The following is a 461,373-nucleotide window of genomic DNA, read 5'->3' on the forward strand; positions in this document are numbered from 1 at the left end:
CGTTGAAGCATTGCCTTGAGGATCAAGATCCACAATTAGGACGTTTTTCCCCAGCTCAGCCAAAGCAGCGCCAAGGTTAATGGTTGTCGTGGTTTTACCCACGCCGCCTTTTTGATTGGTAACCGATACAATTTTTGCAGCTTTGCTGCGCGTTGGGTCATGCACGGCTGACTTCTCCTAGTTTTAATATAATCGCGCCCGATTGGGTTTCACTATTAGTTATATCGCACTGAAAAGACCACGACTGTTGTGCCTTTGAGAGTTCTTTTTGCCAGTTTTCGCCTTTTTGAAACAAACAAACTGTGGTTTTTGTCAAATGCGGTTCGGCCAAAGCTAATAAAACATCCAATTCGGCCAATGCCCGGGCTGAGATGACATCCGCTTTCATAGGCGCCAGCTTTTCAATACGTGCGTTCAGTACCGATGCATTAAGGCCCAGCTCTCGAACTGCAGTGCGTAAAAATACCGATTTCCGCTTGTCGCTTTCAACCAAGGTCATGGTCAGCGTTGGGATAAGTTCTTTGGCAAGGATTGCGACAACTACGCCTGGCAGACCACCACCACTGCCCAAATCAAGCCAGTTTTGAATATTTCTTGGACAGATGTTTAGCAATTGCGCTGAATCAAGGATATGCCTGACCCATAAGTCCGAACGTGACGCTTTGGAAATAAGGTTTATTTTCGCAGTCCATTTTTCAATCAAGGCAGCAAAATACTCAAGCGCTTCTATTGTTTCACGTGAAACATTTACCCCCGAGATTAAACTTTGGTGCATTATGCGGTCTTCTTGTGTTTGTTCTGCCGCAACCTTGCTAAAATCAACATAATCGCTGCAGGCGTCATGCCCTCGACCTTTTGCGCCTGACGCAAATTACGAGGCCGTGCTGCGATCAACTTTGATTTCAACTCAGCAGACAACCCCTCACAGCTGTTATAGTCAAACGCCTCAGGTATTTTCTGGGCCTCATCGCGCTTTATCGCCTCGATGTCTTTCTGCTGTCGGGTAATGTAGTTGGAATACAATGCATCCCGCGCCACCTGCTCGGAAATCTCTTCCTCGGCGACCTCTAACCGCGCATCCAATGTGCATAAATCCTTGAAACTGACATCCGCAAAAGCCAATACCTGAAACAATGTGCGCCGAGATCCATCCTGAGTCACACGGATGCCCGCTTTGGACAGCTGTGTTGGTGTATAAGTATCAAATTTTAAGTGATTAGTCAGATCTTCCAGCTTTTTCTGTTTGTTTTCAAAGGATTTCTGCCTTTTTGGCGTAACGCACCCGACCTCAATCCCGCGCGGCGTAAGACGTTGGTCCGCGTTATCAGCCCGTAAAGATAGACGAAACTCGGCGCGTGAGGTGAACATTCGATAGGGTTCAGTCACGCCCCGAGAAATCAAATCATCAACCATCACCCCGATATAACTGTCAGATCTGGAAAAGATAATCTCTGGCCGCTCTAACGCCAAAGCCGCTGCGTTCAGCCCGGCAACTAGCCCCTGCGCCGACGCCTCTTCATAGCCAGTTGTTCCGTTGATTTGCCCGGCTAAAAACAGCTGATCGACCCCTTTAACCGCCAATTTGGCATCCAAAGCCCGGGGATCAACAAAATCATATTCAATCGCATAGCCCGGTTGAAGGATTTTTGCGTTCTCAAGACCGACAATAGAATGCACATAATCTTCTTGCACTGCTTCGGGCAGAGAGGTCGAAATCCCGTTGGGATATACCGTATTTGTAGTTAACCCCTCAGGTTCAAGAAAAATCTGATGCGAGTTTTTATCAGCGAAGCGGACAACTTTATCTTCGATTGAAGGGCAATAGCGCGGACCAATCCCATCGATATGCCCGCCATACATCGCTGATCGCTCAAGGTTTTGGCGAATTATTTCATGTGTTTTGTCATTTGTGTGGGTAATTGCACAGGGAACCTGATCTGCGCTTACACCCTTTGACATAAAAGAAAACAAAACCGGATCGCGATCACCGGGTTGTTGTTCCAAATTTTCCCAATTTATTGTTCGACCATCAAGCCGTGGCGGCGTTCCAGTTTTTAGACGTGCCAGTTTTAGTCCAAACTCATCAATCCGCTCGGCCAATTTGACAGAGGGATCATCACCCATACGCCCACCGGGCCGGGACACATCGCCAATATGTATTACCCCACGTAGAAATGTGCCCGTGGTCAACACCACAGAAGCGGCTGTGATTTCACTATCATCGCGCAGCCGCACCCCAGTTACCTTGGTGTCACTGCCGATAAGATCAACCGCTTCGCCGAAAATAACCTGTAAGTTCTCTTGCGAAGAAATTAACTTTTGAATGGAACTGCGATATAAATCGCGATCCGTTTGCGCCCGCGGGCCCTGAACAGCTGGGCCTTTTTTGCGGTTGAGAAGCCTAAATTGAATGCCCGCCTGATCTGCGGCTGTGCCCATAATACCATCAAGGGCGTCAACTTCACGCACCAGATGGCCTTTTCCAAGCCCGCCGATGGCAGGATTACAGGACATGGTGCCCAAATCTGCTTGGCGCAATGTAATTAAAGCGGTTTTTGCGCCTAGCCGAGCGGCCGCCGCTGCCGCTTCACATCCCGCGTGTCCACCACCGACAACTATCACATCAAAATGTTTCACGTGAAACACTCCTTATTTTCCCAGACAGAAGCTGGAAAATATCTCATCTAAAACCATTTCTACATCAACCCGGCCGATTAAGCTATCCAGCGCGCTGACGGCACTCCTAAGCTCTTCGGCCACCAATTCATAATAATCTGGCCCCCGTTCAAGAATGCCAATTGCAGTACTCAGGTGGTTCGATGACTTGAGCAGTGCGATCTGGTGCCGTTCGCGTGTTGCAGCGTTATCTTTCATCATCCGGCCAGCAAGCACGTCAGTGATTTTACTAACCAATTCATCTATCCCCGCACCTGTCAAACCAGAAATACCTTCGGATCCAGGATCAAGATCGCATTTTGATTTCATAACAATGTCACCAGTGCGCAGCGCAGCGCCGGAGGGCACAGTTCCATCTTGGGACAAAAGAACAATTATATCTGCCGATTCTGCCCGCGCCAGCGCCCGATCAATGCCAATCTTTTCGATTGCATCCGCCGTGTCGCGTAGGCCTGCCGTATCCAGAAAGGTCACGGGAAAGCCGGATAAATCCATCCGCACTTCAATCACGTCACGTGTTGTTCCAGCAATATCGGATGTAATCGCGGCCTCGCGGCCTGCCAATGCGTTGAGAAGTGTTGATTTCCCAACGTTTGGGGCGCCTAATATGGCCACTTCAAACCCTTCGCGCAGGCGTTCAGCCGAGGTCACGCCAGCAGCTTCGCGATCAAGCTCATGGCCCGTTTTCGACAGCAGCGACCGCACTTCGGGCGTAACATCAACCGGAACATCCTCATCTGCGAAATCCAGTGTCGCCTCTAACAAGGCACTGGCCCGAATCAACCAAGACCGCCATCGCTCGGCGCGCTTTCCCAATTCACCGGATAAAACCCGCTGTGCCTGTATTCGCTGCGCTTCAGTTTCTGCATCAATTAAGTCCGCAAGACCTTCGACCTGTGAAAGATCCATTTTCCCATTTTCCATAGCCCTGCGGGTAAATTCCCCAGGGTCAGCAATCCGGGTAAACTCTATTTTACTTATGTTTTTCAATAACTTATTGACAATCGCAGTACTTCCATGAACATGAAATTCAACAACGTCTTCACCGGTAAAGCTATGCGGCGCATTAAAACAAACGACAATAGCCTGATCAATGATTTGTTTATCTTCGCCAGTTAACTCAGCAAGCGTTGCAACCCGGGGTTTGGGAATAAAACCAACCATTCGCTTTGCGCAAGCAAACGCATGCGGACCAGAGAGCCGGATCAACGACACCCCTGCTTTTCCCTGTGCTGACGCACGTGCAAAAATGGTTTCCATTCTTACTTACACCTCACTTAACAGGTAACCCCTGCCCCTAGGTGTTCATTGAATCAAAGAACTCTGCATTCGATTTTGTTTGTTTGAGTTTTGATATCAGGAACTCAACCGCATCTGTTGTGCCCATTGGATTCAAAATCCGCCGCAGAACAAAGGTTTTCTGAAGATCAATCTTATCGACCAGCAGCTCTTCTTTTCGGGTTCCGGATTTCAGGATATCAAGCGCTGGGAATACGCGTTTATCAGCCACTTTGCGATCAAGCACAATTTCCGAGTTACCGGTACCTTTAAACTCTTCAAAGATAACCTCATCCATCCGGCTTCCGGTATCAATCAACGCGGTGGAAATAATTGTTAGTGACCCACCCTCTTCGATATTACGCGCTGCGCCAAAGAACCGTTTTGGTCTTTGCAGCGCATTGGCATCAACACCGCCGGTTAGAACTTTTCCCGAAGATGGAATAACCGTATTAAAGGCGCGGCCTAAGCGGGTGATCGAGTCGAGCAAGATCACAACATCCCGTTTATGTTCAACCAGCCTTTTGGCTTTTTCGATCACCATTTCAGACACAGCAACATGGCGGGTCGCTGGTTCGTCAAATGTTGATGATATCACCTCGCCTTTGACCGACCTTTGCATATCGGTCACCTCTTCTGGTCGCTCATCGATCAACAAGACGATCAAATAGCACTCAGGGTGATTTTGCTCAATGCTGGTGGCAATGTTTTGAAGTAGAACAGTTTTACCCGTTCTTGGAGGTGCAACAATCAATGACCGCTGCCCCTTTCCTATAGGTGAAACCAAATCGATAATCCGAGCTGAACGATCTTTGATCGTTGGATCCTGAATTTCCATGGTCATCCGCTCATCTGGATAAAGCGGAGTCAGGTTATCGAACGCGATTTTATGACGCGCTTTTTCAGGATCTTCAAAGTTAATTTTGAAAACACTCGTCAAAGCAAAATATCGCTCTTGCTCTTCCGGAGCTTTAATCACACCTTCAATGGTATCACCTGTTCGCAGGGAAAATTTACGGATCATATCTGGCGATACATAAATATCGTCGGGGCCAGGAAGGTAATTAGCCTCGGGCGACCGCAGAAAACCAAACCCATCTTGTAAAACTTCTAAAACGCCATCGCCGGAAATTTCCCATCCTTCATCCGCGCGCTCGCGCAGAATTTGGAACATTATTTCACCCTTACGCATGGTTGATGCGTTTTCAATTTCTAGGTCTTCGGCCATCCCCAAAAGGTCTTTGGGACTTTTCACTTTTAAATCGGCAAGATTCAAACTCTTGTCAGACATCATTCGTCCTTTGTACTGCAGGCGGGCTGCTATAATGTAATTTGGAAACGTTTTACCCGGACGGGCAAAACCCCTTTAAATGATAAAGCGACTTTAGTCAAACCTGCTTAGAATTTAATAACGACCGACACCACGATAATCACCAACAAAACTGTCGGTACTTCATTCATTATTCTATAATGCCGCCCGCTAAGTGTATTTCCACCTACAACAAATTCTTTGCGCCGGCGGGAAAGCCAATGATGAAACCATGTCATTGCAAGCACAGCAAAGCCTTTTGACCAAACCCAATAATCAGAAAAATCAACAACACCAGGAGTAAACGCTAGCAAAAGACCAAAGACCCAGGTTGCGATCATTGCAGGTGCCATAATTATTCGCAGCAGCTTGTATTCCATACTTTGGAATGTCTGATCCAAAATATCCCCCGGGACAGATCGTTCCGCATGATTGACAAACAACCGTGGAAGATAAAACAAACCTGCCATCCACGATATCACAGCTAGAATATGAAAAACCTTTGACCAAGGGTAAAGAAAAATCAGAATATCATTCATGATGGGCAACCTTCTCTGAATTCTTACTATAAAAATATAAAGAGTTAAGAAAGATGATTATTTTGTAGACCCGACAAAATCTGTGGATCAAATTTTATCCCTTATCTTATCCACAGCAATTCGTGATTAAGGTAAAACTTGCAGGAATAATTTAAACATTTAAATACAGAGAGTTGAACCGCAAAAAAGTTCACAATTTTTAGTATGATTGAAACCATCACAAGTTACCCCTTGATCGAATTTATCCTTGTCCACAGCGTACAACTAAGTGCAAACTAAATTGACACACCACAAACAACCACGCATGCAGTAAAAAATTGCTTTACCCACAAAAAGGCAATCCCGCTATGCAGACCTTTTCCACGGATTTATCCCCATGACACATAAACTCATTTTAGCGTCACGATCGCCTATAAGAGCAAAGTTGCTTCAACAATCCGGTATCGAGTTTGAAAGCGTATCAGCTTTGGTAGATGAAGAAATGATGAAAGCAGCGATGCTTGCAGAGCAAGCTCCCCATCGAGATATTGCAGACAAGTTGGCCGAGATCAAAGCCCTAAAGGTTAGTCAAAAAAATTTAGGAAGCTTTGTTTTGGGATGTGATCAGATCCTGAGTTTTGATGGTAAGGTTTTTTCAAAGCCAGTAGACCAAAGTGATCTTCGAAAACAGTTATCTGTGTTAAAATCTGGAACGCACGAGTTATTTTCAGCAGCAGTGATCTGTCAAGATGCCAAGCCAATTTGGCGATTTATAGGTAAAGCGCGGCTGACAATGCGTGACTTTTCCGAGACATTTTTAGACAATTATATCGAACAGAACTGGAAGTTGGTTGAGAATTGCGTTGGAGGCTATCAAATAGAGGGTGAAGGAATACGCCTATTTCAGCGATTAGACGGCGACTATTTTAGCGTTCTTGGTATGCCCCTTCTGGAGATAATGAATTTTTTAACTGTGCGGGGGGTGATTAAAAGGTGACGTTAGAAAAAATTCCACTCGTTGCAGTATTGGGATCACCAGTTGCGCATTCAAAATCACCGCTTTTACATGGATTTTGGTTAAAACAATTTGGTATCTCGGGGCACTATATTCCTATTGATGTCAAAGCTACCGATCTTGAGCAAGTTTTGCAAACCTTGCCAAAGATGGGATTTGTTGGGGCGAATGTAACGCTGCCACACAAAGAAAAAATACTCTCTATTGCTGACCAAATCTCAGATCGTGCTGCTTTAATCGGGGCCGCAAATACGCTCGTTTTCCAACCAGACGGAAAATTATACGCTGATAATACTGATGGATATGGATTTATAGAAAATATCCGGCAACATGCGCCCGACTGGCAGGCAAAAGACGGACCGGCATTGGTTTTGGGCGCTGGCGGTGCGGCGCGGGCGATTGTTTCAGCCTTGCTCGAAGCGGGCGCTCCTGAGGTTTATATTTCAAATCGAACAAGATCCCGCGCTGATCAAATAAAATCGGACTTTGGCAACCGGGTCAATGTGGTCGAATGGGTCAAAGCATCCACTGAAATTGAACATACGCATACATTGGTCAACACAACATCTTTGGGGATGACCGGAAAGCCAGCGCTTAACATCTCTCTCAAAGGCTTAAGACCTGAAACACTAGTGACAGATATTGTTTACACCCCACTGGAGACAGAGTTCTTGCAAGCGGCCCGCTCCAAAGGATCAACCGTCGTTGACGGTCTGGGAATGTTAATCCATCAAGCGGTTCCAGGCTTTGAACGTTGGTTTGGACAAAAACCAGTTGTTGATCAGGAAATTCGCGATATTTTAATTCCATGAGTTTTCGGTTGGGGCTAACAGGGTCCATCGGCATGGGCAAAAGCACAACAGCAGGTTTTTTTAAAAAAGCTGGCTGTGCGGTTTGGGATGCAGATGCGGCGGTTCATCGGCTTTATGCAAAGGGCGGTGAGGCGGTTAACCCAATTCGCTCAGTGTTCCCAAATGCAATCATTGAAGAAGCGGTTTCACGAAGCGCCTTAAAAGCAGAGCTTGCAAAAGCTTCATCAGGATTTGAGCAGCTTGAGAGAATTGTTCATCCTCTTGTCGCAAAAGATCGAGCTGCGTTTATAAATAAAGCCGCAGCAGATATTTTGGTCTTTGATGTTCCATTGTTATTTGAAACTGGTGGCCACAGACAAATGGATGCTGTTGTTTGTGTTTCCATCGATGCAGCAGAACAAAAACAAAGGGTGCTTGATCGCAATACGATGACGGCGGATCAGTTTGAACAAATTTTAGCACGGCAAATGCCTATCAAAGACAAATTGCAAAAGGCGGATTATGTTGTGATCACAGACACACTGGACCATGCTGAGCAGCAGGTGCATAAAGTTATTCATGATATTCGGGAAAACCGGCTAAATGCGTGAAGTTGTATTAGATACCGAAACCACGGGTCTTGATCCTGAAAAAGGTGATCGAATTGTCGAAATCGGAGCAGTCGAGTTAAATAACCACCTGCCGACAGGAAAAACCTATCATAAATACATAAACCCAAAGCGCGCTATGCCGGCAGAGGCTTTTGCCGTGCATGGGTTGGGGGATGACTTTTTAAAGGACAAACCCGATTTTTCTGAGATCGTAGATGGGTTTTTGAACTTTGTCGCTGATGCTAAATTGATTATTCATAACGCCTCTTTTGATATGAAATTTATCAATGCTGAACTGCGCTGGGCAGGCCGTACTATTTTGCCTGACGATCAGGCTCTGGACACGTTGGCCATCGCGCGGCGTAAATTTCCTGGATCTCCTGCATCGCTTGATGCGCTGTGCAGACGCTTTGGAATTGATAGTTTTGATCGCACACTCCATGGCGCGCTGCTCGATTCGGAAATTCTAGCGCAGGTTTATCTTGAACTGATCGGTGGCCGTCAGCCAGATTTTGGATTATCACAAAGCTCTACTGAAGTTAAAAAAGCGTCGCATGACACCTTGAACACAAGACCTGTTTTGCTAAGGCCGACAGCTTTGAATAGCCGTATCACGGACCAAGAAAAGTCACGCCACTCTGATTTTGTCGATGCTTTGGGACCAGATGCGCTTTGGCGAAAAGGTATCAAGTCCTAAGCCTACGGGCGCTGGCTTAATTCACCGGCTTGCCATCTTTATCTTTTTCCGCTTGCGCGCGTCGCCGTTCTATTTCGTTTTTGTATAGCGATAGAAAATCTATAGTTTCCAAATTCAAGGGTGGGAAACCACCATCACGGGTGATGTCACTTACGATACGGCGCAAAAACGGAAACAGCATGCGCGGACATTCGATGAGCAAATAAGGGTGCAGTTGATCTTCTGGCACGCCCGACACTTGAAAAATTCCACCGTATTCGATTTCAAGCAAAAATAGCTGATCTTTGCTTTCTTTGGATTTAGAATCAATCCGCAGTTTAATAACCAACTCATACTGGTCTTCGGAACCGCGTTTTTTTGCATCAAGATTAACCTGAACCTGCACATCTGGTGCCACTTGGCCGCCCACGCCCTTTTGGGCAAGGATATTTTCGAACGACATATCCCGGATATATTGTGCTAAAACATTCATTGTTGGTTGCGTCGGCTGAGCGGTCTCGTCGGCCATTTCAGGCTCCTTAGATTATACGGTTTTGGGCTCTCTATCAGGTTGTCTAAAAATGCTCAATCCTTGCTCTCGCCGTCTTCATAAAACTCACCTTCGATGATCACATCAGAAGTGTCTTTCTTTTGGTAGTTTGTGTTTCGGGATTGAGTAAAGCCGGATTGAGCGGTTGATCCCACTTTTATACGAGTCCTTAGATAATCAAATGCAAAGTCTCTAAAGCGTGGGATCAAAAGTAAAAAACCAAAACCATCTGTAAAAAACCCGGGTGTAAGCAATAAGGCCCCCGCAAATAATATCATCGCGCCATGGGCCAACTGCTGGGTAGGGTTTTGAAAACTGTCCACCTGATTTTTGAGCGAAGAAAGAGTTGCGAGACCTTGGTTGCGTACAAGCCAGGTCCCCAGCGCCGCTGTTAGTACAACAATCAATAAGGTTGGTAAAATACCGATTGAACCCCCAATTTGGATAAAGAGAGCAATCTCAATTATTGGTACTGATACAAATAAAATGAATAACCACATAAGAAAACGCTCCTAAGACCAGAGGGGTTGTGGACTTGTTGTCTTGTGTCCCCTACATAAGGGGCAACTCTGTGAATTTCCATAGGTGGGCAAGAGGTCTAAATGAATCCTATGACAATTGAAATATTAGTTTTGGCAGGCATCGCAGTTTTTCTGGTTCTGCGTTTGAGAAATGTTTTGGGAACTCGGGAAGGGTTTGAAAAGCCGCGGGCCAACGATTCTCCGCCCGATAAGGCACCAGAATTAACGGTGATTGAAGGCGGGCCTGATGCCGACATCATCGATAATGTGCCAGCTGGTTCTCATTTTGCTGACAAGCTGGTTGAGATCAAAAATGTAGATCCCGATTTCTCGGTCACTGAATTTTTAACCGGTGCACGCGGCGCATATGAAATGATATTGATGGCATTTGAGCGTGGTGAGATGGAAGACATCCGAGCGCTCTTATCGCCTGAAGTAGCAGAAACGTTTGACGATGTGATCAAAAACCGTAAAGCGCAAGGGCTCACAATTGAAGCTGAGTTTGTTGGCATTCGAGAACTGAAGCTTAGCAATGTTTTCTTTGATAAGGCGACAGATGTTGCAGATATTTCTGTTTCCCTGACATCTGAGCTAATTTCAGTCGTTAAAAACGCTGAGGGCGAGGTTATCGAAGGGGACGCTAAACAAATCAAGCGGCAAAAAGATATTTGGACGTTCTCAAAGGATATGGGACTTCAGAATCCAAACTGGCAACTGGTGGCAACAGGCGAATAGTTCCAAGCGCTAAAATCTGCAGAATTTACCAATTTGCATTATTTCCATACTTGCGACAGTTCCAAACGTGGCTAGAAAAACGATTTTTTTGCTGCGAAGATAAAGAAAAGCAAATGTCTATAGGTTTGGGCAAAAGCGATGAGCAAACGAAAGCTAAAACCTGAAGAAAAAGAACTTTGGCAGCAGGTTGCGCAAACTGCTACGCCGCTTTTTGGTGCAAAAATCCGGCCATTGCTAGCTGATAAGAAACCCAAGCAAAAACCACTAAAAACGCCGCAATTACAGCAAATTACACAATTTGAAATTGGGGCCCAATCCACCGATACACGGCCAACTTTTGATTTAAAGCCAGACCTACACAGATCACTTGAAATGTCACGGGTTCAAATGGACAAGCGCGCCTTTGGAAAGCTTAAACGCGGCAAGATGACCCCTGAGGGAACAATAGATTTGCATGGTTTGACTCTGGGTCAGGCACAGCCTGCACTGGTTCAGTTTATTCTAGCGGCATCTGCGTCTGGCAAACGATTGGTATTGGTGATTACTGGAAAGGGAAAATCTTCTGATGATTATGGCCCGATCCCAAGCCAAAAGGGTGTTTTGCGCCACCATGTTCCCCGTTGGCTTGGCATGGCCCCCTTGGCACCGGTGGTGCTTCAGGTCTCAGTTGCCCACATCAAACATGGCGGCGGCGGGGCCTATTATGTTTATTTAAAGCGCAAGAAAACAAAGTAGATCGGTAATAATTTCAGCCGCCACATTTTTCAAATGAGAATAAATTAATCTAAACGCCCAAAACTTCGTCATTGATTCAACAAAAAACTACGCCTAAGGTTTAAAGGAACGACCCCAAAGACTATTCCAAAAACCCGAAAGTTTGTGGAGTATTAAAATGAAAATGACTGGTAGCAAGCAGATTACCGCTAGCGACGAAAAGGTTTGGCAAGCCATCCTTTCGGCTGAGGTTTTGCAGCGCTGCGTCCCTGGTTGTCAAGAAATGTCAGGGTCACCATCAGAGGGGTTTGAAGCGACAGTTGTTCAAAAAGTCGGACCTGTCAAAGCCACCTTTAAGGGTCAGGTCACCTTGTCTGAGATGGTGGAAAGAGAAAGCCTAAAACTGTCGGGCCAAGGCAAGGGCGGTGCGGCCGGCTTTGCCAAAGGCGCGGCAACAGTGACATTGCAAAGCACCGAAGGCATCACGGTCCTAAACTATGATGTAGAGGCCAAAGTTGGTGGAAAACTGGCCCAATTGGGAAGCCGGATTATTGATGGGTTTGCCAAAAAAATGGCGGATCAGTTCTTTGAACGGTTTCGTGATGCAATCGAAAACCCAGAAGACCAGTCCACCAACGGAACTAAAGAAGACGAAAAAAAAGGCTGGTTCACCAAATTGACCGGCTAATAATATAAGTAATGGGAGTAATTTAATGACTAAAGTATCGATGACGGTGAATGGCAAGCCGGTCTCGGGAGATGTCGAAGGGCGAACCCTTTTGGTCAATTTCCTAAGACAGGACTTGCATCTAACCGGCACTCATGTGGGCTGTGATACCAGCCAATGCGGCGCTTGCACCGTGCACGTTAATGGCGTTGCCGTGAAATCCTGCACTATGTTCGCAGCCGAAGCAGACGGAGCAGATGTTGCAACAATTGAAGGTCAGGCAAACGCAGATGGATCGTTGAACGTGATCCAACAAGCCTTTCAAGACCACCATGGGCTTCAATGCGGATTTTGCACCCCCGGAATGGTTATGGCGACAGCGGATTTGTTGAAAAACAATCCCAAGCCAAACGAGGCCGATGTGCGCCACCATTTAGATGGAAACATTTGTCGCTGCACCGGATACCACAACATCGTCAAAGCAGTACTGGCCGCCTCGGGGCAAGACGCAGACGCGATCGCAGCTGAATAAAAACAACTAATTTTTACCCAGCTTTAAAAGCAAGGAGGAATCAATATGCCTAAAGATAGTGGCATCGGCGCCAGCACTAAGCGGCGCGAAGACATCCGGTTTCTAACTGGATTAGGTCAATATACAGACGACATCTCTCTTACTGGTGAAACCCACGCGGTTTTCGCCCGCAGTGAAGTGGCAAATGGGATTATAAAATCCATTGATACAAGCGCTGCTGAAAACATGCCGGGTGTACTGGCTATTTTCACAGGGGATGATTTTGTGGATGTAGGGGGAAATCCGGCAGGATGGCTTATCAATAGCCGGGATGGCGAACCGATGAAGGAACCCAAGCGGCCGGTTTTGGCTCATGGAAAAGTGCGCCATGTCGGGGATGCCTATGCAGCGGTGATTGCCGAAACAGCAGAGCAAGCGCGTGATGCAGCAGAAGCCATTGAGGCTGATATCGATGAACAGCCTGCTGTGGTTGATATGAAAGCTGCGCTCGAAGGCGGCGCATTGGTACATGATGAAATTGGCACCAATCAGTGTTTTGACTGGGGTTGGATCGAAGACAACCGTGCTGCCACAGACGAAGCGATTAAAAACGCTCCGCATGTGACCACATTGGAATTGGTTAACAACCGCTTAGTTCCAAATGCGATGGAGCCGCGCGCCTCAACCGGCGTTTTTGATCCGGGCACAGGAGAGTACACGCTTTATACAACATCGCAAAACCCGCATCTGACGCGGCTTTTGATCTGTGCGTTTGTGCTGGGGATACCAGAAAACAAACTGCGCGTGGTTGCACCTGATGTGGGCGGTGGATTTGGATCTAAAATCTATCATTACGGGGAAGAGGCGCTGGTTTTGGCAGCGGCGAAAAAGCTTGGCCGGCCGGTGCGCTGGACAGCATCGCGCAGTGAAAGCTTTTTGACCGATGCACATGGCCGTGACCATGTTACCAAAATCGAAATCGCTTGTGAAAAAGATGGAACGTTTTTGGCATTCCGGACAGAAACCATGGCCAATGTTGGCGCCTATCTATCCAACTTCTCAACTGCGACACCGACCTTTTTGCACGGCACATTGATGGCCGGGAACTATACGGTTCCAACGCTTTATGTGAATGTTAAAGCCGTGTTTACCAACACTGCGCCGGTGGATGCATACCGCGGTGCGGGCCGCCCAGAAGCGACCTATTCGCTAGAGCGGGCGATTGATAAATGCGCCCAGGAACTGGGAATGAACCCGCTTGAATTGCGCCGAAAGAACTTCATCAAGCCGGATCAATTTCCCTATGCAGCTGCGGCGGGGCTTGAATATGACACGGGCAACTATCATGCGCTGGTCGATAAGCTTGAAGAGCTTGCAGATCTAAGCGGATTTGATGCGCGCCGCAAAGCCACAGAAGCAAATGGCAAAATGCGCGGGCTAGGAGTGAATACTTATATCGAAGCCTGCGGTATTGCGCCCTCTAACTTGGTGGGTGTCTTGGGCAGCCGTGTAGGTCTTTATGATGCGGCCACCGTGCGGGTGAACGCCACAGGAAATATCGCGGTTATGGTGGGGGCGCACAGCCACGGCCAAGGCCATGAAACTGCGTTTCCACAGGTTGTTGCCGAGATGCTTGGCATTGACGAGGGATCAGTTGATATTGTCCATGGCGACACTTCAAAAATTCCCTTTGGGATGGGCACATATGGGTCAAGAAGCCTTGCGGTCTGCGGCTCTGCTGTTGTTCGGGCCACTGAAAAGATCATCAACAAGGCGAAAAAGATCGCTGCTCATATGCTGGAAGCATCTGAGCAGGATGTCGAATTTTCCGATGGTCAGTTTAGTGTTGCTGGTACTAACAAATCGGTTGGTTTTGGTGATGTGGCTCTCAAGGCTTATATTCCCCATGATTTTCCCATCGAGGATATTGAGCCAGGTCTTGAAGAAACGGCGTTTTATGATCCATCAAACTTCACCTATCCAGCCGGCGCTTATGCCTGCGAGGTCGAAGTTGATCCGGACACCGGCAAAGTCACGGTAGAGCGGTTCACTGCGGTTGATGATTTTGGCAATGTGATCAACCCGATGATTGTTACTGGCCAGGTCCATGGCGGATTGGCACAGGGCATTGGACAAGCGCTGCTTGAAAACTGTACTTATGATGAAGATGGCCAAATTCTAAGCGCATCCTTTATGGATTATGCGATGCCTAGGGCCTCTGACCTTCCGCTTTATACGGTTGACCATTCTTGCCAAACGCCATGCACCCATAACCCACTTGGGGTGAAAGGATGCGGTGAAGCTGGCGCCATTGGATCGCCCCCGGCGGTGGTCAATGCGGTGGTAAATGCGCTGCATTCTGGCGGCCACACTGACGTAACCCATATCGATATGCCCGTGTCGCCTTCGCGCGTCTGGGCTGCGATGAACAGCTGATCGGAGGATATAGTATGTATGATTTTAGTTTCGTAAAACCGGGAACGGTTGCCGATGCGGTCACCGCGCTTGCCTCTGAGGATGCTCAGGCACTGGGCGGGGGGCAGACATTAATCCCCACCATGAAGCAGCGTTTGGCCAGCCCAACAAAACTGGTGAGCCTAGGCGGTATTGCCGATATGAAAGGCGTTAGCCACAGCGGCGGCACATTAACCATTGGCGGAGCAACAACGCACGCCAATGTTGCTGCGCAAGCAGGTGATTTTGCCGGTCTGGCGATTTTGGCGGGCGGCATTGGCGATCCGGCGGTGCGCAACCGCGGAACGATTGGTGGATCACTTGCCAATAATGATCCGGCGGCTTGCTACCCGTCGGCCGCATTGGCCACTGGTGCAACAATCGTCACCAACACCCGTGAAATTGCAGCAGATGATTATTTCCAAGGCATGTTTGAAACCGCTTTGGACGAAGGCGAGATTATCACTGCAGTGCGCATGCCTATCCCCGAGGCCTCAAACTATCAAAAGTTTGAACAGCCCGCATCTCGGTTTGCTTTAGTGGGCGTATTTGTGGCCAAATATGCCAGCGGTGTTCGCGTTGCCGTCACTGGCGCCTCTGAAGGCGGAGTATTTCGTTGGTCAGAGGCAGAAGCTGCGCTTGGAGCTAACTTTTCCGCTGATGCCCTATCTGGCCTAAGTGTTGCGGCCGATGATATGATCGAAGACCTACATGGATCAAAAGCTTACCGCGCGCATATGGTAAAAGTTATGACTGGCCGCGCGGTGGCAGCCGCTGAGTAAACACAGATAAAACAAAGGTGAGTACCCCCTTAAAAAGGGGGTGCTCACGCTATGCGCGCACTTAAACTTTTCAACTTCCTGCGTTCGCACCTCAAACCATTTATAAATCACTCTGTTTAAGTCTTTGGGCGAAGCGTTTTGGTAATCTTACCAAACGCTTTTAGAAAAATATGCCCATCTGATGAGGTGACCTTGAATTTGATTGAACAAATTACAGCCGCTATTATTTCGCGTGAGGGCGGCTTTGTTAATGATCCCGATGATCCGGGTGGGCCGACAAAATACGGTGTAACTTTGGCCACGGCGCAGCAGCATAATCTAGACAAAAACGGCGATGGGCGGGTGACAGCACAGGATGTCAAGCAACTGACAAAGATGGACGCCAAGCGGATTTTCATCTACGCATATTTTCGCAAACCCAAGATTGATAAACTGCCCAAGGCGCTACACCCAACAGTATTTGATATGCAGGTCAACGCAGGTTCTAACGCAATTAAAATTCTGCAAAGGCTTTTGGCTAGATTTGATCAACCCGTCAGTGTTGATGGGGCATTGGGGCCGCAGTCCATTGGTGCGACCAAAGCGGCATATAAATCTGCTGGTTCTTTGTTTGTCGATGCCTACGGGATTGCACGGCGAAACTATTATCTGGCGCTGGGCGATGTCAAACCGGGACTGCGTAAGTTTGCCCAAACAAGGGCAGGCGGCAAAGGCGGCTGGATCATTCGGGCTGAGGAATTTATCAGCCCAAGGTTTCATTTATCAGACGCAGATTTTCAAAAAAGGGTGGCGCAATGGGTATGATTGGCAATCTTCTTGCCATGCTGTTTGGCAGCGGGCGCAATGTTTTAAAAGAAACGGCCGAGGTGTTTCGCCCAAACGCTGAAAATGATGCTCAGCGCGATCATACGGCAAACGCTGCAATCATGGCACAGTTTGCCGCTGAGTTTGGCCATAAAGGTTGGTTCAATCAGCTTGTTGATGGGCTGAATAGACTGCCGCGCCCGATGATGGCGTTTGGCGTGATCGGGCTTTTTGTCAGCGCAATGTTTGATCCCATCTGGTTTGCTGCGCGGATGCAGGGCTTGGTTCTTGTGCCTGATGCGCTTTGGGCGCTTTTGGCGATCATCGTGACGTTTTATTTTGGCGCGCGGTATCAGGCCAAAGCCATGGATTTTCAAAAAGACGCAGCGCGTCTGCTGGCACAAGCACCGCAGGTGGCCGAGAACATTCGCAAGCTGCGGAACTCGATGACGCCCGACATCGCAAACCATGACGTGGTGGAAAGCGACAAAAACCCCGCGGTGGAAGAATGGAAAGCAGGCTAGAACTGCCCAACAAAACCACAACCCGGGATGGGAAGCTCTACTTAATCCCGTAGCTCAAAGGGCTGATTAATCAGACAGCCCCGACCAAGTTTTCATTCACGGGCGCCGAGGCGATAGAATTTTTCTCTGCGATGATATCGTCTAGTTCGGCCTGAAGGCGTGCATTTACTTCGGCTACAAATGAGCTTCGACTATGTCCGATTGCGGCCAATTGATCGTCTGACAAATAGTCCAGAGCTTGCATTGACGCTGATGCTTGGCGCGCAGCAATCATAGACCTCAGTAGTTGCTTAAACATTTCAATTTCCTTTGCTTTAACAACCATATGATATCAAATTGCTGCGTGCGCAGCATCATACATTGTGGAATTGCCGCTATGCAGCATTTGCAAGGCTTGGCAATTCAACCACCCGCGAGATTGCAAATCATGAAGTGATGGAAACCAATAAAAACCCTGCAGTTAAAGAGTGGGAAGCAAATTAACCGACGGGTTAGATTATCCCTGACAAAACCAAGAATTTTTGCTAGTATCCAGAGTGGTCGAGCACCAGCCTTTCCCTTATCTTCGATGTATTCCTAATTACTGTATTACTCAAATTATTTGGTGACTTTTGAATTATTCATTTTTTTTTCTTATATGCTTGATTGTACTTCCGTTGCTTTGTCACCTGCGCAAATGGACGCCGGCAGCGTTATTCTTTACAGCTGCACTGACCTACCTACTCTGCGGTGCGATTGGCTTCGTGAGCATCAAATCAGTCGTTCTGGGTAACGCACAGGACACCTACTATGTCGTCAATCGCGGCCATATCCTGCTTAACCTAGCAATTGTAATGGCGTTCTTTGCAGTACTCACTTGGCTGCAAACCTATTTCGGTGCAATGCTTTACCCATCCGCAACAAAAGCATTGTTTTGGCTGCTGCATATTGGTCTGATCGGGGCAAGTCTGTTTGCAACGCTAATCGTATTTGTATGGCCTCAACCAAGACGATACATCGACTATCCCGAATACATGGATATGCTGGCCAATGTCAGCTCATGGACAACCCGCATTTGCGCTATTGCTGGCATCGGCCTTATTGTTCTGTTTTTGGTTTCTGCAGTCCAAACTCGGATTGCGCGATGAGCGAAGTGTCATGAAGAAGTACGGTCGTACTTACCATCTTCCCATTTCCGCTGGTGTGATGAGTTATAACAAGATCATCGCTGACTTGTCTGTCCTGAAAAATGCAAATGAGATTGTTTTCACTGAGAAGATGGATGGCCAGAACACAACAATCCATTCGCAAGGCTGCCATGCTCGTAGCCCGAATAGCGGATACCATGCATCAAGAGATTGGGTTAAAGCCTTTGCGGCAGGTGTCTCGCCTTTTCTTTCTAAGCACGAACGGATCGTTGGAGAATATCTCTTTGCTGGGCACTCGGTTGCGTATGACAACCTGCCTTCTTATTTTCTCGGCTTTGCATGGGTTGTTGATGGATTTATTCAGAGCTGGGATGATACAAATGCCCGTTTCACTGAAATTGGTATTTTACCCGTGCCGACCCTACATCGCGGTAAGTTTGACGCCGCCGCCGTTGACGAAGTTCTGGGTCAACTGGACTTGAACACCCAAGAGGGTTTCGTCGTCCGTGTCACCTCCGTATTTTCGGAATCTGACATGCCCAAGCATATGGCGAAATATGTCCGCGCGAAGCACGTCCAAAACGACACGCATTGGATGCGTGCAAAAATCGTACGAAATAAATTGCAGAAATGAGAATTTACTCATTTAGGCAAAAATAGATCATTTTGGAGTGTTCCTACATTCACAACGATTTGGTAAGTTTCAACCGAGCAAGCAATACTCAATCAAGCTAACAATTGGGCATCTTGCTTAGCACTTCATGATGATAGCTCTCAAATAAAATGGATTGGATCCTACAGGACCATTCATCGCCTGTTGTTACGACTATCATCAAAAGAGAAAGAAAGCCCTATGGTAGAAACACTTCTTGATAGATTGAATCGAAAACAATCTGATCAAGAAAGACGCGGCACATCCTGAACGTGAGGCTATAAAACACCGATCCCTCTAAAAGAATGCTGTGTATTTTACCAAAGTCCGGAATTTGACCCAAAATTGACAGTAATTTATTGGCAAAATTGGACCTCCGTAAAACAGTCGTAATACCGACGTAATACTGACCTGCCATTTTTGGGTATTTAAGCCGAAGCTGGTGCCACATCGTCACAGAAAACGATTAGTCTGAACAGGCCATTGTGCCACCGCGCGCCCACAGTTATAGAGTGCTAGGTTGAATTTATCGGAGCGCCCATCATGTCCAATGCACAGCTAGAACAAGCCATCGAAGCCGCTTGGGAATCCCGCGACGAAATATCGCCCACCACCACGGGCGAGATGCGCGAGGCAATTGAGGATACGCTAAACGCTCTTGATAGCGGTACCCTCCGCGTGGCTGAAAAGCAGGCCAGCGGCGATTGGTCGGTGAACCAATGGGCCAAAAAAGCTGTGCTTTTAGGCTTTAGAATCAAGGACATGGAAATCCAAACCGGCGGACCTCAGGGGGCTGGCTGGTGGGATAAGGTTGATAGCAAATTCAAAGGCTGGGGCGATAACCAATGGCGTGCCGCCGGCTTTCGCGCTGTGCCAAACTGTATTGTACGCAAATCGGCCTATATTGCACCGGGGGTTGTTTTGATGCCGTCATTTGTCAATCTGGGCGCCTATGTGGATGAAGGCACCATGGTGGACACATGGGCCACGGTGGGCAGCTGCGCACAGATCGGCAAGAACGTCCACCTTTCCGGCGGCGTCGGCATCGGCGGGGTACTAGAGCCCATGCAGGCAGGCCCCACAATCATCGAAGATAACTGCTTCATCGGAGCCCGTTCAGAAGTCGTCGAAGGCTGCATCGTCCGCGAAGGATCGGTTCTTGGGATGGGCGTTTACATTGGCCAATCTACCAAAATCGTTGACCGCGAAACCGGAGAGGTGCTGTATGGAGAAGTGCCACCCTATTCAGTGGTGGTTTCTGGCTCAATGCCATCGAAAAACGGGATCAACCTTTATTGTGCGGTTATTGTTAAACGAGTTGATGAAAAAACCCGTAGCAAAACGGGCATCAATGATCTTTTGCGTGACTAAAGGATTGTTTAAAAGGGTTTAAATCACAAGTGCGCGCACAGTATTTGCCTTTTAGAAATTGGGTCATTAGACATAGCTCAATCCAAGAAGGCTGCATATGACCGCAACTCAAAAAAACCAAAACCGGCAAAAGGTGTATACTCTACTGGTTCAAGTTGGCAGGACTGACAAAGACGGGTTGCCAAACGATAGCTCTGGCGCCGCTTTGGTTTGCTATGCCAGCGGTGTGGATGAGGCTGAGGCGGTACGTGAAACAGTGGCCATTCTTAAACAGGCCGATCTTGCGCCACTTGATGTGACAGGATATGGCACACTGCAAGAGCGACAATCCCAAGGCCATGAGGTCGAACCCGAAGAGCTGACTTTAATGCAGAGAGCATTAGATGAAAACTCTGTTGTTGTTGCGCAAATGACGCCGCTTTTCAGTGAGAAGGGGGACCAATAATGCGTATAGTTTTTTTAGATCTTGATGGCACTTTGACCGATTCCGGTCCTGGAATAGTCAATTCTGTCGGTTTTGCGCTTAAAAAAATGGGCCTTCCCCCTCTAACAGGAGATACTTCGTGGCTGGTTGGCCCGCCGCTTTGGGGATCATTTGAAAAACTTGGCGTTAAAAAGCAGGACCTTGACCAAGCAGTTGCTTTTTACAGGGAAAGATATGCTGACATTGGCTGGTCGGAAAATAACCTTTATCCCGGAATTCTAGATCAACTTTCTACTCTTAGGCGCGCAGGTTACACTTTGTGTCTTGCAACCTCAAAAGCTCACAGTTACGCGCGAAAAATCACAGCGCATTTTGGAATTTCAGAGTACTTAAGCTATGAGTTTGGCTCTGAGCTCGATGGAACACGATCAGACAAAACATCCCTTTTGGCACATGGATTAAAGACGGCAGGGGCAGAGGCCGATCATGCTATCATGGTTGGGGACCGTCACTATGATGCGGTTGGTGCCAAAGCCAATAGAATGAGGGTAATTGGTGTCGCTTATGGCTATGGAAGTGAAGCTGAGCTGTCCAAAGCCGAGGTGGATGATATTATAGCTTCACCTTTGGATTTAGCGGAAGCGGTACTTAAAATACTACCCCCTGAGGATTAAAAAATGACACAGATAGATCCAGTTGATTTAACCGCACAGCTTATCCGCTGCCCGTCCGTAACTCCAAACGAGGCAGGGGCAATTAAATTGCTAGAAGACATGCTTTCACAGCATGGGTTTCATTGTACGCGCATCTCGCGTGGCGGAGTGGAAAACCTTTTTGCCCGTTGGGGAAGTAGCAATAAGGGCCCTAGTTTTGCCTTCAATGGGCATACTGATGTTGTCCCTGTTGGTGATCTTGAAAAATGGACCTTTGATCCTTTTGGTGCCGAAATAGAGAACGGCTTTATGTATGGGCGCGGAGCTGTGGATATGAAATCCGCCGTTGCGGCCTTTGTTGCGGCAGCAGTTGATTTTGTGAACGAAACGCCCCCAGAGGGTTCTGTTGTTATCACTGTGACTGGAGATGAAGAAGGTGATGCCGACCATGGAACGGTAGCAATCTTGGATTGGATGTCAGAACAAGGTGAGAGGATTGATCATTGTTTGGTGGGTGAACCCACATGTCCAAACCGCTTAGGCGAAATGATCAAGGTTGGGCGGCGCGGGTCAATGACAGCTATGATCTCTGCCATTGGTGTGCAAGGACACTCTGCCTATCCCCATAGGGCAAAAAACCCATTGCCTGCTTTGGCTAAATTGATAGATCGCCTTGCCAATCATGAACTGGATAAAGGCACAGAGCATTTTGATCCCTCAACCCTTGCAGTCACTTCCATAGATACTGGAAACCGCGCAAATAACGTAATCCCAGCGAAAGCAAAAGCGGTTGTAAACATTAGATTTAATGACGCTTTTAGCAGTGACGAGCTTGGAGTTTGGTTGCAAAAAGAAGCTGAAAGGATAACTGCAGAAACAGATATAGAGATGTCTGTGGAGATCAAGGTTTCGGGAGAAAGCTTTCTTACCCCTCCGGGAGAGCTTTCAAGTCTGGTTGGGCGTGTAATTGAGGATGAGCTTGGAATAATCCCCATAATGTCCACCACTGGAGGAACCTCAGATGCGCGTTTTGTGAAAACTGTTTGTCCGGTTATAGAATTCGGTCTTGTTGGCAAATCCATGCATTCGGTTGATGAAAGGGTGGATATTTCCCAAATTGGACAATTGAAAACCATCTACAAGCGTGTGCTGAGGGACTATTTTGCCTCATAGGCCCTCTCGAAAGCAATTGGTAATTATGGTGAAAGAGCCACAGCTTGGGCGGGTGAAGACGCGTCTGGGCCATGATATAGGTATGGTGCCCGCACTTTGGTGGTATCGTCACCAAGTCGCGCGGCTTACCCGCCGCCTCGATGATCGCAGATGGCATCTTACTTTAGCGATTTCCCCTGATAATCAACACAGGAAAAGTCGATTTTGGCCAAGTCACCTCAAAAAAATCCCTCAAGGCGGCGGCAATTTAGGGACACGCATGCTTAAGGTTTTTCGTCAAATTCCTTCAGGTCCGGTTTGTATAATTGGCTCAGATATTCCGGATATTTCATGTCGCCATATAGCACAGGCGTTTGACATGCTGGGTAAAAGTGAATGGGTTTTTGGACCGTCTACAGATGGCGGATATTGGTTGGTTGGGGCAAAACGGGTCACTGCCATGCCTCAAGGTTTGTTTCGAGGCGTTCGTTGGTCTACAAGCCACGCCCTTTTAGACTCACGTAAAACCGTTCAAAGCAATCATGTGACTTATCTTGAGCCGTTAGCAGATGTGGACCGTGGCGAAGACTTGAAAAAGTGAGTATTTATTCAAAGAAAAATTCTATGCAGCATGAATTCTCGGTGACGGGATTTGTATCCCATGCTAGGGCTTCACAATGAGTATGCCCCCAAAAAAAGCCGATATTCTTGCTTGGATTTCCGCCAATCCAAAACAGCGTGATAAGCGCGATATAGCAAAGGCCTTTCGTCTAAAAGGATCAGAGAGGACCGTGTTAAACCGAATCCTAAATGAGTTAGAATCTGAAGGTAAGTTTGTGGGCTCTCAAAAAGAAACAGACGATAGAGAGAAAATGATTGGCAAATTCCTCCCAGTTAGTGTTTTGAGGGTTAGTGAAATAGATGAAAACGGCGATCTATTTTTACAGCCCGAAAATTGGGATAGAAAAGATAAACCACCGCGCATCTTGATGGTTGTGAGACCTGATGAGATCCCGCTTGGGCTTGGTGATCAAATTCTTGCTCGTGTAGCCTCTGTTTTGAATCAGGAACATCAATATGAGGCCCGACCCATCAGGCGTATCGAAAAGCCTCAAACCAAGATCTTGGGGATTTACCGGTCTAAAGGCACCTCAGGCCGAATTGCACCTATTGATAAATCGGGAAAAGAATGGCGCGTTGCGAAAGCAGATGAAAATGGAGCCAATGATGGCGAATTGGTTGAGGCCATAAGATCCGGACCAAAATCACGGATGGGATTACCACAAGCTCGTATTATACAATGTTTGGGAAACCCATCAGCACAAAAGGCAATTTCTTCGATTGCGATCCACCAGCACAACATTGAAGATACATTTTCCCAGCAGGTCCTTAAAGAGGCAAAATTAAGTACTGATTACAAATTAATTGGACGCAAGGACCTTTGCCATCTGCCATTTATTACAATTGACCCAGATGGCGCTCGGGATCATGATGATGCAGTTTTTGCACAAGCCGATAGCGATCCAAAGAACAAAGGCGGCTTTTTGATTTGGGTCGCAATCGCTGATGTTGCGCATTATGTCCGGCCAGGAACAGCTTTAGATCAAACGGCGAGACAACGCGGGAATTCAACATATTTTCCAGATCGTGTGGTTCCCATGTTGCCAGAAGTCTTATCCGCAGATTTATGTAGTTTGCGCGAAGGAGCTAGGCGCCCTTGCTTGGCTGTTTGCCTAAGAATAGATTCGAACGGCAATAAAATAGGACATGAATTTTATCGAGCCATTATCTGTTCAGTCGCATCATTGACATACGAAGAAGTTCAGCACGGTGTTGAGGGCACTCCAAATGACAAAGTTTTGCCTTTATTAGAAACTGTTATCAGACCACTTTACAACGCATATTCAGCGCTTTGTATCGAACGGCAAAAGCGGCAGCCGTTAGAGCTGGAGCTTCCCGAGCGGTTGATTTGCTTAAATAAGAGCGGTGATGTCACTGGCGTCAAATTTAAAGACCGCCTGGATGCACACAAGTTAATCGAAGAGTTTATGATATTGGCAAATGTTGCCGCTGCTGAATGTTTGGTTGATAAAAGAGAACCCTGTCTTTTTAGAATACACGAGGAGCCAGAAAAAGCCAAAATTGAGGCTTTAAGGGATACAGCACAATCCGTAGGATTAAATCTTGCGAAAGGCCAGGTTCTTAAAACCAAGCATCTGAACCAATTGCTTCGACAAGCAGAAAAGCAAAAAGAGGCTGAGCTTTTGAGCATGTCAACTTTAAGAGCTATGACGCAGGCGTATTACAGTAAGGAAAATTTTGGGCATTTTGGGTTGGCATTACGTGCATATGCCCATTTTACCTCGCCAATTCGGCGGTACGCCGACCTTGTGGTGCATCGTGCGCTAATTCGAGCTCATAAATGGGGAGAAGGTGGCTTAACCCAAGAAGAAGAAGCTATTTTAGAGCAAACATCAGATCAAATCTCCATATCTGAGCGGCGATCAATGGCAGCTGAACGCGATACATTGGATCGTTATCTGGCAATTTATCTTTCGCAGAAAATTGGTAATGAGTTTTCAGGTAGAATTAGTGGAGTTGTAAAATTTGGTGTGTTTGTTCGTTTAGATGAAAGTGGGGCCGAGGGGCTTGTGCCCATTAGATCTCTAGGACGGGAATATTTTACATTAGAGAAAAAACTCAATCGATTGGTGGGGGCTGAGAGCGGATTTAAACTTTCCTTAGGGCAAAACGTAACAGTCCGGTTGGCTGAAACGACTTCTGAAAGTGGTGGGATCATTTTTGAGCTGCTCACTGTAGAAGGTTCGACTGTTCCATCTCGTTTCGTGGGTAAATCAAGATTAAAAAAGCGAGGTGCACACCAAAATAAGCGTAAATCCAAGAAAAATCGAAAAAAACCCTTAAAAAAATAAAATAATTAATGTTTTTCAAAATTTTATGATCTTAAATTAAAGTAATACATTAATTATAAATAGGTCTCATATTAATAAATATTGACGCGTCTCTCATCTTTGTATCAGGCAGGTATAAGTTTGAATTTATTTTAAGCTTATAGCGCGCCAAAAAGTAATCTTTTGATTATGCGTTTTTGACTATCACCTAAAAATGATAGTCCCAAAAGGTAGACAAAGAGAAGGGGCTCATTCATATATCATATAGCCTAAAAACTTGTTACAGACATATGGCAAAAGTAAAACAAAAGGCTCTAATAGGGGTGTATAAGTCCAAAATACCCATGATTTTTAGTTATCCCTCTCCAAAAGGTATCCAAATTGTTTTGGTTTCTGTAGAGGCAGATAAGAAAGACTGAATATCACTTTCTGAACACCAATTTTTTTCGTGACCGTGATTGACCCAAGTTCGTTTTAAATTAAACGCAGCGTTTGATTCCACGGCCCCAGAAATATCCGTCGAGGAAAAACACCATACAGAGTCCACGTTCATATGAGCTGATAAGGGTTCAGCCAGATCTGCATGTGTTCCAGTTAAGATATTCACCACGCCTGCTGGAACGTCGGAGGTATCAAGTATTTGATAAAAATCTGTGGCTATAAGTGGCGCCGCCTCTGAACAAAGGAGGATCATTCTATTTCCCATTGAGAGCCCAGCAGCTATTGTTGTCACCAGCCCTAGAAGGGGAAAACCATCTGAGCAAAAGACACCAATGTTGCCAATGGGCTCATTTACGGAAAGCGCAAGACCGCGGATGGGTACATTTCGAACATCACCATCATATTTGTCTGACCAAGCCGCAAAGTCGAACAAGCGCTTTATACTAACCTCAACTTCATCAAGGCCATTATTTTGACCAGTATAGATATTAAGATTTTGTGCAAATTCGTCTCGACGTGCAGACAGGTTTTCTGCCAAATAATAGAGTATTTGTGCTCTTAAATGACCAGATGTCGTCGACCAACCCTCTGCTTTTTGCGCAGCTTCTACGGCATTTCGAACATCTTTACGATTGGCAACTGGAACCTGACCTAATAGGTTTCCTTTAGCGTCATAGGACGATTTATAGTATCCACTATCTGGTCTAGATTGTTTTCCGCCAATATATAACTTAGCCGTACGATCTATAGTAGCAGTTGATTTAACCACCTTAGTGGATGGCATGTTTATTGAGACAGATTTGGCCTGTCTTGGAGTGACCCTGGGTTTTGTATATGGCGCAAGGCCTTCCCAGCCGCCTTCACGACCAAATCCGCTTTCTCGTACACCACCAAACCCCGCTGATGCGTCAAACATATTAGTCCCGTTAATCCAAATGACCCCTGCTTTTATTTTTGGAGCCAGCCCAAGGCAGAGATTTATATTTTCGCTCCAAATAGACGCCGCCAAGCCGTATCGAGTATTATTTGCCAACTGTATGGCTTCAGCTGGGGTTCTAAAGGTGGTTGAAACAAGCACAGGACCAAAAATTTCATTTTGCATTAAGGGATTGGCTGTTTCTACATCTGTAATTAACGTAGGTGGATAGTAACAACCCTTTGCTGGCAATTCGGTATTGGGTTGAAAAATAGTATCCGGTGCATATTCCCCTACCATCTTTTCAATATTATCTAGCTGAACCTGATCTACGATCGCCCCCATATCAATGGATTTGTCCAATGGGTCGCCTATGCGAAGCTTTTGAATGCGGGCTTTAATTTTAGAATATAAGCGGTCAGAGACACTTTCCTGCACCAATAACCGTGAGCCAGCACAACAGACCTGTCCTTGGTTAAACCAGATTGCATCCACAAGCCCCTCAACGGCACTATCCAAGTCTGCATCATCAAAAACGATAAAGGGGGATTTTCCACCAAGTTCGAGCGTCAGGGACTTACCGGTTCCTGCCGTGGCTTTGCGGATTTTCTTTCCAACATCTGTTGATCCGGTAAAGGCAATTTTATCAATATCTTCGTGACCAACTATCAATTCGCCCACTTCCCCATCGCCAGTCACAATATTTACAACACCCTTGGGTATTCCCGCCTGTTGACACATTTCGCAAAACAATAGAGCCGTCAAAGACGTATATTCAGCGGGTTTAAGAACAACGGTATTTCCCATAGCCAAAGCGGGTGCTATTTTCCATGACAGCATAAGCAGGGGAAAGTTCCATGGTATAATTTGGCCACATACACCAATGGCTCTTTTGTCTGGCATTTTTTCAGCCATCAGTTGAGCCATTCCTGCATGGTAATAAAAATGACGCTGAGCCAATGGAATATCAATGTCCCGCGCCTCTCGGATTGGCTTGCCATTGTCAATTGTTTCCAAAGTCGCAAAAAGCCGGCCGTTCTTTTGAAGCAACCTTGCCAGAGCATAAAGGTACCGGGCCCGCTCATGTCCATCAAGGCCTTCCCATGCAGGCTGAGCCTTCCTGGCGGCGGCAATGGCACTATTTACATCGTTTTCTGAGCCTTGAGTAATCTGGGCTAGAACTTCGTTTGTGGCTGGGTTGCGTGTTTCAAAGTAAACTGCGCCCTCGCAAAATATGCCATCTATAAAATGTCCAAATTTGCGATTGTTCCGCTCAAGCCAACCGGTTGCTTCTTCTACATTTTCGGGGGCTTTGCCGTAGTCCATAGTTTCAAGTATGTCTTTAACGGTCATTTTAATATCCACTGAGTTTATCAAGCTATCGGATGGCGATGGTTGGCCGAATAGGCACCGGTCGATTGATGTTCGAGTTGACGTTCGATGTCACCTAAAAGAGAAGAAGCTCCAAATCTGAACAAATCTGGCTCTAACCAGCGATTTCCAAGCTCTTCTTTCATCAAAGACAGAAAGGTTAGGGCCTCTTTTGCCTTTGAAATGCCACCTGCTGGCTTATATCCGACGGCAATACCTGTGCGCTCGTAATAATCACGAATTGCCCGGACCATGACCAAGGATACTGGAAGCGTCGCATTTACGCTTTCCTTACCTGTTGAGGTTTTGATGAAATCCGCACCGGCCATCATACACACCATCGACGCACGAGAGACATTCCGAAGACTTCCTAATTCACCGGTAGCCAAAATTGCTTTCATATGGGCATCACCACATGCTGAGCGAAAGCTAGCTATTTCATTATAAAGGGCATCCCAGTCTTGAGAAAGGACATGCCGACGAGAAATGACAATGTCTATTTCATTTGCCCCAGCGGCAACGCTGGCCTTAATTTCAGCAATTCGCAAATTTAAGGGTGTTAACCCGGCTGGAAAGCCAGTTGAAACAGCAGCAACGGGAATTCCTGAACCCTCCAAAGCTTGAATGGCTGTTTTTACCATATCATGGTACACACAGACCGCTGCAGCAGAGATTTGTGGTGCGCCCAAGGCCTGCAAGAGATCACGGCTTACGGGATACTTTGCTTTTTCACACAGCCTTTTAACACGACAGGCGGTATCGTCGCCAGAAAGCGTTGTAAGATCTATGCAGCTTATCGCGCGTAGTAACCAAGCAATTTGATGATCTTTTTTAACTGACCTTCTGGCAGCGAGCGCGTTTGCTCTACGCTCGATAGCCGATGTATTGGCCTGAGAGGACATTACCCAATCTAGGTCGAGCTGGATACCTGGATTTCGTTGCAAAGAAGTTGGGTTAAGATTTGCATTTAGTGAAGTCATTGATCGAGACACAATAGTTTCTACCCATATTTATCGAACCCTGACATGCAAATCATACCTTGGCAAGTAAGCTAGAGGGAAAGCCTGTTTGAAAATGAGAATAATTCGCAATTGCGTTGACTTTTGCGAATGACTCTCATATTCAATATCAGGTAATAAAAGGAAAAGACATCTTGAACCGCAGATTCTTTATAGGCTCTTTAGGCGCAGTTGCAGGTATCAATCCACTACCGCTATTTAGTGAAGAAAACGCTATAAGCATCGTGGCGACTACCAGTATGATCGCAGACACCGTGAGAAGCATTGGTCAAGGGTACGTAAAGGTTAAAGGGCTAATGGGCCCTGGAATTGATCCACATTCATATCGACATACAAGAAATGACATTGTCTCAATGACCAAGGCTGATTTAACGTTGCGGCATGGTTTAGACTTAGAAGCCCAAATGGAGGACTTCTTTGCAGACTTGTCAAGAAAGCGGTCTGTTGTAGCTGTTACCAACACCATAAATCCAAAAAAACTTCTGGACTACCCTGGTCAAACAGGACGATATGATCCTCATGTTTGGATGGATCCAATCTTATGGTCTTTGGTAACAGACCAAATTGCATTAGCGCTATCAAAAGCAAAACCTGCCAAAAAAGATGAATTTCAAACATCAGCCACAAACTATAAGTCTGTATTAAACGAACTAAATAACTATGCGAAAAACGTATTAAGTACAGTTCCAAGTAAATCACGAGTTTTGATTACGGCCCATGATGCTTTCGGGTATTTTGGAAAAACCTACGGTTTTGAGGTAATAGGGGTTCAAGGAATATCGACAAACTCGGAAGCAGGATTGTACCGGATCAAAGAAATAGTCGACCTTCTTGTTGAGCGAGAAATATCGGCTGTATTTGTTGAAAGTTCAGTATCAGACCGAAACATGAGGGCGTTAATTGAGGGTACGACTGCCAGGGGCCACGAAGTTACTTTGGGTGGAGAGCTATACTCTGACGCGATGGGCATCGAAGGCACTTATGAAGGCACTTATGTCGGAATGTTAGATCACAATATCACTACAATTGCTAAAGCGCTTGGCGGAAACCCACCGGACTTTGGTTGGCAAGGAAAGCTAAAGGCAACTTAAAATGACAGATTTCGCTTTGATTGCAGATAACGGCGTGTTCGTTGACAAACACATGGATCTGGGATCCGCCGCTCTCAGTATTAAAGGGATGACAGTTTCTTATGGTCCGGAACCAGCTTTATATTCTGTTGACTTCAATGTCGAAATTGGAACATTGACCGCTGTTATTGGACCAAACGGAGCAGGTAAATCTTCACTCCTCAAGGCCGCGATGGGTATTATACCAACAGTTTCCGGTCAAGTCAGGTTTTTTGGACAACGCCTAAAAAAGACGCGTCACAGAATTTCATATGTTCCGCAACGGGCAAGCGTGGATTGGGACTTCCCCGCAACTGTCAAGGATGTAGTTCTAATGGGCCTATATCCCATCATGGGTTATCTTCAGCGGGTAAGCCTAGCTCACTTAGACGAAGTTCAATCCTGTTTAAGAAAAGTTGGCATGAAAGATTTTTCTGACCGCCAAATAGGCCAATTGTCGGGTGGCCAACAGCAACGGGTATTTTTGGCGCGGGCTCTCATTCAAAAGGCTGATGTCTATTTACTTGATGAGCCTTTAGCCGGTGTCGACGCCGCTACCGAAAAAGCAATTATTTCTGTTCTTAAAGATTTAAAAAAGTCTGGAAAAACAATCATAGTGGTTCATCATGACTTAAGCACAGTTTTAGAATACTTTGATCATGTACTTTTCATCAACAAGTCCCCAATTGCACATGGGCCGGCGGCAGAAATTTTTAATGAAGAAAATTTGTCGATTACCTATTGTGGACAGTTAGGCGCGGCTAGATTAGGCGTAGCCGGCATTTAGATGTTGTGGTCTGCCCTCAGCCTCACACTCGGATATAATGCGACCCTTGTTACACTTGGCGCCACCCTTTTAGGTATCGCTACCGGAATATCAGGAACTTTCCTTTACCTACGGAAAAACGCATTGATAAGCGATGCAATTTCACACGCCACTTTACCGGGTCTTGGAGCAGCATTTTTGCTTATGACGACCGCAGGTCTAGACGGACGAAGTTTATTTGGTCTATTGGGAGGCTCCGCCATCAGTGCAGCCTTGGGCCTCATGATCGTGACTTGGCTAACTACAAAAACACGCCTTTCCCAAGACGCAGCAATTGGTTCAGTTTTATCGGTATTTTTTGCCTTTGGTGTCGTTTTATTGACAGTGATTCAAGCCATACCCGCAGGTCGGCAAGCAGGGTTAGAAACTTTCCTTTTGGGATCCACCGCTGGAATGCTTTTTAATGACGCAGTATTAATTTTGGTCCTAGGGGCAATCACAACTGCAATCTTGCTTCTTTTCAGACGCTCAATCATAGTAGTTTCTTTTGACGCCCATTACGCTCAAACACTGGGGATTTCACCACAAAAAATAGATTATCTTGTTCTTGCTGTAGCGCTTGCTGTTACCGTGATAGGAATGAAGATTGTTGGGCTCATCCTCATCGTAGCATTATTAATCATTGCGCCGGTCGCTGCACGATTTTGGAGTGAAAAAAGTAACACAATATTGTTGATATCTGGTATTTTTGGTGGCTTATCAGGGTATATTGGAACTGCAATTTCCGCGACTGCTCCTGGTTTGCCAACTGGCCCAATTATTGTGTTGTGCAGCTTTATTCTCTTTTTAATATCTTTTTTGCTGGCACCGCGCCGCGGGATTTTAGCCTCTGCACGTGCTTTCTTGGTATTTCAAACAACGGTCCACATGACCCAAGGGCTACTTTCAATCGCCCAAAACCAACCAATTTATGAGCCAAAAACGAAACGGCTTTTACAAAGAGGCGGATTTGTTCGAGCTGATGGCGTGGCCACTCAGGCTGGGCACGCACTTGCAGCAAAAACCCTTCTAAATGAACGCCGCTGGACTTACTGGCGCAGCAAAATGCGACAAACAGGGGCTCTTGATGAGCCGATTGTTTATAGCTTGGTCAACATCGAAACAAAACTAACACAAGATCAGATTAAAAGTATTGATCAGGGCCTATCTTTACAACAGCAGGACAAATTGTAATGGGATCAGATTTTATCACGCTGAGCTTGACTCCACTGCTTATCGGTATCTGTGCGTCTATGGCCTGTGCGTTGCCGGGCAACTTTCTCCTTTTGCGAAAACAGGCACTAATAGGTGATGCAATTAGCCACGTGGTCTTGCCCGGAATTGTTGTTGCATTCCTATTCACCGGTCAGGTTTCAACCTGGCCAATGATGATTGGTGCGGCGGTTGCAGCAATCATAGCTGTTTTATTGATAGAATTCATTTGCCGAGTTGGGAAAATTGAGTCTGGGGCTGCAATGGGGGTAATATTCACATCGATGTTTGCGGGGGGTGTCTTGTTACTAGAACAATCAGATACCAGCCAAGTTCACCTAGATGTTGAACACGCACTCTTCGGAAATTTAGAGAGCTTGATTTGGCTTGATGCCGAGGGCTGGGCATCGTTTTTTGATCTAAATGCTCTGGCAGGTTTGCCCCTGGAACTAGTACGAATGATGACCGTACTTCTGGTGATCGTGATCTTTATATATATTTTCTGGCGGCCACTTGCATTAATCTGTTTTGATGAACCTTACGCACGCACGCGTGGAATAGCAGCAACAGCCCTTGGTTTTGCTTTGGTAACTTTAACTGCAATAGCAGCAGTTGCGGCGTTCGATGCAGTAGGTTCGATTATAGTCATAGCTATGATTATTTGTCCGCCTGCCGCAGCGCGGTTGATGGTGAACAGCTTAAGATCACAGGTTATTTATAGTCAGGTTTTGGCGGTTATCGCTACTGTAGTTGGATATATACTTGCAGGCTATGCGCCTCTTTGGCTTGGTTTTTCAAACACCCTCAGCGCCGCTGGAATGATAGCCACAATGAGCGGTGTATTTCTCGCCTTCGCCGCGCTTTTTGGGCCACATAGGCGGCGCAATATATAAGATCAATCAGTGCAGTCAAAATTAGCGTGTGTACATTTGCTTTTTTTGGGCACGCGTCCGATCGGTCGCTTGTGCAGAGCCGTCATGAAAAGAGCCAAACCACTTATCCCAGGGCATTTCTACGGTCCCGTAATTGCATTCGAAATATCTGTGATGCAACTGATGAAAGAAATCACCAATTTTCGCACGCTCTTTATCTGCAACGTATAATTGATCAAATCCAGAGTGCGAAAAAACGGGGTGGATCGACTGCATATAACCATGAAATAAAATATGGATAGGATGGCTGGGAACAACCAAATGAACCAAAAAATTGGTATAGAATAAAATATGCTCCACAGGATGCATAGAAATACCAGACCAAGGGCCAACATTGATATTTCGGTGATGAAGGGCATGCGCCAATCTATATAGTGGAGGCCAGTGCAAAGCACGATGTACCCAATAAAAATGAAAGCTCGCCCAGACTATCAAGAATGGAAACATTAGGAAAAACCAAACGGGATTTTCAGGAAATAGAAATGCAGGGGCAAAGCCATTGGCCATCGACCAGTAAATGAGACACTGCGCAAAGGACCATAGGGTGACGCCACTCGCCAAAGACCAGAACATATTGTCAAACACCTGATTTCGAAAGGTAAAGCTGCCGTTGTCTGTTGCTGGATCGCGCGGGTCGTATTTAAAGTGCTTTTCCTGTCCCCGCCACTTGTAAAGCCAGAAATGCAAAAGCCCTGCGCATATTATATGGGGGATAAGATTTCCAAGCCAAACCCGCAGTATCCAGCCAATTGCAAATTCGCTCATTGCTTCCAGAGGTGGTAAAAATAGATAAAAAATGACGACAGCCAACACCACGGCCAGAGTGGTGGTTGAGGCAGCAAGCCAATAAGAAGCGTACCATCGAAGGATCGCCCCAAGGTCTAGGGGCCATTTGAAAAATGGGTTCAAAGCAACGGGATGTGAAGGCCGGTAATGCCAGCGCGATGCTTCGGGGTCTTTTTCAAATCCTTCAGACATGCTTGATCCTTATTGACTATAATCAGAACTTTCATCGTCTAAAATGGCCTTAAGCTCGGCCAGATGTCGTGTGGCTTGCTCAGGATATTCTTCGATTTCCTGAGCGGTTTTTTCGGCGATATTATCAGAAAGGATGCGTAGCGGCCGACCTGTTTGCAAAGCCCGGATATAAGTTTCCGCAGCGCGTTCAAAGTAATACAGACGATTAAAGGTTTCTGCTATGGATTTACCAATGATTATAACGCCATGATTTCCCATAATCATAACTGTCTTCTTGGGGTCTTTTAGCAGTCCTGCGCATCTTTCGCCCTCTTCTTCAAAGGCGAGCCCTCCGTAATGCTCGTCTATCACAAACCTGTTGAAGAAAATCGCTGTGTTTTGGTCAATTGGTTGCAAACGGCTGTCTGCAAGGCTTGCTAAAACGGTTGCATGCATGGAATGCACATGCATCACACATCTTGCATGAGGACAGTGGCGGTGGATGGCACCGTGCAGGGACCAAGCGGTGGGGTCGGGGGCGTTTGGTCCCTCGAGCGTATCAGGATCATTGGCGTCAAGCTCGATGAGGTCGCTGGCCTTGATGCGCGCAAAATGCATCTGATTGGGGTTCATTAAAAACATTGTGCCGCTCTCGTTCGTTGCGAACGAGAAATGATTGGCCACCCCTTCGTGCAAGTTTAGCCGCGCAGTCCAGCGAAAGGCTGCCGCCAAATCAACGCGTTCCTGCCAATACCCTATGTTTTCTCGTAAATTCGAAACGGCCATGTCTTTTCCTTTTTCTAAACTAGATCACCTTTTTGCCGGGTTCCCTATCTTATTTGCGACGCATACGGGGGCTTAAAAACGGCAATGCTAGGTTTTTGAAAAAATCAATAAGATAGTTTTTCCTCCAATTTTTGATGTCGGCAATGCGTCGGTATCGCGGCAGTATCGCGCAGGTGGCATTTTAGCCCCAAAAATAGGCCACACAATCGTTAAAGTGGCTGTGAAGGGACCCAAAGATAGCCATCAGGTCCTAAAATGGCGCATTCGCGAAGCCCGTGGGGTTTATCGCTTGGCGCTTGTAAGATCATCGCCCCCATCGCCTCGGCCCGCACGGCAGCGGTATCTGGATCACTGTCATACAGCCTAAGCTCAACCCCCAAACCGCGCGGCGGATTTTCAGGCAGTAGGGCCTGCAGCGGATGTGCTGCATACGTGGCATCACTATGAAGTTGGAAGACCTGACTTTGGTACACCATGATGGCAAAATCAGCCGAGCCCTGATGCGCGCGCATTGCAAAAACATCTGTTAGAAAATCAACACAGCGCGGCACATCACTTACCAAAATATTGATCCCCAGACCGCGAAGTGATGCGCCAAATGCATCAGGCGAAACAGTATCTAAATCCATTTAAAAAACCCCCTGACCTGTTTGCTGCTCTTGATTATCTTAGGCACCCGTGGCATTTTGGGTTATGATAATCATACCACAAATTCGAGCATCTTCGGTCTATTTTTTCCGGCAGCAGGGTCAAGATAGACGACACTGGTTGTTTTATATGAGCCATAAAAATGACTGATACCGAAAAACCTTCGAATATAGTTTCTCCACAAACGGCGGACCATGAAGGCTTTACCGATGCTGGCAAAGCAGTTGCCCGGCTACAAGAGATTTATCAACAAGCCACCGAGTTTTTAGCCACAGCCTTTTCAGAAACACGCCAAAGCGGCGCAACGGGCCAGAGGTTTCGCGCCTATTATCCCGAAATCCGGCTGACCTGCAGCAGCTACTCGACAGTGGATAGCCGGCTTAGTTTTGGCCATGTGGCCGGCCCCGGCACCTATGCCACTACGGTCACGCGGCCGGATTTATTCGCCAATTATCTGCGGCAGCAAATTTCGCTACTGTTGGAAAACCACCAAGCGGAAATTTTCATTGGCGCATCAAAGACCCCCATACCGATCCATTTTGCGCTTTTAAACGATCCATCGCTGAGCGCATCCGCGGCTACAGCGGCGGAATTTTCGCTGCGCGATGTATTTGATGTACCCGATCTGACCACCACCAATGATGATATTGTAAACGGTGTGGTCAAACGTGCCAATGACGGAACTGAACCGCTGGGGCCCTTTACTGCCCAGCGGGTCGATTATTCATTGGCGCGGCTGGCACATTATACAGCCACCGATGTTGAGCATTTTCAAAACTATGTTCTGTTTACCAACTATCAGTTTTATGTGTCCGAGTTCGAAGCCTATGCGCGCCAAGCGCTGGCAGATCCTAAAAGTGGCTACACCAGCTTTGTCAGCCCCGGCAATCAGCAAATCACCGACCCTAAGGCAGAGATTCCCAATACCGGCAGCACACCACAGATGCCGACCTATCATTTAACGCGCGCCAACGGCAATGGGATCACTTTGGTCAATATTGGCGTCGGCCCCTCAAACGCAAAAACCGCCACTGATCATATCGCTGTTTTGCGGCCCCATGCTTGGGTAATGCTGGGCCATTGCGCGGGGCTGCGCAACTCGCAAAGCCTGGGTGATTTTGTGCTCGCGCATGCCTATCTGCGCGAAGACAAAGTGCTGGATGATGACCTGCCGTCATGGGTGCCAATTCCAGCGCTGGCTGAGGTTCAAATTGCTTTGGAAACAGCAGTGGCTAATGTCACCGAACTTCAGGGCTATGAGCTTAAAAAAATCATGCGCACGGGAACGGTTGCGACGGTGGATAATCGCAACTGGGAATTACGGGACCACTCTGGTCCGGTGCAGCGCTTAAGCCAATCACGCGCGATTGCTTTGGATATGGAAAGCGCGACCATCGCGGGCAACGGTTTTCGGTTCCGCGTGCCTTATGGAACGCTGCTGTGCGTGTCGGATAAACCGCTGCACGGCGAGTTAAAATTGCCCGGCATGGCGTCAGAATTTTACAAAACACAGGTGTCGCGGCATCTTAAAGTGGGAATTCAGGCGATGGAAAGTTTGCAAAATATGCCCTTAGAAAGGTTGCACAGCCGTAAATTACGCAGCTTTGACGAAACAGCATTCCTATAATTTCGCCAAATTTGGGAAAAAACGCATGTTTTTGACCCCTATGCATCCACTACTTGTTGTGTTCATCTACAACATTCCGTTAGAAACTTAGCGTGAGGCCCTAAAAGTTGGGCAGTATAAGGAGAAAACTAAAATGTCGAAACCAATGACGAAAACACAACTTGTTGCTGCTCTGGCCGAAGATATGGGTACAGATAAGAAATCAGCCACTGCCGCGCTGGACGCAATGTGCAACCTGATCACACGCGAAGTATCTGGCGGCGGCGCCGTGACATTGCCGGGCGTTGGCAAAATCATGTGCCGTGAAAGACCCGAGCGCATGGTGCGCAACCCGGCCACTGGTGAGCAGTTTAAGAAAGAAGCAGATAAGGTGGTCAAAATGACCATAGCGAAAGCTCTTAAAGATAGCGTGAACGGCTAATATTTAAGCCAGTAATTTTGAGATTTTAGGGCCGCGTGAGCGGCCCTTTTCATTGGCGGTGAACTGTGTCAGCAATACATTAGTTTTGGCAAAGGGGCGCGATGGATTTTCGGGCAATTCTGATGGGGCTTGGATTTGCTCTGATGTGGTCGTCGGCCTTTAGCTCCGCGCGCGTCATTGTTGCCTATGCATCGCCGCTTGCGTCCCTGTCACTGCGATTTTTGATCTCGGGGTTAATCGGCTTGGCAATCGCCTGGATGCTGGGTCAAACTCTGCGGCTTACCCGCGCTCAGTGGCGCGCAACCATCATCTTCGGCATCTTTCAAAACGCACTGTATTTGGGTTTGAACTTTGTGGCGATGCAATGGATCGAAGCCTCGCTTGCCTCCATCATTGCGTCGTCCATGCCGCTGATGGTGGCCTTGGCGGGGTGGGTTATATTTCGCGACCGCCTGCCTTTATTGGGCAGCATCGGCTTGGGGCTTGGGTTTTTAGGCGTTGCTTTAATCATGGGGCTCCGGATTGAGGGCGGCGCGGATGCGCTGGGCCTTGGGCTTTGCGTGATTGCGGCGCTTGCCCTCACGGTGGCCACCCTTAGTGTTCGGGGTGCCACTTCGGGTGGCAATGTGATGATGATCGTTGGGCTGCAAATGCTTGTGGGATCGGTCAGCTTGGGCCTTGTGTCGCTGATGATCGAAGACATCTCTGTGATCTGGAGCTGGCAGCTGGGCGCGGCCTTTGTCTACACCACCTTGGTGCCGGGACTAGCGGCAACGTTTTTGTGGTTTATGCTGGTCAACCGGATCGGCGCAGTCAAAGCGGCGACCTTTCATTTTCTCAACCCGTTTTTTGGGGTACTCATTGCGGCGCTGGTGCTTGGTGAAGCTCTCAGCGCGCTTGATTTCGTCGGCGTGATTATCATCACTGCAGGCATTCTTGCGGTGCAGCTTTCGAAACAGGACAGTGCCCAGCCAAGCAATCCCGATTAGCCGATTGTCCCTTTGGTGTCACCCATTTGTCCTCGGTGCAGCAAGGCATGATCCAGCAGAACACAGGCCATCATCGCTTCGCCCACCGGAACAGCGCGGATGCCAACGCAGGGATCGTGCCGGCCTTTCGTGATCACTTCTTTGGCCTCACCGGATTTGGTAATGGATTGCCGCGGGGTTAGAATGGACGATGTGGGTTTGACCGCAAATCTGACCACGATATCTTGACCGGTTGAAATACCGCCCAAGATGCCGCCGGCATGGTTGGACGAATAGACCGGCTGGCCATCATTGCCCATAAAAATCTCATCGGCGTTGGCCTCGCCCGTTAGAGCAGCTGAAGCCATGCCTTCGCCTATTTCCACACCCTTGACCGCATTGATCGACATCATCGCCGCCGCCAGATCAGTATCCAGCTTGCCATAGATCGGCGCACCAAGTCCGGCTGGTGCGCCGCTGGCCACCACTTCGATTACCGCGCCCACAGAATTATGCGATTTGCGGATACCATCAAGATAACCCGCCCAATCCTTGGCCGCTACCGCATCGGGCACCCAGAAATCGTTTTGGTCGATCTGATCCCAGTCGAAATTCTCGCGGTTGATATGTTGCGATCCCATCTGCACCATATAGCCTTTGATCTTCAGGTTCGGCATGATCTGGCCAAGCGCAGCCCGCGCCACGCCGCTCGCCGCCACCCGGGCGGCCGTTTCGCGCGCAGAAGAGCGCCCGCCTCCGCGATAATCGCGAATGCCGTATTTCTGCCAATAGGTGATGTCCGCGTGTCCCGGTCTAAATGTCTCGGCGATATCGCCATAATCTTTTGACCGCTGGTCGGTGTTGCGGATCATAAGCTGGATTGGCATGCCGGTGGTTTTGCCTTCAAACACACCCGATAGGATTTCAACCGCGTCAGGCTCGCGGCGCTGGGTGGTATATTTACTTTGCCCCGGTTTGCGCCTGTCGAGCCAGTGCTGCAGCATCGCTGCATCAACCGCCACCCCCGGAGGACAGCCGTCCACCGTGGCGCCAAGCGCGGGCCCGTGGCTTTCGCCCCAAGTGGTCACGCGAAACAGATGGCCGAATGTGTTGATGCTCATCAGGGCACTCCTTTGCGATAAGCAAATAATCGCCCCGCGCCGCGGTGACAAGTTTATTCGTCTTTGCCTGCCCTTTGGCGGTGCTGTGAAGCCCTGTTGATATAAGTGATCAGCCGATCAACGACTAAAACCAGACTGGCTATTGCCCAGATTGGCAATTCAAACGCCGAAATCCATGTGAGAAAAAGATAGAGGGTCCAAACTGACCCCAGTTCAAACCATATTAAAAATAGCCGTGTTCCCCCAAAGGGTGCCTCCTTTCCGATAAAGTGTTGGAATACCTCACCTTAGCACAAATTTGGCTATTGCGATAGAGCGCTTGTGTTCCCAAACCAGACATATTACACCTTTTTTTACCTCGGGGTGCCCTTGCGGCTGAGATGCTTTTGCGAACCCGTTGAACCTGAACCGGTTAGGACCGGCGGAGGAAAGGTACGGCAGATTGCCAAGCTCACTCCGCCCGTCGCATTTATGGAGAGTGAGAAATGAAAAACTTTACATTTGCAGCGGGTCTTTTGACAGCCAGCACGGCGCTGGCAGATACCCCTGTGTTAACTGTTTACGCCCCGGATTATTTTGCCTCGGAATGGGGTCCCGGGCCTTCAATCGAAGCCGCTTTTGAAGCCAGTTGCGACTGTGATTTGCAGTTCAAAACCGGCGATGTGCTCGGCCGCATTATATTGGAAGGTACGCGCACAGACGCCGATGCGGTGATCGGGCTTAACACCGACATTACTAAAAAGGCGCGTGAAACGGGTCTGTTTGCCCCGCATGGGCAGGATGTGGCAAAACTGACCCTGCCACTGAACTGGACGGATGAGGTGTTCTTGCCGTTCAATTATAGCCACACGGCGTTCATCTATAATACCGAAAGCCTGCCAAACGCGCCGCAATCGTTTGATGAATTGCTGGCTGCAGATGATAGCATATCACTGGTGATCCAAGATCCGCGCAGTTCCATTTCCGGTCTTGCCTTGGTGCTGTGGGTCAAAGCGGTATACGGCGACCGCGCGGAAAGCGTGTGGGAACAATTGGCACCTAAAATCCTAACCGTGACCAAAGGCTGGTCGGAATCCTACGGGCTGTTTACCGAGGGCGAAGCGGATATGGTACTGTCTTATACCACATCGCCCGCCTATCACATCGTTGCAGAGGGTGATTTAACCAAGAAAGCCGCAATCTTTCCCGAAGGGCATTATTTCATGGTGGAGCTGGCGGCAAAAATTGCCGGCACTGACAACCCCGAACTGGCGGATGCGTTTTTGGCCTTTATCCTGACCGATACATTTCAAAACCTGATCCCTACCGGTAATTGGTCGCTGCCTGCAGCGCTGCCTGTATCGGAGTGGCCTGAGGCGTTTCAAGAGCTGCCGTTGCCGGAAAAGGTATTGTTTTACTCGGAAGACGAGGCAGCAGATTTACGCGCAGAAACGATTGAGGAATGGCGCCGCGCGTTGTCCAAATAATCACAGGTGCGGCGCTGGCCGCATTTGTGATCGCGCCGCTGATGGCGGTCTGGCTAAACGCTGGCTCTTCGGCGCGGTTTGGTCCAGCCGAATGGGCGGCGCTGCGCTTTACGCTGATGCAGGCAGCGCTGTCGGCAGCGCTGTCTGTGCTATTGGCCATTCCACTGGCGCGCGCCTTGGCCAGAAGCCGCTTCTGGGGGCGTGATGTAACCATCATGCTTTTGGGCGCGCCGTTTATATTGCCTGTTTTGGTGGCGGTGCTTGGATTAATAGCCGTCTTTGGCCAAAACGGTTTGCTGAATGATGGGCTGCATGCGCTGGGGTTTGAACCTCTGTCCATATACGGGCTTCAAGGCGTGTTGTTAGCCCACGTATTTTTTAACCTGCCCTTGGCCACGCGGATGATCCTTTTGGGATGGATGTCGCTGCCGGCTGAACGCATCAGGCTGGGCCAAAGTCTGGGGCTTGGGGCAATGGCGCGATTTTATCTAATCGAATGGCCGATGATCCGCCGCATATTGCCCTCGGCCTTTGCAGTGATTTTCGTCATTTGTCTGTCCAGCTTTGCAGTGGCGTTGACGTTGGGCGGCGGTCCCAAAGCCACCACCATCGAATTGGCGATTTATCAGGCCTTTCGGTTTGAGTTTGATTTTGCCACCGCAGCGCTTCTGGGATTGGTGCAGCTGGTTTTATCGGTTACCGCAGCGGCGCTTGCGCTTTGGCTGGCAGGCCATGACCGTTTGGGTATCGGGCTGGACCGGCCTGCGCCTCTTGCACTACGGCCACTTTTGCAGCGCCTTTTGGATATGGTAGTGATCGGCTGCGCTATGGTCTTTTTGGTGCTGCCGTTAGCGCTTTTGTGCATCAAGGGGGCAGGGGGTCTGGCGGATCTTGGGACGCCGGTCTGGTTTGCCGCCCTGCGCTCGATCGCCCTTGCGCTTGGATCAACCGCGCTGTGTTTGTGTTTTGCGCTGCCTTTGGCGACGCGTTGGGGTGAGGTGATAGCAACCTTGGGCATTGCGGTATCGCCCTTGGTGCTGGGTACGGGGCTGTTTTTGATCGTACGGCCCTATGTCAATCCTTTCGATGTGGCGCTGGGGGTGACGCTTTGCGTCAATGCGTTGATGAGCCTGCCCTTTGCGCTGCGCATCCTGCGGCCCGAGGTGCAAGCGGTTGAGCAGAACTTTTCCCGCCTGTCTTCGGCGCTTGGGTTGGGGCTCTGGGGTCGGTTTCGATGGGTAATGCTGCCGCGTTTGCGCAGACCGCTAGGATTTGCAGCCGGGCTTACAGCTGCGCTTTCCATGGGGGATCTTGGGGTGATTGCGCTTTTTGGTGATGCCGAGCGGGCGACTTTACCACTAAAGCTCTATCAGCTTATGGGCTCTTACAGGATGGAACAAGCCGCAGCAGCAGCGGTGGTTTTGCTATTGCTGAGCTTGAGTTTGTTCTGGCTGTTTGACAGGATGGGTCGGTATGGCGCTCAGGATTAATAACCTCACCATTGACCAAGGCGGATTTCGCCTAACCGCCTCTTTGCCTTCACTTGAGTCAGGTATTTACGCTGTGATTGGCCCGTCTGGTGCGGGCAAATCATCTTTGCTGGCGGCCTTGGGCGGGTTCTTGCCGTTGCAAAGCGGTGAGGTTTCTTGGTCAGGGCACGATATCACTGCTCTTTCACCGGACAAACGGCCAATGGCAATGCTGTTTCAGGACAACAACCTTTTTCCCCACCTGAGCGCAGAGCGCAATATCGCGCTTGCACTGACCAGCCGCGCAAAGCTGAGCGCTGATCAAACCGAACAGGTTCAGGCGGCTTTAAAGCGGGTGGGTCTTGCAGGATCGGGGGCAAAAAGGCCAGCGCAGCTTTCAGGGGGTGAGCAAAGCCGCGTCGCCCTTGCGCGGGTACTGCTGCAAGACAAGCCAATTTTACTGGTGGACGAGCCATTTTCGGCGCTTGGGCCGGCGCTCAAAGCTGACATGCTGAATTTACTTGCCGAGCTGGCACGCGAGCGGGGCAGTTTGGTGATGATGGTCACCCATGATCCTGCCGATGCGCTGCGCATTGCGAAAAAAACCATTGTGGTGGCCGAGAGCACGGTACATTCCCCCAAGGACACAGGCGCGCTGATGCAAAACCCGCCGCCGGCACTGGCGGCGTATTTGGGAACTGTCTGAAGGTCCCTCACATATTCAAGGCTTGCATTGCATCGCAGATGATGGCCTTATTTTCCATAATGTTGCTATATGCTTGGCTCGTTAACATAAATGGATGGATATAATGAACGGCCATAAAGATTTGGACATCAAAGACGCAATAAATAAAAACTGCCCCTGGTCAGGCAAGCCAATCGAAGAGAAATCTTTGACAACATACAATGGCCAAGTTGTTGGATTCTGCAATACAGGTTGTCGCGACAAGTTTAAGAAGGCCGTAGACTTATTTGATGACCTAATGATTGCACCTTAGTGTCCACCTATAAAATAACGACAAACGCCTCTTGGGCAGCCAATAAACAGAAAGCTATGCGATGACACTTACCGCCAATTGGTCTTACCCAACTGCGATTAAATTTGGACCCGGCCGTATCCAAGAATTGCCTGCTGCTTGCGCCGAGGCTGGGATTACCCGGCCATTGCTAGTCACTGACCGCGGGTTGGCCAGTTTAGAGATTACTCATAAAGCTCTCGATCTTTTGCAAACCGCCGGGCTGGGCTGCGCGGTTTTTAGCGAAGTTGATCCAAACCCGACCGAAGATAATCTAATGGCAGGGGTCGCCGCCTACCGGCAGGGCGGCCACGACGGGGTGATTGCCTTTGGTGGTGGCTCGGGCCTTGATCTGGGCAAGATGGTGGCGTTTATGAACGGTCAAAGCCGGTCGGTTTGGGATTTTGAAGATATTGGCGATTGGTGGACCCGCGCCGACAGTGATACCATTGCGCCCATTATCGCCGTGCCAACCACCGCTGGCACCGGGTCCGAGGTGGGCCGCGCCAGTGTTATAACCAATGCGCAAACCCAAGTAAAAAAGATCATCTTTCACCCCAAGGTTCTGCCCACCGTAGTGATTTGCGACCCCGAACTTACTCTTGATTTGCCGCCCGCCATCACAGCTGGCACCGGTCTGGATGCCTTTGCCCATTGTGTCGAGGCATTTTCCAGCCCGCATTATCACCCCATGAGTCAAGGCATCGCGCTGGAAGGGATGCGCCTGGTCAAAGAATACCTGCCGCGCGCCTATGGCGATGGTCACGATATTGAGGCCCGGGCCCAAATGATGAGCGCCGCAATGATGGGGGCCACGGCGTTTCAAAAGGGGCTGGGTGCGATCCACGCCATGAGCCATCCGGTGGGGGCAATGTTTGGAACCCACCATGGCACCACAAATGCGGTCTGCATGCCCGCTGTTTTGGATTTTAATGCCCCCGCAATTGCCCTGCGGTTTGATCAGGCTGCAGCCTATCTTGGGATCGCGGGCGGATTTGACGGTTTCTGCCGGTTTGTCCAAGACCTAAACGACAGCCTTGGCATCCCCAAAAAACTATCAGCGCTGGGGGTCACCGCAGAACCTCTTGCGGCTTTAATCAGCGGCGCGCTTGATGATCCATCCTGTGGCGGCAACCCGCGCCCTTTGACCCGCGCTGCGCTCAACGACTTGTTTATGGCCGTGATTTAGGGCGCAGACCAATAACTTGACTAAAGCTGTAAAGCATCAGCCTTAAACCAATTTAAAAAAGCCAATACTTTTTGGATCGAGGCGGCAATAAGAACTCAACAGATTATGGTATTTATTCAATAAACTCATTTGTAACATTTGGTAGAATGGACCCTTATTTACTTACTAAACTCTGTGCGGATACATTTTAAATTACCTTAGGTAAAATTAGCTAAATTTGGCTTGGAATCCATATTATGCACGTGATAACAACGCGATCGTGAAGTGATAGCAGCCACTTTATAGCTTTATTATACCGTCATCTAAGAAAATAACTGAGATGATATTTTCTAATTACATATTCGGGCCTGATCGGAGCTGCTTTTGTGTTTGTTGCAGCATTACCTGTGGCGAAACTAAAAGCCGGTATGCCTCACACATAGTTGGATATGCTTCAAGGAGACGAAGCCATGATAATAAATCGCCGAAATTTTATGATCGGGACTGCAGCATCTTGCGCTACATTGGCCGGAGTGAGCAAAGCCCAATCGGCCACACGCCCACTCCCCATTCTTCCTATGACAGACCTTACCAATGGCTTTGATCAAAGGCTTGCATTGAAATTAGCCCCGTCGAGCCATGATTTTGGTACCGGCGCAGCCAGTTCGACACTAGGGATCAATAATTCTTATCTTGGACCGGTGCTGCGCGTGAAACAGGGCCAAACGCTTCCGTTCGATGTCACCAATCAAATCGAAGAGGTCACCACAATTCATTGGCACGGACTTCATATTCCTGGCGATGTCGATGGTGGCCCCCATCAGCAAATCCAGCCGGGGGCAACCTGGTCCCCGGATGTGCCAATCATCCAGCGCGCCTCGATGAATTGGTTTCATTCCCATGCGCATGGCAAGACCGCACAGCAAGTGTATAAGGGATTGGCTGGGGTGATGCTGATCGAAGATGATGCAAGTTTATCAGCCGATTTGCCTAAGACTTATGGCGTGGACGACTTCACCCTTGTTCTGCAGGACAAGACGTTCACTGATGCAGGTGCGCTGAATTACACATTGACCGAAACAGCGCTAGAAGACGGGTTCATGGGCGAAGCCTTGGTGATCAATGGCGCCATAGCACCCGTTGCGCAGACTGTCCCAAAGGGGCTGGTCCGCCTGCGTATTCTTAATGCCTGCAACGCCAATTTTCTGACATTATCCATGGCGACAGGCCCTCTGAACGTGATCGCGTCAGATGGTGGATTTCTTGGCGCAACCGTTCAAACAGACACAATATTTATGTCCCCGGGCGAGCGCTATGAGATTTTGGTGGATATGCGCCAAGTTGACACCAATCAGTTGATTGTAAACCATGAGCTTCCTGAGCTTGGAGGGATTAAAGGCATCATGCGTGAGTTGCTAACTGACGGTGAGGCCCAGATTGCGGCGCTAACATTAAATAGGAACGACAAAGCCGGATTTGACGGCTCAGTTCCTAATAACCTTGCCAACTTATCTGTGCCGGACCCGAGCAAAGCAACCGTTACAAGGTCGTTTGAGCTTGAGCAGGAAACAGGCGCGGATCTTGCGGCTCTTGCTGCGGCCGGTGATAATTATTGCGGTGACGGCAGCGCCATGGTCATAAATGGAAAACCAATGGACATGAACCGCATCGACGAAAAGGTGCGCAAAGGCGACACCGAGATCTGGCGCATCTCGGTTGATGATTTTCGGCATCCATTCCACGTTCACGGCTGTTCGTTTAGAATACTAAGTCAGGAAAGTGGTGAGCCGCCAGCTTATGCGCAGGGTTGGAAAGATATGGTTCATGTCGATGGTGACCAATGGTCCGAGGTGCTTGTTCGCTTTGATTATGAAGCGCCCGCTGAAGCACCCTATATGTATCATTGCCACATCCTTGAGCATGAAGACTGCGGTATGATGGGGCAGTTTACCGTAACATAATGCCGAGATAAAAAATAACCGCGGCGCACAGTAGTTTGTGCGCCGCGCAAAGATTTGTTTTTAGCGGTGATCTAGGGTGCTCTCAAATCAGTGCGCACCATTATGCGCTTTAATAGCGAGAGCGATTGGCGATACACCAGCAGCAGTCCAGCAATTGAGAGCCTGTTAATTACGTCCCATGGTAGGCTTGGCTTACCGCAAAGCTGTCTTCGAACCAGTTCCAAAGCACAACTTTCCCATTGCGAACTTTTGCACGCAGAGCAAAGGTAAAATCACCAATTTCTTGCCCGGATTTGGTCGTGACCCCATTCATATCACCAAATATAGCAACAGTGTCGCCTGAGGCTAAAATATCGGTGTTTTCCCACTTTGTGGTTTTGAAGTTTTCGCTGAATATCCCCAGAAAGCCAAAGATCGCCTCTTTGCCGTTCCATGGGCCAATCCATGGGATGCTTGGATCGCCTTCGTTTAACCAAACCATGTCATCGGCCATCAGGTCATCCATTTTAGCCATGTCACCGCGACCCATAGCGCCCATTAGCGCCATGACGGTATCAAGACTTGCTTGGCTTTCGTCGTCATTTGATTGAGCCGATGCTACCGTGGCAAGAGTTGCGCCGGTTGCTGCGGCGACGGATACCTTTAAAGCTTGTCGTCTATTCATTTCATTATTCCTTTCTTGATTGATGCTTAGCGGCCGGAAAGCTGCTGCAGTGCGCCTGCCCAGTCTTCAACATGGAAGGACTGCACAATCTTACCGTCAGAGATTTCATGAATATCGATGGCCATAATATCAAAGCTGCGACCTTCGCCATTTACGCCAAAGAATGGCGCAACAGGTGTGCCAGTCGCACGGCTGCGAACCGTAACAAAATCGCCGCTCTCATGAACTGATTGGATTGCCCAGTTCAGATCTGGCAAAAGCTTGGCAAAACCGCCCACTTGCCCCAAAAACGCTTCACGAGATTTGTTTTCACCCGAGTAGTCCCCAACGCTTGTCCAGTTGTCAGCGATTGCTGCGCGAAATGCAGCTGCATGGGTTTCTGACCCCGGATTACTAAGCAAATCATAGAATACTTGAACCGTATCACTGTTGTCAGCAAACGCATACGAGGCAATTGATGTGATGGCTAGTGTGGCCACAGCCAGTGTGGACTGTGTTTTTTTCATATGTGTGATCCCTCTTAATAATTACGAAGATCATGCTTTTGCGTGATCTCTGTGCGAATAAGATAGACAGGATCGAATAAAATCATAATCTGGAATTATAAGAATTAACTGTTCTGGAATTTTACATAATGATTGATCGTCTTCGTCAAATGGCCATTTTTGCAAAAACCATTAACCATGGATCATTTCGCGGTGCCGCTCGCGAATTAAAGCTCTCTCCATCGGTCGTAAGCCACCATATTTCGCAATTGGAAGAACACCTAGGCGTTGCTCTTATTTACCGTTCAACAAGAAAACTAACCCTTACTAAGGAAGGGCAAAGATTGCTAACGGCAACGCGCAATATGTTAGAGGCGGTTGAGGGTGAGTTGCAGGCCCTAACGGCCACGGCAAATGATCCTAGTGGAGAGCTGCGTCTAACGGTGCCATCCGTTTTGTCACACTCTCAGATCACAGATAAAATTGCTGCATTTTCGATTGCCCATCCGCGGATTAAGCTGCACTTAGACTTTTCTGACGCCCGACGCGCCTTGATAGATGATGGCTTTGATTTTGCAATACGCATGGGGGCAAAAGCAAAGAACTCGGCAACCTCGCGCCGGCTTTTCACAGTGAAACGAATATTGGTGGCTTCAAAGTCCTACCTTTCAACCCGTCAGAGTGTTCATAACCCAAAGATGCTGGTTAATTGGGAATGGCTTGCATTGGAGCCAGTGCAGGCAATCCCGTTAAAATTCCGCCATAAAACAGGCGAAATTGTAAACCTCAAACCAACCCCACATTTGTATACCAATGATGCCCAAGCCCTGCACCGCCTGGCTCATGCCGGCGCTGGCTTGGCTATCGTACCCGAATTTCTTGTCCAAGCGGACATTACAACAGGAAATATGGCGGTAGTTTTGCCAGAATGGACATTACCATCAATTAGCGTGTTTGCTCAGTGGCCCGCAAATGCCCCCAAACATGGGCTAATCCATCTTGCGTTGGATGCATTAACCCAATAGGGCAGCGCAACACTTATCCGGTCGCCCTAAGAATCTATCGCCGCTAATAGAATAGATGAAGAGTTTCGGCGTTGAACTAGGCTGAAACTCAAAAAAGTGATTAAAGTCGAAAAATCTTGGCCATGAGTCCAAAGATGCAAATATAGCCGCTTCGATGAAGGGTAGCTAATTGGAGAAAACGGGCCTCTTGCTACGCTCCCAAGACTTCTGAGATGGTTGTTTCGCTGAGCCGTTCAACAAAGCTTTGCTCGATTTCTTCCATCACACTTAAAACGCGGCGCTGCAAAGCATGCTCTACTGAACACGTAGGGGTGTGATTTTCATTTTCAGTTAAAATAAGGCTTTCACCTAAAGCAAGATACACATCCGCAAGGCTGATGTTCTTGGGATCACGCGCCAGCCGCCAGCCACCTGCATGACCTTTTTCTGACGTCAAAAGGCCCGCTTCGCGAAGCCGCCCCAATACGCGGCGCACGACAACCGGGTTCGTGCCTGCATGATCGGCAATCTCGGCAGATGTGCGCACACGGCCCGGATCTCCGGCCATGTGACTGAGCGTGTGCAGGGCGAGGGATAGGCGGCTGTTGCGCTTCATGTGGATTTTTTCTCCTGGCAGGCATCACATGTAACAATAGCTGTTGCATTCGTCTAGTAACAGTATAAGTTACATGACTTACTAGGCAGCCAATGGAGCTTACCCATGTCAAATACCCGTCTTCCCGTAACTGTTCTTTCAGGTTTTTTAGGAGCGGGTAAGACCACCCTTTTAAACCGGGTGCTAAATAACCGTGAGGGCCGCAAGGTCGCTGTGATCGTTAATGATATGTCCGAAGTGAATATTGATGCTGACCTTGTGCGCGCCGATACCGAGCTTAGCCGCACGGATGAAACACTGGTCGAGATGTCAAATGGCTGCATTTGCTGCACTTTGCGTGATGATTTGCTTGAAGAAGTTCGGCGCCTGGCCGCAGATGGGAGGTTTGATTATCTGTTGATTGAATCGACCGGCATTTCCGAACCCTTACCGGTGGCTGCAACCTTTGATTTTCGCGATGAAAACGGTGAAAGCCTGTCCGACGTAGCGCGGTTAGACACGATGGTCACGGTTGTGGATGCCGTAAATCTTCTTAATGACTTTTCATCGCATGACTTTCTCAGTGATCGCGGTGAGACCATGGGTGAAGAAGATGAGCGTACGTTGGTACATTTGTTGACCGATCAGATTGAATTCGCTGATGTGGTGATCCTCAACAAGGCGGACGATGCCGGAGAAAGTAAATTGGACGCAGCGCGCAAGGTCATCCGTAGCCTTAACGCCGACGCTGAGATCATCGAAACCAACCATTCCTCGGTTGCTGCCGAAAAAATCCTCGACACTGGACTTTTTGATTTTGATCAAGCGCATGAACACCCCATGTGGGCCAAAGAGCTTTATGGTTTTGCAGACCATGTTCCCGAGACCGAAGAATATGGCGTTGCCTCATACGTTTATCGGATGCGTCGGCCGTTTGTGCCTGACCGTATTCTTGAAGTTCTCAATGGTGAACTGCCAGGGGTGATCCGGGCAAAGGGCCATTTCTGGATATCGACACGGCCCGATTGGGTCGCAGAGTTTTCACTGGCAGGGGCATTATCTAGTATTAAACCGCTTGGCACCTGGTGGGCTTCAGTTCCGGAAGATAAGCGTCCAAACCACGAAAGTGCACAAGCCTATATGAAGGCCCATTGGCAAGAACCTTGGGGCGACAGACGACAAGAAATTGTTTTCATCGGCGCTGGGATCGACTGGCCGGCCCTAAAGGCGCGGCTGGACAACTGTCTCGTTCCCGCCGTTGCAGCCGCAGGGCCCGACGGCTTGCCAAATTATCCAGACCCATTTCCGATTTGGCGTCGAGCAGAGGATGCTGCATGACTTTAGTCCAAAACTCCATAAAGGGCGGGATTATAGACGTAGGAATTGTGGACGACCCGGCGTCTTTAGACCGATTTTTGCGGCCCGAATGCGCCGCTGCGATTTGGCGCCGACAAACCCCTAAAAATGTCCAAACTTGGCTGGATGGCTTGGATGCAGAGGTTTTGCCGCGCGGACGGGTCCTTTTACCATTGCAAACAGTCGCACATACCGTTGGTCATCTTTGCGATATGTCTGGCCTGCCCGCCGGACCAGAGCGTGACTGGCTTCAGCAGGATATTGTATCGCTTGCAACCATGTTTTCGGGTCTTATGGATGCAAGATTCCTAAGATTGCGGCTGGATGTTGTGACCACAAATGCCTGCCGGAAATTTCACATTGATGCAATTACTTCCCGCTTGGTTTGCACCTATAAAGGGACCGGGACGCAATACGGCACTTCAACCTACGGCAAAGATCCTAGGCGTGTATTTACGGTTCAAACCGGCTCTCCGATACTTCTCCGAGGAACACTTTGGCCTGCAAAGCCAAACTCTGGGCTATTGCATCGCTCGCCTCCAATCGAGGGAACAGGTGAAACCCGGCTCGTTTTGGTGCTCGACCCGGTAGATGATCCTATGGAAGAAGCATGAGCAGAAATTTGGGTCAGAGCAGCTTGAGACGGAGACGCCGTTCTGACAATCCTATGGTCACGTTTGACGGCCTACCCGCCCCATTGAGGCAATGGCTTTCTGAGGCGGCCATGCCTTGGTCCCCTGCATCGGCACGGCGAATTTGGTCAAAGTCTTTGGCAAGAGGGCTATCACCAGAAGATATACTTTTATCGCTGAGCCAAGCCGAAACTAGAACATTGGCGCGGGATCGACAATCTACCGTTTTCAAGATCAATTCTCAAATTTGAAAGAACCCGCAGTACTCTACCTCCGCCTCCATTGCGACGAAAGGTTATTTTAGAGGAGCAGCTTGCACCGCTTTTCTCAAAGTGAAGCGCTTTCCGCATTGGCCAGCGAGCGGCGATACACCAGCACGAGCCCCACAATCGCCAAGCCTAAAACAGCCGCAGGCAGTATAGTGATTGAGACATGCAGCGCCGAAATGGCCTCTGGCAGCTGATCAATTTTGCCCTCAGTGGTTTCCTGCCAGCCATAGCTTCCAAGAATAGCCCCCAAAATCAGAGGCGCCAATGCATTTGCGGCCTTTTGACCAAAAAGCCATATAGCACTAAACGCGCCTTCGATGGCTTCGCCCGTGGCCTTGCGGGTGACATCCATCAAATCGGGGTACATCGCCCAAGGGATCTGCTGATAAGCGCCGTTGGTCATGCCAGCCAAAACAAACATTCCGGCCATTGCCGTGACATTCACCGATGGCATCATGGTATAAAGCGCGAAAAGCAAAACGATATAAAGCCCCAAACCCAAAACCAAGGCGCCAAGCTTGCCAAGACGCGCGGAAATCCACACCCAGACCGCTTGGCTTAGGATCGAGCCAAGCACAAAACAAGCAAACATGAGCGACAGAACCGTCAAAGCATTTGCCGCGCCGGATAGCATCGTATCGCCGCTGTCCATAATCAGGTAGAGCGCCGCAAACGGCAGCCCGGCCGTGATCAAAGCAATGGCCATGGTCATCACACCATAGAGCACCACTAAAACCATAAAGGGTGCATTGCTAAACACCATATTTGCCATCGTCCAAAAACTTTGTGTGCTTGGGGTTTGCACCCGTGGGGCTTTACGCGTGGCCCAGATGGATAGCCAAATTGCAAGTATAATGACGGGGGCCACCATGATAGCCGCTTGCAGATGCCCTTCGCGGGTGCCGCCTGCCAACAGTGGAATAATCGCGCCGCCCAGTAAAATGCCGATACTGGCAAAGGCCATGCGGTATCCGGTCATTGCCGAGCGTTCTTGCGGGTTTTGCGTGATTTCCCCGGCCATGGCGCCATAGGGAATTGCAACCATCGTAAACCCGACAGTGGCCAGCACGAAAAACGCGGTTACCCACAGCAAATTACCAGTTGTTGAAAGCCCCAGTGGAACACCAAAAAGACCGACCGTTCCGCCTGCTAGCACCACGGCCCCAAGCGCCATCCAAGGTGCGCGCCGTCCCCAGCGTGTTTTGGTGCGATCCGATAGATAGCCAATAAGAGGATCTGTCACCATATCGAAGATCAGCACCAAGGTTGTCACCGCGCCCGCAATTTGAACTGGCACCCCAAGATAGGTGGTCAAAAACGCCATCACCAAAAGCTGCTTCACGATCACAAAGACCACGATGCCCATATCGGCAAGGCCCCAGCCTGCCTTTTGGCCAAACGAAAGCCGAGGTTGCAATTGGGTCATCTTGTTCCTCCTGTTATCTTGCTTTGCGGCTTTCACTGACCAAGGTTATGCACCTTAAGCCGCCGCTCGCTTTTGGAAGGCTGTATCGCATTAACAGCGCCTAAAAGCAAAACTGCATTGCTGGTCCTTCGCAATATGACCAAAGGTAATTTTCTTCTAGCCGGAAAGCTTCTTGGAAAACTCTTGTTCTAATTCGCGCAGCTCTCGAATGACAGCAACAATATCGGATGATTTTTTGATATAAAGCTCAAGTGAGTCGCTTTGGTGCACCAGACCTGTTTCAAGCTCTTCGTCAATATCTTGTAACGCAATGCCTTTATAAACGGGGACTGGTTTAGAAAAGCCTTTGATGTTGAAGTCATCAAAAAATTCGCTCTTCACCTTATCGCTTAATATATTCGCTGTGGCTTGGGTCATTAAAACTCCGCCTAAAGGACAAATGGCTTCGAGCCGCGCTGCCATATTAACCGGACTGCCAAGTGCTGTGTAATCAAGACGTTGGTTTGAGCCAAAATTACCAACCGTGCAATATCCTGTGGCAATTCCCATTCTTACATTCAATCCGCCTGGAATACCCTTTTTGGACTGCCAAACCCGGCTTATGGATTTAATTTTTTCCTGCATTTCGAAAGCCATTTTCAAACAACGTAATGCGTCCACTTCTTCACCACTGCTATCGGGATCGCCAAAGAACACCATAATCGCATCGCCAATGAATTTATCTATGGTGCCGCCATTGTTAATTGCAATCTCGGTCATATCGGAAAGATAAGTATTGATTAATTCAGCCAGTCGTTCTGGTTCAAGCGTATCAGATAAATCCGTAAAGCTTGCGATATCTGAGAAAAACACAGTCAAGTTTTTCCGTTTATAAGTTTGGCCATCAATGATTTTATCGGAAAAGATGCTTTGATACACTTGCGGTGACAGGTATTTGGCCAGCCGGTTGGCGATGGTTTCCAGCTTTTCGCTTTTTTCGGTAAGAAGAGTGTTTGATTCTTTGTTTTCTTCCAAAAGCTGTTGATTTTGCGCATGAAGTTCATACTCGGCGGTTCGATCGATCAGCTGGCCTTGTACCCCGTTTAAATAGGAAAAGGTTTCATTTTTGGTATATGTCGACAGCAGCGAATATGTTTTCATCTTACCTTGGACTGTGATTTTTAGATCGGGAATTTGAACCCGATTTTCTTTGGTCAAGGTTCTGCTAAACTCATCAACGCGTTCTTGTGGAAGTCCAAGCTTATCCAAAAGGAAAAGCATGTTTAATCCTTCAAACTTTTTAATACTTGGAAACAAAGCTTGGAAGTTTCTATTCGCGCGTATTATGTTTAAATCGCGATCTGCAAAATAAGCGGCGGTAATTGAATTTTCAAAATTGAAAAAGCTAACTTCAAAAACAGCTTCGTTTTGAAGCATATCCTGCAATTTAAGTGTCATTTAATACCACCTTTTAAACTCCAAAATATTTACCAGACGCAGGTTTTAAAACCCAGAAAATACTCTGAATTACTTTAAACCCACCCACAAACTTAATCTAGTATTCAAGCTAATCAAATCCCTATGACGACCGTATAAACAGCTTGAATGACAAGTTAAAAAGAAAAAGATCAACATTTTGATCCAAATGTGGCATAGAGAGACCACTGGCAATAAAGATTGGACAGAGTTTGCTTATAAGAATGCACGGCACGCGGGGGTCGATCCCGCAACCTTCGCAGACGGAAAAATACGGCGGCAATACGTCGTGTTATGAAGTTTTATTGGACGGTTTTCAGATTGTTTTTGACACAGGAACTGGTTTCCAAAATGTAAAACTGGATCTGGAAAGAGAATCTTTTGTTCTTTACAGTCATTTTCATCATGATCACCTTCAAGGGCTACCATTTAACTCAAGCGTGTTTTCGCATAATGAACCCATCTATCTGTCCAGTGCGTTGGTGAACCGCAATGTTTTGCGTAATATGATCCAGACATATTTTTCAGGCGGTTATTTTCCTGTCGATATCGTCACGGTTCTCAAGCAATTGAAGTTCATGAACGTGTCGACAATTCAACGAAAACTTGCCCCCGAAATCGAACTTGATGTGATAGAGCTTAATCACCCCGGGGGAAGCATGGGCTATTCGCTCAAAACGAAAAATGGTAAGTTTTCATACCTTTTGGATAATGAATATCAAGAGAGCCAGTTAGAGCCTTTGCTCGACTTTGTAAAAGGCTCTGATCTTGTTATTTGGGATGGAATGTTTACTGAAGAAGAGCTCAAAACCAAAGTCGGCTGGGGCCATTCATCCATTGAGCAAGCCTGCACATTTGCAGATGCTGCAGATATTGGGCACCTGTCAATAAGCCACCATAATCCGCCGAGAAGCGATGCTGAGTTTGACAGTATTGCAGCTACACTTTCCTCATCAAAAGTCAGCTTTGCGATCCAAGGCAATGAGGTCCGCATTTGAAATGAAAAGACTAAATTTAGAGCCCAATAAGTTTATTTTTCGAAAGGGCGATGCGGCAAACGGCGTTTATTTGGTTATCTCGGGTCAAGTGGGAATTTTCCTGCCCAGCAATGCCACAAAAGAGCCTGATTTTCTTGTTCGGGAAAACGAGTTATTCGGCGAAATGGGCGTTGTAAGCGAGCAATCCAGAATGGCGAATGCCGCCACGGTGACCGACTGTGATCTTTTGTTCGTCTCGCGTGATGAATTCGAGAAAATGCTGGACGACTCCCACATTGTAGTGAAGGGCATTCTGCGCATTCTATCAGAACGCTTAAGAACGGCGCAGATGCCGAAAAAGTAATCGAGCTAGAGCTAACGCGGCACTTTGACCGCTGGAACTATCTTTAGATACTGCGCAATGGCGTTACGGTCTTCTGGCGTTAATTGGGCTAGGTTTTCGACCACCAAAGCCATATGTCCGCCGACCATATCAAACTCGGGTGTGAATCCTGACAGCAGATACTCGGATATTTCTTCGGTGCTCCAATCCAGTGATGCGGGTGTGATATTCGGTATCCGGCCCGTGCCTGCTGGGTTTTTTGCCCCTGCAAGCCATTTTGCATGTTTAAGCCCGCCCAGCGCGTTTCGCGGCGTATGGCATTCGCCGCAATGGCCGAGCGCCTCTACCAAGTAGCGACCTTTTTGTTCAATCGGGTTTAGATCGCCCATTATAGCCCAATTACGCGCCATAAACATCCGCTTCCAAAGACCTAAATTTCGGCGGATACCCAATATTAACGGCAGATCATGCGATATGTTTTTGGTGTCAGCAGTTGGCAAGCTCTGCCAATATGCCCACAAATCGACAATATCCTGATCACGCATATGTTGGTAGGCTGCATAAGGAAAAACAGGAAAATAATGGGTGCCGTCGGGGGACACCCCTTGGCGCACAGCGCGTTCAAAGTCTGTCAAAGACCAGCCACCAATGCCGTAATTGACTGACATGGAAATATTTGGTGCATAAAACTTGCCAAATGGGGTTTTAAATTGTTGTCCACCAGACAGAGCTAACTTTTCGTCTTGGCTCGCATTGGGGGCAGCGTGGCAGCTGCCGCAACCGGCGGCTAAATATACAGTCCGCCCGTTATTTGTGTTGGAGGCCAATGCCTCAAGTTGATAGAGTCTAGCTGATCCAGGCGCGGATAAAGCAAGGTATAGCGCGGTAGAAAATACCGCTATTGCAAGACCCAAATAGGTGATTTTGGCAATCATTTCGACTTCAACCCTATGATTTTTATAGAGTAGAATCTTTCTGGGGATCAGGCAACATCGCGGTACATTTGCGTCCAAACCCTTTAGTTAGGCTGACCGCGCCCTTTCAATCTGCCGCGTCGCTACATATTCGCTATCAAAAGCGGCCAAGCTTACCATTGCATTGCTGGAAAATACCAAACCGGGTTCGTCTGTTTCCACCGAGATGGTAGGCATATGGCTTACTCGGATGCGCAGGTTTTTTTCGAAATGGCCGTTGAAATGATCCTTCATAAGATCAAAATAGGCTACTCCGGGGCCAGTGATGGTGATGGCCATCGGTCCATGGATTGTCATCAATCGCGACAGACCGATCGCCAGTACATCCGCCGCCTGCCGGAAGGCAAATCTTATGCGCTGATCGCCGGCGCGGGCATCAGCTGCCAATTGGTCCATCTGCTCTTTTGGAATAAACTTGGCCGGAATATGATCTGTTGGTGCATCATAGGCAGCGCGCAGAATACCATAAAACCCGGCATAAGACTCGATGCAGCCCAAAGAGCCGCAGCGGCACAGAGGCCCATCTTCCATATGAACCATATGTCCGAAAGGCGGTGCATGATAGCTAACCTCTTCGCGGCTGGTCCGGCTGGCAATGCCCAACCCGATACTATCGCCCAGCGATAGCACAGCGTGCTGTTTTGCAAACGGGCCTGCTGCCTGCAGTTTTGCATGGGCGGAAAACCCGGTTTGATTATTGATCTTAACCCGATCAGGCCACTCTTTGAAAAGCTCTGCAAAGTCAATTTGGCTGTCACCAAAAACCGGTGACCAAAGCAGTTTTGTACCGCCGCCGCCAACCAGACCTTTGGTGGCAATCGAAATATGGGCGATCTCAGATGGATGCAATTCCGAGCGCTCTGCAAGCCGGAATAAATCATGGCGCACCTGATCGCCAAAAGCGGCGGCGTCTGTTGCGCTGTTCGACCTTGCCACCTGAAACCGATCAAGAAGGACATTGCTATAGCTTATAAGTGAATATTCCACTTCGCTGGATGAGATATGAATAAAAGCCAATCGTGCGAAACCGGGGTTCAGCGCAAGCAGAACGCGCGGTCTTCCACGCCCTTTCGTAGGGGGCTTTTCTTCTTTGCGAATCGCGCCTTCTTCAAACAATTCGGTGGTAATGACCGAAACTGTTCCAGAGGCTAGCGTGGAATCTTCGGCGATTTCTGTATGTGAACTTGGCCCAAGACGCCGCAGGCTTTGCAGCACAAGCGCTCTGTTGTAATGGCGTAAGCCTTCGGTTGTGTTCTTATTTTTCATAATATCGCACTTATGCAACTCCTTGTTTTTAACCCTAAACAGTAATTATTTTTAATCCAGTAAAATTTTTTTCGAGAGTCGAATTGACATCAATTAATTTTCATGTTTATTTTTCTCGACTGTCGTGAAAAATGACGGTTTTTCCAACATCGATCACTCAGATCGTTGTTTTTCGTTTTGTGGGAGGATCACATGAATAAATTTTTTAGCGTGGCTGCGGCCGCGTCCGTAGCCGTATGTGCCATGTCATCAGTAACTTTCGCCGAAGGCAAAGTGATTGGCGTGTCTTGGTCAAACTTTCAAGAAGAGCGTTGGAAAACTGACGAAGCAGCCATGAAGGCCGCTATCGAAGCCAACGGGGACAAATATATTTCCGCTGATGCTCAGTTGTCTGCTTCAAAGCAGCTGACTGACGTTGAAAGCTTAATCGCCCAAGGCGCAGATGCTCTGGTTATCTTGTCCGTTGATAGCGGTTCTGTTGGCGCGGCTGTTGACGCAGCAGCGGCAGAAGGTATCCCTGTTCTTGGTTATGACCGTCTGATCGAAGACAACCGCGCATTTTACCTGACGTTTGACAACAAAGAAGTTGGTCGGGTTATCGCACGGTCTATCAAGGCAGCTGTTCCAAGCGGTAACTATGCCATCATCAAAGGCGACAAGGGCGATCCCAACGCGCATTTCCTGCTGGAAGGCATGATGGATGTGATCGGCGCTGATGTTGAAGCCGGCACAATCAAAATCGTTGGTGAAGCGTTCACTGACGGCTGGAAGCCAGACAATGCTCAGAAAAACATGGAGCAAATTCTGACAGCCAATGACAACAATGTTGATGCGGTTATGTCCGAAAATGACGGCATGGCGGGCGGTGCAATCGCTGCGTTGCAAGCACAAGGCATGAACATTCCAGTATCAGGTCAAGATGGCGATCACGCTGCTCTTAACCGGGTTGCACGCGGAACTCAGAACACTTCAGTTTGGAAAGATGCGCGTCAGCTGGGTGCAGCTGCTGGTGATATCGCTGCTGCATTGGCCGACGGAGTTGCAATGTCTGCTATCGAAGGTGCGGTTAAATGGTCTGGTGGCGCCAAAGGCGTTGAAATGGATGCTATCTTCTTGGCACCTACACCGATTGATAAAACCAACATCAACATTGTGATTGAAGCTGGCCATATCGCAAAAGCAAAGGTTTGCGAAGGCGCAATGGACGGTGTTAACGGCTGCTAAGCCAACCAACACAATAAGGGCGTGCCGAAACATTGATCTCGGCACGCCTGTTTTGTAATGATAACTGCCTGAGACATTTATATTTTCTCTTAGGGTGGAGAACGACGTGACAGAAGAGAACCCGCAGCACGGTGCTGCAAAAGTGGAAAATGAAGGGGCCTTTGTTCGGTTCCTCCGCGCCACAGAAATTGATGCCCGACTTTTAGGAATGATCGCCGCCTTGGTCCTGATTTGGGTCGGATTTCATGTTTATGGCCAAATGGTCAATGGTTTTGGGGCTTTCCTAACACCTAGAAACCTTTGGAACCTTTCGGTACAAACAGCATCAATTGGTGTGATGGCCACGGGTATGGTGTTGGTCATTGTGACCCGTCACATTGACTTATCTGTCGGTTCGATCCTCGGTTTTACAGCGATGGCAATGGCCATCATTCAGGTTTGGATACTCCCTCAGTTTCTTGGTCTTGGGCATCCGTTGATTTGGGTCATAACGGTTATCCTTGGTCTTATTATCGGCACCGCCATTGGCGCTTTTCATGGCTACTTGGTTGCTTACCTTAGTATACCAGCCTTCATTGTGACTTTGGGCGGCTTGCTAGTCTGGCGTGGTGCTGCATTTCTTTTGGCGCGCGGCGAAACAATTTCACCGGTTGATGCGACCTTCAAATACCTTGGCGGCGGACCTTATGGTTCTATCGGTGCCACTGGAAGTTGGATTGTAGGCTTACTGGGATGTATCGCAGCCATCGTGATGATCTTTTCTGGCCGCGCCCAACGCAAGCGGTTTCGCTTTCCTTTACGCCCGGTTTGGGCCGAGGTATTTTTGGGTATCGTGTCCTGCGGTGGCATTATCGCTTTTGTCCTATTGGTCAACTCTTACCCGTGGCCCAAAGGCATCGTGAAGCAATATGTCAAAGCGAATAATATCGATACTCCGGTTGGTGAAATTTTCATCAGCCATGGCTTTGCCATTCCGGTTCTGATTTTAATCGCAGTTGGTGTCGCCATGACGTTTTTGACCACGCGCACCCGATTTGGCCGCTATGTCTTTGCCATTGGGGGCAATCCCGAGGCTGCCAATTTGGCAGGCATCAACACCCGCTGGGTCACAGTAAAGATTTTTGCTCTTATGGGCATGCTATGCGCGCTATCTGCTGTGATCTCTTCTGCGCGGCTTAACTCTGCAACCAACAATCTGGGCACTTTAGACGAGCTATACGTCATTGCAGCCGCTGTGATCGGGGGAACATCCTTTGCTGGCGGTATCGGAACGATCTATGGCGCTATTCTTGGCGCTCTCGTAATGCAAAGCCTTCAAACTGGTATGGTTTTGATCGGCTTTGATGCCGCCATTCAACAAATCGTGGTGGGCACCGTTCTGGTGGTCGCCGTTTGGATCGACACCGTTTACCGGCGCCGCGCCAAATAAGGAGTGAAAAGATGAGTTCTGAAAAATCAGGCACACCGCTCGTTCAAATCAAAGATCTGTCTATTGCCTTTGGTGGCATCAAGGCCGTCGACAAAGCATCTGTTGATCTTCACCCAGGTGAAGTGGTGGCCATTTTGGGCCACAACGGAGCCGGAAAATCCACCCTTATCAAAGTTCTGTCTGGGGCATACAAACGTGATGAAGGCCAGATTTTTGTGAACGGCGAAGAGGCTCATATTAATAATCCGCGTGATGCTAAAAAATACGGTATTGAAACCATTTACCAAACACTTGCGGTTGCTGATAATGTAGATGCTGCGGCCAACTTGTATCTTGGTCGCGAAATACTGACCAACTATGGCACCCTTGACGATGCTGCAATGGAATCCGAAGCCCGCAAGGTTATGGGGCGTTTGAACCCAAACTTTCAGCGCTTTAAAGAACCCGTGAGCAAATTATCGGGCGGGCAACGCCAGTCCGTCGCAATTGCGCGAGCGATACTGTTCAATGCGCGCATTTTAATCATGGACGAGCCAACTGCTGCTTTAGGCCCGCAAGAAACTGATCAGGTTAGCGATTTAATCCAACAGCTCAAACAAGAAGGCATAGGAATATTCCTGATTAGTCATGATATTCACGATGTGTTTGATCTTGCTGACCGAGTGGCCGTTATGAAAAACGGGCAAATGGTTGGCTATGCCAAAACCGAAGACGTGACCAAAGATGAAGTTTTGGGAATGATTATCATGGGAAAATGTCCCGCCGGCGCAACACCGGGGCCGGGGGCTATGCAGGAAAGCTAGCAGACATGAATGGGATCGGTTTGCCAAGTTAAATTGCGCCTATGGCCTTGCCCCGGCAAGTGGCGGAAAAGGAAAAGGCACTGGCATGTCCATTGATTATAAAAACATAGGGTTTATTGCCGGTATTGCAATATGCGCTCTTTCGGCGACCACAGCACCGGTTGGCGCAGCCCAAACCCATCCTAGTTTCGCCCCCGTTGTGATGCCGCCCCATGTCTATGATGGCGGGTGGGAGTTTTTCGTCGGTGGAGGGATGGCAGTTTTTGACTGCGATCAAGATGGTCTTCCCGATATTTTTATTGCGGGCGGCGAAGCGCCATCGGCGTTTTTGCGTAACCGCTCACAGCGTGGCGGCGAGATAAAATTCACCAAACAAACACCCCAAGAGCTTTCTTTGGATAATGTGACCGGCGCCTATCCTTTGGACATTGATGGTGATGGGCTTTTGGACTTGGCCGTTTTGCGTGTGGGTGCCAATATGATCTTTAAGGGCGCTGAAAACTGCCAATTTTCTCCTCTTACAGGTTTCAACGATGATTATGTTTCCGGATGGACAACGTCTTTTTCCGCAACATGGGAAACAGGACAGTCTTTGCCAACTTTGGCATTTGGCAACTATGTCGACCGAAACCATCCTGAAGGTCCCTTTGGAACCTGCGATAAAAACTTTCTCTATCGACCGTATGGCGATGTTTATACAGAAGCTTCTGCGCTTGATCCGGGCTATTGTCCACTTTCGATGCTGTTTACGGACTGGGGCCGTCACGGGCGCGCCGATCTAAGGATTAGCAATGACCGGCATTATTATCTTCAGGCCGGTGAAGAACAAATGTGGAAGATGATAGGCGAGCCTCAACTCTACTCTGCCGAAGAAGGATGGCAAACCCACAAGCTATGGGGCATGGGAATTGCGTCCCGTGATATTACGGGTGATGGTTTCCCTGAGGTCTATCTCACCTCGATGGGCGATCAACGGCTTCAGCTTTTAGACAAAGATCAAGATGGGCCATTTTACCGTGATGCAACCTACAGCCGCGGCACCACAGCCCACCGCCCCTATACAGGCGGTGATGGACGCCCATCAACAGGTTGGCACGTGGATTTTGGTGATGTGCAAAATGATGGACTGGACGATATTTTTGTTACTAAAGGCAACGTGCAGCAAATGCCGGGTAGCGCTATGGATGACCCGAATAACCTAATGATGCAACAGCTTGATGGCACGTTTCAGGAAGTCGGAAACAGCGCAGGAATAGCCTCCATGCACCGCAGTCGTGGCGGTGCTATGGTGGACTTTAATCTAGATGGTCTTTTGGACATTGCGGTTGTCAATCGACAGGCAGATTTTGAGGTCTATCAAAATGTTACCGTCAAAACAGGCAACTGGGTTGCAATAAAGCTTCAACAAGAACGCCCAAACCGCGACGCTATCGGCGCCTGGATTGAACTTATGGTCGGATCGCAAAAGGTTTCTCGTGAACTGACTGTCGGGGGCGGTCATGCCGGAGGAAAAATAGGACCGGAACATTTTGGGCTCGGATCCTTTGAAACGGCAAAAATGCGGGTCATTTGGCCTGATCAAACCCACTCAAACTGGGTTGAAGTAAAGGCAGGTTCAACCGTTCTGGCCCTCAGAAACGGGCTAGAAGGCCTTACCTTTACGGATTATTGATCCATGGGCAGTCCGCTTGGCACCTGCTTTGGTACGCCAAGCCGACCCGTGAGGCTATCCTTATCCGAGAGCGTTTCTAGAAATGCTATGATCTGATCTACTTCTGACGGAGCAAGCTTTAAGGGCTGCAATTCATTTGCGGCTGCAATGGCTGCAAGTTCCTGCGGGTCGGACATCACTCTGAAGTCTTTGCTGTTTGGTAGATCTGGCAAAATAAGCTGTGATCTGTCGTAGTTTTGCAAAGCCTTTTGAGGATCAAGGTGATGTTCGATGACAGCTTTCAACGTCGCATAGGCGCCAGAATGCCCATAGGGCGCGGTTTCGGCAACATTGCGCAAAGACGGAGTGCGGAACTTATAGGCGTCTTCGGGATTGCCAGTCACGCGCATCCTGCCTTCATCGCGGGCATGGCTTTCGAAACGGGCAGCTTTGCCCGGGCCAATCTGCGGCATTGCAATGGCATGAAAGCCATGGTCGGTTTGAAACTGTCCCGCATGGCAGGTGCTGCATTCGGCTTTGCCATAAAACAGCTCCATCCCTGCTTGTGAATCAAGCGGCAAGGCTGTGCCCTCGCGGAGATAAAGGTCAAACAGGCTTTTATCTGCGCGCCATTCAAAGGCGATAAACTCTGCGATTACATCCGAAATATCGGTGAAAGTAACTTTGTGTCCCACGCCATGGATATTTTCAAACGCCTTATTGTATTCTGGGATCGCAGAAACCCGCACAGAGATTATTGACCATGCACCGCCATCATAGGTTAAAAACCCACGGCGGACGGCCTGAGCTACTTCATTTTCACTGTAGTGACCGGCCATTTCATCCGGTGACAGCACTGGAAACATGGATTGAGCCGATAGAACCGATGCAAAACCTTCAACCATTTCGCGCCCCAAAGGGGTTCGAATCCCCGAAGGCCTTGTTGGATCAGCCTCTAAGCGACCGTCATGAAACATTGTGTCAAATTCGACAGCACCAAGGTTAAAAAGCCCCGGTGAGTGTCTTGGAACACGCTGCTCAGGAAGGTTGCTTGGATCAATTTTCCGGTCTGGTCCAAGACCATGTGCGCCATCGCCCAAGCCCAAAGAAAGACCATCAGATGTGGCGTGCTTTGGGTGGTGGCAGGTGGCGCAGGCCACGGATTTGTTCCCGCTTAGGATTGGATCATAAAACAAAAGCTGCCCAAGCTGCACTTGATCCATATCGAGCGGCGCATAAACAGCGTCTGCCTGTGGCAAAGATTGGGCAAAAGCCACTTTGGATCCAATTAAAAGGACAAAAGCAACCCGCAATATTTTTAACATCTTCTGTCGTTTTCCCTGTGGCTCTTCACGGTGGTCATGCTGGCTTCAGCGGCACATTTACGCGCTATACAAAGCGGTTCACGTAGTTCTCCAAAATCTCTTGTTGGCCAGAGCGCGGGGATGGGGTGACATCACGGTCAAGCACATCTTTCGCAATACTTGAAAGGTCGCTTTCAAGCATTGCTTGCGCGCCAGTCCCATTCCAGCCTTCGTATCGTTCGTTAAGTGCTTTCTCTAGGCCACCGTCTTCCAGCATAGCGGCAGCGGCTTTAAGGCCACGTGCACAGATATCCATCCCGCCAATATGGGCCGCAAGTAAATCCTTTGCATCCAAGGACTGCCGGCGCAATTTGGCGTCAAAGTTCGTCCCGCCAGAGGTAAATCCCCCATCCTGTAAAATGTGATAATAGGCCAAGGCGACCTCGGGCACATTGTTTGGAAACTGATCTGTGTCCCAACCCGATTGATAATCATTACGGTTCATATCAATCGACCCCAGAACCCCCAAAGATGCGGCGGTTGCAATTTCATGTTCAAATGAATGACCGGCCAAAATTGCATGGCCTTGTTCGATGTTGAGCTTGACCTCTTTTTCAAGCCCGTATTTCTGCAAGAAACCAAAACAGGTGGCCACATCATAGTCGTATTGATGTTTTGACGGCTCTTGCGGTTTTGGTTCGACCAAAATCTGCCCCTTGAAGCCAATTTTATGTTTGTAATCCACAACCATGGATAAGAACCGTCCCATATGATCAAGCTCACGGCCCATATCTGTATTGAGCAAGGTCTCATACCCCTCGCGCCCGCCCCATAAGACATAGTTTTCGCCGCCCAGTTTATGGGTGGCATCAAGACAGCTTTTGACTGTGGCGGCGGCAAAGGCAAATACATCGGGATCGGGATTGGTTGAAGCCCCCGACATCCAGCGGCGATGGGTGAACATATTGGCCGTTCCCCACAGAAGTTTCGTGCCGGTTTGCTGCATTTTTTCACCAAAGTAATCGGTGATTTCATTCAGTGTGCTCAAGTTGGTTTCAAACCGTCCGGTTTCCGGGCGCACATCCGCATCGTGCCAGCAGAAATAGGGCACATTCAGCCGCTCGAACATTTCAAACGCCACATCGGCTTTAATCTTGGCGCGCTCCATTGTGTCCTGCGGATGCCAAGGCCGCTCAAAGGTCTGTCCTCCGAAAGGATCGCCGCCCTCCCAAGCGAAAGAATGCCAGTAGGCAACCGCAAACCTGAGATGGTCTTCAAGCCGTTTGCCAAGCACAAGCTCATCAGGGTTGTAATGATGAAAGGCCATCGGGTTCCGGCTTTCTGGACCTTCATAGGTGATTTTTTCGATATCTTGGAAAAACTGTGTCATGGCAGGGCCTTTATTACTGGATAAGCTTTGCGGTAGCGATCGTATGCAGCGTCATAATCTGCCCTTAAATCCGCACGTGGGCAAATGGTTTTTGCGATTTTTGGCGGTGTCATAATGGCCTCGGGTTGGACGCCTGTCGCCCCGACAATGGCCAGACGCGCTGCACCGAGCGCCGCGCCAAACTCGCCTTTTTCAGGAACATCAAGGGGCAAATCCAGAACCGTTGCGACCAGTTCGAGCCAATAGGGCGATTGTGACCCACCGCCGATTGCAAGCGCTTTGTTTAAAGAAGTTCCGGTTGATTTTAAGGCTTCAAGGCTATCGCGCAGGGCAAAGCTAACCCCCTCCATCACCGCTTGTGTCAGATCATTTCGTGAAGCACTTATGTCAATATTTAGAAACGCACCACGCACCTTGCTATCATTATGTGGAGTACGCTCGCCCGATAGATAGGGCAGAAATTGCATTGCATTGGGCCCGCTAATACGATCACCCAGCGCGTTTGACAGCGCTGCCGCATCATCCCCCAAATTACGTGCGAGCCAATTTAAGCTGTCGGTGGCGGCAAGAATAACGCCCATCTGATACCACTTGCCCGGAACAGCATGACAAAAGGTATGCACAGCGGATGCGGGTAGTGGGGAATAACTGTCTTTGGCCGCCAAAAGCACACCTGATGTGCCAAGTGACACAAAAGCATCGCCTTCCTTCAATGCGCCCACGCCGCAGGCCGCAACCGCATTATCTCCACCGCCGGCCACGACGATAACTTTTTGGGAAACACCCCATTTTTCGGCCAAGTCCGACGTTATAGTGCCGATGGGCTCACAGCCTTCAACCAAACGTGGCATCTGATCTTCTCGCATGCCAGAGCGTGATAACAGGTCATCGGACCATCCACGGGCTCCTAAATCGAGCCATGATGTCCCCGCACTATCGGACATATCCGACGCATGTTCACCTGTAAGCCAGAAATTCAGGTAATCTTTGGGCAGCAAGACTTTAGCAATCTGTGCAAAAATCTCCGGCTCATGTTCGGCCAGCCACATGACCTTTGGCGCTGTGAAGCCGGGAAAGACAATGTTTCCTGAAACAGAGCGAAAGCTGGGTATGGCATCAAGCTGCTGGGCTTCTTTATACGCTCTTGTGTCATTCCAAAGCATACAAGGCCGCAGCACTTGTCCCGTCTGATCCAGCAGGGTCGCACCGTGCATGTGGCCGGAGACACCAATCGCTTTAAGCTCTGAAAATGCAGCTGGAACCTGCGCGCGCAGAGTTTCGACGGCCCTATCACAGGCCACTGTCCAATCTAATGGGTCTTGTTCGCTCCAACCTGCGTTTGGATGCTGAACAGAATAGGATGCTTCGGAAGTTCCGATAATTGCACCTTGATCGTCCACCAGTAATGCACGCAGACCCGAGGTTCCCAGATCTAGTCCTAAATACATCTTTCCTCCGCTTCACTGCCGGATCATCAGTGTTTTATTTCGAGAGTCAAATTATTTTTATTTGAGTTTTGTTTTAACCCCAAAAACATAATTAAATTATTAGCATAGAATGTCGAGCGGCGCCAAATTTTTGCGATGCTATCTTGACTTTTGACGGCATGATCTTCCTTGTAATGAAAAAGTAAAGAGGCGCTATGAAAAATCAATTTGATCAGGAGCTTGGCGATCGCCTGATGCGGTATGCTGCGATTGATAGCCAAAGCGATGAAGACTCGGTCAGCACCCCAAGCACCGAAGTTCAATTTGATGTTCTACGTTTGCTGGAAAAAGAGCTATCCGAGATCGGTGCAGAAGATGTCCAGCTTACCGATTACGGGTGTGTTTTGGCCACCATTCCTGGCAATGTGCCGGGCCCAACTGTAGGCTTTCTGGCCCATGTCGACACGGCGCCGCAATTTAACGCCACCGGTGTGAAGCCGCGATTAATCAAAGGATACAACGGGGGCGATATTACATTTCCGGATGACCCTTCGCTGGTGTTGTCACCGCAGGAGTTTCCCTATCTGTCCGAAAAACAAGGTAATGACATCATTACCGCATCTGGAACGACCCTTTTGGGTGCAGATGACAAGGCCGGGGTTGCAATAGTTATGACCGCGGCGCGCCATATGCTAGCTAATCGGGATATGCCGCATGGACCGATCCGCATTGCCTTTACCCCGGACGAAGAAATAGGCCGAGGTGTTGGTGATCAGCTTCCCAAAGATCTGGGGGCGGATTTTGCCTATACCTTTGATGGCGGAAAGCTTGGCGAAATCGAATATGAGACCTTTTCTGCAGATGGCGCTGAAGTTGTCATCACTGGTGTCTCGATCCATCCGGGCACAGCAAAAGATAAAATGGTCAATGCCATTCATTTAGCATCCAAAATCATCTCGACATTGCCCCAAGCCACATTAACGCCCGAGGTCACCGATGGCCGTGACGGGTTTATCCATGTCACTGAAATGACCGGTGGGTCTTCGCAGATGAAACTTAAGTTTATCATTCGGGACTTTGAGCGCGATGGGCTGAAAGAAAAGGGCGAGCTGTTGCAACAGGTGTGTGCCGCCGTTCGGGCCACCGAGCCGCGCGCCCAGATCAACTGCACTATTCGCCCGCAATACCGCAATATGCGCTATTGGTTGGAAAATGACATGAGACCGGTTGATCTTGCAAAACGGGCAAGCCGTGCTGTTGGTATCGAACCTGTCTCGGTGCCGATACGCGGCGGTACGGATGGATCTCTTTTGACTGAAAAAGGGGTTCCCACCCCGAACTTGTTTACTGGGATGCAAAACATCCATGGCCCGCTGGAGTGGATTTCAGTGCAGGACATGGCCGTTGCCACTGAACTTTGTCTTAAACTGAGTAGTCTAGCAGCAGAAAAAAACCCCGCTTAAAAGCGGGGGTTTTTTTTGGAATCATCTTGCGCAGGGTTTAGCCTTGGCGGGCTTTGAACCGGCGCTGGGTTTTATTGATCACGTAAACTCGACCTTTACGGCGCACAACACGGCAGTCGCGGTGACGCTGCTTAAGCGAGCGGAGCGAATTTTTGACCTTCATGGGCCTTCTCCTTCATTCGCGGCGCGTCTTTGCGCCTTTTGGTTTGCCCAAAAAGGGCGGTTTATTCCTGGTGGGCGGTACTGGGATCGAACCAGTGACCCCTACGATGTCAACGTAGTGCTCTACCGCTGAGCTAACCGCCCAATTAAACCTTATGCGGCGCACCCAAAAAATGGGGCGCGGGAATCCGCGCCGGTGAGGGGTCTATAAAAGGTTGAAAGGTTGGGATCAAGGGCTTTTGCTATTCTTGATTTTTAGTTTATCTTGTGGATATGAAAAATTTAAGCGGATCGCACCCTGCCTATAGTATTACTGACCCGAAGAAACTGTCATCTTCGGTGGTTGTGGCATCACCACACAGTGGCCGCCAATATGATTCCGAGTTCTTGAGCCAAAGTATTTTGGATGATCATGCGATTCGCAGCTCGGAAGATGCCTATGTTGACCTATTGGTTGACTACGTGCCCGAATTGGGTGCACCGCTGCTGACCGCGAATGCACCGCGTGCGTTTCTTGATCTAAACCGCTCCAAGCAAGAGCTTGATCCAGCCATGATCAAAGGGGTGCGCAGCACAGGTCAAAACCCTCGCATTGCTTCTGGGTTGGGGATTATACCGCGTGTGGTTGCAAATGGGCGTTCGATCTACCGAGGTAAATTATCGCAAAGCGAAGCCAGAACCCGGATTGCAAATTTTTGGGAGCCATATCATGCAGCATTGGACATGTTGCTGGACCGTGCGCATGGGGAATTTGGCCGTTCAATCCTTTTAGATATGCATTCTATGCCGCATGAGGCCGCGCTACATTCTGGCACTTTACGCTCAAACCCTGAAATTGTAATCGGAGATCGCTTCGGGTCTTCGTCAGATAAATTTATTGTAGAAAAAATAGAATCATTATTTGTTGCCCAAGGGTTCCGCGTGGCGCGTAATGCGCCTTTTGCCGGGGCGTTCATGACCCAAAATTATGGCCGCCCCTATCTTGGCCACCATGTTGTTCAAATTGAAATTGATCGCTCACTTTACCTTGATGAAGAAAAAATTAGCCTGTCCCAAGACTACGAGCCGTTTAAGCAACGTCTTAAGCTGGTCTTGTCAGAACTAATTGCCTTTGGCAGCGAAGAACAGGCAGTAGCCGCCGAGTAGTGCCGGCTAACGCAGTGCGCGGCCTTTGACAATTGCATCAGTGCCAAACTTTTTGCGCACCGCATCGGTGGCCCGTTCGGCTTCGCCGCGCTGTTTGGCAAGTGGGTCCAAAAGATCATAGGACCTTTCCGCTTCTGAGGCATCACAAAGATCTGACAGACCCGCCCCGATCAACCGATACGCTGAGGTTGGCTCAAGCTGTTCTAGCAAGTCCCGCAAAGCGCGGTATAGGGTATCGGCCAATTGCGTTGCATCGCGCAAGGTCACTCGCTTGGTAATGCCTTTATGGGTGGATGTTTTGAGTTTGAGCGTGGCAATCCGCCCTGCAATGCCCTTGGCTTTGGCACGGTCAGAGACTTTTTCACACATGCGCCACAAATGACCATCAAGAAGATCGCGGTCCGCGGTGTCTTGATGAAAGGTTGTTTCGTTGGAAATTGACTTTATCGGGGTGCTTCGGGAAACGCGGCGCCGGTCCTCACCGCGAGCCAAATGCCAAAGCCGATCACCAAGCGAGCCGAATTTTGCGCTAAGCGCGCGGCGCTCCCATCGCAGCAGATCGCTAAAAGTTCTGATCCCGGCCCGCTCAAGCGAAGCTTGCGCCGCAGCACCGACCCCCCAAATCAATCTTATGGGTTTGCCGTGCAGAAATTCTGCTGTCTCGGCTTTGCCAATCACAGAAAACCCCTTTGGTTTATTCAAATCCGATGCAATTTTGGCCAGAAATTTATTATGCGATAACCCAACAGAACCCGTGACGCCTAATTCACTATGCATTCGGTTTACCAATTTGGCCAACATAACAGCGGGTGGCGCACCATGTAATTTTTCAGTGCCGCGCAAATCCATAAAGGCTTCATCTAATGAAAGGGGTTCAATTGCTGGCGTCAACTCCTCCATCATTTGACGGATTTGCTGACTGATGTCTGCATAGACAGCCATCCGCGGTTTTATAATCACCGCATCGGGACAAAGCTTGAGTGCCTGAAACATCGGCATAGCGGATTTAACCCCGCGAATACGCGCAATATAACATGCGGTTGACACCACCCCGCGCCGGCCACCGCCAATGATCACCGGTTTGTCTGCCAACTCTGGGTTATCGCGTTTTTCCACGCTTGCATAAAAAGCGTCGCAATCCATATGCGCTATAGTCAGATCATAAAGCTCTGGGTGCTGCACGCGCCGCGGCGAGCCGCATTGCGGGCAGCGGTTGCCGCGCTCAAAGGTAAAACAGCAATTTTTACATAAGCAAGCCATGGCGCGCCGTGTACTTTCCAAGGTGTGGCCGTTATTTACAGCACATCAATACAATACAAATCTTGTAACATCATCACTTCATACTTAGCTTTAGATTAACACCATGCCCGTAGGGAGGCAAAATTATGGAACCTTTACCAATTTTATATTTTCTTGGCAGCAACGCAGTGATTATCTTGCTCGCTCTGCTGATTATTATATCGCTCTTTCTGGGTATTCGAATTGTGCCGCAATCCCAAAAATATGTGGTTGAACGTTTTGGTCGGCTGCATTCGGTGCTGGGGCCAGGGTTCAACCTTGTGGTGCCGTTTCTAGATCGGGTTGCGCATAGAATTTCAATCCTTGAGCGCCAGCTTCCCACCGCAGAGCAGGACGCGATTACCACGGATAACGTGTTGGTAAAGGTCGAAACCAGTGTGTTTTACCGTATTACCGAGCCGGAAAAAACCGTCTATCGCATCCGTGATGTGGACGGCGCCATCGCCACAACCGTTGCCGGTATTGTGCGCAGTGAAATCGGCAAAATGGAACTTGATGAAGTGCAATCCAACCGTACTGAGCTGATTGGGAAAATCAGCGAATCAGTGCATGCGATGGTGGATGACTGGGGCATTGAAGTGACCCGCGCGGAAATTCTAGATGTTAATCTGGATGAAGCCACCCGCGCCGCGATGCTGCAACAGCTTAATGCCGAACGTGCGCGGCGTGCACAGGTGACAGAAGCCGAAGGTCAGAAAAGATCGGTGGAACTTGCCGCCGATGCCGAGCTTTACCAATCAGAGCAAACCGCAAAAGCGCGCCGAATCCAGGCCGATGCCGAAGCCTATGCAACCCAAGTGGTGGCCAAGGCCATTGCCGAAAACGGTCTTGAGGCCGCGCAATATCAGGTGGCGCTAAAGCAGGTCGAAGCGCTAACAGCGGTCGGGCAAGGCGCTGGGAGCCAAACGGTCATTGTTCCGGCCAGTGCAATGGATGCGTTTTCGGATGCGTTTAAAATGCTTCGGGGAGGCAAGTGATGTTGTGGTTGCAGGTCTGGTGGGTCTGGGTCAGCTTCGGGTTGGTATTGGGAATTTTGGAAATTTTTCTACCAACCTTTTTCTGTTTGGGGTTTGGCATTGCAGCCATTGTGACCGGCGCATTAATTGCAATGGGACTAAGCGTTGGCTTGGCACAATTGCTTTTGATTTATGCTGTCCTGTCGCTAATAAGCTGGCTTTTGTTGCGTCGTTTTCTTCAGCCAAAATCAGGCTCGGTCAAAACCTTTGATCAAGACATCAACGACTAAGATGTATCGCGCCAACGGTTAACAATCGGATAGCGCCGGTCAAGCCAGAAAGCGCGTGGGCTAAGCCGTGCGCCCGGAGCCGCCTGAAACCTTTTGTATTCACTCATATAAAGCAGATGCTCGATCCTCTTGGCATCTTCTTTGGAATAGCCGGCAGCAACACAGTCCGCGATCGAGCCGTCCTGATCCACCAGAATTTGTAAAATCCCGTCAAGAACAGGATAATCTGGCAGACTGTCACTGTCTTTTTGGTCTGGCCGCAATTCGGCGCTGGGCGGTTTTTCAATAATTGAGGTTGGGATAACAGCGCCCTTGGGTCCTTGCATCCAATCACGATGATTCTCATTCCGCCACCGGCATATTTCAAACACGCGGGTTTTATAAAGGTCTTTGATCGGATTATAACCGCCCGCCATATCGCCATAAATTGTCGCATAGCCAACGGCCACTTCGGATTTATTACCTGTGGTTAGCAGCATTTCACCAAATTTGTTCGAAAGCGCCATCAACAGTAAACCGCGCAGGCGCGATTGGATATTTTCTTCGGTTAGATCAGGTTTTAGACCGTCAAACAGCGGCTCAAGGGTGGTATTGATCGCTGCCTGACCTTCGGTGATTGGCAGCGTGTCATAGCGGCAGCCAAGTGTTTCTGCCAATGTTCGGGCATCGCTCAGCGATCCGTCGGAAGTATAGGCCGAAGGCAGCATCACAGTGCGTAGGTTCTCTACGCCCAGTGCATCAGCGGCAATCACCGCCACCAAGGCACTGTCAACCCCGCCTGATAGACCCAGCAGAACCTTTTCAAATCCGCTTTTTTGGCAATAATCGCGCAGTGATAAAACCATCGCGTGATAATCCAGTTCCATCGGTTCTGGTACCGTGGCTTTGGGGCCGTCTGCTATGGTCCAGCCATCATCTCCACGGGTAAGTGTGATTTGCTGCACCGCCTCTTCAAATACGGGAAGCCGCAACGCCAAAGCACCGCCGCGGTTCAGCACAAAGCTACCGCCATCAAATACCTGATCGTCCTGACCGCCCACCATATTAAGGTAAATCAGCGGCAGATCGCTTTCGATCACCCGTGACACCATCAGGTTTAAGCGCTGGTCGTGCTTGGTGCGGTGATAGGGTGAGCCATTTGGGATAAGCAAAAATTCAGCGCCGGTTTCAGCGTGGGTTTCAACCACATCTTCGTACCACGCATCTTCACAAATCGGGCTGCCGATACGTGTCGGGCCCACTGAATAGGGGCCACCGATCGGGCCTGAGTCGAAAATGCGTACTTCGTCAAAGACCAAATCATTGGGCAGATGATGTTTTTGGATCACGGATCTAATTTTTCCGTTCATTAAAATGAAATAGCCATTAAAAAGTGAGCCCTCTTCCACCCAAGGGCCGCCAATAGCTAGGGCCGGACCATCGGCGCACGCCTCTGCGAGCGCTTTAACTTCGGCGATGGCAGCCGAGGTGAACGCAGATTTTCGGATCAAATCTTGAGCATTATAGCCGGAGATGAACATTTCCGGCAGCGCCACTAAGTCAGAGCCCACATCTTTAGCGGCTTGCCAAACCTCACGAGCCTTGGCAGCATTTCCCGCCAAATCCCCCACCGTTGGGTTCAATTGCGCCAGTGTTATGCGAAAAACATCACTCATCACTTAATCCTGTACATCGTCTTTGGATGATCTAGCAACTTATTGACCAAGAAACACTACCCAGCGGCAAAATGACCATGTCCTTCGCCTAATTTGTTTAGCGCTAGACCTCTTGGACCTCAAGCACACCCCCAAGGCTTTTAATGGCGCCTTTGACCTGCGGTGTGACCGGAAACTCGCAGCCGGTATCGATTTCAACCTCACCTGGAAGCGCAGGATCCATCAGGCAGAAATAAATCGGTCCCTTGGCGCCGGATTTTATCTCTTTGGCTGATTGCTCTAGCACCGATGCGACTGCCGAAACAGTGGCTTCACTGTCGATGAAAACCCGCAATCCGCTGGCACCGGCATCTGCTACGGCCACATCCACTGGCGCCACCGAGCGGCCTAAAAGTTTAAGTTGATCTGCCTCTAAGGTAGCCTCAACTGTGATGACCACTTTGGCCCCCGCTTCCAGATGTTCGCGGGTTTTTTCCAATGTGTCTGAAAACAGCGTGACCTCATAGGCACCGCTTGAATCACTTAACTGGACAAAAGCAAACCGGTTTCCTTTCGCCGATTTGCGTTCTTGGCGGCCTGCAACTACCCCAGCAAGTTTGGCCACCAAAGGACCATTTTCGGCTTTAGCCGCAAGCTCATCAAGACTTAGCACGCCTTTGCGTTTCAGTGGGGCCATATAGTCGTCAAGCGGGTGACCGGAGAGGTAAAAACCGATGGCGCGCTGCTCTTCGGTTAACCGCTCGGCGGGCAGCCAATCTTCTACAGTAGCCAGCCGCGGTTCGGGTAAATCTTCACCCGCATCGCCAAATAAAGACACCTGATCCGAGGATTTTTGTTCAAAGATGGCCGCTGAGTAGTTGGTTAAAATTTCCACGCTATCATGCATGCGGCGGCGATTGGGGTCTAATTCATCAAACGCACCAGCCCGCGCCAGCATTTCCAATGGCCGCTTACCCACCCGTTTTAAATCCACCCGACGGGCGAAATCAAACACCGTTGCGAAAGGCTTTTCTATCTCGTCTTGTTTGCGCCCATTGGTGATTAAACGCATGGCATCAACACCGACGTTTTTGAGCGCACCCAGCGCATAGACCAACGCTCCGCTTGCCACATCAAAAAGTGCATTTGAACGATTGATACACGGCGGGATATACGGCAGCTCTAATCCCTTTTTGACCTCTTCAAAATAAACCGCCAGCTTGTCCGTTAGGTGGATATCGCAATTCATCACGCCGGCCATAAACTCAACTGGATGATTGGCTTTGAGCCAAGCGGTTTGATAGCTCACCACCGCATAGGCCGCCGCGTGGGATTTGTTAAATCCATAGTTGGCGAATTTTTCCAGCAGATCAAAAACCTCACTGGCCTTTTTCTTATCGACACCGTTTTCCGCCGCGCCTTTTTCAAATTTGGGTCGTTCGGCGTCCATCGCCTCTTTTATTTTCTTACCCATCGCCCGGCGCAGCAAGTCCGCGCCGCCCAATGTATAATTTGCCATTTCTTGGGCGATCTGCATCACCTGCTCTTGATAGACAATGATGCCTTGGGTTTCTTCAAGAAGGTGATCGATAAGCGGATGCACCGAAACGCGGTCTTTCAATCCGTTTTTTACCTCGCAATAGGTGGGTATATTTTCCATCGGGCCCGGACGATAAAGCGCAACCAGCGCCACAATATCTTCGATACAAGTGGGCTTCATGCGCTTTAGGGCGTCCATCATACCGCTGGATTCCACCTGAAAAACTGCAACTGTTTTAGCCGAGGCATAAAGGTGATAGGATCGGGCATCATCCAGTGGAATTGCACTAATATCATCGACCGCCCCAGAGGCGGGTCTATATAAGTCACTGCCCTCCGCCGAAGTATGAAGATGGCGTCCTGATTTAAGGATAAGGTCGACGGCATTTTGGATCACAGTTAGGGTTTTTAGGCCCAGAAAGTCGAATTTCACCAACCCAGCCTGCTCGACCCATTTCATATTGAACTGCGTGGCGGGCATATCTGATCTCGGATCTTGATAGAGTGGTACAAGTGCATCCAGCGGACGATCAGCTATAACCACACCTGCCGCATGGGTGGATGCATTGCGCAGCAGCCCCTCGACCTGCTGCCCATAGGTCAAAAGACGATCCACAACCTCTTCACTGCGCGCTTCTTCGCGCAAGCGCGGCTCATCTGTAAGTGCTTTTTCAATAGAGACCGGTTTGACACCCTCAACAGGGATCATTTTTGCCAACCGATCGACTTGCCCGTAAGGCATTTGTAGTACGCGGCCAATGTCACGCACCGCCGCTTTCGAAAGCAAAGCACCAAACGTGATGATCTGACCAACTTTGTCACGGCCATATTTATCCTGAACATATTGAATCACCTCTTCGCGGCGATCCATGCAGAAATCGATATCAAAGTCCGGCATACTCACCCGTTCTGGGTTCAAGAACCGCTCAAACAGAAGCGAGTAGCGCAGCGGATCTAGGTCGGTAATGGTCAGCGCATAGGCAACCAAACTGCCAGCGCCCGACCCACGCCCTGGCCCGACTGGTATGTGGTTGTTTTTGGCCCATTTGATAAAATCGGCCACAATCAGGAAATAGCCAGGAAAGCCCATGCCTTCGATGATATCCAACTCAAATTCGAGCCGTTTTTGATAGTCTTCTTGGCTGACCGCCGGGGGGATAACTGCAAGACGTTTTTCCAGCCCTTCATTGGCTTGGCGGCGTAGCTCTTCCACTTCATTATCGGCAAATTTAGGCAGAATTGGATCACGTCGATACGCCATGAATGCGCATCTTTGCGCAATCTCAACTGTGTTTTCAATGGCTTCAGGAAGATCAGCAAAGAGTGTGATCATTTCTTGGGGCGATTTGAAATAATGTTGGGCGGTCAGTTTGCGGCGCGGTTCTTGTTGATCCACATAGGCGCCTTCTGCGATGCATATCAGCGCATCATGGGCTTCATACATGTCCGATTTTGGGAAAAACACATCATTGGTTGCCACCAATGGCAGTGCCATTTCATACGCTATTTCTAAAAATGCCGTCTCGGTCAGCCGCTCGGCTTCCGGCAACCCATTTTCACCCGGGTGGCGCTGTAGTTCAATATAGATCCTGTTTTCAAACGCCTCTGCCAGGCGCTTTACCAGCTGTTCGGCCGCTGGCCGCTGGCCGGTTTGCAGCAATTGCCCAACCGGCCCATAAGCGCCGCCGCTGAGGCAAATCAAATCCTGCGAATGGAGCTCTAAATCCTCTAGGCTTACTTGAGGCAGTTGGCCGTCTTTCTCAAGATAAAGACAGCTGTTTAATTTCATTAGGTTTTCATAACCGCGCTCCGATTGCGCGAGCAATACCAACGCTGCTGGTGGTTTGGGCCGCTCGCCAGGTGAAACGGCCAAATAGCCAACATCCACCTGACACCCCAAGATCGGCTGGATGCCTGCGCCGCTGGCCGCAATAGAAAATTCAAGCGCCGAAAACAGATTATTGGTTTCGGTTAGCGCGACGGCAGGCATATCCATTGACGCACAAAGTGCGGGTAGTTTTTTCAACCGAATGGCGCCTTCCAGCAAAGAATATTCGCTGTGCAGGCGCAGGTGAATGAATCGTGCAGAAGAGCTCATAGCATCAGGATAGACCAGTGGGGCGGGGATCGGAATCCCCTTTTAATGTTACAGAGCAAATATTTATAGCTAACTGATCGTCTGCGTGCGGTGCAGGTCATTTTTTTCTTGCCAAATGCGCTCTGGCACGGATAGCCTGTGACGATATCACAGGCCCGCTTGTTTTCTACGCCGCATCGAGGACAGGCAGTACGGGGTACTTGGTAAGGCGGCAGGTTTTTTTTCATGGACATCTCGTTTCTTCTAAACGGAGAGACTGTCAGGCTGGAAAATGTCTCGCCCCTCCAGACTTTGTTGGATTGGCTGCGGCAAGAGCGCCATTTGACCGGCACCAAAGAGGGTTGCAACGAAGGCGATTGTGGCGCCTGCACGGTGATTGTGACCGATCCAGCTTCGGTTAAAACACTAAACGCATGTATTTTATTGATGCCGCAGCTTGACGGCAAAGCGGTGCGCACAATCGAGGCAATTGCCCCGTCTGGACAAATGCATCCGGCGCAACAGGCAATGATCGACCTACATGGCAGCCAATGCGGATTTTGCACCCCGGGGTTTGTGATGTCGATGGTTGCCGCCCAGATCAATGCGGACCCCGATCACGATACCACGCTCGCGGGCAATCTATGTCGGTGTACCGGCTATGCGCCCATTGTGCGCGCCGCATGTGATGCCGAAAGCCTGCCGCGCCCAAAGTGGCTGGCCACAGACCGCGCCGTATTAATCGCCAACGGTGTTTCCGACCCGGAAATATCCTTGCCGCAATCGTCAGATGCCCTAGCGGCTCTGCTTGAAAAAGCACCTGACACGACGCTGATTGCAGGGGCAACAGATGTGGGTCTTTGGGTGACAAAAGAGTTGCGTGATCTGCACCCGGTCGCATTTTTGCATCAAGTTGGCGATTTAGCAGAGATTGACGAGAGCGCTGAGCAGGTTGCCATTGGTGCGATGGTAAGCATTGAGACCCTGCGCCTTTGGGCGGATGACCATCACCCGTCTTTCGCCTCGATGCTTAAAAGATATGGCTCTACTCAGGTGCGCATGGCGGCTACTTTGGGCGGAAACATAGCCAATGGTTCACCGATCGGGGACAGCGCGCCAGCGCTCATCGCCCTCGGCGCCAGCTTGCGACTACGTCAAGGTGCAACGCGTAGAATAATCCGGCTTGAGGATTTTTTCATCGACTATGGCCGGCAAGACTTGCAAAGCGGCGAATTTATCGAAGCGGTGTTGATCCCGAAAACAGCGCCAGACCTGCGCTGCTACAAAATCTCAAAACGCTTTGATCAGGATATTTCCGCACTTTGTGGATGTTTTAATATCTGCGTGCAGGACGGTAAAATTGCCTCGGCTGATATAGCGTTTGGCGGGATGGCCGGTGTTCCAAAGCGGGCCCAGTATGTCGAACAAGCGATTTTGGATCTGCCTTGGAGCATTGAGAGCCTAGAAGCAAGCAAAGCGGCTTGGTCCCAAGACTTTGCCCCGATAGACGATATGCGCGCTTCGGCGGATTACCGGATCAAAACTGCCCACAACCTTTTAATTCGATATTTTCATGATCTTTCGGGTGTTGAAAGTAACGTGCTTGAGGTCATCCCATGAGTGTTGCCAAACCACTTGTCCATGATGCTGCCGCGCTGCACGTGACGGGCGCGGCGCGCTATATTGATGATATCCCATGCCCAGAAGGCACATTGCATTTGGCCTTTGGGCTTTCGGATGTTGCCTGCGCCACCCTGACCGAAATGGATCTAAGTGCTGTGCGCAGCGCCGCAGATGTGGTTGCGGTGATTTGCGCCGATGATTTGCCATTTGCAAATGATGTCTCGCCAAGTGTGCATGATGAGCCCTTGTTGGCATCGGATCGGGTGGAGTATTTTGGACAACCGCTATTTCTGGTCGTTGCTAAAACCCATCTGTCGGCGCGCAAGGCGGCCCGGTTGGGTAAAATCAGATATGATGAAAAGCCGGCGCTGCTGTCGATTGAGAATGCTTTGGCCGCAGACAGCCGATTTGAAGAAGGCCCTCGAATTTATCAAAAGGGCGATGCTCTCAAAGCGATTTCGGGTGCCAAACATCAGTTAAAAGGCCGGCTTGAGATTGGCGGCCAAGAACATTTTTATCTTGAGGGGCAGGCTGCGCTTGCTATTCCACAAGAGGACACGGAAATGGTTGTGCACAGCTCAACCCAGCACCCAAGCGAAATTCAACATAAAGTGGCCGAAGCATTGGGGTTGGGACTTCAGGATGTCCGCGTTGAAGTTCGCCGCATGGGCGGCGGTTTTGGCGGCAAGGAAAGTCAAGGCAATGCTTTGGCGGTTTCTTGCGCCGTTGCTGCGCAGATGACAAAAGCGCCGTGTAAAATGCGCTATGACCGTGATGACGATATGATGATCACGGGCAAGCGGCATGATTTCCGTATCGAGTATGTGGCTGGATTTGATGATGAAGGACGGCTCAGCGGGGTCAGTTTTGTGCACTATGCGCGTTGCGGCTGGGCGCAGGATTTATCCCTGCCGGTGGCGGACCGCGCCATGCTGCATGCTGATAATGCCTACCACCTGCCCCATTGCCGGATCGAAAGTCACCGCCTTAAAACCAACACTCAAAGCGCCACAGCGTTTCGCGGCTTTGGCGGACCGCAGGGGATGCTTGGCATTGAGCGATTGATGGATCATGTGGCGCATCATTTAGGGGTTGATCCGCTGACCATCCGGCAGCGGAACTATTACTGTGATGCCAACGCGTTAAACCTTTCTGCACCACCCTCAAAGCGGGCTGTTCAAACCACGCCTTATGGCATGGAGGTCAAGGATTTTATTTTAAATGAAATGACTGAGGCCCTAGTCGAAAGCAGCGATTATCACGCACGCCGCGCCGCGCTGCGCGAATGGAATGCATCGAGCCGCATTTTGAAAAAGGGTCTGGCGCTGGCGCCGGTGAAGTTCGGCATCTCATTTACGCTGAGCCATCTTAACCAGGCAGGCGCGTTGGTGCATGTGTATCAAGACGGCACCATTAGGATGAACCACGGCGGCACTGAAATGGGTCAAGGGCTGTTTCAAAAAGTGGCGCAAGTGGCCGCACAATGCTTTGGTGTTTCGATTGAACAGGTCAAAATCACCGCCACAGATACAGCCAAGGTCCCCAACACATCGGCAACAGCAGCCAGTTCGGGCAGTGATTTAAACGGGATGGCGGTCAAACAAGCTTGCGACGTTATTTCTGGCCGTATGGTAGAGTTCTTGGTGCAAAAATACCAAACCACAGTGCAGGATATTCGCTTTCAGGACGGAGCGGTACACATCGGCGCCATGAAGCTGTCTTTCGCAGAAGCCTGCAAAATCTGTTATGAAAACCGCATTAGCCTTTCGTCCACCGGGTTTTACAAAACACCGGATTTATCATGGGACCGTATCAAGGGGTCGGGCCGTCCGTTTTATTACTTTGCCTATGGGGCGGCGGTCAGTGAAGTGGTGATCGACACGCTTACCGGGGAAAACCGTATTTTGCGCGCAGACATTTTACATGATGTCGGCAGCAGCCTTAATCCGGCGCTTGATATTGGCCAAATCGAAGGCGGTTATGTGCAAGGTGCTGGTTGGCTCACAACAGAAGAACTGGTGTGGAACCCCAAAGGCAAATTGCTTACACATGCTCCATCAACCTATAAAATTCCTGCGATCGGTGACCGACCAGATGTGTTCAATGTCGCACTTTGGAACGCACCGAACTCAGAGCAGACAATTTATCGGTCTAAAGCGGTTGGTGAGCCGCCGCTGATGCTTGGTATTTCAGTTCTGATGGCCCTAAGCGATGCACTGTTGAGCTGCGGCAAAAGCTATCCTGCGTTGGATGCACCGGCCACGGCCGAGCAAATCCTTATGTCTATCGAAAGGATGCGCCATGGGGTTTGACCGATCTGCTCTAGAACAGCTGATCGTGTGCCATGGACCGGTGGCGCGCATTGTTGTGGCCCGCACCAAAGGCTCTGTTCCGCGTGAGCCCGGCGCCGCCATGCTGGTGTGGCAAGGCGGCCAAAGCGGCACCATTGGCGGCGGGGCTTTGGAGTATCAAGCCACTGTGCACGCACGCCAAGAATTGGCTGCGAATAGCGGCGAAAGCAGAAGGCTATCATCGCATCCTTTGGGCCCCGAGTTGGGGCAATGTTGCGGCGGATACGTGGAGCTGCTGACAGAAGTTTTCACAGAGCACAATTTACCGCAAAAAGAGGCTTTGCTCTTTGCGCGCCCGGTTGAGCCCAGCACTGATAAAGCCGCGCCACTGGCTGTTAAACGCGCCGCCGCTTTGGCACGCAGTCAAGGAGCTGCACCAACAGCAAGCTTGATAGACGGCTGGATGATCGAACCACTTACGGACGCTGCCCAGCCGCTTTGGATTTGGGGTGCGGGCCATGTAGGGCGCGCTTTGGTGCAGATATTAGCGCCGTTGAACGAGCTTGAAATTATCTGGGTTGATACGGCCAAAGACCGATTTCCGCAAAATGTTCCAATCGGCGTGACGGTTCTTCCCGTCGCCGAGCCGGCCGCAGCATTGCGCCATGCGCCTGCTGGCAGCGCACATCTTATAGTGACCTACTCTCATGCATTGGACTTTGAGCTGTGTCATCAACTTTTGTCCCATAAGTTTAACTGGGCTGGGTTGATTGGGTCGGCCACGAAATGGGCGAGATTTCGGCGAAGGTTGCAGGCCTTGGGTCATTCAGATGCACAAATAAACCGCATTATTTGTCCGATAGGGCGGCCAGAGTATGGAAAACAGCCCACCCAGATTGCCATCGGTGTGGCGGCTGATTTATTAGAACGCAAACAATTGCAAGCCAACGAGCAAGGGAGAAGAGCGTGAGCGAGGCTTTGTTAACAATCAATGATGTCACCAAGGCCTATCCGGGGGTTGTGGCCAATGACGCAGTATCCTTTGACATTGGTCACGGTGAAGTGCATGCGCTTTTGGGTGAAAACGGCGCTGGTAAATCCACCTTGGTGAAAATCATCTATGGATTGGTCAAACCTGACAGGGGTACGATGGTTTTTGCGGGCGCTCCTTTTGCGCCAGCTGAACCACGCGTAGCGCGTGCCGCTGGCGTTGGTATGGTGTTTCAGCATTTTTCACTTTTTGATGCACTTACTGTGGCCGAAAATATCGCCCTTGGTATGGAAAATCCACCGGCGCAACGCGATCTGGCGAGCCAGATTTCTGAGGTGTCTCAAGCCTATGGTTTGCCGCTTGATCCATGGCGGACTGTCGGCAGCCTTTCGGCGGGTGAGCGACAGAGGGTCGAAATTATCCGCTGCCTGCTGCAAGACCCAAAACTGTTAATAATGGATGAGCCCACGTCGGTTCTAACCCCGCAAGAGGTTGAAATTCTTTTCACCACCCTGCGTCAGCTTAAATCCGAAGGCACGTCAATCCTATATATCAGTCATAAGCTAGAGGAAATTCGCACCCTTTGTGATACTGCAACGATTTTGCGGCGTGGCCAAAAGGTTGCCACATGCACGCCTGCAGACACCACAGCGCGGGCACTGGCAGAAATGATGGTTGGTGCCAGCTTTGAAGCGCCGCAAAAGCAAGCCGGTAAAGTCGGAGATGTCGGGCTTGAGGTTTGTGGGCTGTCGATGCCTGCGCTTGATAGCTTTGGCACCGCCTTAAAAGACGTTAATTTTTCTGTACACGCCGGCGAGGTGATTGGGTTGGGGGGTGTGGCTGGAAATGGTCAAGACGAGCTGCTGTCGGCCCTTTCAGGTGAGCGCACTTGTGAAAGCAATATGGTACAGATTGGCGGGCAGGCTATTGGTCATTTTGGTGCTGTTGACCGGCGCGCTTTGGGGCTTTTTAGCGCCCCGGAAGAGCGGCTTGGCCATGCGGCAGCGCCCAATATGAGCCTGATTGAAAATGCTTTGATGACTGGTGCAAAGCGGCAATCACTGGTGCGAAATGGATTTGTAAACTGGTCCAGAACAAAGGGCTTTACAGAAGATATCATCGCCCGTTTTGATGTGCGCACGCCCAGTGCTGGTAATGCGGCCCGATCGCTATCGGGCGGCAATTTGCAAAAGTTTGTGATCGGCCGTGAAGTGTTGCAAAACCCGGATGTTTTAGTGGTCAATCAACCTACATGGGGGGTCGATGCTGCTGCTGCCGCTGCCATTCGCCAAGCCCTGCTTGATTTGGCCAGCCAGGGCGCAGCAATTATTGTCATTTCGCAAGATCTCGATGAGCTTTTGGAAATCAGTGATCGGTTTGGGGCGCTCAATGCTGGAGTGCTGTCTGATATATTGCCAACCGCAGATTTAAGCCTTGATCAAATCGGGTTGATGATGGGCGGCGCAACACCGCAGGAGGCGGCCCAATGATCCGGCTGGAAAAACGACTTGAACCTTCGCGTGTGATGACGGCTGTGACACCTGTGATCGCTGTGATTTTAACCATGATTGTAGGCGGCATAATGTTTGCTCTGCTTGGTAAGCCGCCGTTTGAGGCGATCAGAATTATATTTTGGGATCCACTTTTTGACCCGAATTTTGCGTCCTACTCGCGGCCGCAACTTCTGGTGAAAGCAGGCCCTTTAATCTTGATTGCTATTGGTTTGTCGCTTGGGTTTCGTGCGGGTATCTGGAATATTGGCGCAGAAGGTCAATACATTATGGGTGCGATTTTCGGGGCAGGAGTTGGTCTGGCTTTTTATCCCATAGAGAGCTGGGTGATCTTTCCGTTGATGGTGCTGGCCGGTGGATTTGGTGGTTGGCTTTGGGCCATGATCCCCGCAGTTTTGAAGACCCGATTTAACACCAACGAGATATTGGTTTCACTGATGCTGGTGTATGTTGCCGAAGCGATCTTGGCCTCGGTGAGCCAAGGCTTGCTGAAAAACCCTGATGGTATGGGATTTCCCGGATCACGCAATTTGCAGCAATATCCGAGTGCGGCCAATACCGAGGTTTTGGCAAATTCTGGGATGCATTGGGGAGTGGTTAGCGCCTTTATTGTCGTGATTTTTGCCTATATCCTTTTGACGCGGCACATTAGCGGATTTCATATTCGGTTGACCGGTGAAGCGCCTCGTGCAGCGCGGTTTGCAGGGGTAAAACCCGCGCGGGTGATTATTCTGTGCCTTGGAATATCGGGGATGCTAGCAGGGTTGGCCGGTCTTTTTGAGGTCTCTGGCCCGGCCGGTCAGATTACTATCGATTTTAACACGGGTTACGGGTTTACGGCCATCATTGTTGCGTTTCTTGGACGATTGCATCCTGTGGGCATTTTGCTAGCCGGTCTGCTGATGGCTCTGACATATATCGGCGGTGAGCTTGCGCAGCTGATGCTTGGGCTGCCTGGGGCCTCGATCCAGTTGTTTCAGGGGATGCTTTTGTTTTTCTTGCTCGCAACCGATGTTTTCACCAATTTCCGAATTCGCTTAGGGGAGGCCGCCTGATGGACATTTCCAGTATAAACCCCTTTTTGCTCATTGCCTCTTTGATGGTGTCGGCCACACCGATCCTGTTGGCTGCTATTGGCGAAGCCGTCGTGGAAAAATCTGGAGTGCTTAATCTTGGTGTTGAAGGTATGATGATTACCGGCGCAGTGGTCGGGTTTGTGATTGCAGTCAACACTGGTAGCCCGGCGCTTGGATTCCTATGCGCCGCACTTGCCTCGGCAGTGCTCTCGCTCAGCTTTGGCTTTTTAACCCAAGTTTTGCTAACCAATCAGGTGGCAACCGGTTTGGGGCTGACATTGGTTGGACTGGGCCTGTCAGCATTGATTGGCAAACCCTATGAGGGGATAAAGTCGCCCACTTTGCCGTCGCTTGATATACCGCTGCTGTCTGATCTTCCAGTGTTTGGGATAATGCTGTTTTCCCATGATGCGATCGTTTATCTGTCGATCCTTTTGGTGGCGGCTGTGTGGCTGGTTTTAACTCGTACACGAATCGGACTTATTTTGCGGGCAGTAGGCGAAAACCATGATGCCGCCCACGCGCTGGGCTATAAAGTGATTCGCGTCCGGCTTATGGCAATTATGTTTGGTGGTGCCTGCAGCGGTTTGGGCGGCGCTTATATCAGCCTCGTACGTGTGCCGCAGTGGACCGAAGGTATGACCGCCGGTGCTGGCTGGATCGCTTTGGCGATTGTGGTGTTTGCCAGCTGGAAGCCATGGCGCGTTTTAGTAGGTGCCTATTTATTTGGCGGAGTGACTGTTTTGCAATTAAACCTCCAAGCGGCTGGTTTAGCTATACCAGTAGAGTACTTGTCGATGTCGCCATATCTGATAACAATAGCGGTGCTGGTATTCATTTCGGCCCGTGGCAATCAAGGCGCGCCTGCCTCGCTGGGCCGGCCGTTCCACGCCTCATCCTGAGGCATATAACTGAACAGGGAGAAGTTCATGAACATAAAAACTATATTAACAACCGCTGCCGTCGTGCTGGGTGTGGGCTCTGCGGCTCTCGCCGCAGACGTCAAGGTTGGTTTTGTCTATGTCGGACCGATAGGAGATGGCGGCTGGACTTATGAACACGACAAAGGGCGGCTTGCCGTAGAAGAAGCCTTTGGCGACCGTGTCGAAACCATTTACCAAGAAATGGTGCCGGAAGGCGCTGACAGTGAGCGGGTGATGACCCAGATGGCCCTACAAGGAGCTGATCTGATCTTTACCACGTCGTTCGGGTATATGGACCCAACAATTAATGTTGCCCAAAAGTTTCCCAATGTGAAATTTGAACACGCCACAGGCTATAAACGTGCCGATAACGTGTCGGTTTATTCTGCCCGGTTTTATGAAGGCCGCGCAATCCAAGGTCACATAGCCGGTAAAATGACCAAAACCAATAAAATTGGCTATATAGCTTCGTTCCCAATCCCCGAAGTCATCCGTGGTATCAACAGTGCCTATATTCACGCCAAGAGAGTCAATCCAGATGTCGAGTTCAACATCATCTGGGCCTATACTTGGTTCGACCCAGCCAAAGAGGCCGATGCAGCCAAAGCACTGATTGAACAGGGTGCGGACGTGATTTTGCAACATACGGACTCAACGGCTCCGCAAGCTGCAGCTGAAAAAGCTGGCAATGTCATCACCTTTGGACAGGCCTCGGATATGGGTGAATATGCGCCAATGCCGCGTGTCAGCTCAATCATCGACGATTGGGGTCCTTATTATATCGCGCGTACCCAAGCCGTGCTCGATGGCACTTGGGAAAGTGTTGATACGTGGGATGGTATCCGTGAAGGCATGGTTGGTATTGGTGAAATATCCGATGCGGTTCCAGCTGACGTGAAAGCCGAAGCGCTGGCCATGATCGCCGCAATTGCAGCTGGTGAGTATCATCCGTTCACGGGCCCGATCAATAAGCAAGACGGATCGCCCTGGTTGGCTGATGGCGAAGTGTCTGAGGATGGGCCTTTGCTGGGTATGAACTTTTATGTTGAAGGTCTGACCGGCGACGTGCCGCAGTAAGCGGTCTTGGGCGTTGGATTTTAACCAACGAAACGCCTAAAGATGTTTAATCTAGTAAAAGGCCTCGGTTAGCGGGGCCTTTTGCTTCTTTGTGGATCCTTATTTAAAAAAAAGCGCATGACAGATCTTTTTACAGTTGATGGAACGCCTATTGGACGTTTTGCCTTTGGTACCATGCAATGGGGTGAGGGGGCTGATCCAATTGAATCCGAAAAACTGTATAATATGTGCAGAGATGTCGGCATTATTCATTTTGACACTGCACATTTATACACGGCGGGCTTGGCTGAAACTCTGCTGGGCCGTTTTGCAGCGCAGAACCGCGAAGAGCTATTTGTAGCCACCAAGGTCGGCTATACCGGCGGCGCGGGGCGCGATACGATCCTAACGCAGTTTGATACCAGCCGGCAGCGGCTACAGATGGATATGGTTGATGTGCTGTATTTGCATCGCTTTGATCCCGAAACCGCGCTTGATGAAACAATCGAAACATTTGCCATGCTGCGGGAACAGGGCAAAATCCGCTACTTGGGGCTATCGAACTTTGCCGCTTGGCAGGTTATGAAAGCGGCCTCGATTGCAGCACGGTTTGACCTAAAAATTAGTATCCTGCAACCAATGTATAGCCTGATCAAACGTCAGGCTGAGGTCGAGATTTTGCCAATGTGCGTAAGCGAAGGGATATCTGTTGCGGGTTATTCACCGCTTGGCAGCGGTTTGCTTAGTGGCAAATATAAGCGCGGTGAAACGGGCCGGCTGAGCCAGAACGAACGCTATGCCGCCCGCTATAATGACCCGCAAATGTACGCTGCAGCAGATGCGCTTGGGGCGCTTGCGGAAGAGCTTAACACCCATCCTGCAACGCTTGCAGTGGCGTGGGCGTCGCGCCATCCGGCTACACCGATACCAATTATATCAGCGCGCAGCACCGACCAATTGATGCCATCACTTAATGCAATGCATTACGCTATGGATGATGCTCTTTATGAACGTCTTGCCGCTCTTATGCCCGGTCCACCACCGGCCACTGACCGATTGGAGGAAACATGACTGACATTGTTATCATCGGAGGCGGCATCGCAGGGCTTTCCGTCGCAGCGCGTCTTGCACCGCACGCAGATGTGACATTGCTCGAGGCAGAAGATCAGCTCGGCTATCACGCCAGCAGCCGCTCGGCTGCCGTTTTCATAGAAAAATACGGAAATACCGTGGTGCGGGCTCTGAACAGTGCAAGTGTTCCCTATTTGAAAAGCGCCGCCGGCAATGTGCTTGGACCGCGCGGTATGTTGCTTGTTGGTGCGCCAGAGGAAAAAGATGATTTCCGAGCAGATGCCAGCGATTTTGAGCTTGTGGAAATTTCTGCTGCTGATGCGATTAAGAAAGTACCACTCTTATCCCGCACGAAGCTTGGCTTTGCCGCTTTTCGCGAAGATGTGTTCGACATAGATACAGATCTTTTGCTGCAAAGTTTTCGCCGTGATGCACAGTCGCATGGATTGGCCATTCATACTAAGGCGGCTGTCACTGCAATTGATTATCAAAATAGGCAGTGGTTGATAACGGCTGGCGGCGATATTCATACCGCCGATCTTCTTGTGAACGCTGCCGGTGCTTGGGCAGACCCTATCGCTGGCATGGCAGGGATTGATCCGATTGGAATTTCGCCCTACCGCCGTTCCATGGCGCGTATTCCGGTTCCGGGTGGATATGATGCCCGGGAATGGCCATTGCTCGACGGGGTTAATGAGCGTTGGTATGCCAAACCGGATGCAGGTCAGCTGCTAGTGTCACCTGCTGACGAAGATCCAATGCCTCCTCAAGATGCCTGGGCGGATGATATGGTTTTGGCCGAAGGCCTTGCGCGATTTGAAGAATTGATGGCGCATCCGGTGGAGCGGGTGACAACCAACTGGGCCGGTTTGCGCAGCTTTGCGCCGGATCATGCGCTTGTGATCGGCTTTGATCCAAAGCAGCCAGCGTTTTTCTGGTTGGCGGGTCAGGGGGGCTATGGGTTTCAAACTGCGGCCGCCGCCAGCCAGTTGGCCGCAGATTTGATTTTGCATCGCGCGCCTGAGCTTGACCGCGATCTATGCGCCCAGCTATCGCCCACAAGATTTCGCTGATCACCAGCGAATTTTCGCCATCTGGTATCAAAGCGTGATTGTAATTCTTCACCCGCCCGTTAGAGTAGAAGTATGTTTAGTATCGAACATGAATTTGACGCGACTGTTGTGACATTGGTTGACGAAGGTCAAAACCCCCTGCATGAAGATGTGATTGTCAATAGTTTTGCCGAATGCATTACCGTAGAGCAATATGATCCTGTTAGCGACCGGATGCAGAAAGTCAGTTTCTCAATCACCCAAATGCGAGATCTGGCAGCGGCGATATCTTTGCCCGAAGGGGTCTATTCACGCTTTGTCGAAGATGATGAGATTGAAGCCGTAGAGTAGTTTGAATTGAGTTCGGTGGACACGTTAGATGAGCTTTTGGGGTCGGCTACGTCATAATGCGCGATCATTACCGTATAGTTCGTCGATCTGCTTTTGTTGTAAGATGTGGCTGCGCTTGCCCAAATATGACCCCCAAGTGGTGACACAAAATGGCACGCAATAAGTGAGGAACACTTTCCAAAGAGGGGGAAAGTGGCCGCCAAGAATGGTATCACCATGGTTGATTGTGGTCAGGATGGATCCAACAACGCAGGCGGTCAGGAAAGCTTTTTTCGGAGTCCCATCGGTAAAAGCCAGATCTAAAAATTTGACACTATATTTGTCAGCCATGGGTATCCTCCAAAGCGCGACATAGCAAAAACACCCTAAAAATGCAAATCTAGAGCTCGCTTTTTTCTTGGCCGAATTGATTTTGGGGGTAAAATCAGAACTGGAAACCTAAAAAATCCGATCCATATTCTTGAACAAAGGAGCTTTTGTTATGAAAAATTTATTTCTAGCACTCACGGCATTGGTTTTTTTGGCCAGTTGCAGCGGAAAGCCATCGCTTGATGATGAAAAGCTGTCGGACCGTGAATTTCGTCTAGAACAGTTTTTTGCCGGAAAAACCAAGGCGCATGGCCAATTTCAGGATATTTTGGGTAATGTCTCAAGGCGCTTTGAGGTGGATATCACTGGTACTTGGGATGGCCGTTTACTCACTATGGTAGAAGATTTCACCTATGCAGATGGTAGTGAAGAGCAACGGATTTGGAAACTCACGAAAACTGGGCCAAACACATGGTCTGGAACCGCCGGTGGTGTGATCGGTGATGCCTTTGGTGAAACACGCGGTGATACGTTTAACTGGGGTTATAAAATTGATCTTCCAGTGCCGGATGGAACCATGCGCGTGGTGTTTGATGACTGGATGTGGCAGCTCAGCGATACGCGTGTTTTGAACCGCGCCTATATGAGCAGATATGGTTTTCCTCTAGGTGAAGTGGTGATTTACTTTGAAAAAGAATAGTAGCGCGTGTTCAGAAGTTAGCACAGAAAGAACCGCGCTCAGGATAAGAGAATATTGGAAGGGCTCAATGGGCGTCATGCTGGGTTTCTAAGGCTGGCGCATTTTTCCACAAATAACCATGTTTAAAATCAACCCTTGCAGACTCAGAATAATGCGCCTATATCGCTCTCAACAGCGGCGTGTTGGGCAACCAACGCTCCACCGGAAATCTCAACGGGCCGCGTGCCCGTTTTTTTGTATCTGGACGAATGACAAACGATTTGATTGCCACAGCTGCCCTAGACCGACGTCTTGCGGACATCATTACCCCCGTTATCGAGGATATGGGGTTTGAGTTGGTGCGCGTGCGTTTAATGAGTGGCAGTCAAACAACGCTGCAGGTGATGGCCGATAAAAATAGCGGTGGCATCGAAGTTGACGATCTGGCAGAAATTTCCACAGCGATTAGCGCAGTTTTGGATGTCGAGGATCCGATCATAGAAGCCTACACGTTAGAAGTTTCAAGCCCCGGTATTGATCGCCCGTTAACTCGGCTGGCAGATTTTGATACTTTCGAAGGTTATGAAGCCCGCCTTGAGACCAGTGAATTGATCGACGGCCAACGCCGCTTTAAAGGCGTTTTGGCTGGCACCGAAGGACAAGATGTTTTGATCAATATTGACGCTGGCACGATTGGGCTAAATTTTGAATGGCTCAGTGATGCTAAATTGATCCTAACTGACGAATTGATCACCCAAATGCTGCGCCAACGCAAAACCGCTGACGCGCTTAACGAAGAACGTTTTGATGACATCGAGACCGAAGGGTCCGAGGAGGAGTAAAAATGGCAATCACCTCTGCAAACCAACTTGAGCTTTTGCAAACCGCCGAGGCTGTCGCCCGCGAAAAAATGATCGACCCAATTTTGGTGATCGAAGCCATGGAAGAAAGCCTCGCTCGGGCGGCCAAGTCTCGCTACGGCGCTGAAATGGATATCCGCGTTGCGATTGATCGGAAAACCGGCCGGGCCGCATTTACCCGAGTGCGTACGGTGGTAGAAGATGAAGAGTTGGAAAATTATCAAGCCGAAATGACGGTTGAGCAAGCGCAGCAATATCTTGAAGATCCGGCAGTTGGCGATCAGTTTATCGAAGAAATTCCACCGGTTGATATGGGCCGCATTGCGGCGCAGTCCGCCAAGCAGGTGATTTTGCAAAAAGTTCGTGAAGCCGAGCGCGATCGCCAATACGAAGAGTTCAAGGATCGCGCAGGTACAATAATCAACGGTCAGGTCAAACGCGAGGAATACGGCAATGTGATTGTCGATGTAGGGCGCGGAGAAGCGATCCTGCGGCGCAATGAAAAAATTGGCCGTGAAAGCTACCGTCCAAATGATCGCATCCGCTGCTACATCAAAGAAGTTCGCCGCGAAACCAGAGGCCCGCAGATTTTCCTTAGCCGCACCGACCCGCAGTTCATGGCCGAGCTGTTTAAAATGGAAGTGCCGGAAATCTATGAAGGTGTGATCGAGATTAAATCGGTCGCACGTGACCCCGGATCGCGTGCTAAAATTGCGGTGATCACCAATGATAATTCAATTGATCCTGTGGGGGCCTGTGTTGGTATGCGCGGCAGCCGGGTGCAGGCCGTGGTGAATGAGCTGCAGGGCGAAAAGATTGATATTATTCCTTGGAATGAAGATCAGCCAACATTTTTGGTCAATGCGCTGCAACCAGCTGAGGTTAGCAAAGTTGTTCTGGATGAAGAAGCCGAGCGCATCGAAGTGGTGGTGCCCGAAGAACAGCTGAGCTTGGCCATTGGGCGTCGCGGTCAAAACGTGCGCTTGGCCAGCCAGCTTACGGGTCTAGATATCGACATCATGACCGAGGCCGAGGAAAGCGCACGCCGGCAGAAAGAATTTGAAGAGCGTACGCAACTCTTTATTGAAACCCTCGATCTGGATGAATTTTTTGCTCAGTTGCTGGTTTCTGAAGGCTTTACCAACCTTGAAGAGGTTGCCTATGTTGAGCTTGAAGAGCTGTTGGTGATCGATGGTGTAGATGAAGGCACAGCAGAAGAGCTGCAAACCCGCGCCCGTGAACATCTCGAAGAACAGGCTCGTAAGGCACTTGAGCGTGCCCGCGAACTGGGCGCGGAAGATAGCCTGATTAACTTTGAAGGTCTGACACCACAGATGGTTCAGGTTTTGGCAGAAGATGGCATTAAAACGCTTGATGATTTTGCCACCTGCGCAGATTGGGAACTGGCCGGCGGCTGGACGACTGTCGACGGTGAACGGGTGAAAGACGATGGTTTGCTTGAACCCTTTGATGTGAGCCTGCAAGAGGCACAGGACTTCGTCATGACAGCCCGGATTACGTTGGGCTGGGTTGATCCAAATGATTTGGTTCAGGACGACGCGGAGGGGGAAGATGAAGGTGAGCCCGAAACCGCCCCTGAGACGGCTTCTTAACTTTTCTTAAACTCAGCTAGGAGCATCATGTCACGTACCGCGACAGAAAAAAAATCAGCACAGCAGCCTGAGCGTAAATGTATCGCGACTGGTGAAGTGCAGCCCAAGTATGGGCTTATTCGATTTGTCGTCGGACCGGATCAAATGGTGGTGCCTGATGTTCTAGAGAAGCTGCCCGGTCGGGGGATATGGGTTGCTGCAGATCGACAGGCTCTTGAAAAAGCATGTAAAACTGGATTATTTTCGCGCAGTGCCAAAACTGCAGTTAAACTTTCCGAGCACCTACTTGGGGATCTTGAACGGCAATTGGCGCGTCGTGTGGTCGATTTAATCAGTTTGGCACGCAAGTCCGGGCGCGCTGTAGCAGGTTATGAAAAAGTCAAAGACTGGTTGGTAAAAGATCAGGCGGAAGTTCTACTGCAGTCGAGTGATGGGTCCGAGCGTGGTAAGTCAAAATTAAGCACGCCCTATGGCGGGTCGTTCATTGGGTGGCTTACATCAGATGAACTTGGCACGGCATTTGGGCGACAAACTGTGATTCATTGTGCGCTTACGTCTGGCGGAATAACGCAGCGTGTAGTAAATGAGGCGCAAAGACTGAAAGGTCTGCGCGGAATTGACGGTGGCTCTGCCCCGTCCAGAAGGAAAAGACAGCTAGATGAGCGATAGTGACGGCAAAAAAACCTTGGGATTGCGCGGCGCTCCCCGCTCGGGGAACGTAAAGCAGAGCTTTAGCCATGGCCGAACGAAAAGTGTTGTGGTGGAAACCAAACGCAAACGCGTCGTGGTGCCGAAAGCCGGGGCGGCAAAACCGGCGGGCCCACAATCTGCTGGGGCGCCGTCTAAAAAACGGCCGGCGGGTATTTCAGACGCTGAAATGGATCGCCGTCTCAAAGCGGTACAAGCAGCTAAAGCGCGTGAATCCGAAGAATCGGCTAACCGTGCAGCACAAGATAAAGCGCGCGAAGAAGAGCGCGCTCGCCGTCGGTCCGAGCAAGAGGCAAAAGATCGCGAGCAACGCGAGGCTGAAGAACGGGCGCGCCAAAAATCCGAACAGGAAGAAAAAGAACGCAAGGACGCTGAAGAAAAAGCCAAACAGGCTGCCGCTGCTGCCAAAGTGGCCGAAACAGCGCCGCCACCAAAGAAAGAGGGCGAAATTACGCGCCCAACTGCAAAGCAGCCGCAAGCCCCAGCATCGCGCAAAAAAGATCGAGATAATGATCAAAACCGCCGCGGCAACAAAGGCCGTGATGATGGACGACGCTCGGGTAAGCTGACGCTCACTCAGGCACTTTCCGGCGACGGAGGGCGGCAGAAATCCATGGCTGCGATGAAGCGCAAGCAAGAGCGGGCGCGTCAAAAGGCTATGGGCGCGGTGCAAGAGCACGAAAAAGTGGTGCGTGAAGTCCAACTGCCTGAGGCCATTTTAGTTTCGGAATTGGCCAACCGCATGGCCGAACGAGTGGCAGAAGTTGTAAAATCACTAATGAATATGGGCATGATGGTTACCCAAAACCAAACCATTGATGCCGATACAGCCGAATTGATTATTGAAGAGTTTGGCCACAAAGTTGTACGGGTTTCGGACTCGGACGTCGAAGACGTGATCAACGAAATTGAAGACGACGAAACAGATCTCATAGCGCGACCACCGGTGATCACCATTATGGGCCATGTTGACCATGGTAAAACATCGCTTCTCGATGCAATCCGTAACACCAAAGTGGTTACTGGCGAAGCGGGCGGCATCACCCAGCATATTGGTGCCTATCAGGTTAAAACAGACGGCGGCGCCGTTTTGTCATTTTTGGACACCCCAGGCCATGCGGCCTTTACATCAATGCGCTCGCGCGGCGCTCAAGTGACCGATATTGTTGTGTTAGTGGTTGCAGCTGATGATGCCGTAATGCCGCAAACTGTTGAAGCGATTAACCACGCAAAAGCTGCTGAAGTGCCGGTGATTGTTGCGATTAACAAAATCGACAAGCCCGAAGCCAATCCGGACAAAGTTCGCACAGATTTGCTGCAACATGAAATAATCGTTGAAAAGCTTTCTGGTGAGGTGCAAGACGTCGAGGTTTCCGCCATTGATGGTCAGGGGCTGGATGAACTGCTTGAGGCCATTGCACTTCAGGCCGAAATCCTTGAGCTGAAAGCCAACCCAGATCGCGCCGCACAAGGTGCCGTGATCGAAGCCCAGCTGGATGTGGGCCGTGGGCCAGTGGCCACGGTTCTGGTTCAGAAAGGAACCTTAAACCAAGGCGACATTTTTGTTGTTGGTGAGCAATGGGGTAAAGTCCGAGCGTTGATTAACGATAAGGGCGAACGGATTAAAACCGCGGGCCCATCGGTTCCTGTCGAGGTTCTCGGACTGAACGGCACACCTGAAGCGGGTGATGTCCTCAATGTGGTGGATGCCGAAGCGCAAGCGCGTGAAATTGCCGATTACCGCGCAGATCTGGCCAAAGAAAAACGGGCCGCCGCTGGTGCAGCAACCACTTTGGAACAGCTGATGGCCAAGGCAAAAGAAGACGAAAATGTCTCGGAATTGCCCATATTGGTCAAAGCCGATGTGCAAGGTTCGGCCGAAGCCATCGTGCAAGCTATGGAAAAAATCGGCAATTCAGAAGTGCGCGTACGGGTACTACACTCTGGTGTGGGCGCGATTACGGAAACAGACATCGGTCTGGCCGAAGCCTCGGGCGCGCCAGTGATGGGCTTTAACGTGCGGGCCAATGCCTCGGCCCGTAATACGGCCAACCAGAAAAGTGTCGAGATTCGCTATTATTCGGTGATTTATGATCTGGTGGATGACGTAAAAGCAGCGGCCAGTGGTCTTTTAAGTGCAGAGATTCGCGAAACCTTTATCGGATATGCCAAGATCAAAGAGGTCTTCAAGGTCTCGGGTGTTGGCAAAGTGGCTGGCTGTCTGGTCACCGAGGGTGTTGCCCGGCGGAGTGCTGGTGTACGGCTTTTGCGTGATGATGTGGTGATCCATGAAGGCACGCTTAAGACACTCAAACGGTTCAAGGACGAGGTTCCAGAAGTGCAATCCGGTCAGGAATGCGGGATGGCTTTTGAGAATTACGATGATATCCGCGCTGACGATGTGATCGAAATTTTCGAGCGTCAAGAAGTCAAGCGGGTCCTCGACTAATCTAAAGCGGGTTTTAATTTGGCCCCATGCGCACACGGCGCTTGGGGTTAAAGCCAATCTCTTAAGATCGGAATAAGCGGTAGATCAGCCGCCGGCATTGGATATTTGGACAAATCCTTTGCCAGCACCCATTTCAATGACTGACCTTCTTTTGCCTGCACGATACCGGACCACTTCCGGCAGGCAAAAAGCGGCATTAGCAAATGAAAATCTTCATATTTGTGGCTGGCAAACGTCAGCGGTGCCAGACAGCTGTCCCAGGTTTCGATCCCCAGCTCTTCGTGCAACTCTCGGACCAGCGCGGCCTCAGGGGTTTCGCCCTTTTCCACTTTCCCGCCCGGAAACTCCCAAAGGCCAGCCATGGATTTACCTTTGGGCCTTTGGGCAAGTAGAACCCGGCCATCACGATCAATCAGCGCAACGGCAGAAACCAGTATCATTTTCATGAGCGGTAGTCCGCATTTATGGAGATATATCCATGGGTTAGATCACAGGTCCAAACCGTTGCCTGACCAGACCCAAGCGCCAGATCAACAGAGATTACCACCTCTTGGTTCAGCATATAGCCTGCCCCCTGCTCTTCGCTATAATCCGGCGATACCCAGCCGTTTTCTGCAACGGTGATGTCACCGAATTTTATCGTCAGCAAATCGCGTTCAGCGGCAGCGCCTGATTTGCCTATGGCCATCACGATACGGCCCCAATTTGGATCTTCACCAGCAATCGCAGTTTTGACCAAAGGTGAGTTGGCAATAGCCATAGCGTGGGTTTTAGCGTCCTGATCACTGAGAGCGCCAGTGACACGAACCTCGACAAATTTACTGGCGCCTTCGCCGTCGCGCACTACTTGGTGAGCCAGATCAAGCATTAACTTGTTTAAGCCATCTCGAAACCCGCCATGACGTGCAGTTATTTCAACCCCGCTTGCGCCGGTTGCTGCGATTAAAAGCGTATCAGAGGTTGAGGTATCACTGTCTACTGTGATTGCGTTAAACGTGGTTTCATTCAACTCAGATACCAGCGCCTGCAGATCCTGCTGGGTGATCTTGGCATCGGTAAAAAGATAAACCAGCATGGTCGCCATATCCGGGGCGATCATTCCCGAACCTTTGGCAATGCCGGCTATACTGACCGTTCCCTCTGGGGTTTGCACATTGCAATGCGCGCCTTTGGGATAGGTATCAGTGGTCATGATTGCCTGCGCCGCATCGGCAATTTTATCGGCGTGCAAACTGGTAACCAAGGTCGGCAATTGGGCTGTGATCCGTTCATGGGGCAACGGCTCACCAATCACGCCAGTGGAGGATGAAAACACGCGATCTTCTGGAATAGAAAGCTCGGATGCAACAGCGCTGGTGATAGCCTTTACAGCCTCTCCTCCGCTTTGCCCGGTAAAGGCGTTAGCATTGCCTGAGTTAACAAGGATTGCCGCCCCGCTCTCATGGGATGTATTGCCGATTTTACGTTGGCAATCCAGAACTGGCGCAGCGCGTGTGCTGGATCGGGTAAACACTCCGGCCACCGCCGTACCCGCCGCCAATTCAGCGAGCATAACATCATCACGCCCCTTATATTTTACCTCGGCGGCACTGCTGGCAAAGCGCACCCCGCCAATGGCTGGAAGCTTGGGAAATGCCTTGGGCGCCAGCGGCGACCGTTTTTCGCCCACTGCCATCACTCAGACATCAGCTCTGACTGTGAGATCACCGCAACACCAATGTCATCAACAGGCGTACGGTTAATCGTGGCCTGTTGGCGCAACTCTTCAATCTGGCCTTCAATGGCCGTACGTTGCAGCTCGGCGATAATTTCACTGCGCACCTCACCAAGTGCAGGGGCCGAAATTGCACGCGTATCGTTCAATTTGATAACATGCCAGCCAAAATCTGTTTTGACTGGGCTGGATATAGCCCCTTTTTCCATTGTAACTACGGCAGCTTCAAAGGGTGGAACCATCATCCCCAGCCCAAACCAACCAAGAGCGCCGCCACCTGGACCCGATGGCCCTGTTGAAAACTCTTTGGCCAATTCGACAAAATCAGCACCCGCCTGAAGTTTATCAATTAAATTAACGGCAGCCTCTTCGGTTTCTACCAAGATATGAGAGGCATCATACTCCATGCCCATGTCTGCATCCGCGTAACGGGCGTCATAGGAAGCTGCGATTTCGTCTTCTCCAATTGCTTGCGCGGATAGCTCTTCGACAGCTTGTGAGGCTTTCATTAGGCGGCGGTCATTTTCAAGGGTTAACCGAATTTCGCGACTATCTGTGTCTCCGATCAGATCGGCCAATAGGGTTTGTTGAATAAGCTGTTCCAAAATACCATCGAAAAGCTGTTCATTTGGAAGGTTTCGATATTGCTCTGGCAGGCCTTCACGCACTAAAATCATATGCCCGACAGTAATTTCTGTGCCGTTGACTGACGCGACCACAGTATCGGCTGATGGCTCGGCCTGCACAGCTGATGCGGTCACTGCACCAAGAATGATGGCTGCAAAGATTGAATTTCTTCGGTTTGTCACGGTATTTCCCCTTTAATTACTTGTCTTGCTTGGTCGCTAACGTTGACACTGTCGTACCAGCCGCTTACATCGCTAAAGGCAACTGCAGTGCCACGCTATAACTCCTATTGCCAGAGCGCGCGTAGGGCAAGACCAGGTTGCAATTTGTTGCACCATTTTAAGGATGGAGAGATCATGCTGGGGTTTGGAAAAATCGCCAAAAAGGTGTTTGGAACACCCAACGACCGGAAAATCAAATCCGTCCAATCAGTGGTCGAAACCATCAATAGTTTAGAGCTAGAGTTTGAAGCGCTCTCTGATCAGCAACTTATCGAAAAGACAGAAGAATTTCGTGAAAGGTTGCAAAAGGGCGCAGAGTTGGATGCGCTGCTGCCCGAGGCGTTTGCCAATTGCCGCGAAGCGGCCAAACGGGCTTTGGGGCTGCGGGCATTTGATGTCCAGCTGATCGGCGGTATGTTCCTGCATCAAGGCAATATTTCGGAAATGAAAACTGGAGAGGGAAAGACCCTTGTTGCAACCTTTCCAGCCTACCTGAACGCACTGACCGGCAAGGGTGTGCATATTGTGACCGTCAACGATTATCTGGCCAAACGTGACAGCGAATGGATGTCTAAAGTCTATAGCGCTCTTGGCCTGACAACGGGTGTTGTTTTCCCCAATCAGGTGGAGGCCGACAAACAAAAATCCTATGCCTGCGATGTGACCTATGCAACCAATAACGAGTTGGGTTTTGACTATTTGCGCGACAATATGAAAACTGATCTGTCGCAAATGTATCAAAAGCACCACTACTTTGCCATCGTCGATGAAGTCGACAGCATTTTGGTCGACGAAGCGCGGACACCACTGATTATTTCGGGCCAGGCGCAGGATCGATCAGAGCTTTATATTGAAATCAACAATGTGATCCCAGAGCTCCAAGACGAGCATTACACCCTTGACGAAAAAACCAGAAACACAAATTTTACCGACGAAGGCAATGATTTTCTGGAATCTACACTGCGTGCACGCGGTATCCTGCCCGAAAATCAGTCGCTTTATGACCCTGAAAGCACAACCATTGTCCACCACATAAATCAGGGCCTCAGCGCCCATAAACTCTTTAATCGGGACAAAGAATATATCGTTCGCAATAATGAAGTTGTGCTGATTGATGAGTTTACAGGCCGGATGATGGCCGGTCGGCGGCTGTCTGATGGGTTGCATCAAGCGATCGAAGCTAAAGAAGGCTGTGCGATTCAGCCGGAAAACGTCACATTGGCCAGTGTGACCTTTCAAAACTATTTCCGGCTTTATGACAAATTGGCAGGGATGACCGGCACCGCTGCCACAGAGGCAGAAGAGTTTTCCGAAATTTACAAGCTTGGGGTGGTTGAAGTTCCAACCAACCAAAACGTTGCGCGGATTGATGAAGATGATCAGGTCTATCGCACGGCAGAAGAGAAATACACCGCGATTGTCTCGGAAATAAAAACTGCAAATGGCAAAGGTCAGCCGGTTCTTGTTGGCACCACTTCGATTGATAAATCCGAAGCTCTGTCACAAATGCTAACAAAGGCTGAAATCACCCATAACGTTCTTAATGCGCGGCAGCATGAGCAAGAAGCCCAGATTGTGGGTGATGCGGGAAAACTGAATGCGGTGACCATTGCCACAAATATGGCGGGTCGGGGTACCGATATTCAGCTTGGCGGCAATGTCGAAATGAAAGTCCATGCCGCGCTTGCCGCTGAACCGGATGCCAACCCCGAAGAATTGCGGGCGAAAATTGAAGCTGAGCATGCTGGCGAAAAAGAGCAGGTTCTTGCAGCTGGTGGGCTGTATGTTCTTGCCACTGAGCGCCATGAAAGCCGGCGGATTGATAATCAGCTGCGTGGCCGGTCCGGACGGCAGGGCGATCCGGGACGTTCGTCATTCTTCCTTAGCTTAGAAGATGATCTGATGCGGATTTTTGGCTCTGAGAGGTTGGATAAAGTGCTCTCAAAGCTGGGCATGAAAGACGGTGAAGCTATTGTGCACCCTTGGGTCAATAAATCGCTTGAGCGTGCGCAGGCAAAAGTCGAAGGGCGCAACTTTGATATTCGCAAACAGTTGTTAAAATTTGATGATGTGATGAACGATCAGCGTAAGGCCATTTTTGGTCAGCGCCTGGATATCCTTGAAGCCGATGATCTGGCCGATGTGGTTCAGGATATGCGGCATGACATCATTGATGATTTGGTCACCACGCATATGCCGCCTAAATCCTATGCCGATCAATGGGACTCAGAGGGGCTTTACGCGGCGGTTCTTGAACATCTAAACGTGGATGTTCCAGTGGTTGAGTGGGCTGATGAAGAAGGTACAGATGACGAAACCATTCGTGAAAAGCTGGAAAATGCTGCCGATCAGATGATGGCGGAAAAGGCTGTTGCCTTTGGTCCCGACACCATGCGTCAGGTGGAAAAACAGATTCTATTGCAAACCATTGACCGCAAATGGCGTGAACATCTGATCACATTGGAACATCTTCGCAGTGTTGTTGGATTCCGCGGATATGCCCAGCGCGATCCCTTGAACGAATATAAATCAGAAGCCTTTCAATTGTTTGAGGCTTTGCTGGATGGATTGCGGGTTGATGTCACCAAGCAGCTGTCACAAGTGCGCCCGATAAGCGAAGAAGAGCAGCGCGCAATGATGCAGCAGATGATCGCGCAGCAGCAGGCCGCCCAGCAATCGCAAACGGCCAGCGAAACGAGTGGTAAAACCGATGGGCCTAAGTTTGATGAAAATGACCGTGCCACTTGGGGTAACCCCGGGCGCAATGATCCTTGTCCTTGTGGATCAGGCAAAAAGTTCAAACACTGTCATGGGCGGCTGTAACCTAAACTACTGCACCGAACTCAGCTAAACCCACTATAGGTTTCCCCGCTTACAAATCTGGATACATTGGGAATTGTTGGCACATGGCTTCGACCTGTGTTTTGACGTTTTGCTCGACGCTTGCATTTCCGTCCTCGCCGTTTTGGGCCAGCCCGTCGACCACCTCGGTGATCCAGTCTGCGATCTGGCGGAACTCGGGCTCTGCAAAGCCGCGGGTGGTGCCTGCGGGCGAGCCAAGCCGGATGCCCGATGTGACCATCGGCTTTTCGGGATCGAACGGCACGCCGTTTTTATTGCAGGTGATATGCGCCCGCCCCAGCGCCTTTTCGGTGGCATTGCCCTTGACCCCTTTGGGCCGTAGATCCACCAGCACCACATGGGTGTCGGTGCCATGGGTGACCGTATCGAGCCCGCCTTTGATCAGCTGATCCGACAGCGCTTTGGCATTGGTGATCACCTGCTGGATATAGGTTTTGAACTCGGGCCGCAGCGCTTCGCCAAAGGCTACCGCCTTGGCGGCGATCACATGCATCAGCGGGCCGCCCTGAATGCCGGGGAAAATCGCCGAATTGAATTTCTTGGCCAGCGCTTCGTCATTGGTTAGGATCATTCCGCCGCGCGGGCCGCGCAGTGTCTTATGGGTGGTGGTGGTGGCCACATGGGCATGGGGGAAGGGCGAGGGATGCTCGCCGGCGGCCACAAGCCCGGCAAAATGCGCCATATCCACATGCAGATAGGCACCGACCGTATCTGCGATCTCGCGCATGCGGGCAAAGTTGATCTGCCGCGGCACCGCAGAGCCGCCGGCGATGATCAGCTTTGGCTTATGCTCGGCGGCCAGCGCGGCCACTTCATCATAATCAATCAGGTTGTCCTGTTTGCGCACGCCGTATTGCACCGCGTTGAACCATTTGCCCGACTGGTTGGGCCGCGCCCCATGGGTCAGATGGCCGCCCGCATCCAGCGACATGCCCAAAATGGTATCGCCCGGTTGCAGCAGTGCCTGAAACACGCCTTGGTTGGCCTGTGAGCCCGAGTTGGGCTGCACATTGGCAAAGCCGCAGCCAAACAGCGTGCAGGCGCGTGAGATGGCCAGATCTTCGGCAATATCAACAAATTGGCAGCCGCCATAATAGCGCCGGCCGGAATAGCCTTCTGCGTATTTATTGGTCATCACGCTGCCTTGGGCTTCCAGCACTGCCGCCGAGACGATGTTTTCCGAGGCAATTAGCTCGATTTCATCGCGCTGCCGGCCCAGCTCGGCCCCGATGGCGGCAAATATCTCAGGATCACGCTCGCCAAGCGCCTGCGTGAAAAACCCGTCCGTTCCTAAATTCGCTGTCATTGCTCGATCTCCATTTTTGGTTTGGTGCGGTTATCCTGTCCACCCCAGACCGGTCGAAATTGAATTCATTGATTGCAAAAGCGGGATCGAAACTGATGATGGCTGCGCTGTTGCACGCGCTTGACGCAACAGCTCAACTTGTAATTTATGAACCCGTTCAAGGTCTGGCGCAATTTTACAAAACCTGTCTTTCAGTCCCGGAAATCGATCCGCAAGCGCGTGTGATCCGGTTAGGAACAAAACGCCTTCGCAGGCCAATTTATATTCTACTTGAATTTTGCCAAACACCGTTTCGCGGACATCAGCATCGTGCACCAGCGTTGCGTAGTCAGCTGCGATGTCGATATCCGTTTGAAAGAGAGATTTTTCCACTTCATCAACGATTAGTCGAAACAGTTTGGCATGGTCAAACATTTGTCGAAGTGTGCCATCACCCTGCTCACCCCGAAAACGCCGAAAGGCAGAAATAGCGGTGCCGAAACCATACCATCCGGTGATTAAATGACGATTTTGGGACCATGCAAAAACCCATGGTATGGCGCGCAGATCACTGAGCGAAGCGGCCCCGAAGCGGCGCGCTGGGCGCGAGCCTATCTTAAGCATCGCGAGCTCTTCCACAGGACTTGCTTGTTGAAAATAGTCGATAAAACCCGGTGTTTCCAAAAGATCAGAATAGGTTGTTTGTGACAGTCCCGACAGCGCATCAAAGGCATCGGTGACCGCAGGATCGGCCAGGCTATCGCCTGTATTTGAGCTGTGACAGAAAGTGCTGGAGGCCAACAGTTCTAGATGTGCAGCTGCAGTACTGACATTTGAATAATTGGCTGACACCACCTCACCCTGTTCTGTCAAACGCAATTGACCATGCACGGTGTTGGGGGGTTGCGCTGCGATGGCGCGATCGGTGGGGGCACCGCCACGGCTGACTGAGCCGCCACGACCGTGAAAAAAGATCGGCTGAAAACCCTGTGATTGCAGCGCCCGCATAATCTTTCGCTGGGCTTGATCCAGTTCCCAGATCGAACATAAAAATCCGCCGTCTTTGTTGCTGTCGGAATAGCCGAGCATAATCTCAATTGTTTGCCCGCCCACCTTTAGGTTGCGCCGAGCCAGCGGTACTTGTAGCAGTGCTGTTAAAATGTCGGGCGCTGCGCGCAGATCTTCTATGGTTTCAAACAATGGGACAACGGTGATATCAATGGTTTCTGCCCCAAAGCCAGCGTAGCGGGCCAACAGATAAACCCCCAAAAGATCATCGGTTGAGCGGGTCATGGATAAGATAAAGGGCCCGATGGCCGCTGGATCTGCACTGCGCCGAGCGCTTTTCATCAGGCTGAATACATCTAAAAGCTCAACAGCTTGCGGGCTTAATTTGTGACGCTCAACAGCTTTAAGATCTGTCGTCACCAATTCAGTGCGCAGCCGCTCTGACCACTCTCGGCTGCCATATTCAGGCGCTGTTAGTCCTGTCTGATTTTTCCAAACCTCTGCCAAAACGTCTGTTGTGACCGTCGAGTTCTGCCGGATGTCGAGGGTAAATACGCGAAATCCAAACACCTGAGACCGCCATTTGATAGGCCGGATGTAAAGCGAGGACAGCTTTTCTGCACCGATAGACAGCAGCGCGTTTTCGATCTGACCCAAATCCGAGATAAAATCGTCTATATGGTCATAACTGCCGTTTTCTAACCGGTGGATTATAGAGCTAAGCGCTTGCCGGAACATTTCGTTTGCATTGTTCGCTTGCAAACCGCGCGCACAAATAAGCTTTGATAAACCTGCTGCGATTTCATCATTTAAAGGGGTGATTTTATGACTAATACTAAGGCGCGCGGCGGCTTTACGCAGCAAGCCGGTATAACAAGCGATAATATCAGCCTTGGCATTTTGCAGCGCCAAGGCGGTCATTTTAGCGGTTACATTGGGGTTTCCGTCCCGATCACCACCGATCCATGAATGAAACTTGATGCAGGGGGTGATATTGTCTAGCCCGCCAAAGACAAGGTCTGCGGCCTGCTCAAAGCGCTCAAACACCTCAGGTATGGCGTCAAAAATACTATCGCGGAAAAACTGCAACCCCCATTTAATTTCATCTTCAAGGGCGGGCCGTTCAAGCCGCAATTCTCCGGTCATCCACAACAGGTCAATTTCGGCCTCAATTTCAGCAAGGCATTTGTTTTGGTTGCGCGAAGTGGGCTGCTGTGGGTCAAAGGCAAACAAATTAGCGTGTAGTCGGCGGTGAATTTCCAAAACCGTGACCCGTTTGGCATCAGTGGGATGTGCAGTAAGCGTTGGGCCGACAGACAGCTTAGAGAGCATGGTTTTGATTGCATCCACGTCCAAGCGTGAGCGACTAAGGCTTTGGGCAAAGCTGTTATCGAGTTCTTTCTCGCCATAATCGTTTTCAATTTGCTGGCGGCGACGCATATGCCTAATTTTTTTGGTAATTTTCAGCAATTGGAACCAGATGTTTAAAGCCTGTAGATAGGGAATTGCCGCGCTACCTGCAGGGATCGCCGCCTGGGAGGAGGTGACGGTCATCCAAGACGCGACTTGAGGTGCGCGCTTGGCAAGTATGTTCCGCAGTAATTCAAACAGCAAACGATCTAAGTCATCGTCTAACGCAGCCCGGACTTGGGTCTTTTCATATGCTTGGGGATGTGCTGCAGACATTGTCTTAGATCACCCGATCACGTGGTGCACGGCCCCCGAAAAAATCAGCAAGATTTTCCACGACCCGAAAGCCCATGGCTTCACGAGTTGTGCGGGTGGCGCTTCCAAGATGGGGCAACATTACCAAATTATCACAGCCCATAAGATCAGGGCTGATGTTGGGCTCGCCGTCAAAGACATCTAGCGCTGCGCCGCCAATAGTATCGAACCAAAGCGCGCGGGCCAGATCATGTTCATTGATGACCTCACCGCGGGCGGTGTTGATTAAGAACGCATCTGGCTTCATCAAATTGAGCCGAGCAGCATTAATGAGATGGCGGTTGGTCGCTCCGCCGGGGCAGTGAAGCGATACAAAATCGCAAAGTGGTAATAAATCCTCGATGGTGTCGACTTGGGTGGCGCTGCATTGGGCCAATAAATCCGGGTTTACCGCAGAGCGGCTTTGGACAATAATCTTCATTCCAAAACCATGATGTGCCCGGCGCGCCACTTCCTGACCGATGCGTCCATAGCCGATAATTCCCAATGTTTTGCCCGATACTTTGGTGCCGACAAGATGGGTCGGCCGCCACCCTGTCCATTTGCCCTCTCGGATTTCGCGCTCTCCATCCCCGGCGCGCCGGGCAACCATCAGCATCAAGGTCATTGCCAAATCGGCTGTGCACTCCGACAGCACATCAGGCGTATTGGTAACCATGATATCAAGGCCTTTGGCCGCTGCTGCATCAATGTGGCTATAGCCGACCCCATAGTTGGCAAAGATTTTTGTCTGGGCTTTTGGAACATCCATAGCATCAGCGTTGATCAGGTCGGTAACAGTTGGTAGCACCGCATCATACACCGTCAGCGCGGCGCGAAATTCGCATGGCGTGAGGGGTTTATCGTGGGTGTTTAAGACCACATCATATTGATCCTGAAGCTGGGCTTCGACTGCCGCCGGCCAGCGCCGAGTGACAAGAACACGGGGTTTTGCCATGATAGACCTCGCTTTTATTGCATCACGTTGGCAATTGTTTCGCCAATCACCGCAGGATTTTCGGCGACGGTTACGCCTGCTGCATTTAGGATTTCCACCTTTTCCGACGCGCTTTCACCAAAGGCCGATATGATGGCTCCGGCGTGGCCCATGGTGCGACCTTTCGGGGCGGTTAAACCGGCGACATAGGCGACCACTGGCTTGCTAATATGATCGCTGATATAAGCGGCAGCCTCGGCTTCCTGTGGGCCGCCGATTTCACCGATCATGGCAATAAGATGGGTTTCATCATCCTCTTCGAAGCGTGCTAGAATATCTTTAAAGGATGAACCATTAATCGGGTCGCCACCAATGCCAACCGATGTTGAAACACCAATGCCTTTTTCTTTCAGTTGGGCAGCGGCTTCGTAGCCTAAAGTGCCCGAACGCCCGACAATGCCTACATTTCCCTGCAAATAGATATGGCCAGGCATAATCCCCAATAGCGCTTTGCCCGGGCTGATTGTGCCGGCGCAGTTCGGTCCAGTTAGAACCATGCGCTTTTCTTTTGGATAACGCATCATATAACGTTTCACTTGTATCATGTCCTGCGCAGGTATGCCGTCAGTGATACAAACGCAGTACTGAATTCCGGCATCTGCGGCCTCCATAATGCTATCTGCGGCAAAGGGTGGCGGCACAAATACCAAACTTGCAGTGGCTCCGGTTTCAGATACAGCATCTTTCACGGTGTTAAAGACTGGCACGCCTTCGACTGTTTCACCGCCTTTTCCGGGAACCACACCGGCCACCACATTGGTGCCGTATTCCAACATATCCTTGGTGTGAAAGCGGGCCATTCTGCCGGTGATGCCTTGAACGATGACAGGGGTATCGCGATTTATAAAAATACTCATTAGACCGCCCTCACTCTGGTGGCTTGCTTTAAATCATTTGACCAAGCGCCAACCGCGCGCTCTGCAGCTTCCATCAAGGTGGTGGCGCGAATAATGGGCAATCCGGACTGCGCCAGAATGCGCTGGCCCTCTTGCACGTTTGTGCCTGCAAGCCGGACCACCACGGGGACGTCAATCTGAACTTCTTTAAGGGCTTGTACCACGCCTTCGGCCACCCAATCGCAACGGTTGATCCCAGCGAAGATATTAACCAAAACTGCCTGCACATTTTGGTCTGACATCACCAAGCGAAAGGCTTTGGCCACGCGCTCGGGGGTTGCACCGCCGCCAATATCAAGAAAGTTGGCAGGCTCACCACCAGCCAGTTTGATGGTGTCCATCGTGGCCATGGCAAGGCCAGCGCCGTTGACGATGCAGCCTATGTTTCCTTCTAGTCCAACATAGGACAATCCCCGGTCGGCAGCCCGGCTTTCGCGTGGATCTTCTTGGCTTTTGTCGCGCAGCTCGGAAATTTGTGGGTGGCGAAACAATGCATTGTCATCAAATGTCATTTTCGCGTCCAGCGCCAAAATCCGGCCATCGCCGGTGATCACAAGGGGATTAAGCTCAACCATTGTCGCATCCAGATCGCGAAAGGCGCGATAGCATCCTTTCAATGTGCGCACCATTTGCTGCACCAAGGGTGGTTCAATCCCCAATGCAAATGAAATTTCGCGGGCTTGAAATTCTTGCAGACCCACAGCCGGTTCAACTGTTGAGCGTACGATGCTATCTGGCTTTTCGACTGAGATGTCTTCGATTTCCATGCCGCCTTCCTTACTGGCAACAATCATCACGCGCTGGCTAGATCTATCGAGCACCAAACCAAGATAGATTTCGCGCTCAATTGGTACGGCGGCTTCGACATAAACCCGATAGATGCCTTTGCCCTGCGGGCCGGTTTGATGGGTGACCAGCTTTTTGCCAAACATGTTTTCACAGGCAGCTTGAATTTCATGATCAGATTTGCACAGTTTCACGCCGCCAGCTTTGCCGCGTCCGCCAGCATGTACCTGCGCTTTGACCACCCAGCTATCGCCGCCCAACTCGCGGGCGCGGTAAGCGGCTTGCTCTGGGCTATATGCCAGTGCGCCGGGCGCTATGGTGACGCCAAAGTTCGAAAGGACATCTTTCGCCTGATATTCGTGAATATCCATAGTATGCTTCCTTCTGTCAGGCGTTACTGTGCAGCAATTGCCGATAGATTTTGGTTCAGACGGTAAAACTCTTGTGCTGCGGCAACGCCGCTTCCTGCTTCGACGGGTAATCCTTGGTCGCGCATTGCCATCTCGGAACCGGCGATTGCACTCATGAGCATTAATTCGTTAAGATCACCCAAGTGGCCAATCCGGAAAACCTTACCGGCCACCACCGAAAGACCTGCCCCAAGGCTAAGGCCATAATTGTGATAGGCGCGGCCGATCACGGCATTGGCATCAAAACCCTCTGGTACCACGATTGCAGTGACAGTATCGGAATACCATTCAGGCCCTTTGGCACAAATCTCAAGTCCCCAAGCGGCAACAGCGCGGCGCACACCTTCGGCGAGAAAGTTATGACGGGCAAAAATATTATCCAAACCTTCACAAAGCATCCGATCAACAGAAGCCCGCAATCCGCGCAGCAGTGTCATTGGAGGCGTATAGGGAAAATACCCGGTGGCATTGGTGGCAATCATATCTTTGAAATCAAAATAGCAACGGTACATCGTTGCAGTTTTTGACGCCTCTAGGGCGCGTTGGCTGGCGGCCATGATGGCGAGACCTGCCGGTAGCATAAAGCCCTTTTGAGAGCCGGATACAGCCAAATCCACGCCCCACTCGTCCATGCGAAAATCCACTGAGCCGATCGAACTTACACCATCTACATAAAGCAATGCCGGGTGCCCGGCGGCATCCATAGCTGTGCGTAGCGCCGCGATGTCTGACTGAACGCCGGTGGCCGTTTCGTTTTGGGTAGCCAGAACGGCTTTGATTTTGTGCTGAGTATCCGCGGCAAGAATATCGGCAAACACGGAAATCGGAACACCGGTGCCCCAGTCGCATTCAACAACCTGAACGTCCAGACCAAGCCGTTGGCACAAATCAATCCACAAATGTGAAAACTGGCCAAAGCGTGCGGCCAAAACCTTGTCTCCTGGGCTAATGGTGTTGGTGATGGCCGCTTCCCATCCGCCAGTGCCAGAGGCTGGAAATAAAAATACCTGACCGGTCTCGGTTTTGAATATTTTTTTCAAATCAGCAAACAGAGGAAGCGTAAAGGCCGGAAGATCTGGTGCGCGGTGATCTTCCATCGGCACATCAATGGCACGGCGAATATCATCAGGAACATTTGTTGGTCCCGGAACAAATAAACTTTTGGTGCCCGCCATGGTTTTCTCCCTCAACGATGAAACAGATTCGATTAATAGGATCACTCAATTACAGATCGACAAATCGCACAACATCGGTTACTACTGCTTTTGGGTATCTATTTAGGTAGTAAGTTTCCCATACTTTATGGTAGAATTTCTCAAATAGCCTTGGTTATGACCCACCTAAATGGGTAGTAAATGCGGATATTGCGAGAAAATACAGATGCTTACCAAAGACGATGATCCGATCAATGTCATGCTGGCCGACAGTAATCCGCTGGTTTTGTCGGCGATGTCCGAAATTTTCGAGAGAGATGCGCGATTTTCATTGGTTGCCACATCGGCAACGGCTGAGGGTTTTCTCGGGATGGCGATGCGGGTTCCGGTTGATATTGGTGTGATCGATTGGAATTTGCCGGTTCTTGGCGGTGCGAAGCTCATCGAGGTTCTGCGAGAGCAGGAAAGCGCACCAAAGCTTGTTGTTTACGGCGACCATCTGTCAGATTTGCCTCGACTGGCGATGACTGCGGGTGCTGCAGCCTTTGCACCGCGTTCGGGCGAAATAGATGGATTACTGTCCACCTGCATTGATGTGGCACAGGGCAAAATGGTGTTTCCATTTCTGGATGTGCGTGAGTTGCAGCAGGACCCGATCCACCAACTGTCGCGGCGCGAGCGGGTGATGCTTGAAGCCCTATCAAAAGGGCTCACCAACCGTGAGCTTGCCAAAGAACTAGATATCTCGATCAACACGGTGAAATTTCACCTCTCGAATCTATTTGAAAAACTCTCGGTTCGAAACCGTGCTCAGGCGATTGCATTTTTCTATTCATCACGCTTGCCGGGAGAAAATTGAAACCCTAAACCTTCACGAAATAAATTTTCAAAAACTAATTCAATTTCGAAATAATATTGCTTGACAATGGGCCAATATTTGTAATTTGTCTGTTCGCCATATCGCAGGACCAAAATAAAAGGAGTGGTCAAAATGAGTTTTCATCCCGTTGAGCAAGCCCCCGGACGGCTAAATCGAAGCGAATTGGCAGTGCCCGGCAGCCAGCCGCAAATGTTTGAAAAGGCGGCAAAATCTGATGCTGATGTAATCTTTTTAGATCTTGAGGACGCAGTCGCGCCAGATGAAAAATTACAGGCGCGAAAAAACATAATTAAAGCACTCAACGACATTGATTGGGGCAACAAATCCATGTCCATTCGAATCAATGGGTTGGACACGCATTACATGTACCGCGATGTTGTCGACATTATCGAACAGGCGGGCGAGCGGCTAGATTTGATCATGATACCCAAAGTGGGAACCGCTGCGGATGTCTATGCAGTGGACATGATGGTGACCCAAATTGAGGACGCAAAAGGCTACAAAAAACGCATCGGTTTTGAGCACATTATCGAAACCGCTTTGGGCATGCAAAATGTGACTGAAATTGCCGCGGCATCTAAACGAAATGAAAGCCTGCATTTCGGGGTTGCGGACTATGCCGCATCGACCCGCGCACGCACGACGATTATTGGCGGTGTGAATCCCGACTATTCGGTTTTGACCGATCCGGCCGAGGACGGAAGTCGAGATATCCATTGGGGCGATATGTGGCACTACGCGCTGGCCAGAATGGTGGTTGCCGCACGCGCCAATGGGCTGCGCCCCATTGATGGGCCGTTCGGCGATTTTTCCGATCCAGATGGCTACCGCGCAGCCGCAAAACGGGCTGCCGTCCTAGGCTGTGAAGGCAAATGGGCCATTCACCCAAGTCAGGTCAATTTGGCGAACGAAGTCATGAGCCCATCAGAGGGTGAAGTGGATCGCGCAAACCGGATATTAAGCGCTATGGCGGATGCCGAAGCAGCTGGAAAAGGCGCAGTTTCTCTTGAAGGCCGATTGATCGACTATGCTTCTATTCGGCAGGCCGAAGTGTTAATAGAAAAAGTAAAACAGATAGAATCAGCATAAATATAATCAACAATTTGATGACACAGCAACGGCTCTTCGCGCGATCACTTTTCGACCATGCAATTCAGGCAGCAGAGCCTGCAAGCGCGGTGCAGCGTTCATTGAGCGCGGCGCCTCTTCCAGCTTTGCCAGACGGTCGGTTAATCTTGATTGCCGTAGGTAAAGCTGCCTGTGCAATGATTGAAGAAGCGATGGATCACGCGCCGCAAAGTGCAACTGTTCAAGCCATTGCAGTCACAAATTACGAAAATGCGCGCCCAATAGAAGGCTGTGAGGTAATTGCCGCAGGTCATCCGGTTCCCGATGAAAATGGATTAAAGGCGTCAGAGCGAATAACCGAGATCCTAACAAAGGCGGGGTCTTCAGATTTCATTCTAACGTTAATCTCTGGCGGTGGATCTGCACTTTTACCATCTCCTATTGATGGCATTACACTGCAAGATAAAATCAAAACCAATGAACTTTTGCTTAGCAATGGTTACGAAATTGGGGAAATGAATTTAATCCGGCAGCAGTTATCACGCTTAAAAGGCGGAGGGATGACGTGTTTGGCATCACCCGCGCCTGTGCGATCTCTAATCATTTCTGATGTCATTGGCGATGATTTGCGTGTAATTGCAAGTGGCCCAACTGTATCACCTATTGGCACAGCCGAGCAGGCCGCCAAACTGCTGCGCTCACGCGGACATTTTGACAAGCTTCCAAAAAATGTTCAGCGGCATTTAAATAACGGTACCTCTAAGAATTCTGATACGCTGCAACAGGTCCAAAATCAGCTTATTTGTTCAAATTTGTATAGTCTAAATGCGATGCACGCAGCAGCAGACAATTGGAATCCCCAATTAGTGTCTGATAATTTGCAAGGAAACGTTAAAGAGGCCTCATTAGAGATAGCAAATTTCATCAAAGGACAAAAACCCAACGGCCCTAAAGTATTTTTATGGGGCGGCGAAACAACGGTTAATGTTTCTGGGTCTGGTCGCGGCGGTCGCAATCAGGAATTAGCACTAAGGGTTGCACTAAATCTAAAAAGCATGCCTGGAAATTGGGTATTCCTAAGCGGAGGCACCGATGGGCGCGATGGGCCCACTGATGCCGCTGGTGGGCTAGTGGACGCAAAAACCCCTGAACGAATCCTGACGGCAGGTGGAGACATCACAAAATTATTGTACAACAGCGATAGTTACCACGCCCTGTCCTTGGCAAATGACCTACTCATCACCGGCGCTACCGGAACAAATGTGGCGGATGTTCAAATATTTGTCACAAGTGGATTAAATTGAGTCTTGTATCCAGCTTTGCAAGGCTGCCTTCGGCGCCGCCCCTGCACGATTAGAAATCACCTGACCATCTTTGAAGATAAAAAGAGCGGGAATTCCGCGAACACCCATCGCTGCGGGTGAATTAGGGTTGTTATCTACATCCACTTTGACGACTTTAATCTGCCCTTCCATTTCATTGGACAGCTCTTCCAGTGCTGGACCGATTTGCTTGCAGGGACCACACCATTCTGCCCAAAAATCGACCACAACAGGAATGTCTGAGTTTTTTACTTCTGCGTCAAAAGTTTCATCTGTTACAGCTACTGTCGCCATTTTTTTCTCCTATCGTGACCTGCTCGCTCATTGCAAAACTAGGGTTGCACCGTTCAAACGTCAAGAGAGCTCGACCTTAGAAATTTCCGCCGCCACCGAAGCGTAACTAATCGGCATCAATAGCGCTGATTTTGTCCATAAAATCGCTGGTTTAACTGTATGGTGCGGATAAAGCCTGGCCACGGCAGTCGCATATGCCCCGAGCTGCCGCAATAATCCCAAAGGCACTTCCAATGGCGTGTCTGGGACATTTGCGTTTGTTTTGAAATCGACAACCCAAACATCATCATCCCGAACCAACAACCGATCAATAACACCTTTCATCTGTTCTGCGTGCTGTGGGGAAAGTTGCCCAGAAATACCAACTTCGCATAAGGCTTCCGGTGAAAATAAAAAGCCTAGATCAGGGTTTTGAATCACACCGGCTGCTTCGCGCAATAACGCGGAAAATTCAAGCGGCGCGGCCGCAACCCCGGCTGCTGCCAAAATAGAAGTGCCTTGCTGTGGCCAGAGCCTTTGATCCACATCAGGAAGTACTTCGAGCAATTTATGAATTTGAATGCCGCGCTTTTTAGCGGCGGCCTCATCCGAATTGTCCTCATGGGGAAGTGCCTTAGCGCCGCCAAGTTCTGACGGGCTGAGAGGCGCCTTTGGTTGATGCGTTTCGGGGGGCGGGCTGTTTACCCAGTCTGGAAGAGAAATGGAAATGGCGCCTTCTTTGCTGGAACCAACTTTGGCACTGCTTGGCCAAGTACCATGTTCAACCCGAAGACCGTCACCGAGACCAAAAGAGTATCTAACCGCACCCGTGTGCTGCATCGCGCTTTGGACTTTGTTGTACCAAGCCGTTGGCTCGCCCGTGATGTCGCCTGCAGCAGCAATCATAAGCCATTTTTCCGCCCGCGTCATGGCCACATAAAGCAAACGGTCGCGCTCATAAATCTCTGATTGCTGTTTTTCAGCGACCGCCCGTCGCACCGCATCAGGCATTTCATCAGATTTTGTTTTCCAAATCACCCCGTCTTCAGCATTAATTAATTCATCTTGCAACCGCATTTGGCGATGCGCGCAATCAGGTAGGACAACTATTGGTGATTCCAAGCCTTTGGCACCATGCACAGTCATCACCCGTATCTGGTTGCCTGCACTGTCCATTTGACGTTTGATTTCCAATGTATCGGTTTCCATCCAGACCAAAAACCCTGTGAGGCTTGGCACGTCGTTTCGTTCATATGACAGCGCTTGTGACAAAAGCGCGTTAAGCCCATCTTCAGCTTCTAGGCCCAAACGTGATAGGATTTTTGACCGCCCATCATGGCGCGATAAAATACGTTCCAGCAGATCAAAGGGTCGCAGGAAATCAGCCTGTTGCAAAAGGTCATGAAGCACGGTCAATTCAGCTTGATATTCATCCGAGGCGCTTCGCATTTTTTGCCACAAAAATTGTTTTCCTCGCCCATGTGCTAGGGAAAACAGCCTTTGTTCACCCCAATTAAAAAGCGGCGATTTCAGCGTGATAGCTAGGGAAAGATCATCTTCAGGCGTAGCAAGAAAGGACAACAATGCTGCCAAGTCTCGCACTGCGAGCTCTGCCCCTACTTTAAGCCGATCAGCGCCTGCAATTGGCAAATTTCTGGCTTTACAGGCTCGAATGATTTCATGAAACAAATCTGACCTACGCTGCACCAAGATTAAAAAATCACCCGGCTCAACGGGCCGCGCAGGATAGTTGCCCTTTTCATCCGGACCCAGCGGCAAAGGAGTACGGCTTGAAATCATTTGATCAATGGATCGAGCAACTTCATTGGCGAGTTGCACCAGATGATTGTCTTGTCCAAGCAAATCCACTGGCCGCTGCCATTCGGTATCTTTTTGCCGTTCTACAGGATCAATGACTGGCCACAAATCAACTCGGCCAGGTAAATCAGTTTTGAAAGCACGGTGCTTTTGGTCCGCTGCAAAGCCAGAGCTGATATGCTCTTGAAAGGTTTGATCAACCACGCTGAGGATCGCAGACGAAGAGCGAAAAGAATATTCTAATGTGGTGTCTAAAAGAGGTGTTTCACTTTGTTTTAGCCGCTCGGAAAACTCTCGCTTCATGCGATCAAATTCGGTGGGATCAGCGCCTTGAAACGAATAAATCGACTGTTTTTTATCGCCAACGACAAAAATGGTTCGCCGCACGCCAGCGCGCGCGCCTTGGCCGCTGGTAAACTCTTGGGCCAAGGACTGGATGACATCCCATTGTACTGGACTGGTATCTTGGGCTTCATCAACCAAAATGTGATCAATGCCGCCATCCAGACGGTATAACACCCAGTCGGCCACTTTGGGATCACTTAAAAGATTGCGCGCCCTTAAGATTAAATCATCAAAATCAAGCCAACCACGCAGCTGTTTTTGGCGTTCATAGCGGGGTAGAAATCCGGCAGAAAATTCATGCAAAATAGCTGTTTTCTCCGCCGCTTGCAAGGAAAGCCGTGTCTCGCGCAGATCTTCGACTTGCAGCATAAGCCCTTCTAACTCGAGCATATCTTCGGCCATGGCCCCAAGGCGCAAATCTTTGCTGGGAAACTTGCCAATTTTGGCCCCGAAAGGGTTTTTAGCAGAGCTGCCAAACAAAAATACGCCTTCAAGGATCGCGAGGGCACTAAAAGAGGCGTTGGTGATCTGGCGCAATTGGGCGGCCATTTTAACATCTGTTTTCCCGCCCCCGTCCAAATGGGGAATAATCCGGGCAATCAAATCGAGATGCTCTTTGCTCAAAACCTCTGACAAAACGGTCGCTTCGCATAAGCCCGGCGCAAGGCCAAAGCGCGCCCATATTTCGCTGCGGGGCGATATAAGCTGAAGTTTGTGGCGATATTTTACCACCGATTGAACAAGTTTTTCCAAAGAATGCTCACCGGCATAGAGCGATAGCGCATCAACCAATGGCGCCTCTGCTGACTGCGCCATGGTTTCCAAAACCTCGCCGCACAAAAGAACTGCGGCCCGCTCTTCCATTTCTTTGAATTGGGGGCTCACACCAGCTTCCAACGGAAAGCGCCGCAAAATTGTCGCGCAAAAGGAATGGATGGTTTGAATTTTTAGCCCACCCGGCGCTTCTATGGCGCGGGCAAAAAGCGTGCGCGCGCGGCGCAAAGTGGCCTGATCAGGGGGTTGGTCAAGCCCGAGCTTGATCAATTCTTGGCCAAGAGTGTTATTTCCGAGCATCGCCCATTTGCCCAACCTTTTGAACAGCCGGTTTTGCATTTCACTGGCTGCAGCCTTGGTATAGGTCAAACACAGGATATGCTCAGGCGAAATTCCACTAAGCAATAGGCGCGCCACACGGTCTGTCAAAACTTTGGTTTTACCAGAGCCCGCATTGGCAGATAGCCATGTGGACATATTGGGATGCGCAGCCTGCACTTGGCGCTGGGTGGCAGCATCGCGGATCATGTTAAATCCTCCGGTACGGGCGTATCGCTTAGGGTCCATTCTCCAAATCTTGACAGCTGGTCATAATCGGAAAAATCTTTCACGCTAAAGAGCGCCCGACGCGCGCTATAGCCTTGCTCATAAGATTGATATGACGCGATTAAGTCTTTGAACTTTTCCCACGCGCTATCGAGCGGCTCATCGTCAAAAGGCGCGATTTGTTCTTTGTACTTTCCACCAATGCCAATAAAAGCGGCCGTTGCCACTGGCGCAGGGTCGATTTCTTTAAACCCGCCCTGTTCGGCAATTGCAGCCATTAGATATAATTGTTTATCAAAAACGCGTTGTTGATCGGGTGTCGGGGGCGTGCCGGTTTTATAGTCATAAATGCGCAGCCTACCGTCTTCTGCCTGGTCAATCCGGTCGGCGATGGCCGTCAGGGTAAAATTTAACCCTTCGATGGCCAATTCGCCGAAACGCTCAAAAGCAGCCGGTTCGGCATGGCGCTGGCGGTCAGTTTCCTTAACGATCAAATCGGGTGCAATTTTTTGCATCCGCGTCTGCCAAAAAATACGGCTGACAGCCCATGGAACATTCTGATCCAAGGTTGTGCGGGCAATTTCTAAAAATTGACTGACCCGATCTTTGGATGGCGAGCTTGTCCAGTTCTTGATAAAATTTTCCATGATACTGTGGGCGATAATGCCGCGCAGTTTGGCATCGGGCGCTTGGTCCAAAGGGCCGAGGGGAAGAAGTTTCAGCACGTGCTTGGCATAGATTGCATAAGGGTTGCGGATCAGCGATTTAATATCGGTTACTGAAATCTTCGTGGGGCGAGCGGAAAGCGGCGGGCGCGGTGCTGGGCGTGTGGCCGGCGCTCTGGGCTCACAGGCCTCAAATTGATCCACAAATGCCAAGTAGTGCGCACCGCGGTCTTGCATTGCATCGAGTGCCTGCGGTCCGCCGTTATCAGTGAGCCCACTGAGCAAATTGGTTAACCGGTTGAGCCAGCGGGACGGGACGGTTTCAGCATCATCAGAGCGAATAGACCTTGTAATCCATACATTTTTTGCCGCCACCGCCTGTTGAAAATCATGCGCTGAAAGCCCGATGCGCCGCTCGGGAAGCAAAAGTCCAACCGCATGCCGCATCGTTCTATTGAGCCAGGGATCCGGGCTTGGCGATTGTGGCCAGCTTGTTTCATTTAGACCGCCCAAAATCACCAGATCAGCCCCCTGAACCCGCGCCTCTAGGGTGCCCCATATCAGCAGATGCGGGTGTGGCGTATCGTGATCGCGCACTTCTTTCTGGTTTAGAACTCCGTTGAAGATTTGACTATAATCCTGCACTGACATTATACCTGCATGCGCGGAAGCAGCTTTGATATCGTTAATCACAGCGCGGGCCTCTTGGCCGGCCTTTTTGGCCCAAAGCGTGCCGGTTTCTTCCTCTGGCAGTGGCTGGCATCCTGCAGAGATGAGTTCGGCTTGGCGAATGTGCTGATCGAAAAAGTCACAAAATGCACTTTGGCCATCAGTGTTTTGGCCGGTGAAACAGCGGATTGCCCATTCGGCCCACTCGGTGGCTATGTCATGAGGGTGACTAGCTGCCCATTGCTTTAATATTTCCGTATCGGGATAGGGAATGGCCTTTTTGCGCAAATGCAGTTCAAGCTCGCGGGTGAGCAAAAGATGATCGCCGCGTGCACTGCCGGTGTGGGTCAGGGGATGCTTGAGCAATGCGAGCAATTGGGCGGTGGTCAAAGGCCCGGCAAGCAGGCCGCAAACATGACGCAGAAACCGGCCCGGCGGGGTGAGCGGAAGCGGAATACCTGCGCTGTCATCTGGTAAAATACCCCACCGATCAAGTGCGGCTGTCACCTGCCGCGTGAGCTGCCGGTCAGGAGTGATTAGCGCCGCTGTTTGGCCTTCTTCTGCAGCTTGGCGCAGACGCAGTGCAATGGCGAGCGCTTCGTGCCGCGTATTGGGCGCTTCCAGCAGGGTCATGGATTCGGTAGCTTGTGCAAGATTGGCAAGTTTTGGCCCTTCGGCAAGCCAGCAATCGGTCACTGGGGCCGGGCGTAATGCCAAGGACACCAAGGCAGTTCTGGGATCGGGTGCAGCATCACCAATAGGCCAGTGTTCGACCTGATCTGGGGTCTGGTCCAAAATGCTAAGCAGATTATAAAATCGATATTGCGGGTGATCCTCAGCGCTCAGCGCCTCGGCCAGATCAATCCACGCTGGTTGCGGCATATCAAAGTCGAAGCCCGGCAGCAGAATAGAGCCTTGCGGCAATTGAGCGACCGCTTTCATCAGCTCTAGCGTGGTGCCGCGCGATCCTGTAGATCCGGCTATTATGACTGGCTCGGAAATCGGATTCTTGATCCATTTTGCAGTCAGATGGTTTACAATTTTCCGCTGAAGCCCTTCTTTGTCAGGTTCAGTTTGACGGGTATCCAGATAGGTTTGCGCAATCCCCAAAAACGCTTGCATGCGTTGCCAATGGCCAGATTGGTCGGAAACATTCAGCGCGCTGATGTCTGCCGGATCAACCGCCTCGCCCTGCATTTCGTCGATTAAACTGGCAAGGCTATCAGCAAGATCAAACAGTGCGGACCGTGCCGCCAGATCGGGTTGTGATTGCAGCAGCTTGTCAATCAGTGCAATTAGCTCAAAGCGGTTTTTGAGCGAAGAGGGCGCCACTGGCAATTCCAGATCTGTCGCAAACCCGCTAAGATCGGTGAGAACATGCACCTTGGGATGCAGAATATCGGATTTTGCGGAGAAAAGCTGGCGGATGCGTCGCCGCATACGTTCGGTGTTCACAATTATATGGCTGCGGGCCAAGGCATCCGGTGGATAGGTTTTGAAGTGCGCGCAAAGGCCGTCCACCAGAGCCTTTGGGAAATCAACACCCGGGGGTAGTCCAAAAAGTTTTTGTGTTTTGAAATTCATTGTCTCAATTGCCTGCCTGTCGCAGGGATCAGCATATCGGTGATCGGTGCAGATGCAAAGGATTTCCCAAAGCATAATTCCCCCAGTGCTGAGGGATACCTGCGGCTGTTTTGGCGTCAGCTTGCGTGTCTTTACGCCGGATCGTTTGCCAATTGAACCGGCAAACCGGTGGCCAGCGATTGTGCCGCGGCATCAGCTAATAGCTGCGCTTGCAACCCGTCACTGGCAGAAGGCGAAGGCGCTTGGCCACTGTTGAGAGCATCAATGAAATGTGCCATTTCAAGGCGGTATGCTTCTTCATAACGCTCTAAAAAGAAATGCTGCGCAGGCGCTTTTTGAAACCCATTTTGTGTGGCCACCTCAACCCCGTTTTTCAACGTATTTTCAGCGCGCAGCATTCCCTTTGATCCATGCACTTCGAGCCGTTGATCATAGCCGTAACTGGCGCGGCGTGAATTGGAAATCTGGCATATTTTACCGCTGGCGGTGGTCAGTGTCACTGCGGCCGTATCAATATCGCCTGCCGCACCAATTTTAGGGTCAACCAAAGAAGACCCTACCGCGAAAATACTGGTTACCTCTTCGCCCAGTAAAAACCGCGCCATGTCGAAATCATGGATCATCATATCGCGAAAAAGACCGCCCGAGGATTTGATATAGCTGATTGGGGGCGGGGAAGGGTCGCGCGACAGGATTGTAATAAGCTCGACATCGCCGATTTCACCCGAGGCGATACGGGCCTGAATGTTTGAAAAATTGGGATCAAACCGGCGATTAAAGGCGGTTAGAAAAGCAACATTTGCTTTTGTCACTGCTTTAATACAGGCGCGAATCCTATCGGCAGACATATCAATGGGTTTTTCACAAAAAATGGCTTTTCCAGCGGCAGCGGCCTCATGGATCAATTGATAATGGGTATCTGTCGGCGTACCGATGATAACCGCATCGATATCATTGTTTTCCATGATCTGTGCGCTGCTGCGCACCTCTGCGCCGGAGGCGGCAGCCAATTCTTGTGCGGCAGGCTCATAAGCATCAGCAACAGCAACCAGACGTGCTTTGCCAGCCAATTGGCCGATCGAGCGCGCGTGTACCTGTCCAATACGGCCACATCCCAAAAGAGCCAATTTTAGCATCTGCATTATCCTTCTTGCTTTGCTTTGAAATCCTTTAGCACATGTCGTGTTGCGGCCACCAAAGGATCGTGAGTTTCTTTTAGTATTGCTACCCTGTCGAAACGAGCTGGATCTGCTTTTACAGCGGATCGCAGTGCCGTACCAAAGGCCATACGCAATTCGGTGCCTATATTAAATTTGCAAATCTTCGAGCTTTGCGCCAAATGGCGGCGCTGGGCGACCGGCACCCCCGAGCCCCCGTGGATGACTAAGGGCACGTCTGTAACCGCCTCGATCGCGCGCAGCCGCGGTTCATCAAGCCCGCCTTCCTGATCTTGTTGAAGGTGCACATTTCCGATAGAAATAGCCATAGCATCAATGCCGGTTTCATGCGCAAATTTTGCCGCTTCATCCGGATCAGTACCAGCCGAGTTTTCCCCGCCTGAATACCCGACGAAGCCAATCTCGCCTTCGCAGGAAATCTGCGCAGAATGCGCTAACTCTGCAATCGCAGCAGTTTCGTCTATATTTTGCTCCAAAGGTTTGCGCGATCCATCGAACATCAGAGATGTAAACCCGCTATCAAGTGCTTCGCGGCACTCTTCGAAAGTATACCCGTGATCTAAATGGGCCACCACGGGTACCGAGGCACCTTCTGCCAAATGGCGGAACATTTTTCCCAAAATTGGCAGCGGGGTATGGCCACGGCAACTGGGACCGGCCTGTAAAATCACAGGTACATTTTCTTGTTCAGCGGCCTCAACATAGGCGCGCATATCTTCCCATCCAAGGGTGACCAAACCGGCCACCGCATAGCCGCCGGATTGGGCCAGCTCTAATACCTGTTTTAGGGTTGCAAGGGTCATTTAAACTTTGCCACCATATCCTTGATGCCGGGGATGGTTTCCACCTGATAGGCGTGTGTGGGTTGGAAATATTGCACCAGTGGCCGTTGGGTCAAACCGCCAAGGATGGTAAAGTAATACATCTCATATCCCGGCAGCGCCGCGCAGGGGTGATACCCATTGTCAATACATATGGTTGATCCGTCCACAATATGATAGGCATCGCCGGGTTCATTATCGACCCGTTGCAGCATTTGCAAACCCGATCCATGGTTGGGCCGGAAGCGAAAGTTATAGGTTTCATCATGGCGGGTTTCATTGGGCAAACGGTTTGTGTCATGCTTGTGCGATGGAAAACCCGACCACCCGCCTGCGCCGACAGTGAACAGTTCACTTACCAAAAGTCTGCCGACTTTATCGTGCTGCTTTTGCCCTAGGATGTGTTTGATTTTGCGATGTGTTTTGGTATCGTCACTGCCATATTGCACCAGATCAATATCGTCTTTTTGCACAGCAAAAGGCGCTAGCACCTTGTCATACTTCGCCCCGGCGATAAAGGTTTCAGCGCTCTCTGAGACACAGGTGAATGTGACTTTGGCACCGGATGGGATATAAACGCCTTCGGGTTCTCCGTCCCAGACATCGACACCGCGATTGCCCAGCGCTGAAAACCTCATCCCCTCAACCTCGATATCTAACGATCCTGTGGCAGGCACGATACAGGTTTCATAGCCTGGGACTTGATAGTCGAAAGACTGGCCCTTGGTCAGTTTGACGATATTGAAGTAATTCAACGGCACCGTGGTATCTTCTATATCCACAATCGGCTGGTTTCGGTTGTCAAAAGGCGCAATATGCATTGGCAGTATCCTGTTTAAATCTGTGTTGGCTCGGCGTGTTCATCTAGAAACGCTTCAAGCTCGGCGGTATCGGGCATGGCCGGCGCGCAGCCCACTTTTGAAACAACGATCGCCGCGGAAGCTGAGCCGCGCAAAACTGCATCATGCAGATCGCGTCCGGCTGCAAGCGCGGCAATAAAGCCGCCCATGAAACTATCGCCTGCCCCGGTTGGCTTCAAAGCTGTGACCGGATAAATGCCAGTGCGAAACTCGCCATCGGGGGTCAAGGTGATCGCGCCCTTTTCGCCCATTTTATAAATCACAATCTGCGCTGTGGTTTTGGCCAAGTCGCGGGCTTTTTCAAGGCCCTTCTCATAGCTTCCTGCCATAAAGCCGAACTCAACATCATTGCCAATGACAATGTCAAAATAATCAGCAGCGCGTGAATAAGTCTCTGAGGCGACCTGCGGTGATGGCCAGCTATAGGGTCGGTAATCGAGATCAAATATCAAGGGAAGCCCGGCTGCTTTGGCCAGCTCAAAGGCGCGAAAGCTGGCGCTGCGCGAGGGCTCGGCCGCCAGCACGGTGCCGGTGGTGATCAGGGCGCTGTAGGCCGCATAATCCACCGGCTCGACATCCTCGAGCCCCATCTCGAAATCGGCCGCTCCATTGCGGTAAATAATGGATTGATGATCTTCGGTGCGGCTTTCCACGACGGCCAGCGAATTGCGCGCTTCACCGCCAACAGATCGCACATGGTGGCGCTCGATACCATAATGATCTAGCTGATTGAGACAATAGCGGCCAATGGCATCGTCAGACACGCAGGTCACCAAGGCCGAGCGGCCGCCGTGGCGGTTGATGGCCACGCCAATATTGGCCGATGAGCCGCCCAAAGCGGCGAAAAACATAGAGGCCTCTTCGGTTTTGGTGCCCGGCGGGTCAGGATAAAAATCCATGCCCGCACGGCCGATGATAACAAAATTATTGCCTTTGATACGGTCTAGGTCAGCCATTAGACGCCCCGTCTTTGTGCATTGCGGCCAGCCTCTTGTTCGGCATGAGCGCTACGGATTTTTTCGCTTTCGGAAACTTGCGGCGTGCCCACTTCCCACCAGGCGTGGCCCTCAGTGGTCCAGCCTTCATAAGCGTCAACCTGCATGGTGATGACATAAGTCTTATCTGCGGCTTTGGCGCGTTTAAAGGCCTCGGCCAGCTCGGCCGGATTGCCCACAGTTTCTGTTAGAGCGCCCATGGCCGCAGAATGGGCCCCAAAATCGACCGCAAACGGCGCCTCTACGGTCGGACAATCGGCGATAAGATTGTTAAAGCTTTCGTTCCCCGTGTTGTTCTGCAATTTGTTGATCACTGCAAAACCACCGTTATCCAGCACTAGAATAATCAGCTTTTTGCCGCTGAGAACCGATGAATAAATATCCGAGTTCATCAGCAGGTATGACCCGTCGCCCAGAAACACAATCGTGTCTTTATCGGGCTCACGCTCGGTTTGGGCAATGCGCGCACCCCATCCGCCAGCGATTTCATACCCCATGCAGGAAAAGCCAAACTCGACATCTACGGTTCCGATATCCAAAGTGCGCCAGTTTGCGGTTACCTCGGCAGGTAATCCACCGGCCGCCGCGACCACCCGATCACGGGGATCACACAGCGCGTTGACGATGCCGATCGCTTTTGCATAGGAATTGGGGCCATTATCCGGCGCCACATTGCGCACCACATAGGCATCCCAATTGCGGCGCTCATCTTGGGCTGTTTGCATCCAAGCGTCTGGCGCGCGCAGGCCCTCTAAGGCGGCGCTAAGCATTGGCATAGCAGTTTTTGCATCACCAACAATCGGTTGTGACATATGCTTGAGTGCATCAAAACGGGCAGTATTGATGGTGATAAAGCGGGCCTCTGCATCAAAGGCGGTCCATGAACCGGTGGTAAAATCCTGAAGCCGTGTGCCAACCGCGACAACCACATCGGCCTGTGCTGCAATAGCGTTGGCGCTGTCTGAGCCTGTCACTCCGATGGGCCCGATATTCAAAGGATGTGTGGCAATCATATTCGCGCGACCGGCAATGGTTTCGACCACGGGAATGTTGTGGGTTTCGGCAAATGCGGTCAGCTCGGACACGGCGCCGCTATATTGCACACCGCCGCCGGCAATAATCATTGGTCTTTGTGCGGTAAGCAATAGGGTAGTGGCCTCTTCTATTTCCAACGGATCGGGTGAAATACGCCGAATACGGTGAAGCCTCTTTTCAAAAAAACTTAGTGGAAACTCATAGCTCCAACCCTGCACATCTTGGGGTAATGCAAAAAAGGCAGGGCCGCAATCCGCTGGATCAAGCATGGTTGCCAGTGCCTGCGGCAGGGACTGAATGATCTGCGCCGGATGGGTGATCCGGTCCCAATAGCGGCACACTGATTTAAACGCATCGTTGACGCCCAATGTGGGGTTTCCAAAATGCTCAAGCTGTTGCAGAACCGGATCAGGCAAGCGGGTCAGAAAGGTATCCCCACACAGCATTAACATCGGCAATCGGTTGGCATGCGCCAAAGCCGCCGAGGTGAGCAAATTGGATGTGCCCGGACCAGCACTGGCAGTGCAGAACATAAACCGTTGGCGCAGCCACTGCTTGGCGTACCCTGCCGCAGCAAACCCCATGCTTTGCTCGTTTTGTCCGCGGTAAAGCGGCAGTGCCTCACGGTGGTCATAAAGCGCTTCTCCAAGGCAGGGGACATTACCGTGGCCAAAAATTCCAAAGCCACCCCCGCAAAGCCTAAGCTCTTGCCCATCTACTTCGATGTACTGATTGGCAAGATACCTGACAATCGCCTGTGCGGTGGTTAGGCAAACAGTTGATTGGTGCGGCATAGGTGATCCTTTTTGGCATAGGTAGTGAATTGCAACTTGCAAAGCGACGACTCAATAGATACTGGTTTTGCAACCGGTTGCAAATTGATTTTCTGGTCCATGGTCAAAAATGACTCTCCTCCGTCCTCAAAAATACCGAAAACGGATGTGTGTAAAGCCAGAACTGATATGCGCAACAAGTATTGATCTATCCCAGCCGGTGAAAGGAGCCTTTGAATGACAATCCGAATTGGCAATGCGCCCTGTTCATGGGGGGTCGAATTTTCCGATGACCCGCGCAATCCAACATGGCAAAGCGTTTTAAAAGACTGCGCTGAGGCGGGTTATAAGGGCATTGAACTGGGGCCGGTTGGGTTCATGCCTGAAAACCCCGATATTCTTGGTCCGGCACTGCAGGAGCATGATCTTACGTTGATCGGAGGCGTGGTTTTTCGTCCTTTTCATGATGCACAGGGATGGGAGGATGTCTTGGATGGCACCCACCGCACCTGCAAAGCACTGACGGCTCACGGCGCTGAGCATCTTGTGCTGATTGACTCGATTTCGCCGCGCCGCGCGCCCACTGCGGGCCGCGCCGCCGAAGCCGAACAGATGGATCAGGCAGAATGGGCAGCCTTTAAAGATCGGATTGCAACCTGTGCAAAAATTGGCAACCAAGAGTATGGGCTTACGGTCAGCATCCATGCCCATGCCGCTGGGTTCATTGATTTTGAGCCGGAACTGGAGCGGCTTTTGGATGAAGTTGATCCCCAAATCTTGAAAATCTGTTTTGACACGGGCCATCATTCTTATGCCGGTTATGATCCTGTGGCCTTTATGCGCCGCCATGTGGATCGGATTTCCTACATGCATTTCAAAGATATTGATCCAGCTGTGAAAGCGGATGTGATTGCTAAACGTACTGGATTTTACGATGCCTGTGGGCAGGGTATTTTTTGCAATCTGGGTGAGGGCGACGTTGATTTCCCCTCTGTTCGACAAGTATTAGTAGAAGCCGGTTTTCAAGGATGGTGCACAATCGAGCAAGATTGCGATCCAACGCTTGATGTAAAGCCGATTGATGATGCCAAAATAAACCGAGCCTATCTGCGGTCGATTGGGTTTAACGAGGAGTAGGGGCATGCGCAAACTGAAATGGGGCCTCATTGGCGGCGGCGAAGGCAGCCAGATCGGGCCGGCGCACCGCTTGGGCGCAGGTCTTGACGGGTATTTTGAATTTAGTGCAGGTGCGCTTGATCACCGGCCCGAAGCGGGCCGCGAATACGGCCAGCGTTTGGGTTTGGCGGCAGACCGGGCCTATGGCAGCTGGCAGGATATGCTGGCAGGTGAAGTTAGCCGTGAGGACCGTATTGACCTTGTCACTGTGGCGACACCCAACGCGACTCATTTTGAAATCACCAAGGCATTTTTAGAATCCGGCTTCCATGTTCTATGCGAAAAGCCCATGACAATGACTGTGGAAGAAGGCGAAGCGATTGTTCAAATTACCGAGAAAACAGGGCAGATATGTGCAGTAAATTACGGCTATTCTGGCTATTCCTTGGTTCGCCATATGCGCGCTATGATCGCGCGCGGTGATTTGGGTGAAATCCGGCTTGTCAAAGCCGAATTCGCACATGGGCATCATGCGGATGCGGCCGATGCGGATAATCCACGCGTCAGATGGCGTTATGACCCAGCGCAGGCAGGGGTTTCAGCGCAATTTGCCGATTGCGGAATACACGCGTTGCACATGGCCAGTTTTGTGACAGGTCAAGAGGTAACAAAGCTCTCGGCTGATACGGTTTCCTGTCTTGCCAGCCGTGAATTGGAAGATGATGCCATGGTCAATTTCCGCATGGATGGCGGCGCTGTTGGCCGGCTTTGGACATCCTCGATTGCTATCGGCCGCCAGCATGGGCTTGGCATTCAGGTTTTTGGAGAAAAAGGCGGACTGCGCTGGGCGCAAGAACAGCCAAACCAGCTGTATTGGATGCCATTGAACGAGCGCCTTCAGGTGATCGAGCGCGGCGCCGAAGGGCTGTCGCCCGAGGCAGACCGCAGCAGCCGCGTCACAGTGGGCCACGCCGAGGGCATGCCGCTTGCGTTTGCGAATATTTATAGCGATCTTGCCGAGGCGATCCGGGCGCGTCAGGAGAACCGACCGATGGATCCTGCTGCTGGGCTGTTCCCCAACGCTGAAGCCGGGCTACGCTCGATGTCGGCGGTGTTTGCAGTGGCTGCTTCGGGCAAAGAAAATGGCACTTGGGTTGATGCCCGCCCGCCGATGTTTCGTTAATCTTCTTGCGGCGCGCGCAGTGTACCGCGTTCGATCACCGTACACGGACAGACCCGGGCTTCGGGGGAGCGGTGGGGATTTTCAAGCATCGACACCATCAATTCAATTGATACACTGATGATTTGGCCTATTGGTTGCCGAATGGTGGTCAGGTTTATATTTTGCCAACCGGACATTTGCATATCATTCACGCCAATTACCCCGATATCGCTTGGCACGTTTAAACCGGCCTCTTTGATGGCGCTTAATGCACCGATGGAAAGTACATCATCGCCGCAGAAATAGGCTTCGGAATGGGATGCCCCGCGCAACAAACGCTGCATTTCTTTGCGCCCGGCATCAAAAGAATATGCGTCTGCAAAGCTATAGCTCAACACTGCTTGTGGGTGTCTTAGCAACTCGTTCTGAAACCCGGTAAATCGGTCTTGGGTTGACGTGGCCGGTTCTGGTCCGCCCAGAAACCCGATGTTCGTATAGCCGCGCCTGAGTAATTCATGTGCGGCCATCCGCCCGCATTCTATATCGTCGATCCCAACGATGTGCATGTCAGGATCACTTGAATAGCGACCAAAACTATTCACCACAGGTACCCCGGCATCCCGAAAGGTTTTGGAAAACGCAGGGGGTAGGGTTGAAGACGCCACAATCACGCCATCGACAGAATATTGACGCAGCATCTGGGCTGAGCTTTCCGCATCAGTTTCAGCTGACAGGTTCACCAGTAAAGGTCGTAGGCCCCGATCCTGAAGCCCTCGTGTGAATTGATCAAAAACATCCAAAAACAGAGGGTTGTGAAAGTTATCGGACACCAAGCCGATTAACTTTGTCCTACGGGTGGTTAAGCTTCGAGCAAGAAAATTCGGGCTATAGCCCAACTCGCTTGCTGCCTTTTCAACTTTGCGGCGCATTTTCAAAGAAACCGATGCGCCATCGGTAAAGGTACGAGACACCGCTGAGCGCGATACCCCTGCAAGTTTGGCGACATCATCCAGTGTTGTGGCCATTAGCCAAGGTTCCCTTCGACAGTTTGCAAGCCCGTTATATTCTGAATCCGAAAGACTGCCACTATTAAGTACTTTAAATAATTTTGCAACCGGTTGCAAAAAATACAAATTTGTGGTTTCCTTGATTCTGTCGGCTTTCGAAGCCGGTCCTTTGCGCTGTGTACTAATACTTGGACATTGGGCAAGGAGTAACAACTTGCCCAAACTTTGGGCTCCGGTGCTGACACATTGGTGAGCCGGCACCTTTTTTGGGAGGAAATTCATGAAGAAAACTCTATTGGCGACAAGCCTCGTTGTTCTTACGGGCACAACCGCATTTGCCGAAACTATTGGGGCAACGTTTTCACGGTTCGATGACAACTGGCTGACCGTTTTGCGGAACGGCATGGTTGAGTATGCGGGGACTATTGACGGCCTTTCGTATCAGCAAGAAGACGCATCTGACGATCTTGCCAAGCAAATCGACCAGGTGAAAAACTTTGTAGCATCAGGCGTTGATGCAATCATCGTAAACATCGTTGACACATCTGCTGGTGCAGCTGTTTCCGCAGCCGCTGGTGACACTCCGCTGGTATATGTTAACCGCGAACCTGACAATGTGAACGAACTGCCTGCAACTCAGGCCTTCGTTGCATCGAACGAAATCGAATCTGGCACACTTTCCGCATTCGAGATTTGTAAAAACCTGCGTGCTGACGGCAAAGCCGGTGGTGCAACTGGTTACTTAATGAACGGTCAGCTTTCCAACCAGGCTGCTGTTCAGCGCTCAAAAGACGTTCACGACGTGATCGGCATGGACATGTGTAACTTCATGACAATCATTGACGAGCAGACTGCAAACTGGTCGCGTGACGAAGCGCAAGACTTGATGACCAATTGGATGTCTTCTGGCGAGCCGTTTGACTTCGTTTTGGCAAACAACGACGAAATGGCAATCGGTGCGATCCAGGCAATGAAAGCTGCCGGCATGGATATGGCTGACGTGCAGGTTGGCGGTGTTGATGCATCGCAAGACGCTCTGCTCGCAATGGCAGTTGGTGATTATGACGTAACAGTGTTCCAAGACTCTGTTGGTCAGGGTACTGGCTCGATTGATACAGCAATTCGCTTGATCGCTGGTGAAAAAGTAGACAAGAAAGTCTATATCCCATTCGTATTGGTTACACCTGCGAACATGGGCGACTTCATGGACAAGAACTAAGTTCTTTAGAAAATTAAATCCGCGGGGCGGCGCTTTTGGCGCCGTCCCGCACTCGTAAAAGCGCATAACAAGGGGCTTCATCAATGGAAGATACGAGCCAAGGCACAGGCGGACTAACGTTTGATAAATCCAAGCGATCTTGGCCCAATGAGATGAACATCCTTTTCGCGTTGATCATCATCATCGTGATTTTCGAGATTTTAGGGCAGGCTCTGCCCTATATGAATGACCAAAGCTTCCTGTTTGATTCAAGGGACCGTTTTGATTCAATCTTTAACGAAGCTCGGTTAAAAATTATTATCCTGCAGGTTGCGATTATTGGGATCATCGCACTTGGCGTAACGCAAGTAATCATCACTGCTGGTATCGATCTCAGTTCCGGTCCCCTTGTTGCAGCGACGGCTATGATTGCGATGAGCCTTGGACAGACCGAATTGGTCAACGGTTTCCCGAACCCCAAAGCGGTGTTTGGCGTATGGGCCATGGACTTACCGGTGATTGTACCGGTGGTAGCGGGACTTATATTCGGGGCCATGATCGGGGCCATCAATGGAACATTTATTGCGTATTTTCGCATACCACCCTTTATCGCGACGCTTGGCATGTTTATGATTTGTCGGGGTATTGCACTTTGGTGGTCTGGCGGTAATCCAGTTTCATTTCCAACGGAAAGTTTCAAATCCATCGGTTCGGGTATGATGCCCGTATTTTGGTTCTTATCCCTGGCGGTGATTTTCCACTTTATCCTAAAGTATACGGTTTATGGAAAACACACTTATGCGATTGGCTCAAACGAAGAAGCTGCGCGAATGTCGGGTATTAATGTAAAACGACATAAAGTCTTGGTCTACATGATCGCCTCTATGCTGGCGGCTTTCGCTGGCGTCATACTGAGTGCCAAAGCCTCAACAGCACAAGCCGGCATGGGCGAATTTTACGAGCTCTTTGCCATTGCCATGGCCGTCATTGGGGGTATCAGTTTAACCGGGGGCCGGGGATCAATCATCGGTACCGTTCTCGGCGCGATGGTCTTCGGAGTTATTCGTTCCGGGTTCACCTTTGTGAAATTGGACGGATCATATCAGTTGATGGCCATGGGCGGTATCATCATCGCAGCGGTAGTTCTAGACCAATATCGACAACGCAATAAAGCCTAAGGTTGGGAGAGATAGATATGAGCGACGAAATCGTTCTTAAAGCACAGGACCTAACCAAGCATTACGGGGGCGTTCATGCGCTGGAAGGTGCCGACTTCGAAATGAAGAAGGGTGAGCACGTTGCTATTGTGGGTGACAATGGCGCCGGTAAATCCACATTTGTGCGTCAGATCACTGGCGTAGAGCAGCGTACGCGCGGCAGAGTTTGGCTTTACGGCGATGAAGTGAATTTTGCTGGTCCACTGGATGCGCGCGAAGCCGGGATTGAAACTGTGTTTCAGACACTGGCACTTGCGGATGACCTTGATGTGCCGGATAATCTCTTTCTGGGACGTGAAAAAACCTTTGCAAATTGGCTCGGACCCTTTCGCATTCTCGACTATAAAGGAATGCGCAAAGCAACGTTGGCGGGTCTTGAAAAAACAGCTGTGAAAATCCCTAACATTCGCAATACCATCCAAAATATGTCAGGAGGTCAACGGCAGTGCGTTGCTATTGCTCGCACGGCAACATTTCAGTCGCGACTGACCATTATGGATGAGCCAACGGCAGCGCTAGGGGTACAGGAAACCGAACAGGTCGAACATATCATCAAGACATTGAAAGAGAACGGTGAACCATTAATTCTTGTCAGTCACAATATGCGACAGGTCTTTGACCTTGTCGATCGTATTGTTGTTTTTCGGCGTGGACGAATTTGTGCCAACCTGTCCAAAGCCGATACAGATCCGCAAGATGTTGTTGCCTACATTACAGGTGCAAAAACTGGCGAAGAATATGAAGAGTCTGCACTTTAATTGAAGCTTTTATGCAAAGCCAGAAACAAGAGTGGATCATAAAACTAATTCTTATGTAAAATTCCATCTATTGCGGTAGCAAGAATAAAGTGATCGCTGGAAAAGTAATCAAAATGGCCACTCGGACCAAATCGGTGGCCACAAAAAAACCAACCGCTTTATAGGTTTCAACCGCAGGGGTTTGCCGGTCCATCGCATTAATCACAAAAAGGTTGAGCCCCACAGGTGGCGTAATCAAACCCACCTCGACCACAATTAAAACCAAGATCCCAAACCAAATTGCTAGATGCTCGGGCGGTAAGGCGAAATCTAATGACATTACGACGGGAAAGAAGATTGGAACTGTCAGCAGTATCATCGAAAGACTGTCCATCAAACAGCCTAAAAGCAAATAGAAAACTAAAATTAACAGCAAAACCCCGATAGGGCTGAGGCCCTGATTTACAACCCAGCCTGCGATTTCCTGCGGCACTTGTGTCAGGCTTAGAAAGCCATTGTAAAACCCAGCTCCCAGGATGATAAAAAAGATCATAGCCGAGGACCGACCCGTTACCAGAAAGCTATCGATTAAGCTGGACCATGTCAGACCTCCGCTTCGCCACGCAATTAAACCCACGCCAAACGCCCCAACAGCCGCTCCTTCGGTGGGGGTAAAGAGTGCTTGAATTCCGTTTTGGGACCAATTCCAATCACCAGCAATTCCGAAAATAACCAGCAAAAAAATCATCACAACGGGCCAAACTTTGGCCAGGGCATGGAAACGCTGTTTGTATGGCACTGGAGCGCGGGTTCCTGCGCGATCAGGATAAAGGCGGACATAGATCGATACCGCAACCATATAACCAAGCGCAGCCATAATGCCTGGCACAAAGGCAGCTAGAAACAGTTTTGAGATATTTTGTTCCGCCAAGATGGCATAGATCACTAAAACCACAGAGGGCGGAATTAAAATTCCCAAGGTTCCCCCTGCTGCAAGAGTGGCAGTAGAAAACCCACCGGCATAGCCATAGGCTTTGAGTTCAGGGAGCGCTACTCGGCCCATCGTACCAGCGGTTGCCAATGAGGATCCAGCAATCGCCCCAAACCCGGCGCAGGCCCCAATAGCAGCCATAGCGACACCGCCTTTAAGGTGTCCTAACCAGCTTTCAGCCGCTTTGAAAAGCGCCTGAGACATCCCGCCAAGAGTGGCGAATTGCCCCATCAACAAGAACATTGGGATAATTGAAAGTGAGTAGTTTGAAAACGTACTATAGGTTTCATTTTTCATCTTTGCCAAAGCCATATTGGAGGTGCCGGTCACAAGGAATAACCCCCCAAAGCCAACCAAAAACATAGCAAGACCAATCGGCACGCGCAAAAATATTAAGACCAAAAGTGCGGGAAACGAGGCCAGTCCAATTTCTAGGGTGGTCATTGCTCAGCGCTTTCGTTTTCAGTAAGCAGTTCTTTACCACTTAGCGCCTCTAGAATTCTGACTATTGCCATAAAAATGGAAACCAATGCGGCAAGCGCTGCGCCCAAAAAACTTGCTGCATAGGCCCACCAAATTGGAAACTGCAATAAAAAAGTTGTCTCTCCATATCGCTGTTTTGCCTCCATACCGGCGAACAGGCGCCAAGCAATCAATCCCAAAACAAGCGCAAAAAGGCACTCGGAAATCATTTTTAAAACCTGATTGCTTCGCAGGGATAATTTTGATGTAAGAACGTCAACTGTTGCATGGCTGCCGCTCAGTTGGCACAGGGGTAGAAAAGCAAATATTGCAAAGGCAACACCTGCTTCTACCAATTCAAAATCACCATTGATTGCTCCGATCCCAACCCCAAGCGCCCAATTCGAGAAGTCGGTGAAATTTGTTTGCATAAAAGCGCCATGAAGCACGGTGCCAACCGACCTGCCAAGCACAGAGGTGCAAACCAATAAAATCAAACTAATTAGGACAAGCCCCCCCAATACGGCCATCGCATGCGCCAGTTTTTTGATTAAAGAATACATTTTGTGGTGCCTACTCGGCCTCAGAAATTGTTAGTGAAATTGGTTCTAAACCCTCAATTCCACCAGTTATCTTGTCACCGGGTACCACTGGGCCCACACCAGCGGGCGTTCCCGTTAGGATTAAATCTCCTGGTCGCAGGTGATAAAAATGGGATAGGTGGGAAACAATTTCGTCAACTGCCCAAACCATATCGCTTAGGCGCGCGTCTTGTTTCAAGTCGCCGTTAAGCGCTAGATGAATCCGTTGAGGTCCAATATCACCTATGCTTTCCGCAGGCGTAAGCGGGGCGAAGACCGCGGATCCTTCGACGTCTTTTCCCAAATCCCATGGTCGCTGTTTGGCACGCTCAGCAAGTTGTAAATCGCGCCGCGTCATATCCAGAGCACAGCAATAAGAGTGAATGGCACTACGAGCTAGATCTTTGCCAGCGCGAAATACGGGCGTGCCTATTGCAAGTGCCAATTCCATTTCATAATGAAAATTTTCAGTTCCGGGGGATAGGCCAGCAAACTGCCGTTTGCTTGAGCTGCCCAAGGCGTTTTTGTAAAATAGAAGGGCGCTTCGCGATCCACTTCCAAGCCCATTTCTATGGCGTGCTCAACATAATTACGTCCCACGCAAAAGATACGTCCAACTGGGTAATATGCAGAACCGTCTGACATTGGCACAGCAGGTAAAGCTGGTAGATCAAACAACAATTGGTTCACGTCAACACCTCCTATGGGTTGTGCAAGGCTTACCCAGTGAACGGCTGCAAAGTAAAGCAAAACACTATTGGCTCTGGTTAAAAAAGACCATTGTGACCAATAAAAGCTCCGCAAACTCACTTATGCGGATATTGGCAATTGCCGCGCACCCTTAAACAATAAGACAAAAGCGCCGTATTAACGAACAGCAATTAGATTTCATTTCCCTCCCTATTTAACTGGCCGGGCGCTTTGCCCGGCTTTTCCTGTTTATTGGCGTTATGTTTTGTTTGAAATAATGAAAGCTAAGAATAAGCCCCTGAAAAGCAGAGCCAATGTCATTACAAAACAATAAATTTGATTACAGACAGACAATTTGCTTAAATACCTGAATAATCGAGAATTTTCTAACAGGGGCTTTTAAAGGGGCGAGATATGTTGGTGGGGTATTCTAGGACTGCATTGGTCCAGCCAGAAGAGGATGGTGACCTAGAGCTTGAGGCGTTAAAAAACTATGGATGCCATGAAGAAAACATCTATCAAGAACAAACCGCAAGCAGCGATGAGCGCTATCAATTGCATATGGCGTTAAACTGTTTAAGAAAAGACGATAAGTTTGTTGTCAACAAACTCTCAAGTTTGGGGTATCAACCGGAAGACTTTGAAAAGGTCTTTCAGCATATTGAAAAAAAATCATCGTATTTGGTGATTTTAGATATTGCCGGACAAGAACTAGATTCCTCTAATAAACATGGCCAGTCCATGTTGGTATCCCTCAAAGCAATGGCAGGTATTAATTTTGAGTTTCTGCGCGAAAAAAAGTTAGAAGAAATAAGACTAAAGCGAGATAAGCTAGCGTAAACGAATACCACGTACTACGCGCCAATTCGATTTTATTATTTATCACTGTCGCTTGGGACAGTTTCGATCCGGTCTTGCTCATTGTAACGATATCCGAGCAGTTGGCATTTTGAAATGCTGTTCAGTTTTTGAAGTTGCACATTCACAATGGTGGTCCACATTTCAGTACCAAATTTTTGCATCATTTTCCCATCAATGGTTTGCATCAAAGTTGCGCACTGTCCGGTGCTTCCCGGTGCAAGCATGGTTGCGCCCTGCGTACAATTGAGTTCCGTGTTTCCAAGCAAGTTTTCGTTTGCATTATAAAAAAGTACAGAAACCCCGGAAACTTTGCGGCCTGTTGGGTTTTTAACTTGGGCCGATAGAGTGTAATTCGCTACAGGACCCAAGTTATCCTGCCCAAATTTCAGCAAAATACTACAGGGTAGAAATTCATCCGACAAAACGTTTTGTGACCAGCAACTTAGTGCAATTGTAAAGGCTGCTAAAGATACTCTAACCACTTAAAACCTCATCTCTTTTCAAAGTCTTCAAAAGGGCTTTCATAGATTGTTTGAGTATAGTTTGTTTGATGAAAAATCACAAATTAACAGTCAAACAATAACGTGGTTCAAATAAATATAAGGTTTTTGCCAATAGGGGCTTTCGGAAATATTTGCTTAATTGCAGTCTTATCAGTTGATTTTCTTGTCAATTTTGGCATTGATATAACCAGTCAAATTGGAGAACGAAAAAATGAAAAAATATCTGGCATTATCCGTTGTTATATTGGGGCTTTCTGCATGTAGTGTCGTAGAAGATTATAACCTGAATCCATTGGGCTGGTTTGGCGGTAGTTCAGACTCTAGCAGCGAATAAACCCAAAAACGGACCCGATAAAATCTGCTGAAATGCTGTGGAAAGACCATAGCAGTTCACAAAGCCGCAGGATCAATCCCTGCGGCTTGTTTATTGTGGAAGAGCCTTTAGAGGTGGCATACGTTAAAGTAGACTTCAGCTAAGATGCACAGTAGGAAATTTAGAAGTCGAACAATCTATTCATTAAGGTTTTATGTTTGCCGAAATACAGATTATTTGCCAGCTGCAAACCAGTTTTCAAAAGCCCATTTTCTTCAAATACATCAAGACCAGCAGTGCTTAGGCGCTCTAACTCGTTTGCGTCCTGTCGCGGTATAAGCATCGGGCTTTTAGTTCTGACTTAGCCAAATCCTGCAAGCCGATCCGCCCAGGATGCGTCGGCCCAACTGAATTCAAGTTGACGGTGACCTGGTTTTGGTGTGGTTTTGAACGTGATGGTCAGTGCGCCACTTGGGGTAAGACTACCCAGAATTTCGGGCCATTCCACCAGACAAATCGCCTCTTGAAAAGCATCAGCTAAACCCAGTTCGATAATTTCATCAGTCGCACCAAGCCGGTACAGATCAGCGTGCCATATTTCGCCAATTCGGGTGTTGTAGGTTTGCACTAAAGTAAATGTAGGAGAGGGCACATCCTCTGCAATTTCCTGAGAAAATTGGATCAAAGATCGTGCAAAATAACTCTTACCCGCACCGATTTCACCGCTGAGCAACATCACATCGCCGGGCGCCAGATGATGGCTCAACCGATGCGCCAAACTGGCGGTTTCCTGTTCTGACTTTAGTGTAATTTTCAAAGGATTATGGGTCATTAGCCCTCTATGTCATTAGCTATGATATGCCAGACAGAATTGGAGTTTACATTTATCACAAATTGCAAAGTCCTGCCCATGACTGTTGTCCCCTATGCTTTGATCTGCTTGTTTTCACCCAACGCGCCGTTGGTCTGTTCTATATCGCTTCGTTGCCATGAAATTTCAACACTAGCGCCTGTCGGCACACCTTTGCTGTCATCCAAAATCTCAAGCTGGGAGCAGTTCGAAAAATAAAGCTCAGCACCGGTTCTTTCCAGCAAAGTTTTGGCAATGAAAAGCCCCAAACCCATGCCTTCATAGGCGGGTCGTTTTGGGTCATCATTTTCTGTTCTTTTATCTCGCATAAAGGGATCCCCTATGCGCCCAATGACATGCAACGGATAGCCTGGTCCATCATCCATGATTCGAACCTTTACGTGCGTTGTGGTCCAAATGGTTTCGATCCAGACCTGTGATTGCGCAAAGTCCACGGCATTTTGCACCATATTGCGAAGCCCATGAATGATTTCGGGTCGCCGCAGTACCAAAGGTTGTGCAAGGCGTGATAAATCATCAATCTGAGACCCCATTTCAATATCAATACCGCGGTCTTGATGGGGCTCGGCGGCCTCGCGAATGACTTCACTGAACGGGGCGCTATGCAAATGCAAGTCATCTTTGCCGGCCCTGCCCATTGACTGTAGGATATCGCGGCAACGATCCGCCTGTTCGCGGATCAATTCCGCATCTTCGCAAAGTTCTGGCCGATCAGATAATTCTTCCATCAGCTCTGAACTGGCCAGTTTAATGGTGGCCAAAGGCGTGCCCAACTCATGGGCAGCGGCTGCCACCACGCCGCCCAAATCGGTCAGCTTTTGCTCACGTGCCAGCGCCATTTGAGTAGCCACCACGGCTTCGCCCATGACGTTCATTTCGTTGTTTACGCGGCGTGAATAGACACTTAAAAACACCAATGCGATAACTATTGCAGCCCAGTTTCCAAACACAAAAATATCAGGAATGCGCAAAATAAACCCCTGATCGGTGTGCAGTGGAAGGTGATAGTTGGCCAAGATTGTCACCAAAGCAATGGCCGTGCCCCCCAAAATCAGCAAAGATCTAAGTTGTAGCACATTTGCCGCCACAGCCACCGGTGCCAGCAGCAAAATACTAAAGGGATTATGCAACCCTCCAGTCAAAAAAAGCAGAAAACTAAGTTGCAAAAGATCAAACAGGATCATCATTGTATTTTCAAATTCTGATAACCGTTTGGTTTCCGGGAAACTATACATTGCCAGTAGGTTACCGCCAACGGATACACCAATCGCCAAAAGGCAAAGCCCCAATTCAAGTTGTAAATTATAAAGCTGGATCGCAGTGAAAATCGCGATGACCTGTCCGGCAATCGCAATCCAGCGTAGCAAAATCAATGTCCGCAGCCGAATCCAGTTTCCACGCTTTTGCTGGAACAACAGGTTAAGTGTTGTATCTGTCATCGCCATTGCACCTTTTCAACCAATTGTGACTTGTTCTTAGGCTGCATCATGCTACCAATCAACGCGATAGGAAAGCCCATTAGGATATGATTCATGCTCCGTTTTTTAAGCATACTTGCCGCCGCAGCTGTGGTTTGTCTATTGCTGGTCACTTGGATCGCTAGTCTTGGGGTATGGCCCTTCGCGGACCGCTCGGGAGATCAATTTGCCAGTTGTCGCAGCAGCGCGGTTGCTGGTGGTGTTGGCCAGATCGGTGGCCCGTTTAGCCTGCTTGATAGCGGTGGAAAAACCGTCACTGATGCAGATGTCATTACCGCGCCATCTCTGGTGTATTTCGGATATACTTTTTGTCCGGACGTTTGCCCGATGGATACGATACGGAATGCAGAAGCCGTTGATATGCTTGAAGAAAACGGTAAAATCACCACTCCTGTGTTTATTTCAATAGATCCCAAGCGGGATACGCCTGAGGTGGTCGGTGACTATGCCGAGGCGATCCATCCGCGTATGATTGGACTGACAGGAACGGCCGATCAGGTCAAAGCCGCTAGTCGGGCGTATCGCACCTATTACAAAGCCCACGATGGTGATGATGAGTACTATCTTGTAGATCATTCAACCATGACCTATCTGGTGCTACCCGAGCATGGGGTGGTCGAATTTTTTCGCCGCGACGTGGGCCCCGAGGCGCTTGCGGCAAAAGCGGCATGCTTTATTGATAAATCATAAAGTGTTGTCCAGTTCGGTTTGACCCCGTTGGTAAACAGCACTAAATACCCTATTAGCAAAGGCTAAAAAGGGGATTTCCGGTGTCAGAGAAAAATCTACAAGAGTTAGGTCCTGATCCTTCACTGCTGCTGGTAGATGATGACGAGCCGTTTCTGCGCCGCTTGGCTAAAGCCATGGAAAAGCGTGGTTTTTCGGTTGAAACTGCCGGCTCTGTTGCGGCAGGTCGGGCGATTTCAACAGCGCGGCCACCTGCCTATGCGGTGATTGATCTACGCTTGGAAGATGGCAATGGTTTGGATGTGGTTGAAGTGTTGCGCACCAAGCGACCGGATTGCCGCGTTGTGGTGCTGACAGGCTATGGCGCTATTGCCACGGCAGTGGCTGCGGTGAAAATCGGCGCGACTGATTACCTTAGCAAACCGGCCGATGCGACCGATATCACCAATGCGCTTTTGGCCAGTGGTGATGACCTGCCGCCGCCGCCAGAAAACCCAATGAGCGCGGACCGCGTGCGGTGGGAACATATCCAGAGGGTCTATGAGCTGTGTGATCGCAATGTGTCCGAAACCGCACGCCGGCTCAACATGCACCGCCGCACATTACAGCGCATATTGGCCAAACGCAGCCCTCGGTAAAGCTGTAAAATCGCCCGTCGGTATTGCGTCGGTATCACAGCGGTTTCGCGGTGGTGCCAAATTTAGCCGTGTTTCGGATATAGAACATCGCCAAATGGCATCAAGATAGGTATTAAAAGTCCTCTGGTTACAAAGCCAGTTTTTCCCTAAATGTAAGACTAAGTCCGTCAATCATCACAACGCTATGAAAATTGTGCCAAAACCTCGCCCCAATCTTCACGTTCGGTTTGGCGGCGCAGTCGGACGGATCGATACCAATAACTGTTGTTTGGATCGAGCCCCCAACGCCAACTGTTTACGCGGGGCAACAACGCATCAGTGGCCTTTCCAAGCGCACCTGCCAAATGTACCGTGACATTATCAATTGATATAATTCGATCGCAGGCAGAAATTAAAGCCGCCAAACCATCGATATCGTGAAAATTGTCGATCTCGGCCACTTGTGCGACGTCGATACCATGTTCTTTTTTCACCTGATTAATTTCAGCGGTCACATTGCCGTATTGCAAGCTAACAAACTTGACGTTGGTGGCATGAAACATAGTGGCAAGCTGACCCAAAGGGATCCTGCGTTTTTGTGCAAACATTCTATTAGACGTTGAATGCCAGCTTAGACCAATCAGGATTTCATCCTCGTCTCCCAATAGTTTGTCCCGCAAAACAGCCGTTTTTGCCTTATCTGCAGATAGATATCCCTGAGCCGCCGTTTCATAACTGGCAAGGGTTTGACGGAAGTATTTTGGCAGCGATCCAGCAGCGATATGGGCGTCATGCGACTTTTCCGAAACCGTTTCGGCGTTGGTATAATACTCAATATCCGCCGGAAAGGAGCGTTTGAATATGGGGATCAGACGCTTATCTGCTCTGATAATCAGGTGCGAGCAGGCAGCATAAAGGTCGGTAATCAAAGAGGCAAACATGACCTCATCGCCAAGACCCTGCTCGCCCCAGACTAATACCCGGTTTTGATCACCCAAGCGCCACTTGGGCCTGCTCGTGACAATTGGTACAGAATTAAATTTCGATTTTTTCCATCGATATTCATACATTGGCCAACCGGCTTTAAAATCCTGCAGCTTTAGAAGCAATAATGCCTTATCGAAATGTGCGGTTACATTCAAAGGATCAATCGCAATTGTTTTATCATAACTGGCGATGGCTGCCTTGAGCGCACCTTTACTGTCAAAGGCGACTCCCATATTGTTGTGGGCTTCCAATAGGTTCGGGTCGATCTCTAGGGCCTTTTCAAAGCTTTGAATGGCTTGATCGAGTTCTCCTTTTTTCACCAAGGTGGTGCCAATTTTGCAATGAGTGTTAGCATTTCCTGGCTGAATCTTGAGAGATTTCCACAGATATTTCAAGGCATCATCAAAATTCTCAACTTCCGTCAAAGCGACCCCAAGGTTATTATGAGAATTCACATCGGAGGGGTTGATCTTTAGCGCTTTCTGATAACAATCAATCGCAGTTTCAAGATCGCCCTTCCCTCTAAAAGCATTTCCCATATTGTTATAAACTAGAGCATTTTTAGGATCTATTTTGAGAATTCTTCGATAGGTTTCTATTGCAAGATCATACCGGTGTAGAACGGAATTGGCGGTACCCAATAAATTTAGAATATCGGAAGAATTTGGAAAAACTGCGAGCATGGCTTCGGCTCCTGCCACAGCATCTTCAACTTTTCCGCTCTTATAAAGAGTGACCAGTGCTTTTAATTCTTCTGTTGGTGATTCAAGGTTTGCCAGCTTGTTTGAAGAACGGCTCGCTTCCGTATTTTTATTAGCCTCATTGGCCCTATCGTTCGTCAGAAACATATCCGAGGGCTTCCGATCAGCTGCCTCTGCGCTTGCCGGTTTTCTTGCCTTAAGTGATTTTTTTGCTTTGGTGACAGATTCGTTAATTGATGACGTCATTATCCAGACTTTATTCAAAATAGGAATTTTTATTTATATATTTAACGGATGAAATAAGGGTGCCGGCCAAATGAAAACCAATAATATTTCAATATCTAAAGCCCAATTTTAGGATTGGCGCAAGCAAAATGAGTGTGAAACCATTTTGCCAACTGGGATGGGCATGCACCGCCGCACATTGCAGCGCATCTTGGCCAAACGCAGCCCGCGTTAAAACCGCAAATTCACCCATCGGTATCGCGTCAGTATCACGGCAGTTTCGCGGTGGTGCGAAAATTGATCTGCGTTCCTTGGCATTATGTCCCCAAAATGCGTTAGTGGCGCCGTGCACCAATGCTTAGAGGCTGCGCTTAAGCCACGCAACAAAGGTCATCAGTTTGACTGTGGGTTTGGTTTTTGCTGAAACCAGATAATAGCCATGATTTTCGCTATGAATGCGCTGCACACAGGCCAATTGGCCAGACTTTATATCATTTTCTGCAAGGGATTCTGCTTGCACAGCAAGGCCCAGGCCCGACCGCGCTGCGGCAAGAACCAAAGAGTTGGAGGAAAATCGAGTGATTTTTGACTTCCCAAGCTCTAACCCTTGCATTTTCAAGATAAGTTCAGGTTCAGTGTATTGCCTTTCTAGCAGCCAAGGCGCTGACGTAAGATCCTCTGCATTGTGCGACGACAGGCTTTTTATCATTTCCGGACTGCCAATAATCATAAAGCCTGCGCCGACCAATCTTTCCACCTGTAGATCGGGCCAGTCACCTTTGCCAAAGCGAATGGCCAAATCGAAGCCATTCGAAGTAAGGTCGATCACCTTTGTTGATGGGTTAAGTGATAACTCGATATCTGGGTGGGCTGCCCAAAATTCACCAAGTCGCGGCATCAGCCAATTTTCCGCAAATGCGGGGGTGAGGGTGATCCGAAGTGGTTGCTGATCGCGATCTTCTTGTAAGGTTTGAATGCCGGTGGCGATGGTCTGAAAACCGTCTTTTAGCGCTTTGGAAAGTGCGCGGCCGCTGGCGGTCAGGCGCATCCCGCGCCCTTCGCGGAACGCCAGCTTAACCGTTAGAAAATCTTCCAAATACCGGATGTGCTGCGCTATTGCAGCATGGGTTACGTTCAATTCACGCGCCGCCGCTGAAAAGCCACCTAATCGCGCCATGGCCTCAAAGGCGCGCAAGGCCGATAGCGAGGGTATCGTTCTCCAATCCATCGTTCACCTGTTAGTTCAACTTATATATTGAAAATATTACAGAGTCGCTTTGCTAGGTAAAGACATTTAGGCAAAACCTATAGTTCGACCTGAAAAGGAAACAAGATGTTCAATATTTTAGCCAACACATTTTTTATCGCATCCTGCAATCCTCAGCCCCATCAAACAGACTGTATACGGTTCAAACAACGCCAGATGGACAGCACAAGCGAAGAGTTATTCCAAAAGGATTTGTACAAAAGTACTTTGACCGGTTTCTATTTGAAGATGCTGTGGAAAAAATATGCCCAAAGGCGCGCGCGCAACAGCGTCGGGCTAATATGTACTGCGCCCAGACCACCCAAGACCCCTAACACCCATTGTTAAGTGTTTCGCAAGTGACGGAAAATTCCCCCTAACGATCAAAGCCAACGCTATGTTTGGTCTCAGTTAGGCGTTGAAGGTTCAATAACGGGCGGGTTTCTGGGGGCAACATAGGACCAAAGCACCTCAGGCCATAGGTAAACTAAAGCTTTACCTAAAGTTAGCTTGAACCTGTAAAATAATATTTTTGGAGGTTTGATAGATGAAATTTACCAGAGCAGGTCTTATTCTTAACACCGAAAATTACCGAGAATGTGTTCATTTTTACGGCACTATTTTGGGCTTGGAATTCATGTTTAAGATTGATCGCAAAGGTGAAAAACTTACCACTTTTAATATGGGCGGCGTCTATTTGATGATCGAAACCGGGGGCACTGCACAGGACGGTGGGAAATCAGAGGCCACATGCCCAACCAAGTTGCGGTTCAACGTCTCTGATATCCAAGCTACCGGCGCAGATTTGCGGCAAAAAGGTATTCAGGCCACGGTCATTGACCACAGGTGGGGCACGACAGCAGAATTTTTTGATCCCGACGGCAACAGATGCGCTTTGCGATCAGAAAAGGGGTTTGGACAGTAAAATTTGGCACTTTTCCGATGTGCATTATATGCGCGGCATATATAAAATTTGGCGGCAATCACCCCGAGACATCCCGCTTTTTGCGAACCCGGTCCACAAGTGTGCCGTCCGATAGGGGTATGTCCCGCAGCCTGCTGTAATCGCTAAAGCCAAGCGATGTGTAAAACGCGAGGCCCCCCTGATTATCGGCGCGGATTGCGGCATCAATGCAGCGTGCGCCGGCGCTTTGGGCGGCGGCGAGTGTTTTCGTAAAAAGTGCCTTGCCAATACCGCGCCCCTGAAAATCTGCATGCACAAAGCTGGCGATCAAGGCCCAGTCGGCGGGTAAGCTGTCTGGCCCGGGCCAGTTTGGGTCGCTCCACTCTAGCGATTGAAACCCGGCAATGGTTCCGCCGACCTCGGCCACTGTGCAACTGATGGCCAAAGGTGGCGCAAGATAATGGTTTAGCAGGCGCGGCCCATCAAAGGGGTTTAAATGGGCGGTGGTACCGCCCTTTTTGATAATCTGGTTCAGCAGCGCGGCAAGCGCGTCCGCATCTGCTGGGATGGCTGCACGGATATTGATTTGGCTCATAGCTGCGCTAACAGCTCTGAGTGCCGGTCAATATAAGCCTGCCGCGCCGCTTTGGGCGCCCGAAGATCAATTTTAAGACCGTTAATAAGGCTGTGGTCTGGCGCCCCAAAAAATCCATTGGCTTCTTTGGCGGAAAACCCTGCGATCTGGGTGGCTTCCATCCATGCGCTTATTTTATCGGCCTTTTTAATCTGCTTTTTAATCGTCGTTGGCAGTTTGGCGGGCAGACCAAAGCGAATGTGAATTGCAGCGCTAAGTCGCTCATCTAGTACCTCATAGCCCGGCCCCACCGCGGCTTTGACAGGCGAAATCATATCTCCGATGACATATTCGGGCGCATCATGCAGCAGCGCGGCAAGCCGCCATTTGGCGGGGACTTTGGGGGCAAGACGGCCATAGATATCTTCAACAAGCAGCGAATGTTCGGCCACGGAATATGCGAAATCGCCCTGAGTTTGACCATTCCAGCGTGCCACAAAAGCCAGCCCATGGGCAATATCTTCGACTTCGATATCCACAGGCGTCGGGTCCAGTAAATCGAGCCGGCGACCCGAAAGCATTCTTTGCCATGCGCGTGGTTGTTTCATTTAGACCTCTTGCAGTTGTAATGATGTCTGCACGAAGCAGGCCCTATGCGCAAGCTTTGGGCATCAGGGAACTTTGTTTCTTTGCCGCTAGCGGGGTGCGTGAGACAAAAGTGACGTGCTGCTTTACCTGATTGCCGTGTGATCTAAGTTATGTTACGCGCCATGTTGAGAATTTTAGGAGATCGAACCTGTGAGCACTGATTTTATAGTCAAAGACATTGCCCTGGCCGAATTTGGCCGCAAAGAATTGGATATTGCCGAAACCGAAATGCCCGGATTGATGGCGCTGCGTAAAGAATATGGCGAAAGCAAACCACTGACCGGTGCGCGTATCGTTGGATCGCTGCATATGACTATTCAAACCGCTGTTTTAATCGAAACATTGGTAGAGCTGGGCGCAGGTGTGCGCTGGGCCTCATGTAATATTTTTTCGACCCAAGACCATGCGGCGGCGGCGATAGCCGCAGGTGGAACGCCAGTGTTTGCGATCAAAGGTCAAACTTTGACCGAGCATTGGGATTACCTTGACCGGTCCTTTATGTTCCCCGAGGGCGCGAATATGATTTTGGATGATGGCGGCGATGCAACGCTTTACGTGTTGCTGGGTGCGCGGGTGGAAGCCGGTGAAACCGACCTGATTGCGGTGCCCACTTCAGAAGAGGAAGAGGCTGTTTTTGCACAGATCAAAAAGCGCATGGCCGAAAGCCCCGGCTGGTTCACAAAGCAGCGTGATATGATCCAGGGTGTGTCCGAAGAAACCACCACTGGCGTGCACCGTTTGTATGAGTTGGTCAAACAGGGCCAATTGCCGTTTCCTGCGATAAATGTGAACGACAGCGTCACCAAGTCTAAGTTTGACAATAAATACGGCTGTAAAGAATCATTGGTGGATGGTATCCGCCGTGCCACCGATACGATGATGGCCGGCAAAGTGGCTGTTGTGTGCGGTTATGGCGATGTGGGCAAGGGCTCTGCTGCTTCACTGCGCGGCGCGGGTGCACGTGTAAAAGTTACCGAAGTTGATCCGATCTGTGCCTTGCAAGCGGCCATGGACGGGTTTGAAGTGGTGCTGCTTGAAGATGAGTTGGACACAGCCGATATATTTATCACCACCACCGGCAACAAAGATGTTATCCGTATCGAACATATGCGCGGTATGAAGGATATGGCGATCGTTGGTAACATCGGCCATTTTGATAACGAAATCCAAGTGGCGCATCTAAAAAATCACAAATGGACCAATATCAAAGAGCAGGTTGATATGATCGAAATGCCAAATGGCAACCGTTTGATTTTGCTGTCCGAAGGCCGCCTTTTGAACCTTGGAAATGCAACCGGCCATCCGTCCTTTGTGATGTCTGCGTCCTTTACCAACCAAGTGCTGGCCCAGATCGAACTTTGGACCAAAGGCGATGATTACAACGATGACGTCTATATCCTGCCCAAGCATTTGGATGAGAAAGTGGCGCGGCTGCATCTGGGCCGTATCGGTGTCAAGCTGACCACATTGGACAAAGATCAGGCTGACTATATTGGCGTAACGCCAGAGGGGCCATTCAAGCCTGAACACTATCGGTATTAAGCCGGAGTGTTTGGCGCCACTTAGCGCGGACTGGCGCATTGATTTAACCAGATCAAACAGCGTTAGAACAGTGCGCGTGATTTAAAGAAAATTTGCGTCACTTGGTTCTTGGTTTTCTTTGCGAAACTGGGTTAACTATAAATACCGCGCCAGGACGGCCGGACCCTATCTAGAAACCTGACGTGCCGTGGGAGCACAAGGGGTGATATGAGGGTTCTGGCCACCGCGTCGGAGCCCTCATTTTTTTACAACAGCGCTGCTTGTGAAAATGGCAAGCTGGCTATTGGCCCGTTGATCCTTATCAAGACAGTTAAAATGCTTATGTGGGTCGAGAGGGTAAAGCGCCGTGCAGGAATTTGAAACCGACCGGCGCTTTAACCAAGACTAGCCCACCTTGACGATCTGTTTGCCAAAGTTTTCCCCGTTCAGCAGACCCATGAACGCGCGCGGCGCATTTTCAAGCCCCTCGGTGATATCCTCTTGATAGGTGATTTGGCCTTTTGCCAACATCGGACCAACATCGCGCAGGAAATCAACATAGCGGTCCCAGTGATCAGAAATGATAAATCCGTTCACTGACAGCCGGCTCACAAGGATTGTGCGCCAAAGTTTTGGCAGATTATCCCTTTCACCTCCGGCATTTGCGCCCAATGCGCCCGCGTTATACCAGCTGATCAATCCACAAAGCGGAATACGCCCACCCACATTCATCAGCGGCAGCACGGCTTCGAAAATCTTACCGGCCACATTTTCAAAATAAATATCCACGCCTTTAGGGCATTGCTCGGCAATGGCCGCGCGCATCGCTCTGGCGTCAGCGTATTCTTTATGGTCAAGACAGACATCAAAGCCGAATTTTTCCACTGCGAGCGCGCATTTTTCTGCGCCGCCGGCAATACCCACCGTGCGCAGACCGCGCGCTTTGGCCACTTGACCGACCATCGAGCCAACCGGGCCAGTGGCGGCCGCAACTACAAGGGTTTCGCCGGCTTTGGGGCGGCCCAACTCCATCAGGCCGTACCAACCGGTAAACCCGGGCATGCCAAGTACACCAAGGGCGGTTGTGATCGGGGCCAGTTTGGGGTCAAGTTTGCGCAGCTCTTTGGCTTTAATGCAGGCATGGCTGGCCCAGCCAAGCATTCCAAATACATAATCGCCTGCTGCAAAATCCGCAGCGTTCGTTGCCACAACCTGACCCACTGCGCCGCCTTCCATTGTGCCGCCAAGTGGCACCGGGTTGGCATAGGATTTTGCATCATCCATGCGGCCCCGCATATAAGGATCAAGCGACATATAGTGCACCTCAACCAGAACCTCGCCTTCGGCAGGCGTTGGCATGGGAATACTTTCCAGCAGAAAATCTTCATCGGCAGGGGTGCCCACCGGCCTGCGGGCCAAGGCAATTCGTTGCATGGTTTCGGTCATCTTATTCTCCTTTATGGTGGACTGCTACGATAGCGAAATACGCCAGTTGCGCTGGCAATTTTTGTGGATAGGTTATCGCTGAGAGAGGCGTCAGCGAAAAATGTTTTGCGGCCGCCGCCGGTACGATTGGCGGTGGCGATTAACAGATCGCCTTTGCATTGGGCCAGATAATTGACGTTTAAGTTAAGCGTCATAGCCCAGCGCGGCGGCGCACCCTTTGGGGCAAAACAGCCAGCATAGCCCATGGCTGTATCGGCCAATGTGGCATAAACGCCTCCATGCGGTATGCCCTGCCGGTTCATCAAAAAATCAGCCAAAGGCAATTCAAGCCGGCAATAACCTTCGGACCAATCGGCCAAAACAAACCCCAGATGACGCTGTAGCGGATAGGGGCGTTCATCGTGGAAATGCGCAGGATGGTCGATACCGCTCATACTGTTTTTGCAGCTTTTAAGCCGGCAGCCGCAAAAACTGAAACATAGTGGCCGACTTTCAATGCCCGCTCGGGGTTTGAGGCATTGCCGTCAAGCGCCCGCTTTTTCACGCCTTGCAGAATGCCGGCCATGCGGAAAAAGCAAAACGCCAAGTAAAACCCGAACCGGTCTATGCCGGCCAATCCGCGCCGCGCGCAATAAAGATCAATAAAGGCTTGATCTTCCATTAGGCCCTGCGCCTTTCGGTCGATCCCTGCCAGCCCGCGCCCCTCGGGGCCGGTCGGCATGGCCCATTGCATGATCACTGCCGCCAAATCGGCAAACGGATGCCCGATGGTCGACAGCTCCCAATCCAGCACTGCAAGACATTCGGGGCCGGATTTTGAAAACAGCATATTGTCGATCCGGTAATCGCCATGCACCAAGGTCCGCTGGCCGTCATCATCAGGAAGATTATTGTCCAGCCATTGGATCAGCGCATCCATATCAGGGATATGCTCTGTCTCGCTGGCCTTATACTGTTTTGCCCAGCGGCTGATTTGCCTTTGATAGTAATTGCCTTCGGGACCAAAATCTGACAGCTGCACCGCGTCAATGTCCACATCATGGATTGCGGCCAAAACACGGTTCATTTCCTCTTGGATCCTGCTGCGGTCGTCTTGGGCAACATCCGGCAGGACCGGGTTGTCGTAATTTATCCCGTCAACCATATCCATCACATAAAAGGCAGAGCCGATCACCGCATCATCTTCGCACAGCAAATGCATGCGCGCGACGGGCACATCGGAGTGTTCAAGCGCCTTTTGCACCCGAAATTCGCGATCAACTGCATGCGCCGATTTGAGCAATACGCCCGGCGGCTTGCGGCGCAGAACATAGTCTTTGCCTGGCGTGATCAGCCGGAAAGTCGGGTTTGATTGCCCACCGGCAAATTTCTCGGCACTTAAAGGGCCATTAAATCCAGCCAAGCGGTCACTCAGCCATACACTGACTGCTTCGGTATCTAGATGGGCAGTGTCTGACATGGTTGGCCTTTAGCTATAGGTCAAAAACTGATGAGTTTCGGCCGTGATATGCGGCGTTTCATTGAACCCGTGTAGATAACAGGCTTTTTGCGTAAAAATAAAGCGTGTGAGCGAACAGTTCTTGACCTGCAGTTGCAGTTTAATCTGTTGATCCGGCGGGCTTTGCATCACAGATGCCACCATCTGGCCAATTGGGCCGCCTGAACTCACGGCTAGGACGGTAGATGGTCCGCCGCGCATGATGAATTGCCGGGCGGCTTCGATGCGCTGGGTAAAGGTGGCCCAGCTCTCTGGCGGATCGGTGATCTCATCGCGCTGCCACGCCAGAACAGTTTCGCGCAGGGTTTTAAAATGGGTTTTGCGGTCACTATGCATATCTTTGGGGCCGCTGCCGGCTCCAAATCGCGCATTCAGCAGTCCGGTAAAGTCAAATTCATTCAGCCCAGCGTGAATTTCTGGCGCAACCGCTGCCATCCCCATGCCCCGCTGAATACCCTCAAGTGTTTCGCGGTGGCGGTTTAAATCGCCGATCACCCAAAGATCCGGCCGCACGCCCTGTGCGGCGATGGCTTGCCCAAGGGCAAAGCTTTGCGCGTGGCCAAGATCAGACAGCACGTCATAATTATCCGCGCCAAAACTGGCCTGAGCGTGTCTAGCCAGATAAAGTTCAGCCATTCGCTTGCCCAAACAGGCGGTCTTTGGCATGGCCGTATTGCGCGGTAAATTGATCTACCAATTCTTGGGTTGTCATATGGGTTTTGATCGCCCCAATGCCCTGACCTGACCCCCAGATTTCTTTCCATGATTTTGGCTTTTCGCGGTCTTGGGAAAAATCCATTGAGCTGGCATCGGCGCTGGGCAGATTATCAGGGTCCATTCCGGCCCGCGAGATTGAGGGCTTTAGATAGTTGCCATCCACACCGGTAAAGAGCGAGGAATAGACAATGTCGTCGGCGCTACTGTCGATGATCATTTGTTTGTAATCGGCGACTGCATTGGCCTCTTTTGTGGCGATAAAAGGCGATCCAATATAGGCCAGATCGGCGCCCATAGCCTGAGCGGCCAGAATACTGCCGCCGGTTGCAATCGAGCCAGATAACATCAGCGGGCCTGTGAACCATTCGCGGATTTCGCTGATCAGGGCCATTGGCGATAAAGCGCCGGCATGCCCGCCCGCACCTGCGGCGACCGCGATCAATCCATCCGCGCCTTTTTCGATCGCTTTTTTGGCAAAGCGGTTGTTGATAATATCATGCAGGGCGATGCCGCCGCAGCTATGGGCGGCGTCATTCACCTCGACGCGGGCCCCCAGCGATGTAATCCAGATCGGTACTTTCCATTTGGCGCATATTTCAACATCGCGATCAAGCCGCGCATTTGACCGGTGCACGATCTGATTGACTGCAAAAGGCGCCGCCGGATTGTCTGGGTTCGCTTGGTTATAGCGGTCAAGCTCTTCTGTGATCTGCTTTAGCCAGCGCTCTAGCTCAATCGGCTCGCCGTCTTTTTCCCGCGCGTTGAGCGCTGGAAACGAGCCGACAATGCCGGCTTTGCATTGGGCAATCACCAGATCAGGATTTGAGATAATGAAAAGCGGCGCTGCGATCACAGGAAGGCGCAGACCTGTTAGTTGCGATGGAAGTTTGGTCATTTCTTTGGAAGTCCTTGGTTAAAAATACTGTCTGCCAATCCATTCGGCGATCAGCGCGGGGCGCTCTTGGCCCTCAATTTCTACGGTGATGTCCCATATATTGGTCACTTCGGTTGGTTTGGGGTGACGCACGCTTTTCAATGTGAAATGCGCGCGCACACGCGCACCGGATTTCACCGGCGAGATGAACCGGATTTTATCAAAACCATAGTTCACGCCCATAGTGGCGCCTTCGATGTCTGGGACACCGTCGTAAATCATCGCCGAAAGCATCGATAAGGTCAAAAACCCATGCGCAATGGTGGTGCCAAACGGCGTCTTTTCAGCCGCTTTTTCGTCCACGTGGATAAACTGATGGTCTTCTGTCACATCGGCGAAATTATCAATCCGGCTTTGATCAATCTCGAACCAGCGCGAAGTGCCAACTTTCTGGCCCTCAAGCTTTAAAAAATCATCTAGTGCAATGCTGCTCATCGCCTAATCCTCTCCGAATATCGAAGCTCCGGTGGCCACGTTTATGCCGCCAGAGACAGGGATCACTGCGCCGGTTATGTAAGATCCGCCATAGCCGCAAAGAAACTGAAGACAGGCGGCGATATCTTCTGGCCGCCCGATACGGCCGCTTGGCACTCGCTCGGCAACCCGATCTGCGCCGCTGTCCTGACCGATGGCAAAATCGGTCATCCCGGATTGAAATGGCCCCGGGGCCAAAGCGTTGACCGTGATATGACGCGGGCCCAGTTCTTTAGCCAGAATGCGGGTCATATGATGTACCCCTGCTTTCGAGACCGAATAAGAATAGGCGCCATCGCCCATAGGCACTTCGCCCATCACGCTGCCAACATTGACCACCCGCGCCGGATCGTCCACCGTTCCCGCATCCGCCAGCATATCGCCCAGACCTTGGGTCAGGTGGAACATGCCAGTCACGTTCAGGGCCATCACCTTTTCCCAAGCGTCATAGGGGAAAACGCCAAATGGCATGCCCCAAGTGCGCCCTGCGTTGTTCATCAGGATGTTCAATGCACCGGTGCGCTGCTGCACTGCGCTGATCAAGGTCTCAATACCCTCGGCGCTGCCGACATCGCCGCCAAAGCCCTCGGCAGAGCCGGCAAGATCGGCGGCGTTTATAGCGGCGGCAACCTCGGCGCAGGCTTCTGCCTTGCGGCTTGCAATGAGAACACGCGCGCCGGCAGCGGCCAGTCCTGTGGCGGCCATCCGCCCAATACCGGTGGCCCCGCCAGTGACTAAAGCGGTTTTGCCGGTTAATCCAAAAAGACTGTCAGGCGTCATGTGATTTCCCTATTTTGGTCCAATTAGAAAAAAGCTGTTTGACACAATGTACAAGTGGTCAATTGACAAATGCCGTTACGTTTTTGGCCTATTCGCTTTGTCTGGCTTGCTCGGTTAGCTCGCGCCAAAGCACCTTGCTTGATCCGGATTTTGGCAAATTGGTAACAAATTCAATATGGGTCGGGCATTTATACGCCGCCATATTGGTTTTGCACCATGTGATGATATCGGCCGGATCGGGTGGATTTTCACGATCAACGGGCACAATAACCGCTTTGGCGGTTTCGCCGCGCCGGGTGTCGGTAATGCCAATCACGCAAACCTCGGCGATCTCTGGGTGGCCATGCATGATGGCTTCGACCTCGGCAGGCCAGACTTTAAAGCCGGCCGCATTGATCATGCGTTTGAGGCGGTCAACCATATAAAAATAACCGTCTTCATCCACATATCCCATATCTCCGGTGCGCAAATAGCGCGTGCCATCCACTGTGACGAAGACCTCTTCTGTTTCTTTTGGCCGTCGCCAATAGCCTAAAAAAAGCTGCGGCCCGGTCAGTAGAATTTCGCCCACCTCATTGGCGCCCAGCTTTGCGCCGCTTTGGGGCGACCAAACACAGGCGTCCACATCAAACACAGGTATGCCAAGGCACTGCGGACGCGCGTCTTCGACCGGATTAATATGGGTGGCAGCCATGGTTTCGCTCAGCCCATAGCCTTCGATGTAATCAAGTCCGGTGATGGTTTTTAGCCGATGGGCAACTGGTGCGGGCATGGCGGCGCCGCCGCCGCCGATCGCGCGCAAGCTCGACAGGTCATAGCGCTCAAGATCGGGCATATTGGCGAAATCTATCGCCATAGCGGCAATCGAGCGCCAGCGGGTCACACCGTAGCGCTGGATCAGTTCGGCAGCGATGCGCCGATCCCAGCGGGACATGATCACCACGGTTCCGCCTGCATACACCGGCCCGTTCATCACCGCCTGCATGCCGGTGACATGAAACATCGGCATGGTTGCAAGCGAGACGCAGTTTTCATCCATGCTGTACCATTGCACCCCGCCCACAGCAGTGACCATCACCGTGCGGTGGCTGTGCATGCAGCCCTTGGGCTGTCCGGTGGTGCCTGAACTATAGGGAATGACGGCTAAGTCATCAGGGCTTATCGTGGCTGGTTCTGCGCCGCTATGGCTGTCGATAACACGTTGCCATAGGGTGAAGCCTTTGGCTGCTAAAGGCGCCAAATCCCGCTTTTGCAAGCCTTTGGGCAGCGGCAGATCATAGTTCGGATTGGCCATCTGCGCATAATCGGCGAGCAAGGCGCAATCAAATTTACCAGCCTCTAGAAGCGGCGCGACCACCTCGCAGAGCTCAGCGCCGTGGCAAATGATTTTTGCATCGGTATCACTGCGAATATATTCAAGCTCGGCGCTGCGCGACATTGGATTGACGGGCACCACAACGCCCCCCGCATGTAAGATGGCATAATAGGAAATAACGAATTGCGGACTGTTTTGCATAAACAAAAGCACCCGGTCGCCGGGTTTCAGGCCCTGGCTGTGTTGCAAATACCCGCTCAGATTTTCCACCCGATCCAATAGGGTTTGATAGTCGTAATGAGCCCCGTGAAATATAATCGCTGTGCGCTGCGCAAACTTTTGCGCAGAAGCGATTAAATTTGCCGCCAATGTTTGCTCTGGTAGAGCCAGCGTTTTTGCAACGCCGCTCGGCCATTTTGCGCGGGGTGTCACAGCCGTATTCTCCTGTTTGGCCAATTCATGTCGCGTTTTTAAGTTGTTATCAAGCCTGCAGAGCGCTGTTCAACCAAGTTTGAAGGCGGCTTAAGCTTGCCGACACCCTTGCGCAACAGTTGCGAAAGCAGACAGTTCGCTTTATGTGAAAAGAACGTTTCTTGACCAAAGCAGGACATAGACAGTGAGCAATTTTCTCTATCAAGGCGATCTTCCGGACAATTTAGACTTGGGGCCTGTGGTCGCCATTGACTGTGAAACCATGGGGCTTAATCCGCATCGGGACCGGCTTTGTCTTGTGCAAATGTCTGGCGGTGATGGCAATGCACATCTTGTTCAGGTGGCGCTGGGGCAGGATGCGGCACCCAATTTATGCCGTATGCTGCAAGACCCCAAGGTGCTAAAATTATTCCATTTTGGGCGCTTTGACATTGCGGCGCTATACCATGCCTTTGGTGCCCTGACTGCGCCGGTCTATTGTACGAAAATTGCCAGTAAACTGACCCGCACCTATACCGACCGGCATGGATTGAAAAACCTGCTGCAGGAATTGTTATCGGTTGATATTTCCAAACAGCAGCAATCTTCGGATTGGGGCGCTGATGAATTAACAGATGCGCAAATGGATTATGCCGCATCCGATGTGCTTTATTTGCATCAATTGCGCGATGCGCTGAACATCCGTTTGGCGCGCGAGGGTAGAACAGAGATCGCGCAAAGGTGTTTTGACTTCCTTCCCACCCGGGCGCAGCTTGATCTTGCAGGTTGGCCAGAGATTGATATTTTTGCCCACTAGGGCATTACAGCGAGCGAAAATCCCTTATGGCAATGTCACAGAACATACATTTTCAGCTGATGACCGGGCTGAAATACTTGTTGCCGACGATTGCTTTGGGGTTGCTTTCCGTGATGTTTTACATGTCGCAGGGTGTACCTGAAGAAAGCACAATTCCTTATAGTGAAAAACGTCTTCATGACCGGGTCAAAGGCCCGCAAGTTAGCGCCCCTTATTTTACGGGTGTGACCGGCGCCGGTGATCGGTTGAGTATGTCGGCCATGTCGGTCAAGCCAGATCAATCTGTTGATGAAGACATGGCAATTGATCAGGTGGTTTTACGGATCAAAACTGGCCCAAGCCAAGATATTCTGGCCTCATCGGACAGCGGGCTCATTCGAAATGCAGAAGGGCTTTTGGTGATGGAGGGAAGCGTACAGATTATCGCCAACGATGGCTATCAACTGAGTGCGTCTAAGATTACCAGCAAAATGGACGCGCTTTGGCTTTATGCCGACGGGCCCGTGAAGGGCACCGGTGCTGCGGGCATTTTAGAAGCGGGCTCAATGGAAATTTTTCGAGATGCCGACACAGGTAACCTGCAATTTATTTTTAAAGACGGCATAAAGCTGATATACGATCCGAAAACCTAAAAGGGGCATAACGTGGGCAAAATTTCTTTGGTACTGATTTTAATGGTATTTGGGGCGCTGAGTGCTACCACCTCTATGCTTCTGGCACAAGAAGCCACCCCCGGATTCGGGTCAATAACCGAAGACAGCAAAGAACCAATCGAAATCTCTGCAGATCAGCTAAAGTTTGATGACGAAACCGGGCTAGCTACGTTTCAGGGTGATGTATTGATCATTCAGGGTGATTTGCAGCTTACCGCGGAATTTGTTGAAGTTGTTTACTCAGATGACAGATCAAAGATTAACAGTATGATTGCGAAAACCAATGTCCGGCTGACCAGTGGGCCGGACAAAGCCAAATCAGATGCAGCCGACTATGATTTGTCGCGGGGTAGCATTATTTTGACGGGCAATGTTTCGATACTTCAAGAAGGCAATACCCTTGTAGCAGAGCGGGCAGAAATCGATCTTGAAACCGGCACCTCTAAGGCGTCAGGCCGCGTCAAAACAGTTTTAGTTCCTGCGAGCGAGTGAGAAAAATATGAGCGCCGCAGAACTGATTAGCGAAAACCCAAATTCGGGCTTAACCATCAAAGGCCTACGGAAAAACTATCGCAGGCGGGTGGTTATCCGCGATATTTCCATGTCTGTTCAGCGCGGCGAGATTGTCGCGTTGCTTGGGCCAAACGGATCGGGTAAAACAACCAGCTTTTATGCGATCGCAGGTCTTGTTGCCTCGGATGGTGGTCAGGTCTTGCTGGACGGAGAGGATATCACCCGGCTTCCGATGTATCGCCGTGCGCGGCTGGGTATTGGCTATCTGCCGCAGGAAACCTCGATTTTTCGCGGTCTGTGCGTCGAAGATAATATATCTGCGATTTTGGATATTTCCGAACAAGACCGGCATAAACGGCGAGAGCGTCTTGAAGAACTCTTGGCCGATTTTGGTCTAGAGCATTTGCGGCGCACATCTGCAATGGCGCTGTCTGGTGGTGAGCGGCGGCGGGTGGAAATTGCTCGTAGTTTGGCAGCTCATCCTAAATATCTGTTACTCGATGAACCCTTTGCCGGTGTTGATCCCATTTCTGTTGGCGATATACGGCAATTGGTGACCAACCTTAAAACCCGCGGGATTGGGGTTTTGATTACAGATCACAATGTGCGTGAAACACTTGAATTGGTGGATCGCGCCTACATCCTGCACGATGGCAAGGTTCTGATGTCGGGTAAACCCCATGATGTGATTGAAAATGAAAATGTCCGCCGGGTGTATCTTGGGGATAGTTTCCGGATTTCCTAAAATCCGCCGATGAGGTGCGATTTTTGAACTACCCCATTGACACATGCCCCCTCGGTCGCCTTCTATATAGGTGGCGGCGTTAGACTTCAGCTGAGTCTCTCAGGGTCGTTTTCAAAAAGCGATCAGCAATATTATAGCTGTCAAATCCTGCATCCGGACGTGAGTACGCCCGTCGGCTTTGGTTTTGTCGCGCTGTTATTTCTATTCAATCAAAAGGAGTTCATATGCGATATCAAATTTCTGGAAAGCAAATTGACATAGGATCTGCGCTGCAAGTGCATGTTAAAAATGAACTTGGCGCTGTAGTTGGAAAATATGCAGAGCGTCCAACCGACGCAAATGTGGTCTTTTCAAAGAATGCACATCAATTTGCATGCGAAGCCACTGTGCACCTTTCAACCGGGCTTAGGGCGCAGGCAAAAGCTTTGGCAACAGAAATTTACGCAGCGTTTGACAGCTGTAATGATAAAATGGAAAAGCAACTTCGCCGATATAAAAGGCGTTTGAAAGATCATCACAAGGAGCGCACGCAGCCGGTTGAACTTTCGCACGCTTCCTCGTATATCCTTGCCCAAGACAGCGGAGCTGAGGATTCGGAACCCGAATCGCTACAGCCAGTCATCGTTGCAGAAACAGAAGCGCAAATCCCGATGATTTCGGTGGGCGAAGCTGTGATGCAAATGGAGTTGGCAGGTTCCCAATTCCTTGTGTTTCGGAATGAAGGTAAAGAGAGCGTAAATGTTGTGTACCGCCGTGATGATGGAAACATTGGTTGGATAGAACCGCAATGAAAATACCTTTGGTATAATCAGCGCTCGCTTAGGAAAGCATAAAAAATGGAATTGTTTAATTTGCTCAAACCAGAGGCTGTAAAAGTTATTTCTACAGTATCGAGCAAAAAGCGGCTGTTGCACAGCATTGGTGAATTGGCGCAATCCGTACATGGGCTGGACGCTGCAAAGACTGTTGCGGCCCTTCAAGAGCGAGAAACTCTCGGGCCGACTGGGGTTGGAAGCGGGGTGGCTTTGCCGCATGCGCGATCAGCTCAGATTGACCGTGTGGTTGGGACATTCATCCTGTTGGAAAAGCCAGTTGAATTTGAAGCAGTGGACCAACAGCCTGTGGATCTTATTTTTGCGCTCTTTGCGCCGGAAACGGCCGGGGTAGAGCATTTAAAAGCGCTGGCGCTGGTGTCCCGGACCTTGCGCGATCCAATGCTGCGCAGAAAACTGCGGGCCAATCCGGACGGCTCAACCCTGTTTACAATTCTGACCGAAGCGCAGAGCGTTCAGGCCGCCTGAACCAAACAAAAACCATTGAAAGAAGCGCAATGTTTTTGTGCAAGCCATCTTGGTGACTCTTTAGGTTTTGCCGAATAAATTTTTCTTGCATTTGCAGCGTTGCCGGAAAACAGTACCGACACATCAAGACCACGCAAACCGGGTGGGACATGTAGTTTAGGCGGTATTTCATGCAGGAGCGCGTTGATATTTCTTTCAAACAACCGCTTGGATTGGTGCGGCGATGAGCCTTGTGACGATACCTGTTGCGCCCGGAGTAAGCTGTATCCAAGAAACTGGTGTTGCCAATTTCATGCGCTGCAACATATGGCACGTTCAGGGCCGCGATTGCGATCTGGTGATTGACACCGGCATGGGGCTTAATCCGCTCAAGCAATACATTGCGCAGTCAACAGACAAACCCCTAAAGGCCATCGCCACCCATTCGCATTTCGATCATAGCGGCAGCCTGCATGAATTTGACTGCCGGCTGGGCCATAAGCTTGAAGCCGAAGCCTTTGCTGCGGGTGGGCGTGAGGCGGTGCTGTTCAAGGGCGCTTGGACAGAGATTGATTTTATATGCCCTCAAAGACATGGCGATTTCGACCGCCAGACATTTACCATAACCCCGCGCCGCTGACTGGATATATAGATGAGGGCGATATCATCGATCTTGGGGACCGCGCTTTTCAGGTATTGCATTTGCCCGGCCATTCGCCTGGATCTATTGGGCTATATGATTTGAAATCTGCCACATTGTTTTCTGGCGATGCGGTTTATGATGGCGCATTGCTCGACAGTCATCCCCATTCGGACAAGCAGATTTATCGCCACACGCTTGAGCGCTTGCAACGGCTTGGCGCCGAGGTCATTCACGCAGGTCATTCGCCATCCTTCGGCGGCGAGAAACTTGATGAAATTATAAACGGCTATTTTTCTGGCCAAAACATAATGCCCGACGTGAAAGAGTGGTTTGCAGAGTTTCAGGCCAATGAAAATGACCCCTATGCCAATCAAAATTGGCCAGAAAGTGGCTGTTGAATGATCACTTGGACTATAGGTCGATATTCTGATCGCTCGCTCAGCATTATGATTTTTTTAGCTGCTGCCGTCTGGGGGCTATATTGGGTTCCCATTCGCGGTCTAGAGCAATTGGGCGTTATGGGGCCTTGGTCAATTGCCTATTTCAATGCCTGCCCAATTCTGGTGCTGGTTCCTGCCCTCTTCATCTGGCGCCGCAGCCTGCATATCAACTTTACGCCGGCTGTGTTCGCGGGCGTGATATTGGGCATCGGTTTGGCGCTTTATGCCACCGGCCTTGTGGCTACATCGGTGGTGCGCGCGACCCTGCTGTTTTACCTGACCCCGATCTGGTCGACCATTATCGGGATGATCTGGCTGTCCGAGCGGGTCACGGCGCTGCGTATTCTGGCGATTATATGCGGGTTATTGGGATGTTTTTTATTGCTCAGGACGGATCAAGGCTTCAACGGGTCAATCAACGTCGGTGATCTGTGCTCGCTGCTGTCCGGGGTATTTTGGGCGGTGGGTGCTGCCAGCTTAAAGCGCTGGCCCGGTAGCCCGACGTTGACCATTACCTCAGTGCAACTGATGGTCACCACCGTTGTGGGGCTTGGACTTGGGCTGGCATTATTTGACTATCCAACGCCGGATATCGACAGTTTAAAGGCGGGGTTTGCTTTGGCATTTTTCACCTCTGTTTTTGTTTTACTGCCCTCAGTTTTACTGATTTTCACCATTTCACAAATCCTGTTTCCCGGGCGGGTTGGCATTTTGATGATGTCCGAGGTTTTGGTGGCCATTATCAGCGCCTCGATCCTTTTGCCAGACGAGCAGATGGCGCTGCTACAATGGTTGGGCGCCGCAGCCATAATCGCATCTGCCTTTGCTGAGGTTTCCTTTAGCACGGAACCCCGCACCGAATCCGCCGGGTAAGCGCGTAAAAACATGTTTTTGGCACCTCTGCGATACAGCTGCGATACTGACGTGATACTGATGTGTCATTTTGGCCTATATTCATCCAAACCGTGGGCGAGGGCGCGCCATTTTTATACGGTTTGCGGCTTTGGCTCTGCGCGTGGCTGAGCACGCCAAAGCAGCATCACAAGGCTAAAGAAAATCATTACGCCGCCCACAATAAGATAGGCCAAAAGTTCCTGACCAAAGACAGCCACTTGAAAAACGGTGACCCAGAACGGCGTGCTAAACGTATAGGCGGTCAACTGCCCACTGGCCAAATGGGATGACGCAAAGGTCAGCAGGGTAAAGGAAAAAATGCTGGCAAAAATCGCAAGATAGGCAATGCAAAGATACATATCCCAGCCCAGATCAGTCCAGTTTGTTTGCAATATTCTGCTTGGAAAAATGAGTAATATTAAGATGCTGGCGCTGGCCATAACGGCAAAACTAATAAAAACAGCAGGCTCGCCAGAGCGTAGTTTTGGCATAAATACCGCATAGACTGCATGCGAAATTGTACCCAAGAAAAACACCAGCTCACCATAGCTAAGGTTTAGGTAAATGAGGTTGGCGAGGGATCCTTGAAACACAATCACCAAAGCGCCAGCAGCGCCAACCAGAAGATAAAACACAATATTGGACTTGGTTTTTAAACCAAAAACTGCGCGGTCCAAACAGACAGCCAGAAACGGCATCATGGTGAAAATACTCGACGTGGAAATCGGTGATGCGGTTTTAAGGGCTTCAAACATAAAGATAAAATAAAACGAAAAGCTTCCCCCAAGTAAAAAATACCGCCACGGTCGTTTGAAGTATTCGCGCAGAAACATGTTTTTGCGCCACAAAAAACCGGCGAGCAAAACAGACGCCAGCAAAAACCGGATAAAGGTGAGGGCAATGGGATCAATATCATTCGCGATATAGGCCCCAATGGGATAGGAGCCGGAAACCAAAATCGCAAAAAGCACCATGCTCGCATGTGCTGAAAGGTAAGTTTTATCTAACGCCAGTTTTTTATTCCTTTGCCCAAATGATCTCTGCCTAGCCTATTTTTGTCAAACCCTTAGAAATTTTACCAATTGATAAAAAAATGATTCCATGTCATGATCACTTCAAAGATCATAAGCTAGGAGTTCCGTGTGTCCCAGCCAAGTACAAAATCAGGGGTCGCCACTGGTCGGTTGACGCCGCAGGGCTATCAAGATAATTTTGCCGACCTGCATCCCGCTTTGGATGATCACGAAGCGCTGGTTGCAGCCGATAGATGCTATTTCTGTCACGACGCGCCGTGCATTACCGCCTGTCCCACTGACATTGATATTCCGCTGTTCATCCGGCAGATTTCAACAGGCACGCCAGAAGCCTCGGCCAAAACAATCCTATCGCAAAATATTCTTGGTGGAATGTGCGCCCGGGTTTGCCCAACAGAAACCCTGTGTGAAGAGGCCTGCGTTCGTGAAAAAGCTGAAGGCAAGCCAGTTGAAATCGGTCGTCTGCAGCGCTTTGCGACAGACCGGGTAATCCCTGCGGGTATTCATCCGTTTGAAAGAGCTGCACAAACCGGTAAAACTATTGCAGTGCTTGGCGCTGGTCCTGCAGGTCTTGCCTGCGCGCATCGCTTGGCCATGTACGGTCATGATGTAACCGTTTTTGACGCTAGGCCAAAAGCCGGTGGGCTGAATGAATTTGGGATCGCGGCGTATAAGTCCACCAATGATTTTGCTGCTGAGGAAGTGGATTGGCTGCTTAAAATCGGTGGTATCAAGATCGAGCTCGGCAAGGCGTTGGGTCGTGACTTGTCGCTTGAGGATTTGGCCAGTGAATATGATGCGGTGTTTTTGGGCATCGGCCTTGCAGGCACCAACGCGCTTGGGCTTGATGGCGAGCAAAAACAACACGTCGAAGACGCGGTTTCATTTATTGCAGACTTAAGACAGGCAAGCGATTTGTCCCAAATGGCTGTTGGGCGCCATGTTGCAGTGATCGGCGGGGGTATGACGGCGGTAGATGCCGCTGTGCAAGCAAAATTATTGGGTGCTGAGCAGGTGCATTTAGTCTATCGCCGGGGCCGTGAGCACATGAACGCGTCCAAGTTTGAACAAGATCTTGCTGCGTCACACGGTGTTCATATTATTGCAAACGCGCAGCCTGTCGGGGTCATTGGAAATGGCGCCGTGCAAGAGATAGAATTTGCCTACACGCGCCAAGAGGGCGGTAAACTTGAACAGACTGGCGAAACCTTTCGCCTAAAAGCAGATCAAGTTTTCAAAGCCATTGGACAGACCTTAGATACCGCCCTGAATGGGCTTGACCTTGCGCGCGGTAAAATTGCTGTCACCGGTGCTGGGCGTACATCGCTCCAGAGTGTTTGGGCAGGCGGTGACTGTACCAATGAGGGCGATGATTTAACCGTAACCGCAGTGGCGCAGGGACGTGATGCTGCAGAAGATATACATAAAACGCTGCTGGCCTAAAGGCTTGGCGGCACATCAAAGGCACAAAGGAGTGCTAATATGGCAAACCTGACATCCGACTTTATCGGGATTAAATCCCCCAATCCATTTTGGCTTGCCTCGGCGCCGCCGACCGACAAAGAATACAATGTACGCCGCGCTTTCGAAGCCGGCTGGGGCGGTGTTGTTTGGAAAACGCTCGGTTCAGAGGGCCCGCCCATCGTGAATGTGAACGGGCCAAGATATGGCGCCATTTGGGGTGCAGACCGGCGCCTTTTGGGATTAAACAACATCGAGTTGATTACCGACAGGCCGCTGGAAATCAATCTGCAAGAGATCAAGACCATTAAGCGTGATTTTCCGGACCGTGCCGTGGTGGTGTCGCTGATGGTTCCTTGTGAAGAGGCCGCATGGAAGGCTATTTTGCCTTTGATTGAGGATACAGAAGCGGACGGAGTGGAATTGAATTTCGGCTGCCCTCACGGGATGGCGGAACGTGGAATGGGATCCGCTGTCGGTCAAGTGCCCGAATATGTGGAAATGGTCACCCGCTGGGTCAAACAAAACAGCCGGTTGCCGTGTATTGTAAAATTGACGCCAAATATTTCTGATATTTGCCAACCTGCTGAGGCCGCAAAACGCGGTGGTGCGGATGCGGTGAGCCTCATTAATACAATTACGTCTATCACTGGTGTCGATCTTGATATTATGGCGCCCACACCAACCATTGATGGCAAAGGCACCCACGGCGGATATTGCGGACCTGCGGTTAAACCCATTGCGATGAATATGGTTGCCCAGATCGCCCGCAACGGTGAAACAAGTGGTGTCCCCATTTCCGCGATCGGTGGTGTTACCACATGGCGAGATGCTGCAGAGTTTATGGCTCTTGGCGCCGGTAATGTGCAGGTTTGTACCGCTGCCATGACATATGGTTTTAAAATTGTCGAAGAAATGATCTCGGGTCTGTCACAATGGATGGACGAAAAATCCTATAGCTCGGTTGATGAGTTTGTCGGGCAGGCTGTGCCAAAGGTTATCGATTGGCAATATCTCAATCTCAATTATGTCACCAAAGCCCGCATAAATCAGGATGACTGCATTAAATGTGGTCGTTGCTATGCAGCCTGTGAAGATACAAGCCATCAGGCAATTACAATGTCCGACGATCGCGTTTTCGATGTTCGAGATGATGAATGCGTTGCCTGTAACCTTTGCATTAATGTTTGTCCTGTGGAAGGCTGCATCACAATGGAGACACTGGAAGTTGGCGCAATGGATGAACGCACTGGCACACCTATCTCACCTGATCATGGTGATTGGACGACCCACCCGAACAACCCAATGGCGCGGGCGGCAGAATAGCCGTCCTTAAGGCGATAGAATTTTGTCAAAAATAGTCTCTACAAAGGACTGTGCGCCGTCATAGGGATCAGTGATATTACCGGCTCTGACAAGTTTAATTTGGGCTTCAAAATCTGAATAATGCTGGGTCAGAGCCCAAATTGAAAAAATAAGGTGATAGGGGTCAAGCTTAGCGATTTGACCGGCATCCATCCACTGAGAAATAACGGTTGCTTTTTCATCTACTAAAATACGCAGTTCGCCTTTTAGAAAATTTTCAATCCTTGGGGCACCTTGGACGATTTCATTGGCAAAAAGACGGCTTTCACGGGGAAAATTCCGCGATAATTCAAGTTTTCTGCGAATATAGGCAAGCAACTCATCCCGGGCATTTCCATTTGGGTTTAACGCCCGCAAAGGATCTAGCCAAGTGTCCAAAAGATCGCTAAGCAACGCGACATGTATCGCTTCCTTGCCATTGAAGTAGTAGAGCACGTTTGGTTTTGAAAGACCGGCCTTGTTTGCGATCTGATCCAGGGTTGATCCCCTAAACCCATGCGCTGAAAACACCTCTAAAGCTGCATCCAATATTGCCGAGATATTATGCTTTTGTATCCGCGTTAACGGTTTTTTATTAGATCGCTCCATAGATACCGCACCTATCAGAGCACCGCTCTATGTACCAGACTTGGGGGCTAAACCAGCCCAAATAATTTGAAAAATGGTTTCGGTTGCATCGTCCCATTGTTCTTTGGATAAAGGCTCAGCTGCGTTCAAGGTCTCAACCTGATGGGTGAAATCAGCATAATGCTGGGTTGTAGCCCAAATCATATAGAGCACCCACCGGGGATTAATCGGTCTAATTTTTTTATCTTCAATCCACTTTTGGATCATTTCAATCCGGCCATCTGTCCATTCGGTCAGCTGCGTTTCCAAAAAGTCTTGAATGATCGGGGCCCCATGCATGACCTCATTGGCCCAGACTTTAGATCCATTTTTCCGCAAGCGGCTTATTTCCATTTTTTGCTCGATGTATTTGCGCAATGCTTCGGCTGGATTGTCAGACTGTTCAAAGCTATCCGCCGCTTGCAGCCAAATGCCAAAAATTTGCTCAACAACCCGTCGATAAAGTTCTTTCTTAGAGGCGAAATAATAATGCACATTGGCCTTGGGAAGATCAGCCTGGTCTGCAATCATTTGCATCGTTGACCCACGAAATCCGTGCTGTGCAAAAATAGTCTCGGCGGCGTCAAGAATAACCCGCTCATTTTCCGCTCTGATCTGAGCTTTTGGTGCCTTTAAATTTAGCAATTTCTGCATTTCCGACATTGCGCGACTTCACCAAAAAGAATCAATCTTGACTGATTAGTCAACTGTGTTACGGTTCAATTTACCAGATGGTCAAAAAATTAGAAAGACCACGCTTAAAACGGCCGAAGTGTCGGATAGGGAGTTTGGATCACAACCACTTGCATGGGTGGAATAGTGACGTTTCAGCTCGATCAAAGATAGGCGTGAAAACAGACTGCAAGGTCTCTTGGCTTTGTAGCAGGCACAGGAGAGTTGACATGGCGGCACCGGGTGAAAACCTTAGAATTAACGGCGACCGACTTTGGGACAGCTTGATGGAAATGGCCAAAATCGGTCCGGGTGTTGCGGGCGGTAATAACCGACAGACACTGACCGATGAAGATGGCGAAGGGCGCGCATTGTTTCAAAACTGGTGTGCGGCTGAGGGATGCTCCATGGGCCTTGATCAGATGGGCAATATGTTCGCGCGCCGCGAAGGCACTGACCCTGATGCCCTGCCGGTCTATGTTGGATCACATTTGGACACACAGCCCACGGGCGGCAAATATGATGGTGTTCTAGGTGTCTTGGGCGGGCTTGAAATTATCCGCAGCCTCAATGATATGGACATCAAAACAAAACACCCCATTGTGGTGACCAATTTCACCAATGAAGAGGGCACGCGTTTTGCCCCGGCCATGCTGGCATCGGGCGTTTTTGCGGGTGTGCACACCCAAGACTGGGCCTATGAGCGTACTGATGCAGACGGCAAAGCATTCGGTGATGAGCTTAAGCGCATCGGTTGGCGCGGCGAAGAGGAAGTCGGCGCCCGCAAAATGCATGCGTTTTTTGAATTGCACATAGAGCAAGGCCCTATTTTGGAAGCAGCAGATGCTGATATTGGTGTTGTCACCCATGGTCAGGGGCTTAGCTGGACACAGGTCACGATCACTGGAAAAGACTCGCACACAGGCTCGACCCCGATGCCAATGCGCAAAAATGCAGGTCTTGGAATGGCGCGGGTGCTCGATCTGGTGAATGAAATCGCATGGAGCCATAAGCCGCATGCTGTTGGGGCGGCGGGACATATTGATGTGTATCCCAATTCACGAAATGTCATCCCAGGCAAAGTGGTTTTTACCATCGATTTTCGAAGTCCAGACCTTGCTGTGATCCAAGATATGGAGCAGCGCCTCAAAGAGGGCGCAACAAAAATCTGTGATGACATGGGGCTTGAGGTCAGCTTTGAAAAAGTTGGGGGTTTTGATCCCGTGACATTTGACGATGACTGTGTCTCGGCGGTTCGAAGCGCCGCAGAGCGGCTTGGCTATAGCCACCGAAATATAATTTCAGGGGCCGGCCATGATGCGTGTTGGGTGAACCAAGTGGCCCCAACCGCAATGATCATGTGCCCCTGTGTTGATGGCTTAAGCCATAATGAGGCCGAAGAAATATCCAAAGACTGGTCCACCGCAGGCGCGGAAGTGCTGTTCCACGCTGTGGTCGAGACTGCGCAAATTATTGAATAAGCTGCTGAACAAGGAGAGCCAGAATGACCAAAGTGATCAAAGGCGGTCAGGTGTGCACCGCGGACCGCACATGGAAGGCCGATGTCTTAATTGATGGCGAAGTGATCAAACAGATCGGAGAAGACCTAAAAGGCGACGAATATATTGACGCTGAAGGCGCTTATGTCATTCCGGGCGGTATTGATCCACACACCCATCTTGAAATGCCGTTTATGGGCACAACCGCTGCGGAAACCTTTGAAACTGGTACTTGGGCGGCCGCGGTTGGCGGCACCACTATGGTGGTTGATTTTTGTTTGCCGGGCGAAGATGGCTCTATCAAAAACGCGATCAATGAATGGCATCGAAAGTCCGCGCCTCAGATTTGCTCGGATGTGGGCTATCACATGGCGATCACAGGTTGGAGCGAAGATGTCTTTAACGGCATGAAAGACGCTGTGGATATGGGCGTTAATTCGTTCAAGCATTTCATGGCCTATAAAGGCGCTTTAATGATTGAAGACGATGAAATGTTTGCCAGCTTCAAGCGCTGTAAAGAGATTGGTGCGCTACCGATGGTGCACGCGGAAAACGGTGATCTGGTTGCCGATATGCAGCAGCAGATGCTGGCCCAAGGGATCACTGGCCCCGAAGGCCACGCATATTCGCGGCCGCCAGAGTTTGAGGGTGAAGCGGCAAACCGCGCAATTACAATCGCCGATGCTGCGGGCGTTCCGCTTTATATTGTGCACGTAAGCTGCGAGCAGGCGCATGAAGCCATTCGCCGCGCGCGTCAAAAAGGCATGCGAGTTTATGGCGAGCCACTGGCGCAATTCCTAACCCTGGATGAAAGCGAATATTTCAAAGGGGACTGGATGCATTCCGCCCGCCGTGTAATGTCACCGCCTTTCCGCAACAAAGAACACCAAGCCAGCCTTTGGGCGGGTTTGCAATCCGGGTCACTGCAGGTTGTTGCCACTGATCATGCGGCCTTTACCAGTGAGCAAAAGCTGATGGGCAAAGACAATTTCTGCCTGATCCCCAATGGATCAAACGGTCTAGAAGAGCGACTGGCTGTGCTGTGGACAGAAGGTGTGGAAACCGGACGCCTGACGCCAAATGAATTTGTATCCGTCACCAGCACCAACATCGCCAAGATACTAAATATATATCCCAAGAAGGGCGCAATTGTGGAAGGAGCCGACGCGGATATCGTGGTATGGGATCCAAAAATCTCTAAAACCATAAGTGTGGCCAACCATCATTCCATCCTTGATTACAACGTCTTTGAGGGCTTTGATGTCAGCGCCCAGTCGCGCTACACCATTAGCCGCGGTGATGTGATTTGGGCATGGGGTCAAAACAGCCAGCCCAATCCGGGCCGAGGTCGCTTTGTACCGCGCCCAGCCTTTCCATCAGCAAACCTTGCCCTGAGCAAATGGAAAGAACTCACCGCGCCCAAGCAAATTCACCGTGATCCAATGAATATTCCGGCCGGCATTTAAATCGGCCGAAACTCAGAAGCCCCAGCAATCTTAGGAAAGCCAAATTCTGATATGACCAATGAACCAGTAATTTCTGCCCAGGATCTATCATTGACGTTTGAAACCAATGATGGACCTGTGCACGCCCTGAAGAACATAAACCTAGACATATCAAAGGGTGAATTTGTCAGTTTCATTGGGCCATCGGGCTGTGGAAAAACAACCTTTTTGCGGGTTATGGCCGATTTGGAAAAGCCCACTGGCGGGCAAATTACCATTAATGGTGTATCACCCGAAGAGGCCCGCAATGCGCGCGCCTACGGATATGTTTTTCAGGCCGCTGGCCTTTATCCGTGGAGGACTATCGGTGGTAACATCAGGCTTCCGCTTGAGATTATGGGGTATAGCAAATCCGATCAGGCCAAACGGGTACAACAAGTGCTTGAATTGGTTGAGCTATCGGACTTTGAAAAGAAATTTCCTTGGCAATTGTCCGGCGGTATGCAGCAACGGGCCTCGATTGCAAGAGCTTTGGCATTTGACGCCGACATCTTGTTGATGGATGAACCCTTTGGGGCGCTTGATGAAATTGTTCGGGACCACCTTAATGAGCAACTTCTGGATCTTTGGCGGCGCACCAACAAAACCATCGGCTTTGTGACCCACTCCATCCCGGAAGCGGTTTACTTATCGACGAAGATTGTTGTTATGTCCCCAAGGCCGGGGCGCATTAGTGATGTCATAGAAAGCCCGTTACCGGCTGACCGGCCCCTAGAAATCCGGGATAGTGCTGAATTTATTGAGATAGCCCAACGGGTCAGAGAAGGCCTTAGGGCGGGGCATGGACCAGAATGAGGCGTTCGGTTTTTCCAGTCATTGTCGTGATTTGTGGCTTGATGGCGATGTGGTACATCGCTGTCGTGCCCATGAACATCAAAATGGCTCTGACCGATGCTGAGCGCAGTGGCATAGTGGTCACGCCAAGCGGCGCTAAAGAGCGGCGTGACAGATCGGCTATACTGCTTGTGGCCCAGAACCCCTTTGCCATTAAAGCAACCTTCGCTTTGGAGCGCCCGCGACTGCCTGCACCGCATCAGGTGGCAATTGAATTATGGAATTCCACCGTCAATAAGAAAATTACCTCAAAACGAAGCCTGATTTTCCATGGCTGGATCACCCTAAGTGCCACACTTTTGGGCTTTGCGATTGGCACAGGGCTTGGGATTTTATTGGCGATTGGAATTGTTTATAGTCGCGCCATGGATATGAGTGTGATGCCATGGGCTATTGCGTCGCAAACCATCCCGATATTGGCGATAGCGCCCATGATCATTGTGGTTTTGAACTCTGTTGGCGTGCAAGGGCTTTTGCCAAAAGCGATTATTAGTGCCTATCTAAGCTTTTTCCCGGTGGTCGTGGGAATGGTCAAAGGACTTCGCAGTCCTGACCATATGCAGCTTGATCTTCTAAAAACATACAGCGCCAACTCACCCCAAGGCTTTTGGAAATTACGCCTACCATCCTCCATGCCCTACTTGTTTGCATCGCTAAAAATTGGCATTGCAGCAAGCTTGGTTGGGGCAATCGTTGGTGAGCTTCCAACTGGTGCGGTGCGCGGATTGGGAGCACGGCTTTTGTCGGGGTCTTATTACGGACAAACCATCCAAATTTGGTCAGCCCTACTGGGCGCCGCGGTGTTGGCCGCTACATTGGTTGCCCTCATTGGCTTGGCGCAACGCATCACGCTTAAAAGAATGGGGATGTCATGACGCTGGTTATTCTCGCTCTTATAATTTGGCTTGTTGCCTGGCGTGTGAATGTAGTTTTGGCCAATACGGCGGCCTCTGAGACCCGTTTTATGAAGCTTTTGGTGCCTGCAATTTTCGGTTTTACCATTTTGGCGGATTGGGAATTGGTGGTCAAAGGGCTTAATGTACCTTTGGTAATCCTTCCGCCGCCTTCAATGATCGCAGAAACATTTTCTGCAAAGCTGCCCATTCTGTGGAAGGACTTTGTCCAGACGTTTGTAAAAGGGGCGCTCAGCGGGTATTTTATCGGGTGCACAGCGGCGGTCGCATTGGCGGTTTTGGTGGAGCGCTTTGATTTTCTAAGACGCGGATTGCTTCCGGTTGGAAACTTTGTCGCGGCGCTGCCAATTATTGGAACAGCCCCAATTTTAGTCATGTGGTTTGGATTTGACTGGCACTCAAAAGCAGCTGTTGTTGTGGTGATGGTCTTTTTCCCAATGCTGGTCAACACAGTTGCCGGTTTAGGCGAAACCACCGCGATGCAGCGTGATTTGATGAAAACTTATGGGGCAGATCCTTGGCAAGCGTTTATTAAACTACGCTTACCGGCCGCAATGCCGTTTATTTTCAACGGATTGAAAATTTCCACAACACTTGCCCTGATTGGGGCCATCGTTGCCGAGTTCTTCGGCTCTCCAACTTTGGGCATGGGCTTTCGAATTTCTGCATCAATTGGCCAGCTCGCGCTGGATATGGTGTGGGCAGAAATTGTCGTTGCCGCTTTGGCAGGAAGCGCATTTTACGGCGCGGTGGCAATAATAGAGAAGGGGGTCACCTTTTGGCACCCCTCACAGCGAGGCTAAAAAAGAGCAAATGAAACGACCAACAAAACCTGGAGGTAAAAATGAAAAAATTATTGACGAGCGCGGTTGCGCTTATGGTGGCAACCGCCGCCCACGCAGCAGATGAAGTCAAGCTGCAATTGCAATGGGTCACACAGGCCCAATTTGCAGGCTACTATGTGGCTTTGGACAAGGGATATTACGACGCAGAAGATCTTGATGTGACAATCCTGCCGGGCGGCCCGGACATTGCGCCGCCGCAAGTTCTTGCAGGTGGCGGCGCTGATGCGATGCTGAACTGGATGCCTTCGGCACTGGCCGCGCGCGAAAGAGGTCTTCCTGTGGTGAATATTGCACAGCCCTTTAAAACATCTGGCCTGATGCTTACCTGCTGGAAAGATACCGGCATCACCAGCCCTGCTGACTTTAAAGGCAAAACCATCGGGGTTTGGTTCTTTGGCAATGAATATCCGTTCCTAAGCTGGATGAGCCAAGAAGGTATCTCGACCGATGGCGGAGCGGATGGTGTGACAGTTCTGCGCCAAGGCTTTAACGTTGATCCACTGTTGCAGCGGCAGGCTGATTGTATCTCGACTATGACTTATAACGAATATGGTCAGGTTCTGGATGCAGGCGTTTCAGAAGACGAATTGGTCACATTCAAATATGAAAACCAAGGCGTCGCAACGTTGGAAGACGGCATGTATGTTCTGGAGGACAATTTGAAGGACCCGGCCTTTGCTGATAAAATGGTGCGGTTCGTAAGAGCGTCGATGAAGGGCTGGAAGTATGCAGAAGCCAACCCTGGCGAAGCTGCGGAAATTGTGCTTGATAATGACGAAACTGGTGCCCAGAGCAAAGCGCATCAGGTTCGTATGATGGGCGAAATTGCCAAACTAACTGCGGGCTCTAACGGTAGTCTAGACCCTGCCGATTATGAGCGTACGGTTGCAACGCTTATGGCTGGTGGTTCTGACCCTGTCATTACAAAAATGCCCGAAGGCGCATGGACCCACGCGATTACAGATGCGGCTTTGAAATAAACCGCGCTGTTTAATCCGCCCACGAAAGAATGCAAAACCCGCGCACCAGTGCGGGTTTTGTTTTTTACAAGACAGCGCACTTAATCTGCGAGCTTGCGGTTGAAAAAGAAGCCCATGATTGGAAATAGAATAAGCACCGCAAACCCCACCCTAAGATTGGAAGCTTGCGCCAGCATTCCGAAAATTGGCGGGATTGCGATCAGCACAAATTGCTGCATTAGGGACATAGCAGCCACCCGGTCCGCTGCATTCGCCCCACCCCAGCGCGCTGCGGTTGAAAATGCAACTGGATAGCTCACGCTTATACCGAGCCCGATAAAAACCAGACCAGCAAAAGCCAGTCCCGGGGATGGGGCGACAACTAGAAAAACGATGCCAACGCATGTGGAAATTAGTAAAACGGTCGTGACTTTGATCACACCCCACTGCGTAATCCAAATATCAGCCCGAAGTCGGGCAAAAGCGATAGCAAATATCATCACCGGCAACGCGAGCGAAGCATAAGTGTCTGACGCCGCAAAAATTTCCCGAAAATATATTATGGCCCAGCCTTTAATAAGCCATTCAAGAACCACGCCGTAGCTTAAATACCCGAAAAGGATAAAGGTTGACCTGTCTGGGATCGCCCAGGTTTGCTTTTTGGAAGTGCCACCTCTGGGGGGCGCTGCGTCAAGTCTAACTTGGATTAAAACCAAGCAAACACCTGTCACAATGACAATTCCGACAAAATGCAAAAAAACGGAGATTTCAAGCGCAATAATGCCTGTTGCCAAACCTGTCGAAACAAGCAAAGCAACAGCCCAAATTCCATGACAGAAGTTCATGATCCGAACCCCGTCGCGGGCCTCAATACGATCGGCTTCGATATTGATCGCAATATTGGTGTAATTGCCGGCAATACCGGCAAAAAACAGGGCCGCACCCAATCCAATTCCCGAGGGCATCAAGACTGCGATTGCCTGCGCCACGGCGCAAAATAGAAAGAAAACATGAAAAGTGGCTTTAATTCCGAGCTTTCGAATGACACGGTCAGTAAACGGTGTGCTGACCAAAAACCCAAGTGTTGCCGCAATCAGAACTAGGGAAAATGCAAATTCGCCAAGTTCCAGATCGCGTTGCACTTCTGGCAGTCTTGATATCAGCGATCCGACTTGAATTGCCTGGAGAGCAAAGGCGAGTGAAATCATATTTTTGGGGGTGAAAATCACATCCCGCAAGCTCTTATCAGAGGTTTCTTTCACACCAAGTACCGTTGTTCTTTGAGGACGCGATACAGGCCTCGATGAACCACATCCCGTCCAGCCCGTCCATTATATTTGGCAGATGGTGAGCCGATGCTCCATTGACCAAAACATCTGCCACATCGCTGTATAGGGTTGCAAATGCCTCTAGGTATCCTTCTGGGTGCCCGGCAGGGATGCGTGTGGCTGCCGTGGCCGCTTCGCTAAGCGCGCCGCTGCCGCGCGTTAGTCTTTGACGCAATCCGCCAAGTGGGGTGAACCATAGAATATTGGGATTTTCCTGTTCCCATTCCAATCCACCTTTGTCCCCGTAAATGCGAAGCCGCAAGGCATTTTCATTACCAACAGCAACCTGTGATACCCAAAGCTGTCCTTTTGCACCGCCTTTGAAGCGCAGCCAGATATGGGCATTATCATCCACCGCGCGGCCGGGAACAAAACTGGTTAAGTCGGCTGCCAATTCTTGGGCTTTAAGACCGGTGATGTATTGAACCAAATTATAGGCATGGGTTCCGATATCACCGATTGCGCCACCACCGCCCGTTGCCTTTGGATCGGTGCGCCAGCTGGCTTGTTTTTGTCCGGCTGTTTCCAGTGGCTCTGCAAGCCAGTCTTGTGCGTATTCAGCTTGAACAACCCGAATATTTCCAAGTTTGCCGTTTGAAATCATATCGCGAGCCTCGCGAATAAGCGGGTATCCAGTGTAATTATGGGTCAGGAAAAACTGCGCAGAGCTTTGCTGCAAACTTTGTTTGATGCGCAGACCCTCAGCATGGGAAACGCTCAACGGCTTGTCACAAATGACATGAATTCCGGCCTCTAAAAATGCAACGGCAGCGTCCGCGTGAAGATGGTTTGGTGTTACAATAGAAACCGCCTCAATGCCATCAGGCCGTGCAGCCTCGGCTTTGGCCATATCAGCAAAACTATTGTAACTTCGCGACGGATCTATCCCCAACTCTGCTGCAGAAGCGGCTGCGCGGTCCGGATCAGAAGAAAGCGCACCTGCGACGAGCTGATATCGGTCATCAATGCGTGCTGCGATACGGTGGACGGCCCCGATGAAAGCGCCTTGGCCACCGCCAACCATTCCCAGTTTTATCCGTTTCATTTGGACAGCCCCAACATCGCTGAAATGGTATCGGGGTCGCGCGCGCCACCAGCAAAATCATCAAAGGCTGACTTTGGACTTTCGATTAGGTGGCTGGCAATAAAAGGCGCACCTTCCGCTGCACCTTGTTCGGCGGATTTGATGCAGCATTCCCACTCTAAAACTGCCCAGCTGTCATAGCCATACTGCGTCAGCTTCGAGAAGATTGCGGCAAAATCAACTTGACCATCGCCAAGGCTGCGGAAACGCCCCGCCCGATTTACCCAAGATTGATAGCCTGAATACACACCTTGTCGCCCATCTGGATTAAATTCGGCATCTTTGACATGAAATGCGTTGATGCGATCATGGTAAAGATCAATAAATGCGAGATAATCCATTTGCTGAAGCAAAAAGTGGCTCGGATCATAATTGATCAAAGCGCAATCATGGTTTTGGGTCGCATCAACGAACATCTCGTAAGTTGCACCGTCAAAAACATCCTCTCCGGGATGAATTTCATACCCAATCGTCACGCCATTGTCGCGGTATTCATTTAAGATTGGCACCCAACGTCTGCCCAATTCTGCAAAGGCTTCCTCAATCAGACCATCAGGTCTTTGCGGCCACGGATAAAGATAGGGAAATGCCAATGAGCCGGTGAAGGAAACCGATGTTGTGAGCCCCAGCCGATTTGATACCACCGCGGCTTTTTTCACTTGATCCACTGCCCACGCCTGACGCTTTTGAGGATTGTTCTTGCAGTGGTCAGGGGCAAAAGCATCAAAGACGAGATCATAGGCGGGGTTCACCGCGACCAACTGGCCTTGCAAATGGGTGGAAAGATCAGTGATTTCCACACCAGCATCTGCACAAATCCCTTTGACCTCATCACAATATATTTCACTTTCAGCTGCCAGGTCGAGATTAAAAAGGCGGCCATCAAAAGTGGGAATTTGAACGCCTTTATACCCTAAGGAAGCTGCCCATTTTGTAATCGCTTCCAAAGAGTTAAAGGGAGCCTCATCGCCAGCAAACTGGGCAAGAAAAATCGCAGGGCCTTTGATTTGTGGTGTCATAATTTAATCCTTAGTTTGGTAAGTCGGCTAGGTTATTGCCGTATTTATCTCGGTGGTATCTTCTGGTGTAACCAACATTTGCAAAGGGGGCTCTTCGGGGTGATCAATCGCTCTCAGCGCCGCTCGTGCCAGAAAACTACCCGCTTTAGTGACATCCTCTGTGATGGTTAAAATCTCAGGCCGAATCTGCCGGAAAAATGGCGCGACTTCTTTGGTGCAAAGGTCAATATCTTTACCTAATTGGCGCCCTAAAGCGCTTATGGCATTGATAGCCCCAACAGCAGATACGGTTGTAGACGTGATAATACCATCGGTACCGGGGTTACGTTTAAGATACTCAATGAGCTGGTCGTTTAACCTTTTTGACGTTCCATTTTGCGTAGGCTCCTCAAAATAATCCGAGAATAAGTCGGTTTCCTTTGTGGCTGACTGCATGCCTGTAATCATATTCTGCGAATAGTTTTGCGATAAAGGCGGTGAAATTAAGAGCAAAGATTTTCTACCCCGTTTCGCAAGCAGATCAGTGGCATGGCGCGCGAATTCAAAGTTATCAAAATCAAAATAGGGATGCTGCTCTGACCACATAGTCCGTCCATGGGTCGCAAAGGGAAAATTACGTTCAAGCAAATATTTTACCCGCGGATCTTCTGGCTGAATTTGGTTGATTATTATTGCGTCGGCTGATTCGGTTTCCACGATGTATTTTACCGGTTTAATCGGGTCCTCATCAGGAAAAAATGGTGTCACAATCAAATGATAAGGTGAATTGCGTAAAGCGCCTGCAATGGATGCAATAATCCTAGACGAGTAGTTCAAGCCATCAATTTCGGTGGGTAAAACCAAAGAAATCACGTTGGTTTTGCCAGTGCGCAATCGCACGCCTGCGCGATTTGGAACATAGCCGATTTCATCTGCGACCTGACGTACGCGGTCGCGGGTGCTTTGTCCAATATCGCTTGCACCGCTGAGGGCTCGCGATACCGTTGGTACCGCAAGACCACATATTTCAGCGATGCTTTTTAGTGTCGGGCGACCACCTTTGAAGGCTAGTTTTTCATCTATACCGATGATTTTAGGTGGCCCAACACCTGATTTGGATTTCGACACAAGCGCACTTTCAAAAATTATTTATTTGATACAGGTCTTTGCATTTTTTACTTGTTGAATCAATCTAAATCGTTATAGGTTGCCTCTATAACGATTTAGTTTATGGGAGGACTAACTAATGAAATTTCTAAAAAGCAGCATGCTGTCAGCAGCTGCAGTTATCGTAGCAAGCCAAGCCAGCGCAGTTGATCTTGAGGTGACACACTGGTGGACATCCGGCGGTGAAGCCGCAGCTGTTTCTGAGTTTGCCAAAGCGTTTGACGCGACAGAGCACACATGGATTGATGGTGCGATCGCCGGATCCGGTGGTACAGCGCGTCCAATTATTATTTCGCGTATCCTTGGCGGTGACCCAATGCACGCAACACAGTTGAACCACGGCCGTCAGGCTGAGGAACTGGTTGAAGCAGGCCTTATGCTTGACCTTTCGGACATCGCTGCTGAAGGTGGCTGGGCTGACGTTGTAAACCCAAGCCGTCTTTTGGACAGCTGCACATTGGACGGCAAAGTCTACTGTGTGCCCGTTAACATTCACTCGCCGCAGTGGCTGTGGCTTAGCCACGATGCCTTTGCTAAGGCCGGTTTGGACGTACCAAGCGATTGGTTTGAGTTCGTAGCCGCTGCTCCTGCACTTCGTGAAGCTGGTGTCGTCCCGCTCGCGATGGGTCAGCAGGCTTGGCAGACAGACCTTGCATTCGGCGCGATCCAGGTTGCAGTTGGAGGCACAGATCTTTACCTAGACGTATTGACAAACAAGAACGCAGATGCTGCTGCAAGCGCAGACATGACGAAAGTTTTCGAAGCTTATGCTGATGCGCGTCTTCTTTCCGTAGGGTCTAACGTAAACGACTGGAACCAGGCGACAAACCTCGTCATCACAGGTCAGGCCGGCGGTCAGATTCACGGTGACTGGGCGCAGGGTGAATTCCAGGTTGCTAACCAAGTTGCTGGCGAAGACTACACCTGTCTTCCTGGTTTGGGTGTAAACGAGATTATCGCCACTGGTGGTGACGCGTTCTACTTCCCTAAGCAAGACGATCCAGCGATCGAAGCCGCACAAAAAGAGCTTGCTCAGTTGATGATCAGCAAGGAAGTTCAGGTTGCGTTTAACCTTAAGAAAGGCTCTTTGCCGATCCGTGGTGACGTTGATCTGTCTGCAGCAAACGACTGCATGAAGAAAGGTCTTGCGATCCTCGCAGCTGGCAACGTTTTGCCAGACGGTGTGAATGCGTTCTCAGCCGACACTGCTGGCCAGATGGCTGACCTTATGGTCGAATTCTGGAACGACACTTCAATCACTGTTGCAGATGCTCAGGCACGCTATGTCGAGATCATCGCGACAGCTGACTAAGTAAATTCTTCCTGCTGGGCCTACGGCACAAGTGTCGAGGGCCCAGCAGAATTTTCCCGATACTCGGCAATTCCAAGTACCCCGTAGATTGGGGGTATTTTGACTTACCCGGTAGACAGCGATGGGAGACACTATGGCCTTAATTGATGCCGGACGAACGGGTTCGGGGGCTAAGCGCCCCACCCGTTTGTTCAAGAACATGACAGCCAAGATTGCAGCGCTACCAATGATCGCGACTGCGTTAGTTGTTTTTGTTGGCTGTACACTTTGGACGATTTATCATTCTTTCACACGGTCACGGCTTTTGCCGGCCCCGGAAAAATGGGTCGGACTTAAAAATTATGACCGCCTTTGGGGCGAAAATCGCTGGTTAATTTCAATTGAGAATCTGGCAATTTATGGTGCGTGTTCTTTAGTTCTATCTTTGGTCATCGGATTTGTCCTTGCAGCTCTTCTTGACCGTAAGATCCGGTTTGAAAACACAATACGGACCATCATCCTTTATCCTTTCGCACTTTCATTTGTCGTTACCGGATTGGTTTGGCAATGGTTATTGAACCCAAGCCTTGGTCTGCAAAATGTCGTGCGTGAATGGGGGTGGACAACGTTCACTTTCGATCCGCTCAACAATGCCGAGATTGTTATCTTTGGTATCTTGATTGCGGGTGTATGGCAGGGTTCAGGTTTTGTTATGGTTTTGATGCTCGCCGGAATGCGGGGCATTGATGAGGACGTTTGGAAAGCCAGCCGCGTCGAAGGAATTCCAGCGTGGAAAACCTATCTCTTTATCGTCATACCAATGATGCGACCTGTCTTTGTGACGGCCTTGGTGATCATTTCAGCTGGCATTATCAAAGTCTATGATTTGGTCGTCGCCCAAACCAGCGGCGGCCCTGGCATCGCTTCGCAGGTTCCGGCGATGTATGTGATCGACAAGATGTTCTTGTCACAAAACCTAGGACTTGGTTTTGCGGCTTCAACGATGATGCTTCTGAGTGTACTCGTGGTTCTTATCCCGTGGGCCTATCTCGAATTTGGTGGTAATAAAAATGACTGATGTTTCTGCAAGCACCCTCAAAGGCCCATCGGGTCCAAAACCCAAAAGAGTTTTCTCTTCGACCAACATCATGATCTATGGCACGCTTCTGGTTGTCTGTTTGTACTACCTTCTGCCGCTCTATGTAATGATCGTGACATCACTAAAAGGCATGCCCGAAATTCGGATGGGCAACATCTTTAGCCCGCCTGTTGATGTTACCTATGAGCCATGGGTTAAGGCTTGGGCAGAAGCGTGCACCGGCATTAACTGCGATGGGCTAAGCCGCGGGTTTTGGAATTCTGTTTGGATCCTTGTACCCTCCGTCATTCTTTCCATCGCAATTGCTTCGGTAAATGGCTACGCGCTTGCGAATTGGAAATTCAAAGGATCAGAGGTGTTTTTTACCATTCTGATTTTTGGGGCCTTCATCCCCTATCAGGTCATGATCTATCCCATAGTGATCTTGTTGCGTGAAAGCGGCGATGGAATTACCAACATAATTCGTCTGTTTGATAGTGATGCAAGCAACTTCCGCCTTATGGGATCTGTCTGGGGTTTGGTGATCGTTCACACCATTTTTGGCATGCCAATCCTAACGCTGCTGTTTCGGAACTATTTTACCTCCGTTCCTGAGGAGCTTTTCAAGGCGGCCCGTGTTGATGGCGCAGGGTTCTGGGGCATTTACTTTCAGATCATGCTGCCTATGTCTCTGCCAATTTTCGTGGTTGCCATGATTTTGCAGGTTACAGGGATCTGGAATGATTTCTTGTTTGGCGTGATCTATACCAAACCAGATACCTATCCGATGACAGTGCAGCTCAATAACATCGTAAACTCTGTCCAAGGTGTGAAGGAATACAATGTGAACATGGCGGCGACCCTTTTGACCGGTCTTGTTCCTCTTGTGATTTACTTCGCTTCTGGAAAACTCTTCGTCCGCGGCATCGCTGCCGGTGCTGTGAAAGGCTAATGAACATGGCAAATTCAGTTGAAATCAAAAATCTTGACCTCAGTTTCGGCTCTATTGAAGTCCTCAAAGACCTAAACCTTGATATCGCAGAGGGCGAGTTCCTTGTGTTGCTCGGGTCTTCGGGCTGCGGTAAATCCACCTTGCTAAACTGTATTGCTGGTCTGTTGGAAGTTACCGATGGTCAGATTTTCATTAAAGGTAAAAACGTCACTTGGGCGGAACCATCGGATCGCGGCATTGGGATGGTGTTCCAATCCTATGCGCTTTATCCGCAGATGACAGTTAAGGGGAACTTGTCCTTTGGTCTAAAGAACGCCAAAGTCCCGAAGGCTGAGATTGAAGAGCGCGTTACCCGCGCCGCTGAGATTCTTCAAATTCAGCCGCTCTTGAACCGCAAGCCAAGCGCCCTTTCTGGTGGTCAGCGCCAGCGTGTTGCGATTGGCCGCGCATTGGTTCGGGATGTTGAAGTATTTTTGTTTGACGAGCCGCTTTCCAATCTGGACGCCAAGCTGCGCGTGGACCTGCGGGTCGAAATTAAGCGGCTTCACCAACAACTTAAAAACACGATGATCTATGTGACCCATGACCAAATTGAAGCGATGACCCTTGCGGATCGCATTGCGATCATGCGGGATGGCAAGATCATGCAGTTGGGCAGCCCTGCAGAAATTTATGATTTACCTATGAATAAATATGTGGCGGACTTTATCGGTTCGCCGTCGATGAATTTCATTCAGGGTGACATCAAAGGTCAGTGTTTCACTGTGGGTGATCACAAAATTCCCTTGAAAAATTATTCAGCAAAAGTTGACTTGAATGATGGCCAGAAGGCATGGATTGGCATTCGACCTGAGCATGTGGTCGTTGGAGAAGCAGCCAAAAAATCGGACTATAACGCCACAATAACCGCAGATATTGTTGAGCCAATGGGCGCCGATACATTGGTTTGGAGCGAATTTGCAGGGCAACCCTTTAGGATTCGACTTGGTGGTACATTCCCGGTTTCGAGCGGTCAGGAACTGCCTATCGGAATTAATGCCTCTACGGTTTCTCTGTTCGATTTACAGTCCGAAGAGAGGCTTTAGTGCGAAATGTGTCCAAAGGTCATAACCTGCGTGGGATGTGGAAACTCTCCAATGAGTTGATCGAGTGTTCTGTTTTATTTGATCGGCGAGAAGAGTCAAAAACGGCTGCTCTTTACGCGTCGTTTTTGAAAAAGCGTGCCAATGACAAAGTGATTTTTGTAATGTGTGGTTTAAGTTCTGCCATTTGTGGGTTGTGACCATGGATCGTTCTGAAATAAACGAGATTATCTTGGAAAGTGACGCTTTTATCCGGTCGTTTGGCTATCAATTGCCGCCCTTTGCCTATTGGACACCCGCCACGCTTCAAGAGCGGGTGCGAACCGATAGCGCTATGATCATAGATCATGCGCTTGGCTGGGATATCACCGACTATGGCAAAGGCATTTTTCGTGATCTCGGGCTCTTTTTATTCACAGTGCGCAATGGAAGCCGCCATAATGTCGACCGCGGCAAAGGAATGCTATACGCGGAAAAAATCATGATTTCGCACGAACAGCAGATTAGCCCGATGCATCGGCACAATTTCAAAACTGAAGATATCATCAACAAGGGTGGCGCCGCGTTGGTGCTTGAGCTGTTCAAAGCCTCACCGTCGGGGGACATTGATCAACACGCCGAAGTAACCGTTAGAACCGATGGATCCGAGCGTAAGCTGCCAGCTGGGGCGCATTTAAGGCTGCAGCCGGGCGAAAGCGTTACCTTGGAGCCCGATTGCTGGCATGCGTTTTGGGGTCAAGGCGGTTCGGTGCTTATTGGTGAGGTTTCCAACGTCAATGATGACCGCACAGATAATATTTTTCGCGATCCCATTGGGCGGTTCTCAAAAATTAAAGAAAATACAGAGCCCACCCACCTTTTGGTTTCGGACTACGACACTTGGTTAAAAGGACCTAAACAATGACTGATTTTTCATACCAGCTATATTCCTCTAGAAAATTCGGTCCACTTGAGGCGACATTAGAAATGGTTGCCAAATGTGGATATAAGCAAGTCGAGGCATATGGCGGGTTGTACGAGGATTTGGATCGGCTTGAAAAAGCTCTGTCTGCCAATAGTCTTATCATGCCTACAGGTCACTTTGATTTGACCTTGGTTGAAAAAACGCCAAACCAAGCAATTGAAATTGCAAAACGTCTGGGGATGACTGCTGTCATCGTACCGTTTCTGGATCAAGATGACCGCCCCGGTGATGCCAAGGGCTGGACAAAGTTCGCAGACCGCCTTTCTGAAGCTGGCAAGCCTATTTTAGACGCGGGTTTAACCTTTGGGTGGCACAATCATGACTTTGAGTTCAATACCCTAGAGGGTGGCGAAAAACCATTGGACCTTATTCTACAATCTGAAAATGGCGTTTCGCTTGAATTGGATTTGGCCTGGGTTGCGGTTGGAGACGAAAGCCCGGTCGAATGGGTTAAAAAATACGCCAGTAAATTGGTTTCTGTGCATTTAAAGGACATCGCACCCAAAGGCGAATGTGTCTCTGAGGACGGCTGGGCAGACGTTGGCCATGGAACTATGAATTGGTCAGAAATAATGGACGCCGTGCGCAAAACCAACTGCAGCTATTTTGTCATGGAACATGACAATCCAAGTGATGATGTGCGCTTTGCACAGAGATCAATTGCTGCCGCAAGTAAATTTTGAAAGGCAGATTTATGTCAAAACTAGGTATTGGAATTATAGGCTGCGGAAATATCTCGTCAGCGTATTTGACATTGGCTCCTTTGTTTAAGGGCATCGAAGTTCGGGCAGTTGCTGATATCAATCCATTAGCCGCTCAGGAAAAGGCAGATGAGTTTAATGTGCGGGCCCAAAGTGTAGAGGACCTGCTGTGCGCAGATGATATAGATATTGTGGTTAATTTAACCATACCGTCAGCGCATTTTTCAACCACGCGGACAATTCTTCAGGCGGGCAAACACGCCTATTCTGAAAAGCCCTTGGTTCTGAGTTTGCAAGAGGGCAAAGAGCTCGCGGCGCTTGCGGCTGAAAACGGGCTGCGGGTCGGGTCCGCGCCTGATACATTTCTGGGCGGTGCGCATCAGCAGGCGCGCGCGTTGATTGATCAAGGCGCTTTGGGCGACATTGTTGGTGGCACTGCACATGTCATGAGCCACGGAATGGAGCATTGGCATCCAAATCCTGATTTCTTTTTTCTGCCCGGAGCCGGTCCAATGCTAGATATTGGGCCCTATTACGTGACAAATTTGATCCAGTTGATCGGGCCAGTTAAGCGGGTTGCCGCCTTGACGAGTGCGGCAAGTGCAACCCGATTAATCACCTCAGAGCCCCGCAGTGGGGAAACAATACCGGTCAAAACCCCCACCAACATCCATGCCTTGCTGGAATTTGAACAAGGCGCCACAATAACCTTATCAACCAGTTGGGATGTCTGGGCGCACCGGCATGAAAACATGGAATTATATGGCACTGAAGGATCACTTTATGTTCCCGATCCTAACTTTTTCGGTGGCGATGTGGACCTTATTGGAAAAGATGGTGATGTTTTGGAAAAACCTGTTTTCGAGCATCCGTTTTCTGTCCCAAATAAGGATCAGATCGATGGAAAAATGGCCAATTACCGTGCCGCAGGACTTGCCGATATGGCGCAAGCGATTGCACAAAACCGACCGCACCGATGTTCAATGGAAATGGCAGTTCATGCTGTTGATGTAATGACATCGGTATTGAAATCGGGCGAGCAAAAAGAATTTGTTACCGTCAATACCACTTGTGAGCGGCCTGCCGCACTTTCGCCCGAGGATGCGGCCAATTTGTTAGCAGAGGGATGAAAAGGGATTGATGATAAGCAATCCGATCCTTCCCGGATTTAACGCTGACCCATCGATTTGCCGGGTTGGCCCGGATTACTTCATCGCAACGTCTACCTTTGAATGGTATCCGGGTGTGCAAATCCACCACTCAACGGATTTGATCAATTGGAAATTGGTCTCTAGACCTCTGAAGCGGGTCGCACAGTTAGACATGCGCGGTAATCCTGATAGCTGTGGGATTTGGGCGCCGTGTCTTTCGTATTCGAATGGAAAATTCTGGTTGGTTTATACAGATGTAAAGCGTCTTGATGGCGCTTTTAAGGATACTCATAACTACATTGTAACGTGCTCCGACATCGACGGTGACTGGTCAGATCCCACTTATGTAAATTCATCCGGATTTGATCCATCGCTTTTTCATGATCGCGATGGTCAGAAGTGGTTTTTAAACATGCAATGGAACCACCGGGGTGATGGGACTGGCGGGAACCCTGCAAATGCTAGTTTTGATGGTATCCTATTGCAAAGATGGTCGGAATCTGGTGGCCTTACTGGGCCTGTTCATAATATATTTGCAGGCTCGCCCCTTGGGTTGGTGGAGGCTCCGCATTTGTTTTGGCGGGATGGGTATTATTACCTAACCACGGCAGAGGGCGGCACGGGGTATGATCATGCGGTCACTATGGCGCGTTCAAAAGACATCACTGGGCCTTATGAATTGCATCCAAACGCGCATCTGATTTGCCATTCCAATGCCCCCGATGACCCCATTCAAAGAACCGGTCACGGGCAGTATGTTGAAACGCTGGATGGCGAATTTTATCATACATTTCTGATGGGTAGACCGATTCCCGATGCCAATGGGAAAGGCCGCTATTGTCCTATGGGGCGCGAAACTGGCATTGAGAAATGCATCTGGAAAGACGGCTGGCTTTATCTGGAACACGGCGGCGCTCTGGCGCGTGAAACTGTGCCGCCCCCCAAAGCCGCCCAAACCGCAAAACGTGATGTCGGTATTGCGTCAGTATCGCATCGTTTTCGCGCAGGTCTGCCGGATGAGTTTCAATGGCTGCGCACGCCGCACCCTGAGCGGATTTTTCACACTGGTGCGGATGGGCTGACATTGATCGGGCGCGAAAGCATTGGCAGCTGGTTTGAGCAGGCATTAGTGGCCCGCCGCCAGACCGATTTTTCATATCGGGTCGAAACAACGCTCGCCACGTTTGATCCCGATACCTACCAGCAGGCAGCGGGGCTAACCACCTATTACAACCGGCATAAATTCCACGCGCTTGTGGTGAGCTATGAGGCGGGCGTCGGTCGGGTTTTAAGCCTAATGTCGTGCAACGGGGATTACCCTGAGGGTGCGCTTGAGCTGCCGCTCGCACAGCCGCTGCCTTTGGCCGATGGACCGGTTGAGCTGCGCGTTGATGTCGATCACGCTGAACAGCAGTTTTACTATCGCCAAGCCGGCGATTGGATTGCCGCCGGCCCACCGCGCGATGCCGCATTGATATCGGACGAAGGCGGCCGCGGCGAGCACGCTTCATTTACCGGTGCTTTTGTCGGTATGCTGGCCTATGATCTTACCGGGCAAGGCCGCAGCGCGCGGTTTGATAGTTTTGCGTATCATGCGTCAAAATAAAGGAGAGGAACGGTTAATATTTACAAATTTGTGGTCCCGAAAATTATAGCCTTTTTGGGCAGGGATGGTTCATTATCACTTTAATTGGGCCTGCCACGCGAACAGCACTATAGATGATATTACGAAAGGAGCTTATAAATGCGCACCCATACAGCAGCGGAAATTAGTCACCCGACGGGTAAAAATCAAACAACCCAGCTTAAAGATATTCAAAAGAAATTACCACTGCGGGTTTTATCCCAAGATGATTGGCAGCATTGGATCACCAAAGGGTTTGTCGTGGTCAAAAATGCGGTTAGCCGCGCCGATTGCGCGCGACTTGAAAAGGTGCTTTGGGAATTTGATGAAAAGGACAAAGATGATCCCTCGACATGGTATGCGCCGCAGCGCCGCCCGCATGTGCGCGCCGAGCTGAACAATGTCGGGATGACGGAAATCTACCACCACCAAACCATGTGGGATAACCGCCAAGCGCAGCGTGTTTATGATGCCTTTGTCGATATCTGGGATCAAGAAGATCTGTGGGTGGCCATCGACCGCGCCAACATCAATCCGCCCAAGAAAGTCAAAGCAAATCCAGAAGGCTTTATTCATTGGGATGTGGATACCGCCGCGCGACCTCTGCCCATTGGCGTGCAGGGCATTTTATCCATCAAGGAACAGGATATCGAAACCGGCGGGTTTCAGGCGGTTCCCTATCTTTTTGAGTTCTTCGAAGATTGGGTAAAGACCCAGCCAGATGACCGCAATCCGCTACTGCCGGATATGACCGGTCTCAGCCGTGAAAATGTCACTTTAGATCCCGGTGATCTGCTAATCTTCAACTCGCTTCTGGCCCATGGTGTGCGGCCCAATCATTCCGACGGACGCGTGCGTATGGCGCAGTATTTATCCATGGCCCCGGCTGAACCAGAAGATGCGGCAGAGCGGGCCGAACGGATTAGACTGTGGCGCGAAATTGAACCCCCGAACAGACCCGATTTTCCCGGCGATCCACGCGATTGGGAAAAAAATCACTACGGCCCTGCCGAACTGACGCCTTTGGGGCGCAAGCTGTTGGGGTTGGATCTTTGGCAAGAGGATGCGGCCCAATAGTGCGTGCTCATCCGAGCGATAAAAAAGACCTGTTAAGACCATATGAGTGACGAAATATAGTCAAAAACGGATAACAGATTTGGATGGCTGCAAGGGCATCCCAAAAAGGAAAACGGCGATGCCAAAAATTGTACTAGTCGGCGCAGGAAGCCTGCAATTTGGAACCTGTATGCTGGGTGACCTTTTTCAAAGCCACGCATTGGGTGGATCGGAAGTTATTCTTAATGACATCAATCAAAGTGCCGCCATGCGGACCCTTAAAGTGGCGCAAGATTTCATTGCGGAACATGATCTTGACTATTCAATTTCGGCGGAGCCAAATCTTGAAAAAGCGCTCTTAAACGCTGATTTTGTGGTCATTTCAATTGAAGTGGGTGACCGCTTTGCGCTTTGGGATCAGGACTGGAAAATCCCGCAGCAATACGGCATAGCGCAAATCTACGGCGAAAACGGCGGACCGGGGGGGCTGTTTCATAGCCTAAGAATTATTCCACCGATTTTAGAGATTTGCGAAAAAGTTCTGCAAATTGCGCCAAATGCAACAGTGTTCAACTATTCCAACCCGATGAGCCGCATTTGCACCACAGTGCACCGCAAATTTCCCGAACTTAACTTCATTGGCATCTGTCATGAAATTGCATCCTTAGAGCGGTTTTTGCCGTCTATACTGAAAACCAAGATTGATAACATCGAATACCGCGCAGCCGGACTAAATCATTTTTCGGTGATGACCGAGGTGCGCTACAAAAACAGCGGCAAAGACGCTTATGAGGATGTTTTGCAAAACGCAGAAGCGTTCTTTACCGCGCTTCCAGGCTATTCGGAAATTCTGTCTGCCAAACGCGCCAGCGGCACATCGGTTGAAACCGAAGGCTGGATGGAGGTTGATCTGTCGCATATTCACGATGTGCGGCCCTGGTCGGACCGGTGGCTGTTTCGCGAAATCATCGCCAGATTTGGCTGCTTTCCGATCACCACGGACAGCCACTTTGGCGAATATATTTCTTGGGCAGATGAATGTTCTGATCATCGTGGGATATTGGATTTTTACACCTATTACCGGAATTTTCTAAGCGATAGCGATCCCAAAATTGAACCAGTGCTCAAAGAGCGGGTGGTGCCGATTATGGAAGGTCTTGTGACCGATAGCGGCTATGAAGAGGCGGCAGTCAATATCCCTAATAACGGATTGATTAAGGATTTGCCGAACTGGATGGTGGTTGAGGTTCCGGCGGTTGTAAGCGCACAAGGGATTAGCGGGATAAAGACCCCTATCCCCAAGGGCTTTCAGGGTCTTTTGACCAATCAAATCGGGGTTCATAATATGACCGCCGAAGCAGTGCTAAGCGGACGCAAAGACGCGGTGATCCAGGCCCTGATGGTTGATCCGGTGGTCACCACTGCCGCGCAATTGCCGCAACTGGTGGACCATATGATTGCCGAGCAAAGACCATGGCTTGATTATCTAAAATAGGCAGCGGTTTTGCTGCAAAACTATAGCTGGCCGATGCAGGATCAGACCCCCAGATACCGATTTTGCAGATCGTCGGTAAGCTGGGAAAACGTTCCCGACCAAACGGTTTGACCGCGCTCTATAATCACAGCCTGATCTGTGACCGTTGCCAGCTCTTTTAGGGATTTATCCACCAGCAAAAAGGAAAGAGCGCTGCCTTTCAGGCTTCGAATGGCTTGCCATATCTCATGCCTGACAACGGGCGCTAGGCCTTCTGTGGCCTCATCAAGGATCATGAGTTTTGGATTGGTCATCAGCGCCCGGCCAATAGCCAGCATTTGCTGTTCCCCGCCCGATAGGGTCGCGGCTTTTTGGGCTTTGCGATCCTTTAGGCGCGGGAAAAGTGCAAAAACCCGCTCAAGCGTCCAATCGCCGTCACGCGCAGCCGCAATAAGATTTTCCTGTACGGTCAAAGGCGCAAAGCACCGCCGCCCTTCGGGCACCAATCCCACCCCAAGCCGTGCCACCCGATGGCTTGGCAAATGGGCAATGTTTTGGCCTTCAAATTCGACAGTGCCGCTGTGGTGGGCAATCATACGGCAGATGACTTTGATCGATGTGGATTTTCCCATTCCATTGCGCCCCATAAGCGCTGTCACCTGACCCGGCTCTACTGTGAGATCAACCCCGTAAAGCGCCTGCGCCTTGCCATAAAAGGCGGTCACATTGGACAGCTGCAAAAGGCTCATGAGTCCGTCTCGTCATTGCCCAGATATGCGGCGCGTACCTCGGGGTTTTTGCGAATATCCTCAACCGAGCCGGTGGCAATGATCTTGCCGTAAACCAACACGCTGATCCGGTCGGCAAGGGCAAAAACAGCGTCCATATCATGTTCCACCAAAAGGATCGGAGCCTTCTGCCGCAACCGATCCAAGAACCCGGTCATGGTCTTGGTGCCCTCGCTGCCCAGCCCGGCCATCGGCTCATCCATCAAAAACACTTTCGGCCGCAGGGTCAAAGCCACCGCCACCTCAAGCTGGCGGCGCTGGCCATGGGACAGGGTGGCGACCACCTGATCGGCATGAGTGCTTAGACCCACCGCAGCTAGCGCGGTCATAGCAATATCGCCAAGGTCGGCATTTCGCGAAACCGGCGACCAAAAACGATGGGCGTCCTGACGCTGACCAATGGCCCCTAAAATGGTGTTTTCCAGCACCGACATTTCCATCGCGAGGGATGAAATTTGAAAGGTGCGGCCAAGTCCCAGTTGTGCCCGATGGGCCATTTTAAGCCCGGTGATGTCCTGACCATTTAGGAAGATGGATCCGGTATCGGGGCTTAGACCCCCGGCTATCTGGCCAATCAAGGTGGATTTTCCAGCGCCATTGGGGCCGATAATAGCATGAATTTCGCCGCTCTTTACCTCTAGGTTCACCGCATCACTGACAGGGAGCGCGCCAAAAGATTTGCACAGGTTTTCCACCTTTAGAACAGCGCCGGTCATGACGCGCCCCTGCGTGTAATCAGACCGGTTAAACCCCCTTTGGCAAACAGCACCACCACCAACAAAAGCATACCTAAATAAATATGCCAAAATTGCGAAAGATCCCCCAAGATCTGTTCAAGCAAAATGAACACAGCGGCCCCGATCACAGGTCCGCACAATCGGGCGATCCCCCCCAAAATAACAAAAATCATAATTTCGCCGCTGGTTTGCCAGCTGAACATCGAGGGGCTGACAAAACGGTTAAGGTCCGCAAACAGCGCACCTGCAAGGGCTGTCACAGCGCCGGACATCACAAAGGCAATCAGTTGGATACGGTATACCCCAAGCCCGACGGTTGTCACCCGAAGCGGGTTTTGCCGGCTGGCTTTGAGCACCAGACCAAAGGGCGCACGCTCAAGTCGCCAGAAAAAATAAAGCGCGATTAGCAAAATGCCGTAGCACAGGGCGAAAAATTGAATGGGGTCTAGCGTGTTTAACCCGGGAAACCCGTTGCGCACATAAATCGACAATCCGTCTTCACCGCCATAGGCCGGCCAGCTGATGGTAAAATAGTAAAACATCTGGCCAAAAGCCAGAGTGATCATAATGAAATAAACGCCTGTAGTGCGTAGGCTCAATGCGCCAATCACAAGGGCTGCCATTGCGCCGGCAAGCACCGCAACAAGCCAGATCACCAACATTGATTTGGTTCCCTCAAGAACAAAAAGCCCGTCATAGATTGGCGTGTAGGATTGCGCATGGCTGGCCAATATACCCATGGCATAGCCGCCGATGCCGAAAAACATTGCATGTCCAAGGCTGACCAACCCGCCAAGCCCAAGCGCAAAGTTTAGCCCGACACCAGCCAGCGCCAGGATCGCGACCTTGGTCGACAGGGTAATGGTAAAGGGTTCATCACTGACATAGGCCCAAAGCGGAACTGCGGCGAGCAAAGCCAAAACCAGTATATTGAGGTGTCTTTCCCGCATTGCTCAGGCTGCTCCAAATAGTCCGGTGGGCCGGATCAAAAGCACACCGGCCATCAAAATATAAATCAGCATTGATGCCAAAGCAGACCCAATTGCCGTGGCTGATGAGGGGTCCAAAAACTGTGCAAAGATCAAAGGCAGCAAAAACCGTCCAAGCGTGTCGGTGATGCCCACCAATAGCGCGCCAACAAAGGCCCCCTTGATTGAACCGATGCCCCCAATGACGATCACCACAAAGGCGAGTATTAGAACCGGCTCGCCCATGCCCACCTGCACGGATTGGATCGCTCCGATCATGGCGCCGGCAAAGCCTGCCAGCGCGGCGCCAAGGGCAAATACCACTGTATAGAGCCGTGAGATGTCGATCCCAAGGGCGCCGATCATTTCGCGGTCGTACTGCCCTGCGCGAATTTGGATACCAATGCGGGTTCGGCTGATGAGTAAATACAGCCCAAAAGCCACCAAAAGCCCAATGGCAATGATGGCAAGACGGTAGCGCGGGTATTCAATGCCTCCGGGCAGGCTGATGGGACCAGAAAGCGCAGCAGGGATATCCAAAAACAGTGGAAATGATCCAAACAGCCAGCGTGTGCCTTCGGAAAATATCAAAATGAGTGCGAAAGTCGCCAGCACCTGATCCAGATGGTCGCGGTCATACAGCCGGCGAATAATCAGCACTTCAATCAGCACGCCGGCAATCGCGGCTGCGCTTAAGGCGGCGATCAAAGCCAGTATAAATGACCCTGATATCCCCGCCACTGCGGCGGCGGCAAAGGCCCCCACCATATAGAGCGATCCATGGGCTAAATTAATCAGGCCCATCACGCCGAAAATAAGTGTGAGGCCCGCCGCCATCAAAAATAACATGACGCCAAATTGAACACCGTTCAGGGTTTGCTCGATCAGCAAAAGTGTTGAAAGATCCAAAGTCGGCACCCGTGTGGCAAGAGCAATTCAAGCGAGGCTACACAACTTCTACGGCAATTCCAAATATTTCTTTGCTGCGCCGCTGAAACGGCGGCGCAGGGCACTCGGTGGATGGTTTTATTCCGCAGCCTCGGCGTAATCTGACATTGGCGGACAGGTGCAAACGAGATGGCGGTCACCATGTACATTGTCGACCCTGTTCACCGCGGGCCAATATTTATCGACCCGAAAAGCTCCGGGGGGAAAGCAGCCCTGATCGCGGCTATAGGGCCGGTCCCAGTCCCCGACCAGATCTTCGACCGTGTGCGGGGCATTTTTCAGCGGATTGTTTTCCGCGTCGATCCGTCCCTCTTCGATATCGGCAATTTCGCGGCGAATGGCCAGCATTGCGTCGCAGAACCGATCCAGCTCGGCTTTAGTTTCGGACTCGGTCGGCTCGACCATCAATGTACCCGCCACTGGCCAGCTCATGGTTGGGGCGTGAAAGCCGCAATCAATAAGGCGTTTGGCGATATCTTCAACGCTGACACCGGCCGTGTCTGCAAAGGGGCGCACATCCAAAATGCACTCATGCGCCACCCGCCCGCTGGGGCCTTTATAAAGAACGTCAAACGCCCCTTCGAGCCGTTTGGCGATATAATTGGCGTTTAAGATGGCCACCCGTGTGGCTTGGGTCAAACCTTCGCCGCCCATCATCAGGCAATAGGCCCAGCTGATCGGCAAAAGCGAGGGCGAGCCAAACGGCGCTGCCGATACCGGACCCGTGCTGCCGCCGGTTTCCGGATGGCCCGGCAGATGCGGCACAAGATGCGACTTGACGCCAATAGGCCCCATGCCGGGGCCGCCGCCGCCATGCGGGATGCAAAAGGTTTTATGCAGGTTGAGGTGGCTGACATCACCGCCCAAATCGCCGGGGCGCGACAGCCCGACCATGGCGTTCATATTGGCCCCGTCGATATAGACCTGACCGCCATATTGATGCACGATATCGCAGACCTCGTGCACTGTTTCTTCAAACACGCCGTGTGTCGAGGGATAGGTGATCATACAGCCGGCCAGCTCGGCGGCGTATTGCTCGGCTTTGGCGCGAAAGTCCTCAAGATCAATATCGCCATTATCGGCTGAATTGACCGCCACAACCTGCCAGCCGACCATCTGCGCGCTGGCCGGATTGGTGCCATGGGCCGAGGTTGGAATAAGGCAGACATTGCGGTGACCTTCACCGCGGGCCGCGTGATATTCCGCGATGGTCAACAGACCGGCATATTCGCCCTGCGCGCCGGAATTGGGCTGCATTGAAATGGCATCATACCCTGTGATTTCGCAGAGCTTCTGCGATAAATCGGAAATCATTTCTTCATAGCCCAGCGCCTGATCTTTGGGCGCAAAGGGGTGCAATAGGGAAAACTCACGCCAGCTGACCGGCATCATTTCGGCTGCTGAGTTGAGCTTCATTGTGCAGGAACCAAGCGGGATCATCGCCCGATCGAGCGCCAGATCGCGATCCGCAAGCCGCCGCATATAGCGCATCATTTCGGTTTCTGCGCGGTTCATATGAAACACATCGTGATTGAGATAGGATGTGCGCCGGTGCAGCGCTGGCGGCACCCGGTAATCCGGGGTGAGATTATCATCCGACCGCGTGATGCCAAAGGCGCGCCAAACCGCTTCTGTGGTCGAGCGGCGGCTGCGTTCATCCAAGGTTATGCCAACCTTGGTTTTGCCAACAGCGCGCAGGTTGATCCCTTCTTTAACAGCCGCCTGCATCACTGAGTTTTGCAGCAGACCGACATCCACCGTAATGGTGTCAAAAAAGGCGTCCGGCTCGATTTTAAAACCTGCTTCTTCCAGCCCCTTGGCCAGCCGAACGGTTTTGCGGTGGATGCGCTGGGCAATGGCCTTAAGCCCTTCTGGGCCGTGGAATACCGCATAGAATGAGGCCATCACCGCCAGCAATGCCTGCGCAGTACACACGTTTGAGGTGGCTTTTTCACGGCGGATATGCTGCTCGCGGGTTTGCAGCGCCAGTCGGTAGGCCTTGTTGCCCTTGGCATCAATGGACACGCCGACAATTCGCCCCGGCATCGACCGTTTGAACGCGTCTTTGCTAGCCATATAGGCCGCGTGCGGCCCGCCATAGCCCACAGGAACGCCAAAGCGCTGGGTGCTGCCCACCGCGATATCTGCATCCATTGCGCCCGGCTCTTTGAGCAAGGTCAGCGCCAAAGGATCGGCGCAGACGATGCCAATGGCTTTCACCGCATGCAGCGCCGCCATAGCATTAGTGAAATCACGCACATAGCCATAGGTGCCCGGATATTGGAAAATTGCGCCAAACACCTGATCGGCTTTTAAGTTTTCTGGTGCATCAATGATCACTTCAATACCAAGCGGTTTGGCGCGGGTTTGCATCACTGCGATGTTTTGCGGATGGCAGTTTTCGTCAATGAAAAACCCTTTGGCTTTTGATTTTGCCACGCGCTGGGCCATAGTCATAGCTTCGGCGCAGGCGGTGGCTTCATCCAGCAAGGACGCATTCGCAATTTCCAACCCTGTCAGATCAGAGATCATGGTCTGATAGTTGAGCAGCGCCTCAAGCCGTCCCTGACTGATCTCGGGCTGATAGGGCGTATAAGCGGTGTACCAAGCCGGATTTTCCAAAATATTACGCTGGATAACGGGCGGCGTCACGGTGCCGTGATAGCCCTGTCCGATCAGGCTGGTCAGCACTTGGTTTTTCGCCGCTGTGACGCGCATATGATACAACAGCTCGCGCTCAGATTTGGGCTTGCCAAAATCCAGTGGCGTTTTCTGCCGGATCGAGGGCGGCAATGTATCGTCCATCAAAGCTGCAAGACTTTTGCTACCAACGGTGGTCAGCATCGCCTCCATTTCACTCGGCGACGGACCGATATGGCGACGATTGGCGAAATCGTAGGGAAGATAGTCGGTTGGCGTAAAAGGCATATCAGGCTCCTGTCAAAAGCTCGGGTCGGTAGATTCTATTGCGATTGCCCCATATCTGAGGCCATGATTTAGCGACCTAGCTGATCAATTTGTTGTAAGCGGCTTCATCCATGTAATCATCCATCTGGCTTAGATCGCTGGGGCGGATTTTGAAAAACCATCCGGCGCCCAGAGGGTCTTCGTTCACCTTTGCCGGTTCGTCCTCGAGCGCTGGATTTATTTCGGTAATCTCACCGTCAAGCGGCGCCAATATGTCGGAAGCAGCCTTGACACTTTCGATCACCACGACCTCGTCATCTTTGGAAACAGTGTCGCCCTCTTCGGGCAGTTCGACAAAAACGATATCGCCCAACTGGGTGCTGGCATGTTCGGTAATGCCAACCACCACCAGATCATTTTCGACGCGTAGCCATTCATGCTCTTCTGTAAATTTCATTGCTTACTCTCCTGTTAATCAACGTTTAAAGTTTGCTGCGGTAAAGGGCAGCGATACAATTTCGACCGGCAACCGCTTGCCGCGGACCTCGCCAAAAACAATGGTGTCGGCTTTGGCCACTTTGGTGGGCACATAGCCCATCGCGACCGGGCCTTGTACTGTGGGTCCAAACCCGCCAGAGGTGACAGCGCCAATTGGTGTTTCACTGGTTTCATCCGCAAAGATTAACACCCCTTCGCGCATGGGCGCGCGGCCCTGAGGGCGCAGCCCAACCCGTTTTTTTGGGGCGCCTTCTGACAGCTCGCCCAAAATACGCTCTGCGCCCGGAAATCCGCCGGCGCGGTCACCGCCTGTGCGGCGTGCGCGCTGGATTGACCAGCTTAATCCGGCCTCCACAGGGCTCGTATTTGGGTCAATGTCATGACCGTATAGGCACAAGCCTGCCTCAAGCCTAAGCGAGTCGCGCGCGCCAAGACCGATAAATTCAACATCCTCATGTGCCAAAAGTGCTTGGGCCAGATCATTGGCCGCCGCTGTCGGGACCGAGATTTCAAAGCCGTCTTCACCAGTATACCCCGACCGTGATATCCAGCATTCCGCACCGGCCAGCGGTAGGGTTTCAACATCCATAAATTTCATGTCACAAACGGCCGGATGATGCTCGGCCAGTACCGCTTCGGCGCAGGGTCCCTGCAGCGCCAAGAGGGCACGGTTTTGCAAATGCTTGATTCTGATGTCCGGCTCGAGCATCTCGCGCAGGTATTTTACATCCGCATCTGCACAGGCAGCGTTGACCACCATGAAAATATGGTCGCCCCGATTGGCAAACATCAGGTCATCTTGGATGCCGCCTTGCGGATTTGTGAACAGCCCATAGCGTTGCCGTCCGGGTTGCAATCCATGCACGTCCATCGGGATGAGCCGCTCAAGGGCTGAGGCGGCCGCCGCATAAGTGGCGCCGCGCAGGATGACCTGCCCCATATGGCTGACATCGAAAAGCCCGGCTTTGGTGCGGGTGTGCATATGTTCCTGCATTACCCCAAGCGGATATTGAACTGGCATATCAAAGCTGGCAAATCCAACCATTTTTGCCCCCAGCTTAAGGTGCAAATCATAAAAAGGCGTCCGCCGAAGAGCATCCATCATAATCGTCTCTTTTTCAGGCCGGTAACAGTTTGGTCTAGCCGGCATCATTGTCTACGCGAAACAAGGGTTCGCGCGTTGATGCCTCCTCTGTCCTTTTGCCTGAGATCGCTATCCCTTCGGCGGATGCAGTGCATCTCTCTCCAGAGTACGTTATTGGATCGGTCCTTTTGCCTGAGAGTTTCCGAGGCGGTTGCTCCTTCGGCACTGGCTTATCCAGTTCTCCCGTTCCAACGCAGAATACGATAGTGTACCGCGATAAAGTTCACAAGAAAAATTTTGGTACCCTAGCGAATTGACAAGCCTTTCCTAACCGCTCAAACATTGCCCGATGTGCGATCCTTATTTTTTCGGTTACGGCAGTCTGGTCAATCTGGCCACTCACAAGTATGGCGATCCACGCCCCGCAACACTGCAGGGCTGGCGCCGGCTTTGGTGTGAAACATCTAACCGTAAAGCTGCTTTTCTAAGCATTTCTCCGGCCCCCGGCGCCCGAATTCAGGGCCTCATGGCGCGGGTTCAAGACGGCGACTGGCAGGCGCTTGATACGCGCGAAGCTGGGTATGAGCGGCGAGAGGCGGCACATCAGATCATCCATGATCTTTCGCAACAGGTGCCCTGTGCGGTCTATACGATACCGCAATCAAAAACCGCAGAAGAAAGACCATCTCCGGCGCCTATACTGCTCAGTTATCTTGATGTGGTGCTGCAAGGGTTTATTCAAATCTACGGCGAACTTGGCGCGCGCGGGTTTATGGACACGACGGATCAATGGAACCGGCCTGTGTTGAATGACCGCGCAGCACCGCTCTATCCGCGCCACCAAAAGCTGGAAGACAGGCAAAGGCAACTGGTCGATGCGCTGTGTCAAGACTACGGCCTAAACCTGATCTAGTCAGATTTTTTCTTTGCTCAAATACTCCCGCCGGAGGCGGCAATCTTTAGCGTTAGATCGCCTGCTTTAAGCTTTCTTCAAGATAAATCTCGCGCAAGCGAGCTGCCACTGGGCCTGGCTGTCCGCTGCCAAGCTCGCGGTCATCAATTGTCACAACGGGCATGACAAAAGTGCTTGCCGAGGTGATAAACGCCTCGTCGGCTTCTTGCGCTTCAGCAATACTAAACGGGCGCTCGATGACCTCCATCTGGGCCTCTTCGGCGCAGCGCAGCACCGCAGCTCGGGTAATCCCGTGCAAGATGTCATTTGACAGCCCGCGGGTGATAATCTGGTGCCCCTTGATAATATAGGCGTTGTTGCTGGTGCCTTCGGTTACATGGCCGTCCTGCACCATCCAGGCGTCATCCGCTCCGGCTTTTTTGGCCATCATTTTTCCCATAGAAGGGTATAAAAGCTGTACGGTTTTGATATCGCGCCGGCCCCAGCGCAAGTCTTCTATACTGATGACCTTGATGCCTTTTTCGGCGGCTGGGTTGTTGGCCAGACCCGGTTTGTTTTGCGTGAAAAGCACAACGGTCGGCGGGGTTGTTTCAGGGTCTGGAAACACAAAATCGCGATCTTCTGGCGCCCCGCGGGTGATTTGCAAATAGATCATGCCCTCTTCAACACCGTTGCGCGACACCAATTCGCGGTGCACCTGCAAAAGGTCCTCTTTCGAAATCGGATTCTCCATTTCAAGTTCGCGCAGCGAGCGCTCTAACCGCACTGCATGGCCGTCAAAATCAATCAGCTTGCCGTCCAGAACCGAGGTGACCTCATAAACCCCGTCTGCCATCAAAAACCCGCGATCAAAAATGGATATTTTGGCATCTTCTTCCGGCAGATACTCGCCATTTACATAAACAATACGGCTCACGGTCTTTTTCCTTTCAGTTTAGCCCCAAAGCGCGGCTGAGGGCGGATGGACGCCTGCTGCATCAAAATGCAACGGATGGGCACGGTCTTCGGCCAATAAAAGCGGCCCGTCAAGGTCTGTTATCAGCGCACCCTGCGCAACAAGTGTTGCCGGCGCCATTGCCAAAGAGCTGCCCACCATGCAGCCCACCATAACCTCAAAGCCCTGCGCAAGCGCTTCGCGTTTCAGCGCCAAAGCTTCGGTCAAACCGCCAGTCTTATCAAGTTTGATATTCACCACATCATATTTTCCAGCCAGATGAGCGAGGCTGGCGCGGTCATGGGCGCTTTCGTCGGCGCAAACAGGCACTGGACGATCAAGGCCCAGTAGCGCGTTATCGTCAGCTGCCGGTAAAGGTTGCTCAACCAGTTTGACGCCAAGGCGCAACAAATGCGGCGCCAGATCGACATAGATATCGGCGCTCCAGCCTTCATTGGCATCCACAATGATATCGGAGTGCGGCGCGCCTGTGCGAACCGCTTCGAGCCGCGGCATATCATCCGGGGTGCCCAGTTTGATTTTAAGCAGCGGCCGATGGGCATGTTCGGCGGCCTGCGCGCGCATTTTTTCTGGGCTATCCAGCGAAAGCGTATAAGCAGTGATTTCCGGGCCGGGCGCCGGCAGTCCGGCCAATTGCCAAACCCGAAAATTGCTTTGTTTCGCTTCAAGGTCCCAAAGCGCACAATCCACTGCGTTGCGCGCAGCGCCAGGGGGTAATAGTTCATAAAGGCTCTGGCGGTCAAATGCCTCTGGCAGGCTTTCTATCTGCGCGCTGACCGATGCGGCGGTTTCATTATAGCGGGCATAGGGACACATTCGCCCCAGCCGGATATGCCGTCACGGCTAATTTTGATGCTTAGAACCTTGGCTTCGGTGCGCGATCCGCGTGAGATGGTGAACACCTGTGCCAGTGGGAATACATCCCGATTAATCGTCAGGCTCATAAAATGTCCTTTCTAGACTGACCGCCCCTTAAGCATCAGCAATGGCCCACAAGTCCGCTTTGGGCAAGCCTGTTACAGCTGCGCAATCGCATCAACCAGTTTTTCCGCCCCATAGCGAAACGGATCAGTTGCTGGCAGCCCAAGCTGGGTTTCCAATTCGCTCAAATAGGCCCGTGCAGCGGCATCTTCCATATGTTGCGTATTGACAGATATCGCCACCACTTGGCAGGCCGGATTTGCCACTTTTGCCAAAGCCAGCGCCATGTCCCACAATGCCTCAAGCGAGGGCTGCTGATATTCCGGCAGACCGCGCATGTGCGCGCGCGTCGGCTCATGGCAGAGTATAAGCGCATCGGGCTGGCCGCCATGGATCAATGCCATTGTAACGCCTGAATATGAGACGTGAAACAGGCTGCCTTGTCCTTCGATCAAATCCCAGTGATCGTCATCGTTGTCAGGGGTTAAATATTCAACCGATCCTGCCATAAAATCGGCAATAACCGCATCAAGGGGGACACCATCACCGGTGATCAATATGCCGGTTTGGCCCGTCGCGCGAAAGCTGCTTTTCATGTCCCGCTTGCGCATCAATTCATCCATCGCCATTGCGGTGTACATTTTGCCAACCGAGCAATCAGTGCCCACAGCAAGGCATCTTTTTCCACTCCGTTTTTTCCCGTTGGCAATCGGGTATTCGACCGAAGGGACGCGCACATCATGCAGCTTACGGCCGTTTGCCACCGCCTCATCCACCAAGTCGGGCTCATCACGCAGCAGGTTGTGCAATCCGCTGGCCAGATCAAAGCCCATGCGCAGGGCGTCGATCAGCACCTGCTTCCAAGCGGCTGAAATGACGCCGCCCCGATTGGCAACCCCGATAACAAGCGTTTTGGCGCCGGCATCAAAAGCCTCTTGCAAGGTAAGGTCATTCAATCCCAGATCAGCGCCGCAGCCGGGCAACCGGAACTGGCCAACAGCATTTTCGGGTCGCCAGTCTTTAATGCCTTGCGCGACTTTCGCTGACAATTGATCAGGGGCATCACCAAGAAATAACAAATACGGGGTCGAAATCATAACTTCCTCCAAACAAGAACCATTTGATATTTTACAGAAGCTGTTTGAAAATTTCTGTCGATGTTTGGAAGTCTGATGCCTTTTTTAGAAGAAAATTCGAAAAATACTAAATGAAAAGAAGAAAATTCGAAAAGTATTTGGTTTTTAGCATGATACCTCTTTTTAAGGGGTGAACTGACAGCACGTATGATTGGGTGTTATCCGTTCAAAACAACATATTACGACCCAAGATGCTGCAGCTGCAAAATAAACTTGCATTTCTGTCAGCAACTAAATACCCAAGCAGTCAGCAATTTTGGAATTTCCTTACCTTTGAAAGGCGCGTTTCCCATGTCATTTCGCATTCAACCAACGCCCGTTGCCCGCCCGAACCGCTGCCAGTTGTTTGGCCCCGGATCAAGGCCGGCGATTTTTGAAAAGATGGCGGCAAGCGCGGCGGATGTTATCAACCTTGATCTTGAGGATTCGGTTGCACCTTCGGATAAAGCCAGCGCGCGGGCCAATATTATTGCAGCCATATCAGATATTGATTGGGGCAATAAAACAGTATCAGTGCGCATCAATGGGCTCGATACTCCTTATTGGTACCGCGATGTTATGGATATTTTAGAAAATGCGTCAGAGCGGATTGATTTGCTAATGATCCCCAAAGTCGGCTGTGCGGCCGATATATATGCAGTCGATGCATTAGCGACCGCCATTGAACAGGCCAAAAACCGCAAAAAGCCGGTTGGGTTTGAAGTGATTATCGAAAGCGCAGCAGGCATTGCAAATGTGCAAGAGATTGCCGCCGCCAGTCCCCGGCTTGAGGCTATGTCATTGGGCGCCGCTGATTTTGCGGCCTCAATGGGGATGGCCACCACAGGCATTGGCGGCACGCAGGAAAATTATTACATGATGCGCGAAGGCGAAAAGCACTGGTCCGATCCTTGGCACTGGGCCCAAGCTGCGATTGTGGCAGCATGCCGAAGTCATGGGGTGTTGCCGGTTGATGGCCCGTTTGGCGATTTTTCTGATGATGAGGGTTTTCGGGCCCAAGCCCTGCGCTCGGCCACGCTTGGCATGGTTGGCAAATGGGCGATACACCCCAAACAGGTGGCGCTTGCCAATGAAGTTTTCACACCCTCCGAGGCGGCGGTTGCCGAGGCCCGCGAAATTCTGGCGGCGATGGAAACCGCCAAAGCCAATGGGGAAGGCGCCACAGTTTATAAAGGCCGCTTGGTGGATATAGCGTCGATCAAACAGGCAGAAGTCATCGTTCGCCAATCGGAAATGATCGCAGGTTAAACGCGCCTTATCGAGGCCGCAGGCTGTTATCACGGTCGATTTATCGCAAAATTTGCGGCAAAAACGTCTATTTTCGTTGCACCTCAGGGTCGAAAACCCCATATAGAGCGGGTTCAGTGGGAGCCGAGCATGACGCATTATCTTGAGTTTGAAAAACCGCTTGCCGAGATCGAAGGCAAGGCCGAAGAGCTGCGCGCAATGGCGCGGCAGAACGAAGAAATGGACGTCGAGGATGAGGCCAAGGCGCTTGATAACAAAGCTCAAGAGCTGCTAAGCGAGCTTTATAATTCGCTTACTCCATGGCGAAAATGCCAAGTGGCGCGGCATCCTGAACGGCCCCATTGCAAAGATTATATCGCAGCGCTCTTTACCGAGTTTACGCCTTTGGCCGGGGATCGGAATTTTGCAGACGATCACGCAGTGATCGGTGGTTTGGCGCGGTTTGAAGATCAGCCCGTTGTGGTGATTGGCCATGAAAAAGGTCACGATACCAAAAGCCGTATCGAGCGTAATTTTGGCATGGCGCGGCCCGAAGGCTATCGTAAAGCCATTCGGCTGATGGAGATGGCTGACAAATTTGGCCTGCCGGTGATCACATTGGTGGATACCCCGGGCGCATATCCCGGAAAAGGCGCAGAAGAGCGCGGCCAGTCCGAAGCCATTGCACGTTCGACAGAAAAATGCCTGCAAATCGGAGTGCCTTTGGTATCGGTGGTGATCGGCGAAGGCGGATCAGGCGGGGCAGTGGCCTTTGCCACGGCAAATAGAGTAGCGATGTTAGAGCATTCGGTCTATTCGGTGATTAGCCCTGAGGGATGTGCGTCGATCCTGTGGAAGGACGCTGAAAAAATGCGTGAGGCTGCAGAGGCATTGCGCCTAACTGCGCAGGATTTAGCGAAACTGGGTGTCAACGACCGGGTGATTGAAGAACCCTTGGGCGGTGCGCATCGAAATCCGGACGCCACATTTAAGTCTGTGCGAAGCACGTTGGCCGCGCTCTTAAAAGAGCTTTCAGGCAAAGACGCCAAAGCACTGCTGAAAGACCGCCGCGAGCGGTTTTTATCGCTTGGATCATCGGGTTTGGCGGCTTAAGCGACCAACATCCTTAAGCTTTGTGTAACATCCGACCGTACGGCCAATCTTAAACTGGGTTCATCTCCTGCGCGCAGAGCCGCAAGGATAATTTTGTGAAAATGCGGTGGTGCTTTGCGCTGCAATTTGCCGTAGAGCATCCGCATTGTCGGTCCCAGTTGCAGCCAAACGGTTTCGGCCATGGCCAGCATCGCCGGCGCCTGCGCCCGTAAATAGAGCGTGCGATGGAATTCCAAATTTGTGCGTATATAGGCAACGGCATCATGATCGCTGACGGCGGTTCCAATCATACCATTAATCGCAGTGAGCCGATCAATCAGCGCCAGATGTGCGCGCGGCAAAGCCCGGCTTGCCAATTCAACCTCAAGCAACGAACGCAGCGCTGAAAGCTCTTCGATCCGTTCGTTGTTCAGCTCAGGGGTAGAGACCCGCCCCGAGTTGGACACAGACAGCGCGCCCTCGGCGACAAGCCGGCGCACCGCTTCGCGTGATGGGGTCATAGAGACCCCAAACTCTTCGCCAATTCCACGGATGGTCATCGCCTGACCGGGCTGGATTTGCCCAAGCATAATGCGGCTACGCAGCCCGCGATAAATATGCTCATGCGCAGAGGCTGACGATTCGGGAAGCTTTAACGGATGTGCCATGCCCTTTTGTGATCACAAAAGCCTTTGCCGTCAATCCACAAAACGATAACGGTGCAATTCAGCGCCCTTATCGCGCAGCCAAAGGCGTGCAGGCTGATAATCCCCATAAAGCTGTTCAACCACCGCCCAAAACCGATGAGAATGGTTCATATGCTCAAGATGGGCCACTTCATGCGCCGCCACATAGTCCAAAACCTCTTGCGGCGCCATGATCAACCTCCATGAAAACATCAAGGCTCGATCTTGACTGCACGAACCCCAGCGCGAACGTGTGTCGCGCACAGATAGCTTGTGGTAGTCTTGCCCCAGTTTTTTAGCGTAAAAATCGGACCTTTGTGTCAGATGATCCCGTGCCAGAGTTTTCATGTATCCAAGAGCCCGCGCAGCAGGATTGGATTTATGTTCTGGCACAAAGAGTTGATTGTCATGCTGCCGAATCTGACGATCTGACGATTTTGTAAGTTGAACCTCATGGCCCAAGATGGGGATATTGACGCCAATTCGAACGGTTATCGGATCTGGAACTTGGTCTATGTTTTGCCGAAGCCAAGCCTCTTTTTCAAAAACAAAGGTTTCAATCTTGCGCGGTGAAATACGCTTTGGCGCGGTCACAGTGACCCGGCCATCCAGCGATGACACCCGCAGACTCAAACGTTTAGCCCGCGCAGACTCTCTCACCTTTACGGCGATCTGGGGGGGTCCTGGAATGAAAATTGTGGTCATTTATGCTTGGTTCCCCATGAAAAATCGCATTCCTTCAATTTTAAACCTTAATGCCTTTGACACGCTGGCTTTGTTATGGCAGGAGGCGCAGATTGTCGACAAGAGCAAAAGTTTAAAGGGAACTAGCCGATGCCCAAGGAAGAATGGGGTGTAAAGCGCGTATGTCCAACAACTGGCAAGCGTTTTTACGACCTGAACAAAACCCCGATCGTCAGCCCCTACACGGGCGAAGCCGTCGAACTTGACACCTCTAAAACTCGAATGATTGCAGCCGATAACGAAGATATGTCTTCGGTCCGCGCCAAAGAGTCCGAAGTAGAAGCAGAAGCCGTTGTTTTGGACGATGAAGACGTGGATGTAGATCTCGGGGATGACGTGTTGGAAGATGATGATGAGGACAGTGTGCCTTTGGAAGATATCGCCGATATGCCAACCGAAGACGACGATAGTTAACGCTTAACTTCGAGAATGATGTGCGGGGTGATTTTCTGCTTGATCCCATCCCGCGCATTGCCTAGATACTTTTTTTGACGATCAAACGTCGCACGGGGCCTTAGCTCAGCTGGGAGAGCGCTACAATGGCATTGTAGAGGTCAGGGGTTCGATCCCCCTAGGCTCCACCAAATCCCAAATGTAAGATTTCAACCAACTTTGCCTCACGTTTCACGCGTGTTTTTGGTGGGTTTGGATTAAGCCTCTGTTTTTTCTATCAGATCTGGCGTTTTTGCCGCAAAAATGTGGCTGATCAACTTTACCTCACTTTTTGTCAAGAGAGATCGTTTCAAGCATGTTTGCCTCAGGGCAGATATGGTCTTGACCTCTTGTGCTGTGATTTGTCTTTCTGTCTAAGAACGACGGGAGGCGGTGTTGGAAAGCTTGGCGTTACGGGTGGAGCCTATTGCGGGGGAGTGCGCCACATCGCTTGCGGCGCGGCTGGCTGAACGTAATGGAGAGCCGCGGCTGCGTCGGTTTTGCACGCATATGAGCCTGCCCATCAAAGACCTGCGCTTGGGGGAGCGAGGATGCCTGCTGCGATTATCAAAGCTTTCAGGTCATGATCTGGGGGCACTGACGGCAGGTACGCCCTGTCAAAAAGAGGCAGGGTATTTTGATCTTGGGACTGAGCGGATCAAATTTTCTGCGTTCCTCAGAACCACTATGCGGGTTTGTCCTGTCTGTGTGCAGGAGAGCGGGTTTCATCAAAAGGGGCTGTGGCAACTGGGACAAATTCGGGTCTGCCCGACACATTTGTGCCTATTGCAGAGCTTACCAAGACCAAAGCTTGCGGATGATCAGCTGGATGTTGTCACCTGTGCACGCAATCGAACTCTTGCTCCAGCGACCTTGGTTAAAGAGGATGTCTTGAGTTTGCAAAACCTCCTTTTGGACCGCCTCGCAGGTCGTAAAAGCGGGACATGGCTTGATGATATGCCGTTTCATGTTGTGGCGCTGACATCAGAAGCCTTTGGTCTGATGTTAAGCAAGGGGGCCAAAACCGCGCGCAGCTATGCCAGCGATTTGGATTGGGTCATTGCAGGTGACATGGGTGTTAAATGCTTGCGCGACGGACCTGATGTCTTTTGCGCAGCGCTGCAAAAGATCGAAAATACCCGTTCCTATCTGAATGCGGCGTACCGGTCGCGCTTTGAGGTGTTTTTTGAATGGCTGCGGGATCGGCGTGATGACGCGGGCTATGATCCGTTCCGCGATCTGATGCGGGATTTTGTGTTTCGATCCTATCCGATTGCCAAAGGAACCCAGGTCTTGGGGATGCGCAATCCAGAGCGTCTGGTCCATGACCATAAATCCATGGCCAAAGAGATGCGGATAAACAGGGCGAGCCTTGCCAAGGAGCTGATCCGCCTTGGCGTTGTCAACGGGTCGCTGCACCTTGCGACAATCCATTCTCAAAACAGATTTATCCCGCGCAATGAAGCCAACCAAATCGCTCGCAATCTACGTCGTCTGATGAGTGCGACAAGGGCGGCCAAGCGGCTTGGTATTACGCGGGTTCTTTTGGGCGAATTGGTCGAAGAAGGACTGATCTGGCCCTATTTCCCAAAATCTGCCTTTCCGCCCGTATATCATCCGCAACATACCTATAGATTTTATCATCACTTAACGCGGCATTGGCAATCTTACTACGAGATGCGTGAACCCATCCCTCTGCCAACGGCAGCGCGACAGGCGAAAATGCCCCTGAGGAAAGTGATAAAACATATCTATTATAGAGACATCACCATCACCAAGCGCAAACGTGGCCCCAAAGGCATCGAAGGATTATTTATCTCCGCGACAGCTTGGGAGACTTATGTGATGTTCCTAAAGCACTTGCCCAATCTGCCCTTTGAATAAACGCACGAACATACCTTCTGAAAGAGCGGTCGGCATGTATAGCGGTATCTGTGGCGCCACAACATACTTTCCTTTCAGCAGATTTTCATACGCTAGCGGTCGCTTTACTCCTCAGCGAGCTTTGTAATTGTGATGTTATGCTGGGCGTTTAACTGTTTAACAAATTTCCATTGCTCATAGAACAACACCGCTGCTCCGATATACGCAATCGGAACACTGATAATAAAGAAGATCACAGTGACACTAATTGGAAAAATCAGCGGAATATCATACCGCACGTGCAAAACAAAATAGACCAAGTAAAGATGAGCTGCGAGTACAAGCCCATCGGAGATGTCGGGTTTTTTGAGAAATAGGAAACGCTGCCGACGTTCAACGCGAAAGGCGTGAAAGGCATCTACCCGTTTGCGCCAGAGAGACTTAAGAACTGACGCGCCCGATCCAGAATGTATAGTAACAAAAGCGTCCTCATGCGCCGTCGGATCTTCTTGAGTTACCTCATTACCTTCGTGATGGAATGCCTCATCTTGCATAGTTTCAAGACCTTCCTGAGGTCCTGGTGAGGCTTTGGTGGCCATGTCCGTCTCTGTGGTATACGTGCTTGGATCTTCAGCTTTGTTTGTCGGGTGATCGCTGGCGGAATTCGTTTTTGAAGGGTGCCCTTCCACTTCTTCTAAAAATCTATGCCACACCGCGTCAGGTATGGGCAACTTGTGTCGTTCATAGTTGCTGACAGAGCCTCGGCTGATGCCCAAAAGATCAGCAAATCCTTTCTGATTATACCTTTTGATCTCGCGCCATCTTTGCATTTTCTTAATTCTTTTTGAATTATTTTTCATTTTTTTACACCGCATATTCCGACTCTTTGTGTATTTTTGCCTGAATTAAAAGTTGAGTCAAATCAAAGGCTCATCAGCAATTTTGCACAAACTTGCACAATGAAATTAGCAAGCTGATTTACGTCAAACTCCCATAACACATTGATTATAAGCAATTTTATAGAGTTCCCCCTCTTGACTCAGATGGGGTGGACATGATTCGTATATCCGCATCGACGTTAAGTTAATCGCATGTAAGGGGGCGATAATGAGAGAGACTGTTCGCATGAAGAACCGTCACGCGGAGATTAAGTCCAAGCTCGCTCAAAAAGGCAGTTCCTTATCCGTGATTGCGCATAAACTCAAAGTATCCAAGGCGGCGTTGACCCTGGTGTCTATGGGAAAAAGCAGATCAAGCCGGATAGAACAGGCGATTGCAGAGGGGATCGGCATGACGCCGCAAGATTTATTTCCAGAATATTATCAGCCAGCATGGCCCCAAAAAGAGGAGGCTGACATGAAAGACACCTAAAAAATAAAAAGCTTCGAGAGTTGCCGCTCTCAAAGCCTTTTGGATGTATCGAATTTACCTATCGATATCTCCTTCATGACTCATTTGCGAGCATTCGTCAACTTTTGTCTTGGCGCTGTTCTCGCTGTTCTTCAACTCTTTCAGAGGGAGATGTGCGCGTACGACCTGCGCACCACTAGATATGTTTTTTTACAATACCGATCACGATGTTGATACAAAATTGGTTCCTACAGCACAATCCAGAGCGTCGCGCCATCCTCCAAAACGTTCGACGGCCAGCCTGCGCTGCAGTATTGTCAGCAAAACGCAAAGGGACCTGCAACCTCGCATCCGTTTCGCGGAAAGCCGGCTTGAGAGAGATGTGTTCTATCTGCTGAGCACGGATCAAGAGGTCGTGGATATTTGGGATCAACCGCCGGCTCAGATCTATGCGGACCAGTGTGGAAAAATCAGAAAACACACATTTGATTATCTGGCGACCTACCGATCGGGTTGGCGCCTGGCGATCGCGGTAAAGCCATATGCGCGGGTCATCCGCGGGGGCTTTGAACAAAAGCTCGGCCTTATCAGGGCGCAAATGAATTTGGATTTTGCGGATGATATCTCGCTTGTAACGGATCGGGACCTTTGTCCGATCAGGGCGTATAACGCGAAACTTATGTTTTATCAGACCCAAAAGACAACGCCAGAGGCAGAAAATGCTTTGGCAGACGCGCTACCTTTACTCGCGTCAGAAATGACCATTTTTGATTGGATTTATAAGGCGGGTTGCAAAACGGGTGGTTTTGCTGCGGCCTTGCGTTTGATCGCAGGCGGTCATGCCATGCTTATCCGACACGAGCGTCTTTCGCCCCTAAGTGAGGTGATCTCTGCCGGGGCGATCAAATGAATATGCGTTATAAGATCACCTGCCAAGATGCCCTACGGATTAACGGAGAGATTTACCTTGTCCTAAAGAGAACCCGCGATCTTATGCTCATTGCGCCAGAGAGTGCACAGCACGAAGTGCGTGAACTGTCTGAAAGAGATTTGCTATCGGTGTTGGCACGCAAAGATGTTGAGTTCATTGCCAAGTATCTTCCTGTTCCATCTGCTCAAATGACACAGGCTGATAGAAGGCCGTCATGGGCTTCACTTTCGCTACGGGCGAAAACAATAGCCATCTGGCGCTCACATTATTGTAAGGCGTTTTTCAAGGCTGAGGCCGAAGGTTGGGTGTGCCGTCGCGAGCCCTCGATCAATGATGCTTTGGAAGATCTGACAAATACTGTGAACCGCTGTCAGTCCAACATGCAAAGGGGAAATGCTGGCAAACGAGCGGGCAGGGTTTACTCCTTGGCCGATGCGCCTTCTGCGCGCACTTTGCTTGAGTGGGTGCGCCGTTATGAGAACGCTGAGAAAAATGTGTTGTCCTTAGTGCCGTATAATATGTTGAATAAAAAAGGGTGGACGCAGATCTCGTGCGCTGGCGAGCGGATACTGGAGAGGGGCGTGGAGGCATATATGTCCCTGTCACGCCCCTCTTTGTCCTCAGTGGTCCGCGATACGATGCAGACAGCTCTGTACGAGCAAAATGAGCTTCGCGCGAAGATGGGACAAGGCTTGCTGAAGTTGCCTTCACGCTCAAGCTTGCAGCGTCGCATCAAAAACGAGTCAGATTATCGTGTTCATGCGGCGCGATTTGGATTTGCTGCGGCAAATGCTAAATTTGCGCCGGTTCAAAACGGGGTACCTGCGGAAATAGCGCTTGAGCGCTGCGAGATTGATGAATGGATGGTGGATCTTTTTACCTTTGAAGAAATCAAAGATCCCCAGACCAGTGATGTCCCTCAAGCGCGCCGTCTTATGATCTGTGTGATGATGGATTGTGCCACGCGCTGTATCATTGGACTGAGCCATGGGCCTACCGCTTCGCCGCAACTCGCGTTGAGATGCATTCGCATGGCTGTGAGCGATAAGACGGCTTTGGCAAAGGCGCTTGGATGCACTTCTGATTGGTCACAAACGGGTCAAATTTGTGAGGTTTATCATGATAACGGGGCTGGGTTTATAAACCCACTCACCGAGGATGCCTTTGCCCAATTGGGCATCTCTGCTATGTCCACGCCTGCAGGTATTCCGAAACTCCGCGGGCGTATTGAACGTGTCTTTCGGCGGATGATTGAGGACAATTTGCCGTTCTTTTCTGGCCGCAGTTTTGCAAACACCGTTGAACGGGGCGATTATCCGAGCGAAGCTGAAGCCACCCTGAGTGATGAAGAATGGGTCGCAGTTTTGGTGCGTTACATTGTCGACCAATATCATCTTACCCCCCACAACGGTTTGGATGGCAAAATACCAAAGGATGTTTGGACCCAAGCAGCCAAGGCTCAGACGATTGCTCCACCCCCAAGCGCAGCCACGCGTCGGATGGCCTTTGGGACAAAGGCAAGCTATCGCCTTAGCCGGCGTGGGTTTGTTATTCTGGGGATTGCCTATCTGGACAAAAGACTGGCAGAGGAGTTTCGGGACCATTCTAACGCAAAAAGACACGTCCTTATTGATCACGATGATCTAACGGCCATCTCATGGTATGACGGGCATGTCTGGCGTACTGTTGTGAGCGAAAACAAAGAGTGCCATGGCGTGTCTTATCAAGAATGGCGCGATCAAATTTGGGAGATACGATCCAAAAACCGTGAGGCCGCAGAAGTGTATCTGCCGACTATACGTCGCGCTATCGAAGACCGGCGGCGTCTCTCTCTTGAGGCCAAGGCACGGCGCGCGCCGCGCTCTTTGGAATTTGACAAAGACATATTGGCCAAAGCGGAAGCAGATCTCTTTCTCGGTCTAACGTTTGTGGCAGGTGAAACGGGTCAATCCTCCTTAATAGAGAGCGAACCTGCCTACCCTGAGAATCCGTTCGGCCGCATCATTGCCCCGATTGCAAAGGACACGCCTCAGGACGCTCAAGATGCGCCAGCTGTGCCTAAACAATCCATAGAGGCACAAAAGGTTACATGGAGATTGGATGATGAATGAAGACCTTCATGCGCTCTCACGCAAGCTCAACCGCTATTTTGTCAAAACGCCGCTTTATGATCAGTTTTATGAAGCCGTCTCCGAATGTATTGCACAGCGCCGCTCTGATTTAGCGGCGGGATATGTGGGTGAATATGACGGGTTTGTCCTTGTTGGGCCCTCAGGGAGCGGAAAATCCACATTGATTGACAAAGTACTTGCAGAGCTTTCACCCCCGAGTGAGGATGCAAGGCTTGAGGTCGCACAATTGACGGTACCATCCCCCGCAACGCTTAAGGAATTGGGTCGAAAAACCGCAAGGACACTTGGATATCCAATCTCAGGAAATGCCACTGGGCCCGTCATATGGGATCTTGTGAAGTTCCATGCACAAGAGCGCGGCACGATTATGATCCATTTTGATGAAGCCCAGGACATTGCTGTAACACAGACCAAAATGAGCGATCCAAACACGCCACTTGTGTTTAAAAACGAACGGGAATGGCAAGCGGTGATCAATACGCTCAAGTCCTTGCAACAAAACAAGTCCTGGCCGATTACGCTGGTCTTGTCCGGTGTCCCCATTCTCAAACAGGTGGTGAACAAAGACGTTCAACTTATGCGTAGGCTCAAAGCTTTTGAAATCCCAAAACTCGTTCCAGCCACAGATCGGAGGAATATCGAGGCGGTTTTGCGCAAATATATCGCCACTGCTGGCATTATGGCGCAGGAAGATCTGTTTGGTGACCTCTTCATCGAACGTCTCGCCCATAGCGCAAATTACAATCTCGGCACGCTCATCAAGCTCACCAAAGACGCAATCCTGACAAGTCTTAAAACAGACCCAAGCACACCTCTTGCCACACCCCAATTCGCCGCAGCCTACAAAGCCAAAAACGCCACCTCAGACCCCTTTAACCCATTCCTTGCACCAAATTTCCTCAACATCGATACAACAATAGCATGGTCCTGAAAAAAGCACGCCAAAGGCGCTATAACGCAAGATCGAAACAAAGATGTTAGCTAACCTTTATGTTCAGAGTAACCGTCTGGTCTCCCCCCTCTGACGCTTTTTGGGATGGCTTGATAATGTCCACCATTGGTAGTGGACATCTTGGGGTGCTCTATGGCGGGCAAGAAGGGTCAGAAGAAGCGGTTTTGGTCTGACGATGAGAAGCATTCGATCTGTGGGCAGGCACGGGTGGCAGGCGTTTCGGTGGCGCAGGTAGCACGCCGGTATTCAATGAATGCCAATTTGATCCACAAGTGGCTTCGCGACCCTCGGTTTGCCGCTGATGTTTCGGATGACGGTCTGGAAATTGGTGAAGTGTCGGCCTTTCTGCCTGTGGAGATTGAGGGCGTGGTTTCTTCGTCAGGGATGTCCCAGGATGGAATTTCGGCGTCGGTCGCAACCGGGCCTGGCTCTTTGCGTCCGCGAAAATATCGCTAGATTGCACAATCATCCTGGCATTGAAAATCTACGCTCGGCATCTTATGCTGCCGCTCAGTTCTTTAAGCCCAAGGGTTACTTATGCTCGGATGACGTTTCCGCTTAGTGCACCAAACAGTCTGACATTCCGTCGGACATGGGACAGGTGTGTGCAAAGAAAGGAAGCAAAATGTGCAATACAAGACGGGCTTATCTTCTCAGACAAAAAGTGAATGTCGAAGATCTGGGCGAGATGGGGCAAATATTGCTCGAAAAGGCGGAGCATTGGCTGGTACCAATATTTAAAAACGGCGAAGCGGTGGCAATGGTCGTCGAAATAAAGAGATTTGACCGCGATTGGGAATTCAAAGGCGAGCCAAGGAAGAAACAAAATGAGGGGTTTGACGGCGAGCTGCTCAAAGCGTTGAGGAAATAACTAGGGCGAGTATTTATGTCGATGGCTGTACGCACTACAAGGACAGTAGCGCGTACAACCACTCTTTAAAAAAGTCCGAGTTTTGCGTGTAGTGAAGTCTGGTAAACGTTAGTTTATCAGCCCAGCTTCGCGGCAGCTCTTGCCAGATCGCGGATATCATTCCACTTCCTGGACTGTACCAACTGTGATAGAGCAACCCGACTTCCCCCGGTGCAAAACACGTTTTCCAGACCAAGATATCTGGCTGCGTTAGTCGGGGTGACGCTACCTATCGGGCAAACCAGTTGTTAAAACTCAACTAGTTTTGCCTTATGGACATCAACCTTACCTCAACGGCGGAAAGTGTGAATTCGCCGCTTTGCAGCGAGAACTTTATTGTGCCGCAAAAGCGGACCTTCAAAGTCGAGCAGTTCAGGCAGCTGATGGCAAATCACGCCACCATGTTCAGCCTTACGTGTCCTCCGCCGCCTTTCGACAACTCAAATCGCATGGATGCGTCACTGCGGGTCGTCAGGACACGCCTGAGCTTTCCGTCGTACTCTATGCCGCGGGCATATTTCCGATACTCCGCGACGGTCTCTTGGGATTGATAGCCGAGGTGTTGATCGGAAATGATAACGGCTTGAATGCTCTGGCAGAGGGAAAGCGCAGGGTGGGATAGTCCATTTTCTCGACCGTGGTGTGAGGCGACGAAGAGCGTCACGTCGCTGAGGTCTCTACGAAACGCTGGGTTAGACAGGAGCGCCTGCCATCCAGCTTTTTCCATGTCACCAGGGAAAACAATCTTGTGACCGCCACAGGACACAAACACCACCATGCTGAGGTTGTTTGAATCCAGAAAGCCACCATAGGGTCCATAAGAATTGTAGTATGTGCGAAAGACCGTATCGCCAAAGTCCGCCTCGTCCAGCAGTGTTGGCGGTCCCCCTATGAAGACTCGCTGAATGTTCTGGGCCATTGTGCGAACGCCGGGCCCCATGCCGTTTTGTGATTTCAGAGCATAAAGTTCCGACACGCCAACCGTTGGGTTTCTGACAAGCGTTTGGATGTACACATGTGTTTGCAGATCGCGGATGCCTGAAACATGGTCCTCGTCAAAATTCGTTATGAACAAGCGGTCCAAGAAATCGACTCCCTTGTTGGCCAAGGCCGTCCCAGGATACCACCCTGTGGTTGCGTTGTGCCCACAATCAATCAGAGCACGCCGTCCATTGCTGGTTGTTACTAGGGCGCATGCACCGTGTTCGACATCAAAAATCTCAAGCAGCATCGGATTGCCCACAATATGTGCGATTCGGATTCGCACCGTACACGATATCTGGGAGGATCGGGACTCAATTTGGATTCCCGGCGAGAATCTTTGCCTTTCTGAGTGATTCAATGGAAGCGATTTTTCCCGCAATATCTGGGGGATACCGGACTCAACATCCAAACATATATTGGTTGCCGCCTGATATAGTTGAGCGAGGCAATCGCATCGACTATTATTGGAACAAAATAGAAACTTGGCCGATTCGAAGGGGGGCGTGTTTGTCAGGTTCATTCAACCTAGGAGATTCGACGTGTTTGACGAACCCAAGTTTCATTTCTGGAAGGTCGGTACCGGCGATAGCACCAGCATAGTCATCAAAGAGGATGTCGTCCTCCAAGTTGATCTGAACGACAACGCCTCGGATGACAACGATAACGTGGCGATCGTCGACACACTTGTTGAGGAATTGCCAGAAAAGGACGGTAACCCCTATTTGTCTGGCTTTGCTTTGACGCACCCGGACCAAGATCACATCAAGGGATTTAAAGATCTCTTGGACCAAGTCACCATCGGCGAGCTTTGGTTCACGCCCGGTGTGTTCAATGAGTACAAAAAAGATCTTTGCGAGGACGCCGTCGTGTTTCAAGACGAAGCAATGCGCCGCGTAAAGCTTGCTATTGAGAAGGGTGCCGAGCTTGATTCAGGTGAACGAATTCGCATCGTGGGCTATGATGACCTTCTCGAAACTGATGAATTCAAAGGTTTTCCAACCGAGCTTCTGAGCGGCGCAGGCCAAGCTGTCACAGAACTCGATGGCGAGGATTTAGACGGGGAGTTTCGCGCCTTCATTCACGCGCCGTTCAACGATGATGAAGAGCATGATCGCAACGATACAAGCCTCGCAATGCAAGTGGTCCTTGGTGATGACCCATCCAAAGGAGGTGCACTCCTCTTTGGAGACATCAGCTATCCGGTCATTCGGAGAATTTTTGATGAAACAAAGGCCCACGAAAATGAGGAGTCCTTGGCTTGGAAGGTTTTCCTTGCGCCGCATCATTGCAGCAAATCCGTTATGTACCAAAGGGAAGATGGCACGGAGGTGAGGAAGCAGGACATCTTGGATGATCTCGATGATGCCCAAGTCGGTGAGGGGTATATCGTCTCGAGCAGCGAACGCGTCCCAACCTCAAACAAGAAGGGGGACAACCCGCCTCATGCTATAGCGAAAGACCGATACGAAGAGGTCGCAGGAGGTGACTTTCTCTGCACTGGCGAAGATTCAGGTAAGGCCTCGGGACTGACCTTTACAAGCTCAGATGGGGATATCGAGTTTGACGGTGAGTCCGAACAAAGCGCCGAAGCTGTGGACAAAGTTGGTGCCGCCGTTATTGCGGGGCGGGGCTCGGACGAACCTCCGACGGATGATGTAGGGTTTGGCCATTGAGCCGATCCTCAGGCCAGCAACTGGCCTTCGACCAAATTGAGGAAATCAGTGCTCTTTCCGATAGAGCCATCAGCATTGTGGACGTCGTTGAACCCGCAGATGACAGCCCTCGACTAAAAGTTACGATTTCCCTTTCGACGCGTCATCACGCGCGCGCGGATGGTGGTTTGCCTGTCCGTAAACGCGAGCGGGTCATCCTATCCATCCCCGGCAACTTTCCTCGCGACTATCCATGGGTCGATCTCCCTCACAAACGGTTCGCCGGCTACAGCCACGTTCAGTGGACAACGCATGTTTGTCTTTACCGTTCGCCGGATGTTGAGTGGTTGCCCAGGGATGGCATGTACGGATTCATAGATCGGTTGAACAAATGGTTTGGTGCGGCAGCTCTCGGGGAACTCGATCCGGATGATGCTCCACTGCATCCACCGGTCGTCAGTCCTTCCGGAAACTTCCGAATTGTTGTGCGCGAGAACACCCCAACCTTTGACGGTAAGCGCTGCTGGATCGGCACAGCCGAACTGAAGCCCATTCACGACACACGTTTCGATCTTATCCAGTGGCGGCACGCGGCAGACAGCATCGATGCTGGCTCGATCGCTGCGGCAACCATACTTCTCAATGACCCATTTCCGATGGAGTACCCCAACTCTGTGCGGGCCTTGGTGAAGCAGCTCGAAACGCATGGCCTTAAGCTTGTCGATCTCTATGTGGTGATGACATCGCAACTTGCATCGCTCGGTTTGGATCAGCCCTTGTTTGTTGTCCTTGGGACTCCAATGCGACGACGGGATCCTAATGGTCCATTGCGACAGCATCTGGCGATCTGGCGGATCAATGCCGAAGCGGTGACCGCATTACGGGCAATTCAGGCGGGCGGTGACAATCGCGATGATGCAATAGAAGCCTTTGTCCAATGGAGTTTCGATGCGAGTGTGGAATGGTGTCGCGTCGACGAAGCGCGCGAAGAAGTCACGCTCAGCCGAGATACCGGGAGCGCAATGACTTCTGCCCGCGGCAAACGGATCTTGCTCTTGGGATGCGGCGCACTTGGTTCCCATGTAGCTGATACTTTGGTTCGGGCTGGCGTCGCCTCCATCAAGATTGTCGACAAGGCGATCGTCACTTCGGGTGTTCTCGTTCGACAGCAATACAATGATGCTGAAATCGGTCACGCAAAGGCATCGGCCACCCGAGATCGGCTCCAAAAGATTGCACCTCATTGCGATGTTACTATCGGTTTTGAGGACCTCAAATACGGCGTGCTCTCAAAACTCGGGCGCGACTTTGACGTGATCATCGATGCCACTGCATCCCGGGCTGTGGCAGAAGCTTTGGAAGAAGACCTAAGGAACGACCCAGCCGCCCCGTCAATCCTAGCGATGTCGGTTAGCGCACGCGCGCAATTTGGACGGGTCGTCGTACGTCGCTCGCCTGTTACTGGCGGACCCAAATCTATCATTCGGAATGCTCAGATCGCTTGTTTCAGCAACCCTACCCGCGCAAAGCTTGCCCGTGCATTTTGGCCGCAGCCCGGAAAGGTCGATCTGTTCCAACCAGAGCCGGGGTGTTCAGAGCCAACTTTCCAAGCCTCAGCTGCCGACATGGCCTACCACGCGGCTGGTCTCGTCAACCTTGGTTTCAAGGAGTTGGCGAATGAAGAACGCGCTGGTTCCCTTGTTGCGTTTCTTCCCAACGTAACCAGCGAAGAGACACCAAAGCTCGCGCGACTAAACCTATTGGACCCGATCCGGCACAAAGAACGAAACCATGGGCATGATGTGTTCGTCTCCCAAGCCGCGGCGAAAGGCATCGCCGCCGAAGTATCACGAGCATCCAGAACTCTCGGACCTGATGTCGAAACCGGGGGTCTTATGTTCGGCGAAATTGACGACAGTCTTGGGCTGTTGCACCTGGACGCTGTCACTGGTCCCCCGCCAGATTCCGTCCACTCTCCTAAACTATTCCTTTGTGGTACGGATGGGACGCGCGAAAGAAGCGAACTCGAAAAGCGCAGAAGCGGCGGCGCATCGCGCTTCATCGGCATCTGGCACACCCATCCAGTGTCTCCCCCGAACCCAAGCGACGTGGATCTTGGCGCGATGCAGAACATCCTGCAGATCAGCAAAACTCCGCCCAGACATACGGTCATGCTCATCATTGGACATGCCTCAACTGATCCCGAATGGGGCATATATCTCTACCGACGCGGGGAGCTCGATTTTGGGCCAAGACGGGTGCGGATCGTTGTGAGGTCACGATATGTCTGAAGACCCTCTCAAGATTGGGCTCGCTCTTTCTGGTGGGGGCTCCCGTGCCATAGCATTCCATTTGGGATGCATGCGTGCGCTCCATGATCGCGGTCTCCTTGAGCGCGTCTCGGTTGTGTCCTCGGTATCTGGCGGCAGCGTCATTGCAGCGCTATGGGCATACTCAGACGACTCATTTGAGGACTTCGAGGGTCGTGTACTCGATGTCTTGCGCCGGGGTTTGGTCAAAGGGATTGTTCGCCATACCCTATTTTCAAGCGAAACCTTACTCATTCTGGGAACCCTGGCCACATCAGGTATGACCATGCTTGCTGCAAACATACTGAATGTACTCAGCTTTCTTCTGAGCAAGGTCGGTTGGCGAGAAAATCCCTTTGGAACGATGGCGGCTTGGTTGGCGCAGACCTTCCGCCGCTACGCCAGCCGTTCAACGGCCTTTGAAAGACACCTCCGCACATCGCATTTTGGAGACACTCGGATGAGCGAGGTCAGTCGTGATGGGTTGAACGTCGTGATCAATGCATCCGAGCTTCGCACCGCCACGGCCTTTCGTTACGGATCAAAGGAAACCGGATGCTGGAGACTTGGAACCACGGTGGGGGCTTCGCCACATGTTTCACAAGCTGTGGCGTCCTCTGCCGCATTTCCTGTCCTCTTGCCGGCCTTTGATCAAACTCTTGAATTCGAAAAGTCGGGTCGGACAGCAAAAAAACGAGTGCTTCTTTCCGACGGCGGAGTTTACGAAAACCTGGGAATTTCATGTCTCGTCCCAGGACGATCCCCAAAATACTCAACCAACGTCTTTGAGTGTAACTTCATCATCAGCTGCGACGCAGGCCACGGTCAACCAGTCGGCGACGACCTTGTCTACAATTGGGGCGGTCGCATGAATGCCGCAGTGAACTCAATTTTCCGCCGAGCGACGAACCAGGGCTATTCTCTGCTGCATGATCTGGAAGAAAGCGAACAGATTACGGGCTTTGTGCTACCTTACCTTGGGTTGCAAGACAAAGGTCTTCCCCATAGGCCATCTGATCTCATTACCCGCGATCAAGTGAAAGACTACCCTACCGATTTCTTCTCGATGTCGGAAGAGGATATTGCGCTTCTTTCCGGTAGGGGAGAGCAGCTCACACGTTTGCTGATTGAGCACTATCACCCCGCGCTGTAGGTAGACCAAGGTGCATTGTCTGGCCTTGCTCGTAACCGTCTGGTCTCCCCGCTCTGACGCTTTTGTGGATGGCTTGATAATGTCCACCATTGTTAGTGGACATCTTGAGGTACTCTATGGCGGGGAAAAAGGGTCAGAAGAAGCGGTATTGGTCTGACGACGAGAAACATTCGATCTGTGCGCAGGCGCGGGTGGTAGGCATTTCTGTGGCGCAGGTCGCAAGGCGTTATTCGATGAATGCCAATTTGATCCACAAGTGGCTTCGCGACCCTCGGTTTGGGGCTGATTTTTCGGATGATGCTCTGGAGATTGATGAAGTGCCAAGCTTTCTGCCTGTTGAGATTGAGGGGTGGCTTCATCCCTGGCGTCAGAGCCCCCACCGGCGCTGGAGGCTCCTCTGTCGGCGCAGCGTGTTGATATCACTTTGTCGGATGGTCGGCGTATATTGGTGGAAGGTGCGACGGCATTGCCTGCTGTTTTGGCTTTGGTCGAAGGATTGATGGTTTGATCCCGGTTCCGGCACAAACGAAGATATGGCTGGCGGCTGGGGTGACGGACATGCGCAAGCAGTTTAATGGTCTTTCCGCACTGGCAGAAGCTGTGTTGAAGCAGGACCCGTATTCGGGTCATCTGTTTGTGTTTCGAGGCCGGTGGGGCGACTTGATCAAGATTATATGGTGGGACGGCCAGGGGGCGTGCATGTTTTCCAAGCGTTTTGAGAAGGGCAAATTCGTTTGGCCCAGTGCTAAGGACGGTAAGATCAGCGCGACACCTGCGCAACTGTCGATGCTGTTGGAGGGGATTGACTGGCGTATGCCAAAGCGGACATGGCAGCCTTTGGCGGCTGGCAATTTAACAACAAATTCAGCGGTGTAGGATTCCCATTTGTACGCCTATCCGCTATAGGATCGGCAATGCTGAAAGACCTTGATATCACCCCGGATGACCCCGCTGAACTCAAGGCCGTGAACCGACTTTTGGCGGCTGAAGTCAAGGCGCAAGCGCTGCAAATTGAGAAGCTCAAGCACCAGCTTGCAGGGCATCAGCGGCATCGGTTCGGGTCAAAAGCGGAATCGGCTGACCAGCTTAATTTGCAGCTTCAGTTGGAAGAGGAAGAAACCGCCGCCGCGCGAACTGCACCGCCGGAAGAAGCCTCTGCCCCAGAGCCGAAGCAAATACCAAAGCGCAAGCCGCTGCCCCCAACTCTGCCGCGCAATGAGCAGGTTCTGAGCCCTGGCGAGACCTGTAAATGCGGCGGCGATTTGCGCACCATCGGCGAGGACGTGACCGAAGAGCTGGATTATATTCCTGGGCGCTTCATCGTAAATCGCATCGTCCGGCCCCGGATGGCGTGCACGTGTTGTGAACGGATCGTTCAGGCACCGCTGCCATCGCGCCCGATTGAGCGCGGTCGGCCCGGCGCTGGTCTTTTGGCGCATGTGTTGGTCAATAAGTACGCAGATCACCTTCCGCTTTATCGCCAATCGCAGATATTTGGCCGCGAGGGAATTGATCTGGACCGGTCCACACTGGCGGGTTGGGTTGGTCAGTCCTCAAAGCTACTGGAACCTCTGGCCGATGCCATCGGGCGGCATGTTCGTCAGGGACAAGCTATTTTCGCGGACGATACGCCGATCAAAATGCAGGCCAAAAAGAAATGCGCAACCGCACGCATCTGGACTTATGTGCGTGACGGGCGGCCTTGGGCCAGCGGTGATCCCCCGGCGGCTTGATATAAGTTCAGCACGGACAGGCAAGGCAAGCATCCCACCGATCACCTTAGCCAGTACAAGGGATGGATCCATGCAGATGGCTACGCTGGGTTCAACGACTTGTTCGCCAAGGATGAGGTTCATGAGATGGCCTGCATGGCCCATGTCAGGCGCAAATTTGTCGATATCTTCCAGTCGCAGCAATCACAGATCGCCGAAGAAGCCATCAAACGCATCGCGCTTCTCTACAAGGTCGAAAAGGCCGCCCGTGGAAAGCCGCCCGAAGAACGGGTCGCCCTGCGCCAACGCGACGCCAAACCGGTCTTTGATGAATTGGAAACCTGGCTGGATGCCCAGCTAAATCGCATCTCGGGCAAATCCGAACTGGCCAAAGCCATCCGCTATGCCCTCGGCCGCATGAAGAAAATGCGCGGTTGTCTGGAAAATGGCTTTCTGGAATTCGACACGGATGTTGTTGAACAGCCCCTTTTTTAGGTTTCTTTGGGTTTTGGCGGCTTTTCTCGCCAAGCTTCTACCAGCTTGGCATAGGCGGCCTCGGCGTTTGCGACCAGTTCCATTTCTCGGTGTCGCAGTTCCTTGATCTAGTAATCCCGACCGGGTCCTGCTTTTCCATGTGCTTTTGGCTCACCTGCCCGCAATTCCAGCTTGCGCATCTTCATCGCCACAAAGGCAGGGCGTGCCCATTGGTAGGGTTCTTCTTTGGTAAGAAGGTGCCAGATCAGATTTGCGATCTTCCGGGCAGTCGCAACTGCAGCGACGTTTGCCCCTTTCCTGTCTTTGACGCGTAGGAAGAAGGCCCTCAGAGGACCCGGACGGAAGCTGCGCCCCAGGCGGCTTCGATCAGTATGGTCCGGGCGGTCGCGTTCCCCTGTTTTGAGATACGCCCATGGATAGCGCCGCGTTCTCCAGACTGGCGCACCCGCGGTGTCAGGCCGAAGTAGCTGGCGAGTTTCTCGGGCGATTGAAAGCGACTGATGTCACCGATTGATGCAATGACGGCTGTTGCGATCACCGAACCGATGCCTGCCACGCTCATCAGCTTGCGCGTGCGATCATCGTCAAGCGACATCCGGATTAAAACCTTTTCGAGGTCTTCAAGCTTGGTGGTTAGCCAATCAAGCTCGTCTAAATGACGGCCCAATAGATCACGCTCCTGTTTTGGAAGCGGCACTTTACTAAGCCATTTCCGCCCGCCCTTGCCAAACAGATGCCCAGCATATTTAGGGACAAGATTGGCATGCAGAATGGCTTGAACACGGCTCTTCACACGACGGATCGAACGCACCGTTGCATCACGCTCTGAGACAAGACGTCGAAGGTGCAGCGTGTCATCGTCAGCCGCCCAAACCTCTGGCAAAAAACCAGCCGCATGCAATTGCGCAAGGATTTTTGCATCGACTTTGTCCGTCTTTACCCGCGCGTGTGCGATGGCCTTCACCTGCAAAGGGTTGGCGATGATCACGCGCTTTACAAAAGGCGTCAGCAATCTAACAATTGCCGACGTGTTCCCAGTCGCCTCAAGGACCACTTCATCCCCTGACTGCAGGCTTTGCCCGAAAGCGACAACGGCATCATGCTCCATGTCGATCCTGAAGCTCTGGGTGATTTGCCCGCTTTCAAAGACGGCAACCTGAGCAAAGCTTCGGTGCACATCCATTCCAATTGATCGCATACTGAACTCCTCATTTGTTGTCATAAGGAGTGCACGGGCGTGTACGACATCTACGGATACGCGCTCGCGGCGCAGACGGGCTGGTCGCAGGGGCGGCCAGATAACAACACGAGCTCGCAGCTCATTGTCTAGTCGGCCTGCCCGCTTCTTCGCACTCCGACGCCCCGATCCCGCTAGACCTGCTTACCATGACATTTGTAAAACAAGGGCATAAATCGAAGCGTCTAAGTCACCATGCCCGATAATAATTCAGCCGAGCGTTCAATTCGCTGCGTGGCTTTGGGCCGCAAAAATTTCCTCTTTGTGGGCTCCAAAGGTGGCGGTGAGGCCGCGGCCATCGCCTATACCCTGATCGAAACTGCTAAATTGAACGGCATCGATCCCCAAGCCTGGCTCACATGGGTCCTTGCCCAAATCGCCAACCACAAAATCACACGTCTGAACGAGCTCATGCCCTGGCGTTACGCTGCCAAAGCAGCGTAACAGAGCTGACCAACCCGCGCCAGAGCCCCCAGACCAAACGGGTACGAAGAGTGTAAAATTCAATTCATCGATGGCGATGCCATTGACGGGGAGTTAGCCGACGCCATCGGTGTCAGTCAGGCCCTGCACGCACGAAGCGCTTCAAACGGCAAGATCTTTTGGTGATTACGATTTAGACTGACATTGCGCCAAACAGGAAAGCTTCTGATAGCTTAGCCGGGATGAACCGTATGTTGCGCGTCCAGCAGGCGTTTACCGCCATCCACGCAGATCATCTCAAAACAGTCGGCTGTAAGGCCGCGCTTGTACAGTGGGATAAGTCCAACCGGGGAAACGGGAGCCACAGCGTTCAACCGATTTGTGCAGCAGAGCCATCCAAAATAGATCAGACATGTTCACCGTCCGTTTTTCGACCCACGAAGCGCACGGAAAACCGGAAATTAATGCATGCTGCTCCTAGTTGAATCCCATCTGTTCAACAAAAGCCTGACCGAGCCTAGTGCTGCCATCAGCTGCAAACAACGTAGCAGCTCCTTCGTAAAAGCTAGAGAGTTGCCCCGGAAGAACATTCTCACAGTTTGCGACATCTGCCTTCAAAATGACCTCCGACGGGAAGCCGGGCACATTTAGATCCGAGCTGAATGCAATCTGCCATGCCGATGCATAGGTAATACCGGTGACGTCAGATGTCCAATGCGGAGAGTCATCAGGATGCTTGGTGTCGAGAATATTGATATCGAAATCCCACATGTCCGACCCAATCTTAGGTTGAAGTCGCCAAGGTGCTATCGGATCGCTTCTGTCGCCGAGATCCATGCCACGAGGTAGATAAAGATTGCCGAACCCTGCAATAGGTCCACAACCTAGAGCAGATCCACTTTGCCATTGTTTAGCCTTTTGTTTCCAAAAGACGGCGAGCGCCATGGAGTATCCGCTGTCAAAGGTCAGGGCGATCCAGTTGCCGCAGTAAAGAGGCTGGGCTGCCCCGACATGCGACAACGCGGAGATAATGCCCTCTACCTTAGACAACGTCAGCGGGCTTCTTATTTGGTGTGAAGCTTCTTTTTCAGCATGGATCATCTGTCGATCCATCCAAAGCGTCCCTTCTGTAATCTGGTGGCTTGCATCTCCGACCTCAATCCAACCACTCTCAATTTCCAACCGCGGCTGAGCGCATTCATACGAGAGGTTATGAAAACTGGTACTGATTTTGCCAAACATGCCTGGACCGACATAGCCATTATCCCCCTCCATCACAGCACCGCGTGTATCCCGTAACCGCAGAGCCAGGTTAAAGTTAGCACCGCTTGAGTTCGCAGGAGGTGTGCCGTCTGACGTGGATTGGCTGCGCAAGAACCCTGCACCGCTAGAGCGCAGGATATAGGTTGCCCCTTGTTGTCCGACTTTTGGAGGCATGGTACCAACTTGCGCTGCGTTGCCGGCCCCAGTGTAGTCCATGGAAATATAGGCGTTTGCCGCCCCCGCGAGCTTCGGTGACTGCTTGCTGGGGTCGGTGATTTGAATCTCTGGTTTGAAGAACGCCGAAAAACTGTTGTTCTGCGCGTAGGGAAGGGCAAACGAAACTTTTGAGTCCGTGATTTCGGCTCGGCGGGCAGCTCCAAATCCATAACCCTGCGCAAAAAGGTAGTTATCTTTTGATCCGTCCGAAGATGTCTCTCGCCAACCGATGCCAATTGCAGATCCATTGAGGTTTTGAGGGATCAGTTGCCCAGTTTCGACTGTGTTCCGGATGATTTCTACTTGAACCGAAAAGGTCTGTCCTGTCTCAGATGTCACCGTTCCTACATAGTACCACCACTCGCTATCGAACTGCGGCGCCATTGAGTAAAGCCCGGGCAGCGAAATGCCCGGAACGTCGCCAATGTGGGTCGTATGCCTTGGCGGGAACGCGACGGAGGTTTGGTGAAAGTCAAATACTTCGGCCAACCCATTTGGCAGCTCCGACGGAAAAAGCTCCATTATTTCGATGTGTGTACGGTCATTTCGTATGGTTTTCTGAACCGGCATACCCGTCGGCGATTCCGAAGCGCGGTTCATGACCAGCACACGGGTTGCGTCTACCGGTTGTACCAATCCGGCGATTTCACACTCGAACGTCTCACAAGCCAACCATTCGGCATTCTGGTGCCTCCAACTGTCAAAACCTACCTGACACGCTGTTGCCAAACACGCAGTGTAAGTCACGTTCTTGGCGCCACGTGCCGCCAATTCCCCACGCGGATCTGGCGCCCAGCCAAAACCGATCCCCAACCCAACTTTGGCTGATGGCGCAAGCGATGCATCTCGGACGACAACGTTGAATACGGCACAATCTTCAATCAGATGGTTTTCGCCCCACAGGCTTATGCCTGCTGCCTGTAGGTCTTGAGGACAAATGGCCTCAATACGCTTGATCACTACACTTTTGAGAACAATATTGTCGCCATAGACCTCGAGCCCTGTCGCCTTTGCGCCAGTATTGGTCTGATTTCCATCAATGACGTTTGTGGCTTCAAACCCAGTCACCGCCGCTTCATTCACCAAGTACAAAGACATTCCATGGCAGTCGTCGCTGCTGCCGTAGATATCCTGCGCCGAGCAATTCTCAGACAGAATGCCTGTGACATGGGTTGGACAGAATCCCAAGACCGTGCGCCCTGGCGCATTGGAAAACCCCAGGAAATTCGAACGAAGGTTTTTGGCGTGACAGTCAATCAGGTTAAGTCCGGCGGTCAACGTGGCTGCATGGCCTGTCGCCACTCCATCATAGTTATGCAGGTCTTGAACCGTGCAATAAATGGCCGTAGCCTCCACGCAGCCGACGAACAAGATACCAAAAACCAACTCACACAACCCTTGAATCTGGTTGATCTGACAATCACAAAGCGTTGGTCCAACGGACAGGGCAACTGCAATCCCTACGACGCAGCCGTTAAGGTTGTCGAGCGATGTTCGCCCAGTGTCAGCAACGTTTAGTTTTCTAATCGATAAACCTTCAGTCAATAGTGCCGTCACACCATAGCCCGAGGCTCCCTCAATTTTGCCATTAAGAATGGTAACGGAGGTCGCAACAAGCGAAACAAGCTCGCCCGCTAAATAGAGGAAGTCACACAGGCTCTCTCCTCGGAGCGCGGCGTCAACTATGTCAAGATGGGCGCCATTTGCGCTGTGAGCGAGTTTGTTGATCGCAATACCAGTAGTTGGAAACTCGGCAACCGGGGGTAGTTGAATCGACAAGGTATGATTGTTTAGATCTATGGTAACGTCGTTCGCAGCAATGGTAATGGCCGCGCCCGCTTCTTTAGGTGTCCAAGTTATATCTTGTGACAGAATATAGGTTCCGGGCTCGGTGATCACCAAGCCTTCATCCGGGATCTCAACTATTTCCTTCTTGGTCGCTACGATCGGCTTGACCGGCCCACGCGATCCCAGTGAGTGCGCGAACTGAGGGGCAAGTCGCAAACGTTGGGGCCAGGTTTTTAGAGCCAAACCCTCGAAACTAGGCGAGCCTGAAAAGCCTGCTCCGCTAAGAGCGCTATGAATCTTCTGAATGCTCATCCGATATTTCCCAAGTAATGTTGTCTTGCACTGAGTTTGCGCGTTTTCGTGGGCGTTTTCAACCCTGACGGTTGCGGCGTCTACAATACAACGGCGATGCCCCGCTCACATTGAAGTTGTATATAGAAACCGCTTAAGGCATGTTTGGCGGAACGTATTTCGTATCTTAGTTGTATTTTAAAACGGGTATTAACATGGTGGATCAAAACATAGACACCTCGCACGATATGCTAACACAGGCTGCCAACTTCCTTGTATTTGGCTCTTTGCATCTCGATAGCACAACAGATCCTATACCAGTGACCCCTGTGCTGCCCTTTAATGACGCCCCCAAGATCGTTATCGACGGAGCGCCAGATTTGTTTGAGGCCCTGAAGTGGCAAAACCGGCTGAGCAACACATTGCATGGCCGAACGCAGGAATACAGCGCCCTTAAAAACTGGTTGCTTGATGAGCCAAAAGGCATCTCGGTGCGTTTGGTAAGCGGCGTCGGCGGCACCGGAAAAACCCGTCTTGCAGCCGAGCTTGCACAAGAGTTTCGCGGCAAAAACTGGACTGCAGGATTTCTGGTGCGCGGCAGCTCTGACAAGCCGCATGTATTTGATCTAACCGGCACAAGTGGGCTTTTGCTTATTATCGATTACCCAGAAGAGCGCATGGAGTTTATCCGCGATCTTGCCCAACGCATCATCGATATCCCCGATCACCTGACCGAATATCCGATCCGCATCCTTTTGCTATCGCGCCAGCGCCATGAGGATTGGAGAGAGCTTGCAAATACCCTTGGCGGTCGCTTTGGGCAGTCGGAAATCGCCACCCTTGGTGAACTTGGCCATGATCAAGCGCTGCTGCTGATCCAGCAAACCGCCAAGGCTTTTGCCGGTCTTGTTGGTGGCCCCCCTGTGCCGGACAAGGACAAACTAAGCAACTGGCTGCACAAAGAAGCCAGCCATAGAACCCCGCTGATTGCCATGGCGGCGGCGCTGCATGGGGTGCTGACCGATAATGGCGACTATCCGATCGGTGCCCATGCGGTGATCGATGCGCTTGTTCGGCGTGAAGAGTCCCGCGTAAGCGCCCTGTCACGCGATCGCAAGCTGGGGGAGCGCGGGCTAAACCGTCTTATGGCGCTGGCCGCGCTAAGCGAGCATGGGCTGACAGAAAGCGAGATGTTGAAACTTGCAAAGCTTGAGGCCGTGCCTCTGGGCGGCCAACAGCTGAAAGATGCGCTCAAACCAACACCGTTTTGGCAACAGGGCCCAAGCGGCTGGTGCATTCCGCGTCTGCTGCCCGATAGGATGGCGGCCTGTTTTATGGCCCGAACCCTGCTTGATGATCCCGATCACCGGCTGGCTGATTGGCTTTTTGTACCCGCAGCGCAGCAGGGGGGCGCCTTTGGCGGCACGCTCAGCCGTGTGCTGTTTGATATCATGGGCGGCGCAAGCACATGGCGGCCCACCTTGGACACCGCATTGACCGAAATGCTTGAACACGATCCAGCCAGAATTTTAGCCTTTGAAGCCATTGCCTTTCAAGAGCCCACCAGTTTTTCTGCCGGTTTTGCAGCAAAAGTTATCACCGGCCTGCTGTCCGCATCAGATCTGAGCCCGGATCAACGGGCGGGCCTATTGAACAATTACGCGAACAGGCTTTCCGAGTTGGGGGACCGGCAAGGCGCGCTGGGGCCGGCACAAGAGGCGTTGGAGCTGCGCCGCCAGCTGGCCCATGACAACCCCGCCGCCTTCACCCCTGATCTGGCATCATCGCTAAACAATTACGCGGAAACGCTTTCCGAGCTTGGGGACCTGCAAGGCGCGCTGGGGGCGGCACAAGAGGCGCTGGCGCTCTTCCGCCAGCTGGCCCATGACAACCCCGCCGCCTTCACCCCTGATCTGGCACTGTCGCTGAACACTTACGCGCTGAGGCTTTCCGATCTTGGGGACCCGCAAGGCGCGCTGGGGCCGGCACAAGAGGCGTTGGAGCTGCGCCGCCAGCTGGCCCATGACAACCCCGCCGCCTTCACCCCTGATCTGGCATCATCGCTAAACAATTACGCGCTGAGGCTTTCTGATCTAGGAAACTGGCAAGGCGCGCTGGGGCCGGCACAAGAGGCGCTGGAGCTCTACCGCCAGCTGGCCCATGACAACCCCGCCGCCTTCACCCCTAATCTGGCAAGGTTGTTTAACAATTACTCGACCATGCTTTCCGATCTTGGGGACCCGCAAGGCGCGCTGGGGCCGGCACAAGAGGCGTTGGAGCTGCGCCGCCAGCTGGCCCATGACAACCCCGCCGCCTTCACCCCTGATCTGGCATCATCGCTAAACAATTACGCGTCCATGCTTTCCGATCTTGGGGACCGGCAAGACGCGCTGGGGCCGGCACAAGAGGCGCTGGAGCTCTACCGCCAGCAGGCCCATGACAACCCCGCCGCCTTCACCCCTAATCTGGCAGCATCGCTGCACAATTACGCGAACAGGCTTTCCGAGCTTGGGGACCGGCAAGGCGCGCTGGGGTCGGCACAAGAGGCGTTGGAGCTGCGCCGCCAGCTGGCCAAGGATAACCCCGCCGCCTTCACCCCTGATCTGGCAGGATCGCTAAACAATTACGCGCTGAGGCTTTCCGATCTAGGAAACTGGCAAGGCGCGCTGGGGCCGTCAAAAGAGGCGGTGGAGCTCTACCGCCAGCAGGCCCATGACAACCCCGCTGCTTTCGCCCCTGATCTTGCAATGTCGCTGAACAATTACGCGAACAGCCTCTCCGAGCTTGGGGACCGGCAAGGCGCGCTGGGGGCGGCACAAGAGGCGCTGGCGCTCTTCCGCCAGCTGGCCCATGACAACCCCGCCGCCTTCACCCCTGATCTGGCAATGTCGCTGAACACTTACGCGCTGAGGCTTTCCGAGTTTGGGGACCGGCAAGGCGCGCTGGGGTCGGCACAACAGGCGGTGGAGCTGCGCCGCCAGCTGGCCCATGACAACCCCGCCGCCTTCACCCCTGATCTGGCATCATCGCTAAACAATTACGCGTCCATGCTTTCCGATCTTGGGGACCGGCAAGGCGCGCTGGGGCCGGCACAAGAGGCGTTGGAGCTGCGCCGCCAGCTGGCCCATGACAACCCCGTCGCCTTCACCCCTGATCTGGCACTGTCGCTAAACAATTACGCGACCATGCTTTCCCGGCTTGGGGACCGGCAAGGCGCGCTGGGGGCAGCACAAGAGGCGGTGCGCACCCTTGCGCCGCTTTTTACCGCGCTGCCAGATGCTTATGGGCAGAATATGGCGGTGATGGCGCAAAATTACATCAAGCACTGTGAAGAGGCGCAAACCCAAGTTGATGAGGTGCTACTTGGCCCGATTGCCGAAACCTTGCAAGCCTTGCAAAACAAAGCTGACCCCCCAACCTGAAAGGACCCCACAATGGATCCCGCTGCCCTTTTTATTGCAACAACCCTAGCCGCCGCCGTTTTAAGCGAAACGGCAAAGGATACCTATGGCGCGCTTAAGGCAAAACTGGCCGATGTGTTTGAGATCAAAGATGAACTCGCCATTTTAGAAAAAAAACCAGGCAGTGAGCCATACCTACAAGAACTGGCTGAAGAGATCGCCAAAAAGGGCGCTGCGGCGGATCAAGATATAACTCAGCTTGCAAAGGCGCTTGCAGAAGAGCTTAAACAAAACACCCCCCAAGATACCCGCACCGCGGTTCTGATTGAGCAAATCAAAAATAGCCAACTGGAAATGGGCGAAATACACACCGAAGGCTCATCCCGTGTTGCAGTGCGCAATATAAAGGGTTCCAAGGTTAAAATTGGCAATGTCACGGCCAAATCCTAAGCCCCGCGCCTTGGGCCCTTTCACCTTAGATACTGTTACGAGCCTGCCTCCTATTCGGCGCAGAGCGTTCCCACTGTACTCAATGGCGAGCCTAATTTTAGGAGTATTTTCCAGCAAAGCCTCATGCGTTAAGAAAAGAGCAATAGTTCCGTGTGGATTAAGGCAAAGTCGTTGAAACGTATAAGGCAAGGTTGATGAGACAGAAATTTAGCGCCTGAACAATTTCAATGGGTTACAAAAGGCGATGAGGAAAACTTGCTTGGGATTCCACACCAAATGTGAAATCCCAAGCGACTTTGCCTTATATTTTCTGATTTTGACCTCACTTAGTGACGAACAATCGGCCAAGATATTGTTCTATCGTATATTTCTAAAACCTCACTCCCAACGCCCTGTCTCACAACCTTTCCTCATGGGCGCGTATTGCTGTGAAATCTCAACCAACTTTGACCTATGTGCAGCAAACTTAACTCAAACCTAGGGGGGAATGCGGACGTTCGCTGCGAGTTGCGCCGACGTCCGCTGAGCGGACTATACCGCCATTTGGCACAAGTTTTTCAACGGCAGCTACACGCACAACGCGTCTGCAGCGACGATCAGCATTTGCCGAAAATGACCGTCCACTGCATTGCAATATTTGTAGCTTTCTGGGCTGGTGTCGGCCATTCGCTAGGCTATTAACCAGGGCGATAAATGCGAATTAACTGATCGGTTGCAGCGACAGCTGAGTGTCTGAACCTAGGGGTGGCTCATATCAAATGAAATGCGTTCTGGTTATCCGCTTGGGCGAAACGGTTTGGCTAGCGAAACAGGAAAATCCAACGCCATTGCCTGACGGTTTCGGGATATCAACACCAGAACGACAATTGTTGCGATATAGGGCAATGCAGAAAGCAATTCGGACGGCACTTTGAGACCGATTGCCTGACCCTGCAATTGCAGGATTGTCATACCGCCAAATAGCCAAGCACCGAAAATAACGCGTTTCGGGCGCCATGCCGCGAATACCACCAGTGCCAAGGCGATCCAGCCTCGGCCAGCCGTCATGTTTTCAACCCAAAGCGGCGTGTAGACCAACGACAGATACGCCCCGCCCAATCCGGCCATAGCACCGCCGAACATCACCGCCAAATACCTGATCTTGATCACCTCAAAGCCGATTGCATGAGCCGAATCCGGGCTTTCACCGACAGCACGTAGGGTCAGTCCTGATTTTGTTCTGTACAAAAACCAGCTGACCAACCCGAACATGACAAAGGAGAAATAAACCAGCGGATCGTATTGAAAAAATATCTCCCCTACCACTGGGATGTCGGAAATGCCCGGAATATGGATTGGCTTAATAGCCTCAACAGGAGTGCTGCCAAACCCCCGCCCGACAAAAGCCGAAACACCTGCCCCGAAGATCGCCAAAGCCAATCCCGCAGCATATTGGTTTGTCATGAACGTCAGTGCCAGAATTCCGAACAACAGCGACGCAATTGTCCCGGAAACTACGGCTGCCAAAAGGGCGACAATCATCGGATAGCCAGCGAAATGCGCCCAGACGCCAAAGGCTGCGCCAACCAGCATCATTCCCTCGATCCCAAGGTTCAGAACACCAGATTTTTCAACGATCAACTCACCCAATGCCGCGAAGATCAGCGGAGTAGCGGCAATGATGGTCGCCACAAACATGGAGATAAAAAGATCCATCAGTGTGTCCTCACGTCAAGTTTTCGAATTCGGAAATTGATCAGGAAATTACTGGCCAGCAAAAAGAACAAGAGCATTCCCTGAAAAATCAGCGCGATTGATGATGGCAGGCCAAGTTTCAATTGAACGGTTTCGCCACCCAAATAAAGCAGCGACAACAACAGCCCACCCAACACGATACCAAATGCATTCAGCCTCCCGATGAAGGCCACGATGATAGCCGCAAACCCATACCCCGGCGATATTTGCGAGGACAGTTGGCCCAGCGGGCCCGAAACTTCGGTCATTCCGGCAAGTCCTGCGGTTGCCCCAGAAACGAGCAGGCCAACCCAAATTGAAGCTGAAGCATTAAAACCTGCGAACTTCGCTGCTGCCGGGGCAACGCCGCCTGTAGACAACTTGTAGCCCAGAAAACTGCGCTCCATAAAGAACCAGGTAATGACAACCGCGACGACCGTGAAAAAGATCGATGTGTTCAAACGGTAGGAATAGCTAAAGACGTCGAACATCCCGGCATAGGGCAAAAGTGCGGTCTGTGGAAAATTGAAACCGTCTGGATCGCGCCATGGACCATGAACAAGATAGGACAGAAACAGCCCCGCTACATATGTCAACATCAGCGTAACTAGTATTTCGTTTGTGTTCATCCTGTCTTTGAGAAACGCCGGAATTGCCGCCCAGCCAGCACCTGCAATCATTCCCGCGATAACCATTGTCGGCAGCAGCAGGAAGCTATCTTGCAAAGGCGAAAACAACCCAACACCAGCGGCAGCAATGGCCCCCATAATCAATTGCCCTTCCGCGCCGATGTTCCATACGTTGGCCCGGAAACCAACCGCCAGACCGCAGGCAATCAGGATCAACGGGGATGCCTTGAGGAGCCATTCGGAAATGCCGTTCATTGTTGTCAAAGGGGCCACAAAAAACGTGTAAAGCGTGACAAATGGATTAAGCCCCAGCGATAGGAAAAACACCGAGCTAATCAAGATCGTCAGCGCAGTAGCTATCAGAGGTGCCGCCACCGCCATGCGCCGGGACGGCTCTGCCCTAGGTTCGATTTTATAGAGCATGTTCAACGCTTTCTGAAAGGGTATTGATGTTGTCAGCAACTTTGCCAATTCCAGTCATCAACAAACCTACCTCCTCAACATTCGTTTCGGCGCGGTTCAGTGAATGCGACAATTCTCCATTGCTGATTACGTAAATCCGGTCGCAAATTTCAAACAGCTCTTCGAGTTCTTCGGAGATCACAACCACTGCCTGCCCGGACCGGCTCAAATCGATAAGCGTTTGGCGGACATAGGCGGCAGCACCCACATCAACACCCCAGGTTGGTTGTGAAACCAAGAGCACTTTGGGGGCCAATTCAATCTCACGACCCATGATGAACTTTTGCAAGTTGCCGCCAGACAAGCCGTGCGCCTTGGCTTCCGGCCCCGTGGCCTTGACGTCGTATTTTTCGATAACCTCTGCTGTAAAGGCGCGGGCTTTTTTGCGATCTGCCATGCCGTTCTTGACCATTCCTTTACGGTGCGCAGTCAACAATGCGTTTTCAGATAGCTCAAAAGGGGGCACGGCACCGCGCCCTAGGCGTTCTTCGGGAACAAATCCAAGTCCCAGATCGCGGCGTCGGCCCGCATCCAGATGCCCAATTGGGCGGCCTTCCAGCACAATATCTTCTGCCGCGTTGCAGATGCGCTCACCGCTAATTGCCGCCGCCAGTTCGCCTTGACCATTGCCACTTACCCCGGCAATCCCAACGATCTCGCCACCAAACGCTTCCAGGCTGATCCACTTCAGCGACGTTCCAACCACGCTTTCTGACGCCAAGTTCAGGTTCTCGACCGACAACAGTGGCAAATCGCTCACTTCGGACGGCTCGACCATCATTGTAGGCAGATCGCTACCGACCATCATTCGCGCCAGCTCCGAGGAGCTGACTTTTCGCGGATCAGCTTCTCCAGTGACTTTGCCGCCACGCAAAACCGTGGCCGAATGACAAAGGTCTCGCACCTCATCCAGCTTGTGGCTGATATAAAGAATACTACAGCCTTCGTCGGCCAACTTGCGCAGCGTTTCAAAAAGGGTCTGAACGGCTTGCGGTGTCAGAACCGACGTAGGTTCGTCCAAAATCAGCAGCTTCGGTTCCCTGAGCAGACAACGCACGATCTCTACTCGCTGGCGTTCGCCGACCGACAGCGACAATACTAGCCGATCAGGGTCAATCGGCAGCCCATACTTCTCTGACACTTCTCGGACACGTTCCGCCAACGGCTTTAGGTCCAACTTGCCGGGCATCGACAACGCGATGTTTTCGACGACCGTAATAGACTCAAACAACGCAAAATGCTGGTACACCATCTCAATGCCCAGATCGCGCGAAACTGCTGGCCCGTGCTCGGGCACCACAGAACCGTCATACAGTATTTCGCCTGCATCAGCGGGCGAAGCACCGTAGATGATTTTCATCAACGTGCTTTTACCTGCGCCGTTTTCACCCAGAATTGCGTGGATTTCACCGGGCAGTACAGACAGGGATACGTCGTCATTTGCCTTCACACCGGGGTATGACTTGCAGATGCCACGAAGTTCCAACCGTGGGGTCATAGCAATATCGCCTTTGAAATGGGAGTTAGAGTCGCCCAAAATTGTCAGGTCGGGCGATCCATTTTCTCGGTAACACTTAACCGAGATTGCCGATCATACCTTGGACAAACCAGTTGAACCCGCGGATGTCACCATCCGCCAGAACGCCGCCTGCCTCAACCCGCACATTGCCATCCTGATCCTTCAATTCACCAGCATAGGGGTGCAACGAACCTGCAATAATATCAGTCCGCGCTTTTTCAGCAGCTTCGATTGCTTCTGCCGGTAAATCGGAATTGTACGGGGACATTTGCACCACTCCCTCCGCGAGGCCGTTCCAGCGCTCGCTTGTAGCCCACGTGCCAGCGGCGACATCTTTTGCAGCCTGTACATAAACGGGTGCCCAGTTCAGCGTGAAAGCCGTCAGATGCTTACCATTACCAAACCGCGCCATGTCGCTTGCATATCCAACTGACCACGCGTCATTTTCCCCGGCAACCTGTACACCTGTTGCTGTGTCCGTCATCGAACAGATCACATCGCAACCCTGCGCAATCAGCGTTTTGGCAGCTTCCTTTTCCTTGCCCGGATCGAACCAGGAGTTCAGGAAAATGACGTTGCAGGTGATATCGGGATTCACACTTTGCGCACCGCGCAGCAATGCGTTTGCCGGGCCCACAATATCTGGGATCGGGAAACCGCCGATAAAGCCAATCTTGGCCGATTTCGAGACATGCCCAGCTGTCACACCGGCTACATATATGCCCTCGTAATACTTCGCTTCGAACGTTCCGAGGTTGTCCAGATGTTTGATGCCTGAGCAATGCTCGAACACGGTATCGGGAAAGCGCGGCGCAACCTTTTGCATTGGTGTTCCATGCGAAAAGCTGGTGCCAAAAATTAGATTGTTACCGGAACCCGCCAGCTCTCTGAATACACGCTCGGCGTCCTGCGGGCGGAATATGTTGTCAATTACGGTAACTTCAACTTTGTCCCCAAACTCCGCTTGAATGGCTTCGATCCCCAGGCTGTGTTGCTTGGTCCAGCCAATTTCTGAGACCGGCGAAACATAAACAGCCCCGATTTTCAGTGTATCTGCGGCACTGGCGATCCCTGGCAGCCCGGACAGGCCCGAGGCCAAACCAGCTGCAACTCCGTATTTGAGAATATCTCTTCTTGTTGCGTGTTTCATTGTCGTCATCCCTATTCGTCCTTGTTAGTGTTGCGTAGTATAGTCGTCCTGTAATTTCCGATATCGCCCTGTGGACGGCTTGCACGATCCGGATGTTCGTTATTCTGCTGCCCTTCTTTCCGACCCAAGCCCGTCGATGAATGGCTCCAGAGCCTCCCGGACGTTCATCTTTGGCTCCAGCTTTTCATCTAGAATATAGCCGCGAACAACATTGCGATGATGCTCGTCAATTAACTCCTGCGCCGCGGTAACCTGGCCGTCCTCAAGCAGATCAACCAACTTTGAATGATCGTTCAGCAAGCCGCAGTAGTCAAAGCGACTGCTGATCAACGTCCGCAAAAGCGCTGTGCGCCGAATAAGCTTCGCATGCATTTCCTGAACAACGGAATTGCGTGACATCTTGACCAGAACCTCGTGGAATCCAGAACCCAACTGGTCGGCCAGTTCTTCATTCTTGTTTTCCACGGCCTTATGCTGAAGCGCCACGTGGTGGCGCAGTTCGTTCCAGCCATGTGCGTCCAACCTGCCGGAAAGCTGTGCTGCCACACCCTGTTCTAGCATCGTAAGCGCGTCGTAAATCTCGACGGCCTCGCGATAGCTTGGGCGCGAAACAAAGGCGCCCCGATTGCGCTCAATAACAACGAGACCATCATCAGAAAGCCGAATGATGGCTTGCCGAACAACTGCGCGGCTGACATCAAACACATCGGCAAGCGTTTGCTCGCTCAGTTTGCTCCCGGGCCACAAGCGCTTGCCGATGATGGCCCGCGTGACAAGTCTGGCAATTTCGTCTGAACGGTTTCCCATCGGAATTTAGTGGCCTTTCCGTTAAGCTGTTCGAGCAACTTGCCTCGCCGAAGTGTCTGCAGCAAATCAGCCATAGGCACAAAAAGAACCTAACCGAGAAACAATTGATGCACTATCAAGAATATTTTGGAAGTCTTTTCTCAAAACATTGATATCCAATCTTGTCAGTTTTGGGTACCGTTACAGAGAATCTACTAGATCAACTCGAAGGGGATCGACCACATGGGGTGCCACGACAGAATACTGCTAGACGACTGGCACGTCGTTGCGGAATTGGCGTATCTTTCTCAAGTTCGGACCCACACAACAGTGCTGTTCGAGGAGAAAATCAAGGTTTCCATAGATTCTGATGGATCTGCTCAGGTTGTACTGTCCGCCGATGGCTCAGCGCTGCAATCTTGCGTCCAATACGGATTTGTATGGGCTTGTCGCGGATCGCCCAATCGAGAAATCATTCACATTCCTGAGGCATTCGAGGAAGACCGCTTTATCGTCAGTGGAGGATCGTTTGCCGTTAAGGTTTCAGGTCTACGTGTTGTCGAGAATTTTCTTGATATGGGCCACTTCCCGTTTGTTCACACCGGTTGGTTGGGCGAAGAGCCTTATACCGAAGTCGCCCCATACGAAGTCGAACTGACCAATGATGACGAGATCATAGCAACAGAATGCTATTTCCACCAACCTGTGGCGTCACCCACTGCGGAAGGTGGCATTGATGTTGAGTACAAATACCGGGTCTACAGGCCCTACATTGTCGCACTCTACAAAACCAACCCGCTTTATCCGAATCGCATGGACTATATCGTTTTGTTCATCCAGCCGGTCGGACCAGAGGCTTGTGTGGTTCACAACATGCTGTGCTACATCAAAAAGCGAATGAAAGAGCCCGACATTCGCTGGTTCATGCAGCTTATTTTCGCACAGGATAAACCAATCCTGGAAAACCAGATCCCAAAGCGACTGCCGCTTGACCCACGGGCTGAAACACCGATCCGTGCAGATAAAGTGGCAATTCTATACCGCCGTTGGTTGCGTGATCACGCTGTCAACTACGGTGCTATCCCCGCCACATAGATTTGTTATTCTAGGAGATTTAGAGTGCCAGAATTCACATGCAAAGACCCGGTAGCCTTAAACCTGTGGCATGTTATCGCTTCTGTAGAAGAAGTCGCCGATGGGTCGGTTCAGCGTACCCAACTGTTGGGCGATCAAGTCGCGTTCACGCAACGCGCCGACGGCGATTTTATTGTTTGGCGCCCTACGGACAGCAACAGTGATTCAGTGCCGTCGGACCCGGCAGTTTTGCTGCCCGTACAGCAGAAATACGGATACATCTGGACCACTTTTGGCACTCCCGAGCACGATATTTTCGCAATTCCTGAATTCGACGAATCGGATCGTCGCAACATACATGCCGCGACTTTCGGAGTTCATGTTTCTGCCCCCCGCGCCATCGAAAATTTTCTGGACATGGGCCATTTCCCTTACGTCCATACCGACATTCTGGGTGCGGAACCGCATACCGAAGTCAAGGAATACTACGTTGACGTGTCCGAAGAGCGGGACGAGATTGTCGCGACAAACTGCAAATTCTGGCAACCGATGGCTGCCGCGGGGTCAACAGACGGTGCCGACGTCGATTACATCTACCGGGTGCCGCATCCATATTGCTCGGTCTTGTATAAATCGTGCCCAGGAGAGGAAAGCCGACTGGATGCGGTCGCCGTATTCGTGCAGCCAGTCGACGAAGAACACGTCCGTGCGCATATGATGCTCACCCTGATTGACGAAGTTTCGGCCGACACAGCAATCCGGTTGTTCCAGCAAACCATTTTTGGACAGGACAAACCAATACTCGAAAACCAATACCCCAAGCGCTTACCGCTTGATCCTCGGGCGGAAACGCCCATTCGCGCGGATAAATCCGCAATTGCCTATCGCAGGTGGCTGACCGGGAAAGGGATCACCTATGGTGTGATCCCCTCGGCTGCGTGAGACCCGTGCCATTAAAAGGGAAGCCATCATGACAACCGATCTACACAGCAACTGGTACCCCATTGCGTCCAGCTCCGATCTGCCCAACCGCCACGTTTACCAAGCCCAGCTTCTGGGCCGTGAATTCGCGGTATGGCGTGCCGACGACGGATACGTCAATGTCTGGGAGAACAGGTGCCTGCATCGTGGTGTTCGACTGTCCATCGGCATCAATGACGGTCAGGAATTGAAATGCCAGTACCACGGGTGGCGCTATGCCAACCGCACTGCTGGATGCACGTATATCCCGGCTCACCCTGCGGATGCGCCTTCGCGAACGATCTGCAACAACACATACCCGGCACAAGAAGCGCACGGTATGGTCTGGGCGGGTGAAATGGCAGTCGGTGAAGTGCCAGCCCTGGATGGATTCGAGGCCGCGACGGTTCTTCGTCCAATCCCCCTAAACGCCCCGCAAGAAATGGTTTCAAACTCTCTGCTCGCATATTCATTTGCGGATGGTTGTTCCGGCGCGCCCAATGAAGACGGGTCTGTAACGATCACGGCCGGTGACGGCGCGGCCGTCCGGTTTTATGTCCAACCCGTTAACAGCAACCACTCGGTTATCCGAGGCATTCTCAACAAGGAACTCACCGGATCGGAGCGTTTGTCTTCGTTAAAACTGCACGACTGGAAATTGCAGGAACTGCGCTCAAAAGTTGAAGCAGAGGCAGCTCAATCGGAACCACTTGCACCGATGGAACCGGTTTTTGCCCGAGTATCCGAGTTACTTTCAGAACTTCCTCACGAAACAACGGATGGCCGCACGGCAGAGTTGCGGGTCACAGTTACCAAAAAATCCATGACCGCCGAGGGCATAGTCAGTCTGCGCTTTGATTCGATCAAAGGGCAATTGCCCACATTTCAGCCTGGTGCTCATATTGACGTACATCTGCAAAACGGGCTGATACGACAGTACTCACTGACCAACGGCCCGGGCGAGACTGATCATTACACTATCGGAGTTAAACGTGAACCAGACAGTCGCGGTGGATCGGTTTCAATCCACGACGCGGTCAAAAAGGGCGATTTGCTGGCTGTATCTGCGCCGCGCAACAACTTCCCTCTGCGCCGTGATGCAGTGCACACCATCTTTGTCGCCGGTGGAATTGGCGTGACACCTTTGATTTCAATGGCTCGCACATTGAATTCGCAAGGCCACAGTTTCGAGTTCCATTACTTCGTTCAATCCAAAAACCACGCTGCTTTCAAGCAAGAGATGGGCGAATTCGACAAAGCACTGACCCTGCACGAGGGTCTCAGCCCTGACGAAACCGGAGCAAAACTCCGCGAGGTGCTGTCCGCGCCTGGTGATTCCCGCCATGTCTACATTTGTGGTCCCGGCCCGATGCTGGAAGCAACCCGCGACATTGCCGATGCTCAAGGCTGGCCCGATGGGGCGATCCATTTCGAGTATTTCAAAAACACGATCGAGCTGGACGATTCAAACAGCTTCCAATTGGATCTGGCGCGGTCGGCGATGACCCTGAATGTTCCGGCAGGAAAAACCATTTTGGAGGTTTTGCGGGAAAACGGTATCAACATGGCCAGTTCCTGCGAACAAGGGGCCTGTGGCACCTGTCGAGTTGGTGTCATCGAAGGTGATGTTATCCACCAGGACGTTTATCTGAGCCCCGGCGAAAAAGCCGAAGGCAAATCTATCATGACCTGCGTGTCCCGCGCGGCGTCTGACCGGCTCATTCTGGATATCTGAGGTACATCATGATCAAGCTTTACGACTACGAACTGTCCGGCAACTGCTACAAACTACGCCTTCTGATGTCCTTTCTGGGCATTGAGTACGCCTCCGAACTCATCGACTTTTACCCCGGCAATCAGCACAAGGCCGAAGCCTTCCGCCAAATCAACCCGCTGGGTCAGCTGCCGGTGATCGACGACGACGGGCTGGTGTTGCGCGATGCCCAGGCAATTTTGGTTTATCTGGCTTCCAAATATGACGGCTCCGGTCAATGGTATCCGACTGACAGTCCTCAGATGCTGGGTCAGATATCCCAGTGGTTGGCCTTGGCCGACGCCATCACCGCAACAGCATCCGCTGCGCGGCTTCATGACGCGCTGTTTTACAACCACATTGATATTGATGCCGCCCGCAACGGAGCGCATCGCTTGTTCCGCATGCTCGATGAACATTTGTGGTTCGCAGAAGACACGGGGCAGGACTGGATCTGCCCAGGCGACCACCCAACTATCGCAGATATTGCATGTTTCCCCTACACAATTCTGTCTGAAGAAGGCGGCATTTCACGGATGGATTACCCTGCAATCCGACGCTGGTGTGACCGGTTCAAGCGCATTCCCGGGTTCACCGTTATGTCTGGAGTATTTCCGGCCGGGCCAGCCGTAGACGCGGCCTGAAGCTTTCTCCTGCCGAACGGGATTCCGCGCGGCAACTCAGCCGCAAGGGGCAGACCGCTTGTCGGCGGTCTCCCTGCGCCACTTTCTAACAAAGGAACCCAACTATGATGCGAACCCGTGCAGCTGTGGCCGTTGAGGCTGGCAAACCGCTTGAGATAATGGACGTGAACCTGGAGGACCCAAAGGCGGGTGAGGTTCTGGTGGAGATCAAGGCCACCGGCCTGTGCCACACCGACGAGTTCACCCGCTCGGGCGACGACCCCGAAGGCATCTTTCCCGCCATACTGGGCCATGAAGGCGCCGGTGTTGTCATCGAAGTCGGCGAAGGTGTGACCACGCTGGAAGTGGGCGATCATGTCATCCCGCTCTACACGCCGGAATGCCGCGAATGCGAATATTGCCTGAACCCCAAGACCAACTTGTGCCAGTCGATCCGCGCCACACAGGGTGCCGGTCTGTTGCCTGATGGATCAACCCGGTTTTCGATGCTGGATGGCACGCCGATCCACCACTACATGGGCTGCTCGACCTTTGCAAACCACACGGTTGTGCCCGAGATTGCTCTGGCAAAGGTGCGAAAAGACGCGCCGTTTGACAAAATCTGCTACATCGGCTGCGGCGTGACCACCGGCATCGGTGCTGTGATCAACACCGCCAAGGTTGAGATCGGCAGCCGCGGCATCGTATTCGGCCTTGGCGGCATTGGCCTGAACGTGATCCAGGGTCTGCGGTTGGCGGGTGCGGATCAGATTGTTGGCGTTGACCTCAATCCAGGCAAAGTGGCAATGGCCACGCGTTTTGGAATGACCGATTTTGTAAACCCGGCCGAGGTCGAGGGCGATCTCGTCGCGCATCTGGTGGACCTGACTGGCGGTGGTGCCGACTACACCTTTGACGCCACCGGCAACGTCGGCGTCATGCGCACAGCACTTGAGGCCGCGCACAAAGGCTGGGGCGAGAGCATCATCATCGGCGTGGCACCGGCGGGTGCGGAAATATCCACCCGGCCGTTTCAACTGGTCACCGGTCGATCCTGGCGCGGTACCGCATTTGGCGGCGCATCCGGGCGCACCGATGTACCCAAAATCGTTGACTGGTACATGGACGGCAAGATCGAGATCGACCCAATGATCACCCACAAGCTGACGTTGGACCAGATCAACGAAGGATTTGAGCTGATGCATGAAGGCGAAAGCATTCGCGCGGTCGTAGAGTTCTGAGCGTAGAAAACAGGCGTATCAGGGAGCTAGTATGGCTTCCTGACTTCGAACCATTGACCTATCCGCAACGAATGATGACGAGGGGACAAACGTGACCGGGAATTCTTTAAAAGCTATAAAGGGAAATTTCCTGCATTTTCTCTCCGATCCAGGGCCAGAAGACGCGATCGACGGCAGCGTTGAGTAGGTTGAAAACGGTGTGTTGATCCTGAGAAATGGTCGCGTGGCAGAACTTGTGCATAACACCGAAGTTTTCAACACTCTGCCGGATGATTGCAAAGTCATTGATCACACGGAAAAGTTGATCATTCCCGGCTTCATAGATGCCCATATCCACTTTGTTCAGGTGGATGTGATTGCGTCCTTTGGCAAACGGCTTCTTGAGTGGCTTGAGAAATACACTTTCCCGGCGGAGCGCCAATTTGAAGACCCCGCCCACGCGGCCCTTATATCCGAGTTCTTTCTGGACGAGCTATTGTGCAATGGCACAACGACAGCATTGGTTCTGGGCAGCGTCCATAAACAGAGCGCGAACGGTAGAGAACGATGAGGCCGCACCCCACTGGGCGGACTTGGGCAAGGTGTGGACGATTGAGCAAAACTACATCAAACCCTATCCGGTCTGCCGATGGGCGCATGCCTCAATCGACGCGCTGGCCGGGCTGATGCGTGTGCATGGCTTTGGCAGCAGTGATGTCGCAGGCATCGAGGTGAATACTTTTGCACAGGCAGCGGCGCTCTATCCGGGGATGCCCATAACCACATCCCAGGCGCAATATTCGCTGCCATTCGCCCTCTCTGTCATGCTTGTGCATGGGCGGATCGGCCCAGATGATATTTCGGGCGCAGGCCTGCGAGACAAAGCGGTTTCCGAAGTTTTACCTTGCATTTCTTTGCGCGAAGACGGGCGGCATTCAGAGCGTTTTCCTGCGGGGCGGTGGTCTGATATTACTGTCACCCTGAGAGATGGTGGTCAGCTTTCCTCAGGTGATGTGCACGCGCGAGGCGGGCCGGAAGATCCAATGGATATGCACGAGATCGAAGCCAAGTTTCACACAATGGCCGCGTCGCTGGATACCGCGCGTGCTGGCGCACTTTGGGCGATGCGCGACCGACTATTGCAGCCCGACGCAACGTTCGGAGAATTGACCGCCCTCACGCGTGCGCCCGTGGTGAACCTGCATGGCTGATACCCCGCGCATTGTTTTGCATAACGACAAGACTGAAGAGCTGGTTGAGCAGTTGTTGACCCGATTTCCAGATGCGGATTTCCACGCCTGCAACAGCTATGAGGCCCTGCCTTCGCTCATTGACAGCTACCGCCCGAACATAGTGTATTCCGTACGCTTTGCGGGCACGCCGGGCTTTCCTCGTGATGCGTTGTTCGGCGCAAACGGTCCAAAATGGCTTGCCAATGGCGGCGCTGGAACCGACCATTTAGACCAATGGGATGCCAGGAAAACCACCGTCACCAACGCAGCAGGTGTCGCTGCAGATATGATGGCCGAGTATGTTTTCGGCGGGTTCTTACACTTCACGCTCGATGTGTGCGGCCTGCAAAAAGATAAGGCGGCAAAGGTTTGGAACCCGCGCATGGTCGCGCCGCTCTTTGGCAAGACGCTGTTGATTGTTGGGTTGGGCCACACCGGACAGGCGATCGCATTGCGCGCCAAGGCCTTTGGCATGACGGTTTTGGGCACCCGTGCGACCCCCCGCGCGATGGCGCATGTTGACGAGGTTCATCCCGCCGACGTGTTGCACAAGCTTTTGCCCCACGCCGATTTTGTCGCGGTTTGCACGCCCCTTACCCCAGCAACACGCGGCCTTGTTGGCGTAGACGAGATAGCAGCAATGAAATCAGGCGTAGTCCTCGCGGATGTCTCGCGAGGCGGCGTTGTGGTTCAATCAGCACTCTTGGACGGATTAAAAGCAAGTCATATTCCAGGGGCCGCTTTGGACGTGTTCGAAACTGAACCCTTGCCAATCGACAGCCCGTTCTGGGACCTCGACAATTTGATCATCTCGCCCCATTGCTCCTCAGTTCATGCCAACTGGGAGGCAGCATCATTTGATCTGTTTTTGAGGAATCTGGCACATTGGACAAAAGGCGAGGACCTGATCAATATCGTAGACCCAACCCGCGGATATTGATGACCAGAACCATGCCTCGCGAAGCCAAGGACTGCTTCGACTGATTTGCTGCCATCTGTGCAGATCGCAGCATCCGTGACTTTGGGCTCAAAGCCGCCGTTCGCGGCGTGGAGCAGCAACTTCTGCTTTGGGCCGTTAGTGCAGGGCAAACGTGACATCCATTTTAAGAAATAAGGCAAAGTCGTTGAAACGTATAAGGCAAGGTTGGTGAGACAGAAATTTAGCGCCTGAACAATTTCAATGGGTTACAAAAGGCGATGAGGAAAACTTGCTTGAGATTCCACACCAAATGTAAGATTTCAACCAACTTTGCCTCACGTTTCACGCGTGTTTTTGGTGGGTTTGGATTAAGCCTCTGTTTTTTCTATCAGATCTGGCGTTTTTGCCGCAAAAATGTGGCTGATCAACTTTACCTCACTTTGTGAAATCTCAAGCAACTTTACCTTATATTTTCTGATTTTGACCTCGTTTGGCGACGAACAATCGGTCAAGATATTGTTCTATTTTATAATTCTAAAACCTATCCCAACGCCCTGTCTCACCAACCTTTCCTCATAGGGGCGCATTGCTGTGAAATCTCAACCAGCTTTGACCTGTATGCCGCAAACTTAACTCAAACTTGGGGGGAAAGCTGACGTTCGCTGCGGGTTGCTCCGACGTCCGCTAAGCGGACGAAGCGGGCTTCTGATGCTAAGAAAGCAGTGTCCCCAAATAGTTGAAAGTGGACCTGCTACATCTGATCGGTCACCGAAATAGCATAATCGGTTTAGCCTAGTAAAGGCTCTCATTTCTGGACAATGGGTCGCTTTTGACCCATTGATTGAGGGAGAGAGAAACCTTAGATAATCGAACGCAAAAGTTGTAGGAAAGGCCAATGCGTGCAATCGTACTTCTATGCTTGTTCTTTTTGCCAGCACCTGTGTCAGCGCAGGAGCTGGCAGTCATCACCTCCTTTCCGCCCAGAATGACCGAGGCCTATGCAGACCTCTGGGCGAAGGGACGGCCCGCGTCTCAAATTCGGGTGCTTCACAAAAACACAGTCGCGGCGATCGATGAGATTGCACGTGGCAATGAGCGTCGCTTCGATATTTTCATGGTGTCATCGCCGGAAGCATTTGAGCTTTTAGCGCAAAAGGGTGCATTTGCGCCCGAGCGGGTCTGCGGCGACGGACCGACCAGTGTCGAGCCCTTTGCCTTGTCGTCAGTGGGCTGGACACGCCGAACAGACAGTGAGTTATTCATGCCGGGCGAGTGGAACGATCTGTTGCGCGCGCCGTATCAGGGCAAAATTGCCATGGCCCGCCCGGCCCGCTCGGGTTCGACGCATATCATGGTCGAGCATCTGTTACAAATACGAGGCTGGGACGAAGGATGGAGCTACATTTTGTCTCTTGCAAGCAATCTGTCGACCTTGACCGCCCGCAGCTTTGGAGTACCAGATGGTGTGGCACAAAGACGGTTCGAGATCGGGCTCACACTCGATTTCCTAGCGCAGTCCAAGTCCGACGTGCTGGAGTTTCGGTACGGACGGCCAGTGATGCTCACGGCGGCGCGCATTGGCATTCTGGCTAATGGGAAGTCGCCTGAAGCCGCTTGCGACTTCGTCAAGATGGTCCTCTCGCCTGAAGGGCAGCGGCTTCTCCTCCGACCAGAAATTGCCCGTATTCCGATTGATTCCGATGCCCGTAAAGAGGCCCCGGCTTTGCCGGACAGGGTGCAAGATGCGTTGAGGCTAGAGTGGATCAGTTACGATTCCAGTGTTTCCGCGCGCCGGTATTGGGCGGTGAATACGTTATTTGATGTTATGATCACTGAAAGCCTTGCTGAACGGAAGTCGCTTTGGGCCAGGGTCCGAGCGCTTGAAGATCAAGTTGATCCAGCGGCATTGGCTTCGATACGCGCCGACTTGATTAGCGCGGTCACCGTGGAGCCACCTTTGATCGCCACGTATGACGCTGGCGACGGGCTTCGCACCACCCATTTGACAGGTATGAGCGAAGCCCAAAGGCGTGTGGTAGAAGGCTGGCGAAGTGCAAATGCGTCTTTCCTGCAGCGTGCACACGAGCGGCTTCTTGAGCTTGAAAGCCTTGCGAACTAATGCTGTCGTTACAGAACATCTTCCGCACCAAGATATGGACACGGCTGTTCTTGATGATCGTGACAGCCATCCTATTGACTTGGCGACAGCTTGCGCCTCAAAGACTGGATCGACTTAGGCAAGCGAGCCAAAGGGGCTAGACATAGCAGCTTAAATGAGAACCCGGAGCGGTACCAAACCGTGACATGCCCACTGCGAAAGGGACCATTATATGTCCTCGCTTAAGACGACCTTGACCAACTATCTTGATCGGTGGCCTTTAGGCAAATCACATGGTCCTTCAAATTGGTAAAGTCGAATGTGAGCCAATATGTCTGTCAAATTCTGCCTCACTGTCTAGAATTTGTTTCCAACATCACTTGCCTGAAGTGCCACCTCGCAATATAGTTAACATGTAAAGTAAATTGCAGCATTGAATTCGCGCTGACCGACAAAGAGAGGACTAAAAATGCAATATCATCTCAACGGTTTCAAGCCTGGCAATTATCAAGTGCCGGATGCTGCGCGGAAGCCTTACCCAATTCCAGAAATTGAGGATTTGCCCGAGGATGTAGACGTATTGATTGTAGGTACAGGTCCTGCAGGCCTCACAATGTCGCGGCAAATGGCGGAATTTTCTGATATCAAAACGTGCATCGTAGACATGGCGCCTGGTCCATTGCTTTTTGGACGCGCCGACGGAATTTCCTGCCGTACGATTGAGATCATGGAGGCCTTCAATAGTAGTGAGATGGTCGTGAAAGAGACCTACCAGCTCAAACAGAATACGTTCTGGGAACCCGATCCTTCCAATCTTTCCCATATTCGGCGCAAAGAGAAAATTTCAGATGCTCGCGCCGGCCTGTCCGAATTCACGCATGGCATTGTGAATCAGGCGCGGCTGCATGAACTTCTAATTTCTGGAATGGAGAATTCCGTTGCAAATTTGCGACCGCATTACAGCCGAGAATTCGTTGAATTAGAAATTGACGAGTGCCTAACACAGAACCTCAATGCGCATCCTATAACAGTGACTTTCAAACGCACTGACAAAGCCGGAAACGGCAAAATTGAAACCATCAAATCCCGTTTTATTGTTGGGTGTGACGGTGGACGCAGTCTTGTCCGGAAGAATCTTGGTATCACGCTAGAAGGGGATTCTGCCAACAAGGCCTGGGGCGTTATGGACATCCTTTTAAATACGGATTTCCCGGACATCCGTGTCAAAAGCTTCATTCAGTCGCAAGATCACGGCGCGGTTATGACGATTCCACGCGAAGGTGGATACTTGATCAGATTCTATGTTGAGATGGACAGCATCGAAAAAGACAAACGCGCCACAGAAATTGACGTGACTGAACATGACCTGATTGCTAAGGCTCAAAAGATTTTCCATCCATATACGCTCGACGTGAAAGAGGTCGCGTGGTGGTCGATCTACTCTGTAGGCCAGCGTCTTGCTGACCGGTTCGACAATCGACCAGCGGATAGCAGCGATGAAATCATCCCCCGTGCCTTTGTTGCAGGCGATGCTTGCCACACCCACAGCCCCAAGGGCGGCTGGGGACTGAACACATCGCTGCCTGACACATTCAACCTCGGCTGGAAAATGGCAGCGGTCTTGCAGGGCCGTAGTGATCCAAAGCTGCTTGCAACATACAGCACTGAGCGACGGAAAGTTGCAAATCAGCTGATCAACGCCGACCGTGAATTGTCAAAACTAGTGGCAACGCGTCCAACGGCGGACGACACATCCGAACAGGCCCGGATTGACACTGCCGAGATCGAAGCTTTCATGAAACGTCAAAGTGGGTTTGTAGCAGGCACTTCGATTGAATATTTTCCGTCCTACATTTGTACCGGCCAGGATAACCAAGGTTTGGCAATGGGGTTCAGTATCGGACAGCGTTTCTTTTCGGCCGAAGTCACCCGCATTTGTGATGGACGCAGCCAACACCTAGGACATTTGGTAAAGGCTAATGGACGTTGGCGAGTATTTCTGTTCGCAGGATCAGAGAACCCAACAGACGCCAGTTCGGCTGCCCATCAGTTCCTCGATTTTATTGCATCCTCACCTTTTTCGCCGGGTCTGAAATATACCCCAGTGGGTGCGGATCCAGATTCAGTGATCGACACCTACGGTGTATTCCAACAACAGGATCTCTCTATGTCAGATATGCACCCTTATCTCTGGCCTGCTAAAGGCAAGTATGGGCTGCACGACTATGAGAAAGTGTTTCATAGTCAGGCAAACAACGACATTTATGATTTACGCAATATTGATCGAGAACAGGGTTGTATTGTGGTTGTGCGCCCGGACCAGCATGTGGCGAACATACTGCCTGTCACAGCGCATGAAGAGTTGACGGCTTTTTTTGATTACTTCATGATTGAACAGCGCTGAAATAAACTAGGCGAGTGGCCCGGTATTCGCCTCTCTGATTTGAATTTTACTTGAACCGCTTCGCTGCGTCTGCCGCCGAAGCCCGCATGTTTTTAGCAAAAAGCGTAACATCGATTTCGGTTGCGATAAAAGTCGCTCCCAAATCACGACATTGGGCTTGTAGTTCCTGATCAAGAGTTAAGATGCCTGCCGCCTTTCCCCCCTCAACGATCCGCTTCGTAGCCTCTAACACGGCGGTCTTAACCTCGATTTGCCCTGGTTTGCCAATGAAGCCCATGTCAGCTGCCAGATCAGACGGACCGATGAATACACCGTCCAAACCGTCGACTGCCAGAATATCATCCAGTGCCGCCATGCCCTTTTGGTTCTCAACTTGTGCCAACAAGCAGATTTCTTCCCGTGCGGTCGTCAAGTAGTCGCCAATTGCAGCAAAATCTGAGGCGCGGGCCAGTGCAGATCCGACACCGCGCACCCCATGCGGCGGATATGTCACTGCATCGACCAATTCTTGGGCCTGCGCGCCGCTTTCGACCATCGGGATCAGAAGTGATTGAGCACCAGCATCTAGCAACTGTTTGATGATCCAAGTTTCGCCTATCGGAGGCCGCACCATGGCATGGCTGCCACGCGCGCCGATGACCTGAAGCTGAGCCGTAATAGATCGCAGATCGTTAGGCGCGTGTTCGCCGTCGATCAACAGCCAATCAAATCCGGCACCGGCACTGATCTCAGCGATGTAAGGATCAGCCAACCCTAACCAACATCCCAGTTGCAGTTGCCCCTTTGTGATCGCAGCCTTGAATGGATTATGTGGCACTGGCATAGGAGACCCTCTTAGGCAAAGCTGATATCAACGGACCCGAAGGAGCCAAAATCAGCAGAAATCTTTGACCCCGACGGGCATTCAACCGGTCGAATAAAACTACCGGACAAAATGATTTGACCGGGTTCAATGCTTTGCCCGTATTGGGCCATACGGCGGGCCAACCAGACGACGCTTTCAACAGGATCGTTTAGAACACCGGCCCCTAGGCCCGTTTCTTCTACCTCTTCATTGCGGAAAGTGATCGCACCTACCCATCGATGGACCTGTCCCGCTTTAGTGCCGCTCCGAGTTCTCACTTAAGCGGCTATCCGTTCGAAAGCCAAGGGGCTTTTCCAGCCTAATGCAGAATGTCTGTGGCATGGGTTATAAAAGCCATTGATATATTCGAAGATAGCCAGTTCAGCAGCACGGCGTGTGTGCCATGTAGATATGCCGTTACTCGCGGGACATTTCCTTTAACCTCCCAGTTTTGGGAAGAAGGAGATGTTCATGAACAAGGATCAACGCGAGATTGAACGCAAATTGCGCATACTGCGGTACGCTGAAGAGATTGGGCATGTTGCCAAAGCCTGCCGGTATTTCGGCATATGTCGTTCCAGCTTCTACCGCTGGCGACAGGCTTACGCTGAGCGCGGCGAAGCTGGACTGGTCAATGCTCCTCCTATCCCCAAATGGCACGCAAACAGAACGCCTCCGGAACGCGAGGAAAAGGTGATATATCTTCGTCGCAAATACCACCTCGGTCCCATGCGGATCGTTTGGTATCTTGAGCGTTATCACGACATTAAAATATCTGATGCAACCGTCTCACGCATTTTGCGCCGCCATGGCCTGAACCGCCTTCCGCGTGGCACCCGCACTCGAAAGTTACACACAAAGCGCTATCAGAAACAGGTTTCAGGGCACCACATCCAGATGGACGTCAAGTTCCTGACTTTCAAAGGCAAACAGGGAGAGAAGGTTCGCCGCTTCCAATGCACCGCAATCGATGATGCTACACGTGTGCGTGCTCTGAAAGTCTATGAAAAGCACACGCAGGCCAACGCCATAGACTTCGTGAACCACATTATCGAGAAGTTCCCATTTCGGATCCGCGAGATCAGGACGGATAACGGCCATGAATTCCAAGCAAAATTCCACTGGCATGTCGAGGATCTGGGAATACGCAACGCCTACATCCGACGGGCAACACCCCAGTTAAACGGGAAAGTCGAGCGTTCACACAGATCTGACCAGCAGGAATTCTACCAGCTTCTCAGTTACAAAGGCGACGTCGATCTCGAAGCAAGATTGGGTGAATGGGAAAGGTTTTACAACTTCCACAGGCCACACGGCGCCCACAATGGAAAAACGCCTTACGAAGCACTCAGAGAAAAGCTATAATCAATAGGCGAAATGTCCCACAGGTAACCGCACCTTACAGCTCAGTGAAACACACTTGACAGAAAAGAAAAATTCTTTACTATTATAGAAAGAAAGGAATCATTCTATGTCATCAGATTTTCTTGCTCGCCTTACACAGTCCGCTGACCGCATGACCGCAACTGACCAAAAAATGGTTGCTGCCCTGTTGGATAGGCGGGAAGAGTTGGTTTTCCTTTCGGGCCCACAGCTGGCTGAGCATATCGATGTTCACGGTGCAGCTCCAACGCGGTTAGCGCAAAAACTTGGGTACAAAGGCTTTCCAGAGCTGCGTAAAGTTCTCCAGGAGGATATGCTGAACGCGCAGGATGCAGCGCTTCGCATGCGTCGCACCGTTGATTCTGATGCAAAGGGAAATCACCTCACCAGCCTGATCGCATCCGAGGTTGCGGCTCTGCAAAACCTCGATAGCCTGATCTTGCAGCCTGCGATTGATCAGGCGGCCGACGCAATTTTTGCAGCCAGAAAGGTTTTCATCTTTGCACAGGGTCACGCACAGTCCTTATCTCATTTCCTGTCCCGACGGTTGGACCGGTTCGGCATGACGACTGTCTTGCTTTCTGGACGTGGACGCGATGTGGCGGAACGCATGGTCGGAATGAGCGATAAAGATGTTGTTGTCGTCCTCGCGTTTCGTAAGCAACCGTCCACTTACGCGCCGACGATGCAGCATGTCCGCAATACCGGGGCCACGTCCATTCTTGTTTCTGATTTGGCGGGTCTCATCATGACCCCCGAACCGGACCTAACACTTGCAGCGCCACGCGGGCGTTCGGGTGATGAATTCCAGACCCCGACAGTGCCGTTGGTTATCGTTAGTGCTATTTTATTGACCTTGGCCGCGCGTCATGAGGAGAAGACCATCGGGGCTCTGGAGAAACTGTCGTCACTTTTTGACGGCTTCGATAAACCTTGAGGAGGAAAAATTGAAACATTCCATTACTGGTGTCTTGCTAGGTGCCATGCTTATGACAACAGCGCCCGCTATGGCGCAAGATCTCGATACGATGACTCCATTTGAGCTGTACGAGGTTGCTAAGACTGAAGGCAGCATCACCGTGTTTTCTTTGTCCAGCCGGATCGCGCGGATCGAAACGGCTTTTGAAGAAAAGTACCCGGGCATCGACCTGATTGGGCTCGATATTAACTCGACGCGCCAAATTGCACGGCTTGAGGCGGAACAGCGGGCAGGCATTTTTGCTGTCGACGTGCTGTATTTGTCCGAGGCCCCCGTGGTTCTTCGCGATTTACTGCCCGAGGGTATGGTTACAAAATATGTTCCGCCACGCATTGTAGGTGACGTACCCCCGCAACTACAAGCTGATCTTATGACGCATCGTTTGTCGACCCGGGCGCTGATGTATAACGAAGCGGCCTATCCCGATGGTTCACCAATCGCAAACTTGTGGCAACTGACGACTGATGACTGGCGCGGCAAGGTCCTGATCGAAGACCCGAGCCAGCGCGGTGAAGCTCTTGACCTTCTGACCGAGATTGCACTGCGCAGCAACGAGATGGCCAAAGCGTATGAGGCGCAATTCGGCACCCCAATCACGGTCGATGACGACCTTGAGGGAGCAGGCGAACAATTCATCCGCGATCTGTTCAACAATGATCTGGTGATGGTTAGCAGTAGTTCAACCTTGCGCTCTGCAGTTGGTGACATCGATGCATCGGACCCGTCCGTAGGCTGGACCACATATTCTGCGGCACGTAATAATGCCGAGGAAGGCTGGGCGTTGCAAATCTCGAACGAGACTGTGCCGTCGGCAGGTATCTTGTTTCCGGCGGTTCTAACGATCGCCAAAAATGCCCCAAATCCTGCCGCTGCGCGCTTGCTGATAGACTTTATGATGGGCGACGACACGCCGACAGGTGGTCCGGGCTTCGAGCCATTCTATGTACAGGGTGATTATGCTGCACGTCGCACGATTGAAGATCACCCGGATGCGGTGCCGCTTAGCGATCTGAATCTGTGGACTATGGATCCTGCTGCGACGGGTGCCGCCCGTGCGCGCGTCCTCGATCTCATCATCATGCTCCAGTAACTGCGCAAAGACAGGTGTCCGGCCTGGTCCGGACACCTAAACCGCCTCAAAGGACTTGTAAAATGTCAGAATTAATCCGCCAGCGGGGGGGAGTCGCACGACTGCTCCAATCGCATAATTTTGTGCCGCTTGTTATGGTTATCGTTACCGCAATTCTGGTGATCGTGCCATTGCTGCGGATCGTGCAAATTTCCCTTACACCCGATGGATTGATGGCGTGGCAAGATGTGACCGCCAGCGGGTTATCGCGTAACCTGCTCTGGAAGCCGATCACTAACACCATGATCCTTGGCGCTTGCGTCGCAACAGGTTGTCTACTATTGGGCGGGTTTCTGGCCTGGTTGGTGGTGCTGACGGACGTTCCGTTTCGGCGGTTTCTGGGCATCCTTTCGACATTGCCGTTCATGATACCCAGCTTTGCAGCCGCTTTGGCGTGGGGGACGCTGTTTCGCAATGATCGCCTGGGCGGACAACCCGGCTATTTTGCGGCCAACGGGATGAACATCCCAGATTGGCTTGCGTGGGGATTACTACCAACGCTGATCGTACTTGTCGCACACTACTATTCTTTGGCGTACACCATGATCGCTGCTGCGCTTAGCTCGGTGAGTGCTGATCTGGTTGAGTCCGCCGAGATGGCGGGTGCCAAGAAATCGCGCATACTGTTCGGAATTATTCTGCCCGTCGTAACCCCAGCCCTTGTGGCTGGTGGTATGCTAACGTTTGCAGGGGCCGTGTCTAACTTCGCAGCCCCCGCATTGCTGGGCGCGCCGGTGCGGATGCAGACATTGTCCACTCGTATTTACGGTATGGTGCAGACTGGTAATATCGAACGTGGCTACGTGCTGGCATTGATCCTGATCCTTGCCGCTGCTGCACTGCTGTTTTTCAGTGATCGGCTGGTTTCAGGGCGCAAGGCCTTTACCACGGTGACCGGAAAGGGCGCGCGCACAAAGCGGTTCGCACTTGGAAAATGGCGCTGGCCGTTGTTTTTCCTAGCAGTCGGCCTTGGCATGATAACGACTGTCATTCCTGTACTCGTGTTGTTCGCATCTAGTATGGCGCAGCAATCTTCGGGGCTGTTTTCAAATTGGACTTTGCACTTCTGGATCGGTCCTGCCGGAACAGAACTAGCGCAAGGTCAGGCTGGTATTTTCCGTGATCCGATCCTGATGGGTTCGATCTACACCACGATCCGCCTTGGTTTAACTGTGGCAGCTACAACCATGCTCGTTGGGTTGATCATCGCCCACACCATCGTTCGCTATAAGGCGACGCTCCTTGGCAACCTTCTCAGCCAGCTTGCCTTTCTGCCCTTGTTCATTCCGAGCATCGCCATGGCCGCTGCCTATATCGCGATGTACGGAACGTCGCTTGGCCCAATTCCGGCGCTTTATGGCACGTTTACGTTGCTGGTGTTAGCGGCCACCGCGAACTTGATGCCTTATGCCGTGCAATCGGGCCGTGCGGTTCTAAGCCAGATTTCCAGCGATATCGAAGAAAGCGCACGGATGACCGGAGCTGGACCGATCCGGCGCATGGCTGAGATCGTGCTGCCACTGGCCGTGCGTGGCATTCTTGCGGGGGGTATTCTTGTCTTCATCAAGATCGTGCGCGACCTGTCGCTCGTTGTGCTGTTGTTCAGCTCTACCACACCGGTTTTGAGTATGATGGCCTTCAACTATGCCGGCCTCGGCTTCATGCAATTTGCCAATGCTATCACGTTGATCATTCTCGTGATCTGTCTGATCGCCTCGGCGCTGGTCTACCTTTTGCAAAACAGAATACAGGGATGGAAAACATCATGAACGCGCATCGACAAACTGACGCTACACCCGCAATCGTGATCGAAAATCTGACGAAACGATTTGGTGACAAAACCGCCGTGGACGATATCAACATCAGCGTTCCACCCGGATCATTTCTTGTGCTGGTTGGGCCATCGGGATGTGGCAAATCAACTTTGCTGCGGATGCTAGCGGGGCTGGAACCACCGACCGAGGGGCAGATTTCTTTTGGGGGGAAGGTCGTATCTAGCGGCGCATCTGGCGTGGAAACTAATGCTGCCGCCCGTGATGCAGGGCTGGTGTTCCAAAGCTACGCTCTGTGGCCGCACAAGACCGTTGAAGGTAATATCGACTGGCCCCTGAAGGTGGCGGGTTGGTCCAAACAGAAACGGGAAGAGCGGATCAGAGAAGTGCTGAAATTTCTTGATATCGAGGCGCTCCGCGAACGCTATCCCGCGGAAATCTCGGGTGGTCAACAACAGCGCGTGGCGATTGCGCGCACCATAGGGCCACGCCCCGGTATCTTGTTGCTGGACGAACCACTGTCCAACCTTGATGCTAAACTCCGCGTTGATATGCGCAGTGAATTGATGCGTATCCACCGCGGCACCAAGGCCACGTCGGTTTATGTGACCCACGATCAGGTCGAAGCGATGACCATGGCCACCCATGTCGCGGTGCTGCGCGATGGACGGGTCGAACAATTCGGGCCACCTGACGAGTTACTGCTCAAGCCGCAGACGACCTTTGTCGCAACATTTTTGGGCACACCTGCAGGTAATCTAGTACCGGTAACCCGCAACGGTGATACTTTTTCCTTCAACGGTGTTGATCTTGCGCCGACCAACATCGCACTGGGTCGTGGAAGCGCGCAACTGCTGTATCGCGCTCAAGACATTACTGTTGGGGCACGGGAAGGGCGACCGACTGTCAAAGCGATCTATGCTGAATCCGCACCGATTGCTGGGCAGTCTATGGTCGCCTGCCTAATCGGGGAACTGCGCGTCACCGCCATCGTCGACGGATATTTCCGTGCGGAACCTGGAGCCGAAATTGATCTGTGTTTCCTGCGCGATCCTGATGCTGTGTTCGATGACGAAGGCCGGAGGGTCGCCCTATGAGGCTCATCTTGATGCGTCACGGCGAGACAATCTGGAATGCCGAACAACGCCTTCAGGGCCATGATAACGCACCGCTTTCACCGCGCGGTATCCAGCAGGCGCTTGGATTCAAGCCCATGTTGGCGTCGCTGAATCCCAAACAAGTGGTGTCGTCAGATTTAGGGCGTTGCCGGGAAACTGTTGCCCTGATCGGGCACGCAAATGCTCCGGCGGACGCGCGCCTACGCGAGTTGAATATGGGCGTGTGGACGGGGCGGCGAAAACCGGATTTAATCACCGAATATCCCGACGATTATTGGGCATGGCGCGCTGGAACGTTTCATCCGGATGGCGGTGAATCGTGGCAGCAATTCAAAGGCCGCGTTTCTGGCGCCCTGCGTGACTGGTTAAAAAAAGCCGATGGAGATGTTCTTGCGGTCGTTCACAGCGGGGTCATTCGTGCGGCGATGGTTGCCCTCCTCGGCTTTACACAAGACAAGATTTTACCTGTCACACCTGGTACGGGCACAATTTTGAATTTTGATGATCTGGCGTCGCCGTACGCAAAATTGGAAGGCTACAACATTGGTCTGTTCGCACCTCAAACGGCAGAAGCCGTGGCGGATTAGACATCTAGTTACTCGATTGTTGGATGCTCACGAAGATTCTAGAAGGTTTAGCGTTCGTCCGTAAAACAATAGTATCAAATTCAAAAATTGGCTCATCTCTGGTCCGCCCCACAAAGAAAGTCTTATCATTTGGAAGAACCACACCTCATTCATTTCTTGCTTAACATAGCAGGTGCTGCTGCGCTGCTAATATGGGCTGTGCGGCTGGTGCGGACCGGCGTGGAGCGCGGGTTTGCAGCACCTTTGCGGTTCTGGTTGCGTCATTCTTCCAAGAACCGGCTGCTGGCTGCGGGGACTGGGATGGGGGCGGCCGTGTTCTTGCAAAGTTCAACCGCAGTGGCTGTTCTGGTTTCTAATTTCGTCGGTAAAGGCGGGCTGGCGGCAGCTGCGGGTCTGGCGATTCTGCTGGGCGCAGACGTGGGGTCTGCGGTTGTCACTCAGTTGTTGATGGTGCGTCAAACTGTCCTGATCCCGTTGTTGCTGCTGGTCGGCGTTGCGGTCTTTTTGCGCGCAGACGGCAGTGCTCGTCAGATTGGCCGTATTCTGATCGGGTTGGCGCTGATTTTTGTATCACTCGACATGATACGCGCTGCAACGGGACCGATGGTCGCCAATCCTGCAACAGAAACGATCATGGCGTATCTGGGACGGGACCTTTTGACGGCCTTCGTCCTTGGTGCCGTTTTCGCATGGCTCGTGCATTCAAGTGTTGCTGCTGTGTTGCTGTTCGTCACTCTTGCTGCCCAAGCTATTTTGCCTGTTCCAGCGGCGGCGGCAATGATCCTTGGCGCAAATTTGGGAGGGGTGTTTATTGCTTATGTTCTGACGCTGTCCGCGCCGCTATCTTCGCGCCGCATGGTCGTGGCTAACCTCGCATTGCGCGGTGGTGGTGCGATCATGGCGACATTGATGGTTTCCACGGTTCCCAATATTTTGGATCAACTTGGGGCGACGGCCGCGCGTCAGTCCATCAATCTTCACCTTGCGTTTAATCTGGTGCTGGCCATCGTGGCATTGCCGTTCACTGGGGCATTGATCAAGATACTGGCGCGTTTGATGCCGGACAGGCCGTTGGATGAAAGGGCACTGCCCATGGTCACAGCCCTCGACCCTGCCGCATTAGAAAAACCCCAGCGCGGGTTGGACTGCGCTGCCCGTGAACTGCTCGGTATGGGGCAGAAAATCGAACACATGCTTATTGCGATCGAGCCGCTCTATGAGACGTGGAATGACGCAGCTGCGAAAGTGATCCGCGATCAGGATGACACCATCAAAGAGATGCACCTCGAAGTGAAACTCTACCTCGCTCGGCTGGGTCAAAAGGGACTCGATGAAGAACTGGGTAGCCGGTCAATGGAGCTTGCATCGATCTCTGCCAGCCTCTATTCCGCGTCTGATGTAATTGATCGGAATCTGTTGGAACTGGCGCATCGCCTTCACGCGCAAGACCTTCAGTTTTCGCCGCAAGGAAAGTTGGAAATTAGTGATTTTTCCGATCGTGTTCAAGGCAATGTGCAACTGGCACTGAACGTAATGATGAATCAAAATCCCGCCGAGGCGCGCGAGTTGGTGGCGGCTAAAGAAAAGGTGCGCAAGGTCGAACAGAAATTGCAGCGCAGCCATATCGGCCGTCTTCGCGAAGGCTTGGTCGAAAGCATCGAAACTAGTAGCATTCATCAGGAAACATTGCGCGGACTCAAGCAAGTGAATACAGCGTTTTCGATGGTGGGCTACCCAATCTTGTTGAAATCCGGTGACCTTCTGAAAAGCAGGCTGACCTGATCATTACAGGTCCTACTGGAACAGATGTGATGGACGTCACGATCATTCTTAAACACGCTTGAAAGCTAAACTCATGAATATGCACAAACGCCACCGTCAGACAAAAATTGTCGCCACTCTCGGGCCTGCCTCCAATACCGAAAAGACCATCACAGCCTTGGTCGATGCAGGTGCCAATGTCTTTCGCATGAATTTCAGTCATGGCACGCATGATCAGCATGCCCTAGTTCATGCAGTCATTCGGTCAGTTGAAGCAAACCGCGTGCAACCGATTGCCATTTTGGCCGATCTTCAAGGTCCCAAGCTTAGGATTGGCGTCGTGCCCGGTGGGGAAAGGACTGTTTCTGTTGGCGACACGGTGCGGTTTGTCAGCAAGCCATCCACCAATGTAGCAGATATTCCGATGCCACATCCGGAAGTCTTTGCAACCGTCGCCCCCGGCCACATGATCCTCATTGATGATGGTCGCATTCAACTGCGCGTATTGGAGGCTAATGAAAATACGATATCCGCTGAGGTGCTCAACAATGCCGTTCTGCGTGATCGCAAGGGGGTGAATTTCCCCGATACGACCCTGAACGTCAGCCCGATCACGGACAAAGATCGTGCTGACCTGCGGTTTGCGCTAGACCTTGGTGTTGATTGGGTGGCAATGTCATTTGTGCAGCAAGCCAAGGATATTCTGGAATTGCGCGATTTGATTGGCCTGAAGGCCAAGATTGTTGCCAAGATTGAAAAACCCGTCGCTGTAGAGAACATTGAAAGCATTCTAAACGAGACTGATGCCATCATGGTGGCGCGTGGTGATCTTGGTGTTGAGTGTGCCTGGCACGAATTGCCAGCGATCCAAAGCGATCTGGTTGCGAAGGCTCGGACCGTTGGGAAACCGGTCATTGTGGCGACCCAGATGCTGGAAAGTATGATTTCCGCTCCGATCCCTACACGCGCTGAAACCTCGGACGTTGCGAACGCTGTTACGCAAAGAGCCGATGCTGTGATGTTGTCTGCAGAAAGCGCCGCAGGCGAATATCCTGTTGAAGCAGTCGCAGCTATGGCATCCATCGCAGAGGCAACCGAACATGCTTCGAACATCAACAAGCGCGCCATCAACATTGGCCACATCGACGCCCCAAACGATTCCAGTTCCATTGCCAGTGCAGCAGGTGTTCTTGCTGAACTACGTAATGCTTGCTGCATTACCACTTACACAGAAACTGGAGCAACAGCGATACGCGTTTCAAAGAGTCGCCACAGCATACCAATCCTTGCTGTTTGCCCTTCAGAGATAATTGCACGCCCACTGAGCCTTGTCTGGGGCGTCACAGCTGTTGTCAGCACCAGTCTCGAGGAGTTCACGTCCAGTCGCGAAGGCCGAATTCCGCCGAAACTCGCGCCGCATAGCATGATCCAACCTGATAGGCCGGTTATCGTGACTTCCGGGTCTAGTCACGGCCAGACCGGGGGCAGTGATTCGATTAAAATTGCATATCTGAGCGCATAAGGACCCCTTCATGAGCATCATTATTAACGCCTACAGAGGTCGTTCTGAAGAAATGCGGGAGGACGTCATTTCTGAATTGATGAAATGTCCGCTTTGCGGATGCTGCAATGTACCTGTTGCGCTAATCTTCAGGGTCAGCTCTGGGCCGTTAGTGTAAAGCGGGCGTATCATCTATTTTAAGTATTCCTTATATTTTCTGATTTCGACCTCTTTCGGCGACAAGAGAAATTTACTAAAATGCACGTGTTAACACTGGTCGCCTAATCCATGCAACAACGCCCCATTTAAGTATCCTGTTTTTGTGAAATACGCCCACCATTCTTGTACCTTTTATATGAAGTCGAGATGAGCAATCCGGTCATTATCAATTCTTATTACCTCAATTAATGATTACTGTGTAAATTCAATCAGGTTTCGCCCATCGGCTTTTGCAATTTATCTGGGTGTCTAGCCCCTTCTTTTAGTGCCGCTAATTTTGGTTTTCTCTAATAAGGTTTCTCGGACGGGTGGTCTCATGCCCAATGCATGATGAGGACTGATCTGATTATATTGCATTAGCCATTTATTCTGGCAGAAGGCCCAACTCACGTGATTTAGAGATAGCATTGATCCGGTTACGAACACCAAGCTTCTGGAAGGTGTTGTGTAAGTGCCATTTAACGGTCGCTACGGTTACAATGAGATGGGTAGCAATTTCCGCATTGGAGAGGCCCTTGGCGGCCAACGCGAGCGTGTCAACTTCACGTGCCGTTAGGGTTTCTGAAATTTGATTGTCGGCTTTCATCGGCTTTACAGGTATCAAGCCCATCGCTTCGTGCTTGGTTTCTATTTGAGTATTCCCCTGCAAAACCGCGAGAATCCAGCCTTCTGGCGTGTCAAACGGGGTGTCTTCGCCCCCTTCAGATCTGCGGATTTCTATGATTTTGTTCAGAATAGGTAGACAATAATGCTTCAGCTCAATGAAAGCCGAAGCGATCTGGTTTGGGCGTGCGAGCCGGATGGTTGCACTCAGTTCCCTAAAGCTTTTTTGCTCCTCACCGGTCGCCATTAAAGCAACTGCTTTTAGTATTCCCACCCGAATAACTGAGCGGGGACGCCCACGTTGTTTGAGTTCCTGTAAATGTGAACGACATAGCAGCAATGCCTTTTCATAGTCTCCAAAAGCAACACTCATTTCGATCTCAATGCGTCTTAAACAATTCAGCTGCATCGCATTTTCAGTGCCAAACTTACGAATCCACGAGCGATCCAATAGCCCCCAATGATCACAAATTTGTTTGGCTTTCTTTGTATCTCCAGCTTCGATGCAAAAACTAATGATGTCAGCTAGCATCGAAATTGCAAGACGAGGCAGGTCGTTTGCGACGCCGACCCTGTGACCCTTCTCCAACAGGCGTATGCCATCATGGATCAGGCCTCGATGGCGCAAAGACTGAGCTTGTAGCCGATAAGCGATCAGCAATGGCTCAATTGGCCCGAAAGAAGTGGCGAAACCAGAACCTAGAGACAGTTTTGAAAATGCCGTTTCTAGTTCACCACGTTCGTATGCGACTTGGGCTGAAAGCAGTGGAGTCATCAACTTCAGCAGGGAGTGTTCGACCATTTGCTCAGCGACATCTTCTGTTGCACGATCGACGAAAGCTTCAGCTGAATTCGGATCACCCATAGCTATGTATGACATTGCACTAATGCAGTCCGACCAAATCGTCACATATGGTGAGCTGGCGCGTAGTGAGATTTGGCGACCTTCAGTGGCAGTTGAATGAGCTTGCTTAAATCTATTATTTGCCACATGCGAGTAAGCAATTACTTGCTTCACAATCGCAATATTCACAAGAGAGGCGTCCGGCCATGTCCGGATCCAATCTTCCGAGTGGTGAATGATTTCATTTTGTTTTTCTTCGGCAGCGAGCAGAAGCAATTCAACTACGTCTGCAAAGCATTTACTATCCGACAGCTCTTGTTTGGTCAGTAACCAATTGGGTTCCGATGCAACTAACTTAGCTCTTAAGCCAGACAACAAGGTACGCCCTTCTGTTGTACCTCGCGTGAAACCCAGTGCTAGGCTATGTGCCAGTATCATTGAAGGATGATATTGACGGTACTCTTCAGACAACGAGCCGATCCAGCGGAGAACCGTGCCAAAATCACCATGGTCACGTGCCCGTGGAAGAACCAATTTAGAGATCAGGTCGGCAGCGGCATCAAAATGCTCGGATTGAAGAAAGTAATAGATTGCTTCGTCAGGCAGACTATTTTCAATGCACCATTCTGCCGCCCTTATAGACATATCTTGCTGTTCACTTGGATTTCGAGAGTGACAGAGCTGGCGTAAGTGTTCGCCAAACAGATGATGGTATCTGTACCAACCTTCACCTTCTTTGAGGCGAATAATAAACAAGTTCTTCTCTACCAGATCTTCGAGAATATCCGCCGCGTTGTCTAATCCAGTCATATAGTTGCAAAGCGAGGCGTTGAAGTTGTTTAGCATAGCTGTGGTTAACAGAAATTTTTGGGTTTGCTCTGTTTGGCTCTGGAACACATTGGTGGCCAGATATTCGCCCAGGTGCATAATGCCGTTTGGTTCAAGCGACAGGATGTCGGTGCGATTTTCTGGCTGGCATTTCAGAGAAATCGCTGCAAACTGTAGGCCTGCGATCCAGCCCTCGGTTGTTCTGCTTAGATTGGCTAGTTCTTCTGCATCCAAGCTCAGATCATCGCGGCCCTGGAAAAACTGTTCGGTTTCCAGAGTTGTAAATCTTAGAAAGTCATCTGGCACAGCCGAAAACTGACCTGATAATATACGTCGAGGAAGTTGAATTTCAGGAAGTTCTCTCGTCCCTATTATCACGCTTAAATGTGCTTTGCATGCATCAAGTAAATGATTGAAGTGTTGCAAAAGTTCGGGGTTTTGAATGAAATGAAAGTCATCGATAAACAATATACTTTTGACTTCAATTTTTATAACGAGCATTTCTAATGCAGAGAAGGCCTGCGCAAGAGTATTTTGATCGCTAAAGTCTAACGGAATTTGAGCTGTTGCATCTAAGTTGTTAGAAACTCTAGCCAGCGCATCTATCAAATAAGGCATAAGCCGCGCCGCGTCATTGTCCCTCTCATCAAGGTTGAGCCAGGAGCACACGCACCCTTCTTTAGAGCGGTGTTCAAATAGTTGGCGCATAAATGTTGATTTGCCCGACCCTGCGGAAGCAACGAGGCACATTGATTTCGGTATTGTTATTTTCGTTTCGCTTGCAAGTGCGTGGCGCCTAACTTCAGAAGCGACACCCTGTGGTGGGTAAAGCTTTGTAGCAACTAAAGCATGCTCGGTATCCAAGTTTTTCATTTTCCCCTCGGTGCACCTCTACGCACCGCCTCCCAAACTTTGGATAGACTAACTCATTTTTGCGACCACTCAACTTTAGTTTAGGGTGTGTTCCCTGAGCTTTCTTTAGAAATTGCATGTGGGTGGAATACTTTGGGAGGAAAAGTATGAAAAATGCACGAAATATATCGCAAACCCGTCGTTTGATTCGGCATGGTTTGATGGTGATCTTTGTTGGATTGTTGTGTGGGTTTGGGCTTGGCTTTGCGATCAATGGTGAAGTCGGATTTTCACCGATACCGATCACTTTCGATTATACGATGGCCGCTGAGCCTCGTGCCTGGCGCTCTGCCCATGTGGGCGCGATCACCAATGGTATGATGTCACTGCTTTTTGCTGCAGTCTTGCCGTTTTTGGCGTTGCAGTCTCGTGCTGCACAGAAAGTTGTTACCGGAACGATCATCGTCATCTGGGGGAATACTATTTTCTATGTCGCAGCTCTGTGGGCGCCCAACCGTGGGCTCTCATTTGGAGCAACGGATGCTGGGCCAGGGAATTTGGCCGGTGCTGTCGCCTATATTCCGGCGGTGATTGCCGCTGTGTTGCTGCTTTGGATCGTCGCTTACCTCATCATCAAAATCCCTCGATCCGAAGAGCTTTAGCTTCGTCAGCTAATCGTCAAAGTAAACGGAGGAACCATGTCCGGATCAATGATGGATATGCCGCTCACGATCAGTTCGCTGATCAAACATGCTGCTCAATACCACCCGGAAACCGAAGTGGTCAGTGCGGAACTTGATGGTTCCGTGCAAACGTCGAATTGGAAAACTGTGGAGCTGCGGTCCGGCCAGATCGCGAGTGCTCTAACAAAATTGGGCGTTACGTCGGGTCAAAGGGTTGCCACGATCGCCATGAACAACATGCGCCATCTCGAGCTATATTTCGGGATATCCGGTGCCGGGTTTGTTTGCCACACAATTAATCCCCGATTGTTTCCAGAACAGCTGATTTATATAGTGAACCATGCCGAGGACGAAGTTGTATTTTTCGAAGCACCCTTTCTCCCACTGATCGCAAAACTGCATGTCAAAATGCCCAACGTGAAGTATTTCGTTTTGATGGGGCCAAAAAATGAAGAGCAGGCAGCAGCCGTGCCTGGGCTGATGTTTTACGACGAACTGATCAAGACGGGCTACGAGGGTTACGTATGGCCCGATCTGGATGAGCGGCATCCATCTAGTCTTTGTTACACGTCCGGGACCACTGGCAATCCAAAAGGCGTTCAGTACACACACCGTTCCACAGTCCTGCATTCGTTGACTGTCATCGCTCCGGATTCCTGCTCAATTAGCGCACGAGATTCCATGCTGGTCGTTGTGCCTATGTTCCACGTAAATGCGTGGGGTCTGCCTTATGCATCTGCTATTACGGGCGCCAAGCTGGTGCTGCCTGGTTTCAAACTGGATGGGGACAGCCTGCTTGAAATTATTCATGACCAAGCGGTCTCTTTCGCCGCGGGTGTGCCGACCATTTGGGCTGGTTTGCTTAGCTCTTTGGCAGCTTCTGACAAGGGAGTGGGGGCTTTGAATCGCACGATTGTCGGCGGTGCCGCGTGTCCCCCGTCTATGATGGCCATTTTCCGGGATCAGTACGGCGTCGATGTGATCCACGGTTGGGGTATGACAGAGACAAGCCCAATTGGCACAATTAACCAACCGCTGAAAAAGCACGAAAACCTGAGTAAGGAACAGATGGCGACATTACGTACCCATCAGGGACGTCCTCCTTATGGTGTGCAACTACAGCTCGTAGATGATGATGGTTTCGTCATTACTGATCCACAAAAGCAAGGCGCATTGCAGATCCGTGGTCACTGGATCGTCGATCACTATTTTGGGCAAGAACAATCGGCACTGGAAAATGGTTGGTTTGACACAGGCGACATTGCAACCATTGACCAGGACGGTTTCATGACGATTTGTGACCGAGCCAAGGATGTCATTAAATCAGGTGGAGAATGGATTTCTTCTGTCGAGCTGGAAGGGATTGCCGTATCCCATCCAGATGTCTCAGATGCCGCTGCAATTGGCGTGCCGCACCCGCAATGGGACGAGCGTCCGGTGTTGTTGGTGAAAGCCGCAGAGGACGCGTCTCCAGACGAAGCGGACATTCTAACATACTTCACGGATAAAGTTGCAAAATGGCAAATTCCTGATCGAGTGATCGTTGTAGAGGACATGGTCCGCAATGCGACAGGAAAAATTCCGAAACAGGACCTGCGTAAGAAATATGCGGGACTTCTGAGCGATTAATCTGCCCTTCCGATAAACCTGTTTCTCGCTGCATTCCTCGGAGAGCGGCCCATTGGAAACCTTTTCGATAAAGAGTGGCGGGCTGCATAAACGTATCCCATCCGTTGAACTGCTCGGAAGGGGCCTGACCTTAGACTGACCTTTAAGGATGAAAATATGAAAACCGCAATCACAGATATGCTTGGTATCAAACACCCGATTTTACAAGGAGGAATGCACATGATCGCTTTTGCCAAGCTTGCGTCCGTCGTGTCCAATGCAGGTGGCCTAGGCATGATTACCGCATTTTCGCTCAAGACACCTGAGGCGCTCGCCGATGAAATTGCGCGTTGCAAAGACATGACGGATAAGCCCTGTGGTTTGAACCTAACATTCTTGCTGACTGTGAATGCACCTGACTATCCTACAATCGTCAAAGCGATTATCGACGGTGGCGTTAAGGCCGTCCGAACCGCAGGGCGGAACCCATCTCAAGTCATGCCGCATTTGAAAGACGCCGGGATCAAGGTGATCCACAAATGCACCTCCGTGAGATATGCGCTCAAGGCGTAAGAAATTAGGTGCCACGCCGTCGCTGTGAATGGATTTGAATGTGGTGGCCACTCGGGTGAGGAAGACGTCCCGAATATGATTTTGCTATCGCGTGCAGCGGATAAGCCCGAAATTCCACTTATCTCCTCTGGATGATAAGTAGATGGATTTTTGTTGGTCTCCTCTCTCACGACGGGAGCGCAGGGGATGAACTTGGGCAGCCCTTTTCTTGTCACCCAAGAAGTACCAGTTCACCAAAATGTAAGGGATTCTATCATCGCTGCATATGAACTGGATGCGCGCCTTGTGATGCAACCACTGAAGAATACTGAGCGAGTCTTGAATAATTCAGCTGTGGAAGAAATTATTTGCAAGGAAAAAGAATTGGATGATGCCATCACTTTTGAAGACATCATTGACCGGATAGCGGGTGTCTTCCAAAGATTATGCAGAGTGGTGAAATGGATGCAGGCGCGTGGTCCTGCGGGATGGTTGCAGGTCCTTTCCATGATATTCCGACCTTTTAGGAACTCTTTAACTAGATCATGTCTGAAGCAAATGCGATCATTTCCGATCGACCAGCAGGCTTTACCCTGTTGGGGATGGGAACAACACGTCTAGGCAGACAACCGATTGGCTGCACGTCGCAAGCGACCAGAAACGAGGAAAGCCTGAATCGCGTAAATCACGTATTTGTGGAGGGGTTCATGTGACAGATAGAACAGTCGCGACCGGCGAAGCCAGATTGGAATGAAAAGCTGTAGTTTCAGAGCGTTATCCACTGAGTTGCTCAGGACGTGCGGCCAATCCGCCTCCACTTCTGGATGAGGAACTGGCGTGATCCTGTTTCGTTTTTCATCTGTTGTATTGCACAGTTCAAGTGCGCCAATTGTAGCCGCACTAAAGACCTGTTGGCAGAAAAATATTGGCTGAAGGTTAACTTTGCCCTTTTCAAATAACGGAACAGCAGCTCGTTTCGCAAGCCCGTCCGCTGTGCAATTCACAAATAATGTGTCCTCTGGCATTATCAGGGTTTCATCTGCAAATTCGATACCCACTGCAGAAATAGATTTGACCCGTCCATTGCGAATGGTGTTCGTGATCTGCTTCATGAGGTTGATCTCTTCCAAACTAACCGTTGGGCATTTCCATTTTGTGGGGGTCGCGTCTTGGTTAACACGTAGAATCCCGCCTCTCATTTCCAAAGTGGTGAAAATCTCAGGTGGCGTTTTTGCCTCGATGATCGAGTGACAGTGATCTAGAATAGCATCCATGACCTTGCCAACTTGAATCTCTGCGCGTTCAAAACACCAGATGTCATTCGATATAACCCAATGAATTTCGCTGGCAGGCACACCTCGATTCAAGAGGTATTGGATCGCATCCATTCCGGTCTTACCACATCCTAGAACGCAGTAATTCTTCCATTTTCCAATTTCATCGGTCAGACTATTCAACGGCACGAAAGGCACGTCGTCTGATACGTCGAATTTCGGGGCGTGGGTGGAGGGAACTTCTACCCCCATAAAGGTGGCATTCACAACGCGTCGTTTGACTATGAATTCGACCGATGCGTTCTCATCTGTCAGAGATTTGGCTCTATTTTCGCCCAGATATTCGTGCTCTCCAAGAAACTCAACACGGCCGCTTTGGTGAAAATCTTCCAAGATCTTGGCATAATACTCAAGGATCTCACTCTTGGAGGAAAGGTCTGTCGTACCGTTCCCTAGTTTCCGGGAATTTACGCCGTAAAATAGGGCGGGCTGGTGCAGCTTTACAAAGTCATATGAATCGTTCCAATGCCCGGCCAAACAGTCTTTTCGATCGACGATGGCAAAGGTAGCTTTCTTATCACCTGTAAGTACCGTGTCGACGAAAGCGGTCCCCATGGCGCCGCCTCCGATCACAAGGTAATCCACCTCGGTTGTTCTTGTGGTCATGTTTTGTATCCTTATTTCGGTTGGGTCTATGCGCGCCGCGCTGCGGTCCAAGCTGCACAAATGCAGATGCACGCACCAAAAAATTCTGCACTCGCAGCCACGCAGAAAAAGCTGTAAAAAAGAACGTTTGCCAAGTTGCCTTCAGGCTGAAGGCCTCGGCCCGTGCCAAATGGCGCGAGGGAGTACCCGGCAAGTTTCTGATAAAGCATAATGAGCGTGCTGAAGTAGAGCCACTTCGATTGCTTTACTCCGAAACGTAGCAAGGGCGCCAATGCGACGATCAGCATTGAGAGCATACCGTTAATGATTGGTCCGGTATGTGTAATCCGCCAAAGTTCGCGTGTTTATGGAAGGCCAAGGTCAAGGGCGGGATCGGCCAAAGTTCGAGCCAGCCACCACGAATAATAATTCGATGCGGGCCACCAAAGAAACCGGCAATCAACATAACGAATAAGTGGAATACGAGCTTTGCCGCAACCGACCTTGAAACGCTACATTGCTGAGATGTCCAAGCGTTGAATGCGACCATGGAAAATCCTCCCCTAAAACTAATTCGGGCCAAGTAATCCGGCCCGCTCCTCCAAGAACCACTTTAAGAGGATAGCTGTGTCGGCCGCCCTAGACTTTGGTTAGAAGCCCTAGGAAAACTTGAAGTTTCATCATACGAACCAAAGGGACAGGCGTGGTGCAAATGTGACGAGCCTAAGTCACATCAAGAAAACAAATGGGAAAACGGACATTAAAACGTCACTGAACCTTTTCTTGAAAGAGCGTAACCGTCCAGTTTCCCGTGATCTGGAGGAGGTTTTGGGATAACGAGGGGCTAAAGTTGACCATGCAACAAGATCAAGGTTGGGCGCTGTGCCATATCAGGGCTGGCAGCATCAAGGCCTTCACCAACCACGTCAAAAAATAGTCTGGCTGATCCGACATCAACAAACATCGCACACCTCTTTGACGCTATGATCCATTCGAAAGTTCCCTAGAACCTATCATTGTCCGTCATCAAAGCCTTTGGGACAGCATTGTTGAATTGAGCGAGGAGGCTTCCTGGTTCATTGTAATCTTCATGGAGTGAAAATGAGACAGAAATCTGTTGGCAGCAAAGAGGCTACAGATAAATCGTTTTCTTGTAATCTTTAGAACCATAATCCCAACATTCTGTCTAAAGACCCTTTCCTAATAGCCGCGCATTCGCTCCCGCCCCAACCATGTCTTCCTAAAACACTGGGCGGCAATGCCGGAGGATTAATTCTAGGGCAAATTCGCAATTAAAACATCTTCTTAAAAGTAAGAAACCGCCTGTAAAAAAATCAAAATGATTGATTTTATCAGAATAAATTCGTTTGATATCAGGGATTCGAATCATTTTAGGATTCATTTTGACAAAAGTTATAACTTTCGCGAGCAGTAAAGGTGGAACTGGAAAATCTACCTTGTGCGTAAACTTAGCGGCTTTTTTTGCGAAATGCGGAAAGAGAGTCACGGTGTTGGACGTGGACCCGCAGAAGTCATCGTATGATTGGATTATAGAAAGCAGTGACGAATATTTATCCCTGATCTCAGCAATCCACCTCACTGAGGAAACACAAATAGAGTCCGTTATTGCAAATACGGATAGTGATATTGTTTGCATCGACTTACAAGGAAGCCTTAATAGCTCGCCGCTTTTTGCTTTGGCGATTGCTGACGTAATATTAGTTCCGTGCAGGCCCTCGAGAGACGACATTATTGGGTTAGGCTGGATTCTAAAGCTACATGAAATGGCTTCAGAGAAATTCCCTACCTCTGATGCGAAAGTAATTGCAATTTTAAATGCAGTTAACGCGAGGTCGATTATTTATTTGCACGCAAAACAGCAAATAGAGGCAGACAACATAACTTTGATTTCCAATCCAATCACGCAAACTGTCGCGTTCGCAGAGGCAAATATAAACAGAGTTTCAGTGTTTGAGTTAGATGGGAAAGCAAAAAACTTAATTCACAATGTTGGAAGTGAGCTATCGGAGCACTTATTTCAATGAATTTGTCATGGAAAGAGAATGAGAAAAACATCATAGAAACTTAGGGAATCCAAAATAATGGGGAAGAAATTAAAAGATATCTCACCTTTGCAAGTGGTAAAGGAAAAGGCTGGCGATATAGCTCAGCCAGAAGATATCGCAGACACTCATCCTCAGGAAAAAAGCTCTAAAACTAAAACTGGAATTTCTTCTTCAACTACCGCTGAAACAGAGAATGTCGATAGGTCAATCGATAAGAAAACTTCCAAAAATGAGGAAGATGTACCAAAATCACCGGCTAAGCCCACCACTGAGAAACGCGTTACGAAATCGACTTCCGTAAAAGATAAAACATCTGAAAATGTCGATGCACTTGATAGTAGCTCTGACAAAGAAGAATTGCCAAATGCTGAAGATGTTGCAGCCAATGGAACCCTAAAAGAGTGCCAAACTCAGGACTATGGTGAATTATTTACTTACTCAAGAAATGGAATGCAGTTTGGTATCCCAATTCAAAACGTTCAGGAAGTTATTCGTGATTTTGGCGAAATAAGCGAACTTCCCATAGATTTGAAGGCATGCATCGGGTCAATTATTTACCGTAATAAACTGATACCCGTTTTTGAAAGTAAACAGCTGTCAAATAGCCTCTCAGCAGTTGACGAAAATATACCCAAAGAACGAATGTCTTTAATACGCGTAATGATCGAAGACATCGAAGTCTGCTTTACGATGGATAAACATATTGATGTGGTTTCAAGTCAATTTACATCCGATAAAAAAATTGGTGCTAAGGATGGGCATTCAAAAACCTTCGGGTATATAAAAAATACCATTGGTTACAAGAATTCTAATCTGTCTGTTATTTTTTTAGAAAAAATTTGGACTGCTTTGGAGTTAAACCTTAGCAGTCAAGACGTGATTGATACTACCGACGTATTCGAAGATCAGCAGTCAAAAATTATCTCGAAAAGTCAAAAAGAATTTATTTTTGCGCGAATATACGATTTCCATTTTGTGGTGGAAATTAGCAGTGTCATAGAAATTATAGAAGGGTACGATGTTACTCAGCTACATAGTACCAATAATTTTGTTAGAGGGCTATTAAATCTTAGAGGTCAAGTAATAGCATGCATTGACATATCTTCGTCTCTTGGCTGTGAAAAGCTAATAATTGATGAAAGAAACAAATATCTCGTCCTTAATCACCATCAATTTGAGTTTGCTTTGTGTGTCAACGAAGTGATCGGTATTCGCTCTTTTGATACGAACAGTTTTGTTTCTGCATCTACAATTTTGGGCGATGATGTATCTGGCTTGTTTTCGGGCGTGAGTGAGCAGGACGAACATACACTTCTGCAGCTTTCGCCGGAAAGCATAATAGCTTCTCCCATGTTGAACGCCTACAAGTTGGAGAAGTCTGATTAGTGTTTTTCTCAAGCAGAGTTTGGAAAATGATCTGGTGTTTCCGCCGGTAGGCGGACTCACGGTTAAAATGAAAAAAGGGTGAACTCAATGATAAATTTTTATTCAATCTTCGTCAGGATCCTATTTCTAATATTTCTTCTTATCTTTTCGATTGTGCTTCTTAGCGGATTGGGTGCGTTTTCCCTTGGTAAAGTTGGAAGACAAATCCAAGATATAGATACTTTCCAAATACCTTTGCTTGAACACACTGCAAAAATTACCGAATACCAGCTTTTGCAAGAAGTTCATCTTATGACGGGTGCTTTTGAATTAGAGGTTGGGCAGGAAGGTTATTATAAAGATAACATAAAGCGAATGACCAAATATGGGTTGAAAGCAAGCGAGGAAATTTATGCAGTCGAGGCTATTTTACGGAAAAGGCTTGGAATCTATGATGGTGAGTATCGCTCGGGCCAAACCGATAACGGACATGATCAAGTTGAGTTGTCTGAAGAAGAAAGGCAACAAACAGAAAAAATGCTTATAATGGCCGAGCAAATTGAAAATGAACATAATGAATTTGAAATATTAACACAGCAATTCTTAGTCGCATTGGTAAAATCGGTTAGCGGCAAAAATGATCTATCCACCCATTCAGGTCAGGATCATACTCAGTCAACAACAAAGCACACTTCTCACCAGACCGACCATTCGGACGGTCTCGAAACGAATAATGGTCATGAAGCATCTGCAAAAGTTGGCCTTTCCTCTACGCCTCATCAAGAGCATGATGGAAATAACAGCGGGCACTCATCGAAAGAACTTAGCCATGGTGCGCCAGCGCAAGCGGATACTATCCATGGCAAAGGCCAAGGTCAGACAGAAGATCTTGTTGAACTTGCACATTTGCTTGAAACCACACAAGATCAAATAAACGATCATTTACATGAGCTGACAGTTGAAGTTGAAGCCATCACAGAAGCAGCTGTTGATTTAGCCGATAAAATTGAAAGGGACGCTTTAAGAAACACTTTGGTGGTTTCTGCGATAGTAGCGTTAATCTCACTGATAATTGGAATACGCTTGTCGTTGAGCATTAGAAGCAGGCTAAAAATTGCTACAACTTCGATTACAGCAATTGCAAATGGAGACTTGAATCAAGAAATAGACGACCAAGGAAAAGATGAAATTTCAACAGTTATGGCTTCCGTAAAGCAATTACAAAGAGATCTAATAGAAATTGTTACGGAACTAAATAATCTTTCCTTCAACTTGACGAGCTATGCCAAAGAGTTAGGCCAAGCGACGTCTCTGGTCTCGGAAAACACCACAGAACAGGCAAGTTCGGTGCAGGAAACATCTTCCGCCATGCAAGAAATGGCTGCGTCTATCAGGCAAAATGCAGAGTCGGCAAGTGAAAGTGATCAACGCGCGAATAGTCTATCAGAGGATGCTGCAACTTGCTCACAAGCTATGGAAAAAACTGCGACGTCAATGAAAGATATAGCTGAAAAAATAATGGTTGTTGAAGAAATAACCCGCAAGATTGAATTACTAGCCTTGAACGCATCGGTTGAAGCTGCGCGTGCGGGTGAGCATGGAAAAGGTTTTGCAGTTGTTGCTTCAGAGGTTTCAAAACTTGCTGAATTAAGTAAACAAGCTGCTGGCGATATTCAGCTGTCGTCCGCAGAGGGCAAAGAGTTATCTGAATCAACAAATAAAATGCTTAGTGAGCTTTTGCCGGAAATAGAAAAAACGCGTGATTTAGTTCAAGGGATAAGCGCGGCGTCTGGCGAACAGTCAACCGGAGCCAACCAGATAAATTCTGCGATGCAATCTCTTGACGACGCTATTCAGGGCAATGCGTCAGCTTCGTCCCAATTGGCAAAAACTGCCCAAACAGTTTCAGACTTGGCTCCAGAATTAAGAGCGCTCGTAGCGTTGTTCAAGCTAGACGCTACAGAGGGCTCTCAAAGGGGTAAAGCTAAAGGGCGACGTAATAATGGGGCGACAGCCACAACAAAAAATGAAGATATAATCAAGGGAGGCATTGAGGACTTTTAGCACCGTAAACTGGTAAAAACTTAGTGATTTTAAAGAGATCCCATGAAACGATATGAAGCATCGATATTAGAAAGTCGGCCTGAGGACAATTCAGACGAAAAGTTCTTGGGTCGAGAGGAATTTAGCAATAGTGCGGAAGACCTTCTAAAACATATTTCAAGCGCTGGGAAAGACGTCGTAAATATTGTTAAGTCCAAGCACGAAGAGCCTGATGAAATATACAGTATTGGCTACAAAAAATGCTATTTTTGCCTAGGTGTATCCAGAATTATAAATTTAAAAAAACTAGTGCATATTTTTGAAATTCTGGAATTTGTCTTAGACTGCGGGCGTTCTAAACAAGACTTTACTAAGCACTCTATGATTTATTTAGTAGAGCTAATATTTGAGAATTCAGAAAGAATTTTGAGGGATTATATTGAAAAAGGATCGTGCGATTTTGACCTCAGCGATATCATTTCAGAGTGTAAACTTTACCTTGTTGACCCTTTAAACTCTTACAATTCTGAGATTGAACAGAAAATTCTAAGCGAAGGGTCTGATGATTTAAGTGAAATCATAGTTGCGCTCCCAGAAGCAGCTGTTGAACTTATCGATATTCCTGCACCAGAGCAAATAAGTGATGAACCAGAAGAGTTAGACTTCTCGGTAGATAAGGTTCCTTTGGTTTTAGACTTTTGTGAAGAAGCCACAGACAATTTAGACGAAGTCGAAATGACATTAATTGAGTTAGAGGGCAACGAAAATTCAATTGACTTGGTTAATCAGGTCTTCCGAGCGATACACACAGTTAAAGGGGGAGCAAGGCTTCTAGAGATCAAAAAGATCGAGGCTTTGGCACATCAAATGGAGAGCCTTTTGGACGATGTGAGAGTCCAAATTAGACCGATCGACGCAAATCTTATAGATATTCTTATGGACGGAAATGCAGTGCTCTCCAAAATGGTTCAAGAGGTTGGAGCGCTTGGAAATATCAAAACAAAGATCAATGATCTTATGCAACGGATACATGAAATTCGAAATGGGAAAATTCAAGACGTAGCCCAAACAGAATTAGTAGTAGCAGAAGAAAAAAGCTCAAGCGTAGATCTAAAAAAACAAACTGAGACAAAAGAAAATATTGTAACAAAACCGGACGAAAAAGGCGGACAGCCAGAGGAGAATATCAGAGTACCTGCAGGTAAGCTCGATGAGGTTCTTAATACCGCCTCAGAGGTTTTCATAACGCGAATACGTCTCCAAAACGATATTCAGGTATTATCAAATGCTATCAATAATTTAGAGAGATTAACCCGGGCTGCAAGATTATCTGGAGTAGCCGAAAGTGTTGAATCTGTAATGGAAAAATGCTCTGAATTAGAGCTTAATCTGATCTCAACTAATTCAGATCAGAAAAGCCCTTTGGGTAAATCAAGACGAATTCTCAAGCAAATAACAGACATATTTAAGAGTGACATTTTTAGAAACTTGGAAAAGTTTCCAAACGAGTCCCGTCTGACACTTCTACGAATTGAAGATATAAGAAAACAGTTGCAAAAAAATGTAGACGACTTGGAAGGCTTAAGTGGTCGCCTTCAAACTGGCGCCATGGGATTTAGAATGGTTCCGATTGCTCAACTTTTTAACCGTTTTCCAGGCCAAGTGCGAAAATTATCAAGAGAAATAGGCAAAAAGGCAAAGCTTACTATTTCTGGTGCTGATACCGAGCTTGATAAGCTACTTATAAATAAATTAGCCGATCCGTTGATCCATATCATGAGGAACTCCATTGATCATGCTTTTGAGTCATCGGAAGAAAGAATCCGTCTTGGAAAATCAGAGATAGGCAAGATAAAAATTAGTGCGTTTTATCAGGGCTCAAATGCCGTCATTGAAGTTTCAGATGATGGCGCTGGTATCGATAAAGAAAAGGTTCTGGCAAAAGCTCTAAGTAACGAAGTTATTTCCAAAGAAGATGCGGCAGAACTCTCCGATAAAGAAATCTTGGATTTAGTTTTCGAACCAGGGTTTTCAATGGCTAAGGAAGTAACCGAGCTTTCGGGCCGAGGCGTTGGGATGGACGTTGTCAAAACAGCCATTTCAGGCGTTCAAGGAGTAGTACAATTAGACAGTGAGCTGGGTCGTGGAACCACTGTGACTATGAAGCTACCGCTTACGCTCGCCATAGTTGGAATTCTTCTTGTAAGTGAAAATGGTCATCAATTCGCATTCCCTGTTTTGAATGTTGTCGAAGTTTTATCAATAAAGCGCACCGATCTTAAAAAAGTAGGCGAAAGTTTAGTATTTAATTATCGCGGAATTACTTTGAACGTGAATTCCCTTTCGAAATTTTTGAACTTTCCTTCCAGTGCATTCGATGAAGAGGAATGCTCGATAATTGTTCTAACCGATGGGGATCGGCATTTAGGGATTCTTGTGGATGAAATTAAAGGTAGACAAGATGTCCTAATCAAACAATTTGGTTCGTTGCTTGCGAAAATTGATTACATGATGGGCTGTACAATTTTGTCGGATAGCAGTCTCGTTTTGATCGTAAATATATGGGAACTCCTGACTTCCAATTCAAATCAACAACTGCAAATTGATAATTCCAAAATGAAAAAGGGAGTCAGAGCCGAGAGGGGCCAGCATAAAGTGTTGGTAGTGGATGACTCTGCTATGCAACGAAGTCGAATGAGTTCGATATTAAATCAGGCAGGATATGATGTTGAAACCGCGGTGGATGGCCACGACGCACTTCAAAAAACCGAACTAAACAATTTTTCAGCTTTTTGTGTAGATATAATGATGCCTCTAATGGATGGCTATGAGTTTATTGAAAAACTACGTGAGAGTGAAAAAAACACGGACGCTACGGTTATTCTAATCACGGGTAAAACGATCACAGAAGGGGCTGAGCAGCGTCGAATTGAGTCTTTAAATATTGCAAAACTATTTGAGAAGCCAGTTCAAGAGCAGGAATTTATTTCCGCGCTGGATGATTTATGTTTCGCGTTGAAAAACCAAAAAGGTGATAAGCTGTGACCTCTGTTTCAAACCAGATGATTTCAAAAGATGAAAATAAGGATTTTAAATTTATCATCTGTATAGAAAATGAAAGCTACTGTAATTATCTCAAGCAGTCTTTGCCGATTATTGGCGAGAATTCCGCTTTATTTATAGATAAAAAGAATATTCCAAATGCTGTTGCTGAGAATAAAGACGTGATTCTTCTTTTGCAGTCAGATGATGATGAATATGAATTGATAGAAATAGCAACAAAACTCAAACGTGTATTTTCACATGAAATAAAAATCATATTTTTATCCCTTGATTATCAACTCAATCAAGAAGTAGCTGCAGTTGTAGACAAATTTTTACAATTTCCACTTAGTGCTGACGATTTGTTGGCTGCAAGTTTGGAAATTGCCTCCCCTTTAAAAAAGGTTCTTTTAATTGATGACTCTAAACTCGTTCACAAGACAATCGTCCATGACTTAGAAGAGGCGGGTTTTGAAGTTTATCAAGCATTTGACGGGCAGGAAGGTTATGACAAGGCAGTCGAATGCAAGCCAGCGGTGGTAATATGCGATATCGAAATGCCGCGTATGAATGGATATCAGGTCTGTGAAGCCATTAGAAGCGATGAACATCTGGCTGATACGCACATCATAATGTCAAGTACTCTTGGTTCGGCAAGAGATCAGAAAAAAGGCTTTCAGGTTGGAGTAGATGAGTACATTACCAAACCTGTCATTATTAGCGAGTTGATTGACCGTATCGACAAAGTATTCAGCCGCGCAAACTCTGGTAGGGAAAGTATTTTACTGCTGGATAAGAATACCCGGTTTGCAAGAAATATGTCGAAATCGTTATCGCAACAAGGTTTCGGCACTCGTACGGCCGCCTCTATAAAGGAGTCAATGAAATCACTAAAACGTATTTCTTGCGATCTAATAATTGCTGAACTTGAACCTGAAGATGGCACTACAATAGACCTTTTTCACGAATTAGGTGGGCTGGATAAAAATAATAGCCCTGACGTTCTTATTATAGTCCCGCAGGATGGTCAGTCTGACGCCAGAATGGTTCTAAATGCAGGCGCTGCCGGTGTCCTATCTAAACCTTTCACTATTGATGCATTGCTTGCTCAAGTAGAACGCGCGCTTGCGGATAGACGTTCAAGAAAAGAAAAAGAACAACTCGGAAGGTATGTTTCGAAAGCCTCAATGCGCATGGCCATCGAAAAAGCAATCCTTGGATCTAATGATAAACAATCACGGGCTGATCGAAAATCAGCAAGTGTTTTTTTTAGTGACATAGCCAATTTTACAGCGCGTTGTGAGCGTTATTCCCCAAAAGAAATCGTAGAACAAATTAATCTTCTTTTCGAGGTAATGACGCGGGTGATTATGAAAAACCAAGGAGACATAGATAAATTCATTGGTGATGCCTGCATGGCATTTTGGTTGGATGAAGTCGCGGAGTCCTCAAGCGAGGCGGTGATGTTAAGTATTTTAGAAATGCAACAGCAGATTGCGGTAATGAATGCCGATCACCCTCTTTTGTCCAAAGACCCGATCGTTGTTCGAATGGCCGCCAATACCGGAGAAGTCATCTTATGCGATCTTGGCGCTGCAGATGCGCGGGTAGATTTGACAATAATAGGGGATACCGTGAACATTGCCGCGAGATTTGAATCCGCCTGTAAACAATATGGTTTAACTAACTTAGTTACTGAGGAAACTGTACGAGGAAATATGGATAAATTTCTTTTGCGCATCATCGATAAAGTTCGTGTGAAAGGTAAAAAGGAACCGCTTAACTGCTATGAAATATTAAGCATTAAAGGGGCTGAAACAAAAAATCTCAAAAAATTGAAAGAAACATTTGAATTAGGTTTTGTAGAATATCAAAATGGCGCTTTTAAGAAAGCTTTGTCTTCATTTAAAAAATCATCCAAATATGAATTAGGCGTCGAAGCTTCTTTGACACCGTCATCGCTGTATATTTCAAGATGTGAGCATTTGATAAATAATCCACCAAATGAATGGTCTGGTGTTTGGTCGCTTACAGAAAAATAATTTAATGTTGAAAAATAGCGAACTATTTCCAGAATATGCACGAATAAAGGAGTTTTTTAAAAAAGAATTCGGATTGGTATTACCTGACAAGTTAAACGCGGCAAATAGTAAAAGGCTTGAGAATTTTATTGAAGTTTCGGGTGGTTTAAATGGAAGCTTGAAGCTATCACAACATAAAAATCATGTGCCAGATGAAAAATTACTAGGCTTGATAAGCTTATTCACCGTCAACCACACATCGTTCTTTAGGGAAAAAAAACAATTTCAGTTTTTTAAAGAAAAGGTAATGCCTAATGTCTTGGGGCCAAATTTTGAGGACGAAAAATCTGACCTTAGAGTTTGGAGCGCTGCCGCAGCTTCTGGTGAGGAACCATATTCAATATTATTAACAATGCTAGATTATTTTCATGAGAATGATTGCGAGTATAAAGGTAGTATACTGGCTACAGATATTGATATTGAGGCGCTCAATATCGGCTATCATGGATCGTACAGGCAAAACAAGATAGAAGGGAAAATATCGGCTCTCAACAAAAGATATTTTCAAAAACAAACCAATGGAAATTTACAGATATCAGCGGACTTGAGAAGACAAGTTCTATTCAGGTGGTTAAATTTAAACAGCGAACAGTATCCTATGAAAAGAAAATTTCACGCTATTTTTTGCAGAAATGTCATGCTTTATCTATCCAAAGAAAGTAGAGAAAAAATAATAAGAAATTTGACTGAATACTTGTTACCAGGGGGATATTTGTTTTTGGGTATAAGTGAAACGAATTTGGTTCAGCGTTCTGACATGAGATCGCTCGGTGATTCAATTTACCAAAAGGAATATTGAATTTTAAATGGCTGAAGTCATAAACCTTTTAATTATAGAGCCAAATGCGTTGATCAGGCAAACGCTCCATAGTTATTTTAAAAACTCGAAGGTTTTTAAGGTAATTGGAAAAGCCTATGACGCAAAAATAGCAAATATAAGAGCAGACTCTGTACTGCCAGATATTATTATTTTTGATTTTTCTGATAATTATGAAATTAACCTTGAAAATATGAAGGATATATTCAGTGGATTTTATATACCGATAGTATTTTTTTCTACGAAACCCCTGGAGGAAGTTTCCAAAATTGCAAGTGAATTGGGTTCTCTTGATTGGTCTTTGATTGAAAAACCTAATACAAGCTTAGCAAATGAGACAACCCGTCTTCTGCCAGAAATTGAAAGACAGTTAAGAGAATTACATCTGTCCTCAATAATGCGGATTGAGAATTTCAAGAAATCAAATAGAGCCACTCGAAATTCTATCACTTCAATTAAAAAATCAAACTCGGCGAAACCTCTTTCAAAACAGAAGAAAGCAGATTTTATCTGTGACAAAGTAATTTCTATCGGCGCCTCTACCGGCGGGACAACCGCATTATTGAAGATATTTTCTTCTTTACCCAAATCGATGCCAGGCATAGTAGCGGTTATCCATATGCCTATCCGTTTCACGGGGTCTTTTGCGGCTCGTCTAAACAAACTTTGCGAAATTAGAGTAGTTGAAGCTAAAGATCGACAAGAAATAAAATGTGGTCAGGTCATAATCGCTCGTGGTGATAGACACCTTCGTGTGAAGAAAATTGGCAATAGAATTTTTACTGAATTGGGGGGCGCAGAGCAAGTGAACGGGCATTGCCCCTCTGTCGATGTTTTATTTAAGTCTGTTGCAGATGAACTTGGCGCGTCGGGTGTGGGCGTTATCTTAACTGGGATGGGTAAAGATGGGGCCGCTGGTCTTGGTGAAATTATGCGATCTGGCGGTTTGACGATAGCTCAAGATGAAGGTTCTTCAGCAGTGTATGGGATGCCCAAGGCGGCTGTTGAAGACGGTGCCGTTCAAGAACTATTACCTCTAGACAAAATTTCGTTGAGGTTAGCTGAAAACTATTCTTTTTAGCTGAGTAAACTTTTTTGACCTTCCCCCAAAAAACTGTTCCAAAATGTGATAAAGGCGGAAACTCGGATTTGTGGGTCGGAAACAGCTTTCAGGCGAATGTATTTTGAAGATGTTGCGTGTAGTTTAGGACAGAGCAACTATTTTCTTATTTTAAATCAGGTTAGCGACGAAAAAAAGCCGAGTTAGTATATTATAATATTTTTTGAATCATACTCCCGAAATTCTGTCGCAAAAACCTTTACTCATAGGAGCGAATTGCCTTCGGTCCCAACCATGTCTTGTTCAAGCACTGCGCTGCTCTCGAACTTTAAGTCCTTGACCCCTTCACCAATAAATAGCTTGACGCGATCATCATCACAAAGTGTGTTAACTATTGGTCGCAGTTCCTCGGTCGTTCCAAAGTGGACGCTCTTAAAACCAACCACCCCATTCGGATGGACAAAACCTGTCCGTCTTAGGTCAGTGTCGCAGGTGCCGAAAAATGGAATTTTCATGTTGTCAGGCATCACGCCGACAAACCCTAAATTACGACCCTTTGTATCTAAACGCTTAGATTTAAACTGAAAATAGCTTTGCCCAGATTGCTCTAATATTCCCTTGGCATCTGCAAGCCTGTCGGGCTCGCTTTCGAGTGCCATGCCGATCAGCCCTTCATTTGCTCCATCCCAAGTGCTTATTCTGGACGTAAACGCCTTCTTGCCAAAGAGTCTGAGCGGAATTTGTGCCCATGACGGCATTCCTGTCTTCCACAACAATTCCAAATATGTTCCATCGGCAAAATAGATCATCGCATTATTTGGCTTCTTTGCCTTTCCGTATTCAACTTCGAACCCATTTTTACGATACCGATCCACAGCATCATCCAAATCGGAAACTTTCAATAAAACGTGGCTAAGTCTCATCATTTCTTTATTCCGCAGCAATCTCGAGGGCGCTAATCCTGATCTGTTTCACAATTTCTAACTGTATATTGCTTAGGTAAATTCGCTATTCAACTAGTTTAACCGTTTAGGTTGTATTTTTTAAGATTTTGCGCGTTGTTCCGGTTTGTAACACTGTCGGTTGGGGACCATCTCTGCCTTTTGGGGCCTGCTTGAGCGAATTACTCACTCTGACAGGGCCACGTGGCATCTGCCAGAGATAACTTTCTGTTTTATGGTTTCTGTTTGGATGGATTGAGTTGTGGCGCTCCTAACAACAACCTACTTTATGACTTGCACTTTTTTGCGCGTGGTTTTTGGGGCTTGGACAATATCACGCACGGCCCTTCTTATTTCTCGCCTTATTAGTTTCCTAAACCCAAATATTTTTCCATCGCAATTTCCGATATTTAAACCCGACAATAGCGTGGTGTTAAAATATTGAGAGCCTTTTTGAAAAAAATGCGTGTCCACTATCCTTACACCATTAAGGGCGCTCGTTTTTGCCCCCCTGCAGTTTAAAGTGTCCAAGCAAATTGAAGGTGGTGCTTTCTGGAATTGCGACTTGATAGCCAAGCCGATTTATTGAGGGGGTGGCATTAGCCAAACTTACGAAAAGTTTGACTTTTATGGGTATCTCCAAAAAGGTGGAAGTTTGAAACCGTCTTTAAAAATATAAAAGGAAAAGAAAACTCATGAGTGTAGCAAACGTGGTGAGTATGGAATTTGAAAGTGCGCAGGCTTTGCAGGATTTTGCAGTAAGGTATAACGAAGTGGCACCGGTACATTACCCTCAAGCAGAAATAATAATGTTTGTTAAAACTGATGACCAAAGCGGTCTTGGAATATCCATATATCCAAGTGAGGAAGCTCGCGAAGCAGGTAACCAGCAGAGAAATCAGGAAGTAAAAACCACTGAAATGGTACCTTTGATGAAGGAGATATTCAGAGTTAAAGGTGACGTGATGGTAAAACATATTATTAACCCAAAATGAGCTTATTTTAAGCTATTCGTAAAATGATCTTTCTAAAATACTTTTTGGCGCTCTCTTATCGGCTCATAGAATCCTCGCTCTCCAGGCTTCTGATACTTAAGCCGATTTGTCTGACAGCACCTGCCACGTTATTGATGGTGATACGATAGTCATCGGTAAACAGCATATTCGCTTTGCGGGTATAGATGCGCCTGAGTTGAATAAACCATATGGCAAGCAAGCCAAGTGGGCGTTGGTAGAACTATGCAAAGGTCAAAATGTTACCGCATATTTAACGGGTGAAACTTCTTATGATCGTGTTGTGGCCAAATGTTTCCTAGATGATGGACGAGACCTCGCTGCGGAGATGGGTACGTCCCAACAAAGGAACGTTAGGTCCCACGGGGATCAGCGTAAGCACCTAAATTGCTTTGATTTCTCTGTGATTGATTTCCCCTGTTTTGGGCGGCACCTCACGCGGCTGATTTCAGGGGGAGAATTCCGAGGTTGTCCCGGAGCTTTTCGTCGGAAAAGTCGTACTCGCCGAGCATGTTGATGTGCGCCCAGGCCATGGGAGCATGTGCTGCGATCGCACGGCGAAGATTTTCTTTGGTTTCAGCATCCGGTGCCTTTTCGAGTTGGTGAGCAAGGTAGAGGTAGTTCCAGCAGATGATGGAGTTCTTGATAAGGCGGTTGCAGGCTTCCGCGATCTCTTGCTCCTCCTTTTCGGTTTGGGAGAACTCGCGGGGGTTGCCTACGGCGACGGCGCGGGTGAACCGATTGGCCAGTTCGACCTTGTTGAGTTGGCGCTCGATGGCTTGCCGCAGGTTGAGATCATCGACATATTGTAGGATGAACAGCGATTTAATGATTTGCCCGAAGGCTTTCAGTGTCTGGTAGAGCGCGTGCTGGCGGGAATAAGAATTGAGCCTCCGGAAGATGTCAGAGGCGGTGTTTTCCTTGAGATTGATGGTGGCGATCAAGCGCAACAGGGCGTTCCAGTTTTCGCGTATCAGGGCTTCGTTGATGGTTTTGTCCGGGGCGATGATCCAATCATGATCCCTTGGTCGGTCTGGCTTGAAGATATAGAGGGTCTGCTTTCCGATGCCCTTGATGCGCGGAGCGAAGGAGAAGCCCAGCAAATGCGTCACCCCGAAGATGGTTTCGGTGTAGCCGTGGCTGTCGGTGGAGTGGATATCGCTTTTGACAACGTCATTGCACATGAGGCCGTCGATCACGAAAGCGCTTTCGCGATCGGCGGCACTGATCATAAGGGAATGCCAGAGGAGATGGCGTTCATCGACGAATGTATAGGCGCTGATGCCTTGTCCCTGTCCGAAGTACTTGAATGATCGGCTGGCAGCCAGGCTTTCGCCGCGCACCTCGAATTTCTGCCCGTCACTGGCGGTATGAAGCTTGTCCTCCTCGTTCCGATAAATATTGGGCAGGTCCATCTCGTCCATGGCCTTGACTACGGCGTCGTTCGCGGCCCGGATGTTGTCGAGTGAGAACCGCCAGTTGACTGCTTGTTCCAGTTCGCCTTCTGTAACGCGTGAGGAGATCCTTGCCATTTTGCGCACGCCAATACCGCAGCCGAGCCCCATGATCCCTGCCAACAGCGCGGGACGGGAGACCACCTGCCGGATATGGGTCTGCTGCCAATGCTCGAACGCGGTCAGCATTTCGCAGTGGTTGTTGACGGTCTCCAAAACCTGCGCGAGCGGAACATCGTGCCGTTGAGGGAATAGATCGCTGGTCGTGCTCATGTCGTCGGATCCGGCAGCTGGGGTGGCGATGTGGAACGCGCCATCGGCACGCACTTTCAAATGCGAATTGGCCGCGGCATTGGCGTTCGTGCGCTGGTATTGTTGCGTCAGCGCATCCCTGAGGGTCGCCAGCACGGGTTCCGGATTGGAAAACTCGGCCAGGCCTGCCCTCTCCAGCAAGTTCTGTTTCTCTTGTTCCCATCGCTCCGACGCTATCAGATAGGTGTCCATCGGGCGATACTTATAAGATTGCGAGAGATTGAGGTCGCCGGATTTGATGGCAGTGGTAACGTGTTGAAATAGAAAAACCTTATAGAGCGAGGTTCGGAATGAGCCATCAGCACGGATTAGTACTGCCCGCTCTTCGGCATTGAGAAATTTTGTTGGCGCACCTAGTCCAACCGCCCCGTCGCTTTTCTTGAAATGACCGATGGCGGCGATCAGCCCGGCAATCCGATCGTTCCGGTCGAACGTGATTGCCCGAAGGAGAGGGCTGAGGCGATTTTGCAATCGTATGGATCCTGTCTCAAGCACATCGGCCCAGCCTTCATCCTGCCCGGTTGCGGCCAGGTCATCTTTCAGCTGGTCGAATGCGCCGGACCGTCCTTGATCCAGTAAAGATCGGATGGAATCAACTTTCTGAGCATCCGACATACTGTCCGCCTCGGTCACGTCGCGAATGTCGCGCAATAGCCCGAAGACTGATGTGTCCAGATCGTTGATGACGGATTTAAGCTGATCTTGTTGTGCCGCCCGGTTTTCCAGCAACCGATCATTGTGCTCACGGACAGCTTTTGCCTGAAAGGAAGCCATGACACTGAGCCAGAGATCGATCAGATTGTCTTGGGTACGGTAGAATTGATGCGCGACGAAGGCAGCGGCATGGATGTGGCGATCACTGGTCGCGCGCCGCTGAATCTGAAATATCTCGGAACGAAGCACGCTGCCTGCGAAATATCGAATGCCAGAAGCGCCCAGATCGAGCGCCGACAGAGGACCTGAAAGCTGGCAATACAAATCCGCGAGCGCTTCATAATCGATGATCGCATCCTTGATCTTCATTGGCCTTGCCGACTGCGACAGCTTCTTTAGCAGGGTCAGACGATATCGATTCTGATCATCCGAGGTCATGAAGAGATCATCCAGCAATGTGCGCGCGTCGTCGGTGAGGTGTGCATCCATCAGTTTAATCAATTCCACTTTGCGGGCTTGGAGGCCGGAGCGGATCAGTTCAAGCAGAACGCCTGATCTGGGAACCTGAATTCGCCACTGGATCAGAAAGTCGGTGCAACGGTCAAAGATCAGGCGCGGCTTCAGATATGTTCGCGCCATCGTCGCGACCTCGACGATCAAGCCTTTCCTAGCTTTCCGCGCAAATGGCGTGAAGCCATAGAAATCCAGAATGAGCTGACGATGACGTGCGCGGGTTTGCTTCGGGTAGGCTGCTGATGAAAATTCCGATCCTGAGCGCCCCAGAAGTTTCGCTGCTGCTTCAATATCCGGGGCGAGAAAGTCTTGAGGGTTATAAAACCGCTTTGCGGCCTTGAAGTAGGCGCACATCACCAAGAAGCCGATCTGGCCAGCGGGTGAACGCATTTCGGCCGCGACGTCCATCAAGGGCTTGGGAAGGTCGAAACATCGCTTGCGATCACGGAAGTCGAATACTGGTGGTCGGTCAAACATCTCTTGTTCAGGTGTGGAAAGGATCTGCATTCGTGGCATGGGTATCTCCGATTATGTGGCGTCCGAGAATCGGTCGTTTGATGGTCCGGTGTTTTTTGTCCGACAATATGGCTTGACAACGGAATAGCGGACAAGATGATTGACGGATGGAAAAACGGACAAAGACGGAAAAATTAGTTGCTCCGATTGGATACGCAAGAATCTCGACGGTCGAGCAATCTCTGGCCCCACAGATTGATGCTTTGAGGCTGCCGGTTGCAGCGAAATATTTGAAGACTGTGCATCAGGTGCGAAAACGGATCGCCCCGGACTAAATGAGGCGCTTTATCACCTGCGGTCCGGCGAAACGCTGATCGTATGGAAGCTTGACCGTCTCGGGCGCAGCATGAGCCACCTGATTGATACGGTTCGCGATCTTGACCAGCGCGGCATCGGGTTCAGGTCTTTGACCGAAGGCATCGACACGACCACAAGCGGCGGTACGCTAGTTTTCCACCTGTTCGGTGCGTTGGCGCAATTCGAATGTGACCTTATTCGTGAGAGAACACGTGCGGGCTTGAGCGCAGCAGCCGCGCGCGGACGAAAAGGCGAACGCAAGGCGGTCGTCACCGCTGATAAGCTGGCGCGGGCAAAAACGTTGATCGAAAAAGGCTTAACGGTTCGTGAAGCCGCTGCCCGAATCAAAGTTGGAAAGACCGCTCTCTACGAAGCGATCAAGTCGGACCCACTACACATCAAAAGGCCGCTCAAAATGACAAGTCGTCAGACATGACTTGGGGCATCAAGCTCTTCCCAATCCTGTGGGACCTAACGTTCCTTTGTTGGGATAGACCCGGAGATGGTCAAAAAAGAACTTGCGCTGGACATCCCGCACTTCCCTAATGCAGATTACAAGCACTTAGAAACGCCCAATGCGAGAAGAAAGCTACGATGGCGACCCAATAAGAAAGACTGACCCCATGCGCACCTTACTGATAGCTTTGATGATGACACTCGCGACACAGGCGGGGGCTGATAATATCCTTACTGGAAGTGCAGGGAGCAAATTGGAAGGGAAGGTTGTTTCTAGTTTTGCCGGACCTTGGGCTATGTCTTTCATCGATGATAAAAACCTGCTTGTCACCACAAAATCTGGCAGGCTTTGGCGTGTAAATACGAATGGCGAACAGTCCTTGGTCTCAGGCGTTCCCAAGGTCTTTGCAGGTGGCCAAGGCGGCTTGGGCGATGTTGTTCTTCATCCAAATTTCAAACAAAATAAACTCATCTACATTTCTTACATAAATTCAGAGGATGCAGGCAAAACACGATATGCATCCGTGGTACGGGGAACCTTGGAAAGGTCAGATAGGGCAAACCTAAACAATATTGAAACCATTTGGCGGCAAACCCCCGCTCGATCACAGGGACATTTTTCCCACAGACTTGCGTTTGGTCTTGATGGAACTCAGCACGCTGGTAAGATTTTTATAACTTCTGGAGATCGGCAAGAATTAACTCCTGCACAAAAATGGGATTCGGCATTAGGAAAAGTTATCCGACTGAACGATGACGGGACGATACCAAAAGACAACCCGTTTCAGGATAAAGGTGATTTAGCAAAAACCTTTTGGACGGTTGGCCACAGAAATGCGCTTGGGATCGCTTTTGATAAAAATGGCCAGCTTTGGGCGCACGAAATGGGGCCTAAACATGGGGATGAGTTTAATTTAATCGTTGCGGGTGCGAATTATGGGTGGCCAATTGTATCTGAAGGCAACCATTATAGTGGAGCAGAAATTCCTGCCCATCAAACCAGGCCCGATTTCATGGCACCAAAAATCTATTGGGTGCCAACGGTGGCTCCCTCAGGATTGATTTTTTACGAAGGGGATGAATTTTCCGAATGGAATGGAAATGCATTCATGGGAGGATTGAAAAGCAAGGCACTGGTGCGAATAGGATTTAATAATGAAGAACCATTTGAAGCTGAACGCTTCAGTTGGTCCCAAAGAGTAAGAGAAGTCGAAATGGATCATGATGGTGCCATTTGGGTTTTGGAGGATGGTCCATCTGGCAGGTTAATAAAGTTTACCAAGCCAAATGAATAAAATTGGACATAGAAGTTAAGGTTTGCCCCACCCTCACTGAATCGGCTTGGCTATAAAGTCGCAATTTAAGAAAGCATCATCTTCAATTTGCTTGGCAATGGCCGTTTTCTTATGACCGGTCTAAGCTGCGCTTTTCGCCCGCACATTTGCGTCAATCGTATCACGGGCGACAGCGATATTCCATCACTTTGCCCGTAGAACCTTGGAAATTTATGTGAAAATTCTAAAAAAGGAGCCACCTATTTGACCGCGTGATGCTGCCCATGCTTGCCAAATACGATCAGGGTATAGAGCTAATGATCGGAGCGATCCGGTCGCGATCAAAGTTCGCACCGCATAGAACAACAGCACTAACTTTGTTGGTGCGGTTAGGGGCATCCAGCTGCCAGGCCGCCTGTGCCAATCCGGCAGACCCTTCGACCAGCATTTTTTCGCTCCAAGCCATGTGGCGGATACCCTCGGCGATCTCGTCCTCGGTGCAGTCGATTAATTCATCAATAACTTCGCTGCCCAGCGGCAGAGTAATTGAGCCTTCGTCGACACCGCCAGCGCAGCCGTCTGCCAAAGTATCACTATGGGTTACTTCGACGTCATGACCTGCCCGAATACTGGCAGCCAATGCGGCAGAATTACGCGCGCTGACACCGACAAGACGGGTGGAGGGTGAAAAGGCCTTAAGCACAGCCCCGATGCCTGAAATCAGACCGCCGCCTCCGATAGATACATAGACCACATCAAGGTGCGGCAGCTGTTGCAGCAGTTCCAGCGCAATCGTTCCTTGTCCAGCGATAACCTGCGGATCATTATAGGGAGAGCAATAGATGATGCCCTGCTCTTTGGCCAGTTTTTGCGCATGTTGTTCCGCCAAGCCGGAATCGTTTGAGTGCAAAATGGTCTTAACCCCAAGTGCTTTTATCCGAGACAGCTTTTCGCGTGCGACTGTTTCGGGCAATACCACGGTTAGATCATGACCAGTCATCTGCGCTGCCGTGGCAAGTGCCAGCCCGTGATTGCCCGACGATGCCGTAATGGCGGGCACATCTGTCGATAAGGATGTCAGTTTTGACATGGCACCCCGAAATTTAAATGACCCGGTTTTTTGAAAATTTTCAGCCTTGAAGACGAGACCAGTATCGTCGTCAAACGACAGGCGGGACGGGATGCAGGGTGTCAACGTCAACCAGTGTTTGATACGGCGATGGGCGGCAACTGAGAGGGCAGCTTGCTCAAGTACGGCGGAGGAGGCAGTCATCGGATGTCCTTTATTGAGTTTTTGCGCCTGCAGCAGCGTCAATGATGGTTTGAGTGATGGCAATGTCTTGTGCGGCGATCCCGGTTAGATCAACAACGGTGATCTCCTCATCCGAGGTCCGGCCCTTTTTTGCGCCAGAAAGAATAAGGCCCAGTTCGGTCACTTGAAGTGAAGCATCGCCGCGCTGCGCTGTCTGAAATTCGCCATGGTGCAAAGATTGGCTTGCCATATCACAGACGCGCAAAGATGCGGTGGCAACCAGCTTTGTCGGAAGCTCCTGCTTGCCCGGACAATCGGCCCCAATTGCGGTTACATGCGACCCCTTGCGCACCAAGCCATCCGCAAACAGGGGCTTTGTTGCATTTGTCGTCGTCGTAATGATGTCTGCCGCGCCAATGGCCGCGTTCAAATCGGGCACGGTGATCGCGTTGTAACCCGATGCGTTCAGGTCCGTACTCAACTCTTGCGCAGCAGAAGCATTGCGCGCCCATATGTTGAAATTCAACGCCCTATCTGTCATCAGTTTTGCCAAGCATATGGCCTGAAGCCGCGCCTGAATACCAGCACCGATGATCAACACCTCGGTCGCATCGGAGCGCGCCAGAGCGCGGGTGGCCAAAGCGCCGCCGATTGCAGTGCGCATATCTGTGAGCCAGCCTTCGTCCCGCATTATGGCAAGGGTTTCGCCTGTGGCGGCAGAAAAAGCTAGCATCATGCCGTTCGAGGAAGGCAGGCCTTTGGCTGGATTATCGTAGAAGCCAGAGGCGATCTTGATCACATAACTGGCGGTTCCTACGATATAGCCGGACTTGACGTGACAATCGCCGTTCGCTTCAGGAAACGTCAAATGCACCACCTCACCCGTTTGCACATTGCCCTGCGCGGATGCGACATATGCATCTTGGATACGCTGCACGGCAGTTTCAAAGTCAAACAAAGCCATGATCTGTGCTTTATCTAGGTCTAACATCGCAAGCCTCTTTAAGAACCGTTAATCTAGTTTACTAGTCGGCGTCGCATCGATTGAGCAGCCCACCTCAGTCATCCAATTTGAAAGTTAGTGCAAGATCGGCCTTTGGTCCATCGGAATGATGGCCACCGTAGGTGGACTTTTTGCCAGTTTAAACTTGGTTGAAGCGGGTGGGCCAATTTTTCTAAACTGATGCGATTAATACTATGTCTGACGGCACCCTAGAAAGGATGTCGGCAGTGTTCTGTTTTTGGGAGTGCAATGGCTACTTCCTGTTCAAAATGTTTAGACTCGCTATCTGGATAAGCCTTTGCCGCACATTGCCTCATTCTGTATCCAGCGGGAACAGGAGCTTCTTAATATAATTAGGAGTCACCAAAAGGGAAAAGGGTGCAGGATGAAAAAGAGCACCCAACCTTGTGAGCCGATGGTCACGCTATTTCATCTGCGCGATATTGCTTGCCTGTTTGAATACCCTGTTTGACCTTTTTATCGCCAACGCTGACGGCAGTGTGTGGGCAAAATCACCAACCTGTCATTGAAGGACTGAAGCCGCATAATCTCGGTTAAGTCACGCAACTGTTTTGAAGTAGGTGGAATTGGTTCAGAAACACTAACCTTTAAATTGGGAGACGCACACATGATAGCATTCAAGTCAACAATCAGCGCACTCGCGTTGAGTTTATTCACCGGAACCGTAATGGCCGCTGAACCGGTAAAAATCGGCTATTCTATATCCAATACGGGCCTGTTTGCACTGGCGGCACCATCCCAGGTTACAGCCTATGAACTTTGGGCAGAGGAAGTTAATGCTGCAGGCGGACTTGATGTTGCCGGCGAACTGCGCCAGGTCGAGCTTGTTTGGTATGATGATGAATCAAATCCGGCCAAAGCGGCACAAATCTATGAAAAACTTATTTCCGATGAAAAGGTGGACCTTCTGCTGGCGCCCTGGGGTACTCCGCACCATCTGAACGTAGCGGGCGTCGTTGAAACGCACGGATTTCCCATGGTGGGTAATACTGCCGCGTCGGTCGCCATCCGGGAAGTATCACCAGGCAATATCTGGTTCCCAACTTCGGCAATTCCCGACAAGATAGGCAAAGAACTTGCTGCGCTCGCCAAATCAGAAGGCGTAACCTCGGTCGCAGTGCTGGCCAATGTGCTACCCTTTCCACAGGAAAACCTTCAATTTTTGCTGCCCGCGCTCGAAGATCAAGGCATCGAAGTCAAGTTGGTTGAGAACTACCCACCGGATATTTCTGATATGACACCGCTTCTGGCGAAGGTTAAAGTGTCAGGTGCAAAGGGTGTCATTGTACTGTCGTTTCCAGCGGATTCCTTTCTATATATGGGACAGGCAAAGGAAATGGGTATTGATCAATCCTTTCAATTCTTACTCGTTGGACCGACAATTAACGCCTTTCGTGGCGCCTTTGGAGATCATGCCAATGGGATTGTGACAATCGGCCACTGGTCGCCGCATCAAGACAAATGGAGCAAAGCAAAACCATTCTTTGATGCCTATGTCAGCAAGTATGGCCATGCCCCTGATTATCTGGATTCTGCGCTGGCCTATATATCCGCTGAGATTCTTCAAGCAGCGGTTGCTGAAGCTGGACTTGACCACGCCAAATTGCGTGAATTCATTTCCTCAAATACATTTGAAACAATCAACGGTCCAATCCGCTTTGAGGGCGTTGAAAATGTAGAAACGCCAACCGCATTCTTGCAAATGCAAGGCGGCGAAATGCACCTTATTTGGCCCTCAGAAATTGCAACTTCTAAGATTCAGAAGCGCTGATCCTAACAGTTCAATGCAAGACACGGTGCCTTGCATTGAACTGACAGAGTATAAAAAATAAAGCCGGGGCACCCCCAATGGAAATTCTACTTTCACCACAGCTTTTGTTTTCAGCCTTAGTGATGGGTTTTCTTTATGCGCTGATCGCAGTGGGGTTGAATTTCGTTTATGGGACAATCCGGTTGCTGAACATTGCGCATGGTGATTTGGTCATGATCGGCGCCTATGCGGCTTTTAGCATGTTCACTTTCCTGGGCCTTTCGCCACTCCTTGGGTTGCCCCTGATCGCGGGCTTTACGGCACTTATTGGGTTCGGACTTTACTTTGGTCTTTTCAAGCAGCAGTTGGAAAAATCGGCTTCTATTGAACAGCTTGAAGCCAATTCGCTACTGCTATTTTTTGGTATCTCTGTAATTTTGCAGAACACCACGGCATTATTTTTCACAACTTCACTGCGCGCCTATCAGCATCTGGATACCGTTGTCAGCGTGTTCGGCACAAATATGACATGGAACCGGCTGTTGGCGCTAGGTGTATCACTCGTGATCGTCCTTTCGATAACTGCGTTTTTAAAATTTTCGATCTATGGACTTAGTATCTCTGCTTTGATGCAGAACCGCGACGCAGCCAAAGTCGTTGGCATCAATGTCGAGCGGGTTCAATTGGGCAGTTTTATCCTAGGGTTCGCGATTGCCGGAATTTCCGGAGCACTGATCAGCCTGACTGGACAGATATCACCTTTCATGGGCTTTCCCTTCACGATTGCCGCATTTGTGGTCATTATTCTGGGAGGCTTGGGAAACATAACCGGTGGGATTATCGCTGGCATCCTTTTGGGATTCATTGAAATTTATTCGGTTGCTTTAACATCCGCTACGTATCGGTCGATTCTGATCTATGGAATTTTTGTCGCAGCGATCATGATCCGTCCTCAGGGGCTCTTTGGAAAGGCCCAAAACAGATGAATGTACTTCGTAACAATTCGGCCTTCTTCTTTGGTCTTGCTGTACTTGCCTTATTCGGCTTCTCAATCGGTAGTTTCTTTGGCAACTATTGGGTGGTGGTCGCATTGAATTTTGCAATGTGGATTGCCTTGACCCAAAGCTGGGCGATGTTTTCAGGCCTTACAGGCTATATTTCGCTCGGACATGTCGTTTTTTATGGTTTGGGCGCCTATACGGTCGCCATAAGCTACAAGATTTTACCCCTGTGGTTCTCAGTCCCTCTTGGTGGTCTTGTTGCAGCGGTATTTGCGCTAATTATTTCCGTACCTGCGCTGCGGGTTCGTGGCCCATATTTTGTTATTCTGACATTCGGCATCTCAGAACTTGTTAAATTTATTGTCCTGAACCTTGAAACCCATTTTGGCAAATCGAGCCGCTTGCTCTTCGGTGCGCCTTCGGCAGAGACTGTTCTTTATGCAATGATCGTATTGGCCGTTGTCGCAAGCGTCATGATGCAATTGGTCAAGGTCTCTACCTTTGGACGCGGACTTCTAGCCATTCAGGGTGACGAAATCTCTGCTGAAACCGTGGGTATTCCAATTGTGCGGTTCAAGGTCATCGCGTTTTCTATCGCCGCTATCATACCGGGAATGGTTGGTGGGTTGATGGTGCTGCGATCAACATATTTTGAAGTTTTGCAAATCTTCAACCCACTTTTTTCCTTTACCATCGTAACGATGGCGATCATCGGTGGCAGTAGCGATGCACGGGGCCCTATATTTGGCGCAGCCTTTTTGGTCTTCTTGTCTGAGCTTTTGGCATCAAGCGCGCCGCGGCTTTATATGATATTGTTAGGGGGCTTCCTGATTTTCTTTGTGATTTTTGCGCCGAATGGAATTGTCGGAGTGCTGCGTAAATCCACAAAAGGTCGAAGCTGATGGGCCTTTTACAGATTGAAAATATCGGGAAATCCTTTGGCGGGTTACGAGCGCTGGACGATGTAAGTTTCTCGGTGGATGTCGGTGAAACTGTGGGATTGATGGGGGCAAACGGGGCTGGAAAAACCACATTGTTCAGCATTATCGCCGGCCATCAGCCACCAACAGAAGGCGCCGTGCTTTTCCACGGACATCGTTTAACCGGAAAGCGCCCCGATCAAATTTGCCATGCAGGGATCGCCCGTACCTTTCAGATTGTCAGACCATTTGCGCGGATGACTGTACGTGAAAACGTGGAAACAGCACTTCTTTTTGGGGGTGCGCGAAAATCCAGTGACCCGCCTTTAGATTACTGTGCAATGGATATCCTTGATACTGTAGGTCTTGCCGATCATGCCGAAAGACCATCCGGTGCTCTGACGCTATCCTCTCGCAAAAAGTTGGAAGTTGCCCGCGCAATAGGCACCGGGCCGGAACTTTTGCTGCTTGATGAGGTCATGGCGGGCCTTACCCCAGCAGAGGTTGCAGCTATGTTGGACACGCTTCGGCAGATCAAGAAAAACTACAACCTGACCATCCTTATTATCGAGCACGTCGTCAGCGCACTTTCCGAACTTTCTGACCGGATCATTGTGCTGCACCATGGCGTTAAGATCGCCGAGGGCAAGTCCCAAGATATCGCGGCCAATAAAAATGTGCGTTCGATCTATTTTGGAGAGGAAGAAGCGTGACTGTCATTCTTGAAGTTCTGGATCTTATGGCGGGATATGGTGATGTAGGCGTTCTGCATGGTGTCAATCTGAAATTGGAAGAGGGTAAAGTCTCGGCAGTGCTCGGCGCCAATGGCGCAGGAAAGACAACACTGTTCCGAACAATTGCAGGAATTATGCCAAGCACCTCTGGGCATATTAGATACTGTGGCCAAAATATCGACGCGCTGGCCTCTCATCACCGAGTGGCTGGTGGTCTGGTTCTGGTACCAGAAGGGCGCTTGGTCTTTCCTGATCTGACAGTCGAGGAAAATCTACGGCTTGGCGCTATCAACGTTCGGGCGCGTGAACATCTGTCCGACACCCTAAGGTCAGTATACATAACCTTCCCGAGGTTGAAAGAACGTAAAGCCCAAGATGCGGGCACGCTGTCCGGCGGCGAACAGCAAATGTTGGCTTTGGGACGCGGGCTGATGGCACTTCCTAAGGTACTATTATTGGATGAACCCACCTTGGGTTTAGCGCCGGGCGTAGCAAAGCAAATTTTTGGCATTATTCCCGAACTGCTCGAATTCGGGCTGTCAATCTTGATTGCTGAACAGGACGTCCATGCAACACTCCAAAAATCCGACCAAGCCTACGTGCTAGAAAACGGTGTAGTTGGCATCGAGGGCACGGGCTCGGATTTGTTGAAATCTCCACAGGTCATTGAGGCATTTCTTGGTCACTGATAGAAGACAGGCCCGAGAAAACCTTATCGTTACTGTGTTCACGGTGTTTGTCTAGGATTGTGCCTGATGGTGGTTAAAGCGCATTTGGTGTGATCAGGGGGCCGCACTGGGCGAGTGGCCAAATCTGCTACGATAATCACGCGAAAACCGCCCCAGATGTGAAAATCCGCAACTATATGCAACCTCTGTTACGGTTTCTCGGTGTAATCGTCGACAGAGACGATAGCGCGCCAAATCAAGCCGCATATTTCGCAGATATGTAATTGGTGCGATGCCCATCGACTTTTGAAACCCGACTTGAAGGGTGCGCGTATGAGCCCCCGAGGCGTTTGCGATATCTTCAAGCTTGATGTCTTCGAAATAGTTTGAATGAATAAAGTCAATGGCCCTGCGAATTTGTGGTGAGGTTGCCGTTCGGACCGGATTATCTAAAAGATGAGAGATATTGCTGGGTTGTAATGTCAAAACCTGTCGCGCTATTTCACGTTCAATGGCCAAGCCACCCAGCGTTTTCTTTGCCATTGGTAATGCCCCGCCCTCTACGGAGCGGGCCGCGATCACAGCCAGCCTTTTAAGCTGCCGACCGCCATTTATGGTCAGATTGACGGCTGGATCAAAGCGAATTGGACCTGGTAGGGGCGCCCCAATTTCCTCTGCGGCAACCTGGGACATAAACTCAGAGTCAATTTGCACCATAAGCTGTATGCAGGCTGCATCCCATCGGATACACGCTGGCCGGTCGGGGTTCAGGATTGCGCCAAGGGCAGAGTTGATATCGATCACCTCTGAGCGATGGCGAACTTCCGCGGCGCCCGCAATAGGGATTTGCAAAAGGTGGAAATCGCGGGATTCGCCTGGGTCAACGCGCACGTCGCCGCCATAGCTCAAAAGATTAAGTGAGATTTGCGCACCGCGCACATGATTATGCCTGACATTTAAACGTAGACCACGCACAAGATCTAGCCGGTGGTCACAATACCGCGCTGCAATTGTATTGCGTGCATGATTAAGGTCGTTGGTGCGCAGGACAGGATAGGAGGAAAGTAATTCAGTTCGGTTCCGCATTTCGATAGGATAGGCGGTGCTGTGGATACTTCAAGCTTAAAATAATTAGACTCGTTATAAATAGATTCGCTATATGGATAGCCGCTCACCTCACATTGCCCCATTCTAAAGACAAACAAAACAGGGGGCTTTCAATAAAATTGGGAACCGCTGACGACAGGTTCGGCATCAGCATCTGGACTTCTGCTGCTCGCACCTACAAGCCAAAAGTATAAAGCACGAATGCATTTAATCGACGAATGAAATAATAAAAGAAGAGAATTCCAACATGAATAATATATTATTACAATCTGATCTTTGGATTAACGGGGAATGGGTTAAGCCCTCATCTGGCAAATATATCGAGGACAGGAACCCTCATGATGACTCGGTATATTCGCATATTGCCAGCGCAACGCCAGAAGACGTTGATCGCGCTGTGATCCTCGCAGAGACAGCGTTTAAGGCAAACAAACATCGGTTGGCGCATGAGCGCGAGCTTTGGTTATTGAAGGCTGCGGATCTCGTTGAGCGGGACCGCAAGGAATATCTTGATCTTTTGATCGACGAAGTTGGTTCGCCAATTTTCAAGGCGGAGTTCGAAGTAAATTTTTGCATCAACGCGCTCCGCGCCTTCGCTAGCGTCCCGCGTCGCATCCGGGGGGAAATTATTCCATCGGAGACGCCGGATGTCTTTAGCATGGCAATCAGATCACCGGTTGGAGTCATCGCTGCAATATCCCCGTTTAACGTACCATTGCTTAAAGTTACAAAGCAATGTGCCATGCCCATTGCTTGCGGCAATGCCGTTGTGCAAATGCCATCCGAGCATGCGAGCCAGGTCTCGGTTAAATTTGCCAAAACACTTGAGGAGGCGGGACTTCCAGCTGGTTTGTTCAATGTCGTCACCGGCAACCCGTTTGAAATCGGGGATACTCTGACCGGTCACAAGAAAGTTAACGCCATTACGTTTTGCGGTTCTCCAGTTGTCGGCAAACATGTCGCTCAGATCGCTGCAAAAGACCTTAAGCCGATTACATTAGAGCTTGGTGGTAAAAGCCCACTGATTGTGCTTGATGACGCAGATATTGATGCCGCTGTCCAAGCGGCGGTTGTTGGTGTCTTTTTCTTCCAAGGGCAGGCCTGTATGGCTAGCAGCCGGATTTTTCTGCAAAAGGGCATTGCTGAAGAATTTACAGCAAAATATGTCGAAGCTGCAAAGCATGTCAGCATGGGTGACCTACGCGCACCTGACACTTTCGTGGGTCCTATTATTAGCAAGCGTCAGCGCGACAGGGTCCGGGCTCATATTGAAGATGCCAAGGCAAAAGGAGTAGAGGTGCTCGCAGGTGGTGGATGGGATGGCAATCGTTGCCAGCCAACAATCTTGCAGGGCGTCGACGAAAGCATGGAAGTGTGCCGGAATGAAACCTTTGGTCCGGTAACCAGCCTATATCAATTTGACACAGTCGATGAGGCCATGGAGCGTGCCAATGACAGTGATTACGGGTTGAGCTTTTCAGTCTTCACCCGTGACATTGAGAAAGCGCTGTCTCTGGCACAACAGGCTGAAGCCGGTGCTGTTCATATCAACCGTATGACCATTCAGGATGAGCCTAATCCACCATTCGGTGGCAGCGGTCTGAGCGGAATGGGCCGGGAAGGCACCGAAGCCGAGTTGGACACGTTTACAGAGTGGAAATGGGTGACTGTCAACAACCCAAATGTTCTACGAACTGATTAGATTTTTTCCATAAGTGACACATGCGTCGTCCAGGGCAAGGGTGTTCAAAGCAGGCGTAGAATTTTTCAATGGCAGGGAGGCCGGTGGCTAACCTTTTAGTGAAAAGCTTTTCATACGCAAAAAAACAAAGAGTTATAGCATGACGCATGGGCCAGAGTTCATGGAAACGTTCATAGGAAAAGCTCAACGCATTTTTAATTTTACTAAATAGTGCAGTGCAAGCGCGCCAAAACTGAAGGAGATGAACATGATCAAAATGGAAGCAGGGATCGTAAATTCCCGCGAGGGTATGGATGGCATTTGTTGGGACATTCTAGGTCAGACCTACGTGCCAAAACAAATGAGCGAGGGATGTTTTTCATGGCATGCTACTTTACCTTCTGGGACTTTTGTTCCGCCGCACATTCATCCTGATCAGGATGAGTTCCTTTACATTTTGGAAGGTCGGGTCGACTTCCTTCTGGATGGCAAAGAGGCTGTAGGTGAACCCGGGGACTTGGTTAAACTGCCACGGGGAGTGCCGCACGGCATTTTTAACAAAACCGACAGCACGATCAAAACGCTGTTCTGGGTAACGCCCACCGGCAAACTCTATGACTTGTTCTGGGCGCTCCACAATCTGGGACCCGGGGCTGATCCGGCTGAAGTTGTTTCGGTTTCTGCGGCTCATGCCATCGACTTTCTACCACCAGAAGAAGAGGTTGACGCATGACTGTCCTGATTGTGGGTGCTGGTATCGGCGGCTTAACTGCCGCATTGATGCTGCATCAACGTGGGATGAAATCTTTGATTGTAGAACAAGCACCGAAATTATCTGAGGTCGGTGTTGGAATAAACATGCTACCGCATTCCGTAGCGGAATTGGCGGAACTCGATATACTCGACCGATTGGATGAAGTCGGTCTGCGAACGCGCGAATTGCGGTATCTGACACGCTGCGGCCAAGAGGTTTGGCGTGAGCTGCGCGGGAAGGGTGCCGGACATGACTACCCGCAATTTTCGATTCACCGTGGTCGTTTGCAAAAAGTTCTTTACGACGCAGTCGTTGAGCGCCTTGGTCAAGAGGCCGTTCTGACTGGTCTAAGGCTGTCTGGGTTCCAGCAAAGTGAGGCCGATATTACGGCGCATTTTGTGGATACGAAAGACGGGGAAACAACTCTTACATTGCGATCAGAAGTTCTTGTTTGCGCCGATGGTATACACAGCGTCGGTCGGCGGCGTTTCTATCCAAACGAAGGACGTCCAAGCTGGGACGGGGTGGTTATGTGGCGTGGCGCAGTTGACTGGCCAATCTGGGAGGATGGTGAAACGATGGCTATCGCCGGAGGGATGACCGGCAAATTTGTACTGTATCCGATCACTCCGCCGAAAGACGGAAAGCAATTGATGAATTGGGTTGTTAATGTGCGCATCGCTGACGGAAAAACCTCTCCGCCACCGCCGGATAGCTGGTCTCGAAAAGCGCCTCTGTCCAAGGTTTTACCCTATGCAAAACGGTTCAATATTCCTGATCTAGATATTGATGCCATGGTGCGAGCCACGCCTGCTATTTTTGAGTACCCGATGGCGGACCGTGATCCTTTATCGCTCTGGACACACGGGCGCATCACATTGTTGGGCGATGCTGCGCATCCGATGTATCCGGTAGGTTCTAATGGCGCAGCACAAGCTATTCTTGATGCTCGGTGTTTATCAGATGAGCTAGTTTCAGCCGAACATCCCCGCGAGGCACTTTACCGTTATGAACAAGAGCGCCTTCCAAAAACGGCAGAAGTCGTATGCGCAAACCGCATTGGGGGGCCGGAACGTATCATAGATGAAGTAGAAAAACTCAGTCCTAGTCAGTTCGACAATATTGACGATGTGCTAAGCTATGAGAGCCGCAAGGCGATTGTCAAAGGCTATGCAAAAGTGGCTGGTTTTGCAAACAGAGACACTAGCAGCCCAGCTTAAACGGTAAACATCAATGCGCTGCTCACTGAAAGCTGGTTTTTGCCTTTTCTTCGGGGGCAGCGGCGTTGATCATGTCCTGATAGGCCCATGTCAGGAGGTCGTGGATGCGATTGCCGCGATGGTCCTGAGTCTGCTCAAGCATCCATTTGAGCCGTATTTCGGGGTTGAAGTTACTCATTTTTCCGGTCTCAATCAGGGTGTAGGCGGTGGCCGCTGACTTGCCACCAGCCTCTGATCCCATGAAGAGATAATTTTTGCGCCCAACGGCCAAAGGGCGCGCTGAGCGCTCGGCTGTAGTGTTGTCAATTTCTAAAAAAGCCGTGATCTAGAGCGTCAAAGGCGGGCTTGGTCTGTTCCTGACGCAGCGCCACGCGTCAATGCGGCGTTAGAAAGTGCGTGGTTGTCTCAACATTATAGAGTTTTCGAATGGAAACGATTGCCTCGCCCACAAAAGGCAGCTTGTCACTTTCAACGAGTTTATAAAGCTCACTGCGCAGAGATACCATGCAGGCCATCTCTTTGATGCACCCCGTTCGGTAGCTGTCTTTTTAGCCCGCATGGGCATCTGCATGGGTGTAGCCTTCATATTGCGCCAGTCAAATCGCTAGCTGCGCGCAATAATCGCCGATCACGTCAAGCCAGATCGGAGCAGGTTTCCTTGACGCTTACCACAATTATATTTTTTGAATTGAGTAAAACTTTGTTGAGATTTCGCAAAGCCACTACCTTCAAAGCCAGACGGTAAGTTGAAACATATTGCAAGTTTCCCGAGCAAGTAATCTTACGTGGTCTTTTGGTGCACTATCTGCGCCAAACACTAGCCAGGATCAGGACCTATTGTGTTCCCTACGCTAGAAACCCCCGCATAATCTTTTCGGCGCCGTCCGGGTCATCCCGATGTGGGCCATGGCCGCACCCCTCAAACATATGAAGCCGTGCATTATCGCCGATCGCGTCAGCAATGGCGTGAGAGCACACTGGCGGTGTGACAGGGTCGATGGTACCTCCGATCACCAGCGTCGGACATGAGATATCGGCAATCTCTTTACGCATATCCATTCGGGCCATTTCATCCGCAAAGAAATGGACGGCCACTTCAGGACGCTGGATGGCACGATCACGGAATACACCCGCATTTGGTGCGTTCGGGTTGCTGTATAGCGGCAGACAAACCTCGCCATAGGTATCATAGGCGGCTTGGGAAGGGGTGCTAAAGAACTGACGCGCCACCTCTGCCGCGTGGTCCCCGCCAAGTTGGCGCATCATTTTCATAGTCTCATCTAAACGAAACTGAGCAGCCGTCGAAGACAGGATTAGTTTTGATAGCCCTGCAGGATGACGCGCTGCGTAATGCATTGCCACCATGCCCCCGAAAGATTGACCGAAGACCACAGGTGCGTCGATGCCCAGAGTGTTGCAAAATACTGCAAGATCGTCAGCCCATTGATCCAGATACCAACTGTTTTGTTGGCCTGTGGAACGCCCACAGCCGCGATGGTCCAGATAGATCAACTGATGTGTATCGCTGTAGCGATCAAAATAAGGGCGCAGCGTTGAGTGATCATAGCCGGGGCCACCATGCAACAAGATCAAGGTTGGGCGCTGTGCCATATAAGGGCTGGCAGCATCAAGGCCTTCACCAACCACGTCAAAAAACAGTCGGGCCGATCCAACATCAACAAACATCGCACATCTCTTTTACATTATGATACATTCGAAAGTTCCCTAGAAGGTATGATTTGCGTCAAGTGTGGAGGTTATGCGCTATGAATTCAAGGCTGCTCAGGCCAACGCCCGCTTCTGACATCTAAAGAGTTACGTTGCTGTGGCGTAAATCGGGTGTACATTCGGTGTAGTTTGGCTTTTAACAATACAAAACAGGGGTTTAAGGTTTTCTTATAAGCATTAAAATTCAAACTGATTGCATGTTGGCATACACTAAAATTCTATGTGAAAAAGCTTATCAGCTGATACTGTCAAGGATGTTTCGCGCTGCCAGTACAGGGTCATTGGCGCGGGTAATCGGTCGGCCAATAACGATGTGGTCTGCGCCCAAATTCAATGCGTCTGCGGGGGTTTTGACGCGTTTCTGATCGCCTAGGTCTGACCCAAGCGGGCGCACGCCCGGTGTGACCACCAACTTACTCTCACTGCTGGGCAGGCCGCGGATTTGTGTGACTTCATGCGGTGATGCGATGACCCCATCTGCGCCCGCTTCAAATGCGCGCTCTGCCCGTTCAATGACAAGGTCTTCTATTGTACCGGGCTTGAGTAAACAGCCATCAAGATCGGTGCGATCAAGCGATGTCAAAATTGTAACAGCTAGGATTTTTAGATTTTTGCCCCCAGCGCCCTCTTTTGCAGCCGCCACAACCTGCGGGTCGCCATGGACGGTTAGAAAATCTAGATCAAATTGCGCCAATCCTCGGACTGCGTTTTCGACTGTTGCCCCGATATCAAACAATTTCATATCAAGAAAAATGCGTTTGCCATGCACGTGCTTTAGCTCGTTGGCGAGCCCTAATCCGCCGCCGGTGAGCATTCCGAGCCCAATTTTATAAAAGCTTACAGCGTCGCCCAATTTTTTTGTAAGGTTGAGCGCACTCACGGCATCGGGAACATCTAAGGCTACAATCAGCCGATCATCGTTCATCTGCGGAGCCTTTTTTTTCAATCCAGCGCGGTATACGCGGTGAATTAAAGCCGCGTCAAGCTACAAGCTCGTCTTCAAGCGCGGTGAGTTCCTTATCAAAGAAAACTTTCTCTGTGCCGCTTGAAATTTCGGGAAGTTTGGCCAATTGCCGCTTGGCATCTTTTAGCAGCTCAGCGGCGATTTGAGCGTCCTCTTTGGTATGTGTGCTGGTTTTACACTGCAATTGAATTGTCGCCTCGTTTGTTTGCATGCGCAAAACAAAGGTGTTCAAGGTGTCGTCACCTTCAAGATGTGTTGGATAGTACTCGACATTGTGGATTTCCATGACCTGTTCTTTCGCTAAACGTTTTGACTATCAAACAGTTAAATTTCTTCGTGGCACAAAAATGTTCTAATTAGATCTTCTTTCGCCCTTTTTAAAGACATTCTGCCGTAACTCTTACTTTCAAACCATTTGATGCGCCGTGGTTGCCTTGACCGATTGCTGCGCAATTCCCATATAAAAAATCGCAAGGCCCTAAAAATGCGTGCTGTTGAACAGGCGCAAAAGCAAGTGGGCGCTTATAAAAGAAGGAGAAAACCATGGACTTAACCAAGTTCACGGAACGCGCGCGCGGATTTGTACAAAGCGCACAAAGCATCGCGGTTCGGGAAGATCACCAAAGATTAGAGCCGCTACATCTGTTAAAGGCCTTGATGGATGATCGCGAAGGCTTTGCGGCAAATTTAATTACCCGATCAGGCGGAGATGCAGCGCAACTGTCCGCGCAGATAGAGCAAGCTTTTGCAAAGCTTCCCAAAGTCTCTGGTGGATCAAGCCAGATGATTTTGGATACCAGCACTGCAAAAGTGCTAAGCGAAGCGGAAAAGCTTGCTGAAAAAGCCAAAGATCAATTCGTTACGGTCGAGCGTATCCTGACAGCCTTGGCGGTGGTGCGATCCTCGGCCAAAGAGGTACTGGTGGTAGCGAAGGTCAGTGCGCAGAATTTAAATGCTGCAATCAATGATTTACGCAAAGGCCGCACCGCCGATAGTGCCAGTGCGGAAGATAGTTATGAGGCCTTGGAAAAATTTGCCCAAGATTTGACAGCGGCTGCCGAGGCCGGAAAAATAGACCCGATTATTGGCCGCGATGAAGAAATTCGCCGTGCCATGCAGGTTCTATCGCGCCGAACCAAGAACAATCCGGTTCTGATTGGTGAACCTGGGGTTGGGAAGACCGCGATTGCCGAGGGGATGGCTTTGCGGATTATCAATGGTGATGTGCCGGAATCGCTGCGCAACAAACGCTTGATGGCATTGGATATGGGCGCCTTGATTGCCGGCGCGAAATACCGCGGTGAATTTGAAGAGCGGCTCAAGTCGATCCTGACCGAAGTTTCGGCTGCTGCGGGCGAAGTTATTCTCTTTATCGACGAAATGCACACGCTGGTGGGCGCGGGAAAATCAGAAGGTGCAATGGATGCGGCGAATTTGATTAAACCGGCACTGGCACGGGGTGAATTGCACTGTATTGGCGCCACCACGCTGGATGAATATCGCAAATATGTCGAAAAAGACGCCGCTCTTGCGCGCCGTTTTCAACCGGTCTTAATCTCTGAGCCGACGGTGGATGATACGGTTAGTATTCTGCGCGGTATTAAGGAGAAATATGAATTGCACCATGGGGTGCGGATCACTGATAGCGCTTTGGTGTCGGCGGCGACCCTGTCGAACCGGTATATTACTGACCGGTTCCTGCCTGATAAAGCGATTGATCTGGTGGATGAGGCGGCCAGCCGCCTGCGGATGCAGGTGGATAGCAAACCCGAAGAGCTTGACGCACTAGACCGGGAAATTTTGCAAAAACAAATCGAAGCGGAAGCGCTGCGAATTGAAAAGGACAAGGCGTCAAAAGATCGGCTTGAGGCGCTGGAAAAAGATCTATCCGAGCTGCAGGATAAAAGCACTACCATGACCGCCCAATGGCAAGCCGAGCGTGACAAGCTTGCCGGCGCACGCGATCTAAAAGAGCAACTTGACCGTGCACGCGCCGATTTAGAGTTGGCGAAACGCGATGGCAATCTAGCCCGTGCAGGCGAGCTATCCTATGGGGTGATCCCGCAATTGGAAAAAACCTTGGCAGATGCTGAAATGGCCGACAGTCAGGGCATGATGGTGGAAGAAGCGGTAGACCCCGAACAAATTGCCCATGTGGTTGAGCGCTGGACCGGTATTCCAATGGCAAAAATGCTTGAAGGTGAACGGGAAAAGCTTTTGCGTATGGAAGACGCCTTGCAACAGCGCGTGATTGGCCAATCCCCTGCCGTACGGGCCGTGGCCAATGCGGTACGCCGTGCGCGCGCCGGGTTAAACGATGAAAACCGCCCGCTGGGATCGTTTTTATTTTTAGGCCCCACCGGGGTTGGCAAGACCGAATTGACCAAGGCAGTTGCCAATTTCCTTTTTGACGATGACGGCGCAATGGTGCGTATTGATATGTCAGAGTTTATGGAAAAACACGCGGTGGCGCGGTTGATCGGGGCGCCTCCGGGGTATGTCGGCTATGATGAGGGCGGCGTTTTAACCGAAGCCGTGCGCCGCAGACCCTATCAGGTTGTGCTTTTTGACGAGGTCGAAAAAGCCCATCCGGATGTGTTTAACGTATTGCTTCAGGTTCTGGATGACGGGGTGCTGACCGATGGGCAGGGCCGCACCGTAGATTTCAAGCAGACTTTGATTATCCTTACATCTAACTTGGGATCGCAAGCCTTAAGCGAATTGCCACAAAGCGCCGATAGTGCAACTGCAAAGCGCGATGTGATGGATGCGGTGCGATCGCATTTCCGCCCAGAGTTTCTAAACCGTTTGGATGAGACAATCATCTTTGATCGTCTAAGCCGTGAAGATATGACCGGCATCGTCTCGGTGCAGTTGCAATTGCTTTATAACCGTTTGTCTTCCCGCAAGATCATGCTTTCACTTAGTGATGCGGCGTGCAAATGGCTGGCCGACGAAGGCTATGATCCGGTCTTTGGGGCGCGGCCACTCAAGCGTGTGATTCAACGGGCTCTGCAGGATCCGCTGGCGGAAATGATCCTTGCGGGTGATATTACCGAAGGTGATACGCTTGCGGTTGATGCCAGCACTGAGGGGCTTATTATCGGGGATCGCCTTAGCCAGTCAAATCAAAACCCGCCTGATGAGGCCGTGCTGCATTAAAGCATCTAGGCGTATGAAGCAGATGAAAGGGCGAGGTCCAAGCCGAGCCCTTTTGCGGTTCATTTGCCAGCTTTAGTCTGTGGTCGAGGGTTGAAAAAGCGTTTGGTACTGGGTTCGCAATTGCGCCTTTTGGACTTTGCCCATTGTGTTACGCGGCAACTGGGGCACAATCTGATAGGATCGCGGCTGTTTGAACTTGGCCAGTTTCTCCTGCATTTCGTTAGCAAGGTTGTTAGGGTTTATATCGGCATCTGGCTCGGTCACCACAACCGCCACCACCGTTTCGCCAAAATCGGGGTGTGGCACGCCGATAACCGCAGTTTCAAGCACCCCCACAAGATCATCGAGCGCTGCTTCGATTTCTTTAGGATAGATATTAAAACCGCCGGAAATAATGAGGTCTTTGTCTCTGCCGACAATCTGAAAATACCCATCCTCGTCGATCTGCCCAAGGTCACCCGTGATAAAAAATCCGTCTTCACGTAATTCAGCCGCAGTTTTTTCGGGCATTTTCCAATAGCCCTGAAACACATTTGGTCCGCGCACTTCAATCATGCCAATCCCACCCTGCGGCAGGGTCTGGCCCGTTTCCGGGTCTGTGATTTTCACCTCAATCCCGGGAAGCGGATGCCCGACGGTCCCCGCACGCCGTGCGCCGGAATAGGGGTTTGAGGTGATCATATTGGTTTCAGTCATCCCGTAGCGCTCAAGTATGCGGTGGCCGGTGCGCTGTTCAAACTGTTTGTGGGTTTCGGCCAGCAGCGGCGCGCTTCCGGAAATGAAAAGCCGCATATTTCGGGTGGCCGACTGGTCAAACTGTGGATCATCCAGCAAACGGTTGTAAAACGTGGGCACGCCCATCAAGGCAGTTGATGATGGCATATCGCGGATCAAAGCGCTGCGATCAAAGCTTGGATAAAACCGCATCGCACAGCCGGTTAAAAGGCAAATATTGGTGGCTACAAATAGTCCGTGGGTGTGAAAAATCGGCAAAGCATGTAGCAGCACATCGGACTTGGAAAATTGCCAATGGTCAGCCAGTGTTTGTGCATTCGACAAAAGGTTGTTTTGGCTTAGCATTGCCCCTTTGGACCGGCCTGTGGTGCCTGAGGTATACAGAAATGCCGCCAAATCATTGGCAGTTCGAGGGCAGACATCAAAATGGTCTGGCTGATCATCCGCACGCTCGCTAAAGCTGCTAGAGCCATCTGCATTAAGCACCAAAAGCTCGGCCTTATATTTGGCAGCCAGGGGCGTCAGGGTTTCGTAAGCAGCGCCGTCACATAGCATCATTTCAGCGCCAGAGTTTTCAATAAAATAGTCGATTTCCGCCGCTGTATATCCGCTATTTAGCGGTAAAAAAATCACGCCGGCTGCAACGCATGCTGCATAAACTGCAAGCGCTTGGGGTGACTTCTCCACCTGCACAGCCAACCGGCTGCCCGGCGTCAGGCCTGCGCTCGTGAGCACTTGGGCAAATTGCGCGCTGCGGCGCAAGAACTGATCATGGGTCCAACGGGTTTGATCGGGCAGGATCAGAAATGTGGTTTGGGCATTTTCGTGGGGCTTGAACAGAGCATCATAAAGCGGATTTGTCATGGGGTACGCTGATCCCTAGCTGTCCGCCAAAAGCTGCCCCATTCTATGCATGGCCAGACTATATCCTTGGGCGCCACAGCCGGCTATGACGCCGTTGGCGCGCAGCGATACATATGAATGATGGCGAAAGCTTTCGCGGCTATAGATGTTTGAGACATGCACTTCGATCACTGGCCCGTCAAACATGTTGAGCGCATCCAAAAAGGCGATCGACGTGTGGCTATAGCCTGCGGGATTTATGATAATCCCGTCTGCTTTGGTGCGTGCGTCTTGGATCCAGTCGATGATCTGACCTTCGTGATTAGACTGCTTAAGACTAACCTCAAAACCCAACTCAGTGCCTACAGCCTGACATTGCACCAAAACATCCTCAAGCGTGTCGTGACCGTAAAGCTCTGGCTCGCGGGTGCCCAACATATTCAAGTTTGGCCCATTGAGAATTTGGATATGTTTCGCCATGATGCGATTTCCTTTTGCTGGATGGCAGTCTTAAGATGCTTATGCCATGGGATGCAAGCAAATTAAAGATAGGCCCAAAGGATCAGGCCAGAGCCCAGAATAACCCGGTAGATTACATAAGGCGTGAAGCTCACCGATTTGAGCAGGCGCATCATTAGCCCGAGCGCAATAAAGGCCGAAATTGCAGCGAATGCTGCTGCGATGGCCGCGTCGCCCAAAGCAGAGGTTTCAACAGTGCCGATCAAATCCAAACTTGATAGCCCGCCTGCCGCAAGGATCACTGGCACAGACATAAGCATCGAAAGCCGCGCGGCATCTCGGCGTTTATAGCCCATAAGGCGTGCACCTGTGATGGTAATTCCAGACCGTGATGTACCCGGGATTAAAGCCAATGCTTGCCAAAAGCCCAAGATGATTGCCTGACGGAGGGTCCAGTCAGCGGCAGGTTTTTGCCGATCTGGCGTCCGATCTGCCCACCATAATAGCAGCCCAAAGCCTAGCATCGCCCAACCGATTAGTGCAACATTATCGCGCATCGCCAAATCCACCTCTGTGAGTTTCAGGCAAAGTCCAAACAGAACCGCAGGGACGGTTGCAACAATCAAACACAGCGCCAATTGGGCATCGGTGGAATTGGTTTTACGGCGGCCCAGCTCGAGCAAGCCCTTTAGAATACGCAGCATGTCCCGCCAGAAATAGGTCATTACCGCCACCAGTGTTCCTAAATGTACTGCAACATCAATAAGTTGGCCTTGGTCTTTTAAATTTGTGAGATTGGGCAAAAGGATAAGATGTGCACTTGAGGAAATTGGCAGAAATTCGGTAACGCCTTGGATAATTGCCAGTAAAATCAGATGGAGAATTGGCATCAAAGCAACCCTGTTGAAGTATTTTCTAAGCTATAAACGCTCGGTTTAGAAAGAAAAGCCATTTTTTATGTCCGAATCGGAACTAAAAATAGTTGTTGAACCAAATTTTTAGATAAGATAATACACATAATTCAAAAATAGGTCAGCACCTGTGACTTTTATCGTGTGTTGGTTTCCTCTAAAGACAGCTAGATTGGAATCGGAGATCCTAAATGGCCAAGCAACCTATGCTAAAATTCGTGTCGCTCGACAGATCGATGCCGAACAAACGCAGCGCTCAGAATAGAGCGCAGGATTTTGACGAAATTTATGCTGAGTTTGCTGCCACAAAAGCAAAGGAACAAGCCAGCCGCTGCAGCCAATGCGGCGTGCCCTATTGTCAGTCGCATTGCCCATTGCACAATAACATACCGGACTGGCTTTTGCTCACTGCCGAGGGCCGTTTGGAAGAGGCTTATGATGTATCCCAAGCGACCAATACTTTTCCGGAAATTTGCGGCCGGATTTGTCCACAGGACCGTCTGTGCGAGGGCAATTGCGTTATTGAGCAATCAGGCCACGAAACGGTCACGATTGGTGCTGTCGAAAAATATATTACAGACACGGCTTGGGAAAATGGGTGGGTAAAACCGATCTCCCCGATCACCGAGCGGGATCAATCCGTTGGTATTATTGGTGCGGGCCCCGGCGGGTTGGCCGCAGCAGACCACCTGCGGCGTGCAGGCATTCAAGTGACTGTTTATGACCGGTATGATCGGGCGGGCGGTTTGCTGACCTATGGCATCCCGGGTTTTAAGTTGGAAAAAGATGTCGTGATGCGGCGCAACGAGCAATTGGTAGCTGGCGGTGTTACGCTAAAGCTAAACTGTGATATAGGCCGTGATATTTCATTTGAAGATCTGCGCAGCGCACATGATGCTATTATCATTGCAACCGGCGTGTATAAAATTCGTGATTTGGACATCGCGGGCAGCGCCCTAAGCGGTGTCGTGCAGGCACTAGACTTCCTAACGGTTTCGAACCAGATAAATTTCGGTGATAAAGTCCCGGATTTTGAAAACGGGGTGCTGAATGCCAAAGGCAAAAAAGTTGTTGTCATCGGTGGCGGAGATACCGCTATGGACTGTGTGCGCACCGCCATCCGGCAAGGCGCAACATCGGTAAAGTGCCTTTATCGCCGGGATCGTGCAAATATGCCCGGATCCCAGCGCGAGGTGCAAAATGCAGAAGAAGAGGGCGTTATATTTGAGTGGCTCTCGGCGCCTGAGGGTTTTGTAAACGATGGAAGCGCCCAAGCGCTGACGCCTGAAACCACAGAAAATGGAGCCGTCAAAGGCGTTATGGCCCGAAAGATGCGACTTGGTGCACCTGATGCAAGCGGCCGCCGTCAACCTGAGATGATTGAAGGCAGTGACTATGTAGAAGAAGCTGATCTCGTGATCAAAGCCTTGGGTTTTGAGCCAGAGGATTTGCCAACATTGTTTGATCAACCCGAACTACCGGTCACCCGTTGGGGGACCGTCAAGGCTGAATTCGAAACCGGCAAAACCGACATGCCGGGTGTTTACGCTGTTGGTGATATCGTCCGCGGCGCATCACTGGTTGTTTGGGCCATCAAAGACGGGCGCGATACAGCAGAAGGCATTCTAAAAGACTTGGCACCGGCCGCCTCATTTGCCGCCGAGTGATCTGCATCATGCCCAACAAATCAAAAGGTGCCATGATTGCACCCGCTACAACAAATTCAAGCCGTTTGCCGTCAAAGGAGACATGCCATGACTAATTTTGATTCAGACTGGGCCGCAGCACAAAAGGCCAAGCGGGCATGGATGTCTGAAAACAGCCTGTATCGCCATGAAGACGAGCACGCTTCATGTGGCGTAGGCCTTGTGGTTTCGATTGATGGAAAACCTAGCCGGAAAGTGGTTGAAAACGGAATTGAAGCGCTGAAAGCGGTTTGGCACCGCGGGGCTGTTGATGCCGATGGTAAAACCGGTGATGGGGCTGGCATCCACGTGCAAATTCCTGTGCCGTTCTTTTACGATCAAATACGGCGCACTGGGCACGAGCCACGCAAAGGCGAATTAATCGCGGTCGGTCAAGTGTTTTTGCCGCGCACTGATTTTGGTGCACAGGAAACCTGCCGGACAATTGTCGAAAGTGAAGTTCTACGGATGGGCTACTATACCCACGGTTGGCGTCATGTGCCGGTAGAAGTGGATTGCCTTGGCGAAAAAGCAAATGCTACGCGCCCGGAAATCGAACAGATTTTGATCAGCAATAGCAAGGGCGTCAATGAAGAAACCTTTGAGCGTGAACTCTATGTGATCCGCCGGCGCATCGAAAAGGCCGCCACCGCTGCCGGCATTGGAGATCTCTATATTGCATCGCTGTCCTGCCGTTCGATCATATACAAAGGCATGATGCTGGCCGAACAGGTCGCCGATTTCTATCCGGATTTGCGCGACGAGCGCTTTGAAAGCGCCTTTGCAATCTATCATCAGCGCTATTCGACCAATACGTTTCCGCAATGGTGGCTTGCACAGCCATTCCGCATGCTTGCCCACAACGGGGAAATCAACACCCTTAAGGGCAATGTAAACTGGATGAAAAGTCATGAAATCCGGATGACCAGTGCAACCTTTGGTGACATGGCAGAAGACATAAAACCAATTGTTCCAAGCGGATCATCCGATTCAGCGGCATTGGATGCCGTGTTTGAAATGCTGGTGCGGGCGGGCCGCAATGCCCCGATGGCCAAAACCATGATGGTGCCGGAAAGCTGGTCACAGCAAGCCAAGGAATTGCCGCAGGCTTGGCGTGATATGTATTCTTATTGCAATTCGGTTATGGAGCCATGGGACGGTCCCGCCGCGCTTGCAATGACCGACGGGCGCTGGGTCTGCGCTGGTTTGGACCGTAACGGTTTGCGGCCGATGCGCTATGTGGTTACTGGCGATGGGCTTTTGATTGCCGGATCTGAAGCAGGCATGGTGCCGATTGACGAGTCAACTGTGCGCGAAAAGGGCGCATTGGGCCCCGGGCAGATTTTGGCCGTGGACATGGCAGAGGGTCAGCTGTTTCACGATACCGATATTAAAAATAAACTTGCCGCCAGTCAGCCGTTCGGCAGCTGGGTCAAGAAAATCAACGAACTTGATGATGCTTTGGCAAAAGTGACAGAGCAGCCTTTATTTACCGGCGCCGAGCTTCGCAAGCGGCAAATTGCGGCGGGCTATTCAGTCGAAGAACTGGAACAAATCCTTGCCCCAATGGCCGAAGATGGCAAAGAGCCGCTGGCCTCGATGGGCGATGATACGCCCAGCGCTGTTTTATCAAATAAATACCGCCCGCTGTCGCATTATTTCCGTCAGAATTTTTCACAGGTTACCAACCCACCCATCGACAGCCTACGCGAATATCGGGTGATGAGCCTTAAAACACGGTTTGGCAACCTAAAGAATGTTTTGGACGAAAGCAGCGCGCAAACCGAGATACTTGTTCTCGACAGCCCCTTTGTGGGTAATGCCCAATGGCAAGAGTTGACGCGGCAGTTCAACGCAAATCTGGTTGAAATAGACTGTACCTTCGATCTGTCCAACGACGCGATGGCGCTTCAATCTGGGCTTGAGCGCATTCGCTCAGAGGCCGAAGATGCAGTGCGCTCGGGCGCTGGGCATTTGGTGCTGACCGACCATCATTCTGGACCTGAAAAAGTCGCCATGCCGATGATTTTGGCCACGTCTGCGGTCCACAGCCATCTAACCCGCAAGGGTCTGCGCACTTTTACATCGCTTAATGTGCGTAGCGCGGAATGCGTTGATCCGCACTATTTTGCAGTGATCATCGGAGCCGGTGCAACAGTGGTGAATGCGTATCTGGCAGAAGACAGTTTGGCCGATCGGATTGAGCGTGGGCTGCTTGAGGGGTCATTAACCGAAATCGTTTCCCGCTATCGCAACGCGATTGATCAGGGCTTGCTTAAAATCATGGCCAAGATGGGAATTTCGGTAATTTCATCCTATCGCGGCGGTTTGAACTTTGAAGCCGTTGGCTTGAGCCGCGCTATGTGCGCCGAATATTTCCCCGGCCTCATCAGCCGAATTTCCGGGATCGGTGTCAGTGGTGTGCAAAAAAAGACCATGGATATCCATGTCACAGGGTGGGGCGCCACAGATTCTGTATTGCCAATTGGTGGTTTTTACAAATCCCGCAGATCCGGTGAAACCCATGCGTGGGAAGCGCAAAGCATGCATATGATGCAAGCGGCCTGTAGCAAAGCGAGCTATGATTTATGGAAGCAGTACTCGGCGCGGATGCAGGCCAACCCGCCAATTCACCTGCGCGATCTTCTGGCGATCAAACCGCTCGGAGCGCCGGTACTGTTGGAAGAAGTGGAAAGCATCACCTCAATACGCAAACGCTTTGTCACCCCGGGGATGTCACTCGGTGCTCTAAGCCCCGAGGCTCATAAAACATTGAATGTCGCAATGAACCGCATTGGCGCAAAATCTGATAGTGGCGAGGGCGGTGAAGATCCGGCACATTTTCATCCAGAACCCAATGGCGATAACCCGTCGGCCAAAATCAAACAGGTTGCCTCAGGCCGCTTTGGCGTGACAGCAGAATACCTCAACCAGTGCGAAGAGTTGGAAATTAAGGTTGCCCAAGGGGCCAAACCCGGTGAAGGGGGTCAGCTGCCGGGGATGAAGGTGACCGATTTGATCGCGCGGCTGCGCCATTCAACCAAAGGCGTGACGCTTATCTCGCCGCCGCCGCATCATGACATTTATTCCATCGAAGACCTTGCACAGCTAATCTATGATCTCAAACAGATCAATCCGCGCTGCAAGGTCACCGTCAAATTGGTGGCTGCCTCTGGGGTCGGCACCATCGCTGCTGGCGTTGCGAAAGCTGAGGCGGATGTGATCTTAATCTCTGGTCACAACGGCGGCACCGGCGCGTCGCCTGCTACGTCGATCAAATTTGCCGGTCTGCCATGGGAAATGGGTCTGACCGAGGCGCATCAGGTATTGGCTATGAACAATCTGCGCGACCGTATTACGCTGCGTACCGATGGGGGTCTGCGCACCGGGCGCGACATCGTGATGGCGGCCATGATGGGCGCCGAAGAATATGGCATTGGCACCGCTGCACTTATCGCGATGGGCTGCATTATGGTGCGGCAATGCCAGTCCAACACCTGCCCTGTTGGCGTGTGCACGCAAAATGAAGACCTGCGCGCCAAATTTACTGGCTCTGCCGAAAAGGTTGTCAATCTGATTACCTATTATGCTCAGGAGGTGCGTGAAATTTTGGCCAGCATTGGCGCCCGGTCGCTGGACGATATTATTGGCCGCGCTGATTTACTTAGCCAGGTCAGCCGTGGATCAGACCATCTTGACGATCTTGATTTGAACCCGCTTCTCATTACTGTCGATGGCGCTGATAAGATTGTCTATGACCGCAACCGGCCAAGAAATTCAGTGCCTGAGACGCTTGATGCGGAAATTGTGCGGGATGCAGAGCGTTTCTTGAAAGAGGGCGAAAAGATGCAGTTGAGCTATTCGGTTCAGAATACGCATCGTTCAGTGGGTACGCGGATATCAAGCCACATTGTTCAAAATTTCGGCATGCGCAACACCCTACAAGATGATCATCTGACGGTGAAACTGTCCGGCAGCGCCGGACAGGCGCTTGGCGCCTTTGCCGCGCCGGGCTTAAAGCTAGAAGTGTCTGGCGATGCCAATGACTATGTTGGCAAAGGCCTGTCAGGTGGTATGATTACAGTTCGTCCGCCAATGTCCAGCCCGTTGATTGCCGCGGACAATACAATCATTGGCAATACAGTGCTCTACGGCGCTACAGATGGCTATTTGTTTGCAGCGGGCCGGGCTGGTGAACGCTTTGCTGTACGAAACTCAGGGGCAAAAGTCGTCGTTGAAGGCTGCGGCAGCAATGGCTGTGAATATATGACGGGCGGCGTGGCTGTTGTGCTTGGCTCAATAGGCGCGAACTTTGGGGCCGGAATGACTGGCGGCATGGCGTATCTTTATAACCCGCAGGGTCAGGCTATGGAGATGCTCAATATGGAAACCCTCGTGACCTGTCCGGTCGCTGTGCCCCATTGGGAAGATCAGCTCAAAGAGTTGGTCAGCCGTCATACTGCAGAATCTGGCAGCCAGAAAGCTGCAGATATCCTGCAGCGCTGGGATTTGGAAAGACAGCATTTTGTGCAGATTTGCCCAAAGGAAATGTTGGTTCATCTACCGCATCCTTTAAGCATGGAACCGAAAAGCATTCCGGCCGAATAACCTCAGGCTAAGATATAAAACCGACTGGCTTAGCCCTTGCAGAATTATGAATGTTCTGCAGGGCGCCTGCCGTTTCAAGGATTGAATTATGAACTATAAACAGGCATTGATGCGGGACAATTCTTTTTCTGGACCTGCTCAATGCTGCGCTTGTATCACTCTCCTTTATCGCCCTTTTGCCGAAAGGTGCGGCTTTGTCTTGCTGAAAAGCGGGTGGAAGCGGAACTTGTTGAGGAAAAATACTGGGAAAGATCTGCTGACTTTTTGCGCCGAAATCCTGCAGGCAAAGTCCCTATTTTAAGAATTGAAGGCAAAGCCTTCACTGAGAGCACGGCGATTTGCGAATATCTTGAAGATATTCATCCAGACCCAGAGCTTATTCCAAAGGCCCCAGAAGAGCGATACGAAGTGCGCCGCTTGGTGGCTTGGTTTGATGATAAGTTTCATCAAGAAGTAACTTCAAAATTGCTCTATGAGCGGGTTATCAAGAAAATATCCGGACAGGGGTTTCCTGATAGCAAAAATGTCAAACAGGGCGCTCGCAGTATCAAATTTCATATTAGCTATATGGAATGGTTGCTGGAGCGCCGGCGCTGGCTTGCGGGTGAGGAAATGAGTTTAGCCGATTTTGCGGCGGCGGCGCATTTTTCCGCGTTGGATTATATCTCGGATGTCGACTGGACGCGGTCACATGTGGTCAAAGACTGGTATGCAAAGATAAAATCGCGCCCAGCGTTTCGCAGTATCTTGGCGGATCAGGTGTCAGGGTTTCCTCCGCCGCTGCATTACAATGATCTGGATTTTTGATCGCACCGGTTTAACTTGGGGGCGTTGCCCCCGCTTGGGCACACCCAAGCCCCCCAGAGGTATTTTGCGAAGAAAAAACTGGAGGGAGTATGCAGCAGTTGAAAGCAGACTTGGAATTCAAGGCCCGCGAAGAAGGCTTTGACGATCTGCGCATCTGCCGCCCTTGGGAGGTGCCAGATGTGCCAGAGCAGTTAGAGGCTTTTTTGCAAAAAGGCTATCATGGGCAAATGCACTGGCTGGCGGAGCGCCGCGCCTGGCGCGGAGATCCCAGCCAATTATGGCCAGAGGCCAAATCGGTGATTATGCTGGCCGAGAATTATGCGCCGCAAGACAATCCAATGACGGTGATCGGGCAAAGTGACTGCGGCGCCATATCGGTTTATGCGCGCGGCAAAGATTATCATGATTTGGTGAAAAAAAGGCTTAAACGGGTAGCGCGCTGGCTACTTTCGGAGGCCGGCGGCGAGGTAAAAGTATTTGTTGATACTGCGCCCGTGCCAGAAAAACCGCTGGCCCAGGCTGCAGGACTGGGCTGGCAGGGCAAGCACACCAATTTGGTAAGCCGAACTTTGGGAAACTGGTTCTTTATCGGATCGATCTTCACCACTTTGGAGTTGCCGGCTGATACGGCTGAGATTGATCACTGTGGGTCTTGCACAGCCTGTTTGATGGCCTGTCCGACTGATGCATTTCCAAAGCCTTATCAGTTGGACGCGCGACGCTGTATTTCCTATCTGACGATTGAGCATAAAGGCCCGGTGGTGCCAGAATTGCGCCCAAAGCTGGGCAACCGAATTTATGGCTGTGATGATTGCCTTGCGGTCTGTCCATGGAATAAGTTCGCGCAAAGCGCCCGTGAATTGCGCTATCAGGCCCGTGATGATTTGGCGGCCCCCAAACTTAGAGACCTGGTGGCTTTAACAGATGCTGCATTTCGCGAAAAATTCTCGGGAAGCCCGATCAAGCGCATTGGCCGCGATAGATTTGTGCGCAATGTGCTTTACGCCATTGGCAATTCAAAAGACCCGAGCCTGATTTCAGCAGCGCGCGCATTATGCGGCGATCCCGATACGACTGTGGCGGATGCGGCGAACTGGGCTGTGGTACAATTAACCGCATCGTCCTAGTTCTCTGGCTATTCTGCTGGCTAGGAGTTTAAACCTGCTTTTTGCATCATTGATGCTAACAGCATTTGTAGCTTAATGAAGCGGGTTTAGAAATTCTGTTAGGCTGTTTCGAACCGAATACCAGCGGGTTGGTATTTCTCGGTTATCATCTTCGTATTTCTTTAAAATTGAGCCGTCACAAAAATAAATCTGCATGCCTGTTCTAGGATAGACATCTAGCCAATAGGCTTCTCTTGGGATTGGGTAATGCCCATCCTCTAAGGCTTGATCAAAAATACTTTCCAATTCTTCAAGGCAGATTTTTCTTTGTTTTAGATCTAATTCGTCCAAAGGTCTTGGATAGTCATGAATTTCTGTGAGAATAATCTCTTGGAGTGTCGGTTCTGTTCCAAAAAGACTTGTGTTTTCATTCTTTATGCCCAGCTCTTGAAAGGATTCAGGCTGTGCTTCGGCGGCTGGTCTGGAAAATAGATTTGAAAAAAAGCTGCCGCCTTGAGCTGGTGCCTGATCCTGGCTCTGCTGGGCTGTGGCAGGCAATGCAAAAGCAATGCAAGTTGCAATAGCAAGAAAGCGCATCGCTACTCCTAAAAATCAAACAACAAAAGAAAATATGGTATATTGAACCCGTCTTGGTCAGGATCCAACAGTCTCTTTCCAACATTTGGTAAAGAAATTACCGAGGCTCTGTCACAGTTCATTGTACTTTTCACAATCTTGATGGCGATTAACTCAAATGCTGGCTGCGTTTGTTTATCGGCTTAGGCGGTCAAACGCTTAAGAATTGATATAGGGTGTAGTCAAATTATTCAACACCATCTAAATCATACTGAAAAGAAGCTATCGCGGTTGCCTAAACTCAATTTTTTTTTGCATGCTTGACTGGCTTGGCTTTGCAAAAGCTGATCTGAAAAGCCAATAGGGTTTGGCAGCGTTCACATTTCGTATAGGGTGATTTTCAAGCAGTTGTGCGACCACCTCAAGTGGTTTATTTTAAGACTATAATTGTCTTTGGAGTGACGAATGACCGAAGTAATATCTTGGAAAGATTTATTTCCGACCCAGCCTTTGATCGATTTCTCGATGAACTTGTTGGCGGCAATATTAGTCATAATTTTCACACTTTTTGTGTCTCGGTTGATCAAATCTTGGATTGCGCGTTTGGGTTTTAAATATAGCCAACTTGATGACACACTTTTTGTGTTCTTAAGCAAGTTTGCTCAGATTGTGGTCTTGCTGGTTGGGGCTACTTTTGTCCTGAACAGTTTTGGTGTTCAAACCACATCTATCGTTGCGCTTTTGGGCGCTGCGGGGTTGGCCATTGGTTTGGCCCTGCAGGGAACTTTGTCGAATTTTGCGGCAGGCATCATGCTGGTCATATTCCGGCCGTTCAAGCGCGGTGATTTTGTTGCGGTGTCTGGTCAATCTGGCACAGTGCGAGAGATATCTATATTTACAACGGAACTGGCCTCACTGGACAATCTTCAACTGATCATTCCAAACAGTCAGGTTTGGGGATCACCAATTACCAATTATTCAGTTTATGACAAGCGCCGCCTGGATTTGACCTTTGGCGTTGCCTATGACAGCGATTTGACAAGGGTGCAGGCGGCGCTGGAAAAAATTATCGCTGCAGAGGACCGTGCGCATCAAGATCCACAGCCTTTGATTAGCGTGAGCGCGCTTAATCAAAGTTCGGTGGATTTTCTGGTTCGGGTGTGGTGTGATGCGGCAGATTATTTAAGTCTAAAGTTTGATTTAACGCGGCAGGTTAAAGAAACGTTTGATGCAGAAGGAATTGAAATCCCGTTTCCGACGACCACAATCTTAACGTCAAAAGATTAAATTTTTGGAATCACTTTTAAGCAATTTCAAAATGACGTTGTGTCGACTTAAGGGGACTTAGTGAAAGTTCTTAGAAAAACAAAAAGGCGAAAGGGCAGAATGACCGTCCTTTCGCCTTAATTAGATTATAGATAAAGCTCTCTTAGAGCTTGCCGCTTGATGGTGCCTCTGGAACGACAGTCGTTACCATAGGCTCAGCGGTTTCGCAGCCAGCAACGAATAGAGTACCAAAAAGAGCTAAGCAGATTACAACCAGTTTTTTCATAATTTTTCTCCTCTTCACATAATGTGAATTCTATTAAGAACTGTGCACTCGTATTGGATACTGTAAACCATGATCGACAATCAAGCGAAAAGATAGCGGTTTAGTGCTTTAGTACAGTTTTGAGGATTTAGTGCCGCAGGACTAACCAAGATAGATAGCTTTCGAAGAAATAGATCAACAGTTGCTGTGAGTTCCAAGGTTTTTTGGGACTGCTCACAGAATTACGAAATGGGAGTTTTTTTGAATTGACAAACCCGAGTATTTTTGTCAACTTAAAAAGAAGCTGAATAATTTAATCAAATTATCTGGCTTGTTTAAGTTCAATACCTTTTGGAGATCGGCATGACTGACAGCCCAACCAACCAAAACAGCGAAAGTTCGCGTCAAACCCTTAGGCAGGGATTTATAGAACTTTTGCAGCATATGTTTTGGGAAAGTTGTCCAAATGATCAGAATTTAGAAAGCATCGAAGATATAATTAACCGAAGTGAGAGAATGCCATGACCGTTATGAACACAATAATTCAACCAAGTGACATGCCAAAACCATCACCAGTAGCCAATGAGTTGCCTACCTATGATGCACGTAAGCTTCTTGGTAACGGAATTCTGGGACGACTTGTGTTGGATGACCAGCTATACTTTTTACGCATCACACGTGCTGGCAAGCTGATTTTGACAAAATGAAAATGCCACTTACAAACCACCGCGGCGGAGTTTCTGTTGGTGTTTTAAGAAATGCCGAAGTGTGGGAGGCCGAGTTAATCATAAGTCTGCGCCTGTGGTGCAGCGGCTTAAGTGGGCGCGCCGACGTTTATGATGCATTTTCAACCCAATTTTCACCCGAGCGTGCAGCCCAGGAATTTGAAACCTTTGAACGCCTGTTAAACTCCATATCCATTTACGCCCATCGGCCTTTGCTTCTTCATGATTTAGAATGTGCATGCATTGGTGCGGATGAACAGATTTTTGTCCATTTGGTTGCCACTGCAAGCGCGGGGGATCTTCGCGAAGCCTCTTTAATTGCAACGTTACTAATAGGCGCGGCTCAGGCCGAGAACATCGCGCTTTTGGCGGCGCAAATCGGCCAGTCTGTCAAGCAGATGTCCCTCACTAGAGCTCATGTAAACACCCGGACACATCGAACATCTGTCCAACTTCACTAACGGGAGGCAAGTGGCGGGAAGGGATTAGAAAAGGGCTTGGATCCTGCCAGCTTCTTTTTCGGCAAAGCGCCCTGTGTGGAAGAAAGCAAACCTAGTCCTGGTTTCGCAAAACTTGGGCTGGCGCAGCGTTCAAAGCGCCGAGCGCAAAGGCAAGCCCGGCCAGAATATTTGCCAAAATGCCGAGGCCTACAATAGCCAAAGCATTTGGCCATATCACTGCAAAATCGGTGTCCAGAACATAGCTGCAAACCGCCCAGCCGCCTACCGCGCCAACGCCAAGCGCAACGAGCCCAGCTGCTGCCCCTAAAATCATTGCCCGCAGAGCAAAGCTAATCAGAATGCTTCTGCGGCTTGCCCCAAGGGTTTTCAATATAGCTGCTTCATAACGGCGCGCTCCTGCCCCCGAAGAGGCCGCGCCAATCAATACCAAAAATCCTGTCACAAGAGCCGCCGCAGCGCCATAAGAGGTTGCGGCGGCAATGGATCCAAGCAGCACAACCACCCGACCTATGACATCCCGCACCGGGATCGCTGTAATGTTTGGAAACACGGACGCAAGGCTACGTAGAATCTGGGCTTCAGAGGCGCTGTCTGCATAAACAGTCGCAATGAAGGAATGGGGCGCAGCGTCCAGTGCAGAGGGATTCATGGCAAGTACAAATCCAATACCCGCCGTCGAAAACTCAACAGTTCTAAAGCTCGTGATGGTGCCGGTGATATCGCGTCCCATAATATTCACTGTCATCTCATCCCCAAGTTTTAGACCCATTTCCGCACCGGCTTGGGCAGAGAAACTTATCTGAGGTGGCCCATTATACCCTTTGGGCCACCATGATCCTTCTGTGATGTCCGCGCTGTTTCGCGGCGTTTCAGAATAGGTAACGCCTCTATCGCCTTGAAGCACCCAGTGATCGCCCGCAACGATCTTCGCGTTTTCACCATTAATTTTTGTAATTATACCTCGCAGCATCGGAGCCTCGTCGACCTGACTTACGCCACTTTCACTTGCCAAAATTTCCCGAAATTCGGGCATTTGGGATTTTTGAATATCCACAAAGAAATAGGAGGGCGCTACTTGTGGCAAATCCCGGACGATGGCCGATCTTAAATTTCCGTCAATCTGGCCCACCGCTGCCAAGACCGAAAGCCCAAGCCCCAAGGCTAAAACCACTGGCGCTGCATCACCTTTGGTGCCGCCAATGGCTGTGAGTGCCCAATGCCATACGGCATGACCGCGCGCGAGCGGCGCGCTCTTTCGGGCCGCCTTTTGCAACAAAAAAGCGCTAAAGCTCAATAAACTGAGGGCGGATAAAATACCAATCCCCATCCAAAGCGTTAGTTTCAATGCGCCGGTAAACCAACTGGCAGAAGCCAAAAGCAATGCCAGCAGTATGGCCGTGATCACCAAATACCTTCGATTTGGAAGTGTCCTTGCCTGATCAACGATATCTCGAAACAAGGTGGCAGCACCAATATTTTCCGCTTGCGCCAAGGGCCATAGCGCAAAGATTGACGCTGTGAGCATTCCATAAGTAGAAGCTTCAATCAGGGGCTGAACAAACAGTTCTATTCGGATCGGAAACGGCAGAGCTGCTTCAATCAGGGGCGCAAATATCAACGGTATCCCACTGCCGAGCGCCAATCCAAGTATAATCCCAAGACAGGATAGTGCCGCAATCTGCAAAAAATAGGTTTGGAAAATCACCGCATTGGTTGCGCCAAGACTTCGCAATGTGGCAATTACCGTCGTTTTGGTCGCGAGATAACTTCGCACAGCTGACGACACCCCTATGCCGCCCACCGCCAAACCCGCCAGCCCGACAAGGATTAAGAAAATCGCTAAACGATCAACAAATTCGGAAATACCGGGTGCCGCATTTCGCGCATCCCGCCACCGAAGCCCGGTGTTTTCGAACCGATTTTTCGCATCTAGAGACAGGGTTTCAAGATCAATACCATCTATCAGCTTCAACCGGTATTTAGTGCTAAATAATGTGCCCGGCTCTAACAGGCCTGCGCCCTCAAGCGATGATTTATAAACAATGGTACGAGGCCCAAGACCAAAGCCGTCGCTGGCGCTATCTGGCGCGGATTGCAAAATGCCGCCCAGACGAAACGACTTGATCCCGATCATTAATATATCACCAAGCTCTAATCCCAAACGATCCGCCAGTACCCGCTCTAAAACTAAGCCATCCGTTCCATTTTTGCGCGCCAAAGCATCACCAAAATTTACATTATCTTCAAGGATCACGCGGCCCATCAGTGGATAGGCCGTATCAACCGCTTTGATCTGTGTCAGGCTATAGTCCTGTCCTTGCCCGCGTTCGACCACAATCATCGAGCGGAAATCAACCACCTCTGAAACCTCTTGTGATATACTGTCTAACCAAGAACGCTCGCTTGGCTCAGCAAACCGATATGTAAACTCGGCCTCTGCATCCCCGCCTAGCAAGGTTGGACCTTCAGAGCTTAACCCTGCAACAAGCGCGCTGCGCACCGAGCCAACAGCAGCTATTGCCGCCACGCCAAGCGCAAGACAGGCGATGAGAATTCGAAACCCCGATAGCCCTGCGCGCAATTCGCGGCGTGCAAACCGCGCTGCAAGCATAAAACTCATGCCGCTCCACCATGGGCGGGTATAACTTCGCCATCCCGCAGTTGAACCATCCGATCGCAGCGCGCAGCAAGATCGGGGGCATGGGTAACCAAAATCAGGGTCGACCCGTATTTATCGCGAAGTCCAAACAGTAAATCAATGATGGCTTCGCCGCTTTGGGCATCCAAATTGCCGGTCGGTTCATCGGCCAATAGAATATCAGGCCGCATCACAGCGGCACGTGCCAGAGCAGTACGCTGCTGTTCACCGCCAGACATTTGGGCCGGAAAGTGCTTGGCGCGGTGCTCAAGTCCAACCGCTACAAGCTCGTGCTTGGCCCGGTTCATTGCATCGTTTATCCCGGCAAGCTCAAGCGGGGCGGCAATATTTTCCAAAGCGGTCATGGTTGGTATCAGGTGAAAAGACTGAAAAACAATGCCCATATGCGCGCGCCGAAAGCGTGCAAGATCATCTTCGTTCATCCGGCCAAAATCATTGCCTAGAACCTGCAGTTTGCCAGCGCTGGCTTTTTCAAGCCCGCCCATGATCATCAAAAGAGAAGACTTGCCAGAGCCGGACGGTCCCACCAAGCCAATACTTTCACCTTGATCAACCTTTAGTGATATATTTTTTAATATATTTACAGAACCGGCATTGCTTTGCAGAGATAAAGATACATCTGTCATCTGAACAGCAGGAAGTGCCATGCGCTTAAAACCTTGTCTTAAAAAATGCCTCACAATTCCATATGGGGTTTTGCGGCACATCAGCAAGTCGGCTGTGGTAATCTTTTTGTTAATCTGCCAACCGGTATTTGCAGAGCGACCAACAATTTTGGCACTGGGTGATAGTTTGACCCAAGGCTATGGGCTTGCGCACGATGATGGGTTCGTGCCGCAATTGATGCAATGGCTTGCTGATAACGATACTCCGGCGCTTATCATCAACGCCGGTGTATCAGGAGATACCACAGCAGGAGGGTTAGCCCGTGTTGAATGGTCTCTCACCGAGGATATTGATGCGATGATCGTTGCGCTGGGCAGCAATGATATGCTGCGCGGGATCGCTCCGGAGGACAGCTATAGTAATATTGAAAGCATTCTGAAAATCGGTCGGCAACGCGGACTGAGATTGATGATCATAGGGGTGCGCGCACCTGGAAATTTCGGACCAACTTACAAGACGAAATTCAATGCGATCTTTCCGAAACTGGCAAAAACTTATGATGCTGAGTATGTAGAACACTTTTTTGAAAGTCTGATAGATCCTACGGAACCAAACCAACCGCTCTTACGATATTTTCAAAATGATCGGATGCATCCTAATAAACAGGGCGTAAGCAAGGTTGTTCAAACAATCGGGCCTGTTGTACAGAAATTAATTTCTGGATATTAGTTCGGGCGCCGAGGCGCCCGCTTATCTTTTATGTTTGCGATTAAGCCAGTGCGATATTCACAGCTGATTCGCGGCCATCACGGCCTGGTTCGATGTCAAAAGTAACTTTTTGATCATCTGCAAGGCCTGTAAGTCCAGAGCGTTCAACTGCTGAAATGTGCACAAAAACGTCTTTGCTACCGCCTTCAGGTGCGATAAATCCATAGCCTTTTGTGGTGTTGAACCACTTTACTGTCCCATTTGCCATTGGGTCTTCTCCTTAAAAATCTGCCCGCAGAATGCGGCAGCGCGGCTCTGTCAGTACATGATCGAATGACTGGGCCGAAAAGGAGCAGTGGGTCGATAGTCGTAACGTCGCAGACGCTATATGCTTGTTTGCAAGGCAGAAAGCAAGAAAAATAAGAATAATCAAACAGGTGCCGTTCTAAGAGTGAGAAATTTGCAACGTCGGCTAACGTCCTCAAATAACGTGCTTAACTCTTGAAAAGAGCAAAAAACTTATGGATCAAATTGCCGCGCCATGTCACAGATCACATGATAGGCTGTTTGCACGTCCTCTTGCGTGGTATCAAATTGGCCAACTTGAAAGCGAATGACCTTTGCCCCGTCAATATTGGTTTGTGTCAGGTATATCCGGCCATCGTTATTAATTCGATCCACCAAAGCTTGATTTATTTCATCCAGATCGCTTGACCCTTTTGGCAAATATCGAAAGGTAAAGAGCGATAGTATAGGCTCGGTCACAATTTCAAACCCCGGTGTGGCGCGCAATTGATCGGCAATGTCATTGGCCCATTTGATATGGTTGCGAATACGGTTTCGCAATTCATCCAAACCATAGCTGCGCAACAAAAACCAAATCTTTAAAGCCCGAAATCTGCGACCCAACGGGATCGACCATTCAGAGTAGTTTATTAAGCCTTCTTGACCGTGGGTTTTAAGATATTCGGGCTGTATTGCCAAAGTGCGCACCAGATCCTCGGGGTTCTTCAAAAAATGCGCAGAACAGTCAAATTGAACTCCCAACCATTTATGTGGATTGAAAACAACGCTGTCTGCCTTTTCTACACCTTCCCAAAGGTATCTAAATTCTGGGCAGATCATGGCCGACCCGGCCCAAGCCGCATCCACATGAACATAAAGATCAAAGTTTTGAGCAACCTCAATCACAGAGGTAATATCATCGCAGGCGCCCATGCCAGTGGCTCCGGTACAGGCAATCACTCCTATTGGTAAATAGCCGGCTTCTAAATCATTTTTAATCGTTTGCCGCAAGCTTTGAGAGTCCATTGAGCGATGCGCACCGGTGACCGGTATATGCACGATATTATCACTGCCGATGCCCGCCACCCATGCGGCCCGATCAATCGAACTATGGGCCTCACCCGAGCAATAGATCCGCAACTTCGGGTGCTGCGATAAGCCGTTTTCATTACCATCCCACCGCAAGGACCGCTCGCGCATGGTCAAAACTGCGGCCAGCGTGGCAGAAGAGGCGCTGTCTTGGATCACCCCGGCAAAAGTGCTGGGCAACCCAATAGCCTGACGCAGCCACTCCATCATACGCGTTTCCATTTCCGTGGCCGCAGGAGAGGTTTGCCAAAGCATACATTGCACCGCCATGGTGGACACCAGAAAATCAGCTAATATTGTAGGCGGCGTTGCGTTTGACGGGAAATAGGCAAAAAAGCGAGGGTGTTGCCAATGGGTCATACCGGGCATTACCACACGCTCAAAATCTTCTAGAATAGTGCCCATATCTCCGCCAGTTTCAGGCGCAGATGACTCAAGCAATTTTGCCGTATCACCGGGCGCCACCTGCGCTCGGACGGGACGGTCACGAAGGTTTTTATGATAAGCGGCGCCCCAGTCCGATATTTTCTTGCCCCATGCGGCATACTCATCCCAATTCATTCACGCCCTCACTTGCCTGTTCATGCCCGATTAGCCAATCGAAAAGTTTTCATTCTGACAACTCTATGATTGGTAGTTTTGAAATGCTATAGGAATCTGGTCTTGGGTCTGGCTTGGCTGGCTAATTTTCCAAGCTGGCGCTATTTGTCTGGGCAGTTAAAAAGAGCCTATAGAAATCTTATAAGGTGCTGCTGAGCAACAGATAAAACACCGCTCAGAATGAAGACTTGAAATTATGTCCAAATAGATACATTTAGGGCGGAATCCACTTCTGTGGATATAGTCAAATTATAGGAGAAACTATGGCCAAGGAAGATACGCTCGAATTCCCCGGTGTCGTCAAGGAACTCCTGCCTAATGCGACATTTCGGGTCGAGTTGGAAAACGGCCATGAGATTATCGCGCACACGGCAGGAAAAATGCGCAAAAACCGGATCCGCGTTCTGGCAGGTGATAAGGTACAGGTTGAAATGACGCCTTATGATCTTACCAAAGGACGCATCAACTATCGGTTCAAATAACCCTTTGAAACTTATTCTGGGATCTGCAAGTCCGCGCCGCCTTGAACTTTTGGCGCAGATCGGTGTTGTTCCGGATGAAATATGTCCGCCGGATATTGATGAAACGCCGCAGTCCAACGAAGTGCCGCGTCACTATTGCAGCCGCATTTCGCAGGCCAAAGTCGTAGCGGTGCCGAGCGCCGCTGATGATTTGGTGCTGTGCGGCGATACAACCGTATCACTGGGCCGCCGGATTTTGGGCAAGCCAGAAACGCCTGAGCAGGCGGCGGAATTTTTACAAGCGCTGTCTGGGCGACGCCACCGGGTTATTACTTCAATCGCTTTGCGAAAAGGTGATAAGATATGGCAGCGTGATGTGGTGAGTGCCGTACGTTTTAAACGTCTGTCCCAAAGCGACATTCACAGCTATCTCAACACCGGCGATTGGCAGGGAAAAGCTGGAGGCTATGCAATTCAAGGACCTGCGTCAGCATTTATCCCATGGATAAGCGGATCATTTAGTGCCATTGTTGGGCTGCCTTTGGCAGAAACAGCGACCCTGTTGCAATCCGCAGGTTACCCAATTTTGCAGGCTGGCACATGAAGGGCACATCTATATTTCTTGATCAACTGGGTGGTCGGCCAGCCGCAGCACTGGTCACAGATGGTCAATTGCAAGATTTGCTGGTCGACACCGATGCGCCCGGCCCCGGCACAATTTATCGTGCGCAGGTTGATCGCCCGATCAAAGGCCAGGGGGGCGTTTTTTTAAACACACCCGATGGGCCCGGGTTTTTGCGTCACGTAAAAGGGCTTTCGCCAAAACAGACGCTTTTGGTACAGGTGACAGGCTATGCAGAACCCGGCAAAGCCATTCCTGTGACCAGCAAGCTTTTGTTCAAAAGCCGCTATGTGATTGTCACCCCCACTGCCCCCGGGCTAAATATCTCGCGCAGTATTCGCGACGAAGATCGGCGCGATGCTCTTTTGCAGCTGATCCATGAAACCTTGGGCCCGCTGGCCTACGGGATGATCCTAAGGTCATCTTGCGCCGAGGCAGATTCAGACGACATTACCGATGATGCACGCGCTGTTTTGAAGTTGGTAAGCCAGGTTCTTGAAGATGATGCGCAGCAGGTTGCGGTATTGCTGAATGCGGATGGGGCGCATGAGCAAGCCTGGCGTGATTGGAGCGCGCCGGCACAGATTGAAACTGAAGCGGGCTGTTTTGCGGACCATGGGGTATTGGACCAGATCGACGCGCTCAAAAGCGCGGATGTTTCAATTCATGGCGGGTCTTATTCAATTGAACCGACCCGCGCGTTTGTTGCGGTTGATGTCAATACGGGAAAAGATGGCTCGCCCGCAGCTGGGCTAAAGGCCAATATCGCAATGGCCCGCGATCTGCCGCGTCAATTACGGCTAAGAGGTTTGGGTGGTCAGCTCGTCATTGACCCTGCACCAATGCCAAAAAAAGACCGGCGGCAATTGGAAACTGTGTTTCGTGCAGCGCTGCGCAGCGATACCGTCGAAACCAACTTTGTAGGCTGGACCACGCTGGGCTTGATTGAGTTGCAGCGCGCGCGCTCCCGTGCGCCTTTGCAGATCGAACCCTAGTAATCACCAAACATTGGCGCAATCAGCGAAAAGCTGTTTTTCGACAACAGTTTGATGATCTTAACTTAAAACGACAATTTCCAGCTTTTCATTTAGTGAATTGCTTGTATAGTTGTCGCCATGATGACCAATGGCCAAATATCAACTCATTTTGCTGCTTTGCGCAGAAAGATGACGCTTGGCCTAGATCTCCTAAGCTGCCTCTGAGCGTGCCGTTAACCGGTGCGTCCGCTCAGAGGAGGCAAATATCGCACCCCACGCTTAGGTAGAGACGAAAAAGAGATCAAACCATGACACAAACAGATAGCAAAGACCGCGTTGTAATTTTCGACACAACACTGCGCGATGGCGAGCAAAGCCCGGGCGCGACCATGACCCATGACGAAAAGCTCGAAATTGCCGAGCTGCTAGATGAAATGGGAGTCGATATTATTGAGGCCGGCTTTCCAATTGCCTCCGAAGGTGACTTCAACGCTGTTTCGGAAATCGCCGAACGTAGCAAAAGTGCGGTCATATGCGGTTTGGCGCGAGCCAATTTTGGTGATATCGACCGCTGCTGGGATGCAGTGAAACACGCAAAACAGCCACGAATTCACACATTTATCGGTACATCGCCCCTGCATCGGGCGATCCCCAATCTAGATATGGACCAGATGGCCGAGCGTATTCATGACACTGTCACCCATGCCCGCAACCTTTGCGGCAATGTGCAATGGTCCCCAATGGATGCCACCCGCACTGAAACTGACTATCTGTGCCGGGTTGTGGAAATCGCAATTAAAGCCGGCGCGTCGACCATAAATATTCCTGATACAGTGGGTTATACAGCACCGGCCGAGTCCGCTGATCTTATCCGAATGCTGATTGACCGGGTGCCGGGGGCGGATGAGGTGATATTTGCCACCCATTGCCACAATGATCTGGGCATGGCGACCGCCAATGCCCTTGCTGCGGTGGATGGTGGCGCACGCCAGATCGAGTGCACCATCAACGGATTGGGCGAACGGGCTGGCAACACCGCTTTGGAAGAAGTGGTGATGGCTCTAAAAGTGCGCGGCGATATCATGCCCTATTATACCGATATCGATACGGCCAAGATCATGAATATCTCACGCCGCGTGGCGGCGGTTTCGGGGTTTGCAGTGCAGTTCAACAAAGCGATTGTCGGCAAAAATGCGTTTGCCCATGAAAGCGGCATCCATCAGGATGGGATGCTAAAAAATGCTGAAACCTTTGAAATTATGCGCCCAGAAGATGTTGGACTTGCCGCCACAAATTTGGTGATGGGAAAACATTCGGGTCGTGCGGCGCTGCGCTCAAAGCTTGAAGACCTGGGCTATAAGTTGGCTGATAATCAGCTCAAAGATGTTTTCGTGCGCTTCAAGGAACTCGCGGATCGCAAAAAGGAAGTCTATGACGACGATCTGATCGCACTGATGCAAGCAGGCGAGGATGCCGAAAATGACCATCTGACGCTGAAATCCTTGCGGGTTGTTTGTGGCATGGATGGTCCGCAAGAAGCGCAGATGACTTTGGTGATTGGCGGCAAAGACCTATCAACAACCGCCACAGGCGACGGCCCTGTGGATGCGACTTTTAATGCGGTTAAATCACTTTACAGCCATCAAGCGCATTTGCAGCTCTATCAAGTGCATGCCGTGACCGAGGGAACAGACGCGCAGGCCACAGTTTCAGTGCGGATGGAAGAAGATGGCAATATTGCCACGGGTCAATCGGCAGATACGGATACCGTGGTGGCTAGTGCTAAAGCTTATATCAATGCGTTGAACCGTCTCTTTATTCGCCGTGGCCGCATCGGTGAAGACAAAAAAGAAATCACCTACAGAGATGTATCTTGACCCATAGTTTATGTGAGTATCAGGCCTTTTAAAAAGGGGCCTGATGGTGCTCACGAATTTTTGGCCAACTGTTTAAACCACTCACGTTTTCCAATTGATCCAAAAACGACCTTGATGTCGGTTTAAAGCGTGTAGTTTTTTGCAAATCTAATACTACTTATGGCTGGTCCATTTATTTAGTTTGGCATCATGGTTTACACTGCTGCAGATGAAAAACAAAAGTACTTACCGCCAAGCGTGTCAGGCAATTTGCAATGCATGGCGGCTGTTGGCATCTTTGCGTTTGGATTTCCAGCCGCTGAGCAGCTTTTAGAAACCTGGGGTATTATTTCACTGATTACCATCAGAAATGGATTGGCTTTGGTTTTGTTGATTGGCCTTTTGGCAAGAGCGCAAGGTCTAAATACCCTGCGCCGCCTGCCTTGGGTGCAAGGGTTTTGGGTGGGAGCCGTCGGGTTTGGTATCGGGTCACTACTTTTGCTTGTAACGCAATATCTTACCAATGCCGTCACGGCTGCCTTGGCTGCCGCTACAATGCCCATTTTTGCCGTCATATTGGAGGTAGTGTTAGACAAAAGACAATTAACCAAAAGGTTTCTTGGCGCAGTCGCGCTGGTTTTATGCGGCGGATTTGTGGCCACCAATGCAGAATTAGGCGACTTGCGGTTCGGTTGGGGATTACTTTTAGGATTGTTAGCAACATCGTTTTTTGCTTGGGGGTCGCGGGCAACGGTGAAACATTTTCCCGACCTGACACCGCTTGCACGCACCACTGTCACCACTGGTGGAATGTTTGGTTTTTGCACTATCGCATTTGGCGCAGCACTTGTTTTCAACGTCCCGGCAACCCATGTTCCGGCACCCGAGGCCGTCGAAATTATCCTGCTTTTGATTTATGCTTGGGGGGCGTTGGCTATTTCACAACTTCTATGGATAAAAGGTGTCGGTCAAATCGGCATTGCCGTGGCCTCTTTTCATCTTAATGCCACGCCTTTTTATGTGATGTTGATTTTGCTGATGTTTGGCCATGATTGGAATTGGGTACAGGCCGTTGGCGCTTTTATTCTAGCGTTTGGAGTGATCATTGCCCAAAGCAAGCACAACGCTGCGGATTCGACGAGTTAAAAGTCCATTTATTGGGCAGAATCATGAAGCATCCACCGATGGTAGAGCTTGCCGCATATTAAAGGCCCTGCGTTTTTCTAATGCAGGGCTTTTTGGTATTGGCACCTATCTTTTGTCTAGTATTTTAGGATAGCGGTGATCGTTGTCGGGTTGACAGAAAAAAATTAAAATTGGCAAACTTTTTGTAAGTTCAAATGGTGCGGGGATTAATCGGCTATCGTCCGTTTTTATAAAATACCAGCAGAATTAGGGAACTTGCTATGCTCCAATTGAAAGTCGCGCCCAAGGTAATAAGTTTCCTATTGATAATATGTTTTAGCATCAGCTTGGTCACAGGCTGGATGAGCTATCAAAGTGGTAAGCGCGCTTTGGAAGAGTTTTCATTCAACCAATTAACGGCAATCCGGGCGATCAAAAGCAACCAGATGCGCAATTACTTAGAGTTTATTGAAGCACAAATACAAACGCTTTCCCAAAGCCGGATGACAATTGATGCGATGCAGGAATATAAATCTGCGTTTACTGCATTATCGCAGGAATTGATGGCGGCAAAGCGACCCACAGAAATGGTTAAAGCCGGAAGCCCACTTTATAGCTATTATGAGAGTGAATTTCTGCCAAGGCTCGAAAAAGGGTCGCGTGAAGCTCAGGAACTTGACCAGTTTTTGCCAAATTCAGACGTTTCGATATACTTACAGCACCACTATATTGCTAAAAACGCGGCACCAGTGGGCAGCAAAGACGAAATGAACAATGCTCAGGATGGCAGCAGCTATAGCGCGGTTCATGAAAAGTATCATTCCATTTTTAGAAGTTATCTACAAAAATTTGGCTATTATGATATTTTTCTGATCGATGATGAAACTGGTGAAATCATCTATTCGGTATTCAAAGAAACCGACTATGCCACCAGCTTGATTTCTGGTGCATTTAGCCGATCAAACATTGCAGATGCATTTCAGTCGGCGCGGGAACTGAAAACGTCTGACGCTGTGAAATTTACCGACTTTAAATATTATGAACCTTCTTATGGAGCGCCGGCCGCCTTTGTGGGCAGCCCGATATACGAGGGGGACACACGGGTTGGGGTCTTGATTTTCCAGCTTCCCGTAGACCAGATTAATGAAATCATGACTGGGGGACAAAATTGGATCAATGACGGGTTAGGCAATTCTGGCGAAACTTATTTGGTGGGCTCGGATGGTTCAATGCGTAGCGTATCGCGGTTTTTGATTGAAGACCGTGATGGGTATTTCGAAGCGCTTCGCGGCCTTTCATATCCAGAAAAGACGATCAAGCAATTGGATAATTTTGATACTTCAATTTTATTACAAAATGTTCAAACACAGGCTGCTACACAGGCCTTATCCGGCAAAACTGAAACAGCGATTATTGACGATTACCGGGGTGTTTCTGTTCTAAGCTCTTATACGCCATTAAAATATGGTGATGACCAATGGGCAGTTATCTCGGAAATTGACGCAGCAGAAGCCTTTGCGCCAGTTGCAAAACTAAGTCAAAATCTTGCTCTGTCGGCAGTGGTGATAGCCCTTGGAGTTGGTCTTATCGCGGCCATGGTCGCCGGACGGTTCATTGGTCCCATTAGAGCATTGGCAGGGGCTGCCGAAGAGGTAAGTTCGGGCAATACAAAGGTTGAGTTGCCGGTGAAATCCAAAGATGAAATCGGTCTATTGACCGAAAACTTTAATCAGATGGTGGTTAATTTACGTGATCAACGCGCGGCAATAGAGCAGCAAGTTGAGGAAAACACCAAATTATTGCTGAATGTGCTTCCGCCCCCGATCGCAGAGCGTCTTAAAAGTGGTGAATCTAACATTGCAGATGCCTATGCCAGCGCGAGCATTATCTTTACTGATCTCGTAGGCTTTACCGCGTGGTCCAAAGGAATGCCCGCTATGGCGGTTTTGACTATGCTCGATGAATTGTTCGGATCCTTCGATCAGGTTGCAAAAGAGCTTGGCGTAGAAAAAATTAAAACGATGGGCGATGCCTATATGGCGGTTTGCGGCCTGCCAATGCCAAATGAAAATCATACTCAAGTTATGGCAGAACTGGCATTAGGTATTTTAGGAAAGTTAGAGGAATTTAATCGTCGCAATGGGACTGAAATGAAAATGCGCGTAGGACTACATTGTGGGCCTGTTGTCGCCGGCGTTATTGGGACTTCAAAATTCATCTATGATCTGTGGGGCGAAAGCGTGAATATGGCTAGTCGTATGGAGTCCACAGGACTTCCTAACCAGATTCAAATCAGTCAGAATTTTTACGAAGCAGTCAAAGATCAGTACAAAACAGAACTCCGAGGCGAAATTACGGTCAAGGGCGCAGGCCAGGTCAAAACCTATATCTTGCATCGTGCGATGCAGGCCTAAACGGGGATCAGCGGCTTGAATGCAAAAGACCGAGCGTTTTTAGAGCGCTCGCCCTTCCTTTAGCCCAATTGATACCCGGGGGTAGATTGCGATAAATCAATTTCATCTGCGGACATCTCTTCCTCGATGTCATCAAATAGCGGTGTTGATAAATACCGCTCGCCGGTATCCGGCAGCATGCACAGTATATTTGAGCCAGCGGGCGCGTGAGAGGCGACCTCAATGGCAACTGCAAGGCTCGATCCGCCTGATACTCCGGTGAAAATTCCTTCTTCCCTTGCCAGTCGTTTGGCCCATTTCATTCCATCATCGCCACTGACTTTCAGCAAATCATCATAGAGCGCATTGTCGATAGCCTCTTGCAGTACAAGAGGAATAAAATCCGGTGTCCAGCCTTGGATTGGGTGTGGCTGGAACTCGGGATGGCTTTTGGTGGGTTCGCCTGCCGCATTGCGCTCTTGTTCTAGTTTGGAGGTCAACAGTGCTGCGTTCGCTGGCTCACTCAGAACGATTTTCGTATCTGGAATTGATGCACGCAAGGCGCGTGCTACGCCGGTTATGGTACCGCCGGTGCCATAGCCAGTGACAAAATAATCCAGTTTTTTATCACTAAAGTCACTTAAGATTTCCGCACCGGTGGTCGAGGCATGAATATCTGCATTGGCTGCTGTCTCAAACTGATGCGCTAAAAACCAGCCATTGGCCTCTGCCAGTTCTTTGGCTTTTTGATACATGCCAAAGCCTTTTTCGGCGCGGGGTGTCAGTACAACCTTAGCCCCCAGAAAGCGCATGAGTTTGCGCCGTTCGATGGAAAAGCTATCGGCCATAGTCACCACCAAAGGATATCCTTTTGCAGCGCAAACCATTGCCAGCCCAATGCCAGTATTTCCGCTGGTGGCTTCGACCACAGTCTGTCCTGGTTTTAAATCCCCAGAGCGTTCCGCCGCTTCGATTATATTGAGCGCCAGACGGTCCTTAACTGAGGCCGCAGGGTTAAAGGCTTCGATTTTTACGTATATGTTTACATGCTCTGGCGCGATCCTGTTGAGCCGGACAACCGGGGTATTTCCAACGGTTTCAACGATAGAATTATATATGGTGCCGCGCCCTTGCGTGCGGAAAATCTGATCAGAAGAAGTCATGAAATTACCTTTCTTGTTGGCACCCTAGTGAAATCTAGCCGCCTGAGATTTTAGGCGCCAGCAGAGCAAAGATTGATTGCTGTCAATGGGAATCTAACATTTGGCAGAAGAAAAGATAAGCTCTTTCTTATTATTTGCACGGGAACATTAGAGTCGGCGCCAGAGCCAATAAATTCATACACAGCGCAAATGCCAAAAAATAGGAGTGTGTTTATTTTGACTGTCTATGCGACCCTTCGAGGTCCTGAAGCTGCGCGTGGCACTAGCGCGCGCATGACCGCTTTCATGTCAAGCTGACCCATAGGCTCACCATTTTTAACCACCCTGTAGGTATGTCCGGTATCGCCACCGGAAAGAGCAATCACAGATTCGAGGTTATCTTCCATCTCGATGTCACCAGCAAAGCTACTGGCGGAAACCGTGTCCTCCATAATTGATTTAACACGCAAAACACGGGCTCGGTTGATGTCGCTCACAAAATCCTCAATATAAGGATCGCCTGGGTTCAACAAAATGCTCTGAGGTTCGCCCTGTTGAACAATCGCGCCATCTTTTAGAATGACAAGGTGGTTGGCCAAACGCAGGGCCTCATCAAGATCATGGGTGATAAAGATTATCGTTTTTCTCAATTCCAAATGCAGATCAAGTAAAAGCTTTTGCATATCGCTACGGATCAGTGGATCAAGTGCTGAAAAGGCTTCGTCCATCAGCATAATGTCTGAGTTTGAGGTGAGCGCCCGAGCAAGGCCAACCCGTTGCTGCATACCGCCAGACAGTTGGTTGGGATGATGATTTTCATACCCGCCAAGGCCAACCCTCTCAAGCCATCCAGCAGCTGCGCGCCGGCGCTCTTCGCGCTCAACGCCGCGCACTTCTAAAGGAAGAGCGGAATTATCCAGCACTGTGCGATGGGGCAAAAGTGCAAATTTTTGAAAAACCATCGACATATCTGACCGCCGTTTTTCGCGCAATGCCTCGGTTCCCAGCAACAAGGCATCCTCACCATCGATCAAAACCTGACCGTCAGTAGGTTCAATCAAACGGTTTATGTGTCGAATTAAAGTGGATTTTCCAGACCCTGATAGCCCCATCACTACGGTAATAGCGCCCTCTTTCATGTCGACAGAAATGTCATTTAATCCCAAAACATGTCCATGCTTGGCTAGCAATTCGTCTTTGTTCATTCCATCTTTAACAAAGTTTAGTGCGGACTTGGGGTCGGTACCAAAAATCTTATAAAGGTTACGAATTTGAATTTTTGCATTGCTGGTCATTGCTCGTACCTATCCTTGTGTTTGATCTGAAGAGACGCGCGCAATGGCGGCTTTGGACACGCGGTCAAGGATGATCGCGAGAAGCACAATCCCAAGGCCAGCGATTAGGCCAACACCCAGTTCCAGATTTCGAATGCCACGAAGAACAAGCACACCGAGCCCCGGCGCAGAGACCAGCGAGGCAATGACTACCATTGCAAGGCTCATCATGATGGTCTGGTTCACACCGGCCATGATGTTAGGCAGCGCAAGCGGCAGCTCAACACCGAATAGTTTTTGTCTTGGTGACATACCAAAGGCATTCGCCGCCTCAACAACATCGCGGTCCACCAGCCGTATTCCAAGGTCGGTAAGCCGGATAACCGGAACGATGGCATAGACAATGATCGCAATGCCGTAGAGTTTCGGCTCGGTCACGCTAAACAAAAAGATCAAAGGAATAAGATAGACAAAGGTCGGCAATGTCTGCAGAAGATCAAGCAGCGGGATCAAGGCCCTTTGCAAGCTGTTGGATTTTGCCATCGCAATCCCGATTGGAACGCCCAATATGATACATATGCCGGTACAAACCCCGATGATAGCGAGCGTTTGCAAAGCGGCTTCTAGGTGATCGATAAAGCCGAGAAATACAAAAGATAGTGTGACAAAAGCAGTGACCGCAACAGAGCGCGAAACATACCACACGAAAAGCAATAAAAGCGGCAGTATAATCCACCAAGGGGCGGATACAAAACCGGTCAGCGCCAATTCTAAAAGCCATGAAAGTGGTTGGGTCATTGGGTCCAAAACCAGTTTCAAGACATCTTTTACTTCTAGAAACGCGGCTTCTACCGATGCTGTGAAGTCACGTGATTGCGGCATAGATGAGCAGGCTTGATGCAGCTCATCCATGGACGGAAATGGAAACAGAGGCCCATCATCGGCCGTTCCGGGCTTGGTTTTTGCCAACAAGCTTGCCATTGACAGATTTGAGCCGCCGGCATCGGCATCGCACCAAGTTCTAAGCCCCAAAGCATTGAATATGCCGTCATAATAAGCCATGAAAGTCCGCTCCCTCATTAAGGAAGGCGCACCTAAGGCGCGCCTTCTTTTTGTTTATTTCAACTGCAATTATTGCAATAGAGCCGCAAGATTTTCGCGGGCAGCATCGTTTATCCACGTTCCCCAAACATCACTTTGTGTTGTAAGGAAATAGACAGCTGCTTCTTCACCAGTGGCCTGATTTGCGTCCTGCCAACCTAGAAGCCCGTTCATCATTTTGTTGCTGAAGGACAGGTTGCGCATCAGTTCAGTTTCAGCTGGATGAGCCGCTTCAAATGTATCTGTAACCACTGTCGTTACGACACTGCTTGGCCAAGATTGCAGTGTTGGGTTTGGACATTCTTTGTCTGCGTTACACGAATGTACGGAAGGATCATGTGGGCCCAACTCAACCTGTACCATTGGGAATTTACCCAATACGGTGCTTGGCGACCAATAGTATCCGAACCAAGGTTCTTTGGATGAATATGCCGAGCCGATAGAGGCCGCGAGTGTTTCACCCGAACCGTGCACAAAGTCCTCAATGCCAGCGGCTTCAAATCCACCGGCCACAGCCATTTGCGAGCCTACAACCTGACAGGTCCAGCCCACAGGGCAGTTGTGCATTCTGTTGCCAACCAGATCAGGATTGGCCAAAACGCCAGCGATGGTGGTAAGTTCCGGATGGGCTTCGGCAAGATATTCAGGAATGAACAGACCCTCAACACCACCATCAGACAGAACTTCTGTCAGCTCTTTGATTTTCCCATCTTCTTTCAATGGAATATAAGCTGGCGCTGAATTGGTCCAAACTTCTGTAATGATATCTGGCTCACCAGTTTCCGACACTGATGCCAAGGCTGGTGTTGATGCCGATGGAACGATCTGCACGGTACAGCCGTAGCCTTGCTCAAGCAAGAATTTGGCAACTTGGGTCACAATGATCGCTGATCCCCAATCCATTTCTGTAATGGAAATTTCACCGCAGTCAGATGCCTGAGCTGATCCAGCTGCAAAGCTAAGCGCAAGACCTGCACTTGCCGCAAGACCTAGGTGCCTTGCCTTCTTTGTAATTGTTTTCATCAACTTTCTCCCTGGTTTATCACTTGCCATTTTTGGCTTCAGTTTCTGTTTAGTCAGTAAACCATGCTAAGCGCAGTAAATTACGTTGACAACGACTATTTTAGGTTTGACTACGACTTTTCAATATTTCGGATCATTAATTCGAATGGGCCGCATTGGGGATGGATTACTAAGGTTTTTTAAGCGGTTTGAGGGGTGCTTCTGGCCATAAAAATCCCCTAAAGAACGCGGGTTCTAAAGACCAATGGCAGAAATTAAGAATGCCTTCTATGTCACATTGGCCGGATTATCGACATCGCGCCCCAACCGCGCCAAATCTGAATACCGATCACCGATCCGGTGATGTGGCCGACCCCCTGTTGCCGCGCCAAGCGCAACAATAAGTTCATCGGCAGCGGGTGCATCATAAATGGAAAACTGCACAGTTAGGTAATGCGATCTTCGACCTGTGTCGTGCTTATCCATGAGCGGAATAGCGATCTGGGTGTTTGCCGGTCCCCGGGTATTTGTGAACCCCAGATAACTTTTTGCAGCAACTGCTTCGCGGTAGAAATTGCCATATTGCAAAGTGTGGATCAAAGCAGATGCGTGTTCAAGTTCGCAGTCCGTTCCAGCAACGCAAGCCTTTCCATAGGCTTCTATGGCTGATCCTGATCCCGCCAGAGCAATCAAACGTTCGGTAAGCATTTGCCCAAGTGGGGGCGCCATGCGCTGAATTTCCGGCTGCAAGTCTTCTACATATCCCTGGCCCGCCCAAGGGTTTTTGACGACAGCGGCAACACCGATGATCCTTAAGACCGGTTCAGCAGGCCTTTCGCCTTCCCGATGAATATCTTCGTCAAATGTCACGACCTTTCGAAGCTCTGGCATTATCATCAGTTTTACTCCCTTTTTGGTTTTGGCATATACAAGCTCTATCCCGCATGATCTTGGTCAATCGAGCGATACGCACCGTTGAAATATAGCAAAGGCGATCCCTCGTTTGACCGGAAATCAATCACCTCGCCAAAAATAACTAGGTGGTCACCGGCATCGACGCTTTTTTGTCTTTGGCAAATGAAATTAGCGAGGGTTTCTTTGATAACAGGCGTTCCATGCAATGATTTTTCATAGTCGACTTTGTCAAATTTCTCGGCAGATTTTGAGGCGAAAAGTGTTGAGATATCTTGCTGGGTGCTGTGCAGAATATTGATCCCGAAATGTTCACATTCGGAAAAGATGCTTTTGCTAAAGGCCGACTTCGCAATGCAGATGAGCAGCATCGGAGGATCAAGCGAAACAGAGGTGAACGAATTTGCAGTAATACCGCGAGGTGTTCCATCAGACTGGCAGGTGGTGATGATGGTAACGCCGGTGGCAAATTTCCCAAAGGCGCTTCGCAAGCTGCGCGGGTCAAATTCACGTGACGCGTTTTCAGGATTGGGGCTTAGGTATTGCTGGGTGTGCTGGCCAAGCCTTGGAGGCGATCCAAGTGGCGGTGATTTAGAGGCTGAAAACCGCAAAGGGTTTGACGCCACGGTCCACGGGGCCGTTGGCTCATCAGGGTTGGACACCTGCGCCAGCATATTTCTATTTGCAACATGCGGATCATCCACGATGTCCGTGATTGAATTCAGCGGTCCAAAAGGAATTTTGCCGCCAAGCATGGCTGACAGTTCGGCTTTGGTGTGCGCTTTGGTCCATGTTTCGACCAAAGAGTTGAGCGCGTCCTTATGCTCTGCACGCGCTGCGCGGGTTGCAAAGTTTGCATTGTTGCAAAGCGCATCGCCGCCCATGGCATTGGCCAATATTTGCCAAAACTTATCTTCTACAACGCCAATCGCAACGGCTCCGTCTTTTGCCTTAAACAGTCCGAAGGGCGAAAGAAACGGGTGGTTATTTCCTTCGGGTCCGGGCGTTGTGCCGTTAAAATCATTTAAGTAAACCGCACGTTCACACAGGCTGAGCACGGCATCATACATGGCCACATCTACAAATTGCCCCTCACCTGTGGCTTCTGCATGCCGAAGCGCTGCCATGATGCCAAACGCCATCACCATGCCTGAAAAAATATCGCCAACTCCCGGCCCGACTTTGGTAAAGCTATTTGCATCCGGCCCGGTCAGCGACATAACCCCCCCCATGGCCTGCGCGACCACGTCATAAGAGGGCCAATCTGAATAGGGGCTTTTGCCGGACCTTGGATCGCCAAAGCCCCGAATGGCTGCATAAACCAGACGGGGGTTCAATTCGGACAATGTCTCATAGGATAGTCCAAGGCGTTCCATCACCCCGGGGCGAAAGTTTTCCACAACAACATCCGCCGATGTAACAAGAGATAGAAATGCATCTTTGCCTTCTTGCGATTTTAGATCAATATCCACGCTTTTTTTGGACCGGTTCAGGCTGACAAAATATCCAGCCCATTCTTGTTTCGGATCATCTTTGCGAAACGGCCCATTGAGCCGGCTGCTGTCACCCGTTCCGCTTTCAATTTTAATCACTTCAGCGCCATGATCGGACAGCATCATGGTGCAATAAGGCCCGGACAGCATACGGCTAAGGTCCAGAACGCGAACGCCATTTAATATACCTTTAGTCTGTGGCAACTCTTCTCAGGCTCCTGTGCTTTTGAGGAATTCAACAATGGGTCGGGATATGGCATCAGGATCTTCTGCCAGAGCCATATGCCGCAGCCCTTTTAAAATAATGGATTTTGCTCCGGGTATTTCCGCAGAAATAGCATGGGTCATTTCCGGCCCGTTGCCATAATCTTCTTCGCCTGTAATCACTAAGGTTGGGCATTCAATGGCAGGATCTGGCGCAATAATTTCATCAATTCCGTCTGCAAGCACCTGATAGATCGTATGATACACATCTGTTTTATTGGCCATCACCCAACCCCGCACCAAATCCATCATTTCGGGGTTATTTTTGCGAAAAGGCGCCGTGAACCAACGCTCTAAAGCGGCTTCAACCGTTGCAGAGGGCCCGTCAGTGCGCGCTTGTTCAACGCGGTCCAAAATCGCTTTCTGGGCGGAGTTGGTTCTGCGATGTGGTGAATGCAGGATCACCATTTTGTCAACCCGGTTTGGATAGTCTTGCGCAAATTTACGCACGATCATGCCTCCCAAGGAGAACCCAACAAGGCTTGCTTTGGGGCATTTGCAATGGTCCAAAACACCAAGCAATTGCTTGCAAAACAAGGCCAAAGAAGGGGTTTTGGGGGGATTGGTGCTATGGCCGTGCCCAAAAAGATCATAGGTGATGACATGATGGCTTTTCGAAAGCCTCGCGATCTGCCATCGCCAAGCAGACTGATTTAACCCTAAGCCATGTATCAACACCAGCGCGGGTGCTGAGGGATCGCCATATTCAGCAAGGGCGGTTCCATCAAAAGAGCTAGATGTCATTTTTGCCTCAATTGTCTGCAACACGTATGCAGTCGGTTCAAGATTAACTTGGCCATTGGCATCAAGCATTAAATTTTCGCCATCAAATGGCGAAAAATCACATTTTTATATTCAAATATTGTCAAGAATAGGAATCGAATAGCAACCTAGGGAGTGCAAAGATGGTGGACATTCAAACCTACAAGATGCTCATCGATGGTGAATGGGTTGACGCATTGGATGGGCAAAATTTTGCGTGCGAAAATCCTTCAAACGGTGATGTTTGGTGCCATATCCCAGAGGCCACCGAAAAGGATGTTGATCGCGCGGTGCAAGCAGCGCATCGGGCTTTTAAACAGGGTCCCTGGGCTTCCATGTTACCGACCCAGCGCGGTCAATGTCTGCGGAAACTTGCGGAATTACTGGCGGAAAATTCAGAAAAATTAGGACGCATTGAAAGCATTGATACGGGTAAAATGCTCAAGGAAACACGGTGGCAAGCCAAGTATATAGCCGAGTTTTTTCAGTTTTATGCCGGATGTGCAGATAAAATTGCTGGCGATGTTTTGCCCATTGATAAGCCCGATATGTTTGTTTTTACCAACCGGGAACCCTTGGGGGTTGTCGCCGCTGTGGTGCCTTGGAATTCTCAGCTGTTTTTGGTTGCAGTGAAAATCGGCCCTGCCTTGGCCGCCGGTAATACTGTTGTCTTAAAAGCATCAGAGCACGCTTCGGCCGCCATGCTGGAGTTTGGCGAATTAATTGAAAAGGCGGGCTTTCCCCCCGGTGTTGTCAATATCGTAACGGGTCATGGTGATCCCTGCGGAAAAGCGTTGACCAGCCATAAAAAAGTTGCCCGCGTGTCCTTTACCGGCGGGCCCGGAGCCGCCAGACAAATTCTTCATAACTCCGCAGAAAACTTTGCCGAAGTGTCGCTAGAGCTTGGTGGAAAATCGCCTTTTATTGTCTTTGAGGATGCAAATATTGAAAGCGCGGTGAATGGCTCAATCGCTGGGATTTTTGGCGCAACCGGGCAAAGCTGTGTTGCTGGCTCGCGGCTCTATCTACAAGAAGATATTGCCGATGAATTTCTGGAACGGATGGTCGGATTGGCCAAAGACATTGTGATCGGCGATCCGCTGGCAGACGCCACCCAAATGGGGCCGCTTTGCACCCAAGGTCAAATGGACTGCGTCGAGCGTGAAGTGGCCAGAGCCTTGGATGAGGGCGGGACCTTGCTGTGCGGTGGTCAGCGCCCAAAGGGGCTGGGCGGCAACTATTATGAGCCGACGATTATCGAGTGCCCAAGCCAGAAAATGCATATTGTCGATACCGAAATGTTTGGCCCTGTTTTGTCTGTACTGCGGTTCAAAACAGAGCAGGAAGTGATCGAGCTGGCCAATGATACGGTGCATGGATTGGCGGCCGGTATTTTTACCAAAGACAGCGCGCGATCCATGCGCGTTGCACGCGCCATTGAAGCGGGCATCGTTTGGGTAAACACCTATCGGGTTGTATCACCAATTGCCGAGTTTGGCGGCAATAAGGGCTCTGGCTATGGCCGCGAAAGCGGGTTCCAAGCCATGTACGACTATACCCGTCCCAAAACCATTTGGCTCAACACATCATCGGAGCCCATGGCAAATCCATTTGTAATGCGGTGAGGAGGATCTACCAATGAAATTTCAATTGGCCGTTAATTTAGAGCGCATGGATGACAGCGCAGATATGCAACAAGTCGCGCGCCATACCATTGATATGGTTCAACGCGCAGAGCAGGGCGGATTTAGCACCGTTTGGGCTGCTGAGCATCACGCATTGGAAATGACCATTGCGCCAAATCCATTTCAGATTTTGACATGGTGGGCGGCAGAAACAAACCAGATCCGCCTAGGGACGGCTGTGGCGACAGCCGCCTACTGGCATCCTATCAACTTGGCTGGCGAGGCTGCTTTTTTAGATCTAATTTCGGGCGGCCGGTTGGAATTTGGGATTGGATCGGGGGCATACCAACGGGAATTTGACCGCATGCGCCCGGGGCTTAAACAATCGGACGCATGGCAATATATGCAAGAGATGCTTCCAGTTGTGCGTGCACTTTGGCAGGGCGACGTGGAACATGACGGACAATTCTGGCAGTTTCCAAAATCCACATCCTGTCCCAAGCCGCTGCAAAGTGACGTGCCGGTCTGGGTTGCGGCGCGCTCACCGATCACATTTGATTATGCGCTTCGTGAAAAATGCAATGTCATGAGCTGGCCCCTCACCCGGCCGTTTTCAGAGGCCGAGCTCTATAAAAAGCAGCTCGATGAGGCAGTTCAGAAAGCCGATAATGGGTTTAGGCCAACCTTCGCCATGATGCGCCATGCTGCTGTCTATACGAATGATAATGACCGGGATGAAGCGATTTCCGCCATTCAAGGTGTCCTTGGGCAGTTCGAAAATTTATTTCGCAATATGGATGATGTTCTCAACGGATTTCCCCAAAAAGTATCATTGGATGATCTAGAGGGGCGTGAACAGTATAATCCACACATGCTTGAGGAAAATCTTCTTTTTGGATCACCTGATATGGTGATAGAAAAGCTCAAACGATATCAGGCTTTGGGCGTGGATGAGTTTATTTTCTATGCCAGCATGGGGATGGGCATCGAGGCGCAAAAACGTTCTTTGCAGCTTTTCTGTGATGAAGTCGTTCCCGCATTTCAATAAGGATAAAATCATGACAGATGGTGTTGAAGTAAAACGCGATGGCCATATCCTAGAGGTCAAGCTGGCACGCGGGAAAGTCAATGCAATAGATGTGCCCACTTCGCAGGCCCTCGCGGCCGCCTTTGCCGAGTTTCGTGACGATAAAGACCTTCGTGTCGCGATCCTTACCGGTGGCGGGGATAAAATATTTTCTGCAGGTTGGGACCTTAAAGCGCTTAATGATGGCGAGATGCAGCTCGATAACTGGTGGGAAACCGATGACTATGGCGAAGGTGGATTTACCGGTCTTACAGAAAACTGGAGCCTGAATAAGCCGGTAATCGCAGCGATCAACGGGTTGGCCATTGGCGGTGGTTTCGAAATGGCCATGGGATGCGATCTCTTAATTGCAGCGGATCATGTTGAGTTTGGCTTGCCCGAAATGCCTTTGGGTATTGTGCCCGATGCCGGCGCACTGCAGCGCCTGCCGCGCCGCATTCCGCATAACATCGCAATGGAAATGCTGCTTTTGGGGCGGCGGATGAGCGCAGATGAGGCGGCGCATTACGGATTGGTCAACAAGGTTGTTCCCAAAGAAAAGCTGATGGCGGCCGCCTATGAATGGGCCGCTTCAATTGCTTGGTCCGCGCCGCTTGCAATGCAAAGCGTGAAAGAAGTGTTGCGCACAATTGAATGCGTGCCGTTAGAGCAAGCCTTTCATAAAATGCGCACTGACCCAATGCCGACCTACCGAAAAATGCTCAAATCTGATGATGCCGCCGAAGGCGTTGCGGCTTTTGTTGAAAAACGGGAACCGAAGTTCAAGGGGGAATGATGGGGTACATAGCACCTGAAAAAGTATCCTGCGTTGCCTCTATTGGTGGCGGACCAATCGGCGGGGGATGGGCCGCTCATTTTTTGGCACGCGGATATGATGTGAACCTTTATCTGCACGATGCCTCAGAAGAGCCCGCGTTTCAGACAATATTGGAAACGGCGTGGAAAAGCCTTTCTGCGCTCGGCTTGCACCCCGCAGCCTCTCTTGATCGGTTGCGGATCGTTACAAATCTAAAGGATGCTTTGGACGGCGCTGAATTTATCCAAGAAAGCGCGCCGGAAAACCTTGGGCTGAAACAAAAGCTCTACCAAGAGCTTGGCACGCTAATTTCCGAGGATATTGTGATCGGCTCATCAACCTCGGGTCTGACCATGACCGACATACAAGCCAAATGCCCAACCCCGCAAAGATGCGTTATCGGGCATCCGTTTAACCCGCCTTACTTGCTGCCTCTTGTGGAAATCGTGGGCGGTGATCAAACCGAACCTGAAGCGGTTCAATGGGCCAGCGCTTTTTATGAGATCGCGGGAAAATCGTCCTTGGTGATGAAAAAGGAAATCCCGGGATTTGTGGCCACGCGGCTGCAAGAAGCGCTTTGGCGTGAGGCCCTGCATATGGTGGCAAACGGCGAAGCTTCCCCTGCCGATATTGACAATGCCCTCATGAATGGACCCGCGCCGCGCATGGCAGTTCAGGGCCAGTGCATGGCCTTTCATGTGGCCTGCGGCGAAGGCGGTATGGCCACCAATCTTGATCAGTTTGGCCCGGCGCTGAAATTGCCGTGGACACGTCTCGAGGCACCCGAACTCACACAAGAGTTGCGCAACAGGATGGTTGACGGATGCAATGATATCGCAGGCGATCAGCGGTTTGAAGACATGGCGGCAAAGCGTGACGCACAGATCGTTGCCGTTCTACGTGCCATTCGAGACAGCGGCTAAAGCGCTTTTTGGTTTTCCAGTTTGGCCTTGTGCTGCGCATTCAACGTTTCAAGGAAGCCTCCCAATGTGCCGGGCCAGTGTGGTGCGGCGTCCTGTTCGGGCCAGGCTTGCCGATTGGCGCTTGGTCTGCGGCCAAAACATTTTTTGAAGGCTTGGGCAAAGTGTGAAAGCGAATTAAAACCCGAGGCCGTAGCAATTTCCCGCACGCCCAAATCGGTTGAAATGAGCAGCACCCGTGCGTGCTGTAACCGAAGCAACAATCCAAACTGCACGATGCTGCAGCCCACCGATTTGTTGAATTGCCGTTCCAATTGCCGCTGCGAAAGCCCCACCTGCCGTGCAATTTCCGGCACGTTGAGCGGGTCTGCGATATTGGACTCAATAATTTCAATCGCGGCTCTGACGTCTGGGCCAAGACGCTCAAGGCCGCGTCCAAGGCTTTTTCTTTGCGGGTCTTTGCCCGAACGAACCGGATGATGCATGACTTGGTTTGAAATTTCTCCGGCCAAGGCTTCGCCGTGATGATCCCTGATGACCTTGAGCATCAGGTCAATCCCCGCTGTCGAGCCAGAGCAACAGGTAATTTGCCCTGCCTCGGTAAAAAGCTGTTCTGCGATATCTATGTCAGGAAACTGTTCTTGAAAGCCCGCGATATAGGACCAATGGGTCGTGGCTTTGCGGTTGTTCAGAAGTCCAGCCCGCGCCAGCAAATAAGCCCCTTGCTCAACAGAATAAATTTTCACACCCAAGCGGGCCTGAACCCTTGTCCATGAAAATAGCTTTTTGTTGGCATACCGCTCTGCCCCCCAGCTGCCGACCACAAACAGCATGTCGTTGCGATCCAGTCGCTCTGGAGGCAACGCACACTCAACTGACATATTGTTACTGGCGGCGATAGATGCACCATCAAAGGAAATATGATGCACAGCATAAAGCGGCGCAGGTGAAAGGTAATTGGCAATGCGCGGCGCTTCCACAATATTCATCAGCGAATACATGTTGAACCGCGGCAGCAGCAGACAATATATGTTTTGTGTCATGACCCCTCTACGCGATTTTATGACTAAATAAGTTTCTTGAAACATGCCATGGACACTAAATTTCGACAAGTAAAGATCAAAAGGTGGCGAAAAATCGACAACTCGGATTCGTCTTGGCTTCAAGATAGTGATCAAAACAAGGGAGGTTTGTGACCATGAATTACGATGTCGTTGTGACCTGTGCTGTCACAGGTGCTGGAGATACCACAGGCAAAAGCTCCCATGTTCCGGTAACGCCAAAAGAGGTTGCCGATGCCGCGATCGAAGCCGCAAAAGCAGGCGCAGCGATTGCTCATATCCACGTGCGCGACCCGCAAACGGGTCAAGGATCGCGGGATCCAAAGCTGTTCAAGGAAGTGGTTGACCGTGTCCGCGATAGCGGCACGGACGTTGTCATCAACCTAACCGCTGGCATGGGCGGCGACTGGGTACCGTCAGAAGATGATCCCTCTATGCCCGGACCTGGAACCGACATGATTTCGGCAGAAGAGCGGCTGACCCATGTGTATGAATGCCAGCCTGAAATATGTTCTCTGGATTGTGGAACGTTGAATTTTGGCAATGGAAACGAGATTTATATCTCAACACCGCCGATGTTACGGCAAATGGCTGCGCTGACCAAAGAATGGGGCGTGAAGCCTGAGCTAGAGGTGTTTGAGTTGGGGCATATCCGCTTTGCCACGCAAATGATTGCAGAAGGCCTAATCGCAGAGCCGCCGATGTTTCAGATATGCCTTGGTATTCCTTGGGGCGCAGATCAAAGCGTCGATACGATGAAAGTGATGAAAGATCACCTGCCATCGGGTGCAAGCTGGGCGGGGTTTGGCATTTCGCGCATGCAAATGCCAATGGCCGCCACTGCCGTGGCCATGGGCGGAAATGTGCGGGTTGGGCTTGAGGATAATATTTATCTTGATCGGGGGGTTTTGGCCACCAATGGTCAATTGGTGACCCGGGCCGTGGAAATTCTTGAAAGAATGGGTGCGCGCGCGCTGACACCGCAAGAGGCCCGCAATAAATTGAAATTAAGAGGCGCTGATGAATAGGTGCCTTAGGTAAAGCGATCGCTGAGCACAGGAAGAAAAATGACCTCTGAACATTCGCATGAAAACGAGTTGTTACTTAAAACTGTCCAATCTTTTCTAGAGGCGGAAATTTACCCGCATGAAGACGAGGTGGACCGCACAGGTGAGGTGCCGATTGAGCTTGGCCGGCAAATAGAAGAGCGCGCGAAAGAGGTGGGTCTTTTTGCATCCAACCTGCCCGAAGCGGTTGGCGGCGGTGGATTGGATTATACCGCGATGTCGCTGGTTGAGCGGGAATACGGAAAAACCACGCATGCTTTGCACTCATGGATTGCGCGGCCGACGGAAATTTTATTGGCCTGCAAAGGCGATCAGATCGCACGCTACCTTGACCCCTGCGTGACAGGCGAAAAACGTGAGCTCTTTGCTCTTACAGAGCCGGAAGCCGGCTCGGACGTCATGGGAATGAAAACCAATGCCAAAAAGGACGGGGACGATTGGGTATTAAACGGCTCAAAGCATTTCATTTCTGGACCCGTGATGCCTGATTTTGCCATTGTCTTTGCGGCCACCGGGATCGATGAAACACCACGCGGGCCGCGCAAGCGGGTGACGGCTTTCCTTGTGGATGTCGGATTGCCGGGGTTTGAATGCAAAGAAGGCCATAAATGCGTCAGCTACCGTGGATATAAAAACTTTCAGCTTAGCTTTGATAATGTCCGCCTTGGTCCAGATCAGATTTTAGGCGAAGAAGGGCGCGGGCTTGAGCTTTCGGGTAAATGGCTTGGGATGGGCCGTATCTGGGTGGGGGCATCGTGCTGCGGCAAGGTTGAGCGCATGATGGGTATGGCCACTGACTGGGCAGCCACCCGTAAACAGTTTGGCAAACCCATCGGCCAGTTTCAGGCAACAGGATTTCGTCTCGCCGATATGGCCATCGGCTTGCGGACAGCGGACCTGCTTGTGGCCGATGCCGTGCGCCGTGCAGATGAGGGCCGGATGGAAGACCGCGATGCGGCCATGGTCAAAGTCTATTGTTCCGAACTTCTGAACAAGGTCGCAGATGACACTGTGCAGATATTTGGCGGCATGGGACTTATGGAAGAGCTGCCCATTCAGCGGCTGTGGCGCGACAGCCGGTTAGAAAGAATTTGGGATGGAACCTCTGAGATTCAGAGGCACATTGTAACACGGTCGATCCTGCGACCCTTGGGAGCATGACCCCCAAGCAGCGTCAGAACTTTGACCGGCTTTTGTCACCAAGGCATATTGCCTTTATCGGAGGCCGCGATGCGCTGATTGCGATCGGTGAAGCAAAAAGGCGTGGCTTCAAAGGCGAATACTGGCCTGTTAACCCACGCCGTGAAGAATTGGGCGGCTTTCCATGTTTTGCGGATATTGACGCGCTGCCCGAAGCGCCGGATGCGGTGTTTCTAGCCATTCCCGCACCTGCAGCTGTAGCCGCGGTTGATACCCTGCGCGAAATAGGGGCCGGGGGTATTGTATGCTATACGGCGGGTTTTAAAGAGGCTGGACGTGATGGCCAAAAGCTCGAACAAGACTTGCTAAATGCCGTTGGTGATATGGCTTTGATCGGACCGAATTGCTACGGCATTATCAACTATCTTGACAACAGCGCCCTGTGGCCATTTGCCCATGGTGGCAGCTGCCCCGGCTATGGGGCGGCGATCATCACACAAAGCGGTATGCTGTCCTCTGATATATCCATGAGCCAGCGCTCGCTACCGCTTACCCACATGGTTTCAGCGGGTAATCAGGCAGTTTTGGGAATAGAGGATTTCATAGATATCCTATGTGAAAATCCTGCCACAAAGGCCATCGGGCTTCATATCGAAGGCCTTTCCAATATACCAAAGTTCGAAAAAGCTGCCCTGAAAGCACTTGCCCAAAGCACACCAATTGTGGCCCTCAAGACGGGGAAGTCGGAAATTGGAAGCGCACTCACTGTTAGCCATACTGGATCATTGTCTGGCTCTAACGATCTCTACGAGGCGCTTTTTGATCGATTGGGAATTATCAGTGTTACTAATCCCTCACAGCTTCTGGAAACGCTTAAATATCTTTGCGTCGTGGAACCTCCGAAAGGCAAAAATATTGCCGGTTTCACCTGTTCAGGGGGCGGCGCCACGATGCTTGCGGATTACGGCGAAGAAATAGGTCTTGAGTTTCCAAGTTTCGACAGCCCCGCTGCGCACATCCTTGAGCAGCATTTGCCGCCCATTGCAACGGTGTCAAACCCTTTGGATTATACAACCCCAATTTGGGGTCAGCCCAAACTCACAGAGCCTGTTTTTCGGGCCGCGCTAGAACACAATGATGTGCAGGCTGCTGTGTTGGTGCAGGACTATCCGGCAGAGGGGCTTGATGAGAGCAAGGTTTTTTATCAAAATGATGCGCTTGCTTTTGCCACAGCGGCCAAATCGCTCGGTATTCCAGCCGCCATATGCGCCACAATTCCTGAGAATTTGGACAAGGCCACACGTGAGTTTTTAATTGCCCAAGGGGTTGCGCCGATGCAGGGCATCGAAGAAACGTTGAATGCGGTTTCTTCGGCGGCTTGGTGGCGTTTTCGATGCGATCAATTGCGCAAAAACCCCTATGAGCCCATGGCCCCACCCTCGCCTATGGTGGGCGCGGCGCAAATGAACGAAGCCGAGGGCAAAGCCATTGTTCACAGCTTTGGAGTGGACATTCCCAAAGGCGCCGTCACGAATATCGATGGCCTTACCTCGGTGGCCGAGGATATAGGGTATCCTGTGGTGCTGAAAATGGTCGGTTCAGGATTAGAGCATAAAACTGAGGCCGGGGCGGTGGCCATCAACCTAAAATCTGCCGCTGAATTGAAGGAGGCAGCAAACGTAATAATCCAATCCGTGCAGCAGTTCGATCCTGATTGCCTGTCTGATCAATTTCTGGTCGAAGCGATGGCCAATCTGCCATTGGCAGAGCTTGTCGTTGCCATACGGCAGGATCAACAATTTGGCTGGGTGCTTGCGATCGGCAGCGGCGGTGTGTTTGTTGAACTGATCGGGGACGTGAAGCATTTGTTGTTGCCAACCAATGCAAAGAGCATTGAGAGCGCCCTTCGCAGTCTTAAGATTGGCAAATTGCTGAGTGGGTTTCGAGGGGCCAAGCCCGCTAATTTTGAACTGCTCTCAAATCAAATTCTGCGGCTTTGCCAGCAAATGCAATCCTTGGCTCCTGACATCACGGAACTAGAGATAAATCCGCTGTTTGTTTACAATGATAAAATCATGGCTGTCGATGTATTAGGCCAGAAAAGAAAGTTGTCTTAGCGCGAGAAAGGAACACAGCGTGTTTCCCGATCTTAAGTCGAGTGATATTCATCCAGTTTTGCAGATGCCTTTCAAAGTGATCGAGACAGAAACTGAGTGGATTTCCGTAAGCGATGGTACCCGCTTGGCGGCGCGAGTTTGGCGGCCTGAGGTTGATCCGGCCATTAAAGTCCCAGCTGTTATTGAAATAATTCCTTACCGCAGGCGTGATGGTACATTGCCCGTTGATGAGCGCATTCATCCCTATTGGGCAGGAAATGGTATTGCCGCCATTCGGGTTGATCTAAGGGGCTGCGGGGACTCGCAAGGGTTCTTGATGGACGAATATTTAGCCATAGAGCAAAATGATGCAGTGGATGTAATTGATTGGGTTTCACGGCAACCTTGGTGCAATGGAAACGTCGGCATGACAGGCCTGTCCTGGGGGGGATTTGCATCGCTTCAGGTAGCAGCCCGTAATCCCGCACCGCTGAAAGCTATTATTGCTGTCGGTGCGACCGTTGATCGCTACAATGATGATATTCATTATAAAAATGGGTGTATGTTGAATGAGAATTTTGGCTGGGGGTCATCACTTACAGCCTTTACCACCCGTCCGCCAGATCCAGAGGTGGTCGGGAAAAATTGGGAAGAAATATGGCTTCAACGTTTGGAAAACTTGCCCTTCTTTGCAGAAAAATGGATCGAAAACCAAACCTATAATGACTATTGGAAGCATGGCTCAGTAAAAGAAGAATATCAAAATATCAAAGTCCCAGTGATGATCGTCGGGGGTTGAACGATCTTTATGTAAATGCTTTGCCTGGGTTGCTTGAAAATCTAAGCGGAGCCTGCCATGCGGTATGCGGTCCATGGGCCCATAATTTCCCCCATCTGGCAACGCCTGGGCCGACGTATGATTATTTAGCCGATACACTGCAGTGGTGGCAAAAATGGTTGGGCGAACCGCCTGTTAAAGAGTTCGGGCACAAAACCCAGTTGGTGTTTTTAAAAGAAAGCGCAGCGCCAACTCCAAATGCAACCAATTTGCCGGGCTTCTGGATACGGCAGGAAAACTGGCCTCCTGCGTCTTGCCATTCGACTGCATTATATTTGGGCGATGGCACGCTTTCCGCGACTTCTACCACCTGCACGGATTTTAAAATTCACTCTCCTGTGTCAACAGGAGCGCTAGCAGGGGAATGGATACCCCATTGTTCAGGTGTGGAAATCGCCGGTGATCAGCGCGCGATAGATGCCCAAAGTACCTGTTTTGATGGGGCGCCTTTGAATGAAGCGTTTGATATCCTTGGCCGTCCTGCCTTGACTATTTCGCTTAGTTCGTCAGCACCGACAGGCCATCTAATAGCGCGGCTTTGTGATGTCGCGCCGGATGGAAGCTCTGAGTTGGTGTCCATCGGGGTTATCAATCTATGCCATCGAAATGGAAATGTATCCCCTGCCGCGATGCCTATAAATAAAGTTCAGAAAATCGAGGTGCCGCTAGATTACACAGCTCATAGATTTGTCCCCAATCATAGGCTCCGCGTGGCTCTGTCTACCGCCTATTGGCCACTAATCTGGCCGGCGGTTGATAATCCAGCGCTCAGCCTTTCAGGGGGGCTAGCGTTCTTACATTGCCCCAAAAAAAGATGGTTGAAAGTGAGAAAGTTTTGGTTGACCCGCCCACTGCACCGCCAAAGCCAAACATGACTGAAAACCGCGCCTCAAAGTCACAACGTCACGTGCACCGTGATCTCGCAAATGGCAAAACGATTGTGGAAATCGTGGATGATCTTGGTGAGCAAATCTATGATGACCATGGGCTTTCTAGCTCTGCCACTAAATCTGAGCGCTATGAAATTGAGGATGGCGATACCTTGTCTGCGCAGGCTCACATTTCGTGGAACTTTAAGTATCAGCGTGGAAAATGGCTTGCAGAAACAAAAACTGAAACTCAGATGTCCTGCGATCAAGATAACTATTTTATCGCCGCAAAGGTAAGCGCATTCAAAGGTGGAAAGTTAATTTTTGAGAAAAGTTTTGATCGCAAAATTTTGCGAACGCCCTAACCAGTTTTGGTCAAGTCTATTTAAAAAACTTTAAAGTGCATCAAATATCATTAGACTGATTCTTTTGCGCTCAAAAAGGCTCAGATTTTTCAAACTGAGCCGAAGGTAAAGCATCACCGCGATGGGCTCTTTTTTATGCATCGACCCAAACCCAAAGCCTAAAATGACGGATTTAGCCAAGTTCACTAAACAACCGTATCATTTCGACAGGTTTACCAGCGTGTTTTTTTGGACTTGATCATAGGATCATAGCACCTTAAATAGCGTTTCGACGTTGGGATGTAGCCAAGTGGTAAGGCAACTGTTTTTGGTACAGTGTACCGTAGGTTCGAATCCTACCATCCCAGCCACTTCCCCTCTCCCAGCGCTGCATCTTGTGATTTGCCTAGCCGTTTAAAATATGCCGGCAAATTCATGGAAACATGATCCGCTGATCTAGCGGATTTTGCCGGTGTTTTGATGCAAAATCACCCTTACTGCCATTAGGTATTGCTTATTTTTATTGATTCTATGATTCGATTACATGTCAGCTCGAAACCATAGCTTCGTTAAACCCTAAGCTGCGCTTGGCGAGTTATGATGTTACGTCACTCGTCATGATTTGTGTTGTGCAAGCTTGATAAAAGATCTTTGTGTGATAGGGTCTTAATATATTTTTTTGGTTATTTTGTTCTTAGTTATTCCAATATCTTTAAATGCAGCAAGACGGGTCTTTTTATCTGGGCAGGCTGCGTGCGCAGGGATGATTGCATTTTGTCGAGCAGCTGTATTCTTCAGCACACTTTGCCGTGAATGATGTCCAATCCATTCTTATCGCAGAAAACAGGGAGTAAACGATGAGCTATGATTTTGTAATCGTGGGGGGTGGTTCGGCGGGGTCAACTATGGCATCGCGTCTTACCGAAGATCCGAATATAAGCGTGTGCCTATTAGAGGCGGGAGGCGACGGAAACGGTATACTTGTGCGGGCACCGGCAGGGGTTGTTGCGATGCTTCCTGGGCGCCCCAAGATCAACAACTGGGCGTTTAACACTGAATCACAACCGGGTTTGAATGGCCGCTGCGGCTATCAACCGCGTGGCAAAGCACTGGGTGGCTCGTCTGCAATCAACGCCATGCTTTATGTCCGCGGCCAAAAGGAAGATTACGACAACTGGGCCGATCTTGGCAACGAAGGTTGGGATTGGGACAGCGTGCTACCCTATTTCAAAAAGGCCGAGAATAATTCTCGCGGCGCTGATGCCGCGCATGGGGACAGCGGGCCGTTACAGGTGTCTGACCAGAAAGCGCCCCGGCCAATTTCTGAAGCCTATATCCAAGCTTGCACCCAGATGCAGCTGCACCGAACCGAAGATTTCAATGGGGGTGACAACGAAGGGGCGGGCTATTGGCAGACCACCATTCATCACAGCCCAGAAAAGAATGGCGAGCGATGCTCAGCGGCGGCAGGGTATTTGTTTCCCGTGATGGACCAGCGTGCGAACCTGACCGTGATCACCAAGGCCCATGCGACCCGGATCATCTTTGATGGCAAACGCGCAGTAGGTGTCGCCTATCGTCAGGGCAAGCAAGACAAGGAAGTGCGCGCCGGCAAAGAAGTTATCCTTTGCGGCGGGGCGTTCCAGTCGCCGCAGTTGTTGCAGCTGTCAGGTGTTGGGCGGTCCGAGGATATCACGCGGCACGGCATAGGCATGGTGCATGAATTGCCCGGCGTAGGACAGAACCTGCAAGACCACCTTGATTTCATCATGGGTTATAAATCCAAGGATACCGACAATTTTGGTATCGGGGTACGCGGCTCTTTGAAATTGATCGCAGAAATGCTCAAGTGGCGCAAACACGGCAATTCGATGATTGCATCCACTATTACCGAGTGCGGCAGCTTTTTCAAAACTGACCCAAACTTAGACCGTCCTGATGTGCAAACCCATTTCGTGATTTCCATTGTGGATGATCACGCCCGCAAATTGCATTTGGGTTACGGTTATTCCTGTCACGTCTGCGTGTTGCGCCCCTACTCGCGGGGAGAGGTGTTTTTGAAATCGGCAGACCCGCTTGCGGCCCCTGGGATAGACCCAAGGTTCCTGTCTGATGGGCGAGATCTGCAGACCCTGATCCGCGGCGCTAAGATGACGCGCGCGATGCTTGAAGCACCAGCAATGGCCAAATACAAGCACAAAGAACTATTTGGTGTCAGCGACGACACAACAGATTCTGAATGGGAACAGCATATCCGAAACCGCTCTGACACGGTCTATCATCCGGTGGGCACTTGTAAGATGGGCCATGATGAGATGGCCGTGGTGGACAGCAATTTGCGGGTGCACGGGATGCAGGGCCTTCGGGTTGTTGATGCTTCGATCATGCCCGCTTTGGTGTCTGGCAATACCAATGCGCCGACCATCATGATCGCTGAGAAAGCGGTTGATATGGTCAAAGCAGCCTATGCGAATTGAACGAACCAGAAATAGATTGAAAGGAGCATGATATGCCCGAAGGTGCACAGCTAAGTTTTGAGGGCCAAGATGCTCTCTATGAAGATTATGATATTGCTCTTTCAGAGCTTGACGCGGCCAAGGATAAATGGGCGCGCTTGCCCCCTGCTGAACGTATCGCGTTGCTGTCGGGAATGAAGGACGGCATCATGAAGGTTGCCGAAGGCTGGGCAGAAACCGCAGCGCGCAAAAAGGGTCTGATCCCGGGCACCGCCATTGCGGGTGAAGAATGGATTGCCGGGCCCTATGCCACAATGGCCGGGGTTAATGCTTTGATGGGCACGCTTGCCCAGATGGACGGCAAGACGTTCATTGATCATTTGCGCACACGTCAACTTACCACGGGTCAACTTGGTGTGCGCGTCTTGCCACATATGATCTGGGATCACCTGCTGTTAAGTGGGATATCCGCCGAGGTCTGGATGCAAAAAGATGTCACGGCGTCCAATCTAAAAAAACATGCCGCTGTGGCGTATGATGTGCCGGTCAACGACCGCGTGGGCAAGGTCGCGCTGGTTCTGGGGGCAGGCAATGTTGCGGCCATCACCCCACTTGATGTTTTGCAGAAACTGATCCTCGAAAATCAGGTCGTCATTCTAAAAATGAACCCGATCAATGATTATCTGACGGACTATTTCCAGATCGCCATGAAACCCTTTATCGACGGTGGATTTCTGCGGATCGTCAAGGGCGACGCCAAGGGCGGCGCGTATCTATGTGAACATCCCATCGTAGAAGAGCTGCATATAACCGGATCTGATGCCACGCATGATGCCATTGCCTGGGGTGTGGGCGAAGAAGGGATCGCAAACAAAAAAGCTGGCGCCCCCAAAAATACCAAGCGCATCACATCCGAGTTGGGATCAGTCAGCCCAACCATCGTAGTTCCGGGGCCTTGGAGCGCTGCTGATATCCGGTATCAGGCGGAAAACATTGCCACGATGAAGCTGCATAACTCGGGACATAATTGCGTTTCGACACAGGCGCTGCTCATGCCGAGCGGATGGGACAAAGCTGGTGCACTTTTGGATGAGCTGAAAAAGGTTATCAGCACATCGACCCGCCCCACCTGGTATCCGGGGGCCCTTGGGCGTCTGGAAAGCTATGCAGACCACGGTGGAAAAGTTGAAAAAATTGCACGCGGCGACAGTGCTCCGCCGCTGGTCATCGGCGATATTGGCGAAGACAGCTATAATCGGTCTTGTGAGGTTTTTGGCCCGGCCTTTGGGATCAAGGAACTCGATGGATCGGACGCTGAAGCATTTCTTATTGCCTCGATCGATTATGCCAATACCCAGCTTTGGGGTACGCTTGGTGCAAATATTGTCATCCATCCGAAAACCATTCGCCAGATTGGCAAAAAGCGGTTCGAGGAAATTCTTGCCGATTTCAAATACGGCACCATCGGTATCAATGGCTGGTGCGCTCTTGGATTTTTGATCATGAATTGCCCTTGGGGCGCCTATCCGGGCAGCACGCTGAAAGATGTTGGCTCTGGCATTGGGACGGTCCATAACGCTTTCATGTTGGAAAGGACTGAGAAAGTGGTTGTGCAAGCCCCTTGGCGTCCTTTCCCAAGGGGGCTTTTGTCAGGGCAGTTCACCCTATTGCCGCGCCCTCCTTTCTTCATCACCAACAAACGTCAACATAAGCTTGGCAAGGCACTGACCAAGTTCCAATACAAACCAAGCTGGTTCAAATTGCCAAAGATTTTCTTCCACGCATTATTGGGCTAGGGAGCGGACGAGAGAATTTTTAAGGTCACATGAGCGTGCATCTCATGTGACCCATTCACAGTAACAGGTCTGCAAAAGGAGCTACAGGATGCAGAAAACAACCATAAGTAGCACCCTTTAAATTTCTGTTCACCCTATGTTGGTATCTGCTCGCCCGCTTGTTTAGTGCCACGGGTCTTTGACAAAACAGCCACACTTCGCTCAATTTCCCCCTTTACCCACAAATTGGAAGTAAAGATTGGTTCTCTTAGGGATAATTGTAAAGCCGCCTGTTCAACCTTTGTGTTGAAATTAATCATACAATTCATTGATTTACATGTTTATGGAATTTGATAACCCTCAGTTTGGCTTGATAATAATGCCTCACACCAAGACTAATTAAGTGGGCTTCCAAAGCTGCTGCGAAGCCTAGATTTGTGAAGTGTTCTACGCTGTCTTGAGGGTTAGGCCATCCTGCAAACGCGTTACATGCAGAAATATCTTAATTTTCAATTGTCAGATGCTAACGCGTCCTTTAGGTTTCGCGTGTCCACTGAGGATAAGAGGCAGCAAGTGCAATGAAAAATAAACTGATCATTTCTGGGGTCATGATCTTACTACTCGCAACATCTGGGGCCGCGCTGGCACAGACTGCTGGAGTGGTGACAAAGCAATATGACGACGGCGGTATTTACGAAGGGACCTTTAAAAACGGTCTGCAACATGGCGAAGGAACCTATAGCCTACCAAACGGGTATAAATACACTGGTGAATGGGTAGAAGGTGAAATACGCGGTCAGGGTGTCGCTGCGTTCCCCAATGGATCGATTTATGAGGGTAGTTTTGTTAAAGGCAAACCCGAAGGCTTGGGCAAAATAACTTTTTCTGACGAAGGAACGTATGAGGGTACTTGGCAGGACGGGAAAATAACCGGTCAGGGTGTTGCAACCTATGCCAATGGCGCGCGCTATGAGGGCGGTTTCCTAAATGCGATGCACCACGGGCTTGGAACTATGTCCAACCCGGACGGGTATATCTATAACGGTGATTGGGTGAGCGGCGTCAAAGAGGGTGATGCCAAGGTGACCTATCCCGATGGCGCGATCTACAAAGGCAGCATTGTGCGCGGCGCGCGTGAAGGCCGCGGGGTATTGGAAATGCCCGAGGGCCTGGTGTTCGACGGTCTGTGGAAAGATGGCGAAATCAACGGCTCAGGCAAGTTGATCCAACCTAACGGTGATGTCTACGAAGGTATGCTCGCCAATGGACGCCGGCAAGGACGTGGCCGGGTGACCTATGACAATGGCGACATATACGACGGAAATTTTGAAAATGACCAACGTCATGGCAAAGGAAGCTTTATTGGCTCTGACGGGTATGAATACACAGGGAACTGGGAAAACGGCCAAATCCAAGGTCAAGGTCGGGTCATCTATCCTGATGGATCTGTCTATACTGGCGATTTTGGCAATGGGCTTGCTGAAGGCGAAGGCAAAATAACCTATCCCGATGGTTCAAGCTATCAAGGTGCGTGGGTCGCTGGAGTTATTGAAGGCGAAGGGTTGGCGATATACCCCAATGGCATCACCTACAAAGGTGGATTTAAAGGCGCGCGCAACCACGGCTTTGGTGTCATGCGCTACAGCGATGGGTATATCTACGAAGGCAATTGGCAGGACGGTATGCGCAATGGTCAGGGTAAAGCCACATTTGCCGACGGCATGGTCTATGAAGGTGACTATTTGGCAGGACGCCGCCATGGCAAAGGTAAAATTCAACTGCCTGATGGATTTGTCTATCAAGGTGATTGGGAGAACGGCGAAATCACAGGGCAGGGGACTGCCACCTATGCCAATGGCGATATCTATGAAGGCACTTTTGTGAAAGGCAAACGTCAGGGACAAGGCACGATCAAGTTTGCAAGTGGTGAAGAGGCCACTGGAAGCTGGAAAGATGGCGCGCTCGTTTCAACCGACCAAGATGGCGTTGTGAAAGAAGAATAGCCTTTTACCACGAGATTCTTTTTCCGGCCCAGTCAAAAAACTGACCGCTTTCATCAGCGGTCAAGCTCTCAAGGACCTGCAAAAGGTTTTCTGCGGCCTCATGCGGCGCAACAGCTGGATGACGTCCAAGGTATTTGCGGGTGAAGTTTGTCTGCACTGTGCCGGGATGCAGCGACACGCAGATCGCCTTTGGATGGGTTCGGGCAAGTTCAATCGCGCCGCAGCGGATCATTTGGTTAAGGGCGGCTTTGGCGCTGCGATAGGAATACCACCCCCCAAGCCGGTTGTCTTCGATGGAACCCACGCGGGCAGACAGGGCGGCAAACACAGAGCGCCGGTCTTTGGCCAGCACCCGCCGGGCGTGCTTTAACACCAGTGCAGGGCCGATTGTATTCACTTTGAATTGATCCATCATCGCTTCGGGCGTCAACTGCGACAGCGATTTTTCCGGCTGTGCTCCGTTTATTTCCAAAGCGCCGCTGGCAATGATCACAGAGTCAAAACTTTGAGGCTTCAGCGTGGCAAATGCATCTTTCACGCTGATCTCGCTGGTGATATCAAAACCATCGGTCGACCGCGACAGCCCCAAAACCTGTGCGCCCCGATCAAGAAGTGCCTTGTGTAAGGCGCTGCCGATGCCTCCACTTTGTCCAATAAGCAAAACATTTTCCATAATCTGCGACTTAGGGGGCGCAGGGATACAATCAAGAAGTTTAAGTCCTAGGTATCCCACTGCTTGCTCATTTTGGCCTGCTCGGTTACACCGCCCTCAGGCTTTCAGCTTAGGAAAGGCACCATGGCCAAAGACAAGAAAACACCCCGCCCAAAGGCGCAGACCCCGAAAGGGTTTCGCGACTATTTCGGTGCAGAAGTGTCCCAGCGGACAAAGATGCTAGAAGATATTGCGGGGGTTTATCATCATTACGGCTTTGAGGCTTTGGAAAGCAGTGCGGTGGAAACCGTTGAAGCACTGGGCAAGTTTCTGCCTGATGTGGACCGGCCGAATGAGGGCGTTTTTGCTTGGCAGGAAGAGGATGCCGACTGGCTGGCGCTGCGCTACGATCTCACTGCGCCACTGGCGCGGGTTTATGCGCAGTACCGCAATGATCTGCCAACGCCTTACCGGCGTTATGCAATGGGACCCGTTTGGCGCAACGAAAAACCTGGTCCGGGCCGGTACCGGCAGTTTTATCAATGTGACGCTGATACAGTGGGCGCTGCAAGCGTGGCTGCCGATGCCGAGATTTGCGCGATGCTTTCCGATACGCTTGAAACGGTTGGTATCCCGCGCGGTGATTACATTGTTCGGATTAATAACCGCAAGGTACTGAACGGTGTGCTTGAAACCATGGGCGTATCGGAAATTGCCGAGCGTGATGCGGTTTTGCGCACCATTGATAAATTTGACAAAGTGGGCGCAGCCGGCGTGTCTGAATTGCTTGGCAAAGGCCGGCTTGACAGCTCTGGCGCTTATATTGACGGGGTTGGGCTAAGCGAAGCTCAAATTGCTCCGGTGATGGCCTTTTTGACCTCAAAAGCGGCCACAGCCGAGGCAACCTTGACCAATTTACGCAGCGCTATCGGGGCCTCTAATATTGGCGCCGAAGGGGTGGCGGAGTTGGAAACTATTGCCGAATTGGTTTCGGCAGGGGGGTATGGCCCCGACCGCATAGATATTGATCCTTCGGTGGTGCGCGGCTTGGGCTATTATACTGGTCCGGTGTTCGAGGCAGAGCTGACCTTTGAAATTCTGGATGAAAAGGGACGCAAACGCCAATTTGGATCGGTGGCAGGCGGCGGCCGCTATGATGATCTGGTCAAACGCTTCACCGGTCAGGCGGTGCCAGCCACTGGGATATCCATTGGTGTCGACCGATTATTGGCGGCCCTGCGCGAAAAAGGCCGCATAGATGCCACGCCGGTGGGACCGGTTGTGGTCACGGTGATGGACCGCGACCGCATGGCCGATTATCAAGCCATGGTTTCCGAGTTGCGCTCGGCCGGTATTCGCGCCGAGGTGTATTTGGGCAATCCGAAAAATTTCGGTAATCAGTTGAAATATGCCGATAAACGCAATGCCCCCATTGCGGTGATTGAGGGCGGGGACGAAAAAGAAGCAGGGCAGGTTCAGATTAAGGACCTAATCCTTGGCGCGCAGATTGCGCAGAACGCCACGCTGGAAGAATGGAAAGCGCGGCCAAGCCAGTTTACAGTTGGCCGCAATGAATTGGTCGCCAAGGTGCGCGAAATTCTGGATACCCAGAAAAAATGACACAGTCTGCCGACATACGGGCTGAGGCAAAGCGCATTCAAAATGCCTTTGTTGCAGCCGGCGCTTTGCCTTTAGAGGCAGAAGTGCTGCAGCCGGCGGACACGCTTTTGGATCTTTACGGCGAAGACATCCGCGCCCGCGCCTATGTGACCCAAGATCCGCTGCGCGGCGAGCGTATGCTCCGCCCAGATTTTACTGTTCCGGTCGTGCAAATGCACATGGCCCATGGTGCAGAGCCGGCGCGCTACACCTATTCAGGTGAGGTTTTTCGCCGTCAGGAAACCGATCTGCTACGGGCGAATGAGTATATTCAAGTCGGTTATGAGCTTTTTGAGCGGGATACCCCAGCGGCCTCGGATGCTGAGGTTTTTGCCCTGATACAGGACGCGCTGGGCGACGCCCCTGTGCAGCCTGTAACTGGGGATATTGGTATTTTGATGGCGGCTGTTGCTGGCCTGCGCACCACAGAGGCACGCAAGGCCGCGCTGCTGCGGCACATCTGGCGGCCGGGCCGGTTTCGCGCGCTTTTAGACCGGTTTTCCGGCCGCACGCCTGTTTCCGCTGCACGAAATGCGCTTTTGACGTCCAAAGGCCCGATAGAGTTTGAAGGCGCTCAAATAGGATTACGTTCCCCTGATGAGGTTCAAGACCGCATTCGCAGATTGAAAGAAGACGCCGCCCACCCGCCAATCTCAGAGCTTCAGGTTAATCTTTTATCCAGCTTACTAGCAGTGCGCGACACCAGTGTGCTTGCTCTGGCACAATTGCGCAATATTGCAGTGGATATGCCAGAGATTTCTGCGGCGCTTGACCTGTTTGAAGCCCGCCTTGCGGCGTTAGAGGCCAAGGGTGTTGATGTTGAAAGCCTAGATTTTGAAGCCAGCTATGGGCGCACGTCAATGGAATATTACGACGGGTTTGTGTTCGGCTTTCACGCCATAGGCCGCACTGATTTACCCCCTGTTGCAACCGGTGGGCGGTATGATGCGCTCACACGGCAATTGGGACAGGGGGCGACCATACCGGCGGTGGGCGGGGTCATCCGGCCAGACGTTTTGTTGCAGCTCACAGGTGATAGATGATTAAGCTCGGCATACCCTCAAAAGGCCGGTTGATGGGAAAAACCTTTGACTGGTTTGATGCGCGCGGGCTCAAGTTGATCCGGACCGGTGCTGATCGGGAATATGCCGCTGCCGCCGAGGGGTTCGACGGCTTGCAGCTTGTTCTTTTGTCTGCGTCGGAAATTCCGCGTGAGCTGGCGGCAGGACGGATCCACCTTGGGGTAACCGGTACCGATTTGGTGCAGGAAAAACTGCCCAATTGGCAGCAACAAGTGGAAGCCCTTGCCGAAATGGGCTTTGGGCACGCCGATTTGATTATTGCAGTACCAAACTGTTGGGTGGATGTGGACACATTGGATGATCTTGATGCCGCGGCCGCCGCATTTCGGAAAACCCATGGCTTCCGTTTGCGGATTGCCACCAAATATCACCGGCTGGTGCGTGAGTTTCTGCGCAATGCCGGTGTGGCAGATTATCAAATTGTTGACAGCCAAGGTGCCACCGAAGGCACCGTGAAAAACCAAACAGCAGAAGCAATTGCCGATATCACATCAAGTGGCGATACTTTGTTTGCCAACCATCTGAAAGTTTTGAGTGACGGTTTGGCACTCAAATCCCAAGCGACACTGTTCTGCGGAAAAAGTAATCATTTAAACTCATATGAGAAAAATGTTCTGCAGAATTTGCTGAGCAAGCTTTCTATTGGGTAAGGGTTCAATAGCTGACCGGGCTTTTTCTTCTTAATGTGTGACGCGCACTATACAACCCCGATATCAGCCAATGCATTTGCCAATTCAGGGGGCAGTTGGTCTTCATTTTCCCGCTGTGCAGCAAGATCGACCGGAGCATCATCCACAGTCAGATAGCGCCAGCCCTGAAAAGGGCGCTTTTTGGCAGAAGTGGTGCGAATAACCATTGGATCAAGCACAATAGCGCAGCGCCGAATACCATCTGACCCGATAACCTCATCCAACCGCAAAATGCGTTGGCGGCATTGCAGGAACCCTTTGATAATCCAGTAAATCGAGCCGCCGTTTAGCAAGGCATCTTCGCGCTTGGGCCACATGCGTGTGACATGCCGCGGAAGCCCGTCATCGGTTTGGGCTCTGCGCGTGGCTTGCCACGCAATCATGTCTTCGACGGTTTCGCTGCCGACACTTAATTTTACCAAATGAATACTGTCGGCCATGTGCTTCCCCTTTGCATTGCTCAATCTAGTCGCAAATAAATTTTTGGCAAGTTGACCTGTGGGATGTAACGCCCTAAACTCTATACCCTGCCTAACAGCAACTAATAAGTTTATTTGGAGCCCCTATGACGCGCTTTGCTGCCCCCATTGCCGAACAAATCTGGGATATGAAATATCGCCTGAAAGAAGCTGATGGTACCCCGATTGATACCACTGTCGAGGCCAGCTGGCGGCGCATAGCTTCCGATCTGGCGCGGGTTGAGAAAGATCCCGCGCAGTGGGAAGAAAAGTTCTATCACGCTTTGGAAGATTTCAAATTCCTACCTGCGGGCCGGATTACGGCCGGCGCAGGAACTGCGCGGAAAGTGACGCTTTTCAACTGTTTTGTCATGGGCACCATCCCCGACAGTATGGGCGGCATATTTGACATGCTGAAAGAGGCGGCGCTAACCATGCAGCAAGGCGGCGGCATTGGCTATGACTTTAGCACGCTGCGCCCCAAAGGTGCGCTTGTGACCGGCGTGGCCGCTGATGCCTCGGGGCCACTGTCATTTATGGATGTCTGGGATTCGATGTGCCGCACCATCATGAGCGCCGGATCGCGGCGCGGTGCGATGATGGCCACAATGCGCTGTGATCATCCAGATATAGAAGATTTTATCACTGCCAAATCGGATGCGGCGCGGCTGCGGATGTTTAATGTCTCCGTCCTTGTCACCGACGCTTTTATGGAGGCAGTGAAAGCCGACGGTCAGCATGATCTGGTGTTTGCTGGTAAAACCTACGACACAGTGTCCGCCCGTGGGCTTTGGGATAAAATCATGCAATCGACCTATGATTATGCCGAACCGGGTGTGATCTTTATTGACCGGATCAACCGCGCCAATAACCTTGGATATTGTGAAACAATTGCGGCAACGAACCCCTGCGGTGAGCAGCCACTGCCGCCCTATGGGGCATGTTTGCTTGGTTCGGTGAATTTGGCGCGCTTGGTGGACAGTCCCTTTGATGACGCCGCACAGCTGAATGAGGCGGCGCTTGCCGAACTTGTGGGCACGGCGGTTCGGATGATGGATAATGTGGTTGATGCCTCTAACTTTCCGCTCGAAGCGCAGGCCCAAGAGGCCCGTGCAAAGCGCCGTATCGGGCTGGGTGTGACAGGTCTGGCCGATGCCTTGCTGATGGTTGGTCTGCGCTATGGATCGGATGCGGCGGTCACACAAACCGAAGACTGGCTGCATCAAATTGCGCGCGCCGCTTATCTTGCCTCGGTGCAATTGGCTAAAGAAAAGGGCGCATTTCCGCTATTTGAGGCCGAGCCATTTCTGGCCTCAGGCGCGATGGAAAAAATGGACAGCGACGTGCGCGATGCGATTCGCAAAGATGGAATTCGTAACGCGCTTTTGACCTCAATCGCGCCCACCGGCACCATTAGCCTTTATGCCGGCAATGTCAGCTCGGGCATCGAGCCGGTGTTTGCCTATGCCTATACCCGCAAAGTGTTGCAAAAAGACGGCTCGCGCAGCGAAGAAGAAGTGGTCGATTATGCTGTGCAGATGTGGCGCGACAAATTTGGCGATACAGAACTGCCCGATTATTTTGTCAATGCGCAAACCCTTGCACCGGCGGACCATGTTAAAATGCAGGCCGCAGCGCAAAACTGGATCGACAGTTCCATTTCCAAAACTATCAATTGCCCCGAAGACATCAGTTTTGATGCGTTCAAGGATGTCTATCTGCAAGCCTATGAGCTGGGATGCAAAGGCTGCACCACCTATCGGCCCAATGCTGTTACCGGATCGGTTCTAAGCGTTTCCGAAAGCAGCGATGAAGCCCCCGAAAGCGATCAGGGCGCAGATGTGATCTATATGTCCGAGCCGCTGGACCGGCCTGCGGCGCTGGACGGCCAGACCTATAAGCTGAAATGGCCTGATAGTGAGCACGCGATTTATCTGACGGTCAATGATGTTGTGATCAACGGCCACCGACGGCCCTTTGAGGTGTTTATCAACTCAAAGAATATGGAGCATTACGCCTGGACCGTGGCGCTAACGCGGATGATATCGGCAGTCTTCCGGCGCGGCGGTGATGTATCGTTTGTGGTCGAAGAGCTAAAGGCCGTGTTCGATCCGCGCGGCGGCGCGTGGATCAAGGGTAAATATATTCCCTCTATTTTGGCGGCCATCGGCGGCGTGATCGAACAGCATATGATCGCCATTGGGTTTCTAGAAGGCGAGGGGCTTGGCCTAAAGCAAGACCCGCAATCACAAGTGGTCAATTTGGATGGCGGCAAGGGCAAAGCCTGCCCCAGTTGCGGCCAGTATGATCTGCGGATGGTTGAGGGCTGTATGACCTGCGGCAGCTGCGGCTATTCTAAATGTGGGTGATTTAGACTTTTATTTTAGCTAAAACTGAGAACAATTTTTAAGGTTATATAAAATGAAATTGCGCGCTATGCTGGTATTCAAAGCAGTAGAGTGAAGGTGCATAAAAAATCGATTTACGAAAACACAATGTGGGAAACGGATTGAAGCACGAGCCAAATACCTTTTTGAATGTCCGCCCGACTAATATGATACCCGCATATGTTCATTAGTTTGCCCTTCGCACCAGATTTTGGAACCGATCTCTTTTTAAGTGCCCACACTATAGGTTGAGATAATTTGATGACGTATGAGTTTCTTGCGCTTGGCACAGCATTCCTTTGGGCGGTCACAAGCTTAATTCACGCCGATTTAAGTCGGTCACTTGGTGGAGCCGCTTACAATCGCTTGCGGCTAACCCTCATGGCATTTGTCATGCCAGCGGTCGCTTTTTTTTGGGGCGGATGGGAGACTGTTGATAGTTCAGGTGTGGTTCTCGTGATCCTATCGGGTCTTGTGGGGTTTTCCCTTGGTGATTCTGCAATGTTGATGTCGATGCAGTATCTTGGCCCTCGTCGGACGCAAGTTATTTACGCGTTTAATGCACCAATGGCGGTTGTGTTGGGAATTTTTCTATTGAGCGAAGTTCCAACTATTTTTCAGGTTTTGGGCATACTTGTTACATTTTCCGGAATCTACATCGCAATTGCATACGGGAAGAGAAAAGAGCAAACGCATGCATGGGAAACCGATCAGGGTAAAGTTTGGGTTGGCGTTTTATGGGGCGTAGTCGGTGCGCTTTCGCAAGCGGTGGGAATTATCCTGCTCAAGCCCGCGTTAAACCTCGGTGCTGATCCGTTCATAATAGCAACCATGCGAATAATGGCTGCTGGGTTCTTTATTGCCGTGGTTGGCTATTTCTTTCCGCGAACCCATTGGATGCCAAACATCACATGGCGCCGATTGCTCTGGACAACTGTAGCGGGCGTAGTTGGTATCATCATAGCTGTTGGTTTCTTTCTAACTTACGCTGTTAAGCTAGGGAATGTCGGAATAGCGACCGTGTTGTCGGCGACAACGCCAATCATGGTACTTCCCATCTTATGGTTTTTTACAAAAGAGAAGCCGAGCAAAGGTGCCTGGATCGGAGCGGGACTTGCAGTAATAGGCGTTTCAATCATCATTCTTAATAGGACTGTGTAATGAACAAAAGAGAACAATTCGAAGGTGCAATAATCTTTCAACCCATGCACAAAGCAACGGAGATTTTGGCGCTCGCGACCCGTAGCCTATGCCCACAAAAAGATTTTGGACTATAGGAATATTTTTGACTGGAATTCATCATGAAGCATATTGGCGCCCTTGTTTTTCCCAAGTTTGAGCTGTTGGACCTATGCGGTCCTTTGCAGATGTTTGGTTTGTTAAAAGAGGATTTCTCAATCTCTCTTGTTGCTGCTGACAAGGGGCCCGTGCCCGGCGTCACGCCACATCCGGCACCAACCCTGCCAGCTCGGATCGCTTTTTCCGAAAGTTGGGGATGATAACACTTGGAGGAAATTATGGGATTAGGCTTTAAAAGAGCCATAGTTGTTGGACTTGCTGCTTTTGCTGTGGCCGTAGCCATATTCTCTGCACAGATAGAATCTTGGGTTACTAAAGCTGTGCTAAATCAAGTTTCAAAATTTGACGAATATGCTGAGATGGAACTTTGCATTGCGGCGGTTGCAGAGCAAATCGAAAATAGAAAACCAAACAAAAAATTACAAGAACTGCTTAAGAGTTGTGTTAAAAGTGAAATCTTAAAATGCGCAGACTCGGATCAATTTATCAAATGTTCCGATGATCTATCTCGCAAGTTTTCTCAATTGGGCAAAATTCATGGCCCAATCCATATGGATGAGAAAAACACAAGAGAATACAATGAGCATATATCACTTTGCGCCTCTATGGAAAATGAAGAACTGATATCTCAGTGCATAACTACTGTTGAACTCGGAACGCTAACATTTCGTCTAGAAACAAATTAACTTTTTGAAAGGGTCATAAAATGAGTGGACTAAAAGACGCATTTCTCAGATCGAAATACAGTCTGGAACCACACAAAACGCCAAAAAACTGGCAGGAGGATGAGATGAAACTAAAAACTAGTCGTGGGGCACGAAACTTCTTGATTGGATCGGTACTGTCTTTTGTTTGCGGCTTGGCATACGCTGATTCGCCATCTAACAACGGCGTTGAGAGTGCGGGGCAAACGCAAAATATCAGGAGTTTTTTCCTCCTAAACAACAACGATGTGCCAGCATTTTGGGGAAGTCCCGTTGTCTCCACTTATTTTGACGCAACCGAAAACTACGGTCAAATAATTGAAAAGTCCCGTGCTTTCGCCATGTTTTATGCGATGGCGTCACGAGTTGAAAGCGCACTTTCTGAACACAGCGATTTGCCACCCACACTGGCATATGTAATAGCAGACCACCAGCTAAGCGACTACTATTTAGCGCAACCGCTGAGGGCAATTTTAGAACAAGAGTGGGAAGATACGCCGATCTTCAAAGCGTTACAAGAACCAGAGGTACGCTTAGAAACTGGTGGCATCGCTGACGGAACCGACTGCTCAGTTTTCGTGAGCGGAACGCAACATGATGAATTTCCTGCACACTATGTATTGGAATCTGCGTTGATTGTAGCCAACTCAAACCTTTCAGAAAGCGAAATTTCTTTGTGTTTTCAAAATAAAACAGTCTTAATTTTTGGAGCGGCTTCAAGCAATTTCGATTTTGATCGAGGTGTCGACCCTGACGTTCTCAAGGGAATCTATTTTAGTCTGGTGCCAACTATGTTGGAGCTCGGAAGTGTTTGCCGAAAGTTTGAGTTTGCCAGTGCTTTGGACTGCGTAACGCGGTCATTGGATGAAAGATATGGGCACCTACTAAGCGTGCTTATAGAGCGTAAATAACAGTAAATAGAGGGAGAATAAACATGGACAGAAATATTGACTGTGAATTGCCATCAGAAACCCATTTTGAAATAGGCCTATTCAATGCGACTAGTTTTGGCGGTGGTGGTGGTGGTTCGGGCGGTGGAGGCGGAGGTTCGTCGCCCACTACTGGATCGGGTCGCAATGGAACAAGCGGCCGGTTCGATGGCCAATCAGGAAATGAACAGAATGATCCTGTTTCTGCAAGCGCAAGCTTGACTTGCAGTGGAACATTTGGACCTGCTTCGGGAACTGCTGGTGGAGGCACCGAGAATGGTGGAAGTGGGAGTATATCAGGCGGCATGAGCACAGGAGCAGGGCAATTAAGAGGTACGGCAAATTTTTCTAGCGATGGTGTTCAAGGCGGAACAGGCTTATCCACGGGAGGCTCTTTTTATGCAGGTCCAGGCGTGGGCTTTGAGCAGAGTATCAATTCAGATGGAACAGCAGACACTACAGTTTCTGCAGGCTTTGGTGCTAAGATTGAGGTAAACAGATTTTAGACTAGAAATATTTTTATGACTGGACTTCATCATGAAGCATATTGGCGCCCTTGTTTTTCCTAAGTTTGAGCTGTTGGACCTATGCGGTCCTTTGCAGATGTTTGGTTTGTTAAAAGAGGATTTCTCAATCTCTCTTGTTGCTGCTGACAAGGGGCCCGTTCCCAGTAACCAGCAGGTGGAAATTATCGCAAAGGACAGTTTTATAGATCATAAACCCTATGACATCTTATGTGTCCCGGGCGGGATGGGAACACGCGATCAAGTTTCTAACCCAGACCTAATAGACTGGCTTAAACATTCGGCGCAGAAAGCCGAGTATGTTCTATCGGTCTGCACCGGTTCATCACTGCTTGCGCGCACGGGCGTTTTAGATGGTTTCAAAGCGACAACAAACAAGGCTGCCTTTGCATGGGTGCGCAGTCAGGGACCCAAGGTGAACTGGCAAGCCAAAGCGCGTTGGGTCGAAGATGGTAAGTTCTTTACCTCGTCAGGCGTTACCGCCGGAATGGATATGGCGCTGGGTTTTATCGCCCATTTGCACGGCGACGCCAAAGCCAAAGAGGTCGCTAAATGGAGCGAATACCAATGGCATGATGACCCAAACTGGGACCCCTTTGCCGCCATTCACGGGTTGGTCAAAGACTGACAGGTGATGGGTAAATATGGTCTTATGTAATGGTTTTATTTCAAGAAAATCCCACCACCGCGATACTGACGCAATACCGACGTGAAACAGATAGCTGTTTTTAGGGTTTTGCGGGGACTTCAAAAGGTCCTTAGGCCACAGTTTGCCACAGGCTGCCCGCCATAAAAGCCCCAATAATTCCATAGCCAAAATAGGCCGCAAATACTCTTGGCTTGACCAAAGCCCAGACCGCAATGGCCGCCGGTATACAGCTTACACCGCCGGCAATAACAAAGCTCATTGCGGCGCCTTGGCTCATCCCCTGGCTTAAAAGCGCATCTACAAGTGGCACGGCTGCATAGCCATTTAGATAGGCCGGCGCACCGACCAAAGCGCCCAAAGCAATGGGGCCAAAACCATCGCCGCCCAAGGCCCCTGCAATCCATTCTGCCGGAAGATATCGGATCATCAGGGCTTCAATCACGTAAGCAAGGCTAAGCCATTTGAACAAAAAGGCAGCATTTTCAATCCCTGTTTTGCGGAAAACCGCGCGCCTTTCAGGCGTTTTCCAAAACTTCCAAACAGGCTTATCCTGAAACGGTGCAGTGACCTCGCAGCAGCTACCAACTTTGGGCTGCTCTCGCAAAGGGTTTGAAAAGACGGCACTTTTCGCAAAAACCATTGTAAGCGTTCCGCCAAAAAGCCCCAGCCCGACGGCAGCAACTGTCTTGGCAACAGCGAAATTCCAGCCAAGCGTTCCGCCGGTGATCAAAAACATCGCCGGGTCCATCAGCGGCGAGGCAAGCCAAAATGCCATCACCGCGCTGAGCGGCGCGCCAACGGCCAACAGCGCGGCAATAAACGGGATCACCTCGCAGGAGCAAAATGGCGATAGGCCGCCCAGCAGGGCAGCAAGACCGATCATTCTAACTTGGCGCCCTTCGAAAGCCCGCGCCAGCAGATTTTCGGCGCCGCTTGCTTTAAGATAGGCCACTGCGAGAACTGCAAAAATAATAAACGGCGCGGTGTGCGCGAGCGCGCGCAATGCAAACCTTACTGTTGGAGCCAGTTGAGAGCTATCCAGCACTAAGAGCGTAAGCAGCAGTAAGCCCAATGCCGCGACCGCCTTGTCGATCTTGACGGGGAACTTATAGCTGGTTTTTTCCTCAGACATCAGAGCGCCCCTGGCAGGAGCTATCACTATCTGCGCAGCATTCCAGCATGAGAAAATCACTGAGTGATTTAATTTGATCATAAGCCACAGCGGCGCAAATTATTGATCTTCCTCGTTTATCTTGTGTTACCAAGTTTGCTTGAGCAAGAATTTTGACATGATGGGTTAAGGTTGATCCGGTCACTCCAGACCTTTCGCCTAACTCTCCAATGCTAAGGCCTTCCGGCCCCGCCCGTACCAGAACTTTGAGAACGGCAAGCCGCTGTTCTGATCCTAATGCCGCAAAAGACGAAGCAGCCACTTCAATTGGAAGTTTATTTTGATTGAATATTTTCATAATTCTAGTATTATAGAAATGAAAGGCCGTGTCAAGATATTTCTAGAATATTCGAAATATATTTGTCGATGACCAAGAAGGACTTATATTGAGCCTATGACCGAATTCGCCAACAAGTTTATCTTTAGGGATTTGAAAGCCTGTACACTTTGTTCAGATCGGTTTGCCAATACCGCAACCGCGCATTCCCCAAGACCAGTGTTTCAAGGGGCAAGTTCAGCGCGCATTTTGCTTGCCGGACAAGCCCCCGGAATGCGGGTGCATGTAAGCGGCAAGCCATTCACAGATGCCTCTGGGGACCGTTTGCGCGATTGGATGGGCATTGAAGAAGTGGTGTTCTACGATCCTGAGCGCATTGCGATCATGCCAATGGCATTTTGCTTTCCAGGCTATGATGAAAAGGGCTCTGACTTGCCGCCTCCTCGCCTTTGCGCTGATGTTTGGAGACAGAAAATGTTGGCGCAGTTTCCAAATGTTTCTTTGGTAATAGCAATTGGAGGCTACGCCCAAAAATGGCATTTGCAAAAACGGCAAACTGTTTCCGAAGTGATGCGCCAATGGCGCGATTACCTACCTGACGTTTTGCCCTTGCCCCACCCTTCTTGGCGCAATACTTCTTGGTTAAAGAAAAACCCTTGGTTTGAAGAAGAGTTGATACCAGTGCTACGGGAAAAAGTTCGAGCTTATTTGTAATGGATCCAAAGACACCTATAGATCGGGCCTATGCGGAAATGCAGGCTGCTCCAGACGACGACGCAAAAAGGCTTCGGTTCTTTGAGCGTGTGGCGGATTCCGAATTATTTCTATTGCTTAGCAAAGAGCCTGAGGGAAATGATATCTTGCCTGAAGTATTTGCGCCTGAAGGAGGCGAGGTTGTTCTTGCTTTTGATACAGAAGATCGTCTTGTAGATTTTACTGGAAAGCCCTCTCCCTATGTAGCTTTGTCTGGCCGCTCACTCGTACAAATGCTTTGCAAAAAAGAGTTGGGTTTGGGGTTGAATTTGGGTATTTCCTCCTCGGACATCCTATTGACAAACGAAGCTCTGAACTGGCTTGCATCCATCCTTGATCAGAGCCCGGATGAAATAAAAGCCAAGCCTGTTGCTTTCAACACCCCCAAAAATATACCTGAAATACTCCTTGCGGCATTAGATGCAAAGCTTGTCAGCGTTGTGGGTATGGTAGAGCAGGTCTGGTTGACAGGCGTCACCTATGACGATGGGCAGATGGGGCATATTTTGGGGTTTGTCGGGGCTAAGGAAGAAGCTGAGAAGGCTTTGGCTAAAGCAGCACACGAAGCTCTTACATTTTCGGGTCTAGAAGCCGGGACACTTGATGTGGGTTTTTTTGACCCCAACGAGCCAACAGTCGCTGCCATCGCTCGGTACGGCATTTCTTTTGAGCTTCCGCAAAAGCCCAAACAGGGCCTTAATCCACCTAAAGCGCCAGGTAGTGATCCTAATTTTCCACCCAAGCTAAAATAATCATTGCGCATTAGCACTTTCAGGTCACAATCCACGAAAGTGGAGATGATGATGTTTCAAGTAAACCCCAAACGATTTCTAAAATCCTTGCACCAACTGCGAGAATTTGGTTCTTCGGGAGTGGGCAAAGGGGTTGTGCGTCCGGCTTTTAGTCCCCAAGACATCGCCGCACGTGATTGGATTGCACAGCAAATGCAAAGCGCAGGCTTGGATGCGCGGTTTGATCCGGTTGGAAATCTTTTTGGTCTTGCGCCTGAAAAAAGCCTTTTGCTGGGATCCCATACAGATAGCCAGCCAGAAGGCGGCTGGCTGGATGGCGCTTTGGGGGTTATGGCCGCGCTTGAAATCGCTAGGGCGAGTAAAGAGCAGGGTGGACCGCCAGTTTCGGTGGTCAATTTTCAAGACGAAGAGGGGCGCTTTGGTGTGACAACTGGCAGCGCGGTTTGGAGCGGCCAGCTTTCTTTGGAAAGCGCTGACCAACTTGTTGACCGGACTGGCATAAGCTTTTCTGACGCGCGCAAAACACTTGGGGATCGTTGTGGTGACTTTATCGATCCGCGCCATTTCAATGGATTTGTAGAAATGCATATCGAGCAAGGCCCGAGTTTAGATCGGGCATGGCAAAAAATTGGCGTGGTTACAGATATTGTTGGAATTCGGGACCTAAACATAACCTTCTGCGGGGCTCAAAACCACGCAGGCACCACCCCAATGGACGTACGGCAAGATGCATTTCAGGCGCTAGCCAAATTTAACCAACTGCTCAACGACCGTTTTAGAAATATAGTCACCCCTCAAACTGTTTGGACCATTGGGCATGTTGCCTTGCATCCAAATGCTGCCTCAATCGTTCCTGGCAGTGTTATGTTTTCGATGCAATGGAGAGATGGTGATGCGCATCGTTTACAGCAAATGGAAAATGTTGTTCGTGACACTGCCAGCGAAATTGCAAGAGATCAAAAAATGGCACTGTCTTTTGGAACACTACGCGGACTTGATCCGGTTAAAATGGATGAAAAACTGCAGCAGGCATTAAAAGCAAGTGCAGGTGAAATAACTCCAAATGCATGGCGTAGTATGGTGTCTGGCGCTTTGCATGATGCGACAAATGTTGCCGAGCTTATGCCTACAGCAATGCTTTTTGTCCCTTCCATTAATGGGGTTAGCCATGACTTTTCTGAAGACACAGCAGAAGATGATCTGGTCACGGGTCTTAGGGTGTTAGCAAGGGCTGTTGATCAACGAACTTAAAATAATTTTTGCGTTGAAAGCTGCAAAGTGCGGCATCCATTCAAACGCTAACGCAAAATCAGTGCAAGGCCTATCTTTCCCAACGGACATCTCCAAGAAATATATATCCGGCACCATAGATTGTTTTGATAAGCTGTGGGTTTTTGGGATCTTCATTCAGCTTGGTGCGTAATCTGGAAATTCGAACATCCATTGCACGATCAAAACTTTCACCTGCGGCGCCGCCAAGAGTTTCTTGCATATGAGCACGACTTATCAATCGCTTTGGGCTTTCTAAAAATAAACGGAGTACTTCACCTTCTGCATGAGAAAATGGGGTTTCTTGTCCGCTATCATTTTCAAGCATATAACGATCAAAATGCGCAATCCAACCTTCAAACCGGGCGGTAGTGCTGGCGGTATTGGCTGATTTGTCTTTGCGCAGCCTTGCACGTATGCGGGCCACGACTTCACTGGGGTCAAAGGGTTTAATGATATAATCATCAGCTCCCAGTTCTAGGCCCGTCACCCGATCTTGGACCTGCGCACGACCTGAAATAATAATTACGATTGCACCCTGCTCTAATGCCAATTGGTGCACTAGTGTCAGCCCATCTCGGTCAGGAAGACCAAGATCAACAAGGCACACATCCGGTGTCGCTGTTCTTAATGATGCTTCAAATTCTGTAGCGCGAGCAAAGGCCATGGTTCTAAATCCCGCTTCGTTTAGCGCACTCGCAAGCATTGAGCGGATTGCGGGCTCATCATCCAAAATTGTCACCAGTGGTTCAGTCATAAAGCGTGCCCGTTTTGTAAAATAAGTTTCAAGGTGGTGGCATCAAAGGGTTTCGGCAAGACCGTTCCTAGGCGCAAGGCATCTTGATGCAAATTATCTAATGCAGGGAGAGAGGTCATAAAGATTATAGGCGGTGCAGAACTGCTAAGATTGGTGGCCAGATCAACGCCTGTTTCTTGTCCTTCTAACCGCAGGTCGCACAAAATGAGTGATATTTCTGGCAGGCCTTTTATCAGGCTTTGTGCTTCTATGGCTGAATTTGCCTCTACGACTGCATGGCCTAACTCTGTGAGCATTAATCTGACATTGTCACGTAGGGCTGGATTGTCTTCAACCAAAAGAATCAAACCGGGTTTAGTCAGTTCAATCACATCGCGTTGAGGCAACCGCAGGACAACGCGTGCACCTGCATAGTTATTGTTCAAAATAACCTCACCACCTGACAGTTTGGCCATATCATAAACCATCGATAACCCAAGGCCGGTGCCTTCTGTACCTTTGGTGGTGTAAAATGGGTTCATTGCATTTTTTAGCGCATCTTGTGAAAATCCAGGCCCAGTGTCTGTAACAGTAAACTCAATCCATGTGTTTTTAATCTCTTGAGAACTGAGAGTTATTTTACCGCTACCTGCCAGTGCATCCCGGGCGTTGAGAATTAGGTTAAGTAAAGAATCCTGCAACATTCCGTTGTCCAAAAGGTAATTTTCGCTCGGCATGTCATTTTTGATAACCAGTTCAATATTTTGTGGAAGCGCTGACCTTGCTAGACTTGTTAGACGCTCAAAAAGAGTTGGAATATGAGTATCTTCTGGATTCAACTTTCGAGTGTCGGTCATATCTGCAATTGTATTAAGTAACGCTCCTCCGCGCGCAGCAGCATCCTTTGTCGCATCAATTAAATATTGAGCGTCTGGGTGCAAATCTAGTGTATCAAGACGGCTTTGCGCACCCATTATGATGGTCAGCAAATTGGAAAAATCATGAGCTAAGCCATTTGTTAGTTGGGCTGCCATTTGGCGTTTGCTTGCTTGTTGAAGGGCTGATCTAGCCTGTGTTTCTTCGGTAACATCCATAGATAAAATGTAGACCCCAACAATTTTACTATTTTTTTCGTCTGGGGTTAATGCGGTCCGAATGCGCCGAGAGCTAAGATTGTCATTAAATTCGAAAACATTTGCTTCGCCCTGAAAAGCACGATTGAGTTTGCTCTTAAGTTGAGCATAGGCCTGTGCCCCAAGCGTTTCTGCAACGGTTCTTCCAATTATATCAGAGGGTCTTTCCGGCATCACAGAAGATAGCTTTCTGTTGGAATATGTATAGCGGCGGTCAAGATCTACATGCGCGATATGAGCTGGCATCATTTCAGTTGTTAGCCGCGTGCGTGCTTCGATCGCGGTTAATTCGCGCTTTGCTTGCTCAAGGGCTGCATTCGTGGCCTCTAGCTGACGGTTTTTTGTAGCCAGTTCTTCCGCATAGGATAATAATTGACCAGAGAGCTCTTCAGAATGGCCGCGCAGCATGTTTTCCTGACGTTTGATCCTGGTTATATCGGTGTAAACTGTGACCCACCCCCCTTGTGAAAGTGGTGCGCCCTCGACGCTGATGATCTGACCATTGGCCCTAACGCGTTCGACATAATGCGGCTCAAAAGCACGGGCTGTATCAATTTTTTCTTGAACAAATTTAGCTATGTCCCCGACATTGCCATATTCGCCATGCTCAACCAAATGTTGGATTGTATCTTTGAATTTGGCCCCCCGCGTTAAAAGATGCGAAGGTAAGTCAAACATCTCTCCAAACCGGCGATTGCAAACAACCAATTGAAGTTTGTCATCATAAATAGACATAGCTTGTTGAATCAAGTTCAAACCCGCTCTCGTCATTGCAGCTGTATTGCCGATGTCAGTGTCCATGCGTGACCTCCCCTTTATTGGCTAGCAAAGCAGACAGGTAACAGCTAGCAAAAGTAGCCTCTTGTAACAATTTGTAAGATTTCGGAAATCTTTCGGAAATCATTGGCAGTGACGCTTCCATTAAAATTATGTGCAAAATGCACAAATCAGGGAGGACAACATCGTTGTTAGAATCGTCTATGGGCGGTGATGGACTGCAGTCCATTCCAGCGCTTTTACGTCGCAATGCTAAAGCGATAGCGAATGCACCCGCCTATCGGGAAAAAGAGCTGGGGATTTGGCAAAGCTGGACGTGGTCTGAAGCGGAAAAGGAAATCACGGATCTTGCTCTTGGGTTTGCCGACCTAGGCGTTGGTCCGGGTGACTATATGGCAATTATAGGCCGGAATCGACCCTATCTATATTGGTCCATGATTGCTGCCCAAATGGTAGGCGCAACACCTGTTCCGCTGTATCAAGACGCGGTGGCCGAAGAAATGACTTATGTTCTATCGCATTGCGGCGCTCGCTTTGTAGTGGCCGGCGATCAAGAGCAAGTTGATAAAGTGTTGGAGATTCAGTCAGAGCTAGAAAGCTTTGAGCATATGATATACTTAGATTCGCGTGGTATGCGAAAGTATGATCATACCCGTCTTCATGCGTATGCCGATGTTCAAGCAAAGGGCCGCGCAGCAAGTGATCAGGCCAAAGCAAAGCTCGATAATGGCATTTCGGCACTGACCTACGATACAACCTGCGTCATGCTTTATACATCGGGTACGACCGGACGGCCCAAAGGCGTGGTTCTTTCGAATCGCAACATCATAGAAACAGCAAAATCCTCAAGTGAGTTTGATAAACTTGGTGCAAATGAAGAGGTGCTCGCCTATCTGCCAATGGCCTGGGTGGGTGATTTTATTTTCAGCATGGGCCAAGCTCCGTGGACTGGTTTTTGTGTGAACTGTCCCGAAAGCGCCCAAACCATGGCCACTGATTTGCGCGAAATTGGTCCGAGCTATTATTTTGCGCCTCCAAGGGTGTTTGAAAGCCAACTCACAACCGTCATGATACGGATGGAAGATGCTGGCCGCTTCAAAAAGGCATTATTCGACTACTTTATGGCGCATGCTGGTAAATTCGGATCAGCTATTTTGGATGGCAAGCAAGTGGGTATTTGGGATCGCATCAAATATTCCGTAGGCGAGATGCTCATATATGGTCCTTTGAAAAATACCTTGGGATTTTCAAACGTACGGGTCGGTTATACGGCAGGTGAAGCTATAGGTCCGGAAATTTTTGATTTCTATCGTTCGTTGGGCATCAATCTGAAACAGCTATATGGCCAAACTGAGGCAAGCGTTTTTATTACCCAACAGCCAGACGGAGAAGTCCAGAGTGATACAGTTGGGGTGCCGAGCCCCAGCGTAGAGGTTAAAATAGGTGATAATGGCGAGGTATATTATCGCAGTCCAGGTACATTTGTAGAGTACTACAAGAACCCGGAGAGCACTGCAGAAACCAAAGATCCCGAAGGATGGGTTGCCACAGGGGATGCGGGCTTTTTCGAGGAAAGTACTGGGCACCTTCGAATTATTGATAGGGCAAAAGATGTAGGCAAGTTGGCAGATGGTTCGATGTTTGCGCCTAAGTATGTGGAAAACAAACTAAAATTCTACCCCAGAATTCTGGAAGCTGTACTGTTTGGGGCAGGCAAAGATCGCTGCGTTGCGTTTATCAATATAGATTTAAATGCGGTGGGTAATTGGGCTGAACGCAACAACATTGCCTATTCAAGCTATCAAGAACTTGCGAGCCACCCAAAAGTTTTGACGGCCATAAAAACGCATGTCGAAGAAGTGAACCGATCTGTGGCGCAGGATACGATGTTATCTGGTTGTCAAATCCACAGGTTCTTAGTGCTGCACAAAGAACTGGATGCAGATGATGGCGAGCTTACGCGCACTCGAAAGGTACGACGTAAGATTATCGGCGAAAAATTCGAAGATCTGGTAACGGCGCTCTATGACGGATCAAAAAGCGTCTACACCGAAACTGAGGTGACATATGAAGATGGTGGAAAAGGAAAAATAACCGCAACGCTAGAGATATGCGATGTGCCCGTAGCAACCGGGTCAACGACCATGGCAGCGGAATAGAGGGTGAGCAGGTGAACGATACAGCGACAAATTATGTCACAGAAGACGGCCGCACCATAGGTGGTGTGATCATGGAGATGAAGAACATCACTCTTAGATTTGGTGGTGTTGTGGCCATCAAAGATGCGTCGTTTGACATACACGAAGGAGAGATTCGCGCCATTATTGGCCCGAATGGTGCCGGCAAATCGTCCATGTTAAATGTGATTAACGGTTTTTATCACCCTCAAGAGGGAGAGGTTTGGTTTCGTGGAGAAAAGCGCCCCTCGATGAAGCCCTATGAAATAGCTGAGCAAGGCATTGCCCGGACTTTTCAAAATATTGCATTATTCCATGGTATGACAACTATTGAAAACGTGATGACTGGCCGTCAGTTAATGATGAAGAAGAACTTCTTTTGGCAAATGCTTCGCGTTGGACCAGCTTTAGACGAAGAAGTGGAACATCGGCGCAAGTGTGAAGAAATAATTGATTTTCTAGAAATTCAGGCGATTAGAAAGACACCGGTTGGCAGCCTGCCTTATGGTTTGCAAAAGCGGGTAGAGTTGGCGCGTGCGCTGGCCATGGAGCCGAAGCTGCTTTTGCTTGATGAACCGATGGCAGGAATGAACGTGGAAGAAAAGGAAGATATGTCCCGTTTTATTCTGGATGTAAATGAACAATATGGCACAACCATTGCTCTGATTGAACACGATATGAGCGTCGTGATGGATCTTGCCGATCGTGTGGTAGTTTTAGACTACGGAAAAATGCTGGCGGATGGCACACCAGATGAGGTTCAGAAAAATCAGGCAGTTATCGATGCATATCTGGGGGTAGAGCACTAATGGGCGATATAATTTACGGCATTTTCGCCGATCCATTTGTTCAGATGTGGCAAATGCCTGACTTTTTGATGCAAGTCCTATGGGAAGGCTTTGTCGCAGGCATTCTTTATGCGCTTATCGCACTAGGCTTTGTTCTTATTTTTAAAGCGTCTGGGATATTCAACTTCGCTCAGGGCATTATGGTTGTGTTTTCTGGCTTGACCCTTGTTGGATTGCATGAACTCGGGGTGCCAGCATGGTTAGCCCTATTATTGACGCTCGCCACTATGTATGCGCTGGCTTACTCTGTTGAGCGTTTGATTTTGCGAAATCTTGTCAATCAACCCGACATTATTTTGTTTATGGCGACAATTGGGCTTACGAATATTCTCATAGGGATGGGGCAATGGATATTTGGTGGTGAAACCAAAACCATGATCACCAAGGAATTGTTTCTGCCCAGCGGATCGTCTGTGTGGGAGCCGGGCGGAGGTTTGGTAATTTTCCAACACATAGACATCGCTGCCGCAGTGATTGCCGCGGTTCTCATCATCGGGTTGGCACTTTTTTTCTCAAAAACAAAGGTTGGCCGTGCCTTAAGAGCTGTTGCCGATGACCATCAGGCCTCATTGTCCGTCGGAATTTCCCTTAATCATATTTGGGTAATTACATGGTTTGCTGCAGGTATAGTTGCCTTGGTGACTGGAATTATGTGGGGCGCGCGTTCAGATGTAAGTTTCTCACTGCAGATTATTGCTCTTAAAGCGCTACCAGTTCTTGTTCTTGGGGGTTCACATCTGTGCCCGGGGCCATTGTCGGAGGCTTAATCATCGGCATAGGCGAAAAAGTCTTTGAAATATACTGGGGCCCACTGTTTGGCTCGGGGGTCGAGGGCTGGTTCGCCTATGTGATTGCTCTTGTCTTCTTGCTGTACCGGCCACAAGGCCTGTTTGGCGAAAAAATTATCGAAAGGGTGTAGCCGATGTTTTACCGCGAAGCAGGCCAGTTCAAGGCAACCTATCAAGAAGATCTTCAAGCGTTTCCTATTCGTCAGGATAAAGTAGGCATAGGCATTTGGCTTGCCATCGCATATCTTTACATTCCGTTTTTCGGAATCCCGGGTTTGGAGTATGGGTTTGCACTGAACGCCATAATGATCCCGGTTTTAATTTTTACAATCACGACAATAGGATTGAATATCTTGGTCGGGTTTACGGGCCAAATCAGCCTCGGAACAGGTGCGTTTATGGGCGTTGGTGCGTATTCGTGTTATAAACTGACGACTTATTTCCCTGATGTTAACATAATACTACTCATTTTCTTAAGTGGGTTTGTGTCGGCAGCTGTTGGAGCACTTTTTGGTTTGCCAAGCCTCAGGATCAAGGGATTTTACCTTGTTGTAACAACACTTGCAGCACAGTTTTTTCTCGAGTGGTGTTTTATCCGTATTCCTTGGCTGTACAACTTTAACCCGTCTGGTGCGATTGAGGTACCTCAACGCGAATTGTTCGGTGTCGTCATCACGGGTGCTGCGGCGGAACCGGTTGCGCGGTATCTTGTGGTTTTGACGATCTTGATTGTGATGACAATCATTGCCGGAAATATCGTAAGAGGGCGAATAGGAAGAAGCTGGATGATGATACGCGATATGGACATCGCAGCTGAATTGATTGGGGTGCGGCCTTTGCGTGCAAAGCTCTCCGCATTTGCTGTTTCATCTTTCTTTTGTGGCGTTTCAGGCGCTTTGATGATTTTCTTGTGGCTTGGAGCAGCTGAGGTTGAAAGCTTCGATGTGAACCATTCATTTCTGTATCTATTCATGGTGATTTTGGGGGGATTGGGCTCTATAACTGGTTCCTATATGGGGGCTGCCTTTATCTGGACTTTCCCGCTGATCTGTAAAGAGATTGGACGGGAAATGTTCGGTATTAACGCTGCCGTTATGGAGAACTTCTCGCTTGTTGCAATAGGTGTAATGATTGTCTTCATTCTGATTAAGGAACCACATGGGCTCGCTCGGTTCTGGCAGCTTGTAAAGCAGAAGCTTAGGATCTGGCCTTTTCCACATTAGGTCCGCAAAATCGTTGTGTAATTGGAACCGCACCAACGATTTAAGTCTTGGTTCCGCTTAAAGGAATAGCGGAATGCTATTCGTAAATAGGGAGAATATAAGATGATGAAAAAGCTTTTAAACAGTGCGGTGATCGCTGCTGTTGTAGCTGGTGCCTCGTTTAGCGTGGCACAGGCAGAAGATACACTGTATGTACCGTCACTTTCGTATAGAACAGGACCATTTGCAGCAGGTGGTGTACCAATTGGGAACGGTTTTGCAGATTACATGGCAATGCTGAACGCTCGGGATGGCGGTATTGGCGGTGTTAAAGTAGAGGTTGAGGAGTGCGAGACTGCATATAATGCGCAAAAGGGCGTAGAATGTTACGAAGCTACCAAAGGCAAAGGCGCCTTGGTATACAACCCTTACTCCACCGGCATTACCTTGCAGTTGATCCCCAAAGCACCCGTTGATGAAATTCCTGTGCTTTCCATGGGCTATGGATTGTCTGCCGTGGCACAAGGTGAAACATTTCCTTGGACATTTAATTATCCGACTTCTTACTGGTCCCAAATGTCATCAATTCTGAAATATATCGACGGTCGGGGCGGCCTCGCTGGAAAGAAAATCGGTTTCATTTATCTAGATGGTGGATATGGACGCGAGCCTATTCCTCTACTTGAACAACTCGCACCCGAGCTGGGTTTTGAGGTTGCTATGTTCCCAGTTGCCTTTAAAGACTCTCAAAACCAATCTGCACAGTGGTTGAATGTCCGTAAAGAACGCCCGGATTGGATGATCATGTGGGGTTGGGGCGCTATGAACGCAACAGCGGTCAAAGAAGCGGCGAAAATCCGGTTCCCAATGGACCACTTTATAGGAAACTGGTGGGCTTCAGCTCATGCTGACCTTGTTCCAGTTGGTGAAGTAGGAAAAGGTTACATTGGATCCAACTTTTCTGGCATCGGCACTGATTTTCCTGCCTTGCAAGACATAATCAAATACGTTGTTGAGCCAGGAAATTCTCTGGCGGATCCTTCAACGGTTGGTAACGTTCTTTACAATCGTGGACTTTACAATGCGGTTATCGTGGCGGAAGCGATTGCCACAGCCCAGAAAATGACAGGAAAGACTGTCATTACAGGTGCTGACATGCGCGATGGACTAGAAAACTTCGTACTCGATCAGGCTCGCATGGCAGAACTTGGCCTACCCGGATTTGCAGGTGACCTGAAGGGTGACTGTAAGGACCACGAAGGTGGCGGTTCTGTGTTCATGCAGCAGTGGGATGGTTCAGATTGGGTTAAAATAACGGACCCAATCGCGCCAATGGCTGACATCGTTAAGCCTTTGCTGGTAGATGCAGCAGCCAAATATGTTGCTGACAAGCCCGAATGGCAAACCCAAACTTGTAACTAATCAAGTCACTTATCCGGCGCGGATTTGCTCCGCGCCGGGTTATGAACAGCTGGATATAAAACGTTATGCTAGATACCGCCAAATCCCAAGAGACGTTGCTTGAAGTCAACAACGTAGAAGTGATTTACAACCACGTTATTTTGGTGCTTAAAGGTGTGAGCCTGCAAGTTCCAAAAGGCGGCATTACAGCCCTGCTTGGTGGCAATGGCGCCGGAAAATCCACTACATTAAAATCTATTTCAAACCTTCTGCTTTCAGAGCGGGGAGAGGTCACAAAAGGCTCGGTGATTTACCGCGATCAACCTGTTTATGGGCTTTCACCAGCTGAACTGGTCCGCCGAGGGGTGATCCAAGTAATGGAAGGCCGGCACTGTTTTGGCCACCTGACAGTTGAAGAAAATCTTTTAACCGGAGCTTATACGCGAAAAGCGAGCCGCGCAGAAATCAACCAGAATTTGGAGTTGGTTTACAGTTATTTTCCACGTCTGAAAGAGCGCCGCAAAGCACTGGCGGGCTATACATCGGGTGGTGAACAGCAAATGGTCGCCATCGGTCGGGCCCTGATGTCAAAGCCTGAAACAGTTCTTTTGGATGAGCCGTCAATGGGGCTCGCACCGCAGCTCGTAGAAGAAATTTTTCAAATTGTACGGGATTTGAATGAAAAAGAGGGCGTTACATTCTTACTGGCAGAGCAAAATACCAATGTTGCCCTTCGCTATGCGCATTATGGTTATATACTAGAATCTGGCCGGGTGGTCATGGACGGACCGGCAGCGGATTTGCGGGAAAACCCGGATGTGAAGGAGTTCTATCTTGGGGTCTCAGATGAAGGCCGCAAGTCTTTTAGAAATGTACGCAGCTACCGTAGACGCAAACGCTGGCTAAACTAGTCACGCCCTATAGAGGTGAAATCTATAATAAAAGTAGCGGGCTAGAGCGTATGTTTCAGTTAAGTATTTGCTGCAAAGAAAAATTTAAAAATATTGGCTGATTGGAAAGAAAGAGCGAGTAGACGATGTTTTTTGATGACTTGGAAACCCGCAATAATGATAAGCGGATCGCTGATATCGCAGAGCAACTGCCCAAGCAAATTGTCCGGGCAGAAGCACTTTCTGGATATAATGAGGCGTTTCAAGAAGTTGACGCCTCAGCCGTAAAAACACTTTCAGATTTGGCTTTGCTTCCCGTGCTGCGCAAATCTGTTCTGACCAAAGCCCAAACAGTGGGAAATGTTTTGGGGGGATTTAACGCCCGGAAAATTTCTGATTTTGCGCATATTTTTCAATCTCCAGGTCCAATCTATGAACCGGGCGGCATCGACAAAGACTGGTGGCGTATGGGGCGTGTCTTGCATGCGCTGGGTATCGGCAAAGGTGACATCGTGCAAAACTGTTTTGGCTATCACTTAACGCCTGCTGGCTTGATCTTTGAAAGTGGTGCGCGCGCAGTGGGGGCGGCGGTGGTGCCGGCGGGGGTTGGGCAGACCGAATTACAAGTGCGTGCGGCGGCTGATATCAGTTGCACCGCCTATGCAGGAACGCCCGATTATCTTAAGGTGATCCTTGATAAGGCCGATCAAATGGGCGAGCGCTTGACGATCACCAAGGCGGCCGTGGGCGGCGGTGCGCTGTTCCCTTCACTAAGGGCTGAATATGCCGATCGCGGGATCACTTGCCTGCAAAGTTATGCCACGGCCGATCTGGGCAATATCGCTTATGAAAGCCCCGCGATGGAGGGCATGATTGTCGACGAAGGCGTGCTGGTTGAGATCGTCACCCCGGGCACGGGAAATCCGGTCCCTGAGGGAGAAGTGGGCGAGGTTGTGGTCACGACGCTTAATCCCGACTATCCGTTAATTCGCTTTGCAACCGGGGACTTAAGTGCTGTTCTGCCGGGCCAAAGCCCCTGCGGGCGCACCAATATGCGGATCAAAGGCTGGATGGGCCGCGCCGATCAAACCACCAAAATCAAAGGCATGTTTGTGCGCCCTGAACAGGTGGCGGCGCTGGTCGAGGCGCATCCCGAAGTCGAGCGCGCACGGGTCATTGCGCGCCGCGAAGGTGAAATGGATGCCATGACCGTGCAGATCGAAACTGAGGCCACAGAAGCGGCACATTATGAAACAACCGTAGCCTCAACGCTCAAACTAAAGGGCCAGATTGAGCTTATTCGCCCCGGCGGATTGCCCCGCGACGGTCTGGTGATCGAAGATCAACGCAGCTACGATTAAGGCCGAAAATGGCATGTCGGTATTGCGTCGGTATCGCATCATTATCGCGGTGGTGGGAAATCACCGGTCTTTAGCGCCAAAACCGCTCGTTTTTATGCCGCTGCTGCGCATCCTAAACTACAGCTTTGATTTACGTTCGCTGTATCGCTCTGTCAGATAACTACGGTTTCCACGGGTCAGCAGTGTGAATTTCATCAACTCTTCCATGACATCAACAATCCGGTCGTAGCGCGGGCTTGGCTTCATACGGCCGGACCGGTCAAATTCTTTATAGACCGCCGGCACAGAGGATTGGTTTGGGATTGTTAAAAGCCGCATCCAGCGCCCTAAAATACGCAGCTGATTGACCGTGTTGAAACTTTGCGATCCGCCGCAGACCTGCATCACAGCCAAGGTTTTGCCTTGGGTCGGGCGCACCGCCCCCAGCGATAAGGGGATCCAGTCGATCTGGCTTTTCATCAGGCCTGTCATTGCGCCGTGCCGTTCGGGCGAGCACCAGACCATGCCATCGCAGTGTATGACCTGCTCGCGCAGCTCAAGCACTTTGGGGTGCGCATCGCCATCTTTGGTGCCCACCAGTGGCAGGCCGGTGGGATCAAACATAACTGTCTCGGCCCCAAGGCTGCGCAAAATCCGGGCTGCTTCTTCGGTGACTTTGCGGCTATATGATTCATCCCTGAGCGATCCATAAAGCAAAAGAATACGCACAGGGTAGGCCCCTGCATCGACATTGAAAAGCCGGTCATGATTGATGTCCCTAAAAGCATCCAAGCAGATGTTTGGGTTGGCAATTTGTGGGTTCGCATTGCGGCCGGGGGGGTCGATTTTGGTTACGCCCTTCGTGGAAAAATTGAAAATCAATAAAGCTATAAATTTCTAATGTAATAGCCTGATTGAAATAGGGTAGATCGTCAAGCGGCAAAGCCACCGACCTTATATCCTATCTAACCCCAGCGTGGGATGATCTTTCATCAATGGCAATGCCACTTTCGCGCTTATTTCCCGGTGGGTGAGCCAGCGCCATCCGGTTGGTTCTTGATGGCGGCCCAAGCGGACCGTGGTGCGCCGGATCAAGTTTAACTTCTCAATATGGCTTAGATCTGTTGGTGTTGCTTGTGAGCCAAGCACCTCGATGATATGTGGCGGCTTTCGACGCTGTGCAAAGGCTTGGATCACCGCTTGGGAAAAGCTTTGCGCAGGCGAATGAACCCAAAGGATGCAGCTCTGCATATTCGGCCAAAGTGCCAGATTTTGCAAAAACCCGTTGGCTGAGGGGACAGAGTGATAATCGAGTTCTACCCGCTGAACCGCGTTGGAAAATGTTAAAAGTTGCGAGTGATGCGACACAAAACGGGCGGCGATAACCAGCTCTTTGGGCGGCAGGGCCTGACATAAAGGTGCAAGCATGCCTGTGCCACCAACCACAAGGAACCGCCGCTGCGATGCGTTATTGGTCATAATAAAGCCCGCTCAATTGATCGAGAGAACGGCTTGGATGATTACGGGGTGACATGGTTAAAATATATTTCTGTTCACCAAAATGGGTGGTTTGTAAGGATTCCATAAGTAGTATCGCTTTGAATTAGAGACACGCTAACTGCCTAGCTCAGCCAAAGCAAGCTCAGCAGAGCAGCGGATGAAAGGCGGCTTAGCGCGAGTTTCTAACGCGGTTTTATACCAAAGCCAGATCGGTTCTTATCGTTTATACCGCTGCGGATCATAGGGGCGTATATCCATATTCGGAGATCGCTGATCGATAATATCCGCGATTAGGCGGCCGGTTTTGGGCCCGGCTGTCAGGCCAATGTGCTGATGACCGAAAGCGGTGAAAATGCCGCTTTTCCCAAGTTCGCCAATCAGTGGCAGGCTGTCGGGGGTCGAGGGGCGAAACCCCATCCATTCTTCGGTGGACCCATAGCGCAACTGCGGGAAAGCTTCGGCAACACGGCGCCGCAGCAGCTTGATCGGCGCTTTGCTTGGGCCAAGCTCAATACCGCCTAATTCCACCGTCCCAGCGCAGCGCAGCCCATCGCTCATCGGGGTGACACCGAACTTTCCAGTGGTCATCATCATTGGGTTGCGCGGTATTTGAGAGGGATTTTTATAGATCACATGATAGCCGCGCTCGGCCTCAAGCGGCACATTAAGCCCTAACTTGCCCATCAAAGCGCGCGACCAGATACCGGCGGTGACCACGATCTTTTCACATTCAAACCGTCCCTGATCGGTGAGCACAGCTTGGGTTTTATCGCCGCTGCGCTCAAAATCCTGTACCTTTGTTTGGAGGAACTTCCCCCCCATATCGGCAAATACTGCTGCCAGTTCGGTGATATAGCCAAGCGGATTTAGGATATGGCCTTGACCTTTGAGCACCGCCAGGCAGCTGATTGCCGGTCCTAAGATCGGTTCACGCTCTCGCACGGCAGCGCCTGTAATTACCTCGGGGATAATCCCAGCGGCTTTTTTCATCGCCCAGCTATAGGCATCACCCTCAAAGGCCGAGTGATTTCGATAGGCGTAACTAAAGGCGCTGTCGGCAATCCAGTTTTCGGCAGATGTGCCTTTGGCCATAGCTTTGTGTTGATCCACCGCATCACTGATAAGCGGGATTAGGGCTTCGGTGATTGCGCGGGATTTATCGGCTGCAGCATGCGGCAGAAATTGGGCCAGCCATGGTGCCAGTTTGGGCAGATAGCGCCATTTGACAAAAAGCGGGCTCATCGGGTCGATCAGATAGCGCGGGATATGCCGCCAAAGTCCGGGCTCGGTCACCGGCACAATCGCCCATTGCGCCAACAGGCCCGCATTGCCAAAAGACGCCCCTGTGCCCGGTGCGTTTTGATCAATGAGCATCACCTCATGACCAGAGCGGCGCAGCCAGAGCGCGGTCGAAACCCCGCAGATACCGGCCCCGATAACAATGATTGGTTTTGCCATCTTACAACATCCTGAATTTATCCAAGATAGATCAGGTTTTGCCATCTTGGTAAATTGGTTTTTCACTGCCTTTCAGAAGCTGGTATAGGCCTCAGCCGGCCATCCGAGTACAGGCTCTGACTGGACAAATCGGTATCTATGTGAAAGAGCATGCGGCAATAGGAGAGCTTTATGACCATCACTCGTTTTGCCCCATCGCCGACCGGCTATTTGCATGTGGGAAATATGCGTCCGGCATTGATGAATTATCTGATCACCCGCAAAGTGGGCGGTACGTTTATCCTGCGCATTGATGATACAGACCCCGAGCGGTCGAAAGACGAATATGTCCATGCGATTAAAGAGGATTTGACATGGCTTGGTCTGCAATGGGACCGGATTGAGCGCCAATCTGAGCGGCTTGCACAATATGACGCTGCTGCCGACAAGCTGCGCGAGATGGGACTTTTATACGAATGTTTTGAAACCCCGACCGAGCTTGACCTAAAGCGCAAAAAACAGCTCAACATGGGCAAGCCGCCGGTTTATGACCGCGCGGCGCTTAAGTTGAGCGATGCGGAAAAAGACGCGCTGCGGGCCGAACGCGGCCAAGGCCATTGGCGGTTCAAGCTTGACCCCACGCGGATTGAATGGGCCGATGGCATATTGGGCGATATTTCAATTGATGCGTCGAGTGTTTCCGATCCGGTGCTGATCCGCGGTGATGGCCAATATCTTTATACACTGGCCTCAGTGGTGGATGATGTGGAAATGGGCATCACCAATGTGGTGCGCGGATCGGACCATGTGACCAACACAGCTACCCAAATTCAGATGATCCGCGCTTTGGGCGGAGCAGTGCCGCAGTTTGCCCACCATTCGTTGCTGACAGGACCGCAGGGCGAAGCGCTGTCAAAGCGGCTTGGCACTTTGGCGCTGCGCGACATGCGCGCGCGCGGCATTGCACCGGAAGCTTTGGCCAGTTTGATGGCACGGCTTGGATCAAGCCAGCCGGTTGAATTGCGCGATGATCTTGGGGAATTGGCCGCGGGCTTTGAGCTGTCGCAGTTCGGCTCGGCGCCGACAAAATTCGATGTAGAAGACCTAATGCCTCTCACCGCGCGGCATTTGCAAAACCTGCCGCTTGAGGCGGTGGCCAATGCGGTTGCAGCAGCAGGTGTGCCGGATGCGCTGGCAGAAAACTTCTGGAAGGTCACACGCGATAATATTAGCACGCTGAATGATCTGGCCGCTTGGTGGGAGCTCTTTTCACAGGGCGCAGAGCCGGTGGTGGCCGGCGAAGACCGCGATTTTGTGGATCAAGCGCTTGCGCTATTGCCTGATGGCCCGTTTGATGATGGCACATGGTCTGCTTGGACCGCCGAAGTGAAAGCCGCCAGTGGACGTAAGGGAAAATCGCTGTTCATGCCGCTTCGCCTTGCATTGACAGGTCAGGCGCACGGGCCTGATATGGCGTCGGTGATGCCTTTGTTGCAGGTGATCAAAGCCAAAAATGGCTAATCACCCTTTGAGCCAACATTTTCTTCAAAGGCCTTGTCGAAGGCCGCCTCTTGCGTGGGCTTTGCCTCGGTCTGATATTTGGTTTTCCACTCGTCCATGGTCATGCCGTAAAATGCCTCACGCGCAGCCTCTTTCGACATCTCGATGCCTTTGTCTGCTGCCGCTTCCTGATACCAGCGCGACAGGCAATTGCGGCAAAATCCGGCTAGGTTCATCAGGTCGATATTTTGCACGTCCGTGCGTTTTTCCATCAAATGGCTGCGCAGCGCGCGAAACGCGGCGGCTTCAAGTTCAAGTTGGGTTTGCCTATCCATCTGCGTCTCCTGTTGACATGACCCTTAAACAGATAACCCCTTCAGCGTGTCTTGCAAGATAGGGGCAAGCCGTGCGGCCCATTTTTGTTGATCTTCTGGCGCGGCAATCAGATCATTGCGCAACTCAATCAGCGCGTTCAAGCGGCCATGCTGCAACGCATGCCGGTCGATTGCATCACCGGGCAGATCGCCGCGGTAAGGTTGGTTATCGCCCACGCAAAGATCGCTTTCGCGGTGCAGCCGTGCCAGCAGCGGGTCGGTAAAGCGGCGATCCTCGGCAGACAGGACGCCGATTTGCCAAGGGCGCATCGGTTTGGTTTTCAGTTGCGGGGTAAAAGAATGAATGGATAGGATCACCGGATCATCAAGCGCGGCCGCAGTCGTTGCGATAGCACGGTGATAGGGTCGGTGAAATGCCTTTAGCCGTCGCTCTTTTTCGGTATCATCCGCATATCTGTTGGCGTCAATAATTGTCCCATCATAGAGCTTCATCAGCAAGGTTGGGTCATCTTCGCCCCTGTTGGGATCAATCACCAAACGGGAAAAATTTGAACACACCACAGGGGCCTTTAGGATAGTGCCAAGCGTCCGCGCCACGCCCTTGGCCCCGATATCATAGGCAATATGGCGCTGCATATCTGCCGCAGCAATGCCCAATGTTCCCCCGTTCACCGTATCAGGGACAACATTTGTTGCATGATCACAGATCACCAACCACTGTGATTTTGCGGCGGCATTAATAATCTCATAGGGCTGATATGTCATAGAGGTGACACCTTTTTTGCTCATTACATAGATCAGTTGTACGCAAAATGGAAATGGTGCATAAGCGCCCATGTTATCGCTAACAATATCACCGGTGGTTTAAACCAGCCCGTTTGTGCTATCCGTTAGGAAGTTGAAAAGGAACAGTAAATGAGACGCCACCGCAATGTAAAAATAGTTGCAACGCTTGGCCCCGCATCCGACAGTTATGATACAATCCGCGCCCTGCACGAAGCGGGGGCAGATGTGTTCCGGCTTAATATGAGCCATGGAGCGCATGATGAGATTGCCAACCGGCACCGTACAATCCGTCAGGTAGAAGAAGATCTTGGTAGCCCGATTGGAATTCTGGCAGATTTACAGGGACCAAAATTGCGGGTTGGTGAATTTGCCAATGGCGAAGAAGAATTGGTTGAGGGTGCCTCTTTTAGGCTGGATCTTGACGATACCGCAGGCTCAATTGAGCGCGTGCAACTGCCGCATAAGGAAATATTCTCAGTCCTTAAGCCGGGCGCACATTTGCTGGTCAATGATGGTAAAATCCGGCTTAAAGTTGACCAATGCGGTTCGGATTTTGCCAACTGCACCGTTGTAACCGGTGGGACTATTTCCAACCGCAAAGGCGTCAATGTGCCCGATGTTGTGCTGCCTTTGGCGGCGCTATCTGAAAAAGACCGCAAAGATCTTGAATTTGTCTGCGACCTTGGCGTTGACTGGCTGGCGCTTTCCTTTGTGCAGCGGCCCGAAGATTTACTTGAAGCGCGTGAACTTGCCCGTGGCCGCGCCGCGATCCTATCCAAGATTGAAAAGCCTGCGGCAGTGGACCGGTTCGATGATATTCTAAACGTCTCGGACGGTATTATGGTGGCGCGCGGCGATCTTGGTGTCGAACTGCCGGTGCAAAACGTGCCGCCCATTCAAAAACGTCTGGTACGCAAATGCCGTGCAGCCGCAAAGCCAGTGATTGTTGCCACCCAAATGCTCGAATCGATGATCGATAGCCCAATGCCAACGCGGGCTGAAGTATCGGATGTGGCCACGGCGATTTATGAAGGCGCCGATGCGATTATGCTTTCTGCCGAATCTGCCGCCGGCAGCTATCCTGTGGAAGCGGTGACAACCATGGACAATGTGGCGGTCGAGGTGGAAAGCGACACTAATTATACCGAAATTATCGAGGCTTCGCGCTCGGCCAAACGGCAGTCAGTGGCCGATGGAATTGTCGCTGCCGCGCGTGAAATTGCGGAAACCACCGATATCAAAGTGATCTGCTGTTATACCCAGTCCGGTACAACAGCGCTTTTGACCGCGCGCGAGCGGCCTAGGGTACCGATTATTGCCATGACGCCGTTGAACGGTACGGCGCGCCGATTAGCGTTATCTTGGGGCATTAACTGTGTTCAATCCCAGCCGAAGCAGCGCTTTAAAGAAGCTGTGGTCAGCGCCGTGCGCGCCGCCCTAGCCGAGGGCTATGCCACGGCAAGCGATCAGGTGGTGATTACCGCTGGAGTGCCGTTTAATATTCCCGGCACCACAAATATCCTGCGGGTTGCGCCCTGCGACGAGCGGATGATCTACGCCACAGACCCCGATTAAGCCAGTTTTTACTTGCGCTTTGCCCCGAGCCGACCTATACGGCAGCTCTTATTGCGCGTCCGGCCGAAGGGCATGCCGAGTCGCGCGGGAACCGACCCAAAGAATAGGAGACGGAAATGCCTAAGATGAAGACCAAATCGAGCTGCAAAAAGCGGTTCAAGGTGACTGCCAGCGGCCGTGTGAAATCCGCACAAGCCGGTAAGCGTCACGGAATGATCAAACGCTCAACCAAATTCATCCGCAATGCACGCGGTACAACAGTCATGTCGACGCCTGATGAAAAAATCATCAAGTCGATGATGCCGTATTCGCGATAGGAGGGTTTGAAATATGTCACGCGTTAAAGGGGGCACAGTTACCCACGCCCGCCACAAGAAAATCGTCAAGCAAGCCAAAGGCTATTATGGCCGCCGTAAAAACACCTTTAAGGTGGCGGCGCAGGCTGTTGACAAAGCCAATCAATACGCTACCCGCGACCGTCACAACCGCAAGCGCAATTTCCGTGCGCTGTGGATCCAGCGGATCAATGCGGCCGTGCGCAGCCATGATGAGGCTTTGACCTATTCACGGTTCATCAATGGATTGAACTTGGCCGGTGTTGAAGTTGACCGCAAAGTTCTGGCCGATCTGGCCGTGCATGAGCCCGAAGCATTTGCTACGATTGTTGATCAGGCGAAAGCGGCTCTAGCTTAATAATCCATAAAATTCTGTAAGAAAGCTGCCCATGATTTCTGGGCAGCTTTTTTTATGAATATTTTGTGGCTGAAGAAAATTATTTTCGAGATTACATGCCTCGCACCGACAATTTACTAATCAACAAATTGAACCATGACTTGATGTCGGCCAATGGCATGACCAAAGACCTGCGCAAAATGGTCGAGTTGCATGGGCGAAAATCTATTTTCTAGCGCTGTGCAGGGCCGTGCCACCTTGCACTGGTCATTCAGTATGATAGCAAAGGTCTGACGTAACGGAGGGTCACGATGCAAGAGCTGCGCGACAAATACATTTCGGCCATTACCGATGCAACCGATGAGGACGCATTGGAAGCCGTGCGCTTGGCGGCTGTCGGCAAAAAAGGCGAAGTCAGCCTTAAAATGCGCGAGCTGGGCAAAATGACCCCCGAAGAACGGCAAGTGGCCGGTCCTGCGCTGAACGCTTTGAAAAATGAACTCAATTCGGCGCTGGCAGCGCGCAAGTCAGCGCTTGCGGATGCAGCGCTGGACGCGCGGCTGCGCACCGAATGGCTGGATGTCACTTTGCCATCGCGCCGACGGGGGCAGGGCAGCATTCACCCAATATCGCAGGTCATGGAAGAAATCGCCGCAATCTTTGCCGATATGGGCTTTGCCGTGGCCGAAGGGCCGCGTATTGATACTGATTGGTATAATTTTGATGCGCTGAACATCCCCGGCCATCATCCGGCCCGCGCTGAAATGGACACGTTTTATATGCACCGCGCCGAGGGCGATAATCGCCCGCCACACGTGCTGCGCACCCATACCAGCCCGGTTCAAATTCGCACCATGGAAAAAACTGGCGCCCCGGTGCGGGTGATTTGCCCGGGCGGCGTTTACCGCGGGGATTATGATCAAACCCACACGCCGATGTTTCATCAGGTCGAAGGGCTTGCAGTTGATAAAGACATCTCGATGGCCAACCTCAAATGGGTGCTGGAAGAGTTTGTCAAAGCGTTTTTTGAGGTTGATAATGTCGATCTGCGCTTTCGCGCGTCGCATTTCCCGTTCACCGAACCCTCTGCCGAGGTTGATATCCGCTGCTCTTGGGCGGGCGGTCAGCTAAAGGTGGGTGAAGGCGATGATTGGCTGGAAATCCTCGGCTCTGGTATGGTACATCCCAAGGTTCTGGCGGCGGGTGGCATAGACCCCAACGAATGGCAGGGATTTGCCTTTGGTATGGGCATCGACCGTATCGCGATGCTGAAATACGGCATCCCTGATCTGCGGTCTTTCTTTGACAGCGATCTGCGCTGGCTGCGCCATTATGGCTTTGCCGCATTGGATCAGCCCACCTTGCATGGCGGGCTAAGCCGCTGATGACGGCTCTTTTGATCATAGAGGCGAACACGCCGGATATGATAGCCCTCGGGGGCGCAGCTGCGCGCGGTTTTCAAAAATGCCTTGCGGTAATTGATCCCGATTTGGACATCCGTATTGCCTCACCCTATGTCGCAGACATAGAGCCGGACAGCTTGGATGATATCGACGGTGTAATCTTTACCGGCTCGGGCGTGGCGTGGTCTGCCGATGCGGCCGAAGCAGCGCCGCAAAGACGGGCAATGGAAACTGTTTTTGCAAAAGGAATTGCAAGCTGGGGCAGCTGTAATGGACTGCAGCTGGCGGCGGTCGTGCTTGGCGGCAGCTTGCACGCCTCTCCTAATGGATTAGAGGTCGGTGTGGCGCGCGCCACGCGTAAAACCGATGCTGGAAAAGCGCATCCGGCTTTAATAGGCCGCCCTGATACATATTCCGTGCCTTGTATCCACCGCGATGAGGTCAAGCAATTGCCCAAGGGGGCTTTGCTGCTGGCTGAAAATGACCACTCGCCTGTGCAATCCTTTGCCTATGCTCATGACGGTGTAGACTTTTGGGGGGCTCAATATCACCCCGAACTGGAAAGCGCAGATATTGCCAGTTACTTGAAAAAACCCGGCACTCTTTTTGAAAAAAAGGCTCATATCGTTGAGGACCTTATCCTTGCGGAAACCGATCCCAATGCTGCGGCGCGTATTGGCACGACACTGGCCGATTTACAGCCCGAAATGCGAACCATCGAACTTGCCAATTGGCTTGTCCACGTCAAAGACAGGATGCACCCATGAAATTCACCCTTTCTTGGCTCTATGACCACCTCGAAACCGAGGCAACCTTAGAGGATATTCTTTATGCGCTGACCGATTTGGGGCTTGAGGTTGAAGAGGTCTCAAACCCTGGTGATCGGCTCAAAGATTTTACCATCGGCAAAGTAATCTCGGCGGAAAAGCATCCCGATGCGGATAAACTAAAGGTCTGTCAGGTCGACACCGATGAAGGCTCAAGTCAGATCATCTGCGGCGCCCCGAATGCCCGCGCGGGCATCACGGTGGTGATTGCCAAGCCCGGTACCTATGTGCCCGGCATTGATACCACCATCGGGGTGGGAAAAATCCGCGGCATCGAAAGCTTTGGCATGATGTGCTCTGAGCGTGAAATGGAGCTGTCGGATGAACATGACGGCATCATTGAACTGCCTTCGGGCGAGGTTGGCGCGCGGTTTACCGACTGGCTTGCCACCAATGATCCGGCCAAGGTTGATACGGTGATCGAAATAGCCATCACCCCCAACCGGCCCGATGCGCTGGGCGTGCGCGGCATCGCCCGCGATCTGGCAGCGCGCGGACTTGGCCAGATGAAACCGCAGGATGTCAAAGCGGTTAAGGGTGAGTTTTCTTGCCCCATATCTGTGAGCATTGACGAAGATACGCTTGAACAGTGCCCGGTCTTTTTTGGCCGCGTTATCAAGGGCGTAAAAAACGGCCCTAGCCCGCAATGGATGCAAGACCGGCTGAAAGCGATTGGCTTGCGGCCGATTTCGGCTTTGGTCGATATCACCAATTTCTTTACCTACGACAGCAATCGGCCACTGCACGTCTTTGATGCTGCCAAAGTTGCCGGTAACAGTTTGCGCATTCACCGCGCCACAGGCGGTGAAAGCTTTGCCGCACTGGATGACAAAGATTATACACTGGCCGAAGGGATGACGGCGATTTCTGATGCAAATCAGGTCGAAAGCCTTGCGGGGATCATGGGCGGTTCGCATTCTGGATGTACCGATGAGACCACGGATGTGTTTTTGGAAGCGGCTTTTTTTGACCCTGTGCGCACCGCCTATACCGGCCGCGCTTTGAAGATTAATTCGGATGCGCGCTACCGGTTCGAGCGTGGGATTGACCCCGCATGGACCCCCACAGGGGTCGAGGCCGCCACGCAGATGATTATCGACCTTTGCGGCGGCACCCCATCGGATGTTGTTATGGCCGGCCAACTGCCAGATCATGCGCGGGCCTACCGATTGGACACCGACCGTGTGCAATCGCTTGTGGGGATGGAAATCGCCCCCCAGACCCAGCGCGACACGCTTGAAGCGCTTGGTTTTGTCATGGATGGTGATATGGCGCAGGTGCCAAGCTGGCGTCCCGATGTCATGGGAGAAGCTGATCTGGTTGAAGAAGTGGCGCGCATTGCCTCGCTCAGCCAGTTGCAAGGCAAAGCCTTGCCGCGCGGCACTGTCGGTGTGCCCAAACAAATCCAATCCCCGATGCAAAAACGTGAACAGATCGCGCGGCGCACCATGGCGGCTTTGGGCTATAATGAATGCGTCAGCTATTCGTTTATTGACCATGCCTCGGCGGTGCTTTTTGGCGGCGGGGGTGATGCCTCTATGCTGGAAAACCCGATCAGTTCGGAAATGAGCCATATGCGCCCCGACCTGCTGCCCGGCCTCTTGCAAGCGGCCAGCCGTAATCAGGCGCGCGGCTTTTCTGATATGGCGCTGTTTGAGGTGGGCCCTGCTTTTCACGGCGGCGAACCTGAGGAACAGCATTTACAGGTCAGCGGTCTGCTGATTGGCCAGACCGGTCCCAAAGATGTCCACGGCGAGGCACGGCCCGTAGATCTTTATGATGCTAAAGCGGATGCGGAAGCGGTGCTTGCCGCCATTGGTGCCCCAGCCAAAATGCAAATCCAGCGCGAAGGGGCCGAATGGTGGCACCCCGGACGGCATGGGCGGTTCTGCCTTGGGCCCAAGAAAACACTGGCCGTTTTTGGTGAAATCCATCCCAAGGTATTGATTGCGCTTGATATCAAAGGACCGGCCATGGGCTTTACCATCTGGCCCGAAGCGGTTCCAATGCCGCGCAACACCTCGGCTACACGGCCGGCGCTACACCTGAGTGATTTGCAAGCAGTCGAGCGGGATTTTGCTTTTGTTGTTGATCAGGGCGTTGAGGCGAATACCTTGGTCAATGCTGCTGCCGGAGCGGACAAGGCCCTGATCCAAGAGGTGCGGGTTTTTGACGAGTTCATCGGAGGCCGTTTGGGCGAGGGTAAGAAATCAATCGCTTTAAGGGCGCGGTTGCAGCCGACCGAAGCCACTTTGACGGATCAGGATATTGAGGCCGCGAGCCAGAAAATCATTGAAAAAGTATTGAAGGCCACAGGCGGCGACTTACGAGAATAACGCCGCTTAGGCATCGAACTCTGGGTCAGGAGGGCCAATTATGCTAGCCGTTTATCTTTCTGGAGAAATTCACACCGACTGGCGCGCGCAAATTGTCGAAGGCGCCAAAGACCTGCCAGTCGTTTTTGACAGCCCGGTGACCGATCACGCGGCCAGTGATGATTGCGGTGTGGCAATCATGGGGGCCGAGACAGATAAATTCTGGCACGATAATAAAGGCGCAAAACTGAACGCCATTCGCACCCGCCGGGGTATCGAGCAGGCCGATATTATTGTGGTTCGTTTTGGCGACAAATACAAACAATGGAATGCCGCCTTTGATGCAGGCTATGCCGCTGCGCTGGGCAAATCATTGGTGATCATGCACGGCGCAGATCACCAGCACGCGCTTAAAGAGGTCGATGCCGCTGCGCTTGCTGTTGTTGAAACCCCGCAACAAGTGGTTGAAATTCTGACCTATGTCCTTAGCGGTGCTTTGCCAGAGCGTTGATTTTAAATACTTTTGAAAAGCCTTTTGCAAATCCGTAATTTGTCGGACTTGACCAATAAAATCTCATAGCTATCCTACTTTGGTGCAAATGTAGTGAGTGAAAAGATGTCGAACACGTTAGGACTGGCTGGTGTTATAGGGGCCATGATTTTCGGGGCAGGGATTATGTCTCCGCTTGCGGCATTAACTGCTGAGCCTTTGATTGACCCCTCAAAGCTGATCAACCAATTATCCAATAGAGTATTTGAAGTGGCAGTGTCCGCCGCGCGAACACAGGCAGAGATCGAATATGACAGCATCACATTCAATGAAACTTTGAGCACGGTTTCGATCAATGATTTGGTGGTTGAACCACTACCGCATCAAGGCATGAGTGGTTGTAGTCTTGCCATTGGACATATTGCCTTTTCCTCTTCAACAGCGAGCCATGTGACCAGAGATACGGTTGAATTTGGGCTCGATGACTTGCGGCTTGCGCCGACCTGCCTACCTTTTGAGGCCCGCGGCATGCTGGCGATGGCAGGCGTTAGCACGATGGTCGTGCCCAGTGCCAAGGTTGAGATTTCCTATGATTATCCAAGCGGCGGTGCGACACTTTCCGTGCATGGTGAATTGGCCGATGCGCTTGGATTTACACTGCATCTGAGCTTTCCTTATTTCTCAATCATTGATGGCTACACCCCGCTTCATGCCCGATTGAATGAGGCAGAACTGACTGTGTTCAACAAGGGTATCTGGGACAGTGCTTCTATTCAATTACCTGCGCAGTTTACCCAACCAGGTTATGCAGGCGATTATGTTGCTGAAATGGTAGGCAGTGGTATGTTCTATGGCCAGCCTGATGCCCAATCTCAAAAGTTCCTAGGGCAAATTTCAACCGCTTGGGAGGACTTTTTGCAGTCACCCACCCAGATCACCCTTCGGTCGAATATCACCACTGCAGATGGTATTTTATTGGACCCAGATGTGCTGGAAGATCCGGCTAAACTTATTAATTACCTTTCCCCAAACATATATGCTGGTGAGATAAGGCGATCACAGCTTATGCCTGCTCAGGATATCAAATCTATTATATATGGGAATTTTTCCAATTACTCTGACGAGATGTTAATGCATGTTGGCGAAGGGTTTCTTACCGGAAAAGGGTATCCACGAAACGAAGCCATTGGTTTGAAGATACTTAATTATCTGGCCATTCAAGGCGCTAACGGAATTTCCCACACCCTTGCCCAACATTATCTGGAAAAACAGAACTATACGCTCGCGTATGAATTTGCCTTGCAAGATTCAGCAACTGGAAGCGCACAATCAGTGAATATCTTAAATGTGGCAGAGCCCTATCTTGATCTCAGCGATGTGCTGGCGATGCAGGGTGACGGTATGATTGATTTCAATAAAGCGGTTGCGGCTGTAGAGCCTGCGGATTACTACCGCTATGCCGTCGCCAGCATGAATGGCAAAGGCATGCGCAAATCCTATCTTGCAGCTTATTTCTGGGCGATCCTGGCGCAAGCTAATGGCGATCGCCGTACGGCCTCTATCATGACAAAAATAGAAGCCTTGGGAACGGATAAAGACCTTGCCGATACCATTGATTGGAACGGCCAGCTTGCGCAGGCGCAAGCTGACGCTCTAATGGTTTGGATGGACCGAAATTAACCGCCCAACGTTAGGCGGCCGATTTTAGCTGTAAACTTGGTGCCACGGTGGGCAGGCTCAACGCCTCTCCAACCGCTGCATAGGTCACTTGACCGGCATGAATGTTCAGCCCGTTGAGCAGATGTGGATCATCGGCGCAGGCCTGCATCCAGCCTTTGTCTGCCAACGCAATCACAAACGGCGATGTGGCATTGGTTAGCGCTTGGGTGGCCGTGCGGGCGACAGCGCCGGGCATATTGGCCACGCAGTAGTGCATAATGCCATCCACATCATAAACCGGGTTATCATGCGTGGTGGCGCGGGATGTTTCAAAGCACCCACCCTGATCAATGGCGACATCAACCAACGCCGCGCCCGGTTTCAATGTTGCAAGCTGATCTTTGCTAATCAGCTTTGGCGCAGAGGCTCCGGGGATCAATACAGCCCCGATGATCATATCAGCCTCAGCCGCCAGTTCGGCAGTGACCGCCGGACTGGAATAGCCGGTGCGGAACAAATTGCCAAAGCTATCATCAAGAGACCGCAACCGTTCCAGAGAACGGTCCAAAACTGTGACCTCTGCGCCCATACCGGCGGCAATCCGCGCTGCATGGGTGCCAACCACACCGCCGCCGATCACTAGAACGCGGCCGGGGGCAACACCGGGCACACCGCCCAGCAGAACACCGCGCCCGCCATTGGCTTTTTGCAAGGTCCAGGCGCCCATTTGCGGGGCCAGACGGCCGGCCACTTCGGACATCGGTGCAAGCAAAGGCAATCCGCCGAGCGCATCGGTTACGGTTTCATAGGCAATTGCAGTACAGCCGCTGGCCAAAAGATCATGGGTTTGATCGGCGTCGGGGGCTAGATGCAGATAGGTGAACAAAAGTTGCCCTTCGCGCAGCATTTTGCGCTCGACCGCTTGCGGCTCTTTGACTTTGACGATCATTTCGCTGCTGGCAAAAAGCTCCGCAGCAGTATTGGCAATCGTGGCCCCGGCGTTCTGATAGGCCACATCTGAGTACCCAACACCAAGACCGGCGCCTGCCTCAATTGTTACTGAATGGCCGCGCGCGACAAGGTCTTGCGCCAGAGCGGGGGTTATACCAACCCGAAACTCTTGTGATTTAATTTCTTTTGGACACCCGACATGCATTTTGTATTCCTCCTTTTACTGCCGCAAGGATGGCGTATTTTCCAAACAATGTTATGAGAATTTCATGCGTATTGACGAAGTAAATTCGAATGATATTGTTGGATATACTCGAAAAAATGTGGATTATTGCGTAAAATGAAAGTAGATCAGATTGATCGTCGAATCCTGAATGTTCTTCAACGAAGTGGCCGCATTTCAAACGCCGACCTTGCCGATGAGGTTAATCTATCGGCTTCGGCCTGTCACCGGCGGGTTCAGCGGCTTGAAAAAGACGGGTTTATCAAAAACTATGTGGCCCTGCTTGATCCGCGTAAGCTTGAAGTGCCAACCACAGTTTTTGTGGAAATCACTCTTTCAGCGCAGGCCGATGAAGTGCTTGAAAACTTCGAAAAAGCCGTGGCACGTATTCCTGATGTGCTTGAATGCCATTTAATGGCAGGCACGGCGGATTATATTTTGAAAGTGGTGGCCGAAAATACCGAAGATTTTGCCCGTATTCATCGCCAATATCTGACGCGGTTGCCCGGGGTGGCCCAAATGCAGTCATCGTTTGCGTTGCGCACAGTTTTTAAAACTACGGCCCTGCCGCTTTGATACTTCAAAGTGCGTCAAGGATGAGGCTTTTCAGGATTATCCTAGTTTCTCTTTGACATCCTCAAGATAGGCCTCCCAGCCTTCGTCGGGGGCAAAGCTGTCGTCGAAAGACTGCTGCTTTGAAAGCTCGGTCTTGTAGAACATATCCTCGCATTTATCTCGCAAAGCATCGAGAAAGAACTCATCGTTTTTATCGATTAAGCCGTCTTTGCGCAGACTTCCGTCACGCACTTTGGTAATCCTACCAAGTTTTGCCTGCCAGAATTCGATCTGATCCGCATCGGCGTTTTCTTCTGCCAACTCCAGTGCAAATTCGCCAAAGCGCTGACATTGATACAGCAGTCTTTGATGCTGTTCGAATTTCTTTTTCTTACCCAAACCAAACATAACAACCCTCAAAACTTTGCCCCAGCATAACAAATCAACCCCTTCTGTGAAGTGCGATTTTAAATCACAGGGTTTGGAAAGGTGGTTTGACCTACAAACATATGGGCGCTACTGCGCAAATTTGTGGGGCCCGCATGCTTTTTAAACCCCCCAGGTATCACTTAGTTTATAGCCTTCTGGCCATGGATCGCTGGGATCAAGCCAATGGTGGTGGTGCCCGGTGATCCACGCGCGCCCTGATATTTCCGGAATAATCGCAGAGTGACCACCAAGTTGAAGGGTCTCGGCAATCCGGCCGCTAAAGCGTGATCCAATAATGGATCGGGCTTCAAAGCTTTGCCCCTGCTGCATCTGGCCGCGTGCATGCAGCACCGCCATTCGCGCCGACACCGCAGTGCCTGTGGGTGAGCGGTCAATTTTACCGGGCTGTATTGTCACGGCCGAGCGCGCCGAAAGGCCATCGGGCGTTTGTTCAAGAGGCCCTGCAAAAAGGCAAAACGAAATATGCGTCCAGTCGGGCAGTTCGGGGTGCTCAAACCCAAGCTGTTGATTTGCGGCTTGAGTGATTTTATTGCCCAGTCTGGCCAGATTGCGGGCTTCGCTTTCGACAATGTCAAAGCCCAAAGCGGCCGCATCCACAATCACAAAGCTGTCACCGCCAAAGGCGGTATCCACGGATAGGCTGCCCAGTTCGGAAATTTCAAGGTCTGCATCCAGCCTATGGGCAAAGGACGGCAGGTTTTGAACCGTGATCCGCTCGGCTTTGCCATCACGGCACTCGGCGCGGACGCGCACCAAGCCGCCGGGGGCTTCAAGCGTCAGTTCGGTGACCGGCTCGCGCATCGGATGGCGGCCGCTTTCAAGCAGCACGGTTGCAACGCAGATGGAATTTGATCCTGACATCGGCGGCGTGTCTTCGGGTTCCATAATGATAAAACCGGCATCTGCCTCGGGGTTTTTGGGCGGCACCAGCAGATTGACATGACGAAAAACACCGCCGCGCGGTTCATTGAGCATGAAATTGCGCAATTTCTGATCTTGGGCGATGAACCGGCTTTGCGCCCATAGGGTATCACCCGGTGGCGGCTCTACGCCGCCGATGATGACATCGCCCACTTCGCCTTCGGCATGGGCCGAGATCACTTCGATTGAGGTTTTACTGTGCATGGGCTGCCTTTAACTTACGGCTAGGACGGGTTTGCCGAGTACGTCGAAATTAGGCTCGATCCCAAGCCCTGGGGCATCGCTGGCGGTCATTTTTCCGTTCACGCGCTGCGGCGCACCTGCCGCAATTGAAACCGTTCCGTAACTGTTAAAGTCGGTTGCTGAAAAGCAAAACTTCTGCGGTGTCGAGCGTGCTAAATGGGCAATTGCAGCGGTGGTTATATCGCCGCCCCATGTGTCTTCTATGGTCATGGGTATACCGGCTTCGACGCAAAGATCGCGCAATAGCTTTGCACGGCTCAAACCGCCAACTTTGGAAATTTTGAGGTTGATCACATCCATTGCGTCCTCGGATATCCCGCGCACCAGCGAGGATGTTCCGTCGATCACCTCATCCAAAACAAACGGCAATGTGGTGCGCCGGCGAACCGATAGGCTTTCTTCATAGCTCGGGCAGGGCTGTTCGATGTAAACATCTAAATCAGCCACGGCGTTCACCACCCGTGCCGCGTCATGCTTGCTCCAACCTGTGTTGGCATCTGCAACCAATATATCGCTTGGCTTTAATATTGCGCGGGTTGCATGGATACGCTCGATATCCTCTGTTGCATCCCCGCCCACTTTGAGCTGAAATTTTGTGTAACCCTCAGCGCTATAGCCAGAAATTTTTTCCGCCATCTGCGAAGGGCTTTCCTGTGAAATTGCACGGTATAGCGCTACGTCTTCCTGCATTGCCCCGCCAAGAAGGGTGTAAACCGGAAGACCCGAATGCTTGCCCAATATATCCCAGCAGGCAATATCTATCGGGGCCTTTGCATAAGGATGGCCGCGCAAGGCATCATCCATCACCTGATTGATCAGCTGAATATTTGTGGGATCGCAGCCGATAAGATGCGGCGCAAGCTCGGCAAGACCGGCCCGAACACCGCGGGCAAAGGATGGCAAATAGGCCGATCCAAGCGGGCAGCATTCGGCATAACCACACAGGCCCTCATCGGTTTTTATCTCAACCACGGTGCTGTCAAAAACCGAAACCGAATTGCCATTGGACCAATTGTAACGGCCTTCCTTTAATGGAAGATCTACTTGCCATGCGCTGATCTGCGTGATTTTCATCTCACCCTCCTGTGCGGTACTCAAAACCGTAAGTTGAAGTTCAAAGACTGTCGATAAAAAAGACCGTCCCTGCACGTTAATGTTCTAGATTATACGCGGCTCTATTTTGCTCAAAGCCCCAATAGGGCAGCCAATTGCCAACCAGTTTGCATCCTGATCTGTGTGGTGATATGGTCTTTGGATCATTAAAATTTTGCTCTTTGGAACGGCGGCTTGTAATGGGATGCCTGCGACGCAAAACTGTCACAACAGAGTGATTCATAGACATAGCCTATGCAATTAAAAGGATAAATAAATGGTCAAAGAGTCCCCTACTTCAGAGAGCTGGCTTAGCGCTGAGATGGAAGAAACACTTGATGACCTTTTTGAAAACGAGTTCAGCGAGCCGATGCTGAGCGATGAACTTCGCAAAGTCTACAAAGAAAAACAGCCAAGTGATCTCGGCCGTAGAACTTATTATGAAAACCTTCTCCGTTTGCAAATCGAATTGATCAAACTGCAAGACTGGGTTGAAACCACCGGCTCAAAGGTGCTTATCATCTGCGAGGGCCGCGATAGTGCCGGCAAAGGAGGGGTGATCAAGCGGATTGTGCAACGCCTAAACCCGCGTGTGGCTCGTGTTGTGGCTTTGCCCAAACCCTCAGAGCGCGAGCAAACGCAATGGTATTTTCAACGCTATGTGCCGCATTTGCCCGCTGGCGGTGAAATCGTTCTGTTTGACCGTTCATGGTATAACCGTGCAGGCGTTGAACGGGTCATGGAGTTTGCCACCGAAGATCAGGTCGAGCAGTTTTTTCGCGATGTTCCAGAATTTGAACGTATGCTTGTAAGGTCCGGCATTATCGTTCTGAAGTACTGGTTTTCCATAACGGATGAAGAACAGCAACTGCGGTTTCTGACCCGCATTCATGATCCGATGAAGCAATGGAAGCTTTCGCCAATGGATCTTGAAAGCCGGATACGGTGGGAACAATACACCAAAGCCAAAGAAGAAATGTTTGCCCGTACAAACATAGATGAGGCGCCTTGGTATATTGTGGAAGGCAATGACAAGCGCCGTGAAAGGCTAAACTGTATCGAACATGTGCTGAGCAAAATACCTTATGATGAAGTGCCTTCTGACAAGGTCACGCTGCCCGAGCGGGTCTTTAATCCTGATTATGAACGCCGCTTTTTGCCTGATGATTTATATGTTCCAAAAGTCTATTGAGGTATCGGAAGTTCGACTGGCGTTGGGCATTGCCTATTGAAAAGGGTCGGGCGCTATATTTGCACCGCAGACCAATACCGCAATTTTTTCATCTTTTTCAGGTGTATATGCGCCGCTGGTCAAGGCCGCTAATGCTGTCGCGCCAGCCGGTTCCACCAGTTGGCGATGCGCTTTCCAAAGCAATCTTTGCGCCTCGGTGATTGCTTGATCTTCGACAAGAACCGATTGCATGGCGGTTTCTTTCGCTACATCAAAGCAAATCTGCCCAATGCTCTTGGCCCCGAGGGCATTGGAGGCAACACCTGAAATGTCCACATCGACGGGCGCGCCGTTTTTGAGCGCAGAGTTCAAAGCACTGCAGGTTTTAGGTTCGACAGAGACCACTTTTCGCCGGCCGTTTAGCCAAGCGGCGACACCTGCGATTAACCCGCCGCCGCCCGCAGCCACAAGAATCGTGTCGGCGGCCAATCCCTGATCTTCCCACTCAAAGGCCAATGACCCCTGACCGGCAACCGTTGCCACTGTGTCATAGGCATGAACCTGCTCTGCGCCGGTTTTCGCCTCCCATGCCAAGGCTTGCTCAAAGGCATTTGCATAGGCACCGGGAACAACCTGCAAATCCGCGCCAAGATCGCGGATCAAAGCAATTTTTGAGGGCCCGGCAATTTCTGGCACATAAATACGGGCTGGATGCCCAAGCTGCTGCGCGGCATAGGCCACCGCTGCGCCATGATTTCCACCAGAGGCGGCTACAAGCCCTGCCGGTCCCGGGGTTTTTGTCAACAGAGTGTTGAACGCGCCGCGGGGCTTAAAGCTTCCGGTATGCTGCATCTGTTCGAATTTCACTTCGATCGGCCGTGAAAGCCCAAGCCCGGCGATCACTGCTGTTGGCGTGCGCAGCACATGGCCATTGATACGGGCGCTTGCGGCGCTGATCTCGTGATGCCAGTCGGTCATACTATTGCCTCAACTCTATGTGGTTTCCCATTTCTTTACCCAAATTCTTATACGCAAACAATGGCCTATAAGGCTTTGGGCACCAGAGCGGGCATGACGGGCGGCATCTAGGGCACTGCATTAGGCAACAAAAAACCCCCATGGAAATATCCTGGAGGTTTTTGCATCTAGGTTTTGAACCTGACTTAGCTCATGCCTTCGCGTTGGGCCTTTTTACGAGCCAACTTGCGGGCACGACGAATCGCTTCAGCTTTTTCACGCGCTTTTTTCTCAGACGGTTTTTCGAAATGCTGCTTGAGCTTCATTTCACGAAACACGCCTTCGCGTTGTAGCTTTTTCTTCAGGGCGCGAAGCGCCTGATCGACATTATTGTCGCGAACACTAACCTGCATGTGGTTGTCACCACCTTTCTAGTTTAAAGTTGCATAAAGTTGCAGGAGTTGGCCTAATAGCAAGACGCGCTACCCTTGTCTAGTGGCGATATAAGGAGACTGGATTTGACACAAAATGCGCATCAAGATGAAAATGCAAAGCTGTTAGAGGCGATTTTGCAGCACGTGCCCTTTGACGGCTGGTCGCAGATCTCTTTTCAGGCGGCCTGCAATGACTGCGGGATAGACCCATCAATTGCCCGTATTCAATGCCCCCGAGGGGCGCTGGATTTGGCTGTCATGTTTCATCAAGCGGGTGATCAGGCGATGCAAGGACAATTGGATGACATGGATTTATCGGGCCTGAAGTTTCGCGAAAAGGTCACGGCGGCAGTGCGGGCGCGGATTGAGGTTATTTCCGATAAAGAAGCTGTTAGGCGGGGATCGACGTTGTTTTCATTGCCGCAAAACGCGCTCGAAGGCGCGAGCTTGATTTGGGGCACAAGCGATGCAATTTGGAACTATCTCGAAGATACCTCTGCCGATATAAACTGGTACACTAAACGCGCCAGTTTGAGCGCGGTCTATGGCGCTTGCATCCTATATTGGCTGGGTGATGATAGCCTTGAGCAACAGGCGACATGGGATTTTCTGGATCGCCGCATAGACAATGTGATGCAGTTTGAAAAGGCAAAAGCCGAAATCAACAAAAATGCGGCGTTTAAGCAATTGCTGGCCGGACCACTTTGGTTGGCCAGCAAAATAAAAGCACCTTCGACAAAGCCGGGAATGACTTTGCCGGGGCAGTGGCGTAATTGAAATTAAAGGCGTTGAAATGACTAACCCTATGCGGGCGATCGAAATAAGCCAAGCGGGCGGCCCCGAGGTGCTAAGCCTGTGCGAGCGTCCGGTTCCAACGCCTGCCCATGGGCAGGTGGTTCTCAAACTGGCCTATGCTGGGGTAAACCGGCCCGATGCATTGCAGCGCGCGGGGCTTTATAATCCGCCCAAAGGCGCCAGTGATCTGCCCGGTCTTGAAGCCTCTGGCACTGTGGCCGCCGTGGGCAGCGGTGTGACCGACTTGAAAATCGGTGATACGGTCTGCGCCCTTTTGCCCGGCGGCGGCTATGCTGAATATGCCGCCACACCTGCGGCCCATTGTCTACGGGTCCCACAGGGGTTGGATCTGCGCTCTGCTGCCTGCCTACCCGAGACATACTTTACCGTCTGGACCAATATGTTCATGCGCGGCGGCTTGCAAGCTGGCGAGCGGTTCTTGGTGCATGGGGGCTCTTCCGGTATTGGGACAACGGCCATTCAACTTGCCTCTGCCTTTGGCGCGCGGGTCTTTGCCACCGCTGGATCGGCGGAAAAATGTGATGCCTGCACCGCACTTGGCGCCGAGCGGGCAATCAATTACCGCAATGATGATTTTGTTGAAGCAATCAAAGAAGAGGGCGGCGCCAATTTGATATTGGATATGGTAGGGGGTGATTATATCCCGCGCAATATCCGCGCCTTAGCCGATGATGGCCGTCTGGTGCAGATTGCCTTTTTGCAAGGTTCAAAGGTTGAGTTGAATTTTGCCCAAGTGATGACCCGCAGATTAACCATCACCGGCAGCACGCTGCGGCCGCAATCTGACCTTGCCAAAGCCACTATCGCTGAGCAGCTGCTTAAAAACGTCTGGCCGCTTTTGGATCAGGGCCGGTTGCATCCGGTCATCGACAGCACCTTTGATCTTACCCAAGCTGCTGAGGCCCACGCCCGCATGGAAAGCAGCGCCCATATTGGAAAGATCGTATTAGAGGTTGCTGGAGAGTGACAACCTTTAGGTGTGTTTTTTTCTCTTTAACAAGCCAGAGGAAGTAAAGACCAATTTCTTCACGTTTTTTATATTCAGATAACTGTTGTTAATACACAAATGCCATAATTTTGCTTTAGTTTTGAAGCAATATTTTGGGGCTAATTTTATTTGCTGGCGGGAACATTTAAAGTTGTCCGCTTTTATCAATGCATTTTAACTGGATTATGAGTATATGAAAAAGCCCTGCCTCTTGATAATGGTCCCAAATACCGGGATGGTTCACACGGAGTTCATGAAATCAATAATTGGCTTAACCCAGAGCCTTAAAACAAAAAACATAGCCTTTGCTATGAAAACGGTTGAGTTTTCAGATATTGTGATGTCGCGGAACTACCTGATGTCATATTTTTTATCCCATGAAAAGTTTAGCCATGGCTTATTTATTGACAGCGACTTGTCCTTCGTACCCGAGCAGTTTTACCGGTTATTTGATTTTGATGAAGAGTTTGTCGCGGCAGTCTACCCTGACCGGCGATTTACGGATGGGATTATGAAAGCTCTTTGGAAAGGGCAGAAAGAGACCCCAAAGGATCGTAGCGAATTAGAAATGATCCATGACACCGTTTCTCGCGCCATGCATTATTTGCTCGCAAAAGGCTTGGGCCCAAATACAGAAATACCAGCAGATCAAAAAGATGGTTTTCACACTACGGCTACAATCGCGGGTGGTTTTAGCCTTTTGAAGCGTGAGGTTCCGGAAAAAATGGTACAAGAGGGTGTAGCACAGAATTTGCCGCGCTCAGGCACGTTTAAAATATATCAGGACGCTCCTCGGTTTGCTGATTTTTTCTCACATTTACCAACTGAAGAAAACCAAGCTTTGTTGGGTGAGGATCAGAGCTTTTGCAAACGATGGGTGCAAGGCTGTGGTGGCAAAATCTGGGTGGATGGCGCATCAAGAATTACGCATCATGGTAACTATGCATTTCGTGGTGATTATTCCAAATCCAACCAGAATGTCATTTCCTAGGTGAGCGGCCATAGGTACTTTTAGGTCGCTTAGAATTACACTTTAACCCGCGATGAAGCTGGATCATACATCGGCTTTAGCGAAGCCTCTGCTTTGATGCGCGTGCCCGCCACATCAATTTCATAGCTCGAAGCCAGCAATTGTTCCACCGTTTGTGACGCGCAGGGCACATATCCCATGCCCATTGCGCCGCCCAAATGGTGGCCGTAAGCGCCCGAACTGACATAGCCGATAATCTCACCATCGCGCAAAATCGGCTCGTTATGATAGAGCAGCGGCTCAGGATCGGTGAGCTTGAATTGCATCAAGCGCTTATCAAGCCCGGCTTCTTTTTTACGTAGCACCGCATCGCGGCCGATAAAGTCGGGTTTGGCGGTTTTGACCGCAAAGCCCAGACCTGCCTCAAGCACATGATCTTCGCAGGTGATATCATGGCCAAAATGGCGAAAGGCTTTTTCGCTGCGGCAGCTGTCCATCACATGCATTCCGCAAAGCTTCATCTGATGATCTGCGCCGGCTTCATAAAGCGTTTCAAAAACATGACTGGCCATATCGCTACTGATATAAATTTCCCAGCCCAGCTCACCCACATAGCTGACCCGATGCACCCGTGCGAGGCCCATACCAATCTCGATCTCTTGCATGGTGCCAAAGGGGTTGGCCGCATTGCTAAAGTCATTGGGCGACACCGCTTGCATCAAGGCCCGCGCATTTGGCCCCATTACCGCCAAAACGCCTTCGGATGCGGTCACATCGGTGATCACCACATTATGCTCGCCCATGTGGCGGCGCAGCCAGGTTTCATCCGCGAGGCGTGTCGCGGCTGGTGTGACCACCAGATAGGCGGTTTCAGAAAGCCGCGTAACCGTAACATCGGCCTCAATTCCGGCAGCTTTATTGAGGAATTGGGTATACGTGATTTTGCCCACTGGGCCGGACAGGTCTGCGCCGCACACATAGTTCAAAAATGCCTCGGCATCGCGGCCCTCGACCCTGATTTTACCAAAGGAGGACATATCATACATCCCCACAGTGCTGCGAATGGCGCGGTGTTCACGGGCAGCGTTTTCAAACCAGTTTTGCCGTTTCCATGAATATTCATAATCGCGTTCTTGGCCCTCATCCGCGAACCAGTTTGCCCGTTCCCAACCGGCAAGTTCGCCGAAAACAGCGCCTTTTTCGGCAAGCTGGATATGGAACGGCGTGCGCCGCACGCCGCGTGCGGTGGCTTTTTGACGATAAGGATAATGATCGGCGTAAAGCAGACCCAAAGTTTCCTTTGAACGCTCATAGAGATAGTTTTTATTACCCTGAAACGGCTGCATCCGGGTGATATCAACATCGCCGAGATCAAACGGTTTTTCGCCGCCGTCCATCCATTGGCTTAGCGCCATGCCCGCGCCGCCCGCCGATTGGATACCTATCGAATTAAAGCCGGCCGCGACCCAGACATTATCCATCTCAGGCGCCAGTCCCAGATGATAGGCGTCATCGGGGGTAAAGCTTTCTGGTCCATTGAAAAACGTATGGATGCCGGCTTCGCCCAGCATTGGCATCCGGTTTACTGCCATTTCTAGGATCGGTTCAAAGTGGTCAAAATCCTCGGGCAGTTGGTCAAATTCAAAGTCTTTGGGAATGCCGTCCATCGCCCAGGGTTTTGAATTTGGCTCAAACGCGCCCAGCATCATTTTGCCGGCGTCTTCTTTATAATATGCACATTCATCTGGTACCCGAAGAACTGGCAGCTGGCTCAATCCCTTAATCGGTTCAGAGACAATATAAAAATGTTCGCAGGCATGAAGCGGTACGTTGATCCCTGCCATGCGGCCAACCTCATGACCCCACATGCCGCCGCAATTTACGATCATATCACAGCTGATATGCCCATTGCTGCCGTCTTCGGCCTGCCAGTCAACACCGGTGACGCGGCGGCCGTTACGCGCAATCCCTGTGACCTTGACCCGCTCTTGCACCAAAGCGCCGCGTTGCCGCGCGCCTTTGGCAAGCGCCAGTGCGATATTGGCCGGATCGCCTTGGCCGTCCTTATCCAGAAACACACCCGCCTTGACGCCCTCAAGGTTCAAATGGGGATAGCGCGCGCCGACCTCTTGGGCAGAAATTTCTTCAATATCAACGCCGAAGGCGCGGGCCATGGCGGCGGAGCGGAAAATTTCTTCCTTGCGTTCCTCGCTCAGGGCCACGGTGATCGACCCAACCCGCTTGAACCCTGTCGCCACACCGGTTTCCGCCTCGAGCGATCCATAAAGCTCTTGGGAATATTTCGCCAGCTTGGTCATATTGGCAGTCGCCCGCAACTGGGCGATTAGTCCTGCCGCATGCCACGTGGTCCCCGAGGTCAGCTGTTTGCGTTCCAGCAAAACCACGTCTTTCCATCCCAGTTTACTCAGGTGATAGGCCACCGAGCAACCAACAACACCGCCCCCGATGATGACAACACGCGCCTGTTTAGGTAGGTTTTTCATGATCTTACCTCTATACTATCTGGTGCCCTGCGGCGGTTATCCGCGCGGCCAGTTCCGCAATATGGTTTGGTCCAACTTCGCAGCAACCGCCAACGATTGTGGCCCCTTGGTCTATCCAGCCCATGGCAAAATCCGCATAGGCGGCAGGGGACAAGTCACTGCGTTCCTGCAGCGCATCCACGGTGGGGGCTTCTTGCAAAAACCCTTGACTAATCTTGGTAAACCCATTGGCATAGGCCCCAAACGGCCGGCCGAACTGGGCGGCAATGTCGACCGCGGTCGACACCGCTTCGGGCCGCGAACAGTTGATCAGTATCGCGTCAGTATCATGGCGGTTTAGCACAGGTGCCAAATCCGCAAGATTTTCGCCCGAGCGCAGCTTGCTGCCATCAAAGTCTTCTACTGAAACGGCGAGCCATACGGGCAGCCCGGATTTCATGGCGGCCCGCAGCGCGCCATCGGCCTGATCCACCGAGGACATGGTTTCAATCAGCAGCACATCCACATGGGGCGCCAGCGCTGCGACAACATCCCTATAAAGCTCCTCGGCCTCGGCAGGCGACGGACAGATATCCGGGCGGTATGAGGCAACCAATGGCCCAATTGATCCTGCAATTCTGCCGCTACCATGGGCGTCGCGTGCGGATCGCGCGCTTTTGACCGCCTGCGCCCAGAGCGTTTCGATCTGATCTTGCAGACCCGCCCGTACCAAGCGGTCATGCAGCACCGGATAGGTGTTGGTGGTGGCAACGCTTGCCCCGACATTGAAATACTCGGCATGGACATCGCGCAGTATTTCAGGCTGATCAATCATTACGGTTGTCGACCATAGCGGGGTAGGCGCTTTGCCAGCACGTTTAACCAGTTCTTGGCCGATTGAACCGTCTAGTAATGAAATTTCGCTCATTTATTCGGGTCCTCAGGTATAAGCACAAGCTTGCCGACATGGGTTTTAGCCACAAAATCGGCCTGTGCTTGTGTGATGTTTGATAGGGGATATGTTTTTGCAATCATCGGGCAAAGCAGTCCTTGATTGACCAAATCAATGAGCCGCCTGAATACCTCGGGCGGCTGGAAGGTACAGCCGTGAATAGTAATATCGCGCAGATAAATATCGCGCAGGTCGGCAGGTACGACCGGCCCGGCAATTGCCCCTGCGACGGCATACTGCCCGCCTGGGCGCAGTGCCATAATCAGCTGCGGCCAGATAGGGCCGGCAACCACATCAATGACGGCATCAAACTGTCCCTCGGGCAAGGTTGCATCGCGGCCATGGGTGGTAGAGGCCCCTGCGCTGATCACGGCGGCGGCCTTTTGCGGCGCTGCAAGCGCGGTGACCTTAGCGCCGCGCAGCGCTGCCAATTGCACCGCTGCCAATCCGACATTGCCCGACGCTCCGGTGATTAAAACGTGTTGATCTTTGCTCACGCCTGCGCGGGTTAAAAGGGTTTCGGCCGTTCCATAGGCACAGGGGATAGCGGCAATCTCGATATCGCTGAGCGGTGCGGCACTCACATCATAAAGATCAACTGCGTCCAGCACACAGTATTGAGCAAACGCACCATCACGCTCAGAGCCGAGCACCTCATAAGCCCTTTTGTTCTCAGGTCTTGGCCGTGGAATGTTGATTGGGCAGGTGACGCGTTGCCCAATGTGAAAATCATCTACCTCTGCGCCAAGTGCCACAATGCGGCCGCAGATATCGCCGCCCTGAATGCGTGGAAATGTGAGCGCACCGCCCCATCCGCCAGCCTCAATAGCGGTCTTTTGCGGCACCGCATCGGTGGCTGTGGTGACCTCGCGGTCATACCAGCCAAGCCGGGTGTTGATGTCGGTGTTGTTTATTCCTGCAGCCAGCACCTGAACCAAAACCTGCCCTTTGCCCGCGGCGGGCACCGCAATATCATGCCGCATCTCAAGCGCCTCTGGCCCGCCGTGTCGGGTCAGGTAAACACCGGACATGATGCGCGGCAAGCTCATGCTTTTAATCGGGCATTGTCAGGATCCCATAGCGGCTGATCTGCCTGAACTGTGGCTTTGCAGCGCTGGCCGTAAATCTCGACCTCTATTTCGGTGCCAGGAACAGCCAGATCACCGTGCAACATGCCAAGTGCGATGCTGGCATTGACCCGATACCCCCAAGCGCCAGACGTGGTTTCACCGACCACATCCCCATTGTGCCACAGCGTGGACATATAGGGTGCATCGCAGTCTCCGGCATCAACGATCAGCGTGACAAACCGCTTTTTGCTGCCCTGCTGGCGTTCGTTTTGCAGCGCTGCCTTGCCGTTGAAATCCTGCGGTTTGTCGAGTTTGACAAACCGGTCAAGCCCGCCCTCAAAGAGTGTGTAGTCAGTGGACAGGTCGCCTTTCCATGTGCGGTAGCCTTTTTCCATCCGCAGCGCATTCAGGGCATACATGCCAAAAGGTTTTGCCCCTGCCGCAAGAACCGCATCATAGATCGGCGGCATGGCGGCATTTTCTGCATGAATTTCCCAACCGAGCTCGCCGGCAAACGAGACGCGGATCAAAAAGGCTTTTTGACCTGCAACCGTGGCAAACTGATGGGTCAGCCAGCCTTGCGATAGATCGGCATCGGTGATCCCCGACAGCACATCGCGCGCGGTGGGGCCGGTGACGATTAAGGTATCGCGCTCGGTTGTGGTTTCGCGCACTGTCACAGTGCCCGGCACAGAGCTGCGGATCAACTCGCCATCATGCCATTGGGCGGTGGCGGCAGTGATCAGCACGAAGTTATCCTCACCAAGACGGATACAGGATAATTCGGTCAAAATACGCCCCCGCGCGTCCGAGACATAGATCAGGTTCATGCGGCCCACTTTGGGTATGCCGCCGGTGCAAAAGCCGCGCAGCCAGTCGTCGGCGCCGTCGCCCTGCAGCCAGAAGCGGGAAAACCCTGGTAGATCAAGCACCCCGCAAGCATCGCGCACCGCTTCGCATTCTTCGCGGATGCGCGCTTCCCATGGGCCAGCGCGGTTCCATGTCTGGGTGGTTTCTTCGGATGTGTCATCGCCCGGTTTGGCAAACCAGTTGGCGCGTTCCCAACCGTTATAGGCGCCCATGACCCCGCCCAGCTCGACCACTTTGTCATGCACAGGTGAAAGTTTCTTGTCGCGTCCTGCGGGCCATTCATGCCAGGGGAAGTGCATGGCGTATTCATGGCCATAAATCTCCATGCCTTTGGCCACACAATAGTCATGATCGGTGTAATCGGTATAGCGGCGCGGATCACAGGACCACATATCCCATTCGGTTTGACCCTCGGTGATCCATTCGGCCAGCACTTTTCCGGCGCCGCCGCCTTGCGCGATGCCAAAGGTAAAGACGCAGGCCTCAAACGCATTGGGCACGCCGGGCATCGGGCCAATAAGCGGCATTCCGTCGGGCGCGTAGGGGATCGGGCCGTTGATGACTTTGTTCACACCCGCAGTGCCCAGCAGCGGCACCCGAGCCATGGCGTCTTCGACATACCATTCAAGCCGCTCAAGATCGTCTGGATAAAGCTGAAAGCTAAAATCTTCGGGCAGCGGATCAGAGGGGTTGGCCCAATGGGCTTTGCAGTTCCGCTCATAGGGGCCGAGGTTGAGCCCGTGCTTTTCCTGACGCAGATAATAGCTGCTATCCACATCGCGTAGCAGTGGCAGTTTATGACCCTGCTCGGCGCTCCAGGCTTCAAGTTCAGGAATTTCATCGGTGAGCATGTATTGGTGGCTCATCACCATCATTGGCACCGTGCGCCCGCCATAGGGTTTGAACCACTCGCCAACGCGCTGGGCGTAATAACCGGCTGCGTTGACCACGTATTCGCAGCGGATATCGCCCTTATCGGTCTTGACGATCCATTCGCCGTTCTCGCGCGAGACCCCTGTTGCGGGGGTAAAGCGCAATATTTTTGCCCCCAGATCACGTGCACCTTTGGCCAATGCCTGGGTCAGCTGCGCCGGATCAATATCGCCATCATTGGGATCATAAAGTGCGCCGTGCAGATCATGGGTTTCAATAAAAGGATAGCGGTTTTTGATCTCGTCCACCGCAAGGATATCAAGGTCCATCCCCTGCGAGCGGCCCATGCCTTTGGCGCGTTCAAATTCCTGCATCCGCTCTTTGGAATGCGCCAGCCGGATCGAGCCGGTCACATGATAATTCATCGGATAGTCCACCGCCGCGCCAAGCCCGCGATACAGCTCGGTTGAATAGCGCTGCATATTCATCACCGACCATGAGGTGGAAAACGTCGGTACATTGCCCGCCGCGTGCCATGTGCTGCCGGCGGTCAGCTCATTGCGTTCCAGCAGAACGCAATCGGACCAGCCGGCCTTGGCCAGATGATAGAGGCAGGACGCGCCGACAGCGCCGCCCCCTATTATGACAACGCGTGCGGTAGATGGGATATCTGCCATGGTATTTTATCTCCCTATTGCCAAGCAAGGCGGGCTGCGAGACCGCCAAAGATGAGTGCCGTGATTTTGTTGAATGGACGCTGGTAGCTGTGAAGCTTGTCTGACAGCGTCCCTGCCAGAAGCCCATAAGTGATCGTTACGATAATGCCTGTCGACGAAAACAGCCCGCCGAGGATTAGCATTTGCAACCAGACGGGGCCGTTTTGGGGGTCTGTGAACTGAGGTAGAAAAGCAAGAATGAAAAGCGCAACTTTTGGGTTCAGGATGTTGGTTAGAAACCCTTGTGTTATTGCCTGTTTAGCGGTGGGTGCACCCTTTGGTTTTGCAACAGTGACGAGCTGTGTCCAAGCCCGCCATGCAAGGTAAAGCAAATAGGCTGCACCCAGATAGCGGACGGTATCAAAGGCAAGGGGGTAGGTGACAAAGACCGCCGCAAGGCCAAAGGCGGCCACGATGGTATGCACCAAACTGCCTGTGGTTATGCCTATTGCCGCAGCGATGCCACCGCGCTTGCCGCCCCTGAGGCCGGAAGCCATCGTAAAGGCGACATCTGCGCCGGGTGTCAGGTTAAGCACTATGCCTGCGCCCAGAAAGGTTAAGAGAACATGAGGTTCAAAAAGGCCAAACACCATCATGAGCCCACCTCAAACTGCGGTGTATTATCCGTGATTGAATAATAGGCGCCTTTATCTGCCACATAGATATGCCGCATGGTTTTCAGCCCATTGGGGCTATCCAGCGTGCCGGCCCCAATTGCGGTGCGGTGCTCGCCGTCCAGCTCATAAAACAGGCTGGATCCGCAGTCGGTGCAAAAGCCGCGCCGCGCTTTATCCGAAGAGCGGTACCATTTTAAGCCGCTTGAGCGCACCAGCTTCAACTGTTCTTTAAGCACTGAGGTGGCGGCCCAATAATGACCCGAGGTTTTGCGGCATTGCGTGCAATGACAGCCGATAACATCCCGCAGCGTGCCGAAAAGCTCAAACATTACCGCGCCGCATTCACAAGATCCCTTAATCGCCATAACCTATGCTCCTTTTGATAAATGAGATGTGCCCAGCAATAGGCCATAAATTATAAAACAAACCGCCAGAATACGGCGCAAATAAGTATTAAACATCACGCTGAGCGCCGCGCGCCCTAAACCAGCCCCAAGCGCGCAATAGCTGACATAGCTTAGGGTGGTCAGGCCAAGCGCGGTGGGCATAATCACCCACATCTGCGTGTAAACGGGTATGCCGGGTTGAATAAACTGGCTAAAGGCAGCCAGGTATCCGGCGACTGATTTGGGGTTGATTGCGGCAATCATAAAGGCCCGCAGATAGAGCTGTTGGGCCTCGGGCACTTCTGATGCCTCTGGCTGGCCTGCTCTGCGCCAACCTCTGATGCCGAGATAGATCAAAAATCCCGCACCGATCCATTTCAGTACCAAAAAGGCAAGCGGTGAGGCGGCAATCAGTGCAGTAACGCCAAATGCCGACAGGGTGAGGAAAAGCGCCGCTTGGGTTAGGATGCCCGCAACGCAGATCAGCGCGCGCCGAAACCCATAGGCCATCGCCACTGTGATGCAGTTCACAGCATTTGGCCCCGGGGTAGTGACAAAGAGCACCCAGAAGCTGGCGAAAATGATCCATGCCTCCCAACTCATGGCGCTAATACACCGGCGGTGCGATCACCCAGATCGCAATGGCGGGCTCTTGATAGGGGTTGGCATATAAAAACGGCTCGCCGCGAATGCGAAAGCTATCGCCGGGGTAAATGGTAAAGGTTTTCTTGGCGATTGTGATGTCCAGTTGGCCAGAGATTAGATAGCCCACTTCCTGCGTTGGGCGGGTGACCGGCGTTTCAAGCTGTGCGCCCGGCTCAAAAGTGGAATGCACCACTTCGAAATCATCGGTCAGATCGGGGGACAGCAGCTCTTCTACCAGCCCTGCCTCATTTGATCCGATGGGCCGGCGGGCGCCTTTGCGCACCACAAAACCGGCCTCGTGCGGGGCAGCTTTGGCTTGGCCAAAGAGCATCGACATGGGAATATCAAGCGCTTTGGCAAGATCGCGTAGATCATTGATGGACGGCTCTGACAGATCGCGTTCGACCTGCGACAGCCAGCCGACAGATTTCCCCACCGCCTCGGCCAGATCATTCAGCGTCAGCCCACGCGCTTTGCGCAGCGAACGCAGATCGGCGCCAAGGCTGTCAAGCAGGGTAAGGTCTAGGGCGGACATAGAGGTCTTTCATGAAATTTGAGCTATTTTTTTCACGGTGACGTGAGTCGGTGAAAAAATCAAGTAAAATTTCATGCGTTCAAATCGGTGAGATGCAAGCGGTCGGGATAGACAGCGCCGCCCCATCGCGTTATGCACCGCGCCTATGCAGACACCCTATGATCCGCCCTCTGGCCCTTTGAGTATTTTGCACGAAGACCGCGAGCTGGTGGCGGTTGAAAAACCCGCTGGGCTTTTGTCGGTGCCGGGGCGCGGTGCGGATCTGGCCGATTGCCTGCTGGCCCGTGTTCAGCTGGCATTTCCCGATGCGTTGCTGGTGCACCGGCTGGACCGCGATACATCCGGCGTGATGGTTTTTGCACTGACCGCCCATGCCCAGCGGCATCTGTCGATGCAGTTTGAAACCCGCATAACGAAAAAAACCTATGTGGCGCGTGTGGCGGGTGAGTTGGTGGAAAAATCCGGTGAAATTGATTTGCCGCTGATTGTCGATTGGCCCAACCGGCCGCGTCAGATGGTGTGCCATGAAACCGGAAAGCCTGCGGTTACGGAATGGAAAGCGATCAAAACCGGCGGCGGTGAAACCCGTCTGCGCCTGACGCCCAAAACTGGTCGTTCGCATCAGCTGCGGGTGCATTGCCTGTCCATCGGCCATCCTATTCTGGGCGATCCGCTTTATGCACCGGAAACCGCAGATGCGCATGCACGGATGATGCTGCACTCAGAAGAGCTGCGCCTCAACCACCCCGAAAACGGCCGCGGCATGAAGTTCCGCGCCAAAGCGCCTTTTTAGAGGGTTGGTAATTTTAGGCGCAATGCCTCAAAGCGTTTTTGGCTCAAGCTCCACCCATTTTGGATCGATCAGTGCGCGCAGGTGCCACGCCGGGGCAAATATATCCCCGCAGCCAAAATCATTCACCGAAGCAACCGTGATCTTATCACCCTGCCGCGTAAACCCGGCCGCGCCCGGCAGAATGCCTTTGTCGTCACTATATAGCCCAAGCTCTTTGGGCAGATCGTTTGAGACGAAAGAATAGCAGTCAAATGGCCAGCCTCTTTTTTCTTTATGTGCATTGATTTCTTCTGGCGGGCTGCCCGAGCAAAGCACAAGCGCGGCATCATCGCCCAAGTGGTTTGGAACGCCCATAAATCCGTCGGCATAGGACATGCAATAGATGCAGGACACGTGCATATTGACGATAAACACCAAATTGTCCTGACCTTTGGAAAACAAGGACGCGATATCAATTTCGCCGCTTTGATCCCGTATGGTGCGGTTTTTAAGCTCAAAGCCAAAGGCGTGGGCCCGCATGGATACGTAAAGCTCATTAAGTTTGAATATTTGCAGTTCAAGCGACCGTACGTCGCTTCGTAAAACGTCTTTGGTCATAATCGTCCTTTCGCCGCAGTTTTGTCTATGACAGGGGCGGCTTTTGTAGGTGTGCTTTGAAGAAACCGGGAAAAACGCACACCCATGGGCTGAAGCTAAATTAAAGAATACAGCCAAAAGAGCATAAGAGTGTACCCCCGGTCAAGTCGGGGTCGTGGGCGGCTTTACCTTAGTGCTGCTGGCAGCATACCCACCGGGCTTTTGATCCGTTCACCAAAGTCTGGTCGTCAGTATCATGTTCAACTTGGAACCCTATCAGCACCTTTCGGAAGAGCTGGTCATATATAAGCCCATTAGATTTTCATGGGACCTTCTAAGAACAGCGATGCGGATCAATTGCGTGGCAAATTCATGCGATGTCAGCTATGATCACCTCAAGATTCATGGGTGAATTAAACCCAATATTTTATATATTATTGTTTTTATTTAGTGAAATTATGTTTGAAATGAAAAATATATTTTAGGAATTTAGGGGTGAAAAATTTATTTGGCTTGGTCGCTGTGAGTATTTTCACAGCCTGTAGCGGCGTTGGGGCTGATGCCCCCAAAATATCATCTGCCGGAGGCGAACCTGCTATTTCGGCAACCGGCTATGCCAAAGAGGGCGACAAACGGCAGACGGGATCGGAGTTTACAGTGACCGGAGCCCCACGCTTCGTTTGGAAAAGAACCGGGGAAGGGGTTAAAATAAGCCGAGAATTTTCAAACATCACAGTTAAGCAACTCAAGTATGCTGCCTCCAATTTCGTTATGCAAATTGAATTGGATGAGAAAAGCCACATTTTGGTATACGAAACTGAGATTGGATATTTTACCCTCTTTGGTGGCGGAGAGGCTCGCGCGAATATATTGTTCAATAATGAATACAATTACGTCACCGGCCTATGGTATGTTGAAAATGTTTATAACATTGATTTTAATAGCGGTTCCTTTTTAGTCGGTTTCAATACTGCGCCAGAAACGATTGTATCCCGAACTGCAAAAGCAGTCTTTGAAGGGGGATCAGCTATCGCAATTCGATATCCCCAATCTGAGGCTGCCTTCACCGGGGGCACATCGCAATTTAATGTTGATTTTGGGGCTGGAACAATCAATGGATCAATCGTATTTGACCCGATAATCACCCCAACCGGTAATTCTACGTTTTCTACCCCTAAAATCACCATGGAATTGCCATCAACCAAAATTGAAGGCAATGCATTTGACGGGGATCTTAATGTGGTTACGAGTGGTAGTAACCCTAAAAGCATCACCTTTAGCAATGCCGAACTTGATGGCCAGTTTTTTGGACCCCAAGGAGAAGAGCTTGGTGCAAATATCTGGGGTGAAGGGAAAGCAGATGGACAGAAAATGCTTTTCCAAGGGGTCACAATCGCCGGAGAGAAGTAGTTCGAGCTATTGAAATTTGCTTTGTCGCGAGGATAGTTTTTGGTAATTTCTGATTAATAATCAGAAACCTACAGCGGCGGCGTAAGAATATGGCGCAGCAGCGCGACCGGATGCGCGCGCAGGCTAAGGCGCATGGACACATAGTCTTCGACCACTTCTTCGCCAAGGCTCATCTTCGGCAAATGTGCGGCCGGCTCATCAATGCCTTCGCCGTCCATATCACTGGCAAACAGCGGCAAGGGCGTTTCGGCGGTGATGGCCTTGACCTGCCACAGCGCTTCGCGGCGGCTTAGGCGCAGATCGGCAAAGGCATCCGCCTCGGCCAGCCGCGCCAGAACCACTGGCGGCGTTCCAGCACGGCGCCAGACATCTTCGGCCGAGCGGTAGCCATTGCCGCGCGCAGCAGTGATCCAGACCGCATCATCTTCGCGTAGGCCTTTGATCTGGCGAAACCCGAGCCGCAGCGCCAGTCCGCCGCGCCCGTCCGGTTCCATCACATTGTCCCAATAGCTGTCGTTGATAGTTATGCCGCGCACCTCGACCCCATGCGCGCGCGCATCGCGCACAATCTGGGCCGGGGCATAAAACCCCATGGGCTGGGAATTGAGCAGCGCGCAGGCAAAAATTCCCGGATGGTGGCATTTGATCCAGGCACTGGCGTAGACCAGAAACGCAAAACTGGCCGCGTGGCTTTCGGGAAACCCGTAAGAGCCAAAGCCTTCGATTTGAGAAAAGCAGCGCTGTGCAAAATCGTCGTCATAGCCGTTACCCCGCATGCCGCGCAGAAAGCGGTTTTTAAATTCGCTGACATTGCCGTGTTTTTTAAATGTGGCAAGGGAGCGGCGCAGCCGGTCGGCCTCATCGGGGGTAAAGCCTGCGCCGATGATGGCGATCTGCATCGCCTGTTCCTGAAACAGCGGCACGCCCAAGGTTTTGCCCAGAACCTTGCCCAGTGCATCCGAGGGAAACGCAACCGCTTCTTCGCCGTTGCGCCGCCGGATATAGGGATGCACCATATCGCCCTGGATCGGTCCGGGGCGCACGATGGCCACTTCGATCACCAGATCATAAAAGCAGCGCGGCCGCATGCGGGGCAAGAAATTCATCTGCGCGCGGCTTTCCACCTGAAACACCCCGACGCTGTCGGCGCGGCACAGCATATCATAGGTTTTGGGGTCTTCGGGCGGCAGAGAGCTCAGCGAATAATCTATCCCCAGATGTGAGCGCATCAGATCAAAGGATTTACGCAGACAGGTGAGCATTCCAAGGCTCAGCACATCGACCTTAAGGATCCCCAGCGCGTCGATGTCGTCCTTATCCCAGCAAATCACCGTGCGGTCCTGCATTGTGGCGTTTTCAATGGGCACCAGCTCGTCGAGCCGGCCTTCGGTAATAATAAAGCCGCCCACATGCTGGCTTAGGTGGCGTGGAAAACCGATAATCTCATGGATCAGCTCAAAGGTTTGCGCCAGCCGCCGGTCATCCGGATCAAGCCCCACTTCGGCTAGCCGCTGCCGGTGTGTGGCGCGGCTGCCAAATCCGCCCCAAAGCTGCCCAGAAAGCGCGGCCACCGAGTCCTGAGAAAGCCCCATGGCCATCCCCACCTCACGGATGGCGCGTTTGCCGCGGTAATGGATCACCGTGGCGCAGAGCCCGGCGCGGTGGCGGCCATAGCGTGCGTAGATATGCTGGATCACCTCTTCGCGGCGCTCGTGTTCGAAATCAACGTCAATGTCGGGAGGCTCGTCCCGGGCCTCAGAGACAAAGCGCTCGAATACCATAGTGCCAATCTCGGGGCTGACCGAGGTGACCCCTAAAGCATAGCACACCACCGAATTGGCCGCGGAGCCGCGCCCCTGACATAAGATGCCCCTGTCCCGGGCGAATTTCACAATATCGCGCACGGTCAGGAAATAGGGTTCATATTTCAGCTTGGCGATCAATTGCAGCTCATGCTCTAGCATTGCGCGCACCCGCTTAGACGCACCATCAGGATAACGCCAGTTGAGCCCTGCATAGGCGAGACGCTTCAGCCGCTCTGTTGGGGTTTCATTGCCGCTCAGCTCGGCGGGGTATTCATAGCGCAGCTCATCGAGGCTAAAGGTAAGGGTTTGCACCAAGTCGCCGCTGCGGTTCACGGCATCCTGATGAGTGGTAAAGAGGCGCTGCATTTCGGTCTCAGAGCGCAGGCGCTGTTCGGCATTGGTCAGCGCTGCCCTGCCGAGTTGATCGATACGTGTGCCGGTGCGAATGGCGGTGAGCACATCGGCTAGCCTGCGGCGGCGGCCATGATGCATCAAGGGCTGGGCGCTGGCGATTGTTTCAAGGCCAAGCGTTTCTGCGGCGGCGGCTATGTGATCAAACCGGGTTTGGTCCTGCCCGTCATAGCAGGGGGACATGAGCAGATAGATCTGCCCACCAAGGCGGCGAGCCAGCTGTTGTGCGGCGCCCCACCATTTTTCCACGCCGCCGGCAATCGGCAGCGCGTGCGGCGGATGCAGCAAAAACACCAGCCCTTCTGCCTGATCGTTAAGGTCGCTGAGTCTCAGCTGGCAGTGGCCTTTGTCCACTCGCAGCCGGCCTTTTGATATCAAACGGCACAGGTTTGCCCAGCCGCAGCGGTTTTGCGTCAGGGCGGTCAGGATGATACCGTCTTGAAAGATCAGCTGCGCGGCCGGGATCAGGCGGGGGATATTTGTAACATCTGCAGAAGGCGGCGGCGCAATATGTGCCGGGCGCGGTGGTCCATGCTCGGGCGCGGCTTGCCGCGCGGCTACCAGCCGCGCGATCTTGCGCGCTTCGCTGTGCGCGCGTACAATGCCAGCCACCGAGTTTTCATCAGCAATAGCAAGCGCCGGCATGCCCAAAAGCGCAGCCCGCGCGATATATTCTTCGGGATGCGAGGCGCCTTTGAGAAAGCTAAAATTAGAAGTGGCAGAGAGCTCAACAAACATAGACAAGATTATATGTTCTTGTTTTGTTCTTTACTACTGATTCTTTTGGATAGGGTATTGAATTGGGTTAAAATCCGTTTTGTATTTTATAAAAGGATCACGAGACAGCACGGATCAATTTGCGTTCTAACACCCGCAAAACAGTTTTCAGATCATGTCCGCGTTTAAGTACCTGACCGTCCACCCCGATGACTGCGTACTGGCCTTGACGGCTCCGCAGCCGCGGGCGTTTTTCAATGCGGTAGAGCGGGTTCTCAGCCGTACGGCGGAACACTGAAAACACGGCCACATCGCGCAGGCTTGAAATACCATAGTCACGCCATTCGCCGGCCGCCACCATCCGGCCATAAAGCGATAAAACGATATTGAGTTCGGGGCGCTGAAAGGACACCGTTTCTGAAGCGGGCCGGTGGGCCGAAAATCCAGAATAACTATTCATAAAGATAGCTTTGCGAAGTTTGCCGCGCAAATCAAGGTGTTTGATGGCAACGGGCCAAAAAAACTCTCACCAAAAGCAAAACCGCCCCCGTTTCCGGAGGCGGTGCAATCATATCCGATGAAATAGGCTTACGCCTCTACATCTTCGGGGAGGATTTGGTTCAGTATGATGGCCAAGAACGCCGTTGGCGCCACGGCTGATGTGGCCAAGGTTTTTACGATACCTGGCAAATACTGAACCGCAGAAGGCACCAGATTAAGCCCAAGGCCCACGGTCAGCGATATGGCGATGATCACCATATTGCGGCGGGTCATTTTCACTTCTGACAGCACGTTCATACCTGCTGCAGCGACCATGCCGAACATCACGATCACGCCGCCGCCAAGCACGGGCATTGGCATAGAGGCAATGAGCGCACCGATTTTTGGCAGCAATCCGCAAATCACCATGATGAGACCGGCGATCGAGACCACGTGGCGGCTCATAATACCGGTCATACCGACGATACCGACGTTTTGGCTAAACGAGGTGTTGGGAAGCCCGCCAAAAACACCGGCTACGGCAGTTCCCAAACCATCCGCGTAGGTTGCGCCGGATATTTCCTCGTCTGTGGCATCACGTCCTGCGCCGGCCTTGGTTGTGGCAGAGGCGTCGCCAACGGTTTCTACCGCAGATACGATGGACACCAAAGTCACGCCAATAACAGCGCCAAGGTTAAATTCAAATCCGTAAGGCATGACTTGCAAGCCGATGATCCAGCTGGCTTTGGCAACCCCGCCGAAAGACACCATCCCCAAGATAAATGCGAGGATATAACCAGCGACAATACCAATGAGAATGGCCGCATTGGATAGCATGCCGGTGGTGCGGAATTTACACACAAGCGCCACCACAATCACAGTCAGCGCTACCGCCCAATGCTTCATTGAGCCAAAGCTGTCAGCGTTCATCTGGAAATCAGCTGCACCGCCTGCGGCATATTTAATGCCGACCGGAATAAGGTAAAGACCAATGGCCAAAATGACCAAGCCGGTGACCAGCGGCGGGAACCAACTGCGGATTGAGCTGATGACCGAGCCAAGCGCAAAGTGGATAAGCCCTGCGATGACGCATGAGGTCAGCGCCACGCCCAAACCTTGGGTTGCAGCAATGCCGGCCAGCACGCCTACAAAGGCAAAGCTGGTGCCCTGCATAATCGGCAGCCGTGCGCCAACTGGGCCAACACCTATGGTTTGGAACAAGGTGGCAATACCGGCAAACAGCATTGCCATCTGGATCAAATAAACCTGCTCAGCGCCGCCAAAGGCCAAACCGGCCGCACCGGCGACAATCACCGAAGGCGTCACGTTTGAAGCAAACATAGCCAGAACGTGTTGCAGCCCCAATGGGACGGCTTCGCCCATTGGAGGGGTTATATTGGGATCGCTATACCCAGTTGATGTGTCACTTATTTGCTTGGGCTGTTATCGTACTTGCTCGCCGAATTATCGTACTTGCTAAAGCTGTTATCGTACTTGCTCGGACTTTTATCATATTTGTCAGGGCCTAGATCGTAAGGAAGAGAGCTCGGATTGATAATAAATGTTGAAATGTCCGCCTCTGAAACCGAGGGCAAAAACAGAATAGCCGCTATTAGCGGGGAAAAGATCGTTCTCACTGAAAAAACAACTCAGACGGTGCTTTCTTGTTGCAATTGACATTTCCTAAGCGTGACATCCCGGAGGCTAGTACGGCTGTTTCTCGATCACTTAGTCGCATTTGAACTCAAGCATAAATATTACCGCTAAGGCGGAATGGATCATATATTTGTTCAGATCCAATTCCGCTCCCTTGGATTTATCAAGATACTGCAGGACCGTGTCGATGGCATCCGACGTGCTTAAGTCAGCTGGAAAGCACGCATTCATACCACCAATCGAATTTCCAGCCTTCATTACCTCAAGAATACTAGCAATAGCACCCAAACAGAAGCCTGCTCCAAGCTCATTCGGTTGAGCCGCATTACCAGACTTACACATATCCTTCAGTACCGCACCAGTCTTGGCGACTGCAGGAGTTCCCAGCAGCAGCAGCGACAACAGAATAAATTTCATCTTTTTTCCAGTCATGATTGGGATATCCTATACAATTTTTATTCTCCTTGTTGTTGGGTCTAACCAATTGTTGGTTGACATCTTTTTATAATCTTCACTGGTAAACTGTATATGGGATATCGAACGTGAATTCCTCTAGGTTGTTGCCCTTTCCTATTCTGTCGATGACTGCAAAAAGCCCTGGGGCATGAAGCGGCGTTAACACCCCATGCCAGATATTACGGTGAAAATTGATGCCTTGGCCGGGACTGGATAGAAACGCCCGAGGTTGGTCCGGAACACCGGCGTTATCCAGCGAAACGGTGATTAAAAACGGCTTATCGGTCATTGGAATAAAGGCTTGTGATCCCAAGGGGTGCCGCTCCATCATATCAAGCGCATAAGGCAGGGCGCGCGGCTCTGCATCAAAAAGGCTGATCCCAGCACGGCCCCCGTTGAAGTCTAGTTTTGCTCGATCATGAAAGCGTTCACAAAGGCCTTGGTTTATAATCTGATCAGGCGCGCCTTTGGTCTCAAGGACATCGCCAAAGGGTGCAAAGCCCTCTGCGTTTAGAGGCGCGGCGTATATCGCCACGCTCACGGCAAGAGCCCTTGCAATCGCAGTGCTGCAATGCGCTCAACTGCTTTGCAGGCCTGTTCGAATTCTGCGTCAGAGGTGTTTTCAAGCCGCTGCTGAAAATCGCGCAATATGCTGGATTTGGTATGATCGCGCACCGGAATGATAAAAGGAAAGCCGTGTTTTTCGCTATAGGCAGCATTCAAGGCCTCAAATCGCGCCCGCTCATCGTCTGTCAGCGCGTCCAATCCTGCCCCTGCTTGCTCCGAGGTAGACGCTTTGGTCAGCCGTTTGGCCTGCGCCAGCTTGCCGGCCAGGTCTGGATGCGCACACAGCACTTCAAGCTTTCGATCTTTTGCCGCCGAGCGAAACACCCGCGCGAGGGCATTATGAAGCCCTACAGCAGTGTCATGGGCCGGTCCAAGCTCTAATCCATGGGCGCCCTCAGCCACCCAAGATGAGTGCTCAAAGACGCCGCCATAAAGCTCTACAAACCGGTCTTTGCTCATCTGCGAGGGGCGTTCGAAATGTTTTGGGGGGTGGGCCTTTGACCAATGCCGTGCAATATCAACCCTTCGGGCAAACCACACATCGCCATGCGATTTTGCATAGTCCATAAAGCGCCGCAGGGCCATAACGCGGCCCGGACGCCCGATCAGCCGGCAATGCAGGCCAATGGACATCATTTTTGCAGACCCGGCCACGCCTTCGGCATAAAGCGCATCAAAACTGTCTTTGAGGTAGTTGAAAAACTGATCGCCTGCATTGAAGCCCTGCGGTGTTGCAAAGCGCATATCATTGGCGTCAAGGGTATAAGGGATAATCAACTGATCATGGCCACCGCAGTCCATCCAATAGGGCAGATCATCGGCGTAGCTGTCCGAGATATAGTCAAACCCGCCAGCCGCAGCGACCAATGAAACGGTGTTTTCCGAGCATCGGCCTGTATACCAGCCGTAAGGCCGCTCGCCGGTCACTTCGGTATGCAATGCAATGGCCTCTTGGATCTGGGCCGACTCGACCTTGGGCGTCATATCCTTGTGCTCGATCCACTTTAGCCCGTGGCTGGCGATTTCCCAGCCGGCCTGCTGCATGGCGTGCACCTGTTCGGGGTTGCGCGCCAAAGCCGTGGCCACGCCGTAAACGGTGGCCGGTATATCAAGCTCGGTGAACAGCCGGTGCAGCCGCCAGAACCCGGCGCGGGCGCCGTATTCATACATGCTTTCCATGTTCCAATGGCGTTGATCTGGCCAGGCCGCCGCCCCAACGATTTCAGATAGAAAAGCTTCGGATGCGGGATCATCATGCAAGATGCAGTTTTCGCCGCCTTCTTCATAATTGATCACAAATTGCAAAGCGATCTTGGCCTCGTTAGGCCAGTTCGCTTTGGGTGGGTTTGCCCCATATCCAATCATGTCGCGGCGATAACGCTTCATGCGATGTTCCTTCTTGGTCGTTTGTATCACAAGAAAGCGAGCAAGACTTTCAATCAATTTTTGAAACATCTTTTATATTATGGCAAGGTTGCAGAAGTATTTTTTTGGCGCAGAATAGCAGAGTGATGAAAAGAGGGGCAGATGTCTGGATATTTGACCACACATGTATTGGATACCGCGCGGGGCTGCCCTGCTGCAGGATTGAAAATTGATCTTTTTCGGCTTGAAGAAGACACACGCCTTGCGCTTGGCAGCATGACCACCAACGCTGATGGCCGAACAGATGGCCCGATCCTGCCGAGCGAAGAGTTCGCTTTGGGCCGCTATGAACTGGTGTTCCATGCCGGTACATACCTAAGCGGATGCGGCGCGCCCTCGGGCAGCAACGGGTTTCTGGATATCATCCCGATCCGTTTTGAAATGAGCGAAAACAGCCATTATCATGTGCCGCTGCTGCTTTCGCCGTTTGGATATTCAACTTATCGAGGCAGCTGAACGCCCTGCATTATGTTTGCCATTTGGGCGGCGCTGCGCCGCGCCATAAACTCTATGAAAAGCCGGATTTTTGGATCCTGTTTACGCCGGTGCGGATAAAGGCACCCGAGCTGGATCTCAACCGGGCTATGCTGCGGTAAGACCGCAACCAGCGCGCCGGATTGCAGGTGATCGGCGACTTCAAAATAAGGTTTCATAATAATTCCAAAACCGCCCACCGCCCAATTTGTCAGTACATCCCCATCATCGGATTCAAATGGGCCTTTGACGGCAAACCGCTGAATACCGTCTTCGGTCATAAGCGGCCATTGAAATTCTGACGCGCCGGGAAATCGCAGGTTCAAACAATCATGGGTGCCGTCGGTCAGCTCTTTGAGCGATTGCGGCGCGCCGCGCTGCTGCAAATAGCTTGGGGCTGCGCATAAAAGCCGTGGGCAATCGGCAATTTTTTTCATCTTAAAGGTCGAATCTTTCGGAGTGCCGAGGAAAAAGGCGACATCAAGGCCTTCGGCCGTGAGATCCACACTGCGATCCGACAAGCGCAAACGGACATCAATCAGCGGATATTGTTCTTTAAAGTCTGGCACTGCGGGGGCAATAAAACGCCGCCCGACACCCAGCGGTGCGGCGACATAAATCGACCCTCGGGGGGATTGGGTGATATCTTGTACCTGCGCTTCTGCTTCTTCGATTGCATCCAATATCCGCACCGCTCCACTATAAAACAAACGACCTTGCTCGGTTGGGTTAAGCATCCGCGTGGTGCGCTGAAACAGCCGTACTCTAAGATGGTCTTCTAATTGGGAAATCCGAGCAGAGGCAACGGCAGGCGAAATCCTTTGATCGCGCGCGGCAGCCGACATTGACCCCAGTTCGTAGACACGCACAAAGGTTCGGATGTTATCAGTATAAGACATTATGTTGCTTTTATTGAAACAGCTTGGATTTTTTTACAATACAAGTAAATCTAGGATTAGACTAGGACTATTAGAGCAAAGTTAAGAGAAGAGACGATGCAAGAGTTTGCAATTATCTGGGACTGGTTGGCCTTTGCCATTCGATGGGTTCACGTCATTACCGCGATGGCTTGGATCGGATCGTCATTTTATTTTATTGCGCTTGATCTGGGATTGCGCAAATCGGATGATTTGCCAAAGGGCGCGCATGGCGAAGAATGGCAGGTCCACGGCGGTGGATTTTATCATGTGCGTAAATACCTTGTGGCGCCCGAAGAAATGCCCGCACATCTGACCTGGTTCAAATGGGAAAGCTACAGCACATGGCTGTCTGGCGCGGCGCTTTTGATGGTGATGTACTGGGCGGGCGCTGAGATATACTTAATCGATCAGTCCAAAGCGGACCTATCTGTGTTTCAGGCGATTTTAATTTCGGCGGGTTCACTGGCGCTTGGTTGGGTAATTTATGATTTTTTATGTAAGTCAAAACTGGGGGACAGCCCGACGGTATTGATGGTCTTACTTTTTGTACTTTTGGTAGTAATGGCGTGGGGCTATGATCAGATATTTACCGGCCGCGCGTCGCTACTTCATCTGGGGGCATTTACCGCCACCATTATGACCGCCAATGTATTTTTCATCATTATGCCCAATCAGCGTATCGTGGTGGCAGACCTCGTGGCTGGCCGGGTGCCTGACGCCAAATACGGAAAAATTGCCAAACTGCGCTCGACCCATAATAACTATCTCACCCTGCCGGTGATCTTTTTAATGCTATCAACGCATTATCCACTGGCCTTTGCCAGCGAGTATAACTGGCTAATCTGTGCTTTGGTGTTTTTGATGGGGGTCACGATCCGGCATTATTTCAACACGCGCCACGCGGGGTCAGGCAATCCTACTTGGACGTGGCTTGTTACCGCGCTGCTGTTTTTATGCATCATGTGGCTATCGACCGCGCCCATGGTCAAACCACTGGAAGAGTCTGACGCATTGTCGGAAAAGCAGCAGATTTTCGCTGCAGTGGAAGGATTTGATCATGTGGAAGAGATTGTTGTTGGCCGCTGCTCCATGTGTCATGCCCGTGAGCCTGTGTATGAGGGCATCCGCTATGCGCCCAACCATGTGTTTTTGGAGAGCCGTGCAGATATCACCGCGCAAGCCAAGGCCATTTACCTGCATTCCGGGGTAACCCACGCGATGCCACCAGCGAACGTGACTTGGATGGAACAGGATGAGCGCGATGCCATTGTGAAATGGTTTCGCACCGCGATGGACGAGATGCCCCTACGTTTAGCTGTGCGTTAAAGTATAACAGAAATCATCTTTGAAAAGCGAGGCTTGTCCGGCGCATAGGGCAAAGGTGACCGGGTTTAATTCAACAGCCCAGCGTGACGCAACGCATCGCGGATCAAGCCCTTTGTGCTGTCACTCAATGGGGTCAAAGGCAGCCGAACCTCATCCGAGCACAGCCCCAGTTGCGACATTGCGTATTTGGCGCCCACCAAACCCGGCTCGGTGAAAATCGCTTGATGCAGCGGCATCAGCTTATCCTGCAGATCAAGTGCGGTGGCATAATCCGCCGCAAGACAGGCGTTTTGCAACTCGGCACAGAGCTTTGGTGCCGCGTTGGCAGTGACCGAAATACAGCCAATGCCGCCTTGCGCGTTAAAACCATGCGCGGTTGCATCTTCCCCCGAGATTTGTAGGAAATCAGCGCCGCAGGTGATGCGTTGCTCGCAGACACGGGCCAGATCGCCAGTGGCGTCTTTGACCCCGATAATACGCGGCAGTTTGGCCAGCTCGCCCATGGTTTGCGGCGACATATCCACCACCGAACGGCCCGGAATATTATAAATGACGATCGGCAACTCGCAGGCATCATGCAAGGTTTTGAAATGCGCGATAAGTCCCGCTTGCGTGGGTTTGTTGTAATAGGGTGTCACGACCAAAGCTGCCGTGGCCCCGACCTCTTTGGCATGGGCCATAAATCTAAGCGACTCGGCGGTATTGTTTGAGCCTGCTCCGGCAATAATCGGCACCCGTCCTGCAGCGGCTTTGACCACCTCGGCGACGACCATTTCATGTTCTTCATGGCTTAGCGTTGGGCTTTCACCTGTTGTGCCGACCGGAACCAGCCCATGGCTTCCCTGATCAATATGCCAATCGACCAATGATTTGAGCGTATCAACATCCACAGCACCATCTTTAAATGGCGTCACCAATGCTGGCATTGATCCTTTCAACATGATACGCTCCTCCTAGTTTTTGTGAACACGCGATAATCTAGCAGCAATTTTCTGCCTAAGCCACAGAGATCGTTGGCGTTACGCATTTCTCACGTTACAGTCGCCGCAGTCTATTCAGGTTCATAACGAAAAATGCAAGTAATGTTCCGTATCTTTGGTCTTTTTTTGATCATTTTTACCAGTTTAACCTCTGCAAGCGCCGCGCCTCGACCGCTCGAAAACGCGTTGGATGCCGTGCAGCAACAAAATTGGCAAGCAGCCTTGCAAATTGCGGCGCAAGATGGACGCATTGCCACCGATATTATTGAATGGCATTTGCACCGATCTGGCGCTGGAACCGCCCAAGCGGTATCTCGCTTTATGGCTCGCAACGGCGACTGGCCCGGCTTGCCCTACCTGCAAAAGCAATCTGAAGAGGCCTTTCTGGATGCACCAACCGATGTGGTTTTGGACTTTTTTCAGCGTCACGCGCCGTTAACAGCAGTGGGCGGCTTTGCCTATGCTGCTGCGCTACTTGCAGAGGGAAAGACCGAGCAAGCGCACCGATTGGCGCAGGATTTCTGGGTAGCAGCCCCAATGAGCTATAAGGTTCAGCAAGCCTACCTGGAACAATTTGCCGATAACCTTAGAGCGCTGCATGAAGCCCGCCTTCGTGAAATGCTCTGGCTCGATGCGCATGCATCGGCCGAAGCGATATTGCCCTATGTATCAAGCGATCAAGCGGCCATGGCCACGGCTCGCATTGCTTTGCGTAAAGGTGAGCAGGGGGTTGATACGTTGATTGCCGCGGTGGCAGATGAGCTGCAAAATACCCCGCTCTTGGCCCATGCCCGCTTTACGTGGCGGCTGCGTGCTGGGCGCCAAGATGCAGCCATGGCCTTACTTGCAAAGCGCAGTCAATCGGCGGTTTTTCTAGGTAGGCCAGAGGTGTGGTCCAAGGGCCGTAAACTTTTGGTTCGTGAGCTGATTTCTGCAAAGCGGTTTGATTTGGCCTATCAACTGGCATCGGGCCATCATCTGACCAAAGGCGGTGATTTTGCCGATCTTGAATGGCTTGCCGGATATATCGCGCTGCAGCACCATAACAGCCCCACCATTGCCCAAGTGCATTTTGAAAACCTGCTGCTTAAGAGTGAAACACCGATTTCCTTAAGCCGGGGATATTATTGGTTGGGAGTTGCGCATCAGGCGCAGGGAAATGATGAACCTGCCCAGCGCTCTTTTCGCTTAGGTTCGGATTATCAGGTTGGATTTTATGGTCTGCTCTGCGCTGAACAAGTGGCGGTGCCAATGACGAAAGGCCTGTCGCAAGATGTCTCTTTGCCAGATTGGCAAGATGCGGGGTTTCGTCAAAGCCCTGTATTTCAAGCAACAATCCTATTGTACGCTGCAGATCAGCCGATTTTGGCCGAGCGGTTTGTAACGCATTTGGCGGAAACTTTGCCCGAGGATCAGCTTCCTCAGCTCGTTGATTTCCTCGAAGAGATCAAGCAGCCAAGGGCTTTGGTGCGATTGGGCAAACGGAAAGCAAGTCAGGGATATGTCTATCCAAGACCACTTTTCGCTTTGCACCCTTTGGGCCAGAAAACCTATCCGGTGGCCACCGAGCTGATGCTTGCGATTGCCCGCCGTGAAACTGAGTTTAAAGACAGCGCGATATCTCCTGCGGGAGCGCGGGGTTTGATGCAGGTGATGCCGGCGACGGCCAAAGCCATGGCGCAGAAGCTGGCAGTGGACTATAGCCCCGACCGGCTGATCCGCGACTGGGAGTATAATGCCGAACTGGCCGGTCAGTATCTGGCCGATTTAACCCAGCGGTTTGAAGGCAATCCAGTGCTTGTGGCCGCGGCTTATAATGCGGGCCCCAACCGGGTTGACATCTGGATCAAAAGCCTTGGTGATCCGCGCGCACCCGGTGTTGATATTGTCCAATGGATCGAAATGATCCCCTATGTTGAAACCCGCAATTATGTCATGCGGGTGGCCGAAAGTCTCATCAATTACCGCGCGCGACTGGGCAAGCCAGCGCAGTCTGAGCCGTTTTCAGTGCAATTAAAGAGCTCGGTTTTGCAGCCGCTCGCGCCAAAAAGTGAATAGGCCTGCGCTGAGAACAATTCCGGCGCCAATGGCCACATTTAAAGCGATGACCTCATTAAAAAATGCCACGCCGATGACGGATACAAAAACCAGTTGCAGATAGGCAAAAGGCTGCACAGCACTGGCTTCAGCCACTTCGTAACATTTGATCAATAGGCCATGACCCAAAGCCCCTGTAACACAGAGCAAAGCCATCCAAAGCCAGTCGCGACTGCTCATGGGTTCCCACATCCAGATGCCGATGGCGCTCATCAGAACAACTCCGGTGATGCCGGTCCAGAAAAAACTGGTTTCGGCGCTGTCTTGCCGCGAGACATAGCGGGTCAAAAGCCCGTACAGCGCAAAAATGACAGCCGAGAAAAACGGGATAATGGCCAGAGGGCTAAAAATACTGGCCGTTGGATTGAGGATAATCAGTACGCCGACGAACCCTGCGCCAATCGCAACCCAACGGCGCCACCCCACGGCTTCTCCCAAAATAGGGCCAGAGAGGGCGGCGATAAGCAGTGGGTAACAGGCAAAAATTGCATGGCTTTCAATCAAACCCAAAAGCGCAAATGCCGCCACAGTGACGCATATTTCGATCGCCAGTAAGCTGCCGCGAAAGATCTGCAGCAGGGGCTGCGCTGTTGCGGCCGCTTGGCGCAGCCCGCCCGCCCTGCGCTTTGCAACGGTCAGCACGAAAGCTGCGAAAAACCAGTAGCGGATCATCACCACCATCAGCACGTTGTATTCTTGGGCCAGATGTTTTGAAATACCGTCTTGGGCGGCAAACACCACAGTGGTGACCATCATCAAGATAATTCCAAGCCGGTTATTGCTTTGCATCAAATGCCCCTTTTACGGCTTGGGTCATGTGCCGCTTGCGGCCAAACCCCTTACTTCGTTTCACGGTGAAACCGGCCAATTCAAGATTGTGGCGCACAAAGCCTGCCGCCGTGTAGGTCGCGGCGGTCCCTCCATTGGCCGTATGGTCATAGACGGATTTAAGCAAATCGCCCCCCCAAAGCTCGGGGTTCTTGGCCGGTGAAAACCCATCCAGAAACCAGCAATCGGCTTGTCCTTGCCAGTTTGGCAAGGTTTTGCGCGCATCACCAAAGAGTACGTTTAAGCAAAGCTCATCGGTTTCAATCCGGCCATGGGCGCACAGCTCTGGCCAGAGAGGGGCAAACTCTTTTGCTAAAGGCTCTAATGGGGTAAAATGTGCAAGAGCGCGGGCCATTTGGTCAGCTGCCATCGGATAGGCTTCAAAGCTGGTAAACTGTAACTGCCCTGTTACGCCGCTGGCGCGCCATAGCGCCAGTGTTGCCAAAAGATTTAGGCCAGTGCCAAATCCCAATTCGGCAATATGAACCCTATGGCAAAACCGCTGGGGCAAGTCATTTCCTGCCAAAAACACATGTTGAGTTTCTTGCAGCCCGTTTTCAAGCGAATAATAGGGATCGTCAAACTGTGTCGAAACCGGCACATCGCGGTCGTGCCAAGAAAGCTGTGGATCAGAAGAGGGCATCATCGGACCTTGTGAAGTGTGCAAACCACAATTAGGGATGTTTTATCAGATGCATCAGGCGTGGCAATGGACGACGTAACAATCCGTGGGGCAGGTATTTTCGGGCTTTCTATCGCCTGGGAATGCGCGCGCCGTGGGGCAAAGGTGACGGTGGTAGACCCGCAGGGGATTGCAGCAGGATCAAGTGGCGGTATCGTGGGGGCGCTTGCGCCGCATGTGCCGGAAAACTGGAACAGTAAAAAAGCCTTTCAGTTTGACAGCTTGATGATGGCCGAAGCGTTCTGGACGCAGGTTGAACAGAGCGGCGGAAAATCATCAGGCTATGCGCGGCTGGGCCGCGTTCAGCCGGTTTTGGATACTGCCGCGCTTGAATTAGCCCATCAACGGAGCGAAAATGCCACTTCCTTATGGAAAGGGCTGGCCAGATGGATCGTTACGGATACGCCGCCAAACTGGGCACCGCCCTCGCCAACCGGCTTTTGGATTGTTGATAGCTTAACTGCGCGTATCAACCCCAATGCGGCTTGCCATGCTTTGGCGGCCGCGCTGCAGGTCAAAGGGGTGCAGATCGCACGGCAGGCTGATGATCGCGGTGCGGTGCTGTGGGCCACCGGCCTGCATGACCTTTTGCGGATATCGGCACTGCGCGGGCGTGCCTTTGGCATCGGGGTTAAGGGGCAGGCGGCTTTGTTTGACTTTGATCAATCGACTGCGCCGCAGATTTTTGCCGATACCTTGCATTTTGTCCCCCACGAAGATGGCACGCTTGCTGTCGGCTCAACCTCTGAGCGGGAGTATGAGGGCATAGATACGGTGGATGGTCAGCTTGATAACTTAATTGAAAAGGCGCAGCGCGTTTTGCCCGAGCTCAAATCCGCGCGGATTTTAAAGCGCTGGGCAGGCGTGCGGCCGCGCAGCCGCAGCCGAGCGCCGGTGCTTGGGGCACATCCCACCGAAAACGGCGCGTTTATTGCCAATGGTGGCTTTAAGATCGGCTTTGGGATGGCACCCAAAATAGCCCAGATCATGGCCGATTTGATCTTGGAAGGGCGCGATGCTATCCCGACTGAATTTCGGCCCGAGGCCTCGTTTTAATCTTGCTTTTTAAAGGTTAATTCCCGACCCGCCGGATCCCTTAGAATGAGCTGACCAAGCGAGAGCTTTACCTCAGTCATGTCTTCAAGCGCCAATAGATAGCGGTATTCATCGTCTAAGGCTTCACAGGCCATTCTTGTGCTTGCCAAAGGACCGATGGCGACATCAGAACCGGTGAATTTAACCGCTCCGAAATAGCGGTTGCAGGGCGCTTTGCCGCTTAGTTTGCCATCTTGCGAAAAGTGCAGTGTGGCAGCAGCGGTAAAAGCTGTGCCATCTAGTGTTTGCGCCGCCCAAACCGGGCCGACTACACTATCCAAAGTCGCCGCAGGATCAACCTGACAGCCGCTTAGAAGCGCCCATAAAGAAAACACAAGGGGTACGAAGTGCGGTGGTTTAGACATAAACGGCATAGGTCAATATAGATTTTCTGAAAAATATACGTGACTAAATTAAGTTAAATAATGCCATGGCCATTGGCCGGTGGCAAGAGCCGCTTGGCATTTGCCTTTGGCTTATTCCAATAAACGGCGGGCAATGACCTGCGCCTGAATTTCTGCGGCGCCTTCGAAAATATTCAAAATCCGTGCATCGCATAAAATCCTGCTGATTTTATATTCCAGCGCAAAGCCGTTGCCGCCATGGATTTGAAGCCCGTTATCCGCCGCCGACCATGCCACCCGTGCACCCAGCAATTTGGCCATGCCGGCTTCTAGATCGCAGCGCCGGTCATTGTCTTTTTCAAAGGCACTAAAATAGGTTAGTTGCCGCGCCACCATAATTTCAACCGCCATCATCGCCAGTTTATTGGCCACCCTTGGAAATTCGATAAGGGATTTGCCGAACTGCTTGCGGTCTTGGGCATATTGCATCGACACATCCAGCGCAGATTGCGCCACACCCACGGCGCGGGCTGCGGTTTGAATACGGGCGCTTTCAAAGGTCTGCATCAGCTGCTTAAAGCCTTTGCCTTCTTGCCCGCCCAGCAGGTTTTCGCCTTTGACATGAAACTGATCAAAGGCCAGCTCATATTCTTTCATGCCGCGATAGCCTAGAACCTCGATTTCGCCGCCGCTCATACCTTCGGTTGGAAATGGCTCGGCATCGGTGCCCGGTATTTTTTCCGCAAGAAACATCGACAGGCCGCGATGGTCGGTGCTTTCGGGATCGGTACGCGCCAACAGTGTCATCACATGGGTGCGCGATGCATGGGTGATCCAGGTTTTATTACCAGTGATACGGTAATCATCACCCTCTTTTGTGGCCCTTGTGCGCAGCGCGCCTAAATCTGATCCGGTATTGGGTTCGGTAAAGACTGCGGTTGGCAAAATCTCTGCGCTGGCGATTTTTGGCAGCCAATGGGATTTTTGCGCGTCGCTGCCGCCACATAATATGAGTTCAGCAGCAATTTCAGAGCGGGTGCCAAGCGATCCTACCCCGATATAGCCCCGCGACAGCTCTTCTGAGACCACTGCCATCGTGGCTTTGGATAGCCCAAGCCCGCCAAGGTTTTCTGGAATGGTAAGCCCGAAAACCCCCATCTCGGCCAGCTCGTCAATGATCTCCATTGGGATCAGCTCATCTTTTAGATGCCACTCATGCGCCACGGGCTCGATGCGTTCACGGGCATAGCGGCGAAACTGATCGCGAATCATTTCCAGCTCTTCATCAAGGCCGGATATCCCCACGGTGACGTCTGCATTATTTTCCTGCATCAGTGCGACCAACCGCAGACGGGCCTTTTGTGTATTGCCGTCCTGAATTAGAACGCCGACTTCTTTGGTCACAAAGCCCTGTGCCTCTGCATCCGATATGCCCATGTCATGCAAACGGATTATTTCGCTTTGGCTGATGGGTATACCGCCGTGGATTTGGCAAAGGTATTCCCCAAATGCAATTTGCAGAATAAGCGCTTCAACCTCGCCAAAACGGCTGTCTGCATTTAGCTTTTCTGCCCACTGCTGCATTTGCTTGAGCGCTTCTGCATAGGTGGCAAGCCAAGCCAGCCCATGCGCGGCGGTTTGATTTTGTTCAACCAGTGCAGCGGAAACACGGCCCTTGGCGCAAACCTGATCGCGCAGTGCTTGCGCGGCTTGTGTCAGCAACTGATCAACTGCCCCAAGGCTGCCCGACGTCAGGTGGAGAAGATCATCTAGAATGCCCTGCTCGGAAATCCCGATATGCTGTCCTTCGTAAGCCATGAATCACTTTCCTTTTAGATTGCTTTTTTCATAATCACTTTGCACTTGCAGCGCAATAAAAATGCACATGCAGCATAAAATTTGTTGTAATCTTGCGTAATGGATTTTTGCAGCGTGGCGCAAATTGCTGTGCTAAAGCAGTCTTATGGAAACTATTTGGTACACTATTTCCCCGTCGCTTTGGGCCTATGCATTTATGGTTTCGATTTGTGCGGGGCTTATAAAAGGTATTGTAGGCTTTGCTATGCCGATGATTACAATTTCGGGTCTAAGCCTTATCCTGCCCCCTGAAATGGCCCTAGCAGGATTGATATTGCCGACCTTAGTTACCAATGGCGTTCAAGCCTTGGCCCAAGGACCAAAAGCGGCTCTTGTTTCCACGCGGCAGTTCAGTGTCTTTTTGGTGGCTGGTTTGGTTTTTTTGATGGCCAGTGCGCAGCTTGTTATGCAGATCCCCACAGCAGTATTTTTAGGCGGCATTGGAATCATGGTGGTGAGTTTTTCGCTGCTGCAGCTGAGCGGATATCGCTTTAAGGTGCGACGCGAGAATAAAGTTGTCGCCTTTTTGGTGGGATCAGTGACGGGATTTGTTGGGGGGTTATCTGGTGTTTGGGGTCCGCCAACGGTGGCCTACCTGACCGCAATGAATACCAAAAAAGAAGATCAACTGCGCGTTCAAGGCGTGGTTTACGGTCTGGGGGCCATCGCACTTTTGTTTGCCCATATCGCATCAGGTATTTTAACCTGGTCAACGGCACAGTTTTCTGCGGTTTTGGTTCTACCTGCTTTGGCGGGTCTTTGGATTGGGCGCCGCTTTCAGAAGCACATTGACCAAGCGCTGTTTTCTAAAGCCACTCTTGCCGTTTTGGTTGTGGCGGGCTTAAATCTGCTGCGTCTTGCTTGGGCCGGGTAAGGCCAACTTGGGGTGGATTCTCATCAAAACCGGCCAATTCGCAGGGTTTTTGATAAAGTATGCCAATTTAATCCATGGCTGCTTTGGCTCTTTTCAATTGCATTCAACGGGTATATATGGGCTTTCAAGTTCCCCTACACCGGTAACCTGTCTTGAAAAAGACCGCCTGCCCGTCAGGCAACGGGGAAGATGCATGAAGGAGTGACGAGATTATGGCAAAACCAATTATGGCCCGAGCAACTGCTGTTTGGCTGGTCGACAACACCACGCTGACATTCAAACAAATCGCAGACTTTGTTGAAATGCATGAATTGGAAGTGCAAGGCATTGCTGACGGCGATGTGGCCACAGGCGTGAAAGGGTTTGACCCGATTGCCAATAATCAACTTGATGCTGCAGATATTGAAGCGGCAGAGGCAGATCCGCTGAATAAGCTGAAGCTTAAATTTAACCCCGCCGCTGTCGGCGAAGAAAAGCGCCGTGGGCCGCGCTATACGCCACTGTCAAAACGCCAGGACCGGCCGGCATCGATTTATTGGTTGGTCAAGTTTCACCCCGAACTGACCGATGGTCAAATTAGCCGCCTGGTTGGAACCACCAAGCCCACCATTCAGGCGATCCGCGAGCGGACGCATTGGAATATGTCTAATATCCAACCCATCGACCCGGTGGCGCTTGGGCTTTGTAAGCAGTCCGAACTGGATGCTATTGTTCAAAAAGCAGCAGATAAAAAGGCCGCAGAAGGTGTTGTCATGAGCGATGATGAACGCCGCAAATTGGTCAGTACCGAACAATCTTTGGGCATACCGGCGGAGCCAAAAATGCCAACCGCAATTGAAGGTCTTGAAGCCTTTTCTTTGCGCGATGAAGACGAAGAAGAAAAGTCCGATGAGGAATTTCTGGATGCGGACAGCTTCTTTAATCTTCCCGAAGGCGATCAGCCTGAGGTCGATGAAAAGTAGAGACCAAAAGCTTAGGGGCAGTTTGGCGCTCTAAAGCGCCTTTCTGGCGCTTAGCGCCGCACTGATGGTGCCATCATCAAGGTAATCCAACTCGCCGCCAATCGGCACCCCTTTGGCCAAGGATGTGACCGTAACCCGGCCCTCTAACTGATCTGCAATGTAATGCGCTGTGGTCTGACCGTCTATCGTGGCGTTGAGCGCCATTATGACCTCGGTTACCTGCTCGCTGGCCACACGATCAATTAATTTTGGAATGCGCAGTTCCTCTGGCCCGATGGCATCGAGCGCTGACAGCGATCCACCTAGAACATGATAGCGGCCTTTAAATACGGCCGCCCGCTCCATCGCCCAAAGATCGGCAACATCTTCAACGACGCAAAGCGCCCCGGTGGCGCGCTGCTCATCGCTACAGATTTCGCAAATATCGCTGGTGCCTACATTGCCGCAATTAAGGCATTCACGGGCAGAAACGGCAACCTGTTGCATGGCATCAGCCAAAGGGGTCATCAGCAGACCGCGTTTGCGGATCAAATGCAACACGGCGCGCCGCGCCGAGCGTGGCCCCAAGCCGGGAAGCTTGGCCATAAGCTCGATCAGAGCATCGATATCTTTTGTGCCGCGCATCCTATGGGTTCCAACAGCTGCCCTAGAACGGCAACTTCATACCCGGCGGAAGACCCATTCCTTCGGTCAGCTTGCCAAGTTCTTCTTGCGCCCGCTCGGACGCGCGTTGCTGCGCATCTTTGATCGCTGCCAAGATCAGATCTTCAACCACTTCCTTTTGGTCTTCGGAAAAAATCGACGGGTCAATATCCAAAGAGGTAAGCTCGCCCTTGGCGGTGCAGGTGGCCTTGACCAAGCCGGCACCGGACTCGCCGGTCACCAGAATCGAATGCATTTCATCCTGCATCTCGGCCATCTTGCCTTGCATTTCTTGTGCGGCTTTCATCATTTTGGCCATATCGCCAAGGCCGCCCAATCCTTTTAACATTCCCGTGTCTCCTGTGGTTGCTTACGCACTACCTAGGCGCTGAGTGGGGCAAAAACAAGCAAATTGGCATCTTTGCAAAGATTGTGAGAGCAAAAGAATTGCCACTGCTGTCTATCGGCGGATAAGCTCTGCCAAAATGGGTAGACCAAAAATCGGTTAAAGAGGTAAGCGATGTTTTCACTTATGAAACCGCACCAAGGCATTGATGCGAAACTGGCCTATCAATCTGCCAGTCTGACTTTAAGCGGGCTGATAGATGTCCAAACCCGCTCTGCCCCTGATCGGGTGGCTTTAAAGGATCATGATACCCAATACACCTATGCCCAGCTTGACTGCCGTACCACCCGAATGGCACATTATCTAATAGCGCAGGGCCTTGAAAGGGGCGACCGGGTGGCGGTTCTTTCCGAAAACCGTTTGGAATATGTTGAATTGCTCTTGGCGGCCGGAAAAATTGGGGCAATCGTGGCCTGCCAAAACTGGCGCCTGTCGCAGTCCGAATTGCAACATTGTGTTGATCTTGTCAGCCCCAAGCTGTTGGTGGCATCGCCCCGCAACGCCGAGATGGCCCAAGCCGTAGGCAATGATGTTCCGGTGGTCATCTGGGGGTCTGAGGTGGAGCGCGACATTGCGGCCCAGCCTGACCGCAAAATTCCTGACCCCTGCGATCCGGAAGATGGCATTGTTATCTTATACACCAGTGGCACCACCGGCATGCCCAAAGGTGCGCTGATCAGCCACCGCGCTGAAATTGCACGGGCGTACATTCAAATGCTTGATTTACCCGCCAGTCCTGAGGACGCTTTTGTCGCCTGGGCTCCGCTGTTTCATATGGTATCGACCGATACGGTGTTTAAAACCTTGATCCTTGGCGGGACCGTCATTGTTACAGATGGCTTTGACGCCGATGAACTGGCCGGTATCATCGCGCGTGAGCGTTTGGGAAGGCTCACTTTAATGCCCGGTATGATTGCCCAAGTGGTGACCGCTGTGCGGGCCAATGGCAGCAAGGTCAAAGGCATAAAGTGGATTGGCGCTATGGCTGATCTCGTACCGCTTGATCAGATCGCCGAGGTCACGCGCCTGCTTGATGCGCCCTATTTGAATACGTTCGGTGCAACGGAAACCGGGTTTGCGCCGGCGTCGGCGGGGGTGATTGAAGTGGGCGAGATCGCCAAAACGCTCGACAAGCAGCAAAGCGCGCTCTGCCAGATCAAGCTGGTGGATGCCGATGATAATTCGGTTCGTGATGGCGCGCCCGGGGAACTCGCCATTCGCAGCCCGGCGCTGTTTAGTGGCTATTGGAACAACCCGGAAACCAATGCCGAAGATTTTCGCGGTGGCTGGTTTCACATGGGCGATGTTTTTCGGCGCAATCCCGATGGCACTTTGGCCTTTGTGGACCGGCGCAAATATCTGATTAAATCGGGCGGTGAAAACATCTATCCTGCTGAAATCGAACGCGTAATTCTATCTGATCCGCGGGTTATCGAGGCCACAGTGGTGCGCAAACCCGATGATCACTGGGGCGAGGTTCCGATTGCGTTTGTGGCCCGCAAAGACCCGGCCTTAAGCGCGGCTGACCTGCTTGAGCAAATGGCCGGACAGTTGGCGCGCTATAAATTGCCCAAGCAATTCATCTTTATCTCTGAACCCGAATTTCCGCGCAGCACCACCGGCAAAATCATGCGGCACCTGCTCGAAGAGCGGCTGGACACCGAAGGATAAACCGGCCCAAATCCACATCTGTATCGCGTCGGTATTGCGGCGTTATTGCGGAGGTGCGTTTTGCCGGCCAGCCGCTTAGACCGCTGCGGGGATGATTTGCACCGCCGATAGCCCGTCGCCCTCACCAGCCGAGCAGCAAATGCTTTTCAATGTGCGCGGCTCGGCATAGGGCCATGGCTGGCCGCGGTGCAATATCGCCCGCTCATCCCAGATCAGCACATCGCCAACCTGCCAAGGGTGCGAATAAACATATTCGGGGCGGGTGCAGAACGCGATCGCCTCTTCGATCAGGGCTGCGCCCTCGGCCAGTCCCATGCCCTCGATGGCAAAGGCGTGTGAGGCAATATAAAGCGCGTCTTCGCCGGTCACCGGATTGGGCCAGATTGATCGCCACGGCCGGTCCGGCCATTGCCGCATTTCCGGCAGTGCCGCCAGCTCATCGGAAATTTTCGCCCGCGAATTTGACAGCCGGTGCCAGATAATTGCGTCCTGCAATGGCGCTTTCATCTCGGACGGCATTTCGGCCCAGGCGGCGCGGGTCGAGGCCAGCTCAGTCTCGCCGCCCTGCGATGGCACCACCTTGGCGGTTAGGATATTGACCAATGCCGGAATGGGCAGAAAGGTGCTGTCCGTATGCCACAGCATATTGGCCTGAAGGTTTAGCGTGTGAAGGCTTTCGGCGTCACTGACCGCGCCCCCCTTGGTTTCATTGGACACTTGCGAGATTTCAAAATCAATTGCGCGTCCTGCGGCCATGGCTTCGCGGTTTTCCACCGGACCGAACAGCTCGGCGAGCCGCAGATGGGCGGCATCATCGAGGCGCTGACGGGGAAATAAAAGCGCCGAATGCGCTTCAAACAAGGCGCGGATTTCGGCAAAATCGCCGCTTTGGGGCAGGGCGCATAAATCCACATCATGGCAAATCGCGCCAAACTTGGGATGCAGCGGAGTGGTTTTCATTGTCAGGCCTCGTGATTGTCTGCGCGAAACGCTATCACAGTGGCCTTAGATGTCTATCTTGATTGCGTCACATGGGTCTAAAACCGTCACGGCTACAAAGCCGCATCTTTAGTTTATGTGGCCAGCGGCCTTGCAGAAATAACCAGAGGTGGTGACTGACGCCACATTGCCTGCGCCGCATGCGGCCACCGCACGATGGGATATGATGATGACCTTTGCAGGCGCAAAACCTTCCAGCGCGAAAAGGCCAATGGCGGCACTGCCAATTGCAATAAGACCGAGCCGAAATTTCATTTAAATCTCCTGTTAAAAAGTTGCGACATCCCTATCACGCAAGTCGTGCCGAGCTCCTTCCTCGCGCGACCATGCGAACATAAGTGTCGCTCTAAGTTAGGTATAGACGAGCCTTGTTTTTAAAATCACTTTATCGTCAGATATGAACAGTTGAAGAGCGCGCATTGCAAAGTCAAAGACTATATATTCAGAGCATATTTCACCATTTCTTGTATGTGTTGCATTACATGGCCAACTTGCGCCCATGAGTTCAGTAACTTCATCTAACGTCTTTCCAGAAAACCCGTTAGCATTATGAATGTCGGTGATGATTGCTGCTCGCTCACGTTCTATCTGCGCGAAATGCGCAAGCTCATTTTCAACAAGATCACCTAGGAGGGCGAATTTTTTTGAGATATCTTCGTCTGTTTGTGCATAAAAAAGATCGGCGATGTTTGCAGGCGCAAAACCTTCCAGCGCGAAAAGGCCAATGGCGGCACTGCCAATTGCAATAAGACCGAGCCGAAATTTCATTTAAATCTCCTTTCAGAGAATTTTGCCATCACGGACAGAGAGCGTGCAAAATAAAAGCTCGATCAACCATCCGAAAAGAATGGCTATGGCCATGGTTAAAACGACGACAATGGTTAAATTGAGTGCGGTAAAAGCGCCAAGTATGTACCCGAGTAAGCCACCGAAAATCACTGAGACCAGCACAGCGTTCACCATCGTTACATGAAGGCTAGTTTGGCATTTGGGGCAGTTTTTATTGATTTTCATTTTTCTAAGAATTCGGCGAGCTATTGGATGTTTTCAAAAGCAGTAGGTCTTTAATTCACCCGAAAAGTGTAAAACTACCCGTGTAGTGTCAAGCAACAGTTTTGTTAATTTTAATACAAATTTTCTGGCTCTGAGCTGCGGCTCTTATGTTTGATCTGATGGATCAGAGGGGATAAATCACCTAGCAGCCTCGGGGCAGCTTACTCTTCTTCAAACGGGTCCCATTCATCCTCGACCGGCGGTAGGGCGGCGGTTTCGGCCTCGGCGGCGATGGCGTCGGGGGTGCGGATCGAAGTGATGGACGCGTTGGGGAATTCTTTCATAACCGCCTGCACCAAAGGATGCTCTTGCGCGGTTTGGCGCAGGCTTTCTTCGTGTGCATCGCGCAGTTCGGCAATGGTTTGCCCGCCGCCGTCATTGACCACGATCACCGCCCAGCGGTTGCCGGTCCAGCCCTGAAGGCGGCTGCCCAGCCGTTGCGCCAGATCACGCGGCGCGGCCTCGGTGGGCACAAATTCGATGCGGCCGGGTTGATAGGCCGCCAGCCGCAGGGTGGTTTCCACTTCGACCAGCAGTTTCACATCTCGGTTGGCGCGGATCAGCTCAAGCACATGCTCAAAACTGGGATAGCGGGCAAGCGCCTGTTCCTGTTCCTGTGCCACTGCCAAAGCTGCGCTAGGGGCTGCTGCGACAGGGCCGCCATTGCCCGTCGGCGGCGCAACAGATTGCTGCGGCGGCGTCGCCGCTATACTGCCACTTGGCGCTGCGCCTGCTCCGGACGGCGCAGGCGCGCTGCTGCCGGATGGTGGTGGGGGCGGGGTGTCCTGAAGCTTTTTGACCAGCTCATCGGGGCTGGGCAGATCGGCCACATGGGTGAGCCGGATAACCGCCATTTCCGCCGCCATCATAGCGTTGGGGGCGCTCGCCACTTCATCCAGCGCTTTTAAAAGCATTTGCCACATCCGGGTCATCACCCGCATTGGCAAACGGCCGGCAAGCGACTGCCCCCGGCTGCGCTCATCGGGCGATACTGTGGGGTCTTCGGCCGCTTCGGGGGTGATTTTCACAATCGACACCCAATGGGTGATTTCCGCCAGATCGCGCAGCACCGCCATCGGATCGGCGCCATCAGCATATTGCGATCCCAGCTCGCTTAGCGCGCCGCCGGCATCGCCTTTCATCACCAATTCAAACAGGTCCATCACCCGCCCCCGATCGGCCAGACCCAGCATCGCGCGCACCTGTTCGGCAGTGGTTTCGCCGGCCCCGTGGCTAATCGCCTGATCCAGAAGCGATGTGGCATCGCGGGCCGAGCCTTCGGCGGCGCGGGTGATCAGCGCCAATGCATCCTGCGCAATCTGCGCGTTTTCAGCGGCCGCGATTTTTTCCAGCAGGCCGAGCATCACCTCAGGCTCAATGCGGCGCAGATCAAAGCGCTGGCAGCGCGATAGAACCGTTACCGGTACTTTGCGGATTTCCGTGGTGGCGAAAATAAATTTGACGTGCTCGGGCGGCTCTTCGAGTGTTTTGAGCAACGCATTGAACGCATTGGTCGACAGCATATGGACTTCGTCGATGATATAAATCTTATAGCGCGCACTGGCAGCGCGGTAATGCACGCTGTCGATAATTTCGCGGATGTCATCCACACCGGTGCGGCTGGCAGCATCCATTTCCATCACATCAACGTGCCGGCCTTCCATGATCGCAGTGCAGTTTTCACATTTCCCGCAGGGTTCGGTTGTCGGCCCGCCGCTGCCATCTTCACCGATACAGTTCATGCCTTTGGCAATGATCCGCGCGGTGGTGGTTTTGCCGGTGCCGCGAATGCCGGTCATGATAAAGGCCTGGGCAATGCGGTCTGCTTCAAAGGCGTTTTTCAACGTCCGCACCATGGCATCTTGGCCCACCAGATCGGCAAAGGTTTCGGGGCGGTATTTGCGCGCAAGAACCTGATAGCCTTGGGAAGATGTTTCTGACATGGTGCCTCTCGTAATCTTGTGATGCACCTAGCCTAAGCGGTTGACGGATCAAGGTCTAGAGGAGGATTGCCTTTGGGCAGCAAAAGGGGGGCGCAATGCTTGATATTTCGCAAATTTCACTGGGCCAAGGCGTGCTTGGCATTTGTCCGATGCCGGGCCGGTCGGGGCTTTATGAGGCTGATTTGCAAACCATCGTGCGCTGGCAGCCTGGTTTGGTTCTAACCATGACGCCTTTGAGCGAACTAGAGCGCGCCGGCGCTGCTGAGTTTCCCGCTGATCTGGCGCAGGCGGGGATTAAATGGCTGCAGTGCCCGATCACTGATTTTGGCGCGCCATCGCCTGCCGAAATGCCGCTTTGGGATGCGATTTCACAAGTGGCGCATCGGGTCCTTCAGGAAAAGGGCCGGATTTTGGCGCATTGCTATGGCGGCTGCGGGCGCTCGGGCATGGCGCTGCTGCGGCTGATGTGCGAAGCGGGCACACCGGTTGACGAAGCGCTCGCGCGTCTGCGCGCCGTGCGCCCCTGCGCGGTAGAAACCGATGCGCAAAAGCGCTGGGCCGCGCAGGGCGCAGAGCGGGCGCCTTTTTAGCTCCCCCAGCTGTTGTTTTTCGTCTTTGATTGCGCCCGGGTGTTCTTTGAGCGCTTTTTCCAGCTGCTTTTTTCCACCCGCAGCTCGGCAGCACTGCGATTGAAATAGGCATCCTCGCGCCGCAGCTTTTGCCAGCGCTGCAAGCGGGCTTGTTCCAAGCTGCCATCTTTAATCGCGGCCTGCACCGCGCAGCCCGGCTCGCCCGCATGCTGACAATCGTTGAACTGGCACTGCTCTGCCAGCAGCGCCAGATCGGCAAAAACCGCGTCAATACCTTCGCGTGCCTGTGAAAGCCGCAATTCGCGCATCCCCGGCGTGTCGATCAGCCAGCCGCCCACCAAGGTCCGCCGCAGGCTGCGCGCAGTGGTGGTATGGCGGCCTTTGGCGTCGGCCTCACGAATGCTCTGGGTCAATTGCGCGGTCCCTGTCAGCGCGTTTTGCAACGTGGTTTTGCCCACCCCGGACGAGCCGACAAGCGCCATGGTTTGCCCTGCAGTGCACCATGGGTAAAGCCGCGCGACATCTTCGGCGTCGCAGGCATTCAGCGTTACCGCGCTGACCAAAGGGGATAGTTTTTCCGCGCGGCGGCGAAACCCATCGGCATCCGGTGTCAGATCGGCTTTGGTCAGCACCACCAATGGCAGCGCGCCGCCAGCGCTGCACATGGCCAGATAGCGCTCAAGCCGCGCGGGGTTGAAATCATCGTTGCAGCTGGTGACGATTGCCAAAGTGTCCACATTGGCCGCGATCAGCTGATGGCCGCCGGTTTCACCGGCCGCCCCCCGACCGATCGCAGTTTTGCGCTCAAGCACTTGGCAAACCTGCCGCCCGTCGTGATAGACCCAATCGCCGACCGCATAGGCACCGGTAAGCTGGCCGGATACAAGAGTTAGAGGGCCTTCTTTACCCAAGACGTCAAGCCGGTCGCGGTGAACGTCGGTTACTCTGGCAGGCATGGCCGTAGGCTGCGCGGTTTTCTGATGTGCAAAATGATCTGACCATCCAAGGTCAGTGAGTGATAAATTGGTCAATATATAATTCCCGAATAAAAGTCCGTTTGGCGCTTAAAGCGCAACGAAAGCTCGGGTGGCGGTCTAATTAGACGGCGACCCGGAGGTGCGATACAATGGCCATCATCGTCCTCCTTTTTTAGAGAATATTGGGTGAGAGGCTGGACAACGACCCAAGCGGGGCTCGTTACGGCTGCTTCCTTCCGGATCTGACCGGGTTGGCGAGGTGCCTGCCCGCGCCAACCTCTCAACATTAGAATATAGGCAACAGGCATAATTTACAAGGGTGGGTTGAGGTCGGCTTGGTAAAGATTTTGGTGCGTGACAAACGCCCATAAACAAGGTAGGCCCGCGGGCTATGAAACTTGCAGAAACAGTCACATTTGGCGGATCAGGGCTTGACCGGGCAGCGCATCTGCGCGGCACGGATGCCGGCGCGCCGCAGCCCGGTGATGCCGCAATTGTCCTTTGGCGCGGCAAGGTTTTGATGCAGCGCGGCGCAGAGCAAGGGCTTGTGCGCATTGGTTTGCCGCATCCAGACTGCGCTGATGCGCGGTGGATTTTTTTGGGCCATGACGCTGATCAAAAAATCTTTGCCTTTGATATTTCGCCCTGGCAGCCGGACAGCGGGCCACTGCCGGATAAGGATGTTTTCTTTGATCCCTCAGAGCAGCAGCACCCGGGATTTGGACCGCAGGCGGCGTTTTGTGAATTGCGCGGGGAAATGACAGTGCTGACCGCGCGGGAAGCCGAATTGGCCGCCACCGCAAAAGCGCTTCTTCATTGGCATAACGGGCATCGCTTTTGCGCTCGCTGCGGTAGCGCATCAGATATGGTGATGTCCGGCTGGCAGCGCAGCTGCAGCAATTGCGGGGCACAGCATTTTCCGCGCACTGATCCGGTGGTCATTATGTTGATCACGCAGGGTGATAATGTGCTCTTGGGCCGCTCGCACCATTGGCCCGAGGGGATGTATTCGCTGCTCGCTGGTTTTGTGGAGCCGGGTGAGACCTTTGAGGCCGCCGTGCGCCGTGAAGTGATGGAGGAAAGTGGTATCGAAGTGGGTGCAGTGCGCTATCTTGCTTCGCAGCCTTGGGCGTTTCCCAATTCGCTTATGGTGGGTTGCTATGGTGAAGCTTTGAGCACGGACATACAGATTGATCCGGCTGAACTTGACGATGCGCTTTGGATCACAAAAAGCGACCTCATGGATACATTTGTGGGATTAAATACGAAAATAAAGCCGGCGCGGGCTGGATCAATTGCACATTTCCTTTTACATAACTGGTTAGCTGATCGGCTCGATTGAGCATATTTTTCCAAGGTCATTTTTCAGGAGCGGCAATGAAATTTGTAGCAAAAGAGGATGTGGCTCTGCCACAGAAGGTTCTTTTCGAGATTATGGTGGATTTTCAAATGTTCGAGCGGGTTGCGATAAGGCGGGGGGTTGAGGTTACGCGAAGCGGATCAATTGCCGCGGCAGATGGATTAAAATGGGACTGTACATTTGAGTTTCGAGGGCGTGACCGCACCGCCTGTGTTCGTTTGGCTGAATTCAGCGCCCCAGAAAAAATGATGTTTTTTATCACCAACCCTGCCTTGGACAACCGCGTGGAAATTACCGTTTCGGCGCTCTCGAAAAAACAATCACGGTTTCAGGTAAGCACTGTCCTTGAACCCAAGACCCTCACCGCGCGGCTCTTGGTCCAGTCGATGAAATTGGCGCGATCAAAATATAATAAGCGATTTCAAAAACGGGTCGCCGAGGTGGCCAAAGAATTGGTCGCGCTGGGGGCAGCATAAGGGTTTTGGGCTCAGCGCCGAGTATGTCGCCTATTCGTATCATAGCTGTTTAGGTCTTCTGAATATCTTGTCAGTTTTTCATGATTTCCAGAAGAGCGGGCATCAATTGTTCTTCTATAATGTGGCTGTCGCGAGCGAGGCGGTCCAGCACTTCAATACTTACCAAATGCTGCTTTGCCACAATGCCGAGTACGACTTCTTGGCGATATAAGCCAATTAGGAAAGCAAGTTCTTCTGCTGAATAGTGGTTGGCTAGTGATATAATGGTCAGGTTTACCGCTTTAGGCCTGAGTTCCATCATGGCCTTCGACAGCGCTTCCCCAAGCTGGTTCAGTTTTCCTTGTGGGAGTGTGACGCCTGGTGGGAAACCACTTCTGATCCCGAACGCCATATTTTCAGGCGAAAAAAGGCCGTCAATTACGGCTTGGTATGCGGGGGTTAACGCAAGTTCTTTCGCTAATTCGAGCTTGGGTCGCTCTTCTGCACTAAGTACTTTAAGGGGTGTTAACAGCATTAGAATGACTATTATGGCGCGCATGGCAATTTTCCTTGATGAATCGTTGTTAGTGTTGTCTTTTGACTGTTCGTTTTAAAGGCAGTTTTTTGGCCATCCACACTCAGCGCGATTTATCGGCCGGATACACCCCAAGAATTTTGACCATGCTTGAAAAATAGCTTAGCTCATCCATAGCCATTTTCACATTTGCATCCCCAGGGTGGCCTTGGATATCAGCATAAAACTGGGTGGCGGTGAATGAGCCGCCCACCATATAGCTTTCCAGTTTTGTCATATTCACCCCATTGGTGGCAAACCCGCCCATGGCTTTGTAAAGTGCGGCTGGAATGTTGCGCACCTGAAACACAAAAGTGGTCATCATCGTGTCGCCGCGCACCGCCAGATTAGCGTCCCGCGCCATCACCAAAAACCGGGTGGTATTGTGCTGATGGTCTTCGATATCGCGGGCGAGAATGTTTAAATCATAAATATCGGCAGCCAATGCGCTGGCCAAAACCGCGCTGCTGCGATCCCCAGAACCGGCAAGCTCGGCCGCGGCGCCGGCGCTGTCCACTGCAGAGACGGCGCGAATGTTATGCTTATCAAGAAAGCTGCGCGCTTGAGGCAGCAAAACCAAATGCGCCCGTGCGGTTTTGATTTCGTCAAGTGTGACGCCAGGCAAAGCCATAAGACTGATCCGCACCCGCGTGAAGCTTTCGTCGATAATATGCAGACCTGATTCTGGCAAAAGCCGGTGAATATCGGCCACTCGGCCATAGGTAGAATTTTCCACTGGTAACATGGCCAAATCGGCAGCGCCGCTGCGCACGGCCTCAATCACATCCTCAAAGTTGTCGCAGGGCAATGGCGTCATGTCCGGGCGGGCCGCTTGGCATGCCGCATGCGAATAGGCCCCAAGCGCCCCCTGAAAAGCAATATGATTGGTCATTCTTCACCTATTTTTTCATATTTGGTCGTTTGGTCGCGGCTTCTACACCTTGCATAACCTGAGTGGAAGCGGATAGAAAGCGGCTAATAAATAAAGAATGGAGTTCGGGCGATGTTCGATACAATGACGTTCACAAAAATTATCGGCGGCTTTTGCGGTGCACTGCTGGTATTTTTGCTGGGCAGCTGGGTGGCGGAAAGCCTTTATCATGGCGGTGGTGGTCATGGTGAAAAGCATGCCGAAGGCTATGCGATCGAAGTCGAGGATGCGGGTGCAAGTGGCGATATGGCCGCGGCGGCCGAGGACGGTCCAGATTTCGCCGAGCTTTACGCTATGGCAGATACCTCTAAGGGCGAAAAAGTGTTTGGTAAATGTAAAGCCTGTCACAAGCTCGCCGATGGAGCCAATGGTACTGGGCCGCATCTTTGGAATGTGGTCGACCGAGAAGTCAGCGTGGTTGAAGGCTATCGCTACTCGGGCGCATTGGTCAAAGTGGCCCAAGTCTGGTCACCAGAAAACCTAGATGGCTTTCTGAAAAAACCAAAAGCCTACGCACCGGGCACGAAGATGGGGTTTGCCGGGCTGAAAAAGCCTGCAGATCGCGCCAATCTTATCGCCTATCTCGCGACCATCAAGTAATTCCGGCCCCAACAAGCGAAACTGTCAAAACCGCAAAGGTGACTTTGCGGTTTTTTGCAATTTTCAGCGCTGAATTTATACTAATGCGCCCTTGATTATGGTCATTTTGACATTTTAACCTATGTTCAAAATTAAACTGTTATTGAGGGAGTGATTGTTGTGAAAAACACCCAAGCCGCCACTAAAGCCAAGCGGATTCATGCCAATATAGGATTATTGGTTTTTTCATTACTGTTTGGATTTTCTGCACTTTTGGCCGCCAGCATAAGCTTGGCAGAAGAAAAGATTATCAAATCGCATGGGTATTCCTTTTTTGGAGATCTGAAATATGCAGCAGATTTCACCCATCTCGACTACGTCAATCCTGATGCGCCCAAAGGTGGTGAAATTTCGATCTGGGGTTTTGGAACCTTTGATTCGATGAACCCATACTCGCGCAAAGGCCGCGCCGCTTCGCTTGCGTCAGCGCCGTTTGAAAGCCTACTGGCGGGAACCGGAGATGAGGTTGGTGCATCCTACGGGCTATTGGCGGAAACACTGGAATATCCTGAAGATCTGGCTTGGGTCATTTTCAATATGCGCCCTGAGGCAAAATTTTCCGACGGCTCCCCTGTGACGGCCAAAGATGTGGTGCATACCTATGAGCTCTTTCTCAACGAAGGTCTGCCCAGTTACCGCGCTATTCTTGGCCAGATGGTCACTGGTGCTGAAATCCTTGGACCGCACACAGTGAAATATATGTTTGCTGATGACGCACCAGAGCGGGACCGCATTCCGCTTGTGGCCGGTTTGCCGGTGATGTCGCAAGCATGGTTTGAAGAAACCGGCGCAGGTCTGGAAGAAAGCCGGATGGAGCCTGCTCTAGGTTCGGGCCAGTATGTATTGGACGAATATGAAATTAATCGTTGGATCCGCTATGTCAGAAACCCTGATTACTGGGGCAACGATTTGGCACTTAATCGCGGACGTGGAAATTTCGACACCATTCGTGTAGAGTATTTTGCCGACAGCAATGCCGCATTTGAGGGCTTCAAATCCGGCGCCTATACGTTCCGCAGCGAAAATTCATCAAAAACATGGGCCACGGGCTATGATTTTCCAGCCCTGAATGATGGCCATGTGATCAAGAAAACACTGCCAGACGGAGGTATTGGCACAGGCCAGAGCTTTGTGATGAACCTGCGGCGGGACAAGTTTTCCGATCCGAAAGTGCGCGAGGCGCTGGGCCATCTGTTTAATTTCGAATGGTCCAATGAATCGCTGTTCTATGGGCAGTATGCGCGCATCCATTCGTTCTGGGAAAATTCGGACTTTGCTGCAACCGGAATGCCAAGCGAAGGTGAACTGGCATTGCTCGAACCAATTGCTGACAAATTGCCAACTGGCATTTTAACCGACACGGCGGTCATGGGCGTTACGTCTGGGCCGCGGGCGATCGACCGTAAAAACCTGCGTGCGGCTTCGGCTCTATTGGAAGAGGCTGGTTGGAGCGTTGGCGATGATGGCCTGCGCCGCAACGCAGCCGGCGAGACATTGCAGATCGAAGTGCTTGAGCGCAGTCCGGCGTTTGACCGTGTGGTGCTTCCGTTCATTGAAAATCTGCGGGCGGCCGGCGTGGATGCCACCTATAACCGTGTTGATCCGGCGCAATATACCGATCGCCGGCGCAATTATGATTTCGATATGCTGACCACGCAGATGCCTATGGGGCTTGAGCCGGGATCAGGGCTAAAGCAGTACTTCGGCTCGGCCACGGCGGACGAGTCTGTATTTAACGCAATGGGCATCAAATCCGAAGGCATCGATATCTTGATCGATCATGTGGTGAATGCCACCGATAAAGAGACCCTGCGCGTATCCGTCAAAGCCCTTGATCGGGCGCTGCGGGCCTATCGCTTTTGGATTCCGCAGTGGTACAACGCCACCCATCGGGTGTCCTATTGGGATATCTTTGAGCACCCGGAAGACATTGCGCCATACTCTCTCGGCCAGCTGGATTACTGGTGGTATAATGCCGAAAAAGCCGAAGAGCTTAAGGCCGCAGGTGTGCTGAGGTAAATCTCAAATGGGCGCTTATATCGCGCGGCGACTGTTATTGGTGATCCCCACGCTGCTGGGGATCCTAATCATCAACTTCGCCATGGTACAATTTGTCCCGGGCGGACCGATTGAGCAAATTCTGGCTAACCTAGAAGGTCAGGGCGATGTGTTTGAAACCATCGCCGGAGGCTCGGATGATGCTGTTGATAAGTCCGAAAGCGAAGACTATATCGGTGCGCGCGGCTTGCCGCCTGAATTTATAGCCGAGCTGGAAAAAGAGTTTGGCTTTGATAAACCGCCGATGCAGCGGTTTTTGCAAATGATGTGGAACTATATCCGCTTTGATTTTGGCGAAAGCTATTTCCGCTCGATCAGCGTGGTGGATTTGGTGTTGGAAAAAATGCCGGTGTCTATATCGCTAGGGCTGTGGTCGACCCTGATTGCCTATCTGGTGTCGATCCCGCTAGGCATTCGTAAAGCCGTGAACGATGGCAGTCGGTTTGATACTTTTACCAGCGGCTTGATCATCGTGGCCTATGCGATCCCGGGGTTTTTATTTGCGATCTTGCTGTTGGTGGTATTCGCCGGCGGTTCGTACTATCAGATTTTTCCCTTGCGCGGTCTGACCTCGGAAAACTTTGACCAGCTATCGCTGCTGGGCAAAATCGGTGATTATGCCTGGCATATAGCCCTGCCGGTCATTGCCTCGACGATTTCGGCCTTTGCAACTCTGACCTTACTGACCAAAAACAGCTTTCTCGATGAAATACAAAAGCACTATGTGATGACCGCAAGGGCCAAAGGTCTAAGCGACCGCCGCGTGCTTTATGGTCATATTTTTCGCAATGCCATGCTCATAGTGATCGCCGGATTTCCGGGGGTGTTCATCGGCGTGTTCTTTGGCAGTTCGCTGATTATCGAAACTATCTTTTCGCTTGATGGTCTGGGCCGTATGGGGTTTGAGGCCGCTGTTGCACGCGATTATCCAGTGATCTTCGGCACCCTTTTTGTCTTTGGCCTGATGGGGCTGGTGGTCGGTATCCTTTCTGATTTGATGTATGTCTTTGTCGATCCGCGTATAGATTTTGAAAGCCGGGAAGGATGATGCGCCTGTCCCCATTAAATCACCGCCGCTGGCGTAATTTTTGCGCCAATCGCAGGGCCTATTGGTCGCTAATGATCTTTTCGCTGATTTTTGTGCTGTCGCTGTTTGCCGAGTTTATCGCCAATGACAAGCCGGTCTTGGTGAATTACCGCGGCGCGTATTTCACGCCGGTGGTGAATTTTTATCCCGAAACAGCCTTTGGCGGCGATTTCAAAACCGAAGCGGTCTATAGCGATCCGGTGGTCAAATGCCTGATCCGAAGCGGCGGTCTTGAGGGGTGTTTTGACACCCCCGAAGAGCTGATCGCACAAATTGACAACGGCAGCTTTGATCCCCAAACCGCCGGTTTCTATCCCGGCTGGGCGCTGTGGCCGCCAATCCCATATGCCTATGATACATCGGTTGAGCGGGCAGGGCCTGCGCCGTTGCCGCCCAATGGTCAGAACTTGCTGGGCACCGATGATACCAAGCGCGATGTGCTGGCGCGGATTATCTATGGCTTTCGGCTGTCGATCCTGTTCACTATTATTGTCACCACCGCCTCAAGCATCATTGGCATAATCGCCGGCGCTATTCAGGGGTTTTTCGGCGGTCTGACCGATTTGCTGTTTCAGCGGTTTATTGAAATTTGGGGCGGCGTGCCCTCGCTTTATGTGATTATCATCATGTTTGCCATTCTGGGGCGCAGTTTCTGGCTGTTGGTGATTTTAACCGTGCTCTTCGGCTGGGTCGGATTGGTGGGCGTGGTGCGCGCGGAATTTTTGCGCGCCCGCAACCTTGAATATGTCCGTGCCGCCCGCGCTTTGGGCGTTGGCAACTGGACCATTATGTTTCGCCATATGTTGCCCAATGCGATGGTGGCCACGTTGACCATGCTGCCATTTATCGTCACCGGCACCATTGGCGCTTTGGCCAGCCTTGATTTTCTGGGCTTTGGGCTGCCGTCTACTGCGCCGTCACTGGGCGAGCTGACGCTGCAAGCCAAACAGAACCTGCAGGCGCCATGGCTTGGCTTTAGCGCATTTTTCACCTTTGCGATTATGCTTGCGCTGCTAGTGTTTATTTTTGAAGGCGTGCGCGATGCCTTTGACCCGCGAAAGATTTTTCGATGAGTGATCTGCTAAGCGTTGAAAACTTGAACATCCGCTTCCGCCAAGACGGCGCGCAGGTGCATGCAGTGCGCGGCATTGGCTTTACGGTAAAAGCTGGCGAAGTTGTGGCACTGGTCGGCGAAAGCGGGTCGGGCAAATCGGTCACGGCGCTGAGCACCGTGGCGCTGCTTGGCGCAAGCGCAGAGATCAGTGGATCGATCACCTATCAGGGCCGGCAGATGGTCGGCGTGCCCGAGGCCGCGCTGCAGCAGGTGCGCGGCAATGACATCAGCTTTATTTTCCAAGAGCCGATGACCTCGCTCAATCCGCTGCATACAATTGAAAAGCAGCTCAGCGAGGCGATTGAACTGCATCAGGGCCTTTTCGGCAACCGCGTGCGTGACCAAATTATATCGTTGTTAACCCGCGTGGGTTTGCCAGATCCGCAAACTCGTCTGGGGGCCTATCCGCATCAGCTTTCTGGCGGTCAGCGTCAGCGGGTGATGATTGCCATGGCCTTGGCCAACAAGCCCAAGCTGTTGATCGCAGATGAGCCGACCACTGCGCTGGATGTGACCATTCAGGCGCAGATTTTAGATCTGCTGGCAGATTTAAAGCGCCGCGAAGATATGGCGATGCTATTCATCACCCATGATCTGGGAATTGTGCGGCAGATCGCGGATCGGGTCTGCGTGATGCAAGACGGCAGTATTGTAGAAACCGGCCCCACGGCGGATATCTTTGCCGCGCCCTCGCATCCCTATACCCAAAAGCTGCTGGCGGCGCAGTCGGCGGGCACGCCCGATCCGGTGGCCAGTGGTGCGCCGGTGATTGCTGAGGCGCAAAACGCGCGGGTCTGGTTTCCGATCCAGCGCGGGCTTTTAAAACGCACGGTGGGGCATATCAAAGCGGTGAACGACGTCTCGCTCAAGGTGCGCGCCGGGGAAACCATCGGCATCGTTGGCGAAAGCGGGTCGGGAAAATCATCTCTGGCGCTGGCGCTGATGCGGCTGATCGCATCGCAAGGTGATATCTATTTTGAAGGGCGCGACATTCGCAGGCTGAAAACCAAAGCCCTGCGCGCCCTGCGCCAGGATATGCAGATCGTGTTCCAAGATCCCTTTGGGTCGCTTTCCCCGCGCATGACCTGCGCCCAGATTATTGCCGAAGGCCTTGGCGTGCATGGCACCCCAGAGGGCCGGGACAGCGATGATTTGGTACAGGAGATTATGCAGGAAGTGGGGCTTGATCCGCAGATGATGCACCGCTACCCGCATGAGTTTTCTGGCGGTCAGCGGCAGCGGATTGCCATTGCCCGCGCCATGATATTGCGGCCCAAACTGGTGGTTCTGGATGAGCCGACCTCGGCGCTTGATATGACGGTGCAGGAACAGATCATTGACCTGCTGCGCGCCCTGCAGCGCCGCCATCAGCTGGCCTATCTTTTTATCAGCCACGACCTCAAGGTGGTGCGCGCCATGGCGCATTACGTTTTGGTGATGAAAGACGGCGATGTGGTCGAAGAGGGGCCAGTGGCAGATATCTTTGACGCGCCCAAATCCGACTATACCGCCACGCTGATGCGCGCCGCTTTCGAGCTCTAGCGGCGTCTGCCAAAAAGCAGTCAGCGGAGTTGTTAGGATGCAACCTCATAGCCGGCGGCCTGCATCACCCGCAGCAATTCCTGATGGCCGGTTTTGGCCATCGCAAGCGGAGGATTGGCCACCGGATCCTGTTCGGCTTCCACCACGAACCAGCCTTCATAGCCATAGCTGGCCAGCCGTTTGACGATGGCTTCAAAATCCAATGTGCCATCCCCGGGAACGGTAAAGGCACCGGCAATCACCGCATCAAGAAAGCTGGCGGTACTGCGATCAAGCCCTGCGATCACGTCGCCGCGGATATCTTTGGTATGCACATGGTTGATGCGGGCGTGATGTTTGTCGATCACCCGCAGCACATCGCCGCCGGCAAAGGCCATGTGACCTGCATCAAACAAAAGCGGCAGGGCCGCGCCCGAGTTGGCCATCAGGACATCCAGCTCGGCCTCGGTTTCTATTGCGGCAGCCATATGGTGATGATAGCTTAGCGGCATGCCTTGCTCGGCGCACCATTCGGCAAATGCGGTCATTTTATGCCCGTAGCTGCGGGTTTGCGCGGCGTCCAGTTTAAGTTTGGTGGAAAGCGGCGCTACGCGGTCGCCCTGAATGGTGCCAGCAGTTTCGCCGTAAACAATGCAGGGCGCGCCCATCGCTTTAAACAGCGCCATCTGTGCGCTGATGCGGTCTTTTTCCCGTTCCAGATCGCCGGTCAGCAATTCACCGGAAAACCAGCCCCCGCAGACCGATATGCCGTATTGCAACAATACTGGGCCCAGCACCGCCGGATCCATCGGAAAGCGGCGTCCGGTTTCCATGCCGGTATAGCCTGCCACGCTGGCTTGGCGCAGACATTCGTCGAGCGAGACATCATCGCTGAGCTCTTCTAGATCGTCGTTCCACCACGCGATCGGTGCAATGCCCAGTTTTGCTTTCATCGCTACACCCCAATGCGCTGCTGTTTGCGGATCGCGTCATGATCGGCGCGTGCATCGCGCACCTCTTGGCGCGCGCTGACCTCGGGCACGCCCACATCCCATGGCGCATCACCCGGGGTCCATTCATAGGCATCGGACGGAATGGTTAAAACCGTTGTTTTGTCATTCTCCTGCGCCCATTTCATCGCTTCGTCCAATTCGCCAAGGGTTTCTACACGGCGCCCATAAGCGCCCATGGATTCGGCATGTTTTGCGAAATCCACAGAAAAAGGTTCTTTTACACGGCAATCTT

405 protein-coding genes, 3 tRNA genes, 1 other RNA gene, 11 pseudogenes and 2 riboswitches (2 of these 422 running past the window's edge) are annotated in these 461,373 nt (G+C 50.9%); of the genes and pseudogenes, 244 read left to right on the forward strand and 176 right to left on the reverse strand.

Annotated features, from left to right (window positions below):
* The 6 genes from GN278_00235 to hemJ all read right to left on the reverse strand — a co-directional run.
* Window positions 1–165, reverse strand: partial view of an AAA family ATPase gene (locus tag GN278_00235; GenBank protein XAT59389.1) — the 5' end (the start) only. Its footprint begins 657 nt before the window's first position; 165 of the gene's 822 nt are visible here — the first part of the coding sequence; its start codon is at window positions 163–165; its stop codon lies beyond the left edge, outside the window.
* Window positions 158–775 carry a 16S rRNA (guanine(527)-N(7))-methyltransferase RsmG gene (gene rsmG, locus GN278_00240; GenBank protein ID XAT59390.1) on the reverse strand — a complete coding sequence of 206 codons (618 nt, stop codon included), beginning with the start codon at window positions 773–775 and terminating at the stop codon, window positions 158–160. The genes GN278_00235 and rsmG overlap by 8 nt, the downstream gene beginning before the upstream one ends.
* The gene (gene mnmG, locus GN278_00245; protein ID XAT59391.1) at window positions 775–2,646 is read right to left on the reverse strand and encodes a tRNA uridine-5-carboxymethylaminomethyl(34) synthesis enzyme MnmG; all 1,872 of its coding nucleotides are present in this window, start codon (window positions 2,644–2,646) and stop codon (window positions 775–777) included. The genes rsmG and mnmG overlap by 1 nt, the downstream gene beginning before the upstream one ends.
* 3 nt (window positions 2,647–2,649) lie before the next feature.
* A complete protein-coding gene (mnmE, locus tag GN278_00250) occupies window positions 2,650–3,936 on the reverse strand; it encodes a tRNA uridine-5-carboxymethylaminomethyl(34) synthesis GTPase MnmE (protein XAT59392.1) in 1,287 nt (428 codons plus the stop codon).
* Between the two features lie 37 nt (window positions 3,937–3,973).
* The gene (locus tag GN278_00255; GenBank protein XAT59393.1) at window positions 3,974–5,245 is read right to left on the reverse strand and encodes a transcription termination factor Rho; all 1,272 of its coding nucleotides are present in this window, start codon (window positions 5,243–5,245) and stop codon (window positions 3,974–3,976) included.
* Window positions 5,246–5,352: 107 nt separating this feature from the next.
* The gene (hemJ, locus tag GN278_00260) at window positions 5,353–5,802 is read right to left on the reverse strand and encodes a protoporphyrinogen oxidase HemJ (GenBank protein XAT59394.1); all 450 of its coding nucleotides are present in this window, start codon (window positions 5,800–5,802) and stop codon (window positions 5,353–5,355) included.
* 376 nt (window positions 5,803–6,178) lie between these two features.
* On the opposite strand from hemJ, the gene GN278_00265 reads away from it, so the two are divergent.
* The 4 genes from GN278_00265 to dnaQ are packed head-to-tail and all read left to right on the forward strand — an operon-like array spanning window position 6,179 to window position 8,895.
* A complete protein-coding gene (locus GN278_00265) occupies window positions 6,179–6,778 on the forward strand; it encodes a septum formation protein Maf (GenBank protein ID XAT59395.1) in 600 nt (199 codons plus the stop codon).
* Window positions 6,775–7,608 carry a shikimate dehydrogenase gene (locus GN278_00270; GenBank protein ID XAT59396.1) on the forward strand — a complete coding sequence of 278 codons (834 nt, stop codon included), beginning with the start codon at window positions 6,775–6,777 and terminating at the stop codon, window positions 7,606–7,608. Before GN278_00265 ends, GN278_00270 begins: the two co-directional genes overlap by 4 nt.
* Window positions 7,605–8,198, forward strand: coding sequence for a dephospho-CoA kinase (locus GN278_00275; protein ID XAT59397.1), 594 nt, complete (start codon window positions 7,605–7,607; stop codon window positions 8,196–8,198). Before GN278_00270 ends, GN278_00275 begins: the two co-directional genes overlap by 4 nt.
* Window positions 8,191–8,895 carry a DNA polymerase III subunit epsilon gene (gene dnaQ / locus GN278_00280; GenBank protein ID XAT59398.1) on the forward strand — a complete coding sequence of 235 codons (705 nt, stop codon included), beginning with the start codon at window positions 8,191–8,193 and terminating at the stop codon, window positions 8,893–8,895. The genes GN278_00275 and dnaQ overlap by 8 nt, the downstream gene beginning before the upstream one ends.
* Window positions 8,896–8,911: 16 nt before the next feature.
* Here the strand turns inward: dnaQ and secB are convergent, their stop codons facing one another.
* Both secB and GN278_00290 read right to left on the reverse strand, forming a co-directional pair.
* On the reverse strand, window positions 8,912–9,403 hold the full coding sequence (secB, locus tag GN278_00285; GenBank protein XAT59399.1) for a protein-export chaperone SecB: 492 nt from the start codon (window positions 9,401–9,403) through the stop codon (window positions 8,912–8,914).
* Window positions 9,404–9,459: 56 nt separating this feature from the next.
* The gene (locus GN278_00290; GenBank protein ID XAT59400.1) at window positions 9,460–9,924 is read right to left on the reverse strand and encodes an FxsA family protein; all 465 of its coding nucleotides are present in this window, start codon (window positions 9,922–9,924) and stop codon (window positions 9,460–9,462) included.
* A 102-nt stretch (window positions 9,925–10,026) separates the two neighbouring features.
* Between GN278_00290 and GN278_00295 the strand changes: the two genes are divergently transcribed.
* From GN278_00295 to GN278_00330, 8 genes are all read left to right on the forward strand, one after another.
* Complete coding sequence (locus GN278_00295) at window positions 10,027–10,680, forward strand: Tim44/TimA family putative adaptor protein (GenBank protein XAT59401.1); 654 nt, start codon at window positions 10,027–10,029, stop codon at window positions 10,678–10,680.
* Between the two features lie 138 nt (window positions 10,681–10,818).
* Window positions 10,819–11,415 (forward strand): DNA mismatch repair protein MutS, encoded by a 597-nt coding sequence (locus GN278_00300; protein ID XAT59402.1) that lies wholly within the window; start codon window positions 10,819–10,821, stop codon window positions 11,413–11,415.
* A 157-nt stretch (window positions 11,416–11,572) separates the two neighbouring features.
* Window positions 11,573–12,082, forward strand: coding sequence for a carbon monoxide dehydrogenase (locus tag GN278_00305; protein ID XAT59403.1), 510 nt, complete (start codon window positions 11,573–11,575; stop codon window positions 12,080–12,082).
* Between the two features lie 25 nt (window positions 12,083–12,107).
* Window positions 12,108–12,593, forward strand: a complete 486-nt coding sequence (locus GN278_00310) for a 2Fe-2S iron-sulfur cluster binding domain-containing protein (protein XAT59404.1) — start codon at window positions 12,108–12,110, stop codon at window positions 12,591–12,593.
* Window positions 12,594–12,638: 45 nt separating this feature from the next.
* A complete protein-coding gene (locus GN278_00315) occupies window positions 12,639–15,008 on the forward strand; it encodes a molybdopterin-dependent oxidoreductase (GenBank protein ID XAT59405.1) in 2,370 nt (789 codons plus the stop codon).
* Between the two features lie 14 nt (window positions 15,009–15,022).
* Complete coding sequence (locus GN278_00320) at window positions 15,023–15,808, forward strand: carbon monoxide dehydrogenase (GenBank protein XAT59406.1); 786 nt, start codon at window positions 15,023–15,025, stop codon at window positions 15,806–15,808.
* Between the two features lie 192 nt (window positions 15,809–16,000).
* Window positions 16,001–16,612: a peptidoglycan-binding protein gene (locus GN278_00325; GenBank protein XAT59407.1), complete on the forward strand. Its 612-nt coding sequence runs from the start codon at window positions 16,001–16,003 to the stop codon at window positions 16,610–16,612.
* Entirely contained in the window at window positions 16,603–17,136 is a 534-nt protein-coding gene (locus GN278_00330) for a carboxylesterase (protein ID XAT59408.1), read from the forward strand. Before GN278_00325 ends, GN278_00330 begins: the two co-directional genes overlap by 10 nt.
* 70 nt (window positions 17,137–17,206) lie before the next feature.
* Here GN278_00330 and GN278_00335 read toward each other — a convergent pair whose 3' ends face one another.
* Window positions 17,207–17,434: a hypothetical protein gene (locus GN278_00335; protein XAT59409.1), complete on the reverse strand. Its 228-nt coding sequence runs from the start codon at window positions 17,432–17,434 to the stop codon at window positions 17,207–17,209.
* Between the two features lie 313 nt (window positions 17,435–17,747).
* On the opposite strand from GN278_00335, the gene GN278_00340 reads away from it, so the two are divergent.
* The 8 genes from GN278_00340 to rnr all read left to right on the forward strand — a co-directional run bounded on the left by GN278_00340 (window position 17,748) and on the right by rnr (window position 25,448).
* On the forward strand, window positions 17,748–18,263 hold the full coding sequence (locus GN278_00340) for a hypothetical protein (protein XAT59410.1): 516 nt from the start codon (window positions 17,748–17,750) through the stop codon (window positions 18,261–18,263).
* Window positions 18,264–18,273: 10 nt separating this feature from the next.
* Window positions 18,274–18,897 (forward strand): hypothetical protein, encoded by a 624-nt coding sequence (locus GN278_00345; protein XAT59411.1) that lies wholly within the window; start codon window positions 18,274–18,276, stop codon window positions 18,895–18,897.
* Window positions 18,898–19,458: 561 nt separating this feature from the next.
* Complete coding sequence (gene dapD / locus GN278_00350; protein XAT59412.1) at window positions 19,459–20,286, forward strand: 2,3,4,5-tetrahydropyridine-2,6-dicarboxylate N-succinyltransferase; 828 nt, start codon at window positions 19,459–19,461, stop codon at window positions 20,284–20,286.
* Between the two features lie 97 nt (window positions 20,287–20,383).
* The gene (locus GN278_00355) at window positions 20,384–20,731 is read left to right on the forward strand and encodes a hypothetical protein (GenBank protein XAT59413.1); all 348 of its coding nucleotides are present in this window, start codon (window positions 20,384–20,386) and stop codon (window positions 20,729–20,731) included.
* A complete protein-coding gene (locus GN278_00360) occupies window positions 20,731–21,384 on the forward strand; it encodes an HAD hydrolase-like protein (protein XAT59414.1) in 654 nt (217 codons plus the stop codon). Before GN278_00355 ends, GN278_00360 begins: the two co-directional genes overlap by 1 nt.
* 3 nt (window positions 21,385–21,387) lie before the next feature.
* Window positions 21,388–22,536 (forward strand): succinyl-diaminopimelate desuccinylase, encoded by a 1,149-nt coding sequence (gene dapE / locus GN278_00365; protein XAT59415.1) that lies wholly within the window; start codon window positions 21,388–21,390, stop codon window positions 22,534–22,536.
* A gap of 25 nt (window positions 22,537–22,561) precedes the next feature.
* On the forward strand, window positions 22,562–23,116 hold the full coding sequence (locus tag GN278_00370) for a DUF2064 domain-containing protein (GenBank protein XAT59416.1): 555 nt from the start codon (window positions 22,562–22,564) through the stop codon (window positions 23,114–23,116).
* 76 nt (window positions 23,117–23,192) lie between these two features.
* Window positions 23,193–25,448: a ribonuclease R gene (gene rnr, locus GN278_00375; protein ID XAT59417.1), complete on the forward strand. Its 2,256-nt coding sequence runs from the start codon at window positions 23,193–23,195 to the stop codon at window positions 25,446–25,448.
* 334 nt (window positions 25,449–25,782) lie between these two features.
* Here rnr and GN278_00380 read toward each other — a convergent pair whose 3' ends face one another.
* Both GN278_00380 and deoC read right to left on the reverse strand, forming a co-directional pair.
* Entirely contained in the window at window positions 25,783–28,137 is a 2,355-nt protein-coding gene (locus GN278_00380; GenBank protein XAT59418.1) for an aldehyde dehydrogenase family protein, read from the reverse strand.
* A gap of 20 nt (window positions 28,138–28,157) precedes the next feature.
* A complete protein-coding gene (gene deoC / locus GN278_00385) occupies window positions 28,158–29,135 on the reverse strand; it encodes a deoxyribose-phosphate aldolase (GenBank protein ID XAT59419.1) in 978 nt (325 codons plus the stop codon).
* A gap of 170 nt (window positions 29,136–29,305) precedes the next feature.
* On the opposite strand from deoC, the gene GN278_00390 reads away from it, so the two are divergent.
* From GN278_00390 to GN278_00405, 4 genes are read left to right on the forward strand one after another with little or no spacing between them, the layout of a single operon-like run.
* Window positions 29,306–30,265 carry a zinc ABC transporter solute-binding protein gene (locus GN278_00390; protein ID XAT62472.1) on the forward strand — a complete coding sequence of 320 codons (960 nt, stop codon included), beginning with the start codon at window positions 29,306–29,308 and terminating at the stop codon, window positions 30,263–30,265.
* Window position 30,266: 1 nt separating this feature from the next.
* Window positions 30,267–31,070: an ATP-binding cassette domain-containing protein gene (locus GN278_00395; protein ID XAT59420.1), complete on the forward strand. Its 804-nt coding sequence runs from the start codon at window positions 30,267–30,269 to the stop codon at window positions 31,068–31,070.
* A complete protein-coding gene (locus tag GN278_00400; protein ID XAT59421.1) occupies window positions 31,071–32,282 on the forward strand; it encodes an iron chelate uptake ABC transporter family permease subunit in 1,212 nt (403 codons plus the stop codon).
* The gene (locus GN278_00405) at window positions 32,282–33,193 is read left to right on the forward strand and encodes a metal ABC transporter permease (protein ID XAT59422.1); all 912 of its coding nucleotides are present in this window, start codon (window positions 32,282–32,284) and stop codon (window positions 33,191–33,193) included. The genes GN278_00400 and GN278_00405 overlap by 1 nt, the downstream gene beginning before the upstream one ends.
* Window positions 33,194–33,214: 21 nt before the next feature.
* On the opposite strand, the gene GN278_00410 is transcribed toward GN278_00405, so the two are convergent.
* From GN278_00410 to GN278_00420, 3 genes are all read right to left on the reverse strand, one after another.
* Window positions 33,215–34,210 carry a sterol desaturase family protein gene (locus GN278_00410; GenBank protein ID XAT59423.1) on the reverse strand — a complete coding sequence of 332 codons (996 nt, stop codon included), beginning with the start codon at window positions 34,208–34,210 and terminating at the stop codon, window positions 33,215–33,217.
* A gap of 9 nt (window positions 34,211–34,219) precedes the next feature.
* Window positions 34,220–34,975, reverse strand: coding sequence for a hypothetical protein (locus GN278_00415; GenBank protein ID XAT59424.1), 756 nt, complete (start codon window positions 34,973–34,975; stop codon window positions 34,220–34,222).
* Between the two features lie 209 nt (window positions 34,976–35,184).
* On the reverse strand, window positions 35,185–35,604 hold the full coding sequence (locus tag GN278_00420) for a glyoxalase (protein ID XAT59425.1): 420 nt from the start codon (window positions 35,602–35,604) through the stop codon (window positions 35,185–35,187).
* A gap of 161 nt (window positions 35,605–35,765) precedes the next feature.
* Here GN278_00420 and GN278_00425 point away from each other — a divergent pair, with 161 nt between their 5' ends.
* The 3 genes from GN278_00425 to GN278_00435 all read left to right on the forward strand — a co-directional run bounded on the left by GN278_00425 (window position 35,766) and on the right by GN278_00435 (window position 38,660).
* Window positions 35,766–37,250 (forward strand): AMP nucleosidase, encoded by a 1,485-nt coding sequence (locus GN278_00425; protein ID XAT59426.1) that lies wholly within the window; start codon window positions 35,766–35,768, stop codon window positions 37,248–37,250.
* 133 nt (window positions 37,251–37,383) lie between these two features.
* Window positions 37,384–37,671, forward strand: a complete 288-nt coding sequence (locus GN278_00430; GenBank protein ID XAT59427.1) for an HU family DNA-binding protein — start codon at window positions 37,384–37,386, stop codon at window positions 37,669–37,671.
* Between the two features lie 101 nt (window positions 37,672–37,772).
* Window positions 37,773–38,660: an EamA family transporter gene (locus tag GN278_00435; GenBank protein XAT59428.1), complete on the forward strand. Its 888-nt coding sequence runs from the start codon at window positions 37,773–37,775 to the stop codon at window positions 38,658–38,660.
* Here the strand turns inward: GN278_00435 and aroC are convergent.
* Window positions 38,657–39,760, reverse strand: a complete 1,104-nt coding sequence (gene aroC, locus GN278_00440; GenBank protein XAT59429.1) for a chorismate synthase — start codon at window positions 39,758–39,760, stop codon at window positions 38,657–38,659. The two genes, GN278_00435 and aroC, sit on opposite strands and share 4 nt — an antisense overlap.
* Window positions 39,761–40,109: 349 nt before the next feature.
* A riboswitch (TPP riboswitch) is annotated at window positions 40,110–40,207 on the forward strand.
* A 38-nt stretch (window positions 40,208–40,245) separates the two neighbouring features.
* Here aroC and GN278_00445 point away from each other — a divergent pair.
* From GN278_00445 to GN278_00465, 5 genes are all read left to right on the forward strand, one after another.
* The gene (locus GN278_00445) at window positions 40,246–41,226 is read left to right on the forward strand and encodes a thiamine ABC transporter substrate binding subunit (GenBank protein XAT59430.1); all 981 of its coding nucleotides are present in this window, start codon (window positions 40,246–40,248) and stop codon (window positions 41,224–41,226) included.
* Window positions 41,202–42,716 (forward strand): ABC transporter permease subunit, encoded by a 1,515-nt coding sequence (locus GN278_00450; GenBank protein ID XAT59431.1) that lies wholly within the window; start codon window positions 41,202–41,204, stop codon window positions 42,714–42,716. Before GN278_00445 ends, GN278_00450 begins: the two co-directional genes overlap by 25 nt.
* Complete coding sequence (locus GN278_00455) at window positions 42,700–43,401, forward strand: ATP-binding cassette domain-containing protein (GenBank protein XAT59432.1); 702 nt, start codon at window positions 42,700–42,702, stop codon at window positions 43,399–43,401. The genes GN278_00450 and GN278_00455 overlap by 17 nt, the downstream gene beginning before the upstream one ends.
* A gap of 353 nt (window positions 43,402–43,754) precedes the next feature.
* Window positions 43,755–44,900: an iron-containing alcohol dehydrogenase gene (locus GN278_00460; GenBank protein XAT59433.1), complete on the forward strand. Its 1,146-nt coding sequence runs from the start codon at window positions 43,755–43,757 to the stop codon at window positions 44,898–44,900.
* Between the two features lie 422 nt (window positions 44,901–45,322).
* A complete protein-coding gene (locus GN278_00465) occupies window positions 45,323–46,840 on the forward strand; it encodes a multicopper oxidase domain-containing protein (protein ID XAT59434.1) in 1,518 nt (505 codons plus the stop codon).
* 169 nt (window positions 46,841–47,009) lie between these two features.
* Here GN278_00465 and GN278_00470 read toward each other — a convergent pair whose 3' ends face one another.
* Together GN278_00470 and GN278_00475 are read right to left on the reverse strand one after the other, a co-directional pair.
* The gene (locus tag GN278_00470; protein ID XAT62473.1) at window positions 47,010–47,387 is read right to left on the reverse strand and encodes a nuclear transport factor 2 family protein; all 378 of its coding nucleotides are present in this window, start codon (window positions 47,385–47,387) and stop codon (window positions 47,010–47,012) included.
* Between the two features lie 143 nt (window positions 47,388–47,530).
* Entirely contained in the window at window positions 47,531–48,010 is a 480-nt protein-coding gene (locus GN278_00475; GenBank protein ID XAT59435.1) for a polyketide cyclase, read from the reverse strand.
* A 128-nt stretch (window positions 48,011–48,138) separates the two neighbouring features.
* On the opposite strand from GN278_00475, the gene GN278_00480 reads away from it, so the two are divergent.
* Window positions 48,139–49,014 (forward strand): LysR family transcriptional regulator, encoded by an 876-nt coding sequence (locus GN278_00480; GenBank protein ID XAT59436.1) that lies wholly within the window; start codon window positions 48,139–48,141, stop codon window positions 49,012–49,014.
* A 190-nt stretch (window positions 49,015–49,204) separates the two neighbouring features.
* Here GN278_00480 and GN278_00485 read toward each other — a convergent pair whose 3' ends face one another.
* Window positions 49,205–49,609 (reverse strand): Rrf2 family transcriptional regulator, encoded by a 405-nt coding sequence (locus GN278_00485; GenBank protein XAT59437.1) that lies wholly within the window; start codon window positions 49,607–49,609, stop codon window positions 49,205–49,207.
* A gap of 105 nt (window positions 49,610–49,714) precedes the next feature.
* On the opposite strand from GN278_00485, the gene GN278_00490 reads away from it, so the two are divergent.
* Both GN278_00490 and GN278_00495 read left to right on the forward strand, forming a co-directional pair.
* Window positions 49,715–50,926, forward strand: a complete 1,212-nt coding sequence (locus tag GN278_00490) for a GTP-binding protein (protein XAT59438.1) — start codon at window positions 49,715–49,717, stop codon at window positions 50,924–50,926.
* A complete protein-coding gene (locus GN278_00495) occupies window positions 50,923–51,558 on the forward strand; it encodes a DUF1826 domain-containing protein (protein ID XAT59439.1) in 636 nt (211 codons plus the stop codon). The genes GN278_00490 and GN278_00495 overlap by 4 nt, the downstream gene beginning before the upstream one ends.
* 13 nt (window positions 51,559–51,571) lie before the next feature.
* On the opposite strand, the gene GN278_00500 is transcribed toward GN278_00495, so the two are convergent.
* From GN278_00500 to GN278_00510, 3 genes are all read right to left on the reverse strand, one after another.
* The gene (locus tag GN278_00500) at window positions 51,572–51,808 is read right to left on the reverse strand and encodes a hypothetical protein (protein XAT59440.1); all 237 of its coding nucleotides are present in this window, start codon (window positions 51,806–51,808) and stop codon (window positions 51,572–51,574) included.
* 95 nt (window positions 51,809–51,903) lie between these two features.
* Window positions 51,904–53,271 carry an MFS transporter gene (locus tag GN278_00505; protein XAT59441.1) on the reverse strand — a complete coding sequence of 456 codons (1,368 nt, stop codon included), beginning with the start codon at window positions 53,269–53,271 and terminating at the stop codon, window positions 51,904–51,906.
* Window positions 53,272–53,427: 156 nt separating this feature from the next.
* Entirely contained in the window at window positions 53,428–54,708 is a 1,281-nt protein-coding gene (locus GN278_00510; protein XAT59442.1) for an adenylate/guanylate cyclase domain-containing protein, read from the reverse strand.
* A 242-nt stretch (window positions 54,709–54,950) separates the two neighbouring features.
* Here GN278_00510 and GN278_00515 point away from each other — a divergent pair, with 242 nt between their 5' ends.
* Window positions 54,951–55,724 carry a hypothetical protein gene (locus GN278_00515; GenBank protein ID XAT62474.1) on the forward strand — a complete coding sequence of 258 codons (774 nt, stop codon included), beginning with the start codon at window positions 54,951–54,953 and terminating at the stop codon, window positions 55,722–55,724.
* Entirely contained in the window at window positions 55,642–56,067 is a 426-nt protein-coding gene (locus GN278_00520; GenBank protein XAT59443.1) for a cyclic nucleotide-binding domain-containing protein, read from the forward strand. The genes GN278_00515 and GN278_00520 overlap by 83 nt, the downstream gene beginning before the upstream one ends.
* An 11-nt stretch (window positions 56,068–56,078) precedes the next feature.
* Here GN278_00520 and GN278_00525 read toward each other — a convergent pair whose 3' ends face one another.
* The gene (locus GN278_00525) at window positions 56,079–56,981 is read right to left on the reverse strand and encodes a diacylglycerol kinase (GenBank protein XAT59444.1); all 903 of its coding nucleotides are present in this window, start codon (window positions 56,979–56,981) and stop codon (window positions 56,079–56,081) included.
* 87 nt (window positions 56,982–57,068) lie between these two features.
* A complete protein-coding gene (locus tag GN278_00530; GenBank protein XAT59445.1) occupies window positions 57,069–58,286 on the reverse strand; it encodes an ROK family protein in 1,218 nt (405 codons plus the stop codon).
* Window positions 58,287–58,478: 192 nt separating this feature from the next.
* On the opposite strand from GN278_00530, the gene GN278_00535 reads away from it, so the two are divergent.
* From GN278_00535 to GN278_00550, 4 genes are all read left to right on the forward strand, one after another.
* Complete coding sequence (locus tag GN278_00535; GenBank protein XAT59446.1) at window positions 58,479–59,510, forward strand: substrate-binding domain-containing protein; 1,032 nt, start codon at window positions 58,479–58,481, stop codon at window positions 59,508–59,510.
* Between the two features lie 208 nt (window positions 59,511–59,718).
* Window positions 59,719–60,939 carry a sugar ABC transporter permease gene (locus GN278_00540; GenBank protein ID XAT62475.1) on the forward strand — a complete coding sequence of 407 codons (1,221 nt, stop codon included), beginning with the start codon at window positions 59,719–59,721 and terminating at the stop codon, window positions 60,937–60,939.
* A gap of 11 nt (window positions 60,940–60,950) precedes the next feature.
* Window positions 60,951–61,742, forward strand: coding sequence for an ATP-binding cassette domain-containing protein (locus GN278_00545; GenBank protein ID XAT59447.1), 792 nt, complete (start codon window positions 60,951–60,953; stop codon window positions 61,740–61,742).
* A gap of 85 nt (window positions 61,743–61,827) precedes the next feature.
* Window positions 61,828–63,414: a hypothetical protein gene (locus tag GN278_00550; protein XAT59448.1), complete on the forward strand. Its 1,587-nt coding sequence runs from the start codon at window positions 61,828–61,830 to the stop codon at window positions 63,412–63,414.
* On the opposite strand, the gene GN278_00555 is transcribed toward GN278_00550, so the two are convergent.
* From GN278_00555 to xylB, 3 genes are all read right to left on the reverse strand, one after another.
* Window positions 63,408–64,718, reverse strand: a complete 1,311-nt coding sequence (locus tag GN278_00555; protein ID XAT59449.1) for a c-type cytochrome — start codon at window positions 64,716–64,718, stop codon at window positions 63,408–63,410. The two genes, GN278_00550 and GN278_00555, sit on opposite strands and share 7 nt — an antisense overlap.
* Before the next feature lie 64 nt (window positions 64,719–64,782).
* Complete coding sequence (gene xylA, locus GN278_00560) at window positions 64,783–66,087, reverse strand: xylose isomerase (GenBank protein XAT59450.1); 1,305 nt, start codon at window positions 66,085–66,087, stop codon at window positions 64,783–64,785.
* Complete coding sequence (gene xylB / locus GN278_00565) at window positions 66,084–67,535, reverse strand: xylulokinase (protein XAT59451.1); 1,452 nt, start codon at window positions 67,533–67,535, stop codon at window positions 66,084–66,086. Before xylB ends, xylA begins: the two co-directional genes overlap by 4 nt.
* A 194-nt stretch (window positions 67,536–67,729) precedes the next feature.
* Between xylB and pepT the strand changes: the two genes are divergently transcribed.
* Window positions 67,730–68,977, forward strand: coding sequence for a peptidase T (gene pepT, locus GN278_00570; protein ID XAT59452.1), 1,248 nt, complete (start codon window positions 67,730–67,732; stop codon window positions 68,975–68,977).
* A 37-nt stretch (window positions 68,978–69,014) separates the two neighbouring features.
* Here the strand turns inward: pepT and rpmJ are convergent, their stop codons facing one another.
* Both rpmJ and GN278_00580 read right to left on the reverse strand, forming a co-directional pair.
* Window positions 69,015–69,140, reverse strand: coding sequence for a 50S ribosomal protein L36 (gene rpmJ / locus GN278_00575; protein XAT59453.1), 126 nt, complete (start codon window positions 69,138–69,140; stop codon window positions 69,015–69,017).
* Between the two features lie 68 nt (window positions 69,141–69,208).
* Window positions 69,209–69,283: transfer RNA gene (locus GN278_00580), tRNA-Val, on the reverse strand.
* A 129-nt stretch (window positions 69,284–69,412) separates the two neighbouring features.
* Between GN278_00580 and GN278_00585 the strand changes: the two genes are divergently transcribed.
* The gene (locus tag GN278_00585) at window positions 69,413–70,285 is read left to right on the forward strand and encodes an N-formylglutamate amidohydrolase (GenBank protein ID XAT59454.1); all 873 of its coding nucleotides are present in this window, start codon (window positions 69,413–69,415) and stop codon (window positions 70,283–70,285) included.
* 6 nt (window positions 70,286–70,291) lie between these two features.
* Here the strand turns inward: GN278_00585 and GN278_00590 are convergent, their stop codons facing one another.
* The gene (locus tag GN278_00590; GenBank protein XAT59455.1) at window positions 70,292–71,545 is read right to left on the reverse strand and encodes a DNA polymerase IV; all 1,254 of its coding nucleotides are present in this window, start codon (window positions 71,543–71,545) and stop codon (window positions 70,292–70,294) included.
* 125 nt (window positions 71,546–71,670) lie between these two features.
* Here GN278_00590 and GN278_00595 point away from each other — a divergent pair, with 125 nt between their 5' ends.
* Window positions 71,671–72,561 carry an SPFH/Band 7/PHB domain protein gene (locus GN278_00595; GenBank protein XAT59456.1) on the forward strand — a complete coding sequence of 297 codons (891 nt, stop codon included), beginning with the start codon at window positions 71,671–71,673 and terminating at the stop codon, window positions 72,559–72,561.
* The gene (locus GN278_00600) at window positions 72,561–72,830 is read left to right on the forward strand and encodes a hypothetical protein (protein ID XAT59457.1); all 270 of its coding nucleotides are present in this window, start codon (window positions 72,561–72,563) and stop codon (window positions 72,828–72,830) included. Before GN278_00595 ends, GN278_00600 begins: the two co-directional genes overlap by 1 nt.
* Here GN278_00600 and GN278_00605 read toward each other — a convergent pair.
* Both GN278_00605 and dnaE (GN278_00610) read right to left on the reverse strand, forming a co-directional pair.
* Window positions 72,827–74,485 carry an NAD+ synthase gene (locus tag GN278_00605; protein XAT59458.1) on the reverse strand — a complete coding sequence of 553 codons (1,659 nt, stop codon included), beginning with the start codon at window positions 74,483–74,485 and terminating at the stop codon, window positions 72,827–72,829. The two genes, GN278_00600 and GN278_00605, sit on opposite strands and share 4 nt — an antisense overlap.
* A 103-nt stretch (window positions 74,486–74,588) precedes the next feature.
* On the reverse strand, window positions 74,589–78,101 hold the full coding sequence (dnaE, locus tag GN278_00610; GenBank protein XAT59459.1) for a DNA polymerase III subunit alpha: 3,513 nt from the start codon (window positions 78,099–78,101) through the stop codon (window positions 74,589–74,591).
* A gap of 225 nt (window positions 78,102–78,326) precedes the next feature.
* On the opposite strand from dnaE (GN278_00610), the gene xdhA reads away from it, so the two are divergent.
* From xdhA to GN278_00660, 10 genes are all read left to right on the forward strand, one after another.
* Window positions 78,327–79,700 carry a xanthine dehydrogenase small subunit gene (gene xdhA, locus GN278_00615; GenBank protein ID XAT59460.1) on the forward strand — a complete coding sequence of 458 codons (1,374 nt, stop codon included), beginning with the start codon at window positions 78,327–78,329 and terminating at the stop codon, window positions 79,698–79,700.
* On the forward strand, window positions 79,697–82,015 hold the full coding sequence (xdhB, locus tag GN278_00620; protein ID XAT59461.1) for a xanthine dehydrogenase molybdopterin binding subunit: 2,319 nt from the start codon (window positions 79,697–79,699) through the stop codon (window positions 82,013–82,015). The genes xdhA and xdhB overlap by 4 nt, the downstream gene beginning before the upstream one ends.
* Entirely contained in the window at window positions 82,005–82,964 is a 960-nt protein-coding gene (gene xdhC, locus GN278_00625) for a xanthine dehydrogenase accessory protein XdhC (GenBank protein XAT59462.1), read from the forward strand. Before xdhB ends, xdhC begins: the two co-directional genes overlap by 11 nt.
* Window positions 82,961–84,475, forward strand: a complete 1,515-nt coding sequence (locus GN278_00630; protein ID XAT59463.1) for an ATP-binding cassette domain-containing protein — start codon at window positions 82,961–82,963, stop codon at window positions 84,473–84,475. Before xdhC ends, GN278_00630 begins: the two co-directional genes overlap by 4 nt.
* Complete coding sequence (locus GN278_00635; GenBank protein ID XAT59464.1) at window positions 84,472–85,551, forward strand: ABC transporter permease; 1,080 nt, start codon at window positions 84,472–84,474, stop codon at window positions 85,549–85,551. The genes GN278_00630 and GN278_00635 overlap by 4 nt, the downstream gene beginning before the upstream one ends.
* Before the next feature lie 14 nt (window positions 85,552–85,565).
* Window positions 85,566–86,474 (forward strand): ABC transporter permease, encoded by a 909-nt coding sequence (locus tag GN278_00640; protein ID XAT62476.1) that lies wholly within the window; start codon window positions 85,566–85,568, stop codon window positions 86,472–86,474.
* Between the two features lie 27 nt (window positions 86,475–86,501).
* Window positions 86,502–87,572, forward strand: a complete 1,071-nt coding sequence (locus GN278_00645; GenBank protein ID XAT59465.1) for a BMP family ABC transporter substrate-binding protein — start codon at window positions 86,502–86,504, stop codon at window positions 87,570–87,572.
* Between the two features lie 117 nt (window positions 87,573–87,689).
* Complete coding sequence (locus tag GN278_00650; GenBank protein ID XAT59466.1) at window positions 87,690–88,622, forward strand: aldo/keto reductase; 933 nt, start codon at window positions 87,690–87,692, stop codon at window positions 88,620–88,622.
* Window positions 88,619–89,695 carry an FAD-dependent oxidoreductase gene (locus GN278_00655; protein ID XAT59467.1) on the forward strand — a complete coding sequence of 359 codons (1,077 nt, stop codon included), beginning with the start codon at window positions 88,619–88,621 and terminating at the stop codon, window positions 89,693–89,695. The genes GN278_00650 and GN278_00655 overlap by 4 nt, the downstream gene beginning before the upstream one ends.
* 72 nt (window positions 89,696–89,767) lie before the next feature.
* Window positions 89,768–90,025: a hypothetical protein gene (locus tag GN278_00660; GenBank protein XAT59468.1), complete on the forward strand. Its 258-nt coding sequence runs from the start codon at window positions 89,768–89,770 to the stop codon at window positions 90,023–90,025.
* A 51-nt stretch (window positions 90,026–90,076) separates the two neighbouring features.
* Here the strand turns inward: GN278_00660 and GN278_00665 are convergent, their stop codons facing one another.
* Window positions 90,077–90,355 (reverse strand): hypothetical protein, encoded by a 279-nt coding sequence (locus GN278_00665; protein XAT59469.1) that lies wholly within the window; start codon window positions 90,353–90,355, stop codon window positions 90,077–90,079.
* Window positions 90,356–90,506: 151 nt separating this feature from the next.
* On the opposite strand from GN278_00665, the gene GN278_00670 reads away from it, so the two are divergent.
* The 5 genes from GN278_00670 to infB all read left to right on the forward strand — a co-directional run bounded on the left by GN278_00670 (window position 90,507) and on the right by infB (window position 96,643).
* Window positions 90,507–91,034 carry a DUF3833 family protein gene (locus GN278_00670; protein ID XAT59470.1) on the forward strand — a complete coding sequence of 176 codons (528 nt, stop codon included), beginning with the start codon at window positions 90,507–90,509 and terminating at the stop codon, window positions 91,032–91,034.
* A gap of 248 nt (window positions 91,035–91,282) precedes the next feature.
* A complete protein-coding gene (gene rimP, locus GN278_00675) occupies window positions 91,283–91,855 on the forward strand; it encodes a ribosome maturation factor RimP (protein ID XAT59471.1) in 573 nt (190 codons plus the stop codon).
* 2 nt (window positions 91,856–91,857) lie between these two features.
* Entirely contained in the window at window positions 91,858–93,486 is a 1,629-nt protein-coding gene (gene nusA, locus GN278_00680; protein XAT59472.1) for a transcription termination/antitermination protein NusA, read from the forward strand.
* Window positions 93,487–93,513: 27 nt separating this feature from the next.
* Complete coding sequence (locus GN278_00685; GenBank protein XAT59473.1) at window positions 93,514–94,155, forward strand: RNA-binding protein; 642 nt, start codon at window positions 93,514–93,516, stop codon at window positions 94,153–94,155.
* Window positions 94,145–96,643 (forward strand): translation initiation factor IF-2, encoded by a 2,499-nt coding sequence (infB, locus tag GN278_00690; protein ID XAT59474.1) that lies wholly within the window; start codon window positions 94,145–94,147, stop codon window positions 96,641–96,643. The genes GN278_00685 and infB overlap by 11 nt, the downstream gene beginning before the upstream one ends.
* Before the next feature lie 47 nt (window positions 96,644–96,690).
* Here infB and mutT read toward each other — a convergent pair whose 3' ends face one another.
* From mutT to GN278_00705, 3 genes are read right to left on the reverse strand one after another with little or no spacing between them, the layout of a single operon-like run.
* Complete coding sequence (mutT, locus tag GN278_00695) at window positions 96,691–97,089, reverse strand: 8-oxo-dGTP diphosphatase MutT (GenBank protein XAT59475.1); 399 nt, start codon at window positions 97,087–97,089, stop codon at window positions 96,691–96,693.
* On the reverse strand, window positions 97,086–98,318 hold the full coding sequence (argJ, locus tag GN278_00700; protein ID XAT59476.1) for a bifunctional glutamate N-acetyltransferase/amino-acid acetyltransferase ArgJ: 1,233 nt from the start codon (window positions 98,316–98,318) through the stop codon (window positions 97,086–97,088). Before argJ ends, mutT begins: the two co-directional genes overlap by 4 nt.
* Complete coding sequence (locus tag GN278_00705) at window positions 98,318–99,034, reverse strand: peptidylprolyl isomerase (protein ID XAT62477.1); 717 nt, start codon at window positions 99,032–99,034, stop codon at window positions 98,318–98,320. The genes argJ and GN278_00705 overlap by 1 nt, the downstream gene beginning before the upstream one ends.
* Before the next feature lie 306 nt (window positions 99,035–99,340).
* Between GN278_00705 and secA the strand changes: the two genes are divergently transcribed.
* Complete coding sequence (gene secA / locus GN278_00710; protein ID XAT59477.1) at window positions 99,341–102,028, forward strand: preprotein translocase subunit SecA; 2,688 nt, start codon at window positions 99,341–99,343, stop codon at window positions 102,026–102,028.
* A 49-nt stretch (window positions 102,029–102,077) separates the two neighbouring features.
* Here the strand turns inward: secA and GN278_00715 are convergent, their stop codons facing one another.
* From GN278_00715 to GN278_00740, 6 genes are read right to left on the reverse strand one after another with little or no spacing between them, the layout of a single operon-like run.
* Window positions 102,078–103,373 (reverse strand): serine hydroxymethyltransferase, encoded by a 1,296-nt coding sequence (locus GN278_00715; protein XAT59478.1) that lies wholly within the window; start codon window positions 103,371–103,373, stop codon window positions 102,078–102,080.
* A 30-nt stretch (window positions 103,374–103,403) separates the two neighbouring features.
* Window positions 103,404–106,046, reverse strand: coding sequence for a phosphoenolpyruvate carboxylase (locus tag GN278_00720; protein ID XAT59479.1), 2,643 nt, complete (start codon window positions 106,044–106,046; stop codon window positions 103,404–103,406).
* Between the two features lie 4 nt (window positions 106,047–106,050).
* Window positions 106,051–107,022 (reverse strand): D-glycerate dehydrogenase, encoded by a 972-nt coding sequence (locus GN278_00725; GenBank protein ID XAT59480.1) that lies wholly within the window; start codon window positions 107,020–107,022, stop codon window positions 106,051–106,053.
* A gap of 14 nt (window positions 107,023–107,036) precedes the next feature.
* Window positions 107,037–107,918: a succinate--CoA ligase subunit alpha gene (sucD, locus tag GN278_00730; GenBank protein XAT59481.1), complete on the reverse strand. Its 882-nt coding sequence runs from the start codon at window positions 107,916–107,918 to the stop codon at window positions 107,037–107,039.
* On the reverse strand, window positions 107,918–109,114 hold the full coding sequence (locus GN278_00735) for a malate--CoA ligase subunit beta (protein XAT59482.1): 1,197 nt from the start codon (window positions 109,112–109,114) through the stop codon (window positions 107,918–107,920). The genes sucD and GN278_00735 overlap by 1 nt, the downstream gene beginning before the upstream one ends.
* Before the next feature lie 23 nt (window positions 109,115–109,137).
* Window positions 109,138–110,328 (reverse strand): aminotransferase class V-fold PLP-dependent enzyme, encoded by a 1,191-nt coding sequence (locus tag GN278_00740; GenBank protein ID XAT59483.1) that lies wholly within the window; start codon window positions 110,326–110,328, stop codon window positions 109,138–109,140.
* Window positions 110,329–110,566: 238 nt separating this feature from the next.
* Between GN278_00740 and GN278_00745 the strand changes: the two genes are divergently transcribed.
* From GN278_00745 to GN278_00755, 3 genes are all read left to right on the forward strand, one after another.
* Window positions 110,567–111,166, forward strand: coding sequence for a response regulator (locus GN278_00745; GenBank protein XAT62478.1), 600 nt, complete (start codon window positions 110,567–110,569; stop codon window positions 111,164–111,166).
* 132 nt (window positions 111,167–111,298) lie between these two features.
* Window positions 111,299–112,276, forward strand: coding sequence for a CoA ester lyase (locus GN278_00750; protein ID XAT59484.1), 978 nt, complete (start codon window positions 111,299–111,301; stop codon window positions 112,274–112,276).
* A 17-nt stretch (window positions 112,277–112,293) separates the two neighbouring features.
* On the forward strand, window positions 112,294–113,559 hold the full coding sequence (locus tag GN278_00755; protein XAT59485.1) for a DUF4147 domain-containing protein: 1,266 nt from the start codon (window positions 112,294–112,296) through the stop codon (window positions 113,557–113,559).
* On the opposite strand, the gene trxA is transcribed toward GN278_00755, so the two are convergent.
* From trxA to iolD (GN278_00795), 8 genes are all read right to left on the reverse strand, one after another.
* Window positions 113,551–113,871, reverse strand: a complete 321-nt coding sequence (trxA, locus tag GN278_00760) for a thioredoxin (GenBank protein XAT59486.1) — start codon at window positions 113,869–113,871, stop codon at window positions 113,551–113,553. The two genes, GN278_00755 and trxA, sit on opposite strands and share 9 nt — an antisense overlap.
* A 60-nt stretch (window positions 113,872–113,931) precedes the next feature.
* Window positions 113,932–117,315: a double-strand break repair helicase AddA gene (gene addA, locus GN278_00765; GenBank protein ID XAT62479.1), complete on the reverse strand. Its 3,384-nt coding sequence runs from the start codon at window positions 117,313–117,315 to the stop codon at window positions 113,932–113,934.
* Window positions 117,312–120,251, reverse strand: a complete 2,940-nt coding sequence (gene addB / locus GN278_00770) for a double-strand break repair protein AddB (protein ID XAT62480.1) — start codon at window positions 120,249–120,251, stop codon at window positions 117,312–117,314. The genes addA and addB overlap by 4 nt, the downstream gene beginning before the upstream one ends.
* Before the next feature lie 131 nt (window positions 120,252–120,382).
* Window positions 120,383–121,387 carry an inositol 2-dehydrogenase gene (gene iolG, locus GN278_00775; GenBank protein XAT59487.1) on the reverse strand — a complete coding sequence of 335 codons (1,005 nt, stop codon included), beginning with the start codon at window positions 121,385–121,387 and terminating at the stop codon, window positions 120,383–120,385.
* Between the two features lie 5 nt (window positions 121,388–121,392).
* Window positions 121,393–122,232, reverse strand: coding sequence for a class II fructose-bisphosphate aldolase (locus GN278_00780; GenBank protein XAT59488.1), 840 nt, complete (start codon window positions 122,230–122,232; stop codon window positions 121,393–121,395).
* Window positions 122,229–123,071, reverse strand: a complete 843-nt coding sequence (locus GN278_00785) for a 5-deoxyglucuronate isomerase (protein XAT59489.1) — start codon at window positions 123,069–123,071, stop codon at window positions 122,229–122,231. Before GN278_00785 ends, GN278_00780 begins: the two co-directional genes overlap by 4 nt.
* A gap of 14 nt (window positions 123,072–123,085) precedes the next feature.
* The gene (gene iolC / locus GN278_00790) at window positions 123,086–124,066 is read right to left on the reverse strand and encodes a 5-dehydro-2-deoxygluconokinase (GenBank protein ID XAT59490.1); all 981 of its coding nucleotides are present in this window, start codon (window positions 124,064–124,066) and stop codon (window positions 123,086–123,088) included.
* Window positions 124,066–125,934 carry a 3D-(3,5/4)-trihydroxycyclohexane-1,2-dione acylhydrolase (decyclizing) gene (gene iolD, locus GN278_00795; protein ID XAT59491.1) on the reverse strand — a complete coding sequence of 623 codons (1,869 nt, stop codon included), beginning with the start codon at window positions 125,932–125,934 and terminating at the stop codon, window positions 124,066–124,068. Before iolD (GN278_00795) ends, iolC begins: the two co-directional genes overlap by 1 nt.
* A gap of 216 nt (window positions 125,935–126,150) precedes the next feature.
* Here iolD (GN278_00795) and GN278_00800 point away from each other — a divergent pair, with 216 nt between their 5' ends.
* Both GN278_00800 and GN278_00805 read left to right on the forward strand, forming a co-directional pair.
* Window positions 126,151–127,050 carry a TIM barrel protein gene (locus GN278_00800; GenBank protein ID XAT59492.1) on the forward strand — a complete coding sequence of 300 codons (900 nt, stop codon included), beginning with the start codon at window positions 126,151–126,153 and terminating at the stop codon, window positions 127,048–127,050.
* 4 nt (window positions 127,051–127,054) lie between these two features.
* Window positions 127,055–128,212 (forward strand): gfo/Idh/MocA family oxidoreductase, encoded by a 1,158-nt coding sequence (locus tag GN278_00805; protein ID XAT59493.1) that lies wholly within the window; start codon window positions 127,055–127,057, stop codon window positions 128,210–128,212.
* On the opposite strand, the gene GN278_00810 is transcribed toward GN278_00805, so the two are convergent.
* Window positions 128,209–129,216, reverse strand: a complete 1,008-nt coding sequence (locus GN278_00810; protein XAT59494.1) for a substrate-binding domain-containing protein — start codon at window positions 129,214–129,216, stop codon at window positions 128,209–128,211. The two genes, GN278_00805 and GN278_00810, sit on opposite strands and share 4 nt — an antisense overlap.
* 262 nt (window positions 129,217–129,478) lie before the next feature.
* On the opposite strand from GN278_00810, the gene GN278_00815 reads away from it, so the two are divergent.
* The 3 genes from GN278_00815 (at window position 129,479) to GN278_00825 (ending at window position 132,371) form a co-directional block, all read left to right on the forward strand.
* A complete protein-coding gene (locus GN278_00815; GenBank protein XAT59495.1) occupies window positions 129,479–130,417 on the forward strand; it encodes a substrate-binding domain-containing protein in 939 nt (312 codons plus the stop codon).
* A gap of 83 nt (window positions 130,418–130,500) precedes the next feature.
* Window positions 130,501–131,574, forward strand: coding sequence for an ABC transporter permease (locus GN278_00820; protein XAT59496.1), 1,074 nt, complete (start codon window positions 130,501–130,503; stop codon window positions 131,572–131,574).
* Between the two features lie 17 nt (window positions 131,575–131,591).
* Window positions 131,592–132,371, forward strand: coding sequence for an ATP-binding cassette domain-containing protein (locus GN278_00825; protein XAT59497.1), 780 nt, complete (start codon window positions 131,592–131,594; stop codon window positions 132,369–132,371).
* A 67-nt stretch (window positions 132,372–132,438) separates the two neighbouring features.
* Here GN278_00825 and GN278_00830 read toward each other — a convergent pair whose 3' ends face one another.
* The 3 genes and pseudogenes from GN278_00830 to GN278_00840 all read right to left on the reverse strand — a co-directional run bounded on the left by GN278_00830 (window position 132,439) and on the right by GN278_00840 (window position 135,074).
* Complete coding sequence (locus tag GN278_00830) at window positions 132,439–133,785, reverse strand: TRAP transporter large permease subunit (protein XAT59498.1); 1,347 nt, start codon at window positions 133,783–133,785, stop codon at window positions 132,439–132,441.
* On the reverse strand, window positions 133,782–134,366 hold the full coding sequence (locus GN278_00835) for a TRAP transporter small permease subunit (GenBank protein ID XAT59499.1): 585 nt from the start codon (window positions 134,364–134,366) through the stop codon (window positions 133,782–133,784). Before GN278_00835 ends, GN278_00830 begins: the two co-directional genes overlap by 4 nt.
* Window positions 134,367–134,376: 10 nt before the next feature.
* A pseudogene (locus GN278_00840) lies at window positions 134,377–135,074 on the reverse strand (FAA hydrolase family protein).
* Window positions 135,075–135,488: 414 nt separating this feature from the next.
* On the opposite strand from GN278_00840, the gene GN278_00845 reads away from it, so the two are divergent.
* The gene (locus GN278_00845; GenBank protein XAT59500.1) at window positions 135,489–135,914 is read left to right on the forward strand and encodes a hypothetical protein; all 426 of its coding nucleotides are present in this window, start codon (window positions 135,489–135,491) and stop codon (window positions 135,912–135,914) included.
* A 35-nt stretch (window positions 135,915–135,949) separates the two neighbouring features.
* Here the strand turns inward: GN278_00845 and GN278_00850 are convergent, their stop codons facing one another.
* The 3 genes from GN278_00850 to GN278_00860 all read right to left on the reverse strand — a co-directional run bounded on the left by GN278_00850 (window position 135,950) and on the right by GN278_00860 (window position 139,061).
* A complete protein-coding gene (locus GN278_00850; protein ID XAT59501.1) occupies window positions 135,950–136,417 on the reverse strand; it encodes a hypothetical protein in 468 nt (155 codons plus the stop codon).
* Between the two features lie 695 nt (window positions 136,418–137,112).
* Window positions 137,113–137,583 (reverse strand): tRNA (adenosine(37)-N6)-threonylcarbamoyltransferase complex ATPase subunit type 1 TsaE, encoded by a 471-nt coding sequence (tsaE, locus tag GN278_00855; protein ID XAT59502.1) that lies wholly within the window; start codon window positions 137,581–137,583, stop codon window positions 137,113–137,115.
* 92 nt (window positions 137,584–137,675) lie between these two features.
* Window positions 137,676–139,061: an ActS/PrrB/RegB family redox-sensitive histidine kinase gene (locus GN278_00860; protein ID XAT59503.1), complete on the reverse strand. Its 1,386-nt coding sequence runs from the start codon at window positions 139,059–139,061 to the stop codon at window positions 137,676–137,678.
* Between the two features lie 93 nt (window positions 139,062–139,154).
* Here GN278_00860 and GN278_00865 point away from each other — a divergent pair, with 93 nt between their 5' ends.
* Both GN278_00865 and GN278_00870 read left to right on the forward strand, forming a co-directional pair.
* Entirely contained in the window at window positions 139,155–139,790 is a 636-nt protein-coding gene (locus GN278_00865; GenBank protein ID XAT59504.1) for an SCO family protein, read from the forward strand.
* 80 nt (window positions 139,791–139,870) lie between these two features.
* The gene (locus tag GN278_00870; GenBank protein ID XAT59505.1) at window positions 139,871–140,425 is read left to right on the forward strand and encodes an ActR/PrrA/RegA family redox response regulator transcription factor; all 555 of its coding nucleotides are present in this window, start codon (window positions 139,871–139,873) and stop codon (window positions 140,423–140,425) included.
* Window positions 140,426–140,607: 182 nt separating this feature from the next.
* Here the strand turns inward: GN278_00870 and GN278_00875 are convergent, their stop codons facing one another.
* Entirely contained in the window at window positions 140,608–142,338 is a 1,731-nt protein-coding gene (locus GN278_00875) for a tetratricopeptide repeat protein (protein XAT59506.1), read from the reverse strand.
* 337 nt (window positions 142,339–142,675) lie between these two features.
* A complete protein-coding gene (locus GN278_00880) occupies window positions 142,676–143,545 on the reverse strand; it encodes a LysR family transcriptional regulator (protein XAT59507.1) in 870 nt (289 codons plus the stop codon).
* Window positions 143,546–144,110: 565 nt separating this feature from the next.
* Here GN278_00880 and GN278_00885 point away from each other — a divergent pair.
* Complete coding sequence (locus GN278_00885; protein XAT59508.1) at window positions 144,111–144,488, forward strand: glyoxalase; 378 nt, start codon at window positions 144,111–144,113, stop codon at window positions 144,486–144,488.
* Window positions 144,489–144,546: 58 nt separating this feature from the next.
* Here GN278_00885 and GN278_00890 read toward each other — a convergent pair whose 3' ends face one another.
* Both GN278_00890 and GN278_00895 read right to left on the reverse strand, forming a co-directional pair.
* Window positions 144,547–145,062: a GNAT family N-acetyltransferase gene (locus GN278_00890; GenBank protein ID XAT59509.1), complete on the reverse strand. Its 516-nt coding sequence runs from the start codon at window positions 145,060–145,062 to the stop codon at window positions 144,547–144,549.
* Entirely contained in the window at window positions 145,059–145,649 is a 591-nt protein-coding gene (locus GN278_00895; GenBank protein ID XAT59510.1) for an HD domain-containing protein, read from the reverse strand. The genes GN278_00890 and GN278_00895 overlap by 4 nt, the downstream gene beginning before the upstream one ends.
* 190 nt (window positions 145,650–145,839) lie before the next feature.
* On the opposite strand from GN278_00895, the gene GN278_00900 reads away from it, so the two are divergent.
* Entirely contained in the window at window positions 145,840–147,231 is a 1,392-nt protein-coding gene (locus GN278_00900) for an adenosylhomocysteinase (protein ID XAT59511.1), read from the forward strand.
* 384 nt (window positions 147,232–147,615) lie between these two features.
* Here GN278_00900 and GN278_00905 read toward each other — a convergent pair whose 3' ends face one another.
* The 8 genes from GN278_00905 to GN278_00940 form a co-directional block, all read right to left on the reverse strand.
* Entirely contained in the window at window positions 147,616–148,656 is a 1,041-nt protein-coding gene (locus GN278_00905; protein XAT59512.1) for a zinc-binding dehydrogenase, read from the reverse strand.
* 11 nt (window positions 148,657–148,667) lie between these two features.
* Window positions 148,668–149,090 carry a hotdog fold thioesterase gene (locus GN278_00910; protein ID XAT59513.1) on the reverse strand — a complete coding sequence of 141 codons (423 nt, stop codon included), beginning with the start codon at window positions 149,088–149,090 and terminating at the stop codon, window positions 148,668–148,670.
* Window positions 149,087–150,115 (reverse strand): phosphotransferase, encoded by a 1,029-nt coding sequence (locus tag GN278_00915; protein ID XAT59514.1) that lies wholly within the window; start codon window positions 150,113–150,115, stop codon window positions 149,087–149,089. Before GN278_00915 ends, GN278_00910 begins: the two co-directional genes overlap by 4 nt.
* A 9-nt stretch (window positions 150,116–150,124) precedes the next feature.
* Window positions 150,125–150,790 carry a histidine phosphatase family protein gene (locus tag GN278_00920; GenBank protein ID XAT59515.1) on the reverse strand — a complete coding sequence of 222 codons (666 nt, stop codon included), beginning with the start codon at window positions 150,788–150,790 and terminating at the stop codon, window positions 150,125–150,127.
* Entirely contained in the window at window positions 150,783–151,766 is a 984-nt protein-coding gene (locus GN278_00925; GenBank protein XAT59516.1) for a nitronate monooxygenase, read from the reverse strand. The genes GN278_00920 and GN278_00925 overlap by 8 nt, the downstream gene beginning before the upstream one ends.
* Window positions 151,767–151,784: 18 nt before the next feature.
* Entirely contained in the window at window positions 151,785–152,240 is a 456-nt protein-coding gene (locus GN278_00930; protein ID XAT59517.1) for a MaoC family dehydratase, read from the reverse strand.
* 3 nt (window positions 152,241–152,243) lie between these two features.
* Complete coding sequence (locus GN278_00935; protein ID XAT59518.1) at window positions 152,244–153,059, reverse strand: SDR family oxidoreductase; 816 nt, start codon at window positions 153,057–153,059, stop codon at window positions 152,244–152,246.
* An 88-nt stretch (window positions 153,060–153,147) separates the two neighbouring features.
* On the reverse strand, window positions 153,148–154,806 hold the full coding sequence (locus GN278_00940) for an AMP-binding protein (protein ID XAT59519.1): 1,659 nt from the start codon (window positions 154,804–154,806) through the stop codon (window positions 153,148–153,150).
* 184 nt (window positions 154,807–154,990) lie between these two features.
* Here GN278_00940 and GN278_00945 point away from each other — a divergent pair, with 184 nt between their 5' ends.
* The 9 genes from GN278_00945 (at window position 154,991) to GN278_00985 (ending at window position 160,749) form a co-directional block, all read left to right on the forward strand.
* Complete coding sequence (locus GN278_00945; GenBank protein ID XAT59520.1) at window positions 154,991–155,602, forward strand: ribonuclease D; 612 nt, start codon at window positions 154,991–154,993, stop codon at window positions 155,600–155,602.
* 26 nt (window positions 155,603–155,628) lie between these two features.
* Window positions 155,629–156,234, forward strand: coding sequence for a hypothetical protein (locus GN278_00950; GenBank protein XAT59521.1), 606 nt, complete (start codon window positions 155,629–155,631; stop codon window positions 156,232–156,234).
* A 12-nt stretch (window positions 156,235–156,246) separates the two neighbouring features.
* Window positions 156,247–156,747 carry a lipopolysaccharide transport periplasmic protein LptA gene (lptA, locus tag GN278_00955; GenBank protein ID XAT59522.1) on the forward strand — a complete coding sequence of 167 codons (501 nt, stop codon included), beginning with the start codon at window positions 156,247–156,249 and terminating at the stop codon, window positions 156,745–156,747.
* 7 nt (window positions 156,748–156,754) lie between these two features.
* Window positions 156,755–157,513 carry an LPS export ABC transporter ATP-binding protein gene (lptB, locus tag GN278_00960; GenBank protein ID XAT59523.1) on the forward strand — a complete coding sequence of 253 codons (759 nt, stop codon included), beginning with the start codon at window positions 156,755–156,757 and terminating at the stop codon, window positions 157,511–157,513.
* A 224-nt stretch (window positions 157,514–157,737) separates the two neighbouring features.
* Window positions 157,738–158,304 (forward strand): ribosome-associated translation inhibitor RaiA, encoded by a 567-nt coding sequence (gene raiA, locus GN278_00965; GenBank protein XAT59524.1) that lies wholly within the window; start codon window positions 157,738–157,740, stop codon window positions 158,302–158,304.
* Window positions 158,305–158,349: 45 nt separating this feature from the next.
* Entirely contained in the window at window positions 158,350–158,814 is a 465-nt protein-coding gene (locus GN278_00970; protein XAT59525.1) for a PTS lactose transporter subunit IIC, read from the forward strand.
* A 223-nt stretch (window positions 158,815–159,037) separates the two neighbouring features.
* Window positions 159,038–159,433, forward strand: a complete 396-nt coding sequence (locus GN278_00975) for an MBL fold metallo-hydrolase (protein XAT59526.1) — start codon at window positions 159,038–159,040, stop codon at window positions 159,431–159,433.
* Window positions 159,373–159,834 (forward strand): MBL fold metallo-hydrolase, encoded by a 462-nt coding sequence (locus GN278_00980; GenBank protein XAT59527.1) that lies wholly within the window; start codon window positions 159,373–159,375, stop codon window positions 159,832–159,834. Before GN278_00975 ends, GN278_00980 begins: the two co-directional genes overlap by 61 nt.
* Complete coding sequence (locus tag GN278_00985) at window positions 159,835–160,749, forward strand: EamA family transporter (protein XAT59528.1); 915 nt, start codon at window positions 159,835–159,837, stop codon at window positions 160,747–160,749.
* 113 nt (window positions 160,750–160,862) lie between these two features.
* On the opposite strand, the gene GN278_00990 is transcribed toward GN278_00985, so the two are convergent.
* Window positions 160,863–161,744, reverse strand: a complete 882-nt coding sequence (locus GN278_00990) for an EamA family transporter (GenBank protein XAT59529.1) — start codon at window positions 161,742–161,744, stop codon at window positions 160,863–160,865.
* Between the two features lie 168 nt (window positions 161,745–161,912).
* Between GN278_00990 and GN278_00995 the strand changes: the two genes are divergently transcribed.
* A complete protein-coding gene (locus GN278_00995) occupies window positions 161,913–163,247 on the forward strand; it encodes an NAD(P)-binding protein (protein XAT59530.1) in 1,335 nt (444 codons plus the stop codon).
* Between the two features lie 39 nt (window positions 163,248–163,286).
* On the forward strand, window positions 163,287–164,591 hold the full coding sequence (preA, locus tag GN278_01000) for an NAD-dependent dihydropyrimidine dehydrogenase subunit PreA (GenBank protein XAT59531.1): 1,305 nt from the start codon (window positions 163,287–163,289) through the stop codon (window positions 164,589–164,591).
* A 6-nt stretch (window positions 164,592–164,597) separates the two neighbouring features.
* On the opposite strand, the gene GN278_01005 is transcribed toward preA, so the two are convergent.
* The gene (locus GN278_01005; protein ID XAT59532.1) at window positions 164,598–165,218 is read right to left on the reverse strand and encodes a TetR family transcriptional regulator; all 621 of its coding nucleotides are present in this window, start codon (window positions 165,216–165,218) and stop codon (window positions 164,598–164,600) included.
* Between the two features lie 27 nt (window positions 165,219–165,245).
* The gene (locus tag GN278_01010) at window positions 165,246–165,890 is read right to left on the reverse strand and encodes a TetR family transcriptional regulator (GenBank protein ID XAT62481.1); all 645 of its coding nucleotides are present in this window, start codon (window positions 165,888–165,890) and stop codon (window positions 165,246–165,248) included.
* Between the two features lie 248 nt (window positions 165,891–166,138).
* Here GN278_01010 and GN278_01015 point away from each other — a divergent pair, with 248 nt between their 5' ends.
* Genes GN278_01015 through GN278_01040 form a run of 6 tightly spaced genes read left to right on the forward strand, consistent with a single transcriptional unit; the run spans window position 166,139 to window position 172,485 of the window.
* The gene (locus tag GN278_01015) at window positions 166,139–167,389 is read left to right on the forward strand and encodes a hydantoinase/carbamoylase family amidase (GenBank protein XAT59533.1); all 1,251 of its coding nucleotides are present in this window, start codon (window positions 166,139–166,141) and stop codon (window positions 167,387–167,389) included.
* Between the two features lie 23 nt (window positions 167,390–167,412).
* Complete coding sequence (gene hydA, locus GN278_01020; GenBank protein XAT59534.1) at window positions 167,413–168,873, forward strand: dihydropyrimidinase; 1,461 nt, start codon at window positions 167,413–167,415, stop codon at window positions 168,871–168,873.
* Between the two features lie 51 nt (window positions 168,874–168,924).
* Window positions 168,925–169,707: an ATP-binding cassette domain-containing protein gene (locus GN278_01025; GenBank protein XAT59535.1), complete on the forward strand. Its 783-nt coding sequence runs from the start codon at window positions 168,925–168,927 to the stop codon at window positions 169,705–169,707.
* Window positions 169,704–170,621, forward strand: coding sequence for an ABC transporter permease subunit (locus GN278_01030; protein XAT59536.1), 918 nt, complete (start codon window positions 169,704–169,706; stop codon window positions 170,619–170,621). Before GN278_01025 ends, GN278_01030 begins: the two co-directional genes overlap by 4 nt.
* A complete protein-coding gene (locus tag GN278_01035; GenBank protein ID XAT59537.1) occupies window positions 170,618–171,463 on the forward strand; it encodes an ABC transporter permease subunit in 846 nt (281 codons plus the stop codon). Before GN278_01030 ends, GN278_01035 begins: the two co-directional genes overlap by 4 nt.
* Window positions 171,464–171,504: 41 nt before the next feature.
* Window positions 171,505–172,485, forward strand: coding sequence for an ABC transporter substrate-binding protein (locus GN278_01040; protein XAT59538.1), 981 nt, complete (start codon window positions 171,505–171,507; stop codon window positions 172,483–172,485).
* An 80-nt stretch (window positions 172,486–172,565) separates the two neighbouring features.
* Here GN278_01040 and GN278_01045 read toward each other — a convergent pair whose 3' ends face one another.
* Genes GN278_01045 through GN278_01060 form a run of 4 tightly spaced genes read right to left on the reverse strand, consistent with a single transcriptional unit; the run spans window position 172,566 to window position 176,966 of the window.
* The gene (locus tag GN278_01045) at window positions 172,566–173,726 is read right to left on the reverse strand and encodes a hypothetical protein (protein ID XAT59539.1); all 1,161 of its coding nucleotides are present in this window, start codon (window positions 173,724–173,726) and stop codon (window positions 172,566–172,568) included.
* Complete coding sequence (locus tag GN278_01050; GenBank protein ID XAT62482.1) at window positions 173,710–174,816, reverse strand: gfo/Idh/MocA family oxidoreductase; 1,107 nt, start codon at window positions 174,814–174,816, stop codon at window positions 173,710–173,712. The genes GN278_01045 and GN278_01050 overlap by 17 nt, the downstream gene beginning before the upstream one ends.
* Before the next feature lie 17 nt (window positions 174,817–174,833).
* Window positions 174,834–175,895: a TIM barrel protein gene (locus tag GN278_01055; protein XAT59540.1), complete on the reverse strand. Its 1,062-nt coding sequence runs from the start codon at window positions 175,893–175,895 to the stop codon at window positions 174,834–174,836.
* 27 nt (window positions 175,896–175,922) lie between these two features.
* The gene (locus GN278_01060) at window positions 175,923–176,966 is read right to left on the reverse strand and encodes a LacI family DNA-binding transcriptional regulator (GenBank protein ID XAT62483.1); all 1,044 of its coding nucleotides are present in this window, start codon (window positions 176,964–176,966) and stop codon (window positions 175,923–175,925) included.
* A 154-nt stretch (window positions 176,967–177,120) separates the two neighbouring features.
* Between GN278_01060 and GN278_01065 the strand changes: the two genes are divergently transcribed.
* From GN278_01065 to GN278_01110, 10 genes are all read left to right on the forward strand, one after another.
* Window positions 177,121–178,353: an extracellular solute-binding protein gene (locus GN278_01065; GenBank protein ID XAT59541.1), complete on the forward strand. Its 1,233-nt coding sequence runs from the start codon at window positions 177,121–177,123 to the stop codon at window positions 178,351–178,353.
* 133 nt (window positions 178,354–178,486) lie between these two features.
* Window positions 178,487–179,410, forward strand: coding sequence for an ABC transporter permease subunit (locus GN278_01070; protein XAT59542.1), 924 nt, complete (start codon window positions 178,487–178,489; stop codon window positions 179,408–179,410).
* Entirely contained in the window at window positions 179,403–180,362 is a 960-nt protein-coding gene (locus tag GN278_01075; GenBank protein ID XAT59543.1) for an ABC transporter permease subunit, read from the forward strand. The genes GN278_01070 and GN278_01075 overlap by 8 nt, the downstream gene beginning before the upstream one ends.
* A 5-nt stretch (window positions 180,363–180,367) precedes the next feature.
* Window positions 180,368–181,447 carry a sn-glycerol-3-phosphate ABC transporter ATP-binding protein UgpC gene (ugpC, locus tag GN278_01080; GenBank protein XAT59544.1) on the forward strand — a complete coding sequence of 360 codons (1,080 nt, stop codon included), beginning with the start codon at window positions 180,368–180,370 and terminating at the stop codon, window positions 181,445–181,447.
* A 199-nt stretch (window positions 181,448–181,646) separates the two neighbouring features.
* Window positions 181,647–182,348 (forward strand): D-lyxose/D-mannose family sugar isomerase, encoded by a 702-nt coding sequence (locus GN278_01085; protein XAT59545.1) that lies wholly within the window; start codon window positions 181,647–181,649, stop codon window positions 182,346–182,348.
* On the forward strand, window positions 182,345–183,091 hold the full coding sequence (locus tag GN278_01090) for a TIM barrel protein (protein ID XAT59546.1): 747 nt from the start codon (window positions 182,345–182,347) through the stop codon (window positions 183,089–183,091). Before GN278_01085 ends, GN278_01090 begins: the two co-directional genes overlap by 4 nt.
* An 11-nt stretch (window positions 183,092–183,102) precedes the next feature.
* Window positions 183,103–184,239: a gfo/Idh/MocA family oxidoreductase gene (locus GN278_01095; protein ID XAT59547.1), complete on the forward strand. Its 1,137-nt coding sequence runs from the start codon at window positions 183,103–183,105 to the stop codon at window positions 184,237–184,239.
* 10 nt (window positions 184,240–184,249) lie between these two features.
* A complete protein-coding gene (locus GN278_01100) occupies window positions 184,250–185,866 on the forward strand; it encodes a family 43 glycosylhydrolase (GenBank protein XAT59548.1) in 1,617 nt (538 codons plus the stop codon).
* 138 nt (window positions 185,867–186,004) lie between these two features.
* Complete coding sequence (locus GN278_01105) at window positions 186,005–186,961, forward strand: phytanoyl-CoA dioxygenase (GenBank protein XAT59549.1); 957 nt, start codon at window positions 186,005–186,007, stop codon at window positions 186,959–186,961.
* Window positions 186,962–187,079: 118 nt separating this feature from the next.
* Window positions 187,080–188,435 carry an alpha-glucosidase gene (locus GN278_01110; GenBank protein ID XAT59550.1) on the forward strand — a complete coding sequence of 452 codons (1,356 nt, stop codon included), beginning with the start codon at window positions 187,080–187,082 and terminating at the stop codon, window positions 188,433–188,435.
* 41 nt (window positions 188,436–188,476) lie between these two features.
* On the opposite strand, the gene GN278_01115 is transcribed toward GN278_01110, so the two are convergent.
* The 7 genes from GN278_01115 to gcvT form a co-directional block, all read right to left on the reverse strand.
* Window positions 188,477–189,163 (reverse strand): ATP-binding cassette domain-containing protein, encoded by a 687-nt coding sequence (locus GN278_01115; protein ID XAT59551.1) that lies wholly within the window; start codon window positions 189,161–189,163, stop codon window positions 188,477–188,479.
* Entirely contained in the window at window positions 189,160–189,918 is a 759-nt protein-coding gene (locus GN278_01120) for an ATP-binding cassette domain-containing protein (protein XAT59552.1), read from the reverse strand. The genes GN278_01115 and GN278_01120 overlap by 4 nt, the downstream gene beginning before the upstream one ends.
* The gene (locus tag GN278_01125) at window positions 189,915–190,889 is read right to left on the reverse strand and encodes a branched-chain amino acid ABC transporter permease (protein ID XAT59553.1); all 975 of its coding nucleotides are present in this window, start codon (window positions 190,887–190,889) and stop codon (window positions 189,915–189,917) included. Before GN278_01125 ends, GN278_01120 begins: the two co-directional genes overlap by 4 nt.
* 3 nt (window positions 190,890–190,892) lie before the next feature.
* Window positions 190,893–191,756, reverse strand: a complete 864-nt coding sequence (locus GN278_01130) for a branched-chain amino acid ABC transporter permease (GenBank protein ID XAT62484.1) — start codon at window positions 191,754–191,756, stop codon at window positions 190,893–190,895.
* A 177-nt stretch (window positions 191,757–191,933) separates the two neighbouring features.
* Window positions 191,934–194,783, reverse strand: a complete 2,850-nt coding sequence (gene gcvP, locus GN278_01135) for an aminomethyl-transferring glycine dehydrogenase (GenBank protein ID XAT59554.1) — start codon at window positions 194,781–194,783, stop codon at window positions 191,934–191,936.
* A 76-nt stretch (window positions 194,784–194,859) separates the two neighbouring features.
* Entirely contained in the window at window positions 194,860–195,219 is a 360-nt protein-coding gene (gcvH, locus tag GN278_01140; GenBank protein ID XAT59555.1) for a glycine cleavage system protein GcvH, read from the reverse strand.
* Between the two features lie 18 nt (window positions 195,220–195,237).
* Complete coding sequence (gene gcvT / locus GN278_01145; protein XAT62485.1) at window positions 195,238–196,362, reverse strand: glycine cleavage system aminomethyltransferase GcvT; 1,125 nt, start codon at window positions 196,360–196,362, stop codon at window positions 195,238–195,240.
* Between the two features lie 152 nt (window positions 196,363–196,514).
* Window positions 196,515–196,600: riboswitch (glycine riboswitch) on the reverse strand.
* Window positions 196,601–196,693: 93 nt separating this feature from the next.
* Between gcvT and GN278_01150 the strand changes: the two genes are divergently transcribed.
* A complete protein-coding gene (locus GN278_01150; GenBank protein XAT59556.1) occupies window positions 196,694–197,257 on the forward strand; it encodes a gamma-glutamylcyclotransferase in 564 nt (187 codons plus the stop codon).
* A gap of 52 nt (window positions 197,258–197,309) precedes the next feature.
* Here the strand turns inward: GN278_01150 and GN278_01155 are convergent, their stop codons facing one another.
* From GN278_01155 to GN278_01165, 3 genes and pseudogenes are all read right to left on the reverse strand, one after another.
* The gene (locus GN278_01155; protein ID XAT59557.1) at window positions 197,310–198,173 is read right to left on the reverse strand and encodes a D-amino-acid transaminase; all 864 of its coding nucleotides are present in this window, start codon (window positions 198,171–198,173) and stop codon (window positions 197,310–197,312) included.
* Window positions 198,174–198,191: 18 nt separating this feature from the next.
* A pseudogene (locus GN278_01160) lies at window positions 198,192–199,156 on the reverse strand (dipeptide epimerase).
* 72 nt (window positions 199,157–199,228) lie between these two features.
* Window positions 199,229–200,230, reverse strand: a complete 1,002-nt coding sequence (locus GN278_01165; GenBank protein ID XAT59558.1) for a DUF1611 domain-containing protein — start codon at window positions 200,228–200,230, stop codon at window positions 199,229–199,231.
* A 330-nt stretch (window positions 200,231–200,560) separates the two neighbouring features.
* On the opposite strand from GN278_01165, the gene GN278_01170 reads away from it, so the two are divergent.
* Both GN278_01170 and GN278_01175 read left to right on the forward strand, forming a co-directional pair.
* Entirely contained in the window at window positions 200,561–201,517 is a 957-nt protein-coding gene (locus GN278_01170) for a CoA ester lyase (GenBank protein ID XAT59559.1), read from the forward strand.
* A gap of 129 nt (window positions 201,518–201,646) precedes the next feature.
* Window positions 201,647–202,609, forward strand: coding sequence for an acetyl-CoA carboxylase carboxyltransferase subunit alpha (locus GN278_01175; GenBank protein XAT59560.1), 963 nt, complete (start codon window positions 201,647–201,649; stop codon window positions 202,607–202,609).
* Here the strand turns inward: GN278_01175 and GN278_01180 are convergent.
* Entirely contained in the window at window positions 202,606–203,256 is a 651-nt protein-coding gene (locus tag GN278_01180) for an FCD domain-containing protein (protein XAT59561.1), read from the reverse strand. The two genes, GN278_01175 and GN278_01180, sit on opposite strands and share 4 nt — an antisense overlap.
* Before the next feature lie 30 nt (window positions 203,257–203,286).
* Complete coding sequence (locus GN278_01185) at window positions 203,287–203,979, reverse strand: DUF45 domain-containing protein (GenBank protein ID XAT59562.1); 693 nt, start codon at window positions 203,977–203,979, stop codon at window positions 203,287–203,289.
* Between the two features lie 129 nt (window positions 203,980–204,108).
* On the opposite strand from GN278_01185, the gene GN278_01190 reads away from it, so the two are divergent.
* The 3 genes from GN278_01190 (at window position 204,109) to GN278_01200 (ending at window position 206,334) form a co-directional block, all read left to right on the forward strand.
* A complete protein-coding gene (locus GN278_01190) occupies window positions 204,109–204,432 on the forward strand; it encodes a TIGR02300 family protein (protein XAT59563.1) in 324 nt (107 codons plus the stop codon).
* 94 nt (window positions 204,433–204,526) lie between these two features.
* Window positions 204,527–204,602: transfer RNA gene (locus GN278_01195), tRNA-Ala, on the forward strand.
* Between the two features lie 241 nt (window positions 204,603–204,843).
* Entirely contained in the window at window positions 204,844–206,334 is a 1,491-nt protein-coding gene (locus GN278_01200; GenBank protein ID XAT59564.1) for a hypothetical protein, read from the forward strand.
* 104 nt (window positions 206,335–206,438) lie between these two features.
* Here GN278_01200 and GN278_01205 read toward each other — a convergent pair whose 3' ends face one another.
* A complete protein-coding gene (locus tag GN278_01205; GenBank protein ID XAT59565.1) occupies window positions 206,439–207,173 on the reverse strand; it encodes a hypothetical protein in 735 nt (244 codons plus the stop codon).
* Window positions 207,174–207,420: 247 nt separating this feature from the next.
* Between GN278_01205 and GN278_01210 the strand changes: the two genes are divergently transcribed.
* The 6 genes and pseudogenes from GN278_01210 (at window position 207,421) to GN278_01235 (ending at window position 212,549) form a co-directional block, all read left to right on the forward strand.
* Window positions 207,421–207,684 (forward strand): DNA-binding protein, encoded by a 264-nt coding sequence (locus GN278_01210; GenBank protein ID XAT59566.1) that lies wholly within the window; start codon window positions 207,421–207,423, stop codon window positions 207,682–207,684.
* A gap of 181 nt (window positions 207,685–207,865) precedes the next feature.
* Window positions 207,866–208,573: a hypothetical protein gene (locus GN278_01215; GenBank protein XAT59567.1), complete on the forward strand. Its 708-nt coding sequence runs from the start codon at window positions 207,866–207,868 to the stop codon at window positions 208,571–208,573.
* Window positions 208,570–210,705: a DDE-type integrase/transposase/recombinase gene (locus GN278_01220; protein ID XAT59568.1), complete on the forward strand. Its 2,136-nt coding sequence runs from the start codon at window positions 208,570–208,572 to the stop codon at window positions 210,703–210,705. The genes GN278_01215 and GN278_01220 overlap by 4 nt, the downstream gene beginning before the upstream one ends.
* Window positions 210,695–211,657, forward strand: a complete 963-nt coding sequence (locus GN278_01225) for an AAA family ATPase (protein XAT59569.1) — start codon at window positions 210,695–210,697, stop codon at window positions 211,655–211,657. Before GN278_01220 ends, GN278_01225 begins: the two co-directional genes overlap by 11 nt.
* A 153-nt stretch (window positions 211,658–211,810) precedes the next feature.
* A pseudogene (locus tag GN278_01230) lies at window positions 211,811–212,050 on the forward strand (transposase).
* 292 nt (window positions 212,051–212,342) lie between these two features.
* A complete protein-coding gene (locus GN278_01235) occupies window positions 212,343–212,549 on the forward strand; it encodes a hypothetical protein (GenBank protein ID XAT59570.1) in 207 nt (68 codons plus the stop codon).
* A 116-nt stretch (window positions 212,550–212,665) separates the two neighbouring features.
* Here the strand turns inward: GN278_01235 and GN278_01240 are convergent, their stop codons facing one another.
* Together GN278_01240 and GN278_01245 are read right to left on the reverse strand one after the other, a co-directional pair.
* Entirely contained in the window at window positions 212,666–212,833 is a 168-nt protein-coding gene (locus tag GN278_01240; protein XAT62486.1) for a hypothetical protein, read from the reverse strand.
* Window positions 212,834–212,979: 146 nt separating this feature from the next.
* The gene (locus GN278_01245) at window positions 212,980–213,819 is read right to left on the reverse strand and encodes a hypothetical protein (protein ID XAT59571.1); all 840 of its coding nucleotides are present in this window, start codon (window positions 213,817–213,819) and stop codon (window positions 212,980–212,982) included.
* Between the two features lie 292 nt (window positions 213,820–214,111).
* Here GN278_01245 and GN278_01250 point away from each other — a divergent pair, with 292 nt between their 5' ends.
* The 6 genes and pseudogenes from GN278_01250 (at window position 214,112) to GN278_01275 (ending at window position 220,890) form a co-directional block, all read left to right on the forward strand.
* Complete coding sequence (locus GN278_01250) at window positions 214,112–215,245, forward strand: hypothetical protein (GenBank protein XAT59572.1); 1,134 nt, start codon at window positions 214,112–214,114, stop codon at window positions 215,243–215,245.
* Window positions 215,242–217,515 (forward strand): hypothetical protein, encoded by a 2,274-nt coding sequence (locus GN278_01255; GenBank protein XAT59573.1) that lies wholly within the window; start codon window positions 215,242–215,244, stop codon window positions 217,513–217,515. Before GN278_01250 ends, GN278_01255 begins: the two co-directional genes overlap by 4 nt.
* Window positions 217,508–218,686 (forward strand): patatin, encoded by a 1,179-nt coding sequence (locus GN278_01260; protein ID XAT59574.1) that lies wholly within the window; start codon window positions 217,508–217,510, stop codon window positions 218,684–218,686. Before GN278_01255 ends, GN278_01260 begins: the two co-directional genes overlap by 8 nt.
* Before the next feature lie 116 nt (window positions 218,687–218,802).
* Window positions 218,803–219,194: pseudogene (locus GN278_01265) on the forward strand (transposase).
* A complete protein-coding gene (gene tnpB, locus GN278_01270; protein XAT59575.1) occupies window positions 219,191–219,562 on the forward strand; it encodes an IS66 family insertion sequence element accessory protein TnpB in 372 nt (123 codons plus the stop codon). The pseudogene GN278_01265 and the gene tnpB overlap by 4 nt, the downstream one beginning before the upstream one ends.
* A 113-nt stretch (window positions 219,563–219,675) precedes the next feature.
* A pseudogene (locus GN278_01275) lies at window positions 219,676–220,890 on the forward strand (IS66 family transposase).
* On the opposite strand, the pseudogene GN278_01280 reads toward GN278_01275, so the two are convergent.
* Window positions 220,890–222,076: pseudogene (locus GN278_01280) on the reverse strand (IS110 family transposase). The pseudogenes GN278_01275 and GN278_01280 overlap by 1 nt on opposite strands.
* A 255-nt stretch (window positions 222,077–222,331) precedes the next feature.
* Here GN278_01280 and GN278_01285 point away from each other — a divergent pair.
* Window positions 222,332–222,574, forward strand: a pseudogene (locus tag GN278_01285) (transposase).
* Between the two features lie 456 nt (window positions 222,575–223,030).
* Here GN278_01285 and GN278_01290 read toward each other — a convergent pair.
* Window positions 223,031–226,132 (reverse strand): hypothetical protein, encoded by a 3,102-nt coding sequence (locus tag GN278_01290; protein XAT59576.1) that lies wholly within the window; start codon window positions 226,130–226,132, stop codon window positions 223,031–223,033.
* A 194-nt stretch (window positions 226,133–226,326) separates the two neighbouring features.
* Here GN278_01290 and GN278_01295 point away from each other — a divergent pair, with 194 nt between their 5' ends.
* Together GN278_01295 and GN278_01300 are read left to right on the forward strand one after the other, a co-directional pair.
* Complete coding sequence (locus GN278_01295; protein XAT59577.1) at window positions 226,327–229,533, forward strand: tetratricopeptide repeat protein; 3,207 nt, start codon at window positions 226,327–226,329, stop codon at window positions 229,531–229,533.
* 12 nt (window positions 229,534–229,545) lie between these two features.
* Window positions 229,546–229,962 carry a hypothetical protein gene (locus tag GN278_01300; GenBank protein ID XAT59578.1) on the forward strand — a complete coding sequence of 139 codons (417 nt, stop codon included), beginning with the start codon at window positions 229,546–229,548 and terminating at the stop codon, window positions 229,960–229,962.
* A gap of 774 nt (window positions 229,963–230,736) precedes the next feature.
* Here GN278_01300 and GN278_01305 read toward each other — a convergent pair.
* The 5 genes from GN278_01305 to GN278_01325 form a co-directional block, all read right to left on the reverse strand.
* Window positions 230,737–231,657, reverse strand: coding sequence for an ABC transporter permease (locus GN278_01305; protein ID XAT59579.1), 921 nt, complete (start codon window positions 231,655–231,657; stop codon window positions 230,737–230,739).
* Window positions 231,657–232,727 (reverse strand): ABC transporter permease, encoded by a 1,071-nt coding sequence (locus GN278_01310; GenBank protein ID XAT59580.1) that lies wholly within the window; start codon window positions 232,725–232,727, stop codon window positions 231,657–231,659. The genes GN278_01305 and GN278_01310 overlap by 1 nt, the downstream gene beginning before the upstream one ends.
* The gene (locus tag GN278_01315; protein XAT59581.1) at window positions 232,717–234,264 is read right to left on the reverse strand and encodes an ATP-binding cassette domain-containing protein; all 1,548 of its coding nucleotides are present in this window, start codon (window positions 234,262–234,264) and stop codon (window positions 232,717–232,719) included. Before GN278_01315 ends, GN278_01310 begins: the two co-directional genes overlap by 11 nt.
* Window positions 234,265–234,340: 76 nt before the next feature.
* The gene (locus tag GN278_01320) at window positions 234,341–235,435 is read right to left on the reverse strand and encodes a BMP family ABC transporter substrate-binding protein (protein XAT59582.1); all 1,095 of its coding nucleotides are present in this window, start codon (window positions 235,433–235,435) and stop codon (window positions 234,341–234,343) included.
* A gap of 99 nt (window positions 235,436–235,534) precedes the next feature.
* Window positions 235,535–236,242: a GntR family transcriptional regulator gene (locus GN278_01325; GenBank protein XAT59583.1), complete on the reverse strand. Its 708-nt coding sequence runs from the start codon at window positions 236,240–236,242 to the stop codon at window positions 235,535–235,537.
* A 222-nt stretch (window positions 236,243–236,464) separates the two neighbouring features.
* Here GN278_01325 and GN278_01330 point away from each other — a divergent pair, with 222 nt between their 5' ends.
* The 10 genes from GN278_01330 to GN278_01375 all read left to right on the forward strand — a co-directional run bounded on the left by GN278_01330 (window position 236,465) and on the right by GN278_01375 (window position 248,504).
* Window positions 236,465–237,316, forward strand: coding sequence for an aromatic ring-hydroxylating dioxygenase subunit alpha (locus GN278_01330; protein XAT59584.1), 852 nt, complete (start codon window positions 236,465–236,467; stop codon window positions 237,314–237,316).
* Window positions 237,317–237,340: 24 nt separating this feature from the next.
* A complete protein-coding gene (locus tag GN278_01335) occupies window positions 237,341–238,237 on the forward strand; it encodes an aromatic ring-hydroxylating dioxygenase subunit alpha (protein ID XAT59585.1) in 897 nt (298 codons plus the stop codon).
* Window positions 238,238–238,265: 28 nt separating this feature from the next.
* A complete protein-coding gene (locus GN278_01340; GenBank protein ID XAT59586.1) occupies window positions 238,266–239,990 on the forward strand; it encodes a Rieske 2Fe-2S domain-containing protein in 1,725 nt (574 codons plus the stop codon).
* Between the two features lie 8 nt (window positions 239,991–239,998).
* On the forward strand, window positions 239,999–240,652 hold the full coding sequence (locus tag GN278_01345) for a glutathione S-transferase (GenBank protein ID XAT59587.1): 654 nt from the start codon (window positions 239,999–240,001) through the stop codon (window positions 240,650–240,652).
* Between the two features lie 107 nt (window positions 240,653–240,759).
* Entirely contained in the window at window positions 240,760–241,872 is a 1,113-nt protein-coding gene (locus GN278_01350; protein XAT62487.1) for an S-(hydroxymethyl)glutathione dehydrogenase/class III alcohol dehydrogenase, read from the forward strand.
* Between the two features lie 199 nt (window positions 241,873–242,071).
* A complete protein-coding gene (locus GN278_01355) occupies window positions 242,072–242,422 on the forward strand; it encodes an amidohydrolase family protein (protein ID XAT59588.1) in 351 nt (116 codons plus the stop codon).
* Window positions 242,355–243,062, forward strand: coding sequence for a hypothetical protein (locus tag GN278_01360; protein XAT59589.1), 708 nt, complete (start codon window positions 242,355–242,357; stop codon window positions 243,060–243,062). The genes GN278_01355 and GN278_01360 overlap by 68 nt, the downstream gene beginning before the upstream one ends.
* The gene (locus GN278_01365; protein XAT59590.1) at window positions 243,055–244,023 is read left to right on the forward strand and encodes a D-2-hydroxyacid dehydrogenase; all 969 of its coding nucleotides are present in this window, start codon (window positions 243,055–243,057) and stop codon (window positions 244,021–244,023) included. Before GN278_01360 ends, GN278_01365 begins: the two co-directional genes overlap by 8 nt.
* A gap of 874 nt (window positions 244,024–244,897) precedes the next feature.
* Window positions 244,898–246,121: a hypothetical protein gene (locus GN278_01370; protein ID XAT59591.1), complete on the forward strand. Its 1,224-nt coding sequence runs from the start codon at window positions 244,898–244,900 to the stop codon at window positions 246,119–246,121.
* 448 nt (window positions 246,122–246,569) lie between these two features.
* Window positions 246,570–248,504 (forward strand): 3-hydroxybenzoate 4-monooxygenase, encoded by a 1,935-nt coding sequence (locus GN278_01375; protein ID XAT59592.1) that lies wholly within the window; start codon window positions 246,570–246,572, stop codon window positions 248,502–248,504.
* 46 nt (window positions 248,505–248,550) lie between these two features.
* Here GN278_01375 and GN278_01380 read toward each other — a convergent pair whose 3' ends face one another.
* Together GN278_01380 and GN278_01385 are read right to left on the reverse strand one after the other, a co-directional pair.
* A complete protein-coding gene (locus GN278_01380; protein ID XAT59593.1) occupies window positions 248,551–249,327 on the reverse strand; it encodes a 2-keto-3-deoxy-L-rhamnonate aldolase in 777 nt (258 codons plus the stop codon).
* Window positions 249,328–249,338: 11 nt separating this feature from the next.
* Window positions 249,339–249,587, reverse strand: a pseudogene (locus GN278_01385) (2-oxo-hepta-3-ene-1,7-dioic acid hydratase).
* Window positions 249,588–249,819: 232 nt separating this feature from the next.
* Between GN278_01385 and GN278_01390 the strand changes: the two are divergent.
* The 8 genes from GN278_01390 (at window position 249,820) to pyk (GN278_01425) (ending at window position 259,599) form a co-directional block, all read left to right on the forward strand.
* Window positions 249,820–250,713, forward strand: a complete 894-nt coding sequence (locus tag GN278_01390) for an IS481 family transposase (GenBank protein ID XAT59594.1) — start codon at window positions 249,820–249,822, stop codon at window positions 250,711–250,713.
* 106 nt (window positions 250,714–250,819) lie between these two features.
* On the forward strand, window positions 250,820–251,668 hold the full coding sequence (locus tag GN278_01395) for a MurR/RpiR family transcriptional regulator (protein ID XAT59595.1): 849 nt from the start codon (window positions 250,820–250,822) through the stop codon (window positions 251,666–251,668).
* Window positions 251,669–251,714: 46 nt separating this feature from the next.
* Window positions 251,715–252,800 (forward strand): ABC transporter substrate-binding protein, encoded by a 1,086-nt coding sequence (locus GN278_01400; GenBank protein ID XAT62488.1) that lies wholly within the window; start codon window positions 251,715–251,717, stop codon window positions 252,798–252,800.
* A 62-nt stretch (window positions 252,801–252,862) separates the two neighbouring features.
* Window positions 252,863–254,608 (forward strand): ABC transporter permease subunit, encoded by a 1,746-nt coding sequence (locus GN278_01405; protein XAT59596.1) that lies wholly within the window; start codon window positions 252,863–252,865, stop codon window positions 254,606–254,608.
* Window positions 254,605–255,708 (forward strand): ATP-binding cassette domain-containing protein, encoded by a 1,104-nt coding sequence (locus GN278_01410; protein ID XAT59597.1) that lies wholly within the window; start codon window positions 254,605–254,607, stop codon window positions 255,706–255,708. Before GN278_01405 ends, GN278_01410 begins: the two co-directional genes overlap by 4 nt.
* Window positions 255,705–256,316, forward strand: coding sequence for a histidine phosphatase family protein (locus GN278_01415; protein XAT59598.1), 612 nt, complete (start codon window positions 255,705–255,707; stop codon window positions 256,314–256,316). The genes GN278_01410 and GN278_01415 overlap by 4 nt, the downstream gene beginning before the upstream one ends.
* A 129-nt stretch (window positions 256,317–256,445) precedes the next feature.
* Window positions 256,446–258,098, forward strand: coding sequence for a Na/Pi cotransporter family protein (locus tag GN278_01420; GenBank protein ID XAT59599.1), 1,653 nt, complete (start codon window positions 256,446–256,448; stop codon window positions 258,096–258,098).
* A 73-nt stretch (window positions 258,099–258,171) separates the two neighbouring features.
* Window positions 258,172–259,599: a pyruvate kinase gene (gene pyk, locus GN278_01425; GenBank protein ID XAT59600.1), complete on the forward strand. Its 1,428-nt coding sequence runs from the start codon at window positions 258,172–258,174 to the stop codon at window positions 259,597–259,599.
* A 562-nt stretch (window positions 259,600–260,161) separates the two neighbouring features.
* On the opposite strand, the gene GN278_01430 is transcribed toward pyk (GN278_01425), so the two are convergent.
* Complete coding sequence (locus GN278_01430) at window positions 260,162–262,945, reverse strand: hypothetical protein (GenBank protein XAT59601.1); 2,784 nt, start codon at window positions 262,943–262,945, stop codon at window positions 260,162–260,164.
* A gap of 146 nt (window positions 262,946–263,091) precedes the next feature.
* Here GN278_01430 and GN278_01435 point away from each other — a divergent pair, with 146 nt between their 5' ends.
* From GN278_01435 to GN278_01445, 3 genes and pseudogenes are all read left to right on the forward strand, one after another.
* Window positions 263,092–263,586: a hypothetical protein gene (locus GN278_01435; protein XAT59602.1), complete on the forward strand. Its 495-nt coding sequence runs from the start codon at window positions 263,092–263,094 to the stop codon at window positions 263,584–263,586.
* A gap of 36 nt (window positions 263,587–263,622) precedes the next feature.
* Window positions 263,623–265,236, forward strand: a complete 1,614-nt coding sequence (locus tag GN278_01440) for a long-chain-fatty-acid--CoA ligase (protein ID XAT59603.1) — start codon at window positions 263,623–263,625, stop codon at window positions 265,234–265,236.
* 156 nt (window positions 265,237–265,392) lie between these two features.
* Window positions 265,393–266,294 (forward strand): annotated as a pseudogene (locus GN278_01445) (nitronate monooxygenase).
* 90 nt (window positions 266,295–266,384) lie between these two features.
* Here GN278_01445 and GN278_01450 read toward each other — a convergent pair.
* The gene (locus GN278_01450) at window positions 266,385–267,707 is read right to left on the reverse strand and encodes an NAD(P)/FAD-dependent oxidoreductase (protein ID XAT59604.1); all 1,323 of its coding nucleotides are present in this window, start codon (window positions 267,705–267,707) and stop codon (window positions 266,385–266,387) included.
* A 1,340-nt stretch (window positions 267,708–269,047) separates the two neighbouring features.
* On the opposite strand from GN278_01450, the gene GN278_01455 reads away from it, so the two are divergent.
* The 7 genes from GN278_01455 to GN278_01485 all read left to right on the forward strand — a co-directional run bounded on the left by GN278_01455 (window position 269,048) and on the right by GN278_01485 (window position 280,181).
* A complete protein-coding gene (locus GN278_01455) occupies window positions 269,048–269,731 on the forward strand; it encodes an AAA family ATPase (protein XAT59605.1) in 684 nt (227 codons plus the stop codon).
* A gap of 57 nt (window positions 269,732–269,788) precedes the next feature.
* Complete coding sequence (locus GN278_01460; protein XAT59606.1) at window positions 269,789–271,138, forward strand: hypothetical protein; 1,350 nt, start codon at window positions 269,789–269,791, stop codon at window positions 271,136–271,138.
* A gap of 87 nt (window positions 271,139–271,225) precedes the next feature.
* Complete coding sequence (locus tag GN278_01465) at window positions 271,226–273,181, forward strand: HAMP domain-containing protein (protein ID XAT59607.1); 1,956 nt, start codon at window positions 271,226–271,228, stop codon at window positions 273,179–273,181.
* Window positions 273,182–273,223: 42 nt separating this feature from the next.
* The gene (locus tag GN278_01470; GenBank protein XAT59608.1) at window positions 273,224–276,205 is read left to right on the forward strand and encodes a response regulator; all 2,982 of its coding nucleotides are present in this window, start codon (window positions 273,224–273,226) and stop codon (window positions 276,203–276,205) included.
* On the forward strand, window positions 276,202–278,244 hold the full coding sequence (locus GN278_01475) for a response regulator (protein XAT59609.1): 2,043 nt from the start codon (window positions 276,202–276,204) through the stop codon (window positions 278,242–278,244). The genes GN278_01470 and GN278_01475 overlap by 4 nt, the downstream gene beginning before the upstream one ends.
* Window positions 278,207–279,082, forward strand: coding sequence for a hypothetical protein (locus GN278_01480; protein XAT59610.1), 876 nt, complete (start codon window positions 278,207–278,209; stop codon window positions 279,080–279,082). The genes GN278_01475 and GN278_01480 overlap by 38 nt, the downstream gene beginning before the upstream one ends.
* Before the next feature lie 7 nt (window positions 279,083–279,089).
* Window positions 279,090–280,181 carry a hypothetical protein gene (locus tag GN278_01485; GenBank protein XAT59611.1) on the forward strand — a complete coding sequence of 364 codons (1,092 nt, stop codon included), beginning with the start codon at window positions 279,090–279,092 and terminating at the stop codon, window positions 280,179–280,181.
* A gap of 242 nt (window positions 280,182–280,423) precedes the next feature.
* Here GN278_01485 and GN278_01490 read toward each other — a convergent pair whose 3' ends face one another.
* Window positions 280,424–281,086: a VOC family protein gene (locus tag GN278_01490; GenBank protein ID XAT59612.1), complete on the reverse strand. Its 663-nt coding sequence runs from the start codon at window positions 281,084–281,086 to the stop codon at window positions 280,424–280,426.
* Between the two features lie 710 nt (window positions 281,087–281,796).
* Here GN278_01490 and GN278_01495 point away from each other — a divergent pair.
* Both GN278_01495 and GN278_01500 read left to right on the forward strand, forming a co-directional pair.
* The gene (locus tag GN278_01495; GenBank protein ID XAT59613.1) at window positions 281,797–282,096 is read left to right on the forward strand and encodes a hypothetical protein; all 300 of its coding nucleotides are present in this window, start codon (window positions 281,797–281,799) and stop codon (window positions 282,094–282,096) included.
* 106 nt (window positions 282,097–282,202) lie between these two features.
* A complete protein-coding gene (locus GN278_01500) occupies window positions 282,203–282,631 on the forward strand; it encodes a hypothetical protein (GenBank protein ID XAT59614.1) in 429 nt (142 codons plus the stop codon).
* On the opposite strand, the gene GN278_01505 is transcribed toward GN278_01500, so the two are convergent.
* Window positions 282,549–285,563 carry a Tn3 family transposase gene (locus tag GN278_01505; GenBank protein XAT59615.1) on the reverse strand — a complete coding sequence of 1,005 codons (3,015 nt, stop codon included), beginning with the start codon at window positions 285,561–285,563 and terminating at the stop codon, window positions 282,549–282,551. The genes GN278_01500 and GN278_01505 overlap by 83 nt on opposite strands.
* Window positions 285,564–285,670: 107 nt before the next feature.
* On the opposite strand from GN278_01505, the pseudogene GN278_01510 reads away from it, so the two are divergent.
* Together GN278_01510 and GN278_01515 are read left to right on the forward strand one after the other, a co-directional pair.
* Window positions 285,671–286,296 (forward strand): annotated as a pseudogene (locus tag GN278_01510) (recombinase family protein).
* A 187-nt stretch (window positions 286,297–286,483) separates the two neighbouring features.
* Window positions 286,484–287,611, forward strand: a complete 1,128-nt coding sequence (locus GN278_01515; GenBank protein XAT59616.1) for a PQQ-dependent sugar dehydrogenase — start codon at window positions 286,484–286,486, stop codon at window positions 287,609–287,611.
* A 280-nt stretch (window positions 287,612–287,891) separates the two neighbouring features.
* Here GN278_01515 and GN278_01520 read toward each other — a convergent pair whose 3' ends face one another.
* Complete coding sequence (locus GN278_01520; protein ID XAT59617.1) at window positions 287,892–288,863, reverse strand: pyridoxal-phosphate dependent enzyme; 972 nt, start codon at window positions 288,861–288,863, stop codon at window positions 287,892–287,894.
* Window positions 288,864–288,873: 10 nt separating this feature from the next.
* Window positions 288,874–289,833, reverse strand: coding sequence for an ornithine cyclodeaminase family protein (locus GN278_01525; protein XAT59618.1), 960 nt, complete (start codon window positions 289,831–289,833; stop codon window positions 288,874–288,876).
* A gap of 640 nt (window positions 289,834–290,473) precedes the next feature.
* On the opposite strand from GN278_01525, the gene GN278_01530 reads away from it, so the two are divergent.
* The 5 genes from GN278_01530 (at window position 290,474) to GN278_01550 (ending at window position 294,960) form a co-directional block, all read left to right on the forward strand.
* Window positions 290,474–291,637: an ABC transporter substrate-binding protein gene (locus GN278_01530; GenBank protein XAT59619.1), complete on the forward strand. Its 1,164-nt coding sequence runs from the start codon at window positions 290,474–290,476 to the stop codon at window positions 291,635–291,637.
* Window positions 291,638–291,714: 77 nt separating this feature from the next.
* Entirely contained in the window at window positions 291,715–292,602 is an 888-nt protein-coding gene (locus GN278_01535) for a hypothetical protein (GenBank protein XAT59620.1), read from the forward strand.
* A complete protein-coding gene (locus tag GN278_01540; protein ID XAT59621.1) occupies window positions 292,599–293,519 on the forward strand; it encodes a branched-chain amino acid ABC transporter permease in 921 nt (306 codons plus the stop codon). Before GN278_01535 ends, GN278_01540 begins: the two co-directional genes overlap by 4 nt.
* Complete coding sequence (locus GN278_01545; GenBank protein XAT59622.1) at window positions 293,519–294,250, forward strand: ATP-binding cassette domain-containing protein; 732 nt, start codon at window positions 293,519–293,521, stop codon at window positions 294,248–294,250. The genes GN278_01540 and GN278_01545 overlap by 1 nt, the downstream gene beginning before the upstream one ends.
* Before the next feature lie 26 nt (window positions 294,251–294,276).
* Window positions 294,277–294,960: an ATP-binding cassette domain-containing protein gene (locus GN278_01550; protein XAT62489.1), complete on the forward strand. Its 684-nt coding sequence runs from the start codon at window positions 294,277–294,279 to the stop codon at window positions 294,958–294,960.
* A gap of 93 nt (window positions 294,961–295,053) precedes the next feature.
* On the opposite strand, the gene GN278_01555 is transcribed toward GN278_01550, so the two are convergent.
* Window positions 295,054–296,025: a helix-turn-helix domain-containing protein gene (locus GN278_01555; GenBank protein ID XAT59623.1), complete on the reverse strand. Its 972-nt coding sequence runs from the start codon at window positions 296,023–296,025 to the stop codon at window positions 295,054–295,056.
* 268 nt (window positions 296,026–296,293) lie between these two features.
* Here GN278_01555 and GN278_01560 point away from each other — a divergent pair, with 268 nt between their 5' ends.
* From GN278_01560 to GN278_01570, 3 genes are all read left to right on the forward strand, one after another.
* Window positions 296,294–297,748 (forward strand): aldehyde dehydrogenase family protein, encoded by a 1,455-nt coding sequence (locus GN278_01560; protein ID XAT59624.1) that lies wholly within the window; start codon window positions 296,294–296,296, stop codon window positions 297,746–297,748.
* A gap of 247 nt (window positions 297,749–297,995) precedes the next feature.
* Window positions 297,996–298,460 carry a cupin domain-containing protein gene (locus GN278_01565; GenBank protein ID XAT59625.1) on the forward strand — a complete coding sequence of 155 codons (465 nt, stop codon included), beginning with the start codon at window positions 297,996–297,998 and terminating at the stop codon, window positions 298,458–298,460.
* Entirely contained in the window at window positions 298,457–299,701 is a 1,245-nt protein-coding gene (locus GN278_01570) for an FAD-binding protein (protein XAT59626.1), read from the forward strand. The genes GN278_01565 and GN278_01570 overlap by 4 nt, the downstream gene beginning before the upstream one ends.
* 22 nt (window positions 299,702–299,723) lie before the next feature.
* Here GN278_01570 and GN278_01575 read toward each other — a convergent pair whose 3' ends face one another.
* The 4 genes from GN278_01575 to GN278_01590 form a co-directional block, all read right to left on the reverse strand.
* On the reverse strand, window positions 299,724–300,026 hold the full coding sequence (locus tag GN278_01575; GenBank protein XAT59627.1) for a transposase: 303 nt from the start codon (window positions 300,024–300,026) through the stop codon (window positions 299,724–299,726).
* Between the two features lie 521 nt (window positions 300,027–300,547).
* Window positions 300,548–301,387: an alpha/beta fold hydrolase gene (locus GN278_01580; GenBank protein XAT59628.1), complete on the reverse strand. Its 840-nt coding sequence runs from the start codon at window positions 301,385–301,387 to the stop codon at window positions 300,548–300,550.
* Between the two features lie 277 nt (window positions 301,388–301,664).
* Window positions 301,665–302,354 (reverse strand): orotidine-5'-phosphate decarboxylase, encoded by a 690-nt coding sequence (pyrF, locus tag GN278_01585; GenBank protein ID XAT59629.1) that lies wholly within the window; start codon window positions 302,352–302,354, stop codon window positions 301,665–301,667.
* Window positions 302,355–302,409: 55 nt separating this feature from the next.
* On the reverse strand, window positions 302,410–302,679 hold the full coding sequence (locus GN278_01590; protein XAT59630.1) for a hypothetical protein: 270 nt from the start codon (window positions 302,677–302,679) through the stop codon (window positions 302,410–302,412).
* Window positions 302,680–302,936: 257 nt separating this feature from the next.
* Between GN278_01590 and clpB the strand changes: the two genes are divergently transcribed.
* Window positions 302,937–305,555 carry an ATP-dependent chaperone ClpB gene (gene clpB / locus GN278_01595; protein ID XAT59631.1) on the forward strand — a complete coding sequence of 873 codons (2,619 nt, stop codon included), beginning with the start codon at window positions 302,937–302,939 and terminating at the stop codon, window positions 305,553–305,555.
* A 72-nt stretch (window positions 305,556–305,627) separates the two neighbouring features.
* Here clpB and GN278_01600 read toward each other — a convergent pair whose 3' ends face one another.
* The 3 genes from GN278_01600 to GN278_01610 all read right to left on the reverse strand — a co-directional run bounded on the left by GN278_01600 (window position 305,628) and on the right by GN278_01610 (window position 308,482).
* On the reverse strand, window positions 305,628–307,154 hold the full coding sequence (locus GN278_01600; protein ID XAT59632.1) for an AMP-binding protein: 1,527 nt from the start codon (window positions 307,152–307,154) through the stop codon (window positions 305,628–305,630).
* Window positions 307,155–307,169: 15 nt separating this feature from the next.
* The gene (gene aroQ, locus GN278_01605) at window positions 307,170–307,613 is read right to left on the reverse strand and encodes a type II 3-dehydroquinate dehydratase (GenBank protein XAT59633.1); all 444 of its coding nucleotides are present in this window, start codon (window positions 307,611–307,613) and stop codon (window positions 307,170–307,172) included.
* Between the two features lie 62 nt (window positions 307,614–307,675).
* Window positions 307,676–308,482, reverse strand: coding sequence for an undecaprenyl-diphosphate phosphatase (locus GN278_01610; GenBank protein XAT59634.1), 807 nt, complete (start codon window positions 308,480–308,482; stop codon window positions 307,676–307,678).
* Between the two features lie 212 nt (window positions 308,483–308,694).
* Between GN278_01610 and GN278_01615 the strand changes: the two genes are divergently transcribed.
* From GN278_01615 to queG, 4 genes are all read left to right on the forward strand, one after another.
* Window positions 308,695–310,170 carry an NAD(P)-binding protein gene (locus tag GN278_01615; GenBank protein ID XAT59635.1) on the forward strand — a complete coding sequence of 492 codons (1,476 nt, stop codon included), beginning with the start codon at window positions 308,695–308,697 and terminating at the stop codon, window positions 310,168–310,170.
* An 87-nt stretch (window positions 310,171–310,257) separates the two neighbouring features.
* Window positions 310,258–314,796 carry a glutamate synthase large subunit gene (gene gltB, locus GN278_01620; GenBank protein XAT59636.1) on the forward strand — a complete coding sequence of 1,513 codons (4,539 nt, stop codon included), beginning with the start codon at window positions 310,258–310,260 and terminating at the stop codon, window positions 314,794–314,796.
* 141 nt (window positions 314,797–314,937) lie between these two features.
* Window positions 314,938–315,603, forward strand: coding sequence for a glutathione S-transferase family protein (locus tag GN278_01625; GenBank protein ID XAT59637.1), 666 nt, complete (start codon window positions 314,938–314,940; stop codon window positions 315,601–315,603).
* Between the two features lie 89 nt (window positions 315,604–315,692).
* Window positions 315,693–316,730, forward strand: a complete 1,038-nt coding sequence (gene queG / locus GN278_01630) for a tRNA epoxyqueuosine(34) reductase QueG (protein ID XAT59638.1) — start codon at window positions 315,693–315,695, stop codon at window positions 316,728–316,730.
* Between the two features lie 72 nt (window positions 316,731–316,802).
* On the opposite strand, the gene GN278_01635 is transcribed toward queG, so the two are convergent.
* Entirely contained in the window at window positions 316,803–317,306 is a 504-nt protein-coding gene (locus GN278_01635) for a hypothetical protein (protein ID XAT59639.1), read from the reverse strand.
* Between the two features lie 444 nt (window positions 317,307–317,750).
* Here GN278_01635 and GN278_01640 point away from each other — a divergent pair, with 444 nt between their 5' ends.
* The 4 genes from GN278_01640 to GN278_01655 all read left to right on the forward strand — a co-directional run bounded on the left by GN278_01640 (window position 317,751) and on the right by GN278_01655 (window position 320,002).
* Window positions 317,751–318,572: a mechanosensitive ion channel gene (locus GN278_01640; GenBank protein ID XAT59640.1), complete on the forward strand. Its 822-nt coding sequence runs from the start codon at window positions 317,751–317,753 to the stop codon at window positions 318,570–318,572.
* Window positions 318,573–319,179: 607 nt separating this feature from the next.
* Window positions 319,180–319,341 (forward strand): hypothetical protein, encoded by a 162-nt coding sequence (locus GN278_01645; protein XAT59641.1) that lies wholly within the window; start codon window positions 319,180–319,182, stop codon window positions 319,339–319,341.
* A 5-nt stretch (window positions 319,342–319,346) separates the two neighbouring features.
* On the forward strand, window positions 319,347–319,523 hold the full coding sequence (gene hemP / locus GN278_01650; GenBank protein XAT62490.1) for a hemin uptake protein HemP: 177 nt from the start codon (window positions 319,347–319,349) through the stop codon (window positions 319,521–319,523).
* A 2-nt stretch (window positions 319,524–319,525) separates the two neighbouring features.
* Window positions 319,526–320,002 (forward strand): hypothetical protein, encoded by a 477-nt coding sequence (locus GN278_01655; GenBank protein XAT59642.1) that lies wholly within the window; start codon window positions 319,526–319,528, stop codon window positions 320,000–320,002.
* Between the two features lie 91 nt (window positions 320,003–320,093).
* Here the strand turns inward: GN278_01655 and GN278_01660 are convergent, their stop codons facing one another.
* The gene (locus GN278_01660) at window positions 320,094–322,622 is read right to left on the reverse strand and encodes an FtsX-like permease family protein (protein ID XAT59643.1); all 2,529 of its coding nucleotides are present in this window, start codon (window positions 322,620–322,622) and stop codon (window positions 320,094–320,096) included.
* Window positions 322,619–323,308, reverse strand: coding sequence for an ATP-binding cassette domain-containing protein (locus GN278_01665; GenBank protein ID XAT59644.1), 690 nt, complete (start codon window positions 323,306–323,308; stop codon window positions 322,619–322,621). Before GN278_01665 ends, GN278_01660 begins: the two co-directional genes overlap by 4 nt.
* On the opposite strand from GN278_01665, the gene GN278_01670 reads away from it, so the two are divergent.
* Window positions 323,307–323,996 (forward strand): arylesterase, encoded by a 690-nt coding sequence (locus GN278_01670; GenBank protein ID XAT59645.1) that lies wholly within the window; start codon window positions 323,307–323,309, stop codon window positions 323,994–323,996. The two genes, GN278_01665 and GN278_01670, sit on opposite strands and share 2 nt — an antisense overlap.
* Window positions 323,997–324,036: 40 nt before the next feature.
* On the opposite strand, the gene GN278_01675 is transcribed toward GN278_01670, so the two are convergent.
* Together GN278_01675 and GN278_01680 are read right to left on the reverse strand one after the other, a co-directional pair.
* On the reverse strand, window positions 324,037–324,243 hold the full coding sequence (locus GN278_01675) for a cold-shock protein (protein ID XAT59646.1): 207 nt from the start codon (window positions 324,241–324,243) through the stop codon (window positions 324,037–324,039).
* Window positions 324,244–324,494: 251 nt separating this feature from the next.
* Window positions 324,495–325,910 carry an aspartate aminotransferase family protein gene (locus tag GN278_01680; GenBank protein ID XAT59647.1) on the reverse strand — a complete coding sequence of 472 codons (1,416 nt, stop codon included), beginning with the start codon at window positions 325,908–325,910 and terminating at the stop codon, window positions 324,495–324,497.
* 302 nt (window positions 325,911–326,212) lie between these two features.
* Between GN278_01680 and infA the strand changes: the two genes are divergently transcribed.
* From infA to GN278_01710, 6 genes are all read left to right on the forward strand, one after another.
* Window positions 326,213–326,431: a translation initiation factor IF-1 gene (gene infA, locus GN278_01685; protein ID XAT59648.1), complete on the forward strand. Its 219-nt coding sequence runs from the start codon at window positions 326,213–326,215 to the stop codon at window positions 326,429–326,431.
* A 4-nt stretch (window positions 326,432–326,435) separates the two neighbouring features.
* Window positions 326,436–327,014, forward strand: coding sequence for a septum formation protein Maf (gene maf, locus GN278_01690; GenBank protein ID XAT62491.1), 579 nt, complete (start codon window positions 326,436–326,438; stop codon window positions 327,012–327,014).
* The gene (locus tag GN278_01695; GenBank protein ID XAT59649.1) at window positions 327,011–328,027 is read left to right on the forward strand and encodes a ribonuclease G; all 1,017 of its coding nucleotides are present in this window, start codon (window positions 327,011–327,013) and stop codon (window positions 328,025–328,027) included. The genes maf and GN278_01695 overlap by 4 nt, the downstream gene beginning before the upstream one ends.
* 290 nt (window positions 328,028–328,317) lie before the next feature.
* Window positions 328,318–329,886 carry a 2-isopropylmalate synthase gene (locus GN278_01700; GenBank protein ID XAT59650.1) on the forward strand — a complete coding sequence of 523 codons (1,569 nt, stop codon included), beginning with the start codon at window positions 328,318–328,320 and terminating at the stop codon, window positions 329,884–329,886.
* Between the two features lie 189 nt (window positions 329,887–330,075).
* The gene (locus GN278_01705) at window positions 330,076–331,011 is read left to right on the forward strand and encodes an EamA family transporter (protein XAT59651.1); all 936 of its coding nucleotides are present in this window, start codon (window positions 330,076–330,078) and stop codon (window positions 331,009–331,011) included.
* A 260-nt stretch (window positions 331,012–331,271) separates the two neighbouring features.
* Window positions 331,272–333,404, forward strand: a complete 2,133-nt coding sequence (locus GN278_01710; GenBank protein ID XAT59652.1) for a HAMP domain-containing protein — start codon at window positions 331,272–331,274, stop codon at window positions 333,402–333,404.
* Between the two features lie 59 nt (window positions 333,405–333,463).
* Here the strand turns inward: GN278_01710 and cysK are convergent, their stop codons facing one another.
* From cysK to GN278_01745, 7 genes are all read right to left on the reverse strand, one after another.
* Window positions 333,464–334,546, reverse strand: a complete 1,083-nt coding sequence (cysK, locus tag GN278_01715; GenBank protein XAT59653.1) for a cysteine synthase A — start codon at window positions 334,544–334,546, stop codon at window positions 333,464–333,466.
* A gap of 224 nt (window positions 334,547–334,770) precedes the next feature.
* Window positions 334,771–335,820, reverse strand: coding sequence for a betaine/proline/choline family ABC transporter ATP-binding protein (locus GN278_01720; GenBank protein XAT59654.1), 1,050 nt, complete (start codon window positions 335,818–335,820; stop codon window positions 334,771–334,773).
* A 9-nt stretch (window positions 335,821–335,829) separates the two neighbouring features.
* Complete coding sequence (locus GN278_01725) at window positions 335,830–336,861, reverse strand: ABC transporter permease subunit (protein XAT59655.1); 1,032 nt, start codon at window positions 336,859–336,861, stop codon at window positions 335,830–335,832.
* 69 nt (window positions 336,862–336,930) lie between these two features.
* The gene (locus tag GN278_01730; protein XAT59656.1) at window positions 336,931–337,923 is read right to left on the reverse strand and encodes a glycine/betaine ABC transporter substrate-binding protein; all 993 of its coding nucleotides are present in this window, start codon (window positions 337,921–337,923) and stop codon (window positions 336,931–336,933) included.
* 267 nt (window positions 337,924–338,190) lie between these two features.
* Entirely contained in the window at window positions 338,191–338,796 is a 606-nt protein-coding gene (locus tag GN278_01735; protein XAT62492.1) for an amino acid synthesis family protein, read from the reverse strand.
* A gap of 41 nt (window positions 338,797–338,837) precedes the next feature.
* Complete coding sequence (locus tag GN278_01740; GenBank protein XAT62493.1) at window positions 338,838–340,457, reverse strand: cag pathogenicity island protein Cag11; 1,620 nt, start codon at window positions 340,455–340,457, stop codon at window positions 338,838–338,840.
* 60 nt (window positions 340,458–340,517) lie between these two features.
* The gene (locus tag GN278_01745; GenBank protein ID XAT62494.1) at window positions 340,518–341,315 is read right to left on the reverse strand and encodes an alpha/beta fold hydrolase; all 798 of its coding nucleotides are present in this window, start codon (window positions 341,313–341,315) and stop codon (window positions 340,518–340,520) included.
* A gap of 161 nt (window positions 341,316–341,476) precedes the next feature.
* Between GN278_01745 and GN278_01750 the strand changes: the two genes are divergently transcribed.
* The 4 genes from GN278_01750 to GN278_01765 are packed head-to-tail and all read left to right on the forward strand — an operon-like array spanning window position 341,477 to window position 345,764.
* On the forward strand, window positions 341,477–342,958 hold the full coding sequence (locus GN278_01750) for an aldehyde dehydrogenase family protein (protein ID XAT59657.1): 1,482 nt from the start codon (window positions 341,477–341,479) through the stop codon (window positions 342,956–342,958).
* A 13-nt stretch (window positions 342,959–342,971) separates the two neighbouring features.
* Window positions 342,972–344,006: an LLM class flavin-dependent oxidoreductase gene (locus tag GN278_01755; GenBank protein ID XAT59658.1), complete on the forward strand. Its 1,035-nt coding sequence runs from the start codon at window positions 342,972–342,974 to the stop codon at window positions 344,004–344,006.
* 10 nt (window positions 344,007–344,016) lie between these two features.
* A complete protein-coding gene (caiD, locus tag GN278_01760) occupies window positions 344,017–344,820 on the forward strand; it encodes a crotonobetainyl-CoA hydratase (protein ID XAT59659.1) in 804 nt (267 codons plus the stop codon).
* Window positions 344,820–345,764: a 3-hydroxybutyryl-CoA dehydrogenase gene (locus GN278_01765; protein XAT59660.1), complete on the forward strand. Its 945-nt coding sequence runs from the start codon at window positions 344,820–344,822 to the stop codon at window positions 345,762–345,764. The genes caiD and GN278_01765 overlap by 1 nt, the downstream gene beginning before the upstream one ends.
* On the opposite strand, the gene GN278_01770 is transcribed toward GN278_01765, so the two are convergent.
* On the reverse strand, window positions 345,761–346,804 hold the full coding sequence (locus tag GN278_01770) for a helix-turn-helix domain-containing protein (GenBank protein XAT59661.1): 1,044 nt from the start codon (window positions 346,802–346,804) through the stop codon (window positions 345,761–345,763). The genes GN278_01765 and GN278_01770 overlap by 4 nt on opposite strands.
* Window positions 346,805–346,959: 155 nt before the next feature.
* Between GN278_01770 and GN278_01775 the strand changes: the two genes are divergently transcribed.
* The 10 genes from GN278_01775 (at window position 346,960) to GN278_01820 (ending at window position 359,410) form a co-directional block, all read left to right on the forward strand.
* Entirely contained in the window at window positions 346,960–347,850 is an 891-nt protein-coding gene (locus tag GN278_01775; GenBank protein ID XAT59662.1) for a 3-keto-5-aminohexanoate cleavage protein, read from the forward strand.
* A gap of 39 nt (window positions 347,851–347,889) precedes the next feature.
* A complete protein-coding gene (locus tag GN278_01780; GenBank protein XAT59663.1) occupies window positions 347,890–349,050 on the forward strand; it encodes an acyl-CoA dehydrogenase in 1,161 nt (386 codons plus the stop codon).
* Entirely contained in the window at window positions 349,047–351,146 is a 2,100-nt protein-coding gene (locus GN278_01785) for a CoA-binding protein (protein ID XAT59664.1), read from the forward strand. The genes GN278_01780 and GN278_01785 overlap by 4 nt, the downstream gene beginning before the upstream one ends.
* Before the next feature lie 19 nt (window positions 351,147–351,165).
* A complete protein-coding gene (locus GN278_01790; protein ID XAT59665.1) occupies window positions 351,166–351,924 on the forward strand; it encodes a CocE/NonD family hydrolase in 759 nt (252 codons plus the stop codon).
* Entirely contained in the window at window positions 351,855–352,838 is a 984-nt protein-coding gene (locus GN278_01795; protein ID XAT59666.1) for a CocE/NonD family hydrolase, read from the forward strand. Before GN278_01790 ends, GN278_01795 begins: the two co-directional genes overlap by 70 nt.
* The gene (locus GN278_01800) at window positions 352,835–353,197 is read left to right on the forward strand and encodes a hypothetical protein (GenBank protein XAT59667.1); all 363 of its coding nucleotides are present in this window, start codon (window positions 352,835–352,837) and stop codon (window positions 353,195–353,197) included. The genes GN278_01795 and GN278_01800 overlap by 4 nt, the downstream gene beginning before the upstream one ends.
* Window positions 353,198–353,472: 275 nt before the next feature.
* Window positions 353,473–353,547, forward strand: a tRNA-Gln gene (locus GN278_01805).
* Between the two features lie 486 nt (window positions 353,548–354,033).
* A complete protein-coding gene (locus GN278_01810; GenBank protein XAT59668.1) occupies window positions 354,034–355,653 on the forward strand; it encodes an FAD-binding protein in 1,620 nt (539 codons plus the stop codon).
* Between the two features lie 32 nt (window positions 355,654–355,685).
* Window positions 355,686–357,428 carry an aldehyde dehydrogenase family protein gene (locus GN278_01815; protein XAT59669.1) on the forward strand — a complete coding sequence of 581 codons (1,743 nt, stop codon included), beginning with the start codon at window positions 355,686–355,688 and terminating at the stop codon, window positions 357,426–357,428.
* A 557-nt stretch (window positions 357,429–357,985) separates the two neighbouring features.
* Complete coding sequence (locus tag GN278_01820) at window positions 357,986–359,410, forward strand: 2-isopropylmalate synthase (GenBank protein XAT59670.1); 1,425 nt, start codon at window positions 357,986–357,988, stop codon at window positions 359,408–359,410.
* A 4-nt stretch (window positions 359,411–359,414) separates the two neighbouring features.
* Here GN278_01820 and GN278_01825 read toward each other — a convergent pair whose 3' ends face one another.
* On the reverse strand, window positions 359,415–360,083 hold the full coding sequence (locus tag GN278_01825; protein ID XAT62495.1) for an SDR family NAD(P)-dependent oxidoreductase: 669 nt from the start codon (window positions 360,081–360,083) through the stop codon (window positions 359,415–359,417).
* Between the two features lie 123 nt (window positions 360,084–360,206).
* Here GN278_01825 and GN278_01830 point away from each other — a divergent pair, with 123 nt between their 5' ends.
* Genes GN278_01830 through GN278_01840 form a run of 3 tightly spaced genes read left to right on the forward strand, consistent with a single transcriptional unit; the run spans window position 360,207 to window position 363,453 of the window.
* Window positions 360,207–361,682: a histidine--tRNA ligase gene (locus GN278_01830; GenBank protein ID XAT59671.1), complete on the forward strand. Its 1,476-nt coding sequence runs from the start codon at window positions 360,207–360,209 to the stop codon at window positions 361,680–361,682.
* Window positions 361,679–362,764 (forward strand): ATP phosphoribosyltransferase regulatory subunit, encoded by a 1,086-nt coding sequence (locus GN278_01835; protein ID XAT59672.1) that lies wholly within the window; start codon window positions 361,679–361,681, stop codon window positions 362,762–362,764. The genes GN278_01830 and GN278_01835 overlap by 4 nt, the downstream gene beginning before the upstream one ends.
* Entirely contained in the window at window positions 362,761–363,453 is a 693-nt protein-coding gene (locus GN278_01840) for an ATP phosphoribosyltransferase (protein ID XAT59673.1), read from the forward strand. Before GN278_01835 ends, GN278_01840 begins: the two co-directional genes overlap by 4 nt.
* Window positions 363,454–363,500: 47 nt before the next feature.
* Here GN278_01840 and GN278_01845 read toward each other — a convergent pair whose 3' ends face one another.
* On the reverse strand, window positions 363,501–363,932 hold the full coding sequence (locus tag GN278_01845; GenBank protein XAT59674.1) for a DUF1489 family protein: 432 nt from the start codon (window positions 363,930–363,932) through the stop codon (window positions 363,501–363,503).
* Window positions 363,933–364,057: 125 nt separating this feature from the next.
* Between GN278_01845 and GN278_01850 the strand changes: the two genes are divergently transcribed.
* From GN278_01850 to GN278_01880, 7 genes are all read left to right on the forward strand, one after another.
* Window positions 364,058–366,319, forward strand: coding sequence for an adenosylcobalamin-dependent ribonucleoside-diphosphate reductase (locus tag GN278_01850; GenBank protein XAT59675.1), 2,262 nt, complete (start codon window positions 364,058–364,060; stop codon window positions 366,317–366,319).
* A gap of 279 nt (window positions 366,320–366,598) precedes the next feature.
* Complete coding sequence (locus tag GN278_01855; protein XAT59676.1) at window positions 366,599–367,498, forward strand: EamA family transporter; 900 nt, start codon at window positions 366,599–366,601, stop codon at window positions 367,496–367,498.
* 140 nt (window positions 367,499–367,638) lie between these two features.
* A complete protein-coding gene (locus GN278_01860; protein ID XAT59677.1) occupies window positions 367,639–367,836 on the forward strand; it encodes a hypothetical protein in 198 nt (65 codons plus the stop codon).
* 18 nt (window positions 367,837–367,854) lie between these two features.
* Window positions 367,855–368,322 (forward strand): hypothetical protein, encoded by a 468-nt coding sequence (locus GN278_01865; protein ID XAT59678.1) that lies wholly within the window; start codon window positions 367,855–367,857, stop codon window positions 368,320–368,322.
* A gap of 20 nt (window positions 368,323–368,342) precedes the next feature.
* Entirely contained in the window at window positions 368,343–369,251 is a 909-nt protein-coding gene (locus tag GN278_01870; GenBank protein ID XAT59679.1) for a hypothetical protein, read from the forward strand.
* A gap of 23 nt (window positions 369,252–369,274) precedes the next feature.
* On the forward strand, window positions 369,275–369,775 hold the full coding sequence (locus tag GN278_01875) for a hypothetical protein (GenBank protein ID XAT59680.1): 501 nt from the start codon (window positions 369,275–369,277) through the stop codon (window positions 369,773–369,775).
* A gap of 31 nt (window positions 369,776–369,806) precedes the next feature.
* Window positions 369,807–370,421, forward strand: coding sequence for a DJ-1/PfpI family protein (locus tag GN278_01880; protein XAT59681.1), 615 nt, complete (start codon window positions 369,807–369,809; stop codon window positions 370,419–370,421).
* Window positions 370,422–370,551: 130 nt separating this feature from the next.
* Here GN278_01880 and GN278_01885 read toward each other — a convergent pair whose 3' ends face one another.
* Together GN278_01885 and GN278_01890 are read right to left on the reverse strand one after the other, a co-directional pair.
* Window positions 370,552–371,574 (reverse strand): permease, encoded by a 1,023-nt coding sequence (locus tag GN278_01885; protein XAT59682.1) that lies wholly within the window; start codon window positions 371,572–371,574, stop codon window positions 370,552–370,554.
* Entirely contained in the window at window positions 371,567–371,911 is a 345-nt protein-coding gene (locus tag GN278_01890; GenBank protein XAT59683.1) for a metalloregulator ArsR/SmtB family transcription factor, read from the reverse strand. The genes GN278_01885 and GN278_01890 overlap by 8 nt, the downstream gene beginning before the upstream one ends.
* Window positions 371,912–372,007: 96 nt before the next feature.
* Between GN278_01890 and GN278_01895 the strand changes: the two genes are divergently transcribed.
* The 3 genes from GN278_01895 to GN278_01905 are packed head-to-tail and all read left to right on the forward strand — an operon-like array spanning window position 372,008 to window position 374,646.
* Window positions 372,008–372,604 (forward strand): uracil-DNA glycosylase family protein, encoded by a 597-nt coding sequence (locus tag GN278_01895; GenBank protein ID XAT59684.1) that lies wholly within the window; start codon window positions 372,008–372,010, stop codon window positions 372,602–372,604.
* A complete protein-coding gene (locus GN278_01900; protein XAT59685.1) occupies window positions 372,604–373,395 on the forward strand; it encodes an SseB family protein in 792 nt (263 codons plus the stop codon). Before GN278_01895 ends, GN278_01900 begins: the two co-directional genes overlap by 1 nt.
* Window positions 373,396–373,446: 51 nt before the next feature.
* Window positions 373,447–374,646: a hydantoinase/carbamoylase family amidase gene (locus tag GN278_01905; GenBank protein XAT59686.1), complete on the forward strand. Its 1,200-nt coding sequence runs from the start codon at window positions 373,447–373,449 to the stop codon at window positions 374,644–374,646.
* 70 nt (window positions 374,647–374,716) lie between these two features.
* Here GN278_01905 and GN278_01910 read toward each other — a convergent pair whose 3' ends face one another.
* Both GN278_01910 and GN278_01915 read right to left on the reverse strand, forming a co-directional pair.
* Window positions 374,717–375,421, reverse strand: a complete 705-nt coding sequence (locus GN278_01910; GenBank protein XAT59687.1) for a response regulator — start codon at window positions 375,419–375,421, stop codon at window positions 374,717–374,719.
* Window positions 375,418–377,304 carry a response regulator gene (locus GN278_01915; protein ID XAT62496.1) on the reverse strand — a complete coding sequence of 629 codons (1,887 nt, stop codon included), beginning with the start codon at window positions 377,302–377,304 and terminating at the stop codon, window positions 375,418–375,420. Before GN278_01915 ends, GN278_01910 begins: the two co-directional genes overlap by 4 nt.
* Window positions 377,305–377,513: 209 nt before the next feature.
* Here GN278_01915 and GN278_01920 point away from each other — a divergent pair, with 209 nt between their 5' ends.
* The 7 genes and pseudogenes from GN278_01920 to GN278_01950 all read left to right on the forward strand — a co-directional run bounded on the left by GN278_01920 (window position 377,514) and on the right by GN278_01950 (window position 385,977).
* Entirely contained in the window at window positions 377,514–379,469 is a 1,956-nt protein-coding gene (locus GN278_01920) for an AMP-binding protein (GenBank protein XAT62497.1), read from the forward strand.
* A gap of 11 nt (window positions 379,470–379,480) precedes the next feature.
* Complete coding sequence (locus tag GN278_01925) at window positions 379,481–380,296, forward strand: ATP-binding cassette domain-containing protein (protein ID XAT59688.1); 816 nt, start codon at window positions 379,481–379,483, stop codon at window positions 380,294–380,296.
* Window positions 380,297–380,340: 44 nt separating this feature from the next.
* Window positions 380,341–381,254: pseudogene (locus GN278_01930) on the forward strand (branched-chain amino acid ABC transporter permease).
* 3 nt (window positions 381,255–381,257) lie between these two features.
* Window positions 381,258–382,346 carry a branched-chain amino acid ABC transporter permease gene (locus tag GN278_01935; protein XAT59689.1) on the forward strand — a complete coding sequence of 363 codons (1,089 nt, stop codon included), beginning with the start codon at window positions 381,258–381,260 and terminating at the stop codon, window positions 382,344–382,346.
* Between the two features lie 102 nt (window positions 382,347–382,448).
* Window positions 382,449–383,747 carry an ABC transporter substrate-binding protein gene (locus GN278_01940; GenBank protein XAT59690.1) on the forward strand — a complete coding sequence of 433 codons (1,299 nt, stop codon included), beginning with the start codon at window positions 382,449–382,451 and terminating at the stop codon, window positions 383,745–383,747.
* A gap of 65 nt (window positions 383,748–383,812) precedes the next feature.
* Window positions 383,813–384,637 (forward strand): ATP-binding cassette domain-containing protein, encoded by an 825-nt coding sequence (locus tag GN278_01945; protein ID XAT59691.1) that lies wholly within the window; start codon window positions 383,813–383,815, stop codon window positions 384,635–384,637.
* Between the two features lie 125 nt (window positions 384,638–384,762).
* Window positions 384,763–385,977, forward strand: a complete 1,215-nt coding sequence (locus tag GN278_01950; GenBank protein XAT59692.1) for an AMP-binding protein — start codon at window positions 384,763–384,765, stop codon at window positions 385,975–385,977.
* A gap of 117 nt (window positions 385,978–386,094) precedes the next feature.
* Here GN278_01950 and arsH read toward each other — a convergent pair whose 3' ends face one another.
* The 3 genes from arsH to GN278_01965 all read right to left on the reverse strand — a co-directional run bounded on the left by arsH (window position 386,095) and on the right by GN278_01965 (window position 388,914).
* Entirely contained in the window at window positions 386,095–386,754 is a 660-nt protein-coding gene (gene arsH / locus GN278_01955; GenBank protein XAT62498.1) for an arsenical resistance protein ArsH, read from the reverse strand.
* A gap of 156 nt (window positions 386,755–386,910) precedes the next feature.
* Window positions 386,911–387,435, reverse strand: coding sequence for a short-chain dehydrogenase (locus tag GN278_01960; GenBank protein ID XAT59693.1), 525 nt, complete (start codon window positions 387,433–387,435; stop codon window positions 386,911–386,913).
* A 237-nt stretch (window positions 387,436–387,672) separates the two neighbouring features.
* Complete coding sequence (locus tag GN278_01965; protein XAT59694.1) at window positions 387,673–388,914, reverse strand: FAD-dependent oxidoreductase; 1,242 nt, start codon at window positions 388,912–388,914, stop codon at window positions 387,673–387,675.
* A 171-nt stretch (window positions 388,915–389,085) separates the two neighbouring features.
* Here GN278_01965 and GN278_01970 point away from each other — a divergent pair, with 171 nt between their 5' ends.
* On the forward strand, window positions 389,086–390,414 hold the full coding sequence (locus GN278_01970) for a glutamate--tRNA ligase (protein XAT59695.1): 1,329 nt from the start codon (window positions 389,086–389,088) through the stop codon (window positions 390,412–390,414).
* Here the strand turns inward: GN278_01970 and GN278_01975 are convergent.
* A complete protein-coding gene (locus GN278_01975) occupies window positions 390,411–390,728 on the reverse strand; it encodes a DUF1244 domain-containing protein (protein XAT59696.1) in 318 nt (105 codons plus the stop codon). The two genes, GN278_01970 and GN278_01975, sit on opposite strands and share 4 nt — an antisense overlap.
* Window positions 390,729–390,752: 24 nt before the next feature.
* Window positions 390,753–391,493 carry an N-formylglutamate amidohydrolase gene (locus GN278_01980; protein XAT59697.1) on the reverse strand — a complete coding sequence of 247 codons (741 nt, stop codon included), beginning with the start codon at window positions 391,491–391,493 and terminating at the stop codon, window positions 390,753–390,755.
* A gap of 150 nt (window positions 391,494–391,643) precedes the next feature.
* Here GN278_01980 and pyk (GN278_01985) point away from each other — a divergent pair, with 150 nt between their 5' ends.
* The 9 genes from pyk (GN278_01985) (at window position 391,644) to GN278_02025 (ending at window position 400,476) form a co-directional block, all read left to right on the forward strand.
* Window positions 391,644–393,089, forward strand: a complete 1,446-nt coding sequence (gene pyk / locus GN278_01985; GenBank protein ID XAT59698.1) for a pyruvate kinase — start codon at window positions 391,644–391,646, stop codon at window positions 393,087–393,089.
* A 116-nt stretch (window positions 393,090–393,205) separates the two neighbouring features.
* A complete protein-coding gene (gene rpmI / locus GN278_01990; protein ID XAT59699.1) occupies window positions 393,206–393,406 on the forward strand; it encodes a 50S ribosomal protein L35 in 201 nt (66 codons plus the stop codon).
* Window positions 393,407–393,419: 13 nt separating this feature from the next.
* On the forward strand, window positions 393,420–393,782 hold the full coding sequence (gene rplT / locus GN278_01995; GenBank protein ID XAT59700.1) for a 50S ribosomal protein L20: 363 nt from the start codon (window positions 393,420–393,422) through the stop codon (window positions 393,780–393,782).
* A gap of 65 nt (window positions 393,783–393,847) precedes the next feature.
* On the forward strand, window positions 393,848–393,997 hold the full coding sequence (locus tag GN278_02000; GenBank protein ID XAT59701.1) for a hypothetical protein: 150 nt from the start codon (window positions 393,848–393,850) through the stop codon (window positions 393,995–393,997).
* A gap of 75 nt (window positions 393,998–394,072) precedes the next feature.
* On the forward strand, window positions 394,073–395,146 hold the full coding sequence (gene pheS, locus GN278_02005; protein ID XAT59702.1) for a phenylalanine--tRNA ligase subunit alpha: 1,074 nt from the start codon (window positions 394,073–394,075) through the stop codon (window positions 395,144–395,146).
* The gene (locus GN278_02010; protein ID XAT59703.1) at window positions 395,146–395,931 is read left to right on the forward strand and encodes a hypothetical protein; all 786 of its coding nucleotides are present in this window, start codon (window positions 395,146–395,148) and stop codon (window positions 395,929–395,931) included. The genes pheS and GN278_02010 overlap by 1 nt, the downstream gene beginning before the upstream one ends.
* Window positions 395,928–398,327 (forward strand): phenylalanine--tRNA ligase subunit beta, encoded by a 2,400-nt coding sequence (locus tag GN278_02015; protein XAT59704.1) that lies wholly within the window; start codon window positions 395,928–395,930, stop codon window positions 398,325–398,327. The genes GN278_02010 and GN278_02015 overlap by 4 nt, the downstream gene beginning before the upstream one ends.
* 37 nt (window positions 398,328–398,364) lie before the next feature.
* Window positions 398,365–398,817: a YtoQ family protein gene (locus GN278_02020; GenBank protein ID XAT59705.1), complete on the forward strand. Its 453-nt coding sequence runs from the start codon at window positions 398,365–398,367 to the stop codon at window positions 398,815–398,817.
* A gap of 105 nt (window positions 398,818–398,922) precedes the next feature.
* A complete protein-coding gene (locus tag GN278_02025) occupies window positions 398,923–400,476 on the forward strand; it encodes a hypothetical protein (protein ID XAT59706.1) in 1,554 nt (517 codons plus the stop codon).
* Window positions 400,477–400,486: 10 nt separating this feature from the next.
* Here GN278_02025 and ald read toward each other — a convergent pair whose 3' ends face one another.
* A complete protein-coding gene (ald, locus tag GN278_02030) occupies window positions 400,487–401,611 on the reverse strand; it encodes an alanine dehydrogenase (GenBank protein XAT59707.1) in 1,125 nt (374 codons plus the stop codon).
* Between the two features lie 135 nt (window positions 401,612–401,746).
* On the opposite strand from ald, the gene GN278_02035 reads away from it, so the two are divergent.
* Window positions 401,747–402,205, forward strand: coding sequence for a winged helix-turn-helix transcriptional regulator (locus GN278_02035; protein XAT59708.1), 459 nt, complete (start codon window positions 401,747–401,749; stop codon window positions 402,203–402,205).
* Between the two features lie 36 nt (window positions 402,206–402,241).
* Here GN278_02035 and GN278_02040 read toward each other — a convergent pair whose 3' ends face one another.
* The 3 genes from GN278_02040 to GN278_02050 form a co-directional block, all read right to left on the reverse strand.
* On the reverse strand, window positions 402,242–402,604 hold the full coding sequence (locus GN278_02040; GenBank protein ID XAT59709.1) for a hypothetical protein: 363 nt from the start codon (window positions 402,602–402,604) through the stop codon (window positions 402,242–402,244).
* Between the two features lie 129 nt (window positions 402,605–402,733).
* The gene (locus GN278_02045; GenBank protein ID XAT59710.1) at window positions 402,734–403,759 is read right to left on the reverse strand and encodes a hypothetical protein; all 1,026 of its coding nucleotides are present in this window, start codon (window positions 403,757–403,759) and stop codon (window positions 402,734–402,736) included.
* 9 nt (window positions 403,760–403,768) lie between these two features.
* Window positions 403,769–404,872 carry a mandelate racemase gene (locus tag GN278_02050; protein ID XAT59711.1) on the reverse strand — a complete coding sequence of 368 codons (1,104 nt, stop codon included), beginning with the start codon at window positions 404,870–404,872 and terminating at the stop codon, window positions 403,769–403,771.
* Window positions 404,873–405,167: 295 nt separating this feature from the next.
* Here GN278_02050 and ppk2 point away from each other — a divergent pair, with 295 nt between their 5' ends.
* The gene (ppk2, locus tag GN278_02055; GenBank protein XAT59712.1) at window positions 405,168–406,082 is read left to right on the forward strand and encodes a polyphosphate kinase 2; all 915 of its coding nucleotides are present in this window, start codon (window positions 405,168–405,170) and stop codon (window positions 406,080–406,082) included.
* Between the two features lie 33 nt (window positions 406,083–406,115).
* Here ppk2 and GN278_02060 read toward each other — a convergent pair whose 3' ends face one another.
* Entirely contained in the window at window positions 406,116–407,039 is a 924-nt protein-coding gene (locus GN278_02060; protein ID XAT59713.1) for a pyridoxal-phosphate dependent enzyme, read from the reverse strand.
* 185 nt (window positions 407,040–407,224) lie between these two features.
* Entirely contained in the window at window positions 407,225–407,431 is a 207-nt protein-coding gene (rpsU, locus tag GN278_02065; GenBank protein ID XAT59714.1) for a 30S ribosomal protein S21, read from the reverse strand.
* A gap of 90 nt (window positions 407,432–407,521) precedes the next feature.
* Between rpsU and GN278_02070 the strand changes: the two genes are divergently transcribed.
* The 3 genes from GN278_02070 (at window position 407,522) to GN278_02080 (ending at window position 410,247) form a co-directional block, all read left to right on the forward strand.
* Window positions 407,522–408,229 carry a COQ9 family protein gene (locus tag GN278_02070; protein XAT62499.1) on the forward strand — a complete coding sequence of 236 codons (708 nt, stop codon included), beginning with the start codon at window positions 407,522–407,524 and terminating at the stop codon, window positions 408,227–408,229.
* 16 nt (window positions 408,230–408,245) lie between these two features.
* Complete coding sequence (locus GN278_02075; GenBank protein XAT59715.1) at window positions 408,246–409,235, forward strand: zinc-binding dehydrogenase; 990 nt, start codon at window positions 408,246–408,248, stop codon at window positions 409,233–409,235.
* Window positions 409,236–409,509: 274 nt separating this feature from the next.
* The gene (locus GN278_02080; protein XAT59716.1) at window positions 409,510–410,247 is read left to right on the forward strand and encodes a hypothetical protein; all 738 of its coding nucleotides are present in this window, start codon (window positions 409,510–409,512) and stop codon (window positions 410,245–410,247) included.
* Window positions 410,248–410,282: 35 nt separating this feature from the next.
* Here GN278_02080 and GN278_02085 read toward each other — a convergent pair whose 3' ends face one another.
* Genes GN278_02085 through GN278_02120 form a run of 8 tightly spaced genes read right to left on the reverse strand, consistent with a single transcriptional unit; the run spans window position 410,283 to window position 419,373 of the window.
* A complete protein-coding gene (locus GN278_02085) occupies window positions 410,283–412,730 on the reverse strand; it encodes an FAD-dependent oxidoreductase (GenBank protein ID XAT59717.1) in 2,448 nt (815 codons plus the stop codon).
* A 10-nt stretch (window positions 412,731–412,740) separates the two neighbouring features.
* Window positions 412,741–413,637, reverse strand: a complete 897-nt coding sequence (locus GN278_02090; GenBank protein ID XAT59718.1) for a homocysteine S-methyltransferase — start codon at window positions 413,635–413,637, stop codon at window positions 412,741–412,743.
* Complete coding sequence (locus GN278_02095) at window positions 413,634–414,704, reverse strand: zinc-binding dehydrogenase (GenBank protein ID XAT62500.1); 1,071 nt, start codon at window positions 414,702–414,704, stop codon at window positions 413,634–413,636. The genes GN278_02090 and GN278_02095 overlap by 4 nt, the downstream gene beginning before the upstream one ends.
* Before the next feature lie 2 nt (window positions 414,705–414,706).
* Window positions 414,707–417,151, reverse strand: coding sequence for an FAD-dependent oxidoreductase (locus tag GN278_02100; GenBank protein XAT59719.1), 2,445 nt, complete (start codon window positions 417,149–417,151; stop codon window positions 414,707–414,709).
* Between the two features lie 14 nt (window positions 417,152–417,165).
* Window positions 417,166–417,783 carry a LysE family transporter gene (locus tag GN278_02105; GenBank protein XAT62501.1) on the reverse strand — a complete coding sequence of 206 codons (618 nt, stop codon included), beginning with the start codon at window positions 417,781–417,783 and terminating at the stop codon, window positions 417,166–417,168.
* Window positions 417,783–418,172 (reverse strand): GFA family protein, encoded by a 390-nt coding sequence (locus tag GN278_02110; GenBank protein XAT59720.1) that lies wholly within the window; start codon window positions 418,170–418,172, stop codon window positions 417,783–417,785. The genes GN278_02105 and GN278_02110 overlap by 1 nt, the downstream gene beginning before the upstream one ends.
* 3 nt (window positions 418,173–418,175) lie before the next feature.
* Window positions 418,176–418,796, reverse strand: coding sequence for a LysE family transporter (locus GN278_02115; GenBank protein ID XAT59721.1), 621 nt, complete (start codon window positions 418,794–418,796; stop codon window positions 418,176–418,178).
* Window positions 418,797–418,800: 4 nt separating this feature from the next.
* A complete protein-coding gene (locus GN278_02120) occupies window positions 418,801–419,373 on the reverse strand; it encodes a helix-turn-helix domain-containing protein (protein ID XAT59722.1) in 573 nt (190 codons plus the stop codon).
* 145 nt (window positions 419,374–419,518) lie between these two features.
* Between GN278_02120 and GN278_02125 the strand changes: the two genes are divergently transcribed.
* Window positions 419,519–420,166 carry an RNA pseudouridine synthase gene (locus GN278_02125; protein XAT59723.1) on the forward strand — a complete coding sequence of 216 codons (648 nt, stop codon included), beginning with the start codon at window positions 419,519–419,521 and terminating at the stop codon, window positions 420,164–420,166.
* A gap of 27 nt (window positions 420,167–420,193) precedes the next feature.
* Here GN278_02125 and GN278_02130 read toward each other — a convergent pair whose 3' ends face one another.
* Window positions 420,194–420,763 (reverse strand): DUF899 domain-containing protein, encoded by a 570-nt coding sequence (locus tag GN278_02130; GenBank protein ID XAT59724.1) that lies wholly within the window; start codon window positions 420,761–420,763, stop codon window positions 420,194–420,196.
* 474 nt (window positions 420,764–421,237) lie between these two features.
* On the opposite strand from GN278_02130, the gene GN278_02135 reads away from it, so the two are divergent.
* On the forward strand, window positions 421,238–422,152 hold the full coding sequence (locus tag GN278_02135; GenBank protein ID XAT59725.1) for a hypothetical protein: 915 nt from the start codon (window positions 421,238–421,240) through the stop codon (window positions 422,150–422,152).
* 68 nt (window positions 422,153–422,220) lie between these two features.
* On the opposite strand, the gene dnaE (GN278_02140) is transcribed toward GN278_02135, so the two are convergent.
* The 6 genes from dnaE (GN278_02140) to puuE form a co-directional block, all read right to left on the reverse strand.
* Window positions 422,221–425,106: a DNA polymerase III subunit alpha gene (gene dnaE, locus GN278_02140; protein XAT62502.1), complete on the reverse strand. Its 2,886-nt coding sequence runs from the start codon at window positions 425,104–425,106 to the stop codon at window positions 422,221–422,223.
* A 97-nt stretch (window positions 425,107–425,203) separates the two neighbouring features.
* Window positions 425,204–425,545, reverse strand: coding sequence for a DUF2794 domain-containing protein (locus tag GN278_02145; protein XAT59726.1), 342 nt, complete (start codon window positions 425,543–425,545; stop codon window positions 425,204–425,206).
* Window positions 425,546–425,673: 128 nt separating this feature from the next.
* On the reverse strand, window positions 425,674–426,996 hold the full coding sequence (locus GN278_02150) for a purine permease (GenBank protein XAT59727.1): 1,323 nt from the start codon (window positions 426,994–426,996) through the stop codon (window positions 425,674–425,676).
* Between the two features lie 297 nt (window positions 426,997–427,293).
* A complete protein-coding gene (locus tag GN278_02155) occupies window positions 427,294–427,653 on the reverse strand; it encodes a hypothetical protein (GenBank protein ID XAT59728.1) in 360 nt (119 codons plus the stop codon).
* Window positions 427,654–427,732: 79 nt separating this feature from the next.
* Window positions 427,733–428,218: an ureidoglycolate lyase gene (locus GN278_02160; GenBank protein ID XAT59729.1), complete on the reverse strand. Its 486-nt coding sequence runs from the start codon at window positions 428,216–428,218 to the stop codon at window positions 427,733–427,735.
* A complete protein-coding gene (gene puuE, locus GN278_02165) occupies window positions 428,215–429,630 on the reverse strand; it encodes an allantoinase PuuE (protein ID XAT59730.1) in 1,416 nt (471 codons plus the stop codon). Before puuE ends, GN278_02160 begins: the two co-directional genes overlap by 4 nt.
* A gap of 141 nt (window positions 429,631–429,771) precedes the next feature.
* Here puuE and uraH point away from each other — a divergent pair, with 141 nt between their 5' ends.
* On the forward strand, window positions 429,772–430,125 hold the full coding sequence (gene uraH, locus GN278_02170) for a hydroxyisourate hydrolase (protein ID XAT59731.1): 354 nt from the start codon (window positions 429,772–429,774) through the stop codon (window positions 430,123–430,125).
* Here the strand turns inward: uraH and GN278_02175 are convergent.
* On the reverse strand, window positions 430,110–431,042 hold the full coding sequence (locus GN278_02175; protein XAT59732.1) for a LysR family transcriptional regulator: 933 nt from the start codon (window positions 431,040–431,042) through the stop codon (window positions 430,110–430,112). The two genes, uraH and GN278_02175, sit on opposite strands and share 16 nt — an antisense overlap.
* 96 nt (window positions 431,043–431,138) lie before the next feature.
* On the opposite strand from GN278_02175, the gene GN278_02180 reads away from it, so the two are divergent.
* Entirely contained in the window at window positions 431,139–432,389 is a 1,251-nt protein-coding gene (locus GN278_02180) for a cysteine desulfurase (protein XAT59733.1), read from the forward strand.
* Window positions 432,390–432,454: 65 nt separating this feature from the next.
* On the opposite strand, the gene GN278_02185 is transcribed toward GN278_02180, so the two are convergent.
* Window positions 432,455–433,330 carry a 4-hydroxy-tetrahydrodipicolinate synthase gene (locus GN278_02185; GenBank protein ID XAT59734.1) on the reverse strand — a complete coding sequence of 292 codons (876 nt, stop codon included), beginning with the start codon at window positions 433,328–433,330 and terminating at the stop codon, window positions 432,455–432,457.
* 132 nt (window positions 433,331–433,462) lie between these two features.
* On the opposite strand from GN278_02185, the gene GN278_02190 reads away from it, so the two are divergent.
* The gene (locus GN278_02190; protein ID XAT59735.1) at window positions 433,463–435,427 is read left to right on the forward strand and encodes a transglycosylase SLT domain-containing protein; all 1,965 of its coding nucleotides are present in this window, start codon (window positions 433,463–433,465) and stop codon (window positions 435,425–435,427) included.
* Here GN278_02190 and GN278_02195 read toward each other — a convergent pair.
* Together GN278_02195 and mnmD are read right to left on the reverse strand one after the other, a co-directional pair.
* Window positions 435,383–436,258 carry an EamA family transporter gene (locus GN278_02195; GenBank protein XAT59736.1) on the reverse strand — a complete coding sequence of 292 codons (876 nt, stop codon included), beginning with the start codon at window positions 436,256–436,258 and terminating at the stop codon, window positions 435,383–435,385. The two genes, GN278_02190 and GN278_02195, sit on opposite strands and share 45 nt — an antisense overlap.
* On the reverse strand, window positions 436,242–436,937 hold the full coding sequence (mnmD, locus tag GN278_02200; GenBank protein ID XAT59737.1) for a tRNA (5-methylaminomethyl-2-thiouridine)(34)-methyltransferase MnmD: 696 nt from the start codon (window positions 436,935–436,937) through the stop codon (window positions 436,242–436,244). The genes GN278_02195 and mnmD overlap by 17 nt, the downstream gene beginning before the upstream one ends.
* 66 nt (window positions 436,938–437,003) lie before the next feature.
* Here mnmD and GN278_02205 point away from each other — a divergent pair, with 66 nt between their 5' ends.
* On the forward strand, window positions 437,004–438,032 hold the full coding sequence (locus tag GN278_02205) for an FAD-dependent oxidoreductase (protein ID XAT59738.1): 1,029 nt from the start codon (window positions 437,004–437,006) through the stop codon (window positions 438,030–438,032).
* Here GN278_02205 and GN278_02210 read toward each other — a convergent pair.
* Entirely contained in the window at window positions 438,029–438,445 is a 417-nt protein-coding gene (locus tag GN278_02210) for an META domain-containing protein (GenBank protein ID XAT59739.1), read from the reverse strand. The genes GN278_02205 and GN278_02210 overlap by 4 nt on opposite strands.
* Window positions 438,446–438,547: 102 nt before the next feature.
* Complete coding sequence (locus tag GN278_02215) at window positions 438,548–440,233, reverse strand: acyl-CoA dehydrogenase (protein ID XAT59740.1); 1,686 nt, start codon at window positions 440,231–440,233, stop codon at window positions 438,548–438,550.
* 145 nt (window positions 440,234–440,378) lie between these two features.
* Between GN278_02215 and GN278_02220 the strand changes: the two genes are divergently transcribed.
* The gene (locus tag GN278_02220; GenBank protein XAT59741.1) at window positions 440,379–441,146 is read left to right on the forward strand and encodes a TSUP family transporter; all 768 of its coding nucleotides are present in this window, start codon (window positions 440,379–440,381) and stop codon (window positions 441,144–441,146) included.
* 212 nt (window positions 441,147–441,358) lie between these two features.
* Complete coding sequence (locus GN278_02225) at window positions 441,359–442,108, forward strand: DUF1013 domain-containing protein (GenBank protein ID XAT59742.1); 750 nt, start codon at window positions 441,359–441,361, stop codon at window positions 442,106–442,108.
* Between the two features lie 30 nt (window positions 442,109–442,138).
* On the opposite strand, the gene recR is transcribed toward GN278_02225, so the two are convergent.
* Both recR and GN278_02235 read right to left on the reverse strand, forming a co-directional pair.
* Complete coding sequence (gene recR, locus GN278_02230; GenBank protein XAT59743.1) at window positions 442,139–442,732, reverse strand: recombination protein RecR; 594 nt, start codon at window positions 442,730–442,732, stop codon at window positions 442,139–442,141.
* A gap of 22 nt (window positions 442,733–442,754) precedes the next feature.
* Window positions 442,755–443,099 carry a YbaB/EbfC family nucleoid-associated protein gene (locus GN278_02235; GenBank protein ID XAT59744.1) on the reverse strand — a complete coding sequence of 115 codons (345 nt, stop codon included), beginning with the start codon at window positions 443,097–443,099 and terminating at the stop codon, window positions 442,755–442,757.
* Between the two features lie 183 nt (window positions 443,100–443,282).
* On the opposite strand from GN278_02235, the gene GN278_02240 reads away from it, so the two are divergent.
* Complete coding sequence (locus GN278_02240; protein ID XAT62503.1) at window positions 443,283–444,827, forward strand: AMP-binding protein; 1,545 nt, start codon at window positions 443,283–443,285, stop codon at window positions 444,825–444,827.
* 75 nt (window positions 444,828–444,902) lie between these two features.
* On the opposite strand, the gene GN278_02245 is transcribed toward GN278_02240, so the two are convergent.
* The 4 genes from GN278_02245 to GN278_02260 form a co-directional block, all read right to left on the reverse strand.
* A complete protein-coding gene (locus tag GN278_02245) occupies window positions 444,903–445,787 on the reverse strand; it encodes a TauD/TfdA family dioxygenase (protein ID XAT59745.1) in 885 nt (294 codons plus the stop codon).
* A 108-nt stretch (window positions 445,788–445,895) separates the two neighbouring features.
* Window positions 445,896–446,081 (reverse strand): hypothetical protein, encoded by a 186-nt coding sequence (locus GN278_02250; GenBank protein XAT59746.1) that lies wholly within the window; start codon window positions 446,079–446,081, stop codon window positions 445,896–445,898.
* A gap of 96 nt (window positions 446,082–446,177) precedes the next feature.
* Complete coding sequence (locus tag GN278_02255) at window positions 446,178–446,594, reverse strand: hypothetical protein (protein ID XAT59747.1); 417 nt, start codon at window positions 446,592–446,594, stop codon at window positions 446,178–446,180.
* A 446-nt stretch (window positions 446,595–447,040) separates the two neighbouring features.
* On the reverse strand, window positions 447,041–448,822 hold the full coding sequence (locus tag GN278_02260; protein ID XAT59748.1) for a DNA polymerase III subunit gamma/tau: 1,782 nt from the start codon (window positions 448,820–448,822) through the stop codon (window positions 447,041–447,043).
* Window positions 448,823–448,917: 95 nt separating this feature from the next.
* Here GN278_02260 and GN278_02265 point away from each other — a divergent pair, with 95 nt between their 5' ends.
* Window positions 448,918–449,412: a protein phosphatase gene (locus tag GN278_02265; protein XAT59749.1), complete on the forward strand. Its 495-nt coding sequence runs from the start codon at window positions 448,918–448,920 to the stop codon at window positions 449,410–449,412.
* Here GN278_02265 and rsgA read toward each other — a convergent pair.
* Entirely contained in the window at window positions 449,409–450,368 is a 960-nt protein-coding gene (rsgA, locus tag GN278_02270) for a ribosome small subunit-dependent GTPase A (protein ID XAT62504.1), read from the reverse strand. The genes GN278_02265 and rsgA overlap by 4 nt on opposite strands.
* A 205-nt stretch (window positions 450,369–450,573) precedes the next feature.
* Window positions 450,574–450,672: signal recognition particle sRNA small type (ffs, locus tag GN278_02275), an RNA gene on the reverse strand.
* A gap of 108 nt (window positions 450,673–450,780) precedes the next feature.
* Between ffs and nudC the strand changes: the two genes are divergently transcribed.
* Both nudC and GN278_02285 read left to right on the forward strand, forming a co-directional pair.
* Window positions 450,781–451,731 (forward strand): NAD(+) diphosphatase, encoded by a 951-nt coding sequence (gene nudC / locus GN278_02280; protein ID XAT59750.1) that lies wholly within the window; start codon window positions 450,781–450,783, stop codon window positions 451,729–451,731.
* Between the two features lie 35 nt (window positions 451,732–451,766).
* Window positions 451,767–452,225 carry an SRPBCC family protein gene (locus GN278_02285; protein ID XAT59751.1) on the forward strand — a complete coding sequence of 153 codons (459 nt, stop codon included), beginning with the start codon at window positions 451,767–451,769 and terminating at the stop codon, window positions 452,223–452,225.
* Window positions 452,226–452,295: 70 nt separating this feature from the next.
* Here GN278_02285 and GN278_02290 read toward each other — a convergent pair whose 3' ends face one another.
* Window positions 452,296–452,763, reverse strand: a complete 468-nt coding sequence (locus tag GN278_02290) for a hypothetical protein (protein XAT59752.1) — start codon at window positions 452,761–452,763, stop codon at window positions 452,296–452,298.
* Window positions 452,764–452,842: 79 nt separating this feature from the next.
* Window positions 452,843–453,670 carry a prephenate dehydratase gene (locus GN278_02295; GenBank protein ID XAT59753.1) on the reverse strand — a complete coding sequence of 276 codons (828 nt, stop codon included), beginning with the start codon at window positions 453,668–453,670 and terminating at the stop codon, window positions 452,843–452,845.
* Between the two features lie 111 nt (window positions 453,671–453,781).
* Between GN278_02295 and GN278_02300 the strand changes: the two genes are divergently transcribed.
* The 5 genes from GN278_02300 (at window position 453,782) to GN278_02320 (ending at window position 460,149) form a co-directional block, all read left to right on the forward strand.
* Window positions 453,782–454,309 (forward strand): c-type cytochrome, encoded by a 528-nt coding sequence (locus GN278_02300; protein ID XAT59754.1) that lies wholly within the window; start codon window positions 453,782–453,784, stop codon window positions 454,307–454,309.
* 159 nt (window positions 454,310–454,468) lie between these two features.
* Window positions 454,469–456,367, forward strand: coding sequence for an ABC transporter substrate-binding protein (locus GN278_02305; protein ID XAT59755.1), 1,899 nt, complete (start codon window positions 454,469–454,471; stop codon window positions 456,365–456,367).
* A 7-nt stretch (window positions 456,368–456,374) separates the two neighbouring features.
* Window positions 456,375–457,454 carry a microcin C ABC transporter permease YejB gene (gene yejB, locus GN278_02310; GenBank protein XAT59756.1) on the forward strand — a complete coding sequence of 360 codons (1,080 nt, stop codon included), beginning with the start codon at window positions 456,375–456,377 and terminating at the stop codon, window positions 457,452–457,454.
* Complete coding sequence (locus GN278_02315; GenBank protein ID XAT59757.1) at window positions 457,454–458,566, forward strand: ABC transporter permease subunit; 1,113 nt, start codon at window positions 457,454–457,456, stop codon at window positions 458,564–458,566. Before yejB ends, GN278_02315 begins: the two co-directional genes overlap by 1 nt.
* Complete coding sequence (locus GN278_02320; protein XAT59758.1) at window positions 458,563–460,149, forward strand: dipeptide ABC transporter ATP-binding protein; 1,587 nt, start codon at window positions 458,563–458,565, stop codon at window positions 460,147–460,149. Before GN278_02315 ends, GN278_02320 begins: the two co-directional genes overlap by 4 nt.
* Before the next feature lie 32 nt (window positions 460,150–460,181).
* Here GN278_02320 and iolE read toward each other — a convergent pair whose 3' ends face one another.
* Together iolE and iolD (GN278_02330) are read right to left on the reverse strand one after the other, a co-directional pair.
* The gene (gene iolE / locus GN278_02325; GenBank protein XAT59759.1) at window positions 460,182–461,081 is read right to left on the reverse strand and encodes a myo-inosose-2 dehydratase; all 900 of its coding nucleotides are present in this window, start codon (window positions 461,079–461,081) and stop codon (window positions 460,182–460,184) included.
* Window positions 461,082–461,083: 2 nt separating this feature from the next.
* Window positions 461,084–461,373, reverse strand: partial view of a 3D-(3,5/4)-trihydroxycyclohexane-1,2-dione acylhydrolase (decyclizing) gene (gene iolD / locus GN278_02330; GenBank protein ID XAT59760.1) — the 3' end only. The gene runs 1,558 nt beyond the window's last position; only the last 290 of its 1,848 coding nucleotides appear in the window; its start codon lies beyond the right edge, outside the window; its stop codon occupies window positions 461,084–461,086.

Source organism: Rhodobacteraceae bacterium Araon29 (assembly GCA_039640505.1).
Lineage (GTDB): Bacteria > Pseudomonadota > Alphaproteobacteria > Rhodobacterales > Rhodobacteraceae > CABZJG01.

Bases quoted from the DNA above. Each gene is read 5' to 3' on its own strand.
- rsmG (XAT59390.1), bottom strand. From the start codon at position 775: ATGCACCAAAGTTTAATCTCGGGGGTAAATGTTTCACGTGAAACAATA.
- mnmE (XAT59392.1), bottom strand. From the start codon at position 3,936: ATGGAAACCATTTTTGCACGTGCGTCAGCACAGGGAAAAGCAGGGGTG.
- GN278_00255 (XAT59393.1), bottom strand. From the start codon at position 5,245: ATGTCTGACAAGAGTTTGAATCTTGCCGATTTAAAAGTGAAAAGTCCC.
- hemJ (XAT59394.1), bottom strand. From the start codon at position 5,802: ATGAATGATATTCTGATTTTTCTTTACCCTTGGTCAAAGGTTTTTCAT.
- GN278_00265 (XAT59395.1), top strand. From the start codon at position 6,179: ATGACACATAAACTCATTTTAGCGTCACGATCGCCTATAAGAGCAAAG.
- GN278_00275 (XAT59397.1), top strand. From the start codon at position 7,605: ATGAGTTTTCGGTTGGGGCTAACAGGGTCCATCGGCATGGGCAAAAGC.
- dnaQ (XAT59398.1), top strand. From the start codon at position 8,191: ATGCGTGAAGTTGTATTAGATACCGAAACCACGGGTCTTGATCCTGAA.
- secB (XAT59399.1), bottom strand. From the start codon at position 9,403: ATGGCCGACGAGACCGCTCAGCCGACGCAACCAACAATGAATGTTTTA.
- GN278_00290 (XAT59400.1), bottom strand. From the start codon at position 9,924: ATGTGGTTATTCATTTTATTTGTATCAGTACCAATAATTGAGATTGCT.
- GN278_00295 (XAT59401.1), top strand. From the start codon at position 10,027: ATGAATCCTATGACAATTGAAATATTAGTTTTGGCAGGCATCGCAGTT.
- GN278_00300 (XAT59402.1), top strand. From the start codon at position 10,819: ATGAGCAAACGAAAGCTAAAACCTGAAGAAAAAGAACTTTGGCAGCAG.
- GN278_00305 (XAT59403.1), top strand. From the start codon at position 11,573: ATGAAAATGACTGGTAGCAAGCAGATTACCGCTAGCGACGAAAAGGTT.
- GN278_00310 (XAT59404.1), top strand. From the start codon at position 12,108: ATGACTAAAGTATCGATGACGGTGAATGGCAAGCCGGTCTCGGGAGAT.
- GN278_00315 (XAT59405.1), top strand. From the start codon at position 12,639: ATGCCTAAAGATAGTGGCATCGGCGCCAGCACTAAGCGGCGCGAAGAC.
- GN278_00320 (XAT59406.1), top strand. From the start codon at position 15,023: ATGTATGATTTTAGTTTCGTAAAACCGGGAACGGTTGCCGATGCGGTC.
- GN278_00330 (XAT59408.1), top strand. From the start codon at position 16,603: ATGGGTATGATTGGCAATCTTCTTGCCATGCTGTTTGGCAGCGGGCGC.
- GN278_00335 (XAT59409.1), bottom strand. From the start codon at position 17,434: ATGTTTAAGCAACTACTGAGGTCTATGATTGCTGCGCGCCAAGCATCA.
- GN278_00345 (XAT59411.1), top strand. From the start codon at position 18,274: ATGAAGAAGTACGGTCGTACTTACCATCTTCCCATTTCCGCTGGTGTG.
- dapD (XAT59412.1), top strand. From the start codon at position 19,459: ATGTCCAATGCACAGCTAGAACAAGCCATCGAAGCCGCTTGGGAATCC.
- GN278_00355 (XAT59413.1), top strand. From the start codon at position 20,384: ATGACCGCAACTCAAAAAAACCAAAACCGGCAAAAGGTGTATACTCTA.
- GN278_00360 (XAT59414.1), top strand. From the start codon at position 20,731: ATGCGTATAGTTTTTTTAGATCTTGATGGCACTTTGACCGATTCCGGT.
- dapE (XAT59415.1), top strand. From the start codon at position 21,388: ATGACACAGATAGATCCAGTTGATTTAACCGCACAGCTTATCCGCTGC.
- GN278_00370 (XAT59416.1), top strand. From the start codon at position 22,562: ATGGTGAAAGAGCCACAGCTTGGGCGGGTGAAGACGCGTCTGGGCCAT.
- rnr (XAT59417.1), top strand. From the start codon at position 23,193: ATGAGTATGCCCCCAAAAAAAGCCGATATTCTTGCTTGGATTTCCGCC.
- GN278_00380 (XAT59418.1), bottom strand. From the start codon at position 28,137: ATGACCGTTAAAGACATACTTGAAACTATGGACTACGGCAAAGCCCCC.
- deoC (XAT59419.1), bottom strand. From the start codon at position 29,135: ATGACTTCACTAAATGCAAATCTTAACCCAACTTCTTTGCAACGAAAT.
- GN278_00395 (XAT59420.1), top strand. From the start codon at position 30,267: ATGACAGATTTCGCTTTGATTGCAGATAACGGCGTGTTCGTTGACAAA.
- GN278_00400 (XAT59421.1), top strand. From the start codon at position 31,071: ATGTTGTGGTCTGCCCTCAGCCTCACACTCGGATATAATGCGACCCTT.
- GN278_00405 (XAT59422.1), top strand. From the start codon at position 32,282: ATGGGATCAGATTTTATCACGCTGAGCTTGACTCCACTGCTTATCGGT.
- GN278_00410 (XAT59423.1), bottom strand. From the start codon at position 34,210: ATGTCTGAAGGATTTGAAAAAGACCCCGAAGCATCGCGCTGGCATTAC.
- GN278_00415 (XAT59424.1), bottom strand. From the start codon at position 34,975: ATGGCCGTTTCGAATTTACGAGAAAACATAGGGTATTGGCAGGAACGC.
- GN278_00420 (XAT59425.1), bottom strand. From the start codon at position 35,604: ATGGATTTAGATACTGTTTCGCCTGATGCATTTGGCGCATCACTTCGC.
- GN278_00425 (XAT59426.1), top strand. From the start codon at position 35,766: ATGACTGATACCGAAAAACCTTCGAATATAGTTTCTCCACAAACGGCG.
- GN278_00430 (XAT59427.1), top strand. From the start codon at position 37,384: ATGTCGAAACCAATGACGAAAACACAACTTGTTGCTGCTCTGGCCGAA.
- GN278_00435 (XAT59428.1), top strand. From the start codon at position 37,773: ATGGATTTTCGGGCAATTCTGATGGGGCTTGGATTTGCTCTGATGTGG.
- aroC (XAT59429.1), bottom strand. From the start codon at position 39,760: ATGAGCATCAACACATTCGGCCATCTGTTTCGCGTGACCACTTGGGGC.
- GN278_00445 (XAT59430.1), top strand. From the start codon at position 40,246: ATGAAAAACTTTACATTTGCAGCGGGTCTTTTGACAGCCAGCACGGCG.
- GN278_00450 (XAT59431.1), top strand. From the start codon at position 41,202: ATGGCGCCGCGCGTTGTCCAAATAATCACAGGTGCGGCGCTGGCCGCA.
- GN278_00455 (XAT59432.1), top strand. From the start codon at position 42,700: ATGGCGCTCAGGATTAATAACCTCACCATTGACCAAGGCGGATTTCGC.
- GN278_00460 (XAT59433.1), top strand. From the start codon at position 43,755: ATGACACTTACCGCCAATTGGTCTTACCCAACTGCGATTAAATTTGGA.
- GN278_00470 (XAT62473.1), bottom strand. From the start codon at position 47,387: ATGGCGCTAATGGGCGCTATGGGTCGCGGTGACATGGCTAAAATGGAT.
- GN278_00475 (XAT59435.1), bottom strand. From the start codon at position 48,010: ATGAAAAAAACACAGTCCACACTGGCTGTGGCCACACTAGCCATCACA.
- GN278_00480 (XAT59436.1), top strand. From the start codon at position 48,139: ATGATTGATCGTCTTCGTCAAATGGCCATTTTTGCAAAAACCATTAAC.
- GN278_00485 (XAT59437.1), bottom strand. From the start codon at position 49,609: ATGAAGCGCAACAGCCGCCTATCCCTCGCCCTGCACACGCTCAGTCAC.
- GN278_00490 (XAT59438.1), top strand. From the start codon at position 49,715: ATGTCAAATACCCGTCTTCCCGTAACTGTTCTTTCAGGTTTTTTAGGA.
- GN278_00495 (XAT59439.1), top strand. From the start codon at position 50,923: ATGACTTTAGTCCAAAACTCCATAAAGGGCGGGATTATAGACGTAGGA.
- GN278_00505 (XAT59441.1), bottom strand. From the start codon at position 53,271: ATGACCCAATTGCAACCTCGGCTTTCGTTTGGCCAAAAGGCAGGCTGG.
- GN278_00510 (XAT59442.1), bottom strand. From the start codon at position 54,708: ATGACACTTAAATTGCAGGATATGCTTCAAAACGAAGCTGTTTTTGAA.
- GN278_00515 (XAT62474.1), top strand. From the start codon at position 54,951: ATGCACGGCACGCGGGGGTCGATCCCGCAACCTTCGCAGACGGAAAAA.
- GN278_00520 (XAT59443.1), top strand. From the start codon at position 55,642: ATGCTGAGTTTGACAGTATTGCAGCTACACTTTCCTCATCAAAAGTCA.
- GN278_00525 (XAT59444.1), bottom strand. From the start codon at position 56,981: ATGATTGCCAAAATCACCTATTTGGGTCTTGCAATAGCGGTATTTTCT.
- GN278_00530 (XAT59445.1), bottom strand. From the start codon at position 58,286: ATGAAAAATAAGAACACAACCGAAGGCTTACGCCATTACAACAGAGCG.
- GN278_00535 (XAT59446.1), top strand. From the start codon at position 58,479: ATGAATAAATTTTTTAGCGTGGCTGCGGCCGCGTCCGTAGCCGTATGT.
- GN278_00540 (XAT62475.1), top strand. From the start codon at position 59,719: ATGATCGCCGCCTTGGTCCTGATTTGGGTCGGATTTCATGTTTATGGC.
- GN278_00545 (XAT59447.1), top strand. From the start codon at position 60,951: ATGAGTTCTGAAAAATCAGGCACACCGCTCGTTCAAATCAAAGATCTG.
- GN278_00550 (XAT59448.1), top strand. From the start codon at position 61,828: ATGTCCATTGATTATAAAAACATAGGGTTTATTGCCGGTATTGCAATA.
- GN278_00555 (XAT59449.1), bottom strand. From the start codon at position 64,718: ATGTTAAAAATATTGCGGGTTGCTTTTGTCCTTTTAATTGGATCCAAA.
- xylA (XAT59450.1), bottom strand. From the start codon at position 66,087: ATGACACAGTTTTTCCAAGATATCGAAAAAATCACCTATGAAGGTCCA.
- xylB (XAT59451.1), bottom strand. From the start codon at position 67,535: ATGTATTTAGGACTAGATCTGGGAACCTCGGGTCTGCGTGCATTACTG.
- pepT (XAT59452.1), top strand. From the start codon at position 67,730: ATGAAAAATCAATTTGATCAGGAGCTTGGCGATCGCCTGATGCGGTAT.
- rpmJ (XAT59453.1), bottom strand. From the start codon at position 69,140: ATGAAGGTCAAAAATTCGCTCCGCTCGCTTAAGCAGCGTCACCGCGAC.
- GN278_00585 (XAT59454.1), top strand. From the start codon at position 69,413: ATGAAAAATTTAAGCGGATCGCACCCTGCCTATAGTATTACTGACCCG.
- GN278_00590 (XAT59455.1), bottom strand. From the start codon at position 71,545: ATGGCTTGCTTATGTAAAAATTGCTGTTTTACCTTTGAGCGCGGCAAC.
- GN278_00595 (XAT59456.1), top strand. From the start codon at position 71,671: ATGGAACCTTTACCAATTTTATATTTTCTTGGCAGCAACGCAGTGATT.
- GN278_00600 (XAT59457.1), top strand. From the start codon at position 72,561: ATGTTGTGGTTGCAGGTCTGGTGGGTCTGGGTCAGCTTCGGGTTGGTA.
- GN278_00605 (XAT59458.1), bottom strand. From the start codon at position 74,485: ATGAGTGATGTTTTTCGCATAACACTGGCGCAATTGAACCCAACGGTG.
- dnaE (XAT59459.1), bottom strand. From the start codon at position 78,101: ATGAGCTCTTCTGCACGATTCATTCACCTGCGCCTGCACAGCGAATAT.
- xdhA (XAT59460.1), top strand. From the start codon at position 78,327: ATGGACATCTCGTTTCTTCTAAACGGAGAGACTGTCAGGCTGGAAAAT.
- xdhB (XAT59461.1), top strand. From the start codon at position 79,697: ATGAGTGTTGCCAAACCACTTGTCCATGATGCTGCCGCGCTGCACGTG.
- xdhC (XAT59462.1), top strand. From the start codon at position 82,005: ATGGGGTTTGACCGATCTGCTCTAGAACAGCTGATCGTGTGCCATGGA.
- GN278_00635 (XAT59464.1), top strand. From the start codon at position 84,472: ATGATCCGGCTGGAAAAACGACTTGAACCTTCGCGTGTGATGACGGCT.
- GN278_00645 (XAT59465.1), top strand. From the start codon at position 86,502: ATGAACATAAAAACTATATTAACAACCGCTGCCGTCGTGCTGGGTGTG.
- GN278_00650 (XAT59466.1), top strand. From the start codon at position 87,690: ATGACAGATCTTTTTACAGTTGATGGAACGCCTATTGGACGTTTTGCC.
- GN278_00655 (XAT59467.1), top strand. From the start codon at position 88,619: ATGACTGACATTGTTATCATCGGAGGCGGCATCGCAGGGCTTTCCGTC.
- GN278_00660 (XAT59468.1), top strand. From the start codon at position 89,768: ATGTTTAGTATCGAACATGAATTTGACGCGACTGTTGTGACATTGGTT.
- GN278_00665 (XAT59469.1), bottom strand. From the start codon at position 90,355: ATGGCTGACAAATATAGTGTCAAATTTTTAGATCTGGCTTTTACCGAT.
- GN278_00670 (XAT59470.1), top strand. From the start codon at position 90,507: ATGAAAAATTTATTTCTAGCACTCACGGCATTGGTTTTTTTGGCCAGT.
- rimP (XAT59471.1), top strand. From the start codon at position 91,283: ATGACAAACGATTTGATTGCCACAGCTGCCCTAGACCGACGTCTTGCG.
- nusA (XAT59472.1), top strand. From the start codon at position 91,858: ATGGCAATCACCTCTGCAAACCAACTTGAGCTTTTGCAAACCGCCGAG.
- GN278_00685 (XAT59473.1), top strand. From the start codon at position 93,514: ATGTCACGTACCGCGACAGAAAAAAAATCAGCACAGCAGCCTGAGCGT.
- infB (XAT59474.1), top strand. From the start codon at position 94,145: ATGAGCGATAGTGACGGCAAAAAAACCTTGGGATTGCGCGGCGCTCCC.
- mutT (XAT59475.1), bottom strand. From the start codon at position 97,089: ATGAAAATGATACTGGTTTCTGCCGTTGCGCTGATTGATCGTGATGGC.
- argJ (XAT59476.1), bottom strand. From the start codon at position 98,318: ATGGCAGTGGGCGAAAAACGGTCGCCGCTGGCGCCCAAGGCATTTCCC.
- GN278_00705 (XAT62477.1), bottom strand. From the start codon at position 99,034: ATGATTTTAGTGCGTGAAGGCCTGCCAGAGCAATATCGAAACCTTCCA.
- secA (XAT59477.1), top strand. From the start codon at position 99,341: ATGCTGGGGTTTGGAAAAATCGCCAAAAAGGTGTTTGGAACACCCAAC.
- GN278_00715 (XAT59478.1), bottom strand. From the start codon at position 103,373: ATGACAGCGAATTTAGGAACGGACGGGTTTTTCACGCAGGCGCTTGGC.
- GN278_00720 (XAT59479.1), bottom strand. From the start codon at position 106,046: ATGTCTGCAGCACATCCCCAAGCATATGAAAAGACCCAAGTCCGGGCT.
- GN278_00725 (XAT59480.1), bottom strand. From the start codon at position 107,022: ATGGCAAAACCCCGTGTTCTTGTCACTCGGCGCTGGCCGGCGGCAGTC.
- sucD (XAT59481.1), bottom strand. From the start codon at position 107,918: ATGAGTATTTTTATAAATCGCGATACCCCTGTCATCGTTCAAGGCATC.
- GN278_00735 (XAT59482.1), bottom strand. From the start codon at position 109,114: ATGGATATTCACGAATATCAGGCGAAAGATGTCCTTTCGAACTTTGGC.
- GN278_00740 (XAT59483.1), bottom strand. From the start codon at position 110,328: ATGGCGGGCACCAAAAGTTTATTTGTTCCGGGACCAACAAATGTTCCT.
- GN278_00745 (XAT62478.1), top strand. From the start codon at position 110,567: ATGCTGGCCGACAGTAATCCGCTGGTTTTGTCGGCGATGTCCGAAATT.
- GN278_00750 (XAT59484.1), top strand. From the start codon at position 111,299: ATGAGTTTTCATCCCGTTGAGCAAGCCCCCGGACGGCTAAATCGAAGC.
- GN278_00755 (XAT59485.1), top strand. From the start codon at position 112,294: ATGACACAGCAACGGCTCTTCGCGCGATCACTTTTCGACCATGCAATT.
- trxA (XAT59486.1), bottom strand. From the start codon at position 113,871: ATGGCGACAGTAGCTGTAACAGATGAAACTTTTGACGCAGAAGTAAAA.
- addA (XAT62479.1), bottom strand. From the start codon at position 117,315: ATGATCCGCGATGCTGCCACCCAGCGCCAAGTGCAGGCTGCGCATCCC.
- addB (XAT62480.1), bottom strand. From the start codon at position 120,251: ATGAATTTCAAAACACAAAAACTTTTTGGACTACCCCCGGGTGTTGAT.
- iolG (XAT59487.1), bottom strand. From the start codon at position 121,387: ATGCTAAAATTGGCTCTTTTGGGATGTGGCCGTATTGGACAGGTACAC.
- GN278_00780 (XAT59488.1), bottom strand. From the start codon at position 122,232: ATGACCCTTGCAACCCTAAAACAGGTATTAGAGCTGGCCCAATCCGGC.
- GN278_00785 (XAT59489.1), bottom strand. From the start codon at position 123,071: ATGCATATTGCGCCTTTTGACAACCGAAACCAGCCGATTGTGGATATA.
- iolC (XAT59490.1), bottom strand. From the start codon at position 124,066: ATGGCTGACCTAGACCGTATCAAAGGCAATAATTTTGTTATCATCGGC.
- iolD (XAT59491.1), bottom strand. From the start codon at position 125,934: ATGCCGCACCAATCAACTGTTTGCCTAACCACCGCACAGGCGATTGTC.
- GN278_00800 (XAT59492.1), top strand. From the start codon at position 126,151: ATGACAATCCGAATTGGCAATGCGCCCTGTTCATGGGGGGTCGAATTT.
- GN278_00805 (XAT59493.1), top strand. From the start codon at position 127,055: ATGCGCAAACTGAAATGGGGCCTCATTGGCGGCGGCGAAGGCAGCCAG.
- GN278_00810 (XAT59494.1), bottom strand. From the start codon at position 129,216: ATGGCCACAACACTGGATGATGTCGCCAAACTTGCAGGGGTATCGCGC.
- GN278_00815 (XAT59495.1), top strand. From the start codon at position 129,479: ATGAAGAAAACTCTATTGGCGACAAGCCTCGTTGTTCTTACGGGCACA.
- GN278_00820 (XAT59496.1), top strand. From the start codon at position 130,501: ATGGAAGATACGAGCCAAGGCACAGGCGGACTAACGTTTGATAAATCC.
- GN278_00825 (XAT59497.1), top strand. From the start codon at position 131,592: ATGAGCGACGAAATCGTTCTTAAAGCACAGGACCTAACCAAGCATTAC.
- GN278_00830 (XAT59498.1), bottom strand. From the start codon at position 133,785: ATGACCACCCTAGAAATTGGACTGGCCTCGTTTCCCGCACTTTTGGTC.
- GN278_00835 (XAT59499.1), bottom strand. From the start codon at position 134,366: ATGTATTCTTTAATCAAAAAACTGGCGCATGCGATGGCCGTATTGGGG.
- GN278_00845 (XAT59500.1), top strand. From the start codon at position 135,489: ATGTTGGTGGGGTATTCTAGGACTGCATTGGTCCAGCCAGAAGAGGAT.
- tsaE (XAT59502.1), bottom strand. From the start codon at position 137,583: ATGACCCATAATCCTTTGAAAATTACACTAAAGTCAGAACAGGAAACC.
- GN278_00860 (XAT59503.1), bottom strand. From the start codon at position 139,061: ATGACAGATACAACACTTAACCTGTTGTTCCAGCAAAAGCGTGGAAAC.
- GN278_00865 (XAT59504.1), top strand. From the start codon at position 139,155: ATGCTCCGTTTTTTAAGCATACTTGCCGCCGCAGCTGTGGTTTGTCTA.
- GN278_00875 (XAT59506.1), bottom strand. From the start codon at position 142,338: ATGACGTCATCAATTAACGAATCTGTCACCAAAGCAAAAAAATCACTT.
- GN278_00880 (XAT59507.1), bottom strand. From the start codon at position 143,545: ATGGATTGGAGAACGATACCCTCGCTATCGGCCTTGCGCGCCTTTGAG.
- GN278_00885 (XAT59508.1), top strand. From the start codon at position 144,111: ATGAAATTTACCAGAGCAGGTCTTATTCTTAACACCGAAAATTACCGA.
- GN278_00890 (XAT59509.1), bottom strand. From the start codon at position 145,062: ATGAGCCAAATCAATATCCGTGCAGCCATCCCAGCAGATGCGGACGCG.
- GN278_00895 (XAT59510.1), bottom strand. From the start codon at position 145,649: ATGAAACAACCACGCGCATGGCAAAGAATGCTTTCGGGTCGCCGGCTC.
- GN278_00905 (XAT59512.1), bottom strand. From the start codon at position 148,656: ATGACCGAAACCATGCAACGAATTGCCTTGGCCCGCAGGCCGGTGGGC.
- GN278_00910 (XAT59513.1), bottom strand. From the start codon at position 149,090: ATGAGCGGTATCGACCATCCTGCGCATTTCCACGATGAACGCCCCTAT.
- GN278_00915 (XAT59514.1), bottom strand. From the start codon at position 150,115: ATGTCAGACACTGCCCATCTAGATACCGAAGCAGTCAGTGTATGGCTG.
- GN278_00920 (XAT59515.1), bottom strand. From the start codon at position 150,790: ATGGCTGAACTTTATCTGGCTAGACACGCTCAGGCCAGTTTTGGCGCG.
- GN278_00925 (XAT59516.1), bottom strand. From the start codon at position 151,766: ATGACCAAACTTCCATCGCAACTAACAGGTCTGCGCCTTCCTGTGATC.
- GN278_00930 (XAT59517.1), bottom strand. From the start codon at position 152,240: ATGAGCAGCATTGCACTAGATGATTTTTTAAAGCTTGAGGGCCAGAAA.
- GN278_00935 (XAT59518.1), bottom strand. From the start codon at position 153,059: ATGACGCCTGACAGTCTTTTTGGATTAACCGGCAAAACCGCTTTAGTC.
- GN278_00950 (XAT59521.1), top strand. From the start codon at position 155,629: ATGGCAATGTCACAGAACATACATTTTCAGCTGATGACCGGGCTGAAA.
- lptB (XAT59523.1), top strand. From the start codon at position 156,755: ATGAGCGCCGCAGAACTGATTAGCGAAAACCCAAATTCGGGCTTAACC.
- raiA (XAT59524.1), top strand. From the start codon at position 157,738: ATGCGATATCAAATTTCTGGAAAGCAAATTGACATAGGATCTGCGCTG.
- GN278_00970 (XAT59525.1), top strand. From the start codon at position 158,350: ATGGAATTGTTTAATTTGCTCAAACCAGAGGCTGTAAAAGTTATTTCT.
- GN278_00975 (XAT59526.1), top strand. From the start codon at position 159,038: ATGAGCCTTGTGACGATACCTGTTGCGCCCGGAGTAAGCTGTATCCAA.
- GN278_00980 (XAT59527.1), top strand. From the start codon at position 159,373: ATGCCCTCAAAGACATGGCGATTTCGACCGCCAGACATTTACCATAAC.
- GN278_00985 (XAT59528.1), top strand. From the start codon at position 159,835: ATGATCACTTGGACTATAGGTCGATATTCTGATCGCTCGCTCAGCATT.
- GN278_00990 (XAT59529.1), bottom strand. From the start codon at position 161,744: ATGGTGCTTTTTGCGATTTTGGTTTCCGGCTCCTATCCCATTGGGGCC.
- preA (XAT59531.1), top strand. From the start codon at position 163,287: ATGGCAAACCTGACATCCGACTTTATCGGGATTAAATCCCCCAATCCA.
- GN278_01005 (XAT59532.1), bottom strand. From the start codon at position 165,218: ATGGAGCGATCTAATAAAAAACCGTTAACGCGGATACAAAAGCATAAT.
- GN278_01010 (XAT62481.1), bottom strand. From the start codon at position 165,890: ATGCAGAAATTGCTAAATTTAAAGGCACCAAAAGCTCAGATCAGAGCG.
- GN278_01015 (XAT59533.1), top strand. From the start codon at position 166,139: ATGGCGGCACCGGGTGAAAACCTTAGAATTAACGGCGACCGACTTTGG.
- hydA (XAT59534.1), top strand. From the start codon at position 167,413: ATGACCAAAGTGATCAAAGGCGGTCAGGTGTGCACCGCGGACCGCACA.
- GN278_01025 (XAT59535.1), top strand. From the start codon at position 168,925: ATGACCAATGAACCAGTAATTTCTGCCCAGGATCTATCATTGACGTTT.
- GN278_01030 (XAT59536.1), top strand. From the start codon at position 169,704: ATGAGGCGTTCGGTTTTTCCAGTCATTGTCGTGATTTGTGGCTTGATG.
- GN278_01035 (XAT59537.1), top strand. From the start codon at position 170,618: ATGACGCTGGTTATTCTCGCTCTTATAATTTGGCTTGTTGCCTGGCGT.
- GN278_01040 (XAT59538.1), top strand. From the start codon at position 171,505: ATGAAAAAATTATTGACGAGCGCGGTTGCGCTTATGGTGGCAACCGCC.
- GN278_01050 (XAT62482.1), bottom strand. From the start codon at position 174,816: ATGGTTGGCGGTGGCCAAGGCGCTTTCATCGGGGCCGTCCACCGTATC.
- GN278_01055 (XAT59540.1), bottom strand. From the start codon at position 175,895: ATGACACCACAAATCAAAGGCCCTGCGATTTTTCTTGCCCAGTTTGCT.
- GN278_01065 (XAT59541.1), top strand. From the start codon at position 177,121: ATGAAATTTCTAAAAAGCAGCATGCTGTCAGCAGCTGCAGTTATCGTA.
- GN278_01070 (XAT59542.1), top strand. From the start codon at position 178,487: ATGGCCTTAATTGATGCCGGACGAACGGGTTCGGGGGCTAAGCGCCCC.
- GN278_01075 (XAT59543.1), top strand. From the start codon at position 179,403: ATGACTGATGTTTCTGCAAGCACCCTCAAAGGCCCATCGGGTCCAAAA.
- ugpC (XAT59544.1), top strand. From the start codon at position 180,368: ATGGCAAATTCAGTTGAAATCAAAAATCTTGACCTCAGTTTCGGCTCT.
- GN278_01085 (XAT59545.1), top strand. From the start codon at position 181,647: ATGGATCGTTCTGAAATAAACGAGATTATCTTGGAAAGTGACGCTTTT.
- GN278_01090 (XAT59546.1), top strand. From the start codon at position 182,345: ATGACTGATTTTTCATACCAGCTATATTCCTCTAGAAAATTCGGTCCA.
- GN278_01095 (XAT59547.1), top strand. From the start codon at position 183,103: ATGTCAAAACTAGGTATTGGAATTATAGGCTGCGGAAATATCTCGTCA.
- GN278_01100 (XAT59548.1), top strand. From the start codon at position 184,250: ATGATAAGCAATCCGATCCTTCCCGGATTTAACGCTGACCCATCGATT.
- GN278_01105 (XAT59549.1), top strand. From the start codon at position 186,005: ATGCGCACCCATACAGCAGCGGAAATTAGTCACCCGACGGGTAAAAAT.
- GN278_01110 (XAT59550.1), top strand. From the start codon at position 187,080: ATGCCAAAAATTGTACTAGTCGGCGCAGGAAGCCTGCAATTTGGAACC.
- GN278_01115 (XAT59551.1), bottom strand. From the start codon at position 189,163: ATGAGCCTTTTGCAGCTGTCCAATGTGACCGCCTTTTATGGCAAGGCG.
- GN278_01120 (XAT59552.1), bottom strand. From the start codon at position 189,918: ATGACCGGCGCTGTTCTAAAGGTGGAAAACCTGTGCAAATCTTTTGGC.
- GN278_01125 (XAT59553.1), bottom strand. From the start codon at position 190,889: ATGCGGGAAAGACACCTCAATATACTGGTTTTGGCTTTGCTCGCCGCA.
- GN278_01130 (XAT62484.1), bottom strand. From the start codon at position 191,756: ATGTTATTTTTGATGGCGGCGGGCCTCACACTTATTTTCGGCGTGATG.
- gcvP (XAT59554.1), bottom strand. From the start codon at position 194,783: ATGCCTTTTACGCCAACCGACTATCTTCCCTACGATTTCGCCAATCGT.
- gcvH (XAT59555.1), bottom strand. From the start codon at position 195,219: ATGAAATTTACAGAAGAGCATGAATGGCTACGCGTCGAAAATGATCTG.
- gcvT (XAT62485.1), bottom strand. From the start codon at position 196,362: ATGGATGCTCTTCGGCGGACGCCTTTTTATGATTTGCACCTTAAGCTG.
- GN278_01150 (XAT59556.1), top strand. From the start codon at position 196,694: ATGTGCGATCCTTATTTTTTCGGTTACGGCAGTCTGGTCAATCTGGCC.
- GN278_01165 (XAT59558.1), bottom strand. From the start codon at position 200,230: ATGATTTCGACCCCGTATTTGTTATTTCTTGGTGATGCCCCTGATCAA.
- GN278_01170 (XAT59559.1), top strand. From the start codon at position 200,561: ATGTCATTTCGCATTCAACCAACGCCCGTTGCCCGCCCGAACCGCTGC.
- GN278_01175 (XAT59560.1), top strand. From the start codon at position 201,647: ATGACGCATTATCTTGAGTTTGAAAAACCGCTTGCCGAGATCGAAGGC.
- GN278_01180 (XAT59561.1), bottom strand. From the start codon at position 203,256: ATGGCACATCCGTTAAAGCTTCCCGAATCGTCAGCCTCTGCGCATGAG.
- GN278_01185 (XAT59562.1), bottom strand. From the start codon at position 203,979: ATGACCACAATTTTCATTCCAGGACCCCCCCAGATCGCCGTAAAGGTG.
- GN278_01190 (XAT59563.1), top strand. From the start codon at position 204,109: ATGCCCAAGGAAGAATGGGGTGTAAAGCGCGTATGTCCAACAACTGGC.
- GN278_01205 (XAT59565.1), bottom strand. From the start codon at position 207,173: ATGAAAAATAATTCAAAAAGAATTAAGAAAATGCAAAGATGGCGCGAG.
- GN278_01210 (XAT59566.1), top strand. From the start codon at position 207,421: ATGAGAGAGACTGTTCGCATGAAGAACCGTCACGCGGAGATTAAGTCC.
- GN278_01215 (XAT59567.1), top strand. From the start codon at position 207,866: ATGTTTTTTTACAATACCGATCACGATGTTGATACAAAATTGGTTCCT.
- GN278_01220 (XAT59568.1), top strand. From the start codon at position 208,570: ATGAATATGCGTTATAAGATCACCTGCCAAGATGCCCTACGGATTAAC.
- GN278_01225 (XAT59569.1), top strand. From the start codon at position 210,695: ATGATGAATGAAGACCTTCATGCGCTCTCACGCAAGCTCAACCGCTAT.
- GN278_01245 (XAT59571.1), bottom strand. From the start codon at position 213,819: ATGCTGCTTGAGATTTTTGATGTCGAACACGGTGCATGCGCCCTAGTA.
- GN278_01260 (XAT59574.1), top strand. From the start codon at position 217,508: ATGTCTGAAGACCCTCTCAAGATTGGGCTCGCTCTTTCTGGTGGGGGC.
- GN278_01290 (XAT59576.1), bottom strand. From the start codon at position 226,132: ATGAGCATTCAGAAGATTCATAGCGCTCTTAGCGGAGCAGGCTTTTCA.
- GN278_01295 (XAT59577.1), top strand. From the start codon at position 226,327: ATGGTGGATCAAAACATAGACACCTCGCACGATATGCTAACACAGGCT.
- GN278_01300 (XAT59578.1), top strand. From the start codon at position 229,546: ATGGATCCCGCTGCCCTTTTTATTGCAACAACCCTAGCCGCCGCCGTT.
- GN278_01305 (XAT59579.1), bottom strand. From the start codon at position 231,657: ATGGATCTTTTTATCTCCATGTTTGTGGCGACCATCATTGCCGCTACT.
- GN278_01310 (XAT59580.1), bottom strand. From the start codon at position 232,727: ATGCTCTATAAAATCGAACCTAGGGCAGAGCCGTCCCGGCGCATGGCG.
- GN278_01315 (XAT59581.1), bottom strand. From the start codon at position 234,264: ATGACCCCACGGTTGGAACTTCGTGGCATCTGCAAGTCATACCCCGGT.
- GN278_01320 (XAT59582.1), bottom strand. From the start codon at position 235,435: ATGAAACACGCAACAAGAAGAGATATTCTCAAATACGGAGTTGCAGCT.
- GN278_01325 (XAT59583.1), bottom strand. From the start codon at position 236,242: ATGGGAAACCGTTCAGACGAAATTGCCAGACTTGTCACGCGGGCCATC.
- GN278_01330 (XAT59584.1), top strand. From the start codon at position 236,465: ATGGGGTGCCACGACAGAATACTGCTAGACGACTGGCACGTCGTTGCG.
- GN278_01340 (XAT59586.1), top strand. From the start codon at position 238,266: ATGACAACCGATCTACACAGCAACTGGTACCCCATTGCGTCCAGCTCC.
- GN278_01345 (XAT59587.1), top strand. From the start codon at position 239,999: ATGATCAAGCTTTACGACTACGAACTGTCCGGCAACTGCTACAAACTA.
- GN278_01350 (XAT62487.1), top strand. From the start codon at position 240,760: ATGCGAACCCGTGCAGCTGTGGCCGTTGAGGCTGGCAAACCGCTTGAG.
- GN278_01360 (XAT59589.1), top strand. From the start codon at position 242,355: ATGGCACAACGACAGCATTGGTTCTGGGCAGCGTCCATAAACAGAGCG.
- GN278_01365 (XAT59590.1), top strand. From the start codon at position 243,055: ATGGCTGATACCCCGCGCATTGTTTTGCATAACGACAAGACTGAAGAG.
- GN278_01370 (XAT59591.1), top strand. From the start codon at position 244,898: ATGCGTGCAATCGTACTTCTATGCTTGTTCTTTTTGCCAGCACCTGTG.
- GN278_01375 (XAT59592.1), top strand. From the start codon at position 246,570: ATGCAATATCATCTCAACGGTTTCAAGCCTGGCAATTATCAAGTGCCG.
- GN278_01380 (XAT59593.1), bottom strand. From the start codon at position 249,327: ATGCCAGTGCCACATAATCCATTCAAGGCTGCGATCACAAAGGGGCAA.
- GN278_01390 (XAT59594.1), top strand. From the start codon at position 249,820: ATGAACAAGGATCAACGCGAGATTGAACGCAAATTGCGCATACTGCGG.
- GN278_01395 (XAT59595.1), top strand. From the start codon at position 250,820: ATGTCATCAGATTTTCTTGCTCGCCTTACACAGTCCGCTGACCGCATG.
- GN278_01400 (XAT62488.1), top strand. From the start codon at position 251,715: ATGCTTATGACAACAGCGCCCGCTATGGCGCAAGATCTCGATACGATG.
- GN278_01405 (XAT59596.1), top strand. From the start codon at position 252,863: ATGTCAGAATTAATCCGCCAGCGGGGGGGAGTCGCACGACTGCTCCAA.
- GN278_01410 (XAT59597.1), top strand. From the start codon at position 254,605: ATGAACGCGCATCGACAAACTGACGCTACACCCGCAATCGTGATCGAA.
- GN278_01415 (XAT59598.1), top strand. From the start codon at position 255,705: ATGAGGCTCATCTTGATGCGTCACGGCGAGACAATCTGGAATGCCGAA.
- pyk (XAT59600.1), top strand. From the start codon at position 258,172: ATGAATATGCACAAACGCCACCGTCAGACAAAAATTGTCGCCACTCTC.
- GN278_01430 (XAT59601.1), bottom strand. From the start codon at position 262,945: ATGAAAAACTTGGATACCGAGCATGCTTTAGTTGCTACAAAGCTTTAC.
- GN278_01435 (XAT59602.1), top strand. From the start codon at position 263,092: ATGAAAAATGCACGAAATATATCGCAAACCCGTCGTTTGATTCGGCAT.
- GN278_01440 (XAT59603.1), top strand. From the start codon at position 263,623: ATGTCCGGATCAATGATGGATATGCCGCTCACGATCAGTTCGCTGATC.
- GN278_01450 (XAT59604.1), bottom strand. From the start codon at position 267,707: ATGACCACAAGAACAACCGAGGTGGATTACCTTGTGATCGGAGGCGGC.
- GN278_01460 (XAT59606.1), top strand. From the start codon at position 269,789: ATGGGGAAGAAATTAAAAGATATCTCACCTTTGCAAGTGGTAAAGGAA.
- GN278_01465 (XAT59607.1), top strand. From the start codon at position 271,226: ATGATAAATTTTTATTCAATCTTCGTCAGGATCCTATTTCTAATATTT.
- GN278_01470 (XAT59608.1), top strand. From the start codon at position 273,224: ATGAAACGATATGAAGCATCGATATTAGAAAGTCGGCCTGAGGACAAT.
- GN278_01480 (XAT59610.1), top strand. From the start codon at position 278,207: ATGAATGGTCTGGTGTTTGGTCGCTTACAGAAAAATAATTTAATGTTG.
- GN278_01485 (XAT59611.1), top strand. From the start codon at position 279,090: ATGGCTGAAGTCATAAACCTTTTAATTATAGAGCCAAATGCGTTGATC.
- GN278_01490 (XAT59612.1), bottom strand. From the start codon at position 281,086: ATGATGAGACTTAGCCACGTTTTATTGAAAGTTTCCGATTTGGATGAT.
- GN278_01495 (XAT59613.1), top strand. From the start codon at position 281,797: ATGAGTGTAGCAAACGTGGTGAGTATGGAATTTGAAAGTGCGCAGGCT.
- GN278_01505 (XAT59615.1), bottom strand. From the start codon at position 285,563: ATGCCACGAATGCAGATCCTTTCCACACCTGAACAAGAGATGTTTGAC.
- GN278_01515 (XAT59616.1), top strand. From the start codon at position 286,484: ATGCGCACCTTACTGATAGCTTTGATGATGACACTCGCGACACAGGCG.
- GN278_01520 (XAT59617.1), bottom strand. From the start codon at position 288,863: ATGACTGCCTCCTCCGCCGTACTTGAGCAAGCTGCCCTCTCAGTTGCC.
- GN278_01525 (XAT59618.1), bottom strand. From the start codon at position 289,833: ATGTTAGACCTAGATAAAGCACAGATCATGGCTTTGTTTGACTTTGAA.
- GN278_01530 (XAT59619.1), top strand. From the start codon at position 290,474: ATGATAGCATTCAAGTCAACAATCAGCGCACTCGCGTTGAGTTTATTC.
- GN278_01535 (XAT59620.1), top strand. From the start codon at position 291,715: ATGGAAATTCTACTTTCACCACAGCTTTTGTTTTCAGCCTTAGTGATG.
- GN278_01540 (XAT59621.1), top strand. From the start codon at position 292,599: ATGAATGTACTTCGTAACAATTCGGCCTTCTTCTTTGGTCTTGCTGTA.
- GN278_01545 (XAT59622.1), top strand. From the start codon at position 293,519: ATGGGCCTTTTACAGATTGAAAATATCGGGAAATCCTTTGGCGGGTTA.
- GN278_01550 (XAT62489.1), top strand. From the start codon at position 294,277: ATGGCGGGATATGGTGATGTAGGCGTTCTGCATGGTGTCAATCTGAAA.
- GN278_01555 (XAT59623.1), bottom strand. From the start codon at position 296,025: ATGCGGAACCGAACTGAATTACTTTCCTCCTATCCTGTCCTGCGCACC.
- GN278_01560 (XAT59624.1), top strand. From the start codon at position 296,294: ATGAATAATATATTATTACAATCTGATCTTTGGATTAACGGGGAATGG.
- GN278_01565 (XAT59625.1), top strand. From the start codon at position 297,996: ATGATCAAAATGGAAGCAGGGATCGTAAATTCCCGCGAGGGTATGGAT.
- GN278_01570 (XAT59626.1), top strand. From the start codon at position 298,457: ATGACTGTCCTGATTGTGGGTGCTGGTATCGGCGGCTTAACTGCCGCA.
- GN278_01580 (XAT59628.1), bottom strand. From the start codon at position 301,387: ATGTTTGTTGATGTTGGATCGGCCCGACTGTTTTTTGACGTGGTTGGT.
- pyrF (XAT59629.1), bottom strand. From the start codon at position 302,354: ATGAACGATGATCGGCTGATTGTAGCCTTAGATGTTCCCGATGCCGTG.
- GN278_01590 (XAT59630.1), bottom strand. From the start codon at position 302,679: ATGGAAATCCACAATGTCGAGTACTATCCAACACATCTTGAAGGTGAC.
- clpB (XAT59631.1), top strand. From the start codon at position 302,937: ATGGACTTAACCAAGTTCACGGAACGCGCGCGCGGATTTGTACAAAGC.
- GN278_01600 (XAT59632.1), bottom strand. From the start codon at position 307,154: ATGACAAATCCGCTTTATGATGCTCTGTTCAAGCCCCACGAAAATGCC.
- aroQ (XAT59633.1), bottom strand. From the start codon at position 307,613: ATGGCGAAACATATCCAAATTCTCAATGGGCCAAACTTGAATATGTTG.
- GN278_01610 (XAT59634.1), bottom strand. From the start codon at position 308,482: ATGCCAATTCTCCATCTGATTTTACTGGCAATTATCCAAGGCGTTACC.
- GN278_01615 (XAT59635.1), top strand. From the start codon at position 308,695: ATGGCCAAGCAACCTATGCTAAAATTCGTGTCGCTCGACAGATCGATG.
- gltB (XAT59636.1), top strand. From the start codon at position 310,258: ATGACTAATTTTGATTCAGACTGGGCCGCAGCACAAAAGGCCAAGCGG.
- GN278_01625 (XAT59637.1), top strand. From the start codon at position 314,938: ATGCTGCGCTTGTATCACTCTCCTTTATCGCCCTTTTGCCGAAAGGTG.
- queG (XAT59638.1), top strand. From the start codon at position 315,693: ATGCAGCAGTTGAAAGCAGACTTGGAATTCAAGGCCCGCGAAGAAGGC.
- GN278_01635 (XAT59639.1), bottom strand. From the start codon at position 317,306: ATGCGCTTTCTTGCTATTGCAACTTGCATTGCTTTTGCATTGCCTGCC.
- GN278_01640 (XAT59640.1), top strand. From the start codon at position 317,751: ATGACCGAAGTAATATCTTGGAAAGATTTATTTCCGACCCAGCCTTTG.
- GN278_01645 (XAT59641.1), top strand. From the start codon at position 319,180: ATGACTGACAGCCCAACCAACCAAAACAGCGAAAGTTCGCGTCAAACC.
- hemP (XAT62490.1), top strand. From the start codon at position 319,347: ATGAACACAATAATTCAACCAAGTGACATGCCAAAACCATCACCAGTA.
- GN278_01655 (XAT59642.1), top strand. From the start codon at position 319,526: ATGCCACTTACAAACCACCGCGGCGGAGTTTCTGTTGGTGTTTTAAGA.
- GN278_01660 (XAT59643.1), bottom strand. From the start codon at position 322,622: ATGAGTTTTATGCTTGCAGCGCGGTTTGCACGCCGCGAATTGCGCGCA.
- GN278_01670 (XAT59645.1), top strand. From the start codon at position 323,307: ATGCGCTTAAAACCTTGTCTTAAAAAATGCCTCACAATTCCATATGGG.
- GN278_01665 (XAT59644.1), bottom strand. From the start codon at position 323,308: ATGGCACTTCCTGCTGTTCAGATGACAGATGTATCTTTATCTCTGCAA.
- GN278_01675 (XAT59646.1), bottom strand. From the start codon at position 324,243: ATGGCAAATGGGACAGTAAAGTGGTTCAACACCACAAAAGGCTATGGA.
- GN278_01680 (XAT59647.1), bottom strand. From the start codon at position 325,910: ATGAATTGGGATGAGTATGCCGCATGGGGCAAGAAAATATCGGACTGG.
- infA (XAT59648.1), top strand. From the start codon at position 326,213: ATGGCCAAGGAAGATACGCTCGAATTCCCCGGTGTCGTCAAGGAACTC.
- GN278_01695 (XAT59649.1), top strand. From the start codon at position 327,011: ATGAAGGGCACATCTATATTTCTTGATCAACTGGGTGGTCGGCCAGCC.
- GN278_01700 (XAT59650.1), top strand. From the start codon at position 328,318: ATGACACAAACAGATAGCAAAGACCGCGTTGTAATTTTCGACACAACA.
- GN278_01705 (XAT59651.1), top strand. From the start codon at position 330,076: ATGGTTTACACTGCTGCAGATGAAAAACAAAAGTACTTACCGCCAAGC.
- GN278_01710 (XAT59652.1), top strand. From the start codon at position 331,272: ATGCTCCAATTGAAAGTCGCGCCCAAGGTAATAAGTTTCCTATTGATA.
- cysK (XAT59653.1), bottom strand. From the start codon at position 334,546: ATGACTTCTTCTGATCAGATTTTCCGCACGCAAGGGCGCGGCACCATA.
- GN278_01720 (XAT59654.1), bottom strand. From the start codon at position 335,820: ATGACCAGCAATGCAAAAATTCAAATTCGTAACCTTTATAAGATTTTT.
- GN278_01725 (XAT59655.1), bottom strand. From the start codon at position 336,861: ATGGCTTATTATGACGGCATATTCAATGCTTTGGGGCTTAGAACTTGG.
- GN278_01730 (XAT59656.1), bottom strand. From the start codon at position 337,923: ATGAAAACAATTACAAAGAAGGCAAGGCACCTAGGTCTTGCGGCAAGT.
- GN278_01740 (XAT62493.1), bottom strand. From the start codon at position 340,457: ATGCTGTCCGGGCCTTATTGCACCATGATGCTGTCCGATCATGGCGCT.
- GN278_01745 (XAT62494.1), bottom strand. From the start codon at position 341,315: ATGACATCTAGCTCTTTTGATGGAACCGCCCTTGCTGAATATGGCGAT.
- GN278_01750 (XAT59657.1), top strand. From the start codon at position 341,477: ATGGTGGACATTCAAACCTACAAGATGCTCATCGATGGTGAATGGGTT.
- GN278_01755 (XAT59658.1), top strand. From the start codon at position 342,972: ATGAAATTTCAATTGGCCGTTAATTTAGAGCGCATGGATGACAGCGCA.
- caiD (XAT59659.1), top strand. From the start codon at position 344,017: ATGACAGATGGTGTTGAAGTAAAACGCGATGGCCATATCCTAGAGGTC.
- GN278_01765 (XAT59660.1), top strand. From the start codon at position 344,820: ATGGGGTACATAGCACCTGAAAAAGTATCCTGCGTTGCCTCTATTGGT.
- GN278_01770 (XAT59661.1), bottom strand. From the start codon at position 346,804: ATGACACAAAACATATATTGTCTGCTGCTGCCGCGGTTCAACATGTAT.
- GN278_01775 (XAT59662.1), top strand. From the start codon at position 346,960: ATGAATTACGATGTCGTTGTGACCTGTGCTGTCACAGGTGCTGGAGAT.
- GN278_01780 (XAT59663.1), top strand. From the start codon at position 347,890: ATGACCTCTGAACATTCGCATGAAAACGAGTTGTTACTTAAAACTGTC.
- GN278_01785 (XAT59664.1), top strand. From the start codon at position 349,047: ATGACCCCCAAGCAGCGTCAGAACTTTGACCGGCTTTTGTCACCAAGG.
- GN278_01800 (XAT59667.1), top strand. From the start codon at position 352,835: ATGACTGAAAACCGCGCCTCAAAGTCACAACGTCACGTGCACCGTGAT.
- GN278_01810 (XAT59668.1), top strand. From the start codon at position 354,034: ATGAGCTATGATTTTGTAATCGTGGGGGGTGGTTCGGCGGGGTCAACT.
- GN278_01815 (XAT59669.1), top strand. From the start codon at position 355,686: ATGCCCGAAGGTGCACAGCTAAGTTTTGAGGGCCAAGATGCTCTCTAT.
- GN278_01820 (XAT59670.1), top strand. From the start codon at position 357,986: ATGAAAAATAAACTGATCATTTCTGGGGTCATGATCTTACTACTCGCA.
- GN278_01825 (XAT62495.1), bottom strand. From the start codon at position 360,083: ATGGAAAATGTTTTGCTTATTGGACAAAGTGGAGGCATCGGCAGCGCC.
- GN278_01830 (XAT59671.1), top strand. From the start codon at position 360,207: ATGGCCAAAGACAAGAAAACACCCCGCCCAAAGGCGCAGACCCCGAAA.
- GN278_01835 (XAT59672.1), top strand. From the start codon at position 361,679: ATGACACAGTCTGCCGACATACGGGCTGAGGCAAAGCGCATTCAAAAT.
- GN278_01840 (XAT59673.1), top strand. From the start codon at position 362,761: ATGATTAAGCTCGGCATACCCTCAAAAGGCCGGTTGATGGGAAAAACC.
- GN278_01845 (XAT59674.1), bottom strand. From the start codon at position 363,932: ATGGCCGACAGTATTCATTTGGTAAAATTAAGTGTCGGCAGCGAAACC.
- GN278_01850 (XAT59675.1), top strand. From the start codon at position 364,058: ATGACGCGCTTTGCTGCCCCCATTGCCGAACAAATCTGGGATATGAAA.
- GN278_01855 (XAT59676.1), top strand. From the start codon at position 366,599: ATGACGTATGAGTTTCTTGCGCTTGGCACAGCATTCCTTTGGGCGGTC.
- GN278_01860 (XAT59677.1), top strand. From the start codon at position 367,639: ATGAAGCATATTGGCGCCCTTGTTTTTCCCAAGTTTGAGCTGTTGGAC.
- GN278_01865 (XAT59678.1), top strand. From the start codon at position 367,855: ATGGGATTAGGCTTTAAAAGAGCCATAGTTGTTGGACTTGCTGCTTTT.
- GN278_01870 (XAT59679.1), top strand. From the start codon at position 368,343: ATGAGTGGACTAAAAGACGCATTTCTCAGATCGAAATACAGTCTGGAA.
- GN278_01875 (XAT59680.1), top strand. From the start codon at position 369,275: ATGGACAGAAATATTGACTGTGAATTGCCATCAGAAACCCATTTTGAA.
- GN278_01880 (XAT59681.1), top strand. From the start codon at position 369,807: ATGAAGCATATTGGCGCCCTTGTTTTTCCTAAGTTTGAGCTGTTGGAC.
- GN278_01885 (XAT59682.1), bottom strand. From the start codon at position 371,574: ATGTCTGAGGAAAAAACCAGCTATAAGTTCCCCGTCAAGATCGACAAG.
- GN278_01890 (XAT59683.1), bottom strand. From the start codon at position 371,911: ATGAAAATATTCAATCAAAATAAACTTCCAATTGAAGTGGCTGCTTCG.
- GN278_01895 (XAT59684.1), top strand. From the start codon at position 372,008: ATGACCGAATTCGCCAACAAGTTTATCTTTAGGGATTTGAAAGCCTGT.
- GN278_01900 (XAT59685.1), top strand. From the start codon at position 372,604: ATGGATCCAAAGACACCTATAGATCGGGCCTATGCGGAAATGCAGGCT.
- GN278_01905 (XAT59686.1), top strand. From the start codon at position 373,447: ATGTTTCAAGTAAACCCCAAACGATTTCTAAAATCCTTGCACCAACTG.
- GN278_01910 (XAT59687.1), bottom strand. From the start codon at position 375,421: ATGACTGAACCACTGGTGACAATTTTGGATGATGAGCCCGCAATCCGC.
- GN278_01915 (XAT62496.1), bottom strand. From the start codon at position 377,304: ATGACGAGAGCGGGTTTGAACTTGATTCAACAAGCTATGTCTATTTAT.
- GN278_01920 (XAT62497.1), top strand. From the start codon at position 377,514: ATGGGCGGTGATGGACTGCAGTCCATTCCAGCGCTTTTACGTCGCAAT.
- GN278_01935 (XAT59689.1), top strand. From the start codon at position 381,258: ATGTTTTACCGCGAAGCAGGCCAGTTCAAGGCAACCTATCAAGAAGAT.
- GN278_01940 (XAT59690.1), top strand. From the start codon at position 382,449: ATGATGAAAAAGCTTTTAAACAGTGCGGTGATCGCTGCTGTTGTAGCT.
- GN278_01945 (XAT59691.1), top strand. From the start codon at position 383,813: ATGCTAGATACCGCCAAATCCCAAGAGACGTTGCTTGAAGTCAACAAC.
- GN278_01950 (XAT59692.1), top strand. From the start codon at position 384,763: ATGTTTTTTGATGACTTGGAAACCCGCAATAATGATAAGCGGATCGCT.
- GN278_01960 (XAT59693.1), bottom strand. From the start codon at position 387,435: ATGACCAATAACGCATCGCAGCGGCGGTTCCTTGTGGTTGGTGGCACA.
- GN278_01965 (XAT59694.1), bottom strand. From the start codon at position 388,914: ATGGCAAAACCAATCATTGTTATCGGGGCCGGTATCTGCGGGGTTTCG.
- GN278_01970 (XAT59695.1), top strand. From the start codon at position 389,086: ATGACCATCACTCGTTTTGCCCCATCGCCGACCGGCTATTTGCATGTG.
- GN278_01975 (XAT59696.1), bottom strand. From the start codon at position 390,728: ATGGATAGGCAAACCCAACTTGAACTTGAAGCCGCCGCGTTTCGCGCG.
- GN278_01980 (XAT59697.1), bottom strand. From the start codon at position 391,493: ATGACATATCAGCCCTATGAGATTATTAATGCCGCCGCAAAATCACAG.
- pyk (XAT59698.1), top strand. From the start codon at position 391,644: ATGAGACGCCACCGCAATGTAAAAATAGTTGCAACGCTTGGCCCCGCA.
- rpmI (XAT59699.1), top strand. From the start codon at position 393,206: ATGCCTAAGATGAAGACCAAATCGAGCTGCAAAAAGCGGTTCAAGGTG.
- rplT (XAT59700.1), top strand. From the start codon at position 393,420: ATGTCACGCGTTAAAGGGGGCACAGTTACCCACGCCCGCCACAAGAAA.
- pheS (XAT59702.1), top strand. From the start codon at position 394,073: ATGCAAGAGCTGCGCGACAAATACATTTCGGCCATTACCGATGCAACC.
- GN278_02010 (XAT59703.1), top strand. From the start codon at position 395,146: ATGACGGCTCTTTTGATCATAGAGGCGAACACGCCGGATATGATAGCC.
- GN278_02015 (XAT59704.1), top strand. From the start codon at position 395,928: ATGAAATTCACCCTTTCTTGGCTCTATGACCACCTCGAAACCGAGGCA.
- GN278_02025 (XAT59706.1), top strand. From the start codon at position 398,923: ATGTCGAACACGTTAGGACTGGCTGGTGTTATAGGGGCCATGATTTTC.
- ald (XAT59707.1), bottom strand. From the start codon at position 401,611: ATGCATGTCGGGTGTCCAAAAGAAATTAAATCACAAGAGTTTCGGGTT.
- GN278_02035 (XAT59708.1), top strand. From the start codon at position 401,747: ATGAAAGTAGATCAGATTGATCGTCGAATCCTGAATGTTCTTCAACGA.
- GN278_02045 (XAT59710.1), bottom strand. From the start codon at position 403,759: ATGCACAGTAAAACCTCAATCGAAGTGATCTCGGCCCATGCCGAAGGC.
- GN278_02050 (XAT59711.1), bottom strand. From the start codon at position 404,872: ATGAAAATCACGCAGATCAGCGCATGGCAAGTAGATCTTCCATTAAAG.
- ppk2 (XAT59712.1), top strand. From the start codon at position 405,168: ATGGTCAAAGAGTCCCCTACTTCAGAGAGCTGGCTTAGCGCTGAGATG.
- GN278_02060 (XAT59713.1), bottom strand. From the start codon at position 407,039: ATGACCGACTGGCATCACGAGATCAGCGCCGCAAGCGCCCGTATCAAT.
- rpsU (XAT59714.1), bottom strand. From the start codon at position 407,431: ATGCAGGTTAGTGTTCGCGACAATAATGTCGATCAGGCGCTTCGCGCC.
- GN278_02075 (XAT59715.1), top strand. From the start codon at position 408,246: ATGACTAACCCTATGCGGGCGATCGAAATAAGCCAAGCGGGCGGCCCC.
- GN278_02080 (XAT59716.1), top strand. From the start codon at position 409,510: ATGAAATCAATAATTGGCTTAACCCAGAGCCTTAAAACAAAAAACATA.
- GN278_02085 (XAT59717.1), bottom strand. From the start codon at position 412,730: ATGAAAAACCTACCTAAACAGGCGCGTGTTGTCATCATCGGGGGCGGT.
- GN278_02090 (XAT59718.1), bottom strand. From the start codon at position 413,637: ATGAGCGAAATTTCATTACTAGACGGTTCAATCGGCCAAGAACTGGTT.
- GN278_02100 (XAT59719.1), bottom strand. From the start codon at position 417,151: ATGGCAGATATCCCATCTACCGCACGCGTTGTCATAATAGGGGGCGGC.
- GN278_02105 (XAT62501.1), bottom strand. From the start codon at position 417,783: ATGGTGTTTGGCCTTTTTGAACCTCATGTTCTCTTAACCTTTCTGGGC.
- GN278_02110 (XAT59720.1), bottom strand. From the start codon at position 418,172: ATGGCGATTAAGGGATCTTGTGAATGCGGCGCGGTAATGTTTGAGCTT.
- GN278_02115 (XAT59721.1), bottom strand. From the start codon at position 418,796: ATGAGTTGGGAGGCATGGATCATTTTCGCCAGCTTCTGGGTGCTCTTT.
- GN278_02120 (XAT59722.1), bottom strand. From the start codon at position 419,373: ATGTCCGCCCTAGACCTTACCCTGCTTGACAGCCTTGGCGCCGATCTG.
- GN278_02125 (XAT59723.1), top strand. From the start codon at position 419,519: ATGCAGACACCCTATGATCCGCCCTCTGGCCCTTTGAGTATTTTGCAC.
- GN278_02130 (XAT59724.1), bottom strand. From the start codon at position 420,763: ATGACCAAAGACGTTTTACGAAGCGACGTACGGTCGCTTGAACTGCAA.
- dnaE (XAT62502.1), bottom strand. From the start codon at position 425,106: ATGTTTGTTGAGCTCTCTGCCACTTCTAATTTTAGCTTTCTCAAAGGC.
- GN278_02145 (XAT59726.1), bottom strand. From the start codon at position 425,545: ATGAATAGTTATTCTGGATTTTCGGCCCACCGGCCCGCTTCAGAAACG.
- GN278_02155 (XAT59728.1), bottom strand. From the start codon at position 427,653: ATGACTGGAAAAAAGATGAAATTTATTCTGTTGTCGCTGCTGCTGCTG.
- puuE (XAT59730.1), bottom strand. From the start codon at position 429,630: ATGAAGCGTTATCGCCGCGACATGATTGGATATGGGGCAAACCCACCC.
- uraH (XAT59731.1), top strand. From the start codon at position 429,772: ATGTCTGGATATTTGACCACACATGTATTGGATACCGCGCGGGGCTGC.
- GN278_02175 (XAT59732.1), bottom strand. From the start codon at position 431,042: ATGTCTTATACTGATAACATCCGAACCTTTGTGCGTGTCTACGAACTG.
- GN278_02180 (XAT59733.1), top strand. From the start codon at position 431,139: ATGCAAGAGTTTGCAATTATCTGGGACTGGTTGGCCTTTGCCATTCGA.
- GN278_02185 (XAT59734.1), bottom strand. From the start codon at position 433,330: ATGTTGAAAGGATCAATGCCAGCATTGGTGACGCCATTTAAAGATGGT.
- GN278_02190 (XAT59735.1), top strand. From the start codon at position 433,463: ATGCAAGTAATGTTCCGTATCTTTGGTCTTTTTTTGATCATTTTTACC.
- mnmD (XAT59737.1), bottom strand. From the start codon at position 436,937: ATGCCCTCTTCTGATCCACAGCTTTCTTGGCACGACCGCGATGTGCCG.
- GN278_02205 (XAT59738.1), top strand. From the start codon at position 437,004: ATGGACGACGTAACAATCCGTGGGGCAGGTATTTTCGGGCTTTCTATC.
- GN278_02210 (XAT59739.1), bottom strand. From the start codon at position 438,445: ATGCCGTTTATGTCTAAACCACCGCACTTCGTACCCCTTGTGTTTTCT.
- GN278_02215 (XAT59740.1), bottom strand. From the start codon at position 440,233: ATGGCTTACGAAGGACAGCATATCGGGATTTCCGAGCAGGGCATTCTA.
- GN278_02220 (XAT59741.1), top strand. From the start codon at position 440,379: ATGGAAACTATTTGGTACACTATTTCCCCGTCGCTTTGGGCCTATGCA.
- GN278_02225 (XAT59742.1), top strand. From the start codon at position 441,359: ATGGCAAAACCAATTATGGCCCGAGCAACTGCTGTTTGGCTGGTCGAC.
- recR (XAT59743.1), bottom strand. From the start codon at position 442,732: ATGCGCGGCACAAAAGATATCGATGCTCTGATCGAGCTTATGGCCAAG.
- GN278_02235 (XAT59744.1), bottom strand. From the start codon at position 443,099: ATGTTAAAAGGATTGGGCGGCCTTGGCGATATGGCCAAAATGATGAAA.
- GN278_02240 (XAT62503.1), top strand. From the start codon at position 443,283: ATGAAACCGCACCAAGGCATTGATGCGAAACTGGCCTATCAATCTGCC.
- GN278_02245 (XAT59745.1), bottom strand. From the start codon at position 445,787: ATGAAAACCACTCCGCTGCATCCCAAGTTTGGCGCGATTTGCCATGAT.
- GN278_02250 (XAT59746.1), bottom strand. From the start codon at position 446,081: ATGAAATTTCGGCTCGGTCTTATTGCAATTGGCAGTGCCGCCATTGGC.
- GN278_02255 (XAT59747.1), bottom strand. From the start codon at position 446,594: ATGAAATTTCGGCTCGGTCTTATTGCAATTGGCAGTGCCGCCATTGGC.
- GN278_02260 (XAT59748.1), bottom strand. From the start codon at position 448,822: ATGTCAGAAACATCTTCCCAAGGCTATCAGGTTCTTGCGCGCAAATAC.
- GN278_02265 (XAT59749.1), top strand. From the start codon at position 448,918: ATGCTTGATATTTCGCAAATTTCACTGGGCCAAGGCGTGCTTGGCATT.
- rsgA (XAT62504.1), bottom strand. From the start codon at position 450,368: ATGCCTGCCAGAGTAACCGACGTTCACCGCGACCGGCTTGACGTCTTG.
- nudC (XAT59750.1), top strand. From the start codon at position 450,781: ATGAAACTTGCAGAAACAGTCACATTTGGCGGATCAGGGCTTGACCGG.
- GN278_02285 (XAT59751.1), top strand. From the start codon at position 451,767: ATGAAATTTGTAGCAAAAGAGGATGTGGCTCTGCCACAGAAGGTTCTT.
- GN278_02290 (XAT59752.1), bottom strand. From the start codon at position 452,763: ATGCGCGCCATAATAGTCATTCTAATGCTGTTAACACCCCTTAAAGTA.
- GN278_02295 (XAT59753.1), bottom strand. From the start codon at position 453,670: ATGACCAATCATATTGCTTTTCAGGGGGCGCTTGGGGCCTATTCGCAT.
- GN278_02300 (XAT59754.1), top strand. From the start codon at position 453,782: ATGTTCGATACAATGACGTTCACAAAAATTATCGGCGGCTTTTGCGGT.
- yejB (XAT59756.1), top strand. From the start codon at position 456,375: ATGGGCGCTTATATCGCGCGGCGACTGTTATTGGTGATCCCCACGCTG.
- GN278_02315 (XAT59757.1), top strand. From the start codon at position 457,454: ATGCGCCTGTCCCCATTAAATCACCGCCGCTGGCGTAATTTTTGCGCC.
- GN278_02320 (XAT59758.1), top strand. From the start codon at position 458,563: ATGAGTGATCTGCTAAGCGTTGAAAACTTGAACATCCGCTTCCGCCAA.
- iolE (XAT59759.1), bottom strand. From the start codon at position 461,081: ATGAAAGCAAAACTGGGCATTGCACCGATCGCGTGGTGGAACGACGAT.